363 protein-coding genes, 10 tRNA genes, 9 rRNA genes, 1 other RNA gene, 2 pseudogenes, 1 riboswitch and 3 other annotated features are annotated in these 392903 nt (G+C 32.6%); of the genes and pseudogenes, 284 read left to right on the top strand and 101 right to left on the bottom strand.

The window, feature by feature from the left end; translation table 11 throughout:
• Positions 1 to 744: 744 nt before the first annotated feature.
• The 9 genes from rpmH (at position 745) to NSQ15_RS12080 (ending at position 8009) form a co-directional block, all read left to right on the top strand.
• Positions 745 to 882, top strand: coding sequence for a 50S ribosomal protein L34 (rpmH, locus tag NSQ15_RS12120; protein WP_000240855.1), 138 nt, complete (start codon positions 745 to 747; stop codon positions 880 to 882).
• A gap of 189 nt (positions 883 to 1071) precedes the next feature.
• Complete coding sequence (rnpA, locus tag NSQ15_RS12115; RefSeq protein ID WP_017636722.1) at positions 1072 to 1419, top strand: ribonuclease P protein component; 348 nt, start codon at positions 1072 to 1074, stop codon at positions 1417 to 1419.
• A gap of 166 nt (positions 1420 to 1585) precedes the next feature.
• Positions 1586 to 2965: a tRNA uridine-5-carboxymethylaminomethyl(34) synthesis GTPase MnmE gene (gene mnmE, locus NSQ15_RS12110; protein WP_017636721.1), complete on the top strand. Its 1380-nt coding sequence runs from the start codon at positions 1586 to 1588 to the stop codon at positions 2963 to 2965.
• Between the two features lie 84 nt (positions 2966 to 3049).
• Positions 3050 to 4927, top strand: coding sequence for a tRNA uridine-5-carboxymethylaminomethyl(34) synthesis enzyme MnmG (gene mnmG / locus NSQ15_RS12105; RefSeq protein WP_070451767.1), 1878 nt, complete (start codon positions 3050 to 3052; stop codon positions 4925 to 4927).
• Positions 4927 to 5646 carry a 16S rRNA (guanine(527)-N(7))-methyltransferase RsmG gene (rsmG, locus tag NSQ15_RS12100; RefSeq protein WP_017636719.1) on the top strand — a complete coding sequence of 240 codons (720 nt, stop codon included), beginning with the start codon at positions 4927 to 4929 and terminating at the stop codon, positions 5644 to 5646. Before mnmG ends, rsmG begins: the two co-directional genes overlap by 1 nt.
• 42 nt (positions 5647 to 5688) lie before the next feature.
• Complete coding sequence (noc, locus tag NSQ15_RS12095; protein ID WP_017636718.1) at positions 5689 to 6528, top strand: nucleoid occlusion protein; 840 nt, start codon at positions 5689 to 5691, stop codon at positions 6526 to 6528.
• Positions 6529 to 6729: 201 nt separating this feature from the next.
• On the top strand, positions 6730 to 7089 hold the full coding sequence (locus tag NSQ15_RS12090) for a DUF3147 family protein (protein ID WP_070451769.1): 360 nt from the start codon (positions 6730 to 6732) through the stop codon (positions 7087 to 7089).
• A 19-nt stretch (positions 7090 to 7108) separates the two neighbouring features.
• Positions 7109 to 7504 (top strand): DUF3147 family protein, encoded by a 396-nt coding sequence (locus NSQ15_RS12085; RefSeq protein ID WP_029056637.1) that lies wholly within the window; start codon positions 7109 to 7111, stop codon positions 7502 to 7504.
• On the top strand, positions 7470 to 8009 hold the full coding sequence (locus NSQ15_RS12080; protein ID WP_070451771.1) for a TetR/AcrR family transcriptional regulator: 540 nt from the start codon (positions 7470 to 7472) through the stop codon (positions 8007 to 8009). The genes NSQ15_RS12085 and NSQ15_RS12080 overlap by 35 nt, the downstream gene beginning before the upstream one ends.
• A gap of 171 nt (positions 8010 to 8180) precedes the next feature.
• Here the strand turns inward: NSQ15_RS12080 and NSQ15_RS12075 are convergent, their stop codons facing one another.
• The gene (locus NSQ15_RS12075; RefSeq protein ID WP_126567327.1) at positions 8181 to 8855 is read right to left on the bottom strand and encodes a YIP1 family protein; all 675 of its coding nucleotides are present in this window, start codon (positions 8853 to 8855) and stop codon (positions 8181 to 8183) included.
• A 233-nt stretch (positions 8856 to 9088) separates the two neighbouring features.
• On the opposite strand from NSQ15_RS12075, the gene NSQ15_RS12070 reads away from it, so the two are divergent.
• From NSQ15_RS12070 to NSQ15_RS12060, 3 genes are read left to right on the top strand one after another with little or no spacing between them, the layout of a single operon-like run.
• Positions 9089 to 10219 carry an efflux RND transporter periplasmic adaptor subunit gene (locus tag NSQ15_RS12070; RefSeq protein WP_070451774.1) on the top strand — a complete coding sequence of 377 codons (1131 nt, stop codon included), beginning with the start codon at positions 9089 to 9091 and terminating at the stop codon, positions 10217 to 10219.
• Positions 10216 to 10902, top strand: a complete 687-nt coding sequence (locus NSQ15_RS12065; RefSeq protein ID WP_070451776.1) for an ABC transporter ATP-binding protein — start codon at positions 10216 to 10218, stop codon at positions 10900 to 10902. Before NSQ15_RS12070 ends, NSQ15_RS12065 begins: the two co-directional genes overlap by 4 nt.
• A complete protein-coding gene (locus NSQ15_RS12060) occupies positions 10895 to 12097 on the top strand; it encodes an ABC transporter permease (protein ID WP_070451778.1) in 1203 nt (400 codons plus the stop codon). The genes NSQ15_RS12065 and NSQ15_RS12060 overlap by 8 nt, the downstream gene beginning before the upstream one ends.
• 187 nt (positions 12098 to 12284) lie before the next feature.
• On the opposite strand, the gene NSQ15_RS12055 is transcribed toward NSQ15_RS12060, so the two are convergent.
• Complete coding sequence (locus NSQ15_RS12055) at positions 12285 to 13019, bottom strand: glucose 1-dehydrogenase (protein WP_154835507.1); 735 nt, start codon at positions 13017 to 13019, stop codon at positions 12285 to 12287.
• 243 nt (positions 13020 to 13262) lie between these two features.
• Between NSQ15_RS12055 and NSQ15_RS12050 the strand changes: the two genes are divergently transcribed.
• The 4 genes from NSQ15_RS12050 to NSQ15_RS12035 all read left to right on the top strand — a co-directional run bounded on the left by NSQ15_RS12050 (position 13263) and on the right by NSQ15_RS12035 (position 16831).
• The gene (locus NSQ15_RS12050; RefSeq protein WP_070451781.1) at positions 13263 to 14105 is read left to right on the top strand and encodes a patatin-like phospholipase family protein; all 843 of its coding nucleotides are present in this window, start codon (positions 13263 to 13265) and stop codon (positions 14103 to 14105) included.
• A 177-nt stretch (positions 14106 to 14282) separates the two neighbouring features.
• Positions 14283 to 14993, top strand: a complete 711-nt coding sequence (locus tag NSQ15_RS12045; RefSeq protein ID WP_070451783.1) for an SDR family NAD(P)-dependent oxidoreductase — start codon at positions 14283 to 14285, stop codon at positions 14991 to 14993.
• Positions 14994 to 15565: 572 nt separating this feature from the next.
• Positions 15566 to 16066 (top strand): immunodominant staphylococcal antigen IsaB family protein, encoded by a 501-nt coding sequence (gene isaB / locus NSQ15_RS12040; protein ID WP_186802342.1) that lies wholly within the window; start codon positions 15566 to 15568, stop codon positions 16064 to 16066.
• A 162-nt stretch (positions 16067 to 16228) separates the two neighbouring features.
• Entirely contained in the window at positions 16229 to 16831 is a 603-nt protein-coding gene (locus NSQ15_RS12035; RefSeq protein ID WP_017636707.1) for a short chain dehydrogenase, read from the top strand.
• A gap of 691 nt (positions 16832 to 17522) precedes the next feature.
• Here NSQ15_RS12035 and NSQ15_RS12030 read toward each other — a convergent pair.
• The 4 genes from NSQ15_RS12030 to NSQ15_RS12015 form a co-directional block, all read right to left on the bottom strand.
• Complete coding sequence (locus NSQ15_RS12030) at positions 17523 to 17735, bottom strand: hypothetical protein (protein ID WP_070451786.1); 213 nt, start codon at positions 17733 to 17735, stop codon at positions 17523 to 17525.
• Between the two features lie 161 nt (positions 17736 to 17896).
• On the bottom strand, positions 17897 to 18091 hold the full coding sequence (locus tag NSQ15_RS12025) for a VraH family peptide resistance protein (RefSeq protein ID WP_017636703.1): 195 nt from the start codon (positions 18089 to 18091) through the stop codon (positions 17897 to 17899).
• 19 nt (positions 18092 to 18110) lie between these two features.
• The gene (locus tag NSQ15_RS12020) at positions 18111 to 19991 is read right to left on the bottom strand and encodes an FtsX-like permease family protein (protein WP_124760244.1); all 1881 of its coding nucleotides are present in this window, start codon (positions 19989 to 19991) and stop codon (positions 18111 to 18113) included.
• Positions 19981 to 20739 carry an ABC transporter ATP-binding protein gene (locus tag NSQ15_RS12015; RefSeq protein WP_124760243.1) on the bottom strand — a complete coding sequence of 253 codons (759 nt, stop codon included), beginning with the start codon at positions 20737 to 20739 and terminating at the stop codon, positions 19981 to 19983. The genes NSQ15_RS12020 and NSQ15_RS12015 overlap by 11 nt, the downstream gene beginning before the upstream one ends.
• Before the next feature lie 269 nt (positions 20740 to 21008).
• On the opposite strand from NSQ15_RS12015, the gene NSQ15_RS12010 reads away from it, so the two are divergent.
• The 3 genes from NSQ15_RS12010 (at position 21009) to NSQ15_RS12000 (ending at position 22179) form a co-directional block, all read left to right on the top strand.
• A complete protein-coding gene (locus NSQ15_RS12010) occupies positions 21009 to 21146 on the top strand; it encodes a hypothetical protein (protein WP_176745274.1) in 138 nt (45 codons plus the stop codon).
• A gap of 27 nt (positions 21147 to 21173) precedes the next feature.
• Positions 21174 to 21749, top strand: a complete 576-nt coding sequence (lepB, locus tag NSQ15_RS12005) for a signal peptidase I (protein ID WP_070451795.1) — start codon at positions 21174 to 21176, stop codon at positions 21747 to 21749.
• Positions 21750 to 21978: 229 nt separating this feature from the next.
• The gene (locus NSQ15_RS12000; RefSeq protein ID WP_124760242.1) at positions 21979 to 22179 is read left to right on the top strand and encodes a hypothetical protein; all 201 of its coding nucleotides are present in this window, start codon (positions 21979 to 21981) and stop codon (positions 22177 to 22179) included.
• Positions 22180 to 22356: 177 nt separating this feature from the next.
• Here NSQ15_RS12000 and NSQ15_RS11995 read toward each other — a convergent pair whose 3' ends face one another.
• Positions 22357 to 23220 carry a hypothetical protein gene (locus tag NSQ15_RS11995; protein WP_070451800.1) on the bottom strand — a complete coding sequence of 288 codons (864 nt, stop codon included), beginning with the start codon at positions 23218 to 23220 and terminating at the stop codon, positions 22357 to 22359.
• 87 nt (positions 23221 to 23307) lie between these two features.
• Between NSQ15_RS11995 and NSQ15_RS11990 the strand changes: the two genes are divergently transcribed.
• A complete protein-coding gene (locus tag NSQ15_RS11990; protein WP_070451956.1) occupies positions 23308 to 23835 on the top strand; it encodes a MepB family protein in 528 nt (175 codons plus the stop codon).
• Positions 23836 to 24297: 462 nt separating this feature from the next.
• Here NSQ15_RS11990 and NSQ15_RS11985 read toward each other — a convergent pair whose 3' ends face one another.
• Entirely contained in the window at positions 24298 to 26022 is a 1725-nt protein-coding gene (locus NSQ15_RS11985; protein WP_017636689.1) for a glycoside hydrolase family 3 protein, read from the bottom strand.
• Positions 26023 to 26036: 14 nt separating this feature from the next.
• A complete protein-coding gene (locus NSQ15_RS11980; RefSeq protein WP_070451809.1) occupies positions 26037 to 26873 on the bottom strand; it encodes a glucuronate isomerase in 837 nt (278 codons plus the stop codon).
• 51 nt (positions 26874 to 26924) lie between these two features.
• On the opposite strand from NSQ15_RS11980, the gene NSQ15_RS11975 reads away from it, so the two are divergent.
• The 10 genes from NSQ15_RS11975 to NSQ15_RS11930 all read left to right on the top strand — a co-directional run bounded on the left by NSQ15_RS11975 (position 26925) and on the right by NSQ15_RS11930 (position 38957).
• On the top strand, positions 26925 to 28157 hold the full coding sequence (locus NSQ15_RS11975; RefSeq protein WP_070451812.1) for a helix-turn-helix domain-containing protein: 1233 nt from the start codon (positions 26925 to 26927) through the stop codon (positions 28155 to 28157).
• A gap of 408 nt (positions 28158 to 28565) precedes the next feature.
• A complete protein-coding gene (locus tag NSQ15_RS11970; RefSeq protein WP_340747180.1) occupies positions 28566 to 29207 on the top strand; it encodes a bifunctional 2-keto-4-hydroxyglutarate aldolase/2-keto-3-deoxy-6-phosphogluconate aldolase in 642 nt (213 codons plus the stop codon).
• 4 nt (positions 29208 to 29211) lie between these two features.
• On the top strand, positions 29212 to 30222 hold the full coding sequence (locus NSQ15_RS11965) for a sugar kinase (RefSeq protein WP_108000187.1): 1011 nt from the start codon (positions 29212 to 29214) through the stop codon (positions 30220 to 30222).
• Positions 30223 to 30237: 15 nt separating this feature from the next.
• Positions 30238 to 31641 (top strand): glycoside-pentoside-hexuronide (GPH):cation symporter, encoded by a 1404-nt coding sequence (locus NSQ15_RS11960; protein ID WP_029056613.1) that lies wholly within the window; start codon positions 30238 to 30240, stop codon positions 31639 to 31641.
• Positions 31642 to 31655: 14 nt separating this feature from the next.
• A complete protein-coding gene (gene uxaC, locus NSQ15_RS11955; RefSeq protein WP_070451820.1) occupies positions 31656 to 33059 on the top strand; it encodes a glucuronate isomerase in 1404 nt (467 codons plus the stop codon).
• 12 nt (positions 33060 to 33071) lie between these two features.
• Positions 33072 to 34118, top strand: a complete 1047-nt coding sequence (gene uxuA, locus NSQ15_RS11950) for a mannonate dehydratase (RefSeq protein ID WP_154874778.1) — start codon at positions 33072 to 33074, stop codon at positions 34116 to 34118.
• Between the two features lie 20 nt (positions 34119 to 34138).
• Positions 34139 to 34981: an SDR family oxidoreductase gene (locus tag NSQ15_RS11945; protein ID WP_017636681.1), complete on the top strand. Its 843-nt coding sequence runs from the start codon at positions 34139 to 34141 to the stop codon at positions 34979 to 34981.
• A 19-nt stretch (positions 34982 to 35000) separates the two neighbouring features.
• A complete protein-coding gene (gene uidA, locus NSQ15_RS11940) occupies positions 35001 to 36809 on the top strand; it encodes a beta-glucuronidase (RefSeq protein WP_070451824.1) in 1809 nt (602 codons plus the stop codon).
• A 568-nt stretch (positions 36810 to 37377) separates the two neighbouring features.
• Positions 37378 to 38562: an acetyl-CoA C-acetyltransferase gene (locus tag NSQ15_RS11935; RefSeq protein WP_070451827.1), complete on the top strand. Its 1185-nt coding sequence runs from the start codon at positions 37378 to 37380 to the stop codon at positions 38560 to 38562.
• A 140-nt stretch (positions 38563 to 38702) separates the two neighbouring features.
• Positions 38703 to 38957, top strand: coding sequence for a type II toxin-antitoxin system Phd/YefM family antitoxin (locus NSQ15_RS11930; RefSeq protein WP_070451829.1), 255 nt, complete (start codon positions 38703 to 38705; stop codon positions 38955 to 38957).
• A gap of 46 nt (positions 38958 to 39003) precedes the next feature.
• On the opposite strand, the gene NSQ15_RS11925 is transcribed toward NSQ15_RS11930, so the two are convergent.
• From NSQ15_RS11925 to NSQ15_RS11910, 4 genes are all read right to left on the bottom strand, one after another.
• Positions 39004 to 39645 (bottom strand): LPXTG cell wall anchor domain-containing protein, encoded by a 642-nt coding sequence (locus NSQ15_RS11925; RefSeq protein WP_070451832.1) that lies wholly within the window; start codon positions 39643 to 39645, stop codon positions 39004 to 39006.
• Positions 39646 to 39844: 199 nt separating this feature from the next.
• On the bottom strand, positions 39845 to 40765 hold the full coding sequence (locus NSQ15_RS11920; protein WP_070451837.1) for a membrane lipoprotein lipid attachment site-containing protein: 921 nt from the start codon (positions 40763 to 40765) through the stop codon (positions 39845 to 39847).
• A 29-nt stretch (positions 40766 to 40794) separates the two neighbouring features.
• Entirely contained in the window at positions 40795 to 41115 is a 321-nt protein-coding gene (locus NSQ15_RS11915; RefSeq protein ID WP_340747179.1) for a hypothetical protein, read from the bottom strand.
• 14 nt (positions 41116 to 41129) lie between these two features.
• Positions 41130 to 41609, bottom strand: coding sequence for an HTH domain-containing protein (locus NSQ15_RS11910; RefSeq protein ID WP_070451840.1), 480 nt, complete (start codon positions 41607 to 41609; stop codon positions 41130 to 41132).
• A gap of 691 nt (positions 41610 to 42300) precedes the next feature.
• Here NSQ15_RS11910 and NSQ15_RS11905 point away from each other — a divergent pair.
• Complete coding sequence (locus NSQ15_RS11905) at positions 42301 to 43446, top strand: MFS transporter (protein WP_154874776.1); 1146 nt, start codon at positions 42301 to 42303, stop codon at positions 43444 to 43446.
• Positions 43447 to 43961: 515 nt separating this feature from the next.
• On the opposite strand, the gene NSQ15_RS11900 is transcribed toward NSQ15_RS11905, so the two are convergent.
• On the bottom strand, positions 43962 to 44162 hold the full coding sequence (locus NSQ15_RS11900) for a mobilization protein (RefSeq protein ID WP_070451849.1): 201 nt from the start codon (positions 44160 to 44162) through the stop codon (positions 43962 to 43964).
• Positions 44163 to 44508: 346 nt separating this feature from the next.
• Here NSQ15_RS11900 and NSQ15_RS11895 point away from each other — a divergent pair, with 346 nt between their 5' ends.
• Entirely contained in the window at positions 44509 to 44751 is a 243-nt protein-coding gene (locus NSQ15_RS11895) for a hypothetical protein (protein ID WP_017638433.1), read from the top strand.
• Positions 44752 to 45020: 269 nt separating this feature from the next.
• Here the strand turns inward: NSQ15_RS11895 and NSQ15_RS11890 are convergent, their stop codons facing one another.
• The 3 genes from NSQ15_RS11890 to NSQ15_RS11880 form a co-directional block, all read right to left on the bottom strand.
• On the bottom strand, positions 45021 to 45653 hold the full coding sequence (locus NSQ15_RS11890) for a class I SAM-dependent methyltransferase (RefSeq protein WP_070451852.1): 633 nt from the start codon (positions 45651 to 45653) through the stop codon (positions 45021 to 45023).
• A 192-nt stretch (positions 45654 to 45845) separates the two neighbouring features.
• Positions 45846 to 46028 (bottom strand): hypothetical protein, encoded by a 183-nt coding sequence (locus tag NSQ15_RS11885; protein WP_046467340.1) that lies wholly within the window; start codon positions 46026 to 46028, stop codon positions 45846 to 45848.
• Positions 46029 to 46069: 41 nt separating this feature from the next.
• On the bottom strand, positions 46070 to 46243 hold the full coding sequence (locus tag NSQ15_RS11880; RefSeq protein ID WP_159333776.1) for a hypothetical protein: 174 nt from the start codon (positions 46241 to 46243) through the stop codon (positions 46070 to 46072).
• A gap of 335 nt (positions 46244 to 46578) precedes the next feature.
• Here NSQ15_RS11880 and NSQ15_RS11875 point away from each other — a divergent pair, with 335 nt between their 5' ends.
• Positions 46579 to 47181, top strand: coding sequence for a stage II sporulation protein M (locus NSQ15_RS11875; protein ID WP_340747178.1), 603 nt, complete (start codon positions 46579 to 46581; stop codon positions 47179 to 47181).
• Positions 47182 to 47233: 52 nt separating this feature from the next.
• On the top strand, positions 47234 to 47413 hold the full coding sequence (locus NSQ15_RS11870) for a hypothetical protein (RefSeq protein WP_017637511.1): 180 nt from the start codon (positions 47234 to 47236) through the stop codon (positions 47411 to 47413).
• Between the two features lie 72 nt (positions 47414 to 47485).
• Here NSQ15_RS11870 and NSQ15_RS11865 read toward each other — a convergent pair whose 3' ends face one another.
• A complete protein-coding gene (locus NSQ15_RS11865) occupies positions 47486 to 48025 on the bottom strand; it encodes an LPXTG cell wall anchor domain-containing protein (protein WP_017637510.1) in 540 nt (179 codons plus the stop codon).
• A 447-nt stretch (positions 48026 to 48472) separates the two neighbouring features.
• On the opposite strand from NSQ15_RS11865, the gene NSQ15_RS11860 reads away from it, so the two are divergent.
• The gene (locus NSQ15_RS11860) at positions 48473 to 49453 is read left to right on the top strand and encodes a tRNA dihydrouridine synthase (RefSeq protein WP_340747177.1); all 981 of its coding nucleotides are present in this window, start codon (positions 48473 to 48475) and stop codon (positions 49451 to 49453) included.
• 224 nt (positions 49454 to 49677) lie between these two features.
• On the opposite strand, the gene NSQ15_RS11855 is transcribed toward NSQ15_RS11860, so the two are convergent.
• The 4 genes from NSQ15_RS11855 to NSQ15_RS11840 form a co-directional block, all read right to left on the bottom strand.
• Complete coding sequence (locus NSQ15_RS11855) at positions 49678 to 50406, bottom strand: CHAP domain-containing protein (protein ID WP_070451861.1); 729 nt, start codon at positions 50404 to 50406, stop codon at positions 49678 to 49680.
• Positions 50407 to 50808: 402 nt separating this feature from the next.
• Positions 50809 to 51093, bottom strand: a complete 285-nt coding sequence (locus tag NSQ15_RS11850) for a hypothetical protein (RefSeq protein ID WP_123186392.1) — start codon at positions 51091 to 51093, stop codon at positions 50809 to 50811.
• A 464-nt stretch (positions 51094 to 51557) separates the two neighbouring features.
• Positions 51558 to 51653, bottom strand: a complete 96-nt coding sequence (locus NSQ15_RS11845) for a type I toxin-antitoxin system Fst family toxin (RefSeq protein ID WP_108000192.1) — start codon at positions 51651 to 51653, stop codon at positions 51558 to 51560.
• 63 nt (positions 51654 to 51716) lie between these two features.
• Positions 51717 to 51800 carry a type I toxin-antitoxin system Fst family toxin gene (locus NSQ15_RS11840; RefSeq protein WP_231290210.1) on the bottom strand — a complete coding sequence of 28 codons (84 nt, stop codon included), beginning with the start codon at positions 51798 to 51800 and terminating at the stop codon, positions 51717 to 51719.
• Positions 51801 to 51894: 94 nt separating this feature from the next.
• Between NSQ15_RS11840 and NSQ15_RS11835 the strand changes: the two genes are divergently transcribed.
• Positions 51895 to 52101 (top strand): DUF6440 family protein, encoded by a 207-nt coding sequence (locus tag NSQ15_RS11835; protein ID WP_070451864.1) that lies wholly within the window; start codon positions 51895 to 51897, stop codon positions 52099 to 52101.
• Between the two features lie 258 nt (positions 52102 to 52359).
• Here NSQ15_RS11835 and NSQ15_RS11830 read toward each other — a convergent pair whose 3' ends face one another.
• From NSQ15_RS11830 to NSQ15_RS11810, 5 genes are read right to left on the bottom strand one after another with little or no spacing between them, the layout of a single operon-like run.
• Positions 52360 to 53103 (bottom strand): cyclase family protein, encoded by a 744-nt coding sequence (locus NSQ15_RS11830; protein WP_070451866.1) that lies wholly within the window; start codon positions 53101 to 53103, stop codon positions 52360 to 52362.
• A gap of 21 nt (positions 53104 to 53124) precedes the next feature.
• The gene (gene metE / locus NSQ15_RS11825; protein WP_340747176.1) at positions 53125 to 55371 is read right to left on the bottom strand and encodes a 5-methyltetrahydropteroyltriglutamate--homocysteine S-methyltransferase; all 2247 of its coding nucleotides are present in this window, start codon (positions 55369 to 55371) and stop codon (positions 53125 to 53127) included.
• A complete protein-coding gene (locus NSQ15_RS11820; RefSeq protein ID WP_070451870.1) occupies positions 55368 to 57206 on the bottom strand; it encodes a bifunctional homocysteine S-methyltransferase/methylenetetrahydrofolate reductase in 1839 nt (612 codons plus the stop codon). The genes metE and NSQ15_RS11820 overlap by 4 nt, the downstream gene beginning before the upstream one ends.
• Complete coding sequence (gene metC / locus NSQ15_RS11815; protein ID WP_340747174.1) at positions 57160 to 58335, bottom strand: cystathionine beta-lyase MetC; 1176 nt, start codon at positions 58333 to 58335, stop codon at positions 57160 to 57162. The genes NSQ15_RS11820 and metC overlap by 47 nt, the downstream gene beginning before the upstream one ends.
• Positions 58332 to 59435: a PLP-dependent transferase gene (locus tag NSQ15_RS11810; protein ID WP_124760232.1), complete on the bottom strand. Its 1104-nt coding sequence runs from the start codon at positions 59433 to 59435 to the stop codon at positions 58332 to 58334. The genes metC and NSQ15_RS11810 overlap by 4 nt, the downstream gene beginning before the upstream one ends.
• Positions 59436 to 59497: 62 nt before the next feature.
• Positions 59498 to 59876: a binding site (T-box leader), on the bottom strand.
• A 256-nt stretch (positions 59877 to 60132) separates the two neighbouring features.
• Here NSQ15_RS11810 and NSQ15_RS11805 point away from each other — a divergent pair.
• The 4 genes from NSQ15_RS11805 (at position 60133) to ychF (ending at position 63312) form a co-directional block, all read left to right on the top strand.
• Positions 60133 to 60969, top strand: coding sequence for a ParB/RepB/Spo0J family partition protein (locus tag NSQ15_RS11805; RefSeq protein WP_154874773.1), 837 nt, complete (start codon positions 60133 to 60135; stop codon positions 60967 to 60969).
• A 131-nt stretch (positions 60970 to 61100) separates the two neighbouring features.
• Positions 61101 to 61979: a mechanosensitive ion channel family protein gene (locus NSQ15_RS11800; protein ID WP_046467355.1), complete on the top strand. Its 879-nt coding sequence runs from the start codon at positions 61101 to 61103 to the stop codon at positions 61977 to 61979.
• 20 nt (positions 61980 to 61999) lie between these two features.
• Positions 62000 to 62203 (top strand): DUF951 domain-containing protein, encoded by a 204-nt coding sequence (locus tag NSQ15_RS11795; protein WP_017637499.1) that lies wholly within the window; start codon positions 62000 to 62002, stop codon positions 62201 to 62203.
• 11 nt (positions 62204 to 62214) lie between these two features.
• Positions 62215 to 63312 (top strand): redox-regulated ATPase YchF, encoded by a 1098-nt coding sequence (ychF, locus tag NSQ15_RS11790; protein ID WP_017637498.1) that lies wholly within the window; start codon positions 62215 to 62217, stop codon positions 63310 to 63312.
• A gap of 132 nt (positions 63313 to 63444) precedes the next feature.
• Here the strand turns inward: ychF and NSQ15_RS11785 are convergent, their stop codons facing one another.
• The gene (locus NSQ15_RS11785; RefSeq protein ID WP_017637497.1) at positions 63445 to 63636 is read right to left on the bottom strand and encodes a hypothetical protein; all 192 of its coding nucleotides are present in this window, start codon (positions 63634 to 63636) and stop codon (positions 63445 to 63447) included.
• A gap of 64 nt (positions 63637 to 63700) precedes the next feature.
• Positions 63701 to 64522, bottom strand: a complete 822-nt coding sequence (locus tag NSQ15_RS11780) for a GH25 family lysozyme (RefSeq protein ID WP_070451877.1) — start codon at positions 64520 to 64522, stop codon at positions 63701 to 63703.
• A gap of 377 nt (positions 64523 to 64899) precedes the next feature.
• Between NSQ15_RS11780 and rpsF the strand changes: the two genes are divergently transcribed.
• The 7 genes from rpsF to NSQ15_RS11745 all read left to right on the top strand — a co-directional run bounded on the left by rpsF (position 64900) and on the right by NSQ15_RS11745 (position 69521).
• Positions 64900 to 65196 (top strand): 30S ribosomal protein S6, encoded by a 297-nt coding sequence (gene rpsF, locus NSQ15_RS11775; RefSeq protein WP_017637495.1) that lies wholly within the window; start codon positions 64900 to 64902, stop codon positions 65194 to 65196.
• A 21-nt stretch (positions 65197 to 65217) separates the two neighbouring features.
• The gene (ssb, locus tag NSQ15_RS11770) at positions 65218 to 65733 is read left to right on the top strand and encodes a single-stranded DNA-binding protein (RefSeq protein WP_017637494.1); all 516 of its coding nucleotides are present in this window, start codon (positions 65218 to 65220) and stop codon (positions 65731 to 65733) included.
• Between the two features lie 43 nt (positions 65734 to 65776).
• Positions 65777 to 66019 carry a 30S ribosomal protein S18 gene (gene rpsR / locus NSQ15_RS11765; protein ID WP_002451519.1) on the top strand — a complete coding sequence of 81 codons (243 nt, stop codon included), beginning with the start codon at positions 65777 to 65779 and terminating at the stop codon, positions 66017 to 66019.
• Between the two features lie 252 nt (positions 66020 to 66271).
• Positions 66272 to 66793, top strand: a complete 522-nt coding sequence (locus tag NSQ15_RS11760; protein WP_070451879.1) for a VOC family protein — start codon at positions 66272 to 66274, stop codon at positions 66791 to 66793.
• Positions 66794 to 67352: 559 nt separating this feature from the next.
• Positions 67353 to 67604, top strand: coding sequence for a GlsB/YeaQ/YmgE family stress response membrane protein (locus NSQ15_RS11755; RefSeq protein WP_070451885.1), 252 nt, complete (start codon positions 67353 to 67355; stop codon positions 67602 to 67604).
• A 686-nt stretch (positions 67605 to 68290) separates the two neighbouring features.
• Positions 68291 to 68920, top strand: a complete 630-nt coding sequence (locus NSQ15_RS11750; RefSeq protein WP_070451888.1) for a LysE family translocator — start codon at positions 68291 to 68293, stop codon at positions 68918 to 68920.
• Positions 68921 to 68942: 22 nt separating this feature from the next.
• Positions 68943 to 69521, top strand: a complete 579-nt coding sequence (locus NSQ15_RS11745; protein ID WP_070451890.1) for a histidine phosphatase family protein — start codon at positions 68943 to 68945, stop codon at positions 69519 to 69521.
• A 75-nt stretch (positions 69522 to 69596) separates the two neighbouring features.
• Here the strand turns inward: NSQ15_RS11745 and NSQ15_RS11740 are convergent, their stop codons facing one another.
• From NSQ15_RS11740 to ahpC, 5 genes are all read right to left on the bottom strand, one after another.
• Positions 69597 to 69977: a hypothetical protein gene (locus tag NSQ15_RS11740; RefSeq protein ID WP_029056590.1), complete on the bottom strand. Its 381-nt coding sequence runs from the start codon at positions 69975 to 69977 to the stop codon at positions 69597 to 69599.
• Between the two features lie 177 nt (positions 69978 to 70154).
• A complete protein-coding gene (locus tag NSQ15_RS11735; protein ID WP_070451894.1) occupies positions 70155 to 70781 on the bottom strand; it encodes an NDxxF motif lipoprotein in 627 nt (208 codons plus the stop codon).
• A 139-nt stretch (positions 70782 to 70920) separates the two neighbouring features.
• A complete protein-coding gene (locus NSQ15_RS11730; protein WP_340747172.1) occupies positions 70921 to 72663 on the bottom strand; it encodes a hypothetical protein in 1743 nt (580 codons plus the stop codon).
• A 209-nt stretch (positions 72664 to 72872) separates the two neighbouring features.
• A complete protein-coding gene (gene ahpF / locus NSQ15_RS11725) occupies positions 72873 to 74396 on the bottom strand; it encodes an alkyl hydroperoxide reductase subunit F (RefSeq protein WP_340747171.1) in 1524 nt (507 codons plus the stop codon).
• A 17-nt stretch (positions 74397 to 74413) separates the two neighbouring features.
• Complete coding sequence (ahpC, locus tag NSQ15_RS11720) at positions 74414 to 74983, bottom strand: alkyl hydroperoxide reductase subunit C (RefSeq protein ID WP_002451489.1); 570 nt, start codon at positions 74981 to 74983, stop codon at positions 74414 to 74416.
• Between the two features lie 494 nt (positions 74984 to 75477).
• On the opposite strand from ahpC, the gene nfsA reads away from it, so the two are divergent.
• Positions 75478 to 76233, top strand: coding sequence for an oxygen-insensitive NADPH nitroreductase (gene nfsA, locus NSQ15_RS11715; protein WP_070451902.1), 756 nt, complete (start codon positions 75478 to 75480; stop codon positions 76231 to 76233).
• Between the two features lie 67 nt (positions 76234 to 76300).
• On the opposite strand, the gene NSQ15_RS11710 is transcribed toward nfsA, so the two are convergent.
• Positions 76301 to 77689 (bottom strand): L-cystine transporter, encoded by a 1389-nt coding sequence (locus tag NSQ15_RS11710; protein WP_186802341.1) that lies wholly within the window; start codon positions 77687 to 77689, stop codon positions 76301 to 76303.
• A gap of 307 nt (positions 77690 to 77996) precedes the next feature.
• Between NSQ15_RS11710 and NSQ15_RS11705 the strand changes: the two genes are divergently transcribed.
• Genes NSQ15_RS11705 through NSQ15_RS11690 form a run of 4 tightly spaced genes read left to right on the top strand, consistent with a single transcriptional unit; the run spans position 77997 to position 82960 of the window.
• Positions 77997 to 78713 (top strand): D-ribitol-5-phosphate cytidylyltransferase, encoded by a 717-nt coding sequence (locus tag NSQ15_RS11705; RefSeq protein WP_017638447.1) that lies wholly within the window; start codon positions 77997 to 77999, stop codon positions 78711 to 78713.
• Positions 78706 to 79731 (top strand): zinc-binding dehydrogenase, encoded by a 1026-nt coding sequence (locus NSQ15_RS11700; RefSeq protein WP_340747170.1) that lies wholly within the window; start codon positions 78706 to 78708, stop codon positions 79729 to 79731. Before NSQ15_RS11705 ends, NSQ15_RS11700 begins: the two co-directional genes overlap by 8 nt.
• An 18-nt stretch (positions 79732 to 79749) precedes the next feature.
• Complete coding sequence (gene tarL, locus NSQ15_RS11695) at positions 79750 to 81438, top strand: teichoic acid ribitol-phosphate polymerase TarL (protein ID WP_124760229.1); 1689 nt, start codon at positions 79750 to 79752, stop codon at positions 81436 to 81438.
• A gap of 40 nt (positions 81439 to 81478) precedes the next feature.
• Positions 81479 to 82960 (top strand): glycosyltransferase, encoded by a 1482-nt coding sequence (locus NSQ15_RS11690; protein ID WP_070451908.1) that lies wholly within the window; start codon positions 81479 to 81481, stop codon positions 82958 to 82960.
• A gap of 54 nt (positions 82961 to 83014) precedes the next feature.
• Here the strand turns inward: NSQ15_RS11690 and NSQ15_RS11685 are convergent, their stop codons facing one another.
• From NSQ15_RS11685 to NSQ15_RS11675, 3 genes are all read right to left on the bottom strand, one after another.
• Complete coding sequence (locus tag NSQ15_RS11685; protein ID WP_070451911.1) at positions 83015 to 83914, bottom strand: hypothetical protein; 900 nt, start codon at positions 83912 to 83914, stop codon at positions 83015 to 83017.
• 117 nt (positions 83915 to 84031) lie between these two features.
• On the bottom strand, positions 84032 to 84700 hold the full coding sequence (locus NSQ15_RS11680) for a hypothetical protein (protein WP_017638442.1): 669 nt from the start codon (positions 84698 to 84700) through the stop codon (positions 84032 to 84034).
• A 162-nt stretch (positions 84701 to 84862) separates the two neighbouring features.
• On the bottom strand, positions 84863 to 85270 hold the full coding sequence (locus NSQ15_RS11675) for a general stress protein (RefSeq protein ID WP_029056579.1): 408 nt from the start codon (positions 85268 to 85270) through the stop codon (positions 84863 to 84865).
• 214 nt (positions 85271 to 85484) lie between these two features.
• Positions 85485 to 85587, top strand: a riboswitch (purine riboswitch).
• A 264-nt stretch (positions 85588 to 85851) separates the two neighbouring features.
• Between NSQ15_RS11675 and xpt the strand changes: the two genes are divergently transcribed.
• The 5 genes from xpt (at position 85852) to NSQ15_RS11650 (ending at position 92187) form a co-directional block, all read left to right on the top strand.
• Positions 85852 to 86430, top strand: a complete 579-nt coding sequence (gene xpt / locus NSQ15_RS11670; RefSeq protein ID WP_017638440.1) for a xanthine phosphoribosyltransferase — start codon at positions 85852 to 85854, stop codon at positions 86428 to 86430.
• Positions 86430 to 87698 (top strand): xanthine permease PbuX, encoded by a 1269-nt coding sequence (gene pbuX, locus NSQ15_RS11665; protein WP_154874769.1) that lies wholly within the window; start codon positions 86430 to 86432, stop codon positions 87696 to 87698. Before xpt ends, pbuX begins: the two co-directional genes overlap by 1 nt.
• Before the next feature lie 36 nt (positions 87699 to 87734).
• On the top strand, positions 87735 to 89201 hold the full coding sequence (gene guaB / locus NSQ15_RS11660; RefSeq protein ID WP_017638438.1) for an IMP dehydrogenase: 1467 nt from the start codon (positions 87735 to 87737) through the stop codon (positions 89199 to 89201).
• A gap of 25 nt (positions 89202 to 89226) precedes the next feature.
• Positions 89227 to 90768 carry a glutamine-hydrolyzing GMP synthase gene (gene guaA, locus NSQ15_RS11655; RefSeq protein ID WP_017638437.1) on the top strand — a complete coding sequence of 514 codons (1542 nt, stop codon included), beginning with the start codon at positions 89227 to 89229 and terminating at the stop codon, positions 90766 to 90768.
• A 219-nt stretch (positions 90769 to 90987) separates the two neighbouring features.
• A complete protein-coding gene (locus NSQ15_RS11650) occupies positions 90988 to 92187 on the top strand; it encodes a GTP-binding protein (RefSeq protein ID WP_070451920.1) in 1200 nt (399 codons plus the stop codon).
• A gap of 103 nt (positions 92188 to 92290) precedes the next feature.
• Here NSQ15_RS11650 and NSQ15_RS11645 read toward each other — a convergent pair whose 3' ends face one another.
• The 3 genes from NSQ15_RS11645 to NSQ15_RS12525 all read right to left on the bottom strand — a co-directional run bounded on the left by NSQ15_RS11645 (position 92291) and on the right by NSQ15_RS12525 (position 94010).
• Positions 92291 to 93148 carry a trypsin-like serine peptidase gene (locus NSQ15_RS11645; RefSeq protein WP_340747169.1) on the bottom strand — a complete coding sequence of 286 codons (858 nt, stop codon included), beginning with the start codon at positions 93146 to 93148 and terminating at the stop codon, positions 92291 to 92293.
• 659 nt (positions 93149 to 93807) lie between these two features.
• Positions 93808 to 93876, bottom strand: coding sequence for a hypothetical protein (locus NSQ15_RS12530; RefSeq protein WP_219906379.1), 69 nt, complete (start codon positions 93874 to 93876; stop codon positions 93808 to 93810).
• A gap of 65 nt (positions 93877 to 93941) precedes the next feature.
• Positions 93942 to 94010 (bottom strand): hypothetical protein, encoded by a 69-nt coding sequence (locus NSQ15_RS12525; protein ID WP_225307062.1) that lies wholly within the window; start codon positions 94008 to 94010, stop codon positions 93942 to 93944.
• Between the two features lie 652 nt (positions 94011 to 94662).
• Between NSQ15_RS12525 and NSQ15_RS11640 the strand changes: the two genes are divergently transcribed.
• The 3 genes from NSQ15_RS11640 (at position 94663) to NSQ15_RS11630 (ending at position 99243) form a co-directional block, all read left to right on the top strand.
• Positions 94663 to 96162 (top strand): NADH dehydrogenase subunit 5, encoded by a 1500-nt coding sequence (locus NSQ15_RS11640; RefSeq protein WP_046467372.1) that lies wholly within the window; start codon positions 94663 to 94665, stop codon positions 96160 to 96162.
• A gap of 14 nt (positions 96163 to 96176) precedes the next feature.
• A complete protein-coding gene (locus NSQ15_RS11635) occupies positions 96177 to 98753 on the top strand; it encodes a DUF2309 domain-containing protein (protein ID WP_046467373.1) in 2577 nt (858 codons plus the stop codon).
• Positions 98754 to 98871: 118 nt separating this feature from the next.
• Positions 98872 to 99243, top strand: coding sequence for a DUF2294 domain-containing protein (locus tag NSQ15_RS11630; protein ID WP_029056574.1), 372 nt, complete (start codon positions 98872 to 98874; stop codon positions 99241 to 99243).
• A gap of 53 nt (positions 99244 to 99296) precedes the next feature.
• On the opposite strand, the gene NSQ15_RS11625 is transcribed toward NSQ15_RS11630, so the two are convergent.
• Entirely contained in the window at positions 99297 to 99542 is a 246-nt protein-coding gene (locus tag NSQ15_RS11625; protein WP_026083468.1) for a hypothetical protein, read from the bottom strand.
• Positions 99543 to 100027: 485 nt separating this feature from the next.
• Between NSQ15_RS11625 and NSQ15_RS11620 the strand changes: the two genes are divergently transcribed.
• From NSQ15_RS11620 to NSQ15_RS11605, 4 genes are all read left to right on the top strand, one after another.
• Positions 100028 to 100702 (top strand): phosphatase PAP2 family protein, encoded by a 675-nt coding sequence (locus NSQ15_RS11620; RefSeq protein WP_046467374.1) that lies wholly within the window; start codon positions 100028 to 100030, stop codon positions 100700 to 100702.
• A 66-nt stretch (positions 100703 to 100768) separates the two neighbouring features.
• Positions 100769 to 101500 carry an alpha/beta hydrolase gene (locus NSQ15_RS11615; protein WP_070451958.1) on the top strand — a complete coding sequence of 244 codons (732 nt, stop codon included), beginning with the start codon at positions 100769 to 100771 and terminating at the stop codon, positions 101498 to 101500.
• 27 nt (positions 101501 to 101527) lie between these two features.
• Positions 101528 to 101770 (top strand): hypothetical protein, encoded by a 243-nt coding sequence (locus NSQ15_RS11610; protein WP_070451927.1) that lies wholly within the window; start codon positions 101528 to 101530, stop codon positions 101768 to 101770.
• A gap of 215 nt (positions 101771 to 101985) precedes the next feature.
• The gene (locus tag NSQ15_RS11605) at positions 101986 to 103314 is read left to right on the top strand and encodes a sodium-dependent transporter (RefSeq protein ID WP_070451930.1); all 1329 of its coding nucleotides are present in this window, start codon (positions 101986 to 101988) and stop codon (positions 103312 to 103314) included.
• Between the two features lie 71 nt (positions 103315 to 103385).
• Here NSQ15_RS11605 and NSQ15_RS11600 read toward each other — a convergent pair whose 3' ends face one another.
• The 3 genes from NSQ15_RS11600 to NSQ15_RS11590 all read right to left on the bottom strand — a co-directional run bounded on the left by NSQ15_RS11600 (position 103386) and on the right by NSQ15_RS11590 (position 105771).
• On the bottom strand, positions 103386 to 104006 hold the full coding sequence (locus NSQ15_RS11600) for a LysE/ArgO family amino acid transporter (protein WP_176745277.1): 621 nt from the start codon (positions 104004 to 104006) through the stop codon (positions 103386 to 103388).
• Positions 104007 to 104211: 205 nt separating this feature from the next.
• Positions 104212 to 105090, bottom strand: a complete 879-nt coding sequence (gene hchA, locus NSQ15_RS11595) for a glyoxalase III HchA (protein WP_070451936.1) — start codon at positions 105088 to 105090, stop codon at positions 104212 to 104214.
• 144 nt (positions 105091 to 105234) lie between these two features.
• Positions 105235 to 105771, bottom strand: coding sequence for a pentapeptide repeat-containing protein (locus NSQ15_RS11590; RefSeq protein ID WP_017637020.1), 537 nt, complete (start codon positions 105769 to 105771; stop codon positions 105235 to 105237).
• 295 nt (positions 105772 to 106066) lie between these two features.
• On the opposite strand from NSQ15_RS11590, the gene NSQ15_RS11585 reads away from it, so the two are divergent.
• The 4 genes from NSQ15_RS11585 to NSQ15_RS11570 all read left to right on the top strand — a co-directional run bounded on the left by NSQ15_RS11585 (position 106067) and on the right by NSQ15_RS11570 (position 110622).
• Complete coding sequence (locus NSQ15_RS11585) at positions 106067 to 106975, top strand: PLP-dependent cysteine synthase family protein (RefSeq protein WP_070451938.1); 909 nt, start codon at positions 106067 to 106069, stop codon at positions 106973 to 106975.
• Positions 106968 to 108113, top strand: a complete 1146-nt coding sequence (locus tag NSQ15_RS11580) for a bifunctional cystathionine gamma-lyase/homocysteine desulfhydrase (RefSeq protein WP_070451941.1) — start codon at positions 106968 to 106970, stop codon at positions 108111 to 108113. The genes NSQ15_RS11585 and NSQ15_RS11580 overlap by 8 nt, the downstream gene beginning before the upstream one ends.
• Before the next feature lie 258 nt (positions 108114 to 108371).
• Positions 108372 to 109439 (top strand): Leu/Phe/Val dehydrogenase, encoded by a 1068-nt coding sequence (locus NSQ15_RS11575; RefSeq protein ID WP_017637023.1) that lies wholly within the window; start codon positions 108372 to 108374, stop codon positions 109437 to 109439.
• A gap of 736 nt (positions 109440 to 110175) precedes the next feature.
• Entirely contained in the window at positions 110176 to 110622 is a 447-nt protein-coding gene (locus NSQ15_RS11570; protein ID WP_340747168.1) for a YSIRK-type signal peptide-containing protein, read from the top strand.
• Between the two features lie 158 nt (positions 110623 to 110780).
• Here NSQ15_RS11570 and NSQ15_RS11565 read toward each other — a convergent pair whose 3' ends face one another.
• Positions 110781 to 111014, bottom strand: coding sequence for a hypothetical protein (locus tag NSQ15_RS11565; protein WP_119622761.1), 234 nt, complete (start codon positions 111012 to 111014; stop codon positions 110781 to 110783).
• A 115-nt stretch (positions 111015 to 111129) separates the two neighbouring features.
• Between NSQ15_RS11565 and NSQ15_RS11560 the strand changes: the two genes are divergently transcribed.
• Positions 111130 to 120285 (top strand): Ig-like domain-containing protein, encoded by a 9156-nt coding sequence (locus tag NSQ15_RS11560; RefSeq protein WP_340747167.1) that lies wholly within the window; start codon positions 111130 to 111132, stop codon positions 120283 to 120285.
• A gap of 98 nt (positions 120286 to 120383) precedes the next feature.
• Here NSQ15_RS11560 and NSQ15_RS11555 read toward each other — a convergent pair whose 3' ends face one another.
• Together NSQ15_RS11555 and NSQ15_RS11550 are read right to left on the bottom strand one after the other, a co-directional pair.
• Complete coding sequence (locus NSQ15_RS11555; protein ID WP_070451606.1) at positions 120384 to 120743, bottom strand: DUF1304 domain-containing protein; 360 nt, start codon at positions 120741 to 120743, stop codon at positions 120384 to 120386.
• A gap of 154 nt (positions 120744 to 120897) precedes the next feature.
• On the bottom strand, positions 120898 to 121098 hold the full coding sequence (locus tag NSQ15_RS11550) for a cold-shock protein (protein WP_002450876.1): 201 nt from the start codon (positions 121096 to 121098) through the stop codon (positions 120898 to 120900).
• A 374-nt stretch (positions 121099 to 121472) separates the two neighbouring features.
• Between NSQ15_RS11550 and NSQ15_RS11545 the strand changes: the two genes are divergently transcribed.
• The 4 genes from NSQ15_RS11545 (at position 121473) to NSQ15_RS11530 (ending at position 125393) form a co-directional block, all read left to right on the top strand.
• A complete protein-coding gene (locus NSQ15_RS11545; protein WP_017638304.1) occupies positions 121473 to 122495 on the top strand; it encodes a methionine ABC transporter ATP-binding protein in 1023 nt (340 codons plus the stop codon).
• A gap of 4 nt (positions 122496 to 122499) precedes the next feature.
• Entirely contained in the window at positions 122500 to 123159 is a 660-nt protein-coding gene (locus tag NSQ15_RS11540) for a methionine ABC transporter permease (RefSeq protein WP_124760221.1), read from the top strand.
• A gap of 38 nt (positions 123160 to 123197) precedes the next feature.
• Positions 123198 to 124040 carry a dipeptide ABC transporter glycylmethionine-binding lipoprotein gene (gmpC, locus tag NSQ15_RS11535; RefSeq protein ID WP_017638306.1) on the top strand — a complete coding sequence of 281 codons (843 nt, stop codon included), beginning with the start codon at positions 123198 to 123200 and terminating at the stop codon, positions 124038 to 124040.
• A 348-nt stretch (positions 124041 to 124388) separates the two neighbouring features.
• On the top strand, positions 124389 to 125393 hold the full coding sequence (locus NSQ15_RS11530; protein WP_017638307.1) for a LysM peptidoglycan-binding domain-containing protein: 1005 nt from the start codon (positions 124389 to 124391) through the stop codon (positions 125391 to 125393).
• Positions 125394 to 125578: 185 nt separating this feature from the next.
• Here NSQ15_RS11530 and NSQ15_RS11525 read toward each other — a convergent pair whose 3' ends face one another.
• Both NSQ15_RS11525 and NSQ15_RS11520 read right to left on the bottom strand, forming a co-directional pair.
• Positions 125579 to 127087 (bottom strand): glycosyltransferase, encoded by a 1509-nt coding sequence (locus tag NSQ15_RS11525; RefSeq protein WP_029056565.1) that lies wholly within the window; start codon positions 127085 to 127087, stop codon positions 125579 to 125581.
• A 228-nt stretch (positions 127088 to 127315) separates the two neighbouring features.
• The gene (locus NSQ15_RS11520) at positions 127316 to 127600 is read right to left on the bottom strand and encodes a hypothetical protein (protein WP_017638309.1); all 285 of its coding nucleotides are present in this window, start codon (positions 127598 to 127600) and stop codon (positions 127316 to 127318) included.
• Between the two features lie 163 nt (positions 127601 to 127763).
• Between NSQ15_RS11520 and NSQ15_RS11515 the strand changes: the two genes are divergently transcribed.
• Positions 127764 to 128150, top strand: a complete 387-nt coding sequence (locus NSQ15_RS11515; RefSeq protein WP_070451601.1) for an NUDIX hydrolase — start codon at positions 127764 to 127766, stop codon at positions 128148 to 128150.
• Positions 128151 to 128162: 12 nt separating this feature from the next.
• On the top strand, positions 128163 to 128627 hold the full coding sequence (locus tag NSQ15_RS11510; RefSeq protein WP_340747166.1) for a GNAT family N-acetyltransferase: 465 nt from the start codon (positions 128163 to 128165) through the stop codon (positions 128625 to 128627).
• A gap of 58 nt (positions 128628 to 128685) precedes the next feature.
• Here NSQ15_RS11510 and NSQ15_RS11505 read toward each other — a convergent pair whose 3' ends face one another.
• The 3 genes from NSQ15_RS11505 to gltC form a co-directional block, all read right to left on the bottom strand.
• Positions 128686 to 129459: a YibE/F family protein gene (locus NSQ15_RS11505; protein ID WP_070451597.1), complete on the bottom strand. Its 774-nt coding sequence runs from the start codon at positions 129457 to 129459 to the stop codon at positions 128686 to 128688.
• Positions 129456 to 130568 (bottom strand): YibE/F family protein, encoded by a 1113-nt coding sequence (locus NSQ15_RS11500; RefSeq protein WP_108000493.1) that lies wholly within the window; start codon positions 130566 to 130568, stop codon positions 129456 to 129458. Before NSQ15_RS11500 ends, NSQ15_RS11505 begins: the two co-directional genes overlap by 4 nt.
• 141 nt (positions 130569 to 130709) lie before the next feature.
• Positions 130710 to 131585 carry a glutamate biosynthesis transcriptional regulator GltC gene (gene gltC / locus NSQ15_RS11495; protein ID WP_017638314.1) on the bottom strand — a complete coding sequence of 292 codons (876 nt, stop codon included), beginning with the start codon at positions 131583 to 131585 and terminating at the stop codon, positions 130710 to 130712.
• A 193-nt stretch (positions 131586 to 131778) separates the two neighbouring features.
• On the opposite strand from gltC, the gene gltB reads away from it, so the two are divergent.
• The 67 genes from gltB to NSQ15_RS11160 all read left to right on the top strand — a co-directional run bounded on the left by gltB (position 131779) and on the right by NSQ15_RS11160 (position 199591).
• Positions 131779 to 136275, top strand: coding sequence for a glutamate synthase large subunit (gltB, locus tag NSQ15_RS11490; protein ID WP_340747165.1), 4497 nt, complete (start codon positions 131779 to 131781; stop codon positions 136273 to 136275).
• A 15-nt stretch (positions 136276 to 136290) separates the two neighbouring features.
• Positions 136291 to 137754 carry a glutamate synthase subunit beta gene (locus NSQ15_RS11485; RefSeq protein ID WP_017638316.1) on the top strand — a complete coding sequence of 488 codons (1464 nt, stop codon included), beginning with the start codon at positions 136291 to 136293 and terminating at the stop codon, positions 137752 to 137754.
• 53 nt (positions 137755 to 137807) lie between these two features.
• A tRNA-Ser gene (locus tag NSQ15_RS11480) sits at positions 137808 to 137900 on the top strand.
• A gap of 311 nt (positions 137901 to 138211) precedes the next feature.
• Entirely contained in the window at positions 138212 to 139648 is a 1437-nt protein-coding gene (gene treP / locus NSQ15_RS11475; RefSeq protein WP_070451591.1) for a PTS system trehalose-specific EIIBC component, read from the top strand.
• Between the two features lie 75 nt (positions 139649 to 139723).
• Positions 139724 to 141361: an alpha,alpha-phosphotrehalase gene (treC, locus tag NSQ15_RS11470; RefSeq protein ID WP_070451589.1), complete on the top strand. Its 1638-nt coding sequence runs from the start codon at positions 139724 to 139726 to the stop codon at positions 141359 to 141361.
• A 24-nt stretch (positions 141362 to 141385) separates the two neighbouring features.
• The gene (gene treR, locus NSQ15_RS11465; protein WP_070451587.1) at positions 141386 to 142120 is read left to right on the top strand and encodes a trehalose operon repressor; all 735 of its coding nucleotides are present in this window, start codon (positions 141386 to 141388) and stop codon (positions 142118 to 142120) included.
• Positions 142121 to 142210: 90 nt separating this feature from the next.
• An RNA gene (gene ffs / locus NSQ15_RS11460) (signal recognition particle sRNA large type) lies at positions 142211 to 142480 on the top strand.
• A 159-nt stretch (positions 142481 to 142639) separates the two neighbouring features.
• Entirely contained in the window at positions 142640 to 143170 is a 531-nt protein-coding gene (locus NSQ15_RS11455; protein ID WP_070451585.1) for a GNAT family N-acetyltransferase, read from the top strand.
• 70 nt (positions 143171 to 143240) lie between these two features.
• A complete protein-coding gene (gene dnaX, locus NSQ15_RS11450; protein ID WP_017638321.1) occupies positions 143241 to 144941 on the top strand; it encodes a DNA polymerase III subunit gamma/tau in 1701 nt (566 codons plus the stop codon).
• 90 nt (positions 144942 to 145031) lie between these two features.
• Positions 145032 to 145349 (top strand): YbaB/EbfC family nucleoid-associated protein, encoded by a 318-nt coding sequence (locus NSQ15_RS11445; RefSeq protein ID WP_017638322.1) that lies wholly within the window; start codon positions 145032 to 145034, stop codon positions 145347 to 145349.
• A gap of 4 nt (positions 145350 to 145353) precedes the next feature.
• A complete protein-coding gene (gene recR / locus NSQ15_RS11440) occupies positions 145354 to 145950 on the top strand; it encodes a recombination mediator RecR (RefSeq protein ID WP_017638323.1) in 597 nt (198 codons plus the stop codon).
• Between the two features lie 471 nt (positions 145951 to 146421).
• Positions 146422 to 147974: ribosomal RNA gene (locus NSQ15_RS11435) — 16S ribosomal RNA — on the top strand.
• A 255-nt stretch (positions 147975 to 148229) separates the two neighbouring features.
• Positions 148230 to 151151: ribosomal RNA gene (locus NSQ15_RS11430) — 23S ribosomal RNA — on the top strand.
• A gap of 69 nt (positions 151152 to 151220) precedes the next feature.
• A 5S ribosomal RNA gene (gene rrf / locus NSQ15_RS11425) occupies positions 151221 to 151335 on the top strand.
• Together the 16S, 23S and 5S rRNA genes form the textbook arrangement of a ribosomal RNA operon.
• Positions 151336 to 151559: 224 nt before the next feature.
• Complete coding sequence (locus NSQ15_RS11420) at positions 151560 to 152087, top strand: GNAT family N-acetyltransferase (protein WP_017638159.1); 528 nt, start codon at positions 151560 to 151562, stop codon at positions 152085 to 152087.
• 35 nt (positions 152088 to 152122) lie between these two features.
• A complete protein-coding gene (locus NSQ15_RS11415; protein ID WP_217194207.1) occupies positions 152123 to 153460 on the top strand; it encodes an aminotransferase class I/II-fold pyridoxal phosphate-dependent enzyme in 1338 nt (445 codons plus the stop codon).
• A gap of 2 nt (positions 153461 to 153462) precedes the next feature.
• On the top strand, positions 153463 to 154074 hold the full coding sequence (gene tmk, locus NSQ15_RS11410) for a dTMP kinase (RefSeq protein WP_217194208.1): 612 nt from the start codon (positions 153463 to 153465) through the stop codon (positions 154072 to 154074).
• Positions 154075 to 154108: 34 nt separating this feature from the next.
• Positions 154109 to 154438: a cyclic-di-AMP receptor gene (locus NSQ15_RS11405; protein WP_017638156.1), complete on the top strand. Its 330-nt coding sequence runs from the start codon at positions 154109 to 154111 to the stop codon at positions 154436 to 154438.
• A gap of 178 nt (positions 154439 to 154616) precedes the next feature.
• On the top strand, positions 154617 to 155543 hold the full coding sequence (locus NSQ15_RS11400) for a DNA polymerase III subunit (protein ID WP_017638155.1): 927 nt from the start codon (positions 154617 to 154619) through the stop codon (positions 155541 to 155543).
• Positions 155544 to 156347 carry a PSP1 domain-containing protein gene (locus NSQ15_RS11395; protein ID WP_017638154.1) on the top strand — a complete coding sequence of 268 codons (804 nt, stop codon included), beginning with the start codon at positions 155544 to 155546 and terminating at the stop codon, positions 156345 to 156347.
• A gap of 16 nt (positions 156348 to 156363) precedes the next feature.
• Positions 156364 to 156711, top strand: coding sequence for a DNA replication initiation control protein YabA (gene yabA / locus NSQ15_RS11390; RefSeq protein WP_017638153.1), 348 nt, complete (start codon positions 156364 to 156366; stop codon positions 156709 to 156711).
• A gap of 94 nt (positions 156712 to 156805) precedes the next feature.
• Entirely contained in the window at positions 156806 to 157531 is a 726-nt protein-coding gene (locus tag NSQ15_RS11385) for a tRNA1(Val) (adenine(37)-N6)-methyltransferase (protein ID WP_017638152.1), read from the top strand.
• Positions 157524 to 157772 (top strand): GIY-YIG nuclease family protein, encoded by a 249-nt coding sequence (locus NSQ15_RS11380; protein WP_017638151.1) that lies wholly within the window; start codon positions 157524 to 157526, stop codon positions 157770 to 157772. The genes NSQ15_RS11385 and NSQ15_RS11380 overlap by 8 nt, the downstream gene beginning before the upstream one ends.
• Before the next feature lies 1 nt (position 157773).
• The gene (gene rsmI / locus NSQ15_RS11375) at positions 157774 to 158613 is read left to right on the top strand and encodes a 16S rRNA (cytidine(1402)-2'-O)-methyltransferase (RefSeq protein ID WP_070452020.1); all 840 of its coding nucleotides are present in this window, start codon (positions 157774 to 157776) and stop codon (positions 158611 to 158613) included.
• Between the two features lie 228 nt (positions 158614 to 158841).
• Positions 158842 to 160812 (top strand): methionine--tRNA ligase, encoded by a 1971-nt coding sequence (gene metG / locus NSQ15_RS11370; RefSeq protein ID WP_017638149.1) that lies wholly within the window; start codon positions 158842 to 158844, stop codon positions 160810 to 160812.
• Positions 160813 to 160840: 28 nt separating this feature from the next.
• On the top strand, positions 160841 to 161617 hold the full coding sequence (locus NSQ15_RS11365) for a TatD family hydrolase (protein WP_017638148.1): 777 nt from the start codon (positions 160841 to 160843) through the stop codon (positions 161615 to 161617).
• A gap of 142 nt (positions 161618 to 161759) precedes the next feature.
• The gene (gene rnmV, locus NSQ15_RS11360) at positions 161760 to 162308 is read left to right on the top strand and encodes a ribonuclease M5 (RefSeq protein WP_017638147.1); all 549 of its coding nucleotides are present in this window, start codon (positions 161760 to 161762) and stop codon (positions 162306 to 162308) included.
• Positions 162309 to 162312: 4 nt separating this feature from the next.
• On the top strand, positions 162313 to 163203 hold the full coding sequence (gene rsmA / locus NSQ15_RS11355; RefSeq protein WP_017638146.1) for a 16S rRNA (adenine(1518)-N(6)/adenine(1519)-N(6))-dimethyltransferase RsmA: 891 nt from the start codon (positions 162313 to 162315) through the stop codon (positions 163201 to 163203).
• Positions 163204 to 163302: 99 nt separating this feature from the next.
• Positions 163303 to 163566: a biofilm formation stimulator Veg gene (gene veg, locus NSQ15_RS11350; protein ID WP_217194209.1), complete on the top strand. Its 264-nt coding sequence runs from the start codon at positions 163303 to 163305 to the stop codon at positions 163564 to 163566.
• A gap of 300 nt (positions 163567 to 163866) precedes the next feature.
• The gene (gene ispE, locus NSQ15_RS11345) at positions 163867 to 164715 is read left to right on the top strand and encodes a 4-(cytidine 5'-diphospho)-2-C-methyl-D-erythritol kinase (RefSeq protein WP_017638145.1); all 849 of its coding nucleotides are present in this window, start codon (positions 163867 to 163869) and stop codon (positions 164713 to 164715) included.
• Positions 164716 to 164728: 13 nt separating this feature from the next.
• Positions 164729 to 165553 (top strand): pur operon repressor, encoded by an 825-nt coding sequence (gene purR / locus NSQ15_RS11340; RefSeq protein WP_340747191.1) that lies wholly within the window; start codon positions 164729 to 164731, stop codon positions 165551 to 165553.
• A 16-nt stretch (positions 165554 to 165569) separates the two neighbouring features.
• Positions 165570 to 165944, top strand: a complete 375-nt coding sequence (locus NSQ15_RS11335; protein ID WP_017638143.1) for a RidA family protein — start codon at positions 165570 to 165572, stop codon at positions 165942 to 165944.
• Between the two features lie 71 nt (positions 165945 to 166015).
• Entirely contained in the window at positions 166016 to 166318 is a 303-nt protein-coding gene (spoVG, locus tag NSQ15_RS11330) for a septation regulator SpoVG (protein ID WP_029056247.1), read from the top strand.
• Positions 166319 to 166637: 319 nt separating this feature from the next.
• Positions 166638 to 168002: a bifunctional UDP-N-acetylglucosamine diphosphorylase/glucosamine-1-phosphate N-acetyltransferase GlmU gene (glmU, locus tag NSQ15_RS11325; RefSeq protein WP_340747164.1), complete on the top strand. Its 1365-nt coding sequence runs from the start codon at positions 166638 to 166640 to the stop codon at positions 168000 to 168002.
• A gap of 104 nt (positions 168003 to 168106) precedes the next feature.
• Positions 168107 to 169072 (top strand): ribose-phosphate diphosphokinase, encoded by a 966-nt coding sequence (locus NSQ15_RS11320; RefSeq protein WP_017638140.1) that lies wholly within the window; start codon positions 168107 to 168109, stop codon positions 169070 to 169072.
• A gap of 153 nt (positions 169073 to 169225) precedes the next feature.
• Positions 169226 to 169891: a 50S ribosomal protein L25/general stress protein Ctc gene (locus NSQ15_RS11315; protein WP_017638139.1), complete on the top strand. Its 666-nt coding sequence runs from the start codon at positions 169226 to 169228 to the stop codon at positions 169889 to 169891.
• A gap of 231 nt (positions 169892 to 170122) precedes the next feature.
• Positions 170123 to 170695 carry an aminoacyl-tRNA hydrolase gene (gene pth, locus NSQ15_RS11310; protein WP_070452015.1) on the top strand — a complete coding sequence of 191 codons (573 nt, stop codon included), beginning with the start codon at positions 170123 to 170125 and terminating at the stop codon, positions 170693 to 170695.
• Complete coding sequence (gene mfd / locus NSQ15_RS11305; protein WP_124760393.1) at positions 170692 to 174201, top strand: transcription-repair coupling factor; 3510 nt, start codon at positions 170692 to 170694, stop codon at positions 174199 to 174201. The genes pth and mfd overlap by 4 nt, the downstream gene beginning before the upstream one ends.
• On the top strand, positions 174191 to 175717 hold the full coding sequence (locus tag NSQ15_RS11300) for a polysaccharide biosynthesis protein (RefSeq protein WP_046467535.1): 1527 nt from the start codon (positions 174191 to 174193) through the stop codon (positions 175715 to 175717). Before mfd ends, NSQ15_RS11300 begins: the two co-directional genes overlap by 11 nt.
• On the top strand, positions 175717 to 176904 hold the full coding sequence (locus NSQ15_RS11295; RefSeq protein WP_070452010.1) for a MazG nucleotide pyrophosphohydrolase domain-containing protein: 1188 nt from the start codon (positions 175717 to 175719) through the stop codon (positions 176902 to 176904). Before NSQ15_RS11300 ends, NSQ15_RS11295 begins: the two co-directional genes overlap by 1 nt.
• Positions 176904 to 177170, top strand: a complete 267-nt coding sequence (locus NSQ15_RS11290) for an RNA-binding S4 domain-containing protein (RefSeq protein ID WP_046467536.1) — start codon at positions 176904 to 176906, stop codon at positions 177168 to 177170. The genes NSQ15_RS11295 and NSQ15_RS11290 overlap by 1 nt, the downstream gene beginning before the upstream one ends.
• 20 nt (positions 177171 to 177190) lie before the next feature.
• Positions 177191 to 177589, top strand: a complete 399-nt coding sequence (gene divIC / locus NSQ15_RS11285) for a cell division protein DivIC (RefSeq protein ID WP_017638133.1) — start codon at positions 177191 to 177193, stop codon at positions 177587 to 177589.
• A 93-nt stretch (positions 177590 to 177682) separates the two neighbouring features.
• Positions 177683 to 178090, top strand: coding sequence for a S1 domain-containing RNA-binding protein (locus NSQ15_RS11280; RefSeq protein ID WP_029056251.1), 408 nt, complete (start codon positions 177683 to 177685; stop codon positions 178088 to 178090).
• Positions 178091 to 178247: 157 nt separating this feature from the next.
• On the top strand, positions 178248 to 179546 hold the full coding sequence (tilS, locus tag NSQ15_RS11275; RefSeq protein ID WP_070452006.1) for a tRNA lysidine(34) synthetase TilS: 1299 nt from the start codon (positions 178248 to 178250) through the stop codon (positions 179544 to 179546).
• Between the two features lie 3 nt (positions 179547 to 179549).
• Complete coding sequence (gene hpt / locus NSQ15_RS11270) at positions 179550 to 180086, top strand: hypoxanthine phosphoribosyltransferase (protein WP_070452004.1); 537 nt, start codon at positions 179550 to 179552, stop codon at positions 180084 to 180086.
• 278 nt (positions 180087 to 180364) lie between these two features.
• Complete coding sequence (gene ftsH / locus NSQ15_RS11265) at positions 180365 to 182425, top strand: ATP-dependent zinc metalloprotease FtsH (RefSeq protein ID WP_017638129.1); 2061 nt, start codon at positions 180365 to 180367, stop codon at positions 182423 to 182425.
• A 248-nt stretch (positions 182426 to 182673) separates the two neighbouring features.
• Positions 182674 to 183555: an Hsp33 family molecular chaperone HslO gene (hslO, locus tag NSQ15_RS11260; protein WP_070452002.1), complete on the top strand. Its 882-nt coding sequence runs from the start codon at positions 182674 to 182676 to the stop codon at positions 183553 to 183555.
• Positions 183556 to 183750: 195 nt separating this feature from the next.
• Entirely contained in the window at positions 183751 to 184683 is a 933-nt protein-coding gene (gene cysK / locus NSQ15_RS11255) for a cysteine synthase A (RefSeq protein ID WP_070451999.1), read from the top strand.
• A 197-nt stretch (positions 184684 to 184880) separates the two neighbouring features.
• Positions 184881 to 185684: a dihydropteroate synthase gene (folP, locus tag NSQ15_RS11250; RefSeq protein WP_017638126.1), complete on the top strand. Its 804-nt coding sequence runs from the start codon at positions 184881 to 184883 to the stop codon at positions 185682 to 185684.
• Positions 185662 to 186027 carry a dihydroneopterin aldolase gene (gene folB, locus NSQ15_RS11245; protein WP_017638125.1) on the top strand — a complete coding sequence of 122 codons (366 nt, stop codon included), beginning with the start codon at positions 185662 to 185664 and terminating at the stop codon, positions 186025 to 186027. The genes folP and folB overlap by 23 nt, the downstream gene beginning before the upstream one ends.
• Complete coding sequence (gene folK, locus NSQ15_RS11240) at positions 186028 to 186507, top strand: 2-amino-4-hydroxy-6-hydroxymethyldihydropteridine diphosphokinase (protein ID WP_017638124.1); 480 nt, start codon at positions 186028 to 186030, stop codon at positions 186505 to 186507.
• 293 nt (positions 186508 to 186800) lie between these two features.
• Positions 186801 to 188288: a lysine--tRNA ligase gene (lysS, locus tag NSQ15_RS11235; RefSeq protein ID WP_029056256.1), complete on the top strand. Its 1488-nt coding sequence runs from the start codon at positions 186801 to 186803 to the stop codon at positions 188286 to 188288.
• A 382-nt stretch (positions 188289 to 188670) separates the two neighbouring features.
• Positions 188671 to 188785, top strand: a 5S ribosomal RNA gene (gene rrf, locus NSQ15_RS11230).
• A gap of 11 nt (positions 188786 to 188796) precedes the next feature.
• Positions 188797 to 188872, top strand: a tRNA-Val gene (locus NSQ15_RS11225).
• Positions 188873 to 188879: 7 nt separating this feature from the next.
• Positions 188880 to 188955: transfer RNA gene (locus NSQ15_RS11220), tRNA-Thr, on the top strand.
• A 6-nt stretch (positions 188956 to 188961) separates the two neighbouring features.
• Positions 188962 to 189034 (top strand) — tRNA-Lys (locus tag NSQ15_RS11215).
• Between the two features lie 34 nt (positions 189035 to 189068).
• Positions 189069 to 189143, top strand: a tRNA-Gly gene (locus tag NSQ15_RS11210).
• Positions 189144 to 189150: 7 nt separating this feature from the next.
• Positions 189151 to 189239 (top strand) — tRNA-Leu (locus NSQ15_RS11205).
• 10 nt (positions 189240 to 189249) lie between these two features.
• Positions 189250 to 189326: transfer RNA gene (locus tag NSQ15_RS11200), tRNA-Arg, on the top strand.
• Positions 189327 to 189349: 23 nt separating this feature from the next.
• A tRNA-Pro gene (locus NSQ15_RS11195) sits at positions 189350 to 189423 on the top strand.
• Between the two features lie 13 nt (positions 189424 to 189436).
• Positions 189437 to 189512, top strand: a tRNA-Ala gene (locus tag NSQ15_RS11190).
• Positions 189513 to 189633: 121 nt separating this feature from the next.
• A 16S ribosomal RNA gene (locus tag NSQ15_RS11185) occupies positions 189634 to 191186 on the top strand.
• A gap of 255 nt (positions 191187 to 191441) precedes the next feature.
• A 23S ribosomal RNA gene (locus tag NSQ15_RS11180) occupies positions 191442 to 194363 on the top strand.
• 69 nt (positions 194364 to 194432) lie between these two features.
• A 5S ribosomal RNA gene (gene rrf, locus NSQ15_RS11175) occupies positions 194433 to 194547 on the top strand.
• 229 nt (positions 194548 to 194776) lie between these two features.
• Positions 194777 to 196329, top strand: a 16S ribosomal RNA gene (locus tag NSQ15_RS11170).
• Between the two features lie 96 nt (positions 196330 to 196425).
• Positions 196426 to 196502: transfer RNA gene (locus NSQ15_RS11165), tRNA-Ile, on the top strand.
• A 167-nt stretch (positions 196503 to 196669) separates the two neighbouring features.
• Positions 196670 to 199591, top strand: a 23S ribosomal RNA gene (locus NSQ15_RS11160).
• A 69-nt stretch (positions 199592 to 199660) separates the two neighbouring features.
• Positions 199661 to 199742, top strand: a sequence feature (5S ribosomal RNA rRNA prediction is too short).
• A gap of 359 nt (positions 199743 to 200101) precedes the next feature.
• Here the strand turns inward: NSQ15_RS11160 and pdxR are convergent.
• Positions 200102 to 201484: a MocR-like pyridoxine biosynthesis transcription factor PdxR gene (gene pdxR / locus NSQ15_RS11155; RefSeq protein ID WP_017638469.1), complete on the bottom strand. Its 1383-nt coding sequence runs from the start codon at positions 201482 to 201484 to the stop codon at positions 200102 to 200104.
• Between the two features lie 96 nt (positions 201485 to 201580).
• Here pdxR and pdxS point away from each other — a divergent pair, with 96 nt between their 5' ends.
• On the top strand, positions 201581 to 202468 hold the full coding sequence (pdxS, locus tag NSQ15_RS11150; RefSeq protein ID WP_017638468.1) for a pyridoxal 5'-phosphate synthase lyase subunit PdxS: 888 nt from the start codon (positions 201581 to 201583) through the stop codon (positions 202466 to 202468).
• 3 nt (positions 202469 to 202471) lie between these two features.
• Positions 202472 to 203029, top strand: a complete 558-nt coding sequence (gene pdxT, locus NSQ15_RS11145) for a pyridoxal 5'-phosphate synthase glutaminase subunit PdxT (RefSeq protein ID WP_017638467.1) — start codon at positions 202472 to 202474, stop codon at positions 203027 to 203029.
• A gap of 65 nt (positions 203030 to 203094) precedes the next feature.
• Here pdxT and NSQ15_RS11140 read toward each other — a convergent pair whose 3' ends face one another.
• Positions 203095 to 204309, bottom strand: coding sequence for a NupC/NupG family nucleoside CNT transporter (locus tag NSQ15_RS11140; protein WP_046466371.1), 1215 nt, complete (start codon positions 204307 to 204309; stop codon positions 203095 to 203097).
• Positions 204310 to 204467: 158 nt separating this feature from the next.
• Between NSQ15_RS11140 and NSQ15_RS11135 the strand changes: the two genes are divergently transcribed.
• The 28 genes from NSQ15_RS11135 to tuf all read left to right on the top strand — a co-directional run bounded on the left by NSQ15_RS11135 (position 204468) and on the right by tuf (position 235584).
• Complete coding sequence (locus NSQ15_RS11135; RefSeq protein ID WP_002451197.1) at positions 204468 to 204929, top strand: CtsR family transcriptional regulator; 462 nt, start codon at positions 204468 to 204470, stop codon at positions 204927 to 204929.
• A gap of 20 nt (positions 204930 to 204949) precedes the next feature.
• Positions 204950 to 205504: a UvrB/UvrC motif-containing protein gene (locus NSQ15_RS11130; RefSeq protein WP_029056340.1), complete on the top strand. Its 555-nt coding sequence runs from the start codon at positions 204950 to 204952 to the stop codon at positions 205502 to 205504.
• Positions 205497 to 206501, top strand: coding sequence for a protein arginine kinase (locus NSQ15_RS11125; RefSeq protein ID WP_037555779.1), 1005 nt, complete (start codon positions 205497 to 205499; stop codon positions 206499 to 206501). The genes NSQ15_RS11130 and NSQ15_RS11125 overlap by 8 nt, the downstream gene beginning before the upstream one ends.
• Positions 206502 to 206516: 15 nt before the next feature.
• On the top strand, positions 206517 to 208970 hold the full coding sequence (locus tag NSQ15_RS11120; protein ID WP_029056342.1) for an ATP-dependent Clp protease ATP-binding subunit: 2454 nt from the start codon (positions 206517 to 206519) through the stop codon (positions 208968 to 208970).
• Between the two features lie 334 nt (positions 208971 to 209304).
• Complete coding sequence (radA, locus tag NSQ15_RS11115; protein WP_029056343.1) at positions 209305 to 210669, top strand: DNA repair protein RadA; 1365 nt, start codon at positions 209305 to 209307, stop codon at positions 210667 to 210669.
• 26 nt (positions 210670 to 210695) lie between these two features.
• A complete protein-coding gene (locus NSQ15_RS11110; RefSeq protein ID WP_108000043.1) occupies positions 210696 to 211769 on the top strand; it encodes a PIN/TRAM domain-containing protein in 1074 nt (357 codons plus the stop codon).
• A 284-nt stretch (positions 211770 to 212053) separates the two neighbouring features.
• Positions 212054 to 213508 carry a glutamate--tRNA ligase gene (gene gltX / locus NSQ15_RS11105; protein ID WP_017638460.1) on the top strand — a complete coding sequence of 485 codons (1455 nt, stop codon included), beginning with the start codon at positions 212054 to 212056 and terminating at the stop codon, positions 213506 to 213508.
• 365 nt (positions 213509 to 213873) lie between these two features.
• Entirely contained in the window at positions 213874 to 214503 is a 630-nt protein-coding gene (gene cysE, locus NSQ15_RS11100; protein WP_176745279.1) for a serine O-acetyltransferase, read from the top strand.
• A complete protein-coding gene (gene cysS, locus NSQ15_RS11095; RefSeq protein ID WP_017638458.1) occupies positions 214487 to 215887 on the top strand; it encodes a cysteine--tRNA ligase in 1401 nt (466 codons plus the stop codon). Before cysE ends, cysS begins: the two co-directional genes overlap by 17 nt.
• A gap of 1 nt (position 215888) precedes the next feature.
• Positions 215889 to 216278 carry a Mini-ribonuclease 3 gene (locus NSQ15_RS11090; protein ID WP_029056346.1) on the top strand — a complete coding sequence of 130 codons (390 nt, stop codon included), beginning with the start codon at positions 215889 to 215891 and terminating at the stop codon, positions 216276 to 216278.
• Positions 216279 to 216282: 4 nt separating this feature from the next.
• Positions 216283 to 217029, top strand: coding sequence for a 23S rRNA (guanosine(2251)-2'-O)-methyltransferase RlmB (rlmB, locus tag NSQ15_RS11085; protein ID WP_017638456.1), 747 nt, complete (start codon positions 216283 to 216285; stop codon positions 217027 to 217029).
• Positions 217029 to 217556, top strand: coding sequence for an NYN domain-containing protein (locus NSQ15_RS11080; RefSeq protein ID WP_017638455.1), 528 nt, complete (start codon positions 217029 to 217031; stop codon positions 217554 to 217556). Before rlmB ends, NSQ15_RS11080 begins: the two co-directional genes overlap by 1 nt.
• Before the next feature lie 70 nt (positions 217557 to 217626).
• Positions 217627 to 218208 carry a sigma-70 family RNA polymerase sigma factor gene (locus tag NSQ15_RS11075; RefSeq protein ID WP_029056347.1) on the top strand — a complete coding sequence of 194 codons (582 nt, stop codon included), beginning with the start codon at positions 217627 to 217629 and terminating at the stop codon, positions 218206 to 218208.
• A 118-nt stretch (positions 218209 to 218326) separates the two neighbouring features.
• The gene (gene rpmG, locus NSQ15_RS11070) at positions 218327 to 218470 is read left to right on the top strand and encodes a 50S ribosomal protein L33 (RefSeq protein WP_026083498.1); all 144 of its coding nucleotides are present in this window, start codon (positions 218327 to 218329) and stop codon (positions 218468 to 218470) included.
• A 53-nt stretch (positions 218471 to 218523) separates the two neighbouring features.
• On the top strand, positions 218524 to 218706 hold the full coding sequence (gene secE, locus NSQ15_RS11065; protein ID WP_017637530.1) for a preprotein translocase subunit SecE: 183 nt from the start codon (positions 218524 to 218526) through the stop codon (positions 218704 to 218706).
• 10 nt (positions 218707 to 218716) lie between these two features.
• Positions 218717 to 219265, top strand: coding sequence for a transcription termination/antitermination protein NusG (nusG, locus tag NSQ15_RS11060; RefSeq protein WP_002451213.1), 549 nt, complete (start codon positions 218717 to 218719; stop codon positions 219263 to 219265).
• Between the two features lie 181 nt (positions 219266 to 219446).
• On the top strand, positions 219447 to 219869 hold the full coding sequence (rplK, locus tag NSQ15_RS11055) for a 50S ribosomal protein L11 (RefSeq protein WP_017637531.1): 423 nt from the start codon (positions 219447 to 219449) through the stop codon (positions 219867 to 219869).
• 219 nt (positions 219870 to 220088) lie between these two features.
• Positions 220089 to 220784 carry a 50S ribosomal protein L1 gene (gene rplA / locus NSQ15_RS11050; RefSeq protein WP_017637532.1) on the top strand — a complete coding sequence of 232 codons (696 nt, stop codon included), beginning with the start codon at positions 220089 to 220091 and terminating at the stop codon, positions 220782 to 220784.
• A 350-nt stretch (positions 220785 to 221134) separates the two neighbouring features.
• Positions 221135 to 221279: a sequence feature (ribosomal protein L10 leader region), on the top strand.
• Between the two features lie 38 nt (positions 221280 to 221317).
• On the top strand, positions 221318 to 221818 hold the full coding sequence (rplJ, locus tag NSQ15_RS11045; protein ID WP_017637533.1) for a 50S ribosomal protein L10: 501 nt from the start codon (positions 221318 to 221320) through the stop codon (positions 221816 to 221818).
• A gap of 39 nt (positions 221819 to 221857) precedes the next feature.
• A complete protein-coding gene (gene rplL, locus NSQ15_RS11040) occupies positions 221858 to 222226 on the top strand; it encodes a 50S ribosomal protein L7/L12 (protein WP_017637534.1) in 369 nt (122 codons plus the stop codon).
• A 157-nt stretch (positions 222227 to 222383) separates the two neighbouring features.
• Positions 222384 to 222992 carry a class I SAM-dependent methyltransferase gene (locus NSQ15_RS11035; protein WP_017637535.1) on the top strand — a complete coding sequence of 203 codons (609 nt, stop codon included), beginning with the start codon at positions 222384 to 222386 and terminating at the stop codon, positions 222990 to 222992.
• A gap of 217 nt (positions 222993 to 223209) precedes the next feature.
• On the top strand, positions 223210 to 226761 hold the full coding sequence (gene rpoB, locus NSQ15_RS11030) for a DNA-directed RNA polymerase subunit beta (protein WP_017637536.1): 3552 nt from the start codon (positions 223210 to 223212) through the stop codon (positions 226759 to 226761).
• Positions 226762 to 226919: 158 nt separating this feature from the next.
• Positions 226920 to 230516: a DNA-directed RNA polymerase subunit beta' gene (gene rpoC / locus NSQ15_RS11025; RefSeq protein WP_176745280.1), complete on the top strand. Its 3597-nt coding sequence runs from the start codon at positions 226920 to 226922 to the stop codon at positions 230514 to 230516.
• 145 nt (positions 230517 to 230661) lie between these two features.
• Positions 230662 to 230922, top strand: a complete 261-nt coding sequence (locus NSQ15_RS11020; RefSeq protein ID WP_017637538.1) for a ribosomal L7Ae/L30e/S12e/Gadd45 family protein — start codon at positions 230662 to 230664, stop codon at positions 230920 to 230922.
• Positions 230923 to 231011: 89 nt separating this feature from the next.
• Positions 231012 to 231425, top strand: coding sequence for a 30S ribosomal protein S12 (rpsL, locus tag NSQ15_RS11015; protein ID WP_002451222.1), 414 nt, complete (start codon positions 231012 to 231014; stop codon positions 231423 to 231425).
• A gap of 71 nt (positions 231426 to 231496) precedes the next feature.
• Positions 231497 to 231967: a 30S ribosomal protein S7 gene (rpsG, locus tag NSQ15_RS11010; RefSeq protein ID WP_002451223.1), complete on the top strand. Its 471-nt coding sequence runs from the start codon at positions 231497 to 231499 to the stop codon at positions 231965 to 231967.
• 119 nt (positions 231968 to 232086) lie between these two features.
• On the top strand, positions 232087 to 234168 hold the full coding sequence (gene fusA / locus NSQ15_RS11005) for an elongation factor G (RefSeq protein WP_029056350.1): 2082 nt from the start codon (positions 232087 to 232089) through the stop codon (positions 234166 to 234168).
• A 231-nt stretch (positions 234169 to 234399) separates the two neighbouring features.
• Positions 234400 to 235584 (top strand): elongation factor Tu, encoded by a 1185-nt coding sequence (tuf, locus tag NSQ15_RS11000; protein ID WP_017637541.1) that lies wholly within the window; start codon positions 234400 to 234402, stop codon positions 235582 to 235584.
• Positions 235585 to 235836: 252 nt separating this feature from the next.
• On the opposite strand, the gene NSQ15_RS10995 is transcribed toward tuf, so the two are convergent.
• Positions 235837 to 237003, bottom strand: a complete 1167-nt coding sequence (locus NSQ15_RS10995) for a M20 family metallopeptidase (RefSeq protein WP_046466375.1) — start codon at positions 237001 to 237003, stop codon at positions 235837 to 235839.
• A 170-nt stretch (positions 237004 to 237173) separates the two neighbouring features.
• On the opposite strand from NSQ15_RS10995, the gene NSQ15_RS10990 reads away from it, so the two are divergent.
• The 3 genes from NSQ15_RS10990 (at position 237174) to NSQ15_RS10980 (ending at position 240153) form a co-directional block, all read left to right on the top strand.
• Entirely contained in the window at positions 237174 to 238361 is a 1188-nt protein-coding gene (locus NSQ15_RS10990) for a glycine C-acetyltransferase (RefSeq protein WP_017637543.1), read from the top strand.
• A gap of 66 nt (positions 238362 to 238427) precedes the next feature.
• On the top strand, positions 238428 to 238946 hold the full coding sequence (locus NSQ15_RS10985; RefSeq protein WP_046466377.1) for a GNAT family N-acetyltransferase: 519 nt from the start codon (positions 238428 to 238430) through the stop codon (positions 238944 to 238946).
• Between the two features lie 259 nt (positions 238947 to 239205).
• Entirely contained in the window at positions 239206 to 240153 is a 948-nt protein-coding gene (locus NSQ15_RS10980) for an ornithine cyclodeaminase family protein (protein ID WP_029056353.1), read from the top strand.
• A 75-nt stretch (positions 240154 to 240228) separates the two neighbouring features.
• Here the strand turns inward: NSQ15_RS10980 and NSQ15_RS10975 are convergent, their stop codons facing one another.
• From NSQ15_RS10975 to NSQ15_RS10965, 3 genes are all read right to left on the bottom strand, one after another.
• Entirely contained in the window at positions 240229 to 240999 is a 771-nt protein-coding gene (locus NSQ15_RS10975) for a DeoR/GlpR family DNA-binding transcription regulator (RefSeq protein ID WP_017637546.1), read from the bottom strand.
• A gap of 157 nt (positions 241000 to 241156) precedes the next feature.
• Positions 241157 to 242392, bottom strand: a complete 1236-nt coding sequence (locus NSQ15_RS10970) for an MFS transporter (RefSeq protein WP_340747163.1) — start codon at positions 242390 to 242392, stop codon at positions 241157 to 241159.
• A 27-nt stretch (positions 242393 to 242419) separates the two neighbouring features.
• Positions 242420 to 243487, bottom strand: a complete 1068-nt coding sequence (locus tag NSQ15_RS10965) for a zinc-binding dehydrogenase (RefSeq protein ID WP_340747162.1) — start codon at positions 243485 to 243487, stop codon at positions 242420 to 242422.
• Positions 243488 to 243698: 211 nt separating this feature from the next.
• On the opposite strand from NSQ15_RS10965, the pseudogene NSQ15_RS10960 reads away from it, so the two are divergent.
• From NSQ15_RS10960 to NSQ15_RS10940, 5 genes and pseudogenes are all read left to right on the top strand, one after another.
• Positions 243699 to 245333: pseudogene (locus NSQ15_RS10960) on the top strand (ribulokinase).
• A gap of 121 nt (positions 245334 to 245454) precedes the next feature.
• Positions 245455 to 246294 carry an SDR family oxidoreductase gene (locus tag NSQ15_RS10955; RefSeq protein ID WP_070451986.1) on the top strand — a complete coding sequence of 280 codons (840 nt, stop codon included), beginning with the start codon at positions 245455 to 245457 and terminating at the stop codon, positions 246292 to 246294.
• A 269-nt stretch (positions 246295 to 246563) separates the two neighbouring features.
• Positions 246564 to 247523: an NAD-dependent epimerase/dehydratase family protein gene (locus NSQ15_RS10950; protein WP_124760892.1), complete on the top strand. Its 960-nt coding sequence runs from the start codon at positions 246564 to 246566 to the stop codon at positions 247521 to 247523.
• A gap of 252 nt (positions 247524 to 247775) precedes the next feature.
• Positions 247776 to 248852, top strand: coding sequence for a branched-chain amino acid aminotransferase (locus NSQ15_RS10945; protein ID WP_217232517.1), 1077 nt, complete (start codon positions 247776 to 247778; stop codon positions 248850 to 248852).
• Between the two features lie 224 nt (positions 248853 to 249076).
• On the top strand, positions 249077 to 249775 hold the full coding sequence (locus tag NSQ15_RS10940) for an HAD family hydrolase (RefSeq protein WP_070451989.1): 699 nt from the start codon (positions 249077 to 249079) through the stop codon (positions 249773 to 249775).
• A gap of 72 nt (positions 249776 to 249847) precedes the next feature.
• On the opposite strand, the gene NSQ15_RS10935 is transcribed toward NSQ15_RS10940, so the two are convergent.
• Positions 249848 to 250510 (bottom strand): deoxynucleoside kinase, encoded by a 663-nt coding sequence (locus tag NSQ15_RS10935; protein WP_070451990.1) that lies wholly within the window; start codon positions 250508 to 250510, stop codon positions 249848 to 249850.
• A gap of 1 nt (position 250511) precedes the next feature.
• Positions 250512 to 251120, bottom strand: a complete 609-nt coding sequence (locus tag NSQ15_RS10930; protein ID WP_017637555.1) for a deoxynucleoside kinase — start codon at positions 251118 to 251120, stop codon at positions 250512 to 250514.
• Positions 251121 to 251186: 66 nt separating this feature from the next.
• On the opposite strand from NSQ15_RS10930, the gene tadA reads away from it, so the two are divergent.
• From tadA to NSQ15_RS10895, 7 genes are all read left to right on the top strand, one after another.
• Entirely contained in the window at positions 251187 to 251669 is a 483-nt protein-coding gene (tadA, locus tag NSQ15_RS10925; RefSeq protein ID WP_070451991.1) for a tRNA adenosine(34) deaminase TadA, read from the top strand.
• A 97-nt stretch (positions 251670 to 251766) separates the two neighbouring features.
• Entirely contained in the window at positions 251767 to 252633 is an 867-nt protein-coding gene (locus NSQ15_RS10920; protein WP_017637557.1) for a Cof-type HAD-IIB family hydrolase, read from the top strand.
• A gap of 27 nt (positions 252634 to 252660) precedes the next feature.
• Complete coding sequence (locus NSQ15_RS10915) at positions 252661 to 253227, top strand: NADPH-dependent FMN reductase (protein WP_029056362.1); 567 nt, start codon at positions 252661 to 252663, stop codon at positions 253225 to 253227.
• Positions 253228 to 253861: 634 nt separating this feature from the next.
• A complete protein-coding gene (locus NSQ15_RS10910; protein WP_340747161.1) occupies positions 253862 to 257305 on the top strand; it encodes an SdrD B-like domain-containing protein in 3444 nt (1147 codons plus the stop codon).
• Positions 257306 to 257999: 694 nt separating this feature from the next.
• Positions 258000 to 261713, top strand: a complete 3714-nt coding sequence (locus NSQ15_RS10905) for a fibrinogen-binding adhesin SdrG C-terminal domain-containing protein (RefSeq protein ID WP_340747160.1) — start codon at positions 258000 to 258002, stop codon at positions 261711 to 261713.
• Positions 261714 to 261859: 146 nt separating this feature from the next.
• Positions 261860 to 263473, top strand: a complete 1614-nt coding sequence (locus NSQ15_RS10900; RefSeq protein ID WP_340747159.1) for a poly(glycerol-phosphate) alpha-glucosyltransferase — start codon at positions 261860 to 261862, stop codon at positions 263471 to 263473.
• Between the two features lie 19 nt (positions 263474 to 263492).
• Positions 263493 to 263729, top strand: coding sequence for a hypothetical protein (locus NSQ15_RS10895; RefSeq protein ID WP_029056365.1), 237 nt, complete (start codon positions 263493 to 263495; stop codon positions 263727 to 263729).
• Positions 263730 to 263873: 144 nt separating this feature from the next.
• On the opposite strand, the gene NSQ15_RS10890 is transcribed toward NSQ15_RS10895, so the two are convergent.
• A complete protein-coding gene (locus tag NSQ15_RS10890) occupies positions 263874 to 264824 on the bottom strand; it encodes a glycosyltransferase family 2 protein (protein WP_070452693.1) in 951 nt (316 codons plus the stop codon).
• A complete protein-coding gene (locus NSQ15_RS10885; RefSeq protein WP_217193752.1) occupies positions 264821 to 266887 on the bottom strand; it encodes a Mur ligase family protein in 2067 nt (688 codons plus the stop codon). The genes NSQ15_RS10890 and NSQ15_RS10885 overlap by 4 nt, the downstream gene beginning before the upstream one ends.
• Positions 266888 to 267133: 246 nt before the next feature.
• Here NSQ15_RS10885 and NSQ15_RS10880 point away from each other — a divergent pair, with 246 nt between their 5' ends.
• A complete protein-coding gene (locus NSQ15_RS10880; protein WP_340747158.1) occupies positions 267134 to 268435 on the top strand; it encodes an MFS transporter in 1302 nt (433 codons plus the stop codon).
• Positions 268436 to 268529: 94 nt separating this feature from the next.
• Here NSQ15_RS10880 and folE2 read toward each other — a convergent pair whose 3' ends face one another.
• The 3 genes from folE2 to NSQ15_RS10865 are packed head-to-tail and all read right to left on the bottom strand — an operon-like array spanning position 268530 to position 270463.
• Positions 268530 to 269408: a GTP cyclohydrolase FolE2 gene (gene folE2, locus NSQ15_RS10875; protein WP_017636402.1), complete on the bottom strand. Its 879-nt coding sequence runs from the start codon at positions 269406 to 269408 to the stop codon at positions 268530 to 268532.
• A gap of 12 nt (positions 269409 to 269420) precedes the next feature.
• Positions 269421 to 270086 carry a bacillithiol biosynthesis deacetylase BshB2 gene (gene bshB2, locus NSQ15_RS10870; protein WP_017636401.1) on the bottom strand — a complete coding sequence of 222 codons (666 nt, stop codon included), beginning with the start codon at positions 270084 to 270086 and terminating at the stop codon, positions 269421 to 269423.
• A gap of 14 nt (positions 270087 to 270100) precedes the next feature.
• On the bottom strand, positions 270101 to 270463 hold the full coding sequence (locus NSQ15_RS10865; protein WP_176745285.1) for a YojF family protein: 363 nt from the start codon (positions 270461 to 270463) through the stop codon (positions 270101 to 270103).
• Positions 270464 to 270700: 237 nt separating this feature from the next.
• Here NSQ15_RS10865 and nagB point away from each other — a divergent pair, with 237 nt between their 5' ends.
• The 9 genes from nagB (at position 270701) to NSQ15_RS10820 (ending at position 278350) form a co-directional block, all read left to right on the top strand.
• Entirely contained in the window at positions 270701 to 271432 is a 732-nt protein-coding gene (gene nagB, locus NSQ15_RS10860; RefSeq protein WP_217193753.1) for a glucosamine-6-phosphate deaminase, read from the top strand.
• Between the two features lie 93 nt (positions 271433 to 271525).
• The gene (hxlA, locus tag NSQ15_RS10855) at positions 271526 to 272158 is read left to right on the top strand and encodes a 3-hexulose-6-phosphate synthase (protein WP_029056369.1); all 633 of its coding nucleotides are present in this window, start codon (positions 271526 to 271528) and stop codon (positions 272156 to 272158) included.
• A 2-nt stretch (positions 272159 to 272160) separates the two neighbouring features.
• Positions 272161 to 272709, top strand: coding sequence for a 6-phospho-3-hexuloisomerase (gene hxlB, locus NSQ15_RS10850; RefSeq protein ID WP_037555767.1), 549 nt, complete (start codon positions 272161 to 272163; stop codon positions 272707 to 272709).
• Between the two features lie 120 nt (positions 272710 to 272829).
• A complete protein-coding gene (locus tag NSQ15_RS10845; RefSeq protein ID WP_017636396.1) occupies positions 272830 to 273477 on the top strand; it encodes an HAD family hydrolase in 648 nt (215 codons plus the stop codon).
• Between the two features lie 155 nt (positions 273478 to 273632).
• Positions 273633 to 275006 carry an AMP-binding protein gene (locus NSQ15_RS10840; RefSeq protein WP_070452680.1) on the top strand — a complete coding sequence of 458 codons (1374 nt, stop codon included), beginning with the start codon at positions 273633 to 273635 and terminating at the stop codon, positions 275004 to 275006.
• On the top strand, positions 275006 to 276154 hold the full coding sequence (locus NSQ15_RS10835; protein ID WP_070452677.1) for a thiolase family protein: 1149 nt from the start codon (positions 275006 to 275008) through the stop codon (positions 276152 to 276154). The genes NSQ15_RS10840 and NSQ15_RS10835 overlap by 1 nt, the downstream gene beginning before the upstream one ends.
• Positions 276120 to 276494, top strand: a complete 375-nt coding sequence (locus NSQ15_RS10830; protein ID WP_029056372.1) for a hypothetical protein — start codon at positions 276120 to 276122, stop codon at positions 276492 to 276494. The genes NSQ15_RS10835 and NSQ15_RS10830 overlap by 35 nt, the downstream gene beginning before the upstream one ends.
• Positions 276491 to 276754 (top strand): hypothetical protein, encoded by a 264-nt coding sequence (locus NSQ15_RS10825; RefSeq protein WP_029056373.1) that lies wholly within the window; start codon positions 276491 to 276493, stop codon positions 276752 to 276754. Before NSQ15_RS10830 ends, NSQ15_RS10825 begins: the two co-directional genes overlap by 4 nt.
• Positions 276755 to 276937: 183 nt before the next feature.
• A complete protein-coding gene (locus NSQ15_RS10820; protein ID WP_017636391.1) occupies positions 276938 to 278350 on the top strand; it encodes an MFS transporter in 1413 nt (470 codons plus the stop codon).
• Between the two features lie 298 nt (positions 278351 to 278648).
• Here the strand turns inward: NSQ15_RS10820 and vraX are convergent, their stop codons facing one another.
• From vraX to NSQ15_RS10805, 3 genes are all read right to left on the bottom strand, one after another.
• On the bottom strand, positions 278649 to 278822 hold the full coding sequence (vraX, locus tag NSQ15_RS10815; RefSeq protein ID WP_017636390.1) for a C1q-binding complement inhibitor VraX: 174 nt from the start codon (positions 278820 to 278822) through the stop codon (positions 278649 to 278651).
• A 224-nt stretch (positions 278823 to 279046) separates the two neighbouring features.
• A complete protein-coding gene (thiD, locus tag NSQ15_RS10810) occupies positions 279047 to 279877 on the bottom strand; it encodes a bifunctional hydroxymethylpyrimidine kinase/phosphomethylpyrimidine kinase (RefSeq protein WP_017636389.1) in 831 nt (276 codons plus the stop codon).
• A 109-nt stretch (positions 279878 to 279986) separates the two neighbouring features.
• Entirely contained in the window at positions 279987 to 280985 is a 999-nt protein-coding gene (locus NSQ15_RS10805; RefSeq protein WP_217193754.1) for a choloylglycine hydrolase family protein, read from the bottom strand.
• 149 nt (positions 280986 to 281134) lie between these two features.
• On the opposite strand from NSQ15_RS10805, the gene NSQ15_RS10800 reads away from it, so the two are divergent.
• The 4 genes from NSQ15_RS10800 to NSQ15_RS10785 all read left to right on the top strand — a co-directional run bounded on the left by NSQ15_RS10800 (position 281135) and on the right by NSQ15_RS10785 (position 284173).
• Positions 281135 to 281803, top strand: a complete 669-nt coding sequence (locus tag NSQ15_RS10800; protein WP_070452672.1) for a uracil-DNA glycosylase — start codon at positions 281135 to 281137, stop codon at positions 281801 to 281803.
• Entirely contained in the window at positions 281796 to 282191 is a 396-nt protein-coding gene (locus tag NSQ15_RS10795; protein ID WP_017636386.1) for a DUF5327 family protein, read from the top strand. The genes NSQ15_RS10800 and NSQ15_RS10795 overlap by 8 nt, the downstream gene beginning before the upstream one ends.
• Positions 282192 to 282215: 24 nt before the next feature.
• A complete protein-coding gene (locus NSQ15_RS10790; RefSeq protein WP_096807881.1) occupies positions 282216 to 282584 on the top strand; it encodes a DUF423 domain-containing protein in 369 nt (122 codons plus the stop codon).
• Between the two features lie 107 nt (positions 282585 to 282691).
• Positions 282692 to 284173 carry an APC family permease gene (locus NSQ15_RS10785; RefSeq protein ID WP_217232521.1) on the top strand — a complete coding sequence of 494 codons (1482 nt, stop codon included), beginning with the start codon at positions 282692 to 282694 and terminating at the stop codon, positions 284171 to 284173.
• Positions 284174 to 284238: 65 nt separating this feature from the next.
• Here NSQ15_RS10785 and NSQ15_RS10780 read toward each other — a convergent pair whose 3' ends face one another.
• The 3 genes from NSQ15_RS10780 to hemQ all read right to left on the bottom strand — a co-directional run bounded on the left by NSQ15_RS10780 (position 284239) and on the right by hemQ (position 286721).
• The gene (locus tag NSQ15_RS10780) at positions 284239 to 284691 is read right to left on the bottom strand and encodes a threonine/serine exporter family protein (protein WP_017636383.1); all 453 of its coding nucleotides are present in this window, start codon (positions 284689 to 284691) and stop codon (positions 284239 to 284241) included.
• A gap of 12 nt (positions 284692 to 284703) precedes the next feature.
• Positions 284704 to 285468, bottom strand: coding sequence for a threonine/serine exporter family protein (locus tag NSQ15_RS10775; RefSeq protein WP_340747157.1), 765 nt, complete (start codon positions 285466 to 285468; stop codon positions 284704 to 284706).
• A 503-nt stretch (positions 285469 to 285971) separates the two neighbouring features.
• Complete coding sequence (gene hemQ, locus NSQ15_RS10770; RefSeq protein ID WP_124760820.1) at positions 285972 to 286721, bottom strand: hydrogen peroxide-dependent heme synthase; 750 nt, start codon at positions 286719 to 286721, stop codon at positions 285972 to 285974.
• 171 nt (positions 286722 to 286892) lie between these two features.
• Between hemQ and pta the strand changes: the two genes are divergently transcribed.
• From pta to NSQ15_RS10740, 6 genes are all read left to right on the top strand, one after another.
• Positions 286893 to 287882, top strand: a complete 990-nt coding sequence (pta, locus tag NSQ15_RS10765; protein ID WP_046466392.1) for a phosphate acetyltransferase — start codon at positions 286893 to 286895, stop codon at positions 287880 to 287882.
• Positions 287882 to 288724, top strand: a complete 843-nt coding sequence (locus tag NSQ15_RS10760; RefSeq protein ID WP_026083429.1) for a lipoate--protein ligase family protein — start codon at positions 287882 to 287884, stop codon at positions 288722 to 288724. Before pta ends, NSQ15_RS10760 begins: the two co-directional genes overlap by 1 nt.
• A 498-nt stretch (positions 288725 to 289222) precedes the next feature.
• The gene (mvk, locus tag NSQ15_RS10755; RefSeq protein WP_340747156.1) at positions 289223 to 290143 is read left to right on the top strand and encodes a mevalonate kinase; all 921 of its coding nucleotides are present in this window, start codon (positions 289223 to 289225) and stop codon (positions 290141 to 290143) included.
• A 4-nt stretch (positions 290144 to 290147) separates the two neighbouring features.
• Complete coding sequence (gene mvaD / locus NSQ15_RS10750) at positions 290148 to 291131, top strand: diphosphomevalonate decarboxylase (protein WP_017636377.1); 984 nt, start codon at positions 290148 to 290150, stop codon at positions 291129 to 291131.
• Positions 291132 to 291143: 12 nt separating this feature from the next.
• A complete protein-coding gene (locus tag NSQ15_RS10745) occupies positions 291144 to 292220 on the top strand; it encodes a phosphomevalonate kinase (protein ID WP_017636376.1) in 1077 nt (358 codons plus the stop codon).
• Positions 292221 to 292467: 247 nt separating this feature from the next.
• On the top strand, positions 292468 to 292809 hold the full coding sequence (locus NSQ15_RS10740; RefSeq protein ID WP_340747155.1) for a DUF1450 domain-containing protein: 342 nt from the start codon (positions 292468 to 292470) through the stop codon (positions 292807 to 292809).
• Positions 292810 to 292851: 42 nt separating this feature from the next.
• Here the strand turns inward: NSQ15_RS10740 and merA are convergent, their stop codons facing one another.
• From merA to NSQ15_RS10725, 3 genes are all read right to left on the bottom strand, one after another.
• Entirely contained in the window at positions 292852 to 294174 is a 1323-nt protein-coding gene (merA, locus tag NSQ15_RS10735; protein ID WP_124760818.1) for a hypothiocyanous acid reductase MerA, read from the bottom strand.
• A complete protein-coding gene (gene hypR, locus NSQ15_RS10730) occupies positions 294161 to 294604 on the bottom strand; it encodes a redox-sensitive transcriptional regulator HypR (protein WP_017636373.1) in 444 nt (147 codons plus the stop codon). Before hypR ends, merA begins: the two co-directional genes overlap by 14 nt.
• Before the next feature lie 106 nt (positions 294605 to 294710).
• Positions 294711 to 295382: a type 1 glutamine amidotransferase gene (locus NSQ15_RS10725; RefSeq protein WP_070452655.1), complete on the bottom strand. Its 672-nt coding sequence runs from the start codon at positions 295380 to 295382 to the stop codon at positions 294711 to 294713.
• Positions 295383 to 295503: 121 nt separating this feature from the next.
• Here NSQ15_RS10725 and NSQ15_RS10720 point away from each other — a divergent pair, with 121 nt between their 5' ends.
• The 5 genes from NSQ15_RS10720 to NSQ15_RS10700 all read left to right on the top strand — a co-directional run bounded on the left by NSQ15_RS10720 (position 295504) and on the right by NSQ15_RS10700 (position 299941).
• On the top strand, positions 295504 to 296442 hold the full coding sequence (locus tag NSQ15_RS10720; RefSeq protein ID WP_029056386.1) for an aldo/keto reductase: 939 nt from the start codon (positions 295504 to 295506) through the stop codon (positions 296440 to 296442).
• A gap of 211 nt (positions 296443 to 296653) precedes the next feature.
• Positions 296654 to 297193: a flavodoxin family protein gene (locus tag NSQ15_RS10715; protein ID WP_017636370.1), complete on the top strand. Its 540-nt coding sequence runs from the start codon at positions 296654 to 296656 to the stop codon at positions 297191 to 297193.
• A gap of 248 nt (positions 297194 to 297441) precedes the next feature.
• Positions 297442 to 297918, top strand: coding sequence for a GNAT family N-acetyltransferase (locus NSQ15_RS10710; RefSeq protein WP_017636369.1), 477 nt, complete (start codon positions 297442 to 297444; stop codon positions 297916 to 297918).
• Positions 297919 to 298061: 143 nt separating this feature from the next.
• A complete protein-coding gene (locus NSQ15_RS10705; protein ID WP_340747154.1) occupies positions 298062 to 299360 on the top strand; it encodes an HD domain-containing protein in 1299 nt (432 codons plus the stop codon).
• Positions 299361 to 299434: 74 nt separating this feature from the next.
• Positions 299435 to 299941 carry a YwhD family protein gene (locus tag NSQ15_RS10700; RefSeq protein ID WP_017636367.1) on the top strand — a complete coding sequence of 169 codons (507 nt, stop codon included), beginning with the start codon at positions 299435 to 299437 and terminating at the stop codon, positions 299939 to 299941.
• A 68-nt stretch (positions 299942 to 300009) separates the two neighbouring features.
• Here NSQ15_RS10700 and larC read toward each other — a convergent pair whose 3' ends face one another.
• The 4 genes from larC to larA are packed head-to-tail and all read right to left on the bottom strand — an operon-like array spanning position 300010 to position 304116.
• Positions 300010 to 301188 carry a nickel pincer cofactor biosynthesis protein LarC gene (gene larC / locus NSQ15_RS10695; RefSeq protein ID WP_070452650.1) on the bottom strand — a complete coding sequence of 393 codons (1179 nt, stop codon included), beginning with the start codon at positions 301186 to 301188 and terminating at the stop codon, positions 300010 to 300012.
• 16 nt (positions 301189 to 301204) lie between these two features.
• Positions 301205 to 301963 carry a nickel pincer cofactor biosynthesis protein LarB gene (larB, locus tag NSQ15_RS10690; RefSeq protein ID WP_070452647.1) on the bottom strand — a complete coding sequence of 253 codons (759 nt, stop codon included), beginning with the start codon at positions 301961 to 301963 and terminating at the stop codon, positions 301205 to 301207.
• Between the two features lie 34 nt (positions 301964 to 301997).
• On the bottom strand, positions 301998 to 302822 hold the full coding sequence (gene larE, locus NSQ15_RS10685; protein WP_029056390.1) for an ATP-dependent sacrificial sulfur transferase LarE: 825 nt from the start codon (positions 302820 to 302822) through the stop codon (positions 301998 to 302000).
• 28 nt (positions 302823 to 302850) lie between these two features.
• On the bottom strand, positions 302851 to 304116 hold the full coding sequence (gene larA / locus NSQ15_RS10680; protein ID WP_046466402.1) for a nickel-dependent lactate racemase: 1266 nt from the start codon (positions 304114 to 304116) through the stop codon (positions 302851 to 302853).
• 279 nt (positions 304117 to 304395) lie between these two features.
• On the opposite strand from larA, the gene NSQ15_RS10675 reads away from it, so the two are divergent.
• The 16 genes from NSQ15_RS10675 (at position 304396) to NSQ15_RS10600 (ending at position 317917) form a co-directional block, all read left to right on the top strand.
• Complete coding sequence (locus NSQ15_RS10675) at positions 304396 to 304635, top strand: hypothetical protein (RefSeq protein WP_029056392.1); 240 nt, start codon at positions 304396 to 304398, stop codon at positions 304633 to 304635.
• A gap of 172 nt (positions 304636 to 304807) precedes the next feature.
• Entirely contained in the window at positions 304808 to 305200 is a 393-nt protein-coding gene (locus tag NSQ15_RS10670; protein ID WP_070452646.1) for a hypothetical protein, read from the top strand.
• Between the two features lie 93 nt (positions 305201 to 305293).
• The gene (locus NSQ15_RS10665; protein ID WP_017636361.1) at positions 305294 to 305419 is read left to right on the top strand and encodes a hypothetical protein; all 126 of its coding nucleotides are present in this window, start codon (positions 305294 to 305296) and stop codon (positions 305417 to 305419) included.
• A 149-nt stretch (positions 305420 to 305568) separates the two neighbouring features.
• On the top strand, positions 305569 to 305982 hold the full coding sequence (locus NSQ15_RS10660; RefSeq protein ID WP_217193758.1) for a DUF1934 domain-containing protein: 414 nt from the start codon (positions 305569 to 305571) through the stop codon (positions 305980 to 305982).
• Entirely contained in the window at positions 305982 to 307643 is a 1662-nt protein-coding gene (gene argS / locus NSQ15_RS10655; protein ID WP_070452640.1) for an arginine--tRNA ligase, read from the top strand. The genes NSQ15_RS10660 and argS overlap by 1 nt, the downstream gene beginning before the upstream one ends.
• Positions 307644 to 307733: 90 nt before the next feature.
• Positions 307734 to 308366, top strand: coding sequence for an endonuclease III domain-containing protein (locus tag NSQ15_RS10650; RefSeq protein WP_340747153.1), 633 nt, complete (start codon positions 307734 to 307736; stop codon positions 308364 to 308366).
• Positions 308367 to 308543: 177 nt separating this feature from the next.
• On the top strand, positions 308544 to 309056 hold the full coding sequence (locus tag NSQ15_RS10645; RefSeq protein ID WP_017636357.1) for a DUF805 domain-containing protein: 513 nt from the start codon (positions 308544 to 308546) through the stop codon (positions 309054 to 309056).
• A gap of 2 nt (positions 309057 to 309058) precedes the next feature.
• On the top strand, positions 309059 to 309568 hold the full coding sequence (locus NSQ15_RS10640) for a DUF805 domain-containing protein (RefSeq protein ID WP_029056396.1): 510 nt from the start codon (positions 309059 to 309061) through the stop codon (positions 309566 to 309568).
• 215 nt (positions 309569 to 309783) lie between these two features.
• Positions 309784 to 311130 carry an MATE family efflux transporter gene (locus NSQ15_RS10635; RefSeq protein WP_340747152.1) on the top strand — a complete coding sequence of 449 codons (1347 nt, stop codon included), beginning with the start codon at positions 309784 to 309786 and terminating at the stop codon, positions 311128 to 311130.
• A 308-nt stretch (positions 311131 to 311438) separates the two neighbouring features.
• Complete coding sequence (locus NSQ15_RS10630; protein WP_340747151.1) at positions 311439 to 312335, top strand: ABC transporter substrate-binding protein; 897 nt, start codon at positions 311439 to 311441, stop codon at positions 312333 to 312335.
• Between the two features lie 147 nt (positions 312336 to 312482).
• Complete coding sequence (locus NSQ15_RS10625) at positions 312483 to 313433, top strand: FecCD family ABC transporter permease (RefSeq protein ID WP_070452631.1); 951 nt, start codon at positions 312483 to 312485, stop codon at positions 313431 to 313433.
• 52 nt (positions 313434 to 313485) lie between these two features.
• Entirely contained in the window at positions 313486 to 314208 is a 723-nt protein-coding gene (locus NSQ15_RS10620; protein WP_029056399.1) for an HAD family hydrolase, read from the top strand.
• A complete protein-coding gene (locus NSQ15_RS10615) occupies positions 314192 to 314980 on the top strand; it encodes an alpha/beta fold hydrolase (RefSeq protein WP_029056400.1) in 789 nt (262 codons plus the stop codon). The genes NSQ15_RS10620 and NSQ15_RS10615 overlap by 17 nt, the downstream gene beginning before the upstream one ends.
• A gap of 155 nt (positions 314981 to 315135) precedes the next feature.
• Positions 315136 to 315642, top strand: a complete 507-nt coding sequence (locus NSQ15_RS10610; RefSeq protein WP_017636350.1) for an SA0570 family protein — start codon at positions 315136 to 315138, stop codon at positions 315640 to 315642.
• 373 nt (positions 315643 to 316015) lie between these two features.
• The gene (locus tag NSQ15_RS10605) at positions 316016 to 316732 is read left to right on the top strand and encodes a hypothetical protein (protein WP_070452627.1); all 717 of its coding nucleotides are present in this window, start codon (positions 316016 to 316018) and stop codon (positions 316730 to 316732) included.
• Positions 316733 to 317113: 381 nt separating this feature from the next.
• Positions 317114 to 317917: an alpha/beta fold hydrolase gene (locus NSQ15_RS10600; RefSeq protein ID WP_029056402.1), complete on the top strand. Its 804-nt coding sequence runs from the start codon at positions 317114 to 317116 to the stop codon at positions 317915 to 317917.
• A gap of 220 nt (positions 317918 to 318137) precedes the next feature.
• Here the strand turns inward: NSQ15_RS10600 and sarA are convergent, their stop codons facing one another.
• The 5 genes from sarA to sroA all read right to left on the bottom strand — a co-directional run bounded on the left by sarA (position 318138) and on the right by sroA (position 321526).
• A complete protein-coding gene (gene sarA, locus NSQ15_RS10595; protein WP_029056403.1) occupies positions 318138 to 318512 on the bottom strand; it encodes a global transcriptional regulator SarA in 375 nt (124 codons plus the stop codon).
• 353 nt (positions 318513 to 318865) lie between these two features.
• The gene (locus NSQ15_RS10590) at positions 318866 to 319828 is read right to left on the bottom strand and encodes an HlyD family efflux transporter periplasmic adaptor subunit (protein WP_252650140.1); all 963 of its coding nucleotides are present in this window, start codon (positions 319826 to 319828) and stop codon (positions 318866 to 318868) included.
• A gap of 140 nt (positions 319829 to 319968) precedes the next feature.
• Entirely contained in the window at positions 319969 to 320898 is a 930-nt protein-coding gene (locus NSQ15_RS10585) for a DMT family transporter (RefSeq protein ID WP_070452621.1), read from the bottom strand.
• Between the two features lie 189 nt (positions 320899 to 321087).
• The gene (locus tag NSQ15_RS10580) at positions 321088 to 321309 is read right to left on the bottom strand and encodes a DUF2922 domain-containing protein (protein WP_340747150.1); all 222 of its coding nucleotides are present in this window, start codon (positions 321307 to 321309) and stop codon (positions 321088 to 321090) included.
• A 10-nt stretch (positions 321310 to 321319) separates the two neighbouring features.
• Positions 321320 to 321526, bottom strand: a complete 207-nt coding sequence (sroA, locus tag NSQ15_RS10575) for a sigS mRNA-stabilizing protein SroA (protein ID WP_017637186.1) — start codon at positions 321524 to 321526, stop codon at positions 321320 to 321322.
• Positions 321527 to 321667: 141 nt separating this feature from the next.
• Between sroA and NSQ15_RS10570 the strand changes: the two genes are divergently transcribed.
• The 9 genes from NSQ15_RS10570 to NSQ15_RS10530 all read left to right on the top strand — a co-directional run bounded on the left by NSQ15_RS10570 (position 321668) and on the right by NSQ15_RS10530 (position 330677).
• Positions 321668 to 322225 carry a tyrosine-type recombinase/integrase gene (locus NSQ15_RS10570; RefSeq protein WP_017637187.1) on the top strand — a complete coding sequence of 186 codons (558 nt, stop codon included), beginning with the start codon at positions 321668 to 321670 and terminating at the stop codon, positions 322223 to 322225.
• A gap of 19 nt (positions 322226 to 322244) precedes the next feature.
• Positions 322245 to 324647 (top strand): DUF4040 family protein, encoded by a 2403-nt coding sequence (gene mnhA2 / locus NSQ15_RS10565; RefSeq protein WP_217193759.1) that lies wholly within the window; start codon positions 322245 to 322247, stop codon positions 324645 to 324647.
• Positions 324634 to 325059: a Na+/H+ antiporter Mnh2 subunit B gene (gene mnhB2, locus NSQ15_RS10560; protein WP_017637189.1), complete on the top strand. Its 426-nt coding sequence runs from the start codon at positions 324634 to 324636 to the stop codon at positions 325057 to 325059. Before mnhA2 ends, mnhB2 begins: the two co-directional genes overlap by 14 nt.
• A complete protein-coding gene (gene mnhC2, locus NSQ15_RS10555; RefSeq protein ID WP_017637190.1) occupies positions 325056 to 325400 on the top strand; it encodes a Na+/H+ antiporter Mnh2 subunit C in 345 nt (114 codons plus the stop codon). Before mnhB2 ends, mnhC2 begins: the two co-directional genes overlap by 4 nt.
• Positions 325390 to 326889, top strand: coding sequence for a Na+/H+ antiporter Mnh2 subunit D (gene mnhD2, locus NSQ15_RS10550; RefSeq protein WP_119622665.1), 1500 nt, complete (start codon positions 325390 to 325392; stop codon positions 326887 to 326889). The genes mnhC2 and mnhD2 overlap by 11 nt, the downstream gene beginning before the upstream one ends.
• Complete coding sequence (gene mnhE2 / locus NSQ15_RS10545; protein WP_070452613.1) at positions 326890 to 327372, top strand: Na+/H+ antiporter Mnh2 subunit E; 483 nt, start codon at positions 326890 to 326892, stop codon at positions 327370 to 327372.
• On the top strand, positions 327369 to 327671 hold the full coding sequence (mnhF2, locus tag NSQ15_RS10540; RefSeq protein WP_017637193.1) for a Na+/H+ antiporter Mnh2 subunit F: 303 nt from the start codon (positions 327369 to 327371) through the stop codon (positions 327669 to 327671). The genes mnhE2 and mnhF2 overlap by 4 nt, the downstream gene beginning before the upstream one ends.
• Entirely contained in the window at positions 327646 to 328101 is a 456-nt protein-coding gene (mnhG2, locus tag NSQ15_RS10535) for a Na+/H+ antiporter Mnh2 subunit G (protein WP_017637194.1), read from the top strand. The genes mnhF2 and mnhG2 overlap by 26 nt, the downstream gene beginning before the upstream one ends.
• A gap of 533 nt (positions 328102 to 328634) precedes the next feature.
• Positions 328635 to 330677 carry a cation:proton antiporter gene (locus tag NSQ15_RS10530; RefSeq protein ID WP_017637195.1) on the top strand — a complete coding sequence of 681 codons (2043 nt, stop codon included), beginning with the start codon at positions 328635 to 328637 and terminating at the stop codon, positions 330675 to 330677.
• Between the two features lie 443 nt (positions 330678 to 331120).
• Here the strand turns inward: NSQ15_RS10530 and mntC are convergent, their stop codons facing one another.
• From mntC to NSQ15_RS10515, 3 genes are read right to left on the bottom strand one after another with little or no spacing between them, the layout of a single operon-like run.
• Positions 331121 to 332050: a manganese ABC transporter substrate-binding lipoprotein MntC gene (gene mntC, locus NSQ15_RS10525; protein WP_217193760.1), complete on the bottom strand. Its 930-nt coding sequence runs from the start codon at positions 332048 to 332050 to the stop codon at positions 331121 to 331123.
• Positions 332051 to 332884, bottom strand: coding sequence for a metal ABC transporter permease (locus NSQ15_RS10520; protein ID WP_070452610.1), 834 nt, complete (start codon positions 332882 to 332884; stop codon positions 332051 to 332053).
• Complete coding sequence (locus tag NSQ15_RS10515; RefSeq protein WP_070452607.1) at positions 332881 to 333627, bottom strand: metal ABC transporter ATP-binding protein; 747 nt, start codon at positions 333625 to 333627, stop codon at positions 332881 to 332883. The genes NSQ15_RS10520 and NSQ15_RS10515 overlap by 4 nt, the downstream gene beginning before the upstream one ends.
• Positions 333628 to 333748: 121 nt before the next feature.
• On the opposite strand from NSQ15_RS10515, the gene NSQ15_RS10510 reads away from it, so the two are divergent.
• Positions 333749 to 334393 carry a metal-dependent transcriptional regulator gene (locus tag NSQ15_RS10510; RefSeq protein ID WP_029056415.1) on the top strand — a complete coding sequence of 215 codons (645 nt, stop codon included), beginning with the start codon at positions 333749 to 333751 and terminating at the stop codon, positions 334391 to 334393.
• A gap of 114 nt (positions 334394 to 334507) precedes the next feature.
• On the opposite strand, the gene NSQ15_RS10505 is transcribed toward NSQ15_RS10510, so the two are convergent.
• Positions 334508 to 335254 carry a M50 family metallopeptidase gene (locus tag NSQ15_RS10505; protein WP_154835705.1) on the bottom strand — a complete coding sequence of 249 codons (747 nt, stop codon included), beginning with the start codon at positions 335252 to 335254 and terminating at the stop codon, positions 334508 to 334510.
• 277 nt (positions 335255 to 335531) lie between these two features.
• Between NSQ15_RS10505 and tarA the strand changes: the two genes are divergently transcribed.
• Positions 335532 to 336284, top strand: a complete 753-nt coding sequence (tarA, locus tag NSQ15_RS10500; protein ID WP_340747149.1) for an N-acetylglucosaminyldiphosphoundecaprenol N-acetyl-beta-D-mannosaminyltransferase TarA — start codon at positions 335532 to 335534, stop codon at positions 336282 to 336284.
• 102 nt (positions 336285 to 336386) lie between these two features.
• Here the strand turns inward: tarA and tagH are convergent, their stop codons facing one another.
• On the bottom strand, positions 336387 to 337181 hold the full coding sequence (tagH, locus tag NSQ15_RS10495) for a teichoic acids export ABC transporter ATP-binding subunit TagH (RefSeq protein ID WP_017637202.1): 795 nt from the start codon (positions 337179 to 337181) through the stop codon (positions 336387 to 336389).
• A 482-nt stretch (positions 337182 to 337663) separates the two neighbouring features.
• Here tagH and NSQ15_RS10490 point away from each other — a divergent pair, with 482 nt between their 5' ends.
• The 4 genes from NSQ15_RS10490 (at position 337664) to tagD (ending at position 341315) form a co-directional block, all read left to right on the top strand.
• Complete coding sequence (locus NSQ15_RS10490; RefSeq protein WP_029056417.1) at positions 337664 to 338476, top strand: ABC transporter permease; 813 nt, start codon at positions 337664 to 337666, stop codon at positions 338474 to 338476.
• A gap of 155 nt (positions 338477 to 338631) precedes the next feature.
• Positions 338632 to 339726, top strand: coding sequence for a teichoic acid glycerol-phosphate primase TarB (tarB, locus tag NSQ15_RS10485; RefSeq protein WP_340747148.1), 1095 nt, complete (start codon positions 338632 to 338634; stop codon positions 339724 to 339726).
• A complete protein-coding gene (locus tag NSQ15_RS10480; RefSeq protein ID WP_070452593.1) occupies positions 339723 to 340790 on the top strand; it encodes a glycosyltransferase family 2 protein in 1068 nt (355 codons plus the stop codon). The genes tarB and NSQ15_RS10480 overlap by 4 nt, the downstream gene beginning before the upstream one ends.
• 126 nt (positions 340791 to 340916) lie before the next feature.
• Complete coding sequence (gene tagD / locus NSQ15_RS10475; RefSeq protein WP_002451030.1) at positions 340917 to 341315, top strand: glycerol-3-phosphate cytidylyltransferase; 399 nt, start codon at positions 340917 to 340919, stop codon at positions 341313 to 341315.
• 60 nt (positions 341316 to 341375) lie between these two features.
• Here tagD and pbp4 read toward each other — a convergent pair whose 3' ends face one another.
• On the bottom strand, positions 341376 to 342662 hold the full coding sequence (pbp4, locus tag NSQ15_RS10470) for a penicillin-binding protein PBP4 (protein ID WP_340747147.1): 1287 nt from the start codon (positions 342660 to 342662) through the stop codon (positions 341376 to 341378).
• A 191-nt stretch (positions 342663 to 342853) separates the two neighbouring features.
• On the opposite strand from pbp4, the gene NSQ15_RS10465 reads away from it, so the two are divergent.
• The 13 genes and pseudogenes from NSQ15_RS10465 (at position 342854) to NSQ15_RS10405 (ending at position 355965) form a co-directional block, all read left to right on the top strand.
• Positions 342854 to 344581: an ABC transporter ATP-binding protein gene (locus NSQ15_RS10465; protein WP_017637207.1), complete on the top strand. Its 1728-nt coding sequence runs from the start codon at positions 342854 to 342856 to the stop codon at positions 344579 to 344581.
• 44 nt (positions 344582 to 344625) lie between these two features.
• Positions 344626 to 344820: pseudogene (locus NSQ15_RS10460) on the top strand (hypothetical protein).
• A gap of 310 nt (positions 344821 to 345130) precedes the next feature.
• On the top strand, positions 345131 to 346360 hold the full coding sequence (locus NSQ15_RS10455; RefSeq protein WP_029056420.1) for a NupC/NupG family nucleoside CNT transporter: 1230 nt from the start codon (positions 345131 to 345133) through the stop codon (positions 346358 to 346360).
• Positions 346361 to 346853: 493 nt separating this feature from the next.
• A complete protein-coding gene (locus tag NSQ15_RS10450) occupies positions 346854 to 347687 on the top strand; it encodes a YitT family protein (protein WP_029056421.1) in 834 nt (277 codons plus the stop codon).
• A 218-nt stretch (positions 347688 to 347905) separates the two neighbouring features.
• Positions 347906 to 348706 (top strand): ABC transporter ATP-binding protein, encoded by an 801-nt coding sequence (locus NSQ15_RS10445; RefSeq protein ID WP_017637210.1) that lies wholly within the window; start codon positions 347906 to 347908, stop codon positions 348704 to 348706.
• Between the two features lie 45 nt (positions 348707 to 348751).
• A complete protein-coding gene (locus NSQ15_RS10440) occupies positions 348752 to 349756 on the top strand; it encodes a FecCD family ABC transporter permease (RefSeq protein WP_026083479.1) in 1005 nt (334 codons plus the stop codon).
• Positions 349753 to 350769: a FecCD family ABC transporter permease gene (locus NSQ15_RS10435; RefSeq protein ID WP_070452581.1), complete on the top strand. Its 1017-nt coding sequence runs from the start codon at positions 349753 to 349755 to the stop codon at positions 350767 to 350769. The genes NSQ15_RS10440 and NSQ15_RS10435 overlap by 4 nt, the downstream gene beginning before the upstream one ends.
• 116 nt (positions 350770 to 350885) lie before the next feature.
• Positions 350886 to 351854 carry a dihydroxyacetone kinase subunit DhaK gene (gene dhaK / locus NSQ15_RS10430; RefSeq protein WP_070452578.1) on the top strand — a complete coding sequence of 323 codons (969 nt, stop codon included), beginning with the start codon at positions 350886 to 350888 and terminating at the stop codon, positions 351852 to 351854.
• Between the two features lie 29 nt (positions 351855 to 351883).
• Positions 351884 to 352462: a dihydroxyacetone kinase subunit DhaL gene (gene dhaL / locus NSQ15_RS10425; RefSeq protein WP_217193765.1), complete on the top strand. Its 579-nt coding sequence runs from the start codon at positions 351884 to 351886 to the stop codon at positions 352460 to 352462.
• Positions 352462 to 352824 carry a dihydroxyacetone kinase phosphoryl donor subunit DhaM gene (dhaM, locus tag NSQ15_RS10420; RefSeq protein WP_017637215.1) on the top strand — a complete coding sequence of 121 codons (363 nt, stop codon included), beginning with the start codon at positions 352462 to 352464 and terminating at the stop codon, positions 352822 to 352824. Before dhaL ends, dhaM begins: the two co-directional genes overlap by 1 nt.
• Positions 352825 to 352939: 115 nt before the next feature.
• The gene (locus NSQ15_RS10415) at positions 352940 to 353440 is read left to right on the top strand and encodes a hypothetical protein (protein ID WP_017637216.1); all 501 of its coding nucleotides are present in this window, start codon (positions 352940 to 352942) and stop codon (positions 353438 to 353440) included.
• A gap of 254 nt (positions 353441 to 353694) precedes the next feature.
• Complete coding sequence (locus tag NSQ15_RS10410; RefSeq protein WP_070452575.1) at positions 353695 to 354762, top strand: YkvI family membrane protein; 1068 nt, start codon at positions 353695 to 353697, stop codon at positions 354760 to 354762.
• A gap of 153 nt (positions 354763 to 354915) precedes the next feature.
• The gene (locus tag NSQ15_RS10405) at positions 354916 to 355965 is read left to right on the top strand and encodes an alpha/beta hydrolase (RefSeq protein WP_017637218.1); all 1050 of its coding nucleotides are present in this window, start codon (positions 354916 to 354918) and stop codon (positions 355963 to 355965) included.
• 130 nt (positions 355966 to 356095) lie between these two features.
• Here NSQ15_RS10405 and NSQ15_RS10400 read toward each other — a convergent pair whose 3' ends face one another.
• Positions 356096 to 356602, bottom strand: coding sequence for a GNAT family N-acetyltransferase (locus tag NSQ15_RS10400; RefSeq protein ID WP_046466422.1), 507 nt, complete (start codon positions 356600 to 356602; stop codon positions 356096 to 356098).
• Positions 356603 to 356726: 124 nt separating this feature from the next.
• Between NSQ15_RS10400 and NSQ15_RS10395 the strand changes: the two genes are divergently transcribed.
• The 5 genes from NSQ15_RS10395 to NSQ15_RS10375 all read left to right on the top strand — a co-directional run bounded on the left by NSQ15_RS10395 (position 356727) and on the right by NSQ15_RS10375 (position 362204).
• Positions 356727 to 357650, top strand: coding sequence for an NAD-dependent epimerase/dehydratase family protein (locus NSQ15_RS10395; RefSeq protein WP_017637220.1), 924 nt, complete (start codon positions 356727 to 356729; stop codon positions 357648 to 357650).
• Positions 357651 to 357663: 13 nt separating this feature from the next.
• Entirely contained in the window at positions 357664 to 358338 is a 675-nt protein-coding gene (gene graR / locus NSQ15_RS10390) for a response regulator transcription factor GraR/ApsR (protein WP_340747146.1), read from the top strand.
• Positions 358331 to 359371, top strand: coding sequence for a sensor histidine kinase (locus NSQ15_RS10385; RefSeq protein ID WP_017637222.1), 1041 nt, complete (start codon positions 358331 to 358333; stop codon positions 359369 to 359371). Before graR ends, NSQ15_RS10385 begins: the two co-directional genes overlap by 8 nt.
• Positions 359372 to 359563: 192 nt before the next feature.
• Complete coding sequence (locus NSQ15_RS10380; protein ID WP_070452572.1) at positions 359564 to 360325, top strand: ABC transporter ATP-binding protein; 762 nt, start codon at positions 359564 to 359566, stop codon at positions 360323 to 360325.
• Entirely contained in the window at positions 360315 to 362204 is a 1890-nt protein-coding gene (locus NSQ15_RS10375) for an FtsX-like permease family protein (protein ID WP_340747145.1), read from the top strand. Before NSQ15_RS10380 ends, NSQ15_RS10375 begins: the two co-directional genes overlap by 11 nt.
• A 75-nt stretch (positions 362205 to 362279) precedes the next feature.
• On the opposite strand, the gene NSQ15_RS10370 is transcribed toward NSQ15_RS10375, so the two are convergent.
• Complete coding sequence (locus NSQ15_RS10370; protein WP_070452566.1) at positions 362280 to 362669, bottom strand: DUF1398 domain-containing protein; 390 nt, start codon at positions 362667 to 362669, stop codon at positions 362280 to 362282.
• 429 nt (positions 362670 to 363098) lie between these two features.
• Between NSQ15_RS10370 and NSQ15_RS10365 the strand changes: the two genes are divergently transcribed.
• The gene (locus tag NSQ15_RS10365) at positions 363099 to 363716 is read left to right on the top strand and encodes a DUF47 domain-containing protein (protein ID WP_017637226.1); all 618 of its coding nucleotides are present in this window, start codon (positions 363099 to 363101) and stop codon (positions 363714 to 363716) included.
• A gap of 14 nt (positions 363717 to 363730) precedes the next feature.
• Positions 363731 to 364741: an inorganic phosphate transporter gene (locus NSQ15_RS10360; RefSeq protein ID WP_017637227.1), complete on the top strand. Its 1011-nt coding sequence runs from the start codon at positions 363731 to 363733 to the stop codon at positions 364739 to 364741.
• A 505-nt stretch (positions 364742 to 365246) separates the two neighbouring features.
• Here the strand turns inward: NSQ15_RS10360 and NSQ15_RS10355 are convergent.
• Complete coding sequence (locus NSQ15_RS10355) at positions 365247 to 366071, bottom strand: LysM peptidoglycan-binding domain-containing protein (RefSeq protein WP_340747144.1); 825 nt, start codon at positions 366069 to 366071, stop codon at positions 365247 to 365249.
• A gap of 377 nt (positions 366072 to 366448) precedes the next feature.
• On the opposite strand from NSQ15_RS10355, the gene NSQ15_RS10350 reads away from it, so the two are divergent.
• From NSQ15_RS10350 to NSQ15_RS10310, 9 genes are all read left to right on the top strand, one after another.
• A complete protein-coding gene (locus NSQ15_RS10350) occupies positions 366449 to 367093 on the top strand; it encodes a Bax inhibitor-1/YccA family protein (protein WP_017637229.1) in 645 nt (214 codons plus the stop codon).
• 281 nt (positions 367094 to 367374) lie between these two features.
• Positions 367375 to 369558: a helix-turn-helix domain-containing protein gene (locus NSQ15_RS10345; protein WP_217232528.1), complete on the top strand. Its 2184-nt coding sequence runs from the start codon at positions 367375 to 367377 to the stop codon at positions 369556 to 369558.
• 112 nt (positions 369559 to 369670) lie between these two features.
• On the top strand, positions 369671 to 370030 hold the full coding sequence (locus NSQ15_RS10340) for a transcriptional regulator, SarA/Rot family (protein ID WP_046466428.1): 360 nt from the start codon (positions 369671 to 369673) through the stop codon (positions 370028 to 370030).
• A gap of 191 nt (positions 370031 to 370221) precedes the next feature.
• Entirely contained in the window at positions 370222 to 370938 is a 717-nt protein-coding gene (locus NSQ15_RS10335; protein WP_026083539.1) for a YebC/PmpR family DNA-binding transcriptional regulator, read from the top strand.
• Positions 370938 to 371417, top strand: coding sequence for a cupin domain-containing protein (locus tag NSQ15_RS10330; RefSeq protein WP_017638416.1), 480 nt, complete (start codon positions 370938 to 370940; stop codon positions 371415 to 371417). Before NSQ15_RS10335 ends, NSQ15_RS10330 begins: the two co-directional genes overlap by 1 nt.
• A gap of 302 nt (positions 371418 to 371719) precedes the next feature.
• Positions 371720 to 372325, top strand: coding sequence for a DUF402 domain-containing protein (locus NSQ15_RS10325; protein ID WP_017638415.1), 606 nt, complete (start codon positions 371720 to 371722; stop codon positions 372323 to 372325).
• 84 nt (positions 372326 to 372409) lie between these two features.
• Positions 372410 to 373264, top strand: coding sequence for a LysR family transcriptional regulator (locus NSQ15_RS10320; RefSeq protein WP_017638414.1), 855 nt, complete (start codon positions 372410 to 372412; stop codon positions 373262 to 373264).
• Positions 373265 to 373305: 41 nt separating this feature from the next.
• A complete protein-coding gene (locus tag NSQ15_RS10315) occupies positions 373306 to 374514 on the top strand; it encodes a sugar efflux transporter (protein WP_017638413.1) in 1209 nt (402 codons plus the stop codon).
• A 6-nt stretch (positions 374515 to 374520) separates the two neighbouring features.
• Positions 374521 to 375009 (top strand): DUF456 domain-containing protein, encoded by a 489-nt coding sequence (locus NSQ15_RS10310; protein WP_340747143.1) that lies wholly within the window; start codon positions 374521 to 374523, stop codon positions 375007 to 375009.
• Positions 375010 to 375122: 113 nt separating this feature from the next.
• Here NSQ15_RS10310 and NSQ15_RS10305 read toward each other — a convergent pair whose 3' ends face one another.
• Entirely contained in the window at positions 375123 to 375812 is a 690-nt protein-coding gene (locus NSQ15_RS10305; RefSeq protein ID WP_017638411.1) for a DUF1129 family protein, read from the bottom strand.
• 128 nt (positions 375813 to 375940) lie between these two features.
• Here NSQ15_RS10305 and NSQ15_RS10300 point away from each other — a divergent pair, with 128 nt between their 5' ends.
• The 4 genes from NSQ15_RS10300 (at position 375941) to NSQ15_RS10285 (ending at position 377954) form a co-directional block, all read left to right on the top strand.
• Positions 375941 to 376384 (top strand): GNAT family N-acetyltransferase, encoded by a 444-nt coding sequence (locus NSQ15_RS10300; RefSeq protein WP_017638410.1) that lies wholly within the window; start codon positions 375941 to 375943, stop codon positions 376382 to 376384.
• Between the two features lie 69 nt (positions 376385 to 376453).
• Positions 376454 to 376744, top strand: a complete 291-nt coding sequence (locus NSQ15_RS10295; RefSeq protein WP_070452558.1) for an SA0632 family lipoprotein — start codon at positions 376454 to 376456, stop codon at positions 376742 to 376744.
• A 251-nt stretch (positions 376745 to 376995) separates the two neighbouring features.
• Positions 376996 to 377292, top strand: coding sequence for a hypothetical protein (locus tag NSQ15_RS10290; protein WP_017638408.1), 297 nt, complete (start codon positions 376996 to 376998; stop codon positions 377290 to 377292).
• A 116-nt stretch (positions 377293 to 377408) separates the two neighbouring features.
• Positions 377409 to 377954, top strand: a complete 546-nt coding sequence (locus tag NSQ15_RS10285) for a GNAT family N-acetyltransferase (protein ID WP_029056437.1) — start codon at positions 377409 to 377411, stop codon at positions 377952 to 377954.
• Between the two features lie 72 nt (positions 377955 to 378026).
• Here the strand turns inward: NSQ15_RS10285 and NSQ15_RS10280 are convergent, their stop codons facing one another.
• The 4 genes from NSQ15_RS10280 to NSQ15_RS10265 form a co-directional block, all read right to left on the bottom strand.
• Positions 378027 to 378593, bottom strand: coding sequence for an LOG family protein (locus NSQ15_RS10280; protein ID WP_070452554.1), 567 nt, complete (start codon positions 378591 to 378593; stop codon positions 378027 to 378029).
• A 12-nt stretch (positions 378594 to 378605) separates the two neighbouring features.
• Positions 378606 to 379052, bottom strand: a complete 447-nt coding sequence (locus tag NSQ15_RS10275; protein ID WP_070452552.1) for a YaiI/YqxD family protein — start codon at positions 379050 to 379052, stop codon at positions 378606 to 378608.
• Positions 379053 to 379058: 6 nt separating this feature from the next.
• Positions 379059 to 379742: a hypothetical protein gene (locus NSQ15_RS10270; RefSeq protein WP_340747142.1), complete on the bottom strand. Its 684-nt coding sequence runs from the start codon at positions 379740 to 379742 to the stop codon at positions 379059 to 379061.
• A gap of 224 nt (positions 379743 to 379966) precedes the next feature.
• Positions 379967 to 380839 carry an undecaprenyl-diphosphate phosphatase gene (locus tag NSQ15_RS10265; RefSeq protein ID WP_017638403.1) on the bottom strand — a complete coding sequence of 291 codons (873 nt, stop codon included), beginning with the start codon at positions 380837 to 380839 and terminating at the stop codon, positions 379967 to 379969.
• Positions 380840 to 381057: 218 nt separating this feature from the next.
• Here NSQ15_RS10265 and NSQ15_RS10260 point away from each other — a divergent pair, with 218 nt between their 5' ends.
• On the top strand, positions 381058 to 382695 hold the full coding sequence (locus NSQ15_RS10260) for an ABC transporter ATP-binding protein/permease (RefSeq protein WP_340747141.1): 1638 nt from the start codon (positions 381058 to 381060) through the stop codon (positions 382693 to 382695).
• Positions 382692 to 384371 carry a thiol reductant ABC exporter subunit CydC gene (gene cydC, locus NSQ15_RS10255; protein WP_340747140.1) on the top strand — a complete coding sequence of 560 codons (1680 nt, stop codon included), beginning with the start codon at positions 382692 to 382694 and terminating at the stop codon, positions 384369 to 384371. The genes NSQ15_RS10260 and cydC overlap by 4 nt, the downstream gene beginning before the upstream one ends.
• 133 nt (positions 384372 to 384504) lie before the next feature.
• Here the strand turns inward: cydC and NSQ15_RS10250 are convergent, their stop codons facing one another.
• Positions 384505 to 384948, bottom strand: a complete 444-nt coding sequence (locus NSQ15_RS10250; RefSeq protein WP_029056442.1) for a MarR family winged helix-turn-helix transcriptional regulator — start codon at positions 384946 to 384948, stop codon at positions 384505 to 384507.
• A 224-nt stretch (positions 384949 to 385172) separates the two neighbouring features.
• On the opposite strand from NSQ15_RS10250, the gene NSQ15_RS10245 reads away from it, so the two are divergent.
• From NSQ15_RS10245 to NSQ15_RS10220, 6 genes are all read left to right on the top strand, one after another.
• Positions 385173 to 386099: a CobW family GTP-binding protein gene (locus NSQ15_RS10245; RefSeq protein WP_017638399.1), complete on the top strand. Its 927-nt coding sequence runs from the start codon at positions 385173 to 385175 to the stop codon at positions 386097 to 386099.
• A gap of 63 nt (positions 386100 to 386162) precedes the next feature.
• Positions 386163 to 387071, top strand: a complete 909-nt coding sequence (locus NSQ15_RS10240) for an aldo/keto reductase (protein WP_340747139.1) — start codon at positions 386163 to 386165, stop codon at positions 387069 to 387071.
• A gap of 27 nt (positions 387072 to 387098) precedes the next feature.
• Complete coding sequence (locus tag NSQ15_RS10235; RefSeq protein WP_070452540.1) at positions 387099 to 387407, top strand: hypothetical protein; 309 nt, start codon at positions 387099 to 387101, stop codon at positions 387405 to 387407.
• A 101-nt stretch (positions 387408 to 387508) separates the two neighbouring features.
• Positions 387509 to 388456, top strand: coding sequence for a malate dehydrogenase (gene mdh / locus NSQ15_RS10230; RefSeq protein WP_029056444.1), 948 nt, complete (start codon positions 387509 to 387511; stop codon positions 388454 to 388456).
• 181 nt (positions 388457 to 388637) lie between these two features.
• Complete coding sequence (locus NSQ15_RS10225) at positions 388638 to 390194, top strand: SLC13 family permease (RefSeq protein ID WP_017638395.1); 1557 nt, start codon at positions 388638 to 388640, stop codon at positions 390192 to 390194.
• Between the two features lie 222 nt (positions 390195 to 390416).
• Positions 390417 to 391790: a cryptochrome/photolyase family protein gene (locus NSQ15_RS10220; protein ID WP_070452537.1), complete on the top strand. Its 1374-nt coding sequence runs from the start codon at positions 390417 to 390419 to the stop codon at positions 391788 to 391790.
• Positions 391791 to 391861: 71 nt separating this feature from the next.
• Here the strand turns inward: NSQ15_RS10220 and NSQ15_RS10215 are convergent, their stop codons facing one another.
• A complete protein-coding gene (locus tag NSQ15_RS10215; RefSeq protein ID WP_070452534.1) occupies positions 391862 to 392140 on the bottom strand; it encodes a hypothetical protein in 279 nt (92 codons plus the stop codon).
• Entirely contained in the window at positions 392137 to 392754 is a 618-nt protein-coding gene (locus NSQ15_RS10210; RefSeq protein ID WP_029056448.1) for a DUF1361 domain-containing protein, read from the bottom strand. The genes NSQ15_RS10215 and NSQ15_RS10210 overlap by 4 nt, the downstream gene beginning before the upstream one ends.
• Positions 392755 to 392903: the final 149 nt, after the last annotated feature.

Genomic DNA, 392903 nt, shown 5'->3' with positions numbered 1-392903 from the left:
AAATAACTCCATCTTTCTCAAAAATTTTTAGTTATACACAAAAATAACACCCGTGGATAAAAATAATCACAGCATGTTAATAATTATCCACAAGTTAATCACAGATAGTGGATAACTTAATTCATACTATGATTTGTTCACAGACTTTTTGTATATAAATCTAATAAATAAATCCTTATAAAATCAATGATTAAACGACTTATCCACACAATTATACTTTTTCAGTCAGATAGATGTCAAATGACTGTGAATATGTTCGTAAAAGATGTGTAAACTTGTGCATAGTATAGTAATTATCCACACAGAAAACACGAATCACTGTTGATAAGTGGATAACTCAACGTCATACTTATTAATAATGAAAATAAGGGACTATAACAGTTTGGGAAATAATTTATAAAGCTGTATGAAAAATGAATATGAATAAGAGGCTATGTTTTTAAGAAAATAAAAAATCACGAATTATAGTTAAGATTAAATCGTAATAGCGTATTAAAATGAGCTTGCTTTATAAGTAGTAATTTGTTATATTGTAGTAGTTGCTTGAAATATGACTAGATAATAAGTATATTAAACCAAGAATTTCTTATAGCAGTCAGTCAATAAGAGGTATCTCTTATATATAAGTTTTGTTGCTATTACATTAATAGTTACACACTTTAACAATTTATCTATCTATGAAATTTATCAGGAAGTTTAATCCTGGAGATGTTAGATAACTTAATAAAGATGGAGGTGTTTTGCATGGTAAAACGTACTTATCAACCAAATAAACGTAAACATAGTAAAGTTCATGGTTTCAGAAAACGCATGAGCACTAAAAATGGCCGTAAAGTCTTAGCGCGTCGTCGTCGTAAAGGCCGTAAAGTATTATCTGCATAAGATCACTGACTCATCAGTGGTCTTTTTTTTCGTTTAGAATAAGAAAAGCTAACTAACTTCAGATAAATGATACAACTAGACTTCAATTGAAATCAGCGTTTTCCCGATAAATGCTGGTTTATTTTTAGTTAAAAAATGAAATGAGTTATAATAATGCAGTAAGAGAATTTAATAAGCGAGTGATGTTTGGTGGAAAAAGCGTACCGTATAAAAAAGAATTCAGATTTTCAAAAGATATATAAAAAAGGAAAGTCTGTTGCAAATAGACAATTCGTTGTATATACCTATGACAATAGTGAACAAGAACATTTTCGCTTAGGCATTAGTGTTTCAAAAAAGATAGGAAATGCTGTCACAAGAAATAGAATTAAGAGAGCGATAAGAGAAAATTTTAAAGTTCATAAACAAGATATGATCTCGAAAGATATTATAGTTATTGCAAGACATCCTGCAAAAAATATGTCGACATTAGAAATACAAGGAAGCTTAGAACATGTTCTCAAAATAGCTAAAGTATTTAATAAGAAGATTAAGTAGGGTGGGGGAAGAGAAAAAGGGGCGGACTTTTAGACAACCCTAAGTCTAACCTCAGACAACCCTAAGTCTAACCTGTCTATTTCAAAACAAGATAATAGCTTTTTAAAAAGAAACAATTTACAATATAATATTGAAAATTTACTTGAATAAGGAGGCCAGCCTAACAATGGATTTTGATACAATAACTAGTATTTCAACGCCAATGGGTGAAGGTGCAATTGGTATTGTGAGACTCTCAGGTCCACAAGCAATTGAAATTGGCGATAAGTTATATAAAGGTAAGAAAAAATTAGCAGAAGTAGATTCACATACAATTAATTACGGTCATATTATTGATCCGGATACTAAAGAAACAGTTGAAGAAGTTATGATTTCAGTTTTAAGGGCACCTAAAACTTTTACTAGAGAAGATATCATCGAAATCAATTGTCATGGCGGTATATTAACAATTAATCGTATTTTAGAATTAACAATGACACATGGTGCACGTATTGCTGAACCAGGTGAATATACAAAACGAGCTTTCTTAAATGGAAGAATTGACTTATCTCAAGCAGAAGCAGTAATGGATTTTATTCGTTCTAAAACAGATCGTGCTTCTAAAGTAGCGATGAATCAAATTGAAGGTCGTTTGAGTGATTTAATTAAACGTCAACGTCAATCAATATTAGAGATACTCGCACAAGTAGAAGTGAATATTGATTATCCTGAGTATGACGATGTAGAAGATGCAACCACAGAGTTTTTATTGCAACAATCTAAACGTATAAAACAAGAAATTAATCAATTACTAGAAACAGGCGCTCAAGGTAAAATTATGAGGGAAGGACTCTCAACTGTTATTGTAGGTCGACCAAACGTAGGTAAGTCTTCCATGTTAAATAACCTTATTCAAGACAATAAAGCGATTGTGACTGAAGTAGCTGGTACCACACGTGACGTACTTGAAGAATATGTTAACGTCAGAGGCGTACCATTAAGATTAGTAGATACAGCAGGTATTCGAGATACTGAAGATATCGTTGAGAAAATAGGTGTTGAACGATCTCGTAAAGCACTTAGTCAAGCAGATTTAATCTTATTTGTATTAAACAATAATGAAGCATTAACAGAAGATGACCAAACGTTATATGATGTCGTTAAAAATGAAGATGTCATTGTTATTATCAATAAAACAGATTTAGAAACGAATTTAGATATAAATGAAGTAAAAGAAATGATTGGTGACACACCATTAATTCAAACGTCTATGTTAAAACAAGAAGGTATTGACGAATTAGAGATACAAATCAGAGATCTATTCTTTGGTGGAGATGTTCAAAACCAAGATATGACATACGTATCAAATTCACGACATATTTCATTACTTAAACAAGCAAGACAGTCTATTCAAGATGCGATTGATGCGGCAGAATCTGGTATTCCGATGGATATGGTACAAATCGATTTAACCCGCACTTGGGAAATACTAGGTGAAATCATTGGTGAGTCAGCAAGTGACGAACTTATCGATCAATTATTTAGTCAATTTTGCTTAGGAAAATAAGGATTTACATGATTAAAGGCAGTCAAAAATAAAATCAAAATGTGAGATGTATATAGATTTACGATCAATAAGGAGGTTAAACAATTGGTTCAAGAATATGATGTAATTGTAATTGGTGCAGGCCATGCAGGTATTGAAGCAGGTTTAGCATCAGCAAGACGTGGCGCTAAAACATTAATGTTAACAATCAATTTAGATAATATCGCTTTTATGCCATGTAACCCATCTGTTGGTGGCCCAGCTAAAGGAATAGTTGTACGTGAAATAGATGCATTAGGTGGACAAATGGCAAAAGCAATAGATAAAACGCATATCCAAATGCGTATGCTGAATACTGGTAAAGGACCTGCTGTAAGAGCATTACGTGCCCAAGCAGATAAAGTACTATACCAACAAGAAATGAAAAATGTCCTTGAAGACGAAGAAAATTTAGATATCATGCAAGGTATGGTAGATGAATTAATTATTGAAGATGAAGAAGTTAAAGGTGTACGTACAAATATTGGTACTGAATACCGTTCTAAAGCTGTTGTTGTAACAACAGGTACATTCTTACGCGGTGAAATCATTCTTGGTAATATGAAATATTCAAGTGGTCCTAATCACCAATTACCATCTGTGACATTAGCAGATAACTTAAGAGGATTAGGTTTCGAAGTTGTACGATTTAAAACAGGTACACCACCACGTGTAAATTCTAAAACAATTGATTATTCAAAAACTGAAATCCAACCAGGTGATGAAGTTGGACGTGCATTCAGTTATGAAACAACTGAATACATTTTAGATCAATTACCATGTTGGTTAACTTATACAAATGATAAAACGCATCAAGTTATTGATGATAACTTACATTTATCAGCAATGTACTCAGGTATGATTAAAGGAACTGGACCAAGATATTGTCCTTCAATTGAAGATAAATTTGTACGTTTCAATGACAAACCACGTCATCAACTATTCTTAGAGCCAGAAGGACGTAATACTAATGAAGTTTATGTACAAGGACTTTCAACAAGTCTACCTGAACATGTTCAAAGACAAATGTTAGAAACAATCCCAGGTCTAGAAAAAGCAGACATGATGCGCGCAGGTTATGCTATTGAGTATGATGCAATTGTTCCAACTCAATTGTGGCCAACACTTGAAACGAAAATGATTAAAAATCTTTATACTGCAGGTCAAATCAATGGTACTTCTGGTTATGAAGAAGCGGCTGGACAAGGTATTATGGCAGGAATTAATGCTGCTGCGAAAGTATTAGGTAAAGAGGAAGTTATCTTAAGTCGTTCTGACGCTTATATCGGCGTTTTAATTGATGACTTAGTAACTAAAGGAACTAACGAACCATATCGTTTATTAACATCACGTGCAGAATATCGTTTATTGCTACGTCATGATAATGCTGATTTACGCTTAACTGATTTAGGTTATGAATTAGGTATGATTTCTGACGAACGTTATGAAAAATTCAACCACAAACGTCAACAAATTAAAGATGAAATTCAAAGATTAACTGAAATTCGTATTAAACCAAATGAACATACTCAATCTATAATTGAAGCAAATAATGGTTCTAAACTTAAAGATGGTATTTTAGCAATTGATTTATTACGCAGACCAGAAATGACTTACAATACTATTCTAGAAATTTTAGAAGAAGACCATCAATTACCTTCAGATGTTGAAGAACAAGTTGAAATTCAAACTAAATATGAAGGTTACATCAATAAATCATTACAACAAGTTGAAAAAGTAAAACGCATGGAGAAAAAGAAAATACCTGAAGACTTAGATTATAGTAAAGTGGATAGCTTAGCTTCTGAAGCAAGAGAAAAATTAGCTGAAGTTAAACCATTAAACATTGCACAAGCATCAAGAATTTCAGGTGTAAATCCAGCAGATATTTCAATTTTACTTGTGTATTTAGAACAAGGTAAACTTCAAAGGGTGAATCAATAATGAGTATAGAATGGCTATCTGAGAAATTAAAAGAACACGACATCGAATTATCTAACACTCAAAAAGAACAATTTCAGACATATTATCAGTTACTTGTTGAATGGAACGAAAAAATGAATTTAACAAGTATTACCGATGAACATGGTGTTTATTTAAAACATTTTTATGATTCCATTACACCTAGTTTTTATTACGACTTTAATGGACCATTAACTTTATGTGATGTGGGTGCAGGTGCAGGTTTCCCTAGTATTCCATTGAAAATTATTTTTCCTGAATTAAAAGTTACTATTGTTGATTCATTAAATAAACGTATTCAATTTTTAAACCACTTAGCAGATGCTTTAGGACTACAGGATGTAAGTTTTGTTCACGATCGCGCAGAAACATTTGGTAAAGGAGACTACAGGGAGTCTTACGATATCGTTACTGCTCGTGCTGTAGCCCGTTTAACAGTACTAAGTGAATTATGCTTACCATTAGTTAAAAAAGGCGGACAATTTATAGCTTTAAAATCATCTAAAGGCGAAGAAGAGTTAGATGAAGCCAAGTTTGCGATTAATGTGTTAGGTGGTAACGTGAAAGAGACGTTTAACTTTGAATTACCAGAAGATGCAGGAGAAAGACAAATGATTGTCATTGATAAACGACGACAAACATCTAAGAAATACCCGAGAAAACCCGGTACACCCAATAAATCCCCTTTACTTGAAAAGTAAGATGTGATGATATAGAAATAAATGAGAGGGAGCGAATGGATTATGAAGAAACCTTTTTCAAAATTATTTGGTTTAAAAAACAAAGATGACATCATGGGTTCTATTGAAGAAGACCGAAATAATAATGTTGAGTCCATTCATATTGAACGTATCGTACCTAATCGTTATCAACCACGACAAGTATTTGAACCAAGTAAAATCAATGAACTTGCTGAATCTATTAAAGAACATGGATTATTACAGCCAATTGTAGTAAGACCAATCGAAGAAGATATGTTTGAAATCATTGCTGGTGAACGTAGATTTAGAGCAATGCAGTCGTTAAATATGTCTCAAGCAGATGTGATTATTCGCGATATGGATGATGAGGAAACTGCAGTTGTTGCACTTATTGAAAATATTCAACGCGAAAATTTATCCGTCGTTGAAGAAGCGGAAGCCTATAAAAAACTACTTGAACTTGGTGATGTGACACAAAGTGAATTGGCTAAAAGTCTAGGTAAGAGTCAAAGTTTTATTGCCAATAAGTTACGTTTACTTAAATTAGCACCTAATGTTATTACACGATTAAGAGAAGGTAAAATAACAGAACGCCATGCTCGAGCTGTCCTTGTACTATCACATGAAGATCAAGAAGAATTGATTGAACAAGTCATAGCACAGAAATTAAATGTGAAACAAACAGAAGATAAAGTTCGCCAAAAAACTGGTCCTGAAAAGGTTAAAGCACAATCATTCCAATTTTCACAAGATGTGACACAAGCGCGAGATGAAGTAGGTAAAAGTATCGAAGCTATACAACAATCAGGTTTATATGTTGAACAAAAAGATAGAGATCATGATGATTATTATGAAATTAAAATAAGAATATATAAGAAATAGCGATAACTCCTTTTGTCTGTAACTGACGGAAGGAGTTTTTTATGTTGATACTAATTAGAAAAGACCTAATGGACGGCTGTATCAAACGTTAATAATTAGAAAATTAGGTATATTTATTTTAATCTTTACAAGATAGTAGGACAGTTTTAAACTAAAAGTAAACGAAACGTTTCGTTTAATAATTAGCAAAGAAGGATTATTGTGTTCGGAATATCTATTTCAAGTGCGATACTTCATTTTGTCATTGGTGGGTTTGCAGTAGCATTAGCTTCTATTATTGCTGACAAAGTTGGTGGTAAATTAGGAGGTATAATAGCAACAATGCCTGCAGTCTACTTAGCAGCAGTAATAGCATTAGCTATAGATCATCGTGGAGATTCGCTCGTTAAAATGTCTATGCATTTAAGTACAGGTGCAATTGTCGGTATTATCTCCTGTATTTTAACTGTATTTTTCACCTCAATTTTTATAAAAAAGAAAGATTATAAGAGTGGTACAGTATTTGCCGTATTATGTTGGTTTATTATTTCTGTAGCTATTTTTGTAGTCAGACATTTATAAAAAGGGAGGTACATTTTTGATGAAATTAACAATAATTAAGTTTTTAGTTGGAGGCTTAGCAGTATTAGTCAGTTACATCGTATCAGTAGTACTTCCTTGGAAAGAATTTGGAGGTATTTTTGCTACGTTTCCTGCAGTCTTTTTAGTGTCTATGTTTATATCTGGTATGCAATATGGAAATAAAGTAGCTATGCATGTCAGTAGAGGTGCGATTTTCGGAATGACTGGTGTTTTATTCAGTATATTAGCTACATGGGGCATGCTAAAGGTAACAAATATTTGGTTGCTTAGCATTATTGTTGGATTTATAGTATGGTTTGTTAGTGCATTTATAATATTTGAAATCGTGGAAGTCATTGCACGAAAAAGAAGGGAAAAATATGGCTGGAAGACCGAAAGACCCAACAGTAAATAAAAAAATTTATCAAGAAATTAATCGTTTATTAGAAACAACACATTTTAAAGATATGACCATTGATCAGATTGCTGAAAATACAAGCGTATCAAAGGCAACGATTTATCGTCGATGGAGAGACAAAGAATCAATGATTGTTGATATGTTTGTCGACCAATCACGTATCATTGAGCCAGAATTCGATACTGTATTTGATAATTTATATGACTTTTTAATCAAAATAATGAACATCTACAAGACACCTTTAGGTAGTGCAGTGATAGAAATTCTAATTAGTAATCAGCAAACTGAAGCAAAAAATAAGTTTATGAAAGAATACTTTGAACGTAATAGAAGTATTTTAAAGTCAATTATTAGTAAGGATATTGATGAAGCCGACCAAGATTTATTTATAGATATTATTTTTTCACCTATTTATTTTAATATTTTAATTAAACCACAATCACTAACTAAAGAGTATATAGAAAATATGTTGAGCGTTGCTTTAAAAGCTTATGATATATAATTTTACGACGTCCTGGGTAGAGGGCGTTTTTAATTTGTCTAGAATAAGGGGATAGTCTAAAGGAAGTCTTATGAAAGCTATTTTAAAGAGATAGATTATCGCAATTCGATTAACTATACTCATACATAAATATATCCTGAGACACTTTCCTATGTCCCAGGATAATTAATTTTATTGCATATTAGCTAAGCCTTTCATAGATTCTGTAAACGCAGCTCCTCCTAGCGTAAAGCCAACCATCACGATTAAGGCAATGACTGCCCATATAATAGATGCTTTTTTAGAAAGTTTACTTGTACCGTAATAAACTGTAAAAATAACATAGGCAGCTAATAAATTCGATAAACTAAAGGCGGCTAAATAATTATTACCCTTGTCGAATATATTCAGGCTATCTAATTGAGTTTCTGGAATTGTAAGACCAAATAATGCTTGTATCGCATAAACAATAATTGAAAATGAAGTTGTAATGATTAAGTAAGAGATAGATGCAGAAAAAATATGTATTGCTTGTGCATCAGATTTCATAATTTTAGAGATAACTAAGAAAATAACAAATGTGATTAATAATCCTAGGATAAGACCACCAATTGATTGTCCAATAGTAACTGCTAAATTGAATTGGTTTTGTTTATCAATTTCAGATTGGCTCATTCCCATATCTTTGAGCATTTTGGTGTTGTCAGTTATATGTGCAGTTAAAAGTCCTAAAATAATAGATAACACAATAAGTACAATTAATTTCACTATCCATTTAGGATTTTGACGGATTTTTCTAAAGTGATCAACAAAAGGTAAGTTAGAACTTGTCGCTTCTTCAGTCTGTGCTGCATTAGATTGTTCCATTTATGTATCTCTCCTTTTTTAATATTTATTAACAGAATAACATTGTTAACTAATATTTAAAATATCAATTTTTATTTTGAATAAGTATAATAAATAGACTAAGTAAAAATAATATTAAAAACATTTCATTAATCTCAAACTTAAAAATAACTTAAATATCCTTAAATTCAATATATATAATAATTAAAGTGTGTTATCATGCAAAATATAATACATTTTAAGGAGCATAGGATATGAATAAGAAACTATTATGGAGTATTATTGGCGTGGCAATTATCTTACTTCTTATCATTGCCGCATTTATCGCAAAGCAATCAACAAGCTCTGACGATAAAGATAGTAAGGGATACGATACATATACAGTTAAAAAAGAAACACCGATTAGTTTGGAAGGTAAAGCATCTCCCAAATCAGTCAAAACATATAACAACAATAGCCAAATAGGCACATTCCAAAGTCCTGCCGTAGACGATGGTCAAAAGGTTAAACAAGGCGACCGTCTCTTAAGCTACGACACGAATAATAGTAAACGCCAACAACTCGCAAATAAAGTTGATCAAGCACAACAACAAGTGAACGATGATTATCAAAAGATCAATCAAAGTCCAAATAACAATCAACTACAGTCTAAATTGACGCAAGATCAAAGTTCACTTAATGAAGCACAACAACAATTATCACAACATGATAAACAAATGAATGACAGTATTTATGCATCATTTGACGGTAAGGTAAATATTAAAAATGGTGAAGATGCTGGTGATGGTCAACCTGTTCTACAATTGATTTCAGACAATCCACAAATTAAATCAACGGTTACTGAATTTGATGTCGATAAAATCAAAGAGGGTGACGAGGTTGATGTAACCGTGAATAGTAACGGTAAAAAAGGCAAAGGTAAAATCCTTAAAGTAGATGAACTACCAACTAGCTATGATGATAGCGCGAGTGGTGAATCAAGTGGAGCTCAGGCAAGTGCTGGAGGTCAAGGCGAAGATAGTGAAGAAGGCGCAAGTGCAGCCCAAGCTTCTAATCCAACAGTTAACAATCCTTCTGGCGGTAAAGAAGGAGATACGTCTAAATATAATGTCATTATTGGTGATTTAGACATCCCTGTACGTGCTGGATTCTCTATGGATGCTAAAATTCCTTTAAAAACTAAGAAATTACCTAATAATGTGTTAACAAAAGATAACGATGTGTTTGTCCTAGATAAACATAATAAAGTTCATAAACGTGATATTAAAATTGATCGCAGTAATGGCCAAATTATTGTGAAAAAAGGACTTAAAGCAGGTGACAAAGTCATCAAAAATCCTAAAGGTAATCTAAACGATGGAGAAAAAGTTGAGGTGTCATCATGATTGAATTGAAAAAAATCAATCGACACTTCAAAAACGGTGATGAAACGAATCATATCTTAAAAGATATTGATATCCATATTGATGAAGGGGAATTTATCGCTATTATGGGACCATCCGGTTCAGGTAAGAGTACCCTCATCAATATCCTTGGATTTATTGATCGTGGTTATGAAGGTGAATATCTTTTTAATGGTGAAAATTATAAAAAAAGTTCAGATAATAAACTCGCAACCATTCGTAATCATACGGTAGGATTTGTCTTTCAAAACTTTAAACTTATTCAAAATAATACGATTCTTGAAAATGTAAGCATCCCACTTATATACAATGGAATGGGTAGTAAAGAACGTAAAGATAAAGTAATGAAGGGATTAGAAGATGTCGGCCTTCACAACAAAGAAGATTTACTTCCTAATAAATTATCAGGTGGTCAACAACAACGTGTAGCCATCGCAAGAGCCATTATCAATGAACCTAAGTTTGTCATTGCTGACGAACCTACAGGGGCTCTTGATTCAAAAACATCAAAAGACATTATGGATTTATTCGTAACGTTAAATAAAGAAAAAGGTACAACCATGATTATGGTAACCCATGATCGTGAGGTCGCTAACAAAGCGGATCGTATCATTCACATTTTGGATGGTCGTGTGAAAGAGGAAGAGGTGTTGGCGCATGAGTAACTTTTCTAATATTTTGTCTGTCGCCTTTCGCTCTATTTTAAAAAATAAACGCCGTAATATCTTTACGATGATAGGGATTATTATCGGTATTGCTGCTGTTATTACGATCATGGCATTGGGTAATGGTTTCAAAAAGACAACCAATGAACAATTTGATGATGCAGGTGCAGGTAAAGACCAAGCCATGATTACTTATATGACAGAAGATATGAGTGCACCTAAAGACAACCCGTTTAAACAAGAAGATCTCAGTGTTGTAGAACAAGTTAAAGGTGTTAAAAGCGCGAAAGTAAAGGAAAGTAAAGATAGTACTTATGCCGCTAAAATTACAAATACTCATGGAAGTGGCGATGTTGATTTGAAAAAAGCGAGCCAGGTCTCAGACGTTGATCATGGACATGGTTTTACAAAAGATGATAATGACACACAGGAAAAAGTTGTGGTTATAGATAATAAAGTCGCTAAAAAAGTCTTTCATAATGCAGATAGTGCGGTAGGAAAATCAATTTATATTAATGGGGAAGGCTTTAAAGTCGTTGGTGTTGGTGATGCAAGCGGCCAAGATGCGAGTGGCATGCCTCTCGAAACGGTTGTTCAAATGCCAACGAAAACAGCTGACCATTATATGAGTAACCTGTCTCAAGGAACACCTCAAATACAAGTAAAGGTCAATGATGGCGAAGATAAAAAAGAGATCGGTAAAAAAGTTGAAAAAGAACTGAATAAAAAAGGAACTGGTGTTTCAAATGGCCAGTATAGTTTTAATGATAACGAAGAAATGATGAAAAGCATTGGTAAAGTCTTAGATACCATCACATACTTTGTGGCAGCAGTCGCAGGTATTTCACTATTTATCGCAGGTATTGGTGTCATGAATGTGATGTATATTTCTGTTACAGAACGAACAGAGGAAATTGCGATACGTCGTGCCTTCGGTGCTAAAGGACGAGACATTGAAATACAATTCTTAGTTGAAAGTGTCGTACTTTGTCTACTCGGTGGTATTATTGGATTAATTCTAGGCATTATCATTGCCACAGTGGTCGACATGGTAACACCAGATATGGTTAAAAGTTCAGTTAGTATAAGTTCAGTCATCTTGGCTGTAGGCGTATCAACGCTTATTGGTGTTGTCTTCGGTTGGATACCAGCCCGCGCAGCCTCTAAAAAAGAATTAATAGATATTATTAAATAATAACATTTCAATTTTAACTAAATATATGAAAAGTTCGTCACAATTATCATTTGTGGCGAACTTTTTCTACTCCAATTATTACAATATAAATAATATTTTCTGAGATACAGTATTTATTTTTATAACTAAAAATTAACAAGTTGGTATGAGATGTATTTATGTTTAATTAACATTTTATCTATATTAATTAAATCGCTGTAATGCCACCATCTATAACAAATTCTGAACCTGTAGAGTAAGAAGCCTCATCGGATGCTAAGAAACAAACCATGTTTGACACTTCTTCAACTTCAGCTATACGTCGCATTGGTATTTGTTTAGCAAATTCATCGACGGCTTCTTTAACATCTTTTTGTTGAATCATAGGTGTATTAATAACACCTGGGTGAACAGAATTTACGCGAATATTATACGGCGACAATTCATGTGCTGCAGCTTTAGTCATACCTCTTACTGCAAATTTTGTATCAGTATAACCAATGGCACCTCCAACTAATCCATCAATAGAAGAGATATTGATAATGGCATCACTTTGTTGTTCTTTCATTACCTTAGCTACTGATTTGATACCTAAAAAGACAGAGACTTGGTTAATATTAACAATCTTCATATAATCGTCTAGTGTTAAAGACTCTAACGGCTTGTTATAAGTCATACCTGCATTATTAACTAGAACATCAATTTTATTCCATTTTGCTAAAACAGTTTCAATTACATTATGCCAATCATCCTCACTAGTCACATCATGTTTGATAAAAAGCGCATTAGAGCCTAAAGTTTTGGCTAATTCATTTCCTTTTTCCTCATTGATATCAGTGATAACGACTTTAGCACCATGTTCAATTGCTTTTTTAGCATGCATTTCTCCCATACCTTGAGCGCCACCAGTAATAATCATTACCTTATTATTTAGCTTTTGCATATTGTTATTCCTCCTTAAAAATACGACATCCCTTTATATGAAATAATTATAAAACTTATTATAAATAAAGTGTAATACTAACTAAAAATTATGATGATTTTTGTTGTGCGAATCTTTATTATTTAAATTTTACCTGCTATAAGTACAATGCTTTTAACTGTTTATATAATGGGAAATAATATATTGTATATAATCATAGTAACAACATGTAATTTAGACGGAATAACGAGGGGGTAGTCTAAAATGAGTAAGGATAAAGCACTTGTATTAGGCGGCGGTGGTATTACAGGCATTGCTTGGGAAGCTGGCGTACTAGCAGGGTTAATAGATTCAGGTATAAAAATGAATCAAGTAGATAAGATATTAGGTAGTTCTGCAGGTTCATTTGTTGGAGCGATTTTAGCAAATAATCAAAACATGCAAGCATATTATCAAGATTTAGCAACACATCATAGTGAAACCGATAATGCTCAACTTGATCCAGCGATATATGACTTGTGGACTAAAGCATTTATTAAAGGTAGGGATAATGAACAATTAATCGGACAGTACCTTGGAGATATTATTAATAGTTACCCATCAAATGTTTCACCAGAGACTCGAAGTGATTCAATACAACAAAGATTAGGTAATGCTAAATGGACGGATCAACTTGAAATTACTGCGATAAATGCAAGGACAGGCAAGTTGTCGACTTTTAATGAGAATAGCGGCGTGAGCTTAAAAGAAGCAGTGACAGCTAGTGGTGCCGTTCCGGGTCTTTGGCCACACATTAATTTATTGGGAGATTCTTGGATTGATGGTGGTATGGTTTCATCAACAAATGCGATGTTAGTGTCAGACTATCAAGATATTATTATTCTGGCTCCTCTTAGTCAAAAACTAGGTCAAGTGCCTTCAGTGTATGAAGAAGCGGAGAAATTAAAAGAACAAAGTAACGTTACCTTAATTGTACCTGACGAAAACAGTAAAGGTAGTATAGGTCAAAATATTTATTCATCAAAAAATATTAAAGAAATTGGTGATGCTGGATATGAACAAGGGAAGACACTAGCGACATCCTTAACTGAAAATATTGAGAATTAGAAATAAAATATGAAATTGTAACAAAAAAACCTCATTAATGATTGTATTGAGGGAATTTTTTCTTTAACAATGAAAGTATCATTGTCAGCTATTATATTAAGAGGTGTGTCTAGTTAATAAAGCAATATTGTAGTAATGTAAATTTAAAGAGATAAGTCATGAAAAAGGAGACTTAATATGACACAAAAAGTATTAATTACAGGTGCGAATAAAGGATTAGGATTTGAAACGGCGAGACAATTAGGAAACAAAGGATGGGCTATTTTATTAGGTGCTAGAGATGAAGTAAGAGGTACTGAAGCGGTAAAGACGTTACAACAAAAAGGTATTAATGCGGAATGGATCAAAATTGATTTCAATGATTTAACAACCATTCACGAAGCGGCAAAATATGTTGAAAATAACCATGCTGATTTAAATGTACTCATTAATAATGCAGGCATTTCAGGAAATATGGAAGCATCTCCATTAGATGTTGATATTGAAGAATTAAAAACAGTGACAGAGGTCAATGTTTATGGAAACTTTGAAATGGTTAAGTCGTTCACGCCAATCCTAGCACGCAATAAAGGGAGAATACTCAATTTAACTATTCCTACTAAACCAAGTAATTTTTTCCATCCATTTAGTTATATGACAACGAAAACGGCACTCAATTCAATGATTAAATTATTTGCGAAGTATTTTAAGAAACATAAGATTTCTGTTGAAATATTTGGAGTCATGCCTGGTGGTATTACAACAGATTTAAATAATAACCAAAAAGGCTTTTTAATGCGTACAGTAAATGAAGGTGCACAATCAATTGTTAATGTAATAATGGATAAGCGTAATCATAATGGGAAAATTTTGATTCGATTGAGACCTTTTAAAATATTTAAAAAATAGAAATGAAGAGTTATAAGTACCGTTATTAAGAGCGTAAAATATAGAATAAAATTATAAGATTTATTTTATCTATTATTGTATAATATTTAAAGTAAGCAAGTTGAATGATGGTGGCTAATCTCATAATAATGGGGTGATGCCTATGATTTTGGTTGTTACTCCTAGAAAGGAGTAACATGACTGATTATGAAATATTAATGATCGTTTTAACGATTATTGGCTTAATATTAATTAGTAGTAAGCAAAATTAATAGACCATCTCAACTTTAGCAATTAGATGGTCTAAATAGACAATTTCAAAAGCTACCGTCTTTTTAACGGGCTTACATAGGCGCAAGTGTTGGTAGCACTTGTGCTTTTTATTTGTTGCTCTCTATTAAATAGAGAAACAATTTACACTCTTATTATATAATCCATTCCTATATATGTAAATATTTATATTATTTTTGAGAGTGATGTATCTAGAATACAGAACCAAGGAATGTGTAATTTGAAACGTTGTAACTTTTGTGTAATAATGTAATCGCTTGCATTTGTATTGCATTTCAAAAAACAAAGAGGAGAGATTGAATATGAAAAAGACTACAAAAGCAGTTGTTGGATCAATGTTAGCAGTAGGAACAGTATTCGGAATCGGCGCCTCAGTAGAAACACCACAAAGTAACGAAGCACATGCAGCAACACACCCTTATTATAATTATCAAGGGTACACATCCTCACAAAGTAATTTTATTTTAGACAAGAACTTTATTAATGCACTTAAAAATGACAATTTAACAATCAATGGTTATAAAATCACAGAAAATAGTAAAAATAGTGACAAAACAATAAAAAAATATGATCAACAATTTTATTTAGCTAGTAAACATAAAGCAGATGGAATATGGTTTGATCTAAAAGATGGCGTTGTATCTAAATCAAAATTGCTTAAAGTATATGGTAATCCTGATACAAAACCTGCTAGCTCTGCTCAAGGAAATGAATACAATTATAATATTGGTGGAAAAAGTGTTAAATTCTTAGAGAACAATGGTTATATCACTAAAGTAGGTATTCATAATGGTGAATCTTAAATAAATCAATTCATTAAATGATATAGTTTCTTAAATAAATAAGACAGATATTGGACTAAAAAGTTCAATATCTGTTTTTATGTATATAATAATTTGTTATGTTAAAAATATATATCATTTAAAGAATTCTAGACTTAATTCATAAAAATTAGGAGGATTATAATGAAAATTATTGTTGTTGGAGCTACAGGGACAATAGGTAAAAGTGTATCAAAGAAACTTAAAGATAATCATCATGAAGTCATTGAAGTAGGAAGTCAGTCTGGTGATTATCAATTAGATATTACTTCTCCAGAAGAAATTGAAAAAATGTATAAAGATATTGATAATGTAGATGCAGTTGTTAGTGCGACAGGTGGCGCAACTTTCAAAGCGCTTTCTGATATGACTTTAGAAGATAATAATGTAGCAATTCAAAGCAAATTATTAGGTCAAATTAATCTTGTATTAATTGGACAACATTATTTAAATGAAAATGGCAGTTTCACTTTAACATCTGGTATTATGATGGATGATCCTATACGTTTAGGTTCTTCTGCAGCGATGGCTAATGGCGGTGTCGCAGGCTTTGTTACCTCTGCAGCAGTTGAATTGAAACGTGGACTAAGAATTAATAATGTAAGCCCTAATGTAGTGGAAGAAGCTCTAGATAAATATGGAGAATTTTTCAAAGGATTTACAGCTGTTCCTGTAGAAAAAGTGGCTAATGCTTTTATTAAAAGTGTTGAAGGTGCTCAAACAGGTCAAACATATAGAATTTATTAATAGAAATGTAATTGGCTATGAAATTTTAAATACTAAGTAGTTATAAATTATTTTCCATTAAAATTGAGGATATGTTAAAATCTTTGTGAAAAATAAATAATATATAAGTTATTAAATAAAACTTGGGATATTTTGTTAATATCTCAAGTTGTTTTTATGAAAGATTAATATATATTTTAAAGAAAGGCATTTTATAAAATGATTGCACCATTATAACTACTTTACAAAATACGGTAAAAATTTTAAATTTATCGTTCATATATTTTTAAAATTTTAGATTTTTCTAGGAAATATAATATAATTCCAATCTTCATATTATCCTCTTGATCTGACATCTAATTCAAAAATTTTGTAACTTAATGATTAGATTTGAGATAAGCGGGTATATAATATGAATTATTATTATTTTAATAATTTGCATCTGTAAAAAACTTAATTTGTTTAATTATCAAAAGTAAGAACAAATTGTTTTTACGCTTAAATTAAGTTGTTATATACATTTTATAAAAATGGTGTTATACTACAAGTAGTTTGTTAGGTAAAAAATCTTGTTTTTTTTAAGTCTATGTACGCCCGTTCAGCGGACATAGGCTTTTTTTATTATATATAAGTTATAAATACAATCACAGCTAAATTGATTTAAAAAAAGCTACTCGCTTATTAAATAGCAAGTAGCATAAATATCTGACAACTAATGAATGATAACGTAGGACAAACCCGTTAAAGTAAGTGTCAAAATAAGTGTTAAAACAAGTATTGTTATGATTTTTTCTTTAAAAGAAACAGGTTTTAAACCTATGAAAACTGTTAAAGTAAAGAAAAATAAACTTGCGATAAGATAAAATATAAACAATATAAAGATAAAACTATCAGGATGATTTAAAAACTCTTGATATTGATTCATAAGGAAACTCCTTAATATGTATTAATAATCCCAATATAACAAACATGTAAAGTGGTAGCTAATGTTTATATATTTAAATATTCCAAGCTATAAAATATGATCAAATCAAAGAATCGTGTGCACTCAATGAATAACGAGCACACACGATTGTTATATCTACATTATAAATCCTTTTTTTCATCTCTGCGTTTTAAGAAGTAAGCGCCACCTAATAATCCGACTGGAATACCTGCAATCGGCGTGATAGCACTACTTAATACTATGATTATAAGTGTGAGCATCACCACATTAAATAAGTTCACTTTTAAATTTTTTAAATCCTCATATGATTGTTTGATTAAGTCTTTGAATTTCATTATAAATCTCTCCTTTAATTTATATCGTTTTTTTAATAATGCGATTTGAATGTATGAAAGCAATGAGTGCAAATGCGAAATAGACGAGTGAGTATACGACCATTACGACAATAATAGGTGTGTAAGAGACGTTACCCATCAATTTCATAAACGCAATTGCTGCAAAAAGTGCGTGTAATAAAGCAATGATAAGTGGTAAACCGAAATTAAAGATAATTTTCAATCCGAGTCCTTTCAACATATCCATTTGAGTGAAACCAATTCGTTTTAAAATACGGAAGTTATCAATCTCATCTTCGGTTTCGTCCATTTGTTTAATATAAATGATACAACCGGCAGCGATAAGGAATGATAAACCTAGGAATGATGTGACAAAGATTAATATGCCATTGGTTGAATCTAAGAGTTTTTTAACTTCATCGCGTGGTTGAATTTCAGGATTGATCTGTTTAGCAATAGCTGCTGCTTTCTTCATATCAGTATGATCTTTGATATTGATGCCATACATATTTTGCATGATGTCATTTGTCTTCAATTTATTAAATTCGGCCCTGCTAATTTCAATCACTGGCATATTAGTCGTCAAATCAAGGGGAAGCATTGTTTCTTTATCCTCTTTTGTTACTTTAAACGTTTGTTGTTGTTTACCTTCGACAGTAACGGTCTTATTTAAATTAATTTGCATCATACCTGGTGTATTTTTAGTATTTGTAATAATTGCATTGGTACCTTTAAGTTGATCATTAGGTACTAAAACGTTTTTGGCAGACATACTTTTACTATCATCTTTTAACGTCATCACCTTATCTTCTATTGTTTCGGCTGAAATAGACTCATACGTTTTAGTGCTATATCCGATATGATTTTTATCTAATTGCTGTTTGAATTGTTGTGCTTGTTTTTTGGATGAAAAATCAAAATCTTGTGGTGACATTGTTTGGAAAGTATTATTACTATTTTCCTGAGTTATTGTCGCAAAGCAAAGGACAGTTACCGTGATCGCTGAAATCACTGCAATAACAGTAAGCGACATCGCATTTTTCTTCATTCTATGCATGATTGAAGCTGTGAACACGACATCCGTAATAGATACATGACCATTTTTGAAATGCTTCAATGATTTAAAAATGAGTGATACAGAACTTCTGAAAAATAAATAGGCGCCAACGACTGTTAAAAATAAAATGATAAACGGTGAAGTCATAGTAAATGTTAATTTTTTAAATGTACCAAACATTTCAGTCGCTATATAGTAACCGAACGCTATCATGACAATGCCTAATATACCGCCTAATACTTCTAAAAATGTAATTTTAACTTTTGTAGTTTCAGTCTGACGGCGGTCTTTCATCAATGCCAATATACTGCGTTTTTTCAAAAATAAATAACTTTGAAATAAAATAAGTATAAAAGCAGTGAGTAATAAAAATAATGTTAATGCTAAAGCCATAGGTTCAAAATTAATAGATAATTTTACTGTTAAATGCATTAACTTAGATGCAATATATAGTAAAAATTGAGAACCAAATATACCTAAAACGATGCCCAATAATCCAGTTATTACAAAAATAGCGATTTGTTCAACACAAAGCATTCTTAAAATATTATTTCTAGTAAGACCTATCAACTGAAATAATGCAAATTCTTGAGTACGTCTTTTAATAAATAGGTGGTTGGCATACATTAAGAAAATCACGATCATAATAAATAAAAATATTGAGCCGACTGATGCACCTTTTCGAATAATAGCTAAAGACTGATCGTTATTAATACTGTCAGTGAACTGTAATGTCGTAAAACTAAAATATAATATGATACTCAATAACAATGAAAATAAATACATACCATAATGTTTTATATTCATTTTTAAATTTTTGAGTGTAATTTGATTAAATGACATTCGCTACACCACCTAAAGAAGATTGCAATTGAATAATGTTTTGATAAAAATCTTGTTTAGAATCTTCTCCTTGGTTTATTTCAGAATGAATATGTCCGTCTTTTAACATAATGACACGTTTGGCAAAACTTGCTGCCACTGGATCATGTGTGACCATAATAATTGTTGATTGGAATGTACGATTCATTTCTTCAAGACGGTTGAGTAAATCTTTCGCACTTTTCGAATCTAATGCACCAGTTGGTTCGTCGGCAAAAATAATCTTCGGTTTATGCACAAATGCTCTGGCAGCGGCTGTTCGTTGTTGTTGACCTCCTGATATTTCACTTGGGTATTTATTTCCCAGGTCATGAATACCTAATGCTTCAGTGACTTCTTGATAAGATTGTTCCATTTCTTTTTTGCCGTAATGCTGAACTGATAAAGGTAGCATAATGTTTTCTTTAACCGTGAGTGTTGGTAATACACTGTAATCTTGGAAAATAAATCCTAATGACTTTTTACGATATTGTGCAAGTTGTTTATTCTTTAATTGACTAATATTGTGACCGTCAACAATGACTGAGCCGCTTGAAATTGTATCAATCGAACTTAGAACATTGAGTAATGTTGTTTTACCAGACCCTGAAGGCCCCATAATTGCTACAAATTCTCCCTTTTCAACTGAAAAATTAATATCATTCAATGCTTGATATTGCTTCTTCTTACCATAAATTTTTGATAAATGATCGACTTGTAAAATTGACATGTTATCACTCCTTATTGCTTATATCTTAATTTTAGGAGCAATAAGATATTCCAGCCTTTATCTAAACTTACAAAATACGCTACCAAACTTACAGCATTGAAAGGTTAGATTTAAGAGGGAAGCGATAGTGAATTTTTATAGAGGATTAACTAATAATAAAAAATAAAAGTTTAGTTTTTGTAAATATAATTGAAATAAATAATTAAGTTATGTAATGATAGAATTAATTGATTTTACATATGAAAATTTAATTTAAGTTGAAGCATCAAATGAAAGATGGAGAAAAATTATATACCGTCACAGTGGATACTAAACAAGGTAAACGTGTTGTGGTTTTACCTAAAAAACAGTACGACAAAGTGCAAAAAGGACAGCACATTAAAATAAAAAATGGTGTTGTAGAATAGTGATTAATAAATGCGAGGAGAGCTTATATGGGAAAAGAATTAGTTGAGTGGATTATTACCTTAGCGACAGGTATTATCATAGCTATCATTCTAACTGTATTTATCGGTACTTCATATACGGTATCGGGAGAATCAATGCATCCCACTTTTGAAGATAGAGATAAAGTTATAGTGAGTAAAATTTCGAAAACATTGAATCACATTGATTCAGGGGATGTTATTATTTTTCACGCTACTGCTAAAAAAGATTATATTAAACGGTTAATTGGTAAACCTGGTGATACTGTTAAATATAAAAAAGATCAACTGTATATAAATGATAAAAAAATAAAAGAGCCTTATTTGAAAGAAAATAAAAAGAATAAAGTAAGCAAATATTTAACAGAAGATTTTAATTCCAAGACACTGAAAGGTGCTAAAGGGCATGCTAAAATTCCTAAAGATAAGTATCTAGTATTAGGGGACAATAGACAGAACAGTATAGATAGTAGATATGACGTTGGGCTAATTGATAAAAAGCAGATTGTAGGAAAAGTTATGTTTAGGTATTGGCCTATCAGCAAATGGGAAGGCGGTTTTAATCCAGATACTTTTCCAAATTAAATGTTAACAATCTCCATAGTTGATTCATTTTTATGTAAACAATGAATTGATTATGGAGATTTTTTATAGGCGTGGATAATTGGCACGGCTGTGGATAGATTTTGATTGATATTCTTTAAAACACTGTTATATCAGGGGTTTGATATGTAATTTGAGTTATCCACAGCATATGTTAAAATGTTGATAATTAACAGAATTGTGTGACAATAATGTAAATGGGGTGTAAAGCATGTTTGGATTTAAGGTAAACGATGAAGTGACTTTAAAAATATTAGAAACAAGAGAAGCGGATGCACTTTTTAAACTTATAGATCAATCACGAGCGTATTTAGCAGAATGGTTACCTCTTGTAGAATATACAAATCAAGTTGAAGACAGTCAGAAATTTATATGTTTATTGAACAATTTTCATTTTTGGTTCTCCAATTAGAAAGAGTAGTCATACAAACTTTACAAAATATATTATCATTACCGCTCATTTTACTCTCTTTAATTATTAATAGTATATCTTACTACTTCTTTTTAAAATTTTTCTTAACGATATTTCAAATATACTATTTCTTACGTCTATAGCATCTTAGAAGAGCTTTTTGATTTTAATTAATCCTTAATTATTTACTTTATTTTTTGCAACTCGGTGAATCATGTCTTCTAATTCCTCTTTTGTTTTGAACTCCTCTAAACGTGACAAAATAGAATCAAATATAACTATAGCTTTAATTGCGTGTATGTTACTTAAGTGATCAAATATAGCACCATGTGCTATAGAATGGCGATTGTTTTCGTTATTTTTGTTACTTACCACTCTATCGATGTAAAAATTTCTAGTGATTTTATCACTAAATCCAATTACACAAAACATTGCTTCAATTATAATTTTTAATTTTAAAGTATCATATTTAAAGTTTTGATTTAGATGTTTTTCATTAAATCTGAACTTACCTATTTTATCTAATTCAAGTTTATCTGATATAATTCCTTCTATTTGAGTAGTAACTGTTGTTACCACTAAGCCGTATAGATTATATTGATATCCACTAATAACTTGTTCAAATAAATTAGTTCTTTTATGTAAAAAAACCGAATTGTTCCAATGATTTTGTATTTTATTTAGTAGGTAATCATCAAAATAATTAGAAAAATATTTATTTATTTCTTCTGTACTCACATTATTTTTATACTTATCAACTAAAGACTCAATAAATTCAAGATCCATTGAGTAATGTATGGGTAATTCGTAATATTTAAATGTTTCTATAGCTTCTTCATCTAATTGTTTGATAACTTCAGTTGTATTTTGCCATACTTTGTTAATAACTTGAGATGTTCTTTGTAAGGCATCTAATGGTAAACGCTCCAGTATATACATATTATTTTGTAATAAATTTTGTGCTTTTTGAGCTGCTTTGATAGCATCTTCGTATCTTCTTAAATTGTGACTTGCTTTTTGAATAATATCATTAGGATACATTTTCCACCTCTTGAATTATTAAGTATATGTATTCATAATTATTTTAGCTTATTTTTAATTCTTAATAAAATTTTTGAGGTAAAGCAAATGGCAAAAAATCTTGAATCATTTCAGTCAATAACACCATTGCAAGAATTGGAAAATATTTATCAAACTAAAATAGTAAATACAGTTCAAGTCGAAGAGTGGAATCAAGAATATGAAGCGATGGAATTTGAATTGTTTCAATATCGTATTAAAAGTAGATTGGGCAAAAAGACACCAAAGAAAAAGGGTTATTTTGTAACTCTGTGGGAGAAAGATAAAAATCATCAAAATATACCTATACATTTTGATAAAATGAGTGACTATTTAATTATTCACATTTTTGATCAAGAACTTAACGGCATGTTTGTGTTTGATAAGAAGACGCTTTTAACCAAAGGTATTTTAAGCGACATGAACCATAAAGGTAAAATGGCATTTCGTGTGTATCCAACTTGGGATACAGATTTAAATACTACGGCCTTTAAAACACAACAGTTGCAGAAATCCCACTTTATAGATTTAAGCCAAACTTCATTAAAACAACAAAAGCCCAAACTAGATTCGTTACTAAATCATGAAATAAATTAATTAGACATTTTAATTTCTATAAATTCAATCTCCAAAAATAAAAGTAGTTGTTTCATGGATTTCATTAAGTGTTGTGACATATCATTTATGTACAAATTGGACTAAGGATTTTATCTTGGAGCATCTTTTAATTTCAATTTACATATAAATACGGAGCATTTTGGCGAAACTCTTGAGGGAACAGGACAAGCTGAAGACCTTAGAAATCCTCACAGATTTATCTGTGTAGTATTTCTGGCTGAAGCTGTCCCCTAAGAAGGGACCCAACACAAAGAAACTGGTTTATCCAGTTTCAACAAGCAAAGCAGGTTGGGCATAGGGAGCCAATAATACAAAGTATTATAAATAAAGAAGCCAGTAAATGAATTTATAAAACTCATTTACTGGCTATTTTTCTAGGGTTTATTCTTATACTGTTTTTTGTTCTATAACAAGCATATTAAGCAGAAATACCACTAACTTCTATAATTTAGCTTGCCATTTATTTGTCCAAACTAGGTCGTTTGGTACCCCTTTAAAGTCTGATTCTCCCATGATTTTATCTACCACTGTTTCTAAACTGATTTGATTTGAATGATAAGCATTGATATATGCTTTAACCATTGTTGCGTCATGTAAATGAGTTGTGAAGTTAAGTGAAGTGAATACTGTTGGCACTTCATGTACATACCAAGGAATTTCATTACTCATAGCAGTTGACCAACGGATACGGTAGTTGTTTTCAGCTGCGTAACCTACAATATTGGCAAATACTAAAGCAGCATCAACTTCATCACGATATTCTAAAGTTTTACCTTTAATACGTGTTGAGCCGTCGTTTACTGTTACATTAAAGCCTCGTTTTTCTAATATAGATACTAAATTATCTGTAAGTGAGTCATCAGATTTATACAATCCATTTTTTTCACCTTCAATAACATAAAGACGAATGTTTTTATGTGTTTCAGGTCGAATAGGTAATTGGTTAAGTGTATTTTTCACTAGTGTAATACCTAAATCAGCTGCTTCTTTTTGCATTTCAATATGTTTATCACAACCAACAACTTCTAATGCTTTTTCATCTTTTTCTAAAGTGTTATTAGCTTGTTTTTCATGTAGATTAATTTTTGCTTTTAATCCAAGAATACGTCTTACAGCATCATTTAAACGTTCGTCAGTAATAACGCCGTTTTTATAACCATTAAGCATGAAATTAAAATCTTCTTCAATATCGTTAAAGAATAAGAACATGTCACAACCAGCAGCAATGGCTTGAGGTACATAATCTTCACGTTTCATCGCAGCTGTCATACCTAACATATGACTCGCATCAGTTACAACAAGTCCGTTAAAGTTTAAATCATCTTTCAATAAATCTGTAATTAATTCTTTAGATAATGTTGCTGGTAAAATGTCTTCATCATTTAAAGCTGGGTTTAATTTTTTAGAGTAGTGAGGTAGTGCGATATGACCAGACATAATCATTTCAACGCCATTATCAATGTGATTAGCATATACTTTACGGAAACTTTGATCCCATTCGTCTGGAGTCATTTCATTTACGCCTAAAACAAGGTGTTGATCTCGTTCTTCTGTGCCATCACCTGGGAAATGTTTGATACATGTAATCATATCTTTTGTTTGGTTAAAGCCTTCGATAAAGGCATTTGTATATTTAATCACTGTGTCAGCATTTGTTCCGTATGCGCGAGTATTAACGATAGTATTTCTCCAATTTTCAAGAATATCAACACAAGGGTCAAAGTTGATATTTACACCTAATGCACTAGATTCTTGTCCAGAAACATATCCTGCATTATATGCAACTTTAGTATCTTGAGCTGCTTCACATTGAGCTGCAGAAGCAATGTAAGTACCGTCTTTACAAGCGCCATTACCACCTGAATCACAATTGGCAGCGATGAGTAATGGGATTTTACTGTTATGTTGTAAATCGTTAAGTAAGTGTTGTACTTGTTGTCCATTGCCACCTTGGAATCTTGCGCCTCCAATATGGTATTTATCAAGAATATCTTTATTTGTTAATTCATTATCATTAAAGTTTGCATCGTCTTCTAAAAAGAATAAATTGAAAAATAATTGACCAATTTTTTCTTCATCTGTAAGTTCTGATAGTGTATTTTCTACCCATTGAATTTGTTGATCGTTAAGATTATAAGGTTTAGATTTTAGATCTACTTTTACCATAAATAAGCCACTCCTTAGTCAAAATTATTATAAAATTGTTGAATTACACGGTCTTGAATAGTATTATCAAACTGATTATTAGTAAATAAATCGATATAAGTATGATCTAGGTCATACCAAGATTGTGCTTCATGTCCCGCTAATATTGGATAAAAATGAACATGATTGTCTTGAGCTGCTTGTAAATCTCCTCTGGCATCTCCTAATACTAAAATATGGCCAGATTTGTAAAATGGTTTTAGTTGGTTAATACAATGCTTTTTAGTGCCTGCTTCTTGCGCAAATATACTTGAAAGAAATGGTGTAAGCTCATGCTCTGTCCATTCAGTTTCTACTGCTTTTAAATTGGCAGATGATACAATAACAATATCTGCATCTTTATGTGCATGTTTCAAAGCAGAATGTACATTATCAAATGGACCTATACTAGGTAAATTCACGATTAATTCATTTACTCTATTAGACCAATCTAAAGCTAAGCGTAGTCCTTTCTTTTCTGGATGCGCTTTCATATCTTGTTCTAATTGAGGATTAGAAAATGTTGAAGTGTTGTCTACCCATTCTTTAATGTCTTGATAGCCGTCAACTGTACGACCTTGCTCATGTAATTCTGTGAGCATTTTTTCCAGACCTTGAAATCGATTAATACCTCGTGTAATTTCATATAGGTTAAATTGGTTCCAACGTTCTAGTACTTCGTCTTTTATATCGTCCAAGTTCCAAATATCAAGTAGGGCTGGACCAAAAGCACGTTCATGTTTAATTGTCATTGTATCCATACCGCAACCATCAGAATCTACACAAATGAGATAGTCATGTTGAGGTTGAAAATGTTCTAGTGAATAATTCAAATTTTTCAATCCTTTCCATTCTGTTTATAGTCTTAAGTGAAGGTGATTATTATGTTGAATCAACAAATTTTTGATGTTTTAAAAGTACATGCGTTTGAATTATTAATGGTTGATATAAATCATTATGACTTATCCGATATTAAAAATATCAGTAACCATTTAAAGTCTCCTTTTACCAATACTAAAAGTAAAAAATACAAATTAGAGTTAAAGAAACTTTTAGAAAATATGAAAAGTGATTGTATTTATCATTATGTGAATCAATTTGATGTTAATTTTTTATTATTTAAGTATAGAAAATATAATCGAGTTGTCATTCTCGGACCTTTTTTACATCAACGTCCTAATGAAAAAAGATGCCATGAGATGTTACAACAAGTACAAATTAAATATTCTAAATTATCAATTTTAAAACAATACCTTTTACAAATACCTGTTTGTCAGTATAGCCAAGCATTAAAAATGGGGCGTCTAACAGTACGATATTTGAAAAATAGAAATGTAAATTATAAAGTTGAAGAATTAGATTTTAGTTTTCATCGTAATCCTGAATCCCATTCGCACGACAAAGAACAATATGAATATACATTTAACCAAATCAAAACAGCTTATGACATTGAGAATAAGATGCTTACAGCAATTCAAAATGGCAATATTGATGAAGCGTTAAATCTATATTCCATAATGAAAGTTTCTGTTTCCGGTATTAGGCGTGTAAAAGATGATTTATTAAATCAAAAATACAAAGCCTATCTGCTTAATACGCTATGCCGTAAAAGTATAGAAAAAGCAGAAGTGAATTTACTCATCATCAATGAACTATCAGCATATTATGCTGCTAAAATTGATGATGCTATGGATGTCGAAACATTAGAAATGGTTTCAAAACAAATGATCAGTGATTATGCGCGAACAGCATTAAATGTAACATCATTAAATTATAGTTCTAATATCAACACAGTCATTCAACATATTAAAATTAACTTAGACCACCCGATACATCTAGAAGAATTGGCTGATTTAGTTGGGTTGGCGCCATCATATCTTTCAAGATTATTTAAGAAAGAAACAGGTCAGTCTATGTCTCAATACATTATGAAACTACGTGTTGAAAAAGGACGAGATCTATTAATCAATACGCCTATGACAATTGAAGAAATAGCAAACTATGTAGGTTTTAAACAACAAGGCTATTTTTCAAAATGTTTTAAGGAACAATATCAACTTGCGCCCTTAGAATATAAAAAATCTTACAATGGTGAAAACGATGAAAAAGTTACATAATGTAAATGTTTATGATTTTGTTTAACTTTTACATTACATTTTAAAATTATCATTCATTTTTGTTTTTCACTAGTTAAACACAAAGAAAAATATGCAAATAGCTGATTTTTCTGAAAATAACGTCAAAATTTTATAAAAGACTTAAAAAAATTACAAAAAATCATATAAAATTATGCTTCTCAAATGCAATTTAGTACGTCTAATTGTTTCACTCGTTGAATTCACACTGAAAATGAGCATATTTTAAAAACCCTTTGATACCAACTCTTTTTAAAGATTGGATGAGAGGGTTTTTATTTTTTATTAATTCCTAGTAGTTTACACTGAATTGACGTTTTCTCATTTGGAAATATAATGAAGTTGGGTTGGCGAAGAAAAAAACTTTTTAAATAGCAAGGAGCTGAGTAAATGAAAAAAGCAGAGATATTAAATCGTTTACATGAAAATTACCTTGTAGCTGTTGTAAGAGGTAAAAGTAAAGATGATGCTATCGCAGCTGTAAATCAAATGATAGAAGGCGGTATTTACAACATCGAAATTACCTTTACAACACCACAAGCTGAAGAAGTTATTCAATATTTAAATCAACATCAAACACATGACGATGTAGTGATTGGTGCAGGTACAGTTTTAGATAGTACTACCACTCGATTAGCTATTTTAAATGGAGCAGAATATGTAGTTAGTCCACACTTTGATCCTGAAATTGCTAAAATGTGTAACCGTTATTCAATACCTTATTTACCAGGTTGTGGATCAGTCACAGAAATTGTTCAAGCAATGGAAACAGGTGTTGATTTAGTGAAATTATTCCCTGGAGATTTATTAGGAGCTAATTTTATTAAAAATATACATGGACCTATTCCACATATTGAATTAATGCCATCTGGTGGCGTGTCATTAGATAACATGGAAGACTGGTATCAAAAAGGTGCGTATGCAGTTGGAATTGGTAGTGCATTAATGAAAGGTTCCAAAGACGGTAACGATTCAGTTATCAAAGAAAACACACAAAAATTTGTCGAAAAATTCAAAAAAATAAGAGGGTGATGAGATGTCATTCATCACATTTGGCGAAATTTTAATGCGATTAAGCACACCGAATCATCAAACCTTCAATCAAGCTCAATCATTTGATACGTACTACGGCGGTGCAGAAATGAACGTCGCCATAGGATTATCAGGATTAGGCGTTGATACTGCAATGATTAGCGCTGTACCTAACAATGATTTAGGAAACCAAATCATTCAAAACTTAAAACGGTATAACGTTGATACAAAGCATGTGAGCCAAGCAGAAGGAAGGTTAGGACTCTATTTTACTGAAAGTGGATATGCACAACGCGCACATCGACTTATCTATGATCGTCAAATGAGTACATTTAGTCAATTTTATCATCGTGATGATGATATCGAAGTAATACTAAAGGGGCATGATTGGTTCCACATAACAGGTATTACAGCTGGTTTGAATAACGAGCTATTACAATTTTTGAAAAAAGCTGTAAAAGTAGCCAAAAAGCTAGGTCTATTTGTAAGTTGCGATTTGAATTTTAGAGCTGCTTTATGGGATTTTGAAACAGCTAGAAAAGAAATGTCAGACATATTATATGATGTGGATTTAGTCTTCGGTTATGAACCAATTGCATTGCCAGACAATGAAGGACATGACCAAAAAGATGGATTAGATAGAATGGCTGACATTGAGGAAATACAACCATATTTAGAACAAATTCACGATAAATACAATATTAAATATATTGCGTTTGTACAGAGAAAAATTTTTAGCCATAAAAGAAACCGCTTACAAGGATTTCTATCTACACAGAATCAGATAGTAAAAACTGATCCTATAGATGTCGATATATTGGATAGATTAGGAACTGGGGATGCATTTAGCGTAGGTGTCATTTATGGGATTATGCAGAAATGGAATTTAGCAAAAATTGTTGAATTTGGAATTTATAACATGAGCTATAAACACAATATATTTGGTGATTTTAGTTATGCAAGTCTAGAAAATATTTACGCGTCTATTCAAAGTAACCGAGACATTAATAGATAGAAAGAAGGCACGATTATAGGAGACACAGTTGAAAAAAGAGAAAGTAGAAAAGTTAAAAAACTTAATCATATTGCAGAACCTGCTTTAGGATTTAAAGAAAAGTTATCATACGGTTTTGGTGACTTAGGTAACGGTATGATGTTTGACATGGGACAAATTTATTTAATGATGTTCTTTACAGATATTTTAGGTATTTCAGCATTTTATGGTGGTCTTGTATTTTTGGTAGCAAAGATATTTGATGCATTTGTTGATACTGGTGTAGGTACTATCGTCGACTCACGACGTAATATTGGTCCCAAAGGTAAATTCAAACCATTTATTTTATATGGAACTGTACCATTAGCAATTGTAACGGTCTTATCATTTACTGCACCCGATTTTAGTTATACAGGAAAAGTAGTGTGGGCATTTGCTACATACTTACTATTCAATGCCGCATATTCAGTTGTTAACATTCCTTACGGTTCATTATCTGCTGCTATGACAATGAACTCAGATGACAGAACACAATTATCTGTTTTTAGAAACTTAGGTTCACAAAGTGCATTATTTATAGCAGGAATTGTCGTTATACCATTAGTATCAAAATTTGATAACCATGCTATAGGTTATCCAGTAGTTGTTGCTGGATTAGCAGTATTCGGTGTTATATTCCATTTGATTTGCTATAAAGGTGTTAAAGAACGTCACGTTGTTGAACGTCCTAAAGAAAAAGGTCTTAATAAAAAAGCATTCTTTAACTTAGTGAAAAACGAAGCATTTGCAGTATTAGCAATCTTTACATTATTAACAATCATGTCAATGTTCTTAATTCAATCTTGTCAGCTTTACTACTTTAAATATGTATTAGATGAACCTAATTTAGTAGGTTTAGTAAGTACATTGAACTTTGTTGTATTATTACCTGCATTATATGCAACAACACTTATTAGTAAAAAAATGGGTAAAAAAGCAACAGCACTTATCGGTATTGGTGGTTTTGTAGTATTCGAATCTATAAATTTCCTATTATTTAGTGAAAACCACATCATGTTCTTAGTAATGAATACTATTGCACAATTCTTCTTAGTTATTCCAAACACTGTTATTTGGGCATTCATTGCTGACGTTGTGGAATACGGACAATGGAAATTTGGATTACGTTCTGAAGGTATTACGTATTCTAGTTACAGTTTCACAAGAAAAGTATCACAAGCACTTGCAGGATTTGTACCTGGTTTAGCTTTAACATTAATAGGATACAAACCAAATGTAGAACAATCAGCTGGTACAATTCAAGGTCTTAAAATATTATTCTTCGCAGTACCGGCAGTGGCTTGTTTACTTGCATTAATTATCTTCTTCATATGGTATCCATTAACAGATAAACGACATAAACAAATTGTTAAAGAACTTGCATTAAGAGAAGAAATATAAGGAGTGAAATGAGCATGGCTTTTATTAACGAAGACTTTATGCTAGAAAATGAAACAGCTAAACACTTGTATCATGATTTCGCGAAAGAAATGCCGATTTACGACTATCATTGTCACCTAGATCCAAAACAAATTAGTGATAATGTTAAATGCGATAATATTGCTGACTTATGGTTAAGTGGTGACCATTATAAATGGCGTGCAATGCGTGCACAAGGTATTGAAGAAAGATACATTACTGGAGACGCTGAACCACTTGAGAAATTTAAAAAGTGGGCTGAAGCATTAGAAAATTCAATTGGTAATCCACTATATCACTGGTCACAATTAGAATTAAAAATGTACTTTGAAATTGAAGACTTATTAACAAGTGACAACGCCGAAGAGATTTATCACCGGGCAAATGATTATTTAAAAGAACATAACGTGACGACACAATCATTAATCACTAATTCAAATGTTAATTTGATTTGTACAACTGATAACCCAACAGATGACTTAAAATATCATGATGAAATTAAAGAACAAAACGATTTTAAAACTGTAGTCTTACCAGCGTTTAGACCTGATGATGTGTTCAAAGTTGGTGACAAAGCATTTACTGATTTAATACAAAAATTAGAAGGCTTAACACATAAAATAGATAATCCATCTCAATTTGTAGATGCGTTAAATCAACGTATTCAATACTTCCATGACAAAGGCGGACGTCTTGCTGACCATGGTTTAGAAGAAATACATTTTGAAAGTTATACAACACAAGATATTGAAGCAATCTTCAATAAGGCTATAAATAATGAAGACGTTTCAAAATATGAAGCATTCCAATTCCAAACATTTATTTTGAACGAATTAAGTAAAGCCTATCATGAACATAGTTGGGTAATGCAAATTCACTTTGGCGCTATCCGAAATAACAATACTAAAATGTTTGAAAAAGTAGGTAGAGATGCTGGATTTGATTCTATCCGAGATCAAGACAACTTAGCGTATCATTTAAACGCAACGTTAGACATGATGGAACAAGGTAATCATTTACCAAAAACGATTTTATATAATTTAAACCCAATTTATAACGATATTGTAGGTTCTACGATTGCAAACTTCCAAACTGAACCTGGTATTCAAAGTAAAGTTCAACACGGTGCTGGTTGGTGGTTTAATGATACAAAACGAGGTATGTTACGCCAAATGTCATCATTAGCAGACCAAGGATTATTAATGCATTTCGTAGGTATGCTTACTGATTCAAGAAGCTTTATTTCATACTCAAGACATGATTACTTTAGACGAATTTTATCTACTTTTATAGGTGATTTAGTAGAAAAAGGTGAAATTCCAAATGATGATCAATTGTTACAACGAATGATTGAGAACATCTGTTATAACAATGCATATCATTATTTCAAACTTATTTAGGAGGACAATATTATGAAAATGTCATTTAGATGGTATGGGAAAGATGATCCCATTAGCTTAGAATATATTAAACAAATACCAGGGATGAAAGGTATTGTAACTGCGATATACGATGTGCCAGTTGGAGAGGTATGGCCATTAGATAAAATCAAAGCATTAAAACAAGAAGTAGAAGATGCAGGTATGGAAATATCTGTGATTGAAAGTGTACCAGTACATGAAGATATTAAATTAGGTAAACCGACAAGAGATAAATATATTGAAAATTATTGCCAAACTTTACGCAATTTAGGACAAGTTGGTATTAACACAGTATGTTATAACTTTATGCCAGTATTCGACTGGACAAGATCTCAATTAGATTATCGCTTAGACGATGGATCTACATGCTTAATTTATGATGAGAAAGATGTTGAAAAAATGAATCCACTAAGTGGTGAATTATCATTACCTGGTTGGGATTCAAGTTATACAAAAGAAGACTTAAATCAATTATTTGAAGATTATAAACAAGTGGATGAAGAAAAATTATGGGAAAACTTAAATTACTTTATTCAAAAAGTCATTCCGGTTGCTGAAGAGGAAGACGTTCTAATAGCGATACATCCGGACGATCCACCTTGGAATATCTTTGGCTTACCACGTATCATCACTAACAAAGAAAACTTAGAACGATTCATTAACTTATATGATTCTAGAAGTAATGGATTAACAATGTGTTCTGGTTCTTTAGGTGCAGATAGAAAAAATGACTTTGTAGATATGTTACGTTATTTCGGCCAAAAAGACCGTGTTCATTTTGTACATGCACGTAATGTTAAATTAATTGGTGACAAATCATTCCAAGAATCTGGTCATTTATCTGAAGATGGATCTATTGATATGTATGAAGTCGTTCAAGCAATGTATGATTTCGGATATGAAGGACCAATTAGACCTGACCATGGACGTATGATATGGGGCGAAACAGGCAAACCAGGTTATGGATTGTATGACCGTGCCTTAGGTGCAACATATTTAAACGGGTTATATGAAGCAGTTAGTAAAACTAACAAATAAACTAAAGGAGAAATCAATTTATGAAATTACCTTTCAATATAGATTTAACTAACAAAGTAGTAGTAATTACAGGCGGAACAGGCGTACTTGGAAGTGCGATGTCAACAGCATTAGCACAAAGTGGTGCTAAAGTCGCTATGGTTGGAATTGCAGATGATAATAATGGTTTAGTTGATCAAATCAAAGCATTAGGTGGAGAATCTAAAGTATTTTTAGGAGACGTCACTAAAAAAGCGGACATGGAAAGAGTAAAAAAAGAAGTTAATGAAGCTTTCGGTAGCGTTGATATTTTAATTAATGGTGCTGGCGGAAATTCTCCAAAAGGTACAACTGATGATGAACGTTTTGAAGGCCAACTTGATCAAGAAGGTAAGACATTCTTCGATTTAGATGAAAAGAGCGTAGGATTTGTGATGGATCTTAACTTCTTAGGTACATTTATTCCTTCACAAGTATTCGCAACTGATATGTTAGATAAAGAAGAAGCATCAATTATCAACATTTCATCTATGAACGCATTTACACCATTAACTAAAATTCCTGGTTATAGTGGTGCTAAAGCAGCAATTAGTAACTTTACACAATGGTTAAGTGTTTACTTCTCTAAAACTAATATTCGCGTCAATGCGATTGCACCAGGATTTTTATTAACAAAACAAAATGAAGCGTTATTATTGAATGAAGACGGAAGTTACACTGACCGCTCTAGAAAAATCATCAATGCGACACCTATGGAACGCTTTGGTAAACCAGAAGAACTTATTGGTGCATTATTATTCCTAGTAAGCGAAGAAGCATCTAGCTTTATAAATGGTGTAGTATTACCGATTGATGGAGGATTTAACGCATATTCTGGTGTTTAATGAATAGGAGGAGCTTAAGTTGTTATATCCAATATTTACAGAAACAAGACAACTACTTGATTTATGTGGAACATGGAAATTTAAATTAATTCAGCATCAAGAGAAAATTGATGTGAGTCAACCTTTAGATACAGATGAGGTCATGGCTGTTCCCGGTTCATTTAATGATCAAGGTGTGATTCAAACAATTAGAAATCACGTAGGTGATGTATGTTATGAACGCGACATCGTTATTCCTAAACATCTAAAAGGTGAACGCATTGTATTAAGATTCGGCTCTGTGACACATCACGCTAAAGTTTATATTGATGGACAAGAAGTCGTGACACATTCAGGTGGATTTTTACCATTTGAAGCGGATATTTCTGATATCGCTACTGTTGGTGCACACCGTTTAACAGTTGTTGTGAACAATGTTCTGACACACAGTACATTACCTGTAGGAAACTATAGTGAACGTACAGATAAAGACGGCAATGTGACACCTGTCAATGTACCTAACTTTGACTTCTTTAACTACTCAGGTATTCATCGCCCAGTGAAAATTTATTCAACACCTCAAACTTATATTGAGGACATTGTTATTAATCCTGAAGTAAAAAGTGAATCACAAAGTATTGTGAATTACAAAGTGAGCACACAACAACACGGTGATCAAATCGACAAAGTTAAAGTAACTGTTTTAGATGAAGAAGGAACAGTAGTCGCTGAACATGAGGGTACTGAAGGTCAGATTACTATTGAAAATCCACGTCTATGGGAACCATTGAATGCTTATTTATACAATATGAAAGTAGAATTATTAAATGGTACTGAGTGCGTGGATGTTTATACTGAACGTTTTGGTATTCGTTCAGTTGAAGTGAAAAACGGTCAATTCTTAATTAATAATAAGCCATTTTACTTTAAAGGATTCGGTAAACACGAAGATACTTTTTATAATGGACGTGGCTTAAATGAATCAGCTAATGTGATGGATATTAACTTGATGAAATGGATTGGCGCAAACTCATTTAGAACATCACACTATCCTTATTCAGAGGAAATGATGCGTCTAGCTGATGAACAAGGTATTGTTGTGATTGATGAAACAACTGGTGTTGGTATTCATCTTAACTTCGCAGTCGAACTTATTGGTGATGCCGAACAACAAGATACTTGGAAAGATATTCAAACACATCAAGCGCACAAAGAAGTGATTGAAGGATTAATTGAAAGAGATAAAAATCACGCATGTGTAGTAATGTGGTCTATTGCGAATGAACCAGCTTCTAATGAAAAAGGTGCGAAAGAATACTTTGAACCATTTATTAACCTAGCTAGAGTAAAAGATCCACAAAATAGACCAGTGACAATTGTTACAATTCTAATGGCGCAACCAGATGTTTGTGAAGTACAAGATTTAGTTGATGTACTTTGTCTCAATAGATATTACGGTTGGTACACACAATCAGGTGATTTAGAAAGTGCTAAAGAAGCATTGGATAAAGAATTGTCTGAATGGTCTAAGCGTCAACCTAATAAACCAATTATGTTTACAGAATATGGCGCTGATACAGTTGCAGGTATGCATGCGATTGATGATCAAATGTTTACAGAAGAATATCAATTAAGATACTATAAAGCCAATCATGAAGTGATGGATCAATATCCTCAATTTATTGGTGAACAAACATGGAACTTTGCTGATTTTGAAACATCAAATGGTATTATCCGTGTTCAAGGTAATAAAAAAGGTATCTTCACTCGTGATCGTAAGCCAAAAGCTATCGCACATTACTTTAAAGAGCGTTGGCATAATATTCCAGATTTCGGTTATAAATCATAATCGAACCCAAACCTTAACGAAGAGTTATAATGTAAGCTAAAAAATATAAAATATAAACAGACCAACATATAAAACCAACTAAAGCCTCCAACTTTAGTTGGTTTATTTTTATATACTGCTTTCAATTAGTACCCTTCCCAAGGTTCAGTTTTAGCCAGAAATACGACACAGATAAATCCGTGAATATTTCTAGGGTCTTCAACTAGTACGGTTTTCTCGGGGGTCTCGCTATAAATATGACGTATTAGTCTATAGATTTATTTTTAAATGCTGAATACTATTTTAATCATTTTAAAGAACTATATGAATACTCTAGTGTTTCATTTTCAATTGCTGTTTTAATTTAAAATAATGATGCTTGTTAATAGGCTCTTTCTGGTAAATATGAATAAAATTTTGGTAAAATGTCAACAATGAGTAAATAAAAATTTAGTCACTAACTTTTCATGTTAACTCAATTGATGAGTGATTTATCCATGATGTTATGGGTGAGGAAACGTTGATTTATTCATTAATGATGAAAACATGACATACCTATATATAAATGAGAAGGAGATGAATATGTCTTATGTCTAGAATCGTTTTAGCTGAAGCATATCGTACACCAATTGGCGTTTTTGGAGGTGCATTTAAAGACCTACCTGCCTACGAATTAGGAGCAACTTTAATACAACACATTTTAAAAACAACAAATATCGATCCTAAAGAAATTAATGAAGTTATCTTAGGCAATGTTTTACAAGCTGGCCAAGGACAAAACCCTGCACGAATTGCGGCGATGAAAGGTGGCTTACCAGAAACAGTACCATCATTTACAGTTAATAAAGTATGTGGATCAGGTTTGAAATCTATTCAACTTGCGTATCAATCTATTCTAGCTGGCGATAATGAAGTCGTACTCGCAGGCGGTATGGAAAGCATGTCACAGTCCCCAATGCTAATGAAAAATGCGCGCTTTGGATTTAAAATGGGCGACCAAAAATTAGTCGATAGTATGGTAGCAGATGGTCTAACGGACGTCTTTAATGACTATCATATGGGTATTACTGCTGAAAACTTAGTCGACAAATATAACATTAGTCGTGAAGCTCAAGATGAATTTGCAGCTCAATCCCAACAAAAAGCAGAAGCAGCACAAAATAGTGGCGCTTTTGACGCAGAGATTGTGCCAGTTGAAGTACCACAACGTAAAGGTGAACCTCTAGTAGTATCTCAAGATGAAGGCGTTCGCAAAGGAACAACAGCGGATAAATTAAGTCATTTAAGACCAGTCTTTAAAAAGGATGGCTCAGTGACTGCAGGTAACGCTTCAGGCATTAATGACGGTGCATCTGTGATGTTAGTGATGACTGAAGATAAAGCTAAAGAATTAAACATCAAACCTATCGCAGTGTTAGATGGTTTCGGTACAAGTGGTGTTGATCCTTCTATTATGGGTATTGGACCAGTTGAAGCGGTTAATAAAGTATTACAACGTACAAATAAATCAGTAGATGACATTGATGTATTTGAGTTAAACGAGGCATTTGCATCACAAGCCTTAGCTGTAAATCAAGAACTTCAATTACCAGAAGATAAAGTTAATACTAAAGGCGGCGCAATTGCGTTAGGTCATCCTATCGGCGCATCAGGTGCACGCATTTTAGTAACACTTTTACATCAATTAAACGAGGACAAACCAACAGGACTTGCCTCATTATGTATTGGTGGCGGACAAGGTATCGCTACAGTCGTTTCACGTTATGAAGATTAAATAGAGATATCAATTATGGTTTATTAAGGAAATAGTCGGAGAAGATATTTATATGTCCTCTTTCTAAATAGTATTAATAAATTAGAAACACTTTCGTTGAATTTATAATAAAATAAATTTAAACGGAGGTGTTTTTTATTATGACCGTAGTTTTTTATTCATATGCTATAAAAAATTTTAGAAGTCTGATAAATAAAGTGAATACTGATTTAGATTTTGTGATTATTACTACTAATGAACATAATGCTGTATTGATTTCCGAAAATAATTATAATGCCATCATGGAAACAATGTACTTACAACAATCACCGGCCAACGCTAAACATTTAGCTAAATCTATAGCTGATTTAGAACGTGGAAATACTACAGAAATAGATATGGATTCAAATGAATAATAAAAAAGGGAGTATCTATGATTTGAGATACTTCCTTAATTAGTTGTTATTGGTTTTTAGATACACGTCTGAATGTTAGTAATGAACCTACAGCTAATAAAATAGCTGCTACTGTTGTAACGAATGTTGTATTAGATTGTCCTGTTTCTGGTAATGCTTTAGCTTGTGATTGTTCTTGGGTATTGTTTTGAATTGTAGCATTACTATTTGTAGCTTGTGTTTGTTGATCGTTTTGTTGAGTATTTACTGTATTGTCAGTCGCTTTTTCTGATTGATTATTGTTTTGAGTAGCTACATTATTGTCAGTCGCTTGTTGTTGGTCATTACTTTTTGAATTATCAAAATCATATTTACCTAATTTATAAAATTCAGCATCAGAATCATCGTTTGATGCTAAAAGACCTGAACCATTTTCTACAGTTCCGTCTTTATATACTCTGATAGCACCACCGCCAACATTAGAAGCATTATGATAATTTAAAAGATAATAGTCTCCTTTATCTTGCGTTTTGTCGAACTTAACTCTGTCAGGATTGCCACCATTATTTTGCCAAACTGATGTAGCAATAGATTGAACATTATTACCATTTAATTGGTATTCAGATGCATTTGCATCATGTGTATTAACTCCTGTAAATAATAAAGTTCCTGCTAATGTTGTTGCACCTAATATGGTTAATTTTTTCATTTAAAAACACTCCTCATTATTTTTGTGATTTTTATTTATATTTCACAGTGATGATTAATCGTAAAATATAAATTTAGATAAATAGTTCGTCATGGTTTTTAACCTCCCAATACAGGTTTTTTAAAATGAAACAAGATAATGATTTATAAAATGAAAGACACCATAAATACAGTGATTAATGGTGCCTATACATAGAAGTTTATAAATTGTCGAATGAATGATCTTCTTTGTCTTTCTCTTGTTTGCCAGAATCGGTATCGTTATAATCAATAACTTTAGTTACGTCATCTTTGTCATCTTTAGTGACTTTAGTATTTTTTGGTACTTCAACTAATGTTAATTCTGAAATATATTGATCAATTTTAGGTTGATTGTCATTATCAACATCACTCGTTAATGTCGCAAATCCGGCAAATGTTTTACCTTTATATTCAAATGGCTCGATTTCGTAGTCTGACGATTGAGGGAAGTTACTTTTTAAGCCATCTTCATCAATTTTGTTATGGTTAGATAGCCAATCTGTTTTTTCTTCACCAATGTCACCACTCATATCCATTTCTCTTTGATAATCGGCTAATTGCACGTCTTCTTTGAGGACGTCACCTTTTTTAGTGTATAAAATAGTTTTCAAATCAGAAGGCTCGTATTTAATGTTGACTTTATTTTGGTCATCATTAATGCCATGATTCATCTCATATTCAGTTAATTTAGTTAATTTACGGTCAATATCTGAAACATCAGTACTAACAAGTTGGTCAAAACTTACTTGATCATTGATTTTGTCGCTATAGTTGTAACCTTGTCCGTCTTTAATATAGCCAATATTAGTGATACTGAATTTTTTCAAACTATCTTTTGGATGTTTGATGAAATCGTTGTTAGATACTTTTTCACTTGGAATACTATCGTTTTTTAATGTAACGATTAATTGTTCTTTTGGATTGTCTAACAATTGTTTAAGTTGAACAGTTTTAGTTGAATGATGTGAACTATCCTTAGTTTGATGTTTGTCTGATTCCGCTTTGTGACTTGAGTTAGACTGACCGTCGTCTTGATGTGATGTACTACAAGCTGTTAATAGTAATGTTGCGCCTAATATACTTACTAAAATTCTTTTCACTATAAAAAACATCCTTTGAATTTAAAATATTATTTCACACGTGTGAATGTAGTTTCGTCATCTGCTGCTTCACCGGGTTCTTCGGTAACTGTAAGTGTGTCATCTTTGACTTTAACGTAAGCTGTTTCACCTACCAATTTGATCTTAGCTAAATCTTTATGGTCTTCATCGTCTTTAATCGTTCCTTCAACTGTAGATCCTTCAATGTTAACTTTTAATTTATCGTCTTTAACTGTCAGTTCTTGACCTTCACTGTTTTTCCATTTTCCTTCAGCTTGTTTTGCGGGGCCATTAGAACAAGCCGCCGCAAAAGTAATTAGTAAAGTTAATAGTATTAGAAATTTTTTCATGTGAGGAATCTCCCTTAAATTTTATTTAATATATAGTTATTTTGTAATTTCCATAGTTCTTTGCTAAATGTCTCAATTAATGTTTGAGGTGACACCAAACGTAAAGAATGTCGATACATGAAACAGAGGTTAAGTGCATCAGACTCTGATATCGCAAGTACCACTGTGATTGTTTGACGTGTCCTTTGAATGGTATACGTTTCATATTGTTTGTTTAATTGTCTATAAAGTTGATAAGTCATTTCATAAGTTACATTGATATAAGTAGGGTTATTGTCTTGGGTGAATTGATATGATAAATAATAATTACATGTTGACTTTTCATATATTATTGTTTGATTATGTGTATTTAAAAATGACTTAATATCTTTAATATCTCTTTGAATCGTGCGTTCATTTGTATTAAAAAATTCAGCCATATGTTTAACGTTCACGTGATGGTTAGATAACAATTTTTTATAAATAGATAAAATTCTTTTTGTTTTGTACCCCACAGTGTCGTGCCCTCCCTAGCCATATTATATTGAAAAAGTTGCTTGATAATTGTCGTTTCAATGATTTTGTAGATATGGATTTAAAACGCTTTATCATGATGTTTTGAGTGTTTTAAGTTGGTAGAAATAAAAATAGAACCACTGACAAAATGTGTCGTGGTTCTAGTCGTCTTAGTAATGATTGATTTGTGATTATGGTGGGGCACTGTGTTTTATTAATAGTTCAATATAAACTTGAATATATGTCATGTCTCTTCCTCCTTTTTTACGTATTCAAGTTGTAAACTAAGAAACAATTGAAAATTGTTTCTCTTGAACTTGAACTTTGGAATGAACAAAGTTTCATTTGGAGGAGGGGATAGGGATGTGTTGCAGTATAAGGAGAGAACGTGCAGTTATAAATTATTTTTTCTTTGAAAAAATAATTTCGATTTTGGTTTTGTGGTGTGTGATGTTGAAAAAGTTGCGAGAGAAATGGTAGTGGGAGGTAGCAATGTATTTAAAAAGCCCCAAAGGTGGATTGAATATCCACTTTTGGGGTGATTGCTTTCGTATATCTCGTTAAATGTCTAAATAATATCGTTATCCTTTAAAAATATAATTCATTAATTGATTAATTGTAATTAATTTTAAAATTCAAATTAAAAGGATTACAATTATATATAGATAATAAATTTTAGAGGTGTTGGTCGTGAATATTAAAATTACTAAAATACTAGAATTAGCGATTTCATGGATTACGTTATTTATCATTGGTACGGATTTATTTGTCATATCGCCTTTGTTGCCAAACATTCAACAAAATTTTGATATCTCTAAATATGAAGCTAGTTGGTCTGTGACAGTATTTTCAATTATGTATGCTATCATGGCTCCAATATTTGGGATATTAGCGGATAAATGGGGGAAAAAACGTAATATAGTCGTTGGTTTAATCTTCTTTGCTTTATCTAATTTTTTAACGTTTTTAACTCCCAACTTTGTATTACTGTTAATTAGTAGAATAATTGCAGGTACCTCTGCATCTATGATTACATCTTCAGTGTTTGCGATAACAGGGGATCTCGCACCGTCTTCTAAAAAAGGACTATGGCTATCAATAGCAACTTCTGGATTTTTAACTTCAATTTGGATTGGTGCACCACTAGGAAATCTTTTAAGTAATATCACAAATTGGAGAACTGTCTTTTTATATCTTTCAATAGCTTCAATCATCAGTGCTATTTTAATCATATTTATATATCCAAATCATATTAATTCTGGAAGTGATCGTCAGCTTGATGCTAAAACACTTTCTCCTATTATCAAAGATGTTGTTGTGACTACATTTTGGGCATTTGCGATTTATGGTTTGTATACTTATTTAGGCAGTGCACTACGAGATATCAATCATTTAAATTCAAGCATTGTGGGAATTGCCTTTGTATTTTATGGTGTGGGAGCACTTGTAGGAAGTCTACTAGGTGGCGTACTTTCCGATCGTTTGAAAAATAATACATTGATTTCTAGCACATTTATCGGACTAGCCATTGCTTTAGTGCTAGTAGGGATTACGTTTAAAAATATCTATCTGGTTTATCCATTATTAACATTATTAGGTATTAGTGGCTATATTGTATTTTCAGCCTTTCAAGCCTTTATATCTAAACGCCATCGTGAAACATCCGGCAGTGCCATGTCATGGAATCAAACAGCAATGTATTTAGGCATCACATTAAGTTCTGTCGTTGGAGGTATTTTAATAGAAAACAGTCATATTGTATTACTCACTCTATCATGTGCGTTATCAGCAGTTTTAGGAATGTTTTGGTTTAAATCTCGAATAAAACATAACTGATATGTATAGCGGACTGTTTTAGAAAAATGGATGATTTTGTTGAACAGTGAATATGGCATATGTTCTTTATATTTTTGGTATTTTTTTAAAACGAAATTTGTATGTTTTATCAATGAAAAATCCCCTCAAAATTAGAAGTGGAATCTAACTTTGAGGGGATACATTTATCTATAATAATATAGTTTATTTTTTATTTTTCTTATTACGTTCGTTCATAGAAATGATTATCGGTAATAAACCACAACAAATCATGATTATGAATAAAATTTCAGCGTTCATGTTAAAATACCTCATTTGTTTAAATTATTTATGTTCTTTCACTTTTTGATAGGATGTATAAAATTTAACACTATCTACAAAAGCCAAAATTAATGGATATAAACTAGCCAAATAGTTGTGCTCATAAAAAATGAAATAGGCAGCAACAGTTAGACAAATTAAAAATAAAATAGTGGTTAAAACAAGCATTGATTTATGTTTTTTCATTTATTATGTTTCACCTCTATATATACAATTTAATCATTTCTATGTTCATCATCTTCCTTATTAGGTTTAGTTAAAATGTCTGTGGTAAATCCCCATACTGCGACAATAGCAACAAATAGCAATGAATATAAAGCATTAATGTAATCTGTTGTAATGACAAGTATTCCATATACGATTACAAATAAAGTTAAAAGTAAAAAAGAAATAGTTCTTATTTTAGATTTAGTCATAGTATATTCAACCTTTCACGTTACTTTTAAAATTCTATTTTTTATAAATAAGATTTTTAACGGGATTGCTAATGATTTTTAATGAAAAGCATATTTATTCATCTAGTTTTGATTATTGAATATAATGTTTATCATAAAAATACCCTTTTCATTAAAAAGTTCCTTATAATTCATGTTAACTTAAAAATACAATATTCATCTACATATTTTATTTATTTTTATAAAAATAAAGGAATTAGATTAAGATATTTAAAGTGAAAAATATTAAATTAAAATGAATAATTCATATATACCGATTACACATATAAATTAATATGTTATGTTGAAGAAAAAGGGTGTGGAAAATATGCTAACTAAAAACATAAAGTATCCATATACTAAATTCATTTTTGATGTTGTTGGTGTGGTTTCAAGCATTGGTCTCTTATTATTATTGATATTTAATTCTTACGCTAATTTTGAAAGTAATGGTAGTTCAGAGGTAGGAATTGAATGGACAGGAAATACTTTGGTTTCTGGAGCTATACTAATTGGTTTAATCGTAGTATGTGCTTGTGTTTCTTTTATCCTTAAAAAAATTAAACAATAATAGGGATTATATGTATTTGACTCGTATAATCGAATAGACAGTATTAAGGGAGTGGGACAGAAATAACATTTTTCCAAAATTTATTTCGTTGTCCCACCCCGGCAAGGTTGACTATAATTGAAAAAAGCTTGATACAAGTGCATTTTCAAATCAGTCAACTACTGCCAATATAAAATTTTAGCCTGAGACATTGATTTATGTCCCAGGCTGTTTGTATTTTAATTCAGCATTTGACTCAAATCATCTTCAATTTTTAGCCTTTTTAATCATCATTTGTTTTCTATAATGATTTCCCATGCAAAGGTGTTTTTTTGAGTGATTTTGTATTGGAAATCATTTTTCTTAAGTAAAGTGTCTATCTCTTCTAGATAGGGATAGTATTCGGTTTTTAAGTCTTCAACTAAATTAATGTAGTTCTTTTTTGTATACTTCTCTATAATTTCTTTTTTAGATAATTCATCTTTGAATAACGTATCTAATATAATAATACGTCCATCCGTATTTAAATGCCTTTTCATATTCTTAAACGCAGTATCTTTCTCTTTATAAGTAAGATGATGAAAAGAAAATGAAGCAACGATAAAATCGAATTTCTTAGTCGTAGGAATATCTAAAAAATGACCATATTCAATATTGATATTCTTATCTCTTTTGGCTACCTCACGCATTTCTTTTGAAGGATCAATAGAGAAAATATTTTTAATGTCATTATTTTTATACATTAACTCTGTTAAATTTCCGGTACCAGCACCAATATCTAGAACATCACCATAAACCTTTTTAGATATTTGTGAAATTAGATCGTTATAGTTATAAAATACATCATAATATTCCTCGTTATTACCATTAACTGTTTGGTCATAATCGTTTGCCCAATTTTTAAAAATATCCATAAACCGCATAAAGAAGTCCCCTTTTTGAGTAATCATATAGAAATCGTCAACTTTAAAATACTACTTTTTGTTTTATATTTCATCATATAAGTCTTATTACCTTATGGAATATGTAGGTTTTATTGCAAAGTCAGAAAAAAGACAACTTACATTAAAAGTTGCCTTTTGTATTTTAAGTCAATATTTGACTATGATAGTTTTTCAATTTTTAGATTTTTTGTTTTGATAATAGCGAGTAATTATCAAGGCAGTAATAGCACATGCGATGCCACCAATTAATCTAGCAATCCATATATTGATTGGAGCACTTTCAAAAATCATCAATACCATATTACCAACAAAAATAGATATAAAAATTATTAAAATAGTTCTTAATGTAGACATATCATCGACCTCTTTCATCTTTATGTACTAGCTTCGAACTTTTATTTATTTTTATCCTTCAGTAAATCAGAAGTTGGAGTGAAAAATAAAGCTAATATAATACTTGTTGCTAGACAGTCACCCCATGAAAAATCTTTACCTAAAATCCAGTCAATAACGTAATGAACTATAAAAATTAATATAAAAAAGAATAAAAATCTCCGAAGATGCTTCATAATAAAGTCTCCTTCTATGGCATTCTTTTTATTAAAATTGGAGTTAAATATTTTAATAAATCAATATTAATGATTTCTTTGTAGAAAAACATTTATTATTAACCAAATCATGTAATATTAAAATATTTAATAGAATAAAAAGTAATAAAATATTAACAAAGTTCTATAGCAGAATCTAATGTAGATGGAATATAATTAATAAATTCAGATTGTAAATTAAAAAATAAATTAAAAATTAATGGTAACTAGAAATCATTTTATGTTAAAAATATAAGAGAGAATAATTTTTTAAAGATTTAACATATTTTAAAACTTTCATTAATGAGGTGTGAGTAGTGTTCGAAATTAAAGATGAAAATTATGTAAAACGTGCATTCAAAGTATTTATTTGTACAATGGTTGTTTTGATGATCACATTTATATTAGCGCTTATATTTAGTCCCTCATTAGAGACATTCAAACATATTGGAGATAAAGTTAGTATAACTGCAACACATGGTTTAGGAAAAGTTTGGCAATATATTGTAAATAATGGTTTTAAAACTCCGTTACAAATGTTTATACTTTCTTTAATTCCAATTCCATTTTTATATTGCTTAAATTTAATATCTACTACAATCATAACTGGAATAATGTTTGGTTTTGCGATTAACTTTGATTTGCATAAAGCTACAATAATGGTAGTTTCATCGATTCCACATGCAATTATAGAATTACTAGCATTTTGTTTCGTAGTTAGTGCATTGTATAAATTTAATCAAGCAATTGTCAGAAAAGTAAGTAATATGTTTAGAAAAACTAAAAAAACTAATTATTCTATTAAATTAGCCTTTACTAACCTAATCAAAATCTATGTTTTAATTGCTTTACCTCTATATATTATCGCAGCCTTTTTAGAAACCTACTTTACAGATTTTATAAATAATATATTTGCTTAAATATATTTTGAGAGGCAAGTTTCTAAAATTAGAGTGGAGGTTTGAACGAGGTATGACAAAAAGAAACTTAAGATTATTATTTAATATTATCTTTTCTGTATTATTCGTTCTTTACTTTGGACTTGAATTTTTTACAAATATAAATGCGTTTTATTACTTTATACCAATTATCATTTTAATGATTATTTGTTTAATATTAAGAGATAAATTAGCGCCCAAAAATGGCAGATGAACTATGAAAAACATAAATAATAGAAAAAGAGTACAAAGCAATGCTTTGTACTCTAAATTAATCTATATGAACTTATTTATTATCTTTAGAAAAGCGTTTGAAAGTTAATAGTGAACCTGCTGCTAACATTACTGCTGCAATCATAGTAACTAAAGTTGTGTTAGATGTTTCACCAGTTTCTGGTAATGTTTGAGCTTCAGATTGTGATTGAGTATTGTCTTGAGTTACTGTGTTATCAGTAGCTGGTGTTTGTTGTTCATTATTTTGATTAGTATCTTCAGAACCAACTGAACCTTTTTGAACTAAATTACCATCATAATCATAAATATCACCAGTATCTTTCTTAACAAATAATGTTGTAGGAGATTGGTTGGGTTCTTCACCAAAAATAATTGGATAACTATTATCAACTGGATAATCTACATCATCTTGATAAAACTCAGTAAAGTTAGTACCTTCTTTAGGATGAAAGTTACTATTATTAGTTACTAAATTTCTCACACTATCTTCAGCTTGTGATTTAGATACGTTTTCAGCAGCGTGCGCATTAACCCCTGTAAATAATAATGCTCCTGCTAAAGTTGTTGCCCCTAAAATTTTAGTTGTTTTCATAAAAATATCTCCCATCTATAATTTTTTGAATATTGCAACTAAATAATAACATAGGCTACTAAATAAAAAAATAATATTTTTAAAATAATTCTTAGTATTTAGACAATACAAAATAATTGTCATTAAATGTCTATATTATTGGTTGAAGTATATAGTTTTATTTACAAAATCAAGGGGTTAACTTATTTGAAGGATATTTAAACTACGATCAAAAAAATAGGCATTCAGAAATAAGAATATTAGCCTTTAAATGTTAAATTGTATAACTAATAATAGAATAGAGTAGACATTTGTTTTATGATCATATGAATTTTAGACTACTTTTAGACATACTTGGATCAAGTGGGTGACTAGGCTAAATTCCTTTTGTATAAGTTCAGGATTTGTGGTAATATCATCATGCATAAAAATACGAGATACTAATAGATAAGAAGGTTTAAATATATCATGAAGGAAAATTTTTGGAGTGAACTACCACGTCCGTTTTTCATTTTAGCTCCTATGGAAGATGTGACGGATATTGTCTTTCGTCATGTCGTGAGTGAAGCGGCTAGACCGGATGTGTTTTTCACTGAATTTACGAATACAGAGAGTTTTTGTCATCCTGAAGGCGTGCACAGTGTTCGTGGACGTTTAACATTTAGTGAAGATGAACAGCCTATGGTTGCACATATATGGGGAGATAAACCCGAGCAATTCCGTGAGACGAGCGTCCGTTTAGCAGAGATGGGCTTTAAAGGCATTGATTTAAATATGGGCTGTCCTGTAGCAAACGTTGCTAAAAAAGGTAAAGGATCTGGCTTAATTTTACGACCTGAAGTTGCGGCTGAAATCATTCAAGCGACTAAAGAAGGCGGATTACCTGTAAGTGTTAAAACGAGATTAGGTTATTATGAAATTGATGAATGGAGAGATTGGTTGAGACACGTCTTCGAACAAGACATCGCAAATCTTTCTATCCATCTTCGTACACGTAAAGAAATGAGTAAAGTCGACGCACACTGGGAACTCATCGAAGCCATTAAACAATTGCGAGATGAAATTGCACCGAATACATTATTAACAATTAATGGTGATATTCCAGACAGACAAACAGGTTTTGAACTTGCTGAAAAATATGGCGTTGATGGTGTCATGATTGGTAGAGGTATTTTCCACAATCCATTTGCCTTTGAAAAAGAACCACGTGAACATACGAGTAAAGAATTATTAGGATTGTTAAGACTACATTTATCATTATTCCAAAAATATGATAAAGATGAAGCCAAACAATTCAAAAGCTTACGTAGATTCTTCAAAATATACGTAAGAGGTATCAAAGGTGCTAGTCAATTACGACACCAATTGATGGAGACAAAATCAATTGCCGAAGCACGTGAACTGCTTGATGAGTTTGAAGCTAATATAGTTGAGGACGTAGAAATTTAAGACGTAAGACTAATGTTGCACCCCAAAAGTTGGACTAAAATCTAACTTTATGGGGTGCATTTGTATAGGTAAATATTATAAATTTAAACACAACAAACACCTCTGTTAACCATATGGCTAGCAGGGGTGTTTTTGGATATTTATCGCATTTTTTAATCGCTTTTTTTATAAGTTAAACAGTTAAACATTTTCAAGTTTCAAAAACATATGTCGAATTCAAACTTTTATAAGTGGATATAATTATAAGATTTAGCTTGGCTAGCTGAAATCGTACGTGTATCTGTTACATAAGGTCCGCCTGAATAGTTCATTTCTGAAACAGTAACGGATCCATCACTACCGACACTTTCTACATAAGCTACGTGACCATAAGTACCTTCAGATGTTTGTAGGATAGAACCTTTTTCAGGACTATTGTCTACAGTGTAACCAGAAGATTGTGCTGCACTTGCCCAGTTGTTCGCATTGCCCCAAGTACTAGGGATTTTTCCACCAGTTCTATCATAAACGTACCAAGTACATTGTCCAGCAGTATATAAGTTACCAGATGTAGATGATGTTGTTTGTTTTGAAGTTGATGTAGTTGTAGATGAACTACTTGATGATGAGCTAGAGCTGCTTGAACTTGATGACGAACTATTACTTACTGATGTTGAATTTGATGTGTTGTTATTATGATTGAATGATTGTTGTTTAAACTGAGGTTGTTTATAACCGCTAGATTGATGATTATATTGCGGATGCCATTGACCATTCATTTGATTATAATTTTGATGATTTTGATGATTAAATTGTCCATTAAACCCTCTAGGTCCTTGTTGATTAAATTGTCCTTGTTGTTGAGGTGCTTGATGGTGATTATATTCTGCAGCGTCTGCATGATTAGCATTTATTCCTATTGCTGCTACACCGATGCCTGCTGTTAGAGTTGAAATTGTAACGATTTTTTTCATAATAAATAAGTCCTCCCAAAAATTTGTGATTCTACCATTGATTGAAGTAGCGATAGGTAGAATACACTGTCAGTTTTATTTATATTTTTTCGTCGCTCCCAACGACAAGGTTTACTCTAACAGAAGAATTTGAGGTTATGGGCGATGTTACGTTTTCGTAATTGAAATTCAACTCAGTTGCATATCTCCGTAACAATAGACTTTCCAATATTACTTGCTGTAACAAAACGTGAAGTGTAGATGTTTACTATATTAATTTAATATTTTGGCTTTATTGAATGCGCATTAACATTACAGAAAGTTGTAATAATTGAGAGAGAGGGATTTATGGTTAAAGTGATTAATATGAGTTCTATTATTTCTCAAAATAAAACAAGCACTCGTAGTTGAGTGCTTGTTAATTTATGTGAATAGAATGAATATGACGAATAGAGTAACAATAATAGATATGATGACTTCTTTCCAGTTTTTCTCTAAAGCATATGCCACAATTGATATTAATAATCCGGCAACAATAAAGATGCTCTCTACTGATTTAAAAGGAGAACCTCCATACATAGTATCCAATATGATACGAAGGATAAATATTAATATACCTATAATAATCAATGTCCCACTAGCTATATTCAAGTAAAAGGATAATTTGTTTATATTTGTGTTTTTCTCATCTTTATTAATAGTACTCATATTATCAACTCCAATTAGCATTCTTAAATAAAATTACCAATTCGTTTAAATTTATAGTAACAAAATTTTATGATGTTTTGGAAAAGAATCTGAAAAGGTTAATGATTTTTGTCTAGTCAATTTAACTTGATTAAAAGGGGATTCCAGTTTGGCTTTTAATTAAATACTTTCTTTTGAATATTTAGTCGATATATGAATGCTATTAGTCTATCATTTGCTTATGAATCCAAGGAAAATATTGAATATGCACTTAAGAAAATACGTGAATATGTAGATGGAATCTAAGGGAAATAGAAGAATTGTCTATTATAAATACAGGATAAAAAATAAAGGTTTGATATCTTATTCGATACATAAAGTATATTTATTTTTTTAGTGTATTATGTTACTATATAAGCAACAGTAGTGTTAATATTTCTTAGCTAATGATGTAGCTAAATAATTATTAGCACGACTAAAGTCACCTATTTATCGTTACGCTTACGTAGCCAATACGCAAACATAGCAACGATGCAGCCACTTATTGCAGTGGTCTTGATATGATTAAACACTTTATTTATATCATGCACCAAACCCCCTAACTACGCCTATAGTTAGGGGGTTTTTAGTGTGGCTAAAGTCACCTATTTATCGTTGCGTTTACGTTGCCAATGCGTAAACAAAGCAACGATGCAGCCACTTATCATAGTGGCTTGTTCATAGCATATGCTACTTTTCTTAATGGCAACCAAATTATACGTTTCAAATAATAGTTTAGTGAAATAGATAATTAGAAATTTATAATAAAGGAGGCTTTTATTGATGTTTAATAACAAAAAGAATGATAATCGCTTTAATGTAGAAAATGTCTCTAAGAACTCAAATGTACGTTGTTATGTATTAACGGATAAAGATACGGGCATTCAATATCTTGCAACGTGGGTAAGTACAGGTGGAGGCGTTACACCTTTATTAGATGAAAACGGTAATGTATCTAAAGTAGACACAACTTCATTGAAAGATGATTAATATACATAGGAGGTTTTACGTTGGTACCTATGATCATAGGTGGAATAGTAACAATCCTTATTTTAATAAGTATTAGCAAAGTTTTTAATGGTAATGAAAAGTAAAAGACTACATAAAATGATGTAATTAAAAATGCAACGGGTAGAGCGCACTTTAAATAGTACGTTATCCGTTGCATGATTTATATTAGGGGGTGTTTTATCGTTATTTTGGATATGTGTCAATGCTCAAGTATAGAACAGGGGGGCTCTATACTTACTAGGGCTTTATCGCAAATGCGCGAACTGGGAAACCAGGTGCGTCTTTAGGTTTAGGGCTGATTGCATAAATGACGGCACCACGTGTAGGTAATTGATCTAGGTTAGTTAATAATTCGACTTGGAATGTATCTTTCCCTAAAACATATCGTTCTCCTACAATATCGCCGTTTTTAGCAATATCAACTGAAGCATCAGTATCAAATGTTTCATGGCCAACTGATTTAATATGACGTTCTTCAATTAAGAACTTGAGTGCGTCTAATCCCCAACCAGGTAAATGCTGGTTACCATCTTCATCTTTGTTTTCAAATGCTTCAATATCTGGCCAACGTTTAGACCAATCTGTGCGCAGTGCAACAAATGTGCCATCTTCAATTTGACCATTTTCAGCTTCCCACTGTTCTAAATGTTCACGAGTTACAATAAAATCTGGGTTTTCTGCAACTTCTTTTGAAAAATCTAAGACAATCAATGGTAATACTAATTCTTTTAAATCTAATTCCGCAAGATATCTTTGATTTTCAACAAAATGAATAGGTGCGTCTATGTGTGTACCATATTGGGTTACAATATTCCATCTTTGCACATAGAAACCATGTTCTTTAACTGTAAATAATGTAGATACTTCACCTTTTTCAAAATCACTGAACCTTGGAATATCAGGGTCGAAAGTATGTGTTAAATCGACCCATGTTGATTCTTTCAATTGATTTAATTGATCCCATAAAGGATAGTTTGTCATAAGCATCACCCTTAATTTGTTTTATGCTGTTGTAGCATTATTTTCTTCACGTTTCTTTCTTACAGCGTTAACTAGTACAGTTAATGCTTCTTTAACCTCATCTTCTTTACGTGTTTTTAATCCGCAGTCTGGATTTACCCAGAATAATGAGCGATCAATTTGCTGTAAAGAACGATTAATAGCAGTTGTAATTTCATTTTCTGTAGGAATGCGAGGACTATGGATATCATATACCCCTAAACCAATACCTAAGTCATAATTAATATCTTCAAAGTCTTTAATCAAATCACCATGACTACGAGAAGTTTCAATAGAAATCACATCTGCATCTAGATCATGAATGGCATGAATGATTTGACCAAATTGAGAATAACACATATGCGTATGAATTTGTGTTTCATCTTTGACAGATGATGTTGCTAATTTAAATGAATGTACGGCATCTTTAATATATTGTTCATGGTATTCAGAACGAAGCGGTAAACCTTCTCGTAGGGCTGGTTCGTCTACTTGGATTACTTTAATACCATTTTCTTCTAATGCTAATACTTCAGCATCAATAGCTAGGGCGATTTGATCTTGTACTGTTTTGCGTGGGATATCTACACGTTCAAATGACCAGTTTAAAATTGTAACTGGGCCAGTAAGCATACCTTTAACTGGCTTATCAGTTAAACTTTGAGCATAAACAGTTTCTTTAACTGTTAGTGGCTCAGTCCATTTTACGTCGCCATAAATAACAGGTGGTTTTACAGCACGTGAACCATATGATTGAACCCAACCAAATTTTGTAACTAAAAATCCTTGTAATTTTTCGCCAAAGAATTCAACCATGTCATTTCGTTCGAATTCACCATGTACAAGTACATCAAGACCGATATCTTCTTGAATTTTAATCCAACGTGCAATTTCATTTTCTAAAAACTCATTATAAGCTTCATCTGAAATACGATTATTTTTCCAATCAGCACGGAATTTACGAACTTCTCGTGTTTGTGGGAATGAACCGATTGTTGTTGTTGGTAAATCTGGTAAGTTTAATCTTTCGTATTGTGCTTGCTTACGTTGTGAGAATGGTGATTGACGTTGTGTTGGAACACTATCAAAATCATACTCTAAGTTTTTGAATGATTGACTTTGGAATCGTTCATATCGAGATTTAAGTTCATCAAATTTAGTAGTGTCGTTGTCGTTAAATACACGACGTAAAGCATCTAATTCATCTAATTTTTCAGTCGCAAAGCTTAAACCTTCAGCAATAGATTCATCTAGCGTTTCGTCATCTAATGAAACAGGGACATGTAATAATGAAGATGATGGTTGAATAACAATATTTTGTGCATATTGTTGTAATGTTTCGATAAGTGATTTTTTAGATTCGATATCAGCAGCCCAAACGTTTCGGCCATCGATAATACCTGCGTATAAAGTTTTATTCTTATCAAATTCACCATCTTTAATTTGTTCTAAGTTGAATCCATGATCATGAACGAAATCTAATCCTAAACCACCAACTGGTAATGAACTTAAGAATTTAAGATTTACACGCTCAAAATATGTTTGAATAACTAATTTTTCTCCTAAACCTGCTTCTGCAAAATAATCATAAGCTTCTTTAGTAATACTTTCATAACTTTCACTTTCATCTGTAACCAAGACTGGCTCATCAACTTGGATATATTCAGCGCCAGCGTCAACAAGAGATTGTAGTACTTCTTTATATAATGGAAGTAACGTGTTTACTTTTTCTTCAAATGATTGGTGACCACCTTTTGATAATTTCACAAAAGTAATCGGTCCTACAATAACAGGGTGTGCATTAACATTAATTGATTGTGCATATTTAAATCGTTCTAATAATACATTATGATTTACTTTTGGCTCCGCGTTATTCCATTCAGGTACAATATAGTGATAATTTGTGTTAAACCATTTGATTAAGGCACTTGCGACATGTTCTTTATTACCACGTGCAATATCAAATAACAAGTCATCGTTGACTTCTCTGCCTTGGAAACGTTCAGGAATGATGTTGAATAATAATGATGTATCTAAGATATGGTCGTATAAAGAGAAATCACCTACAGGAATGCTGTCTAAATTATAATTTTTTTGTAGTAAAAGGTTCTCTTTGTGTAAGTCAGTTAGTGTTTGATCTAAAGTTTGTTTATCAATTTTTTGAGCCCAATAGCTCTCAATAGCTTTCTTCCATTCTCTTTTTCTACCTAATCTTGGGAATCCTAAGTTTGATGTTTTAATTGTTGTCATAATATTGCCTCCTTATGAGTGGTAATAGATTTTGAATATGCTGCTAGTTCTAATGAATAATCGACCTTTTGAAAAGGTGTGATAATGTACAATCCATTAAAGTATTCATGTACCGTGTCGATAAGTTCCTTAGAAAGTCTAAGGCTAAGTTCTTTTGTTTTTTCTTTATCATCTTTAACTGCTTTGAATTGATTAAGTACATCTTCTGACATTTTTATGCCAGGTACTTCGTTGTGTAAAAATAGAGCATTGTTATAACTTGCGATTGGCATAATACCTATAAAGAAAGGTGTGTTTAAGTGTTTCGTAGCTTCATAGACCTGTTTAATCTTTTCTTTACTATATACAGGTTGTGTTATGAAATAGCTCATGCCACTTGCTACTTTCTTTTCAAGGCGTTTAACTGCTCCATCAAGTTTTCTTACATTCGGATCAAATGCTCCGGCGATGTTAAAGTTCGTATGTTTCTTCAGCGCATCACCATCTGTGTTAATACCTTGGTTAAAGCGAAGTGCGATTTCAGTTAAACCTTTTGAGTTAACATCATAGACATTAGTTGCTCCTGGTAAATGACCGACTTTGGAAGGATCACCTGTAATGGCTAAAATTTCATTTACGCCAATTAATGATAGGCCTAACAGATGAGATTGTAAGCCTATTAGATTTCGGTCACGACAAGTAATATGAACTAACGGTTCAATGTTGAATCGTTGTTTGATAATACTTGCAGCAGCAATGTTACTAACACGGACAGTAGCTAATGAATTATCTGCTAGAGTGACAGCATCAATATCGGCATCATCTAGTTTGCCAATATTATTAAAGAATTGTTCAGTGTCTAAGTGTTTAGGTGTATCAAGTTCGACTATAACTGTAGGTCCTTGTTTCACCTTTGAAGTCAGAGACTGTTTGAAACTAATATCTTTCTCGCGATTAACTTTCTTATGAATTGGTATAACGTTTTTATGATTGATCGGTTTTAAATTAGAAACTGATGTTTTAATGTAATTAATATGTTCAGGAGTGGTGCCGCAACAACCACCTATTAATCTCACACCTTCGTGTATTAATTCCTGAGCTATATCACCAAAATATTGAGCGTTATCACTATATTTAAATTCACTATTCTTAATATCTAATAAGCTTGCGTTCGGATAGCAGGAAAGAAAAGCATTATTAGGTAATTCAATATGTGAAAATGAACGTTGCATATGATGTGGACCGTGATGACAATTGAGTCCTACAATATCTGCACCACATTCTACAAGATGTTTTAACGCATCGTTGATAGGTGTTCCATCTACCAAATAATTTGTATTTGAAGCGGTCAATTGCGCTACGATTGGAATGTCATATTTTCTTTTAGTAGAAACGATAATGCCTGTTAATTCTTCTAAATCATAATAAGTTTCGAATAATAGGGCATCTACACCTTCATCTACTAAAGTATCTATTTGATTTTCCGTGTGATATTGAATTGTTGAAAGACTTAATTCATCTTGTTTAACACCTCTAAAGCCACCAACTGTTCCTAATATGAAAGTGTCATTGTTTGCGGCTTTTTTAGCAATTTGGACAGCGGCTTTGTGAATTTCTTTAACTTTATGTTCTAAACCAAAGACTTTTAACTTTTCAAAATTGGCTCCATACGTATTGGTTTGAATAACATCAGCGCCAGCTTCTATATAGGATCGATGGATACGTTCAACCTTTTCAGGATGCGTTAAGTTATAAGCTTCAGGGCAGGTGTCCAAGCCTTCGGAATAAAGAATAGTTCCCATTGCACCGTCAGCTACTAAAACGTTGTTCTGTAATTTCTTCAGGAATTGACTCATTAAATGCCTCCTTTAAAGCGTAGTTGATGTCAGCAATGAGTTCATCCGGATTTTCTAATCCTACGCTTAAGCGGAATAATCCAAATGTAATACCTCTTTCGTTTCTAATATTTTCTGGTATTGCTGCATGTGACATGGTGGCAGGATGAGATAATATCGTCTCAACACCACCTAAACTAACTGACACGAGTGGGATAGTAAGGGCGTCTACAAATGCTTGTGCTTTTGTTTCATCTTTTAACCTAAAGCCAATAACTGCTCCACCGGTCTTAGCTTGTTTAAGATGTATTTTGTTATTTCCTGGGTAATATACTTCAGATATTTCATCTCTTTGATTTAAAAATGTTACAAGCTTTTCTGCATTTGTTACAGATTGTTTGAATCTGACAGGAAATGTTTTAAGATGTTTGGCTAATGTCCAACTATCATATGAGGATAAGGCATTTCCAGTGCCATTTTGTATTAAATATAATGCGTCAGCTACATCTTCACGATTAGTGATAACTGCACCAGCAAGTAGGTCGCTATGCCTACCTAAAAATTTGGTTGCACTGTGAATGACAATATCTGCACCAAGTTCTAGAGGGGATTGACCTAGTGGTGTCATAAATGTATTGTCAACTGCCAGTAATAACTGATGTGTTTTAGCTATTTTTGCAACGGCTCTTATATCTGTCACTTTAAAACAGGGATTAGATGGTGTTTCAACATAAATTAACTTTGTATTAGATTGAACAGCTTTTTTAATATTTTCTGAATGAGTAGCGTCTACTGTTGTAAACTCGATATTAAATCGTTTTAAAATATCTTCTGTTAAGCGAAAAGTACCACCATATACATCATTAGGTAATATGACATGGTCACCAGTTTTTAAAGTAAGTAAAACTGCAGATATTGCTGCTATGCCAGAAGCAAAAGCATATCCATATTTTCCATTTTCTAAGTGTGCCAATTTTTCTTCTAAAATTTTTCTGTTTGGGTTACCACTTCTTGCATAGTCATATAACTGATTGCCACCAAGTTTATCTTGGTGAAATGTTGATGAATCATAGTAAGGTGGATTTGCTGAAATATAATCTTTTCCGCGTCGTTCATCAAAAATCACTTCAGTATCTATTGATAAATTCATGAAATCACTCCTAATTTTGAATGCGCTAAAGCTTGAATAATATCTGCTTCAATATCGTTATAATCTTCTATTCCGACTGATAATCTAATTAACTGTTCATCGATACCACGTTTGTCTTTCTCTACGTCAGGCATGTCAACGTGAGTTTGGGTATAAGGGAATGTAATAAATGTTTCAGTACCGCCTAAGCTTTCAGCAAATATACAAATATCTAAATTTTCCAAAAATTTAGGGACTCTAAACGCCTTATTGAGGCGTAAACTTAACATTCCAGTGCGACCACTATATAGTACTTCATCAATTGCTTCTAATTCCTGACATTTAGTAGCTAATTTTTTAGCATTTTCTTGAGAACGGTCAATACGAAGATGTAATGTTTTAAGCCCTCTTTGTAATAAATAGCTATCTAAAGGGGAAAGGGTAGCACCTATCATATTATGAAATTGTCCCAATTCTTCAGCTAAACTTTCATCTTTAACTGTTACTACACCAGCTAAAACATCATTGTGTCCGCCTATATATTTGGTTGCTGAATGTAAAACAATATCAGCGCCTTCTTCTAATGGTGTTGAGAGATATGGCGTTAAAAACGTATTATCAATGATTGTTAGTAAATGACGTTGTTTACTTAATACGTAATATGGTGTGACATCAATATCTATCATTTGCGGGTTTGAAATAGGTTCAATGAAAAGTGCTTTTGTTTGTGGTGTGATTGCCTTTTCAACTTCTTCATAATTTAGAAAATCAACGTATTTAAACTTCACGCCATATTGTCGTTCATAGAAATCAAATAATCTAAAAGTGCCGCCGTATAAATCAAAAGCGACTAAGACTTCATCTCCTGGTTTGAATAAATTACAAACTAACTGAATTGCAGCCATTCCGCTAGATGTCGCAAATGATGCAACACCTTTCTCTAATTTGGCGAATGATTCTTCAAATGCTGAGCGAGTAGGATTTTTAGTTCTTGTATAGTCATAACCTGTTGACTGACCTAGTTGAGGATGTTGGTAAGCAGTTGATAAATATATTGGATTTGCGATAGCTCCTGTATGATCTTTAGTTAAAGCTATTTGTGCTAGTTCTGTATCCTTCATTACTAGACCCTCCTTAATTAAAATAAAAAAGCTTCCGTCCTTTAAACCCGATAGATTCGGATGTAAAGGACGAAAGCTTTAGTTTCGTGGTACCACCTTTGTTTGCTACTTTATTGCTAAAGTAACCTCTATCAGTACACCATATTGCTAAAATAAGAGGCACTGATAAATAATAAGAATCACAAAATTATCATTAAAAAAACTCATTAATTCAAACTGAAGAAATGAGTATTAACGATAAAATGTGCGTCTAGAAATTCCAGTACGCCATTTAACAAAATGTTAATACTGTATCGCTATAACGGGCGAACCCGTTGATACCTCGTATTGGCATCAACACTCCAAGGCCATTTTCAAACTTTCTTTCAATATCTTCTCTCAGCTTGTGAAGATTCTCTGTATAAGCAGTGTAAGTCTTACTTTCCTTTTTATAGTGTGTAAAATGTTTCGTTTTGTAATTGTTAATACATAGCTTACATATAGTAGAATCATTTGTCAACTATTTTTCTGAAAATTTAGATTAAAAAATAAATTCAGATATTAATGTTACGCTGATGACATAGTTAAACAATATGAAAAGAATTTCTTGTAAGTTATCATTACTACTTGTGAAAAAAGATGTAAATTTTTAAAATGAATAGAGATACGATATACATCAATATCAAAGCGTTAAATTCATATAGAAAGATGTGAAAAAATGGCTCATCAAGAAGATCAAAGATTAAAATTAAACAAAGATGAACATATACATTCCGTTTCATTAGCATTAATCAAAGCTAATCCTTATCAACCGAGAAAAACATTTGATGAGTATAAATTAAATGATTTGGCACAATCGATAAAACAACATGGTGTATTACAACCTATTGTTTTAAGAAAAACTGTTCAAGGTTACTATATTGTTGTAGGTGAGAGACGTTTTAGAGCATCTAAACAATTAGGTTTAACTGAAATTCCTGCAATTGTTAAAGATTTATCTGATGAAGATATGATGGAATTAGCCATCATTGAGAATTTACAACGAGAAGATTTAAACGCGATTGAAGAAGCTGAAAGTTATAAGAAACTTATGGAAGATTTAAATATAACACAACAAGAAGTAGCTCAACGACTTGCTAAATCACGTCCATATATTGCTAACATGTTGCGATTATTAAAACTTCCTACTGATGTTGCTAAGATGGTGAGAAATGGTGAGTTATCTGGAGCCCATGGACGTACACTATTAGGTTTAAAATCTCCTCAAAAAATGAAAACAGTAGCTAAAAAAGCAGCTAAAGAATCATGGAGCGTAAGATACTTAGAAAGTTATATCAATGATTATTTAAACCAAAACTCCACAAAGATAAATACAGACGAACCTAAATTAAACAAACCTAAATTTATTCAAAAACAAGAAAGAGAACTAAAAGAACAATATGGTGCTAAAGTTGATATATCAACTAAAAAGAGTGTTGGAAAAATTACATTTGAATTCAAATCAGAAGAAGAATTTAAGTTGTTAATTAAACGACTTAATCAAAATTTTGAGTAATCGTAATGATTAAAATAATATAAACAGCAATATATTAGTAGCTTATAAAACCGTAGACCGATTAAAAAATCATGATTTTAAGATATAATGATTTAATTATGAAATGATTGAGATGAGGAGGTAATTACACAATGAATCAGGTCAAACATATCCTTTCTTCTTTATTAGAACCACTTACAAAAGTAGAAACATATGAAAACTTAGCTATTAAAATTATTACAATTTTGATTTATATTGTAGCTGCTATTATTGTAATAAGTATTTTGAACAAAGTTATAGAACAAGGATTTAAAATTCAAAACAAAAGTAAAAAAGGAAATAAAAAACGTTCCAATACATTAATATCACTCGTACAAAATGTAGTTAAATATATAGTATGGTTTATTGTTATTACTACAATTTTAAGTAAATTTGGTATCAGTGTTGAAGGCATTATAGCTAGTGCTGGTGTAGTAGGACTAGCAGTTGGTTTTGGTGCGCAAACAATAGTTAAAGATATCATAACTGGATTTTTTATTATATTTGAAAATCAATTTGATGTTGGTGACTATGTTAAAATTAATAGCGGTGGTACTACAGTCGCTGAGGGAACTGTAAAATCTATCGGGCTTAGATCAACGCGTATTAATACAATTTCTGGTGAATTAACAATCTTGCCAAATGGTAGTATGGGTGAAATTACTAACTTTTCTATTACTAATGGTACATCCATTGTAGCTATACCAGTTTCAGTAGAAGAAAATTTAGATCACGTTGAGAAAGAGTTAAATAAATTATTCCAATCACTTAGAAGTAAGTATTACTTATTTGTGAGTGATCCAGTAGTAGAAGGTATTGATTCTATAGACAATAATAAAGTTACTATTAGAATTTCTGCTGAAACAATACCAGGCGAAGGTGCATCTGGAGGAAGAATTATTAGAAAAGAAGTACAACGATTATTTGTTAGAGAAAATATTAAGATGCCTAAACCTATTTTTGCCCCATACGATGAGCAAAAACGTGGCTAGTTATCATTGGAGGTAATTTCATGACGTCAAATTACGGAATAAATGATATAGTAGAAATGAAAAAACAACATGCATGTGGAACAAATCGTTTTAAAATCATAAGAATGGGCGCTGATATAAGAATTAAATGTGAAAATTGTCATCGTAGTATTATGATTCCACGTCAGACGTTTAATAAAAAATTAAAGAAAATTTTAGTATCCAATCAAGATACAGAAAGTTAGGAGAATGATTAATGGCTTTAACAGCAGGTATTGTAGGTTTACCAAACGTAGGGAAGTCTACACTTTTTAATGCAATTACTAAAGCGGGGGCTTTAGCGGCGAACTACCCATTCGCAACAATTGATCCAAACGTAGGAATCGTAGAAGTTCCGGATTCACGTTTGTTAAAATTAGAAGAAATGGTTCAACCTAAGAAAACGATTCCGACAACATTCGAATTCACGGATATTGCTGGTATTGTTAAAGGTGCGTCAAAAGGTGAAGGTCTAGGAAATAAATTCTTATCACACATTAGAGAAGTAGATGCAATTTGCCAAGTTGTACGTGCGTTTGATGATGAAAATGTTACTCACGTTTCTGGACGAGTAAATCCATTAGATGACATTGAAGTTATCAACATGGAATTAGTATTAGCAGATTTAGAATCAGTAGAGAAACGCTTACCTAAGATTGAAAAAATGGCTCGACAAAAAGATAAAACAGCGGAAATGGAATTACGCATTTTATCAAAAATCAAAGAAACGTTAGAAGAAGGTAAACCAGTTCGTAGTATTGAATTCAATGATGAAGATCAAAAATGGGTTAACCAAGCACAATTATTAACATCTAAAAAAATGTTATATATTGCTAATGTTGGTGAAGATGAAATTGGCGATGAAGAAAACGATAAAGTTAAAGCAATTCGTGATTATGCTGCACAAGAAGATTCTGAAGTAATTGTAATTAGTGCGAAAATCGAAGAAGAAATAGCAACATTAGATGACGAAGATAAAGAAATGTTCTTAGAAGATTTAGGTATCGAAGAACCAGGATTAGATCGTTTAATTCGTACAACTTATGATTTATTAGGATTATCAACATATTTCACTGCTGGTGTACAAGAAGTACGTGCATGGACATTCGTACAAGGAATGACAGCACCTCAATGTGCCGGAATTATTCATACAGACTTCGAACGTGGTTTCATTCGTGCAGAAGTAACAAGTTATAGTGATTACGTTGAACATGGTGGAGAACATGGTGCTAAAGAAGCGGGTAGACAACGCTTAGAAGGTAAGGATTATATCATGCAAGATGGCGACATTGTTCACTTCAGATTTAATGTATAAACGTTAAATAATACGGATTATAACTACTCTAGAATACCTAGAGTAGTTTTTTAATATTAAAAAAAGCAATGTAGTGCTAGGTCGGAGTTGCTTAGTGACAGACTACATTGCTTGATTTAAAGATAATTTATTTTAAAAGAAGGGAATAGTTTCGCTTGCTTTAATAATATCTGTTGTTCTAAAAAATTGTTTACCTTCACCAGTATAGGCAGGTTCTAAAATCATATTTGCTTTAGCATTATACAACCATTCTGGGTGTAAACCACAATTTAATATATCTTGAAACTCTTGAAAGTCTTTATCCCAATCTAAATTCAATTTCATGTTTGACACCTCAACATCATTATAGAACAAGTGTTCGTATTTGTGAAGTGCTTTTTATGAAAATTTATGATGTAAACCAGTTTGTGTTTACGTTTGAATCTACATAGTTAGCATCTACGTTCTGGTTTAACTCAGGTGAGTAGAAACTATCAGTATATTGCCAAAGTACTTTTTCGCGAGTTGGTTCTTGAGCTTGATATGACGCTAACCAGTAACCATCGTATGAACTAACGGCATTTGCCACATTGTTTACCATAAAATTCTCATAAGAGTAGAATAGAACTTTTTTATCGCCAGCTAATTTTTTCATTTGGTTAGCCCATGCTGTTGTGGCGGTATTAGCATCGCCAGAAGTAACAGTTTGTTGTTCGTAGTCATTAACATAAAATTCAGCTTTTGGCGCACGATTATATAACATTTTCGCTTCGTAGCGAGCATCGTCAGCATTTTCATACATACTATACGAATAAACACCAAACTTCATATTGTTCTTATCTAATAGTTCAGAATTATGTTGTAAACATTTATCGACATATTCAGATCCGTATTGTCCTCGAATGATTATAAAGTCATACTTTTTCTTTAATTGTTTGACTTGAGCGTCAGTCAAATTACCTTGCCATTCAGAAATATCTAATACTCGCTCACCATTATTTGTTGTTGCTGCACGAGATTTAGTTGAAAAAGTAGAACGATTTTGTGTTTTATTTTCAGCTTTTTCTGGATGTTTTTTCATATATTGTTGATAACCATAACCCATTGTGCCTTTTTCATTTTTATTGCCATCAGTATTTTTTGAATTTTCGTCAGCGTATGATAAATTGATACTTGAAATTGTAGTTAACATCGATGCGGCTAACATCGAGTATGATACTTTCTTTAACATATATGTACTCCTTTGTTTATAAAAATTAAATGCAATTAAATTAAAAACATAACAATGATATTATTACAATTAAATTCTATTTACAATGATGAAAATTGCACAATATACCAATAGATTTTACTATGTAGATTAATGTTTATTTTTATAAAAAGTTATTAAAAAAATTATGCAAAATAAGTGAGCGGGCATTCTAAATTAATGGATAACTGTCAGTTACTAAGCTAATGATAATTTTTAAGGACTATGTATTATTAAATATGATTGTAAAAAGTAATACTCTGTGCTATAATTCTTGATTGTGAGTAATGAAAATTATTCCTTGCTTATCACAAAAATGATGGTAAGCCGTATAGACCACAAGGAGGTGCAAATATACAATGAGAACATATGAAATTATGTACATCGTACGTCCAAACATTGAAGAAGATGCGAAAAAAGCAGTTGTAGAACGCTTTAACGGTATCTTAGCTTCAGAAGGATCAGAAGTTTTAGAAGTAAAAGACTGGGGTAAACGTCGCCTAGCTTATGAAATCAATGATTTCAAAGAAGGTTTCTATAACATCGTACGTATCAAATCAGATAACAATAGAGCTACTGACGAATTCCAACGTTTAGCTAAAATCAATGACGATATCATTCGTTACATCGTTATCCGTGAAGACCAAGATAAGTAATAATTGGACGGGGGCGTTTAAATGATAAATAGAGTTGTATTAGTAGGTCGTTTGACGAAAGATCCAGAATACAGAACCACTCCCTCAGGCGTAAGTGTAGCGACATTTACTCTAGCAGTTAATCGTACTTTCACGAATGCTCAAGGGGAACGCGAAGCAGATTTCATTAACTGTGTTGTTTTCAGAAGACAAGCAGAAAATGTAAATAACTACTTATCTAAAGGTAGTTTAGCTGGCGTTGATGGTCGCATACAGTCACGTAGTTATGAAAATCAAGAAGGTCGTCGTATCTTTGTAACTGAAGTCGTTTGTGACAGTGTTCAATTCCTTGAACCTAAAAATTCACAAAACGGTGGTGGCCAACGTTCACAAAACAACGAATTCCAAGATTACGGTCAAGGATTCGGTGGTCAACAATCAGGACAAAATACTTCGTATAACAACAATTCATCTAAATCTAATTCAAATCAATCAGATAACCCATTTGCAAATGCAAACGGACCTATTGATATTAGTGATGATGATTTACCATTCTAAAAAATAACTAATTAAAAAATAAATTAAAAGGAGGCAGTTAACCATGGCAGGTGGACCAAGAAGAGGCGGACGTCGTCGTAAAAAAGTATGCTATTTCACAGCAAATGGTATTACTCATATCGATTATAAAGACACTGAATTATTAAAACGTTTTATCTCAGAACGCGGTAAAATTTTACCACGTCGTGTAACTGGTACTTCAGCTAAATATCAACGTATGTTGACAGCTGCTATCAAACGTGCACGTCATATGGCTTTATTACCATATGTTAAAGAAGAACAATAATATATAATTTATTGTCAAACCCCGTAAGCTTAATGCTTACGGGGGTATTTTTGTGTTTTTTAAAACTAGAGATAAGGCAATGTACGAATGATTTAGAAAAGATAGGTAAGTAATATCTTAATATTATTAAAAATCTTATCAATGAATATGCTCCATTAAATAGGGGAAAGTAAGTAGAGTAAATTAAATCGTTTGTTACAACTTGTTATTAGAAGTAACGAGTTAATAAAAATACGGTTAGGAGTATTGTTGATGAGTAATAATATTAAAGGTATTAATCATGTAGGTTTAACTGTTCCCAATATCGATGAGGCAACAAAGTTTTTAAAAAATGCATTTAGAGCAAAAGTTGCTTATGATGGATTAACTTATGATGACGAACCTCGTAAGGGCAAAGAGGTTGAGAGAATGCTTGGTTTATCAGAAGGAGCAGAAATTATAAAGCAAAGAATGATTGTCATAGGTAATGGTGCCAATATAGAAATGTTTGAAATTCAAAATAGTGATCAAAAATCACCATTGAGATTAGAGGATTTAGGTTTTAATCACATTTCAATTTTTGTAGAAGATATGGATTTAGCAATCAAACAAGCTGTAGAAGCAGGAGCAATACCTTTATCAGAAAAACATGATAATTCTAGATATGAAGATAGTGAAAAGAGTAGCAGTGTTTATTTAAAAACAGAATGGAACTTATTGATAGAATTGCAATGTATTCCAAACGGATATTACTATCCCAATGATAGTGAAACAGAAGTATTTATTCCTGAATAAAGTCAAATATAAATCATCAAAAAAGCTATGGTTAAGACACTTGATAATAAATGTCATAACCATAGCTTTTTCCTATTTATTCTTACTAACATGGCCAATAATATATGAAGTTAAGCTGCTACAAATAATTAATAGAATTAAAAATGTCATTAAATATATTTGTTTGCTTTCCACATGAAATCCGATTTCAAACTGACCGTGTAAATGACCTTTGATAAAAAAGTTAAGCGTAATAATAGATAGGATTAGAATAATTGAAATACCACTCAACACATCGAAGCATATTTTAAAAAAGGATAGTTTATTTTTCTTCATATAATGCATCCTCCCATAATCATTATGTTAACAACCATCCCATTGAGTTAGTAGTTATTTATTTTTGTTAAATTAATCGCAATTAAAAATTTTAAACTAATGATTAATAAGAATCAATCAATAAATATCTATTTATTTACTGAATTTAATTAATTTTTATCCAAATTCGTTTTGAATAGTGAATATGGGGTATACACCTTAAGTAGACAATATAATAATTACATATTGAAAGGAGTGAAGATACATGGGTCTAATAGGAATGATCATCGTAGGTGGTCTTATCGGTTGGATTGCAGGCGCAATTCTTGGTAAAGATATCCCAGGCGGTATTTTAGGTAATGTTATTGCTGGTATCGTTGGTGCTTGGGTTGGATCAATGATTTTTGGACATTGGGGTCCAGAATTAGGTAGAATTCATATCTTCCCAGCATTACTAGGTTCAATTATTTTAATTTTTGTAGTTTCATTAATCTTAAAAGCTTTAAGAAAAAAATAATTGAAATATAGTTATAGAGATGACCTTCGAAAATAAGGACATCTCTATTTTTATATATAATCTTATTTTGAAACTGTAAGTATCAATTCATCATTATTCTACGTATATGCTTGCTAAAATGGTCATTAGAAGTGTTAAAAGACAAGAAAGAAGGATAATATTTTAAATTCTAATTGATTGTTGGCCATACCCCTTCTTTTTAAATACATAGAATAGGTAACTCCATGACAACATAACTAGTATGCCTAATATTATAATAAGTGTTTTCATAAAAACCCTCCTCATTTATTTTGTACCCTAAAAGATAGTTAATAAATAAAGTAAATGGTTTTTAAATAATTTATAAAATGCAAATTGCAATATCACTTAAATTTTTGCATAAAAAGAGGATGACGCTGGGTAACGCCATCCAGGAGTATTATGTTCATGAATATAAAAGACTTTGTAGTTACTTAATAACTACATGTACATAGTATCATGAATTAAATTAAAATACCAATTAAAACAACTTAATTCTATTAATATTTTTTCGTTGTACACATTTAATTTTAATTATGCAATCACATTTGAATATGTTTAATTCTATTAATTTTATATACATAAATTGTTAGTCTATTCTCAATATTTTTCGTTCTGTTGTATGTTTATACGGCTATTGATAGGATACTATTATGGAGGGATTCATCATGGAAGGCATTATAACATTTATTTTAATTTCACTATTAATGATTATCGTACCGGGACCAGATTTTCTAATCGTCATGAAGAATACTGTCCATTCTGGAAAAAGAAATGGTATGTTAGCAGCACTGGGCATTACGACTGGTCATATTGTTTATGCGAGTTTAGCTATTTTCGGAATTATATACATATTAACAAGTTTATATTACGTCTTTCTATTAATTAAAATATTTGGGGCGTGTTACTTAATTTATTTAGGTATTCGTTCTATTTTGTCAGCGCGTCAATCCATGTCTTTTAATGATCAAAAGCAAGATTTAAACAAAGTTTCATATCTTTCATCGTATAGACAAGGATTTTTAAGTACCATATTAAATCCTAAAGCATTACTTTATTACGTGAGTATACTGCCTCAATTTTTATCACAAGGAAATATACACATGACATCTCAAGTAGCAGTTTTAGTCTTATCTGTAGTGTTAGTCGTATGTTGTTGGTTTTTATTTTGTGTATTCATATTCCAATACATTAAATTATTATTCAGTAATCCGAAAATTAAAGCAATATTTGATTATGCAGTAGGTATTATTTTGATTGGTCTATCAATTAATTTATTATTAAGTAAATCAAGTTAAGCAAATTAGGGTGGGAGTTAAAGTGAAAATATATTTAGTAAGACATGGTGAATCTAAATCAAATTATGATAATAAGCACGGAGAACCTTATTTCTGTGGTCAACTTAATATGCCATTAACTGAAAAAGGTACTGAAAGTGCACAAGCATTAGTAAGTTACTTTGCGAATAAAGCGATTGATCATGTGTACGTGTCGAGTTTATTGAGAACACAGCAAACATATGAAGCAATATTTCCATACAATCTTCCTACGACCTATACAGATTTACTTAAAGAGAGATCATTAGGTGTATTTGAAGGTAAATTTAAAAAAGAAGTATCGGAAGATCAGCATTTTTATAAATATTTTAATGACGATAATTACAAAGATTTTCGCCATAGCTTTACTCAAAAAGCACCTGAAGGAGAAAGTTATCAAGATGTTTATGATAGAGTTTCGATGTTTTTCGATACGATTGTAGATAAAAAAGCAGAAGCGATTGTTATTGTAGCGCATCAAGTTGTTATTAGATGTCTATTTGTTTATTTACAGCAACTAACAAAAGACGAAGCATTAACTGCTAACGTTGAAAACTGTAAGCCATATTTGATTGAAATATAATAAAAAGGTGAAATGCGTGTATGATACAAACGCATTTCACTTTTTTTATAAATTAAGACAGCCGGGTGTCTTGTTTTATGAATTTTGTTTCTTCTGTTTAGGTGATCCCACAATTAAAGTAACGAACGTACTAATAATAATTAAAATAACAGAAATTGCAGCAGTAATACCGACTGAATAGTCTTCTAGGATAAATGCGACAACAGCTAATCCAGACCAAGGTACAATTGCAATAATTTGTAGAACGCTAGATATAATTCTAGTAGTAAGATGATTGAAAATACTTAAAATAAGTGCAGGTAGCGCAAATGCAACTACAGTACCAATAGCAGTCCAAAGTTCTGCAGGTTTATCTAAGCTTATTGTATGTGGGCCTGTCGGATGCTTAGCGCACATAATGATTGTAGCAACAGTTGATAAAATTGCAATAATCACAAAAATTACGCGACGTTTCATGTTCTCACTCCTATAAATATATGTTGTTTTTAAAATTTTGCTCATTTATTAGTGTGACTAAGTATTGTAATGATGTCAATGTTACGATAAATGCGTATAACCAAATAAATACAGCATACAAAAAGCTTCTACTCGATTAGTTTTCATAATGAAACTTACCGAATAGAAGCTTATTTACTATTTATCAAAAACGTCTGTCTTGATATTTTTCTTATCCAAGAATGATTTGATTTTATCTTGTTGTTTTTTATTTACATCGCCTGCATAGTTAGTTGGCACATCAACAACATTGATTGAATTTTGAGGTTGATAGTTTAATTGTTCAATCTCTTCATCGACATCAGCAATAGTGCTATTTAATGCTTTGAAATATTTGATAATACGATTGGTTGGATCTTTATATTCATTTGGAATTTTATTATTATTCACGAATTTTTTGAAGTGTAAGTCGTTTTTAACAGCCAAATTAGATAGTTCACTTAAACGATCTGATTGTTTTTTAGTAATCTTTTTACTGCTATCACTTTGACGATCTAATTGGTGTTGGATAACGTACTTATTATCAAGAATATCGCTATTGACTTGTAAATATTTTTCAAGTGCTTTGTTCATTTCATCTTCACTTATTGTTGCATTTTTTTTGTTAGAAGTGAAAATATCTTTTTCTTTTAATTGCTTAGCATTTTTAGGTGCATGAGCATTACTGTGTGAATCTTGATCATTGTTATCTTCACTTTTATTGGCACAAGCTGATAGTACAAGTGCAAATGATAAGATTAACGTGAGTAGGACTCTTTTCTTCATTAGGTTTGGTACTCCTTTTATTCGTACAATATTCATTGTGTTTAATTTATTATATATTATAGCGTATCACGTATCAAAAATGATTTGAATGTTTAAGCATTGATTAAATAATGAACTATGAACATTTTGTGTACGTTCATTATTTAGTGGAATTCAAGATTTCTTGAACTGTAAAACCACGTGTACTCCATAATCTTAGATGAGTCCAACCTTTTTCTATTTGTTTGCTCAATGTTTTATCTGGAACTGGTAAAATCTTATCCTCTTTAAAAAGATTGTTCATCATTTCAACAGCATGTTCTTCATCGGGTGCTATTCTTAAATGAAATAGTATATACTGAACGGCTTTTTCTTTTTCAATATCATCATTTGCTTTAATGTTATTTCTAATGAATTTAATGAACTGTTTAAGTTTGGTATTGCGTCCATAATACTCATTGTTTACATATGTTAGCAGTTCATCTAAATTGTCTGGTACATAGAACGCTTTAAATGGGTCATCAATATCACTACTATTTGTTAACAAAGGAATGACAGGATGTAATAGCATATCGTTTTGAATAGTCACTAAACGATTGATATCCATATCTTTAATCTCATCTTTAATGTCATTTTGAGTCATCTCTTTATTATATAGATGTTTCATCAAATAGGACACACGCTCTAAAGAAGCATAACCATACAGATTTGTGATTGCAATATAGATATTTAGAGGTGTAACGTAATGTTGTTTTTTAGGATCATTTTTAAAATGCTTCAATTGCTCTTGCACTAGATTTTGACGGATTTCTGGATCCATATAATTTTCTATGTTAACTGATTCTAATGTACTGTTATCTAACTCGTCTTGATTATCTGGATTATTTTCCTCAAATGCCTCAATGATATCATTTTCAGTAAAATTATCTTCAGAATCTGCTAAGCTATCAAAGTCACCTAAACTATCCCAACCAGTTAAATCATCCTCAATTTCAGAGATTAATGAATGTTCTGCTAGTGATTCAAATATATTATCTTTTTGAGTGCCGATTCTTTCAATTTGGTCATCAATAACCGATTCTAAGCCACCAGTTGACTGAATATATTTATCTATAAAATCTAATGCGTCATATGGTATCGAAACGATATTATAACGTGCATTGTAGTTGAATATAAATGAATAATTGAATAACTGTGATGGTGAAGTGAGTTCTTGAACGTCATTAACTGTTGATGCGATATCTATATTGGAAGTGTAATTTTTGTCGTTTTCATATATAGATTGAAATATAAATAATGTTGAATTTGTAAATTGATTGAATACACGTTCTAACAATTCATTATTTTCAAAGAATGTATCATTGATTAATTTCACAGCATCAGCTTTTTTTAATTTTGAAGTATTTTTAAATTCGTAAAATTTTAAGATGTTTTGAATATCTTTTGCTTTTAAAGTTGTTAAATAATCTTTTAAATTAGTATGTTCTATATTGTAACGTACTTTTTCATCTAGCTTTTTAAATTCTTTTAGCAATTGCTTGTTATCATTATCTAAGTCTTTATATTCATAGAGTCCAGTAAAAACATATTCATTTACCTTATTTAAATAGATAGGGTCTATAATATATTCATCTGTAGATTCTTTATAGAAGAATCCTAATTGATTTGTTAATTTGCAAGTAGTTTTTATGTCTTCATTAACGTTAACAGTTGATGAAGCATCCTTTAACAAGTTTTCGATGTATGTTTGTTCGTCTTTTCCCATATTGTTATAAATAAGGTTCACATTGTGTGGTTGAAAAGCAATATGTAAGGTTTCGAGTGGTGAAAGTTTTCTAGGGATGTCTAAAAATGTTTGGATTTCATAAATTTTCACTTTAGTAATATGATTTAAGGTATTCATAATAGCTCCTTTAAAATATATGATGTGTGATGGATTTAGACTAGAAAACAGTTTACGTCATAATGTAAAAACCCAATGATGTTAAAAGATAAAAATTTTTCATTACTTATATCATAACATGTTTATTGAATATAATAATAAAAAAACAGAATTCCATTAAGGAATTCTGTTTTGAAGATATATTTTAATGAAATGTTTTATAGCGGGTATTAATTTCTAATAATATAATCGAATGCGTTTAGGGCAGCATTTGCGCCTGCACCCATAGAAATAATGATTTGTTTGTTTTTCTGATTAGTCACGTCACCAGCGGCAAAGATACCTGGAACGTTTGTGCTGTTATTATTATCGATAACAACTTCTCCACGACCATTTAATTCAACAGCATCTGATATCCATGCTGTATTAGGTACTAAACCGATTTGTACAAAGATACCATCTAAATTAACCACTTGCTCTTCACCAGTGTTCATATCTTCGTATTTAATACCAGTGACATGGTCTTCACCAATAACTTCTGTTGTTCTTGCTTTAGTTTTGATATCAACATTTGATAATGAACGTAAACGGTCTTGAAGTACACTGTCAGCTTTCAATTCTTCTGAATATTCGAAGACAGTGACATGCTTAACAATTCCAGCTAAATCAATCGCTGCTTCAACACCTGAGTTACCGCCACCGATAACTGCAACGTCTTTGTTTTCAAATAAAGGACCATCACAGTGAGGGCAGAAAGCAACACCTTTGTTGAGTAAACGATCTTCGCCTGGAATATTAAGCTTACGCCAACTTGCACCTGTAGAAATGATGGCTGTTTTAGTTTCTAGTACAGCATCGTTTTCTAACGTAACGCGAATTGCACTATCTGTTTTTTCAATATTAGTAGCACGGATACCAGTCATAGTATCGATGTCGTATTGAGCAATATGATCCGCTAAATGAGATGAAAATTCAGAACCTGTTGTTTCTTTAACAGTAATGAAGTTTTCAATACCAGCAGTATCATTAACTTGTCCACCAATGCGGTCAGCCACAATACCAGTGCGTAAACCTTTACGTGCTGTATAAATTGCAGCACTACCACTTGCTGGACCGCCACCGATAACTAATACATCGTAAGGGTCTTTGCCTTCGAATTCTGATGCGTCAGCAGTACTTCCTAATTGGTTAAGAATATCTTGAATTGACATACGGCCGTTACCAAACTCTTCTCCATCTAAGAAGACAGCAGGTACTGCCATGATGTTTTCAGATTCTTCACGGAATACTGCACCGTCAATCATTGTATGTGTAATGTTAGGGTTGATTACACTCATTAAGTTTAATGCTTGAACAACATCTGGACATTTTTGACAAGTTAAACTTACAAAGGTTTCAAAATGGAATGAACCTTCTAGGCCTTTAATTTGATCAATAACAGATTGTTGTTCTTTAGGTGGACGGCCACTTACTTGTAAAATAGCTAATACAAGTGAGTTAAATTCGTGACCTAAAGGAATACCTGCGAAAGTAATACCAGTTTCTTCGCCTGGGCGATTTACTGAGAAACTAGGTGTACGTTTCAATTCTTTTTCAGTAAGAGTGATGTGAGATGACATCACTCTTACTTCATCTAATAATTCTTTTAATTCTTTAGATTTATCATCAGAGCCAAGGCTAGCGACGAATTCAACGTCGCCTTCCATTAGCTCAAGTAATTGTTGTAATTGTTGTTTTAAATCAGCATTAAGCATAATTAATTAATGCCTCCTTAAATTTTACCTACTAAGTCTAATCCTGGTTGTAAAGTTTCAGAACCTTCTTCCCATTTTGCAGGGCAAACTTCACCTGGATGTTGACGTACATATTGAGCAGCTTTGATTTTGTGAACTAATGTACTAGCGTCACGGCCGATTCCATCAGCATTGATTTCTGCAGCTTGTACAACACCATCAGGGTCGATAATGAATGTACCACGTTGTGCTAGACCAAGTTCTTCATCTAATACGTCGAAGTTACGAGTGATTGTTTGAGAAGGGTCACCAATCATATTGTATTGGATTTTGCTGATAGCATCTGAATGATCATGCCAAGCTTTGTGTACGAAATGAGTATCAGTAGAAACTGAGAATACATTTACGCCTAATTCTTGTAATTTGTCATATTGGTTTTGTAAGTCTTCTAATTCAGTTGGACAAACGAATGAGAAGTCTGCAGGATAGAAGCATACTACACTCCAAGAACCTTTTAAGTCTTCTTGAGATACTTCTTTGAATTCATCTTTCTTTGGATCGTAAGCTTGCGCTGTGAATGGTAAGATTTCTTTATTAATTAAAGACATAGTTAAATTCCTCCTGATTAATTGAGAATGTTTTATTAGAATTAGATAACAATCATTGTTTAATTATAATAATTCTAATCTCTTGTTTAATATTATTACATCTAGATATTAAATAGTCAACTTCATCAACTCGTACATATGAATATATACTTTTAAAATTGATGTTGTAAGTGTTTTAGCATATCTAATGAAATTATTATTTAGAATAGAGTAAGTAATTATTAATATTAATAATGATACTTTTTAATATTAAAATAATAACTTCATTCTCAACTAAATACTTATGATTGATAATATGGTGTAATTTTATTACATCATACTATACCTCGATACTAACATGTTAAATCATAACTTTCATAAAACACGATTTAATCATTGTAAGACTATCATTTTAGTGAGTGCAACTCATTTAAAATCTAATTGAAAAGGGTATACAATAATTAAAGATAAATTACGGGAATTTTATTTTTCGAATATATAGGAGTGGAACTATAATGTCAGATTATGTATATGAGTTAATGAAAAAGCATCATTCGGTGCGTCGTTTTAAAACAACACCATTAAGCCAAGAAATAGTAGAGAAATTGGTTGAAGCAGGTCAAAGCGCATCAACATCTAGTTTTTTACAAGCATATTCAATCATTGGTGTTGATGACCCTAAAATTAAAGAAGATTTGAAAGAAGTATCAGGACAACCGTATGTTGTTGAAAATGGATTCTTATTTGTATTTGTTTTAGATTATTATCGTCATAATTTAGTTAATGAAAAAGCAGAATCAAATATGGAAATTTCATTTGAATCAGCTGAAGGTTTATTAGTAGGTTCTATTGATGTTGCACTTGTTGCAGAAAACATTGCAGTCGCAGCTGAAGATATGGGATATGGTATGGTTTATTTAGGTTCATTACGTAACGATGTTGGACGAGTACGTGAGATTTTAGACTTACCTGAATATACCTTCCCTCTATTTGGAATGGCTGTTGGTGAACCAGCTGATAATGAAAATGGTGCAGCGAAACCCCGCTTACCTTTAGAGCATGTCTTCCATAGAAACAAATATAATTCAGATAAAGACAAACAAATTAGTGAACTACAAGATTATGATCAAACAATAAGTAATTATTATAAAGAACGTACCAATGGTGAAAGAAGCGAAACCTGGTCAGAACAAATTGAATCATTTATGGGAAATAAAACAAGATTAGACATGTTGAATCAATTGAATAATGCAGGATTAATTAAAAAATAATAAATACATGAACATAAAAAGGGAGAATGCCACTACAATAGGCATTCTCCCTTTTTTAATCTGAAATTTAATTCGTTGTTAATTCACCGTATTCATTAGATTCAAATGATTTTTTGTCCCAATTTTTAGTGAGTTTTGCGGTACCAGTACCGGCTAAAATAGAATCGTTGACGTTAAGTGCAGTACGACCCATGTCTATAAGCGGTTCTATAGAAATTAAAACACCGGCTAAAGCTACAGGTAAGTTTAGAGTTGATAAAACTAAGATGGAAGCGAATGTCGCACCGCCACCTACACCTGCAACACCAAATGAACTTATGATAACAACTGCTACTAATGTCACGATGAACTGTAAGTCGATATCTACATGAGCTACAGGTGCAACCATAATTGCAAGCATAGCAGGGTAGATACCCGCACATCCATTTTGTCCAATTGATAAACCGAATGTTGCTGAGAAGTTTGCGATACCTTCAGGAACACCAAGACGTGTTGTTTGTGTTTGGATATTTAATGGTAACGCTCCAGCACTTGAACGTGATGTGAAGGCAAACACTAGCACTTCGAATGTTTTCTTCATATATTTTATTGGATTAATACCAAGGATAGATAAAATGATTAAGTGAATGATATACATCGTAATTAGTGCTGCATAAGATGCAATCATAAATTTACCTAAAGTCCATATAGCAGCAAAGTCACTAGTCGCTATCGTCGATGTCATAATGGCTAAGATACCATATGGTGTCAATCTTAATACGAAAGTAACAATAGCCATGACAACTGAATAAATGGCTTCTATACCACGTTTAAGTACATCGCCATGATTAGGTTCTTTACGAGCTACACGTAAATAGGCGAATCCTACAAATGAAGCGAATATTACTACGGCAATCGTAGACGTAGTTCTTTGACCAGTAAAGTCTAAGAAAGGATTGCTTGGTAATAGTTCTAATATTTGTTGAGGTAATGTGTGTGCAGTTAAGTTTTTAGCTTCTTTTGAAATTTCACTACCACGTGAATGTTCTGCACTACCTAAATCAATTGAAGATGCATCTAAACCGAATAATAAAGCATATCCAATACCTACTAATGCAGCTATTGCAACAGTTCCGATGAGGAACATAAAAATGTAGCTACCAATTTTAGCGAATTTATCCCCAATTTGAATTTTACTAAATGCTGAAACGATTGAAATAAAGATAAGCGGCATAACAATCATTTGTAGTAATGCGACATATCCGTCACCTACGATACTAAACCAATCGCTTGTAATTTCGATTACTTTTGAGTCCACACCATAAATGAGGTGCATTGCGATGCCTAAAATGATGCCTATAGCTAATGCTGTAAACACACGTTTAGGAAATGATATATGCTTTCTAGCCATGACATTTAACATGATAATAAAGGCAATAAGCACAATAACATTAACCACTGTTAAAAATGGAACCAAAATCAACACTCCCTTAACAATTCATTTTTTATAAAAGTTATGTATTAAGAATATAACTGTTATTTTTATAAATCAAGGGTATGATTGTAAATATTATAGGAATACTCAGAATTAAAAATAAAACATAAATTTGTAGATTTAGTTTTATTTATCAACATATTTTTAGTCATTATAAAAAGCCGTATTCATTATGAATCACTTCGCTAATATATAGATAGACAACTTAGTTTGTTATGTTATATATTAAATATGTTATATAATAATTTAAAAATGATATCCTTGTTACGATTAAAAGGAGAGTTGATAAATGAAATATGCTGGAATACTTGCTGGTGGAATAGGTTCAAGAATGGGGAATGTTCCTTTACCTAAGCAATTTTTAGATTTAGATAATAAACCGATTTTAATACATACAATTGAGAAATTCATTTTGTTAAACGAATTTGAAAAGATCATCATTGCTACACCGTCAAAATGGCTATCTCATACGATTGATACATTGAAAAAATATAATATTTCAGATTCAAGAATTGATGTCATTGCAGGCGGTAAAGATAGAAATGAAACGATTATGAATATTGTTGAACATATTGAAAAATATAAACCTATAGAAGAAGACGATATTATAGTCACTCACGATGCTGTGAGGCCTTTTTTAACATATCGAATAATCAAAGAAAATATTGACGGTGCTATTAAATATGGTGCTGTAGACACTGTTATTGAAGCTATTGATACTATTGTCGTTGCTGAAAATCAAGACAGCGTCACTTCTATTCCAATAAGAAGTCATATGTACCAAGGACAGACCCCGCAGTCTTTTAAAATCAAATTATTGAAAGAAAGTTACAACCGATTAAATGAGAAACAAAAAGAAGTATTGACGGATGCTTGCAAAATTATCGTTGAAAATAATCAGACAGTCAAACTAGTTAGAGGAGAAACATTCAATATTAAAGTAACGACGCCATATGACTTACAAGTAGCTAACGCTATTATCAAAGGTGACATCCATCATGATTAATCAAATTTATCGCCTTACTTCTCCAAGACAATTTGAAGTTTCATACGATAGTGTCGATATTTTTAGTGATTATGTTATAGTTCGTCCTCAATATTTATCCATTTGCGCTGCAGATCAACGATATTATACAGGTAATAGAGATAAACAAACGTTAAAAAAGAAGTTGCCTATGTCTTTAATTCATGAAGGGGTAGGTGAAGTTGTATTCGATAGTAAAGGTATCTTTAAAATAGGTACTAAAGTAGTCATAGTTCCCAATACGCCAATAGAAAATAGTGATTTCATTTCAGAAAACTATTTACCAACCAGTCAATTTAAATCGAGTGGCTATGATGGATTTATGCAAGATTTCAATTTATTAAAACATGATAGGGTTGTACCTCTGCCAGAAGGTAGCGACTTAAGTATATTGTCATACACGGAATTAGTTACTGTTAGTTTGCATGCGATTGATCGTTTTGAACAAAAGGCAACTGGTCATAAATCGTCGTTTGGCGTATGGGGAGATGGCAATTTAGGTTATATTACCGCACTTCTACTTAGAAAATTATATCCAAAAGCCCAAATATATGTTTTTGGAAAAACAGATTATAAATTAAGTCATTTTTCTTTCGTAAATGGCGTTTACCACATAGATAATATAACCGATGATTTAGACATAGATCATGGGTTTGAATGTGTTGGAGGTAAAGGTAGCCAAGATGCAATCAACCAAATCATTAATTTAATTAGACCAGAAGGAAGTATTTCTTTATTAGGTGTTAGTGAAATGCCAGTTGAAATCAATACTAGACTTATTTTAGAAAAAGGACTGACAGTGATAGGTAGTAGTCGAAGTGGTGCTGAAGACTTTAAAAATGTAGTTAATCTTTATGAAAAACACCCTGACATTATTGACAAGTTAGCATTATTAAAAGGCGAAGAGTTTGAAATTCGTACTATTAATGATGTTATCAACGCTTTTGAATCAGATTTATCTAATTCATGGGGAAAAACAGTTTTGAAATGGATTATGTAATACGAAAGGATGCTCATATTGATCAAGACAAAACTATATATAGATAATATTTACTGGGAAAGAGTGCAGTTATTTATAGAAGGACATGTAGATAATTTAAATATTGAAAAGAGTGAGTTTGTTTTAAGAAACTTAACAGAAACAAAAGAATTAAAAGCTAATCAAGTTGAAATTAATGAAAACAGATTTATTTGTCGATTTAATGTGGCTATTCTTGATAATGGCTATTATTTATCTTCAGGACAGTACCTACTAGTTAATAAACAACAAGAAGAACATATTGCTACTATGAATCAAGAAGTCATTAATCAATTTTATGAACAACTTGATGAGACAGAGTTAGCCTTGTATGAAGCTCTGGAAACTTCAAACGCAAAAGTGAACTTTTTACTTGAAAGGTTAATGAAAGAATTCCATAAAGGTGGGAACTCTAGTACCACTGTTTATACAGTTAAACCTGAAATTTCAAGTGAAGTAAACGAACTTGTATTAAATGTAATGTATAAGGTGCCTAGAAAGAGAAATAGTATGTTAATAGAGATGTATAAAGAGATGAGACTTAAATATAGAAGTTATGCATATAACATTCGAGATAGTATCTTCAAATCAATATTTTATGTTACTAAGTTTTTCCATCTTCGAAAGGGTAAAACAGTATTATTTACTTCGGATTCAAGGTCAAATATGTCTGGTAACTTCAAATTCATATATGATGAAATGATTAAAGTTAATTTAGACCAAAAATACGATATTCATGCGTTATTCAAACCCCATATTACAGAAAGAAGAAAGTTTATAGATAAATTTAAATTCCCATATTTATTAGGAAAAGCAGATTATATTTTCGTTGATGATTATCACCCTATGCTTTATAAAGTTAAATTTCGCAAGTCACAAGAGATTATACAAGTTTGGCACGCAGTTGGGGCCTTTAAGACAGTAGGGTTTAGTAGAACAGGAAAAAAGGGTGGGCCATTCTTTAATTCTCTTAATCATAGAAACTATACTAAAGCATATGTTTCTTCGGAAAATGATATTCCGTATTACGCAGAAGCATTTGGAATAAAAGAACAAAATGTAATACCTACTGGAGTACCTAGAACAGATATCTTATTTGATGAAGAATATAAAACTAAAATTATTAATAAAATGGAAACAGTAATACCTAATATTAAAGGAAAAAAAGTGATATTATTTGCACCAACATTTCGAGGAAGCGGACATCATACTGCACACTATCCGTTCTTTAAAATTGATTTCCAAAGGTTGGCTAAATATTGCAAAGATAACAATGCCATAGTTTTATTTAAAATGCATCCATTTGTTAAAAATAAATTGAAAATTCCGAATAAATTTAAAAAGTATTTCTTGGATATATCTGAATTAAGAGAAGTAAATGACTTGTTATTTATTACGGATATTTTGATTAGTGATTATTCTTCATTAATATATGAATTTGCAGTATTTAAAAAACCGATGTTATTTTATGCATTTGATTTAGAAGATTATATTACGACACGAGATTTTTATGAAAGTTATGAAACGTTTGTACCTGGTAAAATTGTTCAAACGTTTGAAGCATTAATGGAATCACTTAATAATGAAGACTTTGATCAATATAAAGTAGAACCTTTTTTAAATAAACATTTTAAATATCAAGATGGTAGGTCAAGTGAACGATTGGTTAGACATTTATTTGGTAGTTAGAAGTGAAGTGCATTAAGCAATGACAGCAAGGAGGTCATCAATGAAGCAAGCATATATGATAGTGCATGAGTTAGATGTTAATAAAGGCGGCATGACAACAGCTATGCTTACTAGAAGTAAGTACTTCTTAGATAATAAAATCAAAGGACATATTGTCACTTTTGATTATAAAATACATTATGATAGTATTCTCAAAAGTTTAGTATCTTCAAATAAAATGGATAAAAGAACGGAAATGTTTAATCCATTTATCTATTTTAAAAAGAAATCTAACAAATTAATAAGAAAGAAAAATAGTCATCCATATAAAGAATTAGCAAAAATGTTAAAAGGTACTGTGGAGATAAAACAAAATAAAAATATATCAAGATTTTTCAATAATAAAAGTGGTGAATACATAGCTTATAAACGAAAGATAAATCGCCAACAAAGCGTTATCGATGTATTTGAAAATAATACACGATTAAAACGAGTATATTTATGTAATAACAAAATACATAAAGTTGATGTATTTAATAAAGATAATAAACTTGTTGCTGAACAATTTTATGATAACCAAACTTATCTATATTTATATAGACAGATCAGTGCTAAAAATGGTGTGATTGGCAATACTTATTTAATTAATGAGAAAAAGCAGTTTAGTAATAATGTTGAATTTTGTAGTTATTTTTTAGACAGGCTAGTTAAAGACGATAAGAATAGTATTATGATTTGTGATGGTCCAGGTAGCTTTCCAAAAATGTTAAATACTAAACATAAAAAGGCCAAAAAATTCTCGGTTATTCACACTAACCATCATAAAAACTTTGATAATAGCGGTGCTAAAAAGAAACATGAAGATTATATATTGAAAAAAGCAGGTTTGATAGATGGTGTCATTGTGTTAACAGAAGGACAAAAGAAAGACATTATTAAAGAATATGACATCAAAAACTTATATGTGATTAGTAACTTTATAGATATTCAAAAGGATGATTTAAATAATAAACACCATAAGGTTGTAGGACAAGTCTCTAGGTTAGTAGCAACAAAGGGTCTAAATTATCTATTGGAAGTCGCTGAAAAAGTAATATCAAAAGATAATAGCATAGAATTTCATATATATGGGGATGGACCAGAAAAAGGTAATTTGGAACGAATGATCAAGGAAAAACAGTTACAGCATAATGTTAAGTTGCTTGGTTATACAAATGAACCTTTGAAGAAGATTAAAAAATTTGGTTGTGTTGTTTCAACTTCTCAAGTGGAATCTCAAGGTTTGAGTATTGCTGAGGCAATGTTACAAAGAAAACCGGTAGTAGCTTTTGATATTAAATATGGTCCATCTGATTTTATAAAAGACGGTGAGAATGGATATTTGATTGAAAATAAAGATATTGAAAGTATGGCTGAAAAAGTTTTAGAAATTATTAATAATAAAGATTTAGCGAATCGACTTGGTGAAAACGCAAGAAATAATGTTGTAGGATTATTTAGCCCTGAAAAGATAATGAATCAATGGCTTAATATTTTTAAATAAAATTAAAAAAGTGTTAGGACAATTACAACTTTGTCCTAACACTTTTCTTTTTTATTATAAGTTAAATAATCTAGCGAAAAATCCTTTTTTCTCTTCTTTAGGCTCTTGATGAGCTAGAGGAGAAGATTGAGATTCAACATGGTCTTTATTAGTATTAGATACTTCAGATGTAGATGTTGAATGAGATGTAGATTTTGCTTGAGTTGATTGTTCTGAAGTACTTAATGATGTACTTTCTTTTTTATTATCAACACTATTAGAAGTGCTCAAGCTGTCAGTAGTTGTTGACACTGATGTAGATGCAATTGTTTTATTTTGATCTGAATTATTTTCACTTGATGAAAGTGACGTAGATTGTGATGATGAAGTACTTTGGCTTGAAGTACTATTCACAGCATCATTATTGCTTTGTTTTGATTCAGAAGCAATAGCTTGTTGCTCATCTAACTTTTTAGTATGAGATTGTTGTGTTGATTGTATTGCATCTTGTGTAGTTTGAATCGCTTTTAATGATTCAGTGTTAGCATCTATTTTAGAAGTAATTTGGCTTTGCAGTTCTTTCAATTCTTGTTGTTGATGATGAACTTGACTAATCATTTGGCCTAACATTTGACGTTCTTCACGCATTTTTTGAATTTCACTACGTAAGTCTTCTACCAATTGTGAAATATTTTGATCAGTTGGTAATTGACTATTATCTTCTTTTACTAAGACTTGAAGGAAATCTTTTTCCTTTTCTAATTCTTCAAATGCTAAATCATAGCTATTAGTTTGCTTTACTTTATCAGCAATATCTTTAAATAATTCGATATCTTCTTCTTTAAAATCAGTTGCTTCACGTCCACGATATTCAGTCTTACTAAGTTGATAGCCACGTTCTTCTAAATGTTGGACGATTTTACGGACTTGTTTTTCACTTAGCTCGACGCGTTGTGCGAATTCTTTAGTTAACATTAATAAAGTCCTTTCATATTATGGTTTATGTATACTGACGGTTGTCTACGGTTAGTGAAACCTCAGTCTTACCTCATATGATAGTTTACTGTTATTTATAGTTAATTTCAAGTTTTGTTACAGAGGGCTTCTTAATTTCATTTGCTCAAGTAATGGATATATTATATCTCTTGAAATACGGTTGGCGAAGACATATTTAAGAATGTAGTTAGACTTAACACTTGTGCCATAAATATCTTTTGATAAAAGAATGTTAGCTTTGATAAACAAGTCAATTTCTTTGGGATCTTCATCATTAGTATAATTTGGATGAATATAATCAATTTCGGTTTGTTTTTCGAATTGATGTTCATATAAAAATTGTCTGCGACGTTCAAGTACTTTATTTGTTTCTTCATCCGTCGTCAAAGGTTCCTTAGGGACTTCCATCATTATAAAGTTGATGTCTCTATCATGAATTTCATTAGATAGAACATTTAGTTGTTCTTCAATTTTTTCTAATGTTTTAGACATTACCTCATCATGATTATCTTTGTTCTTAGTGATGAGATAAATGAGGAAAGCAGAATTTGTTGTTGCTTCGTAATGTGCACTAGCCATACTAACAACTTCATCATTTTCAACACCAACAATAAATGCATAATCTTTTTCAGTTTTATTATTTTCAAGTGATTGTTTGAAAATATGACTGTCTTCTGTGAGGCTGATGTCTAATTTTGAATCGTAAATTTGTATTGCTTCGTTGAAATATGGATCGTTAGCAGACGTTATTGTTTTAAATTCCATTATGACACCCCCGAAAATATATTTTGTAAATTATATCATAACTTTGTACCTGGTACGGAAAGATGAATGTGTATGAAAATATTTATAAAAAAACACTATAACTGTAACGACATTGCGTATCAGTTATAGTGCCATGCTTAGCATTGTTTTAACATTAGCAAATTATGATTTTGGTCCTTTTGATTCAGAAGCATAATGTGTAATGTCAATTTCTTCATATGCTGCATTATGTTCTTCAACTTCATTATGAGAAGAACGGTCACGATTAGCAATAACTAAAAATTTACCGTCCAAAATGTCTTGTTTATGACTTTCGATTTCGTCATCACTTAGATTATATCTTGTAAGCACAGCTTGTTCGCCGTCTTCACCAATAAGTAATCTAGACATACGGTCACTAAATGAACCGCTTGTAGCAATTAAACTAATTTGAGAATCGTGTAAATCATCTAAATGTAATTTTGAACGACTAATAACTGCTAATTCGCTTTCTAAATAGCCTTCAGATTTCTTTTGGTTAATCACGTTGTATAATTCTGATTGATTTTCTACTACTGTAATTTCTGCCATGATTATCGCCCCTTATTTTTTCTCTTAGTTCAAATTCTATACCCTTGCCCTATAATTATAAAACTTTTGTTTATATAATTATATAATTTTACTGATTTATTTACCAAATTTATTTTTAAATTAAAAATCAAAACGCTTTCAGTGAGAACTACTGATAAGACAAGGATGATAGTGTATGATAGATATTGAAAAAGTAGCTGAAATTTGCTATCATCATTAAATAATTTATATGACTCATATAATCTAAAGAATATGGCTTTAGAAGTTTCTACCATGTCGCCTTGAACGACATGACTATGGGTAACAACTCAATACTTAGGAGCAGTTTAAATCGATCAAAATATGAAGGGCTAATGTTAAATGTGTTATTGATATAGGGATTTGTTATGCAATCTTACAAAGGTCCTTTATCTATTTGTATACATTTAATTATCGATTAATTTGACGTATCTACTTCTTTATTTGCTAATTGACGCAATGTATTGCACGTTCCCTCATAGATCCTGAAACTTAATCAAAGTTTGGGGATTTTTTTGTATCAACAAGTCTATGGATTACATAAATTTGAGGAGGTTTTCCGGGTGGAGTCGTTAGGACGTAAAGTAAAAGAAGATGGTGTAGTCATTGATGAAAAGATTTTGAAAGTAGACGGTTTTTTAAATCATCAAATTGACGCAAAGTTAATGCATGAAGTAGGGCAAACATTTTATAATCAGTTTAAAAATGAAGGTATTACTAAAATATTAACTATCGAAGCATCTGGTATTGCACCAGCCATTATGGCTGCTCTTCATTTTGATGTCCCATGTTTATTTGCTAAAAAAGCAAAACCTAGTACTTTGAAAGATGGTTTTTATCAAACAGATATCCATTCATTTACTAAAAATAAGACAAGTACAGTTATCGTTTCTGAAGAGTTTCTTGGTGAAGATGATACGGTCTTAATTATTGATGATTTCTTAGCTAATGGTGATGCATCATTAGGGTTAAATGAGATTGTCAAACAAGCCAATGCTAAAACTGCAGGCGTTGGTATTGTCGTAGAAAAGAGCTTCCAAAATGGTCGTCAAAGACTTGAAGATGAAGGATTGAATGTATCTTCATTATGTAAGGTGGCTTCATTAAAAGGTAATAAAGTGACGCTATTAGGTGAAAATTAATGAAGAATTTTATTCTTAGTATTCAACATTTATTAGCCATGTATGCAGGAGCGATTTTAGTACCGATTATCGTTGGTACTAGTTTGAAATTTACACCAGAAGAGATTGCGTATTTAGTTACAGTTGATATTTTCATGTGTGGTATTGCTACATTCTTACAAGTTAATAAGGTGACAGGTACCGGATTGCCAATCGTCCTAGGGTGTACCTTTACGGCGGTTGCACCTATGATTTTAATCGGTCAGACAAAAGGATTAGATGTATTATACGGTTCATTATTCCTATCAGGTATCTTAGTGATTATTATAGCGCCATTTTTCTCTCATTTAGTTAAATTCTTCCCACCAGTAGTAACAGGAAGTGTTGTAACAATTATTGGTATCAATCTTATGCCAGTTGCAATGAATTATTTAGCAGGTGGCGAGGGTGCTAAAGACTATGGTAATCCTAAAAATATCATTTTAGGCGGCGTTACACTGATTGTCATTTTAATTCTCCAACGATTTACTAAAGGATTCTTGAAATCTATCGCTATTTTAATAGGGTTAGTTATCGGAACAATTTTAGCAGGTATCTTTGGTATTGTGGATATCAAACAAGTTGGAGAAGCCAATTGGGTTGGTATACCAATGCCATTCCGATTTTCAGGATTTGGATTTGATTTAAGTGCAACGTTAGTATTCTTTATAGTAGCAATTGTAAGTTTAATTGAATCAACAGGTGTCTATCACGCATTAAGTGAGATTACTGGGAAAAAATTAGAAAGAAAAGATTTTCGTAAAGGTTACACTGCGGAAGGTCTAGCTATAGTAATAGGATCTATGTTTAATGCATTCCCATATACTGCTTATTCTCAAAATGTTGGGCTTGTATCTTTATCAGGCGCTAAGAAGAATAAAGTAATTTATGGAATGGTAATCTTATTACTAATTTGTGGATGTATTCCTAAATTAGGTGCTTTAGCTAACATTATTCCATTACCAGTATTAGGTGGTGCTATGATAGCAATGTTTGGTATGGTAATGGCATATGGTGTGAGTATTTTAGGTAAAATTAATTTTGCAAATCAAAATAACTTATTAATTATTGCTGTATCAGTTGGTTTAGGCACAGGAATTAGTGCCGTACCACAAGCATTTAAAGGTTTAGGAGAACAATTTGCATGGTTAACTCAAAATGGAATTGTTTTAGGTGCTATCTCAGCAATTATCCTAAATTTCTTTTTTAATGGTATAAACTATAAACAAAGTGAAGAAAATGTGAAATAATAGAACAAACTATATAATATTGGAGGCTGTTTTTAAATGTGGGAAAATAAGTTTGCTAAAGAGTCATTAACATTCGATGATGTATTATTAATTCCAGCTCAATCAGACGTGTTACCAAGTGATGTTGATTTAAGCGTTCGTTTATCAGATAAAATTCAATTGAACATTCCGATTATTTCTGCTGGTATGGATACAGTTACAGAATCTAAAATGGCAATTGCGATGGCAAGACAAGGTGGACTAGGCGTTATCCATAAAAATATGGGTATCGAAGAGCAAGCTGATGAAGTACAAAAAGTAAAACGTTCAGAAAATGGCGTTATTAGTAATCCGTTCTATTTAACTCCTGATGAAAGTGTTTTTGAAGCAGAAGCTTTAATGGGTAAATATCGTATTTCAGGTGTTCCAATTGTTAACAATAAAACAGATAGAGAACTAGTAGGTATTATTACTAATAGAGATTTACGTTTTATTGAAGACTTTTCTATTAAAATCTCAGATGTAATGACTAAAGAAGACTTAATTACAGCTCCAGTAGGTACAACGTTAGATGAAGCAGAATCAATTTTACAAGAACATAAAATTGAAAAACTTCCTTTAGTAGAAAATGGCCGTTTAGAAGGACTAATCACAATTAAAGATATTGAAAAGGTATTAGAATTCCCATATGCAGCTAAAGATGCTAATGGTCGTTTATTAGCAGCGGCAGCTATTGGTATTTCTAAAGATACTGATATTAGAGCTGAAAAATTAGTAGAAGCAGGCGTTGATGCACTTGTTATTGATACTGCACATGGTCATTCAAAAGGTGTTATCGAACAAGTTAAACATATCAAAGAAAAATATCCTGACATCACATTAGTTGCTGGTAATGTGGCAACTGCTGAGGCGACTAAAGCACTATTTGAAGCGGGTGCAGATGTAGTTAAAGTTGGTATTGGACCAGGTTCAATTTGTACAACTCGTGTAGTTGCAGGTGTTGGTGTACCACAAATTACAGCTGTTTATGATTGTGCAACTGAAGCACGTAAACAAGGCAAAGCAATTATTGCAGATGGCGGTATTAAATTCTCTGGAGATATCATTAAAGCATTGGCAGCTGGTGGACACGCTGTAATGTTAGGTAGCTTATTAGCAGGAACTGAAGAAAGTCCTGGTGCTACTGAAGTATTCCAAGGTAGACAATACAAAGTATATCGCGGTATGGGATCTCTAGGTGCTATGGAAAAAGGTTCAAATGACCGTTACTTCCAAGAAGATAAAACGCCTAAGAAATTCGTACCAGAAGGTATTGAAGGCCGTACAGCTTATAAAGGACCTTTACAAGATACAGTTTATCAACTTATGGGCGGTGTAAGAGCTGGTATGGGTTATACTGGTTCTGAAAATCTTGAAAAATTACGTGAAGAAGCACAATTCACACGTATGGGACCAGCTGGTTTAGCAGAAAGCCACCCACATAATGTTCAAATCACTAAAGAATCACCAAACTATTCATTCTAATAAGATTTAAAGGAGAACGACAATTATGGAAATGGCGAAAGAGCAAGAGTTAATTCTTGTCTTAGACTTTGGTAGCCAATACAACCAATTAATCACAAGACGTATACGTGAAATGGGTGTATATAGTGAGTTACACGACCATGAAATTTCTATTGAAGAAATTAAACGTATGAATCCAAAAGGTATTATTTTATCAGGTGGTCCTAATTCAGTTTATGAAGAAGGTTCATTTACTATCGACCCTGAAATTTATAACTTAGGTATTCCTGTATTAGGTATTTGTTATGGTATGCAATTAACTACTAAATTATTAGGTGGTAAAGTTGAGCGTGCCAATGAACGTGAATATGGTAAAGCAATCATTAATGCGAAATCTGATGAATTATTCTTTGGCTTACCATCAGAACAAACTGTATGGATGAGTCATTCAGATAAAGTGATCGAGATTCCAGAAGGATTTGAAGTTATTGCTGATAGCCCAAGCACAGATTATGCAGCTATCGAAGATAAATCTCGTCGTATTTATGGTGTTCAGTTCCATCCAGAGGTACGTCATACTGAATACGGTAATGATTTATTAAGAAACTTTGTGCGTCGTGTTTGTAATTGTACAGGCGAATGGACAATGGAGAACTTTATTGAAATCGAAATTGAAAAAATTCGCGAACGTGTAGGTGACAGAAAAGTACTATGTGCTATGAGTGGTGGTGTAGACTCATCTGTTGTTGCTGTATTATTACACAAAGCGATTGGTGATCAATTAACTTGTATCTTTGTCGACCATGGTTTACTTCGTAAAGGTGAAGGCGACATGGTTATGGAACAATTTGGTGAAGGTTTCAACATGAATATTATTCGTGTTAATGCACAAGATCGTTTCATGGATAAATTAGCTGGTGTATCAGACCCAGAACAAAAACGTAAAATCATTGGTAATGAATTTGTTTATGTATTTGATGATGAAGCATCTAAGTTAAAAGGCGTAGATTTCTTAGCGCAAGGTACACTTTATACAGATGTAATTGAATCAGGTACTAAAACAGCTCAAACAATTAAATCTCACCATAATGTAGGTGGATTACCTGAAGATATGGAATTTGAATTAATCGAACCAATTAACACGTTGTTTAAAGACGAAGTACGTGCTTTAGGTATCGAGTTAGGTATTCCAGAACATTTAGTATGGAGACAACCATTCCCAGGTCCTGGTTTAGGTATCCGTGTACTTGGTGAAATTACTGAAGATAAATTAGAAATCGTACGTGAATCAGACGCGATATTAAGAGAAGTAGTTAGAGAAGAAGGTCTTGAAAGAGACATTTGGCAATACTTCACTGTACTTCCAGGTATTCAATCTGTAGGTGTTATGGGTGACTACCGTACATACGATCATACAGTAGGAATTCGTGCTGTAACATCAATTGATGGTATGACTAGTGACTTTGCTCGTATCGATTGGGAAGTCTTACAAAAGATTTCAAGCCGTATCGTTAACGAAGTTGACCACGTTAACCGCGTTGTCTACGATATTACTTCTAAGCCACCTAGTACAATAGAGTGGGAATAATTAAATAATATATATTTAAGGCTAGAAACCCTATATTAGCGGTTTTCTAGCCTTTTTATTTTGCTTTGAATAAGTCATGTATAAATTGTTCTATATTTTTTTAAGAACTTCCTTCGATAATCTTATTTAAAATCGTTATTGATTAATCGGAATTAATCCTATAGAATGTAAAACGTAATAATTACTATTTACATAACAGAAAAAGAAAGGGAGTTTATTATGGCTAAAATTCCAGTAACTGTGTTAAGTGGGTATCTAGGTTCTGGTAAAACAACATTATTGAATCATATTTTACAAAATCGTGAGGGACGACGAATTGCGGTTATTGTTAATGATATGAGTGAAGTGAATATCGACAAAGACTTAGTAGCAGAAGGTGGAGGTTTATCTCGAACTGATGAAAAATTAGTCGAGCTATCAAACGGCTGTATTTGTTGTACGTTGCGCGATGATTTGCTAAAAGAAGTTGAACGTATTGTTAAAAAGGGTGGTATTGATCAAATAGTGATTGAATCCACAGGTATTTCTGAACCAGTACCTGTTGCACAGACGTTTTCTTATATCGATGAAGAATTAGGGATTGATTTAACGGCCATTTGTCGATTGGATACAATGGTAACGGTTGTAGATGCTAATCGATTTATTAACGATATTAATTCCGAAGATTTATTAATAGATCGTGATCAAAGTGTAAGTGATGAAGATGAACGTACCATTGCGGATTTACTTATCGACCAAGTAGAGTTTTGCGATGTGATGATTATTAATAAAACAGATTTAGTATCAAAAGATGCATTAAATCGATTAGAACAAATTTTAACGACACTTCAACCTGAAGCGAAAGTGATTAAAACTGTAAATGCTAAGGTTGATTTATCAGAAGTATTAAATACACAACGTTTTGATTTTGAAAAAGCAAGTGAATCTGCTGGCTGGATTAAAGAATTAACAGAAGGGGGCCATGCGGAACATACACCAGAAACTGAGGAATATGGAATTTCTTCATTTGTATATCGTCGACAATTACCTTTCCATGCTGAAAGATTTAATGAATGGTTAGAACACATGCCGGAAAATATTGTTAGAGCTAAAGGAATAGTCTGGTTAGCTCAATATAATCAAGTTGCATGTCTATTTTCTCAAGCTGGATCGTCTCAATCGATATATCCAGTAACATACTGGGTAGCGAGTATGCCACGTGCAAAGCAGGAAATGATTTTAGAAGAAAGACCTGATGTTGCAGAAGAATGGGATTTAGAATATGGAGATCGTCATACACAATTTGTTATTATCGGTACAAATTTGAATCAAGAGCAAATCATTAAAGATTTAGATCAATGTTTAATAAATAGTAGTGAAATTGATGCAGATTGGTCACAATTGTCAGACCCGTATCATTGGACGATTACATCCAAATAATCTAGATTTTAAAAAATAAAGTTTCACGTGAAAACTACATATAAAAAAGATACTCCCTTGTACTACTTATAAAGTAACAGTAGTACAAGAGCGTACCTTTAAATTATTTAATATTATCTTTTACAAATTTACCAGCTTTTCCTTTAAATGATTCTCCGCCAGCCATTTCTTGTTTGGCATATTTATCTGTAGAATTATTCCATAAATTATAGCCATAAGTACGAAGACCATAAATTTTTGAATATTTCCCATCTAACATAGGAGAACCAGAAGCACCAGCTCTGAAAATATCTTTTGTCATAATTTCAGTACCATTTGCTGAAAATTGGATGAATCTTAATTTACTAAAATAAGCTTTAGTATTGTCGCCATTTTGCCATGGATATCCTAATGAATATAATGGTGTATTAAATTTTAATCCTTTGATTTCCTTGTCAGTTGCTAATCGTATTGGCTTAGCATATTTAGACATTTTCTCTTTGGTATGAACAACAGCTATATCATAACCTGATAATTTTTTTACATCAGAGGCATGGAATTTATAAGGAATATGCTTCCCATCTCGGTTCATTGCGAACGAGATATATTTCGCTGAAGCGGCTTTTCCATTTTTATCATCAATAACATGAGCATTTGTAACAAACGTATGATCTCCGATAACTGTACCTGTGCCCATTGAATCTTTGCCTTTACCTTTATGGCCATTCATATTAGAAACTCGACCAATTGCTTTTAAATTATTTTTATTAGCTTTTGTATAATGTTCAATACTGATTGAGTTTTTACTTATTTTCTTAGCTTTGGGATAAGCTTGTTGGTCAGATGGAGAATTTAATCCATCACGGTAGTAATGATCTGTTTCAGCATGCGCTTGTTGAGAAAATGTTGCAGTGGCTGTCAACGCAATTGTAGTGATCATGACACTGCTAATAATCGTTTTTATTGGTTTGAAATATGACAAAATAGAAGTCCCCTTTGTTTTTTAAAGTTGATACGAAATTTTAAAAAAGTCAAAATAAAATAATGATTATTGTAAATTTATTATCATCAATCAGTTTCATTATATGTGAAATAAGTTGTATTACAATAGAAAATTTAAAATTTGTTGTAATTGATTAATTAATAATAATAAATATGTAAAATGTAACAATAATAGCAATAATATAAATTGATAATTACTGCATAAAATAAAACAACGACTTTTCGAATCATAAAAATGTTGCTTTAAAGAATAATTCACTAAATATCTATATCTTTTCTTATATAAATGTGATATTTTTTATTGTAACAAAGAAATCATTTTATCCGATTACATCTAGCTCTCATGTAGAGTTAGATGTTTTTTAATGACACAATCAATAGGAACGAATGAGATGGACATATTATATCTAATAAGGTGTAAACTGTTTGAACCGTTTATTTCCGTATTATTGTAATGCAAACTAAAAGAGGCGAGACCTAATGTCTCGCCTCTTTTATATATTTATTGTCTTTATTTGAAGAAGCCAATGATAGTTTTGATGATTGAAATGATGCTTGTAACGATTTCCATTGATAGTCCTCCTTTTCAATCAGAATGAGTTATTTATTGGGTTAGTGCAATTTTTGAATAATATTAGATTATTTATTGCCTTTTACAAGATCGATGATTGTTTTCACTAAAGAAACGATACCTGAAATAATACTCATGTATAGCCCTCCCTTTTAAATGGATTAGTGTTATTTAAATACATATAATCGTCATTAAAGACGAATTATTTATTACCTTTTACAAGGTCGATGATTGTTTTTACTAAAGAAACAATGCCTGAGATGATTTCCATTATAATTACCTCCCTTGTTTGACTTGTTAAATACATTGTAACGAGATAAAGGATGGTTTATGACGAAATTTCCTAACTTGTATTTTGAAGGTCATAACTGGGCGTTTTCATTGAATAACTCACAGAATTTCATGCCTAAGTGTATTAACTATTAAATGCCTTTACAAAAGCTTTACATGGCTGTTTTGAAGTTGTAAAGATATTGAATTTTCATATAAAATTAGCGTCTTTATTGGTATGAGATTTGACATAGTTAATATCATCGACTATATTAATATTAATATGCTCAAAAGTAGAATTAAGCTTTAGCTAGCGATGATTGCTATAAAATTATAGTGTTTATCGAGAGTGAAAGAATAGTTGGCTTTTGACCGGACACAGAAAATTAAAAAGGTAGCTTTTTAAAAGGAAATAACATCATTCTAAGATTAAAATACATACGTAGATTTAAAATGCGAGGAAAATGAGAAGTTAAGTCGACTTTTTCACAAGGAGTAAAGACCGCTAACTTATTTAAAATTCAAGTCGTAATGTTGATGATATTTCAAGTTGAAATGAAGCCTATAGTAGCATGTTTCTCATAATTCAGAGTGTGGGATATTGTCTATTGTAGGCTTTTTATAGTACGTAAATTTAAACAGAGGAGGTATCGATGTTAAGTATGAATGCACTCTTAATTGTGTTCCTTATCACTTTACTCATTGCTATGCTGAGTGGTTTAGTATTTTTATCTGCTAAAGTTCCCACTCAATATATTAAGATACATATGTATATGCTTGTCTTACCTATCATTGTAGGACTGATTGGATTATTTTCAACGACAAATCAACTTATCATTGGCCCTTTTAAATTAGATAAATTGGCTTGGTTAATGGGAAGTTTCATTTTAATATTAGGTTTTATTATCCAAAAGTTTTGTGTTCGTTATTTGCTTGGAGATAAAAATTATCGTCAATATTTCCCATTATTCACTTTGATTACCGTTTTTGCATCTGTTGCATGGTTAAGTGGTGATTTAAGATTTATGGTTGTAAGTTGGGGCGCAACATTATTATGCCTTACGTTATTAATTAGAGTTAATCGTTTCTGGAAAGTACCACATGAGGCTGCTAAAATTTCTGCTAAATTATTTTTAATTGGATGGCTAGCATTAGTTGTAGCTGTTGGTTTGTTATATATTTTTACAGGTCATTGGTATATTGATGAAGTAGCAGTTGATTATAGTCATTTATCTTTTGGCATGAAATTAATTATAGATTTATGTATTGTACTGGCTGTGATTATTCCCGCAGCACAGTTTCCTTTCCAAAGTTGGTTAATTGAATCTGTTGCAGCACCGACACCTGTATCAGCTATTATGCATGCCGGAATAGTCAATGCTGGTGGGATTATATTAACAAGATTCGCACCTGTATTTGATAATGCAATAGCGATTACAGTTTTATTGTTGATTGCGAGTGTCTCAGTGTTACTTGGTTCAGGAATCAGTTTGGTTCATGTCGACTATAAAAGACAACTTGTAGGATCTACAATGAGTCAAATGGGCTTTATGCTTGTTCAATGTGCATTAGGTGCATATTCGGCAGCTATTATTCATCTTGTGTTACACGGCGTATTTAAAGCAACATTATTTTTACAATCTGGATCTGTAGTTGGCAGATTTAATATACCAACGCCACCTAGTGCTAAAAGATCATATGGATGGATCTTGTTAGGTCGACTATTGGCGTTAGTGATTGCAGTGCTATTTTGGATGAATAGTGATCATAGCGCTTATGAGCTAATTAGCTCGCTTATACTAGCATGGTCGTTAATGGTGTCATGGAATCAACTAGTTGCCTTTAGTAAGACGATTATGGGTAAAGTGGTTGGTGTTTGTATGATTATTATTGTTGCTGTAGTTTATATTGTGACGCATCATTTCTTTAAATATTTATTAAGCACAGTGGATATTAGTGTGACGCATCCACCGATTATAAGTAGCATTATAAGCATTGCTATCTTAGTATTTGGAAGTGTATTTAGTATTTGGGTATCACGACATCGTAACTCGCATGCATTTGCTGTATTGTATTTATGGTTAGTTAAATTGGGTGAGGCGAAATCAGCTTCAGTTGAAAGCCATCCAACATATTTGAAAAAGTATTTATAAAAGGGTGAAAAACTATGGTTAATTCACAACAAAATAGCAATATCGAAATGATTGTCTCTGAGGCTAAGCGTGTCATTACACCGTTATCACCAATTTCTATTTTTGCTGCGAGAAATCCTTGGGAAGGTTTGGAAGGACAAACATTTAACGAAATAGCTACATGGCTAAAAGATATAAGAGATGTCGATATTTATCCTAATTATAGAGCGGTTGAAAATGCTGTACAACATGGTGAGATAGATGAAGAAATCTTTGAAACATTATTAAATGAAGCAATTCAATCGTCTAATATCAAAGTAGAAACCGAATTTGAAAAACGTTATATAGATAACATTAAACATATTGAACCAATTTCAGATGATCTTTTAGATACTACTATGCGTCATCGTATCTTTGAAACTTTACCTAAGGTTTCAAACAGAGATGTAAATCAAGATTTATACCGACCTAAGAGTGCGGATAGTGTTAATGCAAAAGGTGAACGATTAATTGATGAGGTAGATATGCATATGATTAAGTGGTCTAAACTGTATTTAGACCAGTTTCAATCTAGTTGGACTATGCCTAAGAGAGAGCAAGGCTTTTATACTGCATGGTTACATTTAGCACAACATGATCCTAATCTGTCTAAACAAGCAAGACAACTTGTTCGTCAGTGTGCATCTACTTCACACGAAATGATTAGCCAAGTATTAACAGATTTGAATATTCAAAGTGCAGACTGGCAAGCTTATATAGAAGGACAGTTGTTAGCTTTACCAGGTTGGGCTGGGATGATGTATTATAGAGCAGAAGAAAATGAATCAGAGCGTCAACTCTTAACAGATTACATAGCAATAAGATTAGCCACTGAATATATTTTATTATCAACAACTAAAGAACAATACAACGTGTCTAATATTTATCACTATAAAGACGTAGATTTAGTTATAGCATTAATGTTTTATGGTCATTTATCACTTGAAGAGTGGGATCAATTATCTAAAGAAGATAAAATAAGATACTTAGATTTTGCGAGAACATATCATAGACAGTATTTCCAAAAATTATGGCTTGATGCATGGGAAGAAACACATGAACGTGATTTAGTAGATACAATTTATGAGTCGTCAAATTCAGATAGTGAACCACAAAAGACACAAGCCCAGTTAGCGTTTTGTATCGATGTCCGTTCTGAACCGTTTCGTCGTCATCTCGAAGGAGAAGGCCCATTTGAAACAATAGGTATTGCCGGTTTCTTTGGTTTACCTATTAAAAAAGAAGTTATTGACGCACAATTCGATCATGAATCTTTACCTGTCATGGTACCACCAGCGTACAAAATTCAAGAATACGCAGATCGCCATAAATTAGAATATTATCAGCAACAACAACATACAATTACATCAATGCTTTATACATTTAAATTAATGAAACATAATGTTCTACCTAGTCTATTATTACCAGAATTAAGTGGGCCATTTTTAAGTCTAAATACCATTGCCAATACGTTAATACCAACAAAAGCAAGACAATTTGCACATCGGTTCACTAAAAAATGGCTTAACAAACCTGAAACAAAGTTAACCATCGAAAGAGAGCATCATGTGTATTCAGAACTTCCTATTGGTTTAACGGAAGAAGAGCAAGTTCAATTTAGTAAACAAGCACTACAATTAATGGATTTAACGAAAGATTTTGCACCACTTGTCGTATTAGGTGGACACGGTAGTGAATCTCATAATAATCCTTATCATTCTTCACTAGAGTGTGGTGCTTGTGGAGGGGCTTCAAGTGGATTTAATGCTAAATTGTTAGCGATGTTATGCAATATGTCTTCTGTAAGAGAAGCACTGAAACAAGATAACATTAATATTCCTGATGAAACTGTCTTTGTTGCGGCAGAACATAAGACCTCAGTAGATAAGTTGGAATGGATATATGTCCCAGAATTAACAGAAAGTGCACAACAAGCGTTTGATTTAATAGAATCTGTTATGCCACAAGTAAGTTATAAAGCTAATTTAGAACGTTTGGCAAACTTGCCTAACTTAAATAAAGAGCATAAAGATCCAGTAGCAGCAGCATATCAATATGCGAGTGATTGGAGCGAGATAAGACCCGAATGGGGGTTAGCTAAAAATGCTGAGTTTGTTATTGGTAAACGTTCAATTACTGAAAATAGTAATTTAGAAGCGCGAGCATTCTTGCATAATTACGATTGGACAGAAGATCAAGATGGTCATTTACTCAATACAATTATTTCTGGACCAGCACTAGTTGCACAATGGATTAACCTACAATATTATGCTTCAACTGTAGCACCACATTACTATGGTAGTGGTAATAAGAGAACACAATCAGTCACATCTGGACTTGGTGTCATGCAAGGTAACTCTAGTGACTTAATGTACGGTTTGCCTTGGCAATCAGTAATGGCTCAAGATAACGAAATTTACCATTCGCCAATACGTTTATTAGTCGTTATTCAAGCACCTGATACGCATATTCAACGCTTATTAGCAGATAATCAAAAATTCGCTCAAAAAGTCGACAATGGATGGGTACGTTTAGCAAGTATTGATGAAAATCATAGTTGGAAAGATTGGTAAATGTATATATAGATAGCTTACTTAAGAGATTTCAATTGGTTATGGCGTTTTTGATGTTATTTTCGAATAATATGGAAAATGTTAAACTATATGTAATCAATATTTAGGAGTCGTCTATATGAAAAAGTCTAAAGGTGTATATGAAGCTGAAATTAGTAAAGCGATCACTCAATGGGAAAAGGATTATTTAGGAAGAGGTTCTTTATCTGTTAAAACTGACATACTAAGAGATATGGTGATTATCAATTTGCAAGGAATATTAACACCTGCAGAATATCGCGTTTGTGAGACGAATGAAGGTTTATTGAATATTAAACGCACAAGATCTGAATTAGTTGAATCGGGTCAAAATGATCTTAATAACATTATTCATCAAATTACAGGAATTGAAGTAGTCAGTTTCCATAGCGATTTAAGTACCGTTACAGGTGAACGTGTGATTGTCTTTAAATTAAAAGACAACTTTGAAAAATTAATCAACCAAGCTTGATTTATATAGGAACAGTATGATTTTACGTTAATAGACAAAGGTCATACTGTTTTTTATTTTAAATATAATAAGTACATCACGTAAACATAAAGTCTATAAATGATACCTAATAAATTCGGAAAAATAATCATAGAGGCTAGTAATTTATCACCTTTGAAACCGACAATACATAAAATAATAGGTATCATATAGAGAATGAATAACCAATATAATAGTGTGTCAAATGAGGGATGAATAGGTAAGAAAAAGCGAAATAATGTAATTAACAAGGCACAATAGATTAATATTATTTTGCTCATAAAGGATACCTTTCTAACTATCAAACATAAATGGGTACAGTTGAATGATTACAGTACTTATATTTGAATACGTTTTTAACGTGTGATAGCTATATTTTTTAGATTTTTATTATTATTATAAATTCAATTATACAATAATTTATATGCAAAAGGTATGAGAATTCCAAAGCACTATAGTCATTTAATATCAATTATAAATGGTATCTCAACCTCACTTTAAGCGATTGAATCGTATATAATACATGTAATGGTTGAAAGCACAAAGGATATCATTAACGAAATATAATGAATATAGGTCAAAATAATCGACGTTTAAATAATGGTACAAACGATGGCTTAGTCCAAGAGATTTTGATGGACACAGTTATCAAATAGCAAATATAACATAATTAAAATCCGACATAAGGCCGAGCCCAACATATGGTCATTTTGTATATGATATAAGAGTTAAGTAACTAAAGTTTGTAAGAGATAGAGGAGATTATATGATAAACAACAAAATAACGACAGGAAAATTTACCATTCCTTTATTTTTGATCAGTGTGTGCTTGTTTATATTTGTTGCATTGCGTATTACTCATGAAGGCGCATTTTTAAAAACACTTGATTTAAAGTCATTACATTGGCTTACTCAGGAATTTGGTACACCACATCGAAATTTTGAAGGTAATTGGTTCAATCATTATATGACATTTTCTGCCACTATAGGCGACGTAAGTGGTGTAATTATTATGTCACTTATTATTACAGTGGTTTTAATGTTTAGATATAAACATATTGCTTTATGGTTTATTTTAACAATTTTAAGTGGCACATTAATGAATATATTAATCAAAATGACAATAGAGCGTACAAGACCGTTTAATCATTTAGTCGTTGACAAAGGGTATTCTTTCCCTAGTGGTCATTCTAATGCCAGTACGCTATTATTTGTAACAATGATTTTTGTGATTATACCAGTAGTTCGCCATGCTATATTGAGGTACGCAATGCTCGTTCTTGCGATCATATTGTGGTTAAGTATATTATTTTGTAGATTATACTTTCATGCGCACTACCTTACAGACGTCATTGGTGGTGTCACATTAGCATTGGCCTGGATCGCACTATGGCTTGCTGTATATCCATTGTTTAAAAAATTAAAGTTAAAAGACAAATAGTTAATGTCTTTTTAAAAGTGATATTATATACGTATTAAATTTTAAAAGTTAGGAGAGTACGACATGATGAATATTAAATCACCAAGTCCACTTTATTTAAAAGGTACAAACAATCAAGCGATATTATTATTACATTCATTTACAGGTACCGTTAAAGACATGAAACATCTTGCAACAACATTGAATGAACAAGGATTTACTTGTTATGTACCTAATTATCCTGGTCACGGACTACCAGTGACACAGTTTGTAGCGTACAATGTTGAAGATTGGTGGCATTGCGTGCAAGAAGCGTATCAATTTTTAAAAAGTGAAGGATTTGAGAAAATTAATGTTGCTGGCGTCTCATTAGGTGGTTTATTCACATTACATTTAGCTGAAAACGTTGAGTTAAATCGTATTGTCGTCATGTCTGCACCAAGTGAAAAGACGAAAGCAGGTATCTCTTGGCGTTTGGAAAAATATGGGAAACGTATGAATGACATAATGAGATTATCAGAAAGTGAAAGCACTCATGAATTAGCGCAAATAGAGGATTATCAAAATGATATAAAAACATTCCAAGAGGTTATTAATGATATTATGTCACATTTGAATGAAATTACTGCAACTGCAAGAATAGTATATGGTGGTCAGGATGAAGCGGCTTATGAAGACAGTGCCCACTATATTTTCAACCAAATCAGTAGTGAACATAAAACGATACAAGAATTCCCACGCAATCAACACTTGATGACGCATGGTGAGGGTAGAGACGAATTGGAGCAAGATATTGTTAAGTTCTTCACTGAGCAATAATATCTTTATAAAAGGGCGTGTTCATAGATGAAAAGGACTTTTTTATTAACATATATAACGGCTTCGGGTAAAACATATACAGAATTTAAGACATTTGAAAATGGTATAGATAAAGATAAATGTGTGAGACGAATTTTAGATGAATTTGATGAGTTGCCATATTTATATTTAGAAAAGGGAAATAGCATCCATTATATCAATGTTGATCACATTGAAAGTTTAGAGATTGAAGAAGTACATGATGGACAGTCAATCACTTATAGCAGTTAAAATATGAAAAGCTAAAAATTTAAAATAATGTTACAAGGAAAATAGTCATAACTCATTCATTTTCAGTTTATGTTTAAATACAAATTGAAAAGGTGAGCAAGGCTATTTTTTTATTATTCTGACAATTTAGATGGATATTGCACATAAATGCTATAAATGGTAAAGTGTTACTTAAATACATAAACGCTTTAACGTGCTAAAGGAAGTGATTGGATATGAGCAAACAATCAGAATGGAAGACATCAACTGGTTTTATATTGGCAAGTGCTGGTTCTGCAATAGGTCTAGGAGCAATGTGGAAATTCCCTTATATGGCAGGCATTTATGGTGGCGGCGCATTTTTATTAATGTTTTTAATCTTCACCATATTTGTAGGACTACCATTATTAGTAATGGAATTTACTGTTGGGAAAATGGGAAGAACCTATACCACACAAATATATAGTAAACTTACAGGCAAAAAATGGTTAAATATTATAGGGTGGAATGGTAACTTAGCAGTATTTATCTTATTCGGTTTCTATAGTGTTATTGGCGGATGGATTATAATCTATATGGCTAATGTCATTTGGCAAATAGTTACGTCGAACACATCTGATCTTGGCCAAATTCAATTTGAATCGATTATTAGTAATCCATGGTTAACAGTATCAGGACAGGGTATTTTTATTTTCTTAACAATGATTATAGTCATGCTCGGTGTCGAAAAAGGCTTAGAAAAAGCTTCCAAAATCATGATGCCGTTACTATTTATCTTTCTAATAATTGTTGTTGGAAAATCGTTAACTTTAGACGGTTCTATGGAAGGTGTACGTTATTTATTGCAACCCCGAATTAAAGATATATCAATGGAAGGCATCTTATTTGCTCTTGGACAATCCTTCTTTACATTATCATTGGGAACGACTGGGATGATTACTTACGCAAGCTATGCTCCGAAAGCTATGACAATTAAATCATCTGCTATTTCAATTGTATTGATGAATATTTTAGTTTCAGTTTTAGCGGGATTAGCAATCTTTCCAGCGTTAAAAACATTCGGATACCAGCCGCAAGAAGGGCCCGGTTTATTATTTAAAGTGCTACCTTTAGTATTCGATAAAATGCATTTCGGTATCGTTTTTTATCTTATCTTTTTAATTTTATTTTTATTTGCAGCATTAACATCATCTATTTCATTATTAGAGCTAAACGTTTCTAATTTTACAAAAAATGATAATACTAAACGTCGACCTGTTGCACTTATCGCAAGTATACTCGTATTTATCATCAGTATTCCAGCCACTTTATCGTTCGGTAGTTTAAGTGGAATTAAATTTGGCGCTGGCACTATATTCGATAACATGGATTTTATTGTATCTAATATTCTAATGCCATTAGGAGCTCTAGGTACTACATTTGTTGTAGGCCAATTATTAGATAAAAATTTATTAAGAGAAAACTTTGGTAGAGACAAATTCAAACTATTTTTACCTTGGTATTATTTAATTAAATTTGTTATGCCAATCGTAATTATTTTAGTATTTATAGTTCAGTTATTTTAAAAATAGATTTTAGATAAAAATATAGCAATAAAGGCTTATCGAAACTACGAATTTCGATAAGCCTTTTTATATTATCCAACCAAAATATGCCAAATATTTTTGATGATAAGTAAACTGACAATTAGAACGATAATACTCGAGATTTTATTTAAAATAATGATGTATTTACCAGTTTTATCAACAGACCCTAACATTTTTCCAAGGACTGCTAACAAAATAAACCAAATCCAAGAAACTGAAATAGTAGCTATTGCGAATAATACCTTTTCGTTACCTTGATACATAGAAGTGCTAGTACCAATGACGCCGATTGTATCCATAATCGCATGGGGATTAAGTAGTGAAACAGAGAGTGCAAATCCGATTTGTTTCTTAGCGCTCATAGGTTCCATATGTTCTAAATTATTTGGCTTTTCATTCCACAATGACCAAGCCATATATAATAAGAAGGCTAGGCCAATAATATAAATTACTAATTGTAAAATAGGTAGTGACATTAAAACGAGTGAAACACCTAATATAGCTAATACTATTAAAGTCGTATCACATAAACCTGCTGTAATAATGACTGGTAATGCTTTGGTTAATTTCTTTTGATTAGCTCCCTGGTTAAATACAAATACGTTTTGAGCACCTAATGGCAAGATAAGACCTAAAGCAAGTAAGAATCCATGAATCATAGGTTGCATAATAGTACCCCTTTTTTATGAGCTAGAATATTTATCTTAAAAAGTTTAAATATCTGAATATTTAAAAATATTATACGGAAGACATATATACTTTTCAATATTAAATATTTTATTAGGGATTGTTCTCATAAAAAAGCCCGAAGCAGTTGTGTTTAAAATGCTTTGGGCTATGAAACATATATTTTGAAATTGAGATTAACAAATTAGATTATGACTCTTTTGTGGCCTCGACTAATGTATCTGCTGCAAGTAAACCAAGATTATTTGAAGCTAATGGACTATCGCCAGTTAATAACTTACGGTCTTGGTGTGTCTGGCCACTCATTTCTTTATTTACAATATTAAGTCCTTGTTTGCTTAATAAGTCTGCAACTAACCATTTAAGTTTACCTGGCAAGTAACCAATGTCGATATTAGCGCCGTCATCAAGCGCATCAGGGAATACACAAACTGAATAGCCTTCAAATGGTGATGATTCTCTATTTAAACCAGCAGATAATAATGCAGCAGGACCATGACATAATGTGATAATAAACTTATCATAATCTAATGCCCAATCTAATGTTTGTTGTACATCTTCACTTTCGGAAATACCAACTACAGCCGCATGTCCTCCAGGTATAAATAGGGAAATATAATCTGAATCAGGACCGAGTTCATTTTTAACTACTTCTGATAACACTTTTGGTTGTTTTAGTTTTTCCTTTAATTTATTGTAAGTCGATTGAACAGCCTCATCTTCTCCAGGCATAGCCCAATGTTCCAATTTTACAGGATAACCCGTTAATGTAGCTACATCGACATCGAAACCTGCTTCCATTAAATGATGCAATGGTAATAACATTTCTACTGGGTGATTACCTGTGGAGAACATTTTGCCGTTTTCTAACAATACATATCGTTCTTCTGCGGCAATCATTAATACTTTCCATTTACCTCCAGTATAAGCATTTTTATGTTTGACACCATCAAAGTCTGTTTTAGGTGCTGTATATTGACTTAATGAATAAGGAGAAGGGAAAAATGCATTATCCTCCGCTTTATCAGGCGTTGGCACTTTACTTAATTCACTTGTGTCTTGAGTCATATTCAATTCCTTCTTTCGTAGGTTTGTAATGTTTATTACCTTGTAAGATACCTCATAAACATATACTAATAGCTACATGTCTCTCTTTTAATATAAAAAATGTACACTAAGACAGCATTATAAGGTCTAAGTGTACACGTTGAATTAGATGTATTGTACATTTTCGAAAATGACATTTTGTTTTTGAAGTTCTTCTGCAATATTTTGAGGTAATTTAGTATTTTTAAATGTCACATGATCAAAGAAGCAGTGTTTTAATTTTATATTTTCAAATACAGATTGGTTAATTTCTGTTTTTTTAAAAGTAACATTTTTAAATGTAGTATCAGTGATTTTAACCTCACTAAACGTGTTGCCATCAAATACAACATCTTGAAAGACTGTATTATTAATCGTTGTTTCATCAAACGTCGTATTTTCTGCGTTAATGTTTTTAAATTGGTTTTTGTAAAAATTAACTTGTTCGAATATGCAGTCATTCAAACTACTATTTACAAATTTACTATTTGAGACAGCGTTAATGTTTTTAAATATACCTTCATTAAAATTACAATTTTTAAAACGACTTTTATTAACTTCTAATTCATCGTACATAGAATTTCTAAAATTAGTTGAATTATGATTTACATTTTTATAGTTTTCTTGAGTGAATACAGATAGCGATAAGTCTTTATTTGCCATATAATTACAAACTCCTTTACTAGCGTTAAATGATATTTCTTTTCTTGTACAGGAAAAATAAATATAAATTTATAGAATTAATATACGTTATTCATCATAACATGAGATGGCTTCTGGTACATTTGATTGAGTTTGAAACTAGAAATATAAAAATATGATCTATTATAAACAGTGAAATTGCAAAATATTCTAAAATCATTTATAATTCATACCTGTTAAATAAGAATTATTGGAATATGGGAAAAGGGTATTGTATAGTTTTCCTTAAAATACATAGGAGATGTATATATATAACATGATTGCATACGATTTGATTGGACAAACACCACTTGTTTTATTAGAAAGTTATAGTGATGAAAACGTTAAAATTTATGCTAAACTTGAGCAATTTAATCCTGGAGGCAGTGTCAAAGATAGGCTAGGAAAGTATCTTGTTGAACAAGCAATAGAAGAAGGACGTCTTCAACGCGGTGATACTATAGTGGAAGCTACGGCTGGAAATACTGGCATAGGATTAGCTATAGCAGCTAATCGCTACGATCTAAAATGTGTCATATTTGCACCTGAAGGCTTTTCTGAAGAGAAAATTTCAATTATGCGTGCGTTAGGTGCTGATGTAAAAAGAACAGCTAAAGATGAAGGCATGATTGGAGCACAACAAGTTGCCAAACAATACGCTACTGACACACAATCCATTTATATGAATCAGTTTGAAACTAAACATAACCCTGATGCCTATACACATACCTTGGGGAAAGAACTTACAGATGAACTGAATCATATTGACTATTTCGTAGCTGGTGCTGGATCTGGTGGTACATTTACAGGTGTAGCAAGACATTTACAACCTTTAGGTGTTAAAAGCTATATTGTTGAACCAGAAGGCTCGATATTAAATGGTGGGCCAAGTCATACTCATGACACAGAGGGCATTGGTTCAGAGAAGTGGCCTGGATTTTTAGAGAAAACTTTAGTCGACGGTATTTTTACAATTAGTGATAAACATGCTTTTGAAAACGTAAAAAATATTGCTAAAAATGAAGGATTACTTGTAGGTAGTTCATCTGGTGCAGCATTACAAGGTGCACTTGAATTAAAACAACAATTAGACAAAGGGGTAATCGTAACCATATTCCCTGATGGTAGTGATCGATATATGTCAAAACAAATATTTAATTATAAGGAGATGGATGATAATGAATAAAAAAACACAAATGATTCATGGCGGACATACTACAGACGAATATACAGGTGCTGTAACAACACCTATATATCAAACAAGTACTTACTTACAAGATGATATTGGAGATTTACGTCAAGGTTATGAATATTCTCGTACAGCCAATCCAACGCGTGCATCATTAGAAAGTGTCATTGCAGATTTAGAACATGGTAAACATGGTTTCGCATTTGGGTCAGGTATGGCTGCAATTAGTGCAGTTATTATGTTATTAGATAAAGGCGATCACCTTATATTAAATTCTGATGTATACGGTGGCACATATCGTGCATTAACTAAAGTATTTACAAGATTCGGATTAGATGTTGATTTTGTTGATACTACAAATATTGATGAAGTTGAAAAATATATTAAACCTGAAACTAAAATGTTATATATTGAAACACCTTCTAATCCGTTATTACGTGTAACAGATATTAAAGGTACAGTAGATATTGCTAAAAAACACAATTTGATTTCTGTTGTAGATAATACATTTATGACACCTTATTATCAAAATCCATTAGACTTTGGCATTGATATTGTTTTACATTCTGCTACTAAATACATTGGCGGACACAGTGATGTAGTAGCTGGATTAGTAGTAACTGCTGACGATGAATTAGGAGAACGTATTGGTTTTATTTCTAATTCAACAGGTGGCGTTCTTGGACCACAAGATAGTTATTTATTAGTAAGAGGAATCAAAACACTTGGCTTACGTATGGAACAAATTAATCGTAATGTTGAAGCGGTTATTGATATGCTTCAATCTCATGACAGTGTACAAAAAGTATTCCATCCAAGTGTGAAAAGTCACCTAAATTATGATATACATGCAGCGCAAGCAGACGGTCATACAGGTGTAATCGCTTTTGAAGTGAAAGATACTGAAGCAGCTAAAAAAGTGATTCACGCAACACAATATTTCACTTTAGCTGAAAGTTTAGGTGCAGTTGAAAGCTTAATCTCAGTACCTGCTTTAATGACACATGCGTCTATCCCATCAGATGTGCGAGCTAAAGAAGGTATTACTGACGGCTTAATTCGTTTATCAATAGGTATTGAAGATACAGATGATTTAGTCAATGACTTAAAACAAGCACTTAACACATTAAATTAAATCTAATTAGTCATATATAAGCGTATCTTTCTTTCATTTAATAATTCACAACATTAATAGATCGAGATTAGTATAAACTGACGACAAAGAATCAAATTTTGTCGTCAGTTTTTTATTTTTAATAGAAAAGTAAGGATAAATAAATTTTCATATAATTCTCAATTTGGCTAATATTGTGCGTGTTTTAAATTAAGATTATTCCTATTTTGTCAGGGTATGCGAATAATGTACATTGAATTATAGAGAGGGGTATTTTTAATGATTTTCGAAACTATGGAACAAGAAGACTATGAACAAATGGTTTTTTGCCAAGATAAAGCAACAGGCTTAAAGGCAATTATTTGTATTCATGATACGACACTTGGACCAGCATTAGGCGGTTGCCGCGTTAGAAATGATTATAATTCTGAAGAAGAAGCAATAGAAGATGCTATGAATTTAGCACGTGGTATGACATATAAAAATGCAGCTGCTGGCTTAGACCTTGGTGGAGGTAAGACAGTAGTGATGGGTTCACCTAATAAAGAAGATGAAGAAGCATTTTATAGAGCATTAGGTCGCTATGTTAATACATTAAATGGTCGTTACTATACAGCAGAAGATGTTGGTACATCTGAACATGAAATGAATTTAATTTATAAAGAAACACCATATGTTTGTGGTACTAGTCAATCATTTGGATCAGCAGGTAATCCTAGTCCAATGACTGCTTATGGTATTTATATAGCAATGAAACGTACGGCTATGGAACAATTTAATGGTGAATCACTCGAAGGTAAAACAGTAGCCGTCCAAGGTGTAGGTCACGTATCATATGAACTTTGTCGCTTATTACATGAAGACGGAGTTAAGTTAATTGTGACTGATATCAATAAAAATAACGCACAACGAGCAGTTGATGAATTTAATGCACAATTTGTCGAACCAGATGACATCTTTTCAGTAGAAGCGGATATTTTCGCACCATGTGCACTTGGTGGTATTTTAAATGATGATACTATTCCTCAATTAAAAGTTAAAGCCGTATGTGGTTCAGCGAATAACCAATTAAAAGATGAAAATAAACATAGTAAAATGTTAGAAGAAAAAGGTATATTATATGCACCAGACTATATTGTTAATAGTGGTGGTGTAATCAATACAGCTGACGAATTAAATGGTTACAATGAAGCGCGTGCGACAGAAAGTATTGAAGGTATCGATAAGATTGTTAAACATATATTCGATATAGCTAAATCTCAAAATAAGACACCATTAGAAGCTTCACAACATTTTGCTGAAACACGTATGAATCAAATGTCACGTATTCATGATATTAGAAAATAAAAATGATGAAATAAAATATAGAATTGTTGTAGCCTGGGATAAATAACTGTCTCAGGCTACAATTTTATATTGGCAGTAGTTGACTGATAAAGTAATTCTTTTTCTTTAGAAATTAGAATTACTTATGCATGAGTGCTAACTCATGTAATCCTTAGTGGAACACCTTAGCTAAAGCTAATGTGTAAGTATCACTAAACTATTTAAAAATAGTAGTGATACTTTATTTTAAATTCTAGTCAACCTTGCCGGGGTTAGACTACGAAATAAATTTTAGGAAAATATTATTTCTGTCTAACTCCCTTTTTAATTGTGTAATGAAATTGATGAGATATGATACTCAACTTGAAGTAATAACTGCTATTTTGAAAAATTACTTTAACAAATTTGAATAATCGAAAATGATTTTGGTTATTCGGGTTTATAAATCATATATCCGGATAAAGGAAAGTTATCAAAGTACAATTTTATTATTGAATAGAGAAAGCATATAAAAAATAAAACATAAAATGTATATCTGTATTAATTGAAATTTGAACAAACTTAATTGCGTACAAAATAGTTTTGTCAAATCCATTTTATATATTTATTCATATTATTACTAAAAAATGATAAATATAAATTTGGATAAAAATTGTACAGATATATAGTTTTGTAACATTTGTAAAAAGTAAATCAATTAAGTATTATATGTATATACAATATTAAAATTGTGCAAAATATATGAGGTGATTCATAAATGAAGAACAAACAAGGCTTTTTACCACACAAACTAAATAAATATGCAATTAGAAAATTCACAGCAGGAACAGCATCACTATTAATAGGTGCAACATTAGTATTTGGAGCAGGAAATGTAGCTAGAGCAGATGAATTAGATAATGCATCTGCTCAAAATAGCGATGGCGACAAAGATAAAAGTGAACCTGTTGATATAACAGAACTCACTAATAGTAATGAAACAAATAGTACAGAAACGAGTGCCACAGACAAAACAGCTACTCAAACAGACAATGCTAATAGTGACCAACAAACTACTACAACTAATAAAGATGTAGAGGAGAAAACAACAAATAATACTGGCGATAAGCAAAGTACCGAACAAGCGAATTCAGACAACGTTTCTTCAGATAAAACATCAGCACAAGAATCCTCAAGTATTGAACAAAACACAATTGATAACTAAAACAAAAAAGCATCGACAACAAAAGATGAATCTACAACAGAGTCAGCAACTTCTGAGAACAAAACAACATCTACAGATGACAAACAAGTAGAGTCAAATAAAGACGATGAATCTATAAATAAACAAGATAGTGAAACTAATTCTACTTCTAAAGAAAATCAAACTTCAGATAAAACGACTTCAGATAAAACCTCTTCAGAAAAGAATAATACTGCAGATAAAACATCAACTAAAAATGTAGACAAAACAACTTCCAATAAAACAACATCTAAAACAGAAGGAAAAACAACTAAAGCAACAACTAAAAATTCGACATCTAAACAAGATACTAAAAAAGTAACAACTAAAAAGGCTACTGATAAAACATCAACTAAAAAAACTGAATCAAGCAAAAAAGAAACAACATCTAAAAATTCTAGTAAGTCTACTAAAACAAATAAAACAACAGCAAAAGAAACTACTGAATTAACAAAACAATTAGCGAAATCTAAAAATAAAGAAAAAGCAGTGCAATCATTTTTAAATGATCAAGTTTCAACAACTGAAGCAAAAGAAATATTGAAAAATACAGATGTAGACTTTAACAAAGCAACTGATGAAGAAATCAATCAAGCTGTATTACAAGCTGCTTTAAAAGAAATGGTAGACAAACAAAAGAGCACAGAAACATTAGCTACTCAGCCTAGAACTAGAACATTTATGCGCGCAATGGCTACACCTAGAATGCTTGCTGCCGCTGTTAGTGGTGACGAAAAAGCACAAAAATCATTAAATTATTCTGATAACTATACATTTGCGTCACTAGTATTTGATCCTGAAGCTTTAGATTCTGACGCAGTTAAAAATAGTACATCAATTCCATTTAATATTCATGCATATATGTCAGGTTCTAACTCAGGTTCTAGATATAAAATTGATTTAAATCTAGACTCTAAAATTGCAGATCATGTTACTAAAATATCTGTAAATCAAGCTGGTGGTAGCAATCCGGTCACATTTACGAGATTGAAAAATGATGATGGCACACCGTCTAATATTTGGGAGATTAACTATATTCGTGCGAACGGTGGTTTATTTGGTGGCGCTGAAATTTTAGCTAATAAAACAGCAGCTGGTGGTCAAATTGAATTAGATGATACTGTTGAAAATATTCTTAATGAAGCAGGAGATTTAAGTAATAATAAACTTAATTATCAAATCTATGTTAGAGACTCTTCTGCCAATACGATTGTACGTTCATCAGAAAGTAGTGGTTATTTCCTTACATCGACTGATGATGATTTAGTTAAGTTAAATAATAATACATCTACAGCTAATTCAAAAGATTTTAAAGCAAGTAGTGGTACAGCTATTTTAGATACTAAAGTTGGTGATAACGGAGCGATTATTGTTGACCAACAAATCGTTAAAAATGGCACATTTGGTTATGGTGGTGCTTCAAACAAACAATGGAGTTATAACTATCAAATCGATAAAGACTTAATTCCATTTATTCAAAGTGTTGAATTAGATAGATATGATTACAATGGTTTAAATGGATTTAATAAAACTTATAATGCATCTAATAAGGTAGCAGATCTATCTATAGATGCGAACGGTAATGGTACAATTACTGCTAGTGATTTAAACAGTTTAATTGAATTTAATAATGGATTACCAGAGCCAATTGGTATGAGAATTGTTATTAAATTAAATCAAAGTGCTAATAACATTCTGACTAAAGATGCACAATATGACGCAAATGGAAATTTAATTACTTCTACAGCTGACCAAGTTGAAGACTTTACATTTGCAGGTTATCTTACTGATAATGCTGGTCAACTTATTAATAACTCTTTAGGAACATCTTCTTTAGAATTACAAGACTATGATCAAGATGGTCTTTTAGATAGATATGAAAGAGAAGTATCATTAACAGATCCAAATGATGCAGATACAGATGATGACTCTAAAAATGATGGAGATGAGGTTAAGACATATAAAACTTCACCATTAGTAGGTAAACCAACTGCAGCCGATATTACAATTAATGATACAAAAGTAAGTGGATCAGTCACTTTAAAAGCAAATGCAGGTACTCAAACTGCTAAAGTAATTAATTCAGCAGGACAAGTTATTGGTACATCTACTGTGAATAGCGATGGAACTTTCTCAGTTACTATCCCTAAATCAGCAGCAGGTCAGTACACAATAGCTATTGATGCATCTAACTATGATAATGATGAAACAAATACATTTAATATTATAGATAATACAATTGTTCCTGCGCCTTTAGTGGATCCAGTTGACGATAATGATACGACTATTGGTGTTCATGGTACGGCTGGTTCAACAATTACGGTTAAAGATAACAATAATAATGTGATAGGCACAGTTACATTAGGAGCGAATAGCACGTCAGGTACCTTAACATTATCTAAACCATTAACAGCAGGAACTCAGTTAACATCTACTGCTAGTAAAAATGGAAAAACAAGTGAAGTTTCACCAACAGTAACAGTAACAGATGCAACAGCACCGGACGCACCTGTGATTAATCCTGTAACAAGTGAAGATACTACAGTGACAGGAACAGCAGAACCAAACTCAACAGTAACAGTGACATTCCTAGACGGAACAACACAAGTTACGACTGCTGATGCGTCAGGTAATTATACTGTTAATATTCCAGCAAATGAAGATTTCACTGGTGGAGAAACAATTACTGCTTCTGCTAAAGATGCAGCAGGTAATAAATCTGTGGATTCAAATATTACAGTCACAGATGCGACAGCACCAAATCAACCTACTGTTAATAGAGTAACAAGTGAAGATAAAACAATTACAGGAACAGCAGAACCAAACTCAACAGTAACAATCACGTTCCCAAATGGAACAAAAGTGGAAGCAATTGCGACATCAAATGGTAGTTATAGAGTTGCAATTCCAACTAATATAGATTTAAAAGGTGGAGAAACATTAAAAGTTACTTCAACAGATAAAGCAGGTAATAAATCTACTAACGCTAATACAACAGTTGTTGATGTAACGGCACCGGATGAACCTACAATCAATACTGTAACAAGTGAAGATACACAAATTACAGGAACAGCAGAACCAAATTCAACAGTGACAGTAACATACCCAGATGGAACAACGTCTACAGCTACAGCAGATGCTTCAGGAAATTATACTATGGACATACCAGCTTCTGAGGATCTCATAGGAAATGAAGAATTAAGCGTAACAGCAACTGATGCAGCAGGTAATGTTTCAACAGAAGGTGGAACGACTGTACTTGATACAACAGCGCCAGAAGTGCCAACAGTGAACTCTGTAACAAGTGAAGATACAACGATTACAGGAACAGCAGAACCAAATTCAACAGTAACAGTAACGTTCCCAGACGGCACAACAGCAACAGCTAATGCAGACGGCGATGGCAACTATACAATTGATATTCCATCAAATGAGGATTTAAAAGGTGGAGAAACGTTACCAGTCACATCAACAGATGAAGCAGGTAATCAATCTGGAGAAGCAACAACAACTGTCACAGATATAACTGCGCCAGAAGTACCGACTATTAATCCTGTAACAAGTGAAGATACAACAATCACAGGTCATGCGGAACCAAATTCAACAGTAACAGTGACGTTCCCAGATGGAACAACGGCTACTGCTGAAACAGATGCTGATGGTAATTACGTGATTGATATTCCATCAAATGAAGACTTAAAAGGTGGAGAAGTACTACCAGTTACCGCGACAGATAAAGCAGGTAACACATCAGATGAAGCTAGTACGACAGTGACAGATATAACAGCACCGGTCGTACCGACAGTGAATCCAGTGACAAGTGAAGATACAACAATCACAGGTAAAGCCGAACCAAATTCAACAGTAACAGTAACATTCCCAGATGGAACAACAGCGACAGGAACAACAGATGCGGACGGTAACCAATCTGATCAAGCGACAACAACAGTAACGGATACTACAGCGCCAGAAGCACCAACCGTGAACCCAGTGACAAGTGACGATACACAAATCACAGGTAAAGCTGAACCAAACTCAACGGTAACTGTAACGTTCCCAGATGGTAATACAGCAAGTGCAACAACAGATGCGGACGGTAACTATGTCATCAATATTCCATCAAGTGAAGACTTAAAAGGTGGAGAAACACTACCTGTTACAGCAACAGATAAAGCTGGTAATAAATCAGATGAAGCGACAACTACGGTGACAGATACAACAGCACCGACAGTACCAACAGTAAACCCAGTAACAAGTGAAGATACACAAATTACGGGTAAAGCTGAACCAGGTTCAACAGTAACGGTAACGTTCCCAGACGGCACAACAGCGACAGGCACTACAGATGCGGATGGTAATTATGTCATTGATATTCCATCTAATGAAGACTTGAAAGGTGGAGAAACATTACCAGTTACTGCAACAGACAAAGACGGTAATAAGTCAGACCCAGCAACAACGGTCGTAACAGACACAACAGCACCGACAGTACCGACAGTAAATCCAGTAACAAGTGATGATACAACAATCACAGGTAAGGCAGAACCAGGTTCAACAGTGACAGTAACATTCCCAGACGGCACAACAGCAACAGGTATAACTGATGAGAATGGCAACTATGTGATTAATATCCCAAGTCGCGAAGATTTAAAAGGTGGAGAAACATTACCAGTTACAGCAACGGATAAAGATGGTAATAAATCAGACCCAGCAACAACAACAGTGACAGATACAACAGCACCAGATGCACCAACAGTAAATCCAGTAACAAGCGATGATACAACAATCACAGGTAAGGCTGAACCAGGCTCAACAGTGACAGTAACATTCCCAGATGGCAATACAGCTAGTGCCACAACAGATGCGGATGGAAACTATACAATTAATATACCAACTAATGAAGACTTAAAAGGCGGAGAAACATTACCAGTTACCGCTACAGATAAAACTGGTAATACGTCAGGAGAAGCAACAACAACAGTAACAGATACTACGGCACCAGATGCGCCAACAGTAAATCCAGTAACAAGTGATGATACGCAAATTACTGGTAAGGCAGAGCCGAATTCAACAGTGACAGTAACATTCCCAGATGGTACTAAAGCTAGTGGTATAACAGATGCGGATGGCAATTATGTCATTGATATTCCAGCGAATGAAGATTTAAAAGGTGGAGAAGATTTACCAATTACTGCTACTGATAAAGCAGGTAATACATCTGGAGAAACGAAAACAACAGTGACAGATACAACAGCACCGACAATACCAACAGTTAATCCAGTAACAAGTGATGACACACAAATCAAAGGTAAAGCCGAACCAGGCTCAACAGTAACAGTAACGTTCCCAGACGGCACAACAGCGACAGGTACAACAGATGCGGAAGGTAATTACGTGATTGATATTCCAGCCAACGAAGATTTAAAAGGTGGAGAAACATTACCAGTTACTGCAACGGATAAAGATGGCAATGAGTCTGAGCCAGCAACAACAGTAGTGACAGATACAACTGCTCCAACGACACCGACTGTCAATCCAGTAACAAGTGACGATACACAAATTACAGGTAAAGCAGAGCCAGGTTCAACAGTGACAGTAACGTTCCCAGATGGCACAACAGCAACTGGAACAGCTGATGAAAATGGTAATTACATTATCGATATTCCAGCTAATGAGGACTTAAAAGGTGGAGAAACTCTACCAGTTACAGCGACAGATAAAGCCGGAAACAAATCAGATCCAGCAACGACAACTGTAGCAGACACAACAGCACCAACAGTACCATCAATAAACCCAGTAACAAGTGATGATACTGAAATCACAGGTAAAGCAGAACCAGGTTCAACAGTGACAGTGACATTCCCAGATGGCACAACAGCAACTGGTACTGCAGATGACGATGGCAACTATACAATTAACATTCCATCTAGTGAAGACTTAAAAGGTGGGGAAACATTACCAGTTACAGCTACAGATAAAGATGGAAATAAATCAGATCCTGCAACAACAACTGTGGCAGATACAACGGCACCAGATGCACCAACTGTTAATCCAGTAACAAGTGACGACACACAAATCACAGGTAAAGCTGAACCAAATTCAACAGTGACAGTAACGTTCCCAGATGGCACAACAGCAACTGGTACTACAGATGATAATGGTAACTATGTAATAAACATTCCTGCGAATGAAGATTTAAAAGGCGGAGAAACGTTACCAGTTACAGCGACAGACAAAGATGGTAATAAATCAGAGCCAGCAACAACAGTGGTAACAGACACAACAGCGCCATCTGTACCGACAGTGAACCCAGTAACAAGTGATGATACACAAATCACAGGTAAAGCCGAGCCAAACTCAAGAGTGACAGTGACGTTCCCAGATGGAACAACAACTACTGGTATCGCAGATGACGATGGTAACTATGTCATCGACATTCCAGCTAACGAAGATCTAAAAGGCGGAGAAACATTACCAGTCACAGCAACAGACAAAGATGGCAACACATCAGAGCCAGCAACAACAGTGGTAACAGACACAACAGCGCCATCTGTACCGACAGTGAACCCAGTAACAAGTGAAGATAAAACAATCACAGGTAAAGCCGAGCCAGGTTCAACAGTAACAGTGACGTTCCCGGATGGCACAACAGCGACAGGAACTACAGATGACAATGGTAACTATGTTATAAATATACCTGCGAATGAAGACCTAAAAGGTGGAGAAACATTACCAGTTACAGCAACAGACAAAGATGGAAATAAATCTGATAAAGCAACAACAACAGTCGCAGATACAACGGCACCAACAGTACCAACTGTGAACCCAGTGACAAGTGAAGACAAAACAATCACAGGTAAAGCCGAGCCAGGTTCAACAGTAACAGTAACGTTCCCAGACGGAACAACAGCGACAGGAACTGCAGATGATAATGGTAACTATGTCATCGACATTCCATCTAATGAAGACTTAAAAGGTGGAGAAACATTACCAGTTACTTCAACAGATAAAGATGGTAATAAGTCTGATCCAGCGACAACAGTTGTCGCAGATACAACAGCACCGACAGTACCGACTGTCAACCCAGTTACAAGTGAAGATAAAACAATCACAGGAACAGCTGAGCCAAACTCAAGAGTGACAGTGACATTCCCAGATGGCAATACAGCAAGTGCAACAACAGATGCAGATGGTAATTATGTGATTAATATACCTGCAAATGAAGATCTAAAAGGTGGAGAGACATTACCAGTCACAGCGACAGATAAAGACGGTAACCAATCAGATCCAGCGACAACAACAGTAACGGATACAACAGCGCCAGAAGCACCAACTGTAAACCCAGTGACAAGTGACGATACACAAATCACAGGTAAAGCCGAGCCGAACTCAACAGTAACAGTAACGTTCCCAGACGGAACAACAGCAACTGGAACTGCCGATGCAGATGGTAATTATGTGATTGACATTCCATCTAACGAAGATTTAAAAGGTGGAGAAACATTACCGGTAACAGCGACAGACAAGGATGGCAACACGTCAGAGCCAGCAACAACAGTGGTAACAGATACAACAGCACCAACAGTGCCGACTGTGAACCCAGTAACAAGTGAAGATAAAACAATCACAGGAACAGCCGAACCAAATTCAACAGTAACAGTGACATTCCCAGACGGAACAACAGCAACTGGAACTGCCGATGCAGATGGTAATTATGTGATTGACATTCCATCTAATGAAGACTTAAAAGGTGGAGAAACATTACCAGTTACAGCAACAGACAAAGATGGCAACACGTCAGAGCCAGCAACAACAGTGGTAACAGATACAACAGCACCAGATACACCAACAATCAATCCAGTGACAAGTGATGATACACAAATCACAGGTAAAGCCGAGCCAAACTCAAGAGTGACAGTGACGTTCCCAGATGGAACAACAACTACTGGTATCGCAGATGACGATGGTAACTATGTCATCGACATTCCAGCTAACGAAGATCTAAAAGGCGGAGAAACATTACCAGTCACAGCAACAGACAAAGATGGCAACACATCAGAGCCAGCATCAACAGTAGTAACAGACACAACAGCACCATCAGTACCGACTGTGAACCCAGTAACAAGTGAAGATAAAACAATTACTGGAACAGCAGAACCAGGTTCAACAGTAACAGTGACGTTCCCAGATGGCACAACAGCAACTGGAACTGCCGATGCCGACGGTAATTATGTCATCGACATTCCATCTAATGAAGACCTAAAAGGTGGGGAAACATTACCAGTTACTGCGACAGACAAAGATGGCAACACTTCTGAAAAAGCATCAACTGTTGTCAAAGACACAACAGCACCAAATGTACCAACAATCAATCCAGTGACGAGTGATGATACACAAATCACAGGAAAAGCAGAGCCAAACTCAACAGTAACAGTGACGTTCCCAGACGGAACAACAGCGAGTGCAACAACAGATGCAGATGGTAATTACGTGATTGACATTCCATCTAACGAAGATTTAAAAGGTGGAGAAACATTACCAGTAACAGCGACAGATAAAGATGGCAACACTTCTGATAAAGCGTCAACAGTTGTAACAGATACAACAGCACCGACAGCACCAACAATAAATCCAGTGACAAGTGATGATACACAAATCACAGGTAAAGCCGAGCCAAACTCAAGAGTGACAGTGACGTTCCCAGATGGAACAACAGCAACTGGAATTGCCGATGAAAATGGTAATTATGTGATTGACATTCCAGCCAATGAAGATCTAAAAGGCGGAGAAAAATTACCAGTTACAGCAACAGACAAAGATGGCAACACTTCTGAAAAAGCATCAACTGTTGTCAAAGATACAACAGCACCAGAAGCACCAACTGTTAATCCTGTTCATAAAGGCGATAAAACAATCACAGGAACAGCAGAACCAGGTTCAACAGTAACAGTAACGTTCCCAGATGGAAGAACTGCAAGTGGTACAGCAGATAAAAATGGTAATTATGTGATAAATATTCCTACTGGTGAAGAACTAAATGGTGGAGATCATATCGGAGTAACAGCAACGGATGCAGACGGTAATATCTCACCATCTACTGATGGAACAGTTATTGATAACAGTAAACCAGTCGACCCAAATCAACCAACAGAGCCAACAAAACCAGTCGACCCAACAAATCCAAATCATACAAAACAACCGACAGATTCTGATGATTCAACAAATCCTAGTCAGCCGGCTGAACCGAAAGAAACAAAAGATTCAACTCAACCAACAGCACCGTCAAATGATAGTAAATCAACATCATCAACTCGTGCATATGGAAGCAATAAAGCAACCCATAATTCAGTTCAACGAGATACTGAAGAACAAGCACAAACAGATAACAACAGCGAAGTAACTAATTCTAACCAAAATAATGGTAGTAAAGTAGTAGATATGAATGGACAACAAGTAGAAAAATCAACGAAATCATCAACAAACAAAGATAAAGATCAAGGTAAAGGTCAGAGTGAACTACCTGAAACAGGACAAGATGTAGTTAATAAAGGAACGTTGTTCGGTACATTATTAGCCGGACTAGGTGCACTATTCTTATTCTTCAAACGTCGTAGAGAAGATGAAGACGAAGAAGAAAATAAATAATAAAATGAAATATTGATATCACAAGGCTCATTCCATTTTTGGAATGGCCTTTTATTATAAAAAAACCGTTAAATCGAGTTTCGATTTAACGGAAATAATTAAAAAATTAATGATAAGAGAGCTAGAATTGGTAATAGACCTTGTTTAATAATGATAGACTTTTGACTTGTTAAACTACCATAGATTGCAACTATAATCATATATACAAGAATACATATAATGAGTTCTCTAGGATGATTACTAAAAAATGTCGCATAAATTACGAAAAGACCGAGAAGTCCATTATAAATACCTTGATTTTTCATTAATGTATTTAAATTTTTATCTTCTAATGCAGATTGACTCATTTTAAAAGTTTGACTAGTTTTTTTAGAGCTTGTCATAAATGTTTGAAGTATCATAATAAAGATAAACTCAATTGCTACAAGTAGTATCAAAATAATTGAGAGTAAACTCAAAGTTAAATCATTCCTTTATGTATTAATAGTTATAAAAAATGTAAAAGATATAGATATACTTTCTAATAATAATAGATGTATAAGAAGACTGACTAGTATTTTATTAAATTTAAGCATAAAAAAAGCAACCATTACGGTTGCTTTGAAAATGTTATTACATTTTTACGACATTAGCTGCTTGTTCTCCACGATCGCCTTCAACGATGTCGAATTCAACTTTTTGTCCTTCTTCTAATGATTTGTATCCTTCTTCAGCGATTGCTGAGAAATGTACGAATACGTCGCTTCCATCTTCTCTTTCGATGAAACCAAAACCTTTTTCTGAATTAAACCATTTAACTGTACCGTTATTCATATCGAATACCTCCGTGTGCTTTTGCACTAAATATTTGTAACAAATTTCATTAATCAAAAGGAGTATATTCTAAACAAATAAACTTCAATCAAATTCACGACCTTTTATTACGTTAGATTAACTATACACCCATAAACTATATAAGTAAAGTAAGAATTATAATTAATGTTAATTATTGATAGATAATCGGTATAGATGAAATGGGGTTGTTGTTGAAAACTGTTAATTATTATGGAACATCTAAAACAAAGAAGTTAAAATAATTGCTATTTTTAGAAAAATCAGAAAATGGTGTTGACTAGATCACGCCCTTACAATATAATGCAAATATTCAGATAATAATTATCGGGATTAAAACAGGAGGAGGGTTATGATTGATTGAATTTAACAATGTAAATAAAGTATTTCATAAAAAGAAAGAAAAGATACATGCATTGAAAAATATATCATTCACGATTAATCAATATGATATTTTCGGTGTCATAGGGTATAGTGGCGCAGGTAAAAGTACCTTAGTTAGATTAGTGAATCAATTAGAACATGCTACTGATGGACAAGTAATCGTTGATGGACATGAAATTAATACATATAAGGAAAGAGAATTACGTAAAGTTAAAAAAGATATCGGTATGATATTCCAACATTTTAATTTATTGAATTCTAAAACAGTCTTTAAAAATGTAGCAATGCCCTTAATTTTAAGCGGAAAAGATAAAAAAGAAATTCAAGAAAGAGTGGATTCCATATTAAAATTTGTTGGTTTAAGTGATAAAAAGAATCAATTTCCTGATGAATTATCGGGTGGACAGAAACAAAGAGTTGCCATTGCTCGTGCCCTAATAACTAATCCTAAAGTGTTGTTATGTGATGAAGCAACAAGTGCACTTGATCCTGCTACAACCAATTCAATATTAAACTTATTGAGTAATGTAAATAAAACATTTGGCGTAACAGTGATGATGATCACACATGATATGAGTGTTATACAAAAAATTTGTAATAGAGTAGCAGTTATGGAAAATGGCGAAGTAGTTGAGATAGGTGACGTTAAAGAAGTATTTAGCAATCCTAAAACCAAGACCGCTCATAACTTTGTAACTACTGTAGTCAATATGGAACCTTCTAAATCACTCATAGATTCTTTTAATCGTTATAAAAATGAAAGTGATATTGATTTAAAATTATTTATTGATCAAGAACAAATTGAATATCCTTTATTAAATGAAATGATAAACAACTATCATTTAAATGTGAATGTCTTGTTTTCATCTATGTCTGAAATACAAGGAGATACGGTTTGCTATATGTGGATTCGTATCAAAAAAGATGAAAATTACAAGAAATTTAATCTTAATTCATTTTTTGAAAATAACAAAATACATTATGAGGAGGTTTAGATAAATGTTTGGTTCTAGTTTAGATTCATCACAATTAATGCAAGCACTATATGAAACACTTTATATGGTTACAGTAGCATTGGTAATTGGCGCATTAATCGGCATACCACTAGGTGTATTACTAGTTATTACTAGGAAAAATGGGATTTGGCCCAATGCGATTTTACATCAAATACTTAACCCCATCATAAATATATTAAGATCTATACCTTTTATTATTTTACTAATTGCAATTATACCTTTTACCAAAATGTTGGTAGGTACTTCTATAGGTACGACTGCTGCAATTGTTCCTTTAACAGTGTATGTTGCACCTTATATTGCAAGACTTGTAGAAAACTCATTATTAGAAGTAGATGATGGTATCATAGAGGCCGCAAAAGCAATGGGAGCGTCTCCTATACAAATTATCCGTTATTTCCTACTTCCAGAAGCATTAGGATCACTTATTTTAGCAATTACAACTGCCATTATAGGCTTAATAGGAAGCACAGCAATGGCTGGAGCTGTTGGTGGCGGAGGTATAGGTGATTTAGCACTTGTATATGGTTACCAACGTTTCGATACAATCGTCATCGTCATAACTGTAGTTGTATTAATTATAATTGTACAAATTATTCAATCACTCGGTAATTTTATTTCACGTAAAATTAGAAGAAATTAAAATCTATTTATTTCCATGATATAGGAGGCGTAAACAATATGAAGAAAATTTTAGGAGTAATTATTTTAGCGGTATTAGTATTATCTGCTTGTGGTGGGAAGAACGACAAACAAGTTACAGTTGGTGTAGCATCTAATGACACTAAAGCATGGGAAAAAGTGAAAGAACTAGCTAAAAAAGATGGTATCGATGTACAAATCAAGCATTTTTCTGATTATAATGTTCCGAATAAAGCATTAAGTGATGGAGACATCGATATGAATGCCTTTCAACATTTTGCGTTTTTAGATCAATATAAGAAAGCACATAAAGATGCCAAAATCTCAGCAATGAGTACAACGGTATTAGCACCTTTAGGTATTTATTCAGATAAGATAAAAGATATAAAAGATGTGAAAAAAGGAGCTCAAGTAGTTATACCAAATGACGTATCAAATCAAGCACGTGCACTTAAATTATTAGAATCAGCAGGCTTAATTAAATTGAAAAAGGATTTTGGTTTAAATGGCACTACAAAAGATATAGTTGATAACCCTAAAAATTTAAAAATTAAAGCAGTCGATGCACAGCAAACTGCACGCGCATTATCAGATGTAGATATATCAGTTATTAATAATGGTGTGGCGACAAAAGCAGGAAAGAATCCAAAGAAAGATCCAATTTATTTAGAAGATCAGAATTCTGATGCAGTACAACCGTACATTAATATTATTGCAGTTAATTCAAAAGACATAGATAATAAAACTTACAAAAAAATAGTTAAGTTATATCATTCAAAAGAAGCTCAAAAAGCATTGAAAGAAGATACTAAAGATGGCGAAAAACCTGTAGATTTATCTCAAAAAGAAATTAAAGATATTGAAAAAGAACTAAAAGAATAATGATTAGTCTTACATCGAGATAGTAAGAAGTATACATTTTCAAATTGTTAGAAACTATAACAAAAATGTATTTGCCTTACTTTCTCGATGTTTATTTTATGAAAGCAAATAATTTTAAAAGTAACATTATGAAAAACAAAATGTAATTTGTAACTTTAAAGTGTAAAGAGGAAATGTGCAATTTATATAGTAGAAATGTATTTTATGTAAGAATCAATTTGATAATATTATTATATTTGTAATCATAATGTCATGAAATACAAATATCATATACATATAAAACAAGTATAATAGATATTGTATAAATAATCCGAGATATAAATAGAGTATTTTAGGAGGAATAAGTAATTGAATAAAAAAATTATTGCTGCAATCGTTGGAACTAGTGCAGTAAGCGCTATTGCAGCAACGCAAGCCGATGCAGCAACAACGACACATAAAGTTAAAAGTGGAGAGTCACTCTGGTCTATATCGAATAAATATGGTGTTTCCGTTTCGAAATTAAAATCATTAAATGGAATGACATCTAATATAATATTTCCAAATCAAGTTTTAAAATTATCGGGATCAACTAGTAGTACGAGCAAACCAAGTAATTCAACTTCAACAAGTAGTTCATCTACTTATACAGTTAAAGCAGGAGATACATTATCTTCAATTGCTTCTAAGTATGGAACGAGCTATCAAAACATAATGAAATTGAATGGTTTGAATAGCTTTACTATTCATCCTGGACAAAAATTAAAAGTATCAGGAAAAGCTACTAGTACAAGTAAGCCAAGTAGCTCAACAACTACAAGTGGTAGTTCATCAACGTATACAGTTAAAGCAGGAGATTCATTATCTTCAATTGCGGCTAAATATAACACATCTTATCAAAAAATTATGAGTTTAAATGGGATGTCTAACTTCTTTATTTACCCTGGACAAAAGTTAAAAGTAACAGGAAGTGCTACTGCATCTAACACTGGTTCTAGTAATGCAAGTGCAAGTAATAATGGTTATAAAACACCTGTTTTCAATCATCAAAACTTATATACATGGGGACAATGTACTTATCATGTATTTAACCGTCGTGCTCAAATCGGTAAAGGTATTAGTACATATTGGTGGAACGCTAACAATTGGGATAACGCAGCAGCAGCTGATGGTTACACAATTGATGGTAAACCAACTGTTGGTTCAATCGCACAAAGTGATGCAGGATATTATGGTCATGTAGCATTTGTAGAACGTGTTAACAGTGATGGTAGTATTTTAATTTCAGAAATGAATTGGGCTGCTAAACCTGGAATTGTAACATATAGAACAATTCCATCATATCAAGTAAGCTCATATCGATACATTCACTAATAAATAGATATAACAATGGACTACTGATTAAGTTAATTAACTTTTTCAGTAGTTTTATTTTTTATTCATATAAATTGGATACGTGAAATTAGAAGTAATGACTATTGTAGAGAATTCAATCAATTATATTATTCACAAATAAAACATCCACCTCACCTTTGAATAGGTAAGATGGATGTTTAGCATTAAATTACATTTAAATGTTCAAGCAATTGCTTATAGTTATTTACTGCTGATGAATAATAAAGTTTTTCATTATTTTTAACATTTGTTAATGGATGTTCGATAATTTGAGTCATATATTCAGCCAACTGATTAATATTGTTGGCTTCTACTAAGTAACCGTTTTGACCATGGTCAATAATTTCATTCGGACCGTATCTAACATCGTACGAAACAACTGGACAACCCATTGAAATACTTTCCATAATCGTTAAACCAAATCCTTCGTAGCTACTTGTTAAGAGAGATGCTTTAGATTTTTTGAATTCTGCTAATGGATTCGATGTATATTTGTGAATACTCACTTTGTCATTTAACTGATATGTTTCAATTAAATCATCCATCATTGCTCTTTGATTATCCACATCTCTACCGAAAAGCGCCAATTTGGTCTGATGACCACTTTTAAGAAATTCATTATAAGCTTTGAGTAAGTGATCTAATTGTTTTTCTTTACTGAATCTACCTATAAACACGAAGCGGTCTTCTTTTTCATCGTCTTTAGTTGGCTCTTTAGCTGTAGTATCCTCAATAAAATGTGGTATAAGTGTAAATTGGTTATCTGCAATATCGTACATTTGTTGAATATCTTCTTTTTGCTGCTGAGTCAAAACGATAAATTTTTCTACATTTTCTTTATGTTCAAAGGCGTATTTAAATGATTTTTTAATTTTTTCACCAGATAAGTGTGAACTATGCAGAACTAATATGTTTCGTGTTTGATGTGATTGGGAGAGTAGCGGATCGTCTAAAAGTCTAGCATCGCAGAATACGATATCATCATCATTGAATTTATGTTCAAAATAGTATTTTGCAAAAGCTTTGTCGTCAGAGAAAGTTTCATAGACTTCTCCGTTTTTAAGTAATTTAACAAGATTCACACTATTTTTATCATTATCTTTAAAATGACGTTCACAGTACATTTCACCGTCAGGGTAAAACATCATTTCCTGGCTTTTCTTTTTTGAACCGTCAAAATAGTGAAGTACTCTATGTAAATAACCATAAGAGTTGTATTCATGACGCATTGTTTTCATACCTGTTTCTGGAGAGATAACATCTTCGTAATGTAATATTGAGTTGTTAGAAAAATATTTTCTAAAACGTACTAATTGATGATTTTTGTCATAATATTTAATTTCATGATTTTGAGGATTTTTTTCAGCTTTAAGACCAGAAATACGTTTTGATACTTTATTATATTTTGGTTTCTTTAAAATTTTGGTCTTTGGAACATCATAAATTTTGAAGTTTGTTAACCATTCATAAATATTTTCAAATTCTATATTATCTGTAACTTTATGATCTTCTAAAAATTTTTTATAAATATTGGGATAGTTTCTATTATAATTCGTCGTCAAAATTTTAGTCGGTACATTAAATTCTTCATCGATTAACTTTATTCTTCTTAATAAGGCTTGTGTTCTACCACCATGTGAGGGAGGTAAAGTGGACGTGACTGTATAAATCATGTTGCAAGCTCCTTTCGGTAGTATCTATAGATTATTATAAAATGATAAATCCAACATTATTCAATTTTGAATTATTGTCATAGTAAGATTTTTTAATGAAAATTACAAATATTTTGATAAATAGTTGGTTAAAATGAAATGTGAAAAATAGGAAGACGTTAGTTTGATGATATGAATGAATATAGCCTAAGACACCAATGTCCTAGGCTACTAAAAATTTATTTGTGTTTATTTGAAATCATCTGAGTATTCGTTTTTAACTTTTCTAAAGCTAGTAAATAAACGTGTACCATTAATTGCAAAAGATACTAAAGCGTTTAATTTACGGAATTTACTAGCAGATTTAATTGATACATAAAAGTCTATGATTGTTCCTAATGCACTTAAACCTAATGATAAATAAACAAGTTGTTTATTTTTAGCATCATATCTAATACCATTATATCCATCAACAATAAAGCCTGCGATTCCAAATAAATTTGATAAACGTGTTGTACTTGATTTTGTTGCCATGATTTTACCTCCAATGTAATTGGTTTGATATACTGATTACCCATATTTTATTAATTATACACTAAAAATTATAAAATGATGAAACAAACCTTTAGTGGAATTATGATAACATAATACTAAATATATTTTGAATTTTAAAATATTGGAAAAGGGAGTTAATTACATGATTAAGTGTGTTTGTTTAGTTGAAGAAACAAAAGATCAAATTTTACTTGTACAAGTGCGTCATCGTGAAAAATATTATTTCCCGGGTGGTAAAATTGATGAAGGAGAAACACAATTAGAAGCACTTATCAGAGAACTTAAAGAAGAATTAAATCTTCATCTTTCAGATAGTGAGTTATCATATATAGGCACAGTAGTAGGTGAAGCTTATCCGCAGGAAAATATGCTTACAGAACTAAACGGATATCGTGCTACCACAGCGATCAATTGGGATAATATACATACAGATAATGAGATTACTGATATTAAGTGGATTAATAAAGATAATGTTGATATGATTGCACCTGCCGTTTTAAAATGGATTAATGAAATGTCTGCAGAGTAAATAGGTGAGAATATGAATATATTGAAATATAAAGATAAATATTATGATGCAGTAAAATCAATAGAATTATTAGATGATGATTTACGATTTGCTAAACCACCATTAGATAACTTAGCATCTGCAAAGACAAATGGAAATAGGCATCCTACCCTAGTGATGGAAGGGCAGCAATGTTTGGCTTTCTTTACTTTACACGAAGGTGACGGTCCAGAATCGTATTCATCTAATCCTAATGCGATTTTCTTTAGATCATTTGTTGTAGATGCTCGTTATCGTGGTAAAGGCATTGGTAAATATGTAATACAACAACTTGATCAGTATATTAAAGAAGTATATCCACATATTAATGAAATTGTTTTAGTTGTAAATACTGATAATCCAAAAGCGAAATATATATATGAACAAGCTGGCTATCGACATACAGGTAAATCTACAATGATAGGTAAACCTGTTTATATTATGTCACATACAATTTAAAAAGCAGAACGTAGATAAGAATGATGAAGCATGTTTCATTCCTACGTTCTGCTTTGTTTTATTGTTTTGTATTTGGCTGATTTATTTTTCTTTTAATTAAAAATGCAGTTATCCATGCGGTGATAGGGATACTTATAGCAACAGCGATACCACCGAATAGGATTGAGATAAATTCTTGTGCAAATATTTTTGAATTAATGATATGACCGAATGAATAATTGAGTTTGAAGAACCAGAAAAACAAAGTCAACTGACCGCCAAAATAGGCCAAGTATATTGTGTTTGCAGATGTGGCTAAAATTTCTCTACCTACACGCATCCCTGATTGGAATAATTGATGTTGACTTAAATTTGGGTTCGTCTCATTGAGTTCGTACATAGGTGAACTAATGGTTATGGCTAGGTCGATCACTGCAGCTATCACTGCTAAAACGATAGTAAATATCATGAATTGGACCATGTTGATGCCAATGTTCATTGAGTATACATATGTTTCGTCTTGTTGTTCTGTAGCGAAACCTTGTAAATGACCAACATTTACTGAGATGTATATGGCTAAAATTAAAATTACTGTCGTTACAAGTGTGCCTATAAAGGCGGCTTGTGTTTTAACGTCGTAACCGTTTAAGATGAATAAATTACATGCAGCTACAACGATACAAAATATAATTGTCGTGAGATAGATAGGGACTCCAAAGATAATCATTAAGATGCTAATAATGAGTACAATAAAGTTTAAGAATAATGTAGCAAATGATATTAATCCTTTTTTACCACCAAAAATAATCATTAATATTAATAATAAGAGACTTAATATAGTAATAGCACTCATCGTTGATGTCCCCTTACTTTAAACCATAATTCCATTAGAGCAATCGTAATTGGAATCGTTAAGACAATACCAATACCACCTATTAGAGCGCGGGCAACTTCTAATGACCAATTCATAGAAATAGTATAAGTAATGGTATTAGCATTTTTTAAATAAATAAGGAACATAGGCAAACTACCAGCTAAATAGGAAAATAATAAAATATTTGTCATTGTTCCCATAATATCTTGCCCAATGTTTCTTCCAGCAAGAGCCCATCTTTTCATACTAATTTGTGGTGTGCGTTGGAGTATTTCATTCATACCACTAGCAATAGTGATAGCAACATCCATCACAGCTCCTAGTGAACCAATTAACACAGAAGCTAAAAATACATCTTTAGGTGGTAATGTTAGGAAACTCATCGTTTCATATTTAATACCGTTGCCATGTGTCATACGAATGACTAGCTCAGCAATACCTATACAAAGGAAGGTTCCGGCTAATGTTGAGATAATAGTGATAAGTGTACGCATTCGCCATCCAATAACGAGTAATAGAGTGAGCGTTGTCGATACAATCATAGCTATTACCATTAATAAGAATAGACTAGTGCTACCTATTTGATTATGAATGTATATGGCTCCTAATACTGCTATTGAATTTAATATGAGTGACAGAATGGATTGCAAGCCAACTTGTCTACCTACTAATAGTATAGTAATAAGGAAAACACCGGTTATAAGGACGACAAGACTATCACGCTTTTTTTCAATAATATAAGCATCATTCGGTTTTTTAGAGATATGTAATAAAACTTTATCGTTTTTAGAAAAACGTTCTGAATCAGCCTGTGACTTAACATAGTCGTTAGTAATCGTTGATTTAGCGCCTTCAAATTTACCATTCAAAATTTGGATAGTAAGTCGATCTTTATATTTGATATCTTTGTTATGCTGTTCGTCAGTCACATGTTGTGTATTGACTCTTTGTACATCTGTAACTTTACCTATAGGCATTTGATAGAACTTTTCGTTAAATAACGTAAAGATAAATAATCCTATAAAAAGGAAGATGAATATCATAACGATCCAATAAAATTTATTTTTGAAAAAGGCATGGAATTGCATTCAATAACCCTCAATTCTACAGTTGAAATAATAGAATGATTATACGATTATTTGATTTATATTTCAAAAATTAACGTAGCCTTTAATTTTTAAGGCTATAAAAGTTGTCTATTTAAATTAGTTCATTTGATGATTTCATATTTAATGATATGTAGATGTTTTGTTGAATAAGGTTTTTATTGTTTGTAATGCTATTGGTAAATCTGGTTTGAGATTTTCCTTTTTAGCAATAACGCAAATTGTACGCTTTAATTCCGTATGACTAAGTGATACCTTAGTCCATTGGTTTGACTGTTTATCTAATGAAATCGTTTGGGGGGTAATAACTACACCTCTTTCATTCTTTAAAAGATATTGTGCTAATTGTATATCTGTAATCGTACGGATTGAAGATGACAATTTATCTTTAATAGACTCTGGTAATGCTGTTAGACAGTATACATTTTCTTGTTGTAATTGTTGCAATTGTGGTTGTAACGCGAATGTAATTGGATTGTTTTTGTTTGAATATAAGTAATAGTGTTCTTCAAATAAAGGCGTCATAATTAGGTTTGTATGATGCTTGATTTGATCGGTTAATTCAACAATGCCAATATCTATTTCTCCCGCTAAAACACCTTCTAAAATAGTTTCATCCTCGCTTAAGTCTGGAAAAATAAGACTTTCTGTTTGCTGTTCAAATGTTTGGACAAGTCGTCCTAGTATATTGGAAACGTCACTTTCACTATAGGATAAATAAATACTTTGATTACTCAATATATTTTGATGCTGAAATAATTGAACAGTTTTATCAAACTGATCCAAAATTTTAGTTGCCTCTTCTAGTAATTGTTTGCCCTCAGTTGTTAATAAAATATTTCGACCTCTTCTTTTAAATAAAGAGACGTGTAGTTCCTTTTCTAATTGGGTTATTTGGCGGCTTATAGCTGATTGAGCAATGTTTAATTCTAGTGCAGCTTCTGAAATATGTTCGCGTCGAGCGACTTCTACAAAATATTTAAGTTGTTTTATTTCCATGATTAAACCCCTCGCTTTAACAATCCATGCTTCTTGATTACATTTAACACTTATTATAACAGTTTATACACAAATCATTCTCTTTTTTAGATAAATATTATCTAATTTATATATTGAACAGATGAAAAAATTACATTATATTATTTATTATCATGTATCAATTGTCAGAAAATTCTAAAAGGGAGTGTGCATCATGTATAATGAGAGGCTAAAAAAGGGATTATACGACTATCGTGAGGAACATGATGCTTGTGGTATTGGTTTTTACGCTAATATGAATAATATTAGAACTCACGATGTTATTGGAAAATCATTGGAAATGTTGTGTAGATTAGATCATCGAGGCGGTGTTGGCGCTGATGGAATGACTGGTGATGGTGCGGGGATCATGACAGAAATTCCTTTTGAATTCTTTGAACATTTCTCTGATTTAGAGCTTCCAGATGAAGGCGAGTATGCTGTTGGTATGTTTTTCTCTAAAGAGAGAGTGATAGGAAGCAATCATGAAGCTGTATTGAATCAATATTTCGAAAATGAAGGACTAAAAATTATTGGATACCGGGATGTGCCGGTCAATAAAGAAGCAGTAGCACAACATGTTGCGGATACAATGCCTTATATTCAACAAGTATTTGTAGATATTAGACACGTTAATCATATTGAAAAACAACTTTACTTAGCTAGAAAGCAAATTGAATTTTACGCTGAAAAAGAAGACTTGGAACTATATTTTACAAGTTTGTCCCATAAGACGATTGTTTATAAAGGTTGGCTGCGTTCGGACCAAATTAAATCTTTATATCTGGATTTAACGCATGAATCTTATCAATCTAAACTTGGACTTGTTCATTCAAGATTTAGCACGAATACATTTCCAAGTTGGAAGCGAGCACATCCAAATAGGCTCCTCATGCATAATGGAGAAATTAATACCATAAAAGGTAACGTGAATTGGATGCGTGCACGTCAAAATAAATTAGTTCGTACATTATTTGGTGAAGACCAACATAAAATACACCGTATTGTCGATGAAGATGGTAGTGATTCTTCAATTGTAGATAATGCATTGGAATTTTTATCTTTAGCAATGGAACCGGAAAAAGTAGCGATGTTATTAATTCCAGAACCGTGGCTTTACAATAAATCAAATGACAAAGAAGTACGTGCATTTTATGAATTTTATAGTTATTTAATGGAACCATGGGATGGGCCGACTATGATTTCATTTTGTAATGGGGATAAAATTGGCGCTTTAACAGACCGAAATGGTTTACGTCCAGGTAGATACACGATTACAAAAGATAATTACATTGTATTCTCATCTGAAGTGGGAGTTATAGATGTACCTGAATCTGAAGTAGCATTTAAAGGACAATTGAACCCTGGTAAGTTATTATTAGTTGATTTTAAACAGAATAAAGTAGTTGAAAATAATGATTTGAAATCAGAAATTGCAAGCGAACATCCTTATTCGAAATGGATACATACAGACAAGTATGACGCTAATATTGAGAATACTGAATATCGTTCAAGTCATTTAGATTCAAAAACATTGTTAAAATTGCAAAATCAATTCGCTTATACGAAAGAAGAAATCAATAAATATATCGTTGATTTAGTAACTCAAAAGAAAGATCCGATAGGGGCGATGGGCTATGATTCACCTATCGCAGTCTTGAACGATAGACCTGAAACCCTATTTAATTATTTTAAACAGTTATTTGCACAAGTGACTAATCCACCTATTGATGCATATAGAGAGAAAATCGTTACAAGTGAGCTATCTTATCTAGGTGGAGAAGGTAACCTATTAAGACCAGATCAAACTGTACTACATCGCGTTCAACTTAAAAGGCCTGTAATGACAGAAGCACAGTTAGAAGTTATCGATGTAAAGAAATTTAAAACAACATATGTATCGACAATTTATCAAGATAATTTAGAACATAGTCTTGATTTGTTGGCAGAAACGGTTATACAACATGTTAAAGATGGTGCAGGAATTATTGTATTAGATGATAGTTTATTAGAGTCTAATGAAGGATTTGCAATGCCAATGTTATTAGCAGTAAGTCATGTTCATCAATGTTTAATACGTGAAGGACTAAGAATGGAAACAAGCATAGTTGCAAAATCAGGAGAAACACGCGAAGTACATCATGTAGCATGTTTATTAGGTTATGGAGCTAATGCAGTTGTACCTTATTTAGCACAACAAACAGTAGAACAATTAACCATTAATAATCAATTATCAGGAACGGTTGCAGCTAATGTTAAAACTTATACCGATGTTTTATCAGGAGGTGTAATCAAAGTAATGGCCAAAATGGGTATTTCAACAGTTCAAAGTTATCAAGGGGCACAAATTTTTGAAGCTATTGGTATATCACAAGATGTTATTGATAAATATTTTACAGGTACACAATCTAAAATTTCTGGTATTAGTATTCAACAAATTGATGATGAAAATAAAGCTAGACAGAGTCATCATTCAGATTATTTAGCACCTGGTAGTACATTCCAATGGAGACAACAAGGTCAACATCATGCCTTCAATCCACAGACTATTTTTCTATTACAACATGCTTGTCGTGATAACGATTATAAGTTATTCAAACAGTATTCAGATGCGGTCAACTATCAAAGACAAGATTTTATACGTCATTTATTGGAATTTAAGTCTTGTAAACCAATTGATATATCTAAAGTGGAACCAGCCTCTGAAATTGTAAAACGATTTAATACTGGTGCCATGAGTTATGGTTCTATTTCAGCAGAAGCACATGAAACATTAGCACAAGCGATGAACCATCTAGGTGGTAAGAGTAATAGTGGAGAGGGTGGCGAAGATCCATTACGTTATCAACCTCAAAAAGACGGTAGTAGTAAAATAAGTGCTATCAAACAAGTAGCGTCAGGTAGATTTGGAGTAACAAGTGATTATTTACAACATGCGAAAGAAATTCAAATCAAAGTAGCACAGGGTGCTAAACCAGGGGAAGGCGGTCAATTACCAGGATCTAAAGTATATCCATGGATAGCCGAAACAAGAGGATCTACACCAGGTATAGGATTAATTTCACCGCCACCACACCATGATATTTATTCTATTGAAGACTTAGCACAATTGATTCATGATTTGAAAAATGCGAATAAAGAAGCGGATATCGCTGTTAAGCTTGTTTCGAAAACAGGTGTAGGAACAATTGCCTCAGGTGTAGCTAAAGCTTTTGCTGACAAAATTGTAATCAGTGGTTATGACGGAGGTACAGGGGCGTCCCCTAAAACGAGTATTCAACATGCAGGGGTGCCATGGGAAATCGGATTAGCCGAAACCCATCAAACATTAAAATTAAACGATTTACGTAGTAGGGTGAAATTAGAAACAGATGGTAAATTACTTACTGGTAAAGATGTAGCGTATGCATGTGCGCTTGGAGCGGAAGAATTTGGATTTGCAACAGCACCGTTAGTTGTACTTGGATGTATTATGATGCGTGTTTGTCATAATGATACATGTCCGGTGGGAGTTGCTACTCAAAACAAAGATTTACGTGCGTTATTCAAAGGTAAAGTACAGCACGTAGTTAATTTTATGTACTTTATTGCAGAAGAATTAAGAGAAATACTTGCATCTTTAGGATTGAGAACAGTTGAAGAATTAATAGGACGTACAGATTTATTACAACGTGCCTCACATATAACACCTGGTACTAAGGCTGCATCTATTGATATTGAGCGTTTGCTAAGCATAGTAGAAGGACCAGATACTAAACAAATTGCTCAAGATCATCATTTAGATGAAGGTTTTGATTTAAATTATTTATATCCTGATGCTATACAAAGTATAGAAGCAGGACGTGCATTTTCAGGAAGTTATACAGTTAAGAACGTACAACATGATGTTGGCGTAATTACTGGTAGTGCGATTGCTAAACAATATGGGGAAAAAGGATTGCCTGAAGATACAATATATGTACATACGGAAGGTCATGCTGGACAGAGTCTAGCAGCATTTGCACCTAAAGGGTTAACCATACATCATAATGGTGATGCGAATGACTATGTTGGAAAAGGGTTGTCTGGGGGAACGGTGATAGTTCAAGCGCCAAATCAATCACGTGAAAACGAAATTATCGCAGGAAATGTTTGTTTCTATGGTGCGTCGAAAGGTAAAGCTTTCATTAATGGTAAAGCTGGCGAACGTTTTTGTATCAGAAATAGTGGTGTCGATGTAGTAGTTGAAGGTATTGGTGACCATGGACTTGAATATATGACAGGGGGACATGTATTAATTCTTGGTGACGTTGGAAAGAATTTTGGTCAAGGTATGAGTGGTGGTGTTAGTTACATCTTCCCAAGTGATGTTAATGAATTTAAAGAAAAGCATGCACTTTCTACTTTGGAATTTAGTGATGTGACATATGAAGAAGAAAAGCAATTTATTAAATCAATGCTAGAAGCTCATGTGAAATATACACATAGTTCAAAAGCACAAACACTACTACAACGCTTCGATCAAATTTCAGAATCAGTCGTAAAAGTGATACCTAAAGATTATAAATTAATGATGCAAAAAATTGATATTCAATTACGTCATCATAATCAAAAAGACGAAGCAATGTTAGCAGCATTTTATGATGAAAGAACCAGTATAGATACAAAATTAAAACCGGCAGTAGTTTATTAAGAAAGAGGGATTATCATGGGCGAGTTTAAAGGGTTTATGAAATATGAAAAACAAGCATTATCAGAGTTGTCTTTGATTGATCGTCTTTCAAACCACAAAGCATTTCAAAATCGATTTTCAAAAGATGATGCTTCAATTCAAGGTGCAAGATGTATGGATTGTGGTACACCATTTTGTCAAAGTGGATTATCCTATGGGAATGAAACCATAGGATGTCCAATTGGTAATTACATACCTGAATGGAATGATCTTGTTTATCGTGGTGACTATAAAACTGCCTACGAAAGACTTAGCGAAACTAATAATTTTCCGGAATTTACAGGGCGTGTATGTCCAGCACCATGTGAACATGCATGTGTGATGAAAATTAATAGAGAGTCAGTAGCGATTAAAGGTATTGAACGAACTATTATTGATGAAGCTTATGACAATGGCTGGGTTAAACCGAAATATCCTGAAGCGGATAGAAATGAAACAATTGCAATTGTTGGAAGTGGTCCGGCCGGTTTGACAGCAGCAGATGAACTTAATCATCGAGGATATAAAGTGACAGTATACGAACGTGCTAAAGAACCGGGTGGATTATTGATGTATGGTATTCCTAATATGAAGTTAGATAAAGATGTTGTAAGACGTCGTGTCAAATTAATGGAAGAAGCTGGCATTACATTCAAAACAGGTATAGAAATAGGTGTAGATATCAATCGTGAAGAACTAGAAAAGATGTATGATGCAATAATTCTATGCACTGGTTCTCAAAATGCTAGAGACTTACCTTTAGAAGGACGTATGGGTTACGGTATACATTTTGCAATGGATTATTTAACTGAACAAACTCAATTTTTAAATGGTGAAATTGACGAGGTAACAATAACAGCTAAAGATAAAAATGTCATCATTATCGGAGCAGGTGATACAGGTGCAGACTGTGTTGCTACTGCATTACGTGAAAATTGCAAATCTGTCGTACAGTTTAATAAGTATACGAAATTACCTGAAGAAATCACTTTTGAAACCAATACGTCATGGCCATTAGCCTTACCAGTATTTAAAATGGATTATGCTCATAAGGAATATGAAGCACGTTTTGGTCAAGAACCACGTGCTTATGGTGTACAAACGATGAGGTATGATGTGGATCATATTGGTAATGTTAGAGGACTCTATACACAAGTAATTAGTGAAACTGAAGATGGAACTGTAATGGGAGAAGGGTCAGAAAAATTTTGGCCTGCTGATTTAGTATTACTTTCCATTGGTTTTGTAGGTACTGAAACGACAATTCCACAATCATTTGGTATTAAAACTGAAAGAAATAAAATTATTGCTAATGATAGAGATTTTAGAACGAATCATTCGAAAATTTTTGCTGCTGGTGATGCTCGAAGAGGTCAAAGTCTTGTTGTTTGGGCTATTAAAGAAGGTAGAGCAGTGGCTGATGCAGTTGAAAGTTATTTAAATCAAAAAATTCTAGTGTAAAAAAAGAATTGACTTTTAATGAACGCTATTATAATATATTTATTGTGTTCAATGGAGGAATACCCAAGTTCGGCTGAAGGGATCGGTCTTGAAAACCGACAGGGCCTTAACGGGCCGCGGGGGTTCGAATCCCTCTTCCTCCGCCATTAGAATTTTAAATCCAAGACTAATAGATATAAAAGGCAAGTATTCATTTATCAATGAGTATTTGCCTTTTTTATTTGTTTTTGGAGTCAAAAACCCTCATCTTTAATGCATTAGTAATGTCCGTCCACATTTGATAGATACAGGTTTTAATCCGCGCAGTCCATAATTAGTTCTTAACTGTTAAATCAATATTAATAATGGCGTATTTGTGAATTTAACATTGAACGATTAACTCTACTTTTCTGAAAGCCTTTACATAACTTGTCTAGACAAGTTATAATCAGCATAAGAAAACAAAGGAGTGACGGCTATGGCTGTAAATAATAAAGATGTAAAAGCCATTGTAGATGCAATTGGGGGCAAAGAAAATCTAGACACTGCAACACACTGCGTGACAAGGTTACGATTAGTGTTAAAAGACGATAACAAGGTAGATAAAGATGCATTAAGTGATAATCCTTTAGTAAAAGGACAATTCAAAGCAGATCATCAATACCAAATTGTTATTGGTCCGGGGACAGTTGATGAAGTCTATAAACAATTTGTAGCAGAAACCGGAGCAGAAGAAGCATCTAAAGATGACGCTAAACAAGCTGCAGCGAAAAAGGGGAATCCTATACAAAGATTGATTAAATTGTTAGGGGATATATTTATACCAATCTTGCCAGCGATTGTAACTGCAGGTTTATTAATGGGGATTAATAACATTTTAACCATGGAAGGTCTTTTTGGTCCTAAAAAGTTAATAGAAATGTACCCGCAAATTGCGGATATTTCAGATATGATTAACGTTATAGCTAACACAGCCTTCATTTTCTTACCAGCGTTAATTGGTTGGAGTAGTATGCGAGTGTTTGGAGGAAGTCCGATTTTAGGTTTAGTATTGGGACTTATTTTGATGAATCCACAACTTGTCTCTCAATACGATATCGGTAAAGGACATATACCAACTTGGAATTTATTTGGATTAGAAATTAAACAATTGAATTATCAAGGACAAGTTTTACCAGTATTATTAGCTACATATGTTTTGGCAAAAATTGAAAAAGTACTTAATAAAGTTGTACATGATTCCATTAAAATGCTAGTTGTCGGTCCAGTTGCACTGTTAATAACAGGCTTCTTGGCATTTATTGTTATCGGACCAATTGCCTTAATATTAGGTACAGGAATTACAAATGGAGTAACATATGTTTTCGAACATGCAGGTTGGTTAGGTGGTGCCTTATATGGTTTATTATACGCGCCACTTGTTATCACAGGACTGCACCACATGTTCTTAGCTGTTGACTTCCAATTAATGGGTAGTAGTTTAGGCGGCACATATTTATGGCCAATTTTAGCCATTTCTAATATTTGCCAAGGGTCAGCAGCATTTGGTGCATGGATTGTCTACAAACGTAAGAAGATGGTTAAAGAAGAAGGCCTTGCATTTACTTCAGGTATTTCAGGTGTATTAGGAGTTACTGAACCAGCATTATTTGGTGTGAATTTACCATTGAAATATCCATTTATCTCTGCAATTCTAACATCAAGTGTACTCGGAGGGTTCATTGGTGCTAATAAAGTATTAGGTAAAGTGGGTGTTGGTGGTTGGCCAGCATTTATTTCAATAAAAAATGAATTTTGGTGGATTTATATCCCGGCTATATTAGTGGCTACGATTATACCAGCAATTTTAACGATAGTATTTTCAAGATTTAGTAATCAAAAAGCCAAAAAAATGGTCGATACATCTAACTCATAAAATTAAAGCTTTCATGTTTAGCAAACCTCTGAACGCTTTTTATTATTAAACAATGTACAAAAAGGTGGTTTTACAATGAAAGAACAAGACTGGAGAAAGTCAGTAGTTTATCAAATATATCCTAAGTCATTTAATGATACAACGGGAAATGGTGAAGGTGACCTCAAAGGTATTATAGAAAAACTCGACTACTTACAATTTTTAGGAATTGATTATATTTGGTTAACACCTATTTATGAATCACCAATGAATGATAACGGATATGATATAAGTAATTATCTGAAGGTTAATGAGAATTTTGGTACATTAGACGACTTTAAACTCTTGGTAAAAGAGGCACATCAAAGAAATATTAAAATAATGATGGATATCGTAATCAATCATACATCAACTGAACATCAATGGTTTAAAGAAGCGATTAAATCTAAGGATAGTCCATATCGTGATTATTACTTCTTTAGATCATCAGAAGATGGGCCACCAACCAATTGGGAATCTAAATTTGGTGGGAATGCTTGGAAATATGATGAACAAACAGATGAATATTACTTACATTTATTCGATGTTACGCAAGCTGATTTAAATTGGGATAATCCTGAAGTACGACAAGCACTATATAAAATTGTAAATTATTGGATAGACTTTGGTGTGGATGGATTCCGTTTTGATGTGATTAATCTTATTTCTAAAGGTGAATTTAAAGATTCTAAAAAAATTGGTAAAGAATTTTATACAGATGGCCCAAGAGTACATGAATTTTTACATGAGTTAAATCAAAATACATTTGGAAATAAAGACATGATGACTGTAGGTGAAATGTCATCTACAACAATTGATCATTGTGTTAAATACTCTAATCCTAATCGACAAGAATTAAGTAGTGTATTCAATTTCCATCATTTGAAAGTTGACTATCCTGATGGAGAAAAATGGGCTAAAGGGAAAATGGATTTTCATCAGCTTAAAGAAATATTAATGAATTGGCAATTGGGTATTTACGAAGGTGGAGGTTGGAACGCAATATTTTGGTGTAATCACGATCAACCACGTGTTGTTTCGCGTTTTGGAGATGATAGTTCAGAAGAGTTACGTCAAGCAAGTGCAAAAACTTTAGCCATTGCACTACATATGTTGCAAGGTACACCTTATATCTATCAAGGAGAAGAGATAGGTATGACAAATCCTCATTTTAAATCAATAGAGGAATATAGAGATATAGAATCTTTGAATGCTTTTCATTATTTGAAGAGCCAAGGTTATTCAGAACAACACATTCTAGAAATATTAGACCAAAAATCACGCGATAATTCTCGAACACCAATGCAATGGGATGATTCAGAAAATGCAGGTTTTACTTCAGGAGAGTCATGGATTGCTACTGCCGATAATTATCAAAAGATTAATGTTGAACAAGCAATGAAAGATTCCGAATCCGTTCTGCATACTTATAAAGCATTAATAAATTTAAGACATCAAAATGATATTTTAACTTATGGTAATATAGAACCGATGTATATGGATCACAATCAATTATTTGTATATCGTCGACATTATCGTCATCAAACTTGGTTAATTATAGCTAATTTCTCAAAAGATGAAGTCACTTTACCTGATGGCTTAGATATATCAGGAGATACTATTATTCAAAATGGAACTATAAATCAGCATAAAATATCAGGATTTGGCGCGATTGTTATAGAAATAGTAAAGTAAATACGATTAAAAGAGGAATACACCATGGTACAAAAGAAATTCATCACAATTTATGAACAATTGAAAAATCAAATCTTAACAGAAGTGTATCGATATAGTGAACAACTACCTTCTGAAAATGAATTAGTTACAACATATGGAACTTCGAGAGAAACTGTTCGTAAAGCGCTGGATTTATTAGCTAATGATGGTATGATTCAAAAAATTAGAGGTAAAGGTTCTGTTGTAATATACCAAGGGATAACTGAATTTCCTTTTTCAGAATTAATTAGTTTTAAAGAGATACAACATCAATTGGGTTTAAAACATCATACTGAACTTGTGATTAATGAAGAAATAAATGCCGCTGATGCAGAAAAAGTACAATTTGAATTAGGTTTGGAAAAAGATGATAAATTAATTCATGTTATTCGTACACGTTCTATAGAAGGAAAAGTAAAAATTTTAGATGAAGATTTCTTCGTAAAATCTATTGTTGGAAACATTAGTGATGAAGTAGCAAGACAATCCATATATGATTATTTAGAAAATGATTTACAACTAGAGATTAGTTATTCGAGTAAATCAATTACTTTTGAACCATTTTCAAAGATAGATGATGAGGTATTTGGCGATATTAATCCGCCTTATACCGCTACTGTAAGAAGTACAGTCTACTTAAAAGATACAACTCAGTTTCAATACAATATATCTAAACACATTGCGACAGATTTTAAATTTAAAGAGTTTTCTCGGCGTCGTGAAAATCTTATCCAGTAGTTTCTTTAATATAATAGTTCTAATAGATATTTTTCAGAATAAGATTTTAAGCTTGCAAACAATAGAGGAATTATAGTATTATAAATCTTACCGTGCTAGGTGGGGAGGTAGCGGTTCCCTGTACTCGAAATCCGCTTTATGCGAGACTTAATTCCTTTGTTGAGGGCGTATTTTTGTGAAGTCTGCCCGAAGCACGTAGTGTTTGAAGATTTCGGTCCTATGCAATATGAACCCACGAATCATGTCAGGTCCTGACGGAAGCAGCATTAAGTGGATAATCATATGTGCCGTAGGGTAGCCGAGATTTAGCTAACGACTTCGGTAACGTTTGTGATATACGTTCGATACAAAGGTGCACGGTTTTTAATTTTAAAAAACTAATTATACAAAATATAGATTTGAGCGACTTATTTTCGATGAGTCGCTCTCTTTTTTATAAATAGATAAATATGACATAATTTGATAAAGTTAAAGCGATATATAAGTGCAATAGCTAATGACAAACATGGTGGTGAAACAATGCAAATATACTTGAGTACCTTAACCGAAGTGGATTATGAAGAATCGTTGAATAGTATTGAAGAAAACTATGATGATCAACCTGAAACGAGTTGGCAAGAAAAAGCACTCGTTAAAAAATTAAGAAAATCAGATGACTATAATTATGAATTAGAAGTCATTGCGAAAAATGAGCAAAATAAAGTTATTGGACATGCCTTACTAATAGAAGTAAGTGTTACATCGGAAGAAAAGAAATATACAGCTTTAACCATCGCGTCTTTATCAGTAAAAAAAGAATTAAGAAATCAAGGATTAGGTAAAGCTCTTGTGCAAGCTGTTGAAGAACGAGCTAAATCCCAAGATTATACAACGATTGTTGTTGACCGAGAACAAGACTATTTTAAAAAGTTAGGTTATCAACTGGCTAGTGAATTCGGCTTATATTCAGAATATGGAGATGAGTCACAACCTTTATTAGTGAAATTTCTATGGGATAACTTAATAGATCCACCAATTGGAAAAGTAAAATATCCAAGTATTATGCGTTAACACACTTTTATTGATGAACAAGTTTACGTGCGTGATATAATAGAATGTAATTGCTAATGGAGGTGCTAAGTTGAATTATCAAGCGTTATATCGTATGTATCGCCCTCAAAGTTTTGATGATGTTGTTGGTCAAGAACATGTAACTAAAACTTTGCGAAATGCGATTTCTAAAGGGAAGCAATCTCATGCTTACATATTTAGTGGCCCAAGAGGAACTGGGAAGACGAGTATTGCTAAAGTATTTGCGAAAGCTATCAATTGTACAAATAGTTCGGATGGAGAACCATGTAATGAGTGTGCGATTTGTAAAGGCATTACGCAAGGTACTAACTCTGATGTTATTGAAATTGATGCCGCAAGTAACAATGGTGTAGACGAAATTAGAAACATTAGAGATAAAGTTAAATATGCTCCAAGCGAATCAAAATATAAAATTTATATTATAGATGAAGTTCACATGCTGACTACTGGGGCTTTTAATGCATTGTTAAAAACATTAGAAGAACCACCTGCACACGCGATTTTTATTTTAGCGACAACTGAACCTCATAAAATTCCACCAACGATTATTTCAAGAGCACAAAGATTTGATTTTAAAGCAATCAGTTTAAATCAAATTGTTGATCGTTTGAAATATGTAGCTGATTCACAATCATTACCATACGATGATGAGGCCTTAGAGTTTATTGCCAAGGCATCTGAAGGTGGTATGCGAGATGCGTTAAGTATTATGGACCAAGCTATTGCGTTCGGAGATGAACACTTAACTTTACAAGATGCGTTAAATGTTACAGGCAGCGTTGACGAAGCGTCACTTAATGAATTATTTAAAGATATTGTTGAAGGTGATGTTAAAGAATCATTTAATAGATATCACCAATTTGTTACAGAAGGTAAAGAAGTTAATCGTTTGATTAATGATATGATTTATTTTGTTAGAGATACTATTATGAACAAAACGTCTAACCAAGACGTTGAATATGATGCACTTATTCATTTTGACTTAGATACCTTATATCGTATGATTGATATCATTAATGACACATTAGTTTCTATACGTTTTAGTGTAAATCAAAGTGTTCACTTTGAAGTACTGTTAGTAAAATTAGCGGAAATGATTAAAGCTAAACCAGAAACAGTACAAAATGTTGCGACTACACAAGTTGCCACAGAGCCTAATAATGATGTTTTATTACAACGTATGGAACAATTAGAACAAGAACTTAAAACCTTGAAATCTCAAGGAGTGGCTACATCAGGACAAACGCAACAACCTAAAAAACCTGTGCGTAGTCAACAACGCTCTAAAAACGCATTTTCAATGCAACAAATTGCAAAAGTTTTAGATAAAGCGAATAAGGATGACATTAAGTTACTTAAAAATCATTGGCAAGAAGTAATTGATCATGCTAAAAATAATGACAAAAAATCTTTAGTGAGCTTACTTCAAAATTCAGAACCTGTTGCTGCTAGTGAAGATCATGTACTAGTTAAGTTTGAAGAAGAAATTCATTGTGAAATTGTTAATAAAGACGATGAAAAACGTAATAATATAGAAAGTGTTGTTTGTAATATCGTCAATAAAACAGTCAAAGTGGTAGGCGTGCCTTCAGACCAATGGTTACGTGTTAGAGCTGAGTATCTCCAAAATCGTAAACAAGATCAACATCATGAAGCGGAAGAAAATGAAAAAGAACCAGAACAAGAGGATATAGCACAAAAAGCAAAAGATTTATTTGGCGAAGAAACAGTTCATATGATAGATGAATAGCCACACATGACAAGGCTAATATTCGTATGTATAATATAAACAAAGTAATAATTTAAAGAATATGAAGGATTATAAGGAGGAAATGGAATTATGCGCGGTGGCGGAAATATGCAACAAATGATGAAACAAATGCAAAAAATGCAAAAGAAAATGGAACAAGAACAAGAGAAATTAAAAGAAGAACGTGTAGAAGGTACAGCAGGTGGAGGCATGGTTACTGTAACAGTTACTGGCCACAAAGAAGTTGTTGACGTACAAATCAAAGAAGATGCTGTAGATCCAGATGATGTTGAAATGTTACAAGACCTAGTATTAGCTGCTACAAATGAAGCAATGAATAAAGCTGATAAATTAACACAAGAACGTCTAGGTAAACATACTCAAGGCTTAAACATCCCTGGAATGTGATAATATGCATTATCCAGAACCAATATCCAAACTTATAGATAGTTTTATGAAATTGCCAGGCATTGGTCCTAAGACAGCTCAACGTCTGGCTTTTCATACATTAGATATGAAAGAAGACGACGTTGTTCAATTTGCGAAAGCACTTGTAGATGTTAAACGTGAACTTACTTATTGTAGTGTTTGTGGACATATTACAGAGAAAGATCCTTGCTACATTTGTGAAGACAAACAACGAGATCGTTCAGTAATCTGTGTTGTTGAAGATGATAAAGACGTTATCGCAATGGAAAAGATGAGAGAATTTAAAGGATTATATCATGTGTTACATGGATCTATTTCTCCAATGGATGGTATAGGTCCAGAAGATATTAATATACCTGCATTAGTCGATCGACTAAAAAGTGATGAAGTTAAAGAATTAATTTTAGCGATGAATCCTAACTTAGAAGGTGAGTCAACGGCGATGTATATTTCAAGACTTGTAAAACCTATTGGGATAAAAGTAACGCGTTTAGCCCAAGGTTTATCAGTTGGTGGAGATTTAGAGTATGCTGATGAAGTGACCTTATCCAAAGCAATTGCCGGTAGAACTGAAATGTAGTTTAAACGCTGATATGTATAGTATCAGCGTTTTTTATATTTCTTAATAAAAATTTAAAAAAAGATAAAGTTTGTAAATTAAAGGTTTATCTTAGGGATAAATGAGTAATTCTATGGAATATATAATCAAAAAATGAACTTTATATAATGGATAGTCTATATCGTTCGGCATATGATTAAATAGGAGTTCTCGTTTGTTAAGAAAGTGTAAATTTTACTGTTGTTAAAAGCTTTGTGAGCCTGTATAGTATATATTTGTTGAGCGGAACAAAGCGAAACACAAACAAAATACTTCAAAAATTAATTATAAAAAGTTGTTGACTTTAAAGTTAATAAAGCGTATAATTAATTCTTGTCGGTAAAGAAATGAACATTGAAAACTGAATGACAATATGTCAACGTTAATTCCAATAATGTAACGGAAGTTACAACAATTAATTTAGTTTTATGAGCTAATCAAACATCATAATTTTTTATGGAGAGTTTGATCCTGGCTCAGGATGAACGCTGGCGGCGTGCCTAATACATGCAAGTCGAGCGAACAGATAAGGAGCTTGCTCCTTTGACGTTAGCGGCGGACGGGTGAGTAACACGTGGATAACCTACCTATAAGACTGGGATAACTTCGGGAAACCGGAGCTAATACCGGATAAGATTTTGAACCGCATGGTTCAATAGTGAAAGACGGCCTTGCTGTCACTTATAGATGGATCCGCGCCGTATTAGCTAGTTGGTAAGGTAACGGCTTACCAAGGCAACGATACGTAGCCGACCTGAGAGGGTGATCGGCCACACTGGAACTGAGACACGGTCCAGACTCCTACGGGAGGCAGCAGTAGGGAATCTTCCGCAATGGGCGAAAGCCTGACGGAGCAACGCCGCGTGAGTGATGAAGGTCTTCGGATCGTAAAACTCTGTTATCAGGGAAGAACAAACGTGTAAGTAACTGTGCACGTCTTGACGGTACCTGATCAGAAAGCCACGGCTAACTACGTGCCAGCAGCCGCGGTAATACGTAGGTGGCAAGCGTTATCCGGAATTATTGGGCGTAAAGCGCGCGTAGGCGGTTTTTTAAGTCTGATGTGAAAGCCCACGGCTCAACCGTGGAGGGTCATTGGAAACTGGAAAACTTGAGTGCAGAAGAGGAAAGTGGAATTCCATGTGTAGCGGTGAAATGCGCAGAGATATGGAGGAACACCAGTGGCGAAGGCGACTTTCTGGTCTGTAACTGACGCTGATGTGCGAAAGCGTGGGGATCAAACAGGATTAGATACCCTGGTAGTCCACGCCGTAAACGATGAGTGCTAAGTGTTAGGGGGTTTCCGCCCCTTAGTGCTGCAGCTAACGCATTAAGCACTCCGCCTGGGGAGTACGACCGCAAGGTTGAAACTCAAAGGAATTGACGGGGACCCGCACAAGCGGTGGAGCATGTGGTTTAATTCGAAGCAACGCGAAGAACCTTACCAAATCTTGACATCCTTTGACCACTCTAGAGATAGAGTTTTCCCCTTCGGGGGACAAAGTGACAGGTGGTGCATGGTTGTCGTCAGCTCGTGTCGTGAGATGTTGGGTTAAGTCCCGCAACGAGCGCAACCCTTAAGCTTAGTTGCCATCATTAAGTTGGGCACTCTAAGTTGACTGCCGGTGACAAACCGGAGGAAGGTGGGGATGACGTCAAATCATCATGCCCCTTATGATTTGGGCTACACACGTGCTACAATGGACAATACAAAGGGCAGCTAAACCGCGAGGTCAAGCAAATCCCATAAAGTTGTTCTCAGTTCGGATTGTAGTCTGCAACTCGACTACATGAAGCTGGAATCGCTAGTAATCGTAGATCAGCATGCTACGGTGAATACGTTCCCGGGTCTTGTACACACCGCCCGTCACACCACGAGAGTTTGTAACACCCGAAGCCGGTGGAGTAACCATTTATGGAGCTAGCCGTCGAAGGTGGGACAAATGATTGGGGTGAAGTCGTAACAAGGTAGCCGTATCGGAAGGTGCGGCTGGATCACCTCCTTTCTAAGGATATATTCGGAACATCTTCGTAGAAGATGAAGGAATAACATTGACATATTGTATTCAGTTTTGAATGTTTATACAACATTCAAACATTTATTGTACATTGAAAACTAGATAAGTAAGTAAAATATAGATTTTACCAAGCAAAACCGAGTGAATTAGAGTTTTAAAGCTTGAATTCATAAGAAATAATCGCTAGTGTTCGAAAGAACACTCACAAGATTAATAACGCGTTTCCTGTAGGATGGAAACATAGATTAAGTTATTAAGGGCGCACGGTGGATGCCTTGGCACTAGAAGCCGAAGAAGGACGTTACTAACGACGATATGCTTTGGGGAGCTGTAAGTAAGCGTTGATCCAGAGATTTCCGAATGGGGAAACCCAACATGAGTTATGTCATGTTATCGATATGTGAATACATAGCATATCAGAAGGCAGACCCGGAGAACTGAAACATCTTAGTACCCGGAGGAAGAGAAAGAAAAATCGATTCCCTGAGTAGCGGCGAGCGAAACGGGAAGAGCCCAAACCAACAAGCTTGCTTGTTGGGGTTGTAGGACACTCTATACGGAGTTACAAAAGTATATATTAGACGAATCATCTGGAAAGTTGAATCAAAGAAGGTAATAATCCTGTAGTCGAAAATATATACTCTCTTGAGTGGATCCTGAGTACGACGGAGCACGTGAAATTCCGTCGGAATCTGGGAGGACCATCTCCTAAGGCTAAATACTCTCTAGTGACCGATAGTGAACCAGTACCGTGAGGGAAAGGTGAAAAGTACCCCGGAAGGGGAGTGAAAGAGAACTTGAAACCGTGTGCTTACAAGTAGTCAGAGCCCGTTAATGGGTGATGGCGTGCCTTTTGTAGAATGAACCGGCGAGTTACGATTTGATGCAAGGTTAAGCAGTGAATGTGGAGCCGTAGCGAAAGCGAGTCTGAATAGGGCGTTGAGTATTTGGTCGTAGACCCGAAACCAGGTGATCTACCCTTGGTCAGGTTGAAGTTCAGGTAACACTGAATGGAGGACCGAACCGACTTACGTTGAAAAGTGAGCGGATGAACTGAGGGTAGCGGAGAAATTCCAATCGAACCTGGAGATAGCTGGTTCTCTCCGAAATAGCTTTAGGGCTAGCCTCAAGTGATGATTATTGGAGGTAGAGCACTGTTTGGACGAGGGGCCCTTCTCGGGTTACCGAATTCAGACAAACTCCGAATGCCAATCAATTTAACTTGGGAGTCAGAACATGGGTGATAAGGTCCGTGTTCGAAAGGGAAACAGCCCAGACCACCAGCTAAGGTCCCAAAATATATGTTAAGTGGAAAAGGATGTGGCGTTGCCCAGACAACTAGGATGTTGGCTTAGAAGCAGCCATCATTTAAAGAGTGCGTAATAGCTCACTAGTCGAGTGACACTGCGCCGAAAATGTACCGGGGCTAAACATATTACCGAAGCTGTGGATTGTCCGTAGGACAATGGTAGGAGAGCGTTCTAAGGGCGTTGAAGCATGATCGCAAGGACATGTGGAGCGCTTAGAAGTGAGAATGCCGGTGTGAGTAGCGAAAGACGGGTGAGAATCCCGTCCACCGATTGACTAAGGTTTCCAGAGGAAGGCTCGTCCGCTCTGGGTTAGTCGGGTCCTAAGCTGAGGCCGACAGGCGTAGGCGATGGATAACAGGTTGATATTCCTGTACCACCTAGTATCGTTTTAATCGATGGGGGGACGCAGTAGGATAGGCGAAGCGTGCTATTGGATTGCACGTCCAAGCAGTAAGACTGAGTGTTAGGCAAATCCGGCACTCATAAGGTCAAGCTGTGATGGGGAGAGGAAATTGTTTCCTCGAGTCGTTGATTTCACACTGCCAAGAAAAGCCTCTAGATAGATAACAGGTGCCCGTACCGCAAACCGACACAGGTAGTCAAGATGAGAATTCTAAGGTGAGCGAGCGAACTCTCGTTAAGGAACTCGGCAAAATGACCCCGTAACTTCGGGAGAAGGGGTGCTCTTTAGGGTTAACGCCCAGAAGAGCCGCAGTGAATAGGCCCAAGCGACTGTTTATCAAAAACACAGGTCTCTGCTAAACCGTAAGGTGATGTATAGGGGCTGACGCCTGCCCGGTGCTGGAAGGTTAAGAGGAGTAGTTAGCTTCTGCGAAGCTACGAATCGAAGCCCCAGTAAACGGCGGCCGTAACTATAACGGTCCTAAGGTAGCGAAATTCCTTGTCGGGTAAGTTCCGACCCGCACGAAAGGCGTAACGATTTGGGCACTGTCTCAACGAGAGACTCGGTGAAATCATAGTACCTGTGAAGATGCAGGTTACCCGCGACAGGACGGAAAGACCCCGTGGAGCTTTACTGTAGCCTGATATTGAAATTCGGCACAGCTTGTACAGGATAGGTAGGAGCCTTTGAAACGTGAGCGCTAGCTTACGTGGAGGCATTGGTGGGATACTACCCTAGCTGTGTTGGCTTTCTAACCCGCACCACTTATCGTGGTGGGAGACAGTGTCAGGTGGGCAGTTTGACTGGGGCGGTCGCCTCCTAAAAGGTAACGGAGGCGCTCAAAGGTTCCCTCAGAATGGTTGGAAATCATTCATAGAGTGTAAAGGCATAAGGGAGCTTGACTGCGAGACTTACAAGTCGAGCAGGGTCGAAAGACGGACTTAGTGATCCGGTGGTTCCGCATGGAAGGGCCATCGCTCAACGGATAAAAGCTACCCCGGGGATAACAGGCTTATCTCCCCCAAGAGTTCACATCGACGGGGAGGTTTGGCACCTCGATGTCGGCTCATCGCATCCTGGGGCTGTAGTCGGTCCCAAGGGTTGGGCTGTTCGCCCATTAAAGCGGTACGCGAGCTGGGTTCAGAACGTCGTGAGACAGTTCGGTCCCTATCCGTCGTGGGCGTAGGAAATTTGAGAGGAGCTGTCCTTAGTACGAGAGGACCGGGATGGACATACCTCTGGTGTACCAGTTGTCGTGCCAACGGCATAGCTGGGTAGCTATGTATGGACGGGATAAGTGCTGAAAGCATCTAAGCATGAAGCCCCCCTCAAGATGAGATTTCCCAACTTCGGTTATAAGATCCCTCAAAGATGATGAGGTTAATAGGTTCGAGGTGGAAGCGTGGTGACACGTGGAGCTGACGAATACTAATCGATCGAAGACTTAATCAATTTTATGTTTTGCGACGCAAAATCATTTTACTTACTATCTAGTTTTGAATGTATAATACATTCCATTTGTCTGGTGACAATGGCAAGGAGGTCACACCTGTTCCCATGCCGAACACAGAAGTTAAGCTCCTTAGCGCCGATGGTAGTCGGACTAACGTTCCGCTAGAGTAGGACGTTGCCAGGCAAATAATAGGATGCGATGAGCCGCATTGAGACCGTAAGGTCTCTTTTTTTTATACATAAAAAGTGAAGCGCTTTAAATCGTCAACTAGTGAATCATAAACTTAATAGAGTATAATGCCAATGGAAGTCGAGCAATAAAACGTTGCTTAACTTCCTTTTTTATTATGAAATGATTTACATTTAACATAAAATTCAATAATATCGTACTAAAGGAGTGCTATAGAGATGATTATACGAGCTTTAGAAAAAACAGATTTACAGTATTTACATAACTTGAATAACGAGTATTCAATTATGTCTTATTGGTTTGAGGAACCCTATCAATCATTAAGTGAACTAGAATCACTTTACCAAAAGCATATTTTAGATGAATCTGAAAGACGTTTTGTAATTGAAGAAAACCAACAATCTATCGGTGTTGTTGAGTTATTGGAAATTAATTTTATACATAGAACATGCGAGGTGTTAATTATAGTAGATCCTCAATTTGCGAATAGAGGGTACGCTAAAAAAGCGTTTAAGATGGCAATAGATTATGCATTTTTAGTACTTAATATGCACAAGGTATATCTCTATGTAGATGTTAAAAATGAAAAAGCAGTGCACATATATAAAAGTAACAACTTTGAAATTGAAGGTGAATTAAAAGAGCACTTTTATACAAGGGGCGAATATAGAGATTGTTATGTCATGGGATTGTTAAAAAGAAATTGGGTCAACCAACAAGATGATGATTTATCTCATATAAGATAATCGAATAAATTAATTATAGTGAAAAGAGTGATGATTTGAATCAACCTATTTCCAATCAATTAAAAAATTTAATATCACACCAAAGTATTTCAATGCATGTTCCTGGACATAAAAATATGACAATTGGTCTATTAAAAAACTTAGATTTTAAAATGGATATGACTGAAATAAGTGGATTAGATGATTTACATCATCCAGAAGAAATTATTTTAGATAGCATGGCGCAATTCAATAAACATCAAGATTATAATGCTTATCTATTAGTTAATGGTACAACGTCTGGTATTTTGTCTGTAATACAAGCATTAGCGCATCAAAATGGTGAATATTTAATACCTAGAAACGTACATAAATCTGTTTTTCATGGATTAGAGTTAGCCCATCAAAAAGCTAAATTTACAAAAATGAAAGTAAGTTCGACATCACATCATTACTTGTCTCCACAGTTACAAGATTTAGACTTAAATAATCAGAAATTAGCTATTATGACATATCCTAATTACTATGGTGAAACTTATGATATCCAATCTGACATTGAGCTTCTACATTCAAAACATATTCCAGTATTAATTGATGAAGCACATGGCGCTCATTTCGATTTGAAAGGTTTTCCAACTTCTTCGTTAAATTATGGAGCGGATTATGTAGTCCAGTCATATCATAAAACATTACCAGCACTAACGATGGGATCAATACTTTATATACATAAAGATGCGCCACATAAAGAAGAAATCAAACAATATTTATCATATTTTCAAACATCTAGTCCTTCATATCTTGTTATGGCAAGTTTAGAAATGGCACATACATTTTATGAAGAATATCAAAGTGATATCTTTTTTGAAAAGAGAGAATTATTACTGAATACACTAGAAAATAAAGGGTTTATTGTAAATAATGTTGATGATCCATTGAAAATGTTGATTACATATCCTGGTTATTCTGGATATGACATACAAAACTGGTTTGAAAAGGAACATATTTACGTAGAATTAGCCGATGATTACCAAGTTTTATTTGTATTACCACTATGGCATCAAGGAGACGAATATCCATTTAATATATTATTAGAAAAAATAAACAGTATGTTATTACCCGATATTAAGCAAGTGAGCCAATTTTATCCTGAACTTATGACTGAATGCGGAGAGTTTGTTCCTATATTTTATAATGATGTTAAATGGATAGATATTAATGATTCATTAGAATACCGTTTAGCACGTCACATAATACCATATCCACCAGGTGTTCCGATTTTGTTTAAAGGAGAAAAAATCACTGAAAATATGATAAAATTGATGAATCAATATCAACAATCAAATATGAAAGTTGAAGGTATAAAAGATAATCAAATTTTAATTAAGGATGAATAAAAATGTCAGCATTTATAACATTTGAAGGGCCAGAAGGTTCAGGTAAAACTACAGTTATAAAAGAAGTAGCAAAAAAGTTGGCTCAAACTTACGATGCTATTTCAACTCGTGAACCAGGTGGCGTATCAACGGGTGAAGAGATAAGAAAAGTCGTGCTAGAAGGCAACCACATGGATATTCGTACTGAAGCAATGCTTTTTGCAGCATCAAGACGTGAACATCTAGTAGAAAAAGTGATTCCAGCATTAAAAAATAAACAGATTGTTTTGTGTGATAGATATATCGATAGTTCATTAGCTTATCAAGGATATGCTAGAGGTATTGGTATTGAAGAGGTAAAGTCTTTAAATGAATTCGCAATTAATGGATTATATCCAGATTTAACAATATATTTAGATGTTTCTGCCGAAGTAGGTCGTGAAAGAATTTTAAAAAACAGTAGAAGTCAAAATCGTTTGGATCAAGAAGATATTGATTTTCATGAAAAAGTGATTGAGGGCTATCATCAAATAATAGAAAATGAACCCCAACGTTTTGTTCAAATAGACGCTGATCAACCTCTCGATGAAGTTGTTGCAGCTACATACAAATCTATCATCAAATATTTAAAATAATTGTGATATAATAATTGAAAGAGGTGTTATAAAAATGAAGATGATTATAGCAATCGTCCAAGACCAAGACAGCCAAGAACTTTCAGACCAACTTGTCAAACATGATTTTAGAGCAACTAAATTAGCAACAACAGGTGGGTTTTTAAAAGCTGGAAATACGACGTTTTTATGTGGGGTCAATGATGACCGTGTAGACGACTTATTATCAGTGATTAATAATACATGTGGTAATAGAGAACAACTAGTATCACCAATTACACCAATGGGTGGTAGTGCAGATTCTTACATACCATATCCAGTAGAAGTTGAAGTTGGCGGTGCTACGGTATTTGTAATGCCTATTGAAGCATTCCATCAATTTTAAATCGAACTAATAAAATAGGGGTATGACTATTTACTTTTTATATCATCCCCGAATTAAGCATATGCAGATAATGTTGTGTTTTAATTTGATTTATTAGTTTCAACAAAAAGTATTTAACAATTTGAGACTGCTTTTTTAGCAGTCTTTTTATATAAGAAGATATAGGAGAGATATCTAAATGGATGAACAACAGCAATTAACCAATGCATATGATTCGAATAAATTATCGCATGCTTATCTTTTCGAAGGTGATGATGCACAATCTATGCAAAATGTTGCTATGAACTTTGCTAAGATGATTTTATGTAATGATAATGAACAGTGCAAGGTTAAAGTTAGTACATTCAACCATCCTGATTTTTTGTATGTCTCTAGTGAAGAAAGTACTATAAAAAAGGAAGCCATCGAACAACTTGTTCATCATATGAATCAACTACCTATAGAAGGTGAGTATAAAGTTTATATTGTTGAAGATTTTGAAAAATTAACTGTTCAAGGTGAAAATAGTATATTAAAATTCTTGGAGGAACCACCTCAAAATACGATTGCAATATTATTATCTACAAAGCCGGAACAGATTTTAGATACTATACATTCAAGATGCCAACATGTTTATTTTAAACCTATTGATAAAGGACAATTCATTGATTATTTAGTTGAGCAGTCAATATCACGTCCAGTTGCTGAAATGTTAAGTACTTTCACGACTCAAGCAGAAACTGCATTCAATTTAAATGAAGAATATGATCTTGTGAGTTTAAGAAAGAGTATCGTTAGATGGTGTGAATTATTATTATCAAATCGTTCAATGGCCTTGATTGGTATTATTGATTTATTGAAACAGGCTAAAAACCGTAAATTACAGTTATTAACGTTAGCTTCAGTGAATGGATTTTTTGAGGATATTATGCATGCAAAAGTAGAAATGAATAGTGAATATATATTTAGCGACCTAAGTGTTGAGATAGAAAAATATGCAAAACATTTAACATATAACCAACTTATATTGATGTACGATCAATTAACAGAAGCACATAAAAAGTTAAATCAAAATGTAAACCCAACACTTGTATTTGAACAAATAGTGATTAAAGGTGTGAGATAGATGCCAGATGTAATAGGAGTACAGTTTCAAAAGGCTGGGAAATTAGAATATTATGCGCCTAAGGATTTACAGATTAAAAAAGATGATTGGGTAGTAGTAGAATCTAAACGTGGTATAGAAATCGGATTGGTTAAAATGCCGACACGATCAGTTGATGAAGGTGATGTAACTCTTCCATTGAAAGAAGTTATGAGAGTAGCTTCACAACAAGATATAGACACATACTATAGTAATGCAGATGATGCCGAAGAGGCATTAGCATTATGCAAAGATGTAGTAAGTCAACAGGGATTGGATATGAGATTAGTAAACTGTGAATACACGTTAGATAAATCAAAAGTTATATTCAATTTCACTGCAGATGATCGTATTGATTTTAGAAAGTTAGTTAAAGTATTAGCACAAAATTTAAAAACGAGAATCGAATTAAGACAAATTGGAGTACGCGACGAAGCTAAATTATTAGGTGGCATAGGTCCGTGTGGTCGTTCTCTTTGTTGTTCTACATTTTTAGGAGATTTTGAACCAGTATCCATAAAAATGGCTAAAGATCAAAACTTATCGTTAAATCCCGCCAAAATATCTGGTGCATGTGGACGTTTAATGTGCTGTTTAAAATATGAGAATGACTATTATGAAGAAGCACGTGCCCAATTACCAGATGTAGGTGATTCAATTGAAACGCCAGATGGTAATGGCCAAGTTGTTGGATTGAATATTTTAGATATATCCATGCAAGTTAAAGTAGAAGGCATGGAGCAACCGTTAGAATATAAAATGGAAGAAATTGAAGCATTTAATTAAGGAGGTTTAACCACCTTTGAATCGGAATGAGTTATTTGAAAAATTGATGCGCTTAGAAACAAATATGAATCAACTTAATGAGGATATGTCTGATTTAAAAGATTTAGCTGTAGCACTTGTTGAAGAAAATGTAGCGCTTCAAGTAGAAAATGATAATTTAAAACAATTAATGGATAAGAGTGAAAGTTCAAATTCAGAAACTGTTAACTCACACCAAACTAAAAATGTAAAAAAACCACTACCTAGTAAAGATAACTTAGCAATGTTATATAAAGAAGGATTTCATATTTGCAAAGGTGAGTTATTTGGTAAACATAGACATGGTGAAGATTGCTTATTATGTTTAAATGTATTAAGTGATTAAACATTTTTGATATTAGAAAGACGATAGGGATGTGTTATGAGTAGACAATGAATTACTACGATATAACAGCGTCCCTTTTTTAGGAGAAAGATAAATGCTAAAGGATAATGAGAGGTTAGATTCACTAATCAAAGAAAACTTAAAAATAATTCAAAATGATGATGTATTTTCCTTTTCAACTGATGCATTGTTACTAGGCGATTTTGCAGAAATTAGGAAAAAAGATAAAGTCATAGATATATGTTCAGGAAATGGCGTAATACCATTACTTCTATCATATAAAGGTAATCAACCTATTGAAGGCATTGAAATTCAACCACAACTTGTAGATATGGCTCAACGAAGTTTTAAATATAATCAACTAGACGATCGACTTTATATGCATCAAATGGATGTCAAAAGTGTATTCCAACATTTTAAACCATCTCAATATTCTGTTGTTACATGTAATCCACCATATTTTAAAGAAAATCAATTACATCAACATCAAAAGGAAGCTCATAAAATTGCTAGACATGAAATCTTATGTAAATTAGAAGATTGCTTAATGGCAGCTAGACATTTATTGAAACAAGGTGGCAGATTATATATGGTTCATAGAGCTGAAAGAATGATGGATGTTCTAACTGAAATGCGACGCGCAAATATTGAACCTAAACGTCTAACATTAGTTTATAGTAAATTGGATAGAGACGCTCAAACCATATTAGTTGAAGGAAGAAAATCAGGAAATCAAGGTTTGGATATTACACCCCCATTTTATATTTATCAAAAGGATGGGATGTATTCAGAAGAAATGAAGGGTATATATTATGGATAAACATTTTGTTTATATTGTAAAATGTAAAGATGGAAGTCTATATACAGGGTATGCTAAAGATATAAAAGCACGTGTAGCGAAACATAATGAAGGTAAAGGTGCCAAATATACAAAAATAAGACGTCCGGTAGAGTTAGTTTATCAAGAAACATATTCGACCAAATCAGAAGCATTAAAACGTGAATATGAAATTAAGACCTTCACTAGACAAAAGAAATTAAGAATGATTAAAGAGGGATAATATGTCTACATTATATTTAGTCGGAACGCCAATAGGTAATTTAGCTGACATTACTTATCGTGCAATAGATACACTCCATCAAGTAGATTTAATTGCATGTGAAGATACAAGAGTTACACGTAAACTATGTAATCATTATGAGATTAAGACACCTTTGAAATCTTATCATGAACATAATAAAGATCAACAAACTGAATATATGATAGAACAATTATTATCAGGTTTGAATATAGCTTTAGTGTCTGATGCAGGGTTACCGCTAATCAGTGATCCTGGGTATGAATTAGTAGTTGAAGCACGAAAACAGAATATTAAAGTAGAAACCATACCAGGACCGAATGCTGGTTTAACGGCATTAATGGCAAGTGGATTACCATCTTTTACATATACATTTTTAGGCTTTTTACCTAGAAAAGACAAAGATAAAGTTAATATTCTTTCAGAACGTATGTATCAAAATAGTACACTTATTATATATGAATCTCCACACAGAGTGACAGATACATTAAAATCCATTGCTAAAGTTGATAACCATCGCCAAGTTTCACTAGGACGAGAGTTAACTAAAAAATTTGAGGAAATTGTTACAGCAGATGTGGAAACTTTATCGACTAAGGTGCAAAACAATGATATTCCATTAAAGGGAGAATTTGTAATCTTAATTGAGGGCGCTGAAGCTGAAATCTCAACATTATGGTTTGAAGATATGTCTGTCGAGGAACATGTGAATTATTATATAAAAGAAAAAAGTGTTAAAACCAAAGCAGCTATTAAAATGGTTGCAGAAGATCGACAAAGTAAAACAAGCGAAATTTATAATATTTATCATCATATTGATTAAAAGTAGCTAAATATTAAAAAATAGATAGCACATATTATAAACGATTAAATAATAGAGAGTTTCAACACAATAATGCTTTAAATTATGGTATTGTAGTAAAGATAATATTAACCAATTGTTTAGTAACAAATATTTGAAATGAGTAAATAAACGTACTAACGGTACACAATTGAAAAGCAAAATAAATTTAGATATCATTTAATTTGTAAGAAACGAGGAGGACCATTGATGGCTAAAGATACATTTTATATAACAACACCAATTTATTATCCAAGTGGCAACTTGCATATAGGTCACGCATATTCTACTGTAGCAGGTGACGTAATTGCTAGATATAAAAGAATGCAAGGTTACGATGTTCGATATTTAACAGGTACTGACGAACATGGTCAAAAAATTCAAGAAAAAGCACAAAAAGCAGGCAAAACAGAATTAGAATATTTAGATGAAATGATTGCCGGAATTAAAAACTTATGGGATAAATTAGAAATTTCTAATGATGATTTTATTCGAACTACTGAAGAACGCCACAAACAAGTCGTTGAAAAAGTATTTGAGCGTTTATTAAAACAAGGCGATATTTATCTTGGTGAATATGAAGGTTGGTATTCTGTACCAGATGAAACATATTATACAGAATCACAACTTGTGGAACCAGTATATGAAAACGGTAAAATTGTTGGCGGTAAAAGCCCAGATTCAGGTCATGAAGTAGAATTAGTTAAAGAAGAAAGTTATTTCTTCAATATTAAGAAATATACTGATCGATTACTAGAATTTTATGATCAAAATCCAGACTTTATTCAACCACCTTCAAGAAAGAATGAAATGATTAATAACTTTATTAAACCAGGATTGGAAGACTTAGCGGTATCACGTACATCATTTAATTGGGGCGTTAGTGTACCTTCAAATCCAAAACATGTGGTTTATGTATGGATTGATGCACTTGTAAACTATATTTCATCCCTAGGTTATTTATCAGATGATGAAACATTATTTAACAAATATTGGCCAGCTGATATACACTTAATGGCTAAAGAAATTGTACGATTCCATTCAATTATATGGCCAATTTTACTAATGGCTTTAGACTTACCATTACCTAAAAAGGTATTTGCTCATGGTTGGATTCTAATGAAAGACGGTAAAATGAGTAAATCTAAAGGGAATGTCGTTGATCCTAACGTACTGATTGATCGCTATGGTCTAGATGCTACTCGTTATTATTTAATGAGAGAATTACCATTTGGTTCAGATGGCGTATTCACGCCAGAAGCATTTGTTGAAAGAACAAATTATGATTTAGCTAATGACTTAGGTAACTTAGTTAATCGTACTATTTCTATGATTAATAAATATTTCCAAGGAGAACTACCTGCATATCAAGGCCCTAAACATGAATTAGATGAAGATATGGAAGCAATGGCATTGGAAACAGTTAAAGAATTCCATGAAAATATGGATAGTTTACAATTCTCAGTTGCTTTATCAACAGTTTGGAAATTTATTAGTCGTACTAATAAATATATTGATGAAACAACGCCTTGGGTTTTAGCTAAAGATGAAAGTCAAAAAGACATGCTTGGTAATGTAATGGCACACTTAGTTGAAAATATTCGTTTTGCATCAGTATTATTACGTCCATTCATTACACATGCACCAAAAGAAATATTTAAACAATTAAATATCAATAATCCAGAACTAACTGAATTCTCTAGTTTAGAAACATACGGTGCATTAACTGAACCTATTACTGTTACAGCTAAACCAACACCAATTTTCCCAAGACTAGATACTGAAGCGGAAATTGCATATATTAAAGAATCAATGCAACCACCAAAATCAACAGAACAAGAATCAGTTCCAAGTAAAGATATTATTGATATTAAAGATTTTGATAAAGTAGAAATTAAAGCTGCAACAATTGTTGATGCAGAAAATGTTAAAAAATCAGATAAACTATTAAAAATTCAAATAGATTTAGATAATGAACAAAGACAAATAGTATCAGGTATTGCTAAATTTTATCGTCCAGAAGATATCATTGGTAAAAAAGTAGCAGTAGTTACTAATTTAAAACCAGCGAAATTAATGGGACAAAAATCAGAAGGTATGATTTTATCAGCTGAAAAAGATGGTGTCTTAACACTTATTAGCTTACCTAATGCTATTCCAAATGGTGCAATCGTTAAGTAAGATATTCTATTAAATAAGGGGGATAATCATGTTAATTGATACACACGTTCATTTAAATGATGAACAATATGATGAAGATTTAAAAGATGTCATTACTCGTGCTAGAGAAGATGGTGTTGATCGCATGTTCGTTGTAGGGTTTGATACACCTACAATTGAACGTACGATGGAGTTAATAGACCAATATGAATTCATCTATGGTATTATCGGTTGGCATCCTGTAGACGCAATTGATTGTACAGAAGAAAGATTAGAGTGGATTGAAAACTTAGCAAAACATCCGAAAATAATTGGTATTGGAGAAATGGGTCTAGATTATCATTGGGATAAATCACCTGCCGATGTTCAAAAAGAAGTATTTAGAAAGCAAATTGCTTTAGCTAAACGTGTGAAATTACCAATTATTATTCATAATCGTGAAGCGACACAAGATTGTGTGGATATTTTAATGGAAGAACACGCTGAAGAAGTTGGCGGTATTATGCATAGTTTTAGTGCATCACCAGAAATTGCTGATGTTGTTATCAATAAATTAAATTTCTACGTTTCATTAGGTGGTCCAGTGACATTTAAGAATGCAAAACAACCTAAAGAAGTAGCTCAACACGTGCCTATGGATCGACTATTAGTTGAAACGGATGCACCATATTTATCTCCTCATCCATACAGAGGTAAACGTAATGAACCACAACGCGTGACATTAGTAGCGCAACAAATTGCAGAATTACGCGATATGACTTATGAAGAAGTTTGTAAGCAAACAACTGAAAATGCTGAAAGATTATTTAAGTTAAATAAAGCATAATTGTTAAACTGAGAAAGGTATCATTTCATTGGATATCTTTCTCAGTTTTTATTAAATTAAGACTGAAGGCAGTGTGATTAATCATATTTTGTTAAAATATAAAGAGCTTACAGTTAATTACTTTTGAAGAAGGAATTAAAATATGAAAATAAATGAATTTATAGTAGTAGAAGGCAGGGACGACACACAACGTGTAAAATCTGCAGTTGAATGCGATACAATTGAAACAAATGGTAGCGCAGTAGATGAAGAGGTCATCGCTGTTATTAAACAAGCGCAAGAAACACGCGGTGTGATTATACTAACTGATCCAGATTTTCCTGGGGATAAAATTAGAAACACAATTAAGGACCGTGTCCCTGGAGTAAAACATGCTTATATTGATAGAGAAAAGGCTAAAAATAAAAGAGGCAAAATAGGTGTTGAACATGCTCAAGTTGAGGATATAAGAGAGGCACTCATGTACGTAAGTTCTCCATTTGAAGAAGCTGAAGAATCTATTGATAAAAGTGTGCTCATAGAATTAGGACTAATTATAGGTAAGGATGCACGAAGAAGACGTGAAATCTTAGGCCGAAAATTACATATTGGACATTCGAATGGTAAACAATTATTAAAAAAATTAAATGCCTTTGGGTATAATGAAGATGATGTAAGACAAGCATTAAATGAAGATAAGGGAAGTGAATGATGATATGGATCATAAAGATATAGCAACGCCATCGCGAACAAGAGCATTATTAAATCAATATGGATTTGATTTTAAGAAAAGTTTAGGTCAAAACTTTCTTATCGATGTAAATATAATTAACAAAATTATTGATGCTAGTAATATTGATAAAAGTACAGGCATCATAGAGGTTGGACCTGGAATGGGTTCTCTGACAGAACAATTAGCGAAACATGCTAAGAAAGTCATGTCATTTGAAATTGATCATCGACTTATACCTGTACTCAAAGAGACGTTAGCGCCATATGATAATGTGACGATTATTAACGAAGATATTTTGAAAGCGGATATTGCATCGGCGGTTAGTGAACACTTAAACGATTGTGATAAAATTATGGTCGTTGCTAATTTACCATATTATATAACGACACCTATATTACTTAATTTAATGCAACAAGACATACCTATCGATGGATATGTTGTGATGATGCAAAAAGAAGTCGGCGAACGTTTGAATGCTGAAGTAGGTACTAAAGCATACGGTTCATTATCTATTGTGACGCAATACTATACAGAAACAAGTAAAGTACTTACAGTTCCTAAAACAGTATTTATGCCACCACCCAATGTAGACTCTATTGTGGTTAAGTTAATGCAAAGAGAAACACCATTAGTAGATGTTGATGATGAAGAAGCATTCTTCAAGCTAGCAAAGGCCGCATTTGCACAACGTCGTAAAACGATTAATAATAATTATCAAAATTTCTTTAAAGATGGTAAACAGCATAAAGAAAGTATATTAAATTGGTTAGAAAAAGCTGGTATCGATCCTAGACGACGCGGAGAAACATTGTCAATTCAAGATTTTGCTATGTTATATAAAGAAATGGATAATTTTCCAGAATTAGTAAATTAAATTGTTGACAAAGCTTTCGTACCTTGATAAAATTTTAGTTTTATTTGACAAAAACGCTACAAACATGGTAATATAACACTTGTAGCGAGGTGGAGCAATATGCCAAAATCAATTTTGGACATCAAAAATTCTATTGATTGTCATTTAGGAAATCGTATTGTACTTAAAGCCAATGGTGGTCGTAAGAAAACAATCGAACGTTCTGGTGTGTTAAAAGAGACATACCCATCAGTATTTGTTGTTGAACTAGACCAAGATAAGCATAACTTCGAAAGAGTATCTTATACATACACTGATGTATTAACAGAGAACGTACAAGTTTCATTTGAAGAAGATAATCATCAAGAAGAAATTGCACACTAAATAGACATAATAATATAGTTGTAGTTATGACTACACTATCATTTTAAGTTTTATATCATATTAAGGTGAGTATTGAGCGAGATGTTCAATACTCTTTTTTTGTTTTAAATCTTAAAATACTTTCTTAAATTTTAAATAAGTGAAGATGAATTATTGATAATCATTGATTTAATTCATTTTTAATATATTCTAAGAATGATTGATATAATTATTTATGAAAAAAATGAACATTAACTATCAAATCTTTTAGTCCTTTATGTTAAAATCATCTTATTAAGATTACGAAGAGAGGGCGGAAAAATGATATATGAAACGGCACCTGCCAAAATAAATTTTACGCTCGATACACTTTTTAAAAGAGAAGATGGCTATCACGAGATTGAGATGATTATGACTACAGTTGATTTAAATGATCGACTTTCTTTTCAAAAGAGAAAAGATAACAAAATTGTGGTTGAAATCGAACATAATTTTGTAACCGATGATCATAAGAATTTAGCATATAAAGCTGCTGAATTAATGACAAGAACATATGATTTGAAACAAGGCGTGACAATTACGATTGATAAAGATATTCCGGTATCAGCTGGCTTAGCAGGTGGTTCAGCAGATGCAGCTGCCACTATGAGAGGTATGAATCGTTTATATAATTTAAATATATCTTTGGATGAACTGTGTACATTAGGTAACAAAATTGGAACTGATGTTTCATTTTGTATATATAACAAGACTGCTTATTGTACTGGTCGAGGTGAAAAGGTGTCATTTTTAAACAAACCACCTTCTGCCTGGGTTGTATTAGCAAAGCCGAATATTGGCATTTCTTCACCAGATGTATTTAAAGCGTTGGATTTAAATTATAGTCATGAAGTATATACTCAAGATTGTATAGAAGCGTTAAAATTTTCGGACTATGACAAGTTATGCGCCAGTTTATCTAATAGATTAGAACCTATTTCGATGGAGATGCACCCAGAAATTAAAAAGATAAAAGAAAATATGTTGCAATGTGGTGCAGACGGAGCTTTGATGAGTGGTAGTGGACCAACAGTTTATGGTTTAGCACAAAAAGAAAGCCAAGCCAAAAATATTTATAATGCTGTAAACGGATGTTGTAACGAAGTATATTTAGTTAGATTATTAGGATAGAAGGGTTGAAATGATGAGGTATAAAAGAAGTGAACGAATTGTGTTTATGACACAATATTTGATGAACCACCCGAATAAATTGATTCCTTTAACATTTTTCGTAGATAAGTTTGAACAGGCAAAATCTTCAATTAGTGAGGATGTACAAATTATTAAAAGTACATTTCAAAAAGAAGCATTGGGAACAGTTACGACTACAGCAGGAGCAAGTGGAGGCGTAACATATAAACCGATGATGAGTAAGGAAGAAGCGACTGAAGTTGTAAATGAAGTTATTTCATTACTAGATGAGAAAGATAGATTGTTGCCAGGCGGTTATTTATTCTTATCAGACTTAGTCGGAAACCCTACATTATTAAATAAGGTAGGTAAATTGATAGCGAGTATTTATATGAACGAACAACTAGATGCTGTAGTCACGATTGCTACGAAAGGTATATCGCTTGCTAATGCAGTAGCAAACGTATTAAATTTACCTGTAGTAGTTATTAGAAAAGATAATAAAGTAACAGAAGGTTCTACAGTTTCTATCAATTATGTTTCAGGATCGTCTAGAAAAATAGAAACAATGGTATTATCTAAGCGTACATTAGATGAAAATTCTAATGTACTTGTCGTCGATGATTTTATGAGAGCAGGTGGCTCAATCAACGGTGTTATGAATTTAATGAATGAGTTTAAAGCACACGTAAAAGGGGTATCAGTACTCGTAGAATCGAAAGAAGTAAAACAAAGGTTAATAGAAGATTATACTTCCTTGGTAAGACTATCAGATGTTGACGAATATAATCAGGAATTTAAAGTAGAACCAGGCAATAGCTTGTCTAAATTTTCTTAAAGGAGCGAATTACATCATGGAAATAATTAACACAAATAAAGCACCAGAAGCATTAGGACCTTATTCACATGCTACAGTAGTAAATGGACTTGTTTATACATCAGGTCAAATCCCACTTAATTTAGAGGGAGAAATTGTCAGTGATGATGTAAAAGAACAAACTAAACAAGTTTTAGAAAATTTATCTGTGGTACTTAAAGAAGCAGGTTCAGATTTAGATAATGTTGTTAAAACAACTATTTTTATTTCTGATATGAATAATTTCCAATATATAAATGAGGTATATGGAAGTTATTTCGATAAACATCAACCAGCACGTAGCTGTGTAGAAGTAGCTAGACTACCTAAAGATGTTAAAGTAGAAATAGAATTAATTAGTAAAGTTAAATAAAGGATATAATTTTCTTTTGAGCAATTGTCAAGCTTCTAATAAAACAAAGATATACTAGGGGGGCTCACTACATGAAAGTGACAGATGTTAGACTTAGAAAAATAGATACAGATGGTAGAATGAAGGCGCTTGTTTCTATCACATTAGACGAGGCGTTTGTAATCCATGACTTACGTGTGATTGAAGGAAACTCAGGTCTTTTTGTCGCAATGCCAAGTAAACGTACACCAGATGGTGAATTCCGCGACATCGCGCATCCAATTAACTCAGAAATGAGACAAGAAATTCAAGATGCAGTGATGAAAGTATATGATGAAACTGATGAAGTCATTCCTGATAAAAATGCAACATCAGATGAATCTGACGAAGCTTAAATATAAACATATTTTACAGAGTCAACATATTATACTATGTTGACTCTGTTTTTGTTTTTAGGACTACTTTTAAAATATAACATTTACTTTCAAGTATATTTTGTCCCTCTTCATTAAATGTTTTAATCATTTGAACTTACTTAAAAATTTAAGCATTAAAATCAACACCATAACAACTAACATTAAGTAAATTATTCATGGTTTTGTAAGTGAATAGCACATAATAAGTATTTCATCTAAATAGGTTATATGTTGAAAGAGTGATAGCGGTTAAATTATAATAGTAGAGAAGTGTATATTTTATGGAGGGTTAGCATTCATGCAAAGACATGCGATAATATTGGCAGCAGGCAAGGGCACAAGAATGAAATCAAAAAAATATAAAGTGCTACATGAAATTGCTGGCAAATCAATGATTGAACATGTAGTTAATAATGTTCAACAATCAGGCGTGAACCAGCTTATAACAATCGTTGGACACGGTGCTGAAAGTGTGAAAGAAACATTAGGTAAGCAATCATTGTATAGCTATCAAGATCAACAACTTGGTACAGCACATGCAGTGAAAATGTCAGAAGAACATTTAAGAAATAACGAGGGTACAACATTGGTTGTGTGTGGAGATACACCACTTATCACAGCTGAAACACTAAAATCTTTAATCGAACAACATGAATCATCCCAATCCAAAGCTACTGTTTTAACAGCTACAGCTAATGACCCAAAAGGTTATGGAAGAGTAATTAAAGATAAAGAAGGACAATTATTGAGAATAGTAGAGGAAAAAGACGCTAACAACGAAGAAAAAGCAATTACTGAAATTAGTTCAGGTATCTTTGCATTTGATAATAAAACCTTATTTGAAAAATTAGATCAAGTTAAGAATGATAATGTGCAACAAGAATATTATCTACCTGATGTCATTTCTTTAATTCTTAAAGATAATGGTAAAGCAAGTACATATCATACAGATGACTTTGAAGAAATTATTGGCGTAAATGATAGAGTCATGCTAAGTCAAGCTGAGAAAGCATTACAAAAGCGCTTAAATCTATTTCATATGAGAAATGGGGTTACAATTATTGATCCAGCAAGTACGTTTATTGGACCTGATGTAAAAATAGGTATGGATACAATAATTGAACCCGGTGTCAGAATTAATGGTAAAACTGTAATTGGTGAAGAAGTTAAGATTGGTCAATATTCAGAAATTAATGACAGTGTCATTGATTCTTATGCAAATATTAAACAATCAGTCATCAATGAGTCTCAAGTAGGCAAATATACGAATGTAGGCCCATTTGCACAATTAAGACCAGGTTCTCAATTAGGTGCAGAAGTTAAAGTAGGTAACTTTGTAGAAGTGAAAAAAGCTGAACTTAAAGATGGTTCTAAAGTGTCACATCTAAGTTATATTGGCGATGCCGAAATAGGCGAACGTACGAATATCGGTTGTGGTTCTATTACCGTTAATTACGATGGCGTGAATAAATTTAAAACGATTATTGGAAAAGATGCCTTTATCGGTTGTAACACCAATTTAGTTGCTCCAGTAACAGTAGGTGATCATTCGTTAATAGCTGCTGGTTCAACGATAACTGATGATATTCCAAATGAAAGTTTAGCATTAGCGAGAGCAAGACAAGTAAATAAAGAGGGCTATTTAAACAACGATAAGAAATAATTGAAATGAATATGTAAACATAGGATTTAGACTTTTGTCATAGTAATCAAGTTTATTTTTCTATATAATAGTAGATGTGTAAGTAAATAATTGGAGGACTATAAATGTTAAATAATGAATATAAGAATTCATCGCTAAAGATTTTTTCACTTAAAGGTAATGAACCTTTAGCACAGGAAGTAGCAGACCATGTAGGTATTGAATTAGGAAAATGTTCTGTAAAACGTTTCAGTGATGGAGAAATTCAAATCAATATAGAAGAAAGTATCCGTGGTTGTGATGTTTTTATCATCCAACCTACTTCATACCCAGTTAATCTACATCTAATGGAATTACTTATTATGATTGATGCTTGTAAACGTGCATCGGCGGCAAATATTAACATCGTAGTGCCTTATTACGGTTATGCTCGTCAAGATAGAAAAGCACGTAGTCGTGAACCTATTACTGCTAAATTAGTAGCAAACTTAATCGAAACTGCAGGAGCAAATCGCATGATCGCATTAGATTTACATGCGCCACAAATCCAAGGTTTCTTTGATATTCCAATTGATCATTTAATGGGTGTACCTATTTTAGCGCAACATTTCCAAAATGATCCTGCTATTAATCCAGAAGAATGTGTTGTTGTTTCACCTGATCATGGTGGTGTAACGAGAGCACGTAAATTGGCAGACATTTTAAAAACTCCAATTGCTATTATTGATAAACGTCGTCCAAAACCAAATGTGGCTGAAGTAATGAACATTGTGGGCGATATTGAAGGAAGAACAGCCATCATTATTGATGATATTATTGATACAGCAGGTACAATTACTTTAGCAGCTCAATCACTTAAAGATAAAGGTGCTAAAGAAGTATATGCATGTTGTACACACCCTGTATTATCAGGTCCAGCTAAAGAACGTATCGAAAATTCAGCAATTAAAGAATTAATCGTTACGAACTCAATTCAATTAGAAGAAAGTCGTAAACCAACAAATACGAAAGAACTTTCAGTTGCAGGTTTAATTAGTAAAGCTATTATTCGTGTATATGAAAGAGAATCAGTTAGTGTATTATTCGACTAAAATTGTTAAATGCGTTTGACGAAAATGTTTTAAGCGTGTATAATACATTCGTTCGTGATTATACGAATAAATAAACACTTACAAGCAACGATTGATGTTGATGGGTAAGTGAGGAGCTCATTAAAAGAGCGAAAGATGAAAGGTGGAAATAGAATGACTTCATTAAAGTCAATCATCCGTCAAGGTAAACAAACTCGTTCTGACCTTAAACAACTTAGAAATGCTGGTAAAGTACCTGCAGTTGTATATGGTTACGGAACAAAAAATACTTCAGTTAAAGTTGATGAAGTTGAATTTATCAAAGTTATCCGTGAAGTAGGACGTAACGGTGTTATCGAATTAGGTGTTGGTTCTAAATCAATCAAAGTAATGGTATCAGATTACCAATACGATCCATTGAAAAACCAAATCACTCATATCGACTTCTTAGCTATTAACATGACTGAAGAACGTACTGTAGAAGTACCAGTTCAATTAGTTGGTGAAGCAGTAGGCGCTAAAGAAGGCGGCGTAGTTGAACAACCATTATTCGACTTACAAGTAACTGCTACTCCAGATAATATCCCAGAATCAATCGAAGTTGATATCACTGAATTAAATATCAACGATAGCTATTCTGTAGCTGACATTAAAGTTTCTGGTGACTTCACTATCGAAAACGATCCTGAAGAATCTATCGTAACAGTAGTTCCTCCAACAGATGAACCTACTGAAGAAGAAGTAGAAGCTATGGAAGGCGAAGCAGCTACTGAAGAACCAGAACGCGTTGGCGAAGAAAATGACGACAACGAAGAAGAAGAAAATAAAGAAGAAGAATAAGATTATTATCAATTATAATATCTTATAAAGATTCTTAACTTTATTGACGAGCACTATGCTTATACTAATAAGCATAGTGCTTTTTGTGTTATTATAGGGAATGATTATAAAATTGTGGTATTGATAAATGATATAAAGATTAACTTACGATTGGTTATTTTAATCGGAGACAATATATCATTTGAAGAATAGTCACTAAATGATAAACATTAATTTTGGAGGTAACGACATATGAAATGTATTGTAGGTCTTGGAAATATTGGTAAACGATTTGAACTTACAAGACACAATATTGGCTTCGAAGTCATTGACTATATATTAGAGCGTCATGGATTTAAATTAGATAAGCAAAAATTTAAAGGTGCATACACTATTGAAAGAATGAATGGTGACAAAGTTTTACTTATTGAACCAATGACAATGATGAATTTATCCGGTGAGGCAGTAGCCCCGTTAATGGATTATTATAATATAGATGTAGAAGATCTTATTGTATTATATGATGACTTAGATTTAGATCAAGGACACGTGCGTTTGCGTCAAAAAGGCAGCGCTGGTGGTCACAATGGTATGAAGTCTATTATTAAAATGCTAGGTACTGATCAATTTAAAAGAATTCGTATAGGTGTTGGTCGACCTACGAATGGTATGTCTGTTCCTGATTATGTATTACAACGCTTTTCAAAAGAAGAAATGATGACAATGGAGAAAGTCATTGAACATTCAGCAAATGCAGTGGAAGCATTTATAGAAACATCTAGATTTGATAATGTCATGAATGAATATAATGGTGAAATCAATTGAGACAAGTCATTTCTAACTATATAAAAGAAGATAAGCGTTTTCAGGAATTAGACCAAGTGTTTGGCCAAGATAATATTTTGGTTACTGGCCTATCCCCTTCAGCTAAAGCTACATTGATTGCTGAAAAATATTTATCAGACCATAAACAAATGTTATTAGTGACTAATAACTTATACCAAGCAGATAAAATCGAAGCAGATATTTTACAATACGTCAGTGATGAAGAAATTTATAAATATCCAGTCCAAGATATCATGACGGAAGAATTTTCTACGCAAAGCCCTCAGCTCATGAGTGAACGTGTTAGAACCCTAACAGCACTGGCTCATGGAAAGAAAGGGTTATTTATCGTCCCATTAAATGGATTGAAAAAATGGTTAACGCCGGTAGAAATGTGGCGCAATCATCAAATGACATTGAATGTTGGAGATGATATTGAAGTTGATGATTTCTTAAATAAATTAGTCAATATGGGATATCGCAGAGAAAGTGTGGTTTCGCATATTGGGGAATTTTCTCTTAGAGGAGGAATCATTGATATTTATCCTCTAATTGGATCCCCTGTCCGAATAGAACTATTTGATACAGAAATTGATTCTATTAGAGATTTTGATGTTGAAACTCAGAGATCTAATGATAATTTAGAAAGTATAGAAATCACGACAGCGAGTGATTATATTATTACAGATGAGGTCATCAATCATTTACAAACTCATTTAAAAGAAGCGTATGAAGAAACAAGACCTAAAATAGAAAAATCTGTACGAAATGATTTGAAAGAAACATATGAAAGTTTCAAACTCTTTGAATCTACATTTTTTGACCATCAATTGTTAAGAAGATTAGTGGCATTTATGTATGAACAACCATCTACTATTATTGATTATTTTTCTAAGGATGTAGTCATTGCAGTTGACGAATATAATCGTATTAAAGAAACAGAAGAAACTTTGACTACTGAAGTTGATGATTTTATAAGCAACTTAATCGAAAGTGGTAATGGTTTTATTGGTCAAAGTTTTATGCAGTATGATGGCTTTGAAAATCTTCTACAAGATAATCCGGTTGCTTACTTTACTTTATTTACGTCATCTATGCCTGTTGAATTAGAACATATTATTAAGTTTTCATGTAAGCCAGTTCAACAGTTTTATGGTCAATATGATATTATGCGTTCTGAATTCCAAAGATTTATTCAAAATGAATATGCTGTTATCGTTCTTGTTGAGACAGAAACAAAAGTAGAACGCATACAATCTATGTTGAACGAAATGCATATTCCTGTAGTGACAAATATTGATCAAGCTTCGACAAGTGGTCAAGCTGTTGTCTTAGAAGGTAGCTTATCAGAAGGTTTTGAATTACCTTATATGCAATTAGTTGTGATAACTGAAAGAGAACTATTTAAAACAAAACAGAAAAAACAACGTAAACGTACGAAAACAATGTCTAATGCTGAAAAAATTAAGTCCTATCAGGATTTAAATGTAGGAGACTATGTCGTCCATGTCCACCACGGTGTAGGACGATATTTAGGTGTAGAAACGCTAGAAGTTGGAGAACAACATAGAGACTATATTAAGTTACAGTACAAGGGCACCGATCAATTATTCGTTCCTGTAGATCAAATGGATCAAGTACAAAAATATGTTGCTTCTGAAGATAAATCGCCACGTTTAAACAAACTTGGTGGCACAGAGTGGAAAAAAACTAAAGCAAAAGTTCAACAAAGTGTTGAGGATATTGCAGACGAATTAATCGATTTATATAAACAAAGAGAAATGTCTGTAGGTTACCAATTTGGCCCAGACACTGCAGAACAATCTACTTTCGAATTGGACTTCCCATATGAACTGACACCCGATCAAAGTAAATCTATTGAAGAAATTAAAGGTGACATGGAAAGAGAACGTCCAATGGATCGCTTATTATGTGGCGATGTAGGTTACGGTAAGACAGAAGTTGCTGTACGAGCTGCATTTAAAGCAGTTATGGAAGGTAAACAAGTTGCGTTTTTAGTACCAACTACTATATTAGCACAACAACACTATGAAACATTAATAGAACGTATGCAAGATTTCCCTGTAGAAATTCAATTAATTAGTCGTTTCCGTTCTACAAAAGAGGTAAAAGAAACAAAAGAAGGACTGAAATCTGGTTACGTAGATATTGTTGTCGGTACTCATAAATTACTTGGAAAAGATATACACTATAAAGATTTAGGATTGCTTATTGTCGATGAAGAACAACGCTTTGGCGTACGTCATAAAGAGAGAATTAAAACATTGAAAAATAATGTGGATGTGTTAACACTGACAGCTACTCCAATACCTAGAACATTGCATATGAGTATGCTTGGTGTACGTGACTTATCTGTTATTGAAACACCACCTGAAAATCGTTTTCCAGTACAGACCTATGTATTAGAACAAAATACGAATTTTATTAAAGAAGCGTTAGAAAGAGAATTATCTCGTGACGGACAAGTATTTTATTTATATAACAAAGTTCAATCAATATATGAAAAGAGAGAACAACTTCAAATGTTGATGCCTGATGCTAATATCGCTGTTGCACACGGTCAAATGACAGAACGAGATTTAGAAGAAACGATGTTGAGTTTTATTAATCACGAATATGATATTTTGGTAACGACTACGATTATCGAAACAGGTGTAGATGTTCCGAATGCCAATACATTAATTATTGAAGAAGCGGATCGATTTGGTCTAAGTCAATTATATCAATTGCGTGGACGTGTAGGGCGTTCAAGTAGAATTGGTTATGCTTACTTCCTTCACCCTACAAACAAAGTATTAACTGAAACAGCTGAAGAAAGATTACAAGCTATTAAAGAATTTACTGAACTAGGTTCAGGATTCAAGATTGCTATGCGTGATTTAAATATTCGTGGTGCCGGTAATTTACTTGGTAAACAGCAACATGGATTTATAGATTCTGTCGGCTTTGATTTATACTCTCAAATGCTTGAAGAAGCAGTTAATGAAAAACGAGGTATTAAAGAAGAAACACCAGATACACCTGAAGTCGAAGTTGAACTCAACTTAGACGCCTATTTACCAGCAGAATACATTCAAAATGAACAAGCTAAAATTGAAATTTATAAGAAACTACGAAAAGTGGAATCAGAAGAACAACTTATGGATATCAAAGATGAATTAATCGATCGTTTTAATGAATATCCAGTCGAAGTTGAACGTTTATTAGATATTGTAGAAATCAAAACGCATGCTTTACATGCAGGTATTACAAAAATTAAAGATTTAGGTAAACAAATTCAAATTTTATTATCAGAGAAATCTACTACTGATATAGATGGCGAAGCATTATTTAAAAATACTCAACCACTTGGTAGATCAATGAAAGTTGGCGTTGAGAATGGCACTATGAAAGTGACACTTACTAAGTCTAAGCAATGGTTAGATAACTTAAAATTCTTAGTTAAATGCATTGAAGAAAGTATGAGTATTCAAGATGAAGCATAAACCCGCATTTAATGGTGTAGTGATACTAACGATTGCATTAATTGTTATTAAAATTTTAAGTGCGATTTATAGAATACCTTATCAAAATATACTTGGTGATGAAGGTTTATATGCATATCAACAAATATACCCCATTGTAGCGCTAGGTATGATTTTGTCTATGAATGCCATTCCAAGTGCTGTGACACAAAATTTAAGAAAAGACCAACATGAACAATACTTTTCAAAAGTATTATTAGTAATACAAAGTGTAGGTTTTGTAATTTGTATTGTGATTTTTAGTAGTGCAAACATGATTTCTAAATTAATGGGTGATGTACATTTAACACCGATGATTAGAATGGCAAGCTTTAGTTTTATTTTTGTAGGTGTATTAGGTGTCCTAAGAGGATATTTTCAATCAAAACAAGAAATGAATATACCCGCCATTTCCCAGGTTATAGAACAATTAATTCGAGTATGTTTAATCATGATAGCTATATTGTTATTTGTGAAACAACATTGGTCTATATATCAAGCTGGAACATTAGCAATTATTGCGTCATCTATAGGATTTTTAGGTTCGACATTGTATTTATTAGCTAAACGACCGTTTAAATTAAATTTGAATAATGATAAAGAAAAAATCCGCTGGAAAAACTTACTCATTGCTATACTTATTTTTGCATTAAGTCAGTTGATTGTTATTTTATGGCAAGTAGCAGACAGTTTTACTGTTATTCATACGCTTAAAACAACAGGATTAACGTTTATAGAAGCGATTAAACAAAAAGGTGTATATGATAGAGGTGCTTCATTTATACAAATGGGATTAATTGTTACAACGACATTTAGTTTTGTCTTAATTCCATTATTAACTGATGCAATTCAAAAGAAGCAATCTATACAAATGAACCGATATGCTAACGCCTCATTAAAAATAACTGTCTTAATTAGTTCGGCAGCAGGTGTAGGTCTAATTAATGTTTTACCGCTAATGAATCAAGTGTTTTTTAAGACGGATAGTCAAACAAGCACGTTATGTGTTTATATGCTAACAGTAATTGGTGTATCATTAATCATGATGGATATAGCTTTACTACAAGTAATTAATAATACGAAGCCTATTTTAATTGGGTTTATAAGCGGATTATTAATGAAGATTATATTGAATGTTATTTTTATTCATCAATTACAAATATTAGGTGCAAGTATAAGTACAGTATTATCATTAATTATTTTTTGCGCTATATTACATTGGGCAGTCTTAAAATCCTATCATTTTAGTCAAATGGGTAAATTTATTATTAAATTAGTGGTCGGGCTGTTTATAATGTCAGTTGTAGTCCAAATAATAATGTTTGTATTACCATCTAATGGTCGTGTAATTGGATTAATATCTTTAATGATTAGTGCATTGATTGGCGTAGGTGTGTTTATGATATATGTCGGTATTTTTAATGTACTAAGTTATAGAGAACTTAAATTTTTACCTTTAGGAGATAAGCTATATCATTTTAAGAGAGGAAGACGTTAATGACACAAACTATTACTATTATTGGTTTAGGAAACTATGGTATAGAAGATTTGCCATTAGGTATATATCGATTTATACAAAAACAACCTAAGATATATGCACGTACACTTGAACATCCAGTTATTGAGGACCTTAAAAATGAAATAGAATTTGAAGGTTTCGATGATATTTATGAAAATAATGACCAATTTGAAAAAGTGTATGACGAAATTGTTAAACAATTGATTGATAAAGCACAACAATCAGACATTGTTTATGCAGTTCCAGGGCATCCACGTGTGGCAGAAACGACTACTATGAAATTAATGGAGTATCATGCACAAAATAACGATATAGATGTAAAAGTACTAGGTGGTAAAAGTTTCATCGATGACGTATTTGAAGCTGTGAATGTTGATCCTAATGATGGTTTCACACTACTTGATGCTACATCTTTAAAAGAAGTGCAACTAAATGTGCGTACAAATACACTTATTACGCAAGTTTATAGTGAAATGGTAGCAGCAGATATTAAGCTAACTTTAATGGAAAGATATCCAGATGAACATGAGGTAGCAATTGTGACAGGTGCACGTACTGGTGAAGCACAAGTGACGCAATGTGCATTATATGAACTTGATCATTTTGAAGATGCGTTTAATAACTTAACTAGTGTTTTTGTCCCTCAAGTTATAGGATCAGAGGCACTTTATAATGACTTTGATTTTGCAGAGCAGACGATTGATTTATTAGTTGATGATGAAAAAGGTTGCCCTTGGGACAAAGTTCAAACACATCAAACGCTTAAACGTTATTTACTAGAAGAAACGTTTGAGTTATTTGAAGCTATCGATAATGAAGATGATTGGCACATGGTAGAAGAACTTGGAGATATACTGTTACAAGTGTTACTGCATACAAGCATTGGTAAAAAAGAAGGCTATTTTGATGTTAAAGAAGTGATTGCCAGCTTAAATGCTAAAATGATTCGTCGACATCCTCATATATTTAGTGATGCATCAGCAGAATCAATTGATGATTTAAAATCAATTTGGGCGACGGCTAAATCCAAGGAAGGCAAACAACCACGTGTGAAATTTGAGAAAGTATTTGCAGACCATTTCATGTCATTGTATGATAAAACAAAAAATAAAGATTTTGATGAAGTGGCTCTTAAACAATATTTAGAGCAAGGAGAGAATCATTAATGAGATTAGATAAATTTTTAAAAGTATCTAGATTAATCAAACGTCGTACATTGGCTAAAGAAATTAGTGATCAAGGACGTATTACAATTAATGGCAATGTAGCAAAAGCAGGAACAGATGTTAAAGTTGGAGATGTATTAGTTATTCGCTTCGGACAGAAACTTGTGACTGTTAATGTTACAGGATTAAATGAGCATGCTTCTAAAGAGAATGCTAAAGGTATGTACGAATTAGTTAAAGAAGAGCGTATTAATGAATCTGAATAAACAAAGAGAGGTGACAAGCAATGAATAATAAAGTTGAAAATATTGGTAATCAATATACATCTAAAGAAAACCAAAAGAAACAAAGACAACGCAAAAAGATGCGTGTTGTTCGCCGAAGAATCACTTTATTTGGCGGAATCATGTTAGCAATAATCATCTTATTATGCATTATGCTTGTCGTCCAAAAGCACAGCAATGATAAAGACGCTGTAGAACGAAAACATAAAGAAGAACAATATCAAAAAAAGCAAGATGAAGAGATTGCTTTAAAAGAGAAACTAAACAATTTAAATGATAAAGATTACGTAGAAAAAGTGGCACGAGATGATTATTATTTAAGTAATAAAGGCGAAGTTATTTTTAGGTTGCCAAATGATAATAAATCCTCTAAGTCTAAGTCGTCAGATAGTGATAATTAATTAAAGTAAATCTCATTATAGCATTGTGAAATTGCTTCAACAGGAATATAATAAAGTTAAAATCGAATGAAATCGGGAGGATTTATTTAGAATATGTCAATCGAAGTAGGAAACAAGCTTAAAGGTAAAGTCACTGGTATTAAAAAATTCGGTGCATTCGTTGAGTTACCTGAAGGGAAAAGTGGCTTAGTCCATATTAGTGAAGTGGCTGATAACTACGTTGAAAATGTGGAAGATCATTTATCTTTAGGTGATGAAGTAGAAGTAAAAGTACTTTCAATTGCAGATGATGGCAAAATTAGTCTTTCAATTAAAAAGGCTAAAGATCGCCCACAACGTAAACCACATCATAATAATAAATCAAATCAAAGTAAACCAGCGCCAAAAGGTGAAGACTTTGAAAAGAAATTGAGTAACTTCTTAAAAGATAGTGAAGATAAATTAACTTCTATAAAACGTCAAACTGAATCTAGACGCGGCGGTAAAGGTTCAAAACGTTAATTTCATAAATTAAGTCTGTTACAATAATATAAATTTTGTATTGTGAGTTTCTGTAAATGGACAGACAATCTAAGACTGTTTCTTGATGAAGGAGCAGTCTATTTTTATTGTAATGATGATTTGGTATTTGATTAGCTTGTGCGGAGGTGAATAGTTGATGGAAATGAATTCAACAGGTTGGTCAAAAGATGACCATATTGTATTAGCTGTATCAACAGGAATAGATAGCATGTGCCTATTACATCTTTTATTAAATGAATATCAACATACATATCGTAAATTAACATGCATTCATGTTAATCATGGCTTACGACAAGAATCAGCAGAGGAAGAAACGTTCTTTAAAACGTTTTGCGAAAAACACCATATTGACTATTATATTAAACACCTTGATTTAAATAATATCGTAGAAGCGGGAAATAGTATTCAAAACGAATCGCGTCAATATCGCTACGACTGGTTTGATTTTATGATGAAAAAACTTAAGGCTGATGTATTATTAACAGCACATCATCAAGATGATCAAATTGAGACTATATTTTATAGGTTGTTTACAGGGAGATTTACTCGTAGTACTCTGGGCATTGCTTATGAATCAAATCGTCAACATTATAAACTTTGTCGGCCGTTATTAAATATTTCTAAAGATCAAATTAAGAAGTATCAATCGGAATTTCATGTTCCATTTTATGAAGATGCATCAAATCACAAAAACGTATATGTAAGAAATGATATACGTAATCGTATTTTACCTGCGATTTTAGACAACGAGCAATTAAGTATCGACCACTTATTAAAGTTAAAATCTTGGCATGATCAAGAATTAGAAACACTTCGCAATTTAGCGAGCCAATTTATTGATGAACAAGCTCTTATAAAGGCGAATCGAACTAAAATTACTATTCCAAGAACCAGCTTTAATCAATTAACAGATAATGTAAAGGTGCATGTACTTGACCAAATATTTGAAAAAATCTCCTTAGCAACTTCAATATCTGATAAAATGTATCAGTCATGGTTTGACCAATTTGCAAGTCAAAAATCACAATTTACGATTGATATTACAGATAAATGGATAATTCAAATTTCATATGATACATTTATAATAATGACTAATACAGAAATGAACGATGTAAGTTCAATAAAAGTCATCGAAACACCTCATACATATCACTTTGGAGATTATGAAATTATCATACAATCAGATTTCCCGTTAGAACAATTACCATTAACTATAAGAACACGTCAAAATGGTGACCGTTTTTTATTAAACGGTAGTGAAAATAAACATAAAAAAGTAAGTCGGTTATTGATTGATTGTAAAATCGAGGCTATTGAACGCAATCGTTTACCAATTGTTATTAATGCAGAGGGAAATGTTATCGCTGTGGGTCAGTTATATATCAATAAAAACTATAAACATTATATAAACATTAGAAATATTGGAGATGAATAGCAAATGCATAAGGATATAAAAAATATTGTAATGAGTGAAGAAGAAATTCAAACCATTTGTAAGAACTTAGGAGAACAGTTGACTAAAGATTATCAAGATAAACCACTTGTTTGTATTGGGATTTTAAAAGGATCAGTCATGTTTATGGCGGATTTAATCAAACGTATTGATACACATTTATCGATTGATTTTATGGATGTATCAAGTTATCACGGTGGTACTGAATCAACTGGTGAAGTACAAATCATCAAAGATTTAGGTTCTTCTATTGAAAACAAAGATGTCTTAATTATTGAAGATATTTTAGAAACTGGTACAACATTGAAATCAATTACTGAATTATTACAATCAAGAAAAGTAAACTCATTAGAAATTGTTACTTTATTAGATAAACCAAATCGTAGAAAAGCTAATATTGAAGCAAAATACGTAGGTAAAAAAATTCCTGACGAGTTTGTAGTTGGATACGGACTTGATTACGGTGAACATTATAGAAACTTACCTTACATCGGTACTTTAAAACCGGAAGTATATTCATAAAGTAACAAGTTAATTTCGATGTTAAAAAGTTGGGTGCGATGTTTTATTACTATGATTAAACATCATTTTAGTGTAGACTCAATTTAAATCACGATGTCTAAATTAAACATGACATTACTTATTTTTAAATCATGATATAACTAAAAATTAAAAATCTATATAGTGGAAGTTGACTAAAATTGAAGAACCAATACTAAAGTTGAAATAGTAGCCTGGTCAAGATGTATTGTGTTACAATTTTTGTTAGTTTTATTATTGGAAGTAGGAGGAAATGACACATGCAGAAAGCGTTTCGCAATGTGCTAGTTATCGCAATTATAGGCGTTATAATATTTGGCCTTTTTTCTTTCCTAAATGGTAATGGAAATATGCCAAAGCAACTTACATATACGCAGTTTGTTAGTAAATTGGATAAAGGCGATTTAAAATCATTAGAAATTCAACCTGAACAAAACGTATACATGGTAAGCGGTAAAACAAAAAAAGGTGAAGATTATTCATCAACAATTTTATTTAACAACGAAAAAGATTTACAAAAAATTACTGATACAGCTCAGAAACAAGATGGATTGAAATTTACAGTTAAAGAAGAAGAAGAACAAAGTGTGTTTGTTAGTATTCTAACAACATTGATTCCTGTTTTAATCATTGCATTATTATTTATTTTCTTCCTTAGCCAAGCTCAAGGTGGCGGTGGCGGCGGTCGTATGATGAACTTTGGTAAATCCAAAGCTAAAATGTACGATAGCAGTAAACGCCGTGTTCGTTTCTCAGATGTTGCAGGTGCAGATGAAGAGAAACAAGAACTTGTAGAAATTGTAGACTTCTTAAAAGATAACAAGAAATTTAAACAAATGGGTTCTAGAATACCAAAAGGTGTTTTACTTGTTGGACCTCCAGGTACTGGTAAAACATTACTTGCACGTGCTGTTGCTGGTGAAGCCGGCGCACCATTCTTCTCAATTAGTGGTTCAGACTTCGTTGAGATGTTTGTCGGTGTTGGTGCAAGTCGTGTACGTGACTTATTTGAAAATGCTAAGAAAAATGCACCATGTATTATCTTTATCGATGAAATCGATGCTGTAGGTCGTCAACGTGGTGCAGGTGTTGGTGGTGGACACGACGAACGTGAACAAACACTTAACCAATTATTAGTTGAAATGGATGGCTTTGGTGAAAATGAAGGTATCATCATGATTGCTGCTACAAACCGTCCTGACATTTTAGACCCAGCGTTATTACGTCCTGGACGTTTTGACAGACAAATTCAAGTTGGTCGTCCCGATGTTAAGGGTCGTGAGGCTATTTTACATGTACATGCTAAAAACAAACCACTTGATGAAACTGTTGATTTAAAAGCTATTTCTCAAAGAACACCAGGTTTCTCTGGTGCTGACTTAGAAAACTTATTAAACGAAGCATCATTAATTGCTGCACGTGAAGGCAAGAACAAAATTGATATGCGTGATATAGAAGAAGCGACAGACCGTGTCATCGCTGGTCCAGCTAAGAAATCACGTGTTATCTCTGATAAAGAAAGAAATATTGTTGCTCACCATGAAGCTGGTCATACTATTATTGGTATGGTACTTGATGAAGCAGAAGTTGTTCACAAAGTGACTATCGTTCCACGTGGACAAGCTGGTGGTTATGCGATGATGTTACCTAAACAAGATCGATTCTTAATGACAGAACCGGAACTATTAGATAAAATTTGTGGTTTACTTGGTGGTCGTGTATCAGAAGATATTAACTTCGGTGAGGTTTCTACTGGTGCTTCAAACGACTTTGAAAGAGCTACACAAATTGCTCGATCAATGGTTACTGAATATGGTATGAGTAAAAAACTCGGACCTTTACAATTCTCTAGTAGCGGTAATGGCCAAGTATTCTTAGGTAAAGATATGCAAGGTGAACCAAATTACTCAGGTCAAATTGCTTATGAAATTGATAAAGAAGTACAACGTATTGTTAAAGAACAATATGAACGTTGTAAAGAAATCTTATTAGAACATCAAGAACAATTAAAACTTATTGCTAAGACATTACTTACTGAGGAAACATTGGTTGCAGAACAAATTCAATCATTATTCCATGAAGGTAAATTACCTGAAGTTGATTATGATTCTGCAGAAGTTGTAACAGAAACTGACTCAGAATTCAAAGACGGTAAATATGGTAAATCATACGAAGATGTTCGAAAAGAACAATCTTTAGATAATAATGACGGTGAAAGTGATCATGATAATGATGAATCAGATACTGAATCAACAGGACATGAACAATCACCAAACATTGATAAACCATATAATCCTAATGATCCAAATCATAGAGAATAATTAGTTCTTAGTTCAATCCCCTTACTGTAATAGTAAGGGGATGTTTTTTATATTAGTAATAGTGAGAGAAGAAAGTTAGCTTAGACTATAGCGAAACTCGATTCTTCTTTTAAAAAGCAAAGTAAATATAATGTGAAGCAAATAATTTCATGAAAATAAGCAACAGATGTATAATAGTTATTCGAAAATGATATTCAAAATATAAAATGATAAATAATAGAGAACCTCATTAAAAGGAGAAATAAATAATGACACATGATTATATAGTTAAAGCCCTAGCATTTGATGGAGAAATAAGAGCATATGCTTCATTAACAACTGAATCAGTTCAAGAAGCACAAACAAGACACTATACATGGCCAACAGCCTCAGCAGCAATTGGAAGAACAATGACTGCTACGGTAATGATGGGCGCAATGTTAAAAGGAACTCAAAAATTAACAGTAACAGTTGATGGTCGCGGTCCAATAGGGAAAATTATTGCGGATGCGGATGCAAAAGGTAACGTACGCGCTTACGTAGACCATCCACAAACGCATTTTCCTTTAAATGAACAAGGAAAATTAGATGTAAGAAGAGCAGTTGGGACAGAAGGCTCAATTCAAGTAGTTAAAGATGTAGGTATGAAAGATTACTTTTCTGGATCAAGTCCAATTGTATCAGGTGAATTAGGAGAAGACTTCACTTATTATTATGCTACAAGTGAACAAACACCTTCATCAGTTGGATTAGGTGTACTTGTTAATCCTGATAACACAATTAAAGCAGCCGGTGGATTTATTATACAAGTAATGCCGGGAGCTAAAGAAGAAACTATTAATAAGTTGGAAGAAGCTATTAACCAAATGACACCTGTATCTAAATTAATTGAACAAGGCCTAACACCTGAAGGTATTTTAAATGAAATACTTGGAGAAGATAACGTTCAAATATTGGAAACTTCTCCAGTACAATTCGAATGTAATTGCAGTCATGAAAAATTCTTGAACGCAATCAAAGGATTAGGAGAAGCTGAAATATCCGATATGATTAAAGAAGATCATGGTGCAGAAGCAGTTTGTCACTTCTGTGGTAATAAATACAATTATAGTGAATCCGAATTAAATCAATTATTAGAATCTATGGCTTAAATTAATTAATAAATTGGTAGTATTTTGAGTTAACGTTTACTTTAATTTGGTTTAGGGAAGATTTTAAAATGTATAACAATTACTCAATTTCAGTATAAATAAAATATATTTGTATTTTGAGAAAATTCTGATAGAATAAAGATATCCGATAAAAAGACTAAGCTTTATTAATTTCGTTGAAAAGGAGTGTTTTTAATGGCACAAAAACCAGTAGAAAATATAACACAAATAATTGGAAATACACCTGTAGTTAAGTTGAGAAATGTTGTTGATGAAGATGCAGCAGATATTTATGTTAAATTAGAATATCAAAATCCAGGCGGTTCAGTAAAAGACCGTATCGCATTAGCTATGATTGAAAAAGCTGAAAAAGAAGGAAAAATTATACCTGGTGATACAATTGTAGAACCTACAAGTGGTAACACAGGTATTGGTTTAGCATTTGTCTGTGCAGCAAAAGGTTATAAAGCAGTATTTACTATGCCTGAAACAATGAGTCAAGAACGTCGTAACTTATTAAAAGCATATGGTGCTGAATTAGTATTAACTCCAGGATCAGAAGCTATGAAAGGCGCTATTAAAAAAGCTAAAGAATTAAAAGAAGAACACGGTTATTTTGAACCACAACAATTCGAAAACCAAGCAAACCCTGAAATTCATGAACTTACAACAGGTCCAGAATTAGTAGAACAATTTGAAGGTAAAAAAATTGATGCGTTCTTAGCTGGTGTTGGAACTGGTGGTACACTTTCAGGTGTAGGTAAAGTATTAAGAAAACAATATCCTGAAATTGAAATTGTGGCTATTGAACCAGAAGCATCTCCAGTACTTAGTGGTGGAGAACCAGGACCACATAAATTACAAGGTTTAGGTGCAGGATTTGTTCCAGATACGTTAAATACTGATATTTACGACAGTATTATTAAAGTAGGAAATGAAACAGCAATGGAAATGGCACGTCGTGTTGCTAAAGAAGAAGGTATCTTATCAGGTATTTCTTCAGGTGCAGCTATTCATGCAGCCATTCAAAAAGCAAAAGAATTAGGTAAAGGTAAAACAGTAGTAACAGTATTACCAAGTAATGGTGAACGTTACTTATCTACACCTTTATACTCATTCGATGATTAATTATAATAGATGTATTAGCGGGGTGTGTAACTCCGCTATTTTTTATGTCTTATTGTAAGTGAAATCATTTTATTTACAGATTAATCGATATAATTATCGAACATTCTGATTTTGACACTGAAATTATTATGTGAGTAATGATATCATTATAAGTGAGACTAATGATGTTTATATTAATGAAATGAAAAGGTGATTAAATGTCAAAAACAAAAATTATGGGCATACTTAACGTTACGCCAGACTCATTTTCAGATGGTGGAAAATACAATTCAGTTGAAAATGCGGTTGAAAGAGCGAAAGAAATGATAAATGAAGGTGTTGATATTATTGATGTAGGTGGTGTATCAACAAGACCAGGATATAAAGAAATTACGCTTGAGGAAGAGTTAGATAGAGTTGTACCTGTAGTTAAGTCTTTAATAGAACTCGATACACAAATATCAATAGATACATATAGAAGTGAAGTAGCTGAAGCTTGTTTAAAATTAGGCGCTACAATGATTAATGATCAATGGGCTGGATTGTTTGATCCTAAAATATTTGAAGTTGTCGCTAATTACAATGCAGAAATCGTACTTATGCATAATGGTGATGGACAAAGAGATAAACCAGTTGTCGATGAAATGTTAGTAACTTTATTATCGCAAGCTAATAAAGCTGAGATGGCTGGTATTCCTCAAGAAAAAATTTGGCTTGATCCAGGTATAGGTTTTGCGAAAACACGTGAAGAAGAAAATGAAGTGATGGCTCGACTTGATGAATTAGTAGCTACAGAATATCCGGTATTACTTGCGACTAGTCGTAAAAGGTTTATTAAGGAAATGATAGGTAAAGATACCAAACCTTTAGAGAGGGATGAAGCTACAGCATCAACAACTGCCTATGGTATAATGAAGGGCGTTAAAGCTGTCAGAGTTCACCATGTCGAACTCAACGCTCGAATTGCACAAGGTATGGACTTTTTAAAGGAGAATGAAAATGAAAGACATCATATTTCTTAATGGAATGCGTTTTTACGGATATCATGGGGCATTGTCAGCTGAAAATGAAATAGGACAAATATTTGTTGTAGATCTCACTTTAAAAGTTGATTTGAAAGACGCTGGTAAGTCAGATGATGTAAAGGATACAGTCCATTATGGAGAAGTGTTTGAAGATGTAAAATCTATTGTTGAGGGTGAGCCTTCGAATTTACTCGAGCATCTAGCTGAACGTATTGCAAAACGTATAAATTCACACTATAATCGTGTAATGGAAACAAAAGTTAGAATCACTAAAGAGAACCCACCTATACCTGGTCACTACGATGGAGTAGGTATTGAAATAGTGAGGGAGAGTCATTAAATGATTAAAGCATATTTAGGTTTGGGAAGTAATATAGGCGACAGAGAGCAACAATTAAAGCAAGCTATTCAAATCTTAAATCAATACGAAAATATTGATGTTACAGATATATCCCCTATATATGAAACAGATCCAGTAGGGTATACCGATCAGCCTAAATTTTTAAATTTATGTATAGAAATTGAAACAACATTAACAGCAAGACAATTGTTAACATGTTGTTTAGATACAGAACAAGAACTTCATCGTGTTAGAAAAATTAGATGGGGACCTCGTACATTAGATATAGATATATTATTATATGGAAATAACATTATAGAAGAGAATGATTTGGTAGTACCTCATCCTAGAATGGTTGAGCGTGCTTTTGTATTGATTCCATTGAACGACATTGCCTCTAAACAAATTGAACCTCGCTCTAATAAAACGATTGGGTCAATAGTCACTGAGGATAATACAGTTAAAAAGTACAAAGAATAAATTGAAAAAGCATTTATTTTATAATGGATTTAAACTCATGCGTTAGGATAAAGTAAAAATTCCTTTATAACATCTTTATGGTTTAGTAGAATTGAAAGGTAACTATATTGACGTTATGTTATAGAAAAGGGAAATATGCTTTTAGCATCTTAAAAGTGCTAAAATAATTTTTGGAATTAAAAACATTGTATCAAGTATCAATAGAACAACAAATGGTTGCTAATTTATAATATTTCCAACTAGAACGTATAAAATAATTAACTGAAAACAAGAAGCCTAAAGGAGAGAAAGTTATGTCAGAAGAAATGAATGACCAAATGCAGGTCCGTCGACAAAAATTACAAGAATTAAGAGATTTAGGAATTGATCCATTTGGTCAAAGATATGATCGTTCTGCATCAGCATCTGAGCTAAAAACAGATTGGGACGAATTCTCAAAAGAAGAATTACATGAAAAAGAAGAACAAAGCCATGTAGCTATAGCTGGACGCATTATGACTAAACGTGGTAAAGGTAAAGCGGGATTTGCACATGTTCAAGATTTATCAGGGCAAATCCAAATCTATGTAAGAAAAGATCAAGTTGGAGATGAACAATTTGATTTATGGAAAAACGCTGACTTAGGAGACATTGTTGGTGTTGAAGGTGTAATGTTCAAAACTAATACTGGTGAATTATCAGTAAAAGCTAAATCATTTACTTTATTAACTAAAGCTTTAAGACCATTACCTGATAAATTCCATGGATTGCAAGATATTGAGCAACGTTACCGTCAACGTTACTTAGATTTAATCACTAACCAAGATAGTACGCGTACATTTATTAATCGTAGTAAGATTATTCAAGAAATGCGTAATTACTTAAACAAACAAGGTTTCTTAGAAGTAGAAACGCCTATGATGCACCAAATTGCTGGTGGTGCTGCTGCTAGACCATTTGTTACTCATCACAATGCATTAGATGCTACTTTATATATGCGTATTGCTATCGAACTACATTTAAAACGATTAATTGTAGGTGGACTAGAAAAAGTATACGAAATCGGACGTGTATTCCGTAACGAAGGTGTATCTACACGACATAATCCAGAATTCACAATGATTGAATTATATGAGGCATATGCAGATTATCATGACATTATGGACCTAACAGAATCAATGGTTAGACACATTGCACAAGAAGTGCTTGGTTCAGCTAAAGTTCAATATAATGGTACTGAAATCGACTTAGAGTCTTCTTGGACAAGATTGCACATTGTTGATGCAGTTAAAGAAGCTACTGGCGTAAACTTTTATGAAGTTAAATCAGATGAAGAAGCTAAAGCACTAGCTAAAGAACATGGTATTGAAATTACTGAAAACATGAAGTATGGTCACATATTAAATGAATTCTTTGAACAAAAAGTAGAAGAAACATTAATTCAACCAACGTTTATATACGGTCATCCAATTGATATTTCACCGTTGGCTAAAAAGAATCCGGAAGATCCAAGATTTACAGACAGATTCGAGCTATTCATTGTAGGTAGAGAACATGCCAATGCATTCACTGAGTTAAATGATCCTATCGATCAAAAAGAAAGATTTGAAGCTCAATTAGTTGAAAAAGAACAAGGTAATGATGAAGCGCATGAAATGGATGAAGACTATATTGAAGCATTAGAATATGGTATGCCTCCAACAGGTGGTTTAGGAATCGGAATTGATAGATTGGTTATGCTATTAACTGATTCTCCATCAATTAGAGATGTATTATTATTCCCATATATGAGACAAAAATAAATGATTTCTATATAAGCACTAATCACTCAGGTGGTTAGTGCTTTTGTTTTATTATAAAAATGAAAAATAATGATTAAACAATTTGTTACCTTTAGTTTGAAAAAGTAACAAATTTATTGATAGAAAGTAATAATACCTATAGTTTAGTGAGTAGAGATGTGATAGAATAATTCAAGTGGAAAAGTTGAACGGACTTAATTCTAAGTTTTTTAAAAAACTTGAAACAAACCATTGACTTTATAAAACAAATGAAGTAATATATAAAAGTCGTCAAAAACACAGAGGAAGTAAAGAGAATGTAAAATTCTTTTTAATAAAGTGTAAAATTGACTATTGAAATCAATCAAACAAACGTTTATCATTAATAAAGTAAGTTAATTTGTCTGGTGACAATAGCAAAGAGGTCACACCTGTTCCCATGCCGAACACAGAAGTTAAGCTCTTTAGCGCCGATGGTAGTCGGACTAACGTTCCGCTAGAGTAGGACGTTGCCAGGCAATAGATAACAGGAGAATTAGCTCAGCTGGGAGAGCATCTGCCTTACAAGCAGAGGGTCGGCGGTTCGAACCCGTCATTCTCCACCATTTAATTGCCGGCCTAGCTCAACTGGTAGAGCAACTGACTTGTAATCAGTAGGTTGGGGGTTCAAGTCCTCTGGCCGGCACCATCTTTTGAGCCATTAGCTCAGTTGGTAGAGCATCTGACTTTTAATCAGAGGGTCAGAGGTTCGAATCCTCTATGGCTCATTACGATTTTAATTATATTTTCAAGCGAAATAATGCAGAAGTAGTTCAGCGGTAGAATACGACCTTGCCAAGGTCGGGGTCGCGGGTTCGAATCCCGTCTTCTGCTCCATTATTTTGCCGGGGTGGCGGAACTGGCAGACGCACAGGACTTAAAATCCTGCGGTGAGAGATCACCGTACCGGTTCGATTCCGGTCCTCGGCACCATCTTTAAATAGCGCCCGTAGCTCAACTGGATAGAGCGTTTGACTACGGATCAAGAGGTTATGGGTTCGACTCCTATCGGGCGCGCCATTTTTAAAGTTAATAACTATATACGGGAAGTAGCTCAGCTTGGTAGAGCACTTGGTTTGGGACCAAGGGGTCGCAGGTTCGAATCCTGTCTTCCCGACTTCTTAAATAATGGGGGCTTAGCTCAGATGGGAGAGCGCCTGCTTTGCACGCAGGAGGTCAGCGGTTCGATCCCGCTAGTCTCCACCATGATTTATTACATTAATGAACATTGAAAACTGAATGACAATATGTCAACGTTAATTCCAATAATGTAACGGAAGTTACAACAATTAATTTAGTTTTATGAGCTAATCAAACATCATAATTTTTTATGGAGAGTTTGATCCTGGCTCAGGATGAACGCTGGCGGCGTGCCTAATACATGCAAGTCGAGCGAACAGATAAGGAGCTTGCTCCTTTGACGTTAGCGGCGGACGGGTGAGTAACACGTGGATAACCTACCTATAAGACTGGGATAACTTCGGGAAACCGGAGCTAATACCGGATAAGATTTTGAACCGCATGGTTCAATAGTGAAAGACGGCCTTGCTGTCACTTATAGATGGATCCGCGCCGTATTAGCTAGTTGGTAAGGTAACGGCTTACCAAGGCAACGATACGTAGCCGACCTGAGAGGGTGATCGGCCACACTGGAACTGAGACACGGTCCAGACTCCTACGGGAGGCAGCAGTAGGGAATCTTCCGCAATGGGCGAAAGCCTGACGGAGCAACGCCGCGTGAGTGATGAAGGTCTTCGGATCGTAAAACTCTGTTATCAGGGAAGAACAAACGTGTAAGTAACTGTGCACGTCTTGACGGTACCTGATCAGAAAGCCACGGCTAACTACGTGCCAGCAGCCGCGGTAATACGTAGGTGGCAAGCGTTATCCGGAATTATTGGGCGTAAAGCGCGCGTAGGCGGTTTTTTAAGTCTGATGTGAAAGCCCACGGCTCAACCGTGGAGGGTCATTGGAAACTGGAAAACTTGAGTGCAGAAGAGGAAAGTGGAATTCCATGTGTAGCGGTGAAATGCGCAGAGATATGGAGGAACACCAGTGGCGAAGGCGACTTTCTGGTCTGTAACTGACGCTGATGTGCGAAAGCGTGGGGATCAAACAGGATTAGATACCCTGGTAGTCCACGCCGTAAACGATGAGTGCTAAGTGTTAGGGGGTTTCCGCCCCTTAGTGCTGCAGCTAACGCATTAAGCACTCCGCCTGGGGAGTACGACCGCAAGGTTGAAACTCAAAGGAATTGACGGGGACCCGCACAAGCGGTGGAGCATGTGGTTTAATTCGAAGCAACGCGAAGAACCTTACCAAATCTTGACATCCTTTGACCACTCTAGAGATAGAGTTTTCCCCTTCGGGGGACAAAGTGACAGGTGGTGCATGGTTGTCGTCAGCTCGTGTCGTGAGATGTTGGGTTAAGTCCCGCAACGAGCGCAACCCTTAAGCTTAGTTGCCATCATTAAGTTGGGCACTCTAAGTTGACTGCCGGTGACAAACCGGAGGAAGGTGGGGATGACGTCAAATCATCATGCCCCTTATGATTTGGGCTACACACGTGCTACAATGGACAATACAAAGGGCAGCTAAACCGCGAGGTCAAGCAAATCCCATAAAGTTGTTCTCAGTTCGGATTGTAGTCTGCAACTCGACTACATGAAGCTGGAATCGCTAGTAATCGTAGATCAGCATGCTACGGTGAATACGTTCCCGGGTCTTGTACACACCGCCCGTCACACCACGAGAGTTTGTAACACCCGAAGCCGGTGGAGTAACCATTTATGGAGCTAGCCGTCGAAGGTGGGACAAATGATTGGGGTGAAGTCGTAACAAGGTAGCCGTATCGGAAGGTGCGGCTGGATCACCTCCTTTCTAAGGATATATTCGGAACATCTTCGTAGAAGATGAAGGAATAACATTGACATATTGTATTCAGTTTTGAATGTTTATACAACATTCAAACATTTATTGTACATTGAAAACTAGATAAGTAAGTAAAATATAGATTTTACCAAGCAAAACCGAGTGAATTAGAGTTTTAAAGCTTGAATTCATAAGAAATAATCGCTAGTGTTCGAAAGAACACTCACAAGATTAATAACGCGTTTCCTGTAGGATGGAAACATAGATTAAGTTATTAAGGGCGCACGGTGGATGCCTTGGCACTAGAAGCCGAAGAAGGACGTTACTAACGACGATATGCTTTGGGGAGCTGTAAGTAAGCGTTGATCCAGAGATTTCCGAATGGGGAAACCCAACATGAGTTATGTCATGTTATCGATATGTGAATACATAGCATATCAGAAGGCAGACCCGGAGAACTGAAACATCTTAGTACCCGGAGGAAGAGAAAGAAAAATCGATTCCCTGAGTAGCGGCGAGCGAAACGGGAAGAGCCCAAACCAACAAGCTTGCTTGTTGGGGTTGTAGGACACTCTATACGGAGTTACAAAAGTATATATTAGACGAATCATCTGGAAAGTTGAATCAAAGAAGGTAATAATCCTGTAGTCGAAAATATATACTCTCTTGAGTGGATCCTGAGTACGACGGAGCACGTGAAATTCCGTCGGAATCTGGGAGGACCATCTCCTAAGGCTAAATACTCTCTAGTGACCGATAGTGAACCAGTACCGTGAGGGAAAGGTGAAAAGTACCCCGGAAGGGGAGTGAAAGAGAACTTGAAACCGTGTGCTTACAAGTAGTCAGAGCCCGTTAATGGGTGATGGCGTGCCTTTTGTAGAATGAACCGGCGAGTTACGATTTGATGCAAGGTTAAGCAGTGAATGTGGAGCCGTAGCGAAAGCGAGTCTGAATAGGGCGTTGAGTATTTGGTCGTAGACCCGAAACCAGGTGATCTACCCTTGGTCAGGTTGAAGTTCAGGTAACACTGAATGGAGGACCGAACCGACTTACGTTGAAAAGTGAGCGGATGAACTGAGGGTAGCGGAGAAATTCCAATCGAACCTGGAGATAGCTGGTTCTCTCCGAAATAGCTTTAGGGCTAGCCTCAAGTGATGATTATTGGAGGTAGAGCACTGTTTGGACGAGGGGCCCTTCTCGGGTTACCGAATTCAGACAAACTCCGAATGCCAATCAATTTAACTTGGGAGTCAGAACATGGGTGATAAGGTCCGTGTTCGAAAGGGAAACAGCCCAGACCACCAGCTAAGGTCCCAAAATATATGTTAAGTGGAAAAGGATGTGGCGTTGCCCAGACAACTAGGATGTTGGCTTAGAAGCAGCCATCATTTAAAGAGTGCGTAATAGCTCACTAGTCGAGTGACACTGCGCCGAAAATGTACCGGGGCTAAACATATTACCGAAGCTGTGGATTGTCCGTAGGACAATGGTAGGAGAGCGTTCTAAGGGCGTTGAAGCATGATCGCAAGGACATGTGGAGCGCTTAGAAGTGAGAATGCCGGTGTGAGTAGCGAAAGACGGGTGAGAATCCCGTCCACCGATTGACTAAGGTTTCCAGAGGAAGGCTCGTCCGCTCTGGGTTAGTCGGGTCCTAAGCTGAGGCCGACAGGCGTAGGCGATGGATAACAGGTTGATATTCCTGTACCACCTAGTATCGTTTTAATCGATGGGGGGACGCAGTAGGATAGGCGAAGCGTGCTATTGGATTGCACGTCCAAGCAGTAAGACTGAGTGTTAGGCAAATCCGGCACTCATAAGGTCAAGCTGTGATGGGGAGAGGAAATTGTTTCCTCGAGTCGTTGATTTCACACTGCCAAGAAAAGCCTCTAGATAGATAACAGGTGCCCGTACCGCAAACCGACACAGGTAGTCAAGATGAGAATTCTAAGGTGAGCGAGCGAACTCTCGTTAAGGAACTCGGCAAAATGACCCCGTAACTTCGGGAGAAGGGGTGCTCTTTAGGGTTAACGCCCAGAAGAGCCGCAGTGAATAGGCCCAAGCGACTGTTTATCAAAAACACAGGTCTCTGCTAAACCGTAAGGTGATGTATAGGGGCTGACGCCTGCCCGGTGCTGGAAGGTTAAGAGGAGTAGTTAGCTTCTGCGAAGCTACGAATCGAAGCCCCAGTAAACGGCGGCCGTAACTATAACGGTCCTAAGGTAGCGAAATTCCTTGTCGGGTAAGTTCCGACCCGCACGAAAGGCGTAACGATTTGGGCACTGTCTCAACGAGAGACTCGGTGAAATCATAGTACCTGTGAAGATGCAGGTTACCCGCGACAGGACGGAAAGACCCCGTGGAGCTTTACTGTAGCCTGATATTGAAATTCGGCACAGCTTGTACAGGATAGGTAGGAGCCTTTGAAACGTGAGCGCTAGCTTACGTGGAGGCATTGGTGGGATACTACCCTAGCTGTGTTGGCTTTCTAACCCGCACCACTTATCGTGGTGGGAGACAGTGTCAGGTGGGCAGTTTGACTGGGGCGGTCGCCTCCTAAAAGGTAACGGAGGCGCTCAAAGGTTCCCTCAGAATGGTTGGAAATCATTCATAGAGTGTAAAGGCATAAGGGAGCTTGACTGCGAGACTTACAAGTCGAGCAGGGTCGAAAGACGGACTTAGTGATCCGGTGGTTCCGCATGGAAGGGCCATCGCTCAACGGATAAAAGCTACCCCGGGGATAACAGGCTTATCTCCCCCAAGAGTTCACATCGACGGGGAGGTTTGGCACCTCGATGTCGGCTCATCGCATCCTGGGGCTGTAGTCGGTCCCAAGGGTTGGGCTGTTCGCCCATTAAAGCGGTACGCGAGCTGGGTTCAGAACGTCGTGAGACAGTTCGGTCCCTATCCGTCGTGGGCGTAGGAAATTTGAGAGGAGCTGTCCTTAGTACGAGAGGACCGGGATGGACATACCTCTGGTGTACCAGTTGTCGTGCCAACGGCATAGCTGGGTAGCTATGTATGGACGGGATAAGTGCTGAAAGCATCTAAGCATGAAGCCCCCCTCAAGATGAGATTTCCCAACTTCGGTTATAAGATCCCTCAAAGATGATGAGGTTAATAGGTTCGAGGTGGAAGCGTGGTGACACGTGGAGCTGACGAATACTAATCGATCGAAGACTTAATCAATTTTATGTTTTGCGACGCAAAATCATTTTACTTACTATCTAGTTTTGAATGTATAATACATTCCATTTGTCTGGTGACAATGGCAAGGAGGTCACACCTGTTCCCATGCCGAACACAGAAGTTAAGCTCCTTAGCGCCGATGGTAGTCGGACTAACGTTCCGCTAGAGTAGGACGTTGCCAGGCAAATACTCACATATTGGCCGTTAGGTCATTTTTTTGTGGAGTATATACGATTTAAAATTAATTATAAAAAGTTGTTGACTTTAAAGTTAATAAAGCGTATAATTAATTCTTGTCGGTAAAGAAATGAACATTGAAAACTGAATGACAATATGTCAACGTTAATTCCAATAATGTAACGGAAGTTACAACAATTAATTTAGTTTTATGAGCTAATCAAACATCATAATTTTTTATGGAGAGTTTGATCCTGGCTCAGGATGAACGCTGGCGGCGTGCCTAATACATGCAAGTCGAGCGAACAGATAAGGAGCTTGCTCCTTTGACGTTAGCGGCGGACGGGTGAGTAACACGTGGATAACCTACCTATAAGACTGGGATAACTTCGGGAAACCGGAGCTAATACCGGATAAGATTTTGAACCGCATGGTTCAATAGTGAAAGACGGCCTTGCTGTCACTTATAGATGGATCCGCGCCGTATTAGCTAGTTGGTAAGGTAACGGCTTACCAAGGCAACGATACGTAGCCGACCTGAGAGGGTGATCGGCCACACTGGAACTGAGACACGGTCCAGACTCCTACGGGAGGCAGCAGTAGGGAATCTTCCGCAATGGGCGAAAGCCTGACGGAGCAACGCCGCGTGAGTGATGAAGGTCTTCGGATCGTAAAACTCTGTTATCAGGGAAGAACAAACGTGTAAGTAACTGTGCACGTCTTGACGGTACCTGATCAGAAAGCCACGGCTAACTACGTGCCAGCAGCCGCGGTAATACGTAGGTGGCAAGCGTTATCCGGAATTATTGGGCGTAAAGCGCGCGTAGGCGGTTTTTTAAGTCTGATGTGAAAGCCCACGGCTCAACCGTGGAGGGTCATTGGAAACTGGAAAACTTGAGTGCAGAAGAGGAAAGTGGAATTCCATGTGTAGCGGTGAAATGCGCAGAGATATGGAGGAACACCAGTGGCGAAGGCGACTTTCTGGTCTGTAACTGACGCTGATGTGCGAAAGCGTGGGGATCAAACAGGATTAGATACCCTGGTAGTCCACGCCGTAAACGATGAGTGCTAAGTGTTAGGGGGTTTCCGCCCCTTAGTGCTGCAGCTAACGCATTAAGCACTCCGCCTGGGGAGTACGACCGCAAGGTTGAAACTCAAAGGAATTGACGGGGACCCGCACAAGCGGTGGAGCATGTGGTTTAATTCGAAGCAACGCGAAGAACCTTACCAAATCTTGACATCCTTTGACCACTCTAGAGATAGAGTTTTCCCCTTCGGGGGACAAAGTGACAGGTGGTGCATGGTTGTCGTCAGCTCGTGTCGTGAGATGTTGGGTTAAGTCCCGCAACGAGCGCAACCCTTAAGCTTAGTTGCCATCATTAAGTTGGGCACTCTAAGTTGACTGCCGGTGACAAACCGGAGGAAGGTGGGGATGACGTCAAATCATCATGCCCCTTATGATTTGGGCTACACACGTGCTACAATGGACAATACAAAGGGCAGCTAAACCGCGAGGTCAAGCAAATCCCATAAAGTTGTTCTCAGTTCGGATTGTAGTCTGCAACTCGACTACATGAAGCTGGAATCGCTAGTAATCGTAGATCAGCATGCTACGGTGAATACGTTCCCGGGTCTTGTACACACCGCCCGTCACACCACGAGAGTTTGTAACACCCGAAGCCGGTGGAGTAACCATTTATGGAGCTAGCCGTCGAAGGTGGGACAAATGATTGGGGTGAAGTCGTAACAAGGTAGCCGTATCGGAAGGTGCGGCTGGATCACCTCCTTTCTAAGGATATATTCGGAACATCTTCGTAGAAGATGAAGGAATAACATTGACATATTGTATTCAGTTTTGAATGTTTATAACAACATTCAACGTGATGGGCCTATAGCTCAGCTGGTTAGAGCGCACGCCTGATAAGCGTGAGGTCGGTGGTTCGAGTCCACTTAGGCCCACCATTTCATTATTGTACATTGAAAACTAGATAAGTAAGTAAAATATAGATTTTACCAAGCAAAACCGAGTGAATTAGAGTTTTAAAGCTTGAATTCATAAGAAATAATCGCTAGTGTTCGAAAGAACACTCACAAGATTAATAACGCGTTTCCTGTAGGATGGAAACATAGATTAAGTTATTAAGGGCGCACGGTGGATGCCTTGGCACTAGAAGCCGAAGAAGGACGTTACTAACGACGATATGCTTTGGGGAGCTGTAAGTAAGCGTTGATCCAGAGATTTCCGAATGGGGAAACCCAACATGAGTTATGTCATGTTATCGATATGTGAATACATAGCATATCAGAAGGCAGACCCGGAGAACTGAAACATCTTAGTACCCGGAGGAAGAGAAAGAAAAATCGATTCCCTGAGTAGCGGCGAGCGAAACGGGAAGAGCCCAAACCAACAAGCTTGCTTGTTGGGGTTGTAGGACACTCTATACGGAGTTACAAAAGTATATATTAGACGAATCATCTGGAAAGTTGAATCAAAGAAGGTAATAATCCTGTAGTCGAAAATATATACTCTCTTGAGTGGATCCTGAGTACGACGGAGCACGTGAAATTCCGTCGGAATCTGGGAGGACCATCTCCTAAGGCTAAATACTCTCTAGTGACCGATAGTGAACCAGTACCGTGAGGGAAAGGTGAAAAGTACCCCGGAAGGGGAGTGAAAGAGAACTTGAAACCGTGTGCTTACAAGTAGTCAGAGCCCGTTAATGGGTGATGGCGTGCCTTTTGTAGAATGAACCGGCGAGTTACGATTTGATGCAAGGTTAAGCAGTGAATGTGGAGCCGTAGCGAAAGCGAGTCTGAATAGGGCGTTGAGTATTTGGTCGTAGACCCGAAACCAGGTGATCTACCCTTGGTCAGGTTGAAGTTCAGGTAACACTGAATGGAGGACCGAACCGACTTACGTTGAAAAGTGAGCGGATGAACTGAGGGTAGCGGAGAAATTCCAATCGAACCTGGAGATAGCTGGTTCTCTCCGAAATAGCTTTAGGGCTAGCCTCAAGTGATGATTATTGGAGGTAGAGCACTGTTTGGACGAGGGGCCCTTCTCGGGTTACCGAATTCAGACAAACTCCGAATGCCAATCAATTTAACTTGGGAGTCAGAACATGGGTGATAAGGTCCGTGTTCGAAAGGGAAACAGCCCAGACCACCAGCTAAGGTCCCAAAATATATGTTAAGTGGAAAAGGATGTGGCGTTGCCCAGACAACTAGGATGTTGGCTTAGAAGCAGCCATCATTTAAAGAGTGCGTAATAGCTCACTAGTCGAGTGACACTGCGCCGAAAATGTACCGGGGCTAAACATATTACCGAAGCTGTGGATTGTCCGTAGGACAATGGTAGGAGAGCGTTCTAAGGGCGTTGAAGCATGATCGCAAGGACATGTGGAGCGCTTAGAAGTGAGAATGCCGGTGTGAGTAGCGAAAGACGGGTGAGAATCCCGTCCACCGATTGACTAAGGTTTCCAGAGGAAGGCTCGTCCGCTCTGGGTTAGTCGGGTCCTAAGCTGAGGCCGACAGGCGTAGGCGATGGATAACAGGTTGATATTCCTGTACCACCTAGTATCGTTTTAATCGATGGGGGGACGCAGTAGGATAGGCGAAGCGTGCTATTGGATTGCACGTCCAAGCAGTAAGACTGAGTGTTAGGCAAATCCGGCACTCATAAGGTCAAGCTGTGATGGGGAGAGGAAATTGTTTCCTCGAGTCGTTGATTTCACACTGCCAAGAAAAGCCTCTAGATAGATAACAGGTGCCCGTACCGCAAACCGACACAGGTAGTCAAGATGAGAATTCTAAGGTGAGCGAGCGAACTCTCGTTAAGGAACTCGGCAAAATGACCCCGTAACTTCGGGAGAAGGGGTGCTCTTTAGGGTTAACGCCCAGAAGAGCCGCAGTGAATAGGCCCAAGCGACTGTTTATCAAAAACACAGGTCTCTGCTAAACCGTAAGGTGATGTATAGGGGCTGACGCCTGCCCGGTGCTGGAAGGTTAAGAGGAGTAGTTAGCTTCTGCGAAGCTACGAATCGAAGCCCCAGTAAACGGCGGCCGTAACTATAACGGTCCTAAGGTAGCGAAATTCCTTGTCGGGTAAGTTCCGACCCGCACGAAAGGCGTAACGATTTGGGCACTGTCTCAACGAGAGACTCGGTGAAATCATAGTACCTGTGAAGATGCAGGTTACCCGCGACAGGACGGAAAGACCCCGTGGAGCTTTACTGTAGCCTGATATTGAAATTCGGCACAGCTTGTACAGGATAGGTAGGAGCCTTTGAAACGTGAGCGCTAGCTTACGTGGAGGCATTGGTGGGATACTACCCTAGCTGTGTTGGCTTTCTAACCCGCACCACTTATCGTGGTGGGAGACAGTGTCAGGTGGGCAGTTTGACTGGGGCGGTCGCCTCCTAAAAGGTAACGGAGGCGCTCAAAGGTTCCCTCAGAATGGTTGGAAATCATTCATAGAGTGTAAAGGCATAAGGGAGCTTGACTGCGAGACTTACAAGTCGAGCAGGGTCGAAAGACGGACTTAGTGATCCGGTGGTTCCGCATGGAAGGGCCATCGCTCAACGGATAAAAGCTACCCCGGGGATAACAGGCTTATCTCCCCCAAGAGTTCACATCGACGGGGAGGTTTGGCACCTCGATGTCGGCTCATCGCATCCTGGGGCTGTAGTCGGTCCCAAGGGTTGGGCTGTTCGCCCATTAAAGCGGTACGCGAGCTGGGTTCAGAACGTCGTGAGACAGTTCGGTCCCTATCCGTCGTGGGCGTAGGAAATTTGAGAGGAGCTGTCCTTAGTACGAGAGGACCGGGATGGACATACCTCTGGTGTACCAGTTGTCGTGCCAACGGCATAGCTGGGTAGCTATGTATGGACGGGATAAGTGCTGAAAGCATCTAAGCATGAAGCCCCCCTCAAGATGAGATTTCCCAACTTCGGTTATAAGATCCCTCAAAGATGATGAGGTTAATAGGTTCGAGGTGGAAGCGTGGTGACACGTGGAGCTGACGAATACTAATCGATCGAAGACTTAATCAATTTTATGTTTTGCGACGCAAAATCATTTTACTTACTATCTAGTTTTGAATGTATAATACATTCCATTTGTCTGGTGACAATGGCAAGGAGGTCACACCTGTTCCCATGCCGAACACAGAAGTTAAGCTCCTTAGCGCCGATGGTAGCAGACTAACGTTCTAAAGCAAAACAGCGATTTATAATCGCATTGTTTTACTTACTTAATAGCTTTAGCTACTTTAGCTATTAAGTACAACTATATATGCCAGGCAAATAATAGGATGCGATGAGCCGCATTGAGACCGTAAGGTCTTTTTTTTATGTCTTAATTTATCTATTTAAAAAAAACTGAACGGATGAAAATTCAAATTTTATCTGTCCAGTTTTTTAATACAATATTTTTGGATGATGAAATCATTTTTAGAATATGCAACTAATATATTAAGGAATGTTTTTGTAAAGTTAATTATAAATACAATAGACTAAAGTCAATTGCATAAGTAACACTAACTTTTTAAATAAAAAGAAGTGTTACTTTATAATTAACGAATTAATAAGGGCTTCTGTATGTGAATTTAATTGTTCTTTTGGAATTCCTCCAAAACCTATAATAAACTTTGGTTTTATTTTTACATCATCATCGAATTGATATGGTGTTAATTTTAATGAGTGATGTTTAGCACGATCTATGCATTCTTCCATACTTAATCCATTTAAAACTGTTAATGTAAAATGCATACCAGTTAAAGCACCATCAACTTTTAGTTGTTCTTCATATGGGGAAAGTGCATTTAAAATATACGTTAATTTTTCTTTATAAATTTTCCTCATTTTATTTAAATGACGTTCAAAACTTCCACTGCTCATGAATTGAGCGATAATTCTTTGTATATGTACTGGAGCAGTGTTTGCTTCACTATAATCATATTGGTGGTATAAATCTAATATTTTAGGAGGTAATACTATATACGCTATTCTACAGCTTGGGTAAATTGATTTAGAGAATGTACTGATGTAAATAATTTTATCTTGTGAATCTAGACTTTGTAATGCGGGTATTGGCTTTCCAAAATATCTAAACTCTGAATCATAATCATCTTCAATAATATATCTGTTAGTTTGATGTTGAGCCCAATTGATAAGCTGTGTTCTTTTTTTCAAATTCATAACGTGTCCTGTTGGAAATTGATGTGATGGAGTAATATAAAGTACGTTATAATTCGAAGAAAAAATGGGTTTAGTTTGTATGCCGCTTTTTTCGACTGGTACTTGTAAATATTTAAATTTCTTTTTATCTAGAACTTGTTTAATAGGTGGATAACTTGGCTTTTCAATAATAAATGATGAAGATTCAAGTATATCAGTTAGCATATTTAATAATTGTTCAGTAGAAGAACCAATAACAATTTGTTGAGGGTGCGCAGTAACACCTCTACTAGTGAATAAGTAATGTGCAATTTGTTGTCTTAATTCGAATTCCCCTTGTTTATTACCTCTTTGTAAAAAATCTAAGTTATGATCTTCAAATACTTCTTTAGCGTATTTCCGGAATAAATGAGATGGGAAATGTTCTGCATCAATTTCTGATAAATTAAAAGAATAATCATAATCATTATGTTCTACATTTAAATCAATTCCATCAATTTGTTCATTTGAAATTGTTACATAGGGGTTAGGAAGAACCGGTAATGATTCAATATCAGATACATAGTATCCAGATCTCGGTTTAGAGTATATAAATCCTTCATCTAGTAGTAATTGATAGGCATGCTCAATCGTTGTGTTACTTAAAGATAAATGTTCGCTTAATTGTCGTTTAGAGGGAAATCTATCGTTGGATTGATATTGTCCTTCTATTATTTGTTTTTTCAGTTTTTCATATAAATCTAAATATAATGAATTAGAATGTCTCATTAAACTGACCGCCTTTATTATGTATAAATTGAACCTTTTTAAATATCAGTTTATCCTTTACAATAAATTTAATCAAGAAGTAAAGGGGTAGATTGTATGTCTAAAATAGTTGGATCTGAAAGAGTTAAACGTGGTATGGCTGAAATGCAAAAAGGCGGCGTCATTATGGACGTAGTTAATGCTGAACAAGCGAAAATTGCTGAAGAAGCTGGTGCTGTAGCAGTAATGGCTTTAGAAAGAGTACCTTCTGATATTAGAGCGGCGGGTGGCGTTGCTCGTAGTGCTAATCCTAAAATTGTTGAAGAAGTAATGAATGCAGTATCAATCCCAGTAATGGCTAAAGCACGAATTGGTCATATTACAGAGGCGCGCGTTTTAGAAGCAATGGGAGTGGACTATATAGATGAATCAGAAGTATTAACTCCAGCAGATGAAGAATACCATTTACGTAAAGATCAATTCACTGTACCTTTCGTTTGTGGTTGTCGTAATCTGGGCGAAGCAGCTCGTCGTATTGGCGAAGGAGCAGCTATGTTACGTACTAAAGGAGAGCCTGGTACAGGTAATATAGTAGAAGCAGTTAGACATATGAGAAGAGTGAATGCTGAAGTAAGTCGTTTGACTGTAATGAATGATGACGAAATCATGACTTTTGCCAAAGATATTGGTGCACCATACGAAGTATTAAAACAAATTAAAGATCATGGTAGATTACCAGTCGTAAACTTTGCAGCTGGTGGTGTTGCTACTCCTCAAGATGCTGCCTTAATGATGGAATTAGGCGCAGATGGAGTATTTGTTGGATCAGGTATTTTTAAATCTGAAGATCCGGAAAAATTTGCTAAAGCTATCGTTCAAGCTACTACTCATTATCAAGACTATGAACTTATCGGTAAACTAGCAGCAGAATTAGGTACAGCTATGAAAGGTTTAGATATTAATCAAATTTCTTTAGAAGAACGTATGCAAGAGCGTGGTTGGTAGTATATGAAAATAGGTGTATTAGCACTGCAAGGAGCAGTTCGAGAACATATTCGACATATAGAGTTAAGTGGTCATGAAGGTATTGCAATCAAAAAAGTAGAACAGTTAGATGATATTGATGGCTTAATATTACCTGGTGGCGAGTCAACAACATTGAGAAGATTAATGGATTTATATGGTTTTAAAGAAAAGTTACAACAATCAGAATTACCTATGTTTGGTACATGTGCAGGGCTAATAGTATTAGCCAGTGATGTTGAAGGAGAAACTGGATATTTAAATAAGTTGGATATTACTGTTGAACGTAATTCATTTGGAAGACAGGTAGATAGTTTTGAATCCGAATTAGAAATAAAAGGTATAGCTACTGATATTGAAGGCGTATTTATTAGAGCACCTCATATAGCAAAAGTTGGAGATAATGTTGAAATCTTAAGCGAAGTAGGCGACAAAATTGTCGCTGTAAAGCAAGATAAATATTTAGGAGTTTCTTTCCATCCAGAATTAACAGATGATTACCGAGTAACTGATTATTTTATTAATCATATGATTCAAAAATAAAAATAAGGCAATGCATGATTGGATTGGTTACAAACTCCAATGTATGCATTGCCTTTTATTTATTATTAGATGAAGAATCCAGCAATTGCTGCTGAAATGAATGATACAAGAGTTGCACCGAATAATAATTTTAATCCGAATCTTGCAACAACATCACCTTTTTTATCATTAAGAGATTTAATAGCACCTGAAATAATTCCAATAGAACTAAAGTTTGCAAATGATACTAAGAATACTGAAGTAACACCTTTAGCATGTTCAGAAATCCCATTTAATTTACCAAGTGCTTGCATTGCCACAAATTCATTTGATAATAGTTTAGTAGCCATCACAGAACCTGATTGAACTGCATCGTTCCATGGAACACCTGCTAAAAATGCAAACGGAGCAAATACAAATCCAATTAAAGTTTGGAAATCCCATTTGATTGCGCCACCACTTGCTAAACTAAAGCCGCCGCTCACTAAACCATTTAGTAATGCGATAATTGCGATATATCCAATTAACATTGCACCAACTATTACTGCAACTTTAAATCCGTCTAAGATATACTCTCCAAGCATTTCAAAGAAAGATTGATTTTTTGTTTCACTTTCAGCAACTAATAATTTATCATCTTCTTCATTAACTTTATATGGATTAATAATAGATGCAATAATGAAGCCACCAAATAAATTTAATACAACAGCTGTTACAACGTATTTTGGTTCAATCAATGTAAAGTAAGCACCAATAATTGAAGCTGATACTGTAGACATTGCTGATGCCGTTAATGTATATAAACGTTGTTTAGGTATGTAAGGTAATTGTTGTTTTAATGAGATAAAAACTTCTGATTGACCTAAAATTGCTGCTGCTACAGCATTGTATGATTCTAATCTGCCCATACCATTAATTTTTGAAATAAGAAAACCTAAGACATTAATAATAAGAGGTAAAATTCTTGTATACTGCAAGATACCAATTAATGCTGAAATAAATACAATTGGTAATAAAACGTTAAAGAAAAATGGTGGGTTTTTAGGGTCAACATATTTAAAACCACCAAAAACAAAATTAACTCCTTCAGCTGCTTTTGACAATAAATAACCAAATCCATTAGATATAGCACCAATGACTGAAATACCAATATTAGTTTTAAGTAAAATAAACGCAAAAATTAATTGAATAACTAGCAATAATCCAACATATTGCCATCGAATATTCTTTCTATCTGAACTAAATAAGTACGCGAGTGCTAAGAAGAAAATGATTCCAATAATCCCAATGAGAATATGCATGTGTTTTTTCATTCCTTTAATTTATTCTATTGTCTATCATACAATAAAATAGAAACGCTAACATCATAAATTTTAAAAATTTAAAGTCAAAATAATTGAAAATGGTCAAAGTTGGTCATATAATATAGTCAAAGAAGGTCAAAAAAGAGGTGATAATCATGCATAATATGTCCGACATCATAGAACAATACATTAAACATTTATTTGAAGAAACCAATGAAGACGTGGTTGAAATTCAAAGAGCAAACATAGCTCAACGTTTCGATTGTGTCCCTTCTCAATTAAACTATGTTATTAAAACACGATTCACAAATGAGCATGGTTACGAAATAGAAAGTAAACGTGGTGGCGGTGGTTACATCCGAATCACAAAAATTGAAAACAAAGATGAGACAGGTTATATTAATCATTTACTTCAGTTAATAGGTCCATCCATATCTCAACAACAAGCACTCTATTTAATAGATGGGTTGTTAGATAAAGGACTAGTTAATGAAAGAGAAGCTAAAATGATTATTGCAGCAATTGATCGAGAAACTCTGAAAATGGATATTGTATCTCGTGATATTATTAGAGCTAATATTCTCAAAAGAATTTTACCAGTTATCAATTATTATTAGGAGAATTGAGGTGTTGCTTTTTGCTTTGCGAAAATTGCCATTTAAATGAGGCTGAAGTTAAATTAACTGTTAAAAGTAAAGATGGTGTGCAAGAAAAATGGGTATGTAGTACTTGTGCACAAGGTGATAATCCATGGACACATCAAGAACAATCATCATATCATCAAGATGATATCGAAGAAGCATTTGTTGTAAAACAAATATTACAACATTTAGCTACTAAGCATGGTATTAATTTTCACGAAATGGCATTTAAAGAAGAAAAGCGATGTCCAACTTGTCAGATGACATTAAAAGATATTGCACATGTAGGTAAATTCGGTTGTTCAGATTGTTATGCAACTTTTAAAGATGACATTTTAGACATTGTTAGACGTGTGCAAGGTGGTCAATTTGAACATGTTGGAAAAGTACCTCAGTCTTCTTATCATAAACTTGCACTTAAAAAGAAAATCGAAGAAAAAAATCAATATTTACAAAAGTTAATAGATGAACAAGATTTTGAACAAGCAGCCATTATACGTGATGAAATTAAAGCGCTACGTGAAGAGGGCGAGGTGCAACATGATGAGTGACTTAGAGCCAAATGTAAGTAAATGGATGAAAACAGCAAAGGAAGCACCGGTTGTGATTTCATCAAGAATTCGTTTAGCTAGAAATCTAGAAAATCACGTTCACCCCCTTATGTTCCCAACAGAACAAGATGGATTCAGAGTTATTAATGAAGTACAAGATGCTTTACCTAATATGACTTTAAAAAGACTAGATGTGATGGACCAACAAAATAAAATGAAGTTAGTAGCTAAACATTTAGTAAGTCCAGAATTAATTAAACAACCGGCAGCAGCTGTCATGTTAAATGATGATGAATCTATCAGTGTAATGATAAATGAAGAAGACCATATAAGAATTCAAGCATTAGGTACTGATTTATCATTGGAAAGATTGTACAAAGAAGCCTCAGCACTTGATGATACAATAGATCAAAAACTTGATATTAGTTATGATGAACATTTAGGTTATTTAACTACTTGTCCTACTAATATAGGTACTGGGATGAGAGCAAGCGTGATGTTGCACTTACCAGGTCTTTCAATTATGAAAAGAATGACAGGCATTTCTCAAACTATAAATAGATTTGGATTTACAATTCGAGGTATTTATGGTGAAGGATCACAAGTATATGGTCATATTTATCAGGTTTCAAACCAATTAACATTGGGGAAAACAGAAGAAGAAATTATTGAAAACTTAACAGAAGTTATTAATCAGATTATAAATGAAGAGCTTCAAATTCGGGAAAGATTAGATGAGCATAAGCAATTAGAAACGTTAGATAGAGTTTATCGTTCGCTAGGAATACTTCAAAATAGCAGACTTATTTCTATGGAAGAAGCATCATACCGGTTGAGTGAAGTTAAATTAGGTATAGATTTAAATTATATTAAACTTGATAATTTTAAATTTAATGAATTAATGGTAGGCATTCAAACTCCATTTTTATTTGATGAAGAAGATGAAACACCAGTCAATGAAAAAAGAGCTAATATTTTGAGAGAACATATAAAATAGGAGGTAACACATTATATGCTATTTGGTAGATTAACAGAACGTGCGCAGCGTGTGTTAGCACATGCACAAGAAGAAGCAATTCGATTGAATCATTCAAATATTGGAACAGAACATCTTTTACTAGGTTTAATGAAAGAACCTGAAGGCATTGCAGCAAAAGTATTAGAAAGTTTTAATATTACAGAGGACAGAGTAGTAGAAGAAGTAGAAAAACTTATTGGACACGGTCAAGAACCAATGGCGACACTTCACTATACGCCTAGAGCTAAAAAAGTTATTGAATTATCAATGGATGAAGCACGAAAATTACATCATAATTTCGTAGGAACAGAACATATACTACTTGGTTTAATTAGAGAAAACGAAGGCGTAGCTGCACGTGTATTTGCAAATCTCGATTTAAATATTACAAAAGCACGTGCTCAAGTCGTTAAAGCTTTAGGTAGTCCAGAAATGAGTAATAAAAATGCTCAAGCAAATAAATCTAATAACACACCAACTTTAGATGGTTTAGCACGTGATTTAACAGTCATTGCTAAAGATGGAACATTAGATCCTGTAGTAGGACGTGATAAAGAAATCACACGTGTTATAGAAGTACTTAGTCGTCGTACTAAAAACAACCCAGTATTAATTGGTGAACCTGGTGTAGGTAAAACAGCGATTGCTGAAGGATTAGCGCAAGCAATTGTAAATAATGAAGTACCAGAAACATTGAAAAACAAACGTGTCATGTCTTTAGATATGGGAACAGTTGTAGCTGGAACTAAATATCGTGGCGAATTCGAAGAACGTTTGAAAAAAGTAATGGAAGAAATTCATCAAGCAGGCAATGTTATTCTATTTATTGATGAATTGCACACATTAGTCGGTGCTGGTGGAGCTGAAGGTGCCATAGATGCTTCTAATATTCTAAAACCTGCTTTAGCTCGTGGAGAATTACAATGCATTGGTGCGACTACTTTAGACGAATATCGCAAAAATATTGAAAAAGACGCAGCATTAGAACGTCGTTTCCAACCTATACAAGTTGATGAACCTTCAGTTGAAGATACTGTTGCAATTTTAAAAGGACTTCGTGACCGTTATGAAGCCCATCATCGTATTAACATTTCAGATGAAGCTTTAGAAGCGGCAGCTAAATTAAGTCATCGTTATGTATCAGATAGATTTTTACCTGATAAAGCAATTGATTTAATTGACGAAGCAAGCTCAAAAGTAAGACTAAAAAGTCATACAACACCTAATAACTTAAAAGAAATTGAACAACAAATTGAAAAAGTTAAAAATGAAAAAGACGCAGCCGTTCACGCTCAAGAATTTGAAAACGCGGCAAATCTTAGAGATAAACAAACTAAATTAGAAAAACAGTTTGAAGAAGCTAAAAATGAATGGAAAAACGCACAAGATGGCGTAAGTACATCATTATCTGAAGAAGATATTGCAGAAGTTATTGCGGGTTGGACAGGTATTCCATTAACAAGAATTAATGAAACTGAATCAGATCGCTTACTTAACTTAGAAGACACATTACATCATCGAGTTATTGGTCAAAAAGATGCTGTGACTTCTATTAGTAAAGCGGTAAGACGTGCAAGAGCAGGATTAAAAGATCCTAAACGTCCAATTGGTAGCTTTATATTCTTAGGTCCTACAGGCGTAGGTAAAACAGAACTAGCTCGTGCTTTAGCTGAATCTATGTTTGGCGAAGATGATGCAATGATTCGTGTTGATATGAGTGAATTTATGGAAAAACACGCTGTCAGTCGTTTAGTTGGTGCCCCTCCTGGCTATGTAGGCCATGATGACGGTGGCCAATTAACTGAAAAAGTTAGACGTAAACCTTATTCAGTTATACTATTCGATGAAATTGAAAAAGCACATCCAGACGTATTTAATATCTTGCTACAAGTATTAGATGATGGTCATTTAACTGATACTAAAGGACGTCAAGTTGACTTCCGTAATACAGTGATTATTATGACTTCAAATGTTGGCGCTCAAGAATTACAAGATCAACGTTTCGCAGGTTTTGGTGGTGCCAATGATGGTCAAGATTATGAATCAATACGTAAAACAATGATGAAAGAACTTAAAAATGCATTCCGCCCAGAATTCTTAAACCGTGTGGATGACATTATTGTTTTCCATAAATTATCTAAAGATGAACTTAAAGAAATCGTAACTATGATGGTTAATAAATTAACACTACGCTTATCAGAACAAAATATAAATATTGAAGTAACTGAAAAAGCTAAAGAAAAAATTGCTGAAGAAGGATATGACCCAGAATATGGTGCAAGACCACTTATCCGCGCAATTCAGAAGACAGTTGAAGATAACCTAAGTGAATTAATATTAGACGGTAATCAATTAGAAGGTAAGAATGTAACTGTTGATCATGATGGTGAAGAATTTAAATATGATATTCAAGATAAAAAAGAAGATAAAGCTTCTACAGAAGCGTAATCAACTTATAGATTGATTATTAATAAAGAGGTAGGGACTAAAATGTCCCTGCCTCTTTATTTAGTAATGTTAAATTAGAATCATTATAAAAAATAAATGAATACTCTATCAAGATGTGCCATAATAATAGACGATGATATCAAAGACTTTTGAAAAAATTAGTATGTATTGGTAACAAACAAGTATTGAACAATTAATACAATACAAAAATTGACATAATCATAGTGATTTTGAATAATTTTAAATAATTAATTAAAGTATTAACATTTAATTTGTCATTATGAATTTGTCAGTTTAAAATAGATTTGTTCTTAAATAAAACGGGGGTGCGAATTTGGCCAAGAAAAAAATAATATTTGAATGTATGGCATGTGGCTATCAATCTCCAAAATGGATGGGGAAATGCCCTAACTGTGGTGCATGGAACCAAATGGAAGAAATAGTTGAAAAAGCCGCCAATCCAAAACATGGTGTTAAATCCAAAGAAACTGCAGGAAAAGTACAAACACTGGACAGTATTAAACATGAATCTACACCACGAGTGCTTACAGAATCAAAAGAGTTTAACCGTGTACTTGGTGGAGGCATTGTAAATGGATCGCTTGTCTTAATAGGCGGTGACCCAGGTATTGGGAAGTCAACATTACTTTTACAAATTTGTGCTTCTCTCTCTCAATCTAAAAATGTTTTATACATTACAGGTGAGGAATCAATTAATCAAACAAAACTTCGTGCAGATCGCTTAGAAGAAGACTCAAGCAAGTTACAAGTGTTGGCTGAAACAGATCTAGAAGTAATCTATCAGACAGTTAAAGATATTAATCCAGATTTATTAGTCGTTGACTCAATACAAACAATTTATCACCCAGAAATTAGTTCCGCACCTGGTTCTGTCTCTCAAGTAAGAGAGAGTACACAAAGCTTAATGAATATCGCTAAACAAATGAATATCGCGACATTTATTGTTGGTCATGTTACTAAAGAGGGGCAAATAGCTGGACCTAGATTACTCGAACACATGGTTGATACAGTGCTTTATTTCGAAGGTGATGAACACCATGCCTATAGAATATTAAGAGCCGTTAAAAACCGTTTTGGTTCAACTAATGAGATGGGTATTTTTGAAATGAAACAAAGCGGGTTAAAAGGAGTTATGAATCCTTCCGAAATGTTTTTAGAAGAACGTTCTACTAATGTTCCAGGGTCAACAATAGTATCGACTATGGAAGGAACAAGACCTTTACTTATTGAAGTTCAGGCTTTAGTAACACCTACAACATTCAACAACCCACGTCGAATGGCTACAGGCATTGACCACAATCGCTTGAGCTTATTAATGGCAGTGTTAGAGAAAAAAGAAAATTATCTACTACAGCAACAAGATGCATATATTAAAGTAGCTGGAGGAGTGAAATTAACTGAACCAGCAGTTGATCTTAGTATTATAGTTGCTACTGCATCTAGTTTTAAAGATAAAGCAGTAGACGGCTTAGATTGTTTTATTGGCGAAGTTGGTTTGACTGGTGAAGTAAGACGAGTAGCAAGAATTGAACAGCGTGTTCAAGAAGCTGCAAAATTAGGATTTAAAAGGGTGATTATTCCACAAACTAATATTGGTGGTTGGACATTCCCTGAGGATATAAAAGTTGTCGGTGTATCATCAGTTCATGACGCATTAAAGTATGCATTTAATTCATAAATCATTTAAATGAAAGGAGGTAAAAAATGAATCCATTAAGATTAATTGTAATCGTTATTTATATGGTAGTAGGTGCAACATTAGGCATCATTATAATACCAGAAGTTATAAAAGATTTAGGCTTAAGTAATTATCCTATACTCACTAACTATTATATAGACGGATTAATTGGCATTGTTGTATTTTTTATTGTTTTTGGTTTCTTTATTAAACATATTACATACGCTTTTAAAGAATTAGAACATACAGTAATGAAGAGAAGCGCAGTAGAGATTTTGTTTGCAACTATTGGTTTAATTATCGGACTTTTAATATCCGTTATGATTTCATTTATCTTGGAATTGATTGGTAATTCCATTTTAAATCATTTTATACCAATTATTATTACGATGATTTTATGTTATTTTGGCTTCCAATTTGGTTTGAAAAAGAGAGACGAGATGTTGATGTTCTTACCGGAAAATATTTCACGCTCAATGTCTCAACATTCTTTTAAAGCAGTTCCAAAAATAATTGATACAAGTGCTATTATTGACGGCAGAGTTATCGATATTATGAAATGTGGGTTCATGGATGGAGAAGTACTTATTCCACAAGGTGTAATTAACGAATTGCAAATTATAGCGGATGCTAATGATAGTGTAAAGCGAGAAAAAGGACAACGTGGTTTGGATAAGCTCAATCAGATTTATGATTTAGAATATCCAACACGTGTCATTAACCCAACCAAATCACATAGTGATATTGATATGTTATTAATTAAATTAGCAAAACAACATCATGCGCATATTATTACGACGGACTTTAATCTTAATAAAGTATGTCACGTACATGGAATTAGTGCATTGAATGTTAATGATCTTTCAGAGGCAATTAAACCTAATGTACACCAAGGAGATCATTTGAATATTTTATTAACTAAAATGGGTAAAGAGCCGGGTCAGGGTGTCGGCTATCTAGATGATGGAACAATGGTTGTTGTCGATAATGCTAAAAAATTGATTGGACAACACGTGGATTTAGAAGTTATAAGTTTACTACAAACTTCTTCCGGACGTATTGTATTCGCTAAAAATTTAAATGAAACACCAACTGATTAAATGAATTTAATTTAAGCAGGCATTTTCATATAATCTGGAAATATATTACTTGAAAAATAAATGCGAGTAACTTATCAAAGTAGCTGAGAAGTGCTACAATAATTTTTGACACAATTTGTGAGATTAATGATTAATAAATTAGAAGGTAAATGACAAAGTCAATCATTATCAGACTATTGTTTACTGTATAAACATAATCATTCGTTACTTATTCAATAAAAAGTTGAATAAAATTGGTATACACCAATAAAACATTAATAATTTAAACTACAGGAGTGGATAAAATGAGTGAACGCGTAAGAGTAAGATACGCACCAAGTCCAACAGGTTACTTGCATATTGGTAATGCACGTACTGCTTTATTTAACTATTTATTTGCTAAACATTATGATGGCGATTTTGTAGTACGAATTGAAGATACTGATAAAAAACGTAACTTAGAAGATGGAGAATCTTCACAATTCGATAATTTAAAATGGTTAGGATTAGACTGGGATGAATCAGTAGATAAAGATAAAGGTTATGGACCTTATCGTCAATCTGAACGTGCAGACATCTATAATCCACTTATCAAACAATTATTAGATGAAGATAAAGCTTATAAATGTTATATGACTGAAGAAGAATTAGAAGAAGAACGCGAAGCTCAAATTGCGCGTGGTGAAATGCCAAGATATGGTGGCCAACATGCTCACTTAACTGAAGAACAACGCCAACAATTTGAAGCGGAAGGACGCCAACCATCAATTAGATTCCGTGTACCTAAAGACAAAACGTACGCATTTAACGATATGGTTAAAGGTGAAATTTCATTTGATTCAAATAATATGGGTGACTGGGTAATCGTTAAAAAAGACGGTGTACCAACATATAACTTTGCAGTAGCAATTGATGATCACTTTATGGAAATCACTGATGTTATTCGTGGTGACGATCATGTTTCAAACACACCTAAACAATTAATGATTTATGAAGCATTTGGATGGGAAGCACCAAGATTTGCTCATATGTCACTTATTGTTAATGAAGAGCGTAAAAAATTAAGTAAACGTGATGGCCAAATTTTACAATTTATCGAGCAATATCGTGATTTAGGTTATTTACCAGAAGCTTTATTTAACTTCATTACTTTATTAGGATGGTCACCTGAAGGCGAAGAAGAAATTTATTCTAAAGAAGAATTCATTAAAATCTTTGATGAAAAACGTTTATCTAAATCACCAGCATTCTTTGATAAACAAAAATTAGCTTGGGTAAACAACCAATATATGAAACAAAAAGATACTGAAACAGTATTTGAATTAGCTTTACCACATTTAATCAAAGCTAACTTAATCCCAGAAAATCCATCTGAAGAAGATTTAGATTGGGGACGTAAGCTTGTCGCTTTATATCAAAAAGAAATGAGTTATGCAGGAGAAATCGTACCACTTTCAGAAATGTTCTTTAAAGAAATGCCAGAATTTGGAGAAGAAGAACAAGAAGTGATTAATGGAGAACAAGTTCCTGAATTAATGACTCATTTATATGGTAAATTAGAAGCACTTGAACCATTTGAAGCTACAGAAATTAAAAAAACAATTAAAGAAGTTCAAAAAGAAACTGGTATAAAAGGTAAACAATTATTTATGCCAATTCGTGTAGCTGTAACTGGTCAAATGCATGGTCCTGAATTACCAAATACAATTGAAGTACTTGGTAAAGATAAAGTATTATCTCGTTTGAAACAGTATATTTAAAAAGTGAAATTAAAGTTGAATTAAAATTCACACTTGAAAAATTACAATTTACCACATAATATTAAAAGTAATAAGTGAGTTAATCAAAGGATTAGTAATTAAGTAGTACATGATTCAGAGAGTGTGCGGTTGCTGCGAGCACATCATGGAATTTAATGAATGCACCTTTGATCTATAAAATAAATTCAAATATGGATTAAATGAGAGTAAATCAAATGTTGAGTTAATTGAATTGTGATTTACTAAATGAAGAGTGGAACCGTGCTTTTGCGCCTCTAGCAATTATTGTTAGAGGTGCTTTTTTATTAAATAATTTTAGTTGATAGTCTAATAAGGCTAAGGGGGAGAATGTTTTGTTAAAAAGAATGAGAGACGATATAAAAATGGTATTTGAACAGGATCCAGCAGCACGATCAACTATTGAAGTCGTTACAACTTATGCAGGTCTACATGCGGTATGGAGTCATTTAATTGCACATAAATTATATAATAAACAACGCTATGTAGCTGCAAGAGCAATATCTCAAATCTCAAGGTTTTTTACAGGTATAGAAATACATCCAGGCGCTAAAATAGGAAAACGATTATTTATTGACCATGGCATGGGAGTGGTTATAGGGGAAACATGTACTATTGGTGATAACGTGACAATATATCAAGGTGTTACTTTAGGTGGTACTGGTAAAGAAAAAGGAAAGAGACACCCAGATATTGGTGACAACGTGTTAATTGCAGCCGGCTCAAAAGTGTTAGGTAATATTCAAATTAGCTCTAATGTAAATATAGGTGCTAATTCAGTGGTATTACAATCAGTACCAAGCTACTCAACAGTAGTAGGAATACCGGGTCATATTGTTAAACAAGATGGTAAACGCATTGGTAAAACATTTGATCATCGAAATTTACCAGATCCATTATATGAACAAATTAAACACTTAGAAAGACAACTTGAAAAAACTAGAAACGGGGAGATTCAAGATGATTACATTATATAATACGTTAACGCGTCAAAAAGAGACTTTTGAACCTATAGAACCAGGTAAGGTAAAAATGTATGTTTGTGGGCCTACAGTATACAACTATATTCATATTGGTAATGCAAGACCTGCAATCAACTATGATGTCGTACGTAGATATTTTGAATATAAAGGCTATGAAGTAATATATGTATCAAACTTTACTGATGTGGATGACAAACTAATTAATCGTTCAAAAGAACTTAACGAAAGTGTTCCAGAAATTGCAGATAAATATATAAAAGCATTTTATGAAGATGTTGGTGCGCTTAACGTTAAAAAAGCTACATCAAATCCAAGAGTAATGAATCACATGGATGAAATTATAGATTTCATCAAGAAATTAGTGGATGAAGGCTATGCTTATGAAAGTAACGGAGATGTTTATTTCAGAACACGTCAATTTAAAGATTATGGTAAGTTAAGTCATCAATCGATTGATGACTTAAAAGTAGGTGCTCGTATCGAAACAGGAGACCAAAAAGAAGATGCACTAGACTTTACTTTATGGAAAAAGGCGAAACCTGGCGAGATTAGTTGGGAAAGTCCTTTTGGCGAAGGTCGTCCTGGATGGCATATTGAATGTTCAGTAATGGCATTTCACGAGCTTGGACCAACAATCGATATTCATGCAGGAGGTTCAGATTTACAATTCCCTCACCATGAAAATGAAATTGCACAATCAGAAGCACATAACCATGCACCATTTGCTAATTATTGGATGCATAATGGCTTTATAAATATCGACAATGAAAAAATGAGTAAATCTTTAGGTAACTTTATTTTAGTGCACGATATTATAAAAGAAATTGATCCGGATGTCTTACGTTTCTTCATGATTAGTGTGCATTATCGTAGTCCAATTAACTATAATTTAGAACTTGTAAGTGCAGCTAAAAGTGGTCTAGAACGTATTAGAAATAGTTATCAATTAATTGAAGAAAGAGAAGCAATAGCTACTGATATTGAAAATCAAGAAGAATATATCGACCAAATTAATGATATCTTAGCAAATTTTGAATCAGTGATGGATGATGACTTTAATACAGCTAATGCTGTAACAGCTTGGTATGATTTAGCGAAATTAGCCAATCGATATGTATTAGAAAATGTTACTTCAACTCAAGTTATTCATAGATTTAAAGAAGTTTATCAAATATTTAGTGATGTATTAGGCGTACCATTAAAAGGAAAACAACAAGATGATTTATTAGATGAAGACATTGAAAAATTAATTGAAGAGCGTAATGAAGCTAGAAAAAATAAAGATTTCGCACGTGCTGATGAAATTAGAGACCATTTAAAAGAGAAGAATATTATTTTAGAAGATACTCCTCAAGGTGTTAGATTTAAACGTGGATAATATGAATACGAAATTACTTAATCCTTTAACATTAGCTTATATGGGTGATGCCGTTTTAGATCAGCATGTTCGTGAATATATCGTGCTCAAATTACGCAGTAAACCTAACCGATTACATCAAGTTTCAAAACAATATGTCTCAGCTAAAAGCCAAGCACAAACACTTGAAACGCTTATTGATGAAGATTGGTTTACTGAAGAAGAACTGGATATATTAAAAAGAGGGCGTAATGCTAAAAGTTATACTAAGGCTAAAAATACAGACATTCAAACTTACCGTAAGAGTTCAGCTATAGAAGCGGTACTTGGTTATTTGTATTTAGAACATAATGAAGAACGATTGAAAGAATTGCTAAATAAAATAATAGAAATAGTTAATGAGAGGTCGTGAGTAAGTGGAAGATATAGTCATTGTTGGTAGACATGCAGTAAAAGAAGCTATTACTTCAGGTCATTCAATAAATAAGATTTTGATACAAGATGGTATAAAAAAACAACAAATCAACGATATTTTAAAAAATGCAAAAGATCAAAAAATCATAGTACAAACAGTGCCAAAATCTAAATTAGATTTTTTATCTACTGCACCCCATCAGGGAGTAGCTGCACTTATTGCACCATATGAATATGCTGATTTCGATCAATTTTTAAAACAACAAAAAGAAAAAGAAGGATTATCTACAGTTATGATATTAGACGGTTTAGAAGACCCTCATAACTTAGGTTCAATTTTAAGAACAGCTGATGCGTCTGGTGTTGATGGCGTCATAATTCCTAAACGACGTTCTGTTTCTTTAACTCAAACCGTTGCTAAGGCTTCTACAGGTGCCATACAGCATGTGCCTGTCATCAGAGTAACAAACTTAGCCAAAACAATTGATGAACTAAAAGATAATGGCTTTTGGGTTGCTGGTACAGAGGCAAATAATGCAACAGACTATAGAGAGTTAGAAGCCGATATGTCTCTAGCAATTGTTATAGGAAGTGAAGGACAAGGCATGAGTCGCTTAGTAAGTGATAAATGTGATTTCTATATTAAAATTCCTATGGTTGGTCATGTAAATAGTTTAAATGCATCAGTTGCTGCAAGTTTAATGATGTACGAGGTATTCCGTAAAAGACATTCGAACGGAGACGAATAATGAAGGAACGTTATTTAATTATTGACGGTTACAATATGATTGGCCAATCAACGACACTGAGTAAAATTGCTAAAGATAACCTTGAAGAAGCAAGAGAACAATTGATTGACGCTATTGCAAACTATAATGCTGTAATCGCCGACGAGATTGTTTGCGTATTCGATGCTTATGAACAATCTGGCATCGAAAGAGAGTATATGTATCACGGAGTTAGAACAGTATTTACTAAGGAAAAAGAAACGGCCGATAGCTTTATTGAGCGCTATGTTTATGAATTGTATAACAAACACACAACGCATATAACAGTTGTGACGAGTGATATGAGCGAACAACATGCTATTTTTGGTTCTGGTGCATATCGAATTTCCTCTAGAGAAATGTGGAGAGAATTAAAAGAAAATCAAATTACTGTTAGTAAATCGTTAGAAGACATCACAGAAAAGAAACCAAGAACTCGAATTCCGTTGTCTAAAGATATACTTGCAGAATTTGAAAAAATAAGAAGGGGTAACCATAAAAAAGATTAATTTTTGCAATATTGCTATTTATATTAGATATCTTATAAAATAGTCTTAAATTTTTGGAAAGGCTATTTATATGACACAAGAAAAAGGACAACTAGAACAACAACAAATATCGCCAGATTTGCAAAGATTAGAAATGGATTTAAAAAAGGTTATCCATCGATTCAATCCATTAATTATCAAAAGGATTAATTCTATTTCTCAAAATCAATTTGAAAAAGATGATTTATATCAAGAAATCTTGATTAAAATTTACAAAGCACTCAAACGGTATAATTACCAATGTGATGAATCATTTGTAAAATACGTATCATGTTTAATTAAATCTGTGAAATGTGATTATTATAGAAAATGTTTCTCTGATCAAAAGCAATTTAAAAATTTGGTTAATGAATATGTCATAGATTATCAAATTAATATACTTAATCGAGACGAGATAGAGGTCAATTTACAGAGAAAAGAAATAATAGAAGCAATCAATGTGATAAAACAATATTTGACACTTCAAGAACAAAAGGTATTTGATTTATATACTAAAGGTTATAAGCCTAAGGAAATCGCTAACCTATTATCTATTAAAGACAAAGTAGTTTACAATGCGATACAACGTTGTAAAATGAAAATAAGACATCATTTAGAATATAAGTTTAAATAGTGATAATAATATGAATACAAGAAACGATATAACCTTAATATGACGTATACTAGTTTGACATTCATATTTAGATTTATGTATAGTAGACTGGTATATTAATGAGTAAAGGTGAATGAATGTGAAAAAAGTACCCTTGAATTGTGAAGAGTGTGGCAATAGAAATTATAATGTACCCAAAAAAGAAGGCTCTGCTGAAAGATTGACCCTTAAGAAATACTGTTCAAGATGCAATGCTCATACAGTACATAAAGAATCAAAATAAACAATACGCAGCATGTGATAAAGATATTGTTAAAAGATTTGGAGGTTTTATTAGTGGCTAAAAAAGATAGCTTTTTTCAAGGTGTAAAATCTGAAATGGAAAAGACAAGTTGGCCAACTAAAGAGGAATTATTTAAATACACTGTTATAGTTGTTTCGACAGTAATATTCTTCTTAGTCTTTTTCTATGCCTTAGATTTAGGAATTACAGCGTTGAAAAATTTATTATTAGGTTAGGAGTGGCGACATGTCTGAAGAAGTAGGCGCAAAGCGTTGGTATGCAGTGCATACATACTCAGGATATGAAAACAAAGTTAAAAAGAATCTTGAAAAAAGAGTAGAATCAATGAATATGACAGAACAAATCTTTAGAGTTGTCATACCTGAAGAAGAAGAAACACAAGTTAAAGATGGAAAAGCTAAAAAACTTGTGAAAAAAACATTCCCTGGATATGTACTAGTAGAATTAGTAATGACAGATGAATCATGGTATGTAGTAAGAAATACACCAGGTGTAACTGGATTTGTCGGTTCAGCTGGAGCTGGATCAAAACCTAACCCATTATTACCAGAAGAAGTTCGCTTTATTCTTAAACAAATGGGATTAAAGGAAAAAACAATCGATGTCGAATTAGATGTTGGCGAACAAGTACGCATTAAATCTGGACCATTCGCAAACCAAGTCGGCGAAGTTCAAGAAATTGAAGCGGAAAAATTTAAATTAACAGTGTTAGTTGATATGTTCGGAAGAGAAACACCGGTAGAAGTTGAATTCGATCAAATCGAAAAATTATAGTAAACAAAATTAACATATATAATATATGAAAGTTGAAATTTTACTATTGCTTTCTGAAGTGAAACAGTGTTAAAATAATGTGGTCGCGCTTTTAGAGCGTTCATTTCGTCACGAAATGTTAAGAGTGGGAGGGCAAAACTGAGCCCTGTGACCACATCACGATATCAAGGAGGTGCACATCGTGGCTAAAAAAGTAGAAAAAGTAGTTAAATTACAAATTCCTGCAGGTAAAGCAAACCCAGCACCACCAGTTGGTCCAGCATTAGGTCAAGCAGGTGTGAATATTATGGGATTCTGTAAAGAGTTCAATGCACGTACTCAAGAGCAAGCAGGTTTAATCATTCCGGTAGAAATCAGTGTATATGAAGACCGTTCATTTACATTCATTACAAAAACTCCACCGGCTCCAGTACTACTTAAAAAAGCAGCTGGCGTTGAAAAAGGTTCAGGCGAACCTAACAAAAACAAAGTTGCTTCAGTAACTAAAGATCAAGTACGTCAAATTGCTAATGAAAAAATGCAAGATTTAAATGCTGCAGACGAAGAAGCAGCTATGCGTATTATCGAAGGTACTGCTCGTAGTATGGGTATCACTGTAGAATAATAAACAATCAAATCTAATTTGAAATGAACTGATTCAAACGATAAAAGCAGGTAACAGAATAGGTATAAACAATCCATTTTGTCTATGACATCTTAGCACTCAGTAGCTTGAAAAGGCTGATACGATTAAGAAACTATCTGTTATCTGCTCTTAACTTGTGGTAGACACAAGTAAATGTGGGAGGAAATTCCGCTAAAACCACTAAAGGAGGAACAATAAATGGCTAAAAAAGGTAAAAAGTATCAAGAAGCAGCTAATAAAGTTGACCGTACACAACACTATAGTGTTGAAGAAGCAGTTAAATTAGCTAAAGAAACAAGCATTGCTAACTTTGACGCATCAGTTGAAGTTGCATTCCGTTTAGGAATTGATACACGTAAAAATGACCAACAAATCCGTGGTGCAGTAGTGCTACCAAACGGAACTGGTAAATCACAACGTGTATTAGTATTTGCAAAAGGTGATAAAATCACTGAAGCTGAAGAAGCAGGCGCAGATTACGTAGGTGAATCTGATTACGTACAAAAAATCCAACAAGGTTGGTTCGACTTTGACGTAGTTGTTGCTACTCCAGACATGATGGGCGAAGTTGGTAAACTTGGTCGTGTATTAGGACCTAAAGGTTTAATGCCAAACCCTAAAACTGGTACTGTAACAATGGATGTTAAAAAAGCAGTTGAAGAAATCAAAGCTGGTAAAGTTGAATACCGTGCTGAAAAAGCTGGTATCGTACATGCTTCTATCGGTAAAGTTTCATTTAGCGATGAAAAATTAGTTGAAAACTTCAAAGCTTTACAAGATGTATTAGCAAAAGCTAAACCATCATCTTCTAAAGGTACTTACTTCAAATCTGTTGCTGTAACTACAACAATGGGTCCTGGAGTTAAAGTTGATACTTCTTCATTCAAATTATAATTAATAAATATAACCTAGGGCTGTTAAAGTCCTAGGTTTAATTTTTTAAAACGAAGAAACTCTAAGCATTAAAATGCATTACGAGAGGAACGCCACAGCTAAAGCTCATGCTCACAGTAGTTGACTGACCACTCATATCACAGAGCTCATGATTGGTCTAGTCAACCTTGTGGAGGCAACACTAAGAAATCAGATAGATTTGAGAGTTGCTCTCTAAGAAACTCTAAGCATTAAAATGCACTTCGAGAGGAACACTTGAGCTAAAGCTCATGCATAAGAAACTCTAAGCATTAAAATGCTAAGAGTTTCTAAAAAACATATTGACATATTACAATTAAGCAGTTATATTAAATATTGTGATTATTTTACCTAAGACAGTAGGAGTTATTTGATAACTTAAAACATAATCCTACCGAGGCTAAAATTGACTTGAACGTGACTATTAACTTTCAAGCACTTTTTGCCGTGGGTAGAAAGTGCTTTTTTTATTAAACTTAAAAAAAGCACCGAAAAAATTAAATGGAGGTGTCTGAATGTCTGCTATCATTGAAGCTAAAAAACAATTAGTTGATACAATTGCTGATCAACTTAAAAACTCAGTTTCAACAGTGATCGTTGACTACCGTGGTTTAACAGTAGCTGAAGTTACTGAATTACGTAAACAATTACGTGAAGCTGGTGTTGAGTATAAAGTATACAAAAACACAATGGTACGTCGTGCTGCTGAAAAAGCTGGTATCGAAGGCTTAGATGAATTCTTAACAGGTCCTACAGCTATCGCAACTTCAACTGAAGATGTAGTAGCTCCAGCAAAAGTTATTGCAGGATTTGCAAAAGAACATGAAGCGTTAGAAGTTAAAACAGGCGTTATGGAAGGAAATGTTATTTCAGCAGAAGAAGTTAAAACTGTTGGTTCATTACCTTCACACGATGGTCTTGTATCTATGCTTTTATCTGTATTACAAGCTCCAGTACGCAACTTCGCTTATGCGGTTAAAGCTGTTGGAGAACAAAAAGAAGAAAGCGCTGAATAATTGCGCATAAAAAATTAAAAATAACGGAGGAATTATAAAATGGCTAATCAAGAACAAATCATTGAAGCAATTAAAGAAATGTCAGTTTTAGAATTAAACGATTTAGTAAAAGCAATTGAAGAAGAATTTGGTGTAACTGCAGCAGCTCCAGTAGCAGCAGCAGGTGCAGCTGGTGGCGGCGACGCAGCAGCTGAAAAAACTGAATTTGATGTTGAATTAACTTCAGCTGGATCTTCAAAAATCAAAGTTGTTAAAGCAGTTAAAGAAGCAACTGGCTTAGGATTAAAAGACGCTAAAGAATTAGTTGACGGAGCTCCTAAAGTAATCAAAGAAGCTTTACCTAAAGAAGAAGCTGAAAAACTTAAAGAACAATTAGAAGAAGTTGGAGCAACTGTAGAATTAAAATAATTCTAGTTTCCTAACTAAATAATATAGTTACAAATTATATTTGTGACTACATTCTTTGAGAAGTTAAAAACCCCGTTATTGCGATAACGGGGTTTTTAATTCATTTATAATAATTTTTTCAATTAATGTTATACAAAAGACTAATAGAGGTGAAGACATGAGTCATTACTATGATGAAAATCCGGATGTAAAAAGTGATGAAAAACATATCACTTATGAGTGTTATCAACAATCAATAGATTTAATTACAGATAATGGAGTTTTTTCTAGAGATAGAGTTGATTATGGATCTGACTTATTAATTCAAACATTCATAAATAACAATCCACCTGGTCCAAGTAAAACAATTGCTGATGTTGGTTGTGGATATGGTCCAATTGGATTAATGATTGCTAAGGTATCTCCACATCATCATATTACTATGTTAGATGTGAATAGAAGAGCCTTAGAATTAGCTAAAAAGAATAAAAAAAGAAATCACATTGAAAATGCGGATATTTTAGAGAGTGATGGGATGACTCAAGTTGAAGATAACCAATTTGATTTTGTATTAACTAATCCGCCAATCAGAGCGGGCAAAGATGTCGTTCATCGTATTTTTGAAGAAGCTTACCAAAAACTTAAAGTAAGTGGCGAGTTATTTGTCGTCATTCAAAAAAAGCAAGGTATGCCTTCCGCTAAAAAGAAAATGGATGAATTATTTAACAATGTGGAAGTTGTAAATAAAAGTAAAGGGTACTATATATTAAAAAGTTCAAAAGCTTGATTTAAGAGTAGTATTCTGATATAGTTATAAAATGTAAAAATTTATGTTCAATAAGTGTGTACTTTTATGTAAAACAAATAAGTTAAACAAGATAAATAAAGAATAGAAAATGGTGTCATCTGAAGTGTTGCCGTTTTCTTTTTGTCTTTAAATCTTGAGTCTCTCTTTTGTTTTATGAGTAAAAGCAAACCACACAATTTTTGAGGGGTGAATCTGTTTGGCAGGTCAAGTTGTCCAATATGGAAGACATCGTAAACGTAGAAACTACGCGAGAATTTCAGAAGTATTAGAATTACCGAACTTAATAGAAATTCAAACAAAATCTTACGATTGGTTCCTTAAAGAAGGTTTATTAGAAATGTTTAGAGACATTTCTCCGATTGAAGATTTCACAGGTAACCTATCTTTAGAATTTGTAGATTATAGATTAGGTGAACCGAAATACGACTTAGAAGAATCAAAAAACCGTGACGCTACTTATGCTGCACCTCTTCGTGTAAAAGTACGTCTTATTATTAAAGAAACTGGCGAAGTAAAAGAGCAAGAAGTATTCATGGGTGATTTCCCACTAATGACAGATACAGGTACATTTGTTATCAATGGTGCAGAACGTGTTATCGTATCACAATTAGTACGTTCACCATCCGTTTATTTCAATGAAAAACTTGATAAAAACGGCCGTGTAAACTATGATGCAACAATTATTCCTAACCGTGGTGCATGGTTAGAATATGAAACTGATGCAAAAGACGTTGTTTATGTACGTATTGATAGAACACGTAAATTACCATTAACTGTATTACTAAGAGCATTAGGTTTCTCAAGTGATCAAGAAATTGTAGATTTACTAGGTGATAGTGAATACTTACGTAATACATTAGAAAAAGATGGTACTGAAAACACAGAACAAGCATTATTAGAAATTTATGAGCGTTTACGTCCTGGCGAACCACCAACAGTAGAAAATGCTAAAAGCTTATTATATTCACGTTTCTTCGATCCAAAACGTTATGACTTAGCAAGCGTTGGTCGTTACAAAGCAAACAAAAAACTACACTTAAAACACCGTTTATTCAACCAAAAATTAGCAGAACCAATTGTTAATAGTGAAACAGGTGAAATTGTAGTTGAAGAAGGAACAGTTCTTGATCGTCGTAAATTAGACGAAATTATGGACGTTTTAGAATCAAATGCTAATAGTGAAGTATTTGAATTAGAAGGAACAGTTATTGATGAACCAGTTGAAATTCAATCAATCAAAGTATATGTTCCTAATGATGAAGAAGGACGCACAACAACTGTTATTGGTAATGCATTACCAGATTCAGAAGTTAAATGTATTACTCCAGCAGATATCATTTCTTCAATGAGTTATTTCTTTAACTTATTAAGTGGTATCGGTTATACAGATGATATTGACCATTTAGGTAATCGTCGTTTACGTTCAGTAGGCGAATTATTACAAAACCAATTCCGTATTGGTTTATCAAGAATGGAACGTGTAGTTCGAGAAAGAATGTCTATTCAAGATACGGATTCAATTACACCACAACAATTAATCAATATCCGTCCTGTTATTGCATCTATTAAAGAATTCTTTGGTAGTTCACAATTATCACAATTCATGGACCAAGCTAACCCATTAGCAGAATTAACACATAAACGTCGTCTTTCTGCTTTAGGACCTGGTGGTTTAACACGTGAACGTGCACAAATGGAAGTTCGTGACGTACACTATTCTCACTATGGTCGTATGTGTCCAATTGAAACACCAGAGGGTCCAAACATTGGATTAATCAACTCTTTATCTAGTTACGCACGTGTGAATGAATTTGGTTTCATTGAAACACCATATCGTAAAGTAGATTTAGATACGAATGCAATTACTGATCAAATTGACTATTTAACTGCTGATGAAGAAGATAGTTATGTTGTTGCCCAAGCGAACTCTCGATTAGATGAAAATGGCCGTTTCTTAGACGATGAAGTTGTTTGTCGTTTCCGTGGTAATAACACAGTTATGGCTAAAGAAAAAATGGATTACATGGATGTTTCACCTAAACAGGTTGTATCAGCAGCTACAGCATGTATCCCATTCTTAGAAAACGATGACTCTAACCGTGCGTTAATGGGTGCAAACATGCAACGTCAAGCAGTACCATTGATGAACCCTGAAGCTCCATTTGTTGGTACTGGTATGGAACATGTTGCTGCACGTGACTCAGGTGCTGCTATTACAGCAAACCATAGAGGTAGAGTTGAACATGTTGAATCTAATGAAATCTTAGTACGTCGTCTAGTTGAACAAAATGGACAAGAGCACGAAGGTGAATTAGATCGTTATCCATTAGCGAAATTCAAACGTTCTAACTCTGGTACTTGTTATAACCAACGCCCAATTGTTGCTGCTGGTGACATCGTTGAATATAACGAAATACTAGCTGATGGTCCTTCAATGGAATTAGGCGAAATGGCATTAGGCCGTAACGTTGTTGTTGGATTCATGACTTGGGACGGTTATAACTACGAGGATGCTGTAATCATGAGTGAACGTTTAGTTAAAGACGACGTTTACACTTCAATTCATATTGAAGAGTATGAATCAGAAGCTCGTGATACTAAATTAGGACCTGAAGAGATTACACGTGATATTCCTAATGTTTCTGAAAGTGCACTTAAAAACTTAGACGAACGTGGTATCGTTTATGTTGGTGCTGAAGTTAATGATGGAGACATCTTAGTAGGTAAAGTAACACCAAAAGGAGTTACAGAACTTACAGCAGAAGAAAGATTATTACATGCAATCTTTGGTGAAAAAGCACGTGAAGTTCGTGATACATCATTACGTGTGCCACATGGTGCTGGCGGTATCGTTCTAGATGTTAAAGTATTCAATCGTGAAGAAGGCGATGATACATTATCTCCAGGTGTTAACCAATTAGTACGTGTTTATATCGTTCAAAAACGTAAAATTCACGTCGGAGATAAAATGTGTGGTCGACATGGTAACAAAGGTGTCATTTCTAAAATTGTTCCTGAAGAAGATATGCCATATTTACCAGATGGAACTCCAATTGACATCATGTTAAACCCATTAGGTGTACCATCACGTATGAATATCGGACAAGTACTTGAGCTACATTTAGGTATGGCTGCTAAAAACTTAGGTATCCATGTTGCATCTCCAGTATTCGATGGTGCCAACGATGATGACGTTTGGTCAACTATCGAAGAAGCAGGTATGGCTCGTGACGGTAAAACTGTATTATATGATGGTCGTACTGGTGAACCATTCGATAATCGTATTTCAGTTGGTGTTATGTACATGCTTAAACTTGCACACATGGTTGACGATAAATTACATGCGCGTTCAACTGGTCCATACTCATTAGTTACGCAACAACCATTAGGTGGTAAAGCGCAATTCGGTGGACAACGTTTTGGTGAAATGGAGGTATGGGCACTTGAAGCATATGGTGCTGCATACACATTACAAGAAATCTTGACTTATAAATCAGACGATACTGTAGGTCGTGTTAAAACATACGAAGCTATAGTAAAAGGCGAAAATATCTCTAGACCAAGTGTTCCTGAATCATTCCGTGTATTGATGAAAGAATTACAAAGTTTAGGATTAGACGTCAAAGTGATGGATGAGCAAGATAACGAAATCGAAATGGCTGACAACGAAGATGAAGATGTAACTGAACGCAAAGTAGATTTACAACAAAAAGATGCGCCAGAATCACAAAAAGAAACTACTGATTAATATGCACATAGATAACTAGAATATAGGTTGGGGCGACATCAGTGTCGCTCAAACCTTTCTCAAATTCTATATACTATAAATGTAAATCAATCAAATAGCACAGCTAATCTAAATTGAAGGAGGTAGGCTCCTTGATTGATGTAAATAATTTCCATTATATGAAAATAGGATTAGCTTCACCTGAAAAGATTCGTTCATGGTCTTATGGTGAGGTTAAAAAGCCTGAAACAATTAACTATCGTACGTTAAAACCTGAAAAAGATGGTCTTTTCTGTGAAAGAATATTTGGACCTACAAAAGACTGGGAGTGTAGTTGTGGTAAGTACAAACGTGTACGCTACAAAGGCATGGTATGTGATAGATGTGGTGTTGAAGTAACGAAGTCAAAAGTACGTCGTGAAAGAATGGGACACATTGAATTAGCAGCACCAGTTTCACATATTTGGTACTTCAAAGGTATCCCTAGCCGTATGGGTCTATTATTAGATATGTCTCCAAGAGCATTAGAAGAAGTTATTTACTTTGCTTCTTATGTTGTTGTTGACCCAGGTCCAACTGGTTTAGAAAAGAAAACATTATTATCAGAAGCAGAATTTAGAGATTATTATGATAAATATCCAGGTCAATTTGTTGCCAAAATGGGTGCTGAAGGTATCAGAGACTTATTATCAGAAATTGACTTAGATGAAGAACTTAAAACTTTACGTGATGAATTAGAATCTGCAACAGGACAAAGACTTACTCGTGCTATCAAACGTTTAGAGGTAGTTGAATCATTCCGTAATTCAGGTAACAATCCAGCTTGGATGATTTTAGATGTACTTCCAATCATCCCACCAGAAATCCGTCCAATGGTTCAATTAGACGGTGGACGTTTTGCAACAAGTGACTTAAACGATTTATATAGACGTGTTATTAACCGTAACAATCGTTTGAAACGCTTATTAGATCTTGGTGCACCTGGAATCATAGTTCAAAATGAAAAACGTATGTTACAAGAAGCTGTTGATGCTTTAATTGATAATGGTCGTCGTGGCCGTCCTGTTACAGGTCCTGGTAACCGTCCATTAAAATCACTATCACATATGTTAAAAGGTAAACAAGGTCGTTTCCGTCAAAACTTATTAGGTAAACGTGTTGACTATTCAGGTCGTTCCGTTATCGCAGTAGGTCCAAGTCTAAAAATGTATCAATGTGGCTTACCTAAAGAAATGGCACTTGAACTATTTAAACCTTTCGTAATGAAAGAATTAGTTCAACGTGAAATTGCAACAAACATTAAAAATGCGAAGAGTAAAATCGAACGCATGGACGATGAAGTATGGGATGTTTTAGAAGAAGTTATTGTAGAACATCCAGTATTACTAAACCGTGCACCTACACTTCACAGATTAGGTATCCAAGCATTCGAACCAACTTTAGTTGAAGGTCGTGCAATCCGTTTACACCCTCTTGTTACTACAGCATATAACGCTGACTTTGATGGTGACCAAATGGCTGTTCACGTTCCATTATCTAAAGAGGCTCAAGCCGAAGCACGTATGTTAATGTTAGCTGCGCAAAACATCTTGAACCCTAAAGATGGTAAACCAGTTGTTACACCATCACAGGATATGGTATTAGGTAACTATTATCTAACATTAGAACGTAAAGATGCTGTTAACACTGGGGCAATCTTTAATGATACTAACGAAGTGTTAAAAGCATATGCTAATGGCTATGTTCATTTACACACTAGAATTGGTGTACATGCAAGTTCATTCAATAATCCAACATTTACAGATGAGCAAAACAATAAAATTTTAGCTACTTCAGTAGGTAAAATTATCTTTAATGAAATCATTCCTGATTCATTTGCTTATATCAATGAACCAACTCAAGCTAACCTTGAAGGTAAAACACCTGATAAATACTTTGTTGACCCAACAGAGTTAGGTGAAGGTGGATTAAAAGAATTCTTTGAAACTAAAGAATTAACTGAACCATTCAATAAAAAATTCTTAGGTAATATCATTGCTGAAGTATTTAATAGATTTAGTATCACTGATACATCTATGATGCTTGACCGCATGAAAGACCTAGGATTTAAATTCTCATCAAAAGCAGGTATCACTGTTGGTGTATCTGATATCGTGGTATTACCAGATAAAAAAGATATTTTAGATGAGCATGAAAAATTAGTTGATCGTGTAACTAAACAATTCAATCGTGGTTTAATCACTGAAGAAGAACGTTACAATGCTGTCGTTGAAATTTGGACAGATGCTAAGGACCAAATTCAAGGTGAATTAATGCAATCACTTGAAAAAACAAACCCAATCTTCATGATGAGTGACTCTGGTGCCCGTGGTAACGCATCTAACTTTACACAGTTAGCAGGTATGCGTGGATTGATGGCTGCACCATCAGGTAAGATCATCGAACTACCAATCACATCATCATTCCGTGAAGGTTTAACAGTGTTAGAGTACTTCATTTCTACTCATGGTGCGCGTAAAGGTCTTGCCGATACAGCACTTAAAACTGCCGATTCAGGTTATCTTACTCGTCGCCTTGTTGACGTTGCACAAGATGTTATTGTTCGTGAAGAAGATTGTGGTACTGACAGAGGTTTACTTGTTTCAGATATTAGAGAAGGTACAGAAATGATTGAACCATTCATTGAACGTATCGAAGGACGTTACTCAAAAGAAACTATCCGTCATCCTGAAACTGATGAAGTGATTATTCGTCCAGATGAGTTAATCACTGCTGAAATTGCTAAGAAAATTACTGACGCTGGCATTGAACAAATGTACATCCGTTCAGCATTCACTTGTAATACACGTCATGGTGTATGTGAAAAATGTTATGGTAAAAACCTTGCAACAGGTGAAAAAGTTGAAGTGGGTGAAGCAGTTGGTACAATTGCTGCACAATCAATCGGTGAACCAGGTACACAGCTTACAATGCGTACATTCCATACAGGTGGGGTAGCCGGAAGCGATATTACTCAAGGTCTTCCACGTATTCAAGAAATATTTGAAGCACGTAACCCTAAAGGTCAAGCTGTAATCACTGAAATTGAAGGTGTAGTAGAAGATATTAAATTAGCAAAAGACCGTCAACAAGAAATTGTTGTTAAAGGTGAAAATGAAACTAGATCTTATCTAGCTTCAGGAACTTCTAGACTTAAAGTTGAAGTAGGACAATCAGTTGAACGTGGTGAAGTATTAACAGAAGGTTCAATTGAACCTAAAAACTTCTTATCAGTTGCTGGTTTAAATGCTACTGAAAGCTATTTATTAAAAGAAGTTCAAAAAGTTTACCGTATGCAAGGTGTTGAAATTGATGATAAACACGTTGAGGTAATGGTAAGACAAATGTTACGTAAAGTTCGTATCATTGAAGCAGGAGATACTAAGTTATTACCTGGTTCATTAGTTGATATCCACAACTTTACAGATGCTAACAGAGAAGCATTTAAAGAACGTAAACGCCCAGCAACTGCAAAACCGGTATTGCTAGGTATTACAAAAGCTTCTCTTGAAACAGAAAGCTTCTTATCTGCAGCATCATTCCAAGAAACAACTCGTGTACTTACTGATGCAGCTATTAAAGGTAAACGCGATGATTTACTTGGTCTTAAAGAAAATGTAATTATCGGTAAACTTATCCCAGCTGGTACTGGTATGAGACGTTATAGCGATGTTCAATTCGATAAAAACGTAGCTCCAGTTGCTAGTACAGAAGAAGAGGTAGACGTTACCGAATAGTTATTTAATCAAGAGACTAAACGAAAATTTTAGTCTCTTGATTCTTATTTATTTCATAAATGCATGAATAAATATTGACTATTGTAGTCATGTAATGTTACTATATTAAAGGTTGATGCAAGCAGAACTTTGGAGGATATTATAAATGTCTAATGAAAAAGTTGCACGCTTTAACAAACAACAATATGTAGTTGGTCTGAAGGAGACGCTTAAAGCGTTGAATAAAGATCAAGTTACATCATTGATTATTGCTCAAGACGTTGAGGTTCATCTTATGACTCGCGTGTTAAGCCAAATCAATCAAAAAAACATACCATATACACTTTTCTCATCTAAGAAGGATTTAGGAGAATATGTAGGTATTAATGTTAATGCAACAATCGTTGCTATATTGAATGAGAATTAGTAAGTTTTTACTTACTAAATTTTATTTAACCTTAAAATGAACCACCTGGATGTGTGGGATTAAAAAATGAAGAGAGGAGGACATATTCAATGCCAACTATTAACCAATTAGTACGTAAACCAAGACAAAGCAAATCAAAAAAATCTGATTCACCAGCTTTAAACAGAGGTTTTAACAGTAAGAAGAAACAATTCACTGAATTGAATTCTCCACAAAAACGTGGCGTTTGTACTCGTGTGGGTACTATGACACCTAAAAAACCTAACTCAGCGTTACGTAAATATGCACGTGTGCGTTTATCAAATAACATTGAAATCAACGCATACATTCCTGGTATCGGACACAACTTACAAGAACACAGTGTAGTACTTGTACGTGGTGGACGTGTAAAAGACTTACCTGGTGTGCGTTACCACATTGTACGTGGTGCACTTGATACTTCAGGTGTAGACGGACGTAGACAAGGTCGTTCATTATACGGAACTAAAAAACCTAAAAATTAATTTTTAAGATTACGTAAATTTTAAAAATAATGAAACACAATATACTATAATAGGAAGGGAGGATTTACATTATGCCTCGTAAAGGATCAGTACCTAAAAGAGACGTATTACCAGATCCAATTCATAACTCAAAATTAGTTACAAAATTAATTAACAAAATTATGTTAGACGGTAAACGTGGAACAGCTCAAAGAATTCTTTATTCAGCATTCGACCTAGTTGAAGAACGTAGTGGTCGTCAAGCTATTGAAGTATTCGAAGAAGCAATCGAAAACATTATGCCAGTATTAGAAGTTAAAGCTCGTCGTGTGGGTGGTTCAAACTACCAAGTACCTGTTGAGGTACGCCCAGAACGTCGTTCTACTTTAGGATTACGTTGGTTAGTTAACTATGCGCGTCTTCGTGGTGAAAAAACTATGGAAGAACGTTTAGCTAACGAAATCTTAGATGCAGCAAATAATACAGGTGGTGCAGTTAAGAAACGTGAGGACACTCACAAAATGGCTGAAGCTAACAAAGCATTTGCTCACTACCGTTGGTAAGATTGAAGCTTTTACCCTGAGTGTGTTCCAAACGATTGGTTTACCAATAATGGCTCATGCTTAGGGCATCGCCATATCTAAAGTACTTATTCAGTAATAACTGGAAGGAGAAAAAATACATGGCAAGAGAATTTTCTTTGAAAAATACTCGTAATATCGGTATCATGGCTCACATTGATGCTGGTAAAACTACTACGACAGAACGTATTCTTTATTACACAGGTCGTATCCACAAAATTGGTGAAACTCACGAAGGTGCTTCACAAATGGACTGGATGGAACAAGAACAAGATCGTGGTATTACTATCACATCTGCTGCAACAACTGCAGCTTGGGAAGGCCACCGTGTAAATATTATCGATACACCAGGACACGTAGACTTCACAGTTGAAGTTGAACGTTCTTTACGTGTACTTGACGGTGCGGTTACAGTACTTGATGCTCAATCAGGTGTTGAACCTCAAACTGAAACAGTTTGGCGTCAGGCTACAACATACGGCGTACCTCGTATCGTGTTTATTAACAAAATGGATAAATTAGGAGCAAACTTTGATTATTCTGTAAGCACATTACATGACCGCTTACAAGCTAATGCTGCACCTATCCAATTACCTATTGGTGCTGAAGATGAATTTGAAGCAATCATTGACTTAGTTGAAATGAAATGTTTCAAATACACTAACGACCTAGGTACAGAAATCGATGAAATTGAAATTCCAGATGATCACAAAGAAAGAGCTGAAGAAGCTCGTTCAACATTAATTGAAGCAGTAGCTGAAACTAATGATGAATTAATGGAAAAATATCTTGGTGACGAAGAAATTTCAGTTGAAGAATTAAAAAATGCAATCCGTCAAGCTACAACTGATGTAGAATTCTACCCAGTTCTTTGCGGTACTGCATTCAAAAACAAAGGTGTTCAATTAATGCTTAACGCTGTAATTGATTACCTACCATCTCCTTTAGATGTAAAACCAATCGTTGGTCACCGTGCTAACAATCCTGAAGAAGAAGTAATTGCTAAACCAGACGATTCAGCTGAATTCGCTGCATTAGCATTTAAAGTTATGACTGACCCTTATGTTGGTAAATTAACTTTCTTCCGTGTTTACTCAGGTACTATGAGCTCAGGTTCATATATTAAAAACTCATCTAAAGACAAACGTGAACGTGTAGGTCGTTTATTACAAATGCACGCTAACTCACGTCAAGAGATTGACACTGTTTACTCAGGCGATATCGCTGCTGCGGTAGGTCTTAAAGAAACAGGTACTGGTGATACTTTATGTGGAGAGAAAAACGACATTATCTTGGAATCAATGGAATTCCCAGAACCAGTTATCCACTTATCAGTTGAACCAAAATCTAAAGCTGACCAAGATAAAATGACTCAAGCTTTAGTTAAATTACAAGAAGAAGACCCAACTTTCCATGCACATACTGACGAAGAAACTGGACAAGTTATCATCGGTGGTATGGGTGAGTTACACTTAGATATCTTAGTTGACCGTATGAAGAAAGAATTTAACGTTGAATGTAATGTTGGTGCGCCAATGGTTTCATATCGTGAAACATTCAAGCAATCAGCACAAGTTCAAGGTAAATTCTCTCGTCAATCAGGTGGTCGTGGTCAATATGGTGATGTTCATATTGAATTCACACCTAATGAAACTGGTGGCGGTTTCGAATTCGAAAATGCTATCGTTGGTGGTGTAGTTCCTCGTGAATACATTCCATCAGTAGAAGCTGGTCTTAAAGATGCTATGGAAAATGGTGTTCTTGCTGGTTATCCATTAATTGATGTTAAAGCTAAATTATATGATGGTTCATACCATGATGTCGATTCATCTGAAATGGCCTTCAAAATTGCTGCATCATTAGCACTTAAAGAAGCTGCTAAAAAATGTGATCCAGTTATCTTAGAACCAATGATGAAAGTAACTATCGAAATGCCTGAAGAATACATGGGCGATATCATGGGTGACGTAACATCTCGTCGTGGACGTGTTGATGGTATGGAACCTCGTGGTAATGCACAAGTTGTAAATGCTTATGTACCACTTTCAGAAATGTTCGGTTACGCAACTTCATTACGTTCTAACACTCAAGGTCGCGGTACTTACACTATGTACTTTGACCACTATGCAGAAGTTCCAAAATCAATTTCTGAAGAAATCATTAAGAAAAATAAAGGTGAATAATATAACTTGTTTTTACTAGCTATGCTAGGTTAAAATACAGGTTGAGCTTAGTTATAGGCTAATCACTTTTATGAATTGATTTTTATGGGTAAATGCATTATAAAGGAAGTATGAATTGAGTAATACTTCTTTTAGACTCAACTTAATCAATCATCTTCTCATGATGGTGAGAAACTATCATGAGAGATAAATTTGAAAATAACTTTTATTAAGAATAGGAGAGATTTAATAATGGCAAAAGAAAAATTTGATCGCTCAAAAGAACATGCCAATATTGGTACTATCGGTCACGTTGACCATGGTAAAACTACTTTAACAGCTGCAATCGCAACTGTATTAGCTAAAAACGGTGACACTGTTGCACAATCATATGACATGATTGACAACGCACCAGAAGAAAAAGAACGTGGTATTACAATCAATACTGCACACATCGAATATCAAACTGACAAACGTCACTACGCTCACGTTGACTGCCCAGGACACGCTGACTATGTTAAAAACATGATCACTGGTGCTGCTCAAATGGACGGCGGTATCTTAGTTGTATCTGCAGCTGACGGTCCAATGCCACAAACTCGTGAACACATTCTATTATCTCGTAACGTTGGTGTACCAGCTTTAGTTGTATTCTTAAACAAAGTTGATATGGTAGACGACGAAGAATTATTAGAATTAGTAGAAATGGAAGTTCGTGACTTATTAACTGAATATGACTTCCCAGGTGACGACGTACCTGTAATCGCTGGTTCTGCATTAAAAGCATTAGAAGGCGACGAAAAATACGAAGAAAAAATCTTAGAATTAATGCAAGCAGTTGATGACTACATTCCAACTCCAGAACGTGATTCTGACAAACCATTCATGATGCCAGTTGAGGACGTATTCTCAATCACTGGTCGTGGTACTGTTGCTACAGGCCGTGTTGAACGTGGTCAAATCAAAGTTGGTGAAGAAGTTGAAATCATCGGTTTACATGACACTTCTAAAACAACTGTTACTGGTGTAGAAATGTTCCGTAAATTATTAGACTACGCTGAAGCTGGTGACAACATCGGTGCATTATTACGTGGTGTTGCTCGTGAAGACGTACAACGTGGACAAGTATTAGCTGCTCCAGGTTCAATCACACCTCATACAAAATTCAAAGCGGAAGTTTACGTTTTATCTAAAGATGAAGGTGGACGTCATACTCCATTCTTCAGTAACTACCGCCCACAATTCTATTTCCGTACTACTGACGTAACTGGTGTAGTTAACTTACCAGAAGGTACTGAAATGGTTATGCCTGGTGACAACGTTGAAATGACAGTTGAATTAATCGCTCCAATCGCGATTGAAGACGGTACTCGTTTCTCAATCCGTGAAGGTGGACGTACTGTAGGATCAGGCGTTGTAACTGAAATCCACGAATAATTTATTATTCGATATAATTAAAGGCCCCGTTTAGGGGTCTTTTTTTATTTATAAAATATGTACTTTGAATTTTGCCTATATACCTCGTATTCAGCTAATTACGAATTATACATACTCCATAATTAAGTTCAATATTACATATGAAATGTGTTAGCTTTTATATACAAAAACACCTCTAAATGAATGATTATTAATCATTTAGAGATGTTTGTAAGTTCATAATTATTTCAGGATAGATATCGGTTTATATTTTTAAAAAACTTTTTCAATTTCTAATATTTTTAAGAATTCACTTGCTGCATATTTGAATGCTGATTCATCTATATCAAAGTAGGGATTATGATGTGGTGCTGTGATCTGTTTATCTTTATTGCCACAACCTGTTAAGAAGAAAGCCCCAGGTCTCACTTTTAAATAATGTGAAAAATCTTCCCCAATCATCATTAAATCAGATTCATTAAAGCGTAAATGCATATCGTTAGCTGCTTGTTTAACAACTTCATAGGCTTGATCATGATTATGAAGAGGTAAATACCCTTTAATATAGTTAAAATCATATGTGATATCATTTGCTAATGCCAATCCCTGTAGTAATTTATCCATTTTTTGTTTAACATGACTTTGAATTTGTGTATCAAATGTACGCACTGTCCCTTTACAAAATGCACTATCTGGTATAACACTATCTGATGAACCAGCCTGTACCATACCAAATGTTAAAACAGCTTGTTTTACAGGATCTATAGTGCGTGAGATGATTTTTTGAGCACTTAAAATAAACTCAGCCATAATAACAATAGGATCAATAGTTTCTTGTGGTTTAGCGCCGTGGCCGCCTTTACCTTGAATTGTAATACTAAATTCATCTGGTGAAGCCATAATTGGACCTGGTCGTGAATATATGGTTCCTGTTGGATAGCCACTCCAAAGATGCGTACCGTAAATTTTATCTACGTCTTTTAAACAACCATCATTAATCATTTCTTGAGAACCACCAGGCATAATTTCCTCACCATATTGAAAGATAAAAACGACATTACCTTTAAGTAGGTGACGATGCTCATTTACTATTTCAGCAACACCTAATAGTATGGCTGTATGACCATCATGTCCACACGCATGCATACAACCATCGTTTTTAGATTTATAAGACACATCATTTAGTTCTTGAACTGGTAATGCATCAAAATCAGCACGAAATGCGATAGTCGGTCCATTTTCTTTTCCTTTAAAAGTTGCTTTAATTCCGTTTCTACCTACTGGAGTTTGAATGTCACATGACAATTGGCTAAGTTGATTAACTATATAGTCATGTGTTTGCTTCTCTTCAAAAGAAAGTTCAGGATATTGATGTAAATAACGTCGCAGTTGAATCATTCTTTTTTCTTTTTTACTAGCCAATTGAAACCAATCAAACAAAACGATCACTTCTTCCGTATTATTATGATAATTAGTATATCACTATCTAATGTTACAAAATAGTTGAAAATGAATATTTATTTTTAAAATTACCACGAGTGATAGGGCTTTCATGAAAGGCTAAATTGATGTATTATAAAGACAAATAGAGAAACAAGGGGGATATCGTTGTGGTTCAATCACTACATGATTTTTTAGATGAAAACATTAATTATTTGAAAGAAAATGGTTTATACAATGAAATAGATTCAATTGAAGGTGCTAATGGTCCAGAAATTAAAATTGAAGGTAAAACTTATGTCAATTTAAGTTCAAATAACTATTTAGGATTAGCAACAAATGAAGATTTAAAAGAAGCTGCTAAAGCTGCGATTGATACACATGGTGTTGGTGCTGGTGCTGTACGTTCTATTAACGGTACGTTAGATTTACATGATGAATTAGAAGAAACATTAGCTAAATTTAAAGGTACAGAAGCTGCAATTGCATACCAATCTGGATTTAATTGTAATATGGCTGCGATTTCAGCTGTAATGAATAAAAATGACGCTATTCTGTCTGATGAATTGAACCACGCTTCAATTATTGATGGTTGTCGTTTATCTAAAGCGAAAATTATTCGTGTGAATCATTCAGATATGGATGATTTAAGAGCAAAAGCTAAAGAAGCTGTAGAATCAGGTCAGTATAATAAAGTAATGTATATCACTGATGGTGTGTTTAGTATGGATGGCGATGTTGCTAAACTGCCTGAAATTGTTAAAATAGCTGAAGAATTTGGTTTATTAACTTATGTAGATGATGCACATGGCTCTGGTGTAATGGGTAAAGGTGCTGGTACGGTTAAACACTTTGGCTTACAAGATAAAATTGATTTCCAAATTGGTACATTATCTAAAGCAATTGGTGTTGTTGGAGGTTATGTTGCAGGAACTAAAGAATTAATTGACTGGTTAAAAGCACAATCTCGTCCATTCTTATTCTCTACATCATTAGCGCCTGGAGATACAAAAGCTATTACAGAAGCAGTTAAAAAATTAATGGCTTCAACTGAATTGCATGATCAATTATGGGAAAATGCTCAATATCTTAAAGATGGTTTAGCAAAACTAGGATTTGATACAGGTGAATCAGAAACACCAATTACACCAGTTATTATTGGTGATGAAAAAGATACGCAAGCATTCAGTAAACGATTAAAAGAAGAAGGTATATATGTTAAGTCAATCGTATTCCCTACAGTGCCAAAAGGTACGGGTAGAGTAAGAAATATGCCTACAGCAGCACATACTAAAGAAATGTTGGATAAAGCTTTAGCTGCTTACGAAAAAGTAGGAAAAGAACTTAACATTATTTAATATAAGAATAATAAATAAAGCACTCATTAACTGTGAGTGCTTTTTTAATATCTTGAGGTGAACATTATGGATGTTGTAGATGAACTACGCCAACTTGATTATAAAGATGAACAATTATTCCTACAATATATTAATGAGTGGTACGAACATAATGAGAAGATTGTACCTGGTAATACAGATTTAAAGAAGTATACTAGTTTCAAAGACATGGTGGATTATATTAATCAACCTAAACCTAGGGAAGATTGGGTTGAAACCAGTACATTTTTTTATTTTAAAAATGGAAAAATTGTAGGAGCAGTTAATATTAGATATCAACTTAACGAACAATTAACTCGTATTGGCGGTCATGTAGGGTATGGTGTAGCAAAATCACAACGTGGTAAAGGCTATGCGACTGTTATGTTAGGAAAAGCGATAGATATTTTAAAACCGTTTCAAATAAAAAATGTGCTAATGACGTGTAATCCTAAAAATTTTGCATCACAAAAAGTTATAAAATCATATGGAGGATACGAAATAGAACCATATATCAAAAAGAATGGATTACCAGTTAAAAGATATCATATACCTATTAATAACTAAAAAAAGCCAAAAAAAAATCATTCTCCAGTGTAGGAGAATGAATGTCGTCAAAAGTTAAATTAAATAGTTTTGTTTAGTTAAACAAAATCGCAGAGATAGTTAAGACACAATAATGTCCAACTGTCTCTTTATTTATGTTTTTAAGAATAGCATGAATACAGTTTGAGAACAATATAAACTTTAATTTGCCAACATTTTTTTATAAAATATCGGGTATTAGTAATATAAATGAATAATTAAATTTTATGGAGGAAAAGGAATGCTATATTTAAATGAAAAAGATCAACAACAATTATTAAATATGCGTGAAGTAATAGATGAAGTAGGAGAATCCTTGAAAGCTTTTTCAGAAGGTAAGACTGAAACACCATTACGATATTCAATTCCTTTTAATGATGAAAATAGATATTTAGTTATGCCTGCGTTATCTGATGTCTTAAAAATTGTGGGATTAAAAACAGTTACATTTGCACCTAAAAATCCTGAAAAAGGTAAATCAACTATCAGTGGATCAGTAATTTTGAGTGATTATGAGACAGGTGAAACGTTATCAGTCCTAGATGGAGGCTATTTAACTAAAATTAGAACAGGTGCAATTTCTGGTGTAGCAACAAAATATTTAGCTAGGGAAGATGCACGTACTTTATGTGTAATTGGTGCAGGAGAACAAGCAGAAGGATTAATTGAAGCTGTTTTAGCTGTTAGAGATATTGATACTATTCATTTTGCAAGTAGAACGACGGAAAAAGCTGAGCGTTTAGCAAAACAGTCACAAACAACATATGATGTTAACGTAAAAGTATTTGAAAATGCTGATGAAGCAATAGAAGGTGCAGATATTGTTGTGACAGCTACTAATTCTTCACATCCTGTGTTTAGTCGAACTTTAGAAGCGGGTGTACATCTCAATGCGGTAGGTTCTTTTAAACCAGATATGCAAGAATTACCTTCTGAATCAATGAAAGTAGCAGATAAAATTATTGTTGAATCTACAGAAGCTGCAATGGAAGAAACAGGAGATTTAAAAATTCCTGAACAAGAAGGCATATTATCTCAAGAATCACTTTATGCAGAACTTGGTGACATTGTTGCTGGGAATAAACAAGGACGTATGAATGATAACGAAATCACTTTATTTAAATCAGTGGGCTTAGCAATTGTAGACATTGTAGTTGCCAATTATTTTTATAAAAAAGCTCAACAATAAAAATAAAGTGAGGTGGAAAATGTACTATTTCTACCTCACTTCTTTATTTTTGTATGCGATAGTAAAATTTTTGCTTTATTGATAATCACTTGGATTAATGGAGATCACATTAGGAATTGTTTTTTTGTATTCTTGTAAATCTTCATGATTATCGGTAATCAACGTAGTAATTTTGTTAGTTGGACAAACTTGATAAAATGCTACTTTATTTAACTTTGAACTATCTGTTAACATGTAAACCTCTTTAGACTGATAAACCATTTGGCGTTTAGCATCTACGAATTCTTCGCTGTAGTGCGTCACGCCTTTTAATGCATCCATAGCAGGTGTAGCTAAAAATGCTTTCATAGAATTAAATGATTGCAAGGTTTGAGTAGTAATTAATCCATTTAATACATAATTGTTGTGATAAAGTGTACCACCAGTGACAATCACTTTATGGTTAGAAGAGCGAAGAATAGAAGCAATATGAATGTCATTAGTGATAATAGTTAAATTTTGCTTTTGTAAAATAGCTTTTGCAAATAATAGAGTGGTAGAACCTGAATCAATAATTAATGTATCTCCATCATTTACAAATTCAGCAGCTTTGTATCCTATACCTAATTTTTCATAATAGTAAGAAGTTTGTCTATCATCGAAATTTAATTCACTATAAACATTTTCATTATTTAGTACGACACCACCATGGGTACGTCTGATTTGGTTGTATTGTTCAAGTTTTACTAAGTCACGACGAATCGTTGCATCGTGTACGTTAAATTCTGTTGCTAATGTATGAACAGTAGCAGTTTTATATTTAGTTAAATAAGCAATGATTTTTTGTTCTCTTTCAGCAGGTAACATATAAAACGTCTCCATTCAGTAATTTTGATAATAAAAATGATAAGATTAAGTCGATTTTAATTATAGTATATCAAATACATAATAAAGGCTGTAGATGAAAGTATGACAATGAAATGATCATCATATATTCAGTCTACAGCCTATAAATTATTTAACGTTATTCCGTTTCACCATATTGTTGACTCTTCGGCATTTTAATGAAGAATGTTAGGATTGTACTAATGAAGTATATAATTCCTAAAATCCAAATTACACCTAAATCTCCAAGTGGCTCTAAGAAAATTCTAACTATCATTGGTCCTATGAATACTGGTAAACCAGCACCTAAGTTTAAGATTGAAAGTGTTGCACCTTTATCTTTTTTAACAAGTGAAGGAATTAATGCAGTTAATGGTACATAAGCTGCAATAAAGATTCCCCAAGCAACGCCAACAATTGTTAATAAAATAATGTTACCGTGTGACCATATTGGGACATAACCCATTAATAGACAAGAAACACCACTACCGATACCACCAAAGATCATTACAGTATTACGCCAACCAATTTTATCTCCAATAATACCCCAAATAAGGTTGAATACGATATTACCGAAGAAGATAGCAGACCAAACAGCTAACCATTTTGAAGTTGGTATTCCGTATGATTCTAGATATAAAGGTAAAAAAATAGGGAATGCAAATTGTGCAGTAGTGTTAATAACACGCACAATACCACCTAATAATACTTTTGGTTCTTCAACTACAATAGTGAAACCTTTCATCATTTCTTTTAATTTAGCTTTAGCATTACTTTTATATGTAGGTAATTTATCTCTATTTAAGACAATAGCTAAAAAGCCACCTAAAATTACCCAGAATAATGAACTCCATAATGTTCCAATATGACCTAAGTATTTAATCGCATAGATAGAATAAAACGCACCTAATACGTTTAGTCCACCAGTAAATACTAGCCAGAACCAACCAACAGCTGCACCCAATGTGCGTTGTTCTGAACGGTATGAAATCCATACTAAGAATGAATATGCAAATAATGGATAACCTAAACCGCGTAGTGCATAAGCTGGATACATAATTGCTAAGTTTTCAGATGGTAATGCAATACCAACGAAACAAATAGTTCCTATAATGTATAAAATCAAGCCGATAAACATTGTACGTTTACCACCGAATGCTTCAGCAAATACGCCACTAAACCAACTTGCAATTGCGACTGTGATACCATAACAACCAAATAGCCAACTCACTTCATTAGAGCTGAAACCATTATGTTGTAAATAAGGACTTAACCAACCAATTTCTAGGCCGTCTCCCATCATAAATATTAAAATCCCTACGTAACCCCAAACAATTTGTTTGGGCATACCTAAAAATGTTGTCTTATTCATCATTTGTTATCTCCCCTTAGATACAATGGTTTATGACCAGTGATATCTTAAATAAGTTTTTTTCCAACCTTTGTGAGCAGCAGTATCATCCATTGCTTTTTTCAAATCCTCTGTACTATGGATATCATAGTAATCATCAGGGATTAATTTTTTAAGTGCTTGTTGATAGTCTTTATTTTCGAATGAAGCAATTAATTGTTCGAATTCATGTTTAGTACTTCTTGAACTACCTGAAAGTGTTAAACCTTTTTCTAATACGTCACGTGTATTAATACCTACTAAATCTTCTGTTACACCCATTAACACGATTTGACCTTGTCTATCGATTAAGTCAATTGCTTGGTTAATAGCAGATTCAGAGAATTTTCCACCGCAACATTCAAATACAGTATGAACACCTTTATGACTATTGAAATCATAATCATTAACTAGATGTGTAGTTGCAAAGTTTTCAAATGATTTTAATTTTTCTTCAATAGCACCGAAGACAATTAAGTTTTCTTGTTCAATACCATAGATATAATGTAAAGCTGTTGCAGCTAAATATCCAACTGGTCCGTCACCAAATACAGCTACTTGTGGAGAAGATTTAGTTGTGATTTCTTTTAATTGATTGATTGGGAATAATGATACTGAACAAAGTTCAGCTAATAACGCAACATCTTCATCTAATGTATCTGGAATTTTAACGATGTTGTCACCAGGTACTACCATTCTATCTTGGCAAATACCATCATAACCGTTACCCATAAATACGGCATTTTCATCATAGTTATCAAGTAAATCTGTTTCTTCAAAATCACCAGCTCTTAAACGAGAAGGAATATTAGGTACGATAACTACTTTATCTCCTTTTTGATAATCAGGATGTTTAGAATCTTCAATAGTACCGATACCTTCGTGGAATAATGCCATTGGTAATTTTTTCTCTAGTGCTTCTTTACGTCTATTACCTGTGTAATATCTTAGGTCAGCGTGACAGACACTTGCTTTTTCTGGATTAACAATAACATCACCATCTCTAAACTCATGATTTATTGTTGTATATTCAAATTCGCCTGGTTGAATAAGACGATATGCTTTTGATCCAATGCTCATTTCTGTTCATCTCCCTTTAATTTCTGTTCATTTTTATTTATGTAAATAATGGTAAACGCTTACAGTCATTTGTGTCAATGGTTTTTGCACAAAAATGTTTGTTTTGATGCTTTTTTATGTTTTTTTATTGATTTATTGTTCATTTGTGCGTATCATCTAAAGAAAACGCTTACTTAAACAGAGATGTAGACAAAGTATGGGGGTATTAGTAATGAGTTATAGTATTGGAGTAGATTATGGAACAGGCTCAGGTAGAGCTTTTTTAGTTGATACTACGAATGGAAAAATTATAGATAAATATATAAAGCCATATACACATGGCACAATCGAAAAAGATTTAAATGGGGTAAAATTGCCACATAGTTTTTCACTTCAAAATGGTAACGATTATATGGAAGTTTTAGAAGAAGGCGTACCTTATTTAATTCAATCTTCAGGTGTGAAACCAGAAGAAATAGTAGGAATAGGAATAGATTTTACTTCATCAACAGTTATGTTTACTGACGAAAATTTAGAACCTATTCATAATTTACCTGGTTTTGAAAATAATCCACATGCATACGTTAAGTTATGGAAACATCATGGTGCTCAAGCTGAAGCGGACCAATTATTCCAAACTGCTTTAGATAATAAGAGTAGATGGTTAGGTTATTATGGATTTAATGTAAGTAGTGAGTGGATGATTCCCAAGATTATGGAAGTTATGAACAAAGCACCAGAAGTGTTAGATAAAACAGCTAATATAATGGAAGCTGGTGACTGGATTGTTAATAAGTTAACAGGAGAAAATGTACGTTCTAACTGTGGTTTAGGATTTAAATCATTCTGGGAAGAAAATGAAGGATTCCATTATGATTTATTTGATAAAGTGAGTGATCAATTATCAGATGTTGTTCGTGATAAAGTGGATGCACCAATAGTTAAAATTGGCGAAACAGTAGGACAATTATCAGAAGAAATGGCTGAAAAACTTGGTCTTTCTACACAGACTAAAGTAAGTCCATTTATTATAGATGCACATTCAAGTCGATTAGGAATTGGTTCACAACAAGACAAACAAATGACTATGGTTATAGGAACGAGTACATGTCATTGAATGTTAAATGAACAGCAACATCAAGTACCAGGTATCTCTGGTTCTGTTAAAGGAGCTATTATTCCTGAATTATATGCTTATGAAGCGGGGCAATCTGCAGTCGGTGATTTATTTGAATATATTGCTAAACAATCACCAAAAGAGTACGTAGATGAAGCAAATGAAAGAGGTATTTCAATTTTTGAATTATTGAATGAAAAAGTAAAAGATCAAATGCCAGGTGAAAGTGGTCTTGTCGTTTTAGATTGGCATAATGGTAACCGAAGTGTATTAAGTGATAGTAATCTTAAAGGATGCGTATTCGGTATGTCACTACAAACAACACATGAAGAATTATATCGTGCATATTTAGAAGCTACTGCATTTGGTACTAAAATGATTATGCAACAATATCAAAGTTGGAATATGGATGTCGAAGATGTATTTGCTTGCGGCGGAATACCTAAGAAAAATCCTTTAATGATGGATATCTATGCAAACGTGCTTAATAAAAAAGTAACTATTATTGATAGTGAATATGCTCCAGCAATTGGTGCAGCGATTCTTGGTTCTGTTTGTGGTGGTGCGCACCAAAGTTTAAATGAAGCGATTGAATCAATGAAAGAACCTGTATTATATGAAGTGACACCTGATCCAGAAAAAGTAAAACGTTATAAAAAATTATTTAGTGCGTATAAAGAGTTACATGATCTTCATGGTTATAAAAAAGCAAGAATTATGCGCAATGTCGGTAAGTTAATGGAAGCATAAAATGATATATATTTAGCAATGGACACTTAGTGAATTGACAATAGTTAATTTACTAAGTGTTTATTTATGATAAAGAAACATCGAATATATTAAAATATATTGGAAAAGGGAGATGAATAAAATGAAGGTCATGTTAACAGGTGCAACAGGTAATTTGGGCACACATATTACTAATCAAGCTGTAGAACATAAAATGAAAGAATTTTATATAGGTGTAAGAAATTTAGATAAGGTACCAACAGATTGGAAAGAACATGTTACAGTAAGACACTTAGATTATTTCAATAAAGAAAGTATGGTTAGTGCTTTTCATGATATTGATACAGTTATTTTTATTCCAAGTATTATACACCCCTCTATAAAACGTATTCCAGAAGTAGAGAATCTTGTTGATGCAGCTAAAGAAAGCAGAGTAAAGCATATTATATATATTGGATATTATGCAGATCAACACGACAATCCATTTCATATGAGTCCATACTTTGGATATGCAGAACGGTTATTAGCTACAAGTGGTATTGATTTTACGTACGTTAGAATGGCAATGTATATGGATCCTTTAAAACCCTATCTTCCAGAATTGATGAATATGCATAAATTGATTTATCCGGTGGGGGATGGTCGAATTAATTATATTTCAAGACATGATATTGCAAGAGGAATTATCGCTATATTAAATAATCCCAATTCATGGGGGAAACGCTACTTATTATCCGGATACAGTTATGATATGTACGAACTTGCAAATATACTTTCGGAAGTATCGGGAACTAAAATTGAATATGATCCGGTTTCTTTAGAGACATTTGCTAAAATGTATGATGAACCAAAAGGATTTGGTGATTTATTAGCATCAATGTATGAAGCTGGAGCAAGAGGACTTTTAGATCAACAGTCTAATGATTTTGAAATGCTAGTAAATGATAAACCGCAGACATTTAAATCATTTTTAATGAAGTAATTGATAGATAGTGATGATGTTAATATAAAAACATCGTCACTTATTTTTATATTAACCATTTTTGTGTGTTTAATATGTGTGTTTAATAAATGAATACTGGAAGTACTCAAAAATAAAAGTAATGTTATTCAAATTATTTTAAAATATTAACTTTGTACTCACTATATATACAAGAAAGCGCTTTTATATTACAATATAGATGTAAATAGAATGTTTGTACATACAAGAAAGACAATGAATTTTCTATAAACACAAGGGGAGATTTTATAATGAAGAAAATTATGATTACAGGCGCTTTAGGCCAAATAGGTACTGAATTAGTTGTAAAATGTAGAAAAATTTATGGTACAGATAATGTACTTGCAACAGATATTAGAGAACCAGAAGCGGATTCTCCAGTTCAAGATGGTCCATTTGAAATTTTAGACGTGACTGATCGAGATAAAATGTTTGAATTAGTTGAGAATTTTGGAGCAGATACATTAATGCATATGGCTGCTTTATTATCAGCAACTGCTGAGAAGAATCCAATGTTCGCTTGGGATTTAAATATGGGTGGATTAATGAATGCTCTAGAAGCAGCACGAACATATGACTTACATTTCTTCACACCAAGTTCTATTGGTGCATTTGGTGATTCAACACCTAAAGTTAATACACCACAAGTAACCATTCAACAACCTACAACTATGTATGGTGTTAATAAAGTTGCTGGTGAATTGTTATGCCAATATTACTTCACAAAATTTGGCGTAGATACACGTAGCGTGAGATTCCCTGGCTTAATTTCACATGTTAAAGAACCAGGTGGCGGTACTACAGACTATGCTGTTGAAATTTATTTCAAAGCAGTGAGAGAAAATCATTACACAAGCTATATTGATAAAGGTACATTCATGGATATGATGTATATGGATGATGCAATCGATGCTATTATTCAGTTAATGGAAGCGGATGGAGCAAAATTAGAAACTAGAAATGGCTATAACTTAAGTGCGATGAGTATTGATCCAGAAATGGTTAAAGAAGCCATTCAACAATATTATCCAGATTTCACATTAGACTACGATGTAGATTCTGTTAGAGAGAATATCGCTAAGAGTTGGCCTGATAGCATTGATACGAGTTGTTCACGTGGTGAATGGGGATTCGATCCTAAATATGATTTAGAAAGCATGACTAAATTAATGTTAGAAGCTATTGAAAAGAAAGAAAAAGCTACAAAATAACCCGTTCAATATATATAACGATATAAATACTAATTTTACTCCTTCTAATTATTTTTACATTAGAAGGAGTGTTTTTTATGCTTAATCAGTAAGATAACTTGTAAGATGTAGATGATAGTGTTTAACTTAAGATATATTGTATACATAAGTATTTATTTTGAATTTTCGGAAAACTTATTGAATAGTATTATTTCGATTGCTATAATCTAGTATACATATTTATATTGGTAGCAATATTAGGAGGCCGTTATCATGACAGAACAAGTCAATTTTGAAAAAAGAGAAACATTAAAAGAAAAACCAGATAGTTCTAACTTAGGATTTGGTCAATACTTTACAGATTATATGTTGAGTTATGATTATGATGCTGATAAAGGTTGGCATGATTTAAAAATAGTACCATACGCACCTTTTGAAATTTCACCAGCAGCTCAAGGTTTACATTATGGGCAAGCTGTTTTCGAAGGATTAAAAGCATATAAATATAATGGTGAAGTAGTTTTATTCCGTCCAGACCAAAACTTTAAACGTATTAACAATTCTTTAGCTCGTTTAGAAATGCCTGAAGTAGATGAAGATGTATTATTGGAAGGTTTAAAACAATTAGTGGATGTAGAACGTGATTGGATTCCTGAAGGAAAAGGTCAATCATTATACATTCGTCCATTTGTATTTGCGACAGAAGGTATCTTAGGAGTAAGAGCGTCACAAGCATATAAATTATTAATTATTTTATCACCTTCAGGCGCTTATTATGGTGGAGATACATTAAAATCAACTAAAATTTACGTTGAAGATGAATATGTTCGTGCAGTAAGAGGCGGAGTTGGTTTTGCTAAAGTAGCAGGTAACTATGCAGCAAGTCTATTAGCACAAACGAACGCTAATAAATTAGGTTATGACCAAGTGCTTTGGTTAGATGGTGTTGAACAAAAATATGTAGAAGAAGTAGGAAGTATGAATATCTTCTTCGTTGAAAATGGTAAAGTTGTTACACCAGCATTAAATGGTAGTATTTTACCAGGTATTACACGTAAATCAATTATTGAATTAGCTCAAGATTTAGGATATGAAGTAGAAGAACGTCGTGTATCAATTGATGAGTTATTTGAATCATACGATAAAGGTGAATTAACTGAAGTATTCGGTACAGGTACAGCAGCAGTTATCTCACCAGTTGGTACTTTACGTTATGAAGACCGTGAAATCGTGATTAACAATAATGAACCAGGTGAAGTTACTCAAAAACTATATAATGAATATACTGGTATTCAAAACGGAACACTTGAAGATCGCCATGGTTGGAGATTTGTAGTTCCAAGATATTAAAATATATAGAGTATGAGCTAGAAGCCTTATAATTTAAAGGTTTCTAGCTTTTTTACATGTGAGAAAGTAATATAAATTTTTATATTCTTCAAATTCATATGAAGTAGAAAAAAGTATATATACGCATGTGTTGTATATAAGTGACTTTTCTATTTTTTTAAGTAAGGTTGTACTACAATGGTATATGTTGAAAGAAAATATAAACATGGAGTGTAGAGATATCAATGGAATGGATACTATTCGATAAAGATGGCACGTTAATAGAATTTGATAAAAGTTGGGAAAAAATTGGTATACGTCTTGTCGATAAATTACTAGATACATTTCCTGTACATGATAAAGAAGTTGCACATCGACAACTTGGTATAATGGATGACAAAATTGTACCTGATTCAGTTATGGGTTCGGGTTCATTAGGCGAAATGATAAAATCATTTGATAATATTACTGGACAAGATACTTCTGAATGGGCAAGAAATACAAGTCAAGAATTAGTAGATTCAAGAGAACCAGAAAATAATTGGATTGAAGGCGTGTATGACACAATTGTAGAATTACGAGAAAAAGGTTATAAAATAGGAATCGTTACAAGTGATACAAATAAAGGAGCAACTCAATTTTTAGAAGCAACACAATCCACTAGTTTATTTGATTTAGTTATTTCTACAGAAACACATGCTGAAGAAAAGCCTAATCCTAAAGTATTGGACCCATTATTTGACGCTTATAATGTTAAACCTGAACAAGTTGCTATCGTCGGCGATACAGCAAATGATATGAAGACTGCGATAAATGCCCACCTAGGATTAAGTATTGGTGTTTTAACAGGTATTGCTAAAGAAGAAGAACTCCATGAGGCAGATGTTATAGTAGAAAGTGCTAAAGAAGTTAAAAATGTCATTGATCAAATTTCACAAAAATAATTAAAAAGCGCCAATATAGACGTCTTTATCAAAAAGATATCTATATTGGCGTTAAATTTTATATTCCTTTTTTTATCTAGGGTCAGTTTCTCTATATATTTTAATAACATGAGCAATTTTTTCAATAATAGGGTTTAATGAATCTGGGTCATTATGCACATCATAGTCGTTAATGTTAACGCGGACAACAGGACAAGCGTTAAAACTATTGATCCAATTATCATAACGTTTAAATAGTTTTTGCCAGTATTCAGGGTCAGTATTAATTTCAATATCACGACCACGTTCTTTAATTCTCTCTATGACTTCATCATAGTTACATTCCAAATAAATAAGCACATCAGGCTTTGGAAAATAAGGTGTCATAACCATAGCGTTAAATAGTTCAGAGTATGTTTGAAAATCAGCTTCACTCATTGTACCTTGTTCTTCATGCATTTTCGCAAATATATCAACATCTTCATATATTGAACGATCTTGTACAAAACCGCCTCCATATTCAAACATTCGTTTTTGTTCTTTAAAACGTTCTGCTAAAAAATAAATTTGTAGATGAAAACTCCAGCGCTCAAAGTCATTATAGAATTTATCCAAGTAAGGATTGTGTTCTACGTTCTCAAATGAAGTTTTAAAATTTAATTTATCTGCCAAAGCTTGAGTGAGTGTTGATTTACCTACTCCAACTGTACCTGCAATTGTAATAATAGCATTTTGTGGTATGTTAAACGAATTCATTTTATATATCTCCAATCATTGATTTTACTTGTTTTAAAATACCTTGGTAATCATCTTCATTATTAACAAAGTCTAGTTTAGTCGTATCAATGAATAATGTATTTACGTTTGTATTTTGTAAAGACTCATAAAAATTATGATAGTCATGTTTCAAAGCTAATAAGTAATCATCTTCAATTTGGTGCTCAAAACTACGATTACGTTTAGCTATTCTCGCCTTAAGCGTTTCTAATTCTGCATCTAAAAATATAACAGTATCAGGCATCGACAAATCTTCGGTGAGTATGTCATATATACGTGTGAATTTATTAAATTCTTCAGGTTGTAGTGTATTTTTCGCAAAAATTTTATTTTTATAAATATGTGCGTCACTAACAATGCCTTTATGTTTAAAGTTAATATCTTGAAATTGTTTATATCTATTACATAAAAAGAACATTTCAGTTTGGAAACTCCATTTTGAAATATCTTCATAAAAATCTGATAAAAAAGGATTTTCATCAACAATTTCTTTTTCTTCATAAAAATCTAATGATTGACTTAATTTGTGTGCAAGGGAAGATTTACCAACACCTATTGGACCTTCAATTGCGATAAATGGTTTATTCATATTCACTTCTCCAAATGTTAAGATAGACAGTGAGTATTGTAACACAAGTGAGGTGTCTGGACACGAATGGAAACTGATGAATATTATATGAAAATTGCCATAGAAGAAGCCCAAAAAGCTGAACAGTTAGGCGAAGTGCCTATTGGTGCAGTTATAGTTAAAAATCATCAAATTATAGCTCGTGCACATAATCTAAGAGAAACTATGCAACAACCCACTGCACACGCTGAACATTTAGCCATTGAGCGTGCCGCTGATGTTTTAGGAAGTTGGCGTCTTGAAGATTGTACTTTATTTGTAACACTTGAACCATGTGTTATGTGTGCGGGCACTATAGTAATGAGTCGCATTCCTTCTATTAAATATGGTGCTGCAGATCCTAAAGGTGGTTGTTCGGGTAGTTTAATGAATTTATTGAATCAACCGAATTTTAATCACAGAGCACAAGTAGAAAGCGGATTGTTAGAAGCAGAGTGTGGTAATCTACTGAGAAAATTTTTTAAAAATTTAAGAGAAAAGAAAAAATCAGACAAACGGGCTATTCAATAGATACAAAAGAATTTGTTAAAATAGAATAGTAAAGCAAGTGTTTGATTGTAAATAAATTATCTAGATAATAAATAATAGAATGGAACGAGGTTAACGAATGATTAAGTTAATAGCAACAGATATGGATGGTACGTTATTAAATGCATCACATGAAATTTCTCCAGAGAATCAACAAGCAATTCGATATGCTCAAGAACAAGGTATTACTGTAGTCATCGCAACTGGTAGAGCTTTTTATGAAGCAAATACACCAGTAGCTGATACAGACTTGAAAGTGCCGTATATTTGTTTGAACGGGGCGGAAGTTCGCGATGAAACATTTAATATTATGAGTACCTCTCATCTCAATCATGAATTAGTTAATAAAGTGACTTCAAAATTAAAAGATGAAGGTATATACTACCAAATTTACACTAATAGAGGTATTTATACTGAAAATCCTCAAAAAGACTTAGATATATATATAGATATTGCTGAACGTGCTGGTCAACAAGCAGATGTTGAAAAGATAAAAGCAGGAATTCAAAAACGTATTGATAATGGAACTTTAAAAGTCGTCGAAAGTTATGATGATATAGAGGATATTCCAGGTGAATTAATCATGAAAGTATTAGCTTTTAATCCAGATTTAGAAAAGATGGACCGTATTGGACAAGAACTTGCGGCATCACCAAACCTTGCTATTTCTTCTTCTTCAAGAGGAAATTTAGAAATTACTCATTCAGATGCACAAAAAGGCATTGCATTAGAAACAATTGCTGAACGATTAGGAGTCAAAATGGAAAACGTAATGGCAATTGGCGATAACTTAAACGACGTTTCTATGTTAGAACGTGTGGGATATCCTGTTGCTATGGACAATGCAGCACCAGAAGTAAAAGCTATCGCAAAGTATACAACTGACACTAACGAAAATAGTGGTGTAGGAAAAGCAATTATGAAACTGATTAATGACAATCAATAATTTAGCTAAAAAGGAGTTAACAAGAGAATGAAAGGAATAGCAATAATAGGAAGTGCACAATTGGGGTCTCATACAAGTGCCTTAGCCCAATATTTACAAGGACAATTTGAAGAACATGATGTCGAATTGGAAATTTTTGATTTAGCTAAAAATCCAATCCATCAATTGGACTTTGCAGGTACAACACAAGCAACTGATGAAATTAAACAAAATGTAGATATGTTACAAAGCAAAGCTATGGAATCAGATTTCTTTATACTAGGAACACCTAATTATCATGGCTCATTTTCAGGTATTTTAAAAAATGCATTAGATCATTTAAACATGGATTATTTTAAAATGAAACCTGTTGGTCTAATTGGTAATAGTGGAGGTATAGTAAGCTCGGAGCCACTTTCACAATTACGGATTATCGTTAGAAGCTTATTAGGAATAGCAGTTCCAACACAAATTGCTACACACGACAGTGATTATGCTAAATTGGATGATGGTACCTTATACTTAGAAGATGATGAATTTCAATTACGTGCAAGATTATTTGTCGACCAAATTGTTTCATTTGCTAATAATAGCCCATATGATCATTTGAAATAAACAATTATATAAATTACTAACTTAACTCAAACAAATATTTGATAAGGGTTTAAATTATTCAGAACTCTATCATTATTGTTTGAGTTTTATTATGTTTAAAAAGTAATTTGTTTTTAAATTCTATACATTTTTAGAATTAAGTTATTTAATTTTATGGCATTTTTATGATTTATATTCTTTTAAAAAGATTATACAATAATGTTGTTAAATCATTGGAAGTCATTTCTTGGCTTGCAATATCTAATGAAACGCTACAATTAAATATTAAAAGTACAATTGTAATTAAGCATATAGTATACATATAACGATAATCCTTTTAATTGTTAAATTTTGTGTCCAATTTTTTAGAGAGAAACGATTGAACTTGTAATCACTAACTCTAACTAGACATTGAACAATTGAGAGGATAATTTTTTTGCAATTATTTTGTAAATTAAGTTTACTAAAATTTGAAGTTTTTTAAATTTTAGTAAATAAAAATAAGAACAATTAAACATAACGAATATATTTGTTTATATACAAAAATAAATAAGCGTTGCAAAACAATATTGTTTATATTATATTTGAGATGACAACGATATGTATAAATATATGGTTGTTACATATAATTTTTAAAAGTAGCTAGGAGGAAAATATGAAAAAAAGACTAGATTTTTTACCTAACAAATTGAACAAATATTCTATCAGAAAATTCACAGTAGGAACCGCATCAATATTAGTAGGAGCTACATTAGTATTTGGTGTTGGAAACCAAGAAGCTAAAGCAGCTGAAAATACTACTGAAGAGTCGTCAGCACAAACAAGTGAAGATACGTCCTCACAAGATGATGCTGTGAAACAAAAAGATGTTGTTCAAACAAACGAACAAACTACAAATAACAATGATCGTCCTGAACAAACAGATCTAACTAAAGAAAATAACGTAACAGAAGAACAATCTACACAAGAAGATTCAAAAGCAAATTCTTCTGAAGAACAAGTAACAAAAGAAGATGCTGCTAAAGAATCTACAACACAAGCAAACACTAAAGAAGAATCAACAACAGAAAGACCAAAAGTAGAAACAACTAAAGAGGAATCAACGACAGAAGACACAAAAGCAGATGCTATTAAAGAAGAACCGACAAAAGAGGCACCAAAAGCAGAAACAACTAAAGAAGAATCAACAACAGAAGACACACAATCAAACACTACTACAGAACAAACCCCAGAATCAAATCAAACTGATTCAAAAGAAACTACTTCAGCAGAAACATCTCAAACAAAAACTCAATCTCAAAATTCACAAAAAACAAATAATTCACAAGACGTTGACACTGTAGTTAACGATGTTCAAAATGCTACAACAACACAAGATAAACAAGATGCTTTAACTAATTATATTGCTGATGCAAATAACACAAGTAAAGCAGATGCTAAAGCACAAGTTGAAAACTTAGATTTAGACTTTAATAATATTGATAAAAATACATTATTAAATGCATTAGCTAAAGATTATTCAAATAAGAAAGAATCAGAAACAACTTATGCTACTGAACGCTCTATAACTTCTACACCAAAAACTGTAAGTCGTTTAGCTGTAAGAAAATTAGCTGCTGCAAAACAAGGTACGAATGTAAATAATAAAGTACATTTTTCTAATATTGATATAGCTATTGATAAAGGTCATACAAATACTCAAACAGGCAATAAAGAATTTTGGGCAACATCAAGTGATGTATTAAAAGTAAAAGCTGATTACACAATAGATGATGATGTACATGAAGGCGATCAAATGACCTTTAAATACGGTCAATATATCCGTCCAGGTTCAGTGACTTTACCTACTACAGAACAAAATTTATATGATGAAAATGGAAGATTAGTTGCTAAGGGAGTTTATGATAGCGCGTCTAATTCGACAACGTATACGTTTACTAACTATGTAGATCAATATAATAATATTAAAGGTAGTTTTGAAAAAGTTGCTTTTGCCAAAAAAGAAAGTGCAACTACAGATAAAACATCTTATCCTATGCAAGTGACATTAGGAAGTGACTCATATTCAAAAAATGTAATTGTAGACTATGGTAATAAAAATGTTCCGATTATTTCTAGTACTAATTATATAGAAAATGATACATTAGCACGTCATATGACTGCATATATTAACCAACCTAAAAGTACATTTACTACTGAGAAATTCACAACTAATTTAACTGGATTTAAGTTTGATCCTAGTAAAAATAATTTCAAAATTTATGAAGTAACTAATCAAAATCAGTTTGTTGATAGTTTTGCACCTAATACTGCAAACCTTAAAGATGTAACTAGTAATTTTAAAATAAATTATAGTAATAATAATCAAACTGCGACGATTGACTTATTAAATGGAGCTAAAAGTAGTAATAAGCAATATATTATTCAACAAGTAGCTTACCCTCAAGATAGTTCTACAGACACTAATGGTAAAATTGATTATAAATTAGAAACAAATGAAAAATCTTATGGATGGTCAAATTCATATGCTGCTGTAGCAGGTTCTTCTACTGCAACTGGAGATGCCAAAAAATATTCACTAGGCGACTATGTATGGGAAGATACAAATAAAGATGGTAAACAAGATGATACAGAAAAAGGTATTGAAGGTGTATATGTAATTCTTAAAGATAGTAAAGGTCAGGAAATTGACCGTACTACTACAGATGCTGCTGGTAAATATCAATTTGATAACTTACAAAATGACACATATACAGTTGAGTTTACAACTCCAGATGGTTATACACCAACAACTGCAAACGCTGGTAACGATGATACCGTGGATTCAGATGGATTAACTGTTACAGGCGTTATTAAAGATGCTAATAACTGGACATTAGATAGTGGTTTCTATAAAACACCTAAATATAGTTTAGGTGATTATGTATGGAAAGATACAAATAAAGATGGCAAACAAGATGATACAGAAAAAGGTATTCCAGGCGTAACTGTAACATTAAAAGATAAAGACGGTAATGTACTTAAAACAACAACTACAGATGAAAATGGTAAATATCGTTTTGATGATTTAGATAGTGGAGATTATATTGTTCATTTTGATAAACCTGAAGGACTTACTCAAACAACTACTAATTCTGGTGAAGACGATAAAGACGCTGATGGTGAAGATGTCCATGTAACTATTACTGATCATGATGATATGACTATAGATAATGGTTACTATGATGACGACTCAGATTCAGACGCAGATAGCGATGCGGACTCAGACTCAGATGCAGATAGTGATGCGGATTCAGATTCCGACGCAGATAGCGATGCGGACTCAGACTCAGATGCGGATAGCGATGCGGATTCAGACTCCGATGCAGATAGTGATGCGGACTCAGATTCAGATGCAGATAGCGATGCGGACTCAGACTCAGATGCGGATAGCGATGCAGACTCAGACTCCGATGCAGACAGTGATGCGGACTCCGACTCAGATGCGGACAGCGATGCAGACTCAGACTCCGATTCCGATTCCGATTCCGATGCAGATGCCGATTCAGATGCAGACAGCGATGCGGACTCAGACTCAGATGCAGATAGCGACGCAGATTCAGATTCTGATGCAGACAGTGATGCTGATGCAGACTCAGATGCAGATAGCGATGCAGACTCAGATTCCGATGCCGATAGCGACGCAGATTCCGATTCAGATGCAGACAGTGATGCGGACTCAGATTCAGACGCAGACAGTGACGCAGATAGCGATGCAGACTCAGACGCAGATAGCGATGCGGATTCCGATTCAGACGCTGACAGCGATGCAGACTCAGATTCAGATGCAGATAGCGACTCAGATTCCGACGCAGACAGTGATGCGGACTCAGACTCCGACAGCGATTCTGATTCCGACAGTGATTCTGATTCCGACAGTGACTCCGATTCAGATAGCGATTCCGACGCAGATACTGACAAAGATTATTCAGATGATAAAGCATTACCAGAAACTGGTGATCAATCAAATTCAAATAATGCGACGTTATTCGGATCTTTATTTGCTGGCTTAGGCTCATTATTCTTATTCGCTAGACGCCGTAAAAAAGAAGATAAATAAGAAACACATTTAAAAAGTGCTACTAGTTACCATAGGTAGGTAATTAGTAGCATTTTCTATATTCACTATCATTAAGATGAGTGATAAAAATAATTGCGATACAACTTATTTTATATTTAAAATGAATATGTTTTTGAATTTTTAATGAAATACAAAAATGTTTTAATAAAGTGTAAAAATATTAAGTTTAACTTAATATTTAACGTTGACTAACATTTAAAAAGGTTATATAATTTTAAATGCAAACGATTGAGGTTAATTGGTAAAAGAAATTATGTGAAGTGTTTTGTCAATTGATTAAAGAGTATAAAATAATTAAATATCTCAAATAACAACTATATAAATCTAGATAATCCTTTTGAATGTTATATTTAGAACAGATAAATATAAGGCAGATCGGTTACCCATATATTTATGTCATTTCTAAATAAAAGTAACATTTAAGATAAAGAGGATTATTTTTTTATACTTTTTAAATATTTACTTTTATGTAAAAACAATAAATGGTATGGAATTTTCTGTTTTAAAAGAGAAAGTTTATCCGTACATTATTTAATTTAATTATTTATTATAGTATTTTGTGGATATTAAATGTTGTAAAATTTGATTGTTTATATTATTATTTAAAGCGACAGCTACTAATTTTTAAGTGGTTGTTACATACAGTTATTAAGAAGTAACTAGGAGGAAATATATGAAAAAAAGAATGGATTTTTTACCTAACAAATTGAACAAATATTCTATCAGAAGATTTACAGTAGGGACTGCATCAATATTAGTAGGGGCTACTCTATTATTTGGTGTTGGAAATCAAGAAGCTAAAGCAGCCGAAAATAATACTGAAGAGTCGTCAACACAAGCTAGTGAAGATACGTCCTCACAAGATGATGCTGTTAAACAAAAAGGCAATGTTCAAACAAGTGAACAAACTAAAAATAATAGTGATATTCCTGAACAAACTGATGTAACAAACGACAATAATGCAACAGAAGAACAAACGACACAAGAAGATTCGAAAACAAATAATACTGAAGAGTCATCAACACAAGAAGACTCAAAAGTAGATACAACTAAAGAAGAAACAACAAAAGAGGTACCAAAAGCAGAAACAACTGAAGCACAAACAACACAAGAAGACTCAAAAGTAGATACAACTAAAGAAGAAACAACTAAAGAGGCACCAAAAGCAGAAACAACTGAAGCACAAACAACACAAGAAGACTCAAAAATAGATGCTACTAAAGAAGAAACAACAAAAGAGTCATCAAAAGCAGAAACAACTGAAGCACAAACAACACAAGAAGACTCAAAAGCAAACACTACTAAAGAAGAAACAACAAAAGAAGCGCCAAAAGCTGAGACTACTACAGAACAAACTCCTGAATCAAACCAAGCTGATTCAAAAGAAACTACTTCAGAAGAAGCACCTCAATCAGAAACTCAATCTCAAAATTCACAAAAATCAAATGAAACAAAAGATGTTGATACAGTAGTTAATAATGTTCAAAATGCTACAACAACACAAGATAAACAAGATGCATTAACTAATTATATTGCTAACACTAACAACACTTCAAAAGCAGATGCTAAAGCACAAGTTGAAGACTTAGATGTAGACTATAATAATCTTGATGAAAATACATTATTAAGTGCATTAGCTAAAGATTATTCAAATAAAAAAGAAGCTACAACAGCTTATGCAACTGCTCGTGCCTCTGAATCTACTGCTAAACCAGTGAAGAAATTTGCTGTAAGAAAATTAGCTGCAGAACAAGGTACAAATGTAAATGATTTAATTACAGTTGTTAATCAATCTATTACAGAAGGTAATAGTGAAGATGGCGTTATAGAAGCTCACCAAGGTGAACCAGTCGAATATCAATCTCAATTCAAAATTGATAATAAAGTTAAATCTGGCGATACGATGACTATTCAATATGATCCACGTATGATACCTTCAGATTTAACAAAAGATTATACTCCAGTTGATATTACAGACCCATCAGGTGAAGTGATTGCTACTGGTACTTTTGATGAAAACACTAAAACATCAACATATACATTTACTGATTATGTTGATAAATATGAAGATGTGACTGCTAATCTTGATACGTTCTCATATATTGATAAAAAAGATGTACCAAATGAAAAAAATCTTGATTTAACTTATGGTACTGCAGGTAAAACAGTTTCTAAAAATGTAGATGTTGAATATCAAAGACCAATTGTACAAGGATCATCTAACATTCAATCTATCTTTAGTAACTTAGATTTAGATAAAGATGAAGTTGAACAAACAATTTATGTGAATCCTAAGAAATACAATGCTAATAATTCAAGTGTATGGATTAGAAGTGGTGGCTTTGATGACGACGGTCAACCATATAATGGCTATGGAAGTACTATTATTGACAATAATACTGACATTAAAATTTACAAAGTTGGTGACAACCAAGAATTACCACAAAGTAATAAAATTTATGATTATAGCCAATATGAAGATGTAACAGATCAATTTACTATTGATAAAAATGCTAATGCTAACTCAGCAAATATAGACTTTGGTAATATCGATTCAGCATATATTATTAAAGTTGTAAGTAAATTTACACCTGGTGCTGAAGAGAGTTTATCAATACAACAAGCAGCTCGTATGACAACAACAGATAGTTATGGCTATCCTCAATATTCTCAGTATACCAATACAGTTAATTCTACAAGTGACTCTGGCGGTGGAGACGGTACTGTAGCAAAAACATATAAAATTGGTGACTATGTATGGGAAGATACAGATAAAGATGGCGTACAAGGCACAGATTCAAATGAAAAACCAATTCCAGGTGTCTTAGTTACATTAACTTATCCAGATGGCTCTACTAAATCTGTAAGAACAGACGAAAATGGTCATTATGAATTTGATAATTTAAAAGATAAAGAAACGTATACAGTGACATTTGAAACTCCTGAAGGTTATACACCTACACAAGTTAATGTTGGAGACGGTGCTAAAGATTCAAATGGTGGTTCTGTAACAGTAACTATTGATGGTCATGATGATATGACTTTAGATAGCGGATTCTACAAAGAAGATAGCGATGCAGATGCAGATGCTGACGCAGACAGTGATGCGGATTCAGACTCAGATGCAGATAGCGATGCAGACTCAGATTCTGATGCAGATAGCGATGCGGACTCAGACTCAGATGCAGATAGCGATGCAGATTCAGATTCAGATGCCGACAGTGATGCGGATTCAGACTCAGATGCAGACAGTGATGCGGACTCAGATTCAGATGCAGATAGTGATGCGGATTCAGACTCAGATGCAGACAGTGATGCGGATTCAGACTCAGATGCCGACAGTGATGCGGATTCAGACTCCGATGCAGATAGCGATGCAGACTCAGATTCTGATGCCGATAGCGATGCGGACTCAGACTCAGATGCCGATAGCGATGCAGATTCAGATTCAGATGCCGACAGTGATGCGGACTCAGACTCAGATGCAGATAGCGATGCGGATTCAGACTCAGATGCAGATAGCGACGCAGACTCAGACTCAGATGCCGATAGCGATGCAGATTCAGATTCTGATGCCGACAGTGATGCGGACTCAGATTCAGATGCAGATAGTGATGCGGATTCAGACTCCGATGCCGACAGCGATGCAGACTCAGATTCTGACGCAGATAGCGATGCGGACTCAGACTCCGATGCAGACAGCGATGCAGACTCAGATTCTGACGCAGATAGCGATGCGGACTCAGACTCAGATGCAGACAGTGATGCAGACTCAGACTCAGATGCAGACAGTGATGCAGACTCAGATTCAGATGCCGACAGCGATGCAGACTCAGATTCAGATGCCGACAGCGATGCGGATTCAGACTCAGATGCCGACAGTGATGCGGATTCAGACTCCGATGCAGATAGCGACGCAGACTCAGACTCCGATGCAGATAGCGATGCAGACTCAGATTCCGACGCAGATAGCGATGCGGACTCAGATTCAGATGCGGATAGCGATGCAGACTCAGATTCAGATGCCGACAGCGATGCGGATTCAGACTCAGATGCAGACAGTGATGCGGATTCAGACTCCGATGCAGATAGCGATGCAGACTCAGATTCCGACGCTGATTCAGATTCAGATGCCGACAGTGATGCAGACTCGGACGGTTTTATAGAATACGAAGGAGATAGTGATGCCGATGGTGATGCAGATTATGAGTCAGATTCAGATGCAGACTCAGACAATGATAAAGATCATTCAGATGATAAAGCATTACCAGAAACTGGTGAAGAATCAAATTCAAATAATGCAACATTATTCGGAACTTTATTTGCTGGCTTAGGCTCATTATTCTTATTCGGTAGACGCCGTAAAAAAGATGCAGAAAACAAGTAATAATTAAATATTATTCAAATATTAAGTATGATAAGGAGCCAGGTCAATGAGACCTGGCTTTATTTAAAATAAAAAACAAAATTACATAAAATTAACTAATATTGTTATAATTAAAAGCATAAAGAGTTTAAAGTACGGAGGGTAATATGAATATAGAAAGTAAAATTAAGGATTTAGTAGAATTTATAAAAAATAAAGAAATTATTAAAGAGTATGTTTTTTTGAGTTTGGGGAAACCAAATGTTAAAGCTCAAGTGAAAATTATAAAAAGAACTAATTATTTAGAAAGAGAAATAATTAAAATATGTCAAAAATATAAGAAACAAGCAGGCGAGTTTCCAACTTGGATTAAACTAGATATTGTTACTAATTATGAAACTGTTCTTTTTAAAGACTTAAAAAAAGAAATGATTAATACGAGACGAAATTATATCGATTTTGGAATATCATTAGAAAAAAATTGGAATGTTACATTCTTACCTGAAGAAATTAATGTCAATGCATTTGTTAGACCGTCTAAAAAGACAAAGGAGTTTTATTTGTCAGAAGATAATATTAATAACTATATTAGAAAATACACTAATTATAAACGACCATATTCACATGAATTGTATGAATCTAAAGAAGTTATTAAATTTTATACAAAGTCTTATTTTTTGGATGATGATCAAGTATATGAGCTAGAATCAAAGGGTTATAAGAAAGGTCTAAGAAAGATTGATAATTTAAACGATGAAATCGATCAATTAATAAATAGTAGTGCTCATTTTTTAGAAAATATGTTAGAAGATAATGGTAAATTTAAATATGGATATTTTCCACATTTCGATAAAGAGATAGGATTTTATAATATTTTACGACATTCATCATCAACTTATGCATTAATTGAAGGTTTAAATTATATGAATGAATCTCTTGAATCAACAGAAAAAGCTATAGAGTATATTATTGAAAATCATATTTATGAAGTTAATGGAAATGCTTATGTATTTGATAATACTAAAAACGCAAATGAAATTAAACTAGGTCAAAATGCGTCGTTTATTTTTGCTGTTTGTGAATACTTAAAAAAACAACAAAATCCATATTATCTAGAAGCTGCTCAAAAAGTAGCTAAAGGAATTCTGTCTATGATTGATGAAAATACTTGGGATACTACCCATGTTTTAAACTATCCAGATTTATCAGTTAAAGAAAAATTTAGGATCGTTTATTATGATGGAGAAGCAGCATTGGCTTTAATGCGTTTATATCAACAAGATCATAATGAAAAATGGTTGAATACTGTTAAGAGTTTAGTGGATCAATTTATTTCTAAAGATTACTGGAAATATCATGACCATTGGTTAGGTTATTGTACGAATGAACTTGTCCAAATCAGTCCAGAACAAAAATATTTTGAATTTGGTATTAAGAATGTAAGTACACATTTAGATTATATTAAAAATAGAGAGACAACTTTTCCAACATTTCTAGAAATGCTAATGGCTACATATAAATTAGTTCAAAAAGCTAAGGCAGAGGGATATGAAGATTTAGTTAATTCACTCATTGATGAACAAAAATTGATAGATATTATCCACGTAAGAGCTAATTATCAAAGAACTGGATTCTTTTATCCAGAATTAGCAATGTATTTTAAAAATCCTTCAAGAATATTGGGTAGTTTCTTTATCAAACACCATGGTTATAGAGTGAGGATCGATGACATTGAACACTATCTTTCAGGATATGTTCAGTATCAAAATGTTTTTAAATAAAGACCAAGGAGTATAAGTTATGGATAATAAAGAGAACGAAAAAAATATTAATAATGATGATGAAAAATCTGAATTAGATAAAGAAATTGAAGCTGAATTAATTGAATATATGAATAGTGATAAAAAAGAAGAAAAAGAAGAAAAAAAGAAATATAAAACAGCTGGATTTATTGTTGCATTAGTCATTGCAATCTTATATATGGTTAAATTCGCTAAGCATTTTATGTATATTGATTTGCATTCACTAATACATTAAAATGGCTTAGTTATTAAATATATGATTGTACTTATAGTATTACAAAGAATTAACAAAAATGAGCACTAAGACGGTTTTTTATAAAAACCATCTTAGTGCTTTTTGATTGTTATTATTAATTATATTTGGTTTGGAAATATTTAACTATTGGTACTTGTCATATTTTCCCAAAAATAAATTTTCAATGAATGTAATAGACTTTTCTGAAATGAATGGATTACGTAATAATTTAATTAATGTTTTTTTTGTATGTTTAAATAATCTCATTGGAGCATATTGACCTCGTTGAATCATGTCAACATAACGGTTTAAAAATATAGTAAGCAAATCTTGCTTTCTTTGTTGAGAAATATTATTTTGGTTCACTATAAAATCATACACAGCAGAATATATTTTCACTGCATCTCGAGGAGGCGTAGATGAATTTGACAATGCAACATCATCTTGAGCTTCATAAAAATAATAATCTTTTTCATAGCCTAAAATGGTTATATAATTAACTACACTGTATACTTGCATTAAAAACCAATTATCTTCACGTACTTTTATATCTTTTGGAAAGCGAATATTGTAATCCTCGATAATAGATCTTTTAATAAATTTACCTATAACATTTAAACTATTATAAAGTTTAGTATTTTCAAATATTAAATCAGATTTTGTATATTTGTATGAAAAGGCGGATCGACTTATAGGTCTATTGCTATTTATTGCTCTGAAATAAGGCATGCATATCATATCATTATTAGTTGTATTTGCAATTTCCATTGCATCGCTTATAGAATAAGGTGTAATGTAATCATCTGAATCAATAAATAATACCCATTCTCCGTTAGCGTTATCCAGTGCTTTATTACGAGGAACTGAAGCGCCACCTGAGTTCATATTACTTTCTAAAATAATTAGATTAGGTATTAATGATTTAAATTGTTCAACTACTTTTAAAGAGTTATCTGTAGATTTATCATCAGAAATAATAACTTCAATTTTATCTAAATTATAATCTTGTTTAGCAATTTTAGTTAACAGTCTGGCGATTGTGCTTTCTCTATTATATAAAGGAACAATTATGGAAACATCTATTTTATTATTCATTTTACATCTCCTGTATAGTGAAATAATATTTCTTTCGCTTCATTTTCATTTGCAAATGATGTGAAAATGATTGTTTTATTATCTCCACGAATAAATCCACTTTTATATTTTAAACCTATTAAGAAGTAATTGTTGAATTTAAATAAACTATATTTATAATTTTTGTAAATATTGAATAAGTCTCCAACAGTAAAGCTTTGTCTCTCTTTAACTCTGAATCTACCTGTTAAATTGATAGCGATAGAATTACTTAAATTAAATTTATTAATTGCAAAATTTGTATATTTCTTTCTATTTGCAAAATTTTCAAATAAATAATCTACAAGTTCATATGTTTCTGACGGATGTGGCCCTTTAGTCATTGAAGATAGCAAACTAAATACATTTACTTTTTTTCCTTTGAAAAATGTTGAGTTATTAGTTACCCATTCTTGTAACTCTAATTCTTCGTTTTGAGCATTTTCATCAATTGCATTCATGTAATAAAGCAGTGGACCCATGCCTTCAACTGTCATAGAATTTTCTGTATTATATTCGTGTTCGATTTTACTAGTTACATTATCGACAATAATATAACTTTTTCCTGCTTTACTTATTGAAGAAAATAACTCTTCTTCATTTTGTAAATTCATTCTTTTTAATATATGTGGAAGAGTTTTAGCGATTTCAGGAAACTCAGTACCACCACTTGAAGATTTTAATAATGTAATTGAATCTGAATTACATAAATATTTTAAATCATTAATCATTAATTCTTTGTTTGGGTACCATGTAATATTTTTATTATTAATTTTATTAACTACAGGTCTTAAATCATCATCTAAACAAAGAATATGATCAGCATTTGAATTAGTTAAATATGGTATTAATTCCTGATGGATTTCTTTAGACTTATGCCCTAAATCATTAATTTTCCCTATTGCAATAATTTTATTGCCACTAAAGAATTGAGTCTGACTATCAAAAGCTTTTATTGCATTTATCATGGCAGGAAGTGAAGCATTATGAGTATCATCAATTAATGTTAACTGATGAGATTTTGTTATAACTTTTTTCATTTTTAATATTTTAGAGAATGGTTTAAAATCATAAAGATGTTTAGGATTAATAGGCACATTTAAATTTTTCATGATAAGTAATGCACCTAATGTATTTGAAATCATACCATCACTTATTGTATTGATTTGATACTCATTAATATCATGATTATTTTCAATACCAATTTGAATAGCACCTTTTAAATAATTTATATATGACGGTGCTAGATTAGAAGGTTTAGTATTATCTATTGAATAAGTCTGTACATTTTCTGTGAATTGTAAAGCTTGTTGCTTTAAATAATCTAAGAACATTGTGTCGCCATTAATAATAGCTATGCCGTTTTTATTGAGACCTGCAAAAATTCGAGCTTTTAGCTCAGCGATTTCATGAATACTTTTGAATGTTGAATAATGTGCAGCACCAATTCCAGTAATAACGGCAATATCTGGTTTGAGATATAATGCTGTGTTTTCCCTATGATTGATAGCATTAAGAGAAGTTTCAATTACGGCAAAGTCAGGATTTTTAATCAATTTTAGCATATTAGCATAAATAGCGGCTCTAATATTATTATTCCCTCTATTTTCAAGAACATTATAATCTTGCAGTAAAGAAGAAGTTAGCATTCTAGTTGAACTTTTCCCCATCGATCCTGTAATAGCTATAACTGGATTTTTATATTGGTTTCTTATGTAAGTTGCAAGTTTTTTAATGGCTTTAACAGAATCATGAACGATAAGTTGAGGAATTTTATGTTCCATATTTTCAACGTATTTTTCAGTAATTATTAAGCCAATATTTTCGTTAGATTTATCAATTAAATCATTTCCATCTGGAGCATTTTTACTTCTCCCGAGTTCTTTCCACCAAGTTTCTTTGTTTGGAGAAAAGTAAGCAGTATTTTTAGATTTGACAAAGCTATAAATAGTTTCAAAATCGTTAATTTCTTTATTTAATTCATTTGGTTCAACATCATACAAAGAGCCTTCTATAATAGTTGATATATCTTTAATTGTTAACATAATAATCCCCTTAAACTCCCTACACTTTTTAATAGCATTTTTATTTAAAAATATTAATAAAAATAGGATAACTTAAATTTTAAAATAAATCTTCAATAATTATATCATGATATTGTGTGTGATTTAAGTGATTTATATAATTTAAGGATAATTGTTTTAAAATTCTAACTATTTGTGGTAGCGCTTACAAATAAATATATGATAAACTACATACAAGTGTAAATGTTCATGAAGGGGTGGGGCTTAATGAAACGTTATCGTTATTTTATTATTACTATGATTGTGCTTATGACAATGATTAATTACATTGACAGGGGGGCCATTTCATACGCGCAAGAAGATATTATTAAAGAATTTGGATTTGACACGATTGCTTGGGGAACTATTCTTGGCTATTTCGGTTATGGTTATATGTTTGGTTCCCTATTAGGTGGAATTACAGCGGATAAAAAAGGGCCAAAATTTGTTTGGATTGTAGCAGGAACAGCTTGGTCATTAGTTGAAATTGGAATGGCATTTGCTGGGGAACTAGGTATAGCAGTGTTTGATGGTTCAGCTTTAGCTGGTTTTGGTATGCTACGCGTTATGTTTGGTATAGCTGAAGGTCCAATATTTTCAACAATCAGTAAAACAAATGCGAACTGGGCAGCACCAAAAGAAAGAGGCTTACTTTCTGCCTTAGGATTAATTGGAGTCCCTCTAGGCGCAGTAATTACAGCTCCAATAGTTTCAGGCTTTTTAACTATTTCAAATTGGCGTCTATTATTTATTTTACTAGGTTTATTAGGTCTTGTTTGGGTAGTTATTTGGGCGAAGGTATTTACAGATTACCCTGAAGATAATAAAAGAATTTCTGAAGAAGAACTTAAATCAATACGTTCTACAGAGGATAGTTTAAATGTTGAAAAGACAGTTGATACTGAACAATCTAAAGAAAAATGGTATCACTTTTTCACAAGTACAACACTTATTTGTAATATGTTAGGTTATTTTGGTTTCCAATATGTGAACTTCTTGATATTAACTTGGACTCCTAAATACTTACAAGATGAATATCACTTTGAAATACACTCTTTATGGTATTTAGGTATGATTCCTTGGATAGGTGCGGTGTTCACAGCATACTTTGGTGGTCAACTTTCAGATTGGCTTAGAAAGAAAACGGGAAGTTTAAGAATTGCACGATCAGGTTTATCAATAGCTGGTATGATTTGTGCTGGAACATGTTTCGTGATTATTCCATTTACGCATAGTATTGTCGCAGTGATGATATTGATGATGATAGGAAATGCATTTATTTTCTTACCAAACGCAGTTTATTGGGCAGTTATCATTGATACTACACCAAATAATACTGGTACATTTGGTGGTATCACACATTTCTTTGTTAATACAGCGACAGTTATTGCACCAACATTAACAGGTTACTTAGTAGCATCATATGGTTATTCTTCAATGTTCGTTTCTGCAGTAGTAGCATCATTGATTAGTATTGTTGCAATGTGCTTTGTTAAACCAGGTGAAAAGAAAATGCATATTTCAAAATAAAAATAACCTGAGACTTAATTACAAGTCTCAGGTTAACAAATAAATAATATATTGGCAGTCCATCCGTTATAGAAATATCGGATGGACTGTTTTTTTATTTTCTATATTTTAAACGAGCAAATGCATCATGTTGATGTATTGATTCTTCATTTCGACATTCGATATCAAATCCCTCAATCCAATCGAATTCAACTAAATCTGCAGCAATCAAACGAATTAAGTCTTCAACAAAACGTGGATTTTCATAAGCACGTTCAGTAACACTTTTTTCGTCTGGGCGTTTCAATATAGGGTATAATATTGAGCTAGCGTTAGCTTCCATAGCATCTAAAATTTTATCTTTGTAATCATCTATAACTATGTCATCTTTGTTTAGATATGCTTTAACTGTAACAATCCCACGTTGGTTATGCGCAGAGTATTCGCTGATTTCTTTAGAGCAAGGACATAAAGTAGTAACAGCTGCTTGAATAGTTACTTCTTTACGCGTAACTTTAGTACCTTCAATAGCAATACCATAAGTGACATCAGCATTTCCAATCGCTTTGATATTAGTTACAGGGCTAAAACGATCAAAGAACCATTTACCACTAACATCAACACCGGCAGCATTTTGGTTCATTTTTTCTTGCAATGTTCGTAAAACATGGTATAACGTATTAAATTCCAATTCAATACCATTATTGTAATGTTTTTCAACACTTTCTAAAATGCGGCTCATATTTATGCCTTTTTCATCTTTATTTAAACTTGTTGAAAAACTAAATGTACCTGCTGTTTGAAATTGATCAATTAATACAGGATAAGTTAAGTTTTTAATACCAACTTCTTCGATTTCAAATAAGAAGTTTTTGTGCGTACTTTGCAAATCAGTCATTTCATTTTTAGTTGTGGGTTTCGTACCTTCGATAGGGTCAACAGAACCAAAATGTTTCCATCGGCCTTCACGTGTAGATAAATCAAATTCTGTCATTGTTAACCTCCATTAAGATTCGAAATGATAAGTCCAGAATGGTTCAATTTCTAAAAAGCTATGAACTTCTCCACCAACTTGTGGACTTGCTAATTCTTTTAAAAATGGTCCAGTTTGTGAAGCATGTGCTTCAAAGGCTTTAATTTTAATATCCTTATATTTAGAAATATCATTTTGGATGTCAGGTTCACCTAATATATCGGGTGCATCATTACTAAACGCAACTAATGTTAATCTTGGACGTTCATTCTCTGGCATACGACCAACAGTTCTTACTACTGCTTCACCAGTTGCTTCGTGGTCTGGATGAACTGCAAATTTCGGATAAAAAGAAATAATTAATGAAGGATTAGTTTCATCAATCAAATTTTTAACCATATCATCCATTTGATCATGTGGTTCGAATTCAACAGTTTTATCTCTGAGTCCCATTTTTCTTAAATCAGTAATGCCAATCGCTTTAGCGGCATTTTCCAATTCTTTTTCACGAATATCTGGTAATGATTCTCTAGTAGCAAATGGAGGGTTACCCAAATTCCTGCCCATTTGGCCTAAAGTTAAACAAGCATATGTTACCGGAACGCCTGCCTCGATATAACTTGCGATTGTTCCCGCAGATGAGAAGGCTTCATCATCTGGATGAGGGAATATAACGAGTACATGTCTTTCATCTGTCATGAATCTTACCTCCTCTATATTGTAAATGGCTTATCGCTAATTTCTAATGTAGCAGCCAATTGTCCTTCATAATTAAATCCAGCTATGAGACATTCATTATTTTGGTTAACTTCATAATGTGTTAGTCCCTGAACATAAACCCAACCTCCGTCGCGAAGTTTTAATCCGATACGGTATGGATCTTTATCTCCACCTTTAAGTTGTGCATGTTCAAATGTTACTTGTATATTTCTCAAAAAAGTACCAGCATTAAATACACGTTCATCAAAATGGTTAGCATAAGCACCATTTGTTGTTTCAACATGTAGGTAAACGGGTTTGTTTTCATAAGAAGTTAATAAATCCATTACTTCTTCATATTTAATAGGTTCCAACACGTTCACTCCTTACACCATTCAATGTGTTTATCAGTCTATTTTACTAAAAACAACTCAATAAATGTACATCTCTGCTCAATTTATTTAATTAATTTTGTAATTATTTCCATATATTAACATTTTCATGAAGGGATATCACTTTATTACGGAAAAATGTTGTGTCGTGTTATAATCCAAAATGTAATTAAGGGGTTGGTTATTATATTGTTTGGTAGTAATTATTTGAGGTGATTTATTATGAAAATTATTAATTTAGGCACTAAAGAATTAGCATCATTTTATGTTGCTTGCGAATTATTTAAACAAATGGATGAATATCCAAATAGTAATTTAGGTTTAGCGACTGGTGGAACTATGACAAATGTTTATGAACATTTAGTTTCGTTATTAAAGAAAAATCAATTAGATGTATCAAAGATAACAACATTTAATTTAGATGAATATGTTGGTTTAGAGCCTGAACACAATCAAAGTTATCATTATTATATGAATCAAATTTTATTTAATCAGTATCCGTATTTCAATCGTCAAAATATTCATATACCAAATGGAGATGCACACAACTTAGATGAAGAAGTGAAACGGTATAATCAAATCATTGAATCTGAGGGGCCTATCGACATTCAATTGCTAGGTATTGGAGAAAATGGACATATAGGATTTAACGAACCAGGTACAGATTTTGGTAGCGAAACACACGTTGTTGATTTAACTGAAAGTACAATTAAAGCGAATAGTAGATACTTTAATCATGAGTCTGAAGTGCCTAAACAAGCAGTATCTATGGGACTTCAATCCATCATTAAAGCTGAAAGAATTATATTATTAGCATTTGGCGAGAAAAAAAGACAAGCCATAAACAATTTATTAACTCAACCTATATCAGAAGATATTCCATCTACCATTTTAAAAACACATGCTAATGTAGAAATATATGTAGATGATGCAGCTACACCGGATGTCGATTAGCTTATAAATATACGTTTCGTTTAAAGTAAAAGTTTAAAGGGTAATTCATTCAATGTGAGAGAAAAACAGTTTAAACTGAAAGGATGAATTATAATGGAATTACAATTAGCAATTGACTTATTAAATAAAGAAGAAGCAGCAGAATTAGCGAAAAAAGTAGAAGAATATGTTGATATTGTTGAAATTGGTACTCCAATCGTTATTAATGAAGGTTTACCTGCAGTACAACATTTAAATGAAAATATTAACAATGCAAAAGTTTTAGCTGACTTAAAAATCATGGACGCAGCGGACTATGAAGTTAGCCAAGCAGTTAAATTTGGTGCAGATGTTGTAACAATTTTAGGTGTAGCTGAAGATGCTTCAATTAAAGCGGCAGTAGAAGAAGCACACAAAAATGATAAACAATTATTAGTAGATATGATTGCAGTGCAAGATTTAGAAAAACGCGCAAAAGAATTAGACGAAATGGGTGCTGACTACATTGCAGTCCATACTGGTTATGATTTACAAGCAGAAGGACAATCTCCATTAGATAGCTTACGTAAAGTTAAATCAGTAATTAAAAATTCTAAAGTAGCTGTAGCTGGCGGTATTAAACCAGATACTATTAAAGATATTGTTGCAGAAGATCCTGACTTAGTTATTGTTGGTGGCGGTATTGCTAACGCTGACGACCCTGTAGAAGCTGCTAAACAATGTCGTGACGCTATTGAAGGTAAGTAATTATGACTAAATTTAATAATTATCAACTCATTTTAGATGAGTTAAAAGGAACTTTATCTCACGTAAAGGATGAAGAATTCGACGGATTTGCTTCTGAAGTAACAGAAGCTTCACGAATCTTCGTTGCAGGTAAGGGTCGTTCTGGATTTGTTGCAAATAGCTTTGCAATGAGATTGAATCAATTAGGCAAGCAAGCATTTGTCATTGGTGAGTCAACGACGCCATCTATACAAAAAGGCGATTTATTCATTGTCATTTCTGGTTCAGGTTCTACAGAACATTTACGTTTATTAGCTGATAAAGCAAAATCAGTGGAAGCAGAAGTTGTACTATTAACTACTAAACTTGATTCTGCAATTGGTGAAATTGCAGACACGGTTGTTGAATTGCCGGCAGGTACTAAACATGATGCTGAAGGTTCAAATCAACCATTAGGTAGTTTATTCGAACAATCGTCTCAAATCTTTTTAGATAGTATTGTGATTGGTTTAATGAACCAACTTAATGTTGACGAAACGACAATGCAAAATAATCATGCAAACTTAGAATAAATAATCAATTTAGGCTGGGACATAGAAAGATGTCTCAGCTTTTATTATGGCATAATATATGTTAATTTTGTTATATAATAAAAAGATAAACCTTAATTTGATATTTTAGAGGTGAATAATTTGAATTTTGATAATTATATTTTTGATTTTGACGGGACATTAGCAGATTCAAAGCAATGTTCAATTGAGGCGACTAAAGAAGCCTTTGCACAATTTGGATTAACAGAGCCAAGTGATTCAGAAATTATTCATTATATGGGAATACCAATTGAAAAGTCATTTATGGAGATGAGTGATCGTTTTTTATCTGAAGAAGCGTTAGATCAACTGATACAACTTTTTAGAGAACAGTATCAACAATTCGAGGCGAGATATTTATGTTCTTATTCTGGAATAGCAGAAACACTAGATCAATTAAGTAGACAAAATAAGCAAATGTTTGTTGTATCTAGTAAAAAAACGAATGTATTACAAAGGAATTTAGAACATTTAGGTTTGAGTCGATTTATTAAAGAAGCTATTGGTTCTGATAAAGTGAAACATTATAAACCCGACCCAGACGGATTACAGTACATTCTTCAAAATCATAACCTTAATCCAGCGAATAGTATATATATCGGGGATGCTATATTTGATATTCAAATGGCTAAAGCAGCTGGAATTAAATCTTGTGCAGTAACTTGGGGTTCACATTCATCAAAAGATTTAATCAGTGAAAATCCAGATTATGTATTAAGTGAAGTGGACGAGATAATTAGAGTTTTATAACTTACAAACATGATAAATAAATAATATATCAATTAAAGTTAGAGTATTAAGTCATTAAAATGACAGTTAAAAATGCTCTAACTTTTTTATTTATCAATGAAACAAATTAAATGTTAATATAATATACAAATAAGTTAACATTTGTAGGTGGGAATATGTCAGAATTACTTCGACAATTACAACAATACGCTATAACAAAATCAGATCAACCAGCTGTGATTATTGATGATGAAACAGTTACGTACCATGAAATATGTTTATTGATAAACCAAAACAAAAAAACAATGACTTCTATCCCAAAAGGCGTCAGGGTAGCATTATGCCATCATAATGCATTAAAAAATATTATCGACTATTTGACTTTATTGTCTTTAGATTGTGTACCGTGTTTATTGGATAGCAAATGGAGTTTGAAAATGATTAGAGAGCTTATGAATACTTATCATATACCATTTCATAATATGGAAAATGAAATATCGAAAGTCTCAGCAGTTAAACTGACATCAATAAAAGATAATCCAACTAATATCTTACATATTGGTTTTACTTCAGGTACAACTGGTTTACCTAAAACTTACTATCGTAACGAACCGTCATGGATTGTTTCGTTCGAACAAAATGAAATGCTTATGCAAAGACAAGAAAAAATATTTGTAGCACCTGGCCCTTTATCACACTCTTTGTCGCTATATGCTTGTATATACGCTCTTTATACTGGTCGCACGTTTATTGGACAAAATCATTTTAATTCGATACAACTCATTGACAAATTGAACACCATTCAACTTCCTACTGCGATGTTTTTAGTGCCAACCATGTTACATCAACTATTGTCCAATCATGATATGCCAACATGTTTGTCTAGTATTTTTAGTAGTGGTGCTAAATTAAATAAGCATATGTTCTATAAATTAAAAGAACAGTTATCTCATGTAAATTTAATAGAATTTTTTGGGACATCGGAAGCTAGTTTTATAAGTTATAACTTAAACCAAAGCGCACCCGAATCATCAGTTGGTAAATTATTTTCAAATGTTGATTACCAAATAAAGAACAAAGATGAAGAAGGTATAGGTCGATTATATGTCAGAAGTAATATGACGTTTAGTGGTTATGTGAATGATGAGAACGAATTACATGATTATCAATGGATTAGTACAGGTGATTATGCACATATTGATGAGAAGCAATGTTTGTATTTAAGAGGAAGAGTTGGGTCAAGATTGATTATAGGCGGTAAAAACGTTTATCCAGCTAAAATAGAAAGCGAAGTTACTAAAATCCATGGAATTAATGAAGCTATTGTTATAGGACAGCAACATGATAAATTTGGAGAAATTGCTGTTTTACTATATACAGGCGATATTGAATTAGATTATAGACAATTGAAAACGTATTTAATGAATAAAATAGATAGGTACGAAATTCCTTCTAAGATAAAGAAGGTAACTAAAATGTCGTATACACGAAGCGGCAAAATATCTCGATTTGAAATGGAAAAAAGATGGAATACAGGAGAACTAAAATAATGAAACAACCCGTTATTGTTGCAGCTAAAAGGACAGCATTTGGCAAATATGGAGGTAAATTAAAACATCTAGAACCAGAGGAATTATTAAAATCATTATTTAACTATTATCAAGATAATTATTCAGAAGTGATTGCTAATTTAGATGAAGTTATTTTAGGAAATACAGTAGGAAATGGTGGCAATATTGCACGGAAATCTTTATTAGAGGCTGGCATTGATGATGCGATACCAGGATTAACGATAGATAGACAATGTGGTTCGGGGTTAGAAAGTATCATTTATGCTTGTCGAATGGTACAAAGTGAAGCTGGAAAAATTTATCTTGCTGGAGGAGTAGAAAGTACAAGTCGAGCACCATGGAAAATACTACGACCTCAATCTGTATATGAACAACATTTCCCTCAATTTTATGAGAAAGCTTCATTTGCACCAAAGGGACAGGATCCAACTATGATTGAAGCAGCTGAAAACGTTGCTAGAAAATACAACGTATCACGGGAAGACCAAGATCAATTTGCATATCAAAGTCATCAGCGCACAAGATTGAATTATGAAAATGGAAATATAAACCAAGAAATAGTCCCTTTAATAGTAAAAGGTGAAAAATTTGAAGACGATGAAAGTATAAAACCTAATTTAAATTTAAAAACATTATCGCGATTTAAGCCACAATTACCTAATGGTACAGTGACAGTAGGAAATAGTTGTATGAAGAATGATGGAGCTGTATTGGTTTTAATTATGGAACTTGAAACAGCGAAATATTATGGATTTAACAATGGTCTATATTTTAAGGGTGCCATGACAAAAGGTGTAGACCCTAACATACTGGGGATTGGTCCGGTACCTGCTGTACAGAATTTACTTAATTGTTATGAATTAACCATTCATGATATTGATGCAATAGAACTGAATGAAGCATTTAGCGCACAAGTTTTAGCCTCACAAAAATTATTAAATATACCAGATTATAAATTAAATCAATGGGGTGGTGCTTTAGCGTCTGGACATCCATATGGAGCAAGTGGTGCAGCCTTAGTGACACGATTGTTTTATATGAAAGATAATTTTAGAACAATAGCGACTATGGGTATAGGAGGTGGCCTCGGTAATGCAGCTTTATTCGAACGATGGGACACAAAGTGAAATAAGAGAAATTCGATTTAATGAAGAGGAGGTAATGAGATATTGTCAAATTATTGGTGTGGAATATAAGGGTTATGTTCCTGAATTATTTTGTGCCAAGTTATGGCCAGAATTCACATTGTTCCAGGAATTTATAAATGAAAAAATCTATTTGAAAGAAACAAAAGTATACCAAACCAATAAATTAGTTACATGTACAAATTATAAAGCAGAATTACGCAAAAAAGAGGTACTTAAAATCAAAAATTTCATCAAATACACCTACACTTTGAAAATTAATAAAGATAATAATAATTGTATTTATATAGAACAAATATTTATAAAGGTAAATCAGATATGAAGATAAATGAGCAACTAATAAAACACTATTTGGCATGTGTAAACGATAAAAATGAAATCCATGATGATATTGTTCCAGGACAATTAGTTTGTGATATTGTGATGAATAAACTCGATATAACGTGGTCTTCTTATAAAATAAAATACTTTAGAACCATTGGTATTAATGAAGATATTGATTATTCAATGAAAAATAAGGATACGATAACGGTTTGGAATAAAGAAGATGGGGTAAAGTTAATTGTTGTAAAAATTAGATAAAATAGAATTTGTTTTAAATAATTTTTCTTAATGGATGATTTGATTGAATAGATTTTTTTATTTTAACTAATTTTCTGTAAAATGAATAAATTTGTATTTTTGAATTTAAATAAAATTAAATCAATTTGACAACATTAACTATCATAGTATAATTATGTAACATACAAAGGAGTGTTAAATTACATGGATTTCGAAAAAGAAAATATTAACATGGTCGACGCTCAAAAAGCGAAAAAAACCGTTGTCGCAACCGGTATTGGTAATGCCATGGAATGGTTTGACTTTGGTGTTTATGCTTATACGACAGCTTACATAGGAGCGAACTTTTTCTCTCCAGTCGACAATCCTCAAATTCAGCAAATATTTACATTTGCTGCATTAGCGATTGCATTCTTACTTAGACCTATAGGTGGTATCGTATTTGGTATTGTGGGAGACAAATACGGTCGTAAAGTTGTATTAACTACAACAATTATATTAATGGCACTGTCTACATTAACAATTGGTTTACTACCAAATTATGACACGATTGGTATATGGGCACCTATTCTCTTGTTATTAGCGCGTATTTTACAAGGTTTCTCTACTGGTGGGGAATATGCAGGTGCAATGACATATGTTGCAGAGTCTTCACCAGATAAAAAGCGTAATAGCTTAGGTAGTGGATTAGAAATTGGTACATTATCTGGTTATATTGCAGCTTCAATTATGATTGCATTATTAAGTTTCTTCTTAACTCATGATCAAATGCAAGCATGGGGTTGGAGAATTCCATTTATTTTAGGTTTATTCTTAGGTTTATTTGGATTATACTTACGTAGAAAATTGGAAGAATCACCTGTATTTGAAAATGATGTTGCAGAAACTCCGAAAAGAGATACGATTAATTTCTTTGGTATCATTCGTTATTACTACAAAGATATCATCGTTTGTTTCGTAGCAGTAGTATTCTTTAACGTTACGAACTATATGGTGACAGCATACTTACCTACATATTTAGGTCAAGTTGCAAAAGTAGATCAAACGACAACTAGTGTCATCATTACTTGTATCATGGCAATTATGATTCCATTAGCTTTAGGATTCGGTAAATTGGCAGATAAAATAGGTGAAAAGAAAGTATTCTTAATCGGTACTGGTGGATTAACGTTATTAAGTATTGTTGCATTTTCATTATTAGCAACAAAATCATTACCGTTCATTATCATTGGTGTCTTAATTCTAGGATTCTTCTTATCAACTTATGAAGCAACAATGCCAGGATCACTTCCAACGATATTCTATACACATATTAGATATCGTACATTATCAGTAACATTTAACGTATCTGTATCATTATTTGGTGGTACAACACCATTAATTGCTTCATGGTTAGTTGAAGCTACAGGTAATGTATTAGCACCAGCTTATTACTTAACAGCAATTAGTGTTATTGGATTCTTAGTTATTACATTATTACATGCAGCTACAGCAGGTAAGTCACTTAAAGGTTCTTACCCTAACGTAGATAATGAGAAAGATAAAGCTTATTATGAAGCTCACCCTGAAAAAGCATTATGGTGGGTAAAAGAACGACAAGAAAAAGAAGACTTTTAATTAATATGTGAGTCTTGTGGTAATTGTTAAATACAATTGTCATAAGACTCTTTTTTTAATAGAAAAGTGCTAATGTTAAGAAGGTTCAAAGTTTCTCTCTGAACCACCAAAGGGGACAACTTTGGTTAACATTAGCACTTTTTATCGTTATTAAGATGAGTATTTTAGGGATGATGGCATTTAAAGTGTCTGTAGTTAGGGGACAAGAAACTTTAAAACCATTGTTTGAACGTTTGAAACATGGATCTTTTACCTTTTAAACTTTAAATCTGTAGATTCTTGATGCTGAAAATAACAATCATGCGTGACTGAAATGCATTCTGTCGACGTCATTTTCAAGTAGAGAGAGTAATCGATAGATATCATTTTTATTAAAGGTTTCATCAAACTTAACAGTGATTGATTTGAATTTTTTAGTAATGATTTCGTATTTAGGAATACCGTCTTGGATATCTTGTTTATGAATAATCATGTTGTTATACCTCCTTTATCTCTCTACACTTTATATCATACACGTTCATCAACCATTAGACATGAGGCTTTGGTATCAACTTTAACTCAGTCTATCATTGGATAATCAACTACGACTATATATGTAGGTAGAAGTTAGGTGATTAATAGAATGAAAAAGGCTTACACTATACAAAACATGCGATAGTGTAAGCCTAGTCTATTTAATAAAATCTATGATTATATTTAAACTTCAGTTACTTGAACGTCAATTTGTTCTATACGACGGTTAGCACCATGGTCAACAGGGCCAACAAAGTCGTTCATTTTCCAACCATTTTTAATAGCTGAAGCAACGAATGCTTTTGCTGCAATGACTGCTTCTTTAGGTGATTTACCATTTGCAAGATAAGCTGTTGTCGCAGCTGCAAATGTGCATCCAGCACCATGATTGTAGCTTTGTTGGAACATATCTGTAGTTAATTGATAGAATGTTTTACCATCAAAGTACAAGTCATATGATTTATCTTGATCTAAAGCTTTACCGCCTTTAATAATAACGTGTTGAGCACCTTTGTCATAAATGATTTGAGCTGCTTTTTTCATTTCATCAATAGAAGTTAGTTTACCTAATCCTGATAATTGACCAGCTTCAAATAAATTAGGGGTAACCACTGTTGCTTTAGGTAATAAATATTGAATCATTGCATCAGTATTTCCCGGGTTAAGTACTTCATCTTCACCTTTACAAACCATAACAGGATCGACAACGAAATAGTTAGCGCCAGATTGTTCATAAACTTCACCAGCACGTTTAATGATTTCTTCTGTACCTAGCATACCAGTTTTAATAGCATCTGGACCAATAGAAATAGCAGTTTCAAGTTGTTTTTCAAATACATCCATAGGTAATGGTGTTACATCATGAGACCATGTTTCTTTATCCATAGTTACGATAGAAGTTAAAGCTACCATACCGTATACGTCTAATTCTTGAAAAGTTTTTAAATCAGCTTGCATACCAGCACCTGCACTAGTATCTGAACCAGCAATTGTTAATACTTTTTTTAATGCCATTTGAATTCACTCCCAATGTTTTCTAATACTGTTACCATCATATCACGATTCACATAGTAGCAAAATAAAATAGTGTCATATTATAAAGTTTATTTGTCATGTTATCTAATTAGTTAAGATGAGTTATTTTTAACTGATGATCAATATCGATAAATGTCATATCATTTTTTGATAGTAAGTCTTCATTTAATTGAATTTTAAATATTTGGTTTGTGAAATAAGGTTTTAAAAAATAAGTCCTATTTTTACTATCCATTACTAATTGATATTGCGTGTAGTGTGTTTCCCCAGCATCAATGACGGCACCTTCATCAATGACGGCACCTTGAGGAATGCTTACAGAATCTAATATTTTAAAACAATTAATCAAATTTTGTTCTTCATCGTTTGATTGTGGTAGTTGATGTCTTAAATAACTTGCTCTTACGAAACGTTCAGGAGAAGTATATCCACCTGGTAATCCATTTGTACCTGCTTCAGCACCCATAGATTTTACTAATAATTTGCCTACTAAATGATTAGTAGACTTTTTAGGCGATAAAAAAGCATAATTTCTTAAATTTTGTATGTGCCATTCTAAATTGGGTGAATTAGTAAGCACATTTATATGATTGTCTTTAACAATAAGCAAACCATTATGTGGTTCTACTGACACAGTATGACCTTCACGGTCAGTTATAATGAAGTGAAGCGGTGGTACAATGTTCAACGTTTCATTCTTCTCATGCATAATATTGACCTTTTTGACTTTTTGCTTTAAGTCTTGAATATTTTTAGTGAAGCCAAGCACCCATATGATAAATTCTTCAGGAGCTAAATTAAAATAACCATAACGTTTATGTTTGCTATAAGATGCTTCGCCAGTAAAATAATGATTTGAAATAGCGATGCCGCATTCATTAACACCATCTCCAAAACGATATCGACCTACCTTTAAATTAGTGCCGACAAAACCATAAGTGAGTTTCATAGATGGTTCTAAATCAAATTGATAATCAAAATTTCTAGGTACTACAGTTGGTATGCCGTTAAATTCAAAAGCAAAGTCCATAGTTCTAGCTAAATAATGATGTTGCTGTTTTGTGTAAAATGAAAATCCTGTACACATATACGTCTCTCCAAACTTTTAATTCATCTTATTATGAACTATATATAATTCAAGATAATTTGTAAACTTATTTTAAACAAAAGTTTACATTAAACCTAATTATAATTTGAAGGTAGAGATATGTTAAAATATCTTTGAGGTGAAAAAGGATGGAATGGTCTGAAGTTTTTCATAATATTACGTCTAAACATGATTTCAAGGCAATGCATGACTTTCTTGAAAAAGAATATACAACACAAATTGTTTATCCAGATAGAGAAAATATTTATCAAGCCTTTGATTTAACACCGTTTGAAGACATTAAAGTTGTCATATTAGGGCAAGATCCTTATCATGGCCCTAATCAAGCGCATGGGTTAGCTTTTTCAGTACAACCTAATGCTAAATTTCCACCTTCATTAAGAAATATGTACCAAGAATTAGAAGAAGACATAGGTTGTAGACGTCAGTCACCACATTTACAGGATTGGGCAAGAGAAGGTGTGTTACTTCTTAATACAGTATTAACTGTAAGACAGGGTGATGCTCACTCCCATAAAGATATTGGCTGGGAAATATTTACAGATGAAGTGATTCGTACCATTTCAGGGGAAAGAGAAGATGTTGTGTTTATTTTATGGGGAAAACCCGCCCAACAAAAAATAAAATTAATCGATACATCTAAGCATTATATAATAAAGTCACCACATCCAAGTCCATTATCTGCGTATAGAGGGTTCTTCGGCTCTAAACCTTATTCAAAAGCAAATTCATTTTTAGTATCAAAAGGTAAAACGCCTATTCATTGGTGTGAAAGAGAGGATAATAGTCATGGATAAAGACAAAGTGATTCAATTAATAGAACGAGAACTCGTTCAAGCTGACGAATCAACTTCACAACAAGATTTTGAGAAACATATGTATGCGATACATACAATTACAGCACTTTATACATCTTCGGCTACAGACAAAATGAGTATGGGAAAATCTAAAGGTAATGATTTTACGCATACAGAGGTAAGTACAGCGAATAAACCAATGAGTGATAATTATAGTAAATCTGGCTATGATAATGTGACAGTTGAAGAAATTAGAGCAATGGGTGGAAAAGTTTCTAATACGGAAAGTGCAAAATCTCAACCAACCAATACGAATTCAATCTCTAATTCTAATTTAATGACGACTGATGATGAAATAGGCAACGGTGAGTCTATATTTGATTTTTAAACATAAAGGAGAACATAAATTATGATGAAATTATTTATTATATTAGGAGCCTTAAATACAATGATGGCTGTTGGAACTGGTGCATTCGGTGCACATGGTTTAGAAGGTAAGCTATCAGAAAAGTACATGTCTGTTTGGGAAAAAGCGACAATGTATCAAATGTACCATGGACTAGCATTATTAATTATTGGTGTGATTGGCGGAACAACATCAATCAACATTAATTGGGCTGGATGGTTAATATTCTTTGGTATTGTATTCTTTAGTGGTTCATTATATGTATTAGCTTTAACACAAGTGCGAATATTAGGTGCTATTACACCAATTGGTGGCGTATTATTTATTGTCGGCTGGTTAATGTTAATTATTGCAACGTTTAAGTTTTCAGGTTAATAAAACCGTTAGTTCAGTTTTTGAAATAAAATTAATAATAATTCGATATTTAAGTTACATGACTCACCTTTTCGGGTATACACATACATCGAGGTGAGTTTTTAATTATGGAAAATAACGAAAATAAAAAGGTAGATAGAGGCGACCTCAAAAAGAACTTATCAGAAAAGTTTGTTTGGGCGATTGCATATGGTTCATGTATTGGTTGGGGCGCATTTATACTACCAGGGGATTGGATTGGGCAAGCAGGTCCTGTAGCTGCATCCATTGGTATTGTCATTGGCGCTATACTTATGATTTTAATCGCAGTAAGTTATGGTGCTTTAGTAGAAAAATTCCCCGTTTCTGGTGGGGCATTTGCATTTAGTTTCTTAAGTTTTGGTAGATATGTAAGTTTCTTCTCTTCATGGTTCTTAACCTTTGGTTATGTCTGTGTTGTAGCATTGAATGCCACCGCTTTTAGTTTATTGATTAAATTTTTATTACCAAGTGTACTCAATAACGGAAAAATGTATTCAGTTGCAGGTTGGGATGTCTACATAACTGAAATTATTATTGCAACAGTATTATTACTTGTCTTTATGTTTATAGCTATTAGAGGCGCAAGTGTATCTGGGTCATTACAATATTATTTTTGTGTAGCTATGGTTATTGTAGTATTATTAATGTTCTTTGGTTCATTCTTTGGTAATAACTTTGCCTTAGATAACTTAAAACCATTATCAAATCCACATGAAGGTTGGTTCATGTCTATTATCACTATAGTAGCAATTGCTCCATGGGCTTATGTAGGATTCGATAATATACCACAAACAGCCGAAGAATTTAACTTTGCACCAAACAAAACATTTAAGTTAATTGTGTATAGTTTACTTGCAGCATCTATGACATATGTTGTAATGATTTTATATACAGGATGGTTAAGTACAGATCAAAAAAGTTTAAATGGCCAGTTATGGTTAACAGGTGCAGAAACACAAACAGCATTTGGTTATATTGGTTTAGCTGTATTAGCTATTGCTATTATGATGGGTATCTTTACTGGATTAAATGGATTCTTGATGAGTGCCAGCAGACTACTATTCTCTATGGGACGTTCAGGAATTATGCCAAGAGTATTTAGCCGCATTCATAGTAAATACAAGACACCTTATGTAGCAATTATTTTCTTAGTTGCGGTATCTTTAATAGCACCATGGTTAGGACGTACTGCGTTAACATGGATTGTTGATATGTCTTCAACAGGTGTTTCTGTAGCATACTTTGTGACTTGTTTATCTGCTACTAAGTTATTCAGTTACAATAAACAAAGTAATACGTATGCACCAATTTATAAAACATTCGGTATTATTGGTTCAGTCGTATCATTCATTTTCTTATGTTTATTATTAATACCTGGTACACCAGCATCACTTTCATTACCATCTTATATTGCATTAGGTGTATGGTTAGTATTAGGATTGATTTTCTTTGTCATTCGCTATCCTAAATTGAAAAAAATTGATAACGATGAATTAAGTAGATTAATTTTAAACAGAAGTGAAGATGAGGTAGAAAACATAGTTGATGAACCAGTCAAAAATAAATAATAATTAAAAAGTCATGATGAGAAAAGAGAGAACCTCTTAAATACTCATCATGACTTTTTTTATATTTATAGTTTTTTTCTAGTTATAGCGAACCCAGAAATAATGATTTTTGAAATTTGATCTGCAAACAGTAAACCTAAAGCAATAGCACCTGCAATTAATGTAACTTCAAGCATGGTATTGATTGCTTTATTAAAGTGTAATAAAACTAAGCTTTTAGTAGCATCGTAAGCAAGACCACCAGGAACTAAAGGTATAATTCCAGTTACCATAAAAATAATAGCGGGTTCTTTTTTATATCTAGCCATATAGTGACTTAATAGACCTAATGCAAGACTACCGAAGAAGCTGGAATATATTGTATGAGCTTCTAATCCATTATAGAACAGTGTGTAAACCATCCAACCACAAGCCCCAACAAATCCACAAGATAGATATAATTTTCTAGGAGCATCGAATATGACACAAAAGAACAGAGATGCTAAAAAACTAAATATAAAATTTAATATCCAAAACATATAACAACTCTCCTAGATTAATATTAATATTGAACTTACACCTGCACCTATACCAAATGAAGTGACAAGTGCTTCTAAAGATTTCGTTGTAAACATAAGCATATGGCCACCAAATAAATCTTGAATCGCATTTGTTATCAATACACCAGGAACAATAGGCATGACTGAAGCGATAATAATGGTCGCAAGATTACCTTGAGGTACTAAAGTATGACCAGTTACAGCAATCAAAGCTATAACAACAGAGCCTATAAATTCAGGTATGAACTGAGCATGTAACTTTCTATCTAGTATTTCAACAACTAGATAACCTAAACTACCTGCAAGTAGAGCAGTAATAATATCTACTAGGGAACCACCTTGTAAATAAAAAAAACTAACTGCAATGATTGCTGCGGCAAATCCTTTAAAAGGAAGGCTGCTATCTCTTTTAGCGACATAAATTTTTTCTAATTTTTCTTTAGCTTCTTCAAGACCCATCGTCCCTTTAGTAATTAAACGAGAAATTTCATTTGCTTGTGAAATCTTAATTAAATTAGTGTCTCTTGTTTTTATTCTAAACATACGTGGGGTTGCTTCATTATGTAAATGAAATTGAATAACGGTATTTGTAACGAAGCTATTACTTTCTTGATAACCTAATTTTTTAGCGATGCGATTCATTGTATCTTCTACCCGTGTACCTTCAGCACCAGATTCAAGTAAAACACGTGCGGCTAACATAACCACATCTTTGATGAGACGTTCATGCTCGTTTTCATTTACTACTTTTGTCATTTAATCACCAGTTTTTAAAATTTTTAAATTTAGATATATTAATTATAGAGTATGAAAAGAGAAAAAACCATTATATAGCGATAAAGAAAGACTGTAAAACATTTCAGTTTTAATAACTATATAGAAAAAAGAAGTGAATGACAAAATTGATAAGCAATTTAATTCATGATTTTTCGATAAAATTTAGAAAAATAAAAGGAAAATGTATAAATTGATACTTATATAAACTTATTGCATTTTATATATATAACTCAACACTAAAATAATGTTTCAAATATTTCAAAAAGGTTAAATTAATATTAGTTAACTATTACAAAATATATTGGGTAGCGACAATATATTTAATTTAGTTAACTTATACGTAGTAGTGATTAAAGTTCTCCCAAGGATACTACACGTCAGAAGTACACTTTGCTTGCAAAGTGTACTTTTTTAATTAGTTTATAGATATGAAAAGAGAATCCCTATTCATATAAAAATAGGAATTCTCTAATAATCAACTGTTAAATTTTGAAAAATTGATTGAAGTTTTCAGGGTTTAAAATATGACCTATATAGAAACTTCCGAAGTCTCCATAACGTGCAGTAGTTTCATCAAAACGCATTTCATAAACAATTTTTTTGAATTGTAAGACGTCATCTGAGAATAAAGTAACACCCCATTCAAAGTCATCAAAGCCGACAGAACCAGTGATAAATTGTTTGATTTTACCAGCATATTTACGTCCAATCATTCCGTGGTTATACATTAATGATTTTCTTTCTTCCATTGGTAACATATACCAGTTATATGTTTCATTTCTACGTTTATCCATAGGATAGAAACAAATATAATCAGAATGTGGTAGTTCAGGATATAATCTAGCTTTTACATGAGGGTTTTCATATGGATCCTCATCAGATTTACCTGCTAAGTAATTACTTAATTCAATGACTGACACATAAGAGTATGTCGGAATAAAGAAATCAGCTATATGTAATTTGTTAAGTTCATTTTCAATTAAATTAAGGTCTTTCATTTCAGGACGTAAGAACCATAATAATAAATCGGCTTTTTGTCCTGTAATATTATAAATAGCTTGATCTCCTGTATGAGAGCTTCTAGCTTCAGATTTATCGTTCACGAAACTTTCGAATTCAGCAATCATTGATTCGCGTTCTTCTTGAGGGACTAATCTAAAAGTAGCCCAATCAACTGCATAAAATAAATGTAAACTATACCAACCATCCAATGTTTCGGCTGCTTCACTCATATTTATCGCTCCTTTAATTCTATAATATCAATTCACATTAAATTTTATCATAAATAAATAGTCAGCTCCTAAGTAAATGATTACAAAAAAGTGAAATGGAATTCTATTTTAAAATAACGTATAATTAGTTTTGTAAACGTTATTATGAAAAAGAAATTCAAGGAGGACATTATGACTAATCTATTAAATGTATTAGAAAACAAATTATCAGGAAAAAATGTAAATATCGTGTTACCTGAAGGGGAAGACGAACGTGTGTTAACTGCGGCTACACAATTACAAACTACAGATTATGTAACACCAATCGTTTTAGGTAATAAAGAAAAAATTCAATCCTTAGCAGAAGACAAAGGTTTGGATATTGCTAATATAGAAGTCATCGATCCTTCAACAAGTGAATTGAAATCAGAATTAGTAGACGCATTTGTTGAACGCCGTAAAGGCAAAGCAACACAAGAACAAGCTGAAGAATTATTAGAAAACGTTAATTACTTTGGAACAATGCTTGTATACACTGGTAAAGCAGCAGGCTTAGTAAGTGGAGCAGCGCATTCAACTGGTGATACTGTTCGTCCAGCATTACAAGTTATCAAGACTAAACCTGGCGTATCTAAAACATCTGGTATCTTCTTTATGATGAAAGGCGAAGAACAATATATCTTTGGCGATTGTGCAATTAACCCTGAATTAGATGCACAAGGTCTTGCTGAAATTGCTGTTGAAAGTGCTAAATCTGCACAAAGTTTTGGTATGGAACCTAAAGTGGCTATGTTAAGCTTTTCAACTAAAGGATCTGCTAAATCAGATGACGTGACTAAAGTTCAAGATGCATTGAAATTAGCGCAAGATAAAGTAGCTGAAGAACAATTAGACAATGTTGTTATTGATGGGGAATTCCAATTTGATGCAGCAATCGTACCAAGTGTAGCTGAGAAAAAAGCGCCAGGTGCTAAAATTCAAGGAGATGCAAATGTTTTCATTTTCCCTAGTTTAGAAGCAGGTAATATTGGTTACAAAATAGCTCAAAGATTAGGTGGATATGATGCAGTTGGTCCAGTTTTACAAGGCTTGAATTCTCCTGTAAATGACTTATCTCGTGGATGTTCAATTGAAGATGTCTATAACTTATCAATTATTACTGCTGCACAATCATTACAATAATGGACTTAGCAAATAAATATTTTAATGACATAGAATGGCGATACATTGACCATTCCAGTGGTTTGGAACCTATGCAATCATTTGCTTTTGATGACACGTTTAGCGAAAGTGTAGGTAAAGATTTATCACCTAACGTAGTGAGAACTTGGATTCATCAACATACTGTTATTCTTGGTATTCATGACTCTCGATTACCATTCTTAAAGGATGGTATTGCCTATCTAACAGATGAAATGGGCTATAACGCGATTGTACGTAATTCGGGAGGTCTTGGGGTTGTCTTAGATCAAGGAATATTAAATATTTCATTAATGTTCAAAGGGCAGTCAGAAACGACAATTGATGAAGCATTTACTGTTATGTATTTGCTTGTTGCCAAAATGTTCGAAGACGAAGATGTAGAGATAGATACTCTTGAAATTACACATTCTTATTGCCCAGGAAAATTCGATTTAAGTATTAATGGTAAGAAATTTGCAGGCATTTCACAAAGACGTGTAAGAGGCGGTATTGCAGTTCAAGTCTATCTATGTGTTGAAGGTTCGGGTTCAGAACGTGCATTAATGATGAAACATTTTTATGACCGTGCTTTAAAAGGTGAAACAACTAAGTTTATTTATCCTGATATTGAACCACAATGCATGGCATCCCTTGAAACGCTTTTAAATAAAAAGATTACTGTACAAGACACCATGTTTTTATTACTATATGCCATCAAAGATTTAGGTGGACGCTTAAATATGGACCCAATCACTGACGATGAGTGGCAACGCTATGAAGGTTATTTTGATAAAATGATAGACCGTAATGCAAAAATGATAACTAAAATGAACGAAAAGTAGTATAAATTAGATAACAATGACAATTTAAAATAATTAGCCGTCTTATTTAATATGACTTAGTACCACAATATAATCGATATTGAGGTTTAATGTCTTTAAAATAAGACGGTTTTTTATAGTTTTTGCAGTGATAACGTAGTTTAATAAACTATAAAAATGATGTATTGAGTACATTAAATTTCTTATATTATATATAAATCTGTGTATTCCAAGAATTATTTGTAGTATTATAGTTTAGGTGGAAAAATTTATATAAAAAGAGCAGATTTAAGTTTATAAAATGTAAAAATGTTTACAAAACCTTAGTTAAAGGTAAATATATTCAAGATTTTGTATAGAGGTATAAAATATATAGTTTGTTATTTAAAATCGTAATAATATCATTACATATGATACTCGTTAAAATATTACTCTGTAAAAAACTATATATACAAACATAAACACGTAAAGACAATGAAGAATCAGATTAGTGAAGGTATAATAAAAGGTGATAATAACATGACAAAAAAAGGATACGGGGAGTCTACAGGTAAAATTATTTTGATAGGCGAGCACGCAGTAACTTTTGGCCAACCTGCTATAGCTATTCCATTTAACGCCGGTAAAATTAAAGTGTTAATAGAAAGCCTTGAAAAGGGAAATTATTCAGCCATCGAAAGTGATGTTTATGATGGTCTTCTTTATGATGCGCCAGAGCATTTAAAATCAATCGTGACACGTTTTATCGACAAAACGGGTGTAGAAGAGCCATTATTAATTAAAATTCAAACTAATTTACCACCTTCAAGAGGGTTAGGATCAAGTGCAGCAATAGCTGTTGCTTTTACTAGAGCAAGTTATGATTTTCTAGGAGAAACTTTAAGTGATAAAGAATTAATTGAAGAGGCTAACTGGGCAGAAAAAATTGCTCACGGTAAACCAAGTGGTATTGATACACAAACGATTGTTTCTAATAAACCAGTATGGTTTCAAAATGGTCATGCTGAAACTTTAAAAACACTTCAATTAAACGGCTATATGGTTGTTATTGACACTGGCGTAAAAGGTTCAACAAAACAAGCAGTTGAAGATGTTCACAATTTATGTGAATCACAAGAATACATGAAACATATTGAAAATATTGGGGACTTAGTATACCAAGCAAGTCAGGCAATCAAATATCATAATTTCAAACAATTAGCCAATATTTTTAATGAATGTCAGCAAGATTTAAGAAATTTAACAGTAAGTCATGATAAAATAGAAGAGTTGTTAGAAATAGGAAAATCCCATGGTGCAATTGCAGGTAAATTGACTGGTGGTGGACGTGGCGGAAGCATGTTGTTACTAGCTGAAGATTTACATACTGCAGAAAAAATTGTAGCGGCAGTTGAAAAAGCAGGAGCTGCACATACATGGATTGAGTATTTAGGAGGTTAACCCATTGGCAAAAAGTGGCAAAGCGCGTGCACATACAAATATTGCATTGATTAAATATTGGGGAAAAGCTGACGAAAAGTTAATTATCCCTATGAATAATAGTCTATCTGTATCATTGGAAAAGTTTTATACCGAAACTGAAGTAACGTTTGACAGTGACTATCAAAATGATCAATTTATTTTAAATGGTGAAGAAGCCAATGAAAAAGAAACTAAAAAAATTCAATCTTATATGGATATTGTTAGAGAAGTAGCAGGTACAAATTTACATGCTCGTATTGATAGTCATAATTTTGTGCCGACAGCTGCTGGTTTAGCATCATCTGCAAGTGCATACGCAGCGCTCGCAGCAGCTTGTAATGAAGCTTTACAACTTCGATTAACAGATAAAGATTTATCTCGTTTAGCACGTCGTGGGTCTGGTTCGGCATCTCGAAGCATTTTCGGTGGTTTTGCTGAATGGGAAAAGGGTCATGATGACGAAACATCATATGCTCATCCAGTCGATGCAAATCATTGGGAAGATGATTTGTCTATGATATTTGTCGTTATCAATAATCAATCTAAAAAAGTATCCAGTCGTTCAGGTATGTCATTGACACGTGATACATCTCGCTTTTATCAATATTGGTTAGATCACGTAGATGAGGATATAGCTGAAGTTAAGCGCGCGATGTCATCTAAAGACTTTAAACATCTTGGAGAAGTGATTGAGGCAAATGGTTTACGTATGCATGCTACAAACCTTGGTGCTCAACCGCCATTTACATATTTAGTACAAGAAAGCTATGATGCAATGGCTATTGTTCACAAATGTAGGGAAATGGGATTACCTTGTTATTTCACAATGGATGCTGGTCCCAATGTGAAAGTCCTTGTTGAAAAGAAAAATAAACAAGCAGTGATTGAACAATTTAAAAAACAATTTGATGATTCAAAAATAATTGCAAGTGATATTATCGCTACAGGCGTTGAAATAATTAAGTAAGGAATTGATAGAATGATTCAGGTCAAAGCACCCGGTAAACTTTATATAGCTGGTGAATATGCAGTTACAGAACCAGGATATAAATCTGTGTTAATTGCATTAAATCGCTTTGTTACAGCAACAATCGAACCTTCAAATCAAGTTGAAGGTACAATTCATTCAAAAACATTACATCACGAACCTGTAACATTTTATAGAGATGAAGATAGCATTGTCATTTCTGATCCACAGGCGGCTAAACAATTAAATTATGTTGTTACAGCCATAGAAGTGTTTGAACAGTATGCTAAGAGTTGTGACATCCCTTTAAAACATTTTCATTTAACAATTGATAGTAACTTAGATGATGCTAATGGTAATAAGTATGGTCTTGGTTCAAGTGCCGCTGTGTTAGTGTCAGTTGTTAAAGTACTTAACGAGTTTTATGAATTAGAATTATCTAATCTTTATATTTATAAATTAGCAGTTATTTCGAATATGAAATTACAAAGTTTAAGTTCTTGTGGCGACATTGCCGTAAGTGTTTATAGTGGTTGGTTAGCATATAGTACATTCGACCATGACTGGGTTAAGCAGCAAATCGAAACGACTTCAGTAAATACGGTATTAGACAAGAATTGGCCTGGTCTTCATATCGAACCATTACAAGCGCCAGAAAATATGGAAGTATTAATAGGATGGACTGGTTCACCAGCATCTTCACCACACCTAGTTAGCGAAGTTAAAAGACTTAAATCTGATCCCGCTTTTTATGGCGAATTTTTAGATAGTTCACATCAATGTGTTGAAAATTTAATCCATGCATTTAAAACTAACAATATTAAAGGTGTACAAAAGATGATTCGTCAAAATCGTCTTATCATTCGTCAAATGGATAATCAAGCATCAGTAGATATTGAAACAGAGAAATTAAAACATTTGTGTGACATCGCTGAGCAACATGGCGGTGCTGCTAAAACTTCAGGAGCTGGCGGTGGAGATTGTGGTATTGCCATCATTCACCAAAATGCTGACAAACAAAAGATATATGAAGAATGGACGTCTAATGGTATTAAACCTTTACTATTTAAAATATATCATGGGCAATAATGATATGAACCTTTTAAAATGATTGATTTTATCGTCGTTATAACAAATAACTTGATGATAAATATCTAATCTATTTTAGAAGGCTTTTTTATGAACAAAACGTTACATAGTTAAAAAGTAACTTGAATTTTTTGGTAAAAAGAGTAAAATAATTAAAGTTATATATAGATTAGGAAGCACAATTATAAAAATAGATAACTATTAAAAAGTAATAATACAAAAATATAGAAAGGTGGGCGATGACAATATGAAAAATAAATTTTTAATATGCGATGAATGTCAGGCAGTTAACGTTAAAACTTTGCAAAAGAAATTAGAAAAGTTAGACCCTGAAGCTGAAATAGAAATAGGTTGTCAGTCATATTGTGGTCCGGGTAGACGTAAGACTTTTGCATTCGTAAATAATCGTCCACTAGCTGCTTTAACTGAAGAGGAATTAATTGAAAAGGTTACTAAACAACTGAAAAAACCTCGAGATCCTGAAGAAGAAGAACGTTTAAGAAAACGTAATGAAGAACGTAAAAGACGTAAAGAAGAACAAGATAGAAAATTAAAAGAAAAACTTGAAAAGAAAAAAGTATTGAAATAATAGTAGAGAAGCCATCATATTAACGAATGATGGCTTCTTTCTTTATATGTTAAACAAATCGTTGAATGATTCTGTCATTGTTGGATGTGTGTAGATATTATCTCTTAAAACTTGATATGGAATGTTTTGATCCATTGCTAACTTAATTAGGTTGATCATTTCTTCTGATTCTTTACCATATAATGATGCACCTAAAATTTGATGATTTTCTTTATTAATGACTACTTTAAATAATCCTCGACTGTCATTGTTAATTTTATGTCTAGGAATTTGATTGACGGGAAGTAGCTTGTCTATATAATTATAATTTGCTAATTTAGCTTGATCGCTAGTCATTCCAACTCGAGATAATGGTGGATCTATAAACATAGTATAAGGTATGAAACCTCTATTTTCTGTTGTACGATTTCCACCTCCATAAAGATGAGATTGTATAATACGATAATCATCTAATGATATATAAGTAAATTGCATGCCACCTTTAACATCACCAGCTGCATAAATATGTGCTACTGATGTTTGTAGATGTTCGTTCACTGCTATTGAACCATCTTTAGTTAATTGGATATCAGTATTTTCCAATCCTAAATCGACATTTGGTCTACGTCCTGTCGCAAGTAATACAGCATCAGATTCAAAGTTTCCTTGAGTGGTTTTAATAATGGTTTTGTCGACATCATCAATCAATTCAGTCGTATTAACATTAGTTAAAATAGTAACATCCTTATTCTCTAAGTCATTAATAATTGCATTAACGATGTCACGGTCTTCTCTAGGCATTAATTTTGAACCATGTTCTAAGATGGTTACTTTAGTATTTAAATTAGCAAACATAGAGGCAAATTCTAAAGCGATATAACCCCCACCAATGATTACTAAATGTTTAGGTTGATAAGATATATCTAATAAACCAGTGGAATCAAATAGATGTTTAGCATTATTGATACCTTTAATATTAGGAATATTTGCTTTAGCTCCAGTATTAATAACGATATGTGGGGCTGTAATAGTCTTAATGATGTTGTTATTTTTATCTAACAAATGAACTTCAGTATTCGACTTAAATTGCGCTTTATAATTTAATACACTTATATTTTCATCGCTTGCTAAAAGTTGATAGTTTTTTTGATTTAATGCTTGTACAACTTCTTGTTTTCTTGAAAATGCATCATCAAATTTTGTACCTGCAATCCCGTCATGAACAAGTACTTTTGATGGGATACACCCTATATTGATACAGGTGCCACCATACATAGATTTTGATTGCTCTATCATTGCGACTTGTTGTCCTTGTGCTGCTGCGAATTTTGCTAATGTCTTCCCAGCTTTACCAAATCCAATAATAATTAGATCATATTTGTTCATTGATGTTGTCCTCCTGTTGTATTTGATGAACTATATCTTGGATAGTTATAGAACTATAGTAGTTTAATATATGATTTGCTTCTTGGTTTTGATGGTATGTCATTGTATCGGCAATATGTCTTGCTATGATGCAATGACTTGATTGCTTCCCTGTAAAAATACGTTTTTGATTAGGTTGTTTATCTAACACAAAGTATTGATATAAGTCAGACAGTTTAACATGTTTTGTCATATCATTAGCCTGGTAGCCACCACTTTTTCCACGAATGGTGACAATATAATCGTGATAGGTAAGAAGCGTTGCAACTCGTCGTAATTGAACAGGGTTAATGCAAGTAAGTTCTGCTAATGCTGTACTGTGATATCTTTGATGATTATGTTTTGTTAAGAAAGCGAGCACATGAATCGCAATATTAAACTCTAAGTTCATAACATCCTCCAAAATGTAACTGTTATAGTTACATTAAATAAAAAAATTAATTAATAGTCAATGGGTATAAATTTGAAGAGATTAAAAGTACGATTTTTAATTAATCTTATGATTGCGTTATGAAATCTAATAATTTAAACATGACTTCTTTATTTTCCTCAGGTACATCATAGTTAATAATCTCTTGAGGCATTTGATTTAATACAGAATCAACTGCATAAGTATAGTCATTAATAACGATTTCTTTAACGTCGTAAGGCCCTGGTTCAAAATGGAATTGTAATCCAATTACATTTTGATTTAGTAGAAAGCCTTGATTGTTTAAATGCTCACTTGAAAATAATAGCTCGGCATTTTTAGGTATTTGAAACATTTCTTCATGCCAATGTAAAGCCATTAATTCTTTTGGTAAGTATGGAATAGTATCAGTTTCTAGGTAAACTTTATCCCAACCAACTTCTTTCACTGGTGATTTACTTACTGTGTAGCCAATCGCTTTTGTAATTTGTTGTGCACCATAACAAGCTCCAAACATTGGCTTATTCACTTTTAATAAGTCTCTTATAAGTTCTCTTTCTTTATAAATCCATTCATCTGTATCATTAGGACTCATAGGCCCACCTAAGATAATAAGTAAATCTGTTTCGTCTGCAGTTGGTAATACACCGTTATAAAAATAGGGATGATAGATATATAAGTCATGGTTATTTTCTTTTGCCCAATCACCAATAGCTCCTACACCTTCATTTGGTGTATGTTGTAAAACATTAATTCTCATTTAATCAACTCCTTCTCATAGTTACTTTATAATATCAAATATTACTATATGAATGATACGTTTAATTTTAGGGTAAACATAAAGCATTAAAATACAATTCGCTGAAGGAGAGATGAATAGAATGGCTCAAGAAGTAACATTAGGTAAATCAGATGTTAAAGTATTTCCAATTGCACTAGGTACTAATGCAGTAGGTGGACATAATCTTTATCCAAATTTAGATGAAGAACAAGGTAAAGAAGTTGTTAGACAAGCGATTAATAATGGAATTACCTTACTAGATACAGCATTTATTTATGGTCCTGAACGTTCTGAAGAATTAGTTGGAGAAGTTGTGAAAGAATATCCAAGAGAACAAATCAAAATTGCTACGAAAGGTTCTCATTACTTCGATGAAAACAATGATGTACATCAAAATAATGATCCAGAGTTTATTAAACAACAAGTTGAAAACAGTTTAAAACGTCTTCAAACAGATTATATTGATTTATTTTATATTCATTTTCCAGATGATAATACGCCAAAAGATAAAGCAGTTGCAGCATTACAAGAATTAAAAGAAGAAGGAAAAATTAAAGCAATCGGTGTATCTAACTTCACATTAGATCAATTAAAAGAAGCAAATAAAGATGGTTTAGTAGATGTTGTTCAATTAGAATATAATTTATTGCATAGAGAAAATGAAGAAGTGATGGCATACGCTGCTGATAATCAAATTACATTCGTGCCATATTTCCCATTAGCGTCTGGAATTCTAGCGGGTAAATATGATGAAGATACAACATTTGAAGATCATCGTGCGACAAGAAGAGACTTTAAACCTGAGGTATTTAAAGATAATGTACGTCGAGTAAAACAGCTTACAGATATTGCTGAAGCTCATGATACAACTATAGCTAATGTAGTGTTAGCATTTTATCTTACTCGTCCAGCGTTAGATGTTGTTATTCCAGGTGCGAAACGTGCTGAACAAGTGGTAGAAAATATTGAAGCGGCTAACGTAAAATTATCACAAGACGAAATTGATAAAATCGATTCTCTATTTCCAATTAACAAATAAATAAACCAACCTTTTTTAAAATTAATCCCGTAAATAAGCTAAATATTGGCGATTTACGGGATATTTTAAATTTATATAATTCCAATTGATTAGATATAATAGTTAAAATTTTTTCATTCTCTGATACATATTTTTAACTTTAACGGGTAAAAAAACATATTGAATAGTTGAGCAACTTACTTAAAGAATAATAGATAAGGAGGAAAGGGTAATGATTACAGTTTTATTCGGTGGCAGTCGTCCAGAAGGAAACACAGCGCAATTAACGCAATACGCATTAGAAAATGTTGAACACCAATGGATAGACGTTACACAATATCAATTAAATCCAGTAAGAGATGTACGTCATAATGATAAGAAGATAGATTCATATCCAGATGATTATGAACAATTAATTAAAACTGTGCTAGAAAGTGATGTTGTCATTTTTGCGTCGCCAATTTATTGGTATAGTTTATCAGCATCATTAAAAGCGTTTATTGATCATTGGTCAGAAACAATGGTAGATGAAAGATATTCAGATTTTAAAGAAATAATGTCTAAAAAAGACTTTAGATTAATATTAGTAGGTGGAGACTGTCCAAAAGTGAAGTCTAAACCTTGTGTTGATCAAATGAAATATACATTAGAATTTATTGGCGGAGAACTCGCTGGTTACATTATTGGTACAGCTGAAAGACCTGGCGATATCATGAAAGACAATTACGCATTAGAAAGAGCGAGAGAATGGAATCATTTATTCAAACAATAGAATTAATGTAAATAACTTGTAGTACAATATAAGACCCTTCGCTTATGTATTAGTGAAGGGCTTTGTTATGTTTATAGTACTTCTTACAATACGAAGAATACAAAATATGAATTTTTATGAGTTGTTTTCATAGATAATTTTAAAAAATATATAAGTATATAAAATTAAATACGCTGCGTTAAATGAATACGATACATATATGATATAATGCATTTATTAATAACTTGTAATTGTTAGGGGAGACAAAAATGCATAGAGTCAGAGAAGCAACAAGTACAGATGCGATAGCGATTAGAGATGTAGCAACAAAAGCTTGGTATAATACGTATTTAAATATTTATGCTGCTAGCACAATCAATGAATTATTAGCAGCGTCATATAACGAAGAACATTTAAAGAAAAGAATGCAAGAGCAATTATTTTTAGTTGCAGAAGAAGATGAAGAAATTGTAGGTTTTGCCAATTTTATTTATGGTGAAGAATTATATTTATCAGCGCATTATGTACATCCTGAGTCTCAACATAAAGGCTATGGTACGTTGTTATTAGAAAAAGGTTTAGAGTCATTTAAAGGGAAGTATGACACGGTTTTCTTAGAAGTTGATAATCAAAATGATGAAGGTATTCATTTCTATAAAGAACAAGGGTTTGAAATTATAAGATCTTATCAACCAGAAATGTATGGGGAAGTCATGAATTTAGCATTAATGAAGAAAGTCTTTTAGTTCACAATTATTTTTATTTTAAAGAAAATTACAATGAATGTATGCTATCAATGATTATGACTACTTACTAAATTGAATAGAGTCTATAGAGTAAATGTTAGGGGACAAAAAAATATATGTCTCCCTTTAAAAGGAGGTATTTCATGACACAATCATCGTATGCAACGACGAAACTTGCAGAGGAAAAGGTATTCAAAGATCCTATACATAGGTATATACATGTTAAAGATCAATTGATTTGGGATTTAGTGAAGACAAAGGAATTTCAAAGATTACGTAGAATTAAGCAACTTGGCACATTATATCTTTCCTTTCATACAGCTGAACATAGTCGATTCGGACATTCTCTAGGTGTTTATGAAATAGTGCGTCGTATGATAGATGAAACATTTGAAGGTCGCGATGCATGGGATAACGAAGACCGTCCTCTTGCCTTGTGTGCTGCGATGTTACATGATTTAGGTCATGGACCGTTTTCACATAGCTTTGAAAAGATTTTTAATACAGATCATGAAGCGTTTACTCAGGAAATTATTACCGGAAATACAGAAGTAAATGAAGTATTGAGTCGTGTTTCAGCTACATTTCCACAACAAGTAGCTGATGTAATTAATAAGACTCACGATAATAAGTTAGTCATATCTATGATTTCATCACAAATTGATGCAGACCGAATGGATTATCTACAACGTGACGCTTACTTTACTGGAGTATCATATGGTGCTTTTGATATGGAACGTATTTTACGTTTGATGAGACCTTCTAAAGATGAAGTTTTAATTAAAGAAAGTGGTATGCATGCAGTTGAAAATTTCATCATGAGTCGTTATCAAATGTATTGGCAAATATATTTCCATCCTGTCAGCAGAGGTGGAGAGGTATTATTAAATAACTGTCTGAAAAGAGCTAAACAACTATATAATGAAGGGTATCAATTTAAGAAATCACCTGAAGATTTTATACCATTTTTCGAAGGGACAATGACAATTCAACAATATGTTGATTTAGACGAAGCAGTTGTTATCTATTATTTGAAAAAATGGGTCGAGGAAGATGACATGATTTTGAGTGATTTATCACGTCGTTTTATTAATCGTGATTTATTTAAATATATTCCGTTTGACGGCTCAATAATAACAATTTCAGAACTTCAAGAGTTATTTGAAGCGGGAGGAATTAATCCTAATTATTACTTTGTGAGCGAGTCGTTTTCAGATTTACCTTACGATTATGATCGACCAGGTTCTAATCGTAAACCCATTCACTTACTAAGAAGAGATGGTTCAATTAGAGAGATTAGTAATCAATCATTAGTCATTAATAGTATTACAGGAATTAATAGAGAAGATTATAAATTATATTATCCAAAAGAATTGATTTTAAATATTAAGGATGAAGAGATAAAAGGTTCTATTATTAATCTTTTAAATGAATTAAATTAATCAATCGATTGATAGAAATTGTTTGCTCATTTAATATAGAATTCAGTTGGAAATTGTCAGAGGAGGTGGCCTACGTGTCAGAAAAGAAAGGTTTTAATTTTAATATTATTAAAAATGATCCCTTAGATGGACATAAAGGTACCAATATTGGTTCAATTACTTTAGATAATATTGCGCCAGTATTTATAGATGTTGCAAATCAAGAAGCTTTTATTGATATTGGTGGCATGCATGCACGTGCTAAAGTTGAAAAAGGTGTTAAATGGATTACCGACAAATCAGAAGTAGAAGGCGAAGAAGCAAAAGAATACTGGCTTTGTTGGGTTACTACTGAAAGAGGAGAACATGGCCCATATTACGCTGGTGTAACGGGATGCTATTTATTAGTAAATAAAAGCATTCGTCGTGGGTATAAAAGTATGCCTGAACATGTGAACATGATGGATAAATCTATGAAACATCAAATTATTATCGATCATATTGGTAAAGAGAATAAAAAAGTACTTAAAGACTTTTTACAAAATCATAATGAAGATATGTGGAATAACTCAAGCAAAGAATTATTTGACGCATTTGAATAAATAATTAATAAACCAACAACTTTCAAAATCATCCTTTGATGATGTGTAGTTGTTGGTTTATTTTTATATTATAAATTGAGTTGTTCAACCATACATTTAGTTATTTGTTGGTAAATAGTTTGGATATTTTGATTATACTTTTTGGCGATTTCTTTGATTTGATCAAATTCTGGTTTGGCTTTGATTAATTCATCATTTTTATAAGCTAATTTAACTGACACATTGCCATAAGGTGTTTCAATATCATGATATTGACGACTTAGAATACGACGGTTAACTGTATAGCTTCTAACACCTAATGTTGATGTATGTGTAAGTATGAAATCTTCAATAGTTGATTTATAATCTGGTTTACAAATAACTGTAAGTTGAGTAGCAGGGCGTTGTTTTTTCATAATAATTGGTGTGTAGAATATGTCCAATACCTTTTGATTTACAGTATTTTCCATTATATCACCTAACATTTCAGCGGTCATATCATCAATTTGACATTCTATGACCTGTACCTGGTCAGCTTCATTTTGTTGATCTAGCACTTCAAATTGAATGACTCTTAACACATTTGGAAAGTCGAATTCTTTGGTTCCGGCTCCATAACCAATGTTCTTCATTGTATTTGCAGGAAATGTACCAAACGAATTTACAAGGCTTTTAGCAAAAGCTGCCCCAGTAGGTGTAGTTAATTCACTAGATACATTAAACTGTGCTAAAGGTATTCCTTTTAATATTTCTGCAGTAGCTGGTGCTGGAATTGGATAAACACCATGTGCGATTTTTATTCGACCATTTCCTGTTGGAATAGGTGAGCAATAAAGAATATCTATGTCTAAAAGTTCTAGAGCAATACAGCCTCCAATAATATCAATGATTGAATCCATAGCGCCTACTTCATGAAAATGAACTTCGTCTACTGACATACCATGTATTTTAGCTTCAGCATGTGCAATAACATTGAAAATAGCTTTGCTACGCGTTTTAACTCTATCATTTAAAGTACTATTATCTATAATGTTATATATATCAGAAGCTTTACGATGATGGTGTGATTCTTCAAAATCAATTTTCAGTGACGTGGCTTGTATGCCTTGCTTCATTACTTTATTAAAATGTAATGAAAACGTATCGATGGGTAATTTTTTTAATTCATTTTCAATTTCCTGAGGGTTAGCACCTATATCTACAAGTGCGGATAATAGCATGTCACCAGCAATACCAGCATGACAATCTAAATACAATGCATTACTCATATTAGTGTCTCCATTTCTATTTATTTTCCAACATGTTTATAATCATCGAAGCATTATAACCAGCACCAAAACCATTATCTATATTAAGTACACTTGTTCCAGGCGCACATGAATTAATCATTGATAATAATGTTGTTATACCATTTAAATTAGCACCGTAACCTACACTAGTAGGAACTGCATAAACAGGATGATCCACTAATCCTCCGACAACGCTAGCTAATGCACCCTCCATACCTGCTATAACAATTGAAACGTGACCTTTACGTATATCTTGGATATGTTCAAAAAGGCGGTGAATACCTGAAACACCTACATCATAAAATCTTTGAACATTTGTACCCATGACTTCTGCTGTTAAGGCTGCTTCTTCAGCGATAGGTAAGTCCGAAGTGCCAGCACATAATACTGAAATGTACGCGTTTGATTTAGGTATAGCATCAATTGGACTAGATATGATTTGTGCTAAATCATGATATTGTAATTGTGGATGATTATTGATAATATATTGCGCTTTGTCATTATTCACTCGAGTTACGAGAATAGTTTGATTGGTATTAAGTAAACTTTCGATAATTTGATCAATTTGTTCTTTAGTTTTACCTTGTCCAAAGATGACTTCAGGGAAACCTTGTCTTTGTGCACGATGTAAATCGATTTTAGCAAAGCCCAATTCGTCGTAATGACGGAGTTGGGCTTTCGCTTCTTCTACAGATATTTGATTGTTGTGAACTTTATTTAGAATTTGTTCTAGTTGTTCGTTGTTATCTTTCATATTTTGACATCCTTATAATTATTAGAATTAATACTTAAAATTCAGATGACTTAGTGTTTATAACTTCGTTCATACTACCTGTACGATAACCTTCTAAATCGATAGTTACGTAGTCAAATCCTAGCTCTTTAAGTCTTAATGTAATATTTGTTTTATTTTGAATAACTGTAGATAACGCATCATCTTCTACTTCAATACGTGCTATATTTTGATGATAACGTACACGAACATTATTAACGCCTAGACTTAGAATATATTTTTCTGCTTCATTAACTTTATTTACTTTTGAAAAGCTTAAAGGTTCACCATATGGAATTCTTGAAGCTAAACTACATAATGCTGGTTTATTCCAAACTGGTAAATGATGTTGTTGACTTAAATCACGTACTTCAGATTTGTATAGCTCAGCTTCTTGAAGTACACTTCTAACATTAAATTCTTCTCTAGCTTTTAATCCAGGACGGAAATCTTCTAAGTCATCCATAATCATTCCGTCGATAACATAGTTAAATCCGACTTGTTTTCTGATATCTTCTAAATTGCTATACATCAAACGTTTGCTATAATACCAGCTTTCTGGTGTGTTTTTAATAATATTTTCATCATTCAATTCAGACATTTCAGCTTCTACTACATGAATACCTAAGCTATTACCAAGTTCGATAGCTTGGTCAAATTCTTCATTACGGAAAAGTTCAGATTTTACTACAACAGGCATTACATTTTCAGTTCCTAAATTGTCGATTGCTTTTTTTAGAACGAGACTACTATCTACACCACCAGAAAAGGCGATAACTACACTTCCCATATTGTTTAATAATTGATCTAATTTTTCTTCTTTATTGTTTATATTAGTCATGTTGAATTCCTCCTATAAGTAATTTAAATTATTCATTTTCTACGTATGGAATTGTTAATGGACCTTGAGGCATGACACCAATCGTTAATGGACGACCATACGATTCTTCTAATTCTTGTAATGTTTTTTCGATATCTGATGTAGGATTAAGCATTGAGTCTTTAAGTTGTTGGTCAGTTAACTCTGAATATACATATACATTGGCAAATGTTTGAATACTTGCTTGTTTTTGTACTTGCCATTGGTCAACTTCAGAAAAGTTAGGATCATGTATTAAATCTAAAATACCTTGAGGCGTATCTGCCATTTTGAAAATTTCAGCGAATTTACCATGATCTGGGAAACCATCTGCACATTCAGAAACCATAATAATATTACCGCCTTCTTTAACCACTTTACTTGCAGCACTCATACCTTTAACAGTTTGATAAAGGTTTTGGTCAAGTGGATAACCTGAGTTAGAGGCAATAACGACATCGAATCTTTGATCACATTTAAACATGGCATGTTCTTTAACATAGGCACAACCTTGTTTGTGTGCTTCAAAAACTTCTCCGCCGAATGCTGCAGTAATCTCTTTATCTTTGTTTAATGCAACGTTTAACATAAAGTGTGGCTTACACATTTTATTTACTTCACGAGCCATATTTTGGACAGGATTATCATCTAAATTTCCCCAAGTTGAACGAGGGTCGCCAATCATTTGGGCATTATGGAAAGTTTGAATGGTTTCAATTCCAGCAATACCTGGCATAATACCTTTAGGACCACCAGAAAAACCTGCAAAAAAGTGAGGCTCAATAAAACCAGTCACAATTTTAAAATCAGATTCTACATAATCTTTATTTAAATAAACATCACAACCATATTGACTATGGCCAACTTTTGTTAAGCTTTCTTCTTCATTACAATGATTGTGAACAATTTTAACAGTGTCAACAATGTCTTCGCCTAACATACTTATTAATTCTTCTCGCGTTTGATCTCTATGTGTGCCAGTGCCATTAATAATCACAAAGTTTTCTCGAGGTACATGACTTAACTCTTCCATTAATAACGGTACCAATATATGGTTAGGTGTAGGTCGTGTAATATCACTAATGACAATAGAAACTGTATCACTACTTTTAACCATGTCTTTTAAGGGCTTCGAGTTGGTAGGATGTTGTAATACATCTTTAATCGTTCCCTCTACGTTTTCCACTGGATCAATATTTAAGGGTTCTATGACTGTGCTATCGTCAGGAACTTCAACATCTATTTCAGATTTCCCATATAATACTTTTGTTAACAAAATATTCCCCTCCGTTGTAGAAGCATTGAAATCTCTTCTTGTTTTTGTTCTGAATTGTTTGATTATTATAGTTAAATTATATCATAGGTATTGCAATATTTTAATTTATGAAAGTATACAACTATTACCACCATTGAATTGTTCATTTATATGTAAATGTAAATTTATGAATTAATATTTTGTTTTCTATATTTATATTGTAAAAAAAGATTAAATAGTATTAAAAAATTCATCAAAAAAATGTATATTTAATATAGATAAACATAAGGAGGGTAAAATATGCCTGAACAACAAAAAGATAATAATGCATTAGTTTTTATAATCCTTGGATGGGTATTTTCTGCGTTATCACTAATTGTATTACCAATTATTTTTGGTCCAGCAGGAATTGTGTTTGGTGCTTTAACAATTAGTAAAGGTAAAAAGACACACGGTATTATCATTATCGTCGCTGCAATAGTATTCACTATTTTAGGGTTCACTTTAGGATATATTATTGCATCAAATGCAGGTGCATAATTTTACCAATAGCTTTTAAGATAAATCATATGAAGTAGAATAGTTAAATTTAGTAAGAAAATAAAATACAGCTATAAATTCAGCCATTCATTTTGAAAAAGAATGAATGGCTATTATTATAGGAAAGTTTAATGAATTTTAATGAATTAAAATTGATATAGGGGATGAGACCATGCAATTTAAATTAAAAGAAAATGAACTAATCGATTATTTAGAACTAAAATATCCTGAGTTAAATTTTGTTAAAGGTAGATTTTTAGTAGGACAACATAAGCAAGAAGACTTACATGTGTATTATTTAGGAGAAGATACGTTTGCGTGTGTCACTATTGCATTTAAAACTTTTGAAATTAAAGATGCTGATATTTTAGATTATGCACCTGTTATAGAGATAAGACTTAAAGATGGTATGTTATTTAGAAAAATGCGAATTGTAACTGAAGCGGGTATATTAAAATATGGCACATCTAAAGTGTTGCTAAGTGACTTTCAAAAAGAAAACTATGACAAGTTTATAGATGGAAATAAAGAAAAAGTGATTTATAAAGAAGGAGCGTTCCAATAGTTATCATTTCAGCATAGGGTATATTTACACATACATATAAAAATGATAATATAAAAATTAAATAATTAATATTATAGAATATGAGGTATAGACATGAATAAATTAATATTCATTACAACATTGAGTTTCGGCATCGTATATTTCTATAAGTATCAAATGGAAAAATATAAGTATCAAAGTGATATTGTTGATATTGAATCAGTAGAAGATTTGATTTAAGTATACTTGTTTTACTTTAAGTGGGTGAACTAATTATAGTTTGCTCATTTTTTTGTTTTTTAAATATTTTAAATAGGCCAATACTACAAGCAATAGGGCAATTATGCTATAATATCATGTATTATTGTGTAGAATAAGGGAGTAGTAAATTGGAAAATAATGTAAAAATTCAAACGAAACAAATTATTAAACAGAACGGCGATAAAGAGAAGTTTGATTTTACTACTGAGGGATCATGGCACAAACGTCAGTCTCACATCATTAGATATAACGAAAATATAGATGATGCCAAAGTGAATGTAACGATTAAGATAGAGGACGACGGCGTAAAATTGATCCGTAAAGGCGACATTAATATGAACTTTCATTTTGTAGAAGGTGTGGAAACAACAACCCTTTACGATATACAAGCTGGATGTATTCCATTAAATGTTAAAACGTTAAGTATTCTACATTTTGTAACACCAGATGGTGGTAAACTGAAAGTACATTACGAACTATATCAAAATGATGAAAAAATGGGTTCATACCAATATGAAATAAATTATAAGGAGTTAGGCTAATGAATATTATCGATCAAGTAAAGCAGACGCTTATTCAAGAAATAGAAGCAAGTATTAAAAAAGCTGAATTAGCAGAAGATATTCCAGAAATTAAAATTGAAATACCTAAAGATGTAAAGAATGGTGATTATTCAACAAATATCGCAATGGTATTAACTAAAATTGCTAAACGTAACCCAAGAGACATTGCTCAAGCGATTGTCGACAACTTAGATGCTAGTAAAGCACATGTTAAACAAATTGATATTGCAGGACCTGGATTTATTAATTTCTATCTAGACAATCAATACTTAACTGACATCATTCCAGAAGCAATCCAAAAAGGACATCAATTTGGGAATGCAGAAACATCTAAAAACAAAAATATTTTACTTGAATATGTATCAGCCAACCCAACTGGTGATTTACATATCGGTCATGCACGAAATGCGGCTGTTGGTGACACGCTAGCTAATATTTTAATTGCAGTTGGATATAATGTCACACGTGAATATTATATTAATGATGCTGGTAATCAAATTTCTAATCTTGCGCGCTCTATCGAAACACGTTTCTTTGAGGCGTTAGGTGATAACAGTCATGAAATGCCTGAAGATGGATATAACGGCAAAGATATTATTGAAATTGGTAAAGATTTAGCTGATAAACAACCAGAAATTAAAGATTATAGCGATGAAGAACGTTTGAAGACATTTAGACAGCTAGGTGTCGATTATGAAATGTCTAAATTGAAAAAAGATTTATCAGATTTCCATACTCATTTTGATAGTTGGTTTAGCGAAACATCTCTTTATGAAAAAGGAGAAATTAAAGAAGTATTAGCTAAAATGAATGAATTAGGCTATACCTATGAAGCAGATGGTGCGACTTGGTTACGTACATCTGACTTTAAAGATGACAAAGATAGAGTTTTAATTAAAAAAGATGGCAATTACACTTATTTCTTACCTGACATTGCCTATCATTTTGATAAAGTTCAACGTGGAAATGATATTTTAATCGATTTAATGGGTGCTGACCATCACGGTTATATTAATCGTTTGAAAGCGTCACTTGAAACTTTTGGTGTAGACAGTGACCGATTAGAAATTCAAATCATGCAAATGGTACGTTTAATGCAAAATGGTGAAGAAGTTAAAATGAGTAAACGTACAGGCAACGCGATTACTTTACGCGAAATTATGGATGAAGTTGGTGTGGATGCTGCGCGTTACTTCTTAACTATGCGTAGCCCAGATACACACTTTGATTTTGATATGGAATTAGCAAAAGAACAATCTCAAGACAATCCAGTGTATTATGCACAATATGCGCATGCTCGTATTTGTTCTATCTTGAAACAAGCTAAAGATCAAAGTATTGAGGTTAGTACTGATGTTGATTTTTCAAAAATTACTAATGACAAAGCAATTGAATTATTGAAAAAAGTAGCTGAATTTGAAACTACGATTGAAAGTGCTGCAGAATCAAGAGCACCACATCGTATGACTAATTACATTCAAGATTTAGCTTCTCATTTCCATAAATTCTATAATGCTGAAAAAGTACTTACAGATGACATTGAAAAAACAAAAGCACATGTTGCATTAATAGAAGCGGTAAGAATAACATTAAATAATGCTTTAGCATTAGTTGGTGTGTCAGCTCCAGAAACAATGTAGTAAATAGTATAAAACAAATTGTCTCAAATACCCTTATAGCTGCGGTTATAGGGGTATTTTTAATATAAAGAACTAGAAAGTGGTGAAAAATTGTTACACACACAAGAGTTATATGACATTCTATATCAAAATATGGGGCCTCAACATTGGTGGCCTGCCGCCAGTGAAATAGAAATGATGTTAGGAGCAATACTCGTCCAAAATACAAATTGGAAAAATGCAGACTTAGCCTTAACATCTTCAAAACATGAGACAAATTTTAATCCACAACACATTTTAGATATACCACTAGAAGACTTACAACAAATCATTAAATCGAGTGGATTCTATAAAAATAAAGGGAAGGCTATACATGCTTTATTATCATGGTTAAATGATTATCAATTTAATTATGAGGCTATTGTTTCAAAATTTGGAGACGATTTGAGAAAGGAATTATTAAAAATTAGAGGCGTCGGCAATGAAACGGCTGACGTATTAATAGTTTACATTTTTGGTGGAATAGAATTTATTCCAGATAGTTATACGAGACGTTTGTATGCCAAATTAGGATATTCTAATACTGATAGTTATGATAAGTTTAAAAAAGAAATTCAATTACCAAGTACTTTTACGAATCAAGATGCTAATGAATTTCATGCTTTGTTAGATAACTTTGGAAAGAACTACTTCAATATTAAAAATGGCACACATTATACCTTTTTAGATCCGTATTTTGAATAAAATATTGTATATAAAGAATTATGATAAGTATTGGTATTCTTTGATTTTGTGAACTTTAATCATATAATAATCATTTTAAAATTAATCATAACTATAAATTACTATTATTTTGAAAACGTTTGAAAAACAATATATAAATTATATAATAGGAGATAAGAAAAAATAGGAGAAATGATTATGATTAATGCATATAAAAAGTTTTGGCAATATGCTTTTACGTGTGAAGGACGGACACGACGCAAAGATTTTTGGTTAGGTGCTTTATTAAATATTATTTGTTTAATAATCATGGCGATTATTGCTGCATTAGTTTTTGCACATATGGAAAATGGTAAAGTTTTATACGATATTGTGTTTTATATATTTTATGTTGTGCTGGCAATACCTATGTTTTCGATATCAGTGAGACGATTTCATGATATAGGTAAAGGAAAAACAATACCAATCATCTATTTGGTTTTAACATTACTATCCCCTATATATCAGATTAGTGAGGATTATAAATGGATTTCTCAAATTTCTGATTCAAATGTAGCATTATTAATAATTATAGCTATTGTCTCAATAATTCTTGCAATAGCATCTATTGTCATTTCAATTATGGCTCTAGTTTACTGTGTTAAGGATAGTGAAGAAGGAACGAATCAGTATGGTCCCAATCCTAAAAAAGTTAAAAATAAAGGAGATTAATTATGATTAATGCATTCAAAAAATCTTGGCAAAACGCCTTGATATTAGAAGGACGAACTCGAAGAAAAGATTTCTGGTGGGCCTTGTTGGGTAATTTTATTTTATTAATTATACTAGAAGCAATTCTTAGTTCCTTAACTAATATTACAGGTAGTTTGACAATAGTAATCGGTATTTTATTTAATGTGATTGCTTTATTAATTTATTTTGTTATTTTTACACTATCAGTAAGAAGATTTCATGATATAGGTAAAGGAAAGACTATTCCAGTTATCTTTCTAATTTTAACAATTCTTTCATTGTGTAATAATATTATCAACTTATTTAATTTTAATTACCAAATAAACCAAGATAACCATATTTTAATTGGTATTTTAGGTGTGATTTCTTTTGCGTTTGTAATACTAGCTATTGTCATTTCAATTATGTCTTTAATCTATTGCATACAAGACAGTGAAAAAGGAACAAACCAATATGGACCTAATCCTAAAGGTGAGACAACTCAATCTTAAATAAATACTAATTTTTTAAAACTGTGTTACGAGCTTTGTAGCTTATAATACAGTTTTATTTTGTATAAACTCATCAGCAACTATAAATTAATTCTTAAAAAAGGGGACTTATATTTACAAATTGACATTATCCTAGTGAATAAGTAAGATAAAAAAGTTATAATCAAATGATAATACGAGTCGCTTGTTTAATTACTATGAATGAGGGTGGTTTCATGCCAAGTAATCAACGAGATTTTACACATGGTAATATATTTAAATCTTTATTCTTTTTCTCAGGACCAATCATGCTTACAAACCTTCTTCAATCTTCGTTTCAGATTATTGCGAGTTTATGGGTAGGTAATTTATTAGGTGCACATGCTTTAGGTGCAGTTGCAATTTCAACGACGATTTTACTTACAATGCTTTCTTTTATTATTGGTCTCAATAACGCAGTATTAACGATATTGTCTCAATTTTTCGGTAAAAAAGATTATCAAGGTTTAAAACAATATTTGAATGCCTTTGTTGTTGTTATGACGACGATGGCAATTATTTTTGGTGCACTTGGATTTATCTTTTCAAAGCAATTATTATTATTGATGGGAACACCGGAATCTTTATTAGGGCAAGCAAATACCTATTTACAAATAAGCTTTTTAGGTATTTTGTTCTTATTTGGATATAATTTTGTAAATACTGTGTCACGTGCGCTTGGAGATAGTAAAACACCGATGCGTATCGTTTTTCTAGCTGTTGTACTCAATGCTTTTTTAGCCCCATTATTTATAGGTGGATTTAAGTTAGGCATAGCGGGTGCGGCACTTTCAACTGTTGTATCTCAAGGTCTAGCATTTATTTATAGTTTATATCATTCAATGAAACACGAATTAGTTCCCTTCACCATTCCTAAAGTACCATCTATAGAACAAGTGTTATTAATATTAAAATTAGGGATACCAGCCGGTCTACAAATGGCTGTTATTCAAGGCGGTAATGCAGCTATTTTAAGTGTAGTGACTCAATTTGGTGGAGATACTGTAGCTGGTTTTAGTGCATCTCAAAGATTAGATAGTTTAATCATGTTACCGGCAATGGCACTTGGAACGGCAGTAAATAGTATGGCAGGTCAAAATATTGGTGTTGGTGATTGGAAAAGAGTTAGACAAATTGCCAAAGTATCTGCATTATATAATTTCATGATTATGACTACGATTGCATTAATTGTTATTTTAGTTGCAGATGTTGCAATTAGATTCTTTATTCAAGATCCTGAAGCCGTTAATTTTGGGAGTCATTACTTGAGAATTGTAGCGCTTTGTTATCCATTCTTAGGCTTAAATTTTGTGTTTAATGGTATTGTGAGAGCATCAGGAGCCATGTATCAAGTGTTAATTTTAAATATCATCTCATTCTGGATACTAAGATTTCCATTAACTGAGCTTTTTCCAAAAATGTTTGGTCAAAATGGTATTGCTATAGGTATGGGAATTGGTTTTATTATAAGTAGTATCTTTGCAGTCTCATATTATCAATTTGGAAAATGGGATCAAAAAGTCATCACTGAAGAAAATAAGTAATAGATTAAAACAAAGAGGTCGGGACAAAAGCGCTTAGGATTTGAGCAGAACCGAACGATGAGCAAAATTGTTTCTCAAATTTTGTCGAATCGTGAGAGCTTCTGCCGAAAATCCTGCTTTTGGGACGCCGTTAATCGGTTTCCCAGAGCACAAAAACTTTATGTCTCAACCTCATTTTTGTTTAAAATCAATGTAAAAATAAATTATATTTTGAAAAAATGAAAAACCTAATGAAATTTGTATAGAATTTGATATGATTAAAAGAAAGATTATACATATAAAAATTAAACTGAATGGAATGAGAATATATGAAACGTCATTTGTGGATAGTCATGATAGCTACAATTTTAATTCTAGCAGGTTGCAGTCAAGGTAATGATTCTAAATCATCTAATAATAAAGATAAACAAGCTTCTGATGGAAAATCACCATATCATCGAATCGTTTCGCTAATGCCAAGCAACACAGAAATTCTATATGAACTTGGTTTAGGAGACAATGTAGTAGGTGTATCTACAGTAGATGATTACCCTAAAAATGTTAAAAAAGGGAAAAAGCAATTTGATTCAATGAACTTAAATAAAGAAGCGTTATTAAAAGCAAAACCTGATTTAATACTTGCGCACGAATCACAAAAATCATCATCTGGAAAAGTATTAGATTCACTAAAAAAAGACGGGATTAAGGTCGTCTATGTGAAAGATACTCAATCAATTGATGAAACATACGATACATTTAAATCTATAGGAAAGTTAACGCATAAAGAAAAACAAGCGAATCAATTAGTCAAAGAAACGAAAGACAATGTAAATAAAGTAGTGCAATCTATTCCAAAGCATCATAAAAAACAAAATGTATTTATTGAAGTATCATCAAAACCAGATATTTACACAGCAGGTCAACATACTTTCTTTAATGATATGTTAAACAAACTGCAAGCTAAAAACAGCTTTAATGATATTGAAGGTTGGAAATCTGTAAGCAAAGAAAGTATTATAAAGCATAATCCAGATATATTTATTTCAACTGAAGGAATGCCCCAATCTGATTATAAAAAAATCATAGAAAAACGTGGTGGATTCGATAAAACGAATGGGGTAAAACACAATCGTATTGAAACGGTAAATGGTGACGAAATATCACGACCAGGACCTAGAATTGATGATGGATTAAAAGAATTAAGAGACGCTATTTATAAAAAATAATATGAATTTAAAAGTACTAGCAGAAACATGTCAGACCTATAAGTAAAGTTTTTAGATAGGTGGTAACTTGAATGGCTAGTACTTTTTTTATTTAAAATTTGTTATGATGAGCACGATATCTATATTGTAAATAGGAAAGAGAATAAAATGAAAAAGTTGAAAACAATTTTAATATGGGCATTATTATTAATAGTGATTACTTTAATAAGTTTGGTATGGCAAATTGGTGATTTATCAGATCCATTTAATCAAACTATTTTATTGAAAGTTAGATTACCAAGAGTGATAGAAGCTGTACTTACGGGAGCAACTTTAACTTTAGCAGGTCAAATGTTTCAGACTGTACTTAATAATCCATTAGCTGATAGTTTTACGTTGGGGTTAGCAAGTGGAGCAACATTTGGTTCAGGTTTAGCACTTTTTCTTGGTTTAAGTTTCTTATGGATTCCTTTTTTCTCTATTGGCTTTAGTCTTATTACACTTGTAATAGTGTTAGGACTAACTATGGCATTATCTCACGGGTATCCTGTGCGAGTTTTAGTACTCATTGGTTTGATGATAGGTGCCTTATTTAATGCTTTATTATATATTTTGATTTTAATTAAGCCACAAAAATTAAATTCAGTAGCCAACTATTTATTTGGAGGATTTGCCTCTGCTGAAATTGAAAATAATATAGTGATAGCTATCGTATTAATTGTAGCTATTGTATGTTTATCCTTATTAATCCGTTCTATTAAATTATTGCAACTGGGTGAATTGAAGGGGCAGTCTTTAGGTTTAAATGTTCAACGTATTACATTTATAGTACTTACTATAGCTTCAATTATAACGGCAGTTGTCGTAGCCTATGTGGGCATTATCGGCTTCATAGGTATGATTGTGCCTCAATTAGTCCGTCGTTATTATTGGCGTTTTGAGTTAGGAATACAGATGATTTTGAATACAATCATTGGGGCTACTGTTATGATAATGGCAGATTTCATAGGAAGTACGGTTATTCATCCAATACAAATACCAGCCAGTATAGTCATGGCATTACTAGGTATACCAGTATTATGTTATATATTATTATCTCAATATAAAGTATTACGCTAATCCTATTCATTTGCTAAAATAGGAATTAATAAACTATGAAGAGGTTACTAAGATGGATTTGAGTCATATAAAAGCAATTGTCTTTGATTTAGAGGGGACATTGCTAGATCGAGTAAAATCACGTGAGAAATTTATAGAAGAACAATATGAAAGATTTCATGATTATTTTGTCCATGTACAGCTCGCTGATTTTAAAAATAAATTTATCGAGTTAGATGATGATGAAGATAATGATAAACCGGATTTGTATAAAGAAATTATAAAGCAATTTCATATTGATAGATTAACTTGGAAAGATTTATTTAATGACTTTGAGATGCATTTCTATCGTTATGTCTTTCCTTATTATGACACGTTATACACTTTGGAGAGATTGTCTAATGCTGACTATCTTATTGGTGTTATAGCTAATGGGAAATCAAAAATAAAGCAATTCAGATTACATTCTTTAGGTATTATGCATGTGATTAATTACTTATCTACTTCTGAAACAGTAGGTTATCGAAAACCCCATCCAAAAATATTTGAAGATATGATTGATCAACTAGATGTTAAAGCAGAGGAGATTATGTATGTCGGAGACGATGCTTTAAATGATGTCGCACCTGCACGTGCCATGGGAATGGTAAGTGTATGGTATAAACAAGAATATGCTGAAATAGAGCCTCTTAAAGAAGAAGTAGATTTTACAATTACAACAATCGAAGAATTATTAGATATATTACCGAAAAACTTTAACTTAGAAGGAGAACAATCTAATGGATTTATTTACTAGAAATGATGGAACAACATTACACTACAATACGTTAGGCGAGGGTTATCCTGTAGTGCTTGTTCATACAGCATACGATAATTATTCTGTTTTTAATAATTTGGCTAAAAAGCTTGCTAAATCATTTCAAGTGGTGTTGATCGATTTAAGAGGGCATGGATACTCTGATAAGCCTAGAAACATAGTATTTAAAGAGTTTTCAGATGACATTATCGCATTATTAGATTACATATACATAGACCAAGCTGCATTTATTGGCCATGAACTAGCTACTATGATTATATCTGATATGGCTGTAAGATATCCTGACTATGTTTCTTCATTAACTTTAGTTAATCCTACATCTGTTGAGGGAGAATTACCTGAAGAACGATTATTTAGAAAATATGCTCATAAAATACGTAATTGGAATGATGAGGAACAGTCTAAATTTTTAAATAATAAAAAATATTACAAACCACGTAAAATGAATAAATTTTTAAAACATGTAGAAGATACGAATGCTATTTCAACAAAAGAGGAAATACAAGCTATCGAAGAGGTATTTAAATCTAAGGGTATTGCTGAAGTATTTTCAGAAGTAGAGGCACCGACGCTAATTATTGCTGGAGAATATGGAGAAAGAACAACAACATTAGAAGCGAAAGAAGTATTAGATTTAATAGTACACGGAGAATTTTTAGTGTATAGTGCTTCTAGTTTATATCCATTTGTAGAAGAGGAACATAAGTTTATTGATGATGTATCCACATTTATCAAGCAACACATACGTTGATAAACAATGTAAACATTGGTTTAATGAAGGGTTTATGTAAGACTTTAGAATGAAATTTGTAATGTTTTTGTAATATTATTGTCATTTTAGTAATATTTATAGTATACTAACAGTAAGCACAAGAAAGAGATATTGATAAAAAGGAGCGTGTGCTTATGAAAAAGCTAATGGCATCATTACTTGTTTCAGGTCTAGTTGTCACAGGAGTAAACGTTAATCACGTTGAAGCAGCAACTGGAAATTCACTTCAAACCGTTCAACAAATCACTCAAGGCGATCAATCATTAGAAAATGTTAAAATAGGCGAGTCTATTCAAAGTGTTTTAAATAAATATAGTCATCCAATTTATTCTTATAATGAAAATGGGTCAGAACACTATTATGAATTTAGAACACATAAAGGCGTTCTATTAGTTACAGCAGATGGCAAAAAAGATAAAGGTCACGTGACACGTGTATCTATGACTTATAATAAAGCTGACGGACCAACATATAAATCAGTTAAACAAAATGTAAGCCCTAGTGCTGTAAGCCGTGTACATTATAATAAAGTAACTGGTAACTTTGGTTATATCCAAGATAAAAATGCAAGCTATCAATTTAGCTCAAATTCACCTAAAGATAAAAATGTAAAACTTTATAGAGTGGATTTAGGTAAATAAAATAGCGTTTAAAATAGCTAATAACCGATAAACATATTCATAAATGATATACATGTCATAAAGTTAGGAACTTAGTTCAACTTTAAAGGTGTACATCAATATTTTGAATATATGTTTGTCGGTTATTTTGTGTTTTGAATAAATAAAATTAGTTTATTTTATCTAGGATAAACTTAACCATTAGTATAAAATTAAATTTAAGTGTAAAGAAATCACGAAAATATTATGTTACAATGCTATATTGATAGTAATTAAAGCGTGTTTAATATTTTAAAATTTATGTATAGAGTGAAAATAGTATGCTTAAGTTTTCTTCTTAAGTAGTTTATCGAATAAAATGAACATCAAGAAAGTGTTATTAAAGGAGCTTAATATGAGGGTAAATGATAAAGTTTTACTTGAAAATATCAATGACTATTTCAGTCATAAAGGTATGTCGCCTAATCTAATTGATGATATAAAAGAAAAGTTTCGTGTAGATATCCAAAAGTCAGAAGCCAAAGACCAAGATTATATAGAATATAGAGGTAAATCTCCAGCACAAATTATATTGATTATTCAACGTAATTTATTTGCTCTTGAACTTAATCCTATTATCTTTTTTATCATTAATTTTATTCTGATTTCTTATTTATATGATAAACAGTATGTTCAATTTCAGGCGATTACTGGTATCAGTCTATTTTATTGTTTAGTTATTTTTCCAATATCAATTTGGATTTATGTCAGAATTAATAAAAAGAACTATCTCTACAGTAACCGGTTTGAAATGATATTTGGATTTATTATAGCAGCAATTGCGATTATACTCATTACGATGCAAGGTTTCCATTTTAATTGGTCGATTATTCCAATATCAATATATGGCCATCAATTTGTTTTCTTTGTCGGAATTGTTTTAGCTATAATCGGAATTTATTTTAGAAAATTAGAATTCACTGGTTTGGGATTGTTAGTTTGTCAAAAAACGATTGATGCTATGGTTTCAAATCCAGATGTTGCACAAATATTCTCATTAGTCATTTGGATTTTATTAGTGATATTAATTATTTACTGCACTATTAAATTATCAGAACGTACAAAAAGTTAATAAATCTATATTAAAGCCTTCATTAAGAAAAAGTCTTATGAAGGCTTTTCTTTATTTTATTTGAACACTAAATGTAGCCTGAGACATTGTTTTATGTCCCAGGCTCGTACATTTAAATGAAAAAATGTAACAAGAAATTTATAAGGTTAAAGTAAGTTGAATACTATCTAATCATCATTGCGGGGGCAACACTAAGAAATCAGAGATTTCAGAGTAGCGCCCTAAGAAGTTCTAAGTAATAAAATTACTAAGTTGCAGAGGAACGCCTGAGCTAAAGCTCATGCATAAGAAGTTCTAAACAATAAATTGTTAAGAACTTCTAAATATTGGCGTAAAGATATTTTCAAATGGGTATAGTAATTACTAAAGGGAGGTGCCACTATGGATAAAGTTCAATTAAGCAATGAAATTGAAATTGCTTATCGTGATGTAGGGCAAGGCATTCCCATCGTATTAATTCATGGATTAGATGGCAACTTAGCAGCATTTAAACAATTATCTGAACAATTAAGTGACCGCTATAGAGTCATAACTTATGATGTACGTGGTCATGGGAAATCGTCACGATGTGAAGTGTATGATTTAGAAGATCACATTGAAGACTTATATATGTTAATGGATCAATTAGACATAAGCTCGGCACATATTTTAGGACATGATATGGGCGGATTAATTGGAAAACGTTTCACCGAAAAATATCCTTTTAAAACCATTTCGTTAACTGCGATTTCTTCTAAAAGGGAGGATATTGCTCATGGTTTCACACAATTGATGGTGGATCATCAAGATTTAGTTGCTGGTTTTAATAAATCCGAAGCGTTGTTATTATTATTTCCATTTCTATTTAAAGAACAAGATAATACAATGAAATGGTTTCAAGATCAAAGAATGTATAGCAGACCTTCAGCAGAAGAAAGTGCTATAGCGATTAGAGCTCTAATATCTTCTAATGCAGAAGAACAAGAAGCTACACAGTTGGTTAACGTACCAACATTAATTATAAATGGTTTCTATGATCCGTTAATTAAAGATAAAATCAATTATTGTGTTGATGATCATTTTGAAAATATTACTAAAATGATATTCAATGAGTCAGGACATGCACCACATATTGAAGAGCCAGAAAAATTTATAAATGTATACTTAGATTTTATAAGTTCAATTGAACATTGGATATCTAAATAGTTTATTTAGATAAGCAAAAAAGGTTACTTATCATGCTAAATCATGATAAGTAACCTTTTTAATGTCAGACACATTTTAATCATCTTCCAAACAATTCATCATTAAAAAATACCTATCTTTATCAAGATAGGTAAGCAAAATAGATACGTACATTAAAGTATATTAAGTTGGTAGCTAAAATATGCGTATCTTTTAACAAAGCTATACTTCAATACGAGACTTATACTTCGTTTTCGTCGTTTGCTTCTGTAATACGATTATTAACACGTTTTAATAATTCATCAATTTTTTTACGTTGTTTAGTATTAACTAAGATTAATACAGTTCTTTCATCATGTTCGTTACGTTTTTTATCGAAATAATCTTCTTGTGATAAGTTTTTAACCGCTTTAACAACTTGTGGTTGTTTATAGTTTAAATGGTTAATAATATCTTTAAGGTAATATTCCTCTTCTTTGTGTTCACTAATATAAGTTAAAACTGCGAATTCTTCAAAGCTAATTGAAAATTCTTTTTTGATAATACTTTTTAATTTGTCAGCATAAGTGACCATTGCTAGTAACTCGAAGCAATCATTTATTTTTGAAATAGCCATTACTGAAACCTCCCTATTTATATACACTTACATATACCTTTATAAGTGTCTTTACCCGATTTTATATATTTATATCTCTTTTTTGAAAAATATGAAGTGTCTGCCATAATTTAGTATTAAATTTATTTAAAGAAATATATTTAATGCTATATTATTTAGTTAATTATAACTAAATAAATTTAAGAAGTAAACAAATAAGTGTTTATAAAACTAATTATTGATTATGGTATAACATTTTTTCATATATATAGCATTTTTCAATTACAAATTTATCATAACAAATTCAAATTTTCTGTAATTTAATAAAAAAACAACTGAAAAGTAAAGTTTTTGCAATAATTATTACAAATAAATTATTTATAAGAACTTTGTAGTGACTTTGAAGGTGCTTCAACGACCTTTTCATTTAACATTAACCCTTGAGTAACATTAATCATATTTTTTTGGTCTGTTAATTGATATGTAACTTGTCGTTTAACTAAACGATGACCTAATTGTACAAGTACATATTTATTATCAATTAATGCTGTTTTAGGGACGAGAATATCATTTGAGAAAAGTTTGATTTTAAAGTGTGTACCAATAGCGAAATGTTGTTGAGTTGATATTTCAATTTGGTACGTGGATTGGTTACTTTTAATTTGTTGTGGAATATCTGAGATATATTTTATTTTTCCTATAAAACTTTTTTTATCATTAGAATAGATTGAAATATCTTGATTAATTCTTAATTTATCTTTTTCGGATTCTGATATATTAGCACGGATGATGCGCTCCTGGCTATTAATTTGCATTATTTTGTTGTTACTTTTTGAAGGTGATTGAGTAAAAAAGTGTACTTTTCCAGAAATTGGAGAATAAATAGTTGTACGGGTTTCAGATTTATCTTTAACAAATTGTGATGTCATTAAAGTTCTTTCAAGTAATTGTTGTTGTTGTTGAATCGATAACTTGGGATATGCTTTTTGGATTTGAGAAAGGGTTAAATGTTGTTGTTGCTCAAGTTGTTTTTGTTTAGAGGGGTTAAAATATTCGAATAGGGGTGTATCTTTTTTGATACTTGATTGATGTTTAACTAAGAATTGGTTGATGTAACCAAGTTGATCATTATAGTAAATGTTAAAACTTTTGACTGCTTCTTGAGTTCCTATTGTAGATAATAAAAGCTTATGCTTAACCTTTATAGTTTTGAATTGATTGGATTGAGATTGTTGTTGAGAAGAATGATAGAAGTAAAATCCAAAGTAGAGAGAAATAATTAACAATAGAGTGGATAAAATAAAAATAGTTAGTTTTTTTAAATTCAATAAGTTCACCTCGTGGAAATAGATGGGTATATTATACAATACAATATTATATTGAGGTATACTGAAATTAAATTAGATTTTAATTTTGTATAAATTTATTGTTAATATGAATAAAATAAATAAAAATCGAGTTCATAAATAGAACTCGATTAGAATAAACGTAATAGTATAATGCCAATTGCGATACAGACTAATCCTATGCATTTACGAAGAGTAATCTTATTTTTAGGCGTACCTAGTAAACCAAAGTGGTCGATAATGACACCCATTAACATTTGACCTAGCATACCTACAATAGTTGTCAGAGCGGCACCTAGAAAAGGCATTAATACGATGTTTGAAGTGACAAATGCCATACCTAATACACCACCGACAAAATAAACAGGTTTAATTTGACCTAATTTTTCATGTGAACGATGTACTTTTAAACTTTTATGGAATATAAGAGTCAAAATCAATAAAGCGATAGTACCTATAGTGAACGAGACGAGGGAAGCAAAGAAAGAAGAATCAACTTCTTTAGCTAACGCACTATTAATTGTAGTTTGTATAGGAGGTGCGCAACCAAAAATAAATCCTACAATTAACCATATATATAAACGAGAATTAGATTTCCCCATTAATTTGTCTTTAGGTATTTGATTCATTAATAATATACCGATGAGTAATAATATAATTCCAACGGCTTTAAAAAGGGTGAATGATTGTTCATTTGCACCAAACAAACCTAACGTATCAATTGTGACACCCATGATAATCTGACCAGCCACAGTAATGACTACTGTAAGCGCAGCACCAAGTCTAGGTAATAATAATAAATTTCCTGTTAAGAAACATACACCTAATAAACCACCGATAAACCAATGATAATTGATGTCTTGATGAGTAAGGAAGGTTGGCGTCAACATTTGAGGATTAATGATTAAATTAAGAATAATTAAACATACTGTGCCAACACCGAAAGAAATTGTTGAAGCATAAAAAGAAGACTTCGTATATTGACTAAGTCTTGAATTCACTGAAGTCTGTATTGGGATTAACATACCTACAAAAATACCTAAAAAGTATAGAAAAGCCATATTGTGTGTCACTCATTTCTTATATAGTGAATTAATTATAACGGAAATAAGGGTTATATAAAATAGATGGCGTTAAATCATATAGAGAAATATGAGATCATAATATTCATATTCTATGATAATAAAAAAACCGCTTCTTACTGAATCATTGTTCAGTGAGAAGCGGTTTAAATATCAAATTGGCACTATCTATTTGTTTTCAAAAAGAATTTGAGTATTTTTAGTTACGATATACGCTGCATAGATTTTATTAATTGGGCCTTCAGTTGATTTTAAAATATCTAACTTTAATAACTGTTTCATACATTCTTTTGCAATTTGTTCAGTTATAGAGCTGTCATTTTCGGGTATATGTAACTTAACAGGTTTGTCTAATTGATTTTTGAATACAAGATCTAATGTAGTCTTCATGTTAGTCCTCCTATACTAATGCTTGAGTTCTAATTGCTTCAACTTTATCGAATGATTCTCCAGTTAATCGTTCAATAATAGAAGAAAACGTTTTGATTTGTTCATCTGTAGCAGTGGGCTTTAAATTTGAAAAACGACGTTTGTGTTGAGTTGCTTTACCTTCTGAATCATAAGTGACACGTGTTAAAACAACTACAAGTTGGTTAACTTCATTCATTGTTATGACCTCCTTTCACTTTATATATCGAAAGTAAATTTTAAAAGGGACACTATTTATTAATTTATTTTTAAGCAAACTGCTTTAATGTTACATAAATATGATTTATCATTGAATAAGAAACTTTTTTCAGGAGGACGTATGAATCAAGTAGAACCTATTAGAAATACAGAAGACATACAAAAAATGTACACTATATTGCGATCTCGTTCACAAAGAGATTATTTATTATTTAAATTTGCGATACATACAGGTGTTAAGTTATGTGAATTATTAAATATGAAAGTCCATAGACTAAAGTCAGTTGAAAGTGGAAATATCAAATCAACTTGGATTGACAATGTTGACCCCTCTATACAAATTTTATTGCCCCCAGATTTAAGAAATGAGTTACAAGATTATATTAATCATTATCAAATTCAGGAAGATAAACTTATATTCCAATCATTAAGAACCGGTAAGGGATTATCTAGGCAACAAGCATATCGCATTATTCATAAGGCAGCTGAAGAATCTAATATACCGCATGTTGGGTTAACTACACTTAGAAAGACATTTGCCTATCACGCTTATCAATCAGGTATTTCTATTTCTATTATTCAAAAATATTTAGGACACCAAACAACGCATGAAACGATGAAGTTTATTGGTATTAAAGATAAAACTCATAATAATACTGTTATTGCGTTGAATTTATAAATTAAAAAGGAGGCTTTTGATGGGCTTGTTAAACCTAATGGTGATATTAGTAGCCATTATGGGTCTAGTGCTATTGTCCATGTTACATCGTAAAATGAATGCGTTGGCAGGTTATATAGCACTATGTGCCCCTATTATTTCATCAATCTATTTTATTGCGAAGATACCACAGATTGTTCAGCAACATATGATTACGTTGCATATTCCATGGATGACTTCGCTAGATATTAACTTTGACTTGAGGCTAGATGGACTCAGTTTAATGTTTGCTTTAATTATTTCACTTATAGGTGTAGCGGTATTTTTCTATGCTACTCAATATTTATCGCCTCATACGGATAACCTACCTAGATTCTTCTTTTATTTATTATTATTTATGTTTAGTATGTTAGGAATTGTGCTTTCAAATAATACCATTTTGATGTATATCTTTTGGGAGTTAACAAGTGTTTCATCATTTTTACTTATATCCTATTGGTATGATAATGGTAATAGTCAGTTGGGAGCTATACAGTCCTTCATGATAACTGTATTTGGTGGATTAGCATTATTGACAGGATTTATTATGTTGTATTTGATGACTGGAACAAATACGATTACAGAGATTATTGCACAACGTCATCATATTATTAATCATCCTTTATTTATGCCAATGATGTTAATGATATTATTAGGTGCCTTTACCAAATCTGCACAATTTCCATTTCATGTATGGCTACCTAAAGCAATGGCTGCACCAACCCCAGTTAGTGCCTATCTTCATTCAGCTACTATGGTAAAAGCGGGTATTTTCTTATTATTCCGTTTTACTCCAGTATTAGGATTAAGTGATGTCTATATTTATATTGTGACATTTGTAGGTTTAATAACTATGTTATTTGGTTCTATTACAGCTTTAAGACAATACGATTTAAAAGGGATTTTAGCGTATTCAACTATTAGTCAATTAGGCATGATGATGTCGATGGTAGGTATTGGCGGCGGTTATGCACAACATCCTTCAGATTCATTATCAGAGTATTATGTTTTAGTGTTATTTGCCGGATTATTTCATTTAATGAATCACGCTATTTTTAAATGTGCGTTATTCATGGGTGTAGGTATAATCGATCATGAAGCTGGAACGAGAGACATACGTTATTTAAATGGAATGCGTAAACTGTTCCCTAAAATGCATATCACAATGTTACTAGCAGCATTATCTATGGCAGGAGTGCCATTTTTAAACGGATTTTTAAGTAAAGAAATGTTTTTTGATTCATTAGTAAAGGCTATACATTTAGACCAATTTGATATTACATTAACAATCATTGTTGTTGCTATAGGTGTAATAGCTAGTATCTTTACCTTTACCTATGCACTTTACATGATTAAAGAAACATTTTGGGGCAAATTTAATAAAGATTATTTTACTAAGAAAAATATTCATGAACCTGTAGCGTTTAGTTTGCCCGCATTAGTATTAATGATATTAATACCAATTATATTCGTTATTCCTAATCTTTTTGGTCAGCACATCATTTTACCAGCCTTAAGATCAGTTACAGCTAAAGGTACACAAGTGGATAACATCGCACCGCATATTTCACAATGGCACGGCGTTAATTTACCACTTATTTTAAGTATTATTGTCATCGTTGTAGGTATAGCTTTAGCTTTAATGGTAGAGTGGAAATCTTTAACACACAAATTAATCAAACATGCTTCTATAACAGATACTTATATGGCTATTTATAGAAAGTTTGAAGCTTATTCTGGATATAGTATAAGAATGTTGATGAAAAACAAACTTAACCACTACATTATCATTACTTTGCTCATCTTTGTTGCCATAATTATGTATGGCTATATTCGTGTAGGCTTTCCACATGTACATGAGTTACATGTATCTACTTTTGGACCATTAGAAGTTATTTTATCAATTGTTACATTGATTATCGGAATTGTACTTATATTTATTAGACAACGTCTGACAATGGTTGTGTTAAATGGTGTTATAGGATTTGCTGTTACATTATTCTTCATTGCGATGAAAGCACCTGATTTAGCACTGACACAACTAGTAGTTGAAACAATAACGACTATACTATTTATCGTTAGTTTTTCTAGATTACCTAACGTTCCGAGAGCAAAAGCGAATATTAAAAAAGAAACAATCAAAATCATTGTGTCATTGATTACTGCGGTTACTGTTGTTTCACTCATATTCATTACTCAGCAAACTGACGGTATGCCAACAATATCTAAATTCTATGAAAATGCAGATAAATTAACTGGTGGTAAAAATATAGTTAACGCTATCCTAGGAGATTTCAGAGCACTAGATACTTTATTTGAAGGTCTAGTATTGATTATCGCAGGACTTGGGATTTATACATTATTAACTTATAAAGATCGGAGGGGACAAGATGAAAGAGAATGATGTAGTGCTACGAACGGTAACTAAGATTGTTGTGTTTATCTTATTAACATTTGGATTCTATGTGTTCTTTGCGGGACACAATAATCCAGGTGGTGGATTTATTGGTGGCTTGATTTTCAGTTCGGCATTTATTCTTATGTTCCTTGCGTTTGATGTTAAACAGGTACTGATTAGTTTGCCAATTGATTTTAAAAAGTTAATGATTATAGGTTCTTTAGTATCAGTAATGACTGCTATTGTACCAACATTTTTCGGGAAGCCATTTTTATACCAAACTGAAGCGGATATTGCTTTACCTCTAATAGGTCACGTTCATGCGACTACTGTGACTTTATTTGAACTAGGCATATTACTAACCGTTGTTGGTGTTATTGTAACGGTGATGCTATCAATAAGTGGGGGTAAATCATGAATCTCATTTTATTATTAGTAATAGGATTTTTAGTATTTATTGGTACGTATATGATTCTATCGGTTAATTTAATTAGAATTGTTATTGGTATTTCCATATATACGCATGCCGGTAATCTGATTATTATGAGTATGGGTCAATATGGTCCTGGAATGTCTGAAGCACTTATTAAGGGCGGTCATCAACATTTTGTGGATCCACTACTACAAGCAATTGTATTAACAGCGATTGTTATTGGATTTGGTATGACGGCATTTTTACTTGTATTAATTTATAGAACATATCGTGTAACAAAAGAAGATGAAATCAATGTATTAAGGGGTGAAGAAGATAATGAGTAATTTATTAATATTGCCAATGTTACTCCCATTTCTTTGCGCTTTAATACTAGTATTTATCAAAGATAAAAATAAAGTATCGAAATTTCTTTGTATCAATACAATGATAGTGAATACGATTATCTCATTATTATTACTAATTTATGTAATGAATCATCATCCCATCACATTAGACTTTGGGGGTTGGAAAGCGCCATTTGGAATACAGTTTTTAGGTGATTCATTAAGTTTATTAATGGTAACCATAACATCTTTTGTCGTTACTTTAATCATGGCATATGGATTTGGTCGTGGTGAACAACGTGTCAATCGATTTCATTTACCATCATTTATTCTGTTTTTAACTGTAGGTGTCATAGGTGCATTCTTAACTTCTGATTTATTTAATTTATATGTGATGTTTGAAATTATGTTACTTGCATCTTTTGTACTTGTTACGCTAGGTCAATCTGTAGAACAATTACGTGCTGCCATTATTTATGTCGTATTAAATATTATTGGATCATGGTTCTTACTTTTCGCAATTGGCTTATTATATAAGACAGTAGGGACACTTAATTTTTCACATGTTGCATTGAGATTGAGTCATATGCAAGATAATCAAACTGTGACAATGATTTCACTTATATTTCTTGTTGCATTCAGTTCTAAAGCAGCACTTGTCATATTCATGTGGTTACCTAAAGCATATGCAGTATTAAATACAGAACTAGCAGCGCTATTTGCAGCATTAATGACTAAAGTAGGTGCTTATGCATTAATACGTTTCTTTACATTAATCTTCCATCATCATGAAAATGTGACGCATCCACTACTTATTTTTATGTCATGTTTAACGATGATAATAGGCGCTTTTGGTGTATTAGCTTATAAAGATATTAAAAAAATCGCTGCCTACCAAGTTATTTTATCAATAGGATTTGTCATTCTTGGTTTAGGTTCACACACTTTTTCAGGTGTGAATGGTGCTATTTTCTATTTAGCAAATGATATTATCGTTAAAACGTTATTATTTTTCATTGTAGGTAGTCTAGTTTACATTTCAGGCTATCGTCAATATCATTACTTGAGCGGACTTGCCAAACGTGAGCCATTTTTTGGAATAGCATTTGTCGTTATGATTTTAGCTATTGGCGGTGTACCTCCATTTAGTGGATTTCCAGGAAAAGTACTTATTTTTAAAGGTGCAATTGAAAATGGTAACTACATTGGACTAGGTTTAATGATCGTGACAAGTTTAATCGCTATGTATAGCTTGTTTAGAATATTATTTGTGATGTATTTTGGCGATCAAGATGGTGAAGAAGTAGACTTCAAGAAGATACCTAAATATCGTACAGGTATTCTAGGTATACTCGTTGCAGTCGTTTTATTAATGGGTATTGCGGCACCGCTTGTATTACAAGTGACTGAAAATGCTACATCACTAAATATGGATGAACATAAATTCCATCAAAACGTTAATACACATTTGAAGGAGGGAAGTAACTAGATGAATCAAGTCGTACTAAATATTGTTATTGCATTTTTGTGGGTATTATTCCAAGACGAGGATGAATTCAAGTTTACAACCTTCTTCTCAGGCTATCTCATTGGTATTATCGTGATTTATATTTTACATCGTTTTTTCGGACAAGAATTTTATTTAAGAAAAATATGGGTTGCTTTTAAATTTTTAATGGTTTATTTATATCAATTGATTACAGCTAGTATTAGTACAATTAATTATATTTTATTTAAAACTAAAGATATGAACCCAGGTTTATTAACGTACGAAACGAATTTGAAAAACGACTGGGCAATTACATTTTTAACTATATTGATTATTATCACGCCAGGTTCGACAGTGATACGTATATCGAAAGGCACAAATAAGTTTTTAATTCATAGTATTGATGTGACAGATAAAGATAAGAAGGATTTATTACGTAATATTAAACAATATGAAGATTTAATCTTGGAGGTGACACGATGATACAGGCTTTGACTCAATTTTTTATTATTTCAGCTCTGGTTATATTTGGTATTGCATTATTAATATGTCTGCTTAGGTTAATTAAAGGACCAACCACTGCTGATAGAGTTGTTTCATTCGATGCGACAAGTGCAGTTGTGATGTCGATTGTTGGTGTCATGAGTGTCATTATGGATACTGTATCGTTTCTAGATTCAATTATGTTAATAGCGATTATTTCATTTGTTAGTTCAGTATCCATTTCTAGATTTATTGGAGGAGGTCGCGTTTTCAATGGAAACAATAAAAGAAATCGTTAGCCTCATCTCTGCTATTTTAATTTTTCTAGGTAGTATTATCGCATTGATTAGTGCGATAGGTATTGTGAAATTCCAAGATGTCTTCTTACGTAGTCATGCATCAACGAAAAGTTCTACTTTATCTGTATTATTGACTATCATTGGTGTATTAATCTACTTTACTATGAACGCTGGATTTTTCAGTGTTAGATTATTATTATCACTTGTTTTTATTAATTTAACATCTCCAGTTGGAATGCATTTGGTAGCGCGTGCTGCTTATCGAAATGGTGCCTATATGTATAGAAAAGATGATGTGCCAAGACAGTCTTCGATTTTACTCAGCCAAAATGAATTCAATTCGCCTGAAGAATTAAAAACACGAGCAAAATTGAGAGAAGAAAGAAGAGAAAAATTATATTATAAAGATAAGAAGAAGCTCTATAAATAATTTGTGGAAAAGAAATAAAGCAATTGGACACTTTAAAAAATAAGTGTTTAATTGCTTTTATATTTGTCAGAAAAATATGAGAAATAAAGGTGCGATTTATTTAAGTATTATGTAAAATAATGATAAAATATTGAACAAGGAAAATTGTGAATTTAAGTAGTTATTTATTGGAAAGTGATAAAAATGTTTTATGAGTTTGGAACTTTAAAGTGTGACTTTTGGGCTTTTGATATTGGACGTTATTGTTAACCAGTGCAGTACTTTAACATTCCAAAATCATAAAATTCGTTTAGACTCTATGTGTTTACTTTTCAATTAATATTTATATTATTGATGTATTGATAAAACCAATTTGTGATAACTTAATTGAATTCTTACTGCTTAATTATCAAATGGATTCAATTATGCCGTTATATACGTTTTGCTTTTTATTTAATAATCGCTTCTACTTTATTTAACCCCTGAAGTACATCAATTCCATTATTTTTTACTTAATTTTCATCCCAAAAATAATTTATTAAAGAGGTGAAAGTTTGGAAATATTTGAAACATTACTTATATTTGTCGGCGTTGTTATTATTAGTTCATTTGTTCATACATTTATGCCGAAAGTACCATTAGCATTCATTCAAATTGCTTTAGGTATGCTATTATTTATCACTCCAATTCCTGTTGAGTTTAATTTTGATTCGGAATTATTTATGGTCGCACTTATCGCACCGCTACTATTTGTAGAAGGCGTTAATGTCTCAAGGGTCCATTTAAGAAAATATATAAAACCAGTTATGATGATGGCGTTAGGTCTTGTTATTACTACTGTAGTGGGCGTAGGATTTTTCATTCATTGGATATGGCCAGAATTACCAACGGGTGCAGCTTTTGCCATAGCAGCAATTTTATGTCCTACTGATGCAGTTGCCGTGCAAGCAATTACAAATGGGAAAGTGTTACCTAAAGGTGCAATGACGATATTAGAAGGTGAATCATTATTAAATGATGCTGCCGGTATCATTTCATTTAAAATTGCAGTTGGAGTACTTGTAACTGGAACGTTCTCAATAATGGAATCTATTGAGCAATTTCTAGTTGCTTCTATAGGCGGTGCAATTGTAGGATTGCTTATTGGAATGGCATTAGTTCGTTTTAGATTGACGTTAATGCGCCGTGGAATAGAAAACATTAATATGTTTACGTTTATTCAATTATTAACACCATTCGTTACATATTTAGTGGCAGAATTATTCCATGCTTCTGGTATTATCGCCGCAGTGTTAGCAGGCTTAGTTCACGGCTTTGAACGTGATAGAATTGCACAAACGCGTACAAGATTACAAATGAGTTATAACCATACATGGAATATTTTGGGATATGTCTTAAACGGTTTTGTATTTTCAATATTAGGATTTTTAGTTCCTGAAGTTGTGATTAATATTATTAAAACAGAACCACACAATTTGATCTTTTTAATTGTCATAACTGTTCTCGTAGCATTGGCTGTTTATCTGTTTAGATTTTTATGGGTTTATGTATTATATCCTTATTTTTATTTATCAGTCAGTCCATTCCAAAAAATGATTAGTCAAGACGATGATGGCAATAACACAACAGAAAAGCCACCTAAGCGAAGTTTATATGCTTTGATTATGACTTTATGTGGTGTTCACGGAACAATTTCACTGGCCATTGCGTTGACACTACCGTATTATTTAGCTAATCATCAAGATTTTTCTTATCGCAACGATTTGTTATTTATTGCTTCAGGAATGGTTATTATAAGTTTAGTTGCTGCTCAACTATTATTACCATTTGTAACTGCTAATGCGCCTGAAGTAAAAGTAGGTAGTATGAATTTCAAAGAGGCAAGAATTTACATTTTAGAACACGTTATAGACTACCTAAATCAAAGATCAACTTTTGAAACAAGTTATCGATATGGTAACGTGATTAAGGAATATCATGATAAATTAACATTCTTAAAATCAGTAGAGAAAGATGATGAAAACTCTAAAGAACTTGAAAGACTTCAAAAAATTGCATTTAATGTAGAAACGAAAACATTGGAACAATTAGTTGATGACGGAGATATCACTAATAGTATTTTGGAAAACTATATGCGTTATGCTGAACGTACACAAGTATATCGACAAGCTTCATTAATACGTCGACTCATTGTATTATTTAGAGGTATGCTTTTGAAACGTCGTGTGAAAACAACAATCAATTCAGCATCTTCATTAAGCGTTACAGATAACTTATTAGAACTTGTTAAAATTAACAAGATGGTTCACTATAATGTGGTTAAACGATTAGGACAAGAAGCTACTAATGATAACAAATTAGAAGTAGGTATGATTTGTGATGGTTATTTAATGCGTATAGATAACTTAACACCAAACAATTTCTTTAATTCTGCAAGCGAAAATACGTTAACACGTATAAAACTCAATGCATTGCGTGAACAAAGACGTATACTTAGAGAATTAATAGAAGACGAAGAAGTTACTGAAGGCACTGCATTAAAACTTAGAGAATCTATTAATTACGATGAAATGGTCATCGTTGATAGTATGTCATAGAATCATTATAAAAATAGGGAAGCTCGTGAGGATGAACCTCACGAGCTTTTTTCCTATGTGTACTAGGGATGACTTTATAACATTGACAGTCAGTATACTAGGATTGAAAATTTTCGGGAAAAAACGAACCTATTTTACATAAACTGTCTTATTAAAACTACTGGTAAAGGGGGATGAAATATTACCTTTACCGCATGGGAGATTAAATAATGTTTAAGCCCACTACATAAATGAGATGAGATAGACTAACACCACCATATCGTGCGTGAGAGAACTATTTTATATTTTAGGAGGATAATATAAAATTCACGCACGATATGAGACTATTAGTTATCAAGATATGACTTAATAGGGTGGCTGGGTATTTAAATCACATAATCATTCTATCCCAGCCATCTACTATATTAAGTCGTTGTATATATTGAACAAGTGAATTTAAAATATTATTTCATACTACCATGAATCGTATCTATATTTGATTTCATCATTTTGTAATATGAATCACCCTTTGAACCTTTTTTACCGATAGAATCAGTAAATACGTCGCCATAAATATTTTTATGTGTTTCTTCAGACAAGCTTTGCATTGCTTTTTTATCTACACTAGTTTCTATTAAAAGGTGTTTAATATGGTTATCTTTAACAAATTGAATAGCTTGTTTCATTTGTGATGGTGTACCTTGTTTTTCAGTATTAATTTCCCAAATATATCCTGGTTTAATATCATATTGTTTTGCGAAATATTTGAAAGCACCTTCACTAGTAATCATGGCACGTCGCTCTTTAGGGATGTCATTAAACTTATCTTTGCTGTCTTTGTTTAATTTTTCTAGTTTAGAAAGATATTGATGGCCTTGATCTTTGTAATATTGTTGATTAGTGTTATCATGCTTGATTAAACTATTTTGAATTGTTTTAACATATTTAATACCATTTTCAATACTTAACCAAGCGTGTGGATCTAATTTATCTTTATTGCCTTCTTCACCGTTGAGGTAAATCGGTTTAACATCTTTAGATACAGCAATGACTTTTTTGTCGTCGATAGATTTTCCAGCTTGATTTAATGCTTTTTTAAACCAACCATTTCCAGATTCTAAATTTAATCCATTATAAAATATAACGTCTGCATCGGTTAGCTTTTTAATATCTTTAGGTTTGACTTCATATTCATGAGGATCTTGTCCTACAGGTACGATACTATGGACGTCAACATGTTTTCCGCCAACATTTTTAACCATGTCATATAAAATTGAATTTGTTGTAACTACTTTTAATTTATGATTATCGGCATCCTGTTTGTCATCTTGCGACTGGCCACATCCAGCTAAGATAATAAAGAATGCTAGTAATAAAGGTATTAATTTTTTCATTTAAACAACGCCTCTTTTCTGTTTATTTTTAAGTGTTGTAATACCTAAGGTGATGACATAAATAGCAAAAGTACAAAGAACGATAGCTGCACCACTAGGTACGTTGTATATGTAACTGAAATAAAGTCCAATAATTGAACTAATAACACCTATAAAACTTGCTACTGCCATCATGCTATATAAATGTTTACATATTAAGAATGCAGTAGAAGCGGGTGTTACTAATAACGCAACTACTAAAATAATGCCTACTGTTTGTATACTCGCAACAGTTACTAGAGCAAGTAACAACATGACAAAATAATGTATAGCTGTCGTGTTTAAGCCATTCATTCTACTAAAGGTATTATCGAAAGTAGAAATCATTAAAGGTCGATAAAATATTACAATAAGACATAAAACAAATAGACCAATGATAATCGTTGTCCAGAATGTTGTATGTGTAATTGCTAGTAAATTACCAAATAAAATATGATACAAATCTGTTGTACTGTTAATTAAACTAATTAATATAACACCTAATGCGAGAAATGCGGTGAAACTTATACCAATTGCTGCATCAGGTTTGGTCTTACTTTTAGAAGTAATAAAACCAATTAAAATACTGGCAACCATTCCTGTCACTAATGCGCCAATAAACATAGGTATTCCAAAAAGGAAAGATAATGCCACCCCAGGTAATACTGCATGGCTCATTGCATCACCCATTAATGACAAACCTCTTAAAACAATAAGGCTCCCGACAGTGCCACATACTACGCCAACAATCATCGATGTAATTAAAGCCCTATTTAAAAATTGATAATTCAATATATGAGCTAAAAAATCATTCACGACTGGGTCACTTCCTTTCGTGCTAAACTTTGACGAGGTGATTGTGACAAAAATGTATCGTTTAAAAGGGTGTCATTATTGAGTGCATCTTCAGTACTACCAAAGTATTTTAAAGTTTGGTTAAGTAACATGATTCGATCAAAATAATGTGATGCTTTAGATAAATCATGGTGTACGATAAGAATTAATTTACCTTGAGCTTTAAGTTGTCTAATTTTATTTATAATTAAACGTTCACTTTTAAAATCTATTCCAATAAAAGGCTCATCGAATAAATAAAGCATACTTTTAGACATAAGTGCTCTTGCGACTAGTACTCGCTGAAGTTGTCCACCACTTAATGCTGAAATTTGTTTATGTCTTAATGACGTTAAATCTAAATCCTCTAATAAATGTTTGAGTTGAACTTTAGTATCATGTCTCGGTCGATTAAACCAACCTATCTCTCCATAGCATCCGGATAAGATAACTTTTTCAACATTAATGGGGAAATCTAAGTCGATATTTGATTTTTGAGGTATGTAAGTCATACGTTTCAATTGGTTATGTATTGGACGTTCATATAATAACTGAGTACCAGATGCATGAAAATCTCCTGTTAATGATTTGAGCATAGAAGATTTACCTGCGCCATTAGGTCCCATAATTCCTATAATTTCTCCGATGATAGGAATTTTAAAATTGATGTCTTTTAAAACATGTTTATTACCTAGAAATAGATTTAAATTCTTAACTTCTAGCAAATATTAACACCTCCTAATTAAAAGTTTAGGCTAACCTAATTTATATTATAATAAACTGAGAAGTTTTAACATGTCAAGTAGATTCGTGATACAATAAAGTGAATATATGTGAGGTGAAATGATGTTAACTGAAGAAAAAGAGGATTATCTCAAAGCTATATTGACGAATGACGGCGATGTATCTTTCGTATCAAATAAAAAATTATCTCAATTTTTAAATATAAAGCCACCTTCAGTAAGTGAAATGGTAAGTAGACTAGAAAAATCTGGTTATGTAGAAACGAAACCATATAAGGGTGTTAAATTAACAGAAGAAGGGTTAAATCTCACTTTAGATATTATTAAAAGACATCGATTACTCGAGTTATTTTTGATAGAGATTTTAAAATACAATTGGGAAGAAGTGCATCAAGAAGCAGAAATTCTTGAACATAGAATCTCAGATTTATTCGTAGAACGTTTAGACAAAATTTTAGACTACCCTGAGACTTGCCCGCATGGTGGTGTTATACCTAGAGATCACCATTATAAAGAGAAATACACGAAGACAATACTCGAATTTCAGCCAGGTGATATGTTAACTATTAAGCGTGTCAGAGATAAAACTGAATTGTTGGTATACCTTTCAAGTAAAGATATTTCTATTGGAAATGAAGTTGAAGTCGTTTCGAAAGATGATACGAATAAAGTGATTATTATTAAACGAAATGAAGTTATAACTATTTTAAGTTACGAAAATGCAATGAATATTTTTGCTGAAAAATAATATAAAAAACTTGAGTCTAGTACATTATTTTGGTGTTATACACTGAAAATTAGAGGTAAAAGTGAGACTCAAGTTTTTTTATATAGTGATGTTGCTAATATTTGTATTTTATTTTTAGAAAAATGATAATTTGATTAATAAATAAACGGCATATAAATTAATAAAAATCCAAACTAGACTATAAAATACTGTTGGGATTTTACTGATTTGTGTTAGTGTACTGCCATCCCAACTAGGTTTAGGTTTTTGGAATGTTAATTTAAAAATAGTCCACGATGATTGTAGTACTTCACCTAACAGTACTCCTAAAATAAAGTGATAACTATAAACCACTATTTGGTGAGTAATCATTAAATCATCGTATTGGAAAAGTATATATAATAATAGTGACATGACTATAATAATAAGAATAGGTGACAGCTTACGAGAAGTTAGAATTAGGAAATAAATAAATATAGCTAAATAAAACATAATAAAAAAGCTAGGATGATTATAATATGCAGTTAAAACACCTAACCATAACATTAACGGGGGCATAATATAACCGCCTAAAGTGGTAATCCATTGTCCTAAATAACCTTTCGATTGCGTAATAGCGTATCCTTGTTGTAATGTCGTTTCTCTTTCAGAAGGAAGCGTAACGATAACTAAATCTTTAGCACGACCACCAGAGAGTTTATTGAAGAGTACATGACCAAATTCGTGTGTGAGTACAGGAATATAATTAAGTACAATAGCGAAATAACGATAGTAGTGTTTGTAACGATTTTGGTGGACGACGATATAGATAATACTAATAAAAAAAATGATAAATATATTTAATTGAATGTGTGTAGTTAAAAATGATTCGATTTTTGACATATTAACGCTCCATTTATAGATAATAACTTGTTTGAGTAAATCTATAAGTATTTGATACTTTAATATTCATTATAATCTATTGTTTAGAAATTGGCTTTTAGACTTAAGACTTAAATTAGAAGAATATATAGGTGTTTAAATAAAATTTTCTGAATGTTGAGTGATGTGTTAAAATAATCGTACATTTTAGTTAGAATTAAAACAATTTTGATATATAGGATAATACTTGGCAACATTATATAGAGTTATTGACCAAGTAGGATAGGAGATTTCTTTTATGACATTTAAGGGTCAGCAGAATAGTAAAAAGGTTAATATCTTAGGTGTATATTTTGACCATGTAACAATGTCAGAAATGGTTGAAAATATTAAAACATTTTTCACAACACCAACATCTCATAATTTGTTTATAGTTACTGCAAATCCTGAAATTGTAGACTATGCATCAGAACACCAAGATTATCAACAGCTTATTAATAATGCGGACTTTGTTATAGCTGATGGTACAGGTATAGTAAAAGCATCTCATCGATTAAAGCAACCATTACCGCACAGAATTCCAGGAATAGAGTTATTAGAAGAATGTTTAAAAATAGCCAATGCAAATCAACAAAAAGTATTTATCTTAGGTTCGAAAAATGAAATTATTGAAAAAGCAGAACAACAATTAAAGGCTAAATATCCAAGAGTAACTTTTGCGCATCATCATGGTTATATTAATTTAAAAGATGAAACAGTTATTAAAAGGATAGATACTTTTGATCCTGATTATATTTTTGTGGGTATGGGGTATCCAAAACAAGAAAAATGGATTGCCCGACATAGCAAACAATTCCAACACACTGTTATGATGGGAGTAGGCGGTTCTTTTGAAGTATTTAGTGGAGCTAAAAAGCGTGCGCCTAAATTCTTTAGAAAATTCAATATTGAATGGATATATCGTTTATTAATTGATTGGAAACGTCTTGGCAGATTAAAAAGTATTCCCAAATTCATGATAAAAATTGCTAAACAAAAGAGAAAACATTAATAATTATTTGTTATATATGAAATACAATAAAGGCAACCAATGTGTTAGTTCGAACACTCATTGGTTGCCTTTAAAAATAGCGATATAAATCTAATGGGTAAATTATTTTACGACAAATCGAGAAGCGTCTAAGTCTCTTCTAAATGCTTTTTGATCATCTTTTGATTTTTTCTTGAATTCTTTTAGGAATTTTTCATATTGTGGTAAAACATCATCTAATTCACCAAATTCTTTAAGTTTGCCGCCTTCAATCCACGCGATTTTTGTACAAAATTCTTTAACTTGGCGTATGTTGTGACTAACAAAGAATATAGTTTTATTAGCTTCTTTAAATTCATAAATTTTATCTAAACATTTCTGTGTGAAAGTCTGATCACCTACAGATAATGCTTCGTCGATTACTAAAATATCAGGATTTACAGTGATGTTGATTGAAAACCCGAGTTTAGCGCGCATACCACTAGAATATTTTTTAACAGGTTGATAAATAAACTCACCTAATTCACTAAAATCAATAACTTGTGGCATTAATTCTTTAATTTCTTTACGTCTGAACCCCATACATAACATTTTGAATTCAATATTTTCTACACCAGTTAATTGACCATTTAAACCAGCGTTGATAGCTATAACGCTAACATCACCTTTACGATCAATATTACCAGAAGTAGGAGATAACGAACCACCAATCATGTTACTTAATGTGGATTTTCCTGAACCGTTTATACCAACAAGACCAATGACATCACCTTCATGTGCTTGAAGAGAAACATCATCTAGTGCGAAAAATGTTTTGTTTTTATTTTTCGGTATTAGTGAATCTTTAATACGGTCTTTATTATTTCTATATATACGATATTCTTTAGTTACATGTTCTATATTTACCGATACGCTCATAATTAGTCCTTCCTTAATTGCATTTATATAGATTATAATATACAACACATCAGTTGTTAAATTTATTAACCTAGTGTAAAGTGAACAGAAGATTTTGTTTAATATTTTGTAAATGTCTATAGGAGTTATGTCTTATAATAAAATGACTTAATATACATCAAACAATAATCTTGTAAAATGCTTAATTGTGTTTTATAACTTAAATGATTGTATAATAAGATGAAGATATAATAAACTAATTTCTTACACTGAAATAAATTTGTTTATAATGCTTCATTCGAATAAAACAAAATTCCATATTAAAAACAATGAGTTTGAGATATAACATCATTAATTCTTAAGCGCGTACTTTACATATTCTATGTTAATTAGTATAAGCATTCTTTTAATTTGAGATTACTTTAAGGATTGTCTGATTCATTTTATCTCATTTATCAATTGTATATAAATATATTAAATGTTTGAAAGTGTGGTTTAATTCAATGTCAGCAGTTGTAACTGTATTTAAAGAACACATCAAAAACTTTTATTTAATCCAAAGACTTGCTCAATTCCAAATTAAAATATCTAACCATAGTAACTATTTAGGGATTGCTTGGGAACTTTTAAACCCAGCCTTACAAATAATGGTGTATTGGTTAGTTTTCGGATTGGGAATTAGAAGTAATTCACCTGTACATGGTATACCATTTGTATTTTGGTTACTTGTAGGTATTAGTATGTGGTTCTTTATTAACCAAGGTGTACTCGAGGGTACCAAATCTATATCACAAAAATTTAATCAAGTCGCTAAGATGAATTTTCCTATGTCTATCATTCCTACTTATATAGTAACGAGTAGATTCTATGGACATATTGGCTTGCTTTTAATCATTATTATAGCGTGTATGTTTAGAGGTATTTACCCATCTATTCATATTATTCAGTTATTCCTTTATGTACCATTTGCGTTTTTATTAACTGCTTCTGTTGCATTATTTACATCAACGTTAGGTATTTTAGTTAGAGATACTCAAATGGCTATGCAAGCATTAATGAGAATACTATTTTATATGTCTCCAATTTTATGGATACCTAAAGATCACGGTGTGAGTGGTATTGTTCATAAAATTATGATGTTCAATCCAGTGTATTTTATCGCTGAATCATATCGTGCAGCTATTTTATTCCACCAATGGTACTTCATTGATCATTGGAAAATGGCACTATATAACGTCGTGGTTATTTTGGTATTCTTTGTTTTAGGTTCTATCCTTCATAAGAAATATAGAGATCACTTTGCAGATTTCTTATAAGGGAATATCGTAATTTGAAGAGTAAAGCAGACTGACTTTAAAGGTTGGTCTGTTTTTTTATGTTAAATGTAAAGAAAGGATAATTATTTTCTATCAAAGTAGGAATCGTTTATAATTTATAAATAACAATAAATCAGTATAAAGACGGTGAAAAGATGAGAGTTTTAATTAAAAAAATATATATGTGCGTTATTGCTATATTTAATTTGCTGTTTAGAGGATTCAAGGTTAAACAGAAAAGTATAGTTGTAATGATGACTTTTCCTAATGATATGTTGCCGATTATAGAGAGATTATGTGCTAAAGGTTATCGTTTAACAGTGATTACTACTGATAAGCACCGTCACCATGTTCAAGATTTACCTAATGTCACATATATCAAGGCAGGTAATAAGAATGTTATTGCACACATTAAGGCTTTAAGTACAGCAAAAGTGATTCTAATTGATACGTATTATTTAATGATGGGCGCATACCATAAAAAGCAAAATCAAACAGTGATTCAGACTTGGCATGCTTCCGGAGCATTAAAAGATTTTGGATTAACCGATCATCAAGTTGATTTAAATAATCCTAGTGTAGTAAACCAATATAAACGTGTGTATAATGCAACAGATTATTATTTGATTGGTGCCGATGAAATGGGGCATTGTTTTAATGAATCATTTGATGCGCAACCTTCTCAGATGTTACGTTTTGGTCTTCCAAGATTATATAAATATTTAAAAACAGATATAAACAAAGCTCAAAAAAGATTGAAAGATCAGTATGGTATTCAAGGTAAATTAGCAGTATACTTGCCGACTTATAGAGAAAATCATCAAGAAAATCGCCAAATTAATAAGGAACATTTCAATAGTCAATTGCCTGAATATACATTAATAAGTCATTTACATCCATCAATTTCTAACCATGGAACAACACAAGACATTGATACTACATCATTGCTTATTATGGCTGATATCATTATTAGTGATTATAGCTCTATTCCGATAGAAGCAAGTTTACTTAATAAACCAACACTATTTTACGTCTATGACGAAACAGAATATGAACGTGTTAGAGGGCTTAATCAATTTTATTATGATATTCCTAATGAATATAAAGTGGCAACAGAGGAAGAATTAATTACTAAAATTCAACAACAAGATAATAAATTAAAGCCGTTATTTAAAAATTGGCATAAATATAATACTAAAGAAACATTGAATCAAGTTATAAATTATATAGATAAGTTGGTGAAAGAATGAAATTAGCTATTATTATACCTGTATATAATGGACAGGATACAATTAGAAGGGCTATTACCTCTATTGATACAGAAGCTGAATTTGAAATTATTTGTGTCAATGATGGCTCTACAGATAACACAAAACAAGTATTAACTGAATTGCAAAAGGAATATCCAAATATTAAGGTAATACATCAAGATAATCAAGGCGCTGCTAGAAGTCGTAACGTAGGCTTAGCAGCGATGGACGATGATACAGAGGCATTTATGTTTTTAGATGCGGATGATGAGTATTTACCGAGTCGAATTGATGCCATGATAAAAACATTTGAGAATCACAGTGAAACGGATATTGTAATTGGTCAAATTGGACGAGATGTTCATGGTGAGTGGAAAGTATTTCCAACACATGAGGAAATTAAAAGAGATGAAGTGGTTACATTAGAACGTAATCCTGAAATTCTACAATCGATTGGACCAGGCGGGAAACTATTCAGTGCTCGCTTTGCTTCACTAAGATTTGATGAAGATGTTGTATTTTGCGAAGAACATACTTTTATGGTGAGAGCATATTCAAAAGCACGTGATATTAATCTCATGTCTATTATTGCATATGGTTATAATGAGCGAGAAGGTTCAGTTACAGATCGTCGTGCAGATACATTTTTACCTTATATGGAAGATGCAATGAAAGTACGTCAACGTGTAATGGAATTGTTATTACTAATGAATGAGAAAACATACTATAGTTATCGAATGGATAATTTAATCGTAAGTTATTTAATTCAAGCGCATTTATTAAAAAATAGCGCTATTACATCATCATTTATCGAAAGTGTGACGCAGTATATTAAATTGATGCAAGAGACACATTATTCTGGAGATGCCATGTTTAGAATAGTAGAAGCGGTAGAACAAGGTGCGACACATTGGACTAAGCCTCTGTATCATCAATGGAGACGTGCTTTATTAGAGGTGGGAATTGGTAGACCCGGATATATTCGATTTTTGGCTCAAATATTTCCAAAAAAATCAGCATTTTCAAGTAAACAAAAATTAAAACAAATACTAAATAAATTATAAGAAAAGATTATTTAATTTTTAAATAAATAATTACTTTTTGTTTAATTAATGGTAAGCGTTAATAATTTATGCTACATTAAGAATATAAATTTTCATTAAATATTTAGTTAAGGAGAATCACGTATCATGAAACGAGTAATTACTTATGGTACATATGATTTATTACATTATGGACACATTGAATTATTAAGAAGAGCACGTGAAATGGGAGATTATCTTATCGTGGCTTTATCTACTGATGAATTCAACCAAGTGAAAAATAAAAAATCATATTATGACTATAACCAACGTAAAATGATGTTAGAATCAATCCGTTATGTAGACCTAGTTATACCAGAAGATGGTTGGGGTCAAAAAGAAATTGATGTTGAACGTTTCGATGTCGATGTTTTCGTTATGGGACACGACTGGGAAGGTGAATTTGATTTCTTAAAAGATAAATGTGAAGTGATTTATCTTAACCGTACAGAAGGTATTTCTACAACAAAAATCAAACAAGAATTATATGGAAAAGACGCTAAATAATTTCCTATATAATAAAAAGGACGATTGTCATGGCATTTAGCCAAGACGTCGTCCTTCTTTTTATTTTTTACGAATAGCTTGAAGAATAAGGTGAATTACGATGGCTAGGACAATAACTATACCTAAACCAAAAAGTATTGCAATGATAGGGTGTGTCTTCCATGTACTTTTAGCAACTGTTGTCGCTTCGTGTACAATCGGTTTATGCACTGATACTGAAGGTGGACCATCTTGTTTTGTTATGAATTGACGGTCATAGTCAGCATGTACTTTTCCATTTTTGATTACTAATTTATAATCTTTTTTAGAAAAGTCTTTTGGTAATACATCATAAAGATCTTTTTCTACATAATATGTTTTACCGTTAATTTTTTGTTTTCCTTTTGATAATATTTTTTCATATTTGTATTGATTATATGAACGCTCCATAAGTGCGTTACCCATCATATTTCGTTGTTTTTCTCCGCCTACATGTTTATAGTCCCCAGCACCTAAAATGACTTGATTAATTCTAAAACCATGGCGATTGGTAGTAATTGTATGGTTGTAATCTGCTGTATCACTTGAACCCGTTTTTAAACCATCTGTTCCTGGTAAGCTCATATCAGCACCATCTAATGAATGATTAAATGTATAGTACGTCACACCGTGTGTCATTGGTGATAGTTGTTTTGTGAAATGTAATATTTTAGGTGTATCTTTAATAACATGTTGATCTAAAATAGCATAATCACGAGCAGTTGTTGTATTATTCTCAGTATCTTTATATTTGGAAGGTGCAAAACTTTTTAAACGTGAATTCTCAGCTCCTGTTGGATTAACATAATGGGTGTCATTCATTCCAAGTTCTTTGGCTTTTTTATTCATTAAATCAGTAAAATCATTTACATTTCCTGATACTTGTTCACCTAAAATTAAAGCAGCCGCATTACTTGAATTGGATACAGTAATTTGAAGTAAATCTGCAATAGTCCATTTCTGACCTGGATAAAGTTTGGTATTACTTAATTCTGGAAGTGTAGACATTTGATATTCGCGATTAGTCATTTTTACTTCATCATTTAGTGATAGTTTTTTATCTTTTACCGCTTCTAAAGTGAGATACATCGTCATCAATTTAGTCATAGAAGCGGGATACCATTTTTTGTCTTTATTATATTCATATAAAATTTGTCCATTTTGACTAACATTAATAGCACTTTCAGGTTGATATACTTCGGTTACATTGTATCCACCTTCGTTTGCAGCTTGAACTGGAGTAATATCATTATTCTCTGCATTAGCAAAAGGTGTTATAATGTGTATTGCGAAGAACATAGTTATAATGAGTATAAAGATTTTTTTCATGATTTCTTTCCTTTATCTGTTATTTTCGACTAACATATTTTATCATACACATTATTTAAGAGGTATATGTATGATTTAAAATTTTTGATATTTGATTATAATTGATAAAGACTGATTATTTGGGATGTCAGAATGTTTTAGTAAGATTGAGCAAAATTTGAAATATGAATTTTAATAGAAGAGGTATTATTATGAAACAAACTAACCCTTTATTCTTTTTATTTAAACGGCTCACTTGGCCAATTGGGTTAATCATAGCGGCAGTTATTATTACTTCATTAGGAAGTTTGAGCGGATTATTAGTTCCTCTATTTACTGGGAGATTAGTAGATAAATTCTCAGTAAGCACTATGAACTGGAATCTCGTAGCCATTTTTGGTGGTATTTTCTTACTTAACGCTATTTTAAGTGGTGTAGGATTATATTTACTAAGTAAAATTGGTGAAAAGATGATTTATGATATCCGTTCATTATTATGGGAACATATCATTCAATTAAAAATGCCATTTTTTGATAAGAACGAAAGTGGTCAACTGATGAGTCGTTTAACAGACGACACAAAGGTGATAAATGAATTTATATCTCAAAAGCTACCTAATTTATTACCTTCTGTATTAACTTTATTAGGATCATTAGTTATGTTATTTATCATGGATTGGAAAATGACGTTATTAACATTTATTACAATTCCGATTTTTGTACTTATTATGATTCCTTTAGGTAAAGTAATGCAGAGAATTTCAACTAATACACAAACTGAAATTGCTAACTTTAGTGGTTTACTTGGTCGTGTATTAACTGAAATGAGATTAGTTAAAGTGTCTAATACGGAAAGGCTCGAATTAGACAACGCTCATACTAATTTAAATGAAATTTATCGATTAGGTTTAAAACAAGCTAAAATTTCTGCTGTTGTACAACCTATTTCTGGTGTAGTGATGTTGTTAACAATCGCTATTATTCTTGGCTTTGGTGCATTAGAAATCGCGACAGGCGCTATTACTGCCGGAACTTTAATTGCGATGATTTTTTACGTAATACAATTATCTATGCCTCTAATCAATCTATCAACATTAATTACAGATTATAAAAAAGCTGTCGGAGCAAGTCATCGTATTTATGAAATTATGCAAGAACCTATCGAACCAACTGAAGCTCTAGAAGAATCAAAAGATATTGAAATCCATGATGGCGAAATTTCGTTTGATAATGTCAATTTCAAATATGATGTAAAACCTATCTTAGACAACGTTTCATTTAATATTCCTCAAGGGCAGGTAAGTGCATTTGTAGGGCCTTCAGGTTCTGGTAAGAGTACCATTTTTAATTTAATTGAACGCATGTATGACATAGAAAGTGGTGACATTACTTATAATGGAACTAGTATTTTTGATATTCCATTATCTAAATGGCGTACAAAAATTGGTTATGTTATGCAATCTAATTCTATGATGAGTGGTACTATAAGAGACAATATTTTATATGGTGTGAATCGCACTGTAACTGATGAGGAACTTACAAAATACGCCAAATTAGCGAACTGTCATGAATTTATTATGCAGTTTGATGAAGGATATGATACGTTGGTTGGTGAACGAGGACTTAAGCTATCTGGTGGTCAAAGACAACGTATTGATATTGCACGTAGTTTTGTTAAAAATCCAGATATTCTCTTGCTTGATGAGGCTACAGCTAATTTAGATAGTGAGAGCGAGTTGAAAATTCAAGAAGCTTTAGAAACATTGATGGAAGGTCGTACAACAATTGTTATTGCACATAGACTTTCTACAATTAAAAAAGCGGGTCAAATTATCTTTATTGATAAAGGTCAAGTGACAGGTAAAGGTACACATAGTGAATTAATGACATCACATGAAAAATATAAACACTTTGTCACATCTCAGAAGCTTGCTGATTAAGATTAATGAGGCTGGGACATAAATCCTAGAAAAATAGCCAGTAAATGAGTTTATCCAAAAAACTCATTTACTGGCTTCTTTATTTATAATACTTCGTATTATCGGCTCGCTTTCATAGGGGACAGCTTCAGCCTGTAGTCTTCAGCTTGTCCTGTTCCCTCAAGAGTCTCGCCATATATACTACGTATTTATACATTGGAAAACACCTTGAAAAAATAAGGACCTTTCGTGTAATTTAATAAACATCATTAAACTAAATTAAAGAAATTCCGTATGTATAAAAAATTTTATATGACTCAACTTACACTACTATTGGAAACTTCAGTTCTTATTCCTACAAATAATATGTCACGATGTGTTAATAAAATTCAAGTTGATAATGAAAATACTTATTTTAAGTCAATTTTACAAATGGTATAATAAATTCAATAATCTATACTCTGTTTTGGGAGTGACAATTCACTTTGTCATAGAGTTATACATATTTAATAAGTTGTTACTTTAGCAAAAAACGTTTTTTGGAAAATTAAATAAATAGGTGGGTGTCAGATGTTTTTATTGATTAATATCATTGGGTTAATTGTTTTCCTTGGTATAGCAGTATTATTTTCAAGATCACGAAAAAATATACAATGGAAATCAATTATTATTTTAGTCGTATTGAACTTATTCCTAGCTTGGTTCTTTATATACTTCCCATGGGGGAAAACTGGAATTAAAGCAGCAGCAAATGGAATTTCCTGGGTTATACAATCAGCAAATGAAGGCACAGGATTTGCATTTAATAGTTTTGTTTCTAATAAACAAATGGATATGGCAGTAAGTGCTTTATTCCCGATTCTTTTAATTGTACCGCTGTTCGATATATTAATGTATTTTAATATCCTTCCAAAATTAATCGGTGCAATTGGTTGGTTACTCGCTAAAATTACACGTCAACCTAAATTCGAATCATTCTTTGGAATTGAGATGATGTTTTTAGGTAATACTGAAGCATTAGCTGTGTCTAATGAACAATTGAAACGTATGAATGAAGTGCGTGTCTTAACTGTAGCTATGATGTCAATGAGTTCAGTCTCAGGTGCGATTGTTGGTGCATATGTTCAAATGATTCCTGGTGAATTAGTATTGACTGCTATTCCTTTAAACATTGTGAATGCAATTATCGTTGCATCAATTCTTAATCCAGTTACTGTGGATGAAAAAGAAGATATTATTTACAGTATTAAAAATGATGAAATTGAAAAACAACCTTTCTTTTCTTTCCTAGGTGATTCTGTATTAGCAGCAGGAAAGTTAGTATTAATTATCATTGCTTTTGTCATTAGTTTCGTAGCATTAGCTGATTTAGCCGATCGTCTTATTAATTTAATTACTGGTGGCATCGGTCATTTAATGGGATTAAAAGGTAGCTTTGGTTTAAACCAAATTCTAGGCGTATTTATGTATCCATTTGCATTATTACTTGGACTTCCTTTTGATGAAGCTTGGTTAGTTGCACAACAAATGGCGAAAAAAATCGTTACAAACGAATTTGTAGTTATGGGTGAAGTGTCTAAAACGATTAACACACTTTCACCACATCATAAAGCAGTCATTTCAACATTTTTAGTTTCATTTGCTAACTTCTCCACAATTGGTATGATTATCGGTACGTTAAAAGGTATCGTAGACAAGAAAACGTCAGATTTTGTATCAAAATATGTTCCTATGATGTTATTAGCAGGTATTTTAGTTTCATTATTAACAGCTGCATTCGTAGGTTTATTTGCTTGGTAAGATAAATTGATAACACCTCCTATTTTGGGATGACTTTCCAAAATGGGAGGTGTATTTTATATCAAATAAAATAAGGAATCATGATAAAAGCCAAGTATAGTAAGTGAGGACACACTTCTTATACTTGGCTTTTATGGGAAATGAATATTAATGTACTTGTAACGGTAAGGACTAGGTACTGTTACAGTACTTCGAGCAAAATTTGTTTTGTTACTATAAACAACACAAAGGAGATAACTTCTTTACTAAAGAAGTTAATGTAAGTATAACAAAGAAATAGCGAAAACTAAATTAAAAATTCTGAAAATTTAAAATTTAGTTAACACACTCATCTCAGTAATTAAAATGAAGTTTCTTACTTTTAAAAATTATGGTTTTAAACATAAAATACTCAAAATACGAATTATTTATAGAAGCGGTGTTGTAGGAGGATATGTGCGTGTGCTAACATTTTGTTAATCATATAAAAAAATAATAATAGGGATGTGGTTGCTTGAAGAGATTAGTAAGAGATTTAATCTTAGTTATAATTGGATCATTTATTTTTTCAGCAGGCGTCAATGCATTTATCATTTCTGGTAATTTAGGTGAAGGTGGCGTTACTGGTTTAGCTATTGTTTTATATTATGCTTTCCATTTATCTCCAGCCATAGTTAACTTTGTAGTTAATGCAGTTTTAATTGTTGTAGGATATAAGTTTTTAAGTAAACGTAGTATGTATTTGACCATTGTAGCAACTGTCCTAATTTCTGTATTCCTAAGTTTAACTGATTCTTGGCATATTGAAACAGGCAATGTCATTGTCAATGCAGTTTTTGGTGGCTCATGTGTTGGTTTAGGTATTGGAGTAATTGTTTTAGCTGGAGGAACTACGGCTGGAACAACAATTTTAGCTAGAATTGCACATAAATATTTAGATGTGAGTACACCTTATGCTTTATTATTTTTCGATTTAATTGTAGTAGTGATTTCTTTAACTGTTATTTCAATAGATCGTGCACTAGTTACAGTTATTTCACTTTATATAGGTACTAAGGTCATGGAATATGTAATAGAAGGTTTAAATACTAAGAAAGCGATGACGATTATTTCAAGTAAACCAGAAGAAGTGGCTAAAGCGATTGACGAACAAGTTGGTCGTGGATTAACTATTTTAAATGGACATGGATATTATACTCGAGAAGAGAAAGATGTACTTTATGTAGTTATTACTAAGACACAAGTATCACGTGCTAAAAAAATCATTAGAAATATTGATCATCAAGCATTCCTTGTTATTCATGATGTGAGAGATGTGTATGGAAATGGATTCTTGATAGACGAATAAAAAAGTATTTATAAGACCGCTTTAAGTCATTCTAGTTAACTTAAAGTGGTTTTTTTAATTGACAATTTATAATAAATCATGAATTTATTAGTCAAAAAATAGTGAAAATGTTATAATAACCATTATGATAATGATTATCAATTACATTGATGTTAAAAATATAAAAGTACAGTTATCTTTTCTGAATATAAAGTAATTTTTTAGAAAGTAGGGGAATTATGAGTCGTTTAAATGGTGAACAAGTAACAATTGGTTATGGCGATACGACTATTATAAATAATCTAGATGTTGAGATTCCTGATGGTAAAGTGACATCAATTATAGGACCAAATGGTTGTGGAAAGTCTACTTTATTAAAAGCACTCTCTCGTTTACTATCCGTAAAAGATGGATCAATTAATTTAGATGGAGAAAGTATTCATTCCCAATCTACGAAAGAAATCGCTAAAAAAATAGCGATTTTACCACAATCACCAGAAGTTGCTGATGGTTTAACAGTAGGCGAATTGGTTTCATATGGCCGATTTCCACATCAAAAAGGCTTTGGTCGTTTATCTGAAGAAGATAAAAAAGAAATTAATTGGGCATTGGATGTTACTGGAACATCAGAATTTAGACATCGTTCAATCAATGACTTAAGTGGTGGTCAAAGACAGCGTGTGTGGATTGCAATGGCTTTAGCACAACGTACTGATATTATCTTCTTAGATGAGCCAACAACTTATTTAGATATCTCTCATCAATTAGAAATATTAGAATTGGTTCAAAAATTAAATGAAGAACAAGGTTGTACCATTATTATGGTGTTACATGATATTAACCAAGCTATCCGTTTCTCAGACCATCTTATTGCTATGAAAAAAGGAGAAATTATAGCTAATGGGGAAACTAATGAAATACTAACTAAAGACATTTTAGAGCAAGTGTTTAACATTGATGTTGTATTAAGTGAAGATCCTAGAACAGGTAAACCACTATTAGTTACTTATGACTTATGTAATAAATCATACTCATCATAAAAAGTAATAGATAAATATAAATCATATAGAAAAGGTATGAATATAATGTCAAATCCAAGCAAAAAGGGCAATGTTAAATTTATCTCTTATTTAATAGGTGGAATAATAGTGCTAGCAATAGCGCTATTTTTATCTATTTTATATGGTGATGCCAAAATTAATATTCCAACTATAATAGATGCAATTTTCAACTATAATCCAAAAAACCAACAACACAATGTAATAAGTGAAATTAGAATACCTAGAGATTTAGGTGCTATATTAGTAGGTATGGCTTTATCCGTTGCAGGTGCAGTTATTCAAGGCGTAACGAAAAATAGTTTGGCAGATCCAAGTTTAATTGGATTAAACTCTGGCGCTTCATTCGGATTAGCACTGACATATGCCTTTTATCCAGAAGCTCCTTTTACATTACTAATGATTGCAGGATTTCTTGGTGCATTATTAGGTGGAACAATTGTATTAATGATTGGCCGTTCAAGAAAAGACGGATTTAATCCTATGCGTATTATTTTAGCTGGTGCAGCTGTAAGTGCTATGTTAACTGCGTTAAGTCAAGGTGTAGCACTCATATTTAGATTAAACCAATCTCTTACATTTTGGAGTGCCGGTGGTGTATCAGGTACAACATGGTCTCAAATTATATGGACTGCGCCTATCATTATAATTGCGTTACTTATTATTCTTACGATGAGTAAACAATTAACGATATTAAACTTGGGAGAATCTCTAGCTAAAGGTTTAGGACAAAATGTAACAGTAATTCGTGTTGTGATATTAGTTTTATCAATGATACTTGCTGGTGTTGCTGTTTCAATGGTAGGACAAATTGCATTTGTAGGTTTAATGGTGCCACATATTGTTAGATTTTTAATTGGAACAGATTATGCTAAAGTGTTACCTTTGACTGCTTTATTAGGTGGTATTTTAATGTTAGTAGCTGATATGTTAGCAAGATATTTAGGTGGCGCGCCTGTAGGTGCAATTATTTCATTTATTGGCGTTCCTTACTTCTTATATTTAGTTAAAAGAGGGGGACGTTCTATATGATAGACAGTAAGTTAAGACGCAAACAAATCATCACGTTTATTACGTTTGTAATATTAGTCTTTTTAGCTTGTACGTGGAGCGTAGCCTCCGGTGAATATAATATACCAGTAAGTAAATTCTTTAAAATATTGACTGGTCAGGGCGACTATACAGATACACTCATTTTGGTGGATTTTAGACTGCCCCGAATGTTGATTACTATTTTAGCAGGAGCTGCTTTAAGTATGAGTGGCGCAATTGTTCAAAGTGTCACGAAAAATCCAATAGCTGAACCAGGTATCTTAGGTATTAATGCTGGTGGTGGTTTTGCTATTGCCTTATTTATTACGATAGGACAAATAAAACCTGACAATTTTGTCTATGTATTACCCCTTATTAGTGTCATAGGTGGTGTAGCAACTGCGTTAGTTATATTTATGTTTAGTATTAATCAGCGAAATGGTGTCACACCTTCAAGTATGGTATTAATTGGTGTAGGTATGCAAACCGCATTATATGGTGGTTCAATCACTTTAATGTCAAAATTTGATGAAGATCAATCTGAATTTATTGCTACATGGTTTGCAGGTAATATATGGGGAGATGAATGGATATTCGTCGCTGCCTTTTTACCATGGATTATTGTGATATTACCTTATTTATTTTATAAATCTAATGAACTTAATATTATTAATACACACGAACATGTAGCTAAAGGATTAGGCGTTAAAGTGGGCAAAGAACGTATGGTGTTATTCTTTGTTGCAGTCGTACTTTCCTCAGTAGCTGTTGCAGTGGCTGGTTCTATATCATTTATTGGATTAATGGGACCACACATAGCTAAACGAATCGTTGGTCCACGTCATCAATTATTTTTACCAATAGCAGTACTAGTTGGCGCATTCCTATTAGTATTCTCAGATACTTTTGGTAAAGTCATTTTAGAACCAACTGGCGTACCAGCGGGTATTATAGTCGCTATTATTGGAGCACCTTATTTCTTATATCTTATGTATAAAACTAAAAGTGTATAAATTGTGTGAAAAAGAGTGAAGTCTTTAGGAGGCTTCGCTCTTTTGTTATGTATATTGTTAACGTTTTCTAAAAGGGTTGATTTATAATAGACATGAATGACAAAGGAGGGCTAACAATGAAGAAACTAATTAAAGATAAACAAGACTTTTTAAGTGATATGCTTGATGGATTTTTAATTGCACATCCTGAGCTAGATATTATTGAAGATACAATCATTGTTAAAAAAGATAAAAAGACATCAGGTGTAGCACTCGTTTCAGGTGGAGGGAGCGGTCATGAACCTGCACATGCTGGATATGTTGCACAAGGTATGCTTGATGCTGCGGTATGTGGTGAGGTATTTACTTCTCCAACGCCAGATAAAATTTTAGAAGCTATTAAATATGTTGATACTGGTGATGGCGTATTATTAATTGTTAAAAATTATGCTGGAGATGTAATGAATTTTGAAATGGCTCAAGAAATGGCCGAAATGGAAGATATTAATGTAGATATGGTTGTTGTTAAGGATGATATTGCTGTATCTGATGTAGAACAGCGTCGTGGAGTTGCTGGTACAGTCTTCATTCATAAATATGCGAGTTATTTATCAGAGAATGGCGAGTCGTTAGCGGATATTAAATCTAAAGTTGAAAATATTTTACCTACTATTAAAAGTATTGGAATGGCATTAACACCACCAATGGTACCAACAACTGGTAAATATGGATTCGATATAAATGAAAATGATATTGAAATTGGTATTGGTATTCATGGTGAAAAAGGACTACATCGTCAAAAAATGGAGTCTATTGATGACATTGTGAAGCATTTAGGTGATGCATTGTTAAAAGAAGTTGAGACTGAGAATGTTATCGTAATGGTCAATGGTATGGGTGGCACACCATTGTCTGAACTGAATATTACAACGTCATATATCAAAAAATACTTTGATGCTCAAAATATAAACGTGAAACATTGGTATGTGGGAGATTATATGACATCATTAGATATGCAAGGATTTTCAATCACAATCGTACCTTATTCTGAAAAACTCCTAGAAGCATTACTTGCACCAACGACTAGTCGATATTTTAACGCTTAATCAATAAAAAATGACAAGGAGGGCTAATAATGGATATCAATACAACGAAACAACACTTATTAGAATTAGAAAATACGTTTAAAGAACAAGAAGATACATTAACAGAACTTGATAGAGCTATTGGTGATGGAGACCATGGTGTAAATATGTTAAGAGGATTCGAAAATTTAAAAGATAAAGTAGACGACAGTTCAATGAAAAATTTATTTAAATCTACTGGCATGACACTAATGTCCAATATTGGCGGTGCCTCAGGGCCCTTATACGGGTTTAGTTTTGTTAAAATGGCAGAAGTCTTTAGTGATGATATTGACCACGATAACTTAGTAACTTTACTTGAAACATTTACCGAAGCTATCGCTAAACGTGGCAAGGTTGAACTAAACGAAAAGACAATGTATGATGTTGTAGCACGAACATTCGAAGCGGTTAAAGCAGACGAAAAAGTTAATTTAGAGCGACTACAAAGTTTTGCAGACGAGACTATTGATATGGTTGCAACAAAGGGACGTGCTTCATATTATAAAGAGGCTTCTAAAGGATATATGGATCCGGGCGCACAAAGTATGGTTTATGTTTTAAATGCATTAATAGGAGATGAAAGATAATGACGACAATTGTAATCATTAGTCATAGTGAAGCTATAGCTAATGGCACTAAAGCATTATTACAACAAATGGCATCAGATGTTAATGTAGTAGCTAATGGTGGTGTAAATGGAGATATTGGTACATCTTTTGATACAGTACAGCAATTAATTAATGGACTAGAAGAAGATGCATTATGCTTTTATGATATTGGATCATCAGAAATGAATATTGATATGGCTATAGATATGTATGATGGGCCATATAAAATTGTTAAAGTAGACGCGCCAATAGTAGAAGGAAGTTTTACAGCAGCAGTTAAATTATCAATAGGTGGAAGTATGTCTGATGCTCTTGATGAAGTAAAACAAACATCATTTTAAATGAAATTATCATTTATTAAGTTGAATTTTATTTTTTGAAATGAAAGTTAAGATTATATGTGATATGATTAATATTAAATGTACGATAAAATCTGGCTAATAGGAGGACATTGCCATGCAACATCTTATAAAAAAACATGTATTGAATGGCGAGTTTGATTTAGTAAGACAATTAATGTCCGAAACAGATTTTATGGAATTTGAAGAAGCATATATTTCAAGTGCACATGAAGTAGAAAGTATGATGTTCTATACTTGTATTTTAGATATGATGAAAGTGGAAGAAACACCTGAAATGCACGATTTAGCATTTTTACTTCTTGTTTATCCACTTAGTGACTATGAAGGTGCTTTACACTCTGCTTATTATCATGCAGATTCATCCATAAAACTTACTGACGGAAATGAAGTTAAAAGCTTATTACAAATGCTGTTACTACATGCAATTCCAGAGCCTGTTATTTCTGATAAAAAGGCTTTTGATATAGCTAAACGAATTCTTAAATTAGATCCAAACAATAATGTGGCTCGTAATGTATTAAAAGATACAGCGAAACGCATGGACAACGTAGTAGTTGATATTAATGAGTTAAATCAACACCGCGATGCTCGTTAAAAATCTAATATTTAGACTTATTTTTGTAAATACCATTGAATTGTGTAAAATCAATTCAGTGGTTTTTTTAATAGTAAATAAATTGTTTGAATGTTTAGAAAATTTAAAATTTGAATTTAGGGAATATCCGAAAATGCTTGATATCAAAGTCTAAATTGGGAATTTAAGCTATTTTTAGCTACATGGATTGGGTTGCAATTAAAAAGCAGTACGTTATAATTCAACGTGTGTAAAATGAAGGAGGTTATTTTTTCATGGGGCTGAATAAAGAAGCTGTCAAAATTGGTTTCGCCTATGTCGGCATAGTAGTCGGCGCAGGATTTTCAACCGGTCAAGAAGTAATGCAATTCTTCACACCGTATGGCTTATGGTCATATATTGGTGTATTATTATCAGGTTTAATTTTAGGTTTTATAGGTAGACAAGTAGCTAAAATAGGTACGGCTTTTGAAGCTACAAACCATGAATCAACGCTACAATATGTATTCGGTGAAAAATTCAGTAAAATATTTGATTACATTCTTGTGTTCTTTTTATTTGGAATTGCCGTTACAATGATTGCTGGTTCAGGTTCAACATTCCAGGAAAGCTTTCATATTCCTGTTTGGCTAGGTGCTTTGATAATGACAGTTGTCATTTACGGCACACTATTACTTGATTTCGATAAAATTGTAAGAGCTCTAGGAATTGTTACTCCATTTTTAATTATAGTAGTAGTATTAGTAGCAGTGTATTATTTATTTAATGGTTCAGTGCCATTAAGTGATGTTAATCAAACAGTAGATAAACCAAGTGTTATATTTGGTATTTTAAAAGGTATCCAATATGGAGGACTCGCCTTCGCGGTAGGATTTAGTACAGTTGTTGCTATTGGCGGTGATGCATCTAAACGAAAAGTATCAGGTGCTGGAGCATTATTCGGTGGTATTGTATACACAATCTTACTTGCATTGATTAATTTTGCATTACAAGCAGAATATCCAAAAATTAAAGATGCTGCGATACCTACATTAAACTTAGCGAATGCAATTAATCCTTGGATTGGTTTAGTATTAACTATTATTATGCTAGCTGTAATGTACAATACAATCTTAGGTTTATGTTATTCATTTGCTGCACGATTCACAGAACCATATAGTAAGAAATATCATCTATTTATTATTATCATGATGATTGCTGCTTATATTTTAAGTTTCGTAGGATTTGCAGACTTAATTAATTATTTATACAACATCATGGGAATTGTTGGTTTATTTATAGTTGTTGCAGTGCTTGTAAAATATTATAAACGTAAAAGTGATGATAAAGATCATATTGCTTAATTATAAAAAAGTAAATGCACTTTACAATTGAATATGATTGATTTAACCTTAAAAGCAATTCATCTTATTCAATTAAAGATGAATTGCTTTTTTAAATAAAGTTAAGATTTTAATTTATAATATAAGTAAAGTTTTATGAGGGGACAATCAATCATGAAGGCAAAACATAAATGGTTGTTTATTACGATATGTGTTATTTTAATCGTTAGTGTTTGTATAGGACTACTATTAAAAAAACATTATGATCAAGAACATAATCACCAAAATAAAGAAAAAGTCCAAATAAATAATAAAAATGTTAAATTATTGCAAAATATTTCATACGGCCAAGGTGTTCCAAATAGTAAATTGGATATTATTATGCCATCAGACATGAGTAAAGATAGTAAATTACCTGTTATTTTTTGGATGCACGGTGGTGGCTTTATTGCAGGAGATAAACAATATAAAAATCCTTTATTATCTAAAATTGCTGAACAAGGTTATATTGTTGTCAACGTCAATTACGCTTTAGCACCACAATATAAATATCCAACACCAATTGAACAAATGAATAAGGCTGTTAAATTTATCAAAACTAATGAACATGATTTACCAATTGATTTTGATCAAGTGATTATTGGCGGTGATTCAGCTGGTGCACAATTAACTAGTCAATATGTTGCAATGCAAACAAACAAATCATTAAGAGATGAAATGAAATTTGAACCAGAATTCAAACCTTCACAAATTAAAGCAGCGATATTCTTTGGTGGTTTCTATGATATGAAAACTGTAAAAGCGACAGAATTTCCGAGAATACAATTATTTATGAGAAGTTATACTGGTATGACAAATTGGGAAAGTAATTTTAAAAATTTATCTCAAATGTCCACAATAAATCAAGTGACTAATAAATATCCACCAACTTTCTTATCTGTAGGAGATGCAGATCCTTTTTATAGTCAAAATATTGATTTTTATAAAAAACTTAAAGAAAAAGATGTACCAGTAGATACATTATTTTATAATGGGTCTCACCATTTACATCATCAATACCAATTTCATTTAGAAAAACCTGAGTCAAAAGAAAATATTAAGCGCGTCTTATTATTTTTAAGTAGAAATACTTCTTCTTCAGGTGTTGAACGTAACAATGAATCAAACACAAATGGAAACAATAATATAAACCAAGATGTTCAATTAGATCCATTTAGTGAATAGTTATTATAATGAAAATACCGTTAAAACACTTAAAATATGTGTTTTAACGGTATTTTCTATACATGATGGAATTTTACTTTACGTTGTTTAAATATGTTTTATGATAATATTTAATATACGAAGATTAGAATTAATTTAAAATTTTGGCCATCACATATTCATTGTAATATTTATTATTAATAAATAACTTATCCTTTAATTCGCCTTCAATTTGGAACCCAGTACTTTTAAACAAATTGACTGCACTATCGTTTTCTGTCACAACAGTAGCTTCGATACGGCGGATATTGTGGTTGAGTGACCAAGCTTCAATTGCATTAATTAAAGCTTGTCCAACACCATGTTGTTGATAAAGTTTTTTAACACCTAAATAGATGATAGCTTCATGGCGTGTTCGTTCATATGTTTCTGTTCCTACAAATGCATAGCCAACAAGTTGTTCATCACTTTCAGCAACATAAATGGCTTTAGATGAAGAAGTAATATAATCTTCTAATCTTTTAATAACTTCAGAAGTAGTAGGTGCGTATTCACCAGGGTTGTAGAAAGTAAATTCAGATTCATCATAAATTTTGGTAAGTAATTCAATAAAATTATCTACGTCTTTTATACTAATTTCACGAATAGCGTGAGGCATGAAAACACTCCTATATTCATTTAAGTTTCGATTACTTCTATATTATAATATAAATAAGTTAAGATTGCTTTAAATCGTGCAATAATACAGTTGGAGTGTAGATTATACACAAGGGAGTTAAAATATGAAACCAAAAGTACTTTTAGCAGGCGGAACAGGATATATTGGGAAACATTTAAGTTCAGTTATTGAAGAAGATGCTGAATTATATGTATTGTCCAAGTATCCTAAACCAGAACATGAAGCAACGACAAATATGACTTGGCTACAAAGTGATATTTTTAATTATCAAGATGTGGTTGAATCTATGAAAAATATTGATATAGCTATTTTTTATTTAGATCCAACTAAAAACTCTGCAAAATTGACACAAGCGACGGCGCGAGATTTGAATTTAATTGCTGCTGACAATTTTGGAAGGGCAGCAGCAGTAAATCAAGTTAAAAAGCTAGTATATATACCAGGAAGTCGTAATGATAATCAAACGATTGAACGTTTGGGTGCATATGGTGTGCCTGTTGAACGTACACAATTAGAAATAAAACGTCCACATATTAATGTTGAGTTACAAGTTTCAAAGTATGATGATGTCAGAACTGCGACGAAAATAGTGCTTCCTAAAAAATGGACGCTCAATCAAGTTGTAGAATACTTTTTTAATTGGCTTGATAAAACGAGAGGTACAATTGTAAAGACTTATAAAAGTAATGATTATTATTATATTTATGTTAAAAATAAAAATAAGCCTTTAGCTATATTAAAAAGAATGATTACTGAAAAAGATTTAATTACATTGCAATTAGTTGGTGGAAGATTAGTTAAATCGAATGCGAAGAAACAAGGGAAATTAGAGTTCCGTCTATTAAAAGGTAATGCAATTGTTTTAGTACATCTATTTGATTACATTCCGAAAATGTTTTGGCCTGTGTATTATTTTGTACAAGCACCATTACAAGGAATGATGATGCGTGGATTTGAAGTAGATTGTCGTATCAAACATTTCCAAGGACGTATTCAATCAGGAGAAAAAATCAAATATACAAAATAATTAGGTGATTCGTATGCAAATTTTATTAGTTGAAGATGATAACACACTGTTTCAAGAATTGAAAAAAGAATTAGAGCAATGGGATTTTAATGTTGTAGGGATAGATGATTTCAGCAATGTTATGGATACTTTTGAAGCATTTAATCCTGAGATAGTAATATTAGACGTACAATTACCGAAATATGATGGTTTTTATTGGTGTAGAAAAATGAGACAAGTATCTAACGTGCCCATTTTATTTTTATCATCTCGTGATAATCCAATGGACCAAGTCATGAGTATGGAATTAGGTGCAGATGATTATATCCAAAAACCATTTTATACTAATGTGCTGATTGCTAAATTACAAGCTGTTTATCGCAGAGTGTATGAATTTGGGGTTGAAGAAAAACGTACTTTAAACTGGCAAGATGCTACCGTTGATTTATCGAAAGATAGTATTCAAAAAGGGGATAAAGTCATTTTCTTATCTAAAACTGAAATCATTATCTTAGAAATGTTAGTTAACAAAAGAAATCAAATTGTCTCACGAGATACATTGATTACTGCTTTATGGGACGATGAAGCCTTTGTTAGTGATAACACATTAACTGTTAATGTAAATAGATTAAGAAAGAAGCTATCAGAAATAGGGATGGATAGTGCTATTGAAACCAAAGTAGGTAAAGGGTATATGGCTCATGAATAACTTTAAATGGTTTTGGTTGTTTTTTAAATCACGTATAAATTGGATTATATGGATTGTATTTATCAATCTTGTTATGCTAGGCATTTCATATATCGATTATGATATTTCTGCTGATAGTGTATGGTATATTGTGGTGCTTAATTTAGGTATGAGTATCATATTTATTATCATTACTTTCTTTAAAGAATCGAGATTGACGAAGCATTTTGAAAAGAACAAAGAAATTGAAGAAATTAAACATAAAGACTTGGCTGAAACACCATTCCAACAACAAATAGTAGATTATTTATATCGTAATATTACTACTCAAAAGGATAAGGTTTTAGAACAACAAGTACAAATCAATAATCACGAACAAAGTATAACTGAATTTGTTCATGATATTAAAACACCTGTTACAGCATTGAAATTAATCATCGACCAAGAACAAGATGCTCAACGTAAACAAGCATTATTATATGAATGGTCGCGTATCAATGAAATGTTAGATAAACAATTATATTTAACACGTTTAGAAACACAAAATAAAGATATGTATTTTGACTACGTTTCTTTAAAAAGAATGGTTATTGACGAAATTCAACTAACACGACATATTAGCCAGATAAAAGGTATAGGTTTTGAATTGAATTTTACTGATGATTTTAACGTTTATACAGATTTGAAATGGTGCCGAATGATGATAAGACAAATCTTATCTAATTCACTGAAATATAGTGAAAATAATATGATTGAAATAAGCGGTAAATTAACTGATAACCATATTACACTAGAAATTAAAGATCATGGACGTGGCATTAGCCAAAAAGATTTGCCTCGTATCTTTGATAGAGGTTATACGTCCACGGCTAATAGAAATGAGACGACGTCATCAGGCATGGGGCTATATTTAGTGGATAGTGTTAAATCACAATTAGGTATTGAAATTAAAGTAGATTCTGTTGTAGGTAAAGGAACTACATTTAGTCTCATATTCCCACAACAAAATGAAGTCATTGAACGCATGTCTGAAGTGACAACATTGTCATTTTAAGCATGCGTTTTGTTATTCATTATTAGTACATTTGTAATAAGGAATCGTTATAATATAAAAGTGAAAATATAAAAGAGGTCGGGGCAAAATCCTGCTTTTGGGTCGTTGTTAATCAAGTTTCCCAGAGCACAAGAACTTTATGTTTCAACCTCATTGCAATGTGATTGAGCAGTGATTATTAGGAGTGTTAACGTGACAATATTAGAAGTAAATCAATTAACTAAAATATATGGAAATCAACATTCTTCTCAAGAAATACTACATGATATTAATTTGTCAGTTGATAAGGGCGAATTTATATCGATTATGGGTCCTTCAGGCTCTGGCAAGACAACGCTATTGAATGTACTTAGCTCTATAGATTATGCTACACAAGGATCAATAAAATTAAATGGTCAAGCGTTGGATAAATTATCTAATAAAGATTTATCTAATATACGTAAAAAGGAAATAGGTTTTATTTTCCAAGATTATAATATCTTACATACATTAACAGTAAAAGAGAATATTATGCTACCGCTATCTGTTAAGAAAATATCCAAACAAGAAATGAAGGAACGGTATGAAAAAGTTGTAGAAGCTTTAAATATTAAGGATGTTAGTGATAAATATCCTTCTGAACTTTCAGGCGGTCAAATTCAAAGAACTTCTGCAGCAAGAGCGTTTATTACAAATCCTTCCATTATATTTGCTGATGAGCCAACAGGAGCGTTAGATTCAAAAAGTACGCAAGACTTATTAAAAAGATTAACTAAGATGAATGAATTATTTAATACAACAATTATTATGGTTACACATGATCCTGTAGCCGCAAGTTATTCGAATCGTGTAGTGATGTTAAAAGATGGAAGGATATTCACAGAAATATTCCAAGGTGAAGATAATAAACAGACATTTTATAATGAGATTATTAGAACACAAAGTGTGCTTGGTGGAGTGAATTATGACCTTTAAAGAAATTGTTTTTAAAAATTTCCAACAAAAATTTTCACATTATGCGATTTATTTATTTTCATTAGTAATTAGCGTAGTACTTTATTTTAGTTTTATCACTTTAAAATATGCACATCATTTATATGGAAAACAAAATTATCCAATTATTAAAGAAGGATCGCAAATAGGTAGTTATTTTCTTTTTGTACTGATTATCGTATTTATTTTATATGCGAATCTATTGTTTTTAAAGCGACGTGGACGTGAATTTGCGTTGTTTCAAACGATTGGTCTTTCTAGATTTAATATTATGCAAATGATTATGATAGAACAGTTGCTTATATTTATAACTACTTCTATTTTAGGTATTATTATAGGAATCTTTGGATCAAAAATATTGTTAATGATTGTATTAAGATTACTTGGAATTAATATCACCGTATCAATTATCTTTAGTGTATCGGCTATAATACAAGCACTTCTATTAATTTTAGTTGCGTACATATTGACTGTTAGTCAAAGTTATCTTTATATAAGAAGACGTTCCATTACAGAATTAGCTTCAAATATGACAAAGCGAGAAATTAATCACAATCAGTTTACTATTGGTGATTTAATTTTAGGGATACTAGGTATCATTATGATTTTGTTTGGTTATTATCTATCTACCAGAGTTGTAGAACATTTTAATGGCTTAATTCAACCATTTGTTATTCTAATTTGTACCGTCATTGGTGCATATTTCTTCTATAGAAGTACAGTTTCGTTAATTTTTAAAGCAATTAAAAAGATAAGACAAGATACTGTAAGTATTCATGATGTTATGTTTACTGCTCCAATTATGTATCGTATTAAGAAAAATGCATTTTCTCTTACAGTTATGACTATTATTTCTGCAATAACAGTATCTGTATTGTGTTTTGCAGCTATCAGTAGAGGTACGTTAACGAATGAAGTATTACTAAATTCTCCACATGATGTTACGTTAAAAGATAAAGATAAGGCTAATGAGTTAGCTTATGAGTTAAATAATAAAAATATTAAATATTTTTACAACTATAAGGAAGTTGTATACAGCAAATTATTTAAAGACAAATTGTTCGAAAAAGGGATTGCTAAACCTTATGAAGTAGCAGTAACGAGTGATAAATATATACCTAATGTTGAAGTATCTAAAGGATATACTGATATTATTGCACCTGAAGGTAAAGTCAGCGATATGATGAAATACAAAAAACATGGTGTAACCAAGTTAGGTACAAAACAACACTCGATAAAAGTTAAATTATACAAAGAAATTAATCAAATATATTTCATGAGTGATGTAGACTTAGGTGGACCAACTTTAGTTTTGAATGATAAAGACTACCAGTATTTAAGAAATCATACTGAAGCAAAAGATATTGTATCCCAATACGGTTTTGATATTAAGCATAAAAAAGATATGCCGGAATTACAAAATGCTGTTAAAAATGTGGATAAGAATATTGAAACTAGAAGTGAAGCTGCAAGTGAAATTTCAAGCTTAACAGGAGTATTATTATTTGTTACATCATTTTTAGGGGTTACTTTTTTAATTGCTGCCGGATGTATTATCTATATTAAACAAATAGATGAAACTGAAGATGAAATAGAAAATTATTCGATATTACGGAAATTAGGTTTTACTTATCAAGATATGGCAAAAGGTTTAAAACTTAAAGTATTCTTCAACTTTGCTTTACCTTTAGTGATTGCATTATTACATGCTTACTTTGCTTCTCTAGCATTTATGACATTATTAGGTTCTACAAACCAAACACCAATTTTTATTGTCATGGCAGTATATACAGCTATTTATGCTATATTTGCATTGGCAGCATATAACCATTCAAAAAGAACAATCAGGCATTCAATATAGAATATAAAAAAGGATTTCATTAACACCGTTTATAAGACGCTGTATGAAATCCTTTTTATATAATAATTAATATTGCTATTGAGGTATTTGTTCACTTACAATCGTTTGTTCATTTAAATCAATGTATGAACAAGTACCTGCATTAATATCAATATCCCATTTATATATACCAGCTTGTGCCATTTCTTCACAAAAAGTAGGGAAATCTGTATACCCATTTTGGTGACGTTTAAGTATATCTTTGACGCTACTAGAATGAGAAGACGTTGCCACTTCATGTGTCGCTTTAACACCATTTGTAGTAATCGTTTGTTTCTCGGTATTAACATATGTTGATGTACCTTGTTGAATGTTAACGATGTTTGTTGTCATCCCCATATCTTTAAAAGCTTTAAATAGCTTTGGAAAATCTGGTCCAGTATATTTACTATGTGCATCTTGAATCGCTTTTAATGTAAATTCCATTTTAGTCTCCTTTGGTTAAGTATTGTTATTATAAAATGGTAGGAATATAATAGCAAAATTTATGATCCATAATTAGTTCATGGAAAATAATTGAAAGTCATCATATAAAACGTTAAATTATAAAGTGGAATTGTCATTATACCCGTTTTGGGCATAATGAAGAAGGTATGTAAAATTTTAATTGCGTATTTGTTAAGAATTTGTAAATTGAATTGTAGTTATGTAAATTTTGTGATATTTTCAAGTAGGAACAAAACGCAATTTATTTGAACGCAAACATCATTGCTTATAACTATGATTTACAAAATATTTACATAATGAAAAAGTGAATCTCCTTTTTTCTGAAAATTGTAAATGTGTTCCACATATCTTATGGAGTAAAAATTTATGAATGTGATTGGTAACAATCGCTCAAATGGAGGATTTTGAATGTTTAGTAAGAAAAAAGATAAGTTCATGGTTCAGTTAGAGGAAATGGTTTTCAATCTTGACCGTGCTGCAATCGAGTTTGGAAAAATGGATTTCAACACACACTTAGATTTAAAAGCATATTCTGACAATATCAAAACTTACGAATCTCATGGTGACGAATTAATGCATCAAGTGATTACTGATTTAAACCAGACTTTTATCACGCCAATTGAACGTGAAGATATTTTATCTTTATGTAACGCAATTGATGATGTATTAGATGCTATGGAAGAAACTTCAGGAATGTTTGAAATGTATTCAATTGAATATACAGATGAATTCATGGCTGAATTTGTTGATAATATTCAAAAAGCAGTAGCAGAAATGAAACTTGCTGTAGGTTTATTAGTAGATAAAAAATTATCTCACATGCGTATTCACTCAATTAATATTAAAGAGTTTGAAACGAACTGTGACGGTATCTTAAGACAATCTATAAAACATATCTTCAATAGTGAGACAGATCCAATCACATTAATTAAAATAAAAGATATTTATCAAAGCATGGAAGAAATTGCAGATAAATGCCAAACAGTCGCGAATAATTTTGAAACTATAATCATGAAAAATAGCTAAGGGAGTCCTCACTTATGGAATATATTTTAATCGTCACGATAGCTATAGTTATATTTTCATTAATATTTGACTTTATCAATGGTTTCCATGATACAGCCAATGCTGTAGCTACTGCCGTATCTACCAGAGCATTAACTCCAAGAACAGCCATTTTATTAGCGGCAGTCATGAACTTTATTGGTGCGTTAACATTTACTGGGGTTGCTGGTACAATCACTAAAGATATCGTTGACCCATTTAAATTACAACATGGGTTAGTCGTTGTTTTAGCAGCTATTATCGCAGCAATTGCATGGAACTTAATTACTTGGTTATATGGTATTCCAAGTTCATCATCACACGCATTAATCGGTTCAATTGCAGGTGCAGCGATTGCATCTGAAGGATCATTTGGAGTATTACATTATCAAGGATTTACTAAAATTATTATTGTATTAATTGTGTCTCCAGTTATTGCATTTTGTGTTGGTTTTATTATGTACTCAATTGTTAAAGTAGTATTTAAAAACGCTAACTTAACACGTACTAATCGTAACTTTAGATTTCTTCAAATATTTACAGCAGCGTTACAATCATTTTCACATGGTACAAATGACGCTCAGAAATCAATGGGTATTATTACGTTAGCTTTAATCGTTGCTAATATCCAAAATGGTTCTAATGTTGAACCAGCATTATGGGTTAAAATGGCATGTGCTACAGCAATGGGTCTTGGTACTGCAATAGGTGGTTGGAAAATCATCAAAACTGTTGGTGGTAACATTATGAAAATTAGACCAGCTAATGGTGCAGCAGCTGACTTATCATCTGCCTTAACTATTTTCGTAGCATCATCATTACATTTCCCACTTTCAACAACACACGTTGTTTCTTCATCAATCTTAGGTGTTGGTGCTTCAAACCGTGCAAAAGGTGTTAGATGGAGCACAGCGCAACGTATGATAATTACTTGGGTAATAACATTACCAATTTCAGCTATATTAGCTGCGATTGTATACTTTATTATGCATTTCTTCTTAAAATAATATATAACATAGCGATATAAATCAGAAGGTTGGGATAATCATTAAAATATTTCCAACCTTCTTTTTTGTATACTTGAAAACTACCTATTGAATTAAAATAGTTGAATAGATACTTATAATTTTTAAGAGGTTAGGACAAATGGTATTAGATTTAGAGAAGAAATGAATGATGATTAAGAACTAATATTTATACTATGGGGTAGTAGTTCTTACAAAATGATTTATTCAACGTGGATATTTGTGATGTTTCTTAAATATTGTCGAATTGAGAAGTATGCTCAACTTGCGTTGCTTGCAGCATTTCTCTTTAGAATACTCTATGTTAGGTCTCTTCTAAGGGAACTACTGCTTTTGGAAAACGTTAATTTGATTTCCAAAGCATTAGAACTTTATGTATCAACTTCATAATAATTGTATATCTATTAAGATAAGACAAAAAAACTACCAACAAAAATTAAACTTTGTTGGTAGTTTTATAAATATATATCAATATTTAAGTATTTAATTAATGAATAAATGAATAGCTTGATACTTCTGAAGCTGGAATTGTACGGTAATCTGTATTGTATGGTCCATTAGTATAATTCATTTCTGAAATTAAGATACTACCGTCACCATTAACACGTTCAACATACGCAACATGACCATAAACGCCAGGAACACTTTGCATAATAGCGCCTACTTCAGGTGAATGGTCTACTTGATAACCATCATTAGCTGCATTAGTAGCCCAGTTTTTAGCATCTGACCAGTATGTGCTGATAGGTTTACCGGCTTGAGAACGACGATCGAAGACGTACCAAGTACATTGTCCTTCAGTATATAAGTTTTGGTGATTGAAAGAAGGTGATTGTGTGCTTGTATTGCCTGTAGTAGCAGTAGCACTACCAGATCCAGCACCAGCGCCACCTGCACCTGAACCACCATTAGGAATTTTTAACGTTTGGTTTGGTGTAATTAAATAACCATTTAAGTTATTCGCTGACATTAATTCATTTACTGATACGCCATATTTATTAGCAATAATGTTTAATGATTCGCCAGATTTTACTGTATGTGTTGAAGGTGAACCAGATTGTGAAGAAGTGTTTGAATTAGAGCTTTGAGAAGCACTTTCACCTACTGATATGACTTGTCCAGGGAATACCATATTATTATCTAAATTGTTATTTTGTTTTATACTATCAACAGAAGTATTATATTTCTGAGCAATAGTCCATAATGATTCTCCTGACTGAACTTTATGTTGAGTAGAAGCTTCGGCATCGTGGTGAGAAAGTGCTGCTGCTGCGCCTGAAGCGGCTGTTACTGCAAAGGCTAACTTTTTCAAAGTGACTCCTCCTTAAATTTGCTTTAATTATTAGCATAGAAATGAATGATTACTATGTATAATTGCTTTTTCGTTTTTCACTACGCTACCCATACTAACAAAAATATAGGGCTTTGTGTGGTTTGTTATTATCTTGTAATGTTGTTAACAATTAGAAATTGAATTATTTTTAAACAATAAATGCTGATACGACAGTTTTGAAGACGATTTTTAAATGAAAATTTTAATATAGAAGTTTGATAAATTGTAACAAAGTGTATAATTAGTATAGAATGTTGACTAATTCTATCGATTTAGTTATTGTCGCGTTTTAAAGATAATTTATAAATGTAAAATCAACGCATTAATGTAAACATTACATGAAGGAGCAAAACCATATGTCACAAACTACACAGCACACAAGTAAAACAAAAGATAAACAACGGTCACATGCATATGCAAAAGTATGGCTATTCTTTATGTATTATTGGATTATCTTCGGAATAGGATGTTATTTCGGACAATACTTACCAATGGAATGGAGAAGACCTTTATCTTTAGCCTTAATGGTCTTAGTGTTAATCACTTTAGTATTCCAACGTGCACGTAAGTATGGCATTGTCATTTCTCATATATATGCTGTTATATTAGGTCTTTTATCATATGCCATGTTCACAAGTTATTTACAAAACCTTGGTCCAGACGTATTTTATAAGAATATTATATTAGCAATTGGTGCATTTATTGCCTTTGGTATTGTTGGTTTCTTTCTAATTAATGATGCTTCTAGTATGGGACGTTATTTATTTGTCACATTATTAGCGCTTATTATTGCAAGTATTATCGGAATATTCATTCATAATCCAATTTTTCACACAGTTATTACAGTAGTAAGCTTATTATTATTTCTACTATATACACTTTATGATTTTAATAGAATGAAACGAGGACAATTTTCTCCAAGGGAAATGGGTTTCAATTTGTTTATTAACTTATTAAATATCATTAAAGATATATTAAGATTGGCAAATCGATTTCGATAAAAAAATACCATTTAAGACAAAGATGTTGACGTGATACTCATTGTTTTGATTCAAAATTATTCCTTTTTATTCTTTAATATGAGTTATAAGGAAATAAACGTCACATCTTTTTTTATTAAATATATTTATATTTCTTTATTACTTAATTATTTATATATATATAAACAAGTATATTTTTTGTCTGCATGTTATAATTGCGTTAAATTGTTTAGATTAAGAATTTAGAATAATAATTAAGTTTAGAAGATGTATTGGTTTTACTAGAAAAGAGAGGGAGAGTTATGCCAAATTCTTACTTGCGTATACTTTCTAATGTCGAATATCCAACGACAAGGTGCCAGGATGGTATTATTTTATTTTGGCCAATAGAAGGTGATATGCATATTCAAAAATTTCGTAAACAAAAGACGATTAATAACGAGATCTATATTATTAACAATGCTGATGTATTTAGTTTAAATACTAATGGCAAAGTTATTATGCTTTATTTAACCAGTGATTGGTTCGCTGAACAAAATTTTTCATTTTTTGATTTTCAATATACAGCCAATTTGATTAAATCTTCTAATAAACTTAAAGACTTAGTTTTACAGTTAGTACTTAGAAATATTAATGAAGACTATCGAGAGGTACTTGACGAATTAACGACTAAAATAGTTCAGATTATAGGTACAGAAGCAAAAGTTGATAAGAGTATAGCAATCGATCAATATAATTATACGTATTATAATGATTTGAAAGAAGAATTAGAATATATAGATAACCATATTGAACAAAGACTGACATTAAAAGATATTTCTACTGAACTTTTCACATCAAAATCAAATATTTCTTCCCAGTTTCATCAATTAATAGGTATGGGCTTCAAAAGATATGTTGATACTCTGAAAATTAACAAATCAATTGAGTTATTACTAACAACTAATAAAACGATTAGTCATATTAGTGACATTTTAGGATTTAGTAGTATGTCAACATTTTCAAAAATGTTCAAAGGGTACTTAGGTGTGACACCTAACGATTATCGAAAACTTTCAAAATATGATAAGAATATTATGTTTAAGATAAATATAGATACTGATGAAGATTCAGAATCTTTAAAACCTTATATTGAAAAATTAGTAGAACAACATAAGATCGAAAAATATGAAGATATACAATTAGATGAAGGAAAGATAAAGAAAGCTAAATCGTTTCAAAGCGTGATTCAAATTCAAACGATAGAAGAATTAAAATATACCTTCCTTTATAACAAGTTAGATAAATTTGAATTTTCAAGAACAGAAGTTATTTTTTATATCGTTCCTACACTTTCAGAAATCTGTAATGAAATGACGTATGAAGATAAACGAAATATTGTAGAAATTATTATCAAAAAAGGGTTGAGAGTCGCTTTTAATATTGATAGTTATAAAGTTATCGATAGTATAGGTGTTTGTTTTAGCGATGTGCTACTCAAACTTAAGAATAGTAAGCAGGACATACCTTATCCATACGAAGTTATTTCAGTCTTTAATTTGGATGATAAAGAAATTCGTGAAATCTATAAAGATATTATTAAGTTTCAGGATTTAAATATTAATCATGTCATCGGTTTAGATATATCATGTTTAATAGATGATCCAGTGATGCTTAAAGCAATAGAATCTCAAATTAAAAGACTAAAATTTGAATATCTATTTATTGATAATGAGAAACTAACTACCTCTTACTTAACAGAGGGAAATGGAAGATTATTATTAAAAAATGAAATTCAAATAAAAAATCTAAAGGCAATAATAAATGAAGTTGATTTTGTGAAAGAGAAGATGTTTTTATTAAATGTAGAAAATCATCAGTTAATTAATGATAAGCATAATGATTTAAGTAATAGTGCTCCTTTAATCATTGAAACAATATCGTCCTTAACAGAATCTTTTACAGGTTTAGGTTTCAATCTATTTCATAATCCCAATCATTTTAATGCATTGCATTTATTTGATGCAAAAGGTTTTAAGACGACATTTGGATTAATATTTAATGAAATATCTATTTTGTTTAATCGAGATTTTGTGGATGCTAGCTACTATAAGAAAGTAGAGTTAGAAGATCGATATGTATTGTATTTATACGATTGGAGAGTCATCGAAAATGAATCTGCTGACGAAGAGTACGGAGATAGCAATGTATATATCAGTTTCAATGAAATGCCAACATATAAAAACCATTTAATTTTCATAGGAAAGATAAATAGTTATAGCGGCAATCTTAATCATTTAATTTCAAAAGATTTAAGAAATAAGTATGAATGGACGAGTCAATTTTTAGATACAGTTGATTACTACTTTAAACCTAAAATTGAAATTATTGAACATGATTTTACCCAATGTTCACTAGAAATTAACTTAGGCTATAATTCATTTTATATGATTACAATTTTCAAGGAAGAATATAAAGTGAAAAAGACATTGCACAACTCAATTTAAATTTATCGGTAATTTTGACAACAGATTAAAAACAAATAGGAAAGACAGATTTTTAGATATTTAGGATAATGTTGTTATATGTTGTCTGTTTATATTTGGGGGTGCAAGTCTTTTGAATAAAGAAAAGTTAGAAAAGTTATTTGAATTTTATAAACAATATAAAGCATTGTCTGAATATATAGATCAAAAATATAAATTGACTCTTAATGATTTAGCAGTACTAGACTTGGCAGAAAAAAATTGTCAAAAAGATCAAATGTTAATGCAAACATTTTTAAAAATTGCTATTTCAGAATTAGAATTGAGTAGAACTAAATTATTAGTATCAATTCGTAAACTGATTGAAAAAGGTAAGTTAAATAAAGTCAGATCGACAGAAGATGAAAGAAAAATATATTTATATATGAACCAAGACAACATGAAAGAATTTAATGCTTTATTCGATGATGTTGAAGAATATTTAAATATTTAGAATTCTACATATAAGTTAGTTCCTAATTGATAGGAGCTAATTTTTTTTATGCTTTATTTTACTTTGTACTTTATGAACGGTGAGGTTTATTCTTAATGATATATTGATACAATGTAAGAGGTATATTAACGACTAAAAATCATGTATAATATAGAATGTTAATTATAGAGAATGAAAGCGAGATGACCATAATGGGACGTAAGTGGAATAATATTAAAGAAAAAAAGGCTCAAAAAGATAAAAATACAAGTAGAATATATGCCAAATTCGGTAAAGAAATATATGTGGCAGCTAAATCAGGTGAACCCAATCCTGAATCTAACCAAGCCTTACGTTTAGTATTAGAACGTGCTAAAACATATTCAGTACCTAATCACATCATTGATAAAGCAATAGATAAAGCTAAAGGTGCTGGAGAAGAAAACTATGATCAGTTAAGATATGAAGGTTTTGGTCCTAGTGGTTCAATGATTATTGTTGATGCGCTTACAAATAATGTGAATAGAACTGCTTCAGACGTACGAGCTGCTTTTGGTAAAAATGGCGGTAATATGGGTGTATCTGGATCAGTAGCATATATGTTTGACCATACTGCTACTTTCGGTATTGAAGGTAAATCAGCAGACGAAGTATTAGAAGAATTAATGGAACAAGATGTTGATGTTAGAGATGTCATTGATGATGATGGTTTAACAATTGTTTATGCGGAACCAGATCAATTTGCTCAAGTTCAAGATGCATTACGTCAATCTGGTGTTGAAGATTTCAAAGTTGCTGAGTTTGAAATGTTACCTCAAACAGATATTGAATTATCACCAGAAGACCAAGAAACTTTTGAAAAACTTGTAGATGCATTGGAAGACTTGGAAGATGTTCAAAATGTATTCCATAATGTGGATTTAAAATAATGAAAAACGCACAGTATTGGATTGATTCGTTGAATTTAACCCCTCATCCAGAAGGTGGTTATTTCAAAGAAAGTATACGTCAACCATCAACAGAGACAAATAGAGCTGCATTTAGCAGTATATACTTTTTGTTAACACCCAATGATATTTCACATTTCCATCGTATAGATGCAGATGAGGTTTGGTATTATCATGATGGTCAATCATTAACGATTCATATGATTACACCTGATGGTAAATATGAATCTGTGCAGTTAGGACCTAATATAGAAGATGGTGAGGTAATGCAATATACAGTTCCAAAAAGAACAATATTCGCATCTTCACTTGAACATGATGAAGGATTTTGTTTAGTAGGTTGTATGTGTCAGCCGGCATTTGAATATGAACAATTTGAGTTGTTTGAAAGAAATGAATTAAATCAAATGTATCCTGAACATCAAACTGTAATAGATAAATATGCATTAAAACATAAATAATTAAATAATTGCATTCAGCATACCTATGTGAAATAGATTAGTTCACATAGGTATCTTTTTTTATACTTTTAATTAACAAAATATTGTAAATATGAATAATGTAAAATTGATATTTATGTGTAATCATTATATATATTAGGATTCATATTAAATTAAATCATAGTAATTTAGTCGTTTTAAAGTAAATTTTCTCGATATGTAGTAGAATATAGTTAAATGAATTCACGAAAATATGACCTAATTTAGCATATGATGACATAATAGAACCATTTTTATATAATGAAAACAAGGAGTTGGTGACTGTGAAAGTAAAATATATAGACAAACGTCACTGGCGTCGCCTGATCGAGAGAGAATATACAGAGGTTAAAGTTAATAATAATAGATTTAAAGGTATTATAGGCTTGGTCACGATGAAGAAAGTACGTGAACCTTTAGAGGTGACGGTAGTTGGTCAAAATATAATAGTCGCAGATGATAATTATAAATGGTTACAAATATTACCGGAAAAAAAGAGATATAGTTTAACCGTTATGTTTGATGATAAGGGGAATCCATTAGAATACTATTTTGATATCAATATTAAAAATATTACTCAAAAAGGAAATGCACGTACTCTAGATTTATGCTTAGATGTATTGGTATTACCTGATGGTTCATACGAGTTAGTTGATGAAGATGATTTATTATTTGCATTACAAAATGGGCAAATTAGCCAAAAACAATATCATGAAGCATATATTATTGCACATCAATTAATGATTGAAATAGTTGAAAACTTTGATGATGTTCAAAGTAAAGTTATGAAATGTTATCACAAAATAAATCAAAAATATAAGAAAAATAAACACAATCATCCATTTAAAAATAAAAAGCCACAGCGAGTTAAACAACACGATAAAAAATAAGAATGATTTTCTCAAACAAAATAAATATAACAAACATCATTGATTATAGGATTTTACGGAAACGGTATATTTTAGGGGGACACTATGAAAATTGATGATTATCGTTTATTAATAACATTAGACGAAACAAAAACATTACGTAAAGCAGCAGAAATATTATATATTTCACAGCCAGCTGTCACACAACGGTTAAAAGCAATTGAAAGTTCATTTGGTGTAGACGTTTTTATTAGAACGAAAAAGCAACTCATAACAACAACTGAAGGTGCAATGATTATTGAACATGCACGCGATATGTTAAAGAGAGAGCGTTTATTCTTTGATAAAATGCAGGCGCATATTGGGGAAGTTAACGGAACGATCTCTATTGGTTGTTCTTCTTTAATAGGTCAAACACTATTACCAGAAGTATTAAGCTTATATAATACTCAATTTCCTAATGTTGAAATTCAGGTACAAGTTGGGTCTACTGAACAAATTAAGGCAAATCATAGAGACTATCACGTCATGATTACTAGAGGAAACAAAGTCATGAATTTATCCAACACACACTTATTTAATGACGATCATTATTTTATCTATCCTAAAGATAGACGTGAAGAGGTTGGAAAGTTGCCTTTTATAGAATTTCAAGCTGACCCAATTTATATAAATCAAATTAAACAATGGTATAACGATAATTTAGAACAAGACTATCATGCGACCATTACCGTTGACCAAGTTGCCACTTGTAAAGAAATGCTAATTAGTGGTGTGGGTGTAACTATATTACCTGAAATAATGATGAAAAATATTGATAAAAATATGTTTGGATTTGAAAAAGTGACGATTGATAATGATCCACTTATTCGTTCGACTTATATGAGTTATGATCAAAGCATGTTACAGTTACCACAAGTAGATTCATTTGTTAATTTAATGTTGAACTTTATACGTTAAATAAGATGAGTTGATTCATATAATGAATAGAGGTTAGTCATATGTTTAAAGAATTACTATATATAAAGAATTATAAGTTGTTTGTTTTGAACATGTTGTTATTAGGTATGGGTATCGCTGTAACAGTACCCTACCTTGTTTTGTTTGCGACAAAGGATTTAGGTATGACCACCAAACAGTATGGTGTGTTACTAGCATTAGCAGCTATAAGCCAATTTACAGTTAATTCGATTATTGCAAGATTTTCAGATACTCATAACATAAATAGAAAATATCTTATAATTACAGCATTAATGATGGGAGCAATTAGCTTTTCCATTTATTTCTTTGTAAAAGATATCTTATTATTTATAATCCTTTATGCTTTATTCCAAGGTTTATTCGCTCCGGCAATGCCACAACTTTATGCATCTGCGAGAGAATCTATTAACGTTTCAAGTTCGCGTAAAAATGCTAAATTTGCTAATACAGTATTACGTTCAATGTTCTCACTAGGCTTCTTATTTGGTCCATTTATTGGCGCGCAACTAATTGAATTGAATGGTTACTCAGGTTTATTTGGCGGAACAGTTTCTATTATTTTATTTACATTAATTTTACAAGTGTTCTTCTATAAAAATTTAAACATCAAACAACCTATTACTCAACAACAACACGTTGAGAAGGTAGCGCCTAATATGTTCAAAGATAAGACACTATTGATCCCGTTTTTAGCTTTTATTTTATTACATATTGGACAATGGATGTATACAATGAACATGCCTTTATTCGTAACTGATTATCTTCACGAAAAGGAAGGCTACGTCGGTTATTTAGCAAGTTTATGTGCAGGTTTAGAAGTACCTTTTATGGTCGTTTTAGGCGTATTATCTACAAAACTCCCGACACGTACGTTACTTATTTATGGTGGTATATTCGGCGGGGCTTTCTATTTTAGTATTAGTTTATTTAAAAATTTCTATATGATGTTGATTGGTCAATTATTTTTAGCCTTTTTCTTAGCTATATTATTAGGAATTGGCATAAGCTACTTCCAAGATATTTTACCGGATTTCCCAGGTTATGCTTCAACATTATTTGCCAACGCAATGGTTATTGGGCAGTTATGTGGTAACTTATTAGGTGGTATGATGAGTGGATGGGTTGGCTTGGAAAATGTTTTCTATGTGTCAGCAGGATCATTGTTCTTAGGGATTATATTAATCTTTTTAACGAAAGATCAAAAAATTACTATATCAGATATGGAGTAGTTAATAATGACGGTATTATTATGGAGTTTAATTACAATTGCATTTATTTTAGCTTTTGTCGGTTTAGTTAAACCGGTCATTCCTTCAGTTTTAGTCTTATGGGTAGGTTTTCTTATTTATCAATTTGGATTTCACAACGGAAGGTTATCTTGGGTGTTCTATATCGCAATGGTTATTTTTACCATTTTGATATTCTTAGCTGATTTTCTAATGAATAAATACTTTGTTGGAAAATATGGTGGATCTAAATTTGGTGAATATGGGGCTATTATTGGCGTGATCATTGGATGCTTTGTAGTTCCGCCATTTGGTATTATCATTGTACCGTTTGTACTTGTACTTATTATCGAGTTAATACAAGGGTATGATTTGAAAAAAGCGATTAAAGTAAGCTGTGGATCGATTATTGCGTTTTTAGCCAGTACAATTGCTCAAGCTATTGTGATTTTTATTATGGTGATATGGTTTATTGTAGATGTTTTTATATTAAATTAGTGAGAATAAATAAATAAGAAGGCAATTTCTATAATTATTAGTAGAAATTGCCTTCTTATTTATTTCAAAGATGTTAAATTCAATTAGAAAATGTGGCCATCAATTCGTGAACATTACATAATCGTATTTGAATTTTTATTAAAATAGTGATGATCAATATAAAATGAAATAGGTGTGATAATGGCGGAAATAATAATAAATGACCAATTACTAACATTGATATAAGGACCAAATGCTAAAAAGGATTGAGGTATAAAAAATACATAAAACAATGCGACAATTAATAGCGCAATTACGGCATAAGTTAATAACCATACCCAATTTGAATTATTAAAGCATTGTAACTGAATCGTTTTAAATATCATCCATATAAATAAGAAAATGATAAATAAGCCAACTATCACTGTAATAGGAAATGTATATAGATAAAGATAGTTACTATCTCCACCAATAAAGAAACCTATAAACCCTTTTAAGAAACAGAAAATACCAATTAGTAATACGAAATGTTGATAAATATATTTAAAGATATTCTTTACTGTTTCATTTGGAAGTTCTTTTAATTGCTTTTTGGCATGCATTTTAGGATTATGGTTAAAGAATTCCATAGCTAACATACCTTTACCTTCTGCACTGATTAAGTGTTTTAATATGCGATTCAACATCACTTCTGAATCATGTGGGTTTACACTTAAATCAGAACGAATATATATCATGTAGTTTTCAAAAATTTCTCTATCCGTATTATTTAAACGTAAAGACTTCACATTATTCTCTTTAGCTAATTGAGCTGTAGACTTCATGAGTGCATAAGCGCTCCTTTAAAAATAATTTTAAGTAAGACTTACCAATACATTAAATTGATAATTTTATTATGCTTAATCATACCATAGAAATACAATGATTATAATATGAAATACAGGAGTAAATGATGAGACAGTTGAATTTGAGTAATCAAAAGTTAATTAACGAGGTAGCAACGATACACGAAAAATTATTAGAATCTCAAGAAGCAAATTATAAAGCAACAAGTACATCGATTGCATTAAGAATTGAAATGATTAATGCTAGATTACGGCATTGCCAAGATATGATATTAATAATTGAAGATAATCAAGAACTACAAGCATTAATTTGGGGGCATTTTGAAAAACAAACTAAGGTTGTGACAATTGAATTATTGTTTGTATATCCTAAATATCGGCGTCAAGGTTTTGCACGACAATTAAAGTTAGCACTAGAAGATTGGGCCATGAAAGAAGGGGCCCAAACAATACAAAGTACAATAAATACGAAAAATCAAGCTATGTTAAACTTGAATCACCAAATAGGCTATGAAGATACACATATTAAAATGAAGAAAGATTTAAAGTAGAAAAATGATTAAATTATTATTTTATGATAAAATGAATTATATTTATAACTGTTTTTAAAGGAGTTTAACATGAAAAAGTGGATTGTATTATTTTTATCTGCAACGCTAATGTTATCCGCATGTGGCAAAAGTCAGGAGAAAGCGACATTAGAAAAGAGTGTAGATAAATTAGAAAAAGAAAACAAATCATTAAAATCACAAAAGAAAAAGTTAAATAAACAAAAAGACGATTTAAAAGATAAACAAGATAAATTACAAAAAGAAGTTGATAACTCTGCTTCAAGTCAATCAATTAGTTCTGATAATAGTGATGATAAGGATACTAATAAAAGCGAGAAGAATAAAACATCTTCTAATTAAGAACAAAATTAAAGAAGTAACAAATTTTAAATCAGAACAGAACCAGCAATAAATCTAATCAAAAGCATCATCTTCAACAGAATAGAATATGATATGATTAAAATATCAACTTAATATCGTCTTGAACGTAAAGTTTGATATACGAAAAAAATGGGTATCGTAATGGATAAATATATATAATAAAAATAAACTATAAAGATTAATATGATTATTGTCATCATTTTCAAAAATGTGAAGAGGAGAGAAGAGCCATGCATGAACAAGATTTTAGTATTTTAGAGGGAAAAGCGCTAACGCTACCAGAATTAGGTAGAGAATTAGAAAATATTACAGGTAGACATGTTGTTGATTCTACAGGTGAAATTAAACGTGTAATTGCGCACTTGCCTAATTTTGAATCAGATACAGATACATTTGTTGCAACATATCACTTAGATCATCAGAATGATTTTATTGATGCTACATTTACAGCACCAAAAAATCAACGTGATCATTTAAAAGAAATTCCAGTTAATATTGAACTTATCAGTTATATAACTAAAAGCTAAATCAAAATTTTAATAAACGAATTATAGCGCGATGTGAATCTTACTGTTTCATAGCGCGTTAATTTTATTATAAAATGTATATAATGATGTATTTACGTAGTAATGGAGTGTAAAAAATGGTTGTTTATATTGAAACTGAGCGCTTGAAATTACGAGATTGGGAAGAAAAAGACTTATTACCTTTTCAAAAAATGAATGCTAACCCACAAGTCAGAAGATATTTCCCAAGTTTATTGAGTTATCGTCGTTCTGAATTAGATATGAAAAAAATGGACCAAATTATTAAAGATTATGGTATTGGTCTATTCTCAGTAGAGCTGAAAGAAACGAATGAATGGCTTGGCTTTATAGGATTAAACTATATTCCTAAAGATAGTGAGTATCCATTTAAAGAATTACCACTTTATGAAATAGGGTGGCGTCTGATTCCTGAAGTTTGGGGAAATGGTATTGCCACTGAAGGTGCAGAAGCGGTACTTAAATTTGCTAAAGAAAAAGACATTTCTAAAGTCTATAGTTTTACTGCTGAAACAAACCTATCTTCAAGAAAAGTCATGGAAAAAATAGGAATGTCATTTTATGATCATTTTGAATTCCCTAACTTGAGTAAGTATCATCCTTTGAAAAGACATGTGAGATATGTGATTGATTTAGATAAATAATTGAAGTAACCCCACTAGAAATTATTTTTTGAATAAATTCTAGTGGGGTATTTTGGTTTTAACAGAAATTATTTAATCATAAGTACGAACGCCTAAAGGTTTATAATTGAGTAAACCTTCAAGTAACGCTTCTTTAGTATCGAAGAGTGGAGCGAGTTGACGATATTTTTCATCAATAAATCCTTCTTTAATCATATGATCGATTAACCCTTGTAATGGTTCAAAGAAACCATTGATATTGTATACGCCAATTGGTTTTTGATGAATACCAATTTGAGCCCAACTATACATTTCAAAGAATTCTTCTAGTGAGCCGGCACCACCCGGAGCCATAACAAAAGCATCAGCAAGCTCAGTCATTTTATTTTTTCTTTCATGCATTGAATCCACTAAAATAAGTTCACTTACTTTTTGGCTAGTAATTTCTTTTTCATCAAGCATTTTTGGCATTACACCAATAGCTTTACCACCATGGTCTAAAACGCCATCTTGAATAGCGCCCATAATACCCACAGATCCAGCTCCGAAAACTAATTCGTAACCTTGCTCTGCCATATATTTACCTAGCTCATATGCTTCTTTAACGTATGTGTCATCTTTTCCTTTGCTTGCGCCACAATAAACTGCAATTTTCTTCATTATGTACCTCCATTAAAGTTGATGTAAAAGCTTATTAAATTGTTGTTCAAAGTGTTGTTTATCCTGTTTCGTAAATGGGGGAGGTCCTTTATGTCTGCCTCCTTGCTTACGAATTTGAGCATTAATATAACGTTGGTCTAGCAATTGCTGAATGTTATCATTACTAAATACAAATCCTTTATGGTGCATGACATACTTTACTTTGTTGAGTAATAGACTAGCCAGACCATAATCTTGTGTAATAACGATATCTTCTGAAGATGATAATTGGACAATTTTATAGTCTACCGATTCAGGGCCATCATCCACATAGACAGTATTTACATGTTTAGGTTCAATTTGATTTGAGAAGTGACTAAAACTACGTATAATTGTAACAAAAATGCCTGTCCCTTGTGTTAAATCAATCACTGAATTAACAACTGGACAAGCATCTCCGTCAATAATAATGCGTGTCATGAAAGATTAAGCCTCATTATTATTTTCTTTATTTTGTTTAACTACACTTTTAGCTGTGTAATCTTTATATTTTTTAAATTCTTTTTTTCTAGATTTGTCGGCTTCTTCACGTAGTTTATCTTCTTCTTTATGGCGTTTTTCGATTTGTTTTTGAAGCTTTTTCTCCATCTTTTTAGCTTCTTTACGATTTTCTTTTTCTAACTTTTCGCCTTTTTTCTCAGTTTTTTCATCAAGCTTACCTGGTGTTAATCCTACTTTTTCTTCGTATTTTTGAGTTTTCTTCATATCTTTAATACGTTGTTTTTCGTTTTCTTCACGTAGTTTATCTTCTTCTTTGTGACGTTTTTCAATATTTTTTTGAAGCTTTTTCTCCATTTTGTCTGCTTCTTTGCGATTTTGCTTCGCTAACTTTTCGCCTTTTTTCTCAATATAAGCTGGGTCATTTTCTTTAGCGATTTTTTTCAATTCACGTTTATTATCAAATTCTTGTTTCTTGTCACCAATGTATGTCTTAACGTCAGAAGTCTTGTTAGAAATAGCAGATGTTGTTTTAGATGCTGCTCTAGATGTAGCATCAGTCGCTTTTTTAACATCAGGATGATTTTTTATTTTTTTACGTTCTACGACTAACGGAACGATGATGATAGGTAAAACATTAATTGCTGTTTTTATGAGTTTCTTTTTGTCCATACTCGTTGCCTCCATTAATTTTTACTATTTTTATCCATACCCTATGATACATGAAAATAAACTACTGTTGGTAACAATAATGTACGAAATTTGGTTTGAAAGATAATTTTGTTGAAGGGCGTGATTTAAAATTAACATTGTATTATTTATTAATGTTAAGTAAGAAAAAAACCGTTGAGAAAAGTAACTTGTTCTCAACGGTAATTAGTCTTAAAAATGTTTAATTAGATACCTTTACCTATACCAAAACCGAAATAAAGGATAGCTATGACAACTACTAATATAATTCGATAAATTGCAAAAGGTACTAATTTGATTTTATTAATAAGATGTAAGAATGTTTTAATTGCTATTAAACCTACAATAAATGCAGCTAAGAAACCTAATAAATAAAATGGAATATGCGCTAAATGAATATATTCATAATGTTTCAATAAAGATAATCCGCTTGCTGCAAGCATGATTGGTACTGACATGATAAATGTGAAGTCAGATGCCGCTTTATGGTTCATTTTCATTAAGACACCAGTTGAAATCGTTGAACCAGAACGACTGAACCCTGGCCACATAGCAATGGCTTGAGAAATACCAATAACGAATGCTTGGAAATAATTAATTTGATCTACAGTTTGTGGATGAGTTACTTTTTCAGAATACTTATCAGCGATAATCATGTAGATTGCGCCTAGGAAAAGACCAATCATAACTGTTGGTACACTAAATAAATATTTTTCAATGACATCATCAAATAAGAAACCTAAAATACCAGCTGGAATCATACCTACTAAAACATGCATCAAATTCAATCTTTTTGGTTTTGAACGACGTCCAGTAGTCGCTTGTTGCTCAGGTTGATGTTTCCCAATATGTAATATTTCAAAGAAACGTTCTCTGAACACCCATGCTGCCGCAAATACAGAACCTAATTGAATAACAACTTTAAAAGTGAAAGCTGATTGCTCACCTAAAAATTTAGTGGACTTTAACCACATATCATCAACAAGAATCATATGTCCTGTAGAGGAAACAGGAGCAAATTCAGTTAGACCTTCTACGATACCTAAAATAAGCCCCTTGATTAATTCAAGTAATAACATAATGTACCTACTTTCATATATTAAATGTTTTTTTGACTATTTCAAATTCACCATATAATAATAGCATACTCATTTCAAAGCACGCTACAAATAGTAATAACACTAGACCAAAGTATGAGAAAGATTTGTCGTCATATAATTGTCAAAAGCACTATCGTTGTACATTAATCTTTCAATCTTTAATATAGAGATTATAATAAAAATCAGGTGAATATCTAGTGAAAAAATTAATGCAATTAGTATTTAAGTATAAAATTTATCCTGCATTAATGCTAATAGTATGTATATTGTTAGCATTATTTGTAGTTTTACAGAATATAGCAATAGCAGACTTTTTAAATATAATGTTATTTAAAGTAAAACAATCGCCAATGATTATACTCAGTTTTATTTTTGTAGTATTGATGATACGTGCAACTTTGAATTTTTGTAATCAATTATTAGGTAACCGTTTATCTATTAAAGTTAAACATGACTTGCGTCAACGAGTGATTCACCACCAATCAACACAATCAGTTGGTGAGGAAATGACACTTTTAACAGAGACAATAAATGGTATTGCGCCATTTTATCAAAGTTACTTGCCGCAAGTATTTAAGTCAATGATGATTCCTTTAGCTATTATGATTGCGATGTGCTTTGTTCATTTAAACACAGCATTGATAATGATCATAACTGCACCGTTCATTCCATTATTTTATATTATATTTGGGTTGAAAACTCGTGATGAATCTAAGGATCAAATGACTTATTTAAATCAATTTGGACAACGATTTCTCAATATGACACAAGGATTAATCACTCTAAAATTATTTAACCGAACTAAACAAACGGAAAATAAAATCTATGAAGATAGTACACATTTTAGAGATTTAACAATGAAAATTTTGAGAAGTGCATTTTTATCAAGTTTAATGTTAGAGTTTATCAGCTTATTAGGAATTGGACTTGTAGCATTAGAAGCGGCACTGAGTCTCGTTGTTTTTCATACGATTGATTTTAAAACAGCAGCAATCGCTATTATTTTAGCTCCAGAATTTTATAATGCCATTAAGGATTTAGGACAAGCGTTTCATACGGGCAAACAAAGTGAAGGTGCAAGTGATGTTGTATTTGAATATTTAGAAAGTACATCAGAAAATAGTGTACCTATAAATTATTATCATACAAACCAATCCCCACTTATAAGCTTAAGCAACGTCATGTTTAAATATAGTAATGAAAAGGGGAATGACTTCTCAATTAAACATGTCACTCTCGATATTAATGAACATGAACACATCGCATTAGTTGGACCAAGTGGGGCAGGTAAAACTACCTTTGCTAAATTAATCAGTCAATCTCTTAAACCTACAGAAGGTCATGTCTCATATAAATATGATCAAATGCAAATAGGTATTTTAAGTCAACGTCCATACATTTTTACTGCCACAATTAAAGATAATATTTCAATGTTTAATGACGTTAGTGATGACATTATTTTAGAAGCATTAGAGCAAGTGCAATTAAAAGAAAAGGTACAATCTTTAAAAAATGGAATCCATACGCTAATTGGTGATGGTGGAGAAATGTTATCTGGTGGGCAGATGAGAAGAATTGAATTGTGTCGTTTACTTGTAATGGAACCAGACTTAGTCATACTTGATGAACCAGCAACTGGTTTAGATGTAGAAACGGAACAAGTGATTCAAAGCGTGATGCATCATCAATTTAAAGCAACGACGCAACTTATAATTGCTCATAGAGACTCCACAATTAGACAAGCAACACGACGTTTATACATACATGATGGTGAGATTATTAAAGATGATAAAAATATATCAGTTAATGTTAAAGAAAATGGTGATGAATCATGAAGTCACGAATTCAATTTAAAATTGATAAAGATTTAGTAATAGCAATAGCTATAGGTGTCGTGGGGAGTTTAGTTGCTTTAGCGATGTTCTTTCTAAGTGGATATATGGTTACTGAAAGTGCGTTAGGAGCTCCATTATATGCTTTAATGGTGTTAGTTGTTTCGGTTAAACTATTTGGTTTTTTAAGAGCGATATCTCGATACTATGAAAGATTATATTCTCACCGTACGACCTTTACTATGTTAAGAAATGTAAGAACACAATTCTTTAAAGGACTAGTTAGAGTAGTACCAGATGTTTATCGAAAATATAATTCTAGCGATTTAATTTCACGTATGGTAAGTAGAGTAGAAGCATTACAAAACATATACTTAAGAGTTTATTATCCGCCTATTGTCATAGGAATAACTGCATTGATAACGATAGCAGTATATTTATTCATCTCCCCAGCACATGCAATATTAATTGCAGCGAGTATGATATTGACATTATTGCTTGTTCCATTTTTAAGTGCTAAAAGGGCACGTAAATTGAAGACAGTAGTATCACACCAACAAAGACAATTTTTAACAAGATTTTTTGATTATCGTGAAGGATTTCAAGAGTTACAACGCTTTAATAAGGACGAAGATTATAAGAATGATGTATTACAACATTTACAACAATATGATGCATTGCAAAGTAAAGAACAGGGATTTTTAACTGTTTATGATTATTTACTAAATATCATTGCTATGATATCAATTTTTGCTACATTAGTTTTGGGCGCTATTCAAGTCCATACACACTCTTTAGATGTTGTATATTTAACCAGTATTGTATTAATGATATTAACTTTGTTTGAACAAGCTGTACCAATGAGTAATGTAGCTTTTTATAAAGCAGATACAGATCAATCGTTATCAGAAATTAATGAAGTTATTCAAAACGATGACATATCCAAAGAACATCTATATACAGATTCAGACAAAACTAATGAACATGATTTATATGAAGTAAAAGATGTAACATTTAAATATGTCAATCAAGAACTACCAGTATTGAATCAAGTTTCTTTTCATATTAAAGAAGGTGAACGTGTCGCTATTATCGGTCCATCTGGTAGCGGTAAGAGTACGCTATTACATGTTTTGTTAGGATTATATCAAGTAAGCAGCGGACAGGTAACGTTAAATCAAACAGATGTATTTCAAATTAAAGAAGAAGAAAAATATCATCAAATCAATACATTACTACAATCACAACAATTATTCGACGGAACCATCAAAGACAATTTACTGACAGATTGTGATGAAGATGTTATACGACATACGTTAAAAGCGTTAAATTTGAGTCATTTAGCTTTAAATCAGGAAATAACAATGGATGGAAATACTTTATCAGGCGGAGAAATTCAACGATTAAGCATGGCACGTTTATTATTAAAAAATCAAGCTAATATATGGATTTTAGATGAGCCAACTACTGGTCTAGATACTCATCGTACGGATCAATTGATGACATTAATTGATAAACAAGCTAAAACATTAATTGTTGCTACGCATGATTTACGTTTATTACCATATTTTGATAAAATTTTAATTATGATAGACGGTGAAATCAAAGAAGCAGGTAGTTATCATTCACTTATCCAAAATAAAGGATATTTATATAAAATAACTCAATTGAACCAATGAGTAAAAATGTGATTGATAGTTTCTAGAAAAATAAAAATGCTCTAAAGCACTGAGATGTACTTTAGAGCATTTTTATACTTTGAAAGTGTTTGATTCTAACCTTTAACTTTAAATTACCATGACAAAAGCTTAATTAATTATCTTTAGCTTCATTAAATGCATCAATGACTTTACCTAAAAGACGGTTAAGTTCATCCACTTCATCAAGTGATAATGATGAAGCAGTTGCAACTTTTTCAGAAGCATTGCTAAGTTCGGGTCTAATTTTTTCGCTTTTATCAGTCAAGTGAATAAATACTTCACGTTGATCGACTTCGGAACGTTCACGTTTGATTAAATCAACTTGTTCCATTCGTTTTAATAGTGGGGATACTGTACCAGTATCAAGTGCTAGTTCAGTCACAACCTTTTTAACATTTACGGGAGATTCATCCCATAAAATTGTTAATACAAGGAATTGTGGGTAAGTTAAATTGTACTTTTTAAAGACTTTGTTTGAATAGTAGCGATTTACTTGTCTTTGTGCATTGTACAAACTAAAGCATAGTTGCTCTTTTAAATTATGTTGATCAGACATTAAAGTTCTCCTCCAGACATTCTATCCGTTTTTCTCTCTATTCGGATTGGAATCCGTCTATGTTGTGCGGAATATAATTCACAACACACTGTGATTCAATGTCATGCTAAAATTAAAGTATGTTTAAAGTTTAGAAGATATCTATCGTTAAATCAAGCAAAAAGATAATTAAATATTTATGTTATCATTTTTAAAAATACTTGTAATAGAAAAGGAATTTTACAATGAAAAATAATAAATCTAGAAAAATATCAATTTCTATCATAAGCGGTTTTTTAGGTAGTGGTAAAACTACGTTACTGACACATTATATTAGTGAATTATTAAAAATTGATGAGAAAATAAAAGTGATTATGAATGAATTTGGCTCATTTGATGTAGATAGTCAAAATTTAGATTCAAATATAGAAGTACGATCAATTATTAATGGTTGTGTGTGTTGTGACTTAAAAACTGATTTAATTAATCAAATTCAATCTTTAATTCAAAAAGATGATTGTAATCATATTATTATAGAAGCAACAGGAGTCGCTAATCCTATCGAAATCTTTGCTGCATGTCAAGATCCAACCATAGTTGATAATATAGACATGCCACAAATTATAAGTGTAGTGGATGTTGAAAGATTTTTAAATAGGAATGATTACACTAGTTCCACACAAACGTTAATGGAAGAGCAACTTGAAATGAGTGATTTATTAGTCATTAACAAAATGGATTGCGTTGATTCTGAAGAAATAAATAAAATAGAGAACGAAATAAATAAAATTAATCCGAGTGCACCGCATATTTTGACTACTTATGGAAAGTTTGACATCAGTCAACTTCGAAACCAAACAGATAAAACAACAAAACTTCATCAACATCACCATCATCACGGTATTATTAGTATGAAATATACGTTTACTAGTCCTATTGACCGACAATTATTTTACCAATTTATTATGCAATTACCGAAAAATGTATTGAGATTAAAAGGTTATTTAAAATTTAGAGACAATCCTAATGAAACAATTGAGTTTCAATATTCATATGGTTTGCCAGACTTTGGGGCTATAGCTAAAGAAATGCCATTAACGATAGTGATTATAGGGGAACATATAGATGTAAATCGACTCAGAAATAAATTGGATATGTTACAATTTACTTAATTTAAATTTCAACTGTTCCTAACTGAAGTGAATACATTATAAAAAATAAGGGTCGTGATTATAATGGAAAGAACACAAATTAACCAATATGTTCATTTTTCAAAAATTGTGCAAGGATTTTGGCGGGCTAATGAATGGCAACTATCAGATCAAGCATTAAATCGTTTTATTAATCAACTTGTAGAACGTGGTATTACAACTATGGATCATGCAGATATTTATGGCGATTATCAAAATGAAACGCTTTTTGGTAAAGCATTAAAATTATCACCACAATTGCGTGAACAAATACAAATTGTTTCAAAATGCGGTATTGTTTTACCATCTGAAACTCAAACATTTACAGATGGACACCGATATGATCATAGCCACCAACACATTATTAAGTCAGTAAATCATTCATTAGAACGATTAAATGTAGATTATTTAGATAGTTTATTGATTCATAGACCGTCACCATTAATGAATCCCGATGAAATTACAGATGCTCTAAAAGAATTGGTTAATGAAGGTAAAATTAAATCATTTGGAGTATCTAACTTTAATGAAACGCAATATGATTTATTAAAACAAAGTCTTAATCATGATAAGTTGCACATTAGTATCAATCAACTTGAATTGTCACCATATCAAACAGATATACTACATAATGGTGTAATGGATAAAATGTATCAAAATCAAGTTAAAGTGATGGCTTGGAGTCCTTTTGCGGGAGGTAAGCTGTTTGATACTTCTGACGATAAAAGTAGACGCCTCATGTCAGTCATTGAACCTTTAGCAAATAAATATCAAGTGAACGTTTCTGCTATTATGATAGCTTGGTTAATTAGACATCCTAATGAGGTGATTCCAATATTAGGAACACGATCTATTGAAAAAATTGATGCAGCTACTGCTGGATTAAATGTTGAATTAACTGATCAAGAGTGGTTTGATATATACACTGCGGCATTAGGTCGAGATATTTTATAATTAAATGTTAGGAAGGATTTATAAAGAATGAATAATGAAGATAAACGACAGAAACAACTTAAATTTGAACGTAATTTAATTATGATTCCTTATTTAATATTTGCAGTCATTGTACTATTATGCAATATTTTTTATCCCGAGATATTAGTGACAATGACCTTATTCGGATTGTTATTTGCGTATAATTTAGGACTACTTTTTATTGCATTTATATGTCACTTTAAACGTACACTCATATTAACGCTTGTGTTAACTATATTAAGCGGAGCAGCATTCTTTACGCTGTTATATGTTTTTGGTATAAATCATGAAATTTTTGGTCAAATTAAAAAATAAATTACACATACAACTAAAAAACTCTGATATTTCAATGTTATAATAATATTGAAATATCAGAGTTTTATTTTTTAATATTTAATGATTGGGGAGTGTGCAGGATGAATAAACGAAATAAGGTTTCGATTATTGGTGCAGGGCAAACTGGCTCTACATTGGCTTTTATTTTGGCTCAAAATGAAAGCGCTGACATAGTTGTTGTTGATAGACCACAGTCTGAAAATGTGGTTAAAGGTAAAGCGTTAGATATACTAGAAAGTGCTCCAATATTTAATTTTAATGTAGATATTAAAGGAACTGCTGATTATTCTGAAATACAAGATTCAGATGTTGTAGTCATAACTGCAGGAATTGCTAGAAAACCAGGAATGAGTAGAGATGATTTAATACAAACTAATGAAGATATTGTTCACCTTAGTGCACAACAAATAGCTAAATATTCACCGAATGCCATTATCATAGTATTAACTAATCCTGTAGATGCTATGACATACTCTGCATTAGTTGCTTCTGGATTTTCTAAAAATAAAGTATTAGGACAATCCGGTGTATTAGATAGTGCGCGTTATCAAACATTCATTGCCAAAGAACTTGATGTTTCTGTTGAAGACGTACAAGGCTTAGTATTAGGTGGACATGGCGATACAATGGTGCCATTAATCAATTCTACTCAAGTCAATGGCATTCCAATAGCTGAATTATTAGAACAAAATATAATAGAACAGATTGTTGATAGAACACGCAAAGGCGGTGCTGAAATAGTTCAATTGTTAGGAAATGGTTCAGCTTATTATGCTCCTGCTGCAGCGGTTTATGAAATGGTTGAAACAATATTGAAAGATAAGCATCGTATATTAGCAGCAATTACGTATGCTCAAGGTAAATATGGATATGACGATATTTGTTTAGGATTACCTGTGAAATTAGGAAGAAATGGTGTGGAAAATATCGTTGAGTTGAATTTAAGTGATTCTGAACGTGAACAATTGGATAAATCAGCATTATCAGTGGAAAAGGTTAAAGAAACGCTTAAATACAAACTAAAATAATTCATTTCCAATTAAATTTAACATAGATTAAAACATTTAATTGAGTGTAGTTTAGTTAGTTGTATAATATTTATTTTGAAAATTGAGTATTGTGTGTCTTTTGTAATTGGTTATATTGGATAAAGCGTTTTCTTGATATAATTTATAGTAACAAGATAATGATAATAAGGAGTAGGTGCACATGTCTAAAGCAAAACAATCCTCCCAGAATGTTCATAACCAACCAGGTAAGAAAGAGAAAAAAGGCTATAAGCCTATATGGATAATTGTAAGCTTTGTTATATTAATTGCCATTATACTTTTACCTACACCAGCTGGGTTGCCTATTATGGCTAAAATGGCTTTAGCTATTTTAGCATTTGCAGTAATTATGTGGGTGACAGAAGCGGTGTCTTACCCTGTTTCAGCGACGTTAATTTTAGGTTTAATCATACTGTTACTTGGGTTTAGTCCAGTTCAAAACTTATCAGAACAATTAGGTAATCCCAAAAATGGTGATGCTATTATAAAAGGTAGTGAGATGTTAGGGACTAATAATGCTTTAACACAAGCGTTTAGTGGTTTCTCTACATCTGCAGTAGCCTTAGTTGCAGCAGCATTATTTTTAGCAGCTGCTATGCAAGAAACGAACTTACACAAACGTTTAGCATTATTAGTATTATCTATTGTTGGAAATAAAACAAAGAACATTGTTATTGGTGCTATTCTTGTTTCCATAGTACTAGCATTTTTTGTTCCTTCTGCAACTGCAAGAGCAGGAGCTGTAGTACCTATATTATTAGGTATGATCGCAGCATTTAAAGTATCAAAAGAAAGTAAACTTGCTTCACTTTTAATTATTACATCTGTTCAAGCTGTTTCGATTTGGAATATAGGTATTAAAACAGCTGCAGCACAAAATATTGTTGCAATTAATTTTATTAACCAAAATTTAGGCCATGACGTTTCATGGGGCGAATGGTTCTTATATGCTGCACCATGGTCAATACTAATGTCTATTGCCCTTTATTTTATTATGATAAAAGTCATGCCGCCAGAACGAGAATCTATTGAGGGTGGGAAAGCGCTAATTAAAGAAGAATTAAATCAATTAGGTCCTGTTAAACCTCGTGAATGGCGTTTAATTATTATTTCAGTTTTATTATTACTATTTTGGTCAACTGAAAAGGTATTACATCCTATTGATTCTGCTTCAATTACATTAATAGCATTAGGTATTATGTTGATGCCTAAAGTTGGTGTAATTACTTGGAAAGGCGTAGAAAAGAAAATACCTTGGGGCACAATTATTGTATTTGGTGTTGGTATTTCATTAGGTAATGTATTGTTAAAAACAGGTGCCGCACAATGGTTAAGTGACCAAACATTCGGGTTGATGGGACTTAAAGGATTACCAATTATTGCGACAATAGCACTCATTACATTATTTAATATTTTAATACACTTAGGATTTGCGAGTGCTACTAGTTTATCTTCTGCATTGATTCCTGTCTTTATTTCACTAACATCTACGTTACATTTAGGAGATCAATCTATTGGATTTGTATTAATACAACAATTTGTTATTAGTTTTGGATTCTTATTACCAGTAAGTGCACCTCAAAACATGCTTGCATACGGAACTGACACATTTACTGTTAAAGATTTCTTGAAATCAGGTATTCCATTAACTATTGTTGGATACATTCTTGTTATTATTTTCAGTTTAACTTACTGGAAATGGTTAGGTTTAGTATAAAAATATAGCTATAGGTTTTGTTTTATTTCTTGGAAAATATCAGAGCTATGATTTATAAGAGCTTGAGAGCAACTATTGTTCTCAAGCTTATTTTAATATTTGGATTTTTATTTACTTCATTATTATTGATTGCAGCATATATTTATTATTTTTAAATGTATTAATTAAACTCATAGTAGGGTATTAAACAAACTATAAAAAATAATAGGTGGTAACAATAGAATGAAAATAGGTGTTGTATTAAATCGAGTTTTTAGAATAAATCATAATCCATTATTAGCGTATGTTTATCAGCGCTTAGATGATATTGAATCATGTGTGTTTATCATTCCTGTAGAGCAATTTGGAGATCATTCACAATTAAAAGAGACATTTTATAAAGGTACGTTAAAGAAATTTGTAAATGAATTACATAACAATCATATTTCAGTAAATATGATTGATTACGATCAATTAATTGAATTTTGTGAGTCACAAGAGTTGGATAAGGTTGTTATGGCTAGTGATATTATGAGTTATCATAAAGAAGAATATGACTATCCTCATCAAAAACAACATTTCAATAAAGCTTCAATTGAAGTCCAACCCATAAGAGTACAACATTATTTTAATCCGAAGAAAACATTTAATAATCAAGGCGAACCATATAAAGTGTTTACAAGTTTTTATAAAAAATGGCGCCCATACGTCATGCAAAGAAAAATAGATCAATACAAATTAAAAGATATAGCCAATAAAACATCAACGTCTGAAAAGAAATTGAAATTGGATGTTGAAGATAGAGGATTATCAGAAAAAGACGTTCAGCAACAATGGCAAAGTTTTTTAGAACATGATATTCAAAATTATGACTCAAATAGAGAATATCTTCCTGAAGTATTGACCAGTCAACTTAGCATTGCTTTGGCATATGGTCTTATTGATATTATTCAAGTATTTAATGATTTACTACAAGGTTATGACATAGATGAATCAAATTATGAAGCTTTTATAAGAGAGTTAATTTTTAGAGAGTTTTATTATGTATTAATGACGCAATATCCAGAAACTGCAAATGTAGCATTTAAAGAAAAATACCAACACATTGATTGGGTAAATAATGAACATCAGTTTACAAAATGGAAAAATGGAGAAACAGGTTTTCCAATTATTGATGCTGCAATGGAAGAACTCAATCAAACTGGTTATATGCATAATAGAATGAGAATGGTAACCTCTCAATTTTTAACTAAAGATTTATTAATAGATTGGACATGGGGAGAAGCATATTTTAAAGATAAACTGATTGATTATGATAGTGCGTCTAATGTTCATGGATGGCAATGGTCTGCATCAACTGGTACAGATGCCGTGCCATATTTCAGAATGTTTAATCCGATGAGACAGAGTGAACGTTTTGATTCTAAAGCATTATATATAAAAAGATGGTTACCCGTTTTTAATGATGTCGATGCAAAGTTATTGCATGATACCAAGAAAAATCAAAAGAAATTGAAGCAGCAAGGGATTGAATTAGGTCAAGATTACCCTAAACAAATGGTGAATCATAACGATAGCCGCGAGCGAGTAATGTCATTATTCAAGTCATTGTCATAAAAAAAGTTGTTAATAGTAGTATTTTGAAGTGCAATATTCAAAATGTCATTACTATTAACAACCATGAGATTTTATTTAAGCCAAAATAAGCAAACGTACACTGCTACATATTCGAAAAACGTTAAAATATACATATATTTTAACCGTAATTTAACGCCTAATGGAACATTCCAATTAGGAAAACGTCGTTCATAATAAAAAACTTGTAAAATAAACAATCCTATTCCGAGAGGTAAAAACATTAAAATAATACTTTTAGCATAGCTAAACCCAATATCGTGAATAAAATGTCCGATAATGAGCTGCATAATTACAATAATTGCCAATAAGATAAGTAAGTTAAAAATCATTTTTGTAGTCGAACTCCTTTTACAAATAAAATGATTGCTGATTGCATGATGACCATTAATAATACAAATATAAATGTTTTAAGATTAAACACACTTATAACTTCGTAAAAGATTTTAAGGGGTTCATTGATTAAATAAACAGTATGAATTCTTAAAAAACGACCCATGTAAATACCTAAACCGTTTAAAAACATAAGAATAATAACTAATGCTCGGTTCAACCAAATATGTGTTGTAAAATGTAAGATTTCCATGAAAATCAATATCATAACATACATTGCTAAAAAGACACCTAGCATTAAATAAGTAAAGAAAATCCATTCTTTTAAGTTTAATCCAATTAAGAAGTTGAATTGAAATTGGTTTAAATGAATTAAATCAGTAATCATGTAAAAGGTATTTGGAACAAGTAATAAAAAGATCATTCCAAATATGACAAATAATGGCCATTCAAATTTCTTCATAGGTTTAAATAGCTTTAATAATAAACACAATTCAAATGGAATATATGCTAAAAATAAATTTAAAGTCATAAAGTTGAATATTTTTGTTTCGAACAAGGATATAGTAAATAGAATGATAAAATAGATTCTTGCTATATATCGAGGTTGCATGATAAACACTACTTTCATAACATCGTTTTTGAAATTTGATTTAATATTTTTTTCTTTTAAAGCGTAAAAAATATTTGAGTTTTAATAATATCGCTATGAGTAACAGTAATCAACTAAAAGAGTATGAAAGTTAAATATTTATTATAGTA

The sequence above is a fragment of the Staphylococcus sp. FSL W8-0774 genome (assembly GCF_038006785.1).
GTDB classification, from domain to species: domain Bacteria; phylum Bacillota; class Bacilli; order Staphylococcales; family Staphylococcaceae; genus Staphylococcus; species Staphylococcus pasteuri.
Note: the sequence above shows the minus strand (reverse complement) of the source record. Positions and strands in the feature narration are given on the sequence as shown.

Excerpts from the sequence above, each read along its gene's own strand:
- pbuX (WP_154874769.1), top strand. The coding sequence starts at position 86,430 with ATGAAGAATTTTATTCTTAGTATTCAACATTTATTAGCCATGTATGCA.
- mnhE2 (WP_070452613.1), top strand. The coding sequence starts at position 326,890 with ATGAATCAAGTCGTACTAAATATTGTTATTGCATTTTTGTGGGTATTA.
- gltC (WP_017638314.1), bottom strand. The coding sequence starts at position 131,585 with ATGGAAATAAAACAACTTAAATATTTTGTAGAAGTCGCTCGACGCGAA.
- rpsR (WP_002451519.1), top strand. The coding sequence starts at position 65,777 with ATGGCAGGTGGACCAAGAAGAGGCGGACGTCGTCGTAAAAAAGTATGC.
- NSQ15_RS11690 (WP_070451908.1), top strand. The coding sequence starts at position 81,479 with ATGAAGCAAGCATATATGATAGTGCATGAGTTAGATGTTAATAAAGGC.
- NSQ15_RS11385 (WP_017638152.1), top strand. The coding sequence starts at position 156,806 with ATGCTAAAGGATAATGAGAGGTTAGATTCACTAATCAAAGAAAACTTA.
- NSQ15_RS10625 (WP_070452631.1), top strand. The coding sequence starts at position 312,483 with ATGAAAAAGTTGAAAACAATTTTAATATGGGCATTATTATTAATAGTG.
- mnhC2 (WP_017637190.1), top strand. The coding sequence starts at position 325,056 with ATGAATCTCATTTTATTATTAGTAATAGGATTTTTAGTATTTATTGGT.
- NSQ15_RS11500 (WP_108000493.1), bottom strand. The coding sequence starts at position 130,568 with ATGCAATTCCATGCCTTTTTCAAAAATAAATTTTATTGGATCGTTATG.
- NSQ15_RS10225 (WP_017638395.1), top strand. The coding sequence starts at position 388,638 with ATGTCTAAAGCAAAACAATCCTCCCAGAATGTTCATAACCAACCAGGT.
- NSQ15_RS10480 (WP_070452593.1), top strand. The coding sequence starts at position 339,723 with ATGAAATTAGCTATTATTATACCTGTATATAATGGACAGGATACAATT.
- NSQ15_RS10305 (WP_017638411.1), bottom strand. The coding sequence starts at position 375,812 with ATGAAGTCTACAGCTCAATTAGCTAAAGAGAATAATGTGAAGTCTTTA.
- NSQ15_RS10635 (WP_340747152.1), top strand. The coding sequence starts at position 309,784 with ATGCCAAGTAATCAACGAGATTTTACACATGGTAATATATTTAAATCT.
- NSQ15_RS10290 (WP_017638408.1), top strand. The coding sequence starts at position 376,996 with ATGCATGAACAAGATTTTAGTATTTTAGAGGGAAAAGCGCTAACGCTA.
- NSQ15_RS10710 (WP_017636369.1), top strand. The coding sequence starts at position 297,442 with ATGCATAGAGTCAGAGAAGCAACAAGTACAGATGCGATAGCGATTAGA.
- NSQ15_RS11515 (WP_070451601.1), top strand. The coding sequence starts at position 127,764 with ATGATTAAGTGTGTTTGTTTAGTTGAAGAAACAAAAGATCAAATTTTA.
- NSQ15_RS11485 (WP_017638316.1), top strand. The coding sequence starts at position 136,291 with ATGGGCGAGTTTAAAGGGTTTATGAAATATGAAAAACAAGCATTATCA.
- NSQ15_RS11740 (WP_029056590.1), bottom strand. The coding sequence starts at position 69,977 with ATGAAACGTCGCGTAATTTTTGTGATTATTGCAATTTTATCAACTGTT.
- lysS (WP_029056256.1), top strand. The coding sequence starts at position 186,801 with ATGTCAGAAGAAATGAATGACCAAATGCAGGTCCGTCGACAAAAATTA.
- NSQ15_RS10840 (WP_070452680.1), top strand. The coding sequence starts at position 273,633 with ATGTCAGAATTACTTCGACAATTACAACAATACGCTATAACAAAATCA.
- lepB (WP_070451795.1), top strand. The coding sequence starts at position 21,174 with ATGGGAAAAGAATTAGTTGAGTGGATTATTACCTTAGCGACAGGTATT.
- merA (WP_124760818.1), bottom strand. The coding sequence starts at position 294,174 with ATGAACAAATATGATCTAATTATTATTGGATTTGGTAAAGCTGGGAAG.
- NSQ15_RS10645 (WP_017636357.1), top strand. The coding sequence starts at position 308,544 with ATGATTAATGCATATAAAAAGTTTTGGCAATATGCTTTTACGTGTGAA.
- NSQ15_RS11020 (WP_017637538.1), top strand. The coding sequence starts at position 230,662 with ATGTCTAATGAAAAAGTTGCACGCTTTAACAAACAACAATATGTAGTT.
- NSQ15_RS11505 (WP_070451597.1), bottom strand. The coding sequence starts at position 129,459 with ATGAGTGCTATTACTATATTAAGTCTCTTATTATTAATATTAATGATT.
- NSQ15_RS11405 (WP_017638156.1), top strand. The coding sequence starts at position 154,109 with ATGAAGATGATTATAGCAATCGTCCAAGACCAAGACAGCCAAGAACTT.
- NSQ15_RS10805 (WP_217193754.1), bottom strand. The coding sequence starts at position 280,985 with ATGTGTACAGGATTTTCATTTTACACAAAACAGCAACATCATTATTTA.
- NSQ15_RS12055 (WP_154835507.1), bottom strand. The coding sequence starts at position 13,019 with ATGCAAAAGCTAAATAATAAGGTAATGATTATTACTGGTGGCGCTCAA.
- NSQ15_RS10270 (WP_340747142.1), bottom strand. The coding sequence starts at position 379,742 with ATGGACAAAAAGAAACTCATAAAAACAGCAATTAATGTTTTACCTATC.
- rsmG (WP_017636719.1), top strand. The coding sequence starts at position 4,927 with ATGAGTATAGAATGGCTATCTGAGAAATTAAAAGAACACGACATCGAA.
- NSQ15_RS11320 (WP_017638140.1), top strand. The coding sequence starts at position 168,107 with ATGTTAAATAATGAATATAAGAATTCATCGCTAAAGATTTTTTCACTT.
- NSQ15_RS11995 (WP_070451800.1), bottom strand. The coding sequence starts at position 23,220 with ATGTATCCTAATGATATTATTCAAAAAGCAAGTCACAATTTAAGAAGA.
- NSQ15_RS10890 (WP_070452693.1), bottom strand. The coding sequence starts at position 264,824 with ATGAATAATAAAATAGATGTTTCCATAATTGTTCCTTTATATAATAGA.
- NSQ15_RS11315 (WP_017638139.1), top strand. The coding sequence starts at position 169,226 with ATGACTTCATTAAAGTCAATCATCCGTCAAGGTAAACAAACTCGTTCT.
- pdxR (WP_017638469.1), bottom strand. The coding sequence starts at position 201,484 with ATGAGACATTCTAATTCATTATATTTAGATTTATATGAAAAACTGAAA.
- NSQ15_RS10490 (WP_029056417.1), top strand. The coding sequence starts at position 337,664 with ATGTCAGCAGTTGTAACTGTATTTAAAGAACACATCAAAAACTTTTAT.
- NSQ15_RS10725 (WP_070452655.1), bottom strand. The coding sequence starts at position 295,382 with ATGAGAATTAATGTTTTACAACATACACCAAATGAAGGTGTAGGAGCT.
- NSQ15_RS10675 (WP_029056392.1), top strand. The coding sequence starts at position 304,396 with ATGCCTGAACAACAAAAAGATAATAATGCATTAGTTTTTATAATCCTT.
- NSQ15_RS11705 (WP_017638447.1), top strand. The coding sequence starts at position 77,997 with ATGAAATATGCTGGAATACTTGCTGGTGGAATAGGTTCAAGAATGGGG.
- NSQ15_RS10510 (WP_029056415.1), top strand. The coding sequence starts at position 333,749 with ATGTTAACTGAAGAAAAAGAGGATTATCTCAAAGCTATATTGACGAAT.
- NSQ15_RS10505 (WP_154835705.1), bottom strand. The coding sequence starts at position 335,254 with ATGTCAAAAATCGAATCATTTTTAACTACACACATTCAATTAAATATA.
- NSQ15_RS10610 (WP_017636350.1), top strand. The coding sequence starts at position 315,136 with ATGAAAAAGCTAATGGCATCATTACTTGTTTCAGGTCTAGTTGTCACA.
- NSQ15_RS10405 (WP_017637218.1), top strand. The coding sequence starts at position 354,916 with ATGAAGGCAAAACATAAATGGTTGTTTATTACGATATGTGTTATTTTA.
- folP (WP_017638126.1), top strand. The coding sequence starts at position 184,881 with ATGTCAAAAACAAAAATTATGGGCATACTTAACGTTACGCCAGACTCA.
- NSQ15_RS10965 (WP_340747162.1), bottom strand. The coding sequence starts at position 243,487 with ATGAGCATTGGATCAAAAGCATATCGTCTTATTCAACCAGGCGAATTT.
- NSQ15_RS11620 (WP_046467374.1), top strand. The coding sequence starts at position 100,028 with ATGATAAACAACAAAATAACGACAGGAAAATTTACCATTCCTTTATTT.
- cysE (WP_176745279.1), top strand. The coding sequence starts at position 213,874 with ATGAGAGACGATATAAAAATGGTATTTGAACAGGATCCAGCAGCACGA.
- NSQ15_RS10705 (WP_340747154.1), top strand. The coding sequence starts at position 298,062 with ATGACACAATCATCGTATGCAACGACGAAACTTGCAGAGGAAAAGGTA.
- NSQ15_RS11685 (WP_070451911.1), bottom strand. The coding sequence starts at position 83,914 with ATGTTAACTAAAGAATTCGCACAACGCGTCGAGCTAAGTGAAAAACAA.
- tagD (WP_002451030.1), top strand. The coding sequence starts at position 340,917 with ATGAAACGAGTAATTACTTATGGTACATATGATTTATTACATTATGGA.
- mdh (WP_029056444.1), top strand. The coding sequence starts at position 387,509 with ATGAATAAACGAAATAAGGTTTCGATTATTGGTGCAGGGCAAACTGGC.
- tilS (WP_070452006.1), top strand. The coding sequence starts at position 178,248 with ATGGAAATGAATTCAACAGGTTGGTCAAAAGATGACCATATTGTATTA.
- larE (WP_029056390.1), bottom strand. The coding sequence starts at position 302,822 with ATGACTAATATAAACAATAAAGAAGAAAAATTAGATCAATTATTAAAC.
- NSQ15_RS11895 (WP_017638433.1), top strand. The coding sequence starts at position 44,509 with ATGCTAACTAAAAACATAAAGTATCCATATACTAAATTCATTTTTGAT.
- NSQ15_RS11810 (WP_124760232.1), bottom strand. The coding sequence starts at position 59,435 with ATGAAGGATACAGAACTAGCACAAATAGCTTTAACTAAAGATCATACA.
- NSQ15_RS10210 (WP_029056448.1), bottom strand. The coding sequence starts at position 392,754 with ATGCAACCTCGATATATAGCAAGAATCTATTTTATCATTCTATTTACT.
- NSQ15_RS10945 (WP_217232517.1), top strand. The coding sequence starts at position 247,776 with ATGACAGAACAAGTCAATTTTGAAAAAAGAGAAACATTAAAAGAAAAA.
- NSQ15_RS11965 (WP_108000187.1), top strand. The coding sequence starts at position 29,212 with ATGTCATTCATCACATTTGGCGAAATTTTAATGCGATTAAGCACACCG.
- folE2 (WP_017636402.1), bottom strand. The coding sequence starts at position 269,408 with ATGACAGAATTTGATTTATCTACACGTGAAGGCCGATGGAAACATTTT.
- NSQ15_RS10980 (WP_029056353.1), top strand. The coding sequence starts at position 239,206 with ATGCTATATTTAAATGAAAAAGATCAACAACAATTATTAAATATGCGT.
- NSQ15_RS10585 (WP_070452621.1), bottom strand. The coding sequence starts at position 320,898 with ATGGCTTTTCTATACTTTTTAGGTATTTTTGTAGGTATGTTAATCCCA.
- NSQ15_RS11570 (WP_340747168.1), top strand. The coding sequence starts at position 110,176 with ATGAAGAACAAACAAGGCTTTTTACCACACAAACTAAATAAATATGCA.
- NSQ15_RS10570 (WP_017637187.1), top strand. The coding sequence starts at position 321,668 with ATGAATCAAGTAGAACCTATTAGAAATACAGAAGACATACAAAAAATG.
- NSQ15_RS11805 (WP_154874773.1), top strand. The coding sequence starts at position 60,133 with ATGGCTCATCAAGAAGATCAAAGATTAAAATTAAACAAAGATGAACAT.
- cydC (WP_340747140.1), top strand. The coding sequence starts at position 382,692 with ATGAAGTCACGAATTCAATTTAAAATTGATAAAGATTTAGTAATAGCA.
- NSQ15_RS10415 (WP_017637216.1), top strand. The coding sequence starts at position 352,940 with ATGCAACATCTTATAAAAAAACATGTATTGAATGGCGAGTTTGATTTA.
- mnhA2 (WP_217193759.1), top strand. The coding sequence starts at position 322,245 with ATGGGCTTGTTAAACCTAATGGTGATATTAGTAGCCATTATGGGTCTA.
- NSQ15_RS10250 (WP_029056442.1), bottom strand. The coding sequence starts at position 384,948 with ATGTCTGATCAACATAATTTAAAAGAGCAACTATGCTTTAGTTTGTAC.
- rsmI (WP_070452020.1), top strand. The coding sequence starts at position 157,774 with ATGTCTACATTATATTTAGTCGGAACGCCAATAGGTAATTTAGCTGAC.
- pdxS (WP_017638468.1), top strand. The coding sequence starts at position 201,581 with ATGTCTAAAATAGTTGGATCTGAAAGAGTTAAACGTGGTATGGCTGAA.
- uxuA (WP_154874778.1), top strand. The coding sequence starts at position 33,072 with ATGAAAATGTCATTTAGATGGTATGGGAAAGATGATCCCATTAGCTTA.
- rnmV (WP_017638147.1), top strand. The coding sequence starts at position 161,760 with ATGAAAATAAATGAATTTATAGTAGTAGAAGGCAGGGACGACACACAA.
- argS (WP_070452640.1), top strand. The coding sequence starts at position 305,982 with ATGAATATTATCGATCAAGTAAAGCAGACGCTTATTCAAGAAATAGAA.
- rpoC (WP_176745280.1), top strand. The coding sequence starts at position 226,920 with ATGAAAATAGGATTAGCTTCACCTGAAAAGATTCGTTCATGGTCTTAT.
- NSQ15_RS10330 (WP_017638416.1), top strand. The coding sequence starts at position 370,938 with ATGAAAAACGCACAGTATTGGATTGATTCGTTGAATTTAACCCCTCAT.
- NSQ15_RS11090 (WP_029056346.1), top strand. The coding sequence starts at position 215,889 with ATGAATACGAAATTACTTAATCCTTTAACATTAGCTTATATGGGTGAT.
- NSQ15_RS10985 (WP_046466377.1), top strand. The coding sequence starts at position 238,428 with ATGGATGTTGTAGATGAACTACGCCAACTTGATTATAAAGATGAACAA.
- NSQ15_RS11290 (WP_046467536.1), top strand. The coding sequence starts at position 176,904 with ATGAGATTAGATAAATTTTTAAAAGTATCTAGATTAATCAAACGTCGT.
- NSQ15_RS10365 (WP_017637226.1), top strand. The coding sequence starts at position 363,099 with ATGTTTAGTAAGAAAAAAGATAAGTTCATGGTTCAGTTAGAGGAAATG.
- nagB (WP_217193753.1), top strand. The coding sequence starts at position 270,701 with ATGAAAATTATTAATTTAGGCACTAAAGAATTAGCATCATTTTATGTT.
- NSQ15_RS10605 (WP_070452627.1), top strand. The coding sequence starts at position 316,016 with ATGAGGGTAAATGATAAAGTTTTACTTGAAAATATCAATGACTATTTC.
- ssb (WP_017637494.1), top strand. The coding sequence starts at position 65,218 with ATGATAAATAGAGTTGTATTAGTAGGTCGTTTGACGAAAGATCCAGAA.
- gltX (WP_017638460.1), top strand. The coding sequence starts at position 212,054 with ATGAGTGAACGCGTAAGAGTAAGATACGCACCAAGTCCAACAGGTTAC.
- rpsF (WP_017637495.1), top strand. The coding sequence starts at position 64,900 with ATGAGAACATATGAAATTATGTACATCGTACGTCCAAACATTGAAGAA.
- NSQ15_RS11795 (WP_017637499.1), top strand. The coding sequence starts at position 62,000 with ATGACGTCAAATTACGGAATAAATGATATAGTAGAAATGAAAAAACAA.
- thiD (WP_017636389.1), bottom strand. The coding sequence starts at position 279,877 with ATGGCATTAAAAAAAGTATTAACAATTGCTGGTTCAGATACTAGTGCA.
- NSQ15_RS11585 (WP_070451938.1), top strand. The coding sequence starts at position 106,067 with ATGATTGCATACGATTTGATTGGACAAACACCACTTGTTTTATTAGAA.
- NSQ15_RS11615 (WP_070451958.1), top strand. The coding sequence starts at position 100,769 with ATGAATATTAAATCACCAAGTCCACTTTATTTAAAAGGTACAAACAAT.
- NSQ15_RS10715 (WP_017636370.1), top strand. The coding sequence starts at position 296,654 with ATGATTACAGTTTTATTCGGTGGCAGTCGTCCAGAAGGAAACACAGCG.
- larC (WP_070452650.1), bottom strand. The coding sequence starts at position 301,188 with ATGAGTAATGCATTGTATTTAGATTGTCATGCTGGTATTGCTGGTGAC.
- mnhB2 (WP_017637189.1), top strand. The coding sequence starts at position 324,634 with ATGAAAGAGAATGATGTAGTGCTACGAACGGTAACTAAGATTGTTGTG.
- rplJ (WP_017637533.1), top strand. The coding sequence starts at position 221,318 with ATGTCTGCTATCATTGAAGCTAAAAAACAATTAGTTGATACAATTGCT.
- NSQ15_RS11835 (WP_070451864.1), top strand. The coding sequence starts at position 51,895 with ATGTTTAATAACAAAAAGAATGATAATCGCTTTAATGTAGAAAATGTC.
- NSQ15_RS11945 (WP_017636681.1), top strand. The coding sequence starts at position 34,139 with ATGAAATTACCTTTCAATATAGATTTAACTAACAAAGTAGTAGTAATT.
- NSQ15_RS10345 (WP_217232528.1), top strand. The coding sequence starts at position 367,375 with ATGCCAAATTCTTACTTGCGTATACTTTCTAATGTCGAATATCCAACG.
- tuf (WP_017637541.1), top strand. The coding sequence starts at position 234,400 with ATGGCAAAAGAAAAATTTGATCGCTCAAAAGAACATGCCAATATTGGT.
- NSQ15_RS11780 (WP_070451877.1), bottom strand. The coding sequence starts at position 64,522 with ATGTTAAAGAAAGTATCATACTCGATGTTAGCCGCATCGATGTTAACT.
- NSQ15_RS12060 (WP_070451778.1), top strand. The coding sequence starts at position 10,895 with ATGAGTAACTTTTCTAATATTTTGTCTGTCGCCTTTCGCTCTATTTTA.
- NSQ15_RS11540 (WP_124760221.1), top strand. The coding sequence starts at position 122,500 with ATGTTTGGTTCTAGTTTAGATTCATCACAATTAATGCAAGCACTATAT.
- NSQ15_RS11900 (WP_070451849.1), bottom strand. The coding sequence starts at position 44,162 with ATGACTAAATCTAAAATAAGAACTATTTCTTTTTTACTTTTAACTTTA.
- NSQ15_RS10775 (WP_340747157.1), bottom strand. The coding sequence starts at position 285,468 with ATGACAAAAGTAGTAAATGAAAACGAGCATGAACGTCTCATCAAAGAT.
- NSQ15_RS11865 (WP_017637510.1), bottom strand. The coding sequence starts at position 48,025 with ATGAAAACAACTAAAATTTTAGGGGCAACAACTTTAGCAGGAGCATTA.
- NSQ15_RS11135 (WP_002451197.1), top strand. The coding sequence starts at position 204,468 with ATGCATAATATGTCCGACATCATAGAACAATACATTAAACATTTATTT.
- noc (WP_017636718.1), top strand. The coding sequence starts at position 5,689 with ATGAAGAAACCTTTTTCAAAATTATTTGGTTTAAAAAACAAAGATGAC.
- NSQ15_RS11455 (WP_070451585.1), top strand. The coding sequence starts at position 142,640 with ATGCAAATATACTTGAGTACCTTAACCGAAGTGGATTATGAAGAATCG.
- larB (WP_070452647.1), bottom strand. The coding sequence starts at position 301,963 with ATGAAAGATAACAACGAACAACTAGAACAAATTCTAAATAAAGTTCAC.
- NSQ15_RS10920 (WP_017637557.1), top strand. The coding sequence starts at position 251,767 with ATGATTAAGTTAATAGCAACAGATATGGATGGTACGTTATTAAATGCA.
- metE (WP_340747176.1), bottom strand. The coding sequence starts at position 55,371 with ATGACAACAATTAAAACATCAAACTTAGGATTCCCAAGATTAGGTAGA.
- NSQ15_RS10275 (WP_070452552.1), bottom strand. The coding sequence starts at position 379,052 with ATGACACGCATTATTATTGACGGAGATGCTTGTCCAGTTGTTAATTCA.
- sarA (WP_029056403.1), bottom strand. The coding sequence starts at position 318,512 with ATGGCTATTTCAAAAATAAATGATTGCTTCGAGTTACTAGCAATGGTC.
- NSQ15_RS11830 (WP_070451866.1), bottom strand. The coding sequence starts at position 53,103 with ATGACAAACTATCCTTTATGGGATCAATTAAATCAATTGAAAGAATCA.
- dhaK (WP_070452578.1), top strand. The coding sequence starts at position 350,886 with ATGAAGAAACTAATTAAAGATAAACAAGACTTTTTAAGTGATATGCTT.
- NSQ15_RS12000 (WP_124760242.1), top strand. The coding sequence starts at position 21,979 with ATGTTTGGATTTAAGGTAAACGATGAAGTGACTTTAAAAATATTAGAA.
- NSQ15_RS11295 (WP_070452010.1), top strand. The coding sequence starts at position 175,717 with ATGACACAAACTATTACTATTATTGGTTTAGGAAACTATGGTATAGAA.
- NSQ15_RS11395 (WP_017638154.1), top strand. The coding sequence starts at position 155,544 with ATGCCAGATGTAATAGGAGTACAGTTTCAAAAGGCTGGGAAATTAGAA.
- NSQ15_RS10930 (WP_017637555.1), bottom strand. The coding sequence starts at position 251,120 with ATGAATAAACCATTTATCGCAATTGAAGGTCCAATAGGTGTTGGTAAA.
- isaB (WP_186802342.1), top strand. The coding sequence starts at position 15,566 with ATGAAAAAGACTACAAAAGCAGTTGTTGGATCAATGTTAGCAGTAGGA.
- NSQ15_RS11120 (WP_029056342.1), top strand. The coding sequence starts at position 206,517 with ATGCTATTTGGTAGATTAACAGAACGTGCGCAGCGTGTGTTAGCACAT.
- NSQ15_RS11335 (WP_017638143.1), top strand. The coding sequence starts at position 165,570 with ATGGAAATAATTAACACAAATAAAGCACCAGAAGCATTAGGACCTTAT.
- pbp4 (WP_340747147.1), bottom strand. The coding sequence starts at position 342,662 with ATGAAAAAAATCTTTATACTCATTATAACTATGTTCTTCGCAATACAC.
- NSQ15_RS11580 (WP_070451941.1), top strand. The coding sequence starts at position 106,968 with ATGAATAAAAAAACACAAATGATTCATGGCGGACATACTACAGACGAA.
- NSQ15_RS11880 (WP_159333776.1), bottom strand. The coding sequence starts at position 46,243 with ATGAAGCATCTTCGGAGATTTTTATTCTTTTTTATATTAATTTTTATA.
- guaB (WP_017638438.1), top strand. The coding sequence starts at position 87,735 with ATGTGGGAAAATAAGTTTGCTAAAGAGTCATTAACATTCGATGATGTA.
- gmpC (WP_017638306.1), top strand. The coding sequence starts at position 123,198 with ATGAAGAAAATTTTAGGAGTAATTATTTTAGCGGTATTAGTATTATCT.
- rpsL (WP_002451222.1), top strand. The coding sequence starts at position 231,012 with ATGCCAACTATTAACCAATTAGTACGTAAACCAAGACAAAGCAAATCA.
- tagH (WP_017637202.1), bottom strand. The coding sequence starts at position 337,181 with ATGAGCGTATCGGTAAATATAGAACATGTAACTAAAGAATATCGTATA.
- mntC (WP_217193760.1), bottom strand. The coding sequence starts at position 332,050 with ATGAAAAAATTAATACCTTTATTACTAGCATTCTTTATTATCTTAGCT.
- hxlB (WP_037555767.1), top strand. The coding sequence starts at position 272,161 with ATGACTAAATTTAATAATTATCAACTCATTTTAGATGAGTTAAAAGGA.
- NSQ15_RS11400 (WP_017638155.1), top strand. The coding sequence starts at position 154,617 with ATGGATGAACAACAGCAATTAACCAATGCATATGATTCGAATAAATTA.
- NSQ15_RS12010 (WP_176745274.1), top strand. The coding sequence starts at position 21,009 with ATGAAAGATGGAGAAAAATTATATACCGTCACAGTGGATACTAAACAA.
- mvk (WP_340747156.1), top strand. The coding sequence starts at position 289,223 with ATGACAAAAAAAGGATACGGGGAGTCTACAGGTAAAATTATTTTGATA.
- NSQ15_RS10835 (WP_070452677.1), top strand. The coding sequence starts at position 275,006 with ATGAAACAACCCGTTATTGTTGCAGCTAAAAGGACAGCATTTGGCAAA.
- NSQ15_RS10445 (WP_017637210.1), top strand. The coding sequence starts at position 347,906 with ATGAGTCGTTTAAATGGTGAACAAGTAACAATTGGTTATGGCGATACG.
- pdxT (WP_017638467.1), top strand. The coding sequence starts at position 202,472 with ATGAAAATAGGTGTATTAGCACTGCAAGGAGCAGTTCGAGAACATATT.
- metG (WP_017638149.1), top strand. The coding sequence starts at position 158,842 with ATGGCTAAAGATACATTTTATATAACAACACCAATTTATTATCCAAGT.
- NSQ15_RS11575 (WP_017637023.1), top strand. The coding sequence starts at position 108,372 with ATGATTTTCGAAACTATGGAACAAGAAGACTATGAACAAATGGTTTTT.
- NSQ15_RS10790 (WP_096807881.1), top strand. The coding sequence starts at position 282,216 with ATGAAATTATTTATTATATTAGGAGCCTTAAATACAATGATGGCTGTT.
- NSQ15_RS12065 (WP_070451776.1), top strand. The coding sequence starts at position 10,216 with ATGATTGAATTGAAAAAAATCAATCGACACTTCAAAAACGGTGATGAA.
- nusG (WP_002451213.1), top strand. The coding sequence starts at position 218,717 with ATGTCTGAAGAAGTAGGCGCAAAGCGTTGGTATGCAGTGCATACATAC.
- tarB (WP_340747148.1), top strand. The coding sequence starts at position 338,632 with ATGAGAGTTTTAATTAAAAAAATATATATGTGCGTTATTGCTATATTT.
- NSQ15_RS10950 (WP_124760892.1), top strand. The coding sequence starts at position 246,564 with ATGAAGAAAATTATGATTACAGGCGCTTTAGGCCAAATAGGTACTGAA.
- NSQ15_RS12045 (WP_070451783.1), top strand. The coding sequence starts at position 14,283 with ATGACACAAAAAGTATTAATTACAGGTGCGAATAAAGGATTAGGATTT.
- NSQ15_RS11675 (WP_029056579.1), bottom strand. The coding sequence starts at position 85,270 with ATGGCAGAAATTACAGTAGTAGAAAATCAATCAGAATTATACAACGTG.
- NSQ15_RS11630 (WP_029056574.1), top strand. The coding sequence starts at position 98,872 with ATGAAAAAGTCTAAAGGTGTATATGAAGCTGAAATTAGTAAAGCGATC.
- NSQ15_RS10375 (WP_340747145.1), top strand. The coding sequence starts at position 360,315 with ATGACCTTTAAAGAAATTGTTTTTAAAAATTTCCAACAAAAATTTTCA.
- NSQ15_RS12085 (WP_029056637.1), top strand. The coding sequence starts at position 7,109 with ATGAAATTAACAATAATTAAGTTTTTAGTTGGAGGCTTAGCAGTATTA.
- NSQ15_RS10360 (WP_017637227.1), top strand. The coding sequence starts at position 363,731 with ATGGAATATATTTTAATCGTCACGATAGCTATAGTTATATTTTCATTA.
- NSQ15_RS10295 (WP_070452558.1), top strand. The coding sequence starts at position 376,454 with ATGAAAAAGTGGATTGTATTATTTTTATCTGCAACGCTAATGTTATCC.
- rsmA (WP_017638146.1), top strand. The coding sequence starts at position 162,313 with ATGGATCATAAAGATATAGCAACGCCATCGCGAACAAGAGCATTATTA.
- cysK (WP_070451999.1), top strand. The coding sequence starts at position 183,751 with ATGGCACAAAAACCAGTAGAAAATATAACACAAATAATTGGAAATACA.
- NSQ15_RS10970 (WP_340747163.1), bottom strand. The coding sequence starts at position 242,392 with ATGATGAATAAGACAACATTTTTAGGTATGCCCAAACAAATTGTTTGG.
- mnmE (WP_017636721.1), top strand. The coding sequence starts at position 1,586 with ATGGATTTTGATACAATAACTAGTATTTCAACGCCAATGGGTGAAGGT.
- hemQ (WP_124760820.1), bottom strand. The coding sequence starts at position 286,721 with ATGAGTGAAGCAGCCGAAACATTGGATGGTTGGTATAGTTTACATTTA.
- NSQ15_RS11035 (WP_017637535.1), top strand. The coding sequence starts at position 222,384 with ATGAGTCATTACTATGATGAAAATCCGGATGTAAAAAGTGATGAAAAA.
- rpmH (WP_000240855.1), top strand. The coding sequence starts at position 745 with ATGGTAAAACGTACTTATCAACCAAATAAACGTAAACATAGTAAAGTT.
- NSQ15_RS10910 (WP_340747161.1), top strand. The coding sequence starts at position 253,862 with ATGAAAAAAAGACTAGATTTTTTACCTAACAAATTGAACAAATATTCT.
- NSQ15_RS11365 (WP_017638148.1), top strand. The coding sequence starts at position 160,841 with ATGTTAATTGATACACACGTTCATTTAAATGATGAACAATATGATGAA.
- NSQ15_RS12075 (WP_126567327.1), bottom strand. The coding sequence starts at position 8,855 with ATGGAACAATCTAATGCAGCACAGACTGAAGAAGCGACAAGTTCTAAC.
- NSQ15_RS10580 (WP_340747150.1), bottom strand. The coding sequence starts at position 321,309 with ATGAAGACTACATTAGATCTTGTATTCAAAAATCAATTAGACAAACCT.
- NSQ15_RS10220 (WP_070452537.1), top strand. The coding sequence starts at position 390,417 with ATGAAAATAGGTGTTGTATTAAATCGAGTTTTTAGAATAAATCATAAT.
- NSQ15_RS11970 (WP_340747180.1), top strand. The coding sequence starts at position 28,566 with ATGAAAAAAGCAGAGATATTAAATCGTTTACATGAAAATTACCTTGTA.
- treC (WP_070451589.1), top strand. The coding sequence starts at position 139,724 with ATGAAAGAACAAGACTGGAGAAAGTCAGTAGTTTATCAAATATATCCT.
- NSQ15_RS10795 (WP_017636386.1), top strand. The coding sequence starts at position 281,796 with ATGGATAAAGACAAAGTGATTCAATTAATAGAACGAGAACTCGTTCAA.
- ahpC (WP_002451489.1), bottom strand. The coding sequence starts at position 74,983 with ATGTCTTTAATTAATAAAGAAATCTTACCATTCACAGCGCAAGCTTAC.
- metC (WP_340747174.1), bottom strand. The coding sequence starts at position 58,335 with ATGAATTTATCAATAGATACTGAAGTGATTTTTGATGAACGACGCGGA.
- ahpF (WP_340747171.1), bottom strand. The coding sequence starts at position 74,396 with ATGCTTAATGCTGATTTAAAACAACAATTACAACAATTACTTGAGCTA.
- NSQ15_RS10745 (WP_017636376.1), top strand. The coding sequence starts at position 291,144 with ATGATTCAGGTCAAAGCACCCGGTAAACTTTATATAGCTGGTGAATAT.
- NSQ15_RS11800 (WP_046467355.1), top strand. The coding sequence starts at position 61,101 with ATGAATCAGGTCAAACATATCCTTTCTTCTTTATTAGAACCACTTACA.
- NSQ15_RS10780 (WP_017636383.1), bottom strand. The coding sequence starts at position 284,691 with ATGTTTTGGATATTAAATTTTATATTTAGTTTTTTAGCATCTCTGTTC.
- NSQ15_RS11510 (WP_340747166.1), top strand. The coding sequence starts at position 128,163 with ATGAATATATTGAAATATAAAGATAAATATTATGATGCAGTAAAATCA.
- NSQ15_RS10760 (WP_026083429.1), top strand. The coding sequence starts at position 287,882 with ATGGACTTAGCAAATAAATATTTTAATGACATAGAATGGCGATACATT.
- vraX (WP_017636390.1), bottom strand. The coding sequence starts at position 278,822 with ATGATTATTCATAAACAAGATATCCAAGACGGTATTCCTAAATACGAA.
- NSQ15_RS10335 (WP_026083539.1), top strand. The coding sequence starts at position 370,222 with ATGGGACGTAAGTGGAATAATATTAAAGAAAAAAAGGCTCAAAAAGAT.
- NSQ15_RS10465 (WP_017637207.1), top strand. The coding sequence starts at position 342,854 with ATGAAACAAACTAACCCTTTATTCTTTTTATTTAAACGGCTCACTTGG.
- NSQ15_RS10435 (WP_070452581.1), top strand. The coding sequence starts at position 349,753 with ATGATAGACAGTAAGTTAAGACGCAAACAAATCATCACGTTTATTACG.
- NSQ15_RS10740 (WP_340747155.1), top strand. The coding sequence starts at position 292,468 with ATGAAAAATAAATTTTTAATATGCGATGAATGTCAGGCAGTTAACGTT.
- NSQ15_RS11990 (WP_070451956.1), top strand. The coding sequence starts at position 23,308 with ATGGCAAAAAATCTTGAATCATTTCAGTCAATAACACCATTGCAAGAA.
- NSQ15_RS11755 (WP_070451885.1), top strand. The coding sequence starts at position 67,353 with ATGGGTCTAATAGGAATGATCATCGTAGGTGGTCTTATCGGTTGGATT.
- NSQ15_RS10370 (WP_070452566.1), bottom strand. The coding sequence starts at position 362,669 with ATGGAATTTACATTAAAAGCGATTCAAGATGCACATAGTAAATATACT.
- NSQ15_RS10975 (WP_017637546.1), bottom strand. The coding sequence starts at position 240,999 with ATGTTACCTGCTGAAAGAGAACAAAAAATCATTGCTTATTTAACTAAA.
- NSQ15_RS10350 (WP_017637229.1), top strand. The coding sequence starts at position 366,449 with ATGTCACAAACTACACAGCACACAAGTAAAACAAAAGATAAACAACGG.
- rpsG (WP_002451223.1), top strand. The coding sequence starts at position 231,497 with ATGCCTCGTAAAGGATCAGTACCTAAAAGAGACGTATTACCAGATCCA.
- NSQ15_RS10720 (WP_029056386.1), top strand. The coding sequence starts at position 295,504 with ATGGCTCAAGAAGTAACATTAGGTAAATCAGATGTTAAAGTATTTCCA.
- NSQ15_RS10670 (WP_070452646.1), top strand. The coding sequence starts at position 304,808 with ATGCAATTTAAATTAAAAGAAAATGAACTAATCGATTATTTAGAACTA.
- NSQ15_RS11610 (WP_070451927.1), top strand. The coding sequence starts at position 101,528 with ATGAAAAGGACTTTTTTATTAACATATATAACGGCTTCGGGTAAAACA.
- NSQ15_RS11075 (WP_029056347.1), top strand. The coding sequence starts at position 217,627 with ATGACACAAGAAAAAGGACAACTAGAACAACAACAAATATCGCCAGAT.
- NSQ15_RS11635 (WP_046467373.1), top strand. The coding sequence starts at position 96,177 with ATGGTTAATTCACAACAAAATAGCAATATCGAAATGATTGTCTCTGAG.
- NSQ15_RS10285 (WP_029056437.1), top strand. The coding sequence starts at position 377,409 with ATGGTTGTTTATATTGAAACTGAGCGCTTGAAATTACGAGATTGGGAA.
- NSQ15_RS11785 (WP_017637497.1), bottom strand. The coding sequence starts at position 63,636 with ATGAAATTGAATTTAGATTGGGATAAAGACTTTCAAGAGTTTCAAGAT.
- tarA (WP_340747149.1), top strand. The coding sequence starts at position 335,532 with ATGACATTTAAGGGTCAGCAGAATAGTAAAAAGGTTAATATCTTAGGT.
- NSQ15_RS11735 (WP_070451894.1), bottom strand. The coding sequence starts at position 70,781 with ATGAAGAAAAGAGTCCTACTCACGTTAATCTTATCATTTGCACTTGTA.
- NSQ15_RS12030 (WP_070451786.1), bottom strand. The coding sequence starts at position 17,735 with ATGAATCAATATCAAGAGTTTTTAAATCATCCTGATAGTTTTATCTTT.
- recR (WP_017638323.1), top strand. The coding sequence starts at position 145,354 with ATGCATTATCCAGAACCAATATCCAAACTTATAGATAGTTTTATGAAA.
- NSQ15_RS10400 (WP_046466422.1), bottom strand. The coding sequence starts at position 356,602 with ATGCCTCACGCTATTCGTGAAATTAGTATAAAAGACGTAGATAATTTT.
- graR (WP_340747146.1), top strand. The coding sequence starts at position 357,664 with ATGCAAATTTTATTAGTTGAAGATGATAACACACTGTTTCAAGAATTG.
- spoVG (WP_029056247.1), top strand. The coding sequence starts at position 166,016 with ATGAAAGTGACAGATGTTAGACTTAGAAAAATAGATACAGATGGTAGA.
- NSQ15_RS11870 (WP_017637511.1), top strand. The coding sequence starts at position 47,234 with ATGACAAAAAGAAACTTAAGATTATTATTTAATATTATCTTTTCTGTA.
- folB (WP_017638125.1), top strand. The coding sequence starts at position 185,662 with ATGAAAGACATCATATTTCTTAATGGAATGCGTTTTTACGGATATCAT.
- NSQ15_RS12050 (WP_070451781.1), top strand. The coding sequence starts at position 13,263 with ATGAGTAAGGATAAAGCACTTGTATTAGGCGGCGGTGGTATTACAGGC.
- NSQ15_RS10940 (WP_070451989.1), top strand. The coding sequence starts at position 249,077 with ATGGAATGGATACTATTCGATAAAGATGGCACGTTAATAGAATTTGAT.
- divIC (WP_017638133.1), top strand. The coding sequence starts at position 177,191 with ATGAATAATAAAGTTGAAAATATTGGTAATCAATATACATCTAAAGAA.
- NSQ15_RS10215 (WP_070452534.1), bottom strand. The coding sequence starts at position 392,140 with ATGATTTTTAACTTACTTATCTTATTGGCAATTATTGTAATTATGCAG.
- NSQ15_RS10455 (WP_029056420.1), top strand. The coding sequence starts at position 345,131 with ATGTTTTTATTGATTAATATCATTGGGTTAATTGTTTTCCTTGGTATA.
- tadA (WP_070451991.1), top strand. The coding sequence starts at position 251,187 with ATGGAAACTGATGAATATTATATGAAAATTGCCATAGAAGAAGCCCAA.
- ftsH (WP_017638129.1), top strand. The coding sequence starts at position 180,365 with ATGCAGAAAGCGTTTCGCAATGTGCTAGTTATCGCAATTATAGGCGTT.
- NSQ15_RS11820 (WP_070451870.1), bottom strand. The coding sequence starts at position 57,206 with ATGAGTCAATTCCTGAAGAAATTACAGAACAACGTTTTAGTAGCTGAC.
- pth (WP_070452015.1), top strand. The coding sequence starts at position 170,123 with ATGAAATGTATTGTAGGTCTTGGAAATATTGGTAAACGATTTGAACTT.
- dhaM (WP_017637215.1), top strand. The coding sequence starts at position 352,462 with ATGACGACAATTGTAATCATTAGTCATAGTGAAGCTATAGCTAATGGC.
- mnhF2 (WP_017637193.1), top strand. The coding sequence starts at position 327,369 with ATGATACAGGCTTTGACTCAATTTTTTATTATTTCAGCTCTGGTTATA.
- ychF (WP_017637498.1), top strand. The coding sequence starts at position 62,215 with ATGGCTTTAACAGCAGGTATTGTAGGTTTACCAAACGTAGGGAAGTCT.
- NSQ15_RS11860 (WP_340747177.1), top strand. The coding sequence starts at position 48,473 with ATGAAGGAAAATTTTTGGAGTGAACTACCACGTCCGTTTTTCATTTTA.
- NSQ15_RS12015 (WP_124760243.1), bottom strand. The coding sequence starts at position 20,739 with ATGTCAATTTTACAAGTCGATCATTTATCAAAAATTTATGGTAAGAAG.
- NSQ15_RS11925 (WP_070451832.1), bottom strand. The coding sequence starts at position 39,645 with ATGAAAAAATTAACCATATTAGGTGCAACAACATTAGCAGGAACTTTA.
- NSQ15_RS11750 (WP_070451888.1), top strand. The coding sequence starts at position 68,291 with ATGGAAGGCATTATAACATTTATTTTAATTTCACTATTAATGATTATC.
- NSQ15_RS10320 (WP_017638414.1), top strand. The coding sequence starts at position 372,410 with ATGAAAATTGATGATTATCGTTTATTAATAACATTAGACGAAACAAAA.
- rplL (WP_017637534.1), top strand. The coding sequence starts at position 221,858 with ATGGCTAATCAAGAACAAATCATTGAAGCAATTAAAGAAATGTCAGTT.
- NSQ15_RS10280 (WP_070452554.1), bottom strand. The coding sequence starts at position 378,593 with ATGAAGAAAATTGCAGTTTATTGTGGCGCAAGCAAAGGAAAAGATGAC.
- NSQ15_RS11760 (WP_070451879.1), top strand. The coding sequence starts at position 66,272 with ATGAGTAATAATATTAAAGGTATTAATCATGTAGGTTTAACTGTTCCC.
- NSQ15_RS11550 (WP_002450876.1), bottom strand. The coding sequence starts at position 121,098 with ATGAATAACGGTACAGTTAAATGGTTTAATTCAGAAAAAGGTTTTGGT.
- gltB (WP_340747165.1), top strand. The coding sequence starts at position 131,779 with ATGTATAATGAGAGGCTAAAAAAGGGATTATACGACTATCGTGAGGAA.
- NSQ15_RS12035 (WP_017636707.1), top strand. The coding sequence starts at position 16,229 with ATGAAAATTATTGTTGTTGGAGCTACAGGGACAATAGGTAAAAGTGTA.
- hypR (WP_017636373.1), bottom strand. The coding sequence starts at position 294,604 with ATGAACTTAGAGTTTAATATTGCGATTCATGTGCTCGCTTTCTTAACA.
- NSQ15_RS10830 (WP_029056372.1), top strand. The coding sequence starts at position 276,120 with ATGCAGCTTTATTCGAACGATGGGACACAAAGTGAAATAAGAGAAATT.
- mnhG2 (WP_017637194.1), top strand. The coding sequence starts at position 327,646 with ATGGAAACAATAAAAGAAATCGTTAGCCTCATCTCTGCTATTTTAATT.
- NSQ15_RS11930 (WP_070451829.1), top strand. The coding sequence starts at position 38,703 with ATGACCGTAGTTTTTTATTCATATGCTATAAAAAATTTTAGAAGTCTG.
- treP (WP_070451591.1), top strand. The coding sequence starts at position 138,212 with ATGGCTGTAAATAATAAAGATGTAAAAGCCATTGTAGATGCAATTGGG.
- hchA (WP_070451936.1), bottom strand. The coding sequence starts at position 105,090 with ATGACTCAAGACACAAGTGAATTAAGTAAAGTGCCAACGCCTGATAAA.
- hpt (WP_070452004.1), top strand. The coding sequence starts at position 179,550 with ATGCATAAGGATATAAAAAATATTGTAATGAGTGAAGAAGAAATTCAA.
- veg (WP_217194209.1), top strand. The coding sequence starts at position 163,303 with ATGCCAAAATCAATTTTGGACATCAAAAATTCTATTGATTGTCATTTA.
- sroA (WP_017637186.1), bottom strand. The coding sequence starts at position 321,526 with ATGAATGAAGTTAACCAACTTGTAGTTGTTTTAACACGTGTCACTTAT.
- cysS (WP_017638458.1), top strand. The coding sequence starts at position 214,487 with ATGATTACATTATATAATACGTTAACGCGTCAAAAAGAGACTTTTGAA.
- NSQ15_RS11420 (WP_017638159.1), top strand. The coding sequence starts at position 151,560 with ATGATTATACGAGCTTTAGAAAAAACAGATTTACAGTATTTACATAAC.
- NSQ15_RS11110 (WP_108000043.1), top strand. The coding sequence starts at position 210,696 with ATGAATCCATTAAGATTAATTGTAATCGTTATTTATATGGTAGTAGGT.
- pta (WP_046466392.1), top strand. The coding sequence starts at position 286,893 with ATGACTAATCTATTAAATGTATTAGAAAACAAATTATCAGGAAAAAAT.
- folK (WP_017638124.1), top strand. The coding sequence starts at position 186,028 with ATGATTAAAGCATATTTAGGTTTGGGAAGTAATATAGGCGACAGAGAG.
- hslO (WP_070452002.1), top strand. The coding sequence starts at position 182,674 with ATGACACATGATTATATAGTTAAAGCCCTAGCATTTGATGGAGAAATA.
- NSQ15_RS12070 (WP_070451774.1), top strand. The coding sequence starts at position 9,089 with ATGAATAAGAAACTATTATGGAGTATTATTGGCGTGGCAATTATCTTA.
- ispE (WP_017638145.1), top strand. The coding sequence starts at position 163,867 with ATGATATATGAAACGGCACCTGCCAAAATAAATTTTACGCTCGATACA.
- NSQ15_RS10620 (WP_029056399.1), top strand. The coding sequence starts at position 313,486 with ATGGATTTGAGTCATATAAAAGCAATTGTCTTTGATTTAGAGGGGACA.
- NSQ15_RS11445 (WP_017638322.1), top strand. The coding sequence starts at position 145,032 with ATGCGCGGTGGCGGAAATATGCAACAAATGATGAAACAAATGCAAAAA.
- NSQ15_RS11915 (WP_340747179.1), bottom strand. The coding sequence starts at position 41,115 with ATGAAAAAATTTCTAATACTATTAACTTTACTAATTACTTTTGCGGCG.
- NSQ15_RS10665 (WP_017636361.1), top strand. The coding sequence starts at position 305,294 with ATGAATAAATTAATATTCATTACAACATTGAGTTTCGGCATCGTATAT.
- NSQ15_RS11300 (WP_046467535.1), top strand. The coding sequence starts at position 174,191 with ATGAAGCATAAACCCGCATTTAATGGTGTAGTGATACTAACGATTGCA.
- NSQ15_RS11730 (WP_340747172.1), bottom strand. The coding sequence starts at position 72,663 with ATGAATACCTTAAATCATATTACTAAAGTGAAAATTTATGAAATCCAA.
- NSQ15_RS11855 (WP_070451861.1), bottom strand. The coding sequence starts at position 50,406 with ATGAAAAAAATCGTTACAATTTCAACTCTAACAGCAGGCATCGGTGTA.
- treR (WP_070451587.1), top strand. The coding sequence starts at position 141,386 with ATGGTACAAAAGAAATTCATCACAATTTATGAACAATTGAAAAATCAA.
- NSQ15_RS11850 (WP_123186392.1), bottom strand. The coding sequence starts at position 51,093 with ATGAGTACTATTAATAAAGATGAGAAAAACACAAATATAAACAAATTA.
- NSQ15_RS10820 (WP_017636391.1), top strand. The coding sequence starts at position 276,938 with ATGGATTTCGAAAAAGAAAATATTAACATGGTCGACGCTCAAAAAGCG.
- tmk (WP_217194208.1), top strand. The coding sequence starts at position 153,463 with ATGTCAGCATTTATAACATTTGAAGGGCCAGAAGGTTCAGGTAAAACT.
- NSQ15_RS12020 (WP_124760244.1), bottom strand. The coding sequence starts at position 19,991 with ATGTCATTTAATCAAATTACACTCAAAAATTTAAAAATGAATATAAAA.
- NSQ15_RS10905 (WP_340747160.1), top strand. The coding sequence starts at position 258,000 with ATGAAAAAAAGAATGGATTTTTTACCTAACAAATTGAACAAATATTCT.
- NSQ15_RS10385 (WP_017637222.1), top strand. The coding sequence starts at position 358,331 with ATGAATAACTTTAAATGGTTTTGGTTGTTTTTTAAATCACGTATAAAT.
- nfsA (WP_070451902.1), top strand. The coding sequence starts at position 75,478 with ATGTCAGATTATGTATATGAGTTAATGAAAAAGCATCATTCGGTGCGT.
- NSQ15_RS11885 (WP_046467340.1), bottom strand. The coding sequence starts at position 46,028 with ATGTCTACATTAAGAACTATTTTAATAATTTTTATATCTATTTTTGTT.
- NSQ15_RS11625 (WP_026083468.1), bottom strand. The coding sequence starts at position 99,542 with ATGAGCAAAATAATATTAATCTATTGTGCCTTGTTAATTACATTATTT.
- NSQ15_RS12025 (WP_017636703.1), bottom strand. The coding sequence starts at position 18,091 with ATGAAATTCAAAGACTTAATCAAACAATCATATGAGGATTTAAAAAAT.
- NSQ15_RS10800 (WP_070452672.1), top strand. The coding sequence starts at position 281,135 with ATGGAATGGTCTGAAGTTTTTCATAATATTACGTCTAAACATGATTTC.
- NSQ15_RS10240 (WP_340747139.1), top strand. The coding sequence starts at position 386,163 with ATGGAAAGAACACAAATTAACCAATATGTTCATTTTTCAAAAATTGTG.
- fusA (WP_029056350.1), top strand. The coding sequence starts at position 232,087 with ATGGCAAGAGAATTTTCTTTGAAAAATACTCGTAATATCGGTATCATG.
- NSQ15_RS12080 (WP_070451771.1), top strand. The coding sequence starts at position 7,470 with ATGGCTGGAAGACCGAAAGACCCAACAGTAAATAAAAAAATTTATCAA.
- NSQ15_RS10915 (WP_029056362.1), top strand. The coding sequence starts at position 252,661 with ATGAAAGGAATAGCAATAATAGGAAGTGCACAATTGGGGTCTCATACA.
- NSQ15_RS10315 (WP_017638413.1), top strand. The coding sequence starts at position 373,306 with ATGTTTAAAGAATTACTATATATAAAGAATTATAAGTTGTTTGTTTTG.
- guaA (WP_017638437.1), top strand. The coding sequence starts at position 89,227 with ATGGAAATGGCGAAAGAGCAAGAGTTAATTCTTGTCTTAGACTTTGGT.
- NSQ15_RS10900 (WP_340747159.1), top strand. The coding sequence starts at position 261,860 with ATGAATATAGAAAGTAAAATTAAGGATTTAGTAGAATTTATAAAAAAT.
- dhaL (WP_217193765.1), top strand. The coding sequence starts at position 351,884 with ATGGATATCAATACAACGAAACAACACTTATTAGAATTAGAAAATACG.
- NSQ15_RS11080 (WP_017638455.1), top strand. The coding sequence starts at position 217,029 with ATGAAGGAACGTTATTTAATTATTGACGGTTACAATATGATTGGCCAA.
- NSQ15_RS10245 (WP_017638399.1), top strand. The coding sequence starts at position 385,173 with ATGAAAAATAATAAATCTAGAAAAATATCAATTTCTATCATAAGCGGT.
- NSQ15_RS11605 (WP_070451930.1), top strand. The coding sequence starts at position 101,986 with ATGAGCAAACAATCAGAATGGAAGACATCAACTGGTTTTATATTGGCA.
- NSQ15_RS11380 (WP_017638151.1), top strand. The coding sequence starts at position 157,524 with ATGGATAAACATTTTGTTTATATTGTAAAATGTAAAGATGGAAGTCTA.
- NSQ15_RS11280 (WP_029056251.1), top strand. The coding sequence starts at position 177,683 with ATGTCAATCGAAGTAGGAAACAAGCTTAAAGGTAAAGTCACTGGTATT.
- NSQ15_RS11975 (WP_070451812.1), top strand. The coding sequence starts at position 26,925 with ATGTTGAATCAACAAATTTTTGATGTTTTAAAAGTACATGCGTTTGAA.
- NSQ15_RS11985 (WP_017636689.1), bottom strand. The coding sequence starts at position 26,022 with ATGGTAAAAGTAGATCTAAAATCTAAACCTTATAATCTTAACGATCAA.
- NSQ15_RS11520 (WP_017638309.1), bottom strand. The coding sequence starts at position 127,600 with ATGGCAACAAAATCAAGTACAACACGTTTATCAAATTTATTTGGAATC.
- NSQ15_RS10310 (WP_340747143.1), top strand. The coding sequence starts at position 374,521 with ATGACGGTATTATTATGGAGTTTAATTACAATTGCATTTATTTTAGCT.
- NSQ15_RS11525 (WP_029056565.1), bottom strand. The coding sequence starts at position 127,087 with ATGATTTATACAGTCACGTCCACTTTACCTCCCTCACATGGTGGTAGA.
- NSQ15_RS10895 (WP_029056365.1), top strand. The coding sequence starts at position 263,493 with ATGGATAATAAAGAGAACGAAAAAAATATTAATAATGATGATGAAAAA.
- NSQ15_RS10630 (WP_340747151.1), top strand. The coding sequence starts at position 311,439 with ATGAAACGTCATTTGTGGATAGTCATGATAGCTACAATTTTAATTCTA.
- bshB2 (WP_017636401.1), bottom strand. The coding sequence starts at position 270,086 with ATGACAGATGAAAGACATGTACTCGTTATATTCCCTCATCCAGATGAT.
- NSQ15_RS10825 (WP_029056373.1), top strand. The coding sequence starts at position 276,491 with ATGAAGATAAATGAGCAACTAATAAAACACTATTTGGCATGTGTAAAC.
- NSQ15_RS10265 (WP_017638403.1), bottom strand. The coding sequence starts at position 380,839 with ATGTTATTACTTGAATTAATCAAGGGGCTTATTTTAGGTATCGTAGAA.
- NSQ15_RS11890 (WP_070451852.1), bottom strand. The coding sequence starts at position 45,653 with ATGCGGTTTATGGATATTTTTAAAAATTGGGCAAACGATTATGACCAA.
- NSQ15_RS10600 (WP_029056402.1), top strand. The coding sequence starts at position 317,114 with ATGGATAAAGTTCAATTAAGCAATGAAATTGAAATTGCTTATCGTGAT.
- NSQ15_RS10880 (WP_340747158.1), top strand. The coding sequence starts at position 267,134 with ATGAAACGTTATCGTTATTTTATTATTACTATGATTGTGCTTATGACA.
- NSQ15_RS11590 (WP_017637020.1), bottom strand. The coding sequence starts at position 105,771 with ATGGCAAATAAAGACTTATCGCTATCTGTATTCACTCAAGAAAACTAT.
- NSQ15_RS11935 (WP_070451827.1), top strand. The coding sequence starts at position 37,378 with ATGTCTAGAATCGTTTTAGCTGAAGCATATCGTACACCAATTGGCGTT.
- rplA (WP_017637532.1), top strand. The coding sequence starts at position 220,089 with ATGGCTAAAAAAGGTAAAAAGTATCAAGAAGCAGCTAATAAAGTTGAC.
- NSQ15_RS11700 (WP_340747170.1), top strand. The coding sequence starts at position 78,706 with ATGATTAATCAAATTTATCGCCTTACTTCTCCAAGACAATTTGAAGTT.
- NSQ15_RS10440 (WP_026083479.1), top strand. The coding sequence starts at position 348,752 with ATGTCAAATCCAAGCAAAAAGGGCAATGTTAAATTTATCTCTTATTTA.
- hxlA (WP_029056369.1), top strand. The coding sequence starts at position 271,526 with ATGGAATTACAATTAGCAATTGACTTATTAAATAAAGAAGAAGCAGCA.
- glmU (WP_340747164.1), top strand. The coding sequence starts at position 166,638 with ATGCAAAGACATGCGATAATATTGGCAGCAGGCAAGGGCACAAGAATG.
- NSQ15_RS10615 (WP_029056400.1), top strand. The coding sequence starts at position 314,192 with ATGGATTTATTTACTAGAAATGATGGAACAACATTACACTACAATACG.
- NSQ15_RS11650 (WP_070451920.1), top strand. The coding sequence starts at position 90,988 with ATGGCTAAAATTCCAGTAACTGTGTTAAGTGGGTATCTAGGTTCTGGT.
- NSQ15_RS10955 (WP_070451986.1), top strand. The coding sequence starts at position 245,455 with ATGAAGGTCATGTTAACAGGTGCAACAGGTAATTTGGGCACACATATT.
- NSQ15_RS10395 (WP_017637220.1), top strand. The coding sequence starts at position 356,727 with ATGAAACCAAAAGTACTTTTAGCAGGCGGAACAGGATATATTGGGAAA.
- NSQ15_RS11140 (WP_046466371.1), bottom strand. The coding sequence starts at position 204,309 with ATGCATATTCTCATTGGGATTATTGGAATCATTTTCTTCTTAGCACTC.
- NSQ15_RS11680 (WP_017638442.1), bottom strand. The coding sequence starts at position 84,700 with ATGGAATTTAAAACAATAACGTCTGCTAACGATCCATATTTCAACGAA.
- NSQ15_RS10785 (WP_217232521.1), top strand. The coding sequence starts at position 282,692 with ATGGAAAATAACGAAAATAAAAAGGTAGATAGAGGCGACCTCAAAAAG.
- NSQ15_RS10640 (WP_029056396.1), top strand. The coding sequence starts at position 309,059 with ATGATTAATGCATTCAAAAAATCTTGGCAAAACGCCTTGATATTAGAA.
- NSQ15_RS10935 (WP_070451990.1), bottom strand. The coding sequence starts at position 250,510 with ATGAATTCGTTTAACATACCACAAAATGCTATTATTACAATTGCAGGT.
- NSQ15_RS11640 (WP_046467372.1), top strand. The coding sequence starts at position 94,663 with ATGTTAAGTATGAATGCACTCTTAATTGTGTTCCTTATCACTTTACTC.
- purR (WP_340747191.1), top strand. The coding sequence starts at position 164,729 with ATGAGGTATAAAAGAAGTGAACGAATTGTGTTTATGACACAATATTTG.
- NSQ15_RS10885 (WP_217193752.1), bottom strand. The coding sequence starts at position 266,887 with ATGTTAACAATTAAAGATATATCAACTATTATAGAAGGCTCTTTGTAT.
- NSQ15_RS11125 (WP_037555779.1), top strand. The coding sequence starts at position 205,497 with ATGAGTGACTTAGAGCCAAATGTAAGTAAATGGATGAAAACAGCAAAG.
- NSQ15_RS10235 (WP_070452540.1), top strand. The coding sequence starts at position 387,099 with ATGAATAATGAAGATAAACGACAGAAACAACTTAAATTTGAACGTAAT.
- uxaC (WP_070451820.1), top strand. The coding sequence starts at position 31,656 with ATGGCTTTTATTAACGAAGACTTTATGCTAGAAAATGAAACAGCTAAA.
- NSQ15_RS10410 (WP_070452575.1), top strand. The coding sequence starts at position 353,695 with ATGGGGCTGAATAAAGAAGCTGTCAAAATTGGTTTCGCCTATGTCGGC.
- NSQ15_RS10300 (WP_017638410.1), top strand. The coding sequence starts at position 375,941 with ATGAGACAGTTGAATTTGAGTAATCAAAAGTTAATTAACGAGGTAGCA.